Source organism: Variovorax sp. 54 (genome assembly GCF_002754375.1).
Lineage (GTDB): Bacteria > Pseudomonadota > Gammaproteobacteria > Burkholderiales > Burkholderiaceae_C > Variovorax.
Map to the genome: position 1 here is coordinate 3427501 of NZ_PEFF01000001.1, position 461373 is coordinate 3888873.

General features: G+C 68.2%; 398 protein-coding genes, 5 tRNA genes, 2 rRNA genes and 1 riboswitch (2 of these 406 cut by a window edge). Of the genes, 241 read left to right on the forward strand and 164 right to left on the reverse strand.

What is annotated here, in order from left to right; translation table 11 throughout:
• Positions 1-2557, forward strand: a 23S ribosomal RNA gene (locus CLU95_RS15945); it begins 319 nt to the left of the window's first position.
• Between the two features lie 128 nt (positions 2558-2685).
• A 5S ribosomal RNA gene (rrf, locus tag CLU95_RS15950) occupies positions 2686-2798 on the forward strand.
• A 163-nt stretch (positions 2799-2961) separates the two neighbouring features.
• Here the strand turns inward: rrf and CLU95_RS15955 are convergent.
• The 4 genes from CLU95_RS15955 to CLU95_RS15965 form a co-directional block, all read right to left on the reverse strand.
• Positions 2962-3162, reverse strand: coding sequence for a hypothetical protein (locus CLU95_RS15955; RefSeq protein ID WP_143606006.1), 201 nt, complete (start codon positions 3160-3162; stop codon positions 2962-2964).
• 245 nt (positions 3163-3407) lie between these two features.
• The gene (locus tag CLU95_RS15960; RefSeq protein WP_099794502.1) at positions 3408-5279 is read right to left on the reverse strand and encodes a phosphoenolpyruvate carboxykinase (GTP); all 1872 of its coding nucleotides are present in this window, start codon (positions 5277-5279) and stop codon (positions 3408-3410) included.
• Positions 5280-5430: 151 nt separating this feature from the next.
• The gene (locus CLU95_RS30915; RefSeq protein ID WP_180288619.1) at positions 5431-5586 is read right to left on the reverse strand and encodes a hypothetical protein; all 156 of its coding nucleotides are present in this window, start codon (positions 5584-5586) and stop codon (positions 5431-5433) included.
• Positions 5587-5707: 121 nt separating this feature from the next.
• Positions 5708-6907, reverse strand: a complete 1200-nt coding sequence (locus CLU95_RS15965) for a threonine ammonia-lyase (RefSeq protein WP_180288620.1) — start codon at positions 6905-6907, stop codon at positions 5708-5710.
• 116 nt (positions 6908-7023) lie between these two features.
• Here CLU95_RS15965 and CLU95_RS15970 point away from each other — a divergent pair, with 116 nt between their 5' ends.
• The 4 genes from CLU95_RS15970 (at position 7024) to xylB (ending at position 13968) form a co-directional block, all read left to right on the forward strand.
• Positions 7024-9348, forward strand: coding sequence for an ATP-binding protein (locus CLU95_RS15970; RefSeq protein WP_099794505.1), 2325 nt, complete (start codon positions 7024-7026; stop codon positions 9346-9348).
• Positions 9349-9426: 78 nt separating this feature from the next.
• The gene (locus CLU95_RS15975) at positions 9427-11052 is read left to right on the forward strand and encodes a S41 family peptidase (protein ID WP_099794507.1); all 1626 of its coding nucleotides are present in this window, start codon (positions 9427-9429) and stop codon (positions 11050-11052) included.
• Positions 11053-11243: 191 nt separating this feature from the next.
• Entirely contained in the window at positions 11244-12425 is a 1182-nt protein-coding gene (locus CLU95_RS15980; RefSeq protein ID WP_099794509.1) for a nucleoside hydrolase, read from the forward strand.
• A 73-nt stretch (positions 12426-12498) separates the two neighbouring features.
• Positions 12499-13968: a xylulokinase gene (gene xylB, locus CLU95_RS15985; RefSeq protein WP_099794511.1), complete on the forward strand. Its 1470-nt coding sequence runs from the start codon at positions 12499-12501 to the stop codon at positions 13966-13968.
• A gap of 16 nt (positions 13969-13984) precedes the next feature.
• On the opposite strand, the gene CLU95_RS15990 is transcribed toward xylB, so the two are convergent.
• Positions 13985-14953, reverse strand: a complete 969-nt coding sequence (locus tag CLU95_RS15990) for a tripartite tricarboxylate transporter substrate binding protein BugE (protein ID WP_099794513.1) — start codon at positions 14951-14953, stop codon at positions 13985-13987.
• Between the two features lie 52 nt (positions 14954-15005).
• The gene (locus CLU95_RS15995) at positions 15006-16247 is read right to left on the reverse strand and encodes an alpha-hydroxy acid oxidase (protein ID WP_373669048.1); all 1242 of its coding nucleotides are present in this window, start codon (positions 16245-16247) and stop codon (positions 15006-15008) included.
• A 111-nt stretch (positions 16248-16358) separates the two neighbouring features.
• Between CLU95_RS15995 and CLU95_RS16000 the strand changes: the two genes are divergently transcribed.
• Entirely contained in the window at positions 16359-17261 is a 903-nt protein-coding gene (locus tag CLU95_RS16000; protein ID WP_099794515.1) for a LysR family transcriptional regulator, read from the forward strand.
• A 273-nt stretch (positions 17262-17534) separates the two neighbouring features.
• Here CLU95_RS16000 and recQ read toward each other — a convergent pair whose 3' ends face one another.
• Positions 17535-19445: a DNA helicase RecQ gene (recQ, locus tag CLU95_RS16005; protein ID WP_180288621.1), complete on the reverse strand. Its 1911-nt coding sequence runs from the start codon at positions 19443-19445 to the stop codon at positions 17535-17537.
• Between the two features lie 305 nt (positions 19446-19750).
• On the opposite strand from recQ, the gene CLU95_RS16010 reads away from it, so the two are divergent.
• The 16 genes from CLU95_RS16010 (at position 19751) to CLU95_RS16085 (ending at position 35762) form a co-directional block, all read left to right on the forward strand.
• Complete coding sequence (locus tag CLU95_RS16010; RefSeq protein ID WP_099794516.1) at positions 19751-20716, forward strand: ABC transporter substrate-binding protein; 966 nt, start codon at positions 19751-19753, stop codon at positions 20714-20716.
• Between the two features lie 13 nt (positions 20717-20729).
• Entirely contained in the window at positions 20730-21575 is an 846-nt protein-coding gene (locus CLU95_RS16015; RefSeq protein WP_099797336.1) for an ABC transporter permease, read from the forward strand.
• Positions 21576-21577: 2 nt separating this feature from the next.
• On the forward strand, positions 21578-22366 hold the full coding sequence (locus CLU95_RS16020) for an ABC transporter ATP-binding protein (RefSeq protein ID WP_099797335.1): 789 nt from the start codon (positions 21578-21580) through the stop codon (positions 22364-22366).
• A gap of 7 nt (positions 22367-22373) precedes the next feature.
• Entirely contained in the window at positions 22374-23111 is a 738-nt protein-coding gene (gene hutC, locus CLU95_RS16025) for a histidine utilization repressor (protein ID WP_056583540.1), read from the forward strand.
• A gap of 65 nt (positions 23112-23176) precedes the next feature.
• On the forward strand, positions 23177-24739 hold the full coding sequence (gene hutH, locus CLU95_RS16030) for a histidine ammonia-lyase (protein ID WP_099794518.1): 1563 nt from the start codon (positions 23177-23179) through the stop codon (positions 24737-24739).
• A gap of 42 nt (positions 24740-24781) precedes the next feature.
• A complete protein-coding gene (hutU, locus tag CLU95_RS16035; protein WP_099794519.1) occupies positions 24782-26512 on the forward strand; it encodes a urocanate hydratase in 1731 nt (576 codons plus the stop codon).
• 60 nt (positions 26513-26572) lie between these two features.
• Positions 26573-27412 (forward strand): phytanoyl-CoA dioxygenase family protein, encoded by an 840-nt coding sequence (locus CLU95_RS16040; RefSeq protein ID WP_099794521.1) that lies wholly within the window; start codon positions 26573-26575, stop codon positions 27410-27412.
• Positions 27413-27546: 134 nt separating this feature from the next.
• Positions 27547-28281, forward strand: a complete 735-nt coding sequence (locus tag CLU95_RS16045) for an IclR family transcriptional regulator (RefSeq protein ID WP_099794523.1) — start codon at positions 27547-27549, stop codon at positions 28279-28281.
• A 53-nt stretch (positions 28282-28334) separates the two neighbouring features.
• Positions 28335-29087: a transporter substrate-binding domain-containing protein gene (locus CLU95_RS16050; RefSeq protein WP_099794525.1), complete on the forward strand. Its 753-nt coding sequence runs from the start codon at positions 28335-28337 to the stop codon at positions 29085-29087.
• A gap of 7 nt (positions 29088-29094) precedes the next feature.
• Entirely contained in the window at positions 29095-29763 is a 669-nt protein-coding gene (locus tag CLU95_RS16055) for an amino acid ABC transporter permease (RefSeq protein ID WP_099794526.1), read from the forward strand.
• Positions 29760-30329 carry a HutD/Ves family protein gene (locus CLU95_RS16060; protein WP_099794528.1) on the forward strand — a complete coding sequence of 190 codons (570 nt, stop codon included), beginning with the start codon at positions 29760-29762 and terminating at the stop codon, positions 30327-30329. Before CLU95_RS16055 ends, CLU95_RS16060 begins: the two co-directional genes overlap by 4 nt.
• Positions 30330-30352: 23 nt before the next feature.
• Entirely contained in the window at positions 30353-31603 is a 1251-nt protein-coding gene (gene hutI, locus CLU95_RS16065; protein ID WP_099797337.1) for an imidazolonepropionase, read from the forward strand.
• A complete protein-coding gene (locus CLU95_RS16070) occupies positions 31600-32982 on the forward strand; it encodes a formimidoylglutamate deiminase (RefSeq protein WP_099794530.1) in 1383 nt (460 codons plus the stop codon). Before hutI ends, CLU95_RS16070 begins: the two co-directional genes overlap by 4 nt.
• A 13-nt stretch (positions 32983-32995) precedes the next feature.
• Positions 32996-33823 carry an N-formylglutamate deformylase gene (gene hutG, locus CLU95_RS16075; RefSeq protein WP_099794532.1) on the forward strand — a complete coding sequence of 276 codons (828 nt, stop codon included), beginning with the start codon at positions 32996-32998 and terminating at the stop codon, positions 33821-33823.
• A gap of 40 nt (positions 33824-33863) precedes the next feature.
• The gene (locus CLU95_RS16080; protein WP_099794533.1) at positions 33864-34910 is read left to right on the forward strand and encodes a homocysteine S-methyltransferase family protein; all 1047 of its coding nucleotides are present in this window, start codon (positions 33864-33866) and stop codon (positions 34908-34910) included.
• Between the two features lie 78 nt (positions 34911-34988).
• Positions 34989-35762 (forward strand): SH3 domain-containing protein, encoded by a 774-nt coding sequence (locus CLU95_RS16085; protein WP_099794534.1) that lies wholly within the window; start codon positions 34989-34991, stop codon positions 35760-35762.
• 9 nt (positions 35763-35771) lie between these two features.
• On the opposite strand, the gene CLU95_RS16090 is transcribed toward CLU95_RS16085, so the two are convergent.
• Entirely contained in the window at positions 35772-36692 is a 921-nt protein-coding gene (locus CLU95_RS16090; RefSeq protein ID WP_099794536.1) for a LysR family transcriptional regulator, read from the reverse strand.
• 109 nt (positions 36693-36801) lie between these two features.
• Between CLU95_RS16090 and CLU95_RS16095 the strand changes: the two genes are divergently transcribed.
• Entirely contained in the window at positions 36802-37239 is a 438-nt protein-coding gene (locus CLU95_RS16095; protein ID WP_099794538.1) for a PACE efflux transporter, read from the forward strand.
• A 21-nt stretch (positions 37240-37260) separates the two neighbouring features.
• Here the strand turns inward: CLU95_RS16095 and CLU95_RS16100 are convergent, their stop codons facing one another.
• Both CLU95_RS16100 and CLU95_RS16105 read right to left on the reverse strand, forming a co-directional pair.
• Positions 37261-38172, reverse strand: a complete 912-nt coding sequence (locus CLU95_RS16100) for a lipase secretion chaperone (RefSeq protein ID WP_099794540.1) — start codon at positions 38170-38172, stop codon at positions 37261-37263.
• Between the two features lie 11 nt (positions 38173-38183).
• Positions 38184-39239: an esterase/lipase family protein gene (locus CLU95_RS16105; protein ID WP_257214640.1), complete on the reverse strand. Its 1056-nt coding sequence runs from the start codon at positions 39237-39239 to the stop codon at positions 38184-38186.
• A gap of 133 nt (positions 39240-39372) precedes the next feature.
• A riboswitch (S-adenosyl-L-homocysteine riboswitch) is annotated at positions 39373-39448 on the forward strand.
• Between the two features lie 22 nt (positions 39449-39470).
• On the opposite strand from CLU95_RS16105, the gene metH reads away from it, so the two are divergent.
• The 4 genes from metH to CLU95_RS16125 all read left to right on the forward strand — a co-directional run bounded on the left by metH (position 39471) and on the right by CLU95_RS16125 (position 45479).
• The gene (gene metH, locus CLU95_RS16110; protein ID WP_099794544.1) at positions 39471-42233 is read left to right on the forward strand and encodes a methionine synthase; all 2763 of its coding nucleotides are present in this window, start codon (positions 39471-39473) and stop codon (positions 42231-42233) included.
• Positions 42234-42332: 99 nt separating this feature from the next.
• A complete protein-coding gene (locus CLU95_RS16115) occupies positions 42333-44099 on the forward strand; it encodes an ArnT family glycosyltransferase (RefSeq protein WP_257214641.1) in 1767 nt (588 codons plus the stop codon).
• Complete coding sequence (locus tag CLU95_RS16120) at positions 44096-45070, forward strand: glycosyltransferase family 2 protein (protein WP_099794547.1); 975 nt, start codon at positions 44096-44098, stop codon at positions 45068-45070. The genes CLU95_RS16115 and CLU95_RS16120 overlap by 4 nt, the downstream gene beginning before the upstream one ends.
• A 7-nt stretch (positions 45071-45077) precedes the next feature.
• Entirely contained in the window at positions 45078-45479 is a 402-nt protein-coding gene (locus CLU95_RS16125; RefSeq protein ID WP_099794548.1) for a GtrA family protein, read from the forward strand.
• Positions 45480-45629: 150 nt separating this feature from the next.
• Here CLU95_RS16125 and CLU95_RS16130 read toward each other — a convergent pair whose 3' ends face one another.
• From CLU95_RS16130 to CLU95_RS16140, 3 genes are read right to left on the reverse strand one after another with little or no spacing between them, the layout of a single operon-like run.
• Entirely contained in the window at positions 45630-46829 is a 1200-nt protein-coding gene (locus tag CLU95_RS16130) for an amidohydrolase family protein (RefSeq protein ID WP_099794549.1), read from the reverse strand.
• Positions 46775-47548 (reverse strand): TetR family transcriptional regulator, encoded by a 774-nt coding sequence (locus CLU95_RS16135; RefSeq protein ID WP_099794550.1) that lies wholly within the window; start codon positions 47546-47548, stop codon positions 46775-46777. The genes CLU95_RS16130 and CLU95_RS16135 overlap by 55 nt, the downstream gene beginning before the upstream one ends.
• Positions 47549-47576: 28 nt before the next feature.
• On the reverse strand, positions 47577-48350 hold the full coding sequence (locus CLU95_RS16140) for a ferredoxin--NADP reductase (protein ID WP_099794551.1): 774 nt from the start codon (positions 48348-48350) through the stop codon (positions 47577-47579).
• Between the two features lie 319 nt (positions 48351-48669).
• Between CLU95_RS16140 and CLU95_RS16145 the strand changes: the two genes are divergently transcribed.
• From CLU95_RS16145 to CLU95_RS16210, 13 genes are all read left to right on the forward strand, one after another.
• The gene (locus tag CLU95_RS16145; RefSeq protein ID WP_099794552.1) at positions 48670-50289 is read left to right on the forward strand and encodes a 6-hydroxynicotinate reductase; all 1620 of its coding nucleotides are present in this window, start codon (positions 48670-48672) and stop codon (positions 50287-50289) included.
• A gap of 3 nt (positions 50290-50292) precedes the next feature.
• Positions 50293-51195 carry a UPF0280 family protein gene (locus CLU95_RS16150; protein ID WP_099794553.1) on the forward strand — a complete coding sequence of 301 codons (903 nt, stop codon included), beginning with the start codon at positions 50293-50295 and terminating at the stop codon, positions 51193-51195.
• A gap of 21 nt (positions 51196-51216) precedes the next feature.
• Positions 51217-51858 (forward strand): amino acid synthesis family protein, encoded by a 642-nt coding sequence (locus CLU95_RS16155; RefSeq protein WP_099794554.1) that lies wholly within the window; start codon positions 51217-51219, stop codon positions 51856-51858.
• 38 nt (positions 51859-51896) lie between these two features.
• Entirely contained in the window at positions 51897-52481 is a 585-nt protein-coding gene (locus CLU95_RS16160; RefSeq protein WP_099794555.1) for an amino acid synthesis family protein, read from the forward strand.
• A 61-nt stretch (positions 52482-52542) separates the two neighbouring features.
• Positions 52543-53748 carry an ABC transporter substrate-binding protein gene (locus tag CLU95_RS16165; RefSeq protein ID WP_099794556.1) on the forward strand — a complete coding sequence of 402 codons (1206 nt, stop codon included), beginning with the start codon at positions 52543-52545 and terminating at the stop codon, positions 53746-53748.
• A gap of 80 nt (positions 53749-53828) precedes the next feature.
• Complete coding sequence (locus CLU95_RS16170; protein WP_099794557.1) at positions 53829-55754, forward strand: ABC transporter permease; 1926 nt, start codon at positions 53829-53831, stop codon at positions 55752-55754.
• On the forward strand, positions 55751-56542 hold the full coding sequence (locus CLU95_RS16175) for an ABC transporter ATP-binding protein (protein WP_099794558.1): 792 nt from the start codon (positions 55751-55753) through the stop codon (positions 56540-56542). The genes CLU95_RS16170 and CLU95_RS16175 overlap by 4 nt, the downstream gene beginning before the upstream one ends.
• The gene (locus CLU95_RS16180; RefSeq protein ID WP_099794559.1) at positions 56539-57273 is read left to right on the forward strand and encodes an ABC transporter ATP-binding protein; all 735 of its coding nucleotides are present in this window, start codon (positions 56539-56541) and stop codon (positions 57271-57273) included. The genes CLU95_RS16175 and CLU95_RS16180 overlap by 4 nt, the downstream gene beginning before the upstream one ends.
• 160 nt (positions 57274-57433) lie before the next feature.
• Positions 57434-58162 carry a bifunctional nicotinamidase/pyrazinamidase gene (gene pncA, locus CLU95_RS16190; protein WP_099794560.1) on the forward strand — a complete coding sequence of 243 codons (729 nt, stop codon included), beginning with the start codon at positions 57434-57436 and terminating at the stop codon, positions 58160-58162.
• A gap of 69 nt (positions 58163-58231) precedes the next feature.
• Positions 58232-59392, forward strand: a complete 1161-nt coding sequence (locus tag CLU95_RS16195; protein WP_180288622.1) for an ABC transporter substrate-binding protein — start codon at positions 58232-58234, stop codon at positions 59390-59392.
• A complete protein-coding gene (locus tag CLU95_RS16200; protein ID WP_099794561.1) occupies positions 59370-59870 on the forward strand; it encodes a (2Fe-2S)-binding protein in 501 nt (166 codons plus the stop codon). The genes CLU95_RS16195 and CLU95_RS16200 overlap by 23 nt, the downstream gene beginning before the upstream one ends.
• A 169-nt stretch (positions 59871-60039) precedes the next feature.
• Positions 60040-63789: a molybdopterin cofactor-binding domain-containing protein gene (locus CLU95_RS16205; RefSeq protein ID WP_099794562.1), complete on the forward strand. Its 3750-nt coding sequence runs from the start codon at positions 60040-60042 to the stop codon at positions 63787-63789.
• An 80-nt stretch (positions 63790-63869) separates the two neighbouring features.
• The gene (locus CLU95_RS16210; RefSeq protein ID WP_099794563.1) at positions 63870-65057 is read left to right on the forward strand and encodes a fumarylacetoacetate hydrolase family protein; all 1188 of its coding nucleotides are present in this window, start codon (positions 63870-63872) and stop codon (positions 65055-65057) included.
• Between the two features lie 23 nt (positions 65058-65080).
• On the opposite strand, the gene CLU95_RS16215 is transcribed toward CLU95_RS16210, so the two are convergent.
• Positions 65081-66628, reverse strand: coding sequence for a YifB family Mg chelatase-like AAA ATPase (locus CLU95_RS16215; RefSeq protein WP_099794564.1), 1548 nt, complete (start codon positions 66626-66628; stop codon positions 65081-65083).
• A gap of 217 nt (positions 66629-66845) precedes the next feature.
• Between CLU95_RS16215 and CLU95_RS16220 the strand changes: the two genes are divergently transcribed.
• The 10 genes from CLU95_RS16220 (at position 66846) to CLU95_RS16265 (ending at position 77851) form a co-directional block, all read left to right on the forward strand.
• Positions 66846-67709, forward strand: a complete 864-nt coding sequence (locus CLU95_RS16220; RefSeq protein WP_099794565.1) for a TorF family putative porin — start codon at positions 66846-66848, stop codon at positions 67707-67709.
• 70 nt (positions 67710-67779) lie between these two features.
• The gene (glnK, locus tag CLU95_RS16225) at positions 67780-68118 is read left to right on the forward strand and encodes a P-II family nitrogen regulator (protein WP_099794566.1); all 339 of its coding nucleotides are present in this window, start codon (positions 67780-67782) and stop codon (positions 68116-68118) included.
• A 29-nt stretch (positions 68119-68147) separates the two neighbouring features.
• Positions 68148-69581: an ammonium transporter gene (locus CLU95_RS16230; protein WP_099794567.1), complete on the forward strand. Its 1434-nt coding sequence runs from the start codon at positions 68148-68150 to the stop codon at positions 69579-69581.
• Positions 69582-69790: 209 nt separating this feature from the next.
• A complete protein-coding gene (locus CLU95_RS16235; protein ID WP_099794568.1) occupies positions 69791-70720 on the forward strand; it encodes an SMP-30/gluconolactonase/LRE family protein in 930 nt (309 codons plus the stop codon).
• A gap of 19 nt (positions 70721-70739) precedes the next feature.
• A complete protein-coding gene (locus tag CLU95_RS16240) occupies positions 70740-71627 on the forward strand; it encodes a LysR substrate-binding domain-containing protein (RefSeq protein ID WP_099794569.1) in 888 nt (295 codons plus the stop codon).
• A gap of 115 nt (positions 71628-71742) precedes the next feature.
• Positions 71743-73404, forward strand: a complete 1662-nt coding sequence (locus CLU95_RS16245) for an L-lactate permease (RefSeq protein ID WP_099794570.1) — start codon at positions 71743-71745, stop codon at positions 73402-73404.
• A 14-nt stretch (positions 73405-73418) separates the two neighbouring features.
• On the forward strand, positions 73419-74921 hold the full coding sequence (locus tag CLU95_RS16250) for an FAD-linked oxidase C-terminal domain-containing protein (protein WP_099794571.1): 1503 nt from the start codon (positions 73419-73421) through the stop codon (positions 74919-74921).
• Between the two features lie 16 nt (positions 74922-74937).
• On the forward strand, positions 74938-76056 hold the full coding sequence (gene glcE, locus CLU95_RS16255) for a glycolate oxidase subunit GlcE (RefSeq protein ID WP_099797339.1): 1119 nt from the start codon (positions 74938-74940) through the stop codon (positions 76054-76056).
• Positions 76057-76079: 23 nt separating this feature from the next.
• Entirely contained in the window at positions 76080-77318 is a 1239-nt protein-coding gene (glcF, locus tag CLU95_RS16260) for a glycolate oxidase subunit GlcF (protein ID WP_099794572.1), read from the forward strand.
• A 98-nt stretch (positions 77319-77416) separates the two neighbouring features.
• Positions 77417-77851, forward strand: coding sequence for a hypothetical protein (locus CLU95_RS16265; RefSeq protein WP_099794573.1), 435 nt, complete (start codon positions 77417-77419; stop codon positions 77849-77851).
• Here CLU95_RS16265 and CLU95_RS16270 read toward each other — a convergent pair whose 3' ends face one another.
• Genes CLU95_RS16270 through lplT form a run of 3 tightly spaced genes read right to left on the reverse strand, consistent with a single transcriptional unit; the run spans position 77852 to position 80606 of the window.
• Positions 77852-78340, reverse strand: a complete 489-nt coding sequence (locus CLU95_RS16270) for a glutathione peroxidase (protein WP_099794574.1) — start codon at positions 78338-78340, stop codon at positions 77852-77854.
• An 11-nt stretch (positions 78341-78351) separates the two neighbouring features.
• Positions 78352-79242: a DMT family transporter gene (locus CLU95_RS16275; protein WP_099794575.1), complete on the reverse strand. Its 891-nt coding sequence runs from the start codon at positions 79240-79242 to the stop codon at positions 78352-78354.
• A 59-nt stretch (positions 79243-79301) separates the two neighbouring features.
• On the reverse strand, positions 79302-80606 hold the full coding sequence (gene lplT, locus CLU95_RS16280; protein WP_099794576.1) for a lysophospholipid transporter LplT: 1305 nt from the start codon (positions 80604-80606) through the stop codon (positions 79302-79304).
• A 170-nt stretch (positions 80607-80776) separates the two neighbouring features.
• Here lplT and alr point away from each other — a divergent pair, with 170 nt between their 5' ends.
• A complete protein-coding gene (gene alr, locus CLU95_RS16285) occupies positions 80777-81874 on the forward strand; it encodes an alanine racemase (protein WP_099794577.1) in 1098 nt (365 codons plus the stop codon).
• Here the strand turns inward: alr and CLU95_RS16290 are convergent.
• Positions 81817-82755 carry a LysR family transcriptional regulator gene (locus CLU95_RS16290; protein WP_099797340.1) on the reverse strand — a complete coding sequence of 313 codons (939 nt, stop codon included), beginning with the start codon at positions 82753-82755 and terminating at the stop codon, positions 81817-81819. The two genes, alr and CLU95_RS16290, sit on opposite strands and share 58 nt — an antisense overlap.
• A gap of 141 nt (positions 82756-82896) precedes the next feature.
• On the opposite strand from CLU95_RS16290, the gene CLU95_RS16295 reads away from it, so the two are divergent.
• The 3 genes from CLU95_RS16295 (at position 82897) to CLU95_RS16305 (ending at position 85716) form a co-directional block, all read left to right on the forward strand.
• Positions 82897-83853: a DMT family transporter gene (locus tag CLU95_RS16295; RefSeq protein WP_099794578.1), complete on the forward strand. Its 957-nt coding sequence runs from the start codon at positions 82897-82899 to the stop codon at positions 83851-83853.
• 97 nt (positions 83854-83950) lie between these two features.
• The gene (locus tag CLU95_RS16300; protein ID WP_099794579.1) at positions 83951-84664 is read left to right on the forward strand and encodes a YebC/PmpR family DNA-binding transcriptional regulator; all 714 of its coding nucleotides are present in this window, start codon (positions 83951-83953) and stop codon (positions 84662-84664) included.
• Between the two features lie 248 nt (positions 84665-84912).
• Positions 84913-85716, forward strand: coding sequence for a hypothetical protein (locus CLU95_RS16305; protein ID WP_099794580.1), 804 nt, complete (start codon positions 84913-84915; stop codon positions 85714-85716).
• A gap of 16 nt (positions 85717-85732) precedes the next feature.
• Here CLU95_RS16305 and CLU95_RS16310 read toward each other — a convergent pair whose 3' ends face one another.
• Genes CLU95_RS16310 through hpaR form a run of 15 tightly spaced genes read right to left on the reverse strand, consistent with a single transcriptional unit; the run spans position 85733 to position 98949 of the window.
• The gene (locus CLU95_RS16310; protein ID WP_099794581.1) at positions 85733-86710 is read right to left on the reverse strand and encodes a 2-dehydropantoate 2-reductase; all 978 of its coding nucleotides are present in this window, start codon (positions 86708-86710) and stop codon (positions 85733-85735) included.
• A 13-nt stretch (positions 86711-86723) separates the two neighbouring features.
• Positions 86724-87515: a class II aldolase/adducin family protein gene (locus CLU95_RS16315; RefSeq protein ID WP_099794582.1), complete on the reverse strand. Its 792-nt coding sequence runs from the start codon at positions 87513-87515 to the stop codon at positions 86724-86726.
• 18 nt (positions 87516-87533) lie between these two features.
• On the reverse strand, positions 87534-88526 hold the full coding sequence (locus CLU95_RS16320) for a Bug family tripartite tricarboxylate transporter substrate binding protein (protein WP_099794583.1): 993 nt from the start codon (positions 88524-88526) through the stop codon (positions 87534-87536).
• Between the two features lie 37 nt (positions 88527-88563).
• Entirely contained in the window at positions 88564-90300 is a 1737-nt protein-coding gene (gene ilvD / locus CLU95_RS16325; RefSeq protein WP_099794584.1) for a dihydroxy-acid dehydratase, read from the reverse strand.
• 41 nt (positions 90301-90341) lie between these two features.
• Positions 90342-91163 (reverse strand): 4-hydroxy-2-oxoheptanedioate aldolase, encoded by an 822-nt coding sequence (hpaI, locus tag CLU95_RS16330; protein ID WP_099794585.1) that lies wholly within the window; start codon positions 91161-91163, stop codon positions 90342-90344.
• Between the two features lie 12 nt (positions 91164-91175).
• Positions 91176-91979 (reverse strand): 2-oxo-hept-4-ene-1,7-dioate hydratase, encoded by an 804-nt coding sequence (gene hpaH / locus CLU95_RS16335; protein ID WP_099794586.1) that lies wholly within the window; start codon positions 91977-91979, stop codon positions 91176-91178.
• Between the two features lie 19 nt (positions 91980-91998).
• Positions 91999-92406: a 5-carboxymethyl-2-hydroxymuconate Delta-isomerase gene (locus tag CLU95_RS16340; protein ID WP_099794587.1), complete on the reverse strand. Its 408-nt coding sequence runs from the start codon at positions 92404-92406 to the stop codon at positions 91999-92001.
• Positions 92407-92426: 20 nt separating this feature from the next.
• Positions 92427-93254 (reverse strand): extradiol ring-cleavage dioxygenase, encoded by an 828-nt coding sequence (locus CLU95_RS16345; protein ID WP_099794588.1) that lies wholly within the window; start codon positions 93252-93254, stop codon positions 92427-92429.
• The gene (locus tag CLU95_RS16350) at positions 93251-93586 is read right to left on the reverse strand and encodes an aromatic ring-opening dioxygenase subunit LigA (protein WP_099794589.1); all 336 of its coding nucleotides are present in this window, start codon (positions 93584-93586) and stop codon (positions 93251-93253) included. Before CLU95_RS16350 ends, CLU95_RS16345 begins: the two co-directional genes overlap by 4 nt.
• 3 nt (positions 93587-93589) lie before the next feature.
• Positions 93590-94564 (reverse strand): Bug family tripartite tricarboxylate transporter substrate binding protein, encoded by a 975-nt coding sequence (locus CLU95_RS16355; RefSeq protein ID WP_099794590.1) that lies wholly within the window; start codon positions 94562-94564, stop codon positions 93590-93592.
• A complete protein-coding gene (gene hpaE / locus CLU95_RS16360; protein ID WP_099794591.1) occupies positions 94561-96027 on the reverse strand; it encodes a 5-carboxymethyl-2-hydroxymuconate semialdehyde dehydrogenase in 1467 nt (488 codons plus the stop codon). Before hpaE ends, CLU95_RS16355 begins: the two co-directional genes overlap by 4 nt.
• Positions 96028-96064: 37 nt before the next feature.
• Positions 96065-97069, reverse strand: coding sequence for a Bug family tripartite tricarboxylate transporter substrate binding protein (locus tag CLU95_RS16365; protein WP_099794592.1), 1005 nt, complete (start codon positions 97067-97069; stop codon positions 96065-96067).
• A 46-nt stretch (positions 97070-97115) separates the two neighbouring features.
• The gene (locus CLU95_RS16370) at positions 97116-97886 is read right to left on the reverse strand and encodes a fumarylacetoacetate hydrolase family protein (protein WP_099794593.1); all 771 of its coding nucleotides are present in this window, start codon (positions 97884-97886) and stop codon (positions 97116-97118) included.
• Entirely contained in the window at positions 97883-98515 is a 633-nt protein-coding gene (locus tag CLU95_RS16375; protein WP_099794594.1) for a fumarylacetoacetate hydrolase family protein, read from the reverse strand. Before CLU95_RS16375 ends, CLU95_RS16370 begins: the two co-directional genes overlap by 4 nt.
• The gene (gene hpaR / locus CLU95_RS16380) at positions 98512-98949 is read right to left on the reverse strand and encodes a homoprotocatechuate degradation operon regulator HpaR (RefSeq protein WP_056583837.1); all 438 of its coding nucleotides are present in this window, start codon (positions 98947-98949) and stop codon (positions 98512-98514) included. The genes CLU95_RS16375 and hpaR overlap by 4 nt, the downstream gene beginning before the upstream one ends.
• A gap of 99 nt (positions 98950-99048) precedes the next feature.
• On the opposite strand from hpaR, the gene radA reads away from it, so the two are divergent.
• Positions 99049-100440 carry a DNA repair protein RadA gene (gene radA, locus CLU95_RS16385; RefSeq protein ID WP_099794595.1) on the forward strand — a complete coding sequence of 464 codons (1392 nt, stop codon included), beginning with the start codon at positions 99049-99051 and terminating at the stop codon, positions 100438-100440.
• Positions 100441-100487: 47 nt separating this feature from the next.
• Complete coding sequence (locus CLU95_RS16390) at positions 100488-102005, forward strand: BCCT family transporter (RefSeq protein ID WP_099794596.1); 1518 nt, start codon at positions 100488-100490, stop codon at positions 102003-102005.
• A 108-nt stretch (positions 102006-102113) separates the two neighbouring features.
• Here the strand turns inward: CLU95_RS16390 and CLU95_RS16395 are convergent, their stop codons facing one another.
• Complete coding sequence (locus CLU95_RS16395; RefSeq protein WP_099794597.1) at positions 102114-102569, reverse strand: hypothetical protein; 456 nt, start codon at positions 102567-102569, stop codon at positions 102114-102116.
• A 172-nt stretch (positions 102570-102741) separates the two neighbouring features.
• Between CLU95_RS16395 and CLU95_RS30920 the strand changes: the two genes are divergently transcribed.
• The gene (locus tag CLU95_RS30920) at positions 102742-102909 is read left to right on the forward strand and encodes a hypothetical protein (RefSeq protein WP_180288623.1); all 168 of its coding nucleotides are present in this window, start codon (positions 102742-102744) and stop codon (positions 102907-102909) included.
• Positions 102897-103325, forward strand: coding sequence for a glycerate kinase (locus tag CLU95_RS16400; protein WP_099794598.1), 429 nt, complete (start codon positions 102897-102899; stop codon positions 103323-103325). The genes CLU95_RS30920 and CLU95_RS16400 overlap by 13 nt, the downstream gene beginning before the upstream one ends.
• A gap of 31 nt (positions 103326-103356) precedes the next feature.
• On the opposite strand, the gene CLU95_RS16405 is transcribed toward CLU95_RS16400, so the two are convergent.
• Positions 103357-104355, reverse strand: coding sequence for a recombination-associated protein RdgC (locus CLU95_RS16405; protein ID WP_099794599.1), 999 nt, complete (start codon positions 104353-104355; stop codon positions 103357-103359).
• Positions 104356-104488: 133 nt separating this feature from the next.
• On the opposite strand from CLU95_RS16405, the gene CLU95_RS16410 reads away from it, so the two are divergent.
• Genes CLU95_RS16410 through CLU95_RS16420 form a run of 3 tightly spaced genes read left to right on the forward strand, consistent with a single transcriptional unit; the run spans position 104489 to position 106090 of the window.
• A complete protein-coding gene (locus CLU95_RS16410) occupies positions 104489-105442 on the forward strand; it encodes a branched-chain amino acid transaminase (protein ID WP_099794600.1) in 954 nt (317 codons plus the stop codon).
• Positions 105443-105450: 8 nt separating this feature from the next.
• Positions 105451-105660 carry a zinc-finger domain-containing protein gene (locus CLU95_RS16415; protein ID WP_056583879.1) on the forward strand — a complete coding sequence of 70 codons (210 nt, stop codon included), beginning with the start codon at positions 105451-105453 and terminating at the stop codon, positions 105658-105660.
• A gap of 7 nt (positions 105661-105667) precedes the next feature.
• Positions 105668-106090, forward strand: a complete 423-nt coding sequence (locus CLU95_RS16420; protein ID WP_099794601.1) for an ABZJ_00895 family protein — start codon at positions 105668-105670, stop codon at positions 106088-106090.
• On the opposite strand, the gene CLU95_RS16425 is transcribed toward CLU95_RS16420, so the two are convergent.
• The 6 genes from CLU95_RS16425 to CLU95_RS16450 form a co-directional block, all read right to left on the reverse strand.
• Entirely contained in the window at positions 106081-107328 is a 1248-nt protein-coding gene (locus tag CLU95_RS16425; RefSeq protein ID WP_099794602.1) for an O-antigen ligase family protein, read from the reverse strand. The genes CLU95_RS16420 and CLU95_RS16425 overlap by 10 nt on opposite strands.
• A gap of 65 nt (positions 107329-107393) precedes the next feature.
• Positions 107394-108602, reverse strand: a complete 1209-nt coding sequence (locus CLU95_RS16430) for an ATP-binding protein (protein WP_099794603.1) — start codon at positions 108600-108602, stop codon at positions 107394-107396.
• Between the two features lie 13 nt (positions 108603-108615).
• The gene (locus CLU95_RS16435) at positions 108616-109338 is read right to left on the reverse strand and encodes a response regulator transcription factor (protein ID WP_099794604.1); all 723 of its coding nucleotides are present in this window, start codon (positions 109336-109338) and stop codon (positions 108616-108618) included.
• Positions 109339-109528: 190 nt separating this feature from the next.
• On the reverse strand, positions 109529-110350 hold the full coding sequence (locus tag CLU95_RS16440) for a beta-ketoacyl synthase chain length factor (protein ID WP_099794605.1): 822 nt from the start codon (positions 110348-110350) through the stop codon (positions 109529-109531).
• On the reverse strand, positions 110347-111552 hold the full coding sequence (locus tag CLU95_RS16445; RefSeq protein WP_180288624.1) for a beta-ketoacyl-[acyl-carrier-protein] synthase family protein: 1206 nt from the start codon (positions 111550-111552) through the stop codon (positions 110347-110349). The genes CLU95_RS16440 and CLU95_RS16445 overlap by 4 nt, the downstream gene beginning before the upstream one ends.
• 155 nt (positions 111553-111707) lie before the next feature.
• A complete protein-coding gene (locus CLU95_RS16450) occupies positions 111708-113159 on the reverse strand; it encodes an AmpG family muropeptide MFS transporter (protein WP_099794606.1) in 1452 nt (483 codons plus the stop codon).
• 61 nt (positions 113160-113220) lie between these two features.
• Between CLU95_RS16450 and CLU95_RS16455 the strand changes: the two genes are divergently transcribed.
• Positions 113221-114075 carry a M48 family metallopeptidase gene (locus CLU95_RS16455; protein ID WP_099794607.1) on the forward strand — a complete coding sequence of 285 codons (855 nt, stop codon included), beginning with the start codon at positions 113221-113223 and terminating at the stop codon, positions 114073-114075.
• A gap of 31 nt (positions 114076-114106) precedes the next feature.
• On the opposite strand, the gene CLU95_RS16460 is transcribed toward CLU95_RS16455, so the two are convergent.
• Entirely contained in the window at positions 114107-114910 is an 804-nt protein-coding gene (locus CLU95_RS16460; RefSeq protein WP_099794608.1) for an exodeoxyribonuclease III, read from the reverse strand.
• Between the two features lie 12 nt (positions 114911-114922).
• On the opposite strand from CLU95_RS16460, the gene pyrE reads away from it, so the two are divergent.
• Both pyrE and CLU95_RS16470 read left to right on the forward strand, forming a co-directional pair.
• Positions 114923-115603, forward strand: coding sequence for an orotate phosphoribosyltransferase (pyrE, locus tag CLU95_RS16465; RefSeq protein WP_099794609.1), 681 nt, complete (start codon positions 114923-114925; stop codon positions 115601-115603).
• A gap of 90 nt (positions 115604-115693) precedes the next feature.
• Positions 115694-116311: a DUF4124 domain-containing protein gene (locus tag CLU95_RS16470; protein WP_373670048.1), complete on the forward strand. Its 618-nt coding sequence runs from the start codon at positions 115694-115696 to the stop codon at positions 116309-116311.
• 52 nt (positions 116312-116363) lie between these two features.
• On the opposite strand, the gene gatB is transcribed toward CLU95_RS16470, so the two are convergent.
• From gatB to gatC, 3 genes are read right to left on the reverse strand one after another with little or no spacing between them, the layout of a single operon-like run.
• Positions 116364-117854, reverse strand: coding sequence for an Asp-tRNA(Asn)/Glu-tRNA(Gln) amidotransferase subunit GatB (gene gatB, locus CLU95_RS16475; RefSeq protein WP_099794611.1), 1491 nt, complete (start codon positions 117852-117854; stop codon positions 116364-116366).
• A gap of 1 nt (position 117855) precedes the next feature.
• The gene (gene gatA / locus CLU95_RS16480) at positions 117856-119346 is read right to left on the reverse strand and encodes an Asp-tRNA(Asn)/Glu-tRNA(Gln) amidotransferase subunit GatA (RefSeq protein WP_099794612.1); all 1491 of its coding nucleotides are present in this window, start codon (positions 119344-119346) and stop codon (positions 117856-117858) included.
• Positions 119346-119645 carry an Asp-tRNA(Asn)/Glu-tRNA(Gln) amidotransferase subunit GatC gene (gatC, locus tag CLU95_RS16485; RefSeq protein ID WP_056583926.1) on the reverse strand — a complete coding sequence of 100 codons (300 nt, stop codon included), beginning with the start codon at positions 119643-119645 and terminating at the stop codon, positions 119346-119348. The genes gatA and gatC overlap by 1 nt, the downstream gene beginning before the upstream one ends.
• Before the next feature lie 216 nt (positions 119646-119861).
• On the opposite strand from gatC, the gene CLU95_RS16490 reads away from it, so the two are divergent.
• From CLU95_RS16490 to mrdA, 4 genes are all read left to right on the forward strand, one after another.
• A complete protein-coding gene (locus tag CLU95_RS16490) occupies positions 119862-120905 on the forward strand; it encodes a rod shape-determining protein (protein WP_056583929.1) in 1044 nt (347 codons plus the stop codon).
• A gap of 85 nt (positions 120906-120990) precedes the next feature.
• A complete protein-coding gene (gene mreC / locus CLU95_RS16495; RefSeq protein ID WP_099794613.1) occupies positions 120991-121953 on the forward strand; it encodes a rod shape-determining protein MreC in 963 nt (320 codons plus the stop codon).
• Positions 121950-122471: a rod shape-determining protein MreD gene (gene mreD / locus CLU95_RS16500; RefSeq protein ID WP_099794614.1), complete on the forward strand. Its 522-nt coding sequence runs from the start codon at positions 121950-121952 to the stop codon at positions 122469-122471. The genes mreC and mreD overlap by 4 nt, the downstream gene beginning before the upstream one ends.
• Before the next feature lie 57 nt (positions 122472-122528).
• Positions 122529-124526, forward strand: coding sequence for a penicillin-binding protein 2 (mrdA, locus tag CLU95_RS16505; protein ID WP_099794615.1), 1998 nt, complete (start codon positions 122529-122531; stop codon positions 124524-124526).
• Positions 124527-124685: 159 nt separating this feature from the next.
• On the opposite strand, the gene fahA is transcribed toward mrdA, so the two are convergent.
• The 6 genes from fahA to CLU95_RS16535 form a co-directional block, all read right to left on the reverse strand.
• Positions 124686-125957 (reverse strand): fumarylacetoacetase, encoded by a 1272-nt coding sequence (gene fahA / locus CLU95_RS16510; RefSeq protein ID WP_099794616.1) that lies wholly within the window; start codon positions 125955-125957, stop codon positions 124686-124688.
• A 26-nt stretch (positions 125958-125983) separates the two neighbouring features.
• Positions 125984-126964: a Bug family tripartite tricarboxylate transporter substrate binding protein gene (locus CLU95_RS16515; RefSeq protein WP_099794617.1), complete on the reverse strand. Its 981-nt coding sequence runs from the start codon at positions 126962-126964 to the stop codon at positions 125984-125986.
• Between the two features lie 2 nt (positions 126965-126966).
• Positions 126967-128277: a homogentisate 1,2-dioxygenase gene (gene hmgA / locus CLU95_RS16520; protein WP_099794618.1), complete on the reverse strand. Its 1311-nt coding sequence runs from the start codon at positions 128275-128277 to the stop codon at positions 126967-126969.
• 54 nt (positions 128278-128331) lie between these two features.
• Positions 128332-128526, reverse strand: coding sequence for a DUF2783 domain-containing protein (locus CLU95_RS16525; RefSeq protein ID WP_099797342.1), 195 nt, complete (start codon positions 128524-128526; stop codon positions 128332-128334).
• 5 nt (positions 128527-128531) lie between these two features.
• On the reverse strand, positions 128532-130169 hold the full coding sequence (locus tag CLU95_RS16530) for an FAD-dependent oxidoreductase (protein WP_099794619.1): 1638 nt from the start codon (positions 130167-130169) through the stop codon (positions 128532-128534).
• A 148-nt stretch (positions 130170-130317) separates the two neighbouring features.
• Positions 130318-131277, reverse strand: coding sequence for an MBL fold metallo-hydrolase (locus tag CLU95_RS16535; protein ID WP_099794620.1), 960 nt, complete (start codon positions 131275-131277; stop codon positions 130318-130320).
• Positions 131278-131425: 148 nt separating this feature from the next.
• On the opposite strand from CLU95_RS16535, the gene CLU95_RS16540 reads away from it, so the two are divergent.
• Positions 131426-132304, forward strand: a complete 879-nt coding sequence (locus CLU95_RS16540) for an IclR family transcriptional regulator (RefSeq protein WP_099797343.1) — start codon at positions 131426-131428, stop codon at positions 132302-132304.
• 17 nt (positions 132305-132321) lie between these two features.
• Positions 132322-133086, forward strand: coding sequence for an SIR2 family NAD-dependent protein deacylase (locus CLU95_RS16545; protein ID WP_099797344.1), 765 nt, complete (start codon positions 132322-132324; stop codon positions 133084-133086).
• Positions 133087-133090: 4 nt separating this feature from the next.
• Here the strand turns inward: CLU95_RS16545 and CLU95_RS16550 are convergent, their stop codons facing one another.
• The 7 genes from CLU95_RS16550 to CLU95_RS16580 all read right to left on the reverse strand — a co-directional run bounded on the left by CLU95_RS16550 (position 133091) and on the right by CLU95_RS16580 (position 138607).
• Complete coding sequence (locus CLU95_RS16550; RefSeq protein ID WP_099794621.1) at positions 133091-133585, reverse strand: GFA family protein; 495 nt, start codon at positions 133583-133585, stop codon at positions 133091-133093.
• Positions 133586-133604: 19 nt separating this feature from the next.
• Positions 133605-133826, reverse strand: coding sequence for a hypothetical protein (locus CLU95_RS16555; protein WP_099794622.1), 222 nt, complete (start codon positions 133824-133826; stop codon positions 133605-133607).
• A gap of 40 nt (positions 133827-133866) precedes the next feature.
• On the reverse strand, positions 133867-134556 hold the full coding sequence (locus CLU95_RS16560; RefSeq protein ID WP_257214642.1) for an ABC-type transport auxiliary lipoprotein family protein: 690 nt from the start codon (positions 134554-134556) through the stop codon (positions 133867-133869).
• A gap of 16 nt (positions 134557-134572) precedes the next feature.
• Entirely contained in the window at positions 134573-135529 is a 957-nt protein-coding gene (locus tag CLU95_RS16565; protein WP_099794623.1) for an MlaD family protein, read from the reverse strand.
• 6 nt (positions 135530-135535) lie between these two features.
• Positions 135536-136396 (reverse strand): ABC transporter ATP-binding protein, encoded by an 861-nt coding sequence (locus tag CLU95_RS16570; protein ID WP_099794624.1) that lies wholly within the window; start codon positions 136394-136396, stop codon positions 135536-135538.
• Positions 136393-137565, reverse strand: a complete 1173-nt coding sequence (locus CLU95_RS16575; RefSeq protein WP_099794625.1) for an MlaE family ABC transporter permease — start codon at positions 137563-137565, stop codon at positions 136393-136395. Before CLU95_RS16575 ends, CLU95_RS16570 begins: the two co-directional genes overlap by 4 nt.
• A 133-nt stretch (positions 137566-137698) precedes the next feature.
• Entirely contained in the window at positions 137699-138607 is a 909-nt protein-coding gene (locus CLU95_RS16580) for a LysR family transcriptional regulator (RefSeq protein WP_099794626.1), read from the reverse strand.
• 86 nt (positions 138608-138693) lie between these two features.
• Between CLU95_RS16580 and CLU95_RS16585 the strand changes: the two genes are divergently transcribed.
• Genes CLU95_RS16585 through CLU95_RS16600 form a run of 4 tightly spaced genes read left to right on the forward strand, consistent with a single transcriptional unit; the run spans position 138694 to position 142542 of the window.
• On the forward strand, positions 138694-140211 hold the full coding sequence (locus CLU95_RS16585) for a CoA-acylating methylmalonate-semialdehyde dehydrogenase (RefSeq protein ID WP_099794627.1): 1518 nt from the start codon (positions 138694-138696) through the stop codon (positions 140209-140211).
• Positions 140212-140270: 59 nt separating this feature from the next.
• Complete coding sequence (locus tag CLU95_RS16590) at positions 140271-140606, forward strand: hypothetical protein (protein WP_143606007.1); 336 nt, start codon at positions 140271-140273, stop codon at positions 140604-140606.
• Positions 140603-140911, forward strand: a complete 309-nt coding sequence (locus CLU95_RS16595) for a type II toxin-antitoxin system RelE/ParE family toxin (RefSeq protein WP_099794629.1) — start codon at positions 140603-140605, stop codon at positions 140909-140911. Before CLU95_RS16590 ends, CLU95_RS16595 begins: the two co-directional genes overlap by 4 nt.
• Entirely contained in the window at positions 140908-142542 is a 1635-nt protein-coding gene (locus CLU95_RS16600) for a GMC family oxidoreductase (protein WP_099794630.1), read from the forward strand. The genes CLU95_RS16595 and CLU95_RS16600 overlap by 4 nt, the downstream gene beginning before the upstream one ends.
• 7 nt (positions 142543-142549) lie before the next feature.
• Here the strand turns inward: CLU95_RS16600 and tetR are convergent, their stop codons facing one another.
• Positions 142550-143194 carry a tetracycline resistance transcriptional repressor TetR gene (tetR, locus tag CLU95_RS16605; protein WP_099797346.1) on the reverse strand — a complete coding sequence of 215 codons (645 nt, stop codon included), beginning with the start codon at positions 143192-143194 and terminating at the stop codon, positions 142550-142552.
• Between the two features lie 89 nt (positions 143195-143283).
• On the opposite strand from tetR, the gene tet reads away from it, so the two are divergent.
• From tet to CLU95_RS16630, 5 genes are all read left to right on the forward strand, one after another.
• Entirely contained in the window at positions 143284-144543 is a 1260-nt protein-coding gene (gene tet / locus CLU95_RS16610) for a Tet(A)/Tet(B)/Tet(C) family tetracycline efflux MFS transporter (protein WP_099794631.1), read from the forward strand.
• A 63-nt stretch (positions 144544-144606) separates the two neighbouring features.
• Entirely contained in the window at positions 144607-146145 is a 1539-nt protein-coding gene (gene amaB, locus CLU95_RS16615; RefSeq protein ID WP_099794632.1) for an L-piperidine-6-carboxylate dehydrogenase, read from the forward strand.
• 101 nt (positions 146146-146246) lie between these two features.
• Positions 146247-147158, forward strand: coding sequence for an amino acid ABC transporter substrate-binding protein (locus CLU95_RS16620; RefSeq protein ID WP_099794633.1), 912 nt, complete (start codon positions 146247-146249; stop codon positions 147156-147158).
• Entirely contained in the window at positions 147155-148372 is a 1218-nt protein-coding gene (locus CLU95_RS16625) for a pyridoxal phosphate-dependent aminotransferase (protein WP_099794634.1), read from the forward strand. Before CLU95_RS16620 ends, CLU95_RS16625 begins: the two co-directional genes overlap by 4 nt.
• 151 nt (positions 148373-148523) lie before the next feature.
• Entirely contained in the window at positions 148524-150197 is a 1674-nt protein-coding gene (locus CLU95_RS16630) for a thiamine pyrophosphate-binding protein (protein WP_099794635.1), read from the forward strand.
• Between the two features lie 7 nt (positions 150198-150204).
• Here the strand turns inward: CLU95_RS16630 and CLU95_RS16635 are convergent, their stop codons facing one another.
• Both CLU95_RS16635 and CLU95_RS16640 read right to left on the reverse strand, forming a co-directional pair.
• Positions 150205-150507, reverse strand: coding sequence for a hypothetical protein (locus tag CLU95_RS16635; RefSeq protein ID WP_082549084.1), 303 nt, complete (start codon positions 150505-150507; stop codon positions 150205-150207).
• A gap of 22 nt (positions 150508-150529) precedes the next feature.
• On the reverse strand, positions 150530-151768 hold the full coding sequence (locus tag CLU95_RS16640) for an ammonium transporter (RefSeq protein WP_099794636.1): 1239 nt from the start codon (positions 151766-151768) through the stop codon (positions 150530-150532).
• 419 nt (positions 151769-152187) lie between these two features.
• Between CLU95_RS16640 and CLU95_RS16645 the strand changes: the two genes are divergently transcribed.
• On the forward strand, positions 152188-152946 hold the full coding sequence (locus CLU95_RS16645; RefSeq protein WP_099794637.1) for a sulfite exporter TauE/SafE family protein: 759 nt from the start codon (positions 152188-152190) through the stop codon (positions 152944-152946).
• 344 nt (positions 152947-153290) lie between these two features.
• Here CLU95_RS16645 and CLU95_RS16650 read toward each other — a convergent pair whose 3' ends face one another.
• The 5 genes from CLU95_RS16650 to CLU95_RS16675 all read right to left on the reverse strand — a co-directional run bounded on the left by CLU95_RS16650 (position 153291) and on the right by CLU95_RS16675 (position 156845).
• The gene (locus tag CLU95_RS16650) at positions 153291-154802 is read right to left on the reverse strand and encodes a tripartite tricarboxylate transporter permease (protein WP_099794638.1); all 1512 of its coding nucleotides are present in this window, start codon (positions 154800-154802) and stop codon (positions 153291-153293) included.
• Between the two features lie 12 nt (positions 154803-154814).
• On the reverse strand, positions 154815-155303 hold the full coding sequence (locus tag CLU95_RS16655; protein ID WP_099794639.1) for a tripartite tricarboxylate transporter TctB family protein: 489 nt from the start codon (positions 155301-155303) through the stop codon (positions 154815-154817).
• A 321-nt stretch (positions 155304-155624) separates the two neighbouring features.
• A complete protein-coding gene (locus CLU95_RS16665) occupies positions 155625-156038 on the reverse strand; it encodes an RNA recognition motif domain-containing protein (RefSeq protein ID WP_099794641.1) in 414 nt (137 codons plus the stop codon).
• A 182-nt stretch (positions 156039-156220) separates the two neighbouring features.
• Positions 156221-156457: a DUF3820 family protein gene (locus CLU95_RS16670; protein ID WP_099794642.1), complete on the reverse strand. Its 237-nt coding sequence runs from the start codon at positions 156455-156457 to the stop codon at positions 156221-156223.
• A gap of 7 nt (positions 156458-156464) precedes the next feature.
• Positions 156465-156845: a translation initiation factor Sui1 gene (locus CLU95_RS16675; protein WP_099794643.1), complete on the reverse strand. Its 381-nt coding sequence runs from the start codon at positions 156843-156845 to the stop codon at positions 156465-156467.
• A gap of 54 nt (positions 156846-156899) precedes the next feature.
• On the opposite strand from CLU95_RS16675, the gene CLU95_RS16680 reads away from it, so the two are divergent.
• Positions 156900-158189 (forward strand): DEAD/DEAH box helicase, encoded by a 1290-nt coding sequence (locus tag CLU95_RS16680; protein ID WP_099794644.1) that lies wholly within the window; start codon positions 156900-156902, stop codon positions 158187-158189.
• Here the strand turns inward: CLU95_RS16680 and CLU95_RS16685 are convergent.
• From CLU95_RS16685 to argE, 10 genes are all read right to left on the reverse strand, one after another.
• Positions 158183-159358: a S41 family peptidase gene (locus CLU95_RS16685; protein ID WP_099794645.1), complete on the reverse strand. Its 1176-nt coding sequence runs from the start codon at positions 159356-159358 to the stop codon at positions 158183-158185. The genes CLU95_RS16680 and CLU95_RS16685 overlap by 7 nt on opposite strands.
• Positions 159359-159407: 49 nt before the next feature.
• Positions 159408-160574 (reverse strand): acyl-CoA dehydrogenase family protein, encoded by a 1167-nt coding sequence (locus tag CLU95_RS16690; RefSeq protein WP_099794646.1) that lies wholly within the window; start codon positions 160572-160574, stop codon positions 159408-159410.
• A gap of 11 nt (positions 160575-160585) precedes the next feature.
• The gene (locus CLU95_RS16695; protein WP_099794647.1) at positions 160586-161746 is read right to left on the reverse strand and encodes an acyl-CoA dehydrogenase family protein; all 1161 of its coding nucleotides are present in this window, start codon (positions 161744-161746) and stop codon (positions 160586-160588) included.
• A 36-nt stretch (positions 161747-161782) separates the two neighbouring features.
• Positions 161783-162679 (reverse strand): SDR family oxidoreductase, encoded by an 897-nt coding sequence (locus CLU95_RS16700; protein ID WP_099794648.1) that lies wholly within the window; start codon positions 162677-162679, stop codon positions 161783-161785.
• A 31-nt stretch (positions 162680-162710) separates the two neighbouring features.
• The gene (locus CLU95_RS16705) at positions 162711-164660 is read right to left on the reverse strand and encodes an acetyl/propionyl/methylcrotonyl-CoA carboxylase subunit alpha (RefSeq protein WP_099794649.1); all 1950 of its coding nucleotides are present in this window, start codon (positions 164658-164660) and stop codon (positions 162711-162713) included.
• Positions 164657-166267: an acyl-CoA carboxylase subunit beta gene (locus tag CLU95_RS16710; protein WP_099794650.1), complete on the reverse strand. Its 1611-nt coding sequence runs from the start codon at positions 166265-166267 to the stop codon at positions 164657-164659. Before CLU95_RS16710 ends, CLU95_RS16705 begins: the two co-directional genes overlap by 4 nt.
• 73 nt (positions 166268-166340) lie before the next feature.
• The gene (locus tag CLU95_RS16715) at positions 166341-167117 is read right to left on the reverse strand and encodes an MHYT domain-containing protein (RefSeq protein ID WP_099794651.1); all 777 of its coding nucleotides are present in this window, start codon (positions 167115-167117) and stop codon (positions 166341-166343) included.
• Positions 167118-167236: 119 nt separating this feature from the next.
• Positions 167237-168895: a hypothetical protein gene (locus CLU95_RS16720; protein ID WP_099794652.1), complete on the reverse strand. Its 1659-nt coding sequence runs from the start codon at positions 168893-168895 to the stop codon at positions 167237-167239.
• Between the two features lie 138 nt (positions 168896-169033).
• Positions 169034-170293 (reverse strand): DUF445 domain-containing protein, encoded by a 1260-nt coding sequence (locus CLU95_RS16725; RefSeq protein WP_257214643.1) that lies wholly within the window; start codon positions 170291-170293, stop codon positions 169034-169036.
• A complete protein-coding gene (gene argE, locus CLU95_RS16730; protein WP_099794654.1) occupies positions 170286-171452 on the reverse strand; it encodes an acetylornithine deacetylase in 1167 nt (388 codons plus the stop codon). Before argE ends, CLU95_RS16725 begins: the two co-directional genes overlap by 8 nt.
• A gap of 110 nt (positions 171453-171562) precedes the next feature.
• Between argE and CLU95_RS16735 the strand changes: the two genes are divergently transcribed.
• The 3 genes from CLU95_RS16735 to CLU95_RS16745 are packed head-to-tail and all read left to right on the forward strand — an operon-like array spanning position 171563 to position 175108.
• Positions 171563-172756, forward strand: a complete 1194-nt coding sequence (locus CLU95_RS16735) for a glycerophosphodiester phosphodiesterase (RefSeq protein WP_099794655.1) — start codon at positions 171563-171565, stop codon at positions 172754-172756.
• 55 nt (positions 172757-172811) lie between these two features.
• Positions 172812-174017, forward strand: coding sequence for a M20 aminoacylase family protein (locus CLU95_RS16740; protein ID WP_099794656.1), 1206 nt, complete (start codon positions 172812-172814; stop codon positions 174015-174017).
• The gene (locus CLU95_RS16745; protein ID WP_099794657.1) at positions 174014-175108 is read left to right on the forward strand and encodes a M14 family metallopeptidase; all 1095 of its coding nucleotides are present in this window, start codon (positions 174014-174016) and stop codon (positions 175106-175108) included. Before CLU95_RS16740 ends, CLU95_RS16745 begins: the two co-directional genes overlap by 4 nt.
• Before the next feature lie 145 nt (positions 175109-175253).
• On the opposite strand, the gene CLU95_RS16750 is transcribed toward CLU95_RS16745, so the two are convergent.
• Complete coding sequence (locus CLU95_RS16750; RefSeq protein WP_099797347.1) at positions 175254-176387, reverse strand: ABC transporter substrate-binding protein; 1134 nt, start codon at positions 176385-176387, stop codon at positions 175254-175256.
• A 58-nt stretch (positions 176388-176445) separates the two neighbouring features.
• Here CLU95_RS16750 and CLU95_RS16755 point away from each other — a divergent pair, with 58 nt between their 5' ends.
• From CLU95_RS16755 to CLU95_RS16770, 4 genes are all read left to right on the forward strand, one after another.
• Positions 176446-178506: a molybdopterin-containing oxidoreductase family protein gene (locus tag CLU95_RS16755; RefSeq protein WP_099794658.1), complete on the forward strand. Its 2061-nt coding sequence runs from the start codon at positions 176446-176448 to the stop codon at positions 178504-178506.
• Positions 178506-179645, forward strand: a complete 1140-nt coding sequence (locus tag CLU95_RS16760; RefSeq protein WP_099794659.1) for an aminopeptidase — start codon at positions 178506-178508, stop codon at positions 179643-179645. The genes CLU95_RS16755 and CLU95_RS16760 overlap by 1 nt, the downstream gene beginning before the upstream one ends.
• Complete coding sequence (locus tag CLU95_RS16765) at positions 179638-179952, forward strand: polyhydroxyalkanoic acid system family protein (protein WP_099794660.1); 315 nt, start codon at positions 179638-179640, stop codon at positions 179950-179952. The genes CLU95_RS16760 and CLU95_RS16765 overlap by 8 nt, the downstream gene beginning before the upstream one ends.
• Positions 179953-180137: 185 nt before the next feature.
• Complete coding sequence (locus tag CLU95_RS16770; protein WP_099794661.1) at positions 180138-181376, forward strand: CaiB/BaiF CoA transferase family protein; 1239 nt, start codon at positions 180138-180140, stop codon at positions 181374-181376.
• Positions 181377-181389: 13 nt separating this feature from the next.
• Here the strand turns inward: CLU95_RS16770 and CLU95_RS16775 are convergent, their stop codons facing one another.
• The 6 genes from CLU95_RS16775 to CLU95_RS16800 form a co-directional block, all read right to left on the reverse strand.
• Entirely contained in the window at positions 181390-181647 is a 258-nt protein-coding gene (locus CLU95_RS16775) for an acyl-CoA-binding protein (protein ID WP_099794662.1), read from the reverse strand.
• Between the two features lie 81 nt (positions 181648-181728).
• Positions 181729-182577, reverse strand: coding sequence for a hypothetical protein (locus CLU95_RS16780; protein WP_180288625.1), 849 nt, complete (start codon positions 182575-182577; stop codon positions 181729-181731).
• 7 nt (positions 182578-182584) lie between these two features.
• Positions 182585-183295, reverse strand: coding sequence for a TetR/AcrR family transcriptional regulator (locus CLU95_RS16785; protein ID WP_099794663.1), 711 nt, complete (start codon positions 183293-183295; stop codon positions 182585-182587).
• Positions 183296-183421: 126 nt separating this feature from the next.
• Positions 183422-183907 (reverse strand): phasin family protein, encoded by a 486-nt coding sequence (locus tag CLU95_RS16790; protein WP_099794664.1) that lies wholly within the window; start codon positions 183905-183907, stop codon positions 183422-183424.
• A gap of 88 nt (positions 183908-183995) precedes the next feature.
• Positions 183996-184445, reverse strand: a complete 450-nt coding sequence (locus tag CLU95_RS16795; RefSeq protein ID WP_099794665.1) for an acyl-CoA thioesterase — start codon at positions 184443-184445, stop codon at positions 183996-183998.
• 97 nt (positions 184446-184542) lie between these two features.
• Positions 184543-185439: a LysR family transcriptional regulator gene (locus CLU95_RS16800; protein ID WP_099794666.1), complete on the reverse strand. Its 897-nt coding sequence runs from the start codon at positions 185437-185439 to the stop codon at positions 184543-184545.
• A gap of 131 nt (positions 185440-185570) precedes the next feature.
• Between CLU95_RS16800 and gtdA the strand changes: the two genes are divergently transcribed.
• The 11 genes from gtdA to CLU95_RS16860 all read left to right on the forward strand — a co-directional run bounded on the left by gtdA (position 185571) and on the right by CLU95_RS16860 (position 197499).
• Entirely contained in the window at positions 185571-186665 is a 1095-nt protein-coding gene (gene gtdA / locus CLU95_RS16805; protein ID WP_099794667.1) for a gentisate 1,2-dioxygenase, read from the forward strand.
• A 70-nt stretch (positions 186666-186735) separates the two neighbouring features.
• Entirely contained in the window at positions 186736-187440 is a 705-nt protein-coding gene (locus tag CLU95_RS16810; RefSeq protein WP_099794668.1) for a fumarylacetoacetate hydrolase family protein, read from the forward strand.
• Positions 187441-187456: 16 nt separating this feature from the next.
• Positions 187457-188671 (forward strand): 3-hydroxybenzoate 6-monooxygenase, encoded by a 1215-nt coding sequence (locus tag CLU95_RS16815; protein WP_099794669.1) that lies wholly within the window; start codon positions 187457-187459, stop codon positions 188669-188671.
• 55 nt (positions 188672-188726) lie between these two features.
• Positions 188727-189707, forward strand: a complete 981-nt coding sequence (locus tag CLU95_RS16820; protein ID WP_099794670.1) for a Bug family tripartite tricarboxylate transporter substrate binding protein — start codon at positions 188727-188729, stop codon at positions 189705-189707.
• Between the two features lie 84 nt (positions 189708-189791).
• A complete protein-coding gene (locus CLU95_RS16825) occupies positions 189792-190769 on the forward strand; it encodes a Bug family tripartite tricarboxylate transporter substrate binding protein (RefSeq protein WP_099794671.1) in 978 nt (325 codons plus the stop codon).
• Positions 190769-192130, forward strand: coding sequence for an FAD-dependent oxidoreductase (locus tag CLU95_RS16830; protein WP_099794672.1), 1362 nt, complete (start codon positions 190769-190771; stop codon positions 192128-192130). Before CLU95_RS16825 ends, CLU95_RS16830 begins: the two co-directional genes overlap by 1 nt.
• Positions 192131-192345: 215 nt before the next feature.
• Positions 192346-193041 (forward strand): hypothetical protein, encoded by a 696-nt coding sequence (locus CLU95_RS16835; protein WP_257214644.1) that lies wholly within the window; start codon positions 192346-192348, stop codon positions 193039-193041.
• A gap of 93 nt (positions 193042-193134) precedes the next feature.
• Complete coding sequence (locus tag CLU95_RS16840; RefSeq protein ID WP_099794674.1) at positions 193135-194049, forward strand: acyl-CoA thioesterase; 915 nt, start codon at positions 193135-193137, stop codon at positions 194047-194049.
• Positions 194050-194093: 44 nt separating this feature from the next.
• Positions 194094-194702, forward strand: coding sequence for a glutathione S-transferase (locus tag CLU95_RS16845; RefSeq protein WP_099794675.1), 609 nt, complete (start codon positions 194094-194096; stop codon positions 194700-194702).
• A gap of 382 nt (positions 194703-195084) precedes the next feature.
• The gene (locus CLU95_RS16850) at positions 195085-195798 is read left to right on the forward strand and encodes an SDR family oxidoreductase (RefSeq protein WP_099794676.1); all 714 of its coding nucleotides are present in this window, start codon (positions 195085-195087) and stop codon (positions 195796-195798) included.
• 243 nt (positions 195799-196041) lie between these two features.
• Positions 196042-197499, forward strand: coding sequence for a SulP family inorganic anion transporter (locus CLU95_RS16860; RefSeq protein WP_099794677.1), 1458 nt, complete (start codon positions 196042-196044; stop codon positions 197497-197499).
• A 21-nt stretch (positions 197500-197520) separates the two neighbouring features.
• Here CLU95_RS16860 and CLU95_RS16865 read toward each other — a convergent pair whose 3' ends face one another.
• From CLU95_RS16865 to CLU95_RS16920, 12 genes are all read right to left on the reverse strand, one after another.
• Positions 197521-198249 carry an ABC transporter ATP-binding protein gene (locus CLU95_RS16865; protein ID WP_099794678.1) on the reverse strand — a complete coding sequence of 243 codons (729 nt, stop codon included), beginning with the start codon at positions 198247-198249 and terminating at the stop codon, positions 197521-197523.
• Positions 198246-199001: an ABC transporter ATP-binding protein gene (locus CLU95_RS16870; RefSeq protein ID WP_099794679.1), complete on the reverse strand. Its 756-nt coding sequence runs from the start codon at positions 198999-199001 to the stop codon at positions 198246-198248. The genes CLU95_RS16865 and CLU95_RS16870 overlap by 4 nt, the downstream gene beginning before the upstream one ends.
• Complete coding sequence (locus CLU95_RS16875; RefSeq protein WP_099794680.1) at positions 198998-199987, reverse strand: branched-chain amino acid ABC transporter permease; 990 nt, start codon at positions 199985-199987, stop codon at positions 198998-199000. The genes CLU95_RS16870 and CLU95_RS16875 overlap by 4 nt, the downstream gene beginning before the upstream one ends.
• A complete protein-coding gene (locus CLU95_RS16880) occupies positions 199984-200904 on the reverse strand; it encodes a branched-chain amino acid ABC transporter permease (protein ID WP_099794681.1) in 921 nt (306 codons plus the stop codon). Before CLU95_RS16880 ends, CLU95_RS16875 begins: the two co-directional genes overlap by 4 nt.
• 130 nt (positions 200905-201034) lie before the next feature.
• Positions 201035-202240, reverse strand: coding sequence for an ABC transporter substrate-binding protein (locus CLU95_RS16885; RefSeq protein ID WP_099794682.1), 1206 nt, complete (start codon positions 202238-202240; stop codon positions 201035-201037).
• Between the two features lie 160 nt (positions 202241-202400).
• Positions 202401-202640, reverse strand: a complete 240-nt coding sequence (atpE, locus tag CLU95_RS16890; protein WP_099794683.1) for a F0F1 ATP synthase subunit C — start codon at positions 202638-202640, stop codon at positions 202401-202403.
• A 156-nt stretch (positions 202641-202796) separates the two neighbouring features.
• On the reverse strand, positions 202797-207518 hold the full coding sequence (locus tag CLU95_RS16895) for an Ig-like domain-containing protein (protein WP_099794684.1): 4722 nt from the start codon (positions 207516-207518) through the stop codon (positions 202797-202799).
• 212 nt (positions 207519-207730) lie between these two features.
• The gene (locus CLU95_RS16900; protein ID WP_099794685.1) at positions 207731-208582 is read right to left on the reverse strand and encodes a class I fructose-bisphosphate aldolase; all 852 of its coding nucleotides are present in this window, start codon (positions 208580-208582) and stop codon (positions 207731-207733) included.
• Between the two features lie 54 nt (positions 208583-208636).
• On the reverse strand, positions 208637-209635 hold the full coding sequence (locus tag CLU95_RS16905) for an aldo/keto reductase (protein WP_099794686.1): 999 nt from the start codon (positions 209633-209635) through the stop codon (positions 208637-208639).
• A complete protein-coding gene (locus tag CLU95_RS16910; protein WP_099794687.1) occupies positions 209632-210672 on the reverse strand; it encodes an ABC transporter permease in 1041 nt (346 codons plus the stop codon). Before CLU95_RS16910 ends, CLU95_RS16905 begins: the two co-directional genes overlap by 4 nt.
• The gene (locus CLU95_RS16915; protein ID WP_099794688.1) at positions 210669-212204 is read right to left on the reverse strand and encodes a sugar ABC transporter ATP-binding protein; all 1536 of its coding nucleotides are present in this window, start codon (positions 212202-212204) and stop codon (positions 210669-210671) included. Before CLU95_RS16915 ends, CLU95_RS16910 begins: the two co-directional genes overlap by 4 nt.
• Positions 212201-213247 (reverse strand): substrate-binding domain-containing protein, encoded by a 1047-nt coding sequence (locus CLU95_RS16920; protein ID WP_099794689.1) that lies wholly within the window; start codon positions 213245-213247, stop codon positions 212201-212203. Before CLU95_RS16920 ends, CLU95_RS16915 begins: the two co-directional genes overlap by 4 nt.
• A 180-nt stretch (positions 213248-213427) precedes the next feature.
• Here CLU95_RS16920 and CLU95_RS16925 point away from each other — a divergent pair, with 180 nt between their 5' ends.
• From CLU95_RS16925 to CLU95_RS16935, 3 genes are read left to right on the forward strand one after another with little or no spacing between them, the layout of a single operon-like run.
• Complete coding sequence (locus CLU95_RS16925; RefSeq protein WP_099794690.1) at positions 213428-214975, forward strand: FGGY family carbohydrate kinase; 1548 nt, start codon at positions 213428-213430, stop codon at positions 214973-214975.
• Positions 214972-216741 carry a glycerol-3-phosphate dehydrogenase/oxidase gene (locus CLU95_RS16930; RefSeq protein ID WP_099794691.1) on the forward strand — a complete coding sequence of 590 codons (1770 nt, stop codon included), beginning with the start codon at positions 214972-214974 and terminating at the stop codon, positions 216739-216741. The genes CLU95_RS16925 and CLU95_RS16930 overlap by 4 nt, the downstream gene beginning before the upstream one ends.
• Position 216742: 1 nt before the next feature.
• A complete protein-coding gene (locus tag CLU95_RS16935; RefSeq protein ID WP_180288626.1) occupies positions 216743-217513 on the forward strand; it encodes a GntR family transcriptional regulator in 771 nt (256 codons plus the stop codon).
• 2 nt (positions 217514-217515) lie between these two features.
• On the opposite strand, the gene CLU95_RS16940 is transcribed toward CLU95_RS16935, so the two are convergent.
• The 3 genes from CLU95_RS16940 to CLU95_RS16950 are packed head-to-tail and all read right to left on the reverse strand — an operon-like array spanning position 217516 to position 222974.
• Complete coding sequence (locus CLU95_RS16940; protein WP_099794692.1) at positions 217516-218421, reverse strand: DMT family transporter; 906 nt, start codon at positions 218419-218421, stop codon at positions 217516-217518.
• A gap of 46 nt (positions 218422-218467) precedes the next feature.
• Positions 218468-221596, reverse strand: a complete 3129-nt coding sequence (uvrA, locus tag CLU95_RS16945; protein WP_099794693.1) for an excinuclease ABC subunit UvrA — start codon at positions 221594-221596, stop codon at positions 218468-218470.
• Between the two features lies 1 nt (position 221597).
• On the reverse strand, positions 221598-222974 hold the full coding sequence (locus CLU95_RS16950) for a chloride channel protein (protein ID WP_099794694.1): 1377 nt from the start codon (positions 222972-222974) through the stop codon (positions 221598-221600).
• Between the two features lie 161 nt (positions 222975-223135).
• On the opposite strand from CLU95_RS16950, the gene ssb reads away from it, so the two are divergent.
• The 8 genes from ssb to CLU95_RS16990 all read left to right on the forward strand — a co-directional run bounded on the left by ssb (position 223136) and on the right by CLU95_RS16990 (position 231939).
• Positions 223136-223702: a single-stranded DNA-binding protein gene (ssb, locus tag CLU95_RS16955; RefSeq protein WP_099794695.1), complete on the forward strand. Its 567-nt coding sequence runs from the start codon at positions 223136-223138 to the stop codon at positions 223700-223702.
• A 286-nt stretch (positions 223703-223988) separates the two neighbouring features.
• On the forward strand, positions 223989-225278 hold the full coding sequence (locus CLU95_RS16960) for an ABC transporter substrate-binding protein (protein ID WP_257214646.1): 1290 nt from the start codon (positions 223989-223991) through the stop codon (positions 225276-225278).
• Positions 225279-225522: 244 nt separating this feature from the next.
• Complete coding sequence (locus CLU95_RS16965; RefSeq protein WP_099797350.1) at positions 225523-225903, forward strand: helicase SNF2; 381 nt, start codon at positions 225523-225525, stop codon at positions 225901-225903.
• Between the two features lie 298 nt (positions 225904-226201).
• On the forward strand, positions 226202-226807 hold the full coding sequence (locus CLU95_RS16970) for a DUF6891 domain-containing protein (protein ID WP_099794696.1): 606 nt from the start codon (positions 226202-226204) through the stop codon (positions 226805-226807).
• Complete coding sequence (locus tag CLU95_RS16975; protein ID WP_099794697.1) at positions 226780-228597, forward strand: VanW family protein; 1818 nt, start codon at positions 226780-226782, stop codon at positions 228595-228597. The genes CLU95_RS16970 and CLU95_RS16975 overlap by 28 nt, the downstream gene beginning before the upstream one ends.
• 16 nt (positions 228598-228613) lie before the next feature.
• Complete coding sequence (locus tag CLU95_RS16980) at positions 228614-229219, forward strand: hypothetical protein (protein WP_099794698.1); 606 nt, start codon at positions 228614-228616, stop codon at positions 229217-229219.
• Between the two features lie 21 nt (positions 229220-229240).
• Entirely contained in the window at positions 229241-230905 is a 1665-nt protein-coding gene (locus CLU95_RS16985) for an FxLYD domain-containing protein (RefSeq protein ID WP_099794699.1), read from the forward strand.
• A gap of 44 nt (positions 230906-230949) precedes the next feature.
• Entirely contained in the window at positions 230950-231939 is a 990-nt protein-coding gene (locus tag CLU95_RS16990) for an LLM class flavin-dependent oxidoreductase (protein WP_099794700.1), read from the forward strand.
• A gap of 9 nt (positions 231940-231948) precedes the next feature.
• Here the strand turns inward: CLU95_RS16990 and CLU95_RS16995 are convergent, their stop codons facing one another.
• Complete coding sequence (locus tag CLU95_RS16995) at positions 231949-233667, reverse strand: long-chain-fatty-acid--CoA ligase (protein WP_099794701.1); 1719 nt, start codon at positions 233665-233667, stop codon at positions 231949-231951.
• A gap of 144 nt (positions 233668-233811) precedes the next feature.
• Here CLU95_RS16995 and mnmA point away from each other — a divergent pair, with 144 nt between their 5' ends.
• Positions 233812-234912 (forward strand): tRNA 2-thiouridine(34) synthase MnmA, encoded by a 1101-nt coding sequence (gene mnmA / locus CLU95_RS17000; protein WP_099794702.1) that lies wholly within the window; start codon positions 233812-233814, stop codon positions 234910-234912.
• 16 nt (positions 234913-234928) lie between these two features.
• On the opposite strand, the gene CLU95_RS17005 is transcribed toward mnmA, so the two are convergent.
• Both CLU95_RS17005 and CLU95_RS17010 read right to left on the reverse strand, forming a co-directional pair.
• Entirely contained in the window at positions 234929-235402 is a 474-nt protein-coding gene (locus tag CLU95_RS17005) for an NUDIX hydrolase (protein WP_099794703.1), read from the reverse strand.
• Between the two features lie 65 nt (positions 235403-235467).
• Positions 235468-236181, reverse strand: a complete 714-nt coding sequence (locus CLU95_RS17010; protein ID WP_099794704.1) for a response regulator transcription factor — start codon at positions 236179-236181, stop codon at positions 235468-235470.
• Positions 236182-236582: 401 nt separating this feature from the next.
• Between CLU95_RS17010 and CLU95_RS17015 the strand changes: the two genes are divergently transcribed.
• The 11 genes from CLU95_RS17015 (at position 236583) to CLU95_RS17075 (ending at position 248460) form a co-directional block, all read left to right on the forward strand.
• Entirely contained in the window at positions 236583-237725 is a 1143-nt protein-coding gene (locus tag CLU95_RS17015; RefSeq protein WP_099794705.1) for a Re/Si-specific NAD(P)(+) transhydrogenase subunit alpha, read from the forward strand.
• 19 nt (positions 237726-237744) lie between these two features.
• A complete protein-coding gene (gene panD, locus CLU95_RS17020) occupies positions 237745-238107 on the forward strand; it encodes an aspartate 1-decarboxylase (protein WP_062481508.1) in 363 nt (120 codons plus the stop codon).
• Between the two features lie 43 nt (positions 238108-238150).
• A complete protein-coding gene (locus CLU95_RS17025) occupies positions 238151-238480 on the forward strand; it encodes an NAD(P) transhydrogenase subunit alpha (protein WP_099794706.1) in 330 nt (109 codons plus the stop codon).
• On the forward strand, positions 238477-239976 hold the full coding sequence (locus tag CLU95_RS17030) for an NAD(P)(+) transhydrogenase (Re/Si-specific) subunit beta (protein ID WP_099794707.1): 1500 nt from the start codon (positions 238477-238479) through the stop codon (positions 239974-239976). The genes CLU95_RS17025 and CLU95_RS17030 overlap by 4 nt, the downstream gene beginning before the upstream one ends.
• Before the next feature lie 99 nt (positions 239977-240075).
• On the forward strand, positions 240076-241755 hold the full coding sequence (locus CLU95_RS17035) for a long-chain-fatty-acid--CoA ligase (protein WP_099794708.1): 1680 nt from the start codon (positions 240076-240078) through the stop codon (positions 241753-241755).
• A gap of 54 nt (positions 241756-241809) precedes the next feature.
• Complete coding sequence (locus tag CLU95_RS17040) at positions 241810-242814, forward strand: ABC transporter permease subunit (RefSeq protein WP_099794709.1); 1005 nt, start codon at positions 241810-241812, stop codon at positions 242812-242814.
• A 3-nt stretch (positions 242815-242817) separates the two neighbouring features.
• Positions 242818-243720 carry an ABC transporter permease subunit gene (locus tag CLU95_RS17045; RefSeq protein ID WP_099794710.1) on the forward strand — a complete coding sequence of 301 codons (903 nt, stop codon included), beginning with the start codon at positions 242818-242820 and terminating at the stop codon, positions 243718-243720.
• A 118-nt stretch (positions 243721-243838) separates the two neighbouring features.
• Positions 243839-244864 (forward strand): ABC transporter ATP-binding protein, encoded by a 1026-nt coding sequence (locus tag CLU95_RS17055; protein ID WP_180288627.1) that lies wholly within the window; start codon positions 243839-243841, stop codon positions 244862-244864.
• Positions 244861-245880: a peptide ABC transporter ATP-binding protein gene (locus CLU95_RS17060; RefSeq protein WP_099794711.1), complete on the forward strand. Its 1020-nt coding sequence runs from the start codon at positions 244861-244863 to the stop codon at positions 245878-245880. Before CLU95_RS17055 ends, CLU95_RS17060 begins: the two co-directional genes overlap by 4 nt.
• Before the next feature lie 44 nt (positions 245881-245924).
• Positions 245925-247556 carry an ABC transporter substrate-binding protein gene (locus tag CLU95_RS17065; protein ID WP_099794712.1) on the forward strand — a complete coding sequence of 544 codons (1632 nt, stop codon included), beginning with the start codon at positions 245925-245927 and terminating at the stop codon, positions 247554-247556.
• A gap of 133 nt (positions 247557-247689) precedes the next feature.
• Entirely contained in the window at positions 247690-248460 is a 771-nt protein-coding gene (locus tag CLU95_RS17075) for a 5'-methylthioadenosine/adenosylhomocysteine nucleosidase (RefSeq protein WP_099794713.1), read from the forward strand.
• A gap of 5 nt (positions 248461-248465) precedes the next feature.
• On the opposite strand, the gene CLU95_RS17080 is transcribed toward CLU95_RS17075, so the two are convergent.
• Positions 248466-249218: a YoaK family protein gene (locus CLU95_RS17080; protein WP_099794714.1), complete on the reverse strand. Its 753-nt coding sequence runs from the start codon at positions 249216-249218 to the stop codon at positions 248466-248468.
• A gap of 56 nt (positions 249219-249274) precedes the next feature.
• On the reverse strand, positions 249275-250261 hold the full coding sequence (corA, locus tag CLU95_RS17085) for a magnesium/cobalt transporter CorA (protein ID WP_099794715.1): 987 nt from the start codon (positions 250259-250261) through the stop codon (positions 249275-249277).
• A 225-nt stretch (positions 250262-250486) separates the two neighbouring features.
• On the opposite strand from corA, the gene CLU95_RS17090 reads away from it, so the two are divergent.
• The 4 genes from CLU95_RS17090 (at position 250487) to hprK (ending at position 254974) form a co-directional block, all read left to right on the forward strand.
• Positions 250487-252604: an ATP-dependent helicase gene (locus CLU95_RS17090; protein ID WP_099794716.1), complete on the forward strand. Its 2118-nt coding sequence runs from the start codon at positions 250487-250489 to the stop codon at positions 252602-252604.
• A gap of 321 nt (positions 252605-252925) precedes the next feature.
• On the forward strand, positions 252926-253255 hold the full coding sequence (hpf, locus tag CLU95_RS17095; protein ID WP_013538898.1) for a ribosome hibernation-promoting factor, HPF/YfiA family: 330 nt from the start codon (positions 252926-252928) through the stop codon (positions 253253-253255).
• 190 nt (positions 253256-253445) lie between these two features.
• Positions 253446-253913: a PTS sugar transporter subunit IIA gene (locus CLU95_RS17100; RefSeq protein WP_042581318.1), complete on the forward strand. Its 468-nt coding sequence runs from the start codon at positions 253446-253448 to the stop codon at positions 253911-253913.
• A gap of 101 nt (positions 253914-254014) precedes the next feature.
• Positions 254015-254974, forward strand: coding sequence for an HPr(Ser) kinase/phosphatase (hprK, locus tag CLU95_RS17105; RefSeq protein WP_062481041.1), 960 nt, complete (start codon positions 254015-254017; stop codon positions 254972-254974).
• 74 nt (positions 254975-255048) lie between these two features.
• Here hprK and fur read toward each other — a convergent pair whose 3' ends face one another.
• Positions 255049-255468: a ferric iron uptake transcriptional regulator gene (gene fur / locus CLU95_RS17110; protein WP_056584276.1), complete on the reverse strand. Its 420-nt coding sequence runs from the start codon at positions 255466-255468 to the stop codon at positions 255049-255051.
• Positions 255469-255553: 85 nt separating this feature from the next.
• Here fur and CLU95_RS17115 point away from each other — a divergent pair, with 85 nt between their 5' ends.
• From CLU95_RS17115 to CLU95_RS17130, 4 genes are all read left to right on the forward strand, one after another.
• Positions 255554-256114, forward strand: coding sequence for an outer membrane protein assembly factor BamE (locus CLU95_RS17115; RefSeq protein WP_099794717.1), 561 nt, complete (start codon positions 255554-255556; stop codon positions 256112-256114).
• A gap of 174 nt (positions 256115-256288) precedes the next feature.
• Entirely contained in the window at positions 256289-257089 is an 801-nt protein-coding gene (gene dapB / locus CLU95_RS17120; RefSeq protein WP_099797352.1) for a 4-hydroxy-tetrahydrodipicolinate reductase, read from the forward strand.
• A 27-nt stretch (positions 257090-257116) separates the two neighbouring features.
• Positions 257117-257812 (forward strand): MotA/TolQ/ExbB proton channel family protein, encoded by a 696-nt coding sequence (locus CLU95_RS17125; protein ID WP_099794718.1) that lies wholly within the window; start codon positions 257117-257119, stop codon positions 257810-257812.
• 15 nt (positions 257813-257827) lie between these two features.
• Entirely contained in the window at positions 257828-258298 is a 471-nt protein-coding gene (locus CLU95_RS17130) for an ExbD/TolR family protein (RefSeq protein WP_099794719.1), read from the forward strand.
• A 142-nt stretch (positions 258299-258440) separates the two neighbouring features.
• Here CLU95_RS17130 and CLU95_RS17135 read toward each other — a convergent pair whose 3' ends face one another.
• From CLU95_RS17135 to CLU95_RS17170, 6 genes are all read right to left on the reverse strand, one after another.
• Complete coding sequence (locus tag CLU95_RS17135; RefSeq protein ID WP_099794720.1) at positions 258441-260924, reverse strand: glycogen/starch/alpha-glucan phosphorylase; 2484 nt, start codon at positions 260922-260924, stop codon at positions 258441-258443.
• Positions 260925-260966: 42 nt separating this feature from the next.
• Entirely contained in the window at positions 260967-262436 is a 1470-nt protein-coding gene (gene glgA, locus CLU95_RS17140) for a glycogen synthase GlgA (RefSeq protein ID WP_099794721.1), read from the reverse strand.
• An 8-nt stretch (positions 262437-262444) separates the two neighbouring features.
• Positions 262445-263782, reverse strand: coding sequence for a glucose-1-phosphate adenylyltransferase (gene glgC / locus CLU95_RS17145; RefSeq protein WP_099794722.1), 1338 nt, complete (start codon positions 263780-263782; stop codon positions 262445-262447).
• An 88-nt stretch (positions 263783-263870) separates the two neighbouring features.
• Complete coding sequence (gene glgX, locus CLU95_RS17150) at positions 263871-265946, reverse strand: glycogen debranching protein GlgX (RefSeq protein ID WP_099794723.1); 2076 nt, start codon at positions 265944-265946, stop codon at positions 263871-263873.
• A gap of 826 nt (positions 265947-266772) precedes the next feature.
• Positions 266773-268962 carry a 1,4-alpha-glucan branching protein GlgB gene (glgB, locus tag CLU95_RS17165; RefSeq protein ID WP_099794724.1) on the reverse strand — a complete coding sequence of 730 codons (2190 nt, stop codon included), beginning with the start codon at positions 268960-268962 and terminating at the stop codon, positions 266773-266775.
• Positions 268963-268967: 5 nt separating this feature from the next.
• A complete protein-coding gene (locus CLU95_RS17170; protein ID WP_099794725.1) occupies positions 268968-270629 on the reverse strand; it encodes an alpha-amylase family glycosyl hydrolase in 1662 nt (553 codons plus the stop codon).
• A 132-nt stretch (positions 270630-270761) separates the two neighbouring features.
• Between CLU95_RS17170 and CLU95_RS17175 the strand changes: the two genes are divergently transcribed.
• The 9 genes from CLU95_RS17175 (at position 270762) to gshB (ending at position 283796) form a co-directional block, all read left to right on the forward strand.
• Entirely contained in the window at positions 270762-272246 is a 1485-nt protein-coding gene (locus tag CLU95_RS17175) for a flavin-containing monooxygenase (RefSeq protein ID WP_099794726.1), read from the forward strand.
• 87 nt (positions 272247-272333) lie between these two features.
• Positions 272334-274964 carry a leucine--tRNA ligase gene (gene leuS / locus CLU95_RS17180; protein ID WP_099794727.1) on the forward strand — a complete coding sequence of 877 codons (2631 nt, stop codon included), beginning with the start codon at positions 272334-272336 and terminating at the stop codon, positions 274962-274964.
• A gap of 38 nt (positions 274965-275002) precedes the next feature.
• On the forward strand, positions 275003-275524 hold the full coding sequence (locus CLU95_RS17185) for an LPS-assembly lipoprotein LptE (RefSeq protein ID WP_099794728.1): 522 nt from the start codon (positions 275003-275005) through the stop codon (positions 275522-275524).
• Positions 275525-275556: 32 nt separating this feature from the next.
• Positions 275557-276627, forward strand: coding sequence for a DNA polymerase III subunit delta (holA, locus tag CLU95_RS17190; protein ID WP_099794729.1), 1071 nt, complete (start codon positions 275557-275559; stop codon positions 276625-276627).
• Positions 276628-276701: 74 nt separating this feature from the next.
• On the forward strand, positions 276702-277994 hold the full coding sequence (locus CLU95_RS17195; RefSeq protein WP_099794730.1) for a glutamate-5-semialdehyde dehydrogenase: 1293 nt from the start codon (positions 276702-276704) through the stop codon (positions 277992-277994).
• A 184-nt stretch (positions 277995-278178) separates the two neighbouring features.
• A complete protein-coding gene (gene gshA, locus CLU95_RS17200) occupies positions 278179-279495 on the forward strand; it encodes a glutamate--cysteine ligase (RefSeq protein ID WP_099794731.1) in 1317 nt (438 codons plus the stop codon).
• Between the two features lie 155 nt (positions 279496-279650).
• Positions 279651-281519 (forward strand): potassium transporter Kup, encoded by a 1869-nt coding sequence (locus CLU95_RS17205; protein WP_099797353.1) that lies wholly within the window; start codon positions 279651-279653, stop codon positions 281517-281519.
• Between the two features lie 40 nt (positions 281520-281559).
• Positions 281560-282843 carry a benzoate/H(+) symporter BenE family transporter gene (locus tag CLU95_RS17210; RefSeq protein WP_099794732.1) on the forward strand — a complete coding sequence of 428 codons (1284 nt, stop codon included), beginning with the start codon at positions 281560-281562 and terminating at the stop codon, positions 282841-282843.
• Positions 282843-283796, forward strand: coding sequence for a glutathione synthase (gene gshB / locus CLU95_RS17215; protein ID WP_099794733.1), 954 nt, complete (start codon positions 282843-282845; stop codon positions 283794-283796). The genes CLU95_RS17210 and gshB overlap by 1 nt, the downstream gene beginning before the upstream one ends.
• 4 nt (positions 283797-283800) lie before the next feature.
• Here the strand turns inward: gshB and CLU95_RS17220 are convergent, their stop codons facing one another.
• The 6 genes from CLU95_RS17220 to CLU95_RS17245 form a co-directional block, all read right to left on the reverse strand.
• Positions 283801-285999, reverse strand: a complete 2199-nt coding sequence (locus tag CLU95_RS17220; RefSeq protein ID WP_099794734.1) for a TonB-dependent receptor — start codon at positions 285997-285999, stop codon at positions 283801-283803.
• A 115-nt stretch (positions 286000-286114) separates the two neighbouring features.
• Entirely contained in the window at positions 286115-286882 is a 768-nt protein-coding gene (locus tag CLU95_RS17225; protein ID WP_099794735.1) for a class II glutamine amidotransferase, read from the reverse strand.
• Positions 286883-286902: 20 nt separating this feature from the next.
• The gene (locus CLU95_RS17230; protein WP_099794736.1) at positions 286903-287523 is read right to left on the reverse strand and encodes a CHAP domain-containing protein; all 621 of its coding nucleotides are present in this window, start codon (positions 287521-287523) and stop codon (positions 286903-286905) included.
• 67 nt (positions 287524-287590) lie between these two features.
• On the reverse strand, positions 287591-288703 hold the full coding sequence (locus CLU95_RS17235; RefSeq protein ID WP_099797354.1) for a class II histone deacetylase: 1113 nt from the start codon (positions 288701-288703) through the stop codon (positions 287591-287593).
• Positions 288704-288718: 15 nt separating this feature from the next.
• Entirely contained in the window at positions 288719-289702 is a 984-nt protein-coding gene (locus CLU95_RS17240; protein ID WP_099794737.1) for a Bug family tripartite tricarboxylate transporter substrate binding protein, read from the reverse strand.
• A gap of 67 nt (positions 289703-289769) precedes the next feature.
• Entirely contained in the window at positions 289770-291224 is a 1455-nt protein-coding gene (locus CLU95_RS17245; protein ID WP_099794738.1) for an amidase, read from the reverse strand.
• Positions 291225-291386: 162 nt separating this feature from the next.
• Between CLU95_RS17245 and CLU95_RS17250 the strand changes: the two genes are divergently transcribed.
• Positions 291387-291806: a hypothetical protein gene (locus tag CLU95_RS17250; protein WP_099794739.1), complete on the forward strand. Its 420-nt coding sequence runs from the start codon at positions 291387-291389 to the stop codon at positions 291804-291806.
• Positions 291807-291825: 19 nt separating this feature from the next.
• Here the strand turns inward: CLU95_RS17250 and CLU95_RS17255 are convergent, their stop codons facing one another.
• Together CLU95_RS17255 and CLU95_RS17260 are read right to left on the reverse strand one after the other, a co-directional pair.
• Entirely contained in the window at positions 291826-292911 is a 1086-nt protein-coding gene (locus CLU95_RS17255) for an ABC transporter substrate-binding protein (RefSeq protein WP_257214647.1), read from the reverse strand.
• 137 nt (positions 292912-293048) lie between these two features.
• Positions 293049-294539 (reverse strand): DHA2 family efflux MFS transporter permease subunit, encoded by a 1491-nt coding sequence (locus tag CLU95_RS17260; protein ID WP_099794741.1) that lies wholly within the window; start codon positions 294537-294539, stop codon positions 293049-293051.
• 139 nt (positions 294540-294678) lie between these two features.
• Between CLU95_RS17260 and CLU95_RS17265 the strand changes: the two genes are divergently transcribed.
• The gene (locus tag CLU95_RS17265; protein WP_099794742.1) at positions 294679-296031 is read left to right on the forward strand and encodes a zinc-binding metallopeptidase family protein; all 1353 of its coding nucleotides are present in this window, start codon (positions 294679-294681) and stop codon (positions 296029-296031) included.
• On the opposite strand, the gene CLU95_RS17270 is transcribed toward CLU95_RS17265, so the two are convergent.
• Both CLU95_RS17270 and CLU95_RS17275 read right to left on the reverse strand, forming a co-directional pair.
• Positions 296022-296240 carry a cysteine-rich CWC family protein gene (locus tag CLU95_RS17270; RefSeq protein WP_099794743.1) on the reverse strand — a complete coding sequence of 73 codons (219 nt, stop codon included), beginning with the start codon at positions 296238-296240 and terminating at the stop codon, positions 296022-296024. The two genes, CLU95_RS17265 and CLU95_RS17270, sit on opposite strands and share 10 nt — an antisense overlap.
• Positions 296237-297499: a 6-phosphofructokinase gene (locus CLU95_RS17275; RefSeq protein WP_099794744.1), complete on the reverse strand. Its 1263-nt coding sequence runs from the start codon at positions 297497-297499 to the stop codon at positions 296237-296239. The genes CLU95_RS17270 and CLU95_RS17275 overlap by 4 nt, the downstream gene beginning before the upstream one ends.
• 227 nt (positions 297500-297726) lie before the next feature.
• On the opposite strand from CLU95_RS17275, the gene CLU95_RS17280 reads away from it, so the two are divergent.
• Complete coding sequence (locus CLU95_RS17280) at positions 297727-298629, forward strand: DUF4261 domain-containing protein (RefSeq protein ID WP_099794745.1); 903 nt, start codon at positions 297727-297729, stop codon at positions 298627-298629.
• Between the two features lie 49 nt (positions 298630-298678).
• Here CLU95_RS17280 and CLU95_RS17285 read toward each other — a convergent pair whose 3' ends face one another.
• Both CLU95_RS17285 and CLU95_RS17290 read right to left on the reverse strand, forming a co-directional pair.
• Positions 298679-299506, reverse strand: a complete 828-nt coding sequence (locus CLU95_RS17285; RefSeq protein ID WP_099794746.1) for an enoyl-CoA hydratase-related protein — start codon at positions 299504-299506, stop codon at positions 298679-298681.
• A gap of 165 nt (positions 299507-299671) precedes the next feature.
• The gene (locus CLU95_RS17290) at positions 299672-300031 is read right to left on the reverse strand and encodes a DUF2917 domain-containing protein (RefSeq protein WP_257214648.1); all 360 of its coding nucleotides are present in this window, start codon (positions 300029-300031) and stop codon (positions 299672-299674) included.
• Positions 300032-300113: 82 nt separating this feature from the next.
• On the opposite strand from CLU95_RS17290, the gene CLU95_RS17295 reads away from it, so the two are divergent.
• Positions 300114-301040: a LysR substrate-binding domain-containing protein gene (locus CLU95_RS17295; protein WP_099794748.1), complete on the forward strand. Its 927-nt coding sequence runs from the start codon at positions 300114-300116 to the stop codon at positions 301038-301040.
• A gap of 25 nt (positions 301041-301065) precedes the next feature.
• Here CLU95_RS17295 and CLU95_RS17300 read toward each other — a convergent pair whose 3' ends face one another.
• Entirely contained in the window at positions 301066-301644 is a 579-nt protein-coding gene (locus tag CLU95_RS17300) for a fasciclin domain-containing protein (protein WP_099794749.1), read from the reverse strand.
• A 398-nt stretch (positions 301645-302042) separates the two neighbouring features.
• Between CLU95_RS17300 and CLU95_RS17305 the strand changes: the two genes are divergently transcribed.
• The 4 genes from CLU95_RS17305 to CLU95_RS17320 all read left to right on the forward strand — a co-directional run bounded on the left by CLU95_RS17305 (position 302043) and on the right by CLU95_RS17320 (position 304832).
• Positions 302043-302270 (forward strand): hypothetical protein, encoded by a 228-nt coding sequence (locus tag CLU95_RS17305; protein WP_099794750.1) that lies wholly within the window; start codon positions 302043-302045, stop codon positions 302268-302270.
• Positions 302263-303045: a hypothetical protein gene (locus CLU95_RS17310; RefSeq protein ID WP_099794751.1), complete on the forward strand. Its 783-nt coding sequence runs from the start codon at positions 302263-302265 to the stop codon at positions 303043-303045. Before CLU95_RS17305 ends, CLU95_RS17310 begins: the two co-directional genes overlap by 8 nt.
• Positions 303046-303110: 65 nt before the next feature.
• A complete protein-coding gene (locus tag CLU95_RS17315; RefSeq protein WP_099794752.1) occupies positions 303111-303551 on the forward strand; it encodes an EamA family transporter in 441 nt (146 codons plus the stop codon).
• An 84-nt stretch (positions 303552-303635) separates the two neighbouring features.
• On the forward strand, positions 303636-304832 hold the full coding sequence (locus tag CLU95_RS17320) for a PDDEXK nuclease domain-containing protein (protein WP_257214649.1): 1197 nt from the start codon (positions 303636-303638) through the stop codon (positions 304830-304832).
• Positions 304833-304862: 30 nt separating this feature from the next.
• Here CLU95_RS17320 and CLU95_RS17325 read toward each other — a convergent pair whose 3' ends face one another.
• The 3 genes from CLU95_RS17325 to CLU95_RS17335 all read right to left on the reverse strand — a co-directional run bounded on the left by CLU95_RS17325 (position 304863) and on the right by CLU95_RS17335 (position 309202).
• Complete coding sequence (locus CLU95_RS17325; RefSeq protein WP_099794754.1) at positions 304863-306143, reverse strand: MFS transporter; 1281 nt, start codon at positions 306141-306143, stop codon at positions 304863-304865.
• 151 nt (positions 306144-306294) lie between these two features.
• Complete coding sequence (locus CLU95_RS17330; protein ID WP_099794755.1) at positions 306295-308469, reverse strand: malate synthase G; 2175 nt, start codon at positions 308467-308469, stop codon at positions 306295-306297.
• A 55-nt stretch (positions 308470-308524) separates the two neighbouring features.
• A complete protein-coding gene (locus tag CLU95_RS17335) occupies positions 308525-309202 on the reverse strand; it encodes a haloacid dehalogenase type II (protein WP_099794756.1) in 678 nt (225 codons plus the stop codon).
• Between the two features lie 185 nt (positions 309203-309387).
• Here CLU95_RS17335 and hisC point away from each other — a divergent pair, with 185 nt between their 5' ends.
• Positions 309388-310365 carry a histidinol-phosphate transaminase gene (hisC, locus tag CLU95_RS17340; RefSeq protein WP_099794757.1) on the forward strand — a complete coding sequence of 326 codons (978 nt, stop codon included), beginning with the start codon at positions 309388-309390 and terminating at the stop codon, positions 310363-310365.
• A gap of 55 nt (positions 310366-310420) precedes the next feature.
• Complete coding sequence (locus tag CLU95_RS17345; protein ID WP_099794758.1) at positions 310421-311389, forward strand: Bug family tripartite tricarboxylate transporter substrate binding protein; 969 nt, start codon at positions 310421-310423, stop codon at positions 311387-311389.
• A gap of 141 nt (positions 311390-311530) precedes the next feature.
• Here the strand turns inward: CLU95_RS17345 and CLU95_RS17350 are convergent, their stop codons facing one another.
• Entirely contained in the window at positions 311531-312271 is a 741-nt protein-coding gene (locus CLU95_RS17350; RefSeq protein WP_099794759.1) for an IclR family transcriptional regulator, read from the reverse strand.
• Between the two features lie 89 nt (positions 312272-312360).
• On the opposite strand from CLU95_RS17350, the gene CLU95_RS17355 reads away from it, so the two are divergent.
• The 4 genes from CLU95_RS17355 (at position 312361) to CLU95_RS17370 (ending at position 315964) form a co-directional block, all read left to right on the forward strand.
• Positions 312361-313296 carry a hydroxymethylglutaryl-CoA lyase gene (locus CLU95_RS17355; RefSeq protein WP_099794760.1) on the forward strand — a complete coding sequence of 312 codons (936 nt, stop codon included), beginning with the start codon at positions 312361-312363 and terminating at the stop codon, positions 313294-313296.
• The gene (locus CLU95_RS17360) at positions 313289-314479 is read left to right on the forward strand and encodes a CaiB/BaiF CoA transferase family protein (RefSeq protein WP_099794761.1); all 1191 of its coding nucleotides are present in this window, start codon (positions 313289-313291) and stop codon (positions 314477-314479) included. Before CLU95_RS17355 ends, CLU95_RS17360 begins: the two co-directional genes overlap by 8 nt.
• Positions 314480-314520: 41 nt before the next feature.
• Positions 314521-315447, forward strand: coding sequence for a LysR family transcriptional regulator (locus CLU95_RS17365; RefSeq protein WP_099794762.1), 927 nt, complete (start codon positions 314521-314523; stop codon positions 315445-315447).
• A gap of 64 nt (positions 315448-315511) precedes the next feature.
• A complete protein-coding gene (locus CLU95_RS17370; RefSeq protein WP_056584391.1) occupies positions 315512-315964 on the forward strand; it encodes a DUF2214 family protein in 453 nt (150 codons plus the stop codon).
• Between the two features lie 85 nt (positions 315965-316049).
• On the opposite strand, the gene CLU95_RS17375 is transcribed toward CLU95_RS17370, so the two are convergent.
• Complete coding sequence (locus CLU95_RS17375) at positions 316050-316421, reverse strand: hypothetical protein (RefSeq protein WP_099794763.1); 372 nt, start codon at positions 316419-316421, stop codon at positions 316050-316052.
• A gap of 133 nt (positions 316422-316554) precedes the next feature.
• Between CLU95_RS17375 and argS the strand changes: the two genes are divergently transcribed.
• From argS to CLU95_RS17410, 7 genes are all read left to right on the forward strand, one after another.
• Positions 316555-318240, forward strand: a complete 1686-nt coding sequence (gene argS, locus CLU95_RS17380; RefSeq protein ID WP_099794764.1) for an arginine--tRNA ligase — start codon at positions 316555-316557, stop codon at positions 318238-318240.
• A 14-nt stretch (positions 318241-318254) separates the two neighbouring features.
• Positions 318255-319025, forward strand: a complete 771-nt coding sequence (locus CLU95_RS17385; RefSeq protein ID WP_099794765.1) for an SPOR domain-containing protein — start codon at positions 318255-318257, stop codon at positions 319023-319025.
• A 153-nt stretch (positions 319026-319178) separates the two neighbouring features.
• A complete protein-coding gene (locus CLU95_RS17390; protein WP_099794766.1) occupies positions 319179-319823 on the forward strand; it encodes a thiol:disulfide interchange protein DsbA/DsbL in 645 nt (214 codons plus the stop codon).
• Between the two features lie 130 nt (positions 319824-319953).
• Positions 319954-320676, forward strand: coding sequence for a lipopolysaccharide transport periplasmic protein LptA (gene lptA / locus CLU95_RS17395; protein WP_099794767.1), 723 nt, complete (start codon positions 319954-319956; stop codon positions 320674-320676).
• The gene (gene lptB / locus CLU95_RS17400; protein WP_099794768.1) at positions 320673-321467 is read left to right on the forward strand and encodes an LPS export ABC transporter ATP-binding protein; all 795 of its coding nucleotides are present in this window, start codon (positions 320673-320675) and stop codon (positions 321465-321467) included. The genes lptA and lptB overlap by 4 nt, the downstream gene beginning before the upstream one ends.
• A gap of 17 nt (positions 321468-321484) precedes the next feature.
• A complete protein-coding gene (rpoN, locus tag CLU95_RS17405; protein WP_099794769.1) occupies positions 321485-323077 on the forward strand; it encodes an RNA polymerase factor sigma-54 in 1593 nt (530 codons plus the stop codon).
• 10 nt (positions 323078-323087) lie between these two features.
• Complete coding sequence (locus CLU95_RS17410) at positions 323088-324704, forward strand: phospholipase D family protein (protein ID WP_099794770.1); 1617 nt, start codon at positions 323088-323090, stop codon at positions 324702-324704.
• A gap of 4 nt (positions 324705-324708) precedes the next feature.
• Here CLU95_RS17410 and CLU95_RS17415 read toward each other — a convergent pair whose 3' ends face one another.
• From CLU95_RS17415 to CLU95_RS17435, 5 genes are all read right to left on the reverse strand, one after another.
• Positions 324709-325353 (reverse strand): LysE family translocator, encoded by a 645-nt coding sequence (locus CLU95_RS17415; RefSeq protein ID WP_099794771.1) that lies wholly within the window; start codon positions 325351-325353, stop codon positions 324709-324711.
• Positions 325354-325375: 22 nt separating this feature from the next.
• Complete coding sequence (locus tag CLU95_RS17420) at positions 325376-326011, reverse strand: YceI family protein (RefSeq protein ID WP_099797355.1); 636 nt, start codon at positions 326009-326011, stop codon at positions 325376-325378.
• A gap of 53 nt (positions 326012-326064) precedes the next feature.
• The gene (locus tag CLU95_RS17425; RefSeq protein WP_099794772.1) at positions 326065-326658 is read right to left on the reverse strand and encodes a YceI family protein; all 594 of its coding nucleotides are present in this window, start codon (positions 326656-326658) and stop codon (positions 326065-326067) included.
• Positions 326655-327266 (reverse strand): cytochrome b, encoded by a 612-nt coding sequence (locus tag CLU95_RS17430; RefSeq protein WP_257214650.1) that lies wholly within the window; start codon positions 327264-327266, stop codon positions 326655-326657. The genes CLU95_RS17425 and CLU95_RS17430 overlap by 4 nt, the downstream gene beginning before the upstream one ends.
• A gap of 86 nt (positions 327267-327352) precedes the next feature.
• Entirely contained in the window at positions 327353-329170 is a 1818-nt protein-coding gene (locus CLU95_RS17435; RefSeq protein WP_099794774.1) for an ATP-binding response regulator, read from the reverse strand.
• Positions 329171-329251: 81 nt separating this feature from the next.
• Between CLU95_RS17435 and CLU95_RS17440 the strand changes: the two genes are divergently transcribed.
• Positions 329252-330505, forward strand: coding sequence for a THUMP domain-containing class I SAM-dependent RNA methyltransferase (locus CLU95_RS17440; RefSeq protein ID WP_099794775.1), 1254 nt, complete (start codon positions 329252-329254; stop codon positions 330503-330505).
• Position 330506: 1 nt separating this feature from the next.
• Here the strand turns inward: CLU95_RS17440 and CLU95_RS17445 are convergent, their stop codons facing one another.
• Positions 330507-330821 carry a DMT family transporter gene (locus tag CLU95_RS17445; protein ID WP_099794776.1) on the reverse strand — a complete coding sequence of 105 codons (315 nt, stop codon included), beginning with the start codon at positions 330819-330821 and terminating at the stop codon, positions 330507-330509.
• A 120-nt stretch (positions 330822-330941) separates the two neighbouring features.
• Between CLU95_RS17445 and CLU95_RS17450 the strand changes: the two genes are divergently transcribed.
• The 5 genes from CLU95_RS17450 to CLU95_RS30665 all read left to right on the forward strand — a co-directional run bounded on the left by CLU95_RS17450 (position 330942) and on the right by CLU95_RS30665 (position 335977).
• On the forward strand, positions 330942-331841 hold the full coding sequence (locus CLU95_RS17450; protein ID WP_099794777.1) for a LysR family transcriptional regulator: 900 nt from the start codon (positions 330942-330944) through the stop codon (positions 331839-331841).
• A 54-nt stretch (positions 331842-331895) separates the two neighbouring features.
• Positions 331896-332327: a PIN domain-containing protein gene (locus CLU95_RS17455; RefSeq protein WP_099794778.1), complete on the forward strand. Its 432-nt coding sequence runs from the start codon at positions 331896-331898 to the stop codon at positions 332325-332327.
• A gap of 111 nt (positions 332328-332438) precedes the next feature.
• A complete protein-coding gene (locus CLU95_RS17460) occupies positions 332439-333179 on the forward strand; it encodes a DUF2345 domain-containing protein (RefSeq protein ID WP_099794779.1) in 741 nt (246 codons plus the stop codon).
• Between the two features lie 10 nt (positions 333180-333189).
• On the forward strand, positions 333190-335505 hold the full coding sequence (locus CLU95_RS30660; RefSeq protein ID WP_143606008.1) for a M23 family metallopeptidase: 2316 nt from the start codon (positions 333190-333192) through the stop codon (positions 335503-335505).
• Positions 335498-335977 (forward strand): hypothetical protein, encoded by a 480-nt coding sequence (locus tag CLU95_RS30665; RefSeq protein ID WP_143606009.1) that lies wholly within the window; start codon positions 335498-335500, stop codon positions 335975-335977. The genes CLU95_RS30660 and CLU95_RS30665 overlap by 8 nt, the downstream gene beginning before the upstream one ends.
• Positions 335978-336037: 60 nt before the next feature.
• Here CLU95_RS30665 and CLU95_RS17465 read toward each other — a convergent pair whose 3' ends face one another.
• Together CLU95_RS17465 and CLU95_RS17470 are read right to left on the reverse strand one after the other, a co-directional pair.
• Entirely contained in the window at positions 336038-336952 is a 915-nt protein-coding gene (locus tag CLU95_RS17465) for a hypothetical protein (protein ID WP_099794780.1), read from the reverse strand.
• Positions 336949-338649 carry an FMN-binding glutamate synthase family protein gene (locus CLU95_RS17470; RefSeq protein WP_099794781.1) on the reverse strand — a complete coding sequence of 567 codons (1701 nt, stop codon included), beginning with the start codon at positions 338647-338649 and terminating at the stop codon, positions 336949-336951. The genes CLU95_RS17465 and CLU95_RS17470 overlap by 4 nt, the downstream gene beginning before the upstream one ends.
• Positions 338650-338718: 69 nt before the next feature.
• Here CLU95_RS17470 and CLU95_RS17475 point away from each other — a divergent pair, with 69 nt between their 5' ends.
• Positions 338719-339501, forward strand: coding sequence for a UPF0149 family protein (locus CLU95_RS17475; RefSeq protein WP_099797356.1), 783 nt, complete (start codon positions 338719-338721; stop codon positions 339499-339501).
• A 316-nt stretch (positions 339502-339817) separates the two neighbouring features.
• Entirely contained in the window at positions 339818-341056 is a 1239-nt protein-coding gene (locus tag CLU95_RS17480; RefSeq protein ID WP_180288628.1) for an MFS transporter, read from the forward strand.
• Here the strand turns inward: CLU95_RS17480 and CLU95_RS17485 are convergent.
• Genes CLU95_RS17485 through CLU95_RS17500 form a run of 4 tightly spaced genes read right to left on the reverse strand, consistent with a single transcriptional unit; the run spans position 341046 to position 342979 of the window.
• Positions 341046-341363: a GNAT family N-acetyltransferase gene (locus tag CLU95_RS17485; protein WP_099794782.1), complete on the reverse strand. Its 318-nt coding sequence runs from the start codon at positions 341361-341363 to the stop codon at positions 341046-341048. The two genes, CLU95_RS17480 and CLU95_RS17485, sit on opposite strands and share 11 nt — an antisense overlap.
• Positions 341360-341857, reverse strand: a complete 498-nt coding sequence (locus CLU95_RS17490) for a nuclear transport factor 2 family protein (RefSeq protein WP_099794783.1) — start codon at positions 341855-341857, stop codon at positions 341360-341362. Before CLU95_RS17490 ends, CLU95_RS17485 begins: the two co-directional genes overlap by 4 nt.
• Positions 341858-341903: 46 nt before the next feature.
• Positions 341904-342419, reverse strand: a complete 516-nt coding sequence (locus CLU95_RS17495) for a CinA family protein (protein WP_257214651.1) — start codon at positions 342417-342419, stop codon at positions 341904-341906.
• 5 nt (positions 342420-342424) lie between these two features.
• Positions 342425-342979, reverse strand: a complete 555-nt coding sequence (locus CLU95_RS17500) for a phosphatidylglycerophosphatase A family protein (protein ID WP_373669150.1) — start codon at positions 342977-342979, stop codon at positions 342425-342427.
• Between the two features lie 162 nt (positions 342980-343141).
• Here CLU95_RS17500 and CLU95_RS17505 point away from each other — a divergent pair, with 162 nt between their 5' ends.
• Complete coding sequence (locus tag CLU95_RS17505; RefSeq protein ID WP_099797359.1) at positions 343142-344608, forward strand: MFS transporter; 1467 nt, start codon at positions 343142-343144, stop codon at positions 344606-344608.
• On the opposite strand, the gene CLU95_RS17510 is transcribed toward CLU95_RS17505, so the two are convergent.
• Together CLU95_RS17510 and CLU95_RS17515 are read right to left on the reverse strand one after the other, a co-directional pair.
• Positions 344605-346317, reverse strand: coding sequence for an FAD-dependent oxidoreductase (locus tag CLU95_RS17510; RefSeq protein ID WP_099794785.1), 1713 nt, complete (start codon positions 346315-346317; stop codon positions 344605-344607). The genes CLU95_RS17505 and CLU95_RS17510 overlap by 4 nt on opposite strands.
• Before the next feature lie 25 nt (positions 346318-346342).
• Complete coding sequence (locus CLU95_RS17515) at positions 346343-347362, reverse strand: Bug family tripartite tricarboxylate transporter substrate binding protein (protein WP_099794786.1); 1020 nt, start codon at positions 347360-347362, stop codon at positions 346343-346345.
• A 99-nt stretch (positions 347363-347461) separates the two neighbouring features.
• On the opposite strand from CLU95_RS17515, the gene CLU95_RS17520 reads away from it, so the two are divergent.
• Positions 347462-348361 (forward strand): LysR family transcriptional regulator, encoded by a 900-nt coding sequence (locus CLU95_RS17520; RefSeq protein WP_099794787.1) that lies wholly within the window; start codon positions 347462-347464, stop codon positions 348359-348361.
• A 22-nt stretch (positions 348362-348383) separates the two neighbouring features.
• On the opposite strand, the gene thiL is transcribed toward CLU95_RS17520, so the two are convergent.
• The gene (gene thiL, locus CLU95_RS17525; RefSeq protein WP_099794788.1) at positions 348384-349340 is read right to left on the reverse strand and encodes a thiamine-phosphate kinase; all 957 of its coding nucleotides are present in this window, start codon (positions 349338-349340) and stop codon (positions 348384-348386) included.
• 139 nt (positions 349341-349479) lie between these two features.
• Here thiL and CLU95_RS17530 point away from each other — a divergent pair, with 139 nt between their 5' ends.
• Both CLU95_RS17530 and CLU95_RS17535 read left to right on the forward strand, forming a co-directional pair.
• Positions 349480-350619 carry a helix-turn-helix transcriptional regulator gene (locus CLU95_RS17530; protein WP_099794789.1) on the forward strand — a complete coding sequence of 380 codons (1140 nt, stop codon included), beginning with the start codon at positions 349480-349482 and terminating at the stop codon, positions 350617-350619.
• An 87-nt stretch (positions 350620-350706) separates the two neighbouring features.
• The gene (locus CLU95_RS17535) at positions 350707-351492 is read left to right on the forward strand and encodes an SGNH/GDSL hydrolase family protein (RefSeq protein WP_099797360.1); all 786 of its coding nucleotides are present in this window, start codon (positions 350707-350709) and stop codon (positions 351490-351492) included.
• A gap of 18 nt (positions 351493-351510) precedes the next feature.
• Here CLU95_RS17535 and CLU95_RS17540 read toward each other — a convergent pair whose 3' ends face one another.
• Positions 351511-352140, reverse strand: coding sequence for an isochorismatase family protein (locus tag CLU95_RS17540; RefSeq protein ID WP_099794790.1), 630 nt, complete (start codon positions 352138-352140; stop codon positions 351511-351513).
• A gap of 108 nt (positions 352141-352248) precedes the next feature.
• On the opposite strand from CLU95_RS17540, the gene CLU95_RS17545 reads away from it, so the two are divergent.
• Positions 352249-353238: a GlxA family transcriptional regulator gene (locus CLU95_RS17545; protein WP_099794791.1), complete on the forward strand. Its 990-nt coding sequence runs from the start codon at positions 352249-352251 to the stop codon at positions 353236-353238.
• A gap of 9 nt (positions 353239-353247) precedes the next feature.
• Here the strand turns inward: CLU95_RS17545 and CLU95_RS17550 are convergent, their stop codons facing one another.
• The 4 genes from CLU95_RS17550 to apaG are packed head-to-tail and all read right to left on the reverse strand — an operon-like array spanning position 353248 to position 358131.
• On the reverse strand, positions 353248-354465 hold the full coding sequence (locus tag CLU95_RS17550; RefSeq protein ID WP_099794792.1) for a YbdK family carboxylate-amine ligase: 1218 nt from the start codon (positions 354463-354465) through the stop codon (positions 353248-353250).
• Positions 354462-355733: a cation:proton antiporter gene (locus tag CLU95_RS17555; protein WP_099794793.1), complete on the reverse strand. Its 1272-nt coding sequence runs from the start codon at positions 355731-355733 to the stop codon at positions 354462-354464. Before CLU95_RS17555 ends, CLU95_RS17550 begins: the two co-directional genes overlap by 4 nt.
• Positions 355730-357703, reverse strand: coding sequence for a site-specific recombinase (locus tag CLU95_RS17560; RefSeq protein ID WP_099794794.1), 1974 nt, complete (start codon positions 357701-357703; stop codon positions 355730-355732). The genes CLU95_RS17555 and CLU95_RS17560 overlap by 4 nt, the downstream gene beginning before the upstream one ends.
• 32 nt (positions 357704-357735) lie before the next feature.
• A complete protein-coding gene (gene apaG / locus CLU95_RS17565; protein ID WP_099797361.1) occupies positions 357736-358131 on the reverse strand; it encodes a Co2+/Mg2+ efflux protein ApaG in 396 nt (131 codons plus the stop codon).
• Between the two features lie 60 nt (positions 358132-358191).
• Between apaG and rpe the strand changes: the two genes are divergently transcribed.
• The 7 genes from rpe (at position 358192) to CLU95_RS17595 (ending at position 372193) form a co-directional block, all read left to right on the forward strand.
• Positions 358192-358887: a ribulose-phosphate 3-epimerase gene (rpe, locus tag CLU95_RS17570; RefSeq protein ID WP_099794795.1), complete on the forward strand. Its 696-nt coding sequence runs from the start codon at positions 358192-358194 to the stop codon at positions 358885-358887.
• Positions 358888-359034: 147 nt separating this feature from the next.
• Complete coding sequence (locus CLU95_RS17575; RefSeq protein ID WP_099794796.1) at positions 359035-360021, forward strand: succinylglutamate desuccinylase/aspartoacylase family protein; 987 nt, start codon at positions 359035-359037, stop codon at positions 360019-360021.
• 156 nt (positions 360022-360177) lie between these two features.
• A complete protein-coding gene (locus CLU95_RS30925; protein WP_167481191.1) occupies positions 360178-360336 on the forward strand; it encodes a hypothetical protein in 159 nt (52 codons plus the stop codon).
• 29 nt (positions 360337-360365) lie between these two features.
• A complete protein-coding gene (locus CLU95_RS17580) occupies positions 360366-362555 on the forward strand; it encodes a catalase (protein WP_099794797.1) in 2190 nt (729 codons plus the stop codon).
• Positions 362556-362891: 336 nt separating this feature from the next.
• Entirely contained in the window at positions 362892-364883 is a 1992-nt protein-coding gene (locus CLU95_RS17585; RefSeq protein WP_257214652.1) for a CHAT domain-containing protein, read from the forward strand.
• 120 nt (positions 364884-365003) lie between these two features.
• Positions 365004-366728, forward strand: coding sequence for a ShlB/FhaC/HecB family hemolysin secretion/activation protein (locus CLU95_RS17590; RefSeq protein WP_099794799.1), 1725 nt, complete (start codon positions 365004-365006; stop codon positions 366726-366728).
• Positions 366729-366730: 2 nt separating this feature from the next.
• Entirely contained in the window at positions 366731-372193 is a 5463-nt protein-coding gene (locus CLU95_RS17595) for a two-partner secretion domain-containing protein (RefSeq protein WP_099794800.1), read from the forward strand.
• Between the two features lie 10 nt (positions 372194-372203).
• Here CLU95_RS17595 and CLU95_RS17600 read toward each other — a convergent pair whose 3' ends face one another.
• Positions 372204-373070, reverse strand: coding sequence for a glycosyltransferase family 25 protein (locus CLU95_RS17600; protein WP_180288629.1), 867 nt, complete (start codon positions 373068-373070; stop codon positions 372204-372206).
• 47 nt (positions 373071-373117) lie between these two features.
• Between CLU95_RS17600 and CLU95_RS17605 the strand changes: the two genes are divergently transcribed.
• On the forward strand, positions 373118-374863 hold the full coding sequence (locus tag CLU95_RS17605) for a glycosyltransferase family 2 protein (protein ID WP_257214810.1): 1746 nt from the start codon (positions 373118-373120) through the stop codon (positions 374861-374863).
• Here CLU95_RS17605 and CLU95_RS17610 read toward each other — a convergent pair.
• From CLU95_RS17610 to CLU95_RS17625, 4 genes are all read right to left on the reverse strand, one after another.
• Complete coding sequence (locus CLU95_RS17610; protein WP_099794803.1) at positions 374821-375600, reverse strand: hypothetical protein; 780 nt, start codon at positions 375598-375600, stop codon at positions 374821-374823. The genes CLU95_RS17605 and CLU95_RS17610 overlap by 43 nt on opposite strands.
• A 6-nt stretch (positions 375601-375606) precedes the next feature.
• On the reverse strand, positions 375607-377595 hold the full coding sequence (locus CLU95_RS17615) for a hybrid sensor histidine kinase/response regulator (protein ID WP_257214653.1): 1989 nt from the start codon (positions 377593-377595) through the stop codon (positions 375607-375609).
• Positions 377592-378602 (reverse strand): ABC transporter substrate binding protein, encoded by a 1011-nt coding sequence (locus CLU95_RS17620; RefSeq protein WP_257214654.1) that lies wholly within the window; start codon positions 378600-378602, stop codon positions 377592-377594. The genes CLU95_RS17615 and CLU95_RS17620 overlap by 4 nt, the downstream gene beginning before the upstream one ends.
• A gap of 227 nt (positions 378603-378829) precedes the next feature.
• Complete coding sequence (locus CLU95_RS17625) at positions 378830-380731, reverse strand: ATP-binding response regulator (RefSeq protein WP_099797363.1); 1902 nt, start codon at positions 380729-380731, stop codon at positions 378830-378832.
• A 162-nt stretch (positions 380732-380893) separates the two neighbouring features.
• On the opposite strand from CLU95_RS17625, the gene phnD (CLU95_RS17630) reads away from it, so the two are divergent.
• The 30 genes from phnD (CLU95_RS17630) to CLU95_RS17780 all read left to right on the forward strand — a co-directional run bounded on the left by phnD (CLU95_RS17630) (position 380894) and on the right by CLU95_RS17780 (position 421942).
• The gene (gene phnD / locus CLU95_RS17630; protein ID WP_099794805.1) at positions 380894-381934 is read left to right on the forward strand and encodes a phosphate/phosphite/phosphonate ABC transporter substrate-binding protein; all 1041 of its coding nucleotides are present in this window, start codon (positions 380894-380896) and stop codon (positions 381932-381934) included.
• Between the two features lie 11 nt (positions 381935-381945).
• A complete protein-coding gene (phnD, locus tag CLU95_RS17635; protein ID WP_099794806.1) occupies positions 381946-382959 on the forward strand; it encodes a phosphate/phosphite/phosphonate ABC transporter substrate-binding protein in 1014 nt (337 codons plus the stop codon).
• Positions 382960-383093: 134 nt separating this feature from the next.
• On the forward strand, positions 383094-383597 hold the full coding sequence (locus CLU95_RS17640; protein ID WP_143606010.1) for a DUF2628 domain-containing protein: 504 nt from the start codon (positions 383094-383096) through the stop codon (positions 383595-383597).
• A gap of 130 nt (positions 383598-383727) precedes the next feature.
• A complete protein-coding gene (locus tag CLU95_RS17645) occupies positions 383728-384357 on the forward strand; it encodes a type VI secretion system Vgr family protein (RefSeq protein ID WP_099794808.1) in 630 nt (209 codons plus the stop codon).
• A 40-nt stretch (positions 384358-384397) separates the two neighbouring features.
• Positions 384398-385540 (forward strand): hypothetical protein, encoded by a 1143-nt coding sequence (locus tag CLU95_RS17650; protein ID WP_099794809.1) that lies wholly within the window; start codon positions 384398-384400, stop codon positions 385538-385540.
• An 11-nt stretch (positions 385541-385551) separates the two neighbouring features.
• Positions 385552-386682 (forward strand): hypothetical protein, encoded by a 1131-nt coding sequence (locus tag CLU95_RS17655; protein ID WP_099794810.1) that lies wholly within the window; start codon positions 385552-385554, stop codon positions 386680-386682.
• Between the two features lie 193 nt (positions 386683-386875).
• The gene (locus tag CLU95_RS17660; RefSeq protein WP_099794811.1) at positions 386876-387079 is read left to right on the forward strand and encodes a hypothetical protein; all 204 of its coding nucleotides are present in this window, start codon (positions 386876-386878) and stop codon (positions 387077-387079) included.
• Between the two features lie 89 nt (positions 387080-387168).
• Positions 387169-387882: a DUF6708 domain-containing protein gene (locus CLU95_RS17665; RefSeq protein WP_099794812.1), complete on the forward strand. Its 714-nt coding sequence runs from the start codon at positions 387169-387171 to the stop codon at positions 387880-387882.
• A gap of 374 nt (positions 387883-388256) precedes the next feature.
• Positions 388257-389588, forward strand: a complete 1332-nt coding sequence (gene tssK / locus CLU95_RS17670; RefSeq protein ID WP_099794813.1) for a type VI secretion system baseplate subunit TssK — start codon at positions 388257-388259, stop codon at positions 389586-389588.
• 32 nt (positions 389589-389620) lie between these two features.
• On the forward strand, positions 389621-390979 hold the full coding sequence (locus CLU95_RS17675) for a DotU family type VI secretion system protein (protein ID WP_099794814.1): 1359 nt from the start codon (positions 389621-389623) through the stop codon (positions 390977-390979).
• Entirely contained in the window at positions 390976-394581 is a 3606-nt protein-coding gene (tssM, locus tag CLU95_RS17680) for a type VI secretion system membrane subunit TssM (protein ID WP_099794815.1), read from the forward strand. Before CLU95_RS17675 ends, tssM begins: the two co-directional genes overlap by 4 nt.
• Positions 394578-395213 carry a type VI secretion system-associated protein TagF gene (gene tagF, locus CLU95_RS17685; RefSeq protein WP_099794816.1) on the forward strand — a complete coding sequence of 212 codons (636 nt, stop codon included), beginning with the start codon at positions 394578-394580 and terminating at the stop codon, positions 395211-395213. Before tssM ends, tagF begins: the two co-directional genes overlap by 4 nt.
• A gap of 766 nt (positions 395214-395979) precedes the next feature.
• Complete coding sequence (locus CLU95_RS17695; protein WP_099794818.1) at positions 395980-397908, forward strand: serine/threonine-protein kinase; 1929 nt, start codon at positions 395980-395982, stop codon at positions 397906-397908.
• Between the two features lie 61 nt (positions 397909-397969).
• Positions 397970-399553, forward strand: a complete 1584-nt coding sequence (mltA, locus tag CLU95_RS17700; RefSeq protein ID WP_099794819.1) for a murein transglycosylase A — start codon at positions 397970-397972, stop codon at positions 399551-399553.
• A 111-nt stretch (positions 399554-399664) separates the two neighbouring features.
• A complete protein-coding gene (locus tag CLU95_RS17705) occupies positions 399665-400333 on the forward strand; it encodes a hypothetical protein (protein WP_257214655.1) in 669 nt (222 codons plus the stop codon).
• Between the two features lie 27 nt (positions 400334-400360).
• Positions 400361-401494, forward strand: a complete 1134-nt coding sequence (locus CLU95_RS17710) for a hypothetical protein (protein ID WP_099794821.1) — start codon at positions 400361-400363, stop codon at positions 401492-401494.
• 206 nt (positions 401495-401700) lie between these two features.
• Entirely contained in the window at positions 401701-403683 is a 1983-nt protein-coding gene (locus CLU95_RS17715; RefSeq protein WP_099794822.1) for a caspase family protein, read from the forward strand.
• 30 nt (positions 403684-403713) lie between these two features.
• A complete protein-coding gene (locus tag CLU95_RS17720) occupies positions 403714-404259 on the forward strand; it encodes a type VI secretion system tube protein Hcp (protein WP_099794823.1) in 546 nt (181 codons plus the stop codon).
• Between the two features lie 22 nt (positions 404260-404281).
• Positions 404282-405151, forward strand: a complete 870-nt coding sequence (locus CLU95_RS17725; RefSeq protein ID WP_099794824.1) for a type VI secretion system accessory protein TagJ — start codon at positions 404282-404284, stop codon at positions 405149-405151.
• Entirely contained in the window at positions 405144-405665 is a 522-nt protein-coding gene (gene tssE / locus CLU95_RS17730) for a type VI secretion system baseplate subunit TssE (protein WP_099797364.1), read from the forward strand. The genes CLU95_RS17725 and tssE overlap by 8 nt, the downstream gene beginning before the upstream one ends.
• A 113-nt stretch (positions 405666-405778) precedes the next feature.
• A complete protein-coding gene (gene tssF, locus CLU95_RS17735; RefSeq protein WP_099794825.1) occupies positions 405779-407671 on the forward strand; it encodes a type VI secretion system baseplate subunit TssF in 1893 nt (630 codons plus the stop codon).
• Positions 407647-408756, forward strand: coding sequence for a type VI secretion system baseplate subunit TssG (gene tssG / locus CLU95_RS17740; RefSeq protein ID WP_099794826.1), 1110 nt, complete (start codon positions 407647-407649; stop codon positions 408754-408756). Before tssF ends, tssG begins: the two co-directional genes overlap by 25 nt.
• A gap of 19 nt (positions 408757-408775) precedes the next feature.
• Positions 408776-411487: a type VI secretion system ATPase TssH gene (gene tssH / locus CLU95_RS17745; protein ID WP_099794827.1), complete on the forward strand. Its 2712-nt coding sequence runs from the start codon at positions 408776-408778 to the stop codon at positions 411485-411487.
• A 45-nt stretch (positions 411488-411532) separates the two neighbouring features.
• Positions 411533-414451 (forward strand): type VI secretion system Vgr family protein, encoded by a 2919-nt coding sequence (locus tag CLU95_RS17750; RefSeq protein WP_099794828.1) that lies wholly within the window; start codon positions 411533-411535, stop codon positions 414449-414451.
• The gene (locus CLU95_RS17755; RefSeq protein ID WP_099794829.1) at positions 414451-417081 is read left to right on the forward strand and encodes a DUF2169 family type VI secretion system accessory protein; all 2631 of its coding nucleotides are present in this window, start codon (positions 414451-414453) and stop codon (positions 417079-417081) included. Before CLU95_RS17750 ends, CLU95_RS17755 begins: the two co-directional genes overlap by 1 nt.
• Positions 417078-418127 carry a pentapeptide repeat-containing protein gene (locus CLU95_RS17760; protein WP_099794830.1) on the forward strand — a complete coding sequence of 350 codons (1050 nt, stop codon included), beginning with the start codon at positions 417078-417080 and terminating at the stop codon, positions 418125-418127. Before CLU95_RS17755 ends, CLU95_RS17760 begins: the two co-directional genes overlap by 4 nt.
• Positions 418128-418179: 52 nt before the next feature.
• On the forward strand, positions 418180-418830 hold the full coding sequence (locus CLU95_RS17765) for a DUF3540 domain-containing protein (RefSeq protein WP_099794831.1): 651 nt from the start codon (positions 418180-418182) through the stop codon (positions 418828-418830).
• A gap of 31 nt (positions 418831-418861) precedes the next feature.
• Positions 418862-419257 (forward strand): DUF4150 domain-containing protein, encoded by a 396-nt coding sequence (locus CLU95_RS17770; protein WP_099794832.1) that lies wholly within the window; start codon positions 418862-418864, stop codon positions 419255-419257.
• Positions 419258-419400: 143 nt separating this feature from the next.
• Complete coding sequence (gene tagH, locus CLU95_RS17775) at positions 419401-421074, forward strand: type VI secretion system-associated FHA domain protein TagH (protein WP_099794833.1); 1674 nt, start codon at positions 419401-419403, stop codon at positions 421072-421074.
• A gap of 40 nt (positions 421075-421114) precedes the next feature.
• Positions 421115-421942: a PP2C family protein-serine/threonine phosphatase gene (locus CLU95_RS17780; RefSeq protein ID WP_257214656.1), complete on the forward strand. Its 828-nt coding sequence runs from the start codon at positions 421115-421117 to the stop codon at positions 421940-421942.
• 63 nt (positions 421943-422005) lie between these two features.
• On the opposite strand, the gene CLU95_RS17785 is transcribed toward CLU95_RS17780, so the two are convergent.
• The 5 genes from CLU95_RS17785 to tssA all read right to left on the reverse strand — a co-directional run bounded on the left by CLU95_RS17785 (position 422006) and on the right by tssA (position 426399).
• A complete protein-coding gene (locus CLU95_RS17785; RefSeq protein WP_099794834.1) occupies positions 422006-422542 on the reverse strand; it encodes a hypothetical protein in 537 nt (178 codons plus the stop codon).
• A gap of 76 nt (positions 422543-422618) precedes the next feature.
• Positions 422619-423098, reverse strand: a complete 480-nt coding sequence (locus CLU95_RS17790) for an Hcp family type VI secretion system effector (protein ID WP_099794835.1) — start codon at positions 423096-423098, stop codon at positions 422619-422621.
• Between the two features lie 152 nt (positions 423099-423250).
• On the reverse strand, positions 423251-424744 hold the full coding sequence (gene tssC / locus CLU95_RS17795) for a type VI secretion system contractile sheath large subunit (RefSeq protein ID WP_099794836.1): 1494 nt from the start codon (positions 424742-424744) through the stop codon (positions 423251-423253).
• Positions 424745-424805: 61 nt separating this feature from the next.
• Positions 424806-425318 (reverse strand): type VI secretion system contractile sheath small subunit, encoded by a 513-nt coding sequence (gene tssB, locus CLU95_RS17800; protein ID WP_099794837.1) that lies wholly within the window; start codon positions 425316-425318, stop codon positions 424806-424808.
• 49 nt (positions 425319-425367) lie between these two features.
• Positions 425368-426399 (reverse strand): type VI secretion system protein TssA, encoded by a 1032-nt coding sequence (gene tssA, locus CLU95_RS17805; protein ID WP_099794838.1) that lies wholly within the window; start codon positions 426397-426399, stop codon positions 425368-425370.
• 71 nt (positions 426400-426470) lie between these two features.
• On the opposite strand from tssA, the gene tssJ reads away from it, so the two are divergent.
• Positions 426471-426989 (forward strand): type VI secretion system lipoprotein TssJ, encoded by a 519-nt coding sequence (tssJ, locus tag CLU95_RS17810; protein ID WP_099794839.1) that lies wholly within the window; start codon positions 426471-426473, stop codon positions 426987-426989.
• 19 nt (positions 426990-427008) lie between these two features.
• Here the strand turns inward: tssJ and CLU95_RS17815 are convergent, their stop codons facing one another.
• Together CLU95_RS17815 and CLU95_RS17820 are read right to left on the reverse strand one after the other, a co-directional pair.
• Complete coding sequence (locus CLU95_RS17815; protein ID WP_099794840.1) at positions 427009-428124, reverse strand: type VI secretion system protein; 1116 nt, start codon at positions 428122-428124, stop codon at positions 427009-427011.
• A 17-nt stretch (positions 428125-428141) separates the two neighbouring features.
• Positions 428142-429467: a DotU family type IV/VI secretion system protein gene (locus tag CLU95_RS17820; protein WP_099794841.1), complete on the reverse strand. Its 1326-nt coding sequence runs from the start codon at positions 429465-429467 to the stop codon at positions 428142-428144.
• A gap of 253 nt (positions 429468-429720) precedes the next feature.
• Between CLU95_RS17820 and CLU95_RS17825 the strand changes: the two genes are divergently transcribed.
• On the forward strand, positions 429721-430416 hold the full coding sequence (locus CLU95_RS17825) for a response regulator transcription factor (RefSeq protein WP_099794842.1): 696 nt from the start codon (positions 429721-429723) through the stop codon (positions 430414-430416).
• Here CLU95_RS17825 and CLU95_RS17830 read toward each other — a convergent pair.
• Positions 430413-431645, reverse strand: a complete 1233-nt coding sequence (locus CLU95_RS17830) for an NUDIX hydrolase (protein ID WP_099794843.1) — start codon at positions 431643-431645, stop codon at positions 430413-430415. The genes CLU95_RS17825 and CLU95_RS17830 overlap by 4 nt on opposite strands.
• A gap of 79 nt (positions 431646-431724) precedes the next feature.
• Here CLU95_RS17830 and CLU95_RS17835 point away from each other — a divergent pair, with 79 nt between their 5' ends.
• Positions 431725-432402, forward strand: a complete 678-nt coding sequence (locus CLU95_RS17835; protein WP_099794844.1) for a phosphoglycolate phosphatase — start codon at positions 431725-431727, stop codon at positions 432400-432402.
• A gap of 12 nt (positions 432403-432414) precedes the next feature.
• Here CLU95_RS17835 and CLU95_RS17840 read toward each other — a convergent pair whose 3' ends face one another.
• Positions 432415-433020, reverse strand: coding sequence for a chalcone isomerase family protein (locus tag CLU95_RS17840; protein WP_099794845.1), 606 nt, complete (start codon positions 433018-433020; stop codon positions 432415-432417).
• Between the two features lie 329 nt (positions 433021-433349).
• Between CLU95_RS17840 and trpE the strand changes: the two genes are divergently transcribed.
• The 26 genes from trpE (at position 433350) to CLU95_RS17970 (ending at position 459566) form a co-directional block, all read left to right on the forward strand.
• On the forward strand, positions 433350-434852 hold the full coding sequence (gene trpE / locus CLU95_RS17845) for an anthranilate synthase component I (RefSeq protein WP_099794846.1): 1503 nt from the start codon (positions 433350-433352) through the stop codon (positions 434850-434852).
• Positions 434849-435241, forward strand: a complete 393-nt coding sequence (locus tag CLU95_RS17850; RefSeq protein ID WP_056514741.1) for a GxxExxY protein — start codon at positions 434849-434851, stop codon at positions 435239-435241. The genes trpE and CLU95_RS17850 overlap by 4 nt, the downstream gene beginning before the upstream one ends.
• Positions 435238-435822: an aminodeoxychorismate/anthranilate synthase component II gene (locus CLU95_RS17855; protein WP_099794847.1), complete on the forward strand. Its 585-nt coding sequence runs from the start codon at positions 435238-435240 to the stop codon at positions 435820-435822. Before CLU95_RS17850 ends, CLU95_RS17855 begins: the two co-directional genes overlap by 4 nt.
• A 5-nt stretch (positions 435823-435827) precedes the next feature.
• On the forward strand, positions 435828-436886 hold the full coding sequence (gene ltaE / locus CLU95_RS17860) for a low-specificity L-threonine aldolase (protein ID WP_099794848.1): 1059 nt from the start codon (positions 435828-435830) through the stop codon (positions 436884-436886).
• Between the two features lie 35 nt (positions 436887-436921).
• Entirely contained in the window at positions 436922-437944 is a 1023-nt protein-coding gene (gene trpD, locus CLU95_RS17865; RefSeq protein ID WP_099794849.1) for an anthranilate phosphoribosyltransferase, read from the forward strand.
• Between the two features lie 35 nt (positions 437945-437979).
• Positions 437980-438780 (forward strand): indole-3-glycerol phosphate synthase TrpC, encoded by an 801-nt coding sequence (gene trpC, locus CLU95_RS17870; protein ID WP_099794850.1) that lies wholly within the window; start codon positions 437980-437982, stop codon positions 438778-438780.
• On the forward strand, positions 438777-439499 hold the full coding sequence (locus CLU95_RS17875) for a uracil-DNA glycosylase (RefSeq protein ID WP_099794851.1): 723 nt from the start codon (positions 438777-438779) through the stop codon (positions 439497-439499). The genes trpC and CLU95_RS17875 overlap by 4 nt, the downstream gene beginning before the upstream one ends.
• 94 nt (positions 439500-439593) lie before the next feature.
• Positions 439594-439679 (forward strand) — tRNA-Tyr (locus CLU95_RS17880).
• 65 nt (positions 439680-439744) lie between these two features.
• Positions 439745-439818: transfer RNA gene (locus CLU95_RS17885), tRNA-Gly, on the forward strand.
• A 42-nt stretch (positions 439819-439860) separates the two neighbouring features.
• A tRNA-Thr gene (locus tag CLU95_RS17890) sits at positions 439861-439935 on the forward strand.
• Between the two features lie 73 nt (positions 439936-440008).
• Complete coding sequence (gene tuf / locus CLU95_RS17895; RefSeq protein ID WP_099793527.1) at positions 440009-441202, forward strand: elongation factor Tu; 1194 nt, start codon at positions 440009-440011, stop codon at positions 441200-441202.
• Positions 441203-441223: 21 nt separating this feature from the next.
• Positions 441224-441299, forward strand: a tRNA-Trp gene (locus CLU95_RS17900).
• Between the two features lie 101 nt (positions 441300-441400).
• Entirely contained in the window at positions 441401-441784 is a 384-nt protein-coding gene (gene secE / locus CLU95_RS17905; protein WP_062479313.1) for a preprotein translocase subunit SecE, read from the forward strand.
• A gap of 62 nt (positions 441785-441846) precedes the next feature.
• Positions 441847-442395, forward strand: a complete 549-nt coding sequence (gene nusG, locus CLU95_RS17910; RefSeq protein WP_180288631.1) for a transcription termination/antitermination protein NusG — start codon at positions 441847-441849, stop codon at positions 442393-442395.
• Positions 442396-442536: 141 nt separating this feature from the next.
• Entirely contained in the window at positions 442537-442968 is a 432-nt protein-coding gene (gene rplK, locus CLU95_RS17915; RefSeq protein ID WP_056584627.1) for a 50S ribosomal protein L11, read from the forward strand.
• Complete coding sequence (gene rplA, locus CLU95_RS17920; protein WP_056584630.1) at positions 442969-443667, forward strand: 50S ribosomal protein L1; 699 nt, start codon at positions 442969-442971, stop codon at positions 443665-443667.
• Positions 443668-443914: 247 nt separating this feature from the next.
• On the forward strand, positions 443915-444457 hold the full coding sequence (gene rplJ / locus CLU95_RS17925) for a 50S ribosomal protein L10 (RefSeq protein WP_099794853.1): 543 nt from the start codon (positions 443915-443917) through the stop codon (positions 444455-444457).
• Between the two features lie 45 nt (positions 444458-444502).
• Complete coding sequence (rplL, locus tag CLU95_RS17930; protein WP_099794854.1) at positions 444503-444874, forward strand: 50S ribosomal protein L7/L12; 372 nt, start codon at positions 444503-444505, stop codon at positions 444872-444874.
• Between the two features lie 301 nt (positions 444875-445175).
• Entirely contained in the window at positions 445176-449300 is a 4125-nt protein-coding gene (rpoB, locus tag CLU95_RS17935) for a DNA-directed RNA polymerase subunit beta (protein ID WP_099794855.1), read from the forward strand.
• A gap of 21 nt (positions 449301-449321) precedes the next feature.
• The gene (gene rpoC, locus CLU95_RS17940; RefSeq protein ID WP_099794856.1) at positions 449322-453557 is read left to right on the forward strand and encodes a DNA-directed RNA polymerase subunit beta'; all 4236 of its coding nucleotides are present in this window, start codon (positions 449322-449324) and stop codon (positions 453555-453557) included.
• A 106-nt stretch (positions 453558-453663) separates the two neighbouring features.
• Entirely contained in the window at positions 453664-454263 is a 600-nt protein-coding gene (locus CLU95_RS17945) for a lema family protein (protein ID WP_099794857.1), read from the forward strand.
• 94 nt (positions 454264-454357) lie between these two features.
• Entirely contained in the window at positions 454358-455746 is a 1389-nt protein-coding gene (gene rsmB / locus CLU95_RS17950; protein ID WP_099797365.1) for a 16S rRNA (cytosine(967)-C(5))-methyltransferase RsmB, read from the forward strand.
• Positions 455724-456368 carry a DUF4390 domain-containing protein gene (locus CLU95_RS17955; RefSeq protein ID WP_373669182.1) on the forward strand — a complete coding sequence of 215 codons (645 nt, stop codon included), beginning with the start codon at positions 455724-455726 and terminating at the stop codon, positions 456366-456368. Before rsmB ends, CLU95_RS17955 begins: the two co-directional genes overlap by 23 nt.
• Entirely contained in the window at positions 456365-458695 is a 2331-nt protein-coding gene (locus CLU95_RS17960) for a sensor histidine kinase (protein ID WP_099794859.1), read from the forward strand. The genes CLU95_RS17955 and CLU95_RS17960 overlap by 4 nt, the downstream gene beginning before the upstream one ends.
• Before the next feature lie 75 nt (positions 458696-458770).
• Positions 458771-459472, forward strand: a complete 702-nt coding sequence (locus tag CLU95_RS17965) for a response regulator (RefSeq protein WP_099794860.1) — start codon at positions 458771-458773, stop codon at positions 459470-459472.
• Positions 459473-459490: 18 nt separating this feature from the next.
• Positions 459491-459566, forward strand: a tRNA-Phe gene (locus CLU95_RS17970).
• Positions 459567-459771: 205 nt separating this feature from the next.
• Here CLU95_RS17970 and CLU95_RS17975 read toward each other — a convergent pair.
• Both CLU95_RS17975 and CLU95_RS17980 read right to left on the reverse strand, forming a co-directional pair.
• A complete protein-coding gene (locus CLU95_RS17975) occupies positions 459772-460200 on the reverse strand; it encodes a DUF1810 domain-containing protein (RefSeq protein ID WP_099794861.1) in 429 nt (142 codons plus the stop codon).
• A gap of 5 nt (positions 460201-460205) precedes the next feature.
• Positions 460206-461373: the 3' portion of a hypothetical protein gene (locus tag CLU95_RS17980; RefSeq protein WP_099794862.1), read on the reverse strand. Its footprint extends 1088 nt past the window's final position; 1168 of the gene's 2256 nt are visible here — the last part of the coding sequence; its start codon lies off the right edge, out of view — the gene reads right to left on this strand; its stop codon occupies positions 460206-460208.

Genomic DNA, 461373 nt, shown 5'->3' on the forward strand with positions numbered 1-461373 from the left:
GATAGCCCCGTACGTGAAATGACCTGTGTGGTACTGAGCTAACGACAAGTAGGGCGGGACACGAGAAATCCTGTCTGAATATGGGGGGACCATCCTCCAAGGCTAAATACTCATCATTGACCGATAGTGAACTAGTACCGTGAGGGAAAGGCGAAAAGAACCCCGGGAGGGGAGTGAAATAGATCCTGAAACCGCGTGCTTACAAAAAGTAGGAGCCTCGTAAGGGGTGACTGCGTACCTTTTGTATAATGGGTCAGCGACTTACATTCAGTGGCAAGGTTAACCGAATAGGGAAGCCGTAGAGAAATCGAGTCCGAATAGGGCGATCAGTCGCTGGGTGTAGACCCGAAACCAAGTGATCTATCCATGGCCAGGATGAAGGTGCCGTAACAGGTACTGGAGGTCCGAACCGACTAGTGTTGCAAAACTAGCGGATGAGCTGTGGATAGGGGTGAAAGGCTAAACAAACTTGGAAATAGCTGGTTCTCTCCGAAAACTATTTAGGTAGTGCCTCAAGTATTACCATCGGGGGTAGAGCACTGTTTTGGCTAGGGGGTCATGGCGACTTACCAAACCAAGGCAAACTCCGAATACCGATGAGTACAGCTTGGGAGACAGAGCACCGGGTGCTAACGTCCGGACTCAAGAGGGAAACAACCCAGACCGCCAGCTAAGGTCCCTAAAATTGGCTAAGTGGGAAACGAAGTGGGAAGGCTAAAACAGTCAGGATGTTGGCTTAGAAGCAGCCATCATTTAAAGAAAGCGTAATAGCTCACTGATCGAGTCGTCCTGCGCGGAAGATGTAACGGGGCTAAGCCAGTTACCGAAGCTGCGGATTTGCAATTTATTGCAAGTGGTAGGAGAGCGTTCTGTAAGCCTGTGAAGGTGCGTTGTAAAGCGTGCTGGAGGTATCAGAAGTGCGAATGCTGACATGAGTAGCGTTAAAGGGGGTGAAAAGCCCCCTCGCCGTAAGCGCAAGGTTTTCTACGCAACGTTCATCGGCGTAGAGTGAGTCGGCCCCTAAGGCGAGGCAGAGATGCGTAGCTGATGGGAAACAGGTCAATATTCCTGTACCGATTGTTAGTGCGATGTGGGGACGGATCTTAATAGGTCATCCAGTTATTGGATTATTCTGGTTTAGTTGGATGTAGGCGTGCATTAGGCAAATCCGGTGCACATATACCGAGGCCAACGATCGAGCGGACTTGTCCGTGAAGTGACTGAACGAGGTTCCAGGAAAAGCCACTAAGCTTCAGCTAACAACGACCGTACCGCAAACCGACACTGGTGCGCGAGATGAGTATTCTAAGGCGCTTGAGAGAACTCAGGAGAAGGAACTCGGCAAATTGACACCGTAACTTCGGAAGAAGGTGTGCCCTATTAGTGTGTAGTGAACAACGAAGCATGAATGGGTTGCAAAAAATCGGTGGCTGCGACTGTTTATTAAAAACACAGCACTCTGCAAACACGAAAGTGGACGTATAGGGTGTGACGCCTGCCCGGTGCTGGAAGATTAAATGATGGGGTGCAAGCTCTTGATTGAAGTCCCAGTAAACGGCGGCCGTAACTATAACGGTCCTAAGGTAGCGAAATTCCTTGTCGGGTAAGTTCCGACCTGCACGAATGGCGTAACGATGGCCACACTGTCTCCTCCTGAGACTCAGCGAAGTTGAAATGTTTGTGATGATGCAATCTCCCCGCGGAAAGACGGAAAGACCCCATGAACCTTTACTGTAGCTTTGTATTGGACTTTGAACAGATCTGTGTAGGATAGGTGGGAGGCTTTGAAGCAGGGTCGCTAGATCTTGTGGAGCCAACGTTGAAATACCACCCTGGTGTGTTTGAGGTTCTAACCTAGGTCCATTATCTGGATCGGGGACAGTGCATGGTAGGCAGTTTGACTGGGGCGGTCTCCTCCCAAAGCGTAACGGAGGAGTTCGAAGGTACGCTAGTTACGGTCGGACATCGTGACGATAGTGCAATGGCATAAGCGTGCTTAACTGCGAGACTGACAAGTCGAGCAGATGCGAAAGCAGGACATAGTGATCCGGTGGTTCTGTATGGAAGGGCCATCGCTCAACGGATAAAAGGTACTCTGGGGATAACAGGCTGATACCGCCCAAGAGTTCATATCGACGGCGGTGTTTGGCACCTCGATGTCGGCTCATCTCATCCTGGGGCTGTAGCCGGTCCCAAGGGTATGGCTGTTCGCCATTTAAAGAGGTACGTGAGCTGGGTTTAAAACGTCGTGAGACAGTTTGGTCCCTATCTTCCGTGGGCGCTGCAGATTTGAGGAAGCCTGCTCCTAGTACGAGAGGACCGGAGTGGACACACCTCTGGTGTATCGGTTGTCACGCCAGTGGCATTGCCGAGTAGCTAAGTGTGGAAGAGATAACCGCTGAAAGCATCTAAGCGGGAAACTCGTTTCAAGATGAGATCTGCCGGGGCCTTGAGCCCCCTAAAGAGTCGTTCAAGACCAGGACGTTGATAGGTCAGGTGTGGAAGCGCAGTAATGCGTTAAGCTAACTGATACTAATTGCTCGTGCGGCTTGACCCTATAACTTTGATCAATCTGATCAAGGTGTTATGCCAAGTTGACGCATTCAAAATAATTCGCCAAAAGCTGATTCCAAACTCTATGAATTCGTTTGATTGATCGTGTGATCAATCGGACAACCCTTTATGCCTGATGACCATAGCGATTTGGTACCACTCCTTCCCATCCCGAACAGGACAGTGAAACGAATCAGCGCCGATGATAGTGCGGGTTCCCGTGTGAAAGTAGGTCATCGTCAGGCTCTTACAGCCCAGAAAACCCCAGTCAGCAATGACTGGGGTTTTTTGCTTTGCGCGACGCAAGGACGAAGAGCTCGCAAAACAAGAACAAGCGAATAGACAGACAAAGAAAAAGCGCCAACTCGAAAGAGGTGGCGCTTTTTTATTGCGGCAAACAACGGCCAATCAGGCGTTGCGAACTCCCAAAGCATCGGATTGCGCTGCGCCAACTGCAATCAGCTCCGACAGCAAGTCCGCCGTCAGATCGACCAGCGTCTCACCCGCAAAGAATCGAGCTCGAATCAGCTCGAAATACGGCGTGCCCTCAAGCCACGCTCCCCACTCAGCGTGCGACACCGCATGCAACTCCAGCAGCTTGAACTTCATCAACACCTTCATCGCATGGCGCGCGTGCTTGATCGGGTCTCGCTGCAAGCCAGCTAAACGCCGGCGCGCCGTCTCCAAAGCTCGGTCGACATCGACAAAGACTCCGCCATGACCTGGAATCACCTGACGTGGCGCTAATTGAGTGCCGCCTAAAACAAGAAAGCCCGATGAGATGAGCTCATCGGGCTTTCTATTGGGCCTTCTAGGCCCGGCCTTAGCAGGCCGCGTGAGCCTGCGAGAAGAACTCAGGCCGCCAACCGCTGCTCAATCGCAGCCTTCGTCTCCGGCAATTCCTTCGGCAGATGATGCGCCAGTTGCTGGAACAGCTCCGCGTGCAGCTTCAACTCCGCCTGCCAGGCCGCCTTGTCGATGCTCGTGACCGTCGCGAACTGCTCGGCGCTGAAATCCAGGCCGGTCCAGTTCAGGTCTTCATAGCGCGGGCTCACGCCGGTGATGTGCTCGACACCTTCCTTTGCCTTGCCTTCCACGCGGTCGATCATCCACTTCAGCACGCGCATGTTCTCGCCGTAGCCCGGCCAGACGAACTTGCCGTCCGCGCCCTTGCGGAACCAGTTGGTCGTGTAGATCTTCGGCAGCTGGGCACCCGAGGCTTCCAGCTTCTTGCCCAGGTCGAGCCAGTGCTGGAAGTAGTCGCTCATGTTGTAGCCCATGAACGGCAGCATCGCGAACGGGTCGCGGCGAACCACGCCCTGCTGGCCAGCGGCTGCTGCGGTGGTTTCCGAACCCATCGTCGCGGCCATGTAGACGCCTTCGACCCAGTTGCGGGCTTCGGTGACCAGCGGCACGGTCGTCGAGCGGCGGCCGCCGAAGATGAATGCGTCGATCTTCACGCCCTTCGGATCGTCCCAGGCTTCGTCGAGTGCGGGGTTGTTGGTGGCGGCCACGGTGAAGCGTGCATTCGGGTGGGCGGCCTTGGCGCCGGTTTCCTTGGCGATCTGCGGCGTCCAGTCCTTGCCTTGCCAGTCGATCAGGTGCGCCGGCAGCGCCTTGCCTGGCGCGTCCTGTTCCATGCCTTCCCACCAGACGTCGCCGTCGTCGGTCAGTGCAACGTTGGTGAAGATCACGCCGTCATCCAGGCTGCGCATGCAGTTTGGGTTGGTCAGCATGTTGGTGCCCGGCGCCACGCCGAAGTAGCCGGCCTCGGGGTTGATGGCGCGAAGCGAACCGTCCGCTTGCGGCTTGATCCAGGCGATGTCGTCGCCGATGGTGGTGACCTTCCAGCCCTCGAAGCCGGCGGGCGGCACGAGCATCGAGAAGTTGGTCTTGCCGCAGGCGCTTGGGAACGCCGCCGCCACGTGGTACTTCTTGCCTTCGGGATTGGTCACGCCCAGGATCAGCATGTGCTCGGCCAGCCAGCCTTCGTCGCGGCCCATGTTCGAGGCGATGCGCAGTGCAAAGCACTTCTTGCCCAGCAGCGCGTTGCCGCCGTAACCCGAACCGTAGCTCCAGATTTCGCGCGTTTCAGGGTAATGAACGATGTACTTGGTGGTGTTGCAGGGCCAGGACATGTCCTTCTGACCGCTTTCGAGCGGCGCACCCACGGTGTGCACGCAAGGCACGAACTCACCGTCAGTGCCCAGCACCTCGTACACGGCTGTGCCCATGCGGGTCATGATGCGCATGTTGACGGCCACGTACGGGCTGTCGGACAGCTCGATGCCGATATGTGCAATGGGCGAGCCCAGCGGGCCCATGCTGAACGGCACCACGTACATGGTGCGGCCCTTCATGCAGCCGTCGAACAGGGGCTGCAGCGTCGTGCGCATCTCGGCCGGAGCCATCCAGTTGTTGGTGGGGCCGGCGTTTTCCTTCTGCGCGGAGCAGATGAAAGTGCGGTCTTCGACGCGTGCCACGTCGCTCGGATCGGACATCGCGAGGAACGAGCCCGGGCGCTTGGCGGGGTTCAGCTTCTTGAAGGTGCCGGCGTCGACCAGTTGCTGGCAGAGGCGGTCGTATTCTTCCTTGCTGCCGTCGCACCAGTGGATGGCGTCGGGTTTGCACAGTGCGGCCATGTCGGCCACCCAGGCGATCAGCTTGGCGTTCTTGACGTATGAGGGCGCCTGAATGGGGAGGCCCTTCATCGTGGGTGCGTTCATCGGAAATCTCCTAAGTTGAAAAATCGTCTTTCCGAACGGGGCGCCGCGCCTGACCAGGCACGGAGGTCCGTTTGAGAAAACGTTTCGCTTTGGGAGATTGCGTCAACGCGGGCCGCACAGCCCGCGGACAAAAGCGCGAAAGCCTGTCAGTTCAGGCGAGAAAAACGGCGATCGACGCCAGCAGCAGCATCAGCACGCCGCCCGCCAGCGGGAGCACGAGAGGCATCAGGTGAACGACCGACTCGACGGCGTCATGTTCTTGAGCGGCGGCAGCGTGGCCGTGCTCGGCGGGGGTGGGGTGGGACATCGGGAAATACCTCGAATACGCAAATGACAAAGCGCCAAATGCAGTCAACCGCAAATGACAAAACTCCCGCCATTTTACCGGCGAGGCGCCGTCAGCGGGTCTAGGGGGTTGCGAGGAGCCCTCAGTGCTGCTCCACCGCTTCGAAACCGGCGTCTTTCAGGGCGCTCAACACGCTGGCCAGATGGGCCCGGCCGCGCGTTTGCAGCACCAGCTCGACGTCGACATTCTGCGCGGCCAGCATGGTGAAGGCGCGCTGGTGGTGCACCTCGTCGACGTTAGCGCCCGCTTCGGCCACGGTGGCCGTGATCTGGGCTAGCGAGCCCGGCACGTCGCGCGCGCTGACACGCACCCGGGCCAGCCGACCGGCGCGCACCATGCCGCGTTCGATGATGGCCGCGAGCAGCAGCGGATCGATGTTGCCGCCCGACAGCACCAGGCCGACGCGCTTGCCGCGAAAGCGTTCGGGATGCCGGATCAGCGCCGCCAAGCCGGCCGCACCGGCGCCTTCGACCAGGGTCTTTTCGATCTCGAGCAGCATCAGCACGCCTTGCTCGATGTCGCCTTCGTCCACCAGCAGCAGGTCGTCGACCTTGGCGGCGATGATTTCCCGCGTCAGCACGCCGGGCGTGCCGACCGCGATGCCTTCGGCGATCGTGCTCGTGCCTTGCACATGGTGCGTGCCCTTGACGGCATTCACCATCGCCGGGAAGCGCTGCGTCTGCACGCCGACGATCTCGAGGCCGGGTTTGATCTCGCGCGCCGCGACGGCCATGCCTGCGATGAGCCCGCCACCGCCGACCGCGACCACCAGCGTGTCGAGGTCGGGCACCGCGTCGAGCATCTCGAGCGCGATCGTGCCTTGGCCGGCAATGATGGCTTCGTCGTCGTAGGGGTGCACGAAGGTCAGGCCTTCGCGCTCGGCCAGCGCCAGTGCATGCGCGCGTGCTGCGTCCAGCGTGTCGCCGTGCAGCACCACCTCGGCGCCGAAGCCGCGCGTGCGTTCGATCTTCACGCCGGGCGTGAAGCGCGGCATCACGATGAGTGCGCGCAGGCCCAGCCGCTGTGCGTGATAAGCCACACCCTGCGCATGGTTGCCGGCCGACATGGCGATCACGCCGCGCGTGCCGCCCTCAGACAAATCAACCAGCTTGTTGCACGCCCCGCGCTCCTTGAAGGAGGACGTGAACTGCAGGTTTTCGAACTTCAGGAACACCTGCGCGCCCACGATTTCAGAGAGCGTGCGCGACTCCACGCAGGGCGTGTTGAGCACCTGGCCCTGCAGGCGCGCCGCGGCGCGCCGGATAGCTTCGATTCCGACCATGGCGCGCATTGTGGCTGGAATCCAGCGGATCAGGGTTTTTACTCTTTCGGCGTCTTCCCGAAGCCAAAAGTCTGCGTTATGGTCGCTCCAAGTATTTCCTCGCAGGAGGTTGCCTGATGGTCAAGCGTGCGGGTGTCGATGTGGTGGCTGCTGCGGTGCGCGGGCAGGCCTTGCCTTCGCCCGGCCTCAAGGAGGCACCGGTGCTCGAGCTCATGTGCTCGCACTTCGTGCTCACGCTCGCCGCCAAGCAGGGGCCGCGCTTCAATGTGCGGCGCGATATCAACGGATTGCTCTCGCTCACCGGGCGCCACCTCGTGTGGCCCGCCGCGGTGCTGCAGCGATTGCGCGAGTTCCTGGGCCGCCGCTGTGCGGGCAACGAAGCGTGGAAAGGCGTCGAAGATTTCGACGGCCGCACGCTGCTCGAACGCCACGGCGTGTGGCGCGGTCCGTATGAAGAAGGCACGCTGTTCTTCTACCTCGACGAGTACGCCAAAGACCAGCCCAAAGACCTGCTCTCGGTGCTGGCCGTCACGCGCGACTGGCTCACGCACGCGTTGCGCAAGCAGTCGACGCTGGTCGAGAAGAACATCGACGCGCTCGCCGGCCTGCTGCAACTCAACAAGGCCGAGCGCGCGCTGCTGCTGTACGGCACGCTCGCGCGCTACCAGCGCGACCTGCGCTCGCTGCTGGTCGAGTTCAAGGTCAACAACGCGCCCGAAGCCTACGCCGCCATCGCCGACATCGCGGGCGTCAACGCGAGCGAGGTGGGCGAGGCGCTGCGCGCGGGTTCGCGGCTCGAACGCATCGGCCTCGTCGAGAACCTCATCTCCGAGCACAACATCACCGACCTGGCCGACCTCATGAAGGTCAGCGAGAAGCTGCCGCCCGTGCTCATGCGCGAGTACCGCGACCACAACGAACTGATGGCCGTGTTCACGCGGCCCTCGGCCAAGAGCGCGCTCACGCCGCACGATTTCTCCTTCGTCGAGGAAGACGCGCAGATGCTCGTCACGCTGCTGCGTGCGGCAGTGGCGCGCAAGGAGCCCGGCGTCAACGTGCTGCTCTACGGCCCGCCCGGCACCGGCAAGACCGAGCTGGCCAAGGTGGTCGCGCAGGCGGCGGGCCTCGAACTCTTCGAGGTCGAGTACGCCGACCGCGACGGCAACTCGCTCAGCGGCCGCGACCGCTACCGCTCGCTGCAGATCGCGCAGGTCTTCCTCAAGGGCAGTGCGCAGGCGGCGCTGTTGTTCGACGAGGTCGAGGACGTGTTCCCGCCCATCAGCACCGAGGCTGCGCAGTTCATGGCGCGCGCCGAGCAGATTCCCGCGCCCGCCAGCGGCAGCGTGAGCGGCAAGGCCTGGGTCAACCAGATCCTCGAGGCGAATCCCGTGCCCACGCTGTGGGTCACCAACCGCATCGAGCAGATCGACCCGGCCTTCCGCCGCCGCTTCGCCTACCACCTCGAACTCAAATCGCCGCCGCCCGGTGCGCGCGAGCAGCTCGTGAAGAAGACGCTCGAAGGCGTGGTCGTGTCCGAGGCCTTCACGGCCAAACTGGCCGAGCGCAAGGGCCTCACGCCCGCGCAGATCCGTACCGCCGTGCGTTTCGCCGGCCTGGCGAAGACCGACGAGGCCTCCGTCGAGGCCCTCATCGAGCGCCAGCTGCGCAACGCCGACCTCGCACTCGGCACGCTCGACAAGAGCCCGGCCGAGCGGCGCAGCGTCACCACCTACGACCTGGACATGCTCCATGTCGAAACCCGCTTCGAAATCCCGCGCATCGTCGAGGCGCTGAAGGCGCGCGGCCACGGCACGCTGTGTTTCTACGGCGCGCCCGGCACCGGCAAGACCGCGCTGGCCGAGCACATCGCCAAGGCCGTGGGGCGCCCGCTCATCGTCAAGCAGGCCAGCGACCTCATGAGCAAGTACGTGGGCGAGACCGAGCAGAACATGGCCGCCATGTTCAAGGAGGCCGAATCCGAAAAGGCCGTGCTGCTGCTCGACGAGGCCGACTCCTTCCTGCAGGACCGGCGCGGCGCGCAGCGCACCTACGAGGTCACCGAGGTCAACGAGATGCTGCAGGGCATGGAGCGTTTTCGCGGCGTGTTCATCTGCACCACCAACCTGCTCGACCGGCTCGACCAGGCGGCGCTGCGGCGCTTCACCTTCAAGATCAAGTTCATGCCGCTCACCGCGGCGCAGCGCGAACGTATGTTCGTCACCGAGGCGCTCGCAGGCGACGCGGCCCTGCTCACCGGCGAGGTGCGCGCGCGCCTGGCGCAGCTGTCGCAGCTGTGCCCCGGCGACTTCGCGGCTGTGAAGCGGCAGACCGACATCCTCGCGGCCGAGTTCTCGGCGGCGGAGTTTCTCGAGCAGCTCGAAGCAGAGCACCGGATCAAGCCCGAGGTGCGCGAATCGCGCGGCATGGGCTTCATCCAGTAGCGGGCGGCGTTGCGCCCCCGCACCCCGACCAAGACAACCAAACAGAACCGTCCGCACCACGGACGCCAGGAGGATCCGATGGCCTTTCACACTGCACACGCGTCGCGGCGCCCGAGGGCCGTGGCGGCCATCGCCGGAGCGCTCGCGCTGGCCGGCCTGCTGGCGGGGTGCGGCGGTGGAGGTGGGGGCGGAGGTGGCGGCGGTGGGTTCCCGATCGGCGTGGTGCCGACGCCGACGCCCACGCCCGGGGGCGGCGGCGACAGCGACGCCATCGTGGCGTCCTCGACCGTCGCCGGCCTGTGCGCCGCGCCGCGCCCGGGCACCAACCCCGAGACCGGCCGCGCCTACCCTGACAGCACCGGCACCGTCGGCAACGAAAAGAGCTGGGTGCGCGGCTGGATCGACGAAACCTACCTTTGGTACAGCGAGGTGCCCACCACCTTGAAGGCGGCCGACTACGCCACGCCGGTGGCCTGGTTCAACGTGCTCAAGACGCCGGCCACCACGCCCTCGGGCCGGGCCAAGGACCGCTTCCACTTCACCTACAACACCGAGGTGTACCGCCAGCTCTCCGAGGGCGGCGTGTCGGCCGGCTACGGCATGGAAACGGCGGCCGTGCGCAGCTCGCCGCCGCGCAACATCCGCATCGCCTTCGTCGAGCCCGGCTCGCCGGCCGCGACGGCCGGCCTGGCGCGCGGGGCCAAGCTGGTCGTGGTCGACGGCGTCGACGTGGTGTCCAGCACCGGGCAGGCCAACGTGAACGTCATCAACCGCGCGATCTCGCCGCAGGCCCTCGGCGAGAAGCACACCTTCACCTTCGAGGTGAACGGCACGCGCGGCAGTCCCATCGAGCTCACGGCCCAGAGCGTCACCAGCACGCCGGTGCAGTACACGCGCACCATCGGGCCGGCCGGCAACCGCGTGGGCTACCTGCTGTTCAACGACCACATCACGACCTCCGAGGCGCAGCTCGTCGCGGCCGTGAACACGCTCAAGCAGGACGGCGGCATCCAGGACCTCGTGCTCGACATGCGCTACAACGGCGGCGGCCAGCTGCGCATCGCGAGCCGGCTTGCCACCATGATCGCGCCGCCGGCCACCACGGCCGGCAAGACCTTCGAGCTGATGTCGTTCAACGACAAGAACCCGTTCCACCTGACGCTCGCGCAGACGCTCATGGGCTTCCTGACCACCGACCGCAACGGGCAGACGCTGCCCAACCTGGGCCTGTCGCGCGTCACCGTGCTGACCGGCCCGGACACCTGCTCGGCCAGCGAGTCGGTCATCAACAGCCTGCGCGGCGTGGGCGTCACGGTCAACCTCGTGGGCGGCACCACCTGCGGCAAGCCCTACGGCTTCATGCCGCAGGACAACTGCGGCACCACCTACTTCGCGATCCACTTCAAGGGCGTCAACCAGGCCGGCTACGGCGACTACGGCGACGGCTTTGCGCCCAACGACAACTGCGCCGTGGCCGACGATTTCGACCACCCCCTGGGCGACGCCGCCGAGGCCCGGCTGGCCGCGGCGCTGCGGCTGCGCAGCAGCGGGTCGTGCACGGCACCGACGGCGTCCGCCAAGGCCGCGCCCGACACCCTGGGCCTCGAGAAGGCCGCCACGCCGGCGGAAGACGCGCCCTACCTGCGCCCACGCTCGCCGCTGCGCGAGAACCGGCTGCTCGGCCCCGCGCCCGACCTGGGCTGATGACGGGCTGACGTCCGCGCGCGAGGCCGCCCCCGGCCTCGCGGAAAACCCCTACCCGCACCCCATTGCCACGCTGGCGGCACGCCATTTAGAGTTTGGCAAACGTTTGCGCAAAGGTTTGCGCAAACGTTTCCACTCCCTGGCGCCCGTCCGAGAACCGGGCTGCAAACCAAACACTTAGGAGAAACAAGATGCGCAAATGGACAGTGGCGACCTTCTGGCTCGTCGCCGTGGCCGTGCTCACGGCATGCGGCGGCGGTGGGGGCGGCAATGACGGCATCGGCCTGGCGCCCGGCTTCGCCGCGCCGCCGGTGGCGCAGAAAGTCATCATCGACAGCGACTACAACACCATGAGCGACGACGGCCAGCTCGGCGTCATGGCCGCGCAGCTGCAGGCCGAGGGCAAGGTGCAGGTGATGGGCATCAGCGTGGTGTCGGGCAACCAGTGGCTCAAGCAGGGCGTGGCCGACGCGCTGATGTCGGTCGAGCGCCTGGGCGTGGGCCAGCGCATCGGCGTCTACGTGGGCGAGAACTACGCGCTCAACCACAGCTTCGCGGACATCGAGGCCGAGATGAAGGCCGGCGCGGGTGGCGACGGCTACCTGGGCGCCTGGAGCGGCCCCGAGCCCAAGACCGACGCTGACCTCAAGCCCTCGCCCGACGGCTTTGCCACGCGCACCGTGGTGCAGCGCAAGAGCGCAGTCGATTTCATCATCGACACCGTCAAGGCCAATCCGAACGAGATCACCATCCTGGCCATCGGCCCGCTCACCAACATCGCGCTGGCCGTGAAGAAGAGCCCCGAGATCGTGCCGCTGATCAAGAAGATCATCTACATGGGCGGCGCCGTCGACGTGGCGGGCAACACCACCCATTTCGCCGAGTTCAACTGGTGGTTCGACCCCGAGGCCGCGCAGTTCGTGGTGCGCCTGCCGATCCCGCAGGTGGTGGTGCCGCTGGACGTGACCGACACCGTGTTCCTCACCAAGCCCATCTACGATCGCATCGCGCACCCGGCCAAGCCCACGGCCGTGACCGAGGTGTTCCGCAAGCTCAACGGCTACGGCTTCAGCGGCACCAACGGCTTCGAGAACAACCCGAACTACACGCAGAACATCTGGGACACGCTGGTGCTGGCCTACCTCATCGATCCGCGCTATGCCACGCAGACCGTCGAGCGTTATGTCGACGTGGTCGCCAAGCCCGGCGCCGCCGACAACGGCCGCTCCATCGGCTACGCCACGCCGCCCGCAGGCGTGCCGCTGCAGAAGATGACCGTGGTGAAGAAGTTCGACAACGCGCGTTTCTTCGAGCTCTACATCGACCTGCTCACGCGGCCGGTGCCGATCACGCTGCCGGCGACCACGCCGTAAACAACCTGCCGCCAGCGGCCTGCGCGCCTGGCCGGAGCGCCGATACTCCGGCCCTCGAACAGGGAACACACGCATGCTGCTCGGCATCGATATCGGAACCTCCGCGGTCAAGATCGTCCTGACCGACATGCAGCTGCATGTCGTCGCCACGGTCGATCGGCCGCTCAGCTCGCAGTACCCGCAGCCGCTGTGGTGCGAGCACGACCCCGACCAGTGGTGGGCCGCCGTCTCGGACGGCCTCGACGAACTGGCGCGCATGCACCCGACAGCGATGGCCGGCGTGCAAGGCATCGGCCTGTCGGGCCAGATGCACTCGCTGGTGCTGCTCGACGAGGCCGACCGCCCTGTGCGCCCGGCCATCCTCTGGAACGACGGCCGCGCCGCCGCCGAGGCCGCCGAACTCATGCAGACCGACCTGGCCCTGCGCCGTGCCGTCGGCGTGCAGCCGATGGCGGGCTTCACCGGCCCCAAGCTGCGCTGGCTGCGCACCCACGAGCCCGACGCCGTGGCGCGCGCCCGTTCGCTGCTGCTGACCAAGGACTACGTGCGCCTGCAGCTGTCGGGCGACAAGGTGACCGACGTCACCGACGCGGCCGGCACCTGGCTGTTCGACCAGGCGCAGCGCCGGTGGTCGCCGCAGGCGCTTGCCGCCTGCGGGGTTGATCCCGCCTGGCTGCCGCGCGTGGTCGAGTCGTGCGAACCCTGTGCCACCGTGCGCGATGCATTGGCCGCGCGCTGGGGCTTGCCGCGCGGCGTGCCGATCGCCGGCGGCGCGGGCGATGCCGCGGCGGGCGGCGTCGGCATCGGCGTGGTCGGGCCGGGCGACGGCTTCGTGTCGCTCGGCACCTCGGCGCAGATCCTCGTGGCCGACACCGCGCACCGCCCCGACCCCGAGCGGCTGGTGCACGCCTTCTGCCATGCGCTGCCGCAGCGCTGGTACCGCATGGCGGCGCTGCTCAACGGCGCGAGCCCGCTGGCCGCGCTGGCGTCGTGCACCGGCGGTGCGTCGGTCGGCGAGTTGCTGGCCGAGGTCGAGGCCGCGTACACCGGGCCATCGCGCCTGCTCGCGCTGCCCTACCTGTTCGGCGAACGCACGCCGCACAACAACCCGTTCGCGCGCGGCGCGATCGTCGGGCTCTCGGGTGCCACCACGCGCGCCGACCTGATGCAGGCGGTCTGCGAAGGCATCGCCTTCTCGCTCGCCGACGGCCTGCAAGCGCTGACCGCCCAGACGGCGCGGCCCGAGCGCCTGGCGCTGATCGGCGGCGGTGCGCGCTCCGCCTTCCTGGCGCAGCTGATCGCCTCGGTGCTCGATGTGCCGCTGGTGCTGTACGAATCCGCCGACCGTGGCCCGGCCTTCGGCGCGGCGCGGCTCGCGCGGCTGGCGGTCACGGGCGAAGACCCGGCGGGTGTGGTCGTCGCGCCGGCCGTGCGCCAGGTGCTCGCGCCCGACGCCGCCTTGCACGCGGCCTACCAGCCCCGGCTCGAGGCCTTCCGCAGGCTCTACCGCGCGATGGCGCCGGTCTGGGCGTCGGTGGCCTGACGAGGCGCTCGCCGGTTCAGTCCGGCGTGAGTCCGGCGGTGTCCACCACCTTCTTGTAGACGTCGAACTCGGCGGCGATCTGCTGCGTGAACTCCTGCGGCGTGTTACCGACGACGAAGGAGCCGGTGTCCTGGATGCGCTTGCGCACGGCAGGATCTTCGAGCGACTTGCGCGCCGCGGCGTGCACCTTGTCCACCACGTCCTTGGGCAGGCCCTTGGGGCCCACGATGCCGTAGTACGCCATGCGGTTCACCGGCGCGAGCCCGACCTCCTTGAAGGTCGGCACGTCGGGCAGGTCCTTCAGGCGCTCGGACGCCGCCACGACGATCGGGATCAGCCGGCGGTCCTTGATGAAGGGCAGCGCCGACGGCAGGTTGTCGAAGATCATCGCGACCTGGCCCGCGACGGTGTCGTTGAGCGCCGGGCCCGACCCCCGGTAGGGAATGTGCGTGACGGACGCGCCGGCCATGCCCTTGTACAGCTCCATCTGCAGGTGCCCGATGCTGCCCGTGCCTGCGGTGGCGTAGGCGTACTTGCCCGGGTTCTTCTTCAGCACCTCGATGAAGCCCTTGTAGTCCCGGGCCGGAAAGCTGGGATGGACCGCAATGACATTGGGCGTGGCCGCCAGGTTGATGATGGGCGTGAAGTCGGTCTTCGGGTTGTACGGCACCTTGGGGTTGATGGCCGGGTTGGCCGCCGTCGTCGACACGGTGCCGATGCCCAGCGCGTAGCCGTCGGGCGTGGCGCGCGCGGTCTCGGCGGCGCCGATCGCGCCGCCCGCGCCCGACTTGTTCTCGACGATGACGCTCTGCCCCAGGTGCCTGCCCAGGGGCTCGGAGATGACGCGCGCAATGATGTCCGTCGTGCCGCCCGGCGCGAACGGCACCTGCAGCTTGACGGGCTTGTCGGGGTAGCTTTGTGCGTGGACGGGCACGGTCGCCGCCAGCAGGCAGGCGAGGGCGAACAGGGTGGGGTGTTTGGGCAAGGTGTCTTCCTCCTCTTGGATTGATGGAATGGGTGAGATGGGTGGCGGCCGCTCAGGGGCGCCGCGGGATCAGGCAGCTCGCATCGAGCTCGCCCGGGTCGTTGACGCCGAGCATCGCCATGTTCCGGTCGACCTCGTCCCGCAGCAGCCGGATCGCGTGCGTGACGCCTGCGTGGCCGCCCACGGCGGCGGCATACATGAACGGCCGGCCGGCGAACACGGCCTTGGCGCCGAGCGCCAGCGCCTTCAGCACGTCGCTGCCGCGCCGCACGCCGCCGTCGACCATCACGGGCAACTCGCCCGCGGCGTCCAGCACCTGCGGCAGCGCGCGCAGCGCCGGTGCCGCGCCGTCGAGCTGCCGGCCGCCGTGGTTGGAGACGATGAGCCCGTCGGCGCCGAGCTGTCGCGCGCGCCGCGCATCGGCCGGATGAAGAATGCCCTTCAGGATCAGCGGCCCGCGCCACTGCTGGCGGATTCGGGCGATGTGGTCCCAGTGGATGTGGTCGCGGCCGGTCGTGTCGCGGATCGCGGTGCTCGAGAAAAGAGGCGCGCCGCGCGTGGCGAACGAGTTCTCGAAATGCGGCATGCCCTGCGTCACGAAGGTCCGCGCGAGCGTGCCGAGCAGCCAGCGCGGCCGCACGAGGCCGTCCCATGCCAGCCGCAGGCTGGGCCGCAGCGGCGTCGTGAAGCCGGCACGCACGTTGTTTTCGCGGTTGGCCCAGACGGGAATGTCGACCGTGACGACCAGGTGGCGAAAGCCCGCGCCGGCGATGCGCGCCACCAGGCCGTCGATGCGTGCCGCATCGCCCGGCAGGTAGGCCTGGAACCAGGTGCCGGGCGCGGCCTGGGCCACTTCTTCCATCGGAATGAGCGAGGTGCCGCTCATGACTGCGGGAATGCCGGCCGCCTGCGCCGCCTGCGCGAGCACCAGGTCGCCGCGGTAGGCCGACAGCGCGCTGATGCCGACTGGCGCGATCCCGAAGGGCGATGCATAGCGCTGGCCGAACAGCGTGACCTCCTGCGAGCGCCGGGAGACGTCGACCAGCACCCGGGGCAGGAAGTCGTGCGCGTCGAACGCGGCGCGGTTGGCGTCCAGCGAGCGGTTGTCTTCCGCCGCGCCGGCGATGTAGCCGAACAGCGGGCGCGGCAGCCGGCGCTTCGCCGCGTGCTCGAAGTCCTGCAGCGACAGGATGCCGGCCAGGCGGCGCGGCGTCGCGGCAGCAGCCGCCAGAGCTTGCGCCGGCGCGGTGCGCGGGGCATCGAAGGCACGCGAGAAAACAGTCATGTCCGCCATCCAGTCAGTCGTTCGGTCCGCGCGGACTGTAGGCGTGCAGGAGGTTTTGAAAAAGCGAATTTATGGTAATTTGTCATTTCGCTTTTTTCGAAATGACGGAGGGGACGGCGCATGACGCTGAAGCAACTGGAGGCCTTCTACTGGGCCGCGACCTGCGCCAGCTTTGCGCTCGCGGCGCAGCGGTTGCACCTGTCGACCTCGTCGCTGTCCAAGCGCCTGGCCGAGCTGGAGGTGTCGCTCGGCGCGCCGCTGTTCGACCGCGCCGGGCAGCGGGCCACGCTCACGGACGCGGGCGAGCGCTTCCTGCCGCGCGCCGCCGCATTGCTGCTGGCGGCCGACGAAACGAAGCGGTCGATCGGCGCACCCGCGAGCCTCGGTGGCCGTTGCACCTTCGGCATCGGCGAGCTGAGCGCGCTGACCTGGCTGCCCCAACTCGTCGCGCACGTGGGGCGGCACCTGCCCGACCTGCGCCTGGAGCCGCACGTCAATTTCGGTTCGGCGCTGGACGAGCGCCTGCGCAACGGCGAGCTCGACTGCGCGGTGATCGCCGGGCGCTCACCGCACCACGGGCTGATCTCGTCGCACACCGTCGGCCAGGCGCATTTCGTGTGGGTGGCCGCACCCGCGCTGGCAGGCAAGACCACGACGATCGGCGCGCCGCTGCTTGCGCAACATCCCATCGTGACGCTGCCCCCCGGCGCGGGCACCAGCCGCCTGCTCGACGAATGGCTCATGGCCGAGAACCTCGAGGCGCCGCATCGCCTCAGTTGCAACAGCTGGGGCGCGGTCGCGGGCCTGCTGATCGAGGGGATCGGTGTCGGGTTCCTGCCGGAAAGCTGGGCGCGCCTGCTGTCGCGCCGCGGCGACCTGCGCATCCTGAAGACCCGCCAGGCCCTGCCCGCGCTGACCTACACCTTCCAGAAGCGCAGCAACGACGAGCGCCATCTGCTCGCGGCCATGCGCGCCGCGGTGCTCGCGTCCATCGATTTCTCGAAGGCTGCGCGGCTGCTCTAGGGCCTGTTCACCCTATTTCTGGCGTCGCGTTGGCCGGCAAAGGGGCTGGCTGCAAGGCGCCCGTGCGCAGCAAGGCTTCTGCCTTGCAAGCGCGGGCAACGCCGCAGACGGCCCCTTTGCCAGCCAACCCGAAGGGAAGGTCTGCCAGAGCGGGCCACTCGGCGTTGCGCTCCTTGCGTGTGCGCATGCACACGCGGCGTCACGCGCCTTGATTGGCCCGCTCTGGCAGACCTTCGCGACGCCAGAAATAGGGTGAACAGGCCCTGCAGGTGGTCAGAAGGCTTCGCACACGCGAAGCACTTCGGCGCCGTAGGCCTCGAGCTTCTTCGTGCCGATGCCGCTGATGCCCTGCAGGTCTTCGAGCGTCGCGGGTGCACGCTCGGCAATGGCGGCCAGCGTGGCGTCGTGGAAGATCACGTAGGCCGGCAGGTTGTGTTCCTTCGCCACCTCGGCGCGCCAGGCCTTGAGCGCTTCGAAGCGCTTCTTGCCGGTGTCGTCGAGCGAGGCGGCTGCCGGCGACGGTGCGCCCTTGGCGACCTTTTCGCGCCGGGGCTTGCGCTCGGCCGGTGACGACACCGACTCGCGCAGCGACACCGTCGTCTCGCCCTTGAGCACCGCGCGCGAGCCCTCGGTGAGCTTCAGCGTGTTGAACGCTTCGGCGTCCACCGCCAGCGCGCCCGTGGCGATCAGCTGGCGCAGCACGCCGCGCAGCGCCACCTCGCTGAACTCCGCGCCGATGCCGAAGGTGCTGATGCGCTCGTGCCCGAACTGCTTGACCTTCTCGGTCGCCTTGCCGCGCAGGATGTCCATGATGTGGCCCGCGCCGAAGCTGATGCCGCTGAGCTGCTGCACGCGGTAGATGGTGCTCAGCAGCTTGCGCGCAGCATCGGTGCCATCCCACACCTGCGGCGGGTTCAGGCAGTTGTCGCAGTTGCCGCAGGGCGTGCTCTTCTCGCCGAAGTAGCCCAGCAGGCGCACGCGGCGGCAGTCGCTGGCTTCGGCGAGGGACAGCAGCGCGTCGAGCTTGCCGCGCATCACCTGCTTGAACTCTTCGCCGGCCGGGCTCTCGTCGATCATGCGGCGCTGGTTCACCACATCGTTCAGGCCGTAGGCCATCCAGGCGTCGGCGGGGGCGCCGTCGCGGCCCGCGCGGCCGGTTTCCTGGTAGTAGCCCTCGATGTTCTTGGGCATGTCGACGTGGCCGACAAAGCGCACGTCGGGCTTGTCGATGCCCATGCCGAAGGCGATGGTCGCGACCATCACGATGCCTTCTTCGCGCAGGAAGCGGTCCTGGTGCTTCTGGCGCACCGCCGCATCGAGGCCCGCGTGGTACGGCAGGGCGTTGATGCCGGCACCCTTCAGCGTCGTCGCGAGGTCTTCCACGCGCTTGCGCGACTGGCAATAGACCACGCCCGCATCGCCCTCGTGCTCGCGCTCGATGAAGCGCAGCAGCTGCGTGGTGGCGTCTTTCTTCTCGACGATGGTGTAGCGGATGTTCGGCCGGTCGAAGCTGGAGACGAACTGGCGCGCTTGCTCGAGCTGCAGCCGCTCGACGATGTCGGCGCGCGTCAGGTCGTCGGCCGTGGCCGTGAGCGCGATGCGCGGCACGCCCGGGTAGCGCTCGTGCAGCACGGTGAGCGCGCGGTACTCGGGGCGGAAGTCGTGGCCCCACTGGCTCACGCAATGCGCCTCGTCGATGGCGAACAGCGAGAGCTTGCCGCGCTCGTTCAGCGAATCGAGCTGCGACAGAAAGCGCGGCGTGTTCACGCGCTCGGGCGCCGCGTACAGCAGCGTGATCTCGCCGCGCAGCATGCGGCGCTCCACGTCCTGCGTCTGTTCCCAGTCGAGCGTCGAATTCAAAAAGGCCGCGTTCACGCCGGCCTCGTGCAGCGCGCCCACCTGGTCGTGCATCAACGCGATGAGCGGCGACACCACCACCGACACGCCGCGCCCTGCGCGCTGCCGCGCGATGGCCGGGATCTGATAGCAGAGCGACTTGCCGCCGCCCGTGGGCATCAGCACCAGCGCGTCGCCACCACCCACCACGTGCTCCACGATGTCCTGCTGGGCCCCGCGGAACCGGGCGTAGCCGAACACGTCGTGAAGGATGTCGGCGGGGGCCGCGCTGCCGGAGCTGCTGCCGTCGCTGGACGCGTCGAAGGGGCGGGGAGCGAGGGAAGACACAGGCGGGGTGCGAAGGGCGGGAGAGGGGGAGAAAAGGGCCGGAGCCGGGGCGGACGCCGATTGTCCCCCAGCGGCCCCGATCTGACTGTGGCACGGCGTTTGCAATGGTGAACGCCGTCTCGGCACCCCTCTTGTCTAGACAGCAAACTGGTGCATTTCTCTCTGAAATGCACCGAAACAGGACTTTCGGGTTATCCTGTATAGACAAGTTGGGGCGCCTGGCAACAATGCGAGGCGTGCTGCCCATATCCCCTGGGCATGTATCGCCGAGTCATCTCTCTCAAAAAATGGAACCAGGAGTCCCCATGGTCAAGGTAGTTGTGAAAGTCGCTTCGCTGCTGGCAGCAGGTGCATGTGCAGCGGGCATGGCCGGAACGGCCGCCGCCCAGGACACGAAGATTTCGCTCGGCATGTCCGGCTGGACCGGCTTTGCGCCGCTCTCGCTGGCAGACAAGGCCGGCATCTTCAAGAAGAACGGGCTCGACGTCGAACTCAAGATGATCCCGCAGAAGGACCGCCACCTGGCGCTGGCCGCCGGCGCGATCCAGTGCGCGGCCACCACCGTGGAGACGCACGTGGCCTGGAACGCCAACGGCGTGCCGATCGTGCAGATCTTCCAGATGGACAAGTCCTACGGCGCCGACGGCCTGGCCGTGCGCAACGACGTGAAGAGCTTTGCCGACCTCAAGGGCAAGAGCATCGGCGTGAGCGCCCCGGGCACCGCACCGTACTTCGGCCTGGCCTGGATGCTCAGCAAGAACGGCATGACCCTGAAGGACGTGAAGGTGGTCTCGCTCGAGCCGCAGCCCGCCGCGCAAGCCTTCGTGGCCGGCCAGAACGACGCCGCCATGACCTACGAGCCCTACCTGTCGACCGTGCGCGCCAACCCGGCCGCCGGCAAAATTCTGGCCACCACGCTCGACTACCCGATGGTGATGGACACCGTCGGTTGCGCGCCCACCTGGCTCAAGGCCAACCCCAAGGCCGCCGTCGCGCTCACCAAGTCGTACTTCGACGCGCTCGACATGATCAAGGCCGACCCGACCAAGGCCAACGAGCTCATGGGTTCGGCCGTCAAGCAAAGCGGCGAGCAGTTCGCCAAGTCGTCGGCCTACCTGCGCTGGCAGGACAAGGCTGCCAACCAGAAGTTCTTTGCGGGCGAACTCACCAGCTTCATGAAGGAAGCCGCGGCCATCCTGCTGGAGGCCGGTGTGATCCGCAAGGCGCCGGAAGACTACGCCGCCACCTTCGACGCCAGCTATGTCAAGTAAGGCCTTGCCGCAGATGCAACCGATGACCGCCGCCCCGGCGCGCGCCGAGGCGCCGCCACCCGCGGCCCCCGTGCGGCGCCGCGCGTTCGCGCCGCTCGAGCCCATCGGCGCGCAGGCGCGCGCGCTACTGGGGCTCGGCTTCTTCGTGCTCTTCGTGGCGGTGTGGGGCCTGGCCACGCTGGGCGGCTTCGTGTCGCCCACCTTCCTGGCAAGCCCGATCACGATGGTCAAGGAGGGCTGGCTGCTCTTCACCGAGTACGGCTTCATCGGCGACATCGGCATGACCGTGTGGCGCGTGTTCGGCGGCTTCCTGCTGGCGGCCGTGCTTGCGGTGCCGCTGGGCGTGGCCATGGGCACCTGGAAGACCGTCGAGGCCTTCTTCGAGCCCTTCGTCTCGTTCTGCCGCTACCTGCCGGCCTCGGCCTTCATTCCGCTGCTCATCCTGTGGGCGGGCCTGGGCGAAATGCAGAAGCTGCTGGTGATCTTCATCGGCTCGTTCTTCCAGATCGTGCTGATGGTGGCCGTCACCGTGGGCGGCGCGCGGCGCGACCTCGTCGAGGCCGCCTACACGCTGGGCGCCAACAGCCGCGGCATCGTGGCGCGCGTGCTCATTCCGGGCGCCGCACCGGGCATCGCCGAAACGCTGCGCCTCGTGCTGGGCTGGGCCTGGACCTACGTGATCGTGGCGGAGCTCATCGGCTCGTCGTCGGGCATCGGCCACATGATCACCGACAGCCAGGCGCTGCTGAACACCGGGCAGATCATCTTCGGGATCATCGTGATCGGCGTCATCGGCTTGCTGTCCGACTTCGCTTTCAAGGCGATGAATCGCCGTCTGTTTGCATGGGCTGCACTGTGATGATGACGAGCAACAACCAACTCTCCATTCAAGGCGTCTCGCGCGTCTTCACCGGCACCAAGGGTCAGCGCACGCAAGCGCTGCAGCCGATCGACTTCGAGGTGAAGGAGAACGACTTCGTCACCATCCTCGGCCCCTCGGGCTGCGGCAAGTCGACGCTGCTGCGCATCGTGGCGGGGCTCGACTTTCCGACCACCGGCCAGGTGATGCTCGACGGCGAGCGCATCGAAGGCCCGGGCGCCGACCGCGGCGTGGTGTTCCAGAGCTACACGCTGTTCCCCTGGCTCACCGTGGCGCAGAACATCCGCTTCGGTCTGCGCGAGCGCGGCATGAGCGAGGCCGACCAGAAGGAACGCAGCGAATTCTTCATCGCCAAGGTCGGCCTGCGCGGCTTCGAGCACCACTTTCCCAAGCAGCTCTCGGGCGGCATGCAGCAGCGCACGGCCATTGCGCGCGCGCTGGCCAACGACCCCAAGATGCTGCTGCTCGACGAGCCCTTCGGCGCGCTCGACAACCAGACCCGCGTGCTCATGCAGGAGCTGCTGCTGGGCATCTGGGAGTCGGCGCAGAAGACGGTGCTGTTCGTCACGCACGACATCGACGAGGCGATCTTCATGGCCAACCGCGTGGCGGTGTTCAGCGCGCGGCCGGGCCGCATCAAGACCGAGATCGCGGTCGACTTTCCGCACCCGCGCAGCTACACCATCAAGACCTCGCCGGAGTTCATGGACATCAAGGCGCGCCTGACCGAAGAGATTCGCGCCGAGTCGATGGCCGCTGCGGAACATTGAAAGCACGATGAAACGCGACCTGCCGTCCCTCGCGCTCTACGCGCAAGTCAAGGATCACATCTCCCGCAAGATCCAGGATGGCACGTGGCCGCCCGGCCACCGCCTGCCTTCCGAGAACGAGCTGGTCGCGCAGTTCGGCATGGCGCGCATGACCGTGAACCGCGCCCTGCGCGAGCTCATGGAGCAGGGGCGCATCGTGCGCGTGGCCGGCGTCGGCAGCTTCGTGGCCGAGAACAAGCCGCAATCGACGCTGCTGCAGATCGCCAACATCGCCAGCGAAATCCGCCAGCGCGGCCACGACTACCGCTGCGAGATGCTCGCGGTCGAGCGCCTCGCGGCCTCGCCCGACGTGGCCGCCTGGCTCGACCTGCGCGCGGGCGACTCGGTGTTCCACAGCGCCTGCCTGCACCTGGACAACGACACGCCCGTGCAGCTCGAGGAGCGCTACGTCAACCCGCAGGTCGTGCCCGACTTTCTCGAACAAGACTTCACGGCCGTGCCGCCCAGCGAATACCTCGTGCGCCACGTGCCCTTCGACCAGATCGAACACGTCGTCGATGCCGTGCTGCCCAGTGCCGAACAGGCCGAGCGGCTCGCGATGGCGCCCACCGACCCCTGCCTGCTGCTGACGCGCCGCACCTGGATCCGCAACACGCCCGTGACCTGGGTGCGCTGCCTGCATCCGGCCTCGCGCTACAGCCTGGGCAGCCGCTTCAAGTCCGACGGCAACCCCACGTTCGGCTAGCCCGTTTTTTTCGACCCTCAGAGGCCTACGTTTTCTCTCGCAACCACTTGTATAGACAGGTTCACATGCCAAGCAATCACACCGCCACCCCCGAAGCCACCCTGACCCTCACGCCCGGCAAGGTCGACCTTGCGATGCTGCGACGCATCCAGGCCGGCGGCGTGCGCCTTGCGCTCGACCCGTCGGTGCTCGATGGCATGCAGAAGGCCGAGGCCGCGGTGCGCCACATCGTCGAGAACGACGAGGTGGTCTACGGCATCAACACCGGTTTCGGCAAGCTCGCGAGCACGCGCATCGGCAACGACCACTTGGCCGAGCTGCAGCGCAACCTCGTGCTGTCGCACAGCGTGGGCACCGGCGAGCCGCTGGCCGCGCCGGTGGTGCGCATGATCCTCGCGACCAAGGCCGTGAGCCTGGCGCGCGGCCACTCGGGCGTGCGGCCCGCGCTGGTCGATGCGCTGCTGGCGCTGTTCAACGCGGGTGTCACGCCCAGCATCCCGTGCAAGGGCTCGGTCGGCGCCTCGGGCGACCTCGCGCCGCTGGCCCACATGGCCTGCGTGCTCATCGGCGAAGGCGAAGCCACGCTGGCCGACGGCCGGAAGGTGAGCGGTGCCGAGGCCATGCGCAGCATCGGCCTCGAACCCTTCGTGCTCGGCCCCAAGGAAGGCCTGGCGCTGCTCAACGGCACGCAGGTGTCGACCGCACTCGCGCTGGCCGGCCTGTTCGGCGCCGAAGACGTGTTTGCCGCCGCGCTGATGTCGGGCGCGCTGTCGCTCGAAGCCATCCAGGGCTCGATCAAGCCCTTCGACGCCCGCATCCACGCCGCGCGCGGCCAGCCGGGCCAGATCGCCGTGGCCGGTGCCGTGCGCACGCTGCTCGACGGCAGCGAGATCGTGCCCTCGCACGCCGACTGCGGCCGCGTGCAAGACCCGTACTCGGTGCGCTGCATTCCCCAGGTGATGGGCGCCTGCCTCGACAACCTGGCCCACGCCTCGCGCGTGCTGGTCATCGAAGCCAATGCCGCATCGGACAACCCGCTCGTGTTCTGCGACACCGGCGAGGTGATCTCGGGTGGCAACTTCCACGCCGAGCCGGTCGCCTTCGCGGCCGACATCATTGCGCTGGCCGTGAGCGAAGTCGGCGCCATCGCCGAACGCCGCCTCGCGCTGCTGCTCGACAGCGGCCTCTCGGGCCTGCCGCCTTTCCTCGTGCGCGACGGCGGCCTGAACTCCGGCTTCATGATCGCGCAGGTCACGGCCGCCGCGCTCGCGTCGGAAAACAAGTCGCACGCGCACCCCGCCAGCGTCGACAGCCTGCCGACCTCGGCCAACCAGGAAGACCACGTGTCGATGGCCACCTTCGCGGCGCGCCGCCTCGGCGACATGGTCAACAACACCGCGGTCGTCGTCGGCATCGAAGCGATGGCCGCCGCGCAAGGCATCGAACTGAAACGCGGGCTCAAGAGCTCGCCGCTGGTCGAAGCCGAGTTCGCCCGCATCCGCCAGAAGGTCGCCTTCCTCGAGCGCGACCGCTACCTCGCACCCGACATCGAAGCCATGCGCCAGTGGGCGCTCGCGGCCGACCTGCCGGCCGCGCTGCGCGACATCCTGCCCAGCCACGCCAAGTAATCCGAACCGTCCGTCTGCCCACCCGACAAGGAGAACCACGCCATGAACGCACCCGACAAATTCGCCCTGAACACCCCCGCCGCCGGCACCGACCCGCGCCATGACCCGACCCGCGTGATCCGCGCCCCGCGCGGCACCGAGCTGAACTGCAAGAGCTGGCTCACCGAAGCGCCGTTCCGCATGCTGCAGAACAACCTCGACGCCGAGGTGGCCGAGCGGCCCCAAGACCTCGTGGTGTACGGCGGCATCGGCCGCGCCGCGCGCGACTGGGCCTGCTACGACCAGATCCTCGCGTCGCTGAAGGAACTGGAAGACGACGAGACCTTGCTCATTCAATCGGGCAAGCCGGTCGGCGTGTTCAAGACGCACGAGAACGCACCGCGCGTGCTGCTCGCCAACTCGAACCTCGTGCCGAAGTGGGCCAACTGGGAGCACTTCAACGAGCTCGACCGCCAGGGCCTCTTCATGTACGGCCAGATGACCGCTGGCAGCTGGATCTACATCGGCAGCCAGGGCATCGTGCAAGGCACCTTCGAAACCTTCGTCGAAGCCGGCCGCCAGCACTACAACAACAGCCTCGCGGGCAAGTGGATCCTGACGGCCGGTCTCGGCGGCATGGGCGGCGCACAGCCGCTCGCGGCCACGCTGGCCGGCGCCGTGTCGCTCAACATCGAGTGCCAGCAGAGCAGCATCGACTTCCGCCTGCGCACGCGCTACGTCGACAAGCAGGCGCGCGACATCGACCACGCCTTCGAACTCATCAAGCAGCACTGCGACGCGAAGGAAGCCGTGTCGATCGCGCTGCTCGGCAATGCGGCCGACATCCTTCCGGAACTGGTGAAGCGCGCCAAGGCCGGTGGCCTGAAGCCCGACCTCGTGACCGACCAGACCTCCGCGCACGACCTGATCAACGGCTACCTGCCCTCGGGCTGGACCGTGCCGCAATGGCAGGCCGCGATGAAGGACGTCTCGCAACACGAGGCACTCACGAAGGCCGCCGCGAAGTCGTGCGCCGTGCACGTGCAGGCCATGCTCGACTTCCAGGCCATGGGCATCCCCACGGTCGACTACGGCAACAACATCCGCCAGGTCGCGTTCGACGAAGGCGTGAAGAACGCGTTCGACTTCCCGGGCTTCGTGCCGGCCTACATCCGTCCGCTGTTCTGCGAAGGCAAGGGCCCGTTCCGCTGGGTCGCGCTCTCGGGTGATCCGGAAGACATCTACAAGACCGACGCCAAGATCAAGGAGCTGTTCCCCGAGAACACGCACACGCACCGCTGGCTCGACATGGCGCGCGAGCGCATCGCCTTCCAGGGCCTGCCCGCGCGCATCTGCTGGCTCGGCCTGGGCGAGCGCCACATCGCCGGCCTGGCCTTCAATGAGATGGTGAAGAACGGCGAGCTCAAGGCGCCCATCGTCATCGGCCGCGACCACCTGGACACCGGCTCGGTCGCCAGCCCGAACCGCGAGACCGAAGCCATGAAGGACGGCACCGACGCCGTCTCCGACTGGCCGCTGCTCAACGCGCTGCTCAATACCGCAGGCGGCGCGACCTGGGTCAGCCTGCACCACGGCGGCGGCGTGGGCATGGGCTACTCGCAGCACTCGGGCGTGGTGATCGTGTGCGACGGCACCGACGCTGCCGCCAAGCGCATCGGGCGCGTGCTCTTCAACGACCCGGCCACCGGCGTCATGCGCCATGCCGACGCGGGCTACGACATCGCGGTCGCCACGGCGAAGAAGCAAGGGCTCAAGCTGCCGATGATCAAGTGACTCGGCGAGTGCAGTAAAAAAGCGGGTCACCCGACACCCCGAAAAGAAGGAGACCCGACGATGACCCTCGATGCTTCCGACCTGCAGCGCCGCGTGCGCGAACGCGTGGACGACGCGCTGGTGGCGCAGTTCCAGCGCGACGGCGCGGTCTGCATCCGCCAGCTGCTCACGGCCGACGAACTCGCGCTGCTGCGTGACGGCATCGAAGCGAACCTGGCGGCGCCCAGCCCGCGCGCCAAGGTCGCGAGCCGGCCCGACGACCCGGGCCGCTTCTTCGAGGACTTCTGCAACTGGCAGGACATCGACGCCTTCCGCCGCTTCATCTTCGAGGCGCCGCTCGCGCAACTCGCGCAGCGGCTCATGGGCTCGCAGACCGTGCGGCTGTACCACGACCACCTGCTCGTGAAGGAGCCCGGCACGCGCCAGCGCACGCCGTGGCACCAGGACCAGCCCTACTACAACATCGAGGGCATGCAGAACGTCAGCATGTGGATTCCGGTCGATCCGGTGTCGCGTGCGGCCACGCTCGAGTTCGTGGCCGGCTCCCACAAGGGGCCGTGGCTCATGCCGCGCACCTTCATGGACAACCACGCCAAGTGGTTCCCCGAAGGCAGCCTCGAAGACCTGCCCGACATCGAGGGCGCGCGCGAACGCTTTCCCATCGTCGGCTGGAACATCGAGCCCGGCGACTTCGTCTGCTTCCACATGCTCACGCTGCATGCGGCGGCCGGCGTCGAGGGGCCGAACCGGCGCCGCGTGTTCTCGGTGCGCTTCCTGGGCGACGACATCCGCCACGCGCCGCGCAGCTGGAAGACCTCGCCCGATTTCCCGGGCCTGGCCGAGCGCCTGCCGGCGGGCGCGCCGATGGACGATCCGCTCTTCCCGTTGCTCGTCGTCTGATGCCCGGGTAAGACGAAGGTAGAAAGAAAAAACGCGCTCATTCCCATCGCGTGGGAATTCGGGCTTGGACGTGGGAACGGCGAGCAAGATACTGCACGCCGCATCCACTTTCGACCGCCCAGCGATTGCCCCCGATGACGACCTCTCTCGACGCTCCTGCCCACAACGACCGCGCGCTGTTCGTGCTGTCGGTGCTGGCGCAAAGCAAGGCGGCGATGACGGCGGCCGAGCTGGTGCAGGCCACCGGCCTGTCGCAGAGCACGCTGTACCGGCAGGTCGCCACCTTGCGCCGCTGGGGCTTCGTGATGGAGTCCGAGGGCCGCTACTCGCCGGGGCCCGTGAGCGTGCAGCTGGCCAGCGGCTTCGACGGCAACTCCGACCTCGTGATGGCCGCGCGCGCCGACATGCGCGTGCTGGCGCAGCAGAGCCACGAGAGCGTGGCGCTCGTCACCCTCGTGAACGACCGCGTCGTGTGCCTGGAGATGATCGACAGCGAACAGTCGCTGCGCTGCTCCTTCGACCGCGGCCGCAGCGTGCCCGCGCGCGACGGTGCCAGCGCCAAGTGCCTGCTGGCCCATGCGCCCGACGACGCGCGCGACCTGCTGCTCGACGGGCTCGACGAAGGCCCCGAACGCCGCGCCGAGCGCGCCGCCGAACTCGGCACCATCCGCGCTGCCGGCCATGCCGTGACGCACGGCGAGGTCGATGCCGGCGTCTGGGGTGCGAGCGCGCCGGTGCTGGCCGCGGGCCGGCGCCTGCGCGGGGCGATCACGCTGATGGCGCCGCTCACGCGCGTCGAAGGCATGGAAGCTGCGTTGGTCCACATGACCGTCGTCACGGCGGCCCGCATCTCGCGCGCACTGCAATAGCCGCACCGTTTTTTCTTTTCTCCTCCCTCTCACACCTCCACGAAAGCCCTCTAATGAACACCCGTCGCACCCTCGTCGCCGCCGCACTGTCCGGCCTCGCCTTCTTCGGTTTCGCTGGCGCTGCGCACGCCCAGGGCGAGCCGCTGCGCGTGGCCACCGACGCCACCTTCCCGCCGATGGAGTTCGTGGAAAACGGCAAGCGCACCGGCTTCGACGTCGAGCTGGTCGAGGCCATCGGCAAGACGCTGGGCCGCAAGATCGAGTGGATCGACATCGACTTCAAGGGCCTCGTGCCGGGCCTTATTTCGAAGCGCTTCGACATGGCCGTGTCGGGCATCTACATCACCGACGAGCGCAAGAAGGTCGTCGACTTCACCGTGCCGTACTACGCCGGCGGCCTCGTGGTCATGGTGAAGGACAACAACACCACCATCAAGAAGCCGGCCGACATCAACGGCAAGAAGGTCAGCGTGCAGGTGGGCACCAAGTCGGTGGCCTACACCAAGGAAAAGTTCCCGCAGGTGCAGCTGCTGGAAGTCGAGAAGAACCAGGAGATGTTCAACCTCGTGGACATCGGCCGCGCCGACGCCGCCGTCACCGGCAAGCCCGCCGCCTTCCAGTACGTGCGCACGCGCGGCGGCCTGAAGGTGCTCGACGAGCAGATCACCACCGAGGAATACGGCATGGCCATCCGCAAGGACACGCCCGAGCTCACCAAGGCCGTGAACGGCGCGATCGAGAAGCTCAAGGCCGACGGCACCTACGCGGCGATCGTCAAGAAGTGGTTCAGCGCGAACACCAAGTAAGCGCGCCATGGACTTCGATTTCTCGCCCGTCTGGCAGGGCTGGCCCGACCTGCTGCGCGGCGCGCTGGTCACGGTGGAAATCACCGCCTGCGCGCTGGCCCTGGGTTGCGTGCTGGGCTTGCTGGTCGGCATCGGCCGGCTGAACCCGAAGCGGCGCTGGATCTACGGCGTGTGCACCGCCTACGTGGCGGCCATTCGCGGCACGCCGCTGCTAGTGCAGCTGTTCATCCTGTTCTTCGGCCTGCCGCACTTCGGCATCCTGCTGCCGGCCTTTTTGTGCGGCGTGCTGGGGCTCGGCGTGTACTCGGGCGCCTACGTGTCGGAGATCGTGCGCGGCGCGATCCAGTCGATCGACAAGGGCCAGACCATGGCCGCGCAATCGCTGGGCATGACGCCCGGCGTGGCGATGCGCCAGATCGTGCTGCCGCAGGCCGTGGTGCGCATGATTCCGCCGCTGGGCAACGAGTTCATCGCGCTCATCAAGAACTCGGCGCTGGTGTCGCTGCTGACCATCCATGACGTGATGCACGAGGGCCAGAAGATCATCAGCGTGTCGTACCGCTCGCTCGAGGTGTACCTGGCGATTGCGGTCGTCTACTTCGTGCTCACGGGCACGATGACGCTGATCCTGCGGCACTTCGAACAGAAGCTGCGCCAGGGCGGGTTGATGCGATGAGCGTGCAGCGTTTTTCGCGCGCGACCCTGCGCGCCACGCCCTGGAAAAACGGCGGCGGCACCACGCAGGAAATCGCCAGCTGGCCGCCAGGCGCGGGGCTCGACAGCTTCGGCTGGCGCGTGAGCATCGCGACCATCGCGTCGCCCGGCCCGTTCTCGGTGTTCCCGGGCATCGAGCGCCAGATCATGCTGCTCGAAGGCGACGGCGTGCGTCTCTTCACGCACGACGGCCGCGTGTCGCACCGGCTCGACGTGCCGCACCGGCCCTTCGCTTTTTCCGGCGACGACCCGATCGACTGCACGCTGCTCGGTGGCGCCTCGAACGACTTCAACGTGATGACGCGCGGCGGCCAGTGGCGCGCCGACGTGCAGGTGCTGGACCATGCCGCCGACATCGCGCCTGCACCGCACGGCGTGCTGCTGGCGTTGCGCGGCGATTGGCGCTTGAATGACGAAGGCCTTGGCGAAGGCGAGGGCCTGTGCTGGACCGATCACGCGCAAGCGTGGCAAGCCGCACCGGGCAGTGAAGACGCGCGGCTCGTGGCCGTGCGCTTCGTGCCGGCCTGACCGCCGGAAGGAAAAAAATGACGATGAAACCCCCCAGCGAATTTCCCTCGGCCGACGGCCTCTGGACCGGCCTGCGTCTAGCGCCCGGTGCGGCGCCCGGCGTCACATTGGCGCCCGATGCCGAAGCCGCCCTCGTGGTCGCGCAGGGCATGGTCCGCTGGGTCGGTGCGCGCGCCGATCTGCCCGCCGAGTTCGCGGGGCTCGCGCCGCACGACGGTGGCGGCGCGCTCGTCACGCCCGGCCTCGTCGATTGCCACACGCACCTGGTCTACGGCGGCCAGCGCGCCAACGAGTTCGCGATGCGGCTCGCGGGCGCCACGTACGAAGAAGTGGCGAGGGCCGGCGGCGGCATCGTCTCGTCGGTGCGCGCCACGCGCGAAGCCGACGAGGACACGCTCTTCGCACAGGCCGCCGCGCGCCTCGAACAGCTGCTGGCCGACGGCGTCTGCGCCATCGAGATCAAGTCGGGCTACGGCCTCGCGCTCGAACACGAGCGCAAGCAGCTGCGCGTGGCGCGGCGCCTGGGCGAGGCCTACGGCGTCACCGTGCGCACCACCTTCCTGGGCGCACACGCGCTGCCACCGGAATACGCCGGCCGCAGCGGCGACTACATCGACCTCGTCTGCAAAGAGATGCTGCCCGCGCTCGCCGCCGAAGGGCTGGTCGATGCGGTCGACGTGTTCTGCGAACGCATCGCCTTCTCGCTCGAAGAAACCGAGCAGGTCTTCAAAGCCGCGCAGGCGCTGGGCCTGCCCGTGAAGCTGCATGCCGAGCAGCTCTCGGACATGGGCGGCGCGGCGCTGGCCGCGCGCTACGGTGCGCTGTCGTGCGACCACATCGAGCACCTGTCGGCCGACGGCATCGCGGCCATGCGCCAGTCGGGCACCGTGGCCGTGCTGCTGCCCGGCGCCTACTACACGCTGCGCGACACGCACCTGCCGCCCATCGACGCGCTGCGCGCCGCGGGCGTGCCGATGGCCGTCTCGACCGACCACAACCCCGGCACCTCGCCGACGCTGAGCCTGCTGCTGATGGTCAACATGGCCTGCACGCTGTTCCGCCTCACCGCGCCCGAGGCGCTGGCCGGCGTCACGGTGCACGCCGCGCGCGCGCTGGGCCTGCAGGCCACGCACGGCGCCATCGCGCCCGGCATGCCCGCCAACTTCGTGCTCTGGAACCTGGCCGACGCGGCCGAGCTGGCCTACTGGTTCGGCCAGCAGCCGGTGCGCACCGTGGTGCGCCAGGGGCGCATCGCCATCGGAGCCACTGAATGACACACACGCTTTTCGCGGCCGATGCGCTGCTGCCCGCAGGCTGGGCAAAGAATGTCCTGCTGACGTGGAACGACGCGGGCCAGCTCACGCAGGTGCAAGCCGGTGCGCAACGCAGCGCCGACACGCCCGCCGCCCACGGCCCCGTGATCCCCGGCATGCCCAACCTGCATTCGCACGCCTTCCAGCGCGCCTTCGCGGGCCTCACCGAGCACCGCGCCGAGCAGCAGGACAGCTTCTGGAGCTGGCGCACGCTGATGTACCGCTTTGCGGCGCGCCTCGGCCCGCAGCACATGGAAGCCATCGCGACCTGGCTCTACGCCGAGATGCTCGAGGCGGGCTACACCAGCGTGTGCGAGTTCCAGTACGTGCACCACGACACCGACGGCCGCCCCTACGCCGACGACGCGGCGCTGAGCCGCGCGCTGCTGCGCGCCGCACAGAACACAGGCATCGGCTTCACGCTGCTGCCGGTGCTCTACCAGACCAGCGGCTTCGGCGACCAGCCGCCCACCGACGGGCAGCGCCGCTTCATCCGCTCGACCGAGTCGATGCTGCGCCTGCTCGACACGCTCAAGCCCGACTGCGACGCGCAGGGCGCGCGCCTGGGCCTGGCGCCGCATTCGCTGCGCGCCGTGCCGCCCGAGGCGCTGCGCGAGGCGCTCGCCGGCCTGGACGCCATCGACCGCACCGCACCGGTCCACATCCACATCGCCGAGCAGACGAAGGAAGTGGACGACTGCGTCGAGTGGAGCGGCCTGCGTCCGGTCGAATGGCTGCTCGACCACGCGAGCGTCGATGCGCGCTGGTGCCTCGTGCACGCCACGCACATGAACGACGCCGAGTACGAATACGCCGCGCGCAGCGGTGCGGTCGCGGGCCTGTGCCCGACCACCGAGGCCAACCTCGGCGACGGCATCTTCGACTTCGCGCGCTGGCGCAGCCACGGCGGCGCCTGGGGCGTGGGCTCGGACAGCCACGCCAGCGTCAACGCGGCGGAAGAGCTGCTGATGCTCGAATACAGCCAGCGCCTGGGTCGGCGCCAGCGCAACGTCGGCGCCAGCGCGGCGCAGCCGCACGTGGCCACCGCGCTCACGCTCGAAGCCGTGCAGGGCGGGGCGCAAGCGGCGGGCCGCACGGTCGGCGGGCTGGCCGCGGGGCAGCAGGCCGACTTCGTCGTGCTCGATGCCTCGCACCTCGCGCTGCAGGGCCTGTCGGCCCCCGACATGCTCTCGGCCCACGTGTTCGCAAGCCACCGCACCTCGGCCGTCGATGCGGTCTGGGTGGCGGGCCGCGCGCGCGTCACGGCCGGTCGCCACGCGCTGCACGACAGCGCGGCGTCGGGCTTCGTGGCAGCGCGCACCCAGCTTCTGCAGGACTGAGAAAATTCACCCCATGGCTCTTTTCACCACCACCGAACCGGCGTTCCGCTTTCGCCAGGGCACGCGCCCGCTGCTGATCTCCATGCCGCACGTCGGCACGCACGTGCCGCCCGCGCTGGCCGCACGCTTCACCGACGAGGCGCGCCACGTGCCCGACACCGACTGGCACCTCGAACAGCTCTACGACTTCGCCGATGCACTCGGCGCCTCGGTGCTCGTGGCCACGCACTCGCGCTACGTGGTCGACCTGAACCGTCCGCCGGACGGCGCCAGCCTTTACCCGGGCCAGAGCGTCACCGGCCTGTGCCCGGTCGACACCTTCGACGACACGCCGGTCTACGCGAACGCCGGCGAGCAGCCGTCCGACGCCGAGATCGCCGAACGCCGCGACGCCGTCTGGCGCCCCTACCACCAGCAGCTGCAGGCCGAACTCGACCGCCTCACGGCCGCGCACGGCACCGTCGCGCTGTGGGACGCGCACTCGATCCGTTCCGTGCTGCCGCGCTTCTTCGAAGGCAAGCTGCCCGACCTGAACCTGGGCACCGCCGACGGCAAGAGCTGCGACCCCGCGCTGGCCGCCACGCTGCGCGGCATCGCTGAGTCGGCGCCCGGCTACACCGGCGTGCTCAACGGCCGCTTCAAGGGCGGCCACATCACGCGCCAGTACGGCAACCCGGCCGGCGGCGTGCACGCGGTGCAGCTGGAAATGACGCAGTCGAGCTACATGCAGGAAGCGCTGCCCTTCGACTACCTGCCCGACGTGGCGGCGGGCGTGCAGCCGCACGTGCGGCGGATGCTGGAAGCGGTGCTGGCTTTCGTCGAAGCCCAGCGAAAGGGCTGACGGGCATCAGGGGCGGGCCCCGGTTTCTACAATCGGGGCCATGAAGCCCGTCATCTACACCCGCGGCCAGGCCCTGCCTGGCATCCTCGCCCAACGCATTGCCATCCTCGACGGCGCGATGGGTACGATGATCCAGCGCTTCAAGCTCACCGAGGAGCAGTACCGCGGCGAGCGCTTCAAGGACTTCGAGCGCGACGTGAAGGGCAACAACGAGCTGCTGTCGCTCACGCGGCCCGACGTCATCACCGACATCCACGAGGCCTACCTCGCGGCCGGTGCCGACCTCATCGAGACCAACACCTTCGGCGCCACCACCATCGCGCAGGAGGACTACAAGATGGCCCACCTGGCGCGGGAGATGAACCTCGAATCGGCCAAGCTGGCGCGCGCGGCCTGCGACAAGTACAGCACGCCGGACAAGCCGCGCTTCGTGGCCGGCGCCCTTGGCCCGACGCCCAAGACCGCGAGCATCAGCCCCGACGTGAACGACCCGGGCGCACGCAACGTCGATTTCGAATCGCTGCGCGCCGCGTACTACGAGCAGACCGAAGCGCTGGTTGAAGGCGGCTCTGATGTGATCCTGGTCGAGACCATCTTCGACACGCTCAACGCCAAGGCCGCGCTGTTCGCGGTGGACGAGTACTTCGACAACAGCGGGCACCGCCTGCCGCTGATCATCAGCGGCACCGTGACAGACGCCTCGGGCCGCATCCTCAGCGGCCAGACCGTCACCGCCTTCTGGCACAGCGTGCGCCATGCGCAGCCGCTGGCCATCGGCCTGAACTGCGCGCTGGGCGCGACGCTGATGCGCCCCTACATCCAGGAGCTGGCGCGCGTGGCGGGCGACACCTACATCAGCTGCTACCCGAACGCCGGCCTGCCCAACCCGATGAGCGACACCGGCTTCGACGAGACGCCCGACGTCACCTCGCGCCTGCTGCACGAGTTCGCGGCCGAGGGGCTGGTGAACATCGTGGGCGGCTGCTGCGGCACGACGCCGGACCACATCGCGGCGATCGGTGCGGCGGTGGCGCCTGCGAAAGGCCGCATGCTGAACACCAACGGCTTCTACAAAGAAGCTGCCTGAAGCCGGGCGCCACGCGCGCCTTCGGCTGATTGACGGCTCCCCGTGCCGCGCCTACGCTGGCGCGCACAGGAGCCCCTCATGAACGCCACATCCTTCTTGCGTCGCGCCGCCTTGGGCGCGCTCGTTCTGCTGCTGCCGCTTGCGGCGGCGGCGCAGCAGGCCTTCACGCGCGGCGCGGTCAACATGCGCGCCGGGCCCTCGGGCGACTACCCGCTCGTGGCACGGCTCGGGCCGGGGCAGCCGGTCGACGTGGTCGGCTGCACCAGCGGCTATGGCTGGTGCGACGTGGTGCTGCCCGACGGCGGGCGCGGCTGGGTCTGGTCGAAGAACCTCGACTACGCCTACCAGCAGCAGCGCGTGCCGCTGGCCACCTACGGCGCGGTCATCGGCGTGCCCATCGTGAGCTTCGTGATCGGCAGCTACTGGGCCGACTACTACCGCGACCGCCCCTGGTACGGTGACCGGCGCTGGTGGGGCCAGCGGCCCCCGCCGCCGCCGATCGCAGGCTGGCGCCCGCCGCCGCCCGTGCGCCCGGGCTGGCAGCCGCGGCCCTGGCCGCCGGGGCAGGGCGTGCGTCCGCCGCATGGGCCCGGGGTCCGGCCACCGCATGGCCCAGGCGTTCGTCCGCCCGGTGGGCCGGGTTACCGGCCGCCCGTCGACCCGGGGTTCCGCCCGCCGCGGCCACAGCCGGGCTTCCGGCCCGGACCGCCGCCGGGCGTGTCGCATCCGCATCCGGGCGGAGGCCGGCCCGGTGGGGGCGGCGGTGGAGGAGGAGGGCGTCCGCACGGCGGGGGTGGTGGCGGTGGTGGTGGGCACGGCGGCGGTCAAGGGCACGGCCACGGCCGGCCCTGAACCGACGATTCAAACGGCCGGCGTCTCGATGCCGGCCGCCGCCTGCCGGTCGCGCGCGATCAGCGCCACGAAGCGCTGCGCGCCCAGGCCCAGCGGCCGTTCGCGCGACCACACCACGTCCACCCACAGGTCGAGCCCGTTGCTGAGGTTCTCGAACGGAATCTCGACCAGCGCACCCGCCGCCACGTGCGGCCGCGCGAAGTTTCGCGGCAGCCAACCCCAGCCCAGCCCGGCGGTGATCAGGCTCAGCGCGGCCAGCGCGTTGTCGGTGCGCCAGACATGCCGCGCGAACACGAAGCGCGGGTCGCTGGTGCCCAGGTCACGCCCGGCGACCACGATCTGCCGCGTGTTGGTGAGGTGCTCCTCGCGCAGGCGCCCGCCGGCCGCCGCCTGCAGCACGGGATGGTCGGGCGCCATCACGGCCACCATGGTGTCGCTGCCGACCTCCTGGAAGCCCTCGCGGCCGTCGAGGCTGGGCCGCTCGAACACCAGCGCAAGCTGCGCCCGGCCGCTGTGCAGCAGCGCCAGCGCGTCGGCCTGCGGCGCGGCCAGCACCTCGACCTGCAGCAGCGGGTAGTCGTCGGCCAGCGCGGCCAGCGGCCCGCTCCAGGGCGCGGCCAGCAGCTCGGGCGCAATGGCCAGCGTGAGCCGGTCTTCCAGCCCCTGCGTGAGCGCCAGCGCCTGCACCTGCAACTGCCGCAGCTGGGCCGCGAGCAGCCGCGCCTGGGGCTCGAGCGAACGCGCGGCCGACGTGGGCTGCGGCTCGCGGCCGCTGCGGTCGAACAGCGGCAGCGCCAGCTCGGCCTCGAGGTTGGCGATGGCCATGCTCACGGCGGAGGGCACCTTGCGCAGCGCCCGCGCGGCGGCCGAAAACGAGCCGTGGTCGATCACGGCCAGGAAAACCTCGACGTTGTCGCTGGAGAAAGCCATGGCGCCCCGATCTGTCTGATCTATCAATAAAACTGAAACAAGTTAACTTTTTATATCAGCCAAACACAAATAAAGTCCACCCATCGCAGTCACACAGACAGAGAAATTCATGCAGGGCATTCAGCGTCGGATCGTTTACATCTCCCTCTACGAGGGCATTGCCATCGTGGCGGCCAGCGCCGGCCTGGCCCTGATGTCGGACGCGGGGCTCGGCCATTCGGGCCTGTTGGCGGTGGGCGCCTCGGTCATCGCGGTGATCTGGAACCTGACGTTCAACGCCCTGTTCGAGCGCTGGGAGTCGCGCCAGGCGGTGCGCGGGCGCAGCCTGAAGCGCCGCATCGCCCACGCCATCGGCTTCGAGGGCGGCCTGATCGCCTTCCTGGTGCCGATGCTGGCCTGGGGCCTGGGCGTGTCGCTCTGGCAGGCGCTGGTGATGGACCTGGGCCTGGTGGTGTTCTTCCTGGTCTACACCTTCGTCTTCAACTGGGCCTTCGACCGCGTGTTCGGCCTGCCGGCCTCGGCGATGGGCGAAGCGCAACCTGCGTAAGCCGGCGCTTACTTAACGGATTCATTGCGCCGGCTTGGGCGCAGTGGACGAGCGCATCGCCAGGGCACCGCTCAGGCGCAGGCGCTCGTTCTCGTTGAAGAGCGTCTCGCGCAGCTGGGCCCGCTCGGCTTCGGGGGCGCTGGCGTAGCGGTCGAGTCGGGCGTTCCATTCCTGGGTTTCCTGGTCGAGCGTGGCCAGGCCGCGCGCCACCTCGTAGCCGTAGGCCTCGCTGCGCGCGGCAAAGCGCTCCTGGGGGCTCGCGCCGCGCGCCTGCAGCGCCTCGGTCTGGCGCATCACGTCGAGGTGGGCCACCGCGTCCTTGCGCACCTCGCGCTGCGCGGGCGACAGCCAGGCCTGCTCGCTTTGCGCCAGCGCCGCCGCGCGCTGCTCGGGCGTGAGGCCGGGGTTGGACAGCAGTTCCATCTTCTCGGCCATGAACTGGTCCTGCCGGATCTGGTCGCCGAACAGGCCTTCGATTTCCTCGGGCGCGAAGAACTGCCGGCGCACCACCTCGCGCGCCTCCAGGCTGCGCCGCAGGAAGGCCGGGTCGCCGGGCGCGGGCGGCTGCAGGGTGCGCAGGGCTTCCTGCATGTCGACATAGCGCTCCAGCAGGCCCAGCGCGCGCACGCGCCAGTCTTCGCGCAGGTGCTTGGCCAGCAGGGCGGGCGCGCGGGCCATCAGCGTGGCCTTGCTGTCGGCCTGTGCTTCGGCGAGCACCTGGTCGAAGAGGGTGATGAGGTCGCTGGTGAGGAGGGCGTCGGGGGCCGCGGCGGTGGAGGCCGGGCGTGGCGCGGGAGACGGTGCGGCGGTCGCGGTCGCTGCTGCGGGCGCGGCGGCCCGTGGCGCATCGCCCGCATCGGGGCCCAGCGCCAGCCAGCCGGTCCCCACGGCCACCAGCGCGACCGCGCCGAGCGTCAACGCCACACCGCGCATGCGCTGCGTCCTCAGAGCCCCGCGCTCTTGAGTCGCGCGGCCTGTTCCCTGAACAGCTCCGGCGGCTTCTTCTCGTAGTACGGGAACTGGCTGCCGTAGGTGTTGCCGAAGGCCTGGTTGACCTCGTCCAGGTGGTTCTGGCGGTAGTCGCCCAGGTGGGTGCCCAGGCGCGTGGTGCAGACCGCGAGCAGGCCGTCGTTGGCTTCACCGAAGAAGAACAGGCCGCCCAGCGTCGACAGCGCCGCGTCGCTCGGGTCGAACAGGTTGAAGCTGGTCGACACGCCCGACCACGAGTAGTAGCGCACGCCGTTGGCCACGGCCGCGCCGCTCTTCACGTCGCACGACGAGCCCGCGGCGGGCCGGCCCTGCGGGAACTTGGCGTCGAAGGCCGCGCCGCCCGCCGTGGTGAGCGAGGCCAGCGCGTTCAGCGGCACTTCGGGCAGCTGGCTCGGGTCCTTGCCCGAGAGAAAACCGATCATCCCCGTCAGCAGGCCGATGGCCTTCACCACCAGGGTCTGGGCGATGCCGCCTTCGGGCAGCTTGGCCAGCAGGTCGGCCACTTTGGAGCCGCCGTTGGCGCCGCCGACCGACGTGACCGACGCCACCATGTCGGGTGCCACCGCCGCCACGTAGCGCACCGTGGGCGAGCCCTGCGAATGGCCGATGAGGTTGAACTTGAGCGTGGGGTTCCGCTCGAGCGCGCGGATCGTCTTGAGCTCCTGCAGCAGCTGCTCGCCGCGGATCTCGGAAGTGTTGGTGCCCGACACCTGCGCCACGTACACCTTGGCGCCCGCGCCGGCCAGCTTGCCGGGGATGTCGTAGAAGTAGTCGACGCCCAACAGGTTGTCGAAGCCGAGCAGGCCGTGGACCAGCACGATCGGGTAGCGGGTCTTCGCCGTGTCGGAGGTGACGCGGGCCTCGACCCGCGTCGCGGTGTCGCCGACAGCGGCCTGCGCAGGTGGTGCCAGCGTGGTGAGGGCCGCTGCGGCCAGGAGACCGCAGCTCAAGGCCACGGCGCGCATCGGGGTGGCTGCATGCTGCAACCGGACAATCGACTTCCTGGCCATCTGGCGCTCTCCCTTACGTTTGGTTAAAAACACGAACGTTCGTTCGGAAACGGTGGGCGCATTCTGTTGACACGTGCAGGAATGAAAACTGGGGTTTTCCCAGGGCGCAATCGAATCGACCTAAAATGCGCGACTTCCCAAGGAGCGTTGCAGCGGTTCGCCACAGAGGCGAATCGTCAGGCTTGGGGCGACAACGACGCTCGCCTGTTCGACTCTTCCGCAGGTGAGGCCATGTCCCAGATTCCCGCATCCGTTTCCGCTCCCGTTGCTCCCCCTCCCATGAAGCTGTCCGGCCTCGAGCCGGTCGCCATCGGCGCAGGGACGCTGTTCGTCAACATCGGCGAGCGCACCAACGTCACCGGCTCCAAGGCCTTCGCGCGGATGATCCTCAACGGCCAGTTCGAGGACGCCCTGGCCGTCGCGCGCCAGCAGGTCGAGAACGGCGCGCAGGTCATCGACATCAACATGGACGAGGCCATGCTGGACAGCAAGGTCGCCATGGTCCGCTTCCTGAACCTCATTGCCAGCGAGCCCGACATCGCGCGCGTGCCGGTGATGGTCGACAGCTCGAAGTGGGACGTCATCGAGGCCGGCCTGCGCTGCATCCAGGGCAAGGGCATCGTCAACTCCATCTCCATGAAGGAGGGCGTCGACAAGTTCAAGCACGAGGCCAAGCTGGTCAAGCGCTACGGCGCCGCTGCGGTGGTCATGGCCTTCGACGAGAAGGGCCAGGCCGACACCTACGCACGCAAGATCGAGATCTGCGAGCGCGCCTACCGCGTGTTGGTCGACGAGGTGGGCTTTCCGCCCGAAGACATCATCTTCGACCCGAACATCTTCGCCATTGCCACCGGCATCGAGGAGCACGACAACTACGCGGTCGACTTCATCAACGCCGTGCGCTGGATCAAGCAGAACCTGCCGGGCGCCAAGGTGTCGGGCGGCGTGAGCAACGTGAGCTTCAGCTTCCGCGGCAACGACCCGATGCGCGAAGCGATCCACACCGTGTTCCTGTACCACGCGATCCAGGCGGGCATGGACATGGGCATCGTCAACGCCGGCATGGTCGGCGTGTACGACGACCTGGAGCCCACGCTGCGCGAGCGCGTGGAAGACGTGGTGCTGAACCGCCGTCCTGATGCCGGCGAGCGCCTGGTCGAAGTGGCCGAAACCGCCAAGAGCGGCGCCAAGGACGAAAGCAAGCGCCTCGAATGGCGCGGCACGCCCGAGAACTTCGTGCACGTCAACCAGCGCCTCTCGCATGCCATGGTGCACGGCATCACCGACTTCATCGTCGAGGACACCGAAGAGGCCTACCAGCAGATCCTGGCCAAGGGCGGCCGTCCGCTGCACGTGATCGAAGGCCCGCTCATGGACGGCATGAACATCGTGGGCGACCTGTTCGGCGCCGGCAAGATGTTCCTGCCGCAGGTGGTCAAGTCGGCACGCGTCATGAAGTCGGCCGTGGCCCACCTGCTGCCCTACATCGAAGCCGAAAAGCTGCGCGACGAAGCCGCCGGCCGCGACGTGCGCACCAAGGGAAAGATCATCATCGCCACGGTGAAGGGCGACGTGCACGACATCGGCAAGAACATCGTCACCGTCGTGCTCCAGTGCAACAACTTCGAAGTGGTGAACATGGGCGTGATGGTCCCGTGCCACGAAATCCTGGCCAAGGCGAAGGTCGAGGGCGCGGACATCGTGGGCCTGTCGGGCCTCATCACGCCGAGCCTCGAAGAAATGCAGTACGTGGCCGGCGAAATGCAGCGCGACGACCACTTCCGCATCAAGAAGATCCCGCTGCTCATCGGCGGCGCCACCACCAGCCGCGTGCACACGGCCGTGAAGATCGCGCCGCACTACGAAGGCCCCGTGGTCTACGTGCCCGACGCCTCGCGCAGCGTGAGCGTGGCGCAGAGCCTGCTCTCCGACCAGGCCACCGCGTACATCGACGAGATCAACGCCGACTACGCCAAGGTGCGCACGCAGCACGCCAACAAGAAGCAGGTGCCGATGTGGCCGCTGGCCAAGGCGCGCGCCAACAAGACGCCGGTCGACTTCACGCAGTTCGTGCCCACGGTGCCCAAGTTCATCGGCCGTCGCGTGTTCAAGAACTTCGACCTCACCGAGCTGGCCAAGTACATCGACTGGGGCCCGTTCTTCCAGACCTGGGACCTGGCCGGCCCGTTCCCCGCCATCCTGAAAGACGACGTGGTCGGCACCGAGGCCGTGCGCGTGTACGCCGACGGCCAGCGCATGCTCAAGCGCCTCATCGAAGGGCGCTGGCTCAGCGCCAGCGGCGTGGTCGGCTTCTGGCCCGCCAACACCGTGAACGACGACGACATCGAGCTGTACACCGACGAGACGCGCAGCGAAGTGGCGCTCACCTGGTACGGCATGCGCCAGCAGACCGAGAAGCAGATGATCGACGGCGTGATGCGCCCCAGCCGCTGCCTGGCCGACTTCGTCGCGCCGAAGGACAGCGGCGTGAAGGACTACGTCGGCGTGTTCGCCGTCACGGCCGGCCTGGGTGTCGAGAAGAAAGAGAAGTTCTTCATGGACGACCTCGACGACTACTCGGCCATCATGCTCAAGGCCCTGGCCGACCGGCTGGCCGAGGCCTTTGCCGAGGCGCTGCACCACCGCGTGCGCACCGACCTGTGGGGCTACGCGAGCGGCGAAGGCCTGAGCAACGACGACATGATTGCCGAGAAGTACCGCGGCATCCGACCCGCGCCCGGCTACCCGGCCTGCCCCGACCACAGCGTGAAGGGCCCGATGTTCGACCTTCTGAACTGCGCGGACATTGGCATGACCCTGACGGAGAGCCTCGCTATGATGCCCGCCGCCAGCGTGAGCGGCTTCTACCTCGGTCACCCCGATGCGACGTACTTCAACGTCGGCAAGATCGGGCACGACCAGTTGCAGGACCAGGCGGCGCGGCGCCACACGAGCGAAGCGGAGCTCGAGCGCCTGCTCGCGCCGAACCTTTGAACCTGCCGGTCGGCCGGCCCACCGGTGTGACCGGCCACGGGAGTTGATATTCAGAAGCTGATCTTTGCCGCCGCGCACTACGCCCAGTTCGCGATCTTCGTGATCGCCTGCTGGGGTGCCGGCCGCGCGGTGCTCGCGCGCCTGCGTCCCCCGTCGCGCCGCGACGCCTGGCTCGAAGCCGCCATGGCGGCCGCGCTCGGTGTCGGCCTCTACATCTGTGCCTTCCAGGCGCTGGCCATCTTCGGACTCTTCCGCCGCGAGGCCACGCTGGGCCTGGTCGGCGCGGGCGTCGTGGCCGCCGCGTGGCAGTGGCGCGGCTGGCGTGCCGACGTGCGCGCGCTGCGCGCAGCCGCGCCCGTCGCCCCGCCATGGAGCCGCTTCGAACGCATCGCCGCCATCGCGCTGGCGCTGGTCGCGCTGCCCGCGCTGGTGGCGCCGCTCGCGCCGCCGGCCGCCTTCGACGAGCTGATGTACCACCTGCCCTATGCACGCCTCGTGGCGCAGCAGGGCACGCTGGGCATCCACGACTGGCTGCGCTACCCCTGGTTCCCGTACAACTACAACCTGCTGTATGCCGCCGCACTGCAGGTGGGCGACGACGTGCTGCCGCACTTCCTCAATGCCCTGGCGGGTGCGCTGTCGGTGCTGATGATCTTCCGCATCGGCATCCTGCACGCCAACCGGCTCACTGCCTGCATCGGCGCGGCCATCTGGCTGGGCATGGGCGACTACGCCAACGCGCTGATCGACATGGGCGTGGCGCTGTTCGTGCTGTCGGCCTTCGTGGCGCTGTGGTGGTGGCGCGAATCCGAGCCTTTGCGCGACGGCACGCGCTGGCTGTCGCTGGCGGCGTTCTGCCTCGGCGTGGCAGCGGGCTCCAAGTACCAGGCGCTGATCTTCCTGCCGCTGGTGGCGCTGTTCGTGGTGCGCCACGAGCGCCGCGTGTGGCGCGCCTGGGCGCCGGCGCTGCTGTGCTTTTTGATTCCGTGCATCTACTGGTACGCGCGCAACGCGGTCATGACGGGCGACCCCTTCAACCCGATCGGCGCGCGCGTGTTCGGCTTCAGCGAATGGATTCCGGCCGATTACGTGCAGCAGGTTGCCGACGTGCGCGACCACGCCGAGATGCCCAACGCGCTGATCTGGTCGGTGTTCCTCGCGCCCTTCAGCGTGTGGTGGAAGCGCTCTGCCGCCGTGCGCGCGGCGGGCTGGTTCTGCCTGTACTCCGTGGCCGTGTGGGTCGTGACCTCGCGCTACCCGCGCTACCTCATGGCCTCGTTCCCGCTGCTGGCACTGACCGCCGCCGTGGGCTGGCAGGCGCTGGGCAGCTGGATCGCGGCGGGCGTGCGCCGCCTGCGCGGAACCCAAGCGACGGCAACATCCACCGGTCCGCGCAGCGGCGCCGGCATCGGCGACTGGGTCGTGGTGCTGCTGCTGGCCGTGCTGGCGGCCGTGTCGGTCGGCCAGACGGCCACCAAGGTGTCGATGATCTCGCTCACGCCCGAGAGCCGCGAAGCGTTCTTGCGCAAGCACGTGCCGGGCTACGGTGTCATGGACTATGTGCGCCGCCACGTGACCGGCCGCGTGTACCAGATCGCGCTGAACGAGGCGATCTACTACGGCCCCAACCCGATCTGGGGCGACACGCTCGGGCGCTGGCGCTACCGCGACTACCTGCTGATGTCGCCCGGCGACACGGCGCGCAAGCTGGCCGCCGAGGGCTTCACCACCGTCGTCATGTCGCCCGAGATGGTGAAAGTGCTCAGTGCGCGGCCCGACTTCGACAAATACTATGGCCTGCTGCACGAACAAGACGGCAGCCGGGCCTACCGACTCCTTCCGGCGACCGCCCTGACCGCACCATGACCGACCTCCGACCCGCTCCCGTGTCCGCCATGCCGCGCATTGCCGCCGTCATTCCCTGCTTCAACGAAGCCCTGGCCATCACCCAGGTGATCGAAGGCTTCCGCGCGGCGCTGCCCGGCGCCGAGATTCACGTCTTCGACAACAACTCCACCGACGACACCGCCGCCGTGGCCCGCGCGGCCGGCGCGATCGTCACGCACGTGGCCGCGCGCGGCAAGGGCAACGTGGTGCGGCGCATGTTCGCCGACGTCGAGGCCGACATCTACGTGATGGTCGACGGCGACGCCACCTACGACACCACCGCCGCGCCGCGCCTCATCGCGCGGCTGGTCGAGGGCAACCTCGACATGGTGGTCGGCAGCCGCGTGGACGACGGCCAGGACGCGCTCACCTACCGCGCCGGCCACCGCTTCGGCAACTGGCTGCTCACGGGCACTGTGGCGCAGCTCTTCGGCGGCGGCCTCACCGACATGCTTTCGGGCTACCGCGTGTTCTCGCGCCGCTATGCCAAGTCGTTCCCCGCGTTGTCGCAGGGCTTCGAGATCGAGACCGAGCTGACCGTGCACGCGCTCGAACTGCGCATGCCCTATGCCGAAGAAGGCACCGCCTACAGCACGCGCCCCGAAGGCTCGCACAGCAAGCTCTCGACCTACCGCGACGGCTGGCGCATTCTGAAGACCATCGGCAAGCTGTTCGTGAGCGAACGGCCGCTGCAGTTCTTCTCGATCGTCGCGGCCGTGCTCGCGCTCGGCGCGCTCGCGCTGGCCGTGCCGCTGTTCATGACCTACGCCCACACCGGCCTGGTGCCGCGGCTGCCCACGGCGGTGCTCGCCACGGGCGCGATGCTGGCGGCGCTGCTGTCCTTCGTCTGCGGCGTGGTGATGCACACCGTCACGCTGGGCCGGCAGGAGGCCAAGCGGCTGCGCTACCTGGCGCAACCCTGCGTGCGCGAGAGCTTGCGCGCACGCTGATGCGGCCATGAAGATCGGGCGCGAGTTCCTCTCGTTCGCCGTGGCCGGCGTGATCGGCCTCGTGGTGGACGTGACGGTGCTCTACCTGCTGGCGCCGCTGTTGGGCTGGTACGGCGCGCGCGTCGTGTCGTTCCTGGCCGCCGCCACCACCACCTGGCTCTACAACCGCCGCTACACCTTCGCGGCGAGCGCGGCCGGAGCCGCCACGGGGCGCTCGGTCTGGCGCGAATACCTGGGCTACCTCACGACCATGCTGGCCGGTGCGGTGCTGAACTACAGCGCCTACGTGCTCACGCTGCATTGGGTGGAAGGGCGTTGGGCTGCGGCGCTCGGCGTGGCGGTGGGCAGCATCGCGGGGCTGGGGGTGAACTTCCTGTCGGCGCGGTACCTGGTGTTCAGGGCCAAGTAGGGTTCCCGTCTTGCTCCCTCTCCCCTCGGGGAGAGGGTTGGGGTGAGGGTCTACGGCGCTTGCGAATGCCGGGCTTGTGAGAAGGCCGATGCCCTCACCCTAGCCCTCTCCCGCGGGCGGGAGAGGGGACAAGACAGGGCGCGTTCAGTTTCAGTGCCCGCCCGACACCACCACCGGAATCTCCGTCGCCGGCGGCGTGTTCCGGCTGCGGCCGCAGCGCACGAGGCCGTCGATCATCACCATGCCCACGCCCGGGATGTCGCCCAGCTGCACGCTTTCGAGCAGGCCCGGTGCGGGCGAATGCTGCGCGCGGTCCATGAAGACGAAGTCGGCGTCGCGGCCCACTTCGATCAGGCCGCAGTTGAGCTTGCGGATCTTTGCCGTGTTGCCGGTCGCAAAGCAGAACACCAGCTCGGCCGGAATGTTCGCGATCGACGACAGCATCGCCACCATGCGCAGGATGCCCAGCGGCTGCACGCCCGAGCCCGCGGGCCCGTCGGTGCCGAGGATCACGCGGTGCGGACACTTCAGTTCGAGCGCGGCCTTGGCCGCCGCGATGGCGACCTTCTCGTTGCCGTTGTGCACGATCTCGATGGCGCGCGTGCTCTTCTCGCACAGCTCGCACACATGCGCCTCGGGCAGCGAGGTGTGGCCGCCGTTGATGTGGCCGATGATGTCGGCGTCGGCCTCGAGCACCACGTCCTTGTCGATCAGGCCCGAGCCCGGGATCGACGGGCCGCCCGTGTGGATCGTGCTCTGGATGCCGTACTTGCGCGCCCAGGCCACCATCTCTTTCGCCTCGTAGCCGGCCTTCACCGAGCCCAGGCCCACTTCGCCGAGCAGGCCCACGCCGGCTCCGGCGAGTTCCTTGAAGTCGCTCTCGACCATGCCCTTTTCGATCACCGGCGCGCCCGCCAGCACCTTCACGCCGCCGGGGCGGAAGTTGTCGAAGGCGCGCTGCGCGGTGATGGCCAATGCCTTCAGTCCGACGATGTCTTTCGGGCGGCCCGGCAGGTGCACCTCGCCCGCAGAAATCATGGTGGTCACGCCGCCGTGCATGGTCGAATCGATCCAGCCGATCTGGCCCTGGCGCGGCGTCCAGTCGCCGAAAACCGGGTGCACGTGGCTGTCGATGAGGCCGGGCGCGACGCAGGTCTTGCGCGCGTCGATCACGGTCTGCGCGCCTTCGAGGTCGCAGTCTTTTTCCTTGCCGATGGCGACGATCAGGCCGTCGTTCACCACCAGGGTGTCGGCGTCGAGGATGGGCTTGTCGATGTCGCCCGAGAGCAGCAGCCCTATGTTCTTGATGACGACCTTGCCCGACTTTGCGCCGGCTGCGATTTCTGCCATTTCGTGGTGTCCTCGTGGGGTGGGGTGGTGTTGTCTTGTTCCTGGATGTCGTCCGCGCGCACGGTGCGCAGCAGGGTCTCGATCACGAAATCTTCCCAGTGCCGAATCGCCTCGGGCGACTCCATCGGCTCGCCGAGGAAGGCCGTGAGCGTGTGCCGGTTCGAGGTGTAGAAATAGCCGGTGGATGCAATCAGCAGGTAGATGTCGCGCGCCACGAGGTCGGTGCGGAACAGGCCCTGGGCGCCGCCGCTGGCCAGAATTTCAGAAATGATGGCCACCGCCCGCGACGAGTACTCGCGCGCCCGCAGCGACTTCGAGATGTGCCGGCCCTTGTGCAGGTTCTCGGTGTTCAGCAGGGTGACGAACTCGGGGTTCTTGCGGTAGTAGCCGAGCACGAAGCGGATGACTTCGGTGAGCGCTTCCACGGGCCGCGAGGCGTCGAGCGCGATCGCGGCCTCGGCGTCGTCCATGCGCTGGTAGATGCCTTCGAGCACCGCGATGAACAGGCCCTCTTTGCTGCCGAAGTAGTAATAGATCATCCGGTCGTACGACTTGGCGGCCTTGGAGATCTTCTCCACGCTGCCGCCGTCGTAGCCGTACTTGGCGAACACCTTGGTCGCCGCCTTGAGGATGCTGTCGCGCGTGGCCTGGGCCGCGGCCTCGCGCACGCCGGTGCGGCGCTGGGGCTTGGGCTTGCTGACGGAGCGGGAGTCGGCCATCGTGCGCGCAGCGCCTCTTTGTCTTGTCTTACTTTTCGGCGAACGCGCGTTCGACCACGAAGTCGCCCGGCGTCGAGGTGTTGCCTTCCTTGAAGCCGCGCTTTTCCAGGATGTGCTTCAGGTCGACCAGCAGGCCGGGGCTGCCGCACAGCATCACGCGGTCTTCCTCGACGTTGAGCGGAGGCAGGCCGAGGTCGTCGGTGAGCTTGTTGCTCTCGATCAGGTCGGTGACGCGGCCCTGGTTGCGGAACTCCTCGCGCGTGACCGTGGGGTAGTACAGCAGCTGCTTTTCGATCATCTCGCCCAGGATCTCGTGCTTGGGCAGGTGGTCGGTCACGAGGTCGTGGTACGCCAGCTCGTCGACCTGGCGCACGCCGTGCACCAGGATGACCTTTTCGAACTTCTCGTACGTCTCGGGGTCGCGGATGATGCTCATGAACGGCGCCAGGCCGGTGCCCGTGCCGAACAGGTACAGGCGCTTGGCCGGCAGCGTGTAGTCGATGAGCAGCGTGCCCGTGGGCTTGCGGCCCACGATGATGGTGTCGCCCACCTGGATGTGCTGCAGCTTCGAGGTGAGCGGGCCTTCTTCGACCTTGATGCTCAGGAACTCGAGGTGCTCCTCGTAGTTGGGGCTCACGATGCTGTACGCGCGCAGCAGGGGCTTGTTGTTGACCTTCAGGCCGATCATCGTGAAATGACCGTTCGAGAAGCGCAGCGACGGGTCGCGCGTGGTGGTGAAGGTGAACAGGCGGTCGGTCCAGTGGTGGACGCTCAGGACGCGTTCTTCGCTGAATGCACTCATACAGAACTCAAGTGTTGGTTGAAGACAGGAAAGGGTGGCTGAGCCGAAATGCACGCCTTTGGGGCGTCCGCCATCGGCCGGCTAGCAACCCTCCATTGTCGTTGGTCGGAAAAACCCCGATGAACACCGCGAGAAAACACCATTGCAAGCATCGGGCCTGTTTGCTACATTGACCTTTGATGTAGTGAACGCAACATGAAAGTGTAGGGGATGCTACACAAACGACAGCCGGCGCACAAGCACTTGCACGGCACGTTTGTTGCAAACCTCCGGAGCCTGAAGACCCGCTCCGACAGCACCACACCACGAGATCGCCCCGATGACTGAACACACCAAGACAGACGGATTGCCCGGCATGGACATGCCTCTGGTTGCCGAGGCCGGCAGCACCGCCTTCGGCAAGGCGCCGCCGCGCAACGAGAAGATGAGCACCGCCAAGGTCGAGTGCAACGCCTGCCCGGTGCTGTGCCAGATCTCCGACGGCCGCACCGGTGCCTGCGACCGCTACGCCAACCGCCAGGGCGTGCTGGTGCGTGTCGATCCGGTGGTGCTGCTGCGCCGCACGCTTGCCAGCGAACAGCCGGCACTCGTGCCCTTCGATCGCCCTGGTGCCGAAGTGGCCGAGGCAGACGCAACGCCCGACTGGAACGGCGACCTGCTGCACGCCGACGAGGTCTTCGTCACCGGCGTGGGCTCGTCCACCACGTACCCCGACTACAAGCCCGCGCCCTTCATCGTGGCTTCCAAAGCCCAGGGCGTCGACATGGTCACCGTCGTCACCGAAGGCATCTTCAGCTACTGCAGCTTCAAGGTGAAGATCGACACCGACCGCTTCCTGGGCGCCGAGCAGGCCAACGTGCGCTACAAGGGCGAGGTCGTGGGCCATGTCACCACGGCCGAATACGGCTCGCAGATGCTGTCGCTGGGCGGCGTGCACCACCTCACGGGCGGCAGCAAGAAGGAAGGCCGCATGACGGCCGAGCTGATGCAGTTGCTGGGCAACAAGCAGGCGGTCGAATGCACCATCGACGGCGGCGCCAGCCTCGTCGTCCAGGCCGGCAAGGCGCCCATCGTCAACGGCGTCGAAGAGCAGCGCATGCGCGTGGGCTGCGGCTCGGCGGCCGTGGGCATCTTCGCGCGCCAGTTCGCCGGCGTGGCCGACGAGGTGGTGGTGGTCGACGACCACATCACCGGCGTGCTCACCGAACACCAGGCCGGCCGCTGCCTCGACATGACGCCCTCGGGCATCCAGATGCTGGGCCGCAAGTCGACGCCGGGGCGCTACTTCCAGGTCGCGAACCCGGGCAACGGCTGGGGCGGCACCGACATCGCCGACCCGCTTTCGATCATCGAAGGCTGGGAAGAGGGCGTGGCCCGCCCCGGCCTGCGACTGCTCATGACCTCGACCACCGGCGAGCACGCGCAGTGGTACGTGCTCGATGACGCACTGAAGCCCATCGAACAGCAGATGCCGCCCGAGGTGCGCCGCATCGTCGATCGCATCGGCGAGAACTGCGAGCCTTCGCTGTGCACCGTGCTGTTCCTCGGCGGCGCCGGCGGCAGCCTGCGCGCGGGCGTCACCGAGAACCCGGTGCTGCTCACGCGCGCCATCAAGCGCGCGCTGGTCAACGTCACCTGCGGCGGCGCGCCGGCCTATGTGTGGCCCGGCGGCGGCATCACCGTGATGGCCGACGTCATGCGCATGCCCGATCACAGCTTCGGCACCGTGCCCACGCCGGCCATCGTGGCGCCCATCGAGTTCAGCATGCGGCGCGCCGACTACGAAGCGCTCGGCGGCCACGTCGAACACATCTTCCCGCTCGAACAGGCGCTCGCGCGCGGTGCATGGCAGGAAGACGGCGCACCGCTGGCGCGCCAGTGGCTCGTCATCGACGATGCCAATCCGTGGCCGCTCGGTCACGCCCCGATGCTGGGCTGAACCATGTCCGCCCAACGTACAGCGCTCGACGCGAGCCGCTGGCATTTCAACCACGGCCCGATCGACATCGTGGCCGAAGCACACGGCGACCCGTACGCCGTCGCCGCCGCGCACGACGCCGCGTGGGCGCGCTTCGGCCATGTGCTCGACGAACTCGTGCGCGAACTGCCGCAGCTGCGATTGCCCGTGACCGCACGCCAGCGCCCGCGCGGTGTCGTCGCGCGGCGCATGTGGGACGCCTGCGATGCTTTTTCGCCGCTGTTCCTCACGCCCATGGCGGCCGTGGCCGGCAGCGTGGCGCAGGAACTCATCGCCTTCTACGACCGGCCCGGCATCGAGCGCGCGTGGATCAACAACGGCGGCGACATCGCGCTGCACCTCGCGCCCGGCCACTCGGCACGCGTGGGCGTGTTCGCCGACCTCGCACGCTTCGACTGGCGCGACAGCCGCGTGCTCACCACCGACGGCCAGTTCGAACTGCACGCCGACCAACCCGTGCGCGGCGTTGCCACCAGCGGCTGGCGCGGGCGCAGTTTCTCGCTGGGCATCGCCGACAGCGTGACGGTGTTGGCCGCCACCGCGGCGCAGGCCGATGCCGCCGCCACCGTGATCGCCAACGCCGTCGATGTGGCCGACGCCCTCATCCAGCGCAAGCCCGCCAGCGACTGCAAGGACGACAGCGACCTCGGCGACACCCTCGTCACCGTCGACGTGCCGACGCTGGCGCCCGCGCAGGTGCACCATGCACTCGATGCGGGCGCGGCGTGCGCCCACGCGTTGCAGAAAAGGGAGCTCGTGTGGGCCGTTCTGCTCGTTTGCCAGGGGCAGTGGCGGCTGGTGGAACCCTTATGCTCGAAGTCGCTGGACGTCGCGCTGCCCGATGCAGTTGGTTCAGTATTTGCTTAACGAAAAGCAAGGTTCTTTTTCATGATCGAAATCCGTCGCGTCTTCACCCATGTCGAGCACATCCACCACGAGTTCGGCCCCCGTGCCGACACCCCGCTGGTGCGCGGTGCCATCGGCGCGGTGCTGACCAATCCTTTCGCGGGCCGCTACGAGCCCGACATCCTGCCGATGATGGCGCTGCTCGACCCCGTGGGCGTCGACATGGCGCACCAGCTGCACGCCGCCATGGACGTGCCGCTCGAGCAGATCGCCACCTACGGCAAGGGCGCCATCGTCGGTGCCGACGGCGAGCTCGAGCACGGCGCGCTGTGGCATGTGCCCGGCGGGTACGCCATGCGCGAACTGCTCGGCTGGAAGGGCAGCCGCGCCGCCTACACCGCGGGCAAGGCCGAAGAGAAAACCGGCCAGCCCGCCAACGCGCTGTCGATCGTGCCCTCGACCAAGAAGGTCGGCCCGCCCGGCGCCACGCTCGACGTGCCGCTCACCAACATCAACGCCAGCTACGTGCGCGGCCAGTTCGACGCCATCGAGGTGCGCGTGCCCGGCGCGCCCCTGGCCGACGAGATCGTCTTCATCCTCGCGATGAGCACCGGCTACCGCGTGCATGCGCGCGTCGGCGGCCTGCTCGCGAAGGACATCAGCAAGTGGGACGGCCTGCGCTGATCGCACAGGACAAGAGACAAGACAAGGAACACACAGACATGACCGCCAACATCCGCAAGCTCGTCATTCAAGTGGACGAAACCCGCAAGGAAATGGGGCAAGACGTGACGCCGCCCACGCGCCGCGCCGTCGCCATCGCCGTCATCGAGAACCCCTACGCCGGCCGCTACAGCGAGAACCTCGACGAACTCATCGCCATCGGCGAAGAGCTCGGCGCATTGCTCGGCCAGAAGGCCGTGAAGGCACTGGGCATCGAGCCCGGCCAGGTACAGAGCTACGGCAAGGCCGCCATCGTCGGCGAGCGCGGCGAGCTGGAGCATGCCGCCGCCATCCTGCATCCCAAGCTCGGCGCGCCGCTGCGCGTGGCGGTCGAGAAGGGCGCCGCGCTCGTGCCCTCGGCCAAGAAGCAGGGCACGCTGGGCACCGCCATCGACGTGCCGCTCGGCCACAAGGATGCTGCCTTCGTGCGCAGCCACTTCGACGCCATCGAGGCCCGCGTGGCCGATGCGCCGCGCGCCAACGAGATCGTCGTCGCCGTGGCCGTCACCGACAGCGGCCGTCCGCTGCCGCGCATCGGCGGCCTGCAAGCCAGCGAAATCAAGGGCGAAGACGGTCTTCGTTGACCTGTCATCGCATCGTCGTTACCGCATCGTGTTTTCTGTTCGAACTTCTAGGAGCTTCCCGATGAATCCATTGCGCCATGTCTTCTGCGCCGCTTCCGTCGTCACGCTGGCTTCGGCCCTGGTCCCCGCGCATGCGCAGGGCGTGATCAAGATCGGCGAAATCAACAGCTACAAGGCGCAGCCCGCCTTCCTCGAGCCCTACAAGAAGGGCATGGAACTCGCGGTCGACGAGATCAACGCCAAGGGCGGCGTCAACGGCAAGAAGCTCGAGCTCATCAGCCGCGACGACAACGCCAACCCCGGCGATGCCGTGCGCGTGGCCGAAGAACTCATCTCGCGTGAAAAGGTCGACGTGCTGGCCGGCGCCTTCCTGTCGAACACCGGCCTGGCGCTGACCGACTTCGCCAAGCAGAAGAAATTCTTCTACCTCGCCGCCGAGCCGCTGACCGACAAGATCGTCTGGAGCAACGGCAACAAGTACACCTACCGCCTGCGCCCCTCGACCTACATGCAGGTCGCGATGCTGGTGCCCGAGGCGGCCAAGCTCAAGAAGAAGCGCTGGGCCATCGTGTACCCCAACTACGAATACGGCCAGTCGTCGGTCGCCACCTTCAAGACCTTGCTGAAGGCCGTGCAGCCCGACGTCGAGTTCGTCGCCGAGCAGGCACCGCCGCTGGGCAAGGTCGATGCAGGCAGCGTGGCGCAGGCCCTGGCCGATGCCAAGCCCGACGCCATCTTCAATGTGCTGTTCGGCGCCGACCTCTCCAAGTTCGTGCGCGAAGGCAACACGCGCGGCCTGTTCAAGGACCGGGAAGTCGTGAGCGTGCTGACCGGCGAGCCCGAGTACCTCGACCCGCTGAAGGACGAAGCACCCAACGGCTGGATCGTCACCGGCTACCCCTGGTACGGCATCAAGACCGCCGAGCACAAGGCCTTCAACGACGCCTACCAGGCCAAGTTCAAGGACTACCCGCGCCTGGGTTCGGTGGTGGGCTACAGCGCCATCTACTCGATCGCGGCCGGCGTGAAGAAGGCCGGCAGCACCGACACCGAAAAGCTGGTCGCAGCCTTCAAGGGCCTGCAGGTCGACACGCCCTTCGGCAAGATCAGCTATCGCGCGCAGGACAACCAGTCCACCATGGGCGCGTACGTCGGCAAGACCAAGAACGACGGCGGCAAGGGCGTGATGGTCGACTACGTGTACCTCGACGGTGCCAAGTTCCAGCCGACGGATGACGAAGTGAAGAAGATGCGCCCCGCCGACTGATTGCGCGCGGTTCCCGCAACGCGCCTGCCGTCGGTCGATGACGGCGGGGCGCGGTGTCTCCAGTTTCCTCAGGGTCTTTCATGAGCTTTTCAGGCTTCGTTGTTCAGTTGCTCAACGGGTTGGCTGGCGCGTCTTCGCTATTTTTGGTGGCGGCCGGTCTTTCGTTGATCTTCGGCGTGACGCGCATCGTCAACTTCGCCCATGGGTCGTTCTTCATGGTGGGCATCTACACCGCGTACACGCTCGTCGAGAAGCTCGGCCCGAGCGTGGGCTTCTGGCCTGCGCTGTTGATCGCCGCGCTCGCGGTGGGCGTGCTGGGTGCGCTCATCGAGGTGCTGCTCTTGCGCCGCATCTACAAGGCGCCCGAGCTGTTCCAGCTGCTGGCCACCTTCGCGCTCGTGCTCGTCATCAAGGACGCGGTGCTGTGGCTCTGGGGCCCTGACGAACTGCTCGGCCCGCGCGCGCCGGGCCTCAAGGGCTCGGTCGAAATCCTCGGTCGCCAGTTTCCGTCCTACGACCTGTTCCTGATCATCGTCGGCCCGCTCGTGCTCGGCCTCGTCTGGCTGCTGCTCACGCGCACGCGCTTCGGCACGCTGGTGCGCGCCGCCACGCAAGACCGCGAGATGGTCAGCGCGCTCGGCGTCAACCAGGCCTGGCTGTTCACCGCCGTGTTCGCGCTCGGCGCGCTGCTCGCGGGCCTGGGCGGTGCGCTGCAACTGCCGCGCGAACCCGCCACGCTCGAGATGGACCTGAACACCATCGGCGCCGCGTTCGTCGTCGTCGTGGTCGGCGGCATGGGCTCGCTGCCCGGCGCCTACGTGGCCGCACTGCTCATCGCCGAGATCAAGGCCGTGTGCATCTGGCTGGGCGTGGTGCAGATCTTCGGCATCGACGTGTCGTTCTCCAAGCTCACGCTGATGGTCGACTTCCTCGTGATGGCCATCGTGCTGGTGTGGCGCCCGTGGGGCCTGTTCGGCCGGCCGCAGGCGCCGAGCCGCTACGTCGGCATGCAGGAAGAACCGCTGCGCCCCCCGAGCACGGCCTACATCGTGGCCGCCGCCGGGCTCGCGCTCGTGCTCGCCGCGCTGCCGCTGCTGACGGCCGGTTCGCCCTACACCACGGTGCTGATGATCGACCTGCTGATCGCCGCGCTGTTCGCCACCAGCCTGCACTTCATCATGGGGCCGGCCGGCATGCACTCCTTCGGCCACGCCGCGTACTTCGGCCTCGGGGCCTACGGCGCGGCGCTGCTGGTGCGTACGCTGCATTTGCCGATGGAGCTGGCTCTCGTGGTCGCGCCGCTGGTGGCCGCGCTCGGTGCCTTTGTCTACGGCTGGTTCGCCGTGCGGCTGTCGGGCGTGTACCTCGCGATGCTCACGCTGGCCTTTGCGCAGATCACCTGGGCGATCACCTACCAGTGGGACAGCTTCACGGGCGGCAGCAACGGCCTGACCGGCGTGTGGCCGTCGGAGTGGCTGTCGAACAAGCAGGTGTACTACTGGCTCACGCTGGTGCTCGTGGGCGCCGGCGTGTGGTGGCTGCGCCGCGTGCTGTTCTCGCCCTTCGGCTATGCGCTGCGCGCGGGTCGCGACTCGGTGCTGCGCGCCGACGCCATCGGCATCGACGTCAAGCGCATGCAGTGGGCGGCCTTCGTCATCGCCGGCACCGTGGCGGGCCTGGCCGGTGCGCTCTATGCGTTCTCGAAGGGCAGCATCTCGCCCGAGAGCCTGTCGGTCGGCAAGTCGGTCGACGGCCTCGTGATGGTGCTGCTGGGTGGCATCCAGACCCTGGCGGGGCCGGTGGTCGGCGCCGTCACCTTCACCTGGCTGCACGACACCGTGGCGCGCAACACCGACTACTGGCGCGCCATGCTCGGCGCCATCATCCTGATCCTGGTGCTTCTGTTCCCGCAGGGCATTGCGGGGTCGATCAAGCAACTCGTCGACCGGTGGCGCGCACCGAAGAATGATGAAGCAGATGCGAAGCTCAAGGAGGTGAAAGCATGAGCCTCCTCAAAGTCACCAACCTCGGCAAGTCTTTCGGCGGCGTGAAGGCCGTGGACGGCATCAGCTTCGAGCTGCCCGCGGGCGAACTGCTCGCGCTCATCGGCCCCAACGGCGCCGGCAAGTCGACCACCTTCAACATGGTGAACGGCCAGCTCAAGGCCGACCAGGGCTCGATCACGCTCGACGGTCACGAACTCGTGGGCCGCAAGCCACGAGAGATCTGGCGCAAGGGCGTGGGCCGCACCTTCCAGATCGCCGAAACCTTCGCCTCGCTCACCGTCGTCGAGAACGTGCAGATGGCACTGCTCTCGCACGACCACAAGCTGTTCTCGATGTGGCGCAGGGCAGCGGACCACAAGCGCGACGAGGCGCTGGCGTTGCTCGACCAGGTCGGCATGAAGGCGCAGGCCGACCGGCCCTGCAGCGTGCTGGCGTACGGCGACGTGAAGCGCGTCGAACTCGCCATCGCCATGGCCAACTCGCCCAAGCTGTTGCTCATGGACGAGCCCACCGCCGGCATGGCGCCCCAGGAGCGCAACTCGCTCATGGCGCTCACCAAGGACCTCGTCATTCAACGCGGCATGGCCGTGCTGTTCACCGAGCACAGCATGGACGTGGTGTTCGCGTACGCCGACCGCATGATCGTGCTGGCGCGCGGGCGCCTCATCGCGCAGGGCAAGCCGCTCGAGATCCGCGACCACCCGAAGGTGCAGGAGGTGTACTTCGGCAGCGGCAAGACCTTCGAGAAGATCGCCGAAAAGGCCGCAGCGCTGGGAGTCGCAGCATGAGCACACACGAACCTCTCTTGCAAGCCAAGGCGCTGTGCGCCTGGTATGGCGCCGCGCAGATCCTCTACGACGTCGACCTCGAAGTGCGGCGCGGCGAAGTCGTCGCGCTCATGGGCCGCAACGGCGCGGGCAAGTCGACCACGCTCAAGACGCTCATCGGCATGCTGGGCAAGCGCCGCGGCGCGGTGCGCTTCCTGGGCCACGACATTTCGAAAAGCGAGCCGCACCACGCAGCGCGCCTGGGCCTGGGCTTCGTGCCCGAAGACCGGCGCGTGTTCACCGACCTCACGGTGATGGAGAACCTCGAGGTCGGCAAGCAGCCCGCGCGCCAGTGGGCCGACGGCACCGCGGCGCCGCTGTGGACGCCCGAGCGCCTGTTCCAGCTGTTCCCCAACCTCGGCGAAATGCCGAACCGCCCGGGCGGTCGCATGAGCGGTGGCGAGCAGCAGATGCTCACCGTGGCGCGCACGCTGATGGGCAACCCGTATCTCGTGCTGCTCGACGAACCTTCCGAGGGCGTGGCCCCCGTCATCGTCGAGCAGATGGCCAACATGATCCTCGAGCTCAAGGCGCAGGGCGTGAGCATCCTGCTGTCGGAGCAGAACATGCACTTCGCCGAGCTGGTCTCCGACCGCGCCTACGTGCTCGAGAAGGGGCAGATCCGCTACCACGCGACGATGGCCGAGTTGGCGGCCAACGAAGAAGTGCGCCGCGCCTACCTCAGCGTCTAGCATGAAGCTCACCCCCAGTCTTCGCGCACTTCGTGTCGCTTCGCCAACCCCCTTCCAGGGGGCAACACCGACGGCCCGGCAAAGCCGGTTCCGTGGTGTTCCTGGAAAGTTGCCCTGGTCTTTTTGAGTTCTTGTTTCCGTTCTACAAGGAGTTCACACCATGCATCGCAGAACCGTCTTGAAGTCCGCCGCTGCCCTCGGGCTCGTCGGCAGCCTCGGCAGTTTCGGCCTCTCGTCCGCTTTCGCGGCCGGCAAGATCAAGCCCGGCGGCAAGGCCGCGCTGATCGTGGTCGATGTGCAGAACTGCTTCCTTGACGGCGGCACGCTCGCGGTGAAGGGCGGCAACGAGGTGATTCCGGTCATCAACGCGCTGGCACCCGCGTTCCAGAACATCGTCGTCACGCAGGACTGGCACACGGCGGGCCACGCCTCTTTTGCGAGCACCTACTCGGGCAAGAAGCCCTTCGAGACGACCAAGCTCAACTACGGCACGCAGGTGCTGTGGCCCGACCACTGCGTGCAGGGCACCGACGACGCCGCGCTCGGCAAGGAGCTGAAGGTGCCGACCGCGCAGCTCATCATCCGCAAGGGCTTCCATAAAGAGATGGACAGCTATTCCGCCTTCGAAGAGGCCGACCACAAGACGGCCACCGGCCTGGCGGGCTACCTCAAGGCGCGCGGCATCAAGACCGTGTTCGTCACGGGCCTGGCCACCGACTTCTGCGTGGCCTGGACCGCGATGGACGCGCGCAAGGCCGGCTTCGAGGCCTACGTGATCGAAGACGCCACGCGCGGCATCGACCTCAACGGCTCGCTGGCCGCAGCCTGGAAGCAGATGACGGCCAAGGGCGTGAAGCGCATCCAGTCGGGCGACATCCAGGCCGGCTGACGACAAAGCCCGCGGGCCACCGCGGCAACCACTCCAACGACAGCAACAACAACAAAGAGACAGACACGCATGAAGCTTTCGATTTCAAGGCGCACGCTGGTGGCGGGCGGCGCGGCCCTGGCGCTCGGCCCCGGCCTGCTGCGGCCGGCGCGCGCGGACAACGGCGTGACCGACACGACGATCCGCATCGGCCAGTCGGCCGTGTTCAGCGGCCCGGCGAAAGACTTCGGCGTGGACTACCGCGCGGGCATCCAGCTGTACTTCGACCGCGTCAACAAGTCGGGCGGTGTGCACGGCCGCAAGATCGAACTCGTCACCTACGACGACGCCTACGAGCCCGCGAAAACGGCCGCCAACACCGCGAAGCTGATCGACGAGGACAAGGTCTTCGCGCTCACCGGCTACGTCGCCACGGGCAACCTCGCGGCCGCGATGCCACTGGCCGAGAAGGCCGGCGTGCCGATGTTCGCGCCGCTGGTGGGCACCACGTCGTTCCGCACCAAGACCAACCGCTACCTGTTCCACGTGCGCGCGGGCTACGACCTGGAGCTGCGCAAGATCATCAGTCACCTCTCGACCTTGGGCATCCAGTCGATCGCCGTGGTCTACCAGGACAGCGCCTTCGGCAAGTCGAACCTCGCCACCTGCGAGCAGCTGGCCGCCGAATACAAGGTGAAGGTGGTGCAGACGCTGCCCATGGCCATCGCCGCCGAAGACGCGAAGCAGGTGATCGGCGGGCTCGCCGAAGGCCGCCCCGGCGCCGTCGTGATGATCATGGCCGGGCGCATGACCGAGGTCTTCATCCGCGACTACCGCGCGAGCGGCGCGGCGGCGCCGCTGTACACGCTGTCGGTCGGCATCACCGACGCGGCGGGTTCGGCCAAGCGGCTCGACGGCAAGCTCGCCGGGCTGGTCACGGCCAGCATCGTGCCGCCGCCCGGCGCGCAGCGCGTGCCCATCGTGGCCGACTACCAGCGCGACCGCGCCGAGTTCGGCCAGAAGATCGACAGCTACACCGCGCTGGAGGGCTACATCGTTGCGCGCGTGATGGTCGAAGGCCTGCGCCGCGCGGGCAAGGCGCTCACGCGCGACAGCTTCATCGCCGGGCTCGAGAGCATCGGCAGCACGCGCTTCGGCGACTTCCCCGTCGACTACAGCGCGAAGAACCACAACGGCTCGACCTTCGTGGACCTGGAGATGTACACCCGTGACGGCCAGTTGCGGCGCTGAGCCGCTGCACCTGCAGGTCAACGGCCAGGCGCACACGCTCGCCGGCGTGCCGCGTGAAGCCTCGCTGCTGCACCTGCTGCGCAACGACCTGGGCCTCAACGGGCCGAAGTACGGCTGCGGGTTGGGGCAGTGCGGTGCGTGCACGGTGCATGTCGATGGCGTGGCGGCGCGGTCCTGCGTGATTCCCGCGCACGGCGTGGCGGGGCGCAGCATCACGACGCTGGAAGGGCTGGGCATGCGCGGGCGCTGGCATCCGGTGCAAGCCGCGTTTGAAGACGCGCAGGCTGCGCAGTGCGGCTATTGCTTGAACGGCATGGTGATGCAGGCGGCCGCGCTGCTCGCGCGTGATCCGCACGCGAGCGAGGCGCGCATCCGCAGCGAGCTGTCGGGCAACCTGTGCCGCTGCGGCACGCACATCGAGATCCTGGACGCGGTGCAGCGCGCGGCGGTGCGCATGCGCGTGGAGACGAAGCCGTGAGCGGCCCATATGCGCGCCTCTCCCCGCGTTGTCCCCTCTCCCTCTGGGAGAGGGCTAGGGTGAGGGCATCGGCCTTCGCAAGCGCACAGCCTCTGCCATCGCCGCTGGCCCTCACCCCAACCCTCTCCCAGAGGGAGAGGGAGCAAGACGGGGAGAGGGGGCAACAGCCATGACGCGCCGCGCCGACCTGCCGCAAACACGCGCGGAATTCCTCGCCGCCGATGGCGTGCTGCTGGTGGTGCGCGACGCACCGCCCCCACCACCGCCCGCCAAAGGCCAACCCGCCTTCATCGCCAGCAACCCCATCGAAGGCGATGAAGTGCTCCTCGCGCTGTGGGACGACGGCAGCGTCTCCGCGCTCAACGGCCACGTCGACCTGGGCACCGGCATCCAGACTGCGCTGGCGCAGATCGTGGCCGAAGAGCTCGACCTCGGCATGCCCTGCGTGCGCATGATGCTCGGCGACACCGCACGCGCGCCCAACCAGGGCGCGACCATCGCGAGCGCGTCGCTCCAGATCCACGCGCAGCCGTTGCGGCTGGCCGCCGCGCAGGCGCGCGCCTGGCTGCTGGCGCGTGCGGCCGAGCAGCTGGGCGTGGCCGTCGATGCGCTGCAGGTGCGCAACGGCGTGGTGCGCGTCACCGAGACGCCGGACCGCCACATCAACTACGCAGACCTCGTGGCGCACCAGCGCACGGTGCTGCGCCTCGACCTCGACACGACACCCAAGAACCCGGCCGACTACCGCCTCGTCGGCACGCGCCAGGCGCGCGTCGACATTCCGGCCAAGCTCGCGGGCGACCTCGTGTTCGTGCACGACATGCGCGTGCCCGGCATGCTGCACGGCCGCGTGGTGCGCCCGCCGTATGCGGGCGCGGACCACGGCGACTTCATCGGCAACACGCTCGAATCGGTCGACGAATCGTCGATCGTGCACATCCCCGGTATTCGCGCCGTGGTCGTGCTTCGCGACTTCGTCGGCATCGTCGCCGAGCGCGAGGAGCACGCCGAGCAGGCGATGCGCGAACTGCGCGTGGCATGGAAGCCCTGGCCCGGCATGCCCGACCTGCGCGATGTGGCGCAGGCCCTGCGCGACAACCCGTCGACGCAGCGGCTGCTGGTCGACGAGGGCGATGTCGATGGCGCCATGGCCGCTGCTGCGCAGCCGATGCAGCGCACCTACGTGTGGCCGTACCAGATGCACGCGTCCATCGGCCCGTCGTGCGCGCTGGCCGACTGGCAGCCCGCCGATGGCAGCGGCATGCAGCTGCGGTGCTGGGCCGGTTCGCAGAACCCGCACGTGCTGCGCGCCGATCTCGCGAAGCTCATGGGCGTGGACGACGTGCAGGTCGACGTGGTGCGCATGGAGGCCGCGGGCTGCTACGGCCGCAACGGCGCCGACGACGTGGCGGCCGATGCCGCGCTGCTCGCGCGTGCCGTGGGTGCGCCGGTGCGTGTGCAGCTCTCGCGCGAGCAGGAGCATGCGTGGGAGCCCAAGGGCGCCGCGCAGCTCATGGAGATCGACGGCGGGCTGATGGCCGACGGCCGCGTCGCCGCCTACGACTTCGAAACCTCGTACCCCTCGAACGGCGCGCCCACACTGGCGCTGCTGCTCACGCGCACGGTCGAGCCCGTGGCGCAGGCCTACGAGATGGGCGACCGCACCGCGCGCCCGCCCTACAGCTACGACAACCTGCGCGTGAAGGTCAACGACATGGCGCCGATCGTGCGCGCCTCGTGGCTGCGCGGCGTGTCGGCGCTGCCGAGTTCGTTCGCACACGAGTCGTACATCGACGAGCTGGCCACGGCGGCGGGTGTCGACCCGGTGCAGTTTCGCCTGCGGCACCTGGACGACCCGCGCGCGATCGAACTCGTGCAGGCCACCGCGCAGAAGGCCGGCTGGCGCATGCGCACCGGGCCGAAGGAGAACGCCGACGGCGGTCTTGGCGACGGCGGTGACATCCTCTTCGGCCAGGGCTTTGCGTACGCGCGCTACATCCACAGCAAGTGGCCGGGCTTCGGTGCGGCGTGGGCTGCGTGGGTGGCCGATGTGGAGGTGAATCGAAAGACCGGCGAGGTGCATGTGCGCCGCGTGGTGGTGGGGCACGACGCGGGGCTGCTGGTCAACCCGGCGGGTGTCGAGCACCAGGTGCATGGCAACGTGATCCAGACCACGAGCCGTGCGCTGATGGAAGAGGTGAAGTTCGCGCCGCAGCAGGGCGCCGCAACGGGCGGTGCGCAGTTGCCGGGCGTGTTGCCGACCGGCGTGGTCGCGAGCCGCGAGTGGGGCAGCTACCCGATCATCAATTTCCGCGACGTGCCGGTGATCGAGATCATGCACATGCCGCGGCCGGGCGAGCCGTCACTGGGTGCGGGCGAGTCGTCGTCGGTGCCGGGGACGGCGGCGATTGCGAATGCGATCTTCGATGCCACGGGGGTCAGGTTCAGGTCGCCGCCGTTCACGCCGGAGACGGTGCTGGCCGAGTTGAACAGGGTTTTGCTCCCTCCCCTTCCGGGGGAGGGCGGGGGTGGGGGCGAGCGGCCTTGGAGTGGTGACGCTGCCGTGCCCCCATCCCAACCTTCCCCCGGGAGGGGAAGGAGCAATGCGGGAGCGATCTGGCCAAAGCGCAAGGGCCTGTGGGCCACCGGCGCCGCCCTCTTCATCGGCGGCCTCGGCGTCATCGCCGGCCTGCTCGGCTGGCGCTCCGCCATCGCGCCCGTGTCGCTCACCGCACCGGTCTACAGCCAGTCCACCATCGAACGCGGCCGCGTGCTCGCCGCGCTCGGCGATTGCGCCGTGTGCCACACCGCACCCGGCGGCGCACCCAACGCGGGTGGCCGCGCGATGGAGACGCCCTTCGGCACGCTCTACACGACGAACCTCACGCCCGATGCGGACACGGGCCTCGGCCGTTGGTCCTTCAGCGCCTTCCAGCGCGCGATGCGCGAAGGCGTCTCGCGCGACGGCCATCACCTGTACCCCGCGTTCCCCTACACCGCGTTCGCGAAGACCAGCGACGACGACCTGCAGGCGCTCTATGCGCACTTCATGGCGATGCCCGCGGTGCGCGCGGAAACGCCCAAGTCCGAGCTCAAGTTCCCATTCAACCTGCGCCCGCTGATGGCCGGCTGGAACGCGCTGTTCCACGATCCCGCGCCGCTGCAGCCCGTGCCCACGCAGAGTGCCGAATGGAACCGCGGTGCCTACCTCGTCAACGGCCTGGGCCATTGCGGCGCCTGCCACACGCCGCGCAACGCGCTCGGCGCGGAGCAGGGCGGCAGTGCGTTCCTCTCGGGCGCGATGGTCGATGGCTGGGAAGCACCGGCGCTCACGCAGCTGTCGAAGGCCGCCGTGCCGTGGGACACCGACGCGCTCTACCGTTACCTGCGCAATGGCCACTCGCCGCGCCACGGCATCGCGGGCGGCCCGATGGCCGAGGTGGTGCGTGAGCTCGCGCAGGTGCCCGACGCCGACGTGCGTGCGATGGCCGTCTACCTTGGGTCGTTCAACCCCGAGCCCGTCGCGCAACCGCAAGCGCTCGCGCAACAGGCCATCGACAACGCAGCACGCACACAAGGCCAGCTGCTCGGCCCCGCGCAGCGCATGTTCGACAGCGCCTGTGCCTCGTGCCACCACGACGGCGACGGCCCCACGCTGCTGGGCGTGAACACGCCACTCGCACTCAACAGCAGCCTCACGAGCACGCGGCCCGACAACCTGCTGCGCACCATCCTCGACGGCGTGCGCGCACCCGCACACCGCGACATCGGCTTCATGCCCGCGTTCCGCGAGGCGCTCGACGACCGTCAGATTGCTGACCTCGCCGGCTACATGCGCGCCCGCTTCGCACCGCAGGAAGCGGCGTGGCCGAACCTGCCTGCCGACGTCGCGCGCGTGCGGGCCACGCCGGGCCACTGACCCGCGACGGGTGCGGCAGGCGCGGTTCCGAGGCCGCGGCTACGATGGCGCGCAGACCTTATTCACGGAGACACCTCGCCATGCCACTGAACCTCTCGACCGCCTCCAGCCTGCCCCGCGACGCCGAGCGCGCCACCCTTGTCGGCCGCCTCTGGCAACCCGGCGTGGGCCCGGTGCTGGTGGCCGTGCAGGGCGATGGCCTGCACGACCTGTCGAAGCTCGCGCCCACCATGAGCGACCTGCTCGAAGGCAAGGGCTCGCCGGCCGAAGCCGTGCGCGCGGCACTGCACAGTGGCACCGCACCGCGCATCGCCGCGCTCGAGGCCGTGCTCGCCAACAGCGACGAGAGCACGCGCGACATCAACCAGGCCTGGCTGCTCGCACCCTGCGACCTGCAGGTCGTGAAGGCCAGCGGCGTGACCTTCGTGGCGAGCCTGCTCGAACGCGTGATCGAAGAGCAGGCGCGCGGCGATGCCTCGCGCGCCGAGGCCACGCGCGCGGCCATCGGCGATGTGCTCGGCGACAACCTCGCCGACATCGTGCCGGGCTCGCCCGAAGCCATGAAGGTGAAGGACGTGCTCATCGCGCAGGGTATGTGGTCGCAGTACCTCGAAGTGGGCATCGGCCCCGACGCCGAGGTCTTCACCAAGGCACCGGTGCTCGCCGCCGTGGGCACGGGCGCCGACGTGGGCATCCACGCGGACTCGGCCTGGAACAACCCCGAGCCCGAGGTCGTGCTCGCGGTGAACAGCCGCGGCGAGACGCTGGGCGCCGCGCTCGGCAACGACGTCAACCTGCGCGACTTCGAAGGCCGCAGCGCCCTGCTGCTGGGCAAGGCCAAGGACAACAATGCCTCGTGCGCCATCGGGCCGTTCATCCGTCTGTTCGATGCGCACTTCGGCATCGCCGACGTGCGGCGCATCACGGTCGCACTGAACGTGACGGGCCCCGAGGGTTTCACGCTCGAAGGCGCGAGCTCGCTGTCGAAGATCAGCCGCGACCCGCTCGACCTCGTGGCGCAGACGCTCAATCGCCACCACGCCTACCCCGACGGCTTCATGCTGTTCCTGGGCACGATGTTCGCGCCGACGCAAGACCGCCATGGCCCCGGGCAAGGGTTCACGCACGTCGTGGGCGACCACGTGCGCATTGCGGCCCCCGAGCTGGGTGCACTGAACAACCGCGTGGTCCATGCCGACCAGGCGCCGCGCTGGCGCTACGGCATCGGGGCGCTGATGCGCAACCTGGCCGGACGCGGCCTGCTGTAGCCAGCCAGGGCGCGTGGCGCTGTCTACGCGCCGCTGCGCAGCGCCCGCCGGTACTGCACGGCCTCGGCCACGTGCGTGACCTCCACCGTGTCCGCACCCGCCAGGTCGGCGACCGTGCGCGCCACCTTCAGCACGCGGTGCGTGCTGCGCGCCGACCAGCCGAGCTTGTTCGCGGCGTTGAACATGAACTGCCGCGCCGGCGTGTCGAGCGCGGCGTGCGTGTCGATGGCGCTGCCCTGCAGCGACTGGTTGGGGGTGCCCTGGCGCCGCATCGCGCGTTCGCGCGCGGCGATCACGCGGGTGCGGATGCTGGCGGTCGATTCGCCGGGCGGTGCGTCGAGCAGCAGCTGCGCCGGCACAGCGGGCACCTCGATGTGCAGGTCGATGCGGTCCAGCAGCGGGCCGCTGAGCTTGCCCTGGTAGCGCAGGATCTGGTCCGGCGTGCAGCGGCAGGCCTTGGCCGTGGTCGTTCCGAGGTAGCCGCAGGGGCAGGGGTTCATCGCAGCGATCAATTGGAAGCGCGCCGGAAATTCCGCGCGCCGCGCAGCCCGCGCGATGGTGATGGTGCCGGTCTCCAGCGGTTCGCGCAGCGCCTCCAGCGCGGCGCGTGCGAACTCGGGGAATTCGTCGAGAAAGAGCACGCCGTGGTGCGCCTGCGAGATCTCGCCGGGCCGGGGCGGCGAGCCGCCGCCGACCAGCGCCACCGCACTGGCCGTGTGGTGCGGCGCCGCCGTCGGCCGGCACATCCAGCGCCCGGTGGCGAAGCGCCCGCCCAGGCTGGCGATGGCGGCGCTTTCGAGCGCCTCGTCGATGCTCATCGGTGGCAGCAGGCCGGCAAAGCGCTGCGCGAGCATCGACTTGCCCGAGCCGGGTTCGCCCACCATCAACAGGCTGTGGCCGCCGGCGGCAGCCACCTCCAGCGCGCGCTTGGCGCCGGCGTGGCCCTTGACGTCGGCCAGGTCGGCGTAGTGCGGCGCGGCATCGCCGGTCGCGGGGAGCACGCGGGTCCAGCCGTCGTCGGAGCCCTCGGGCGCGGATGCGGCCGCGTCGCGCTCGCTCAGGAACTGGCGCACCACGTCCAGCAGGTGCCGGGCGCCGTAGACCTCCCCGCCGGGCACCAGCGCGGCCTCGCGCGCGCTGTCCATGGGCAGCACCAGCCGCGTCGCCACGCCGCGCGTGTGCAGGGCCAGCGCCATCGCCAGCGTGCCGCGCACGGGCCGCAGTTCGCCCGACAGCGACAGCTCCCCCGCGAACTCGTGGCCGGCCAGCCGGGCGTTCTCGATCTGCCCGCTGGCCGCGAGGATGCCCAGGGCGATGGGCAGGTCGAAGCGGCCCGAATCCTTCGGCAGGTCGGCGGGCGCCAGGTTGACGACGATCTTCTTGTTGGTCGGAAATTCAAGCCCGGCGTTCTGGATCGCCGAGCGCACGCGTTCGCGCGCTTCCTTGACCTCCGTCTCCGCCAGCCCGACCAGTGTGAAGCTCGGCAGGCCGTTCGCCAGATGCACCTCGACCGTGACGGCGGCGGCTTCCAGGCCGAGCAAGGCGCGGCTTTGCACCAAAGACAGACTCATTTTTCTCCCTCTCCCCAAGTTGGTGCGCCTGCGACATGCAGGCCCAGGACCGTGCAGCGTGCAAGCGTGTGCAACTGCCGGAAACAGGGCTTGTAACGATTTGGCGCTCACGGCCGGACACCTGCGCCCTCTGACCGGGGCGGTATTTGTGCACTTTGGCACGCTCCCTGCTTTGAGGGTGCTCAGGTCCAACAACACACTTGCGAGGAGTTCCCTGATGACGCACCGTACCGCCGCCCAGGCGTTGATCGTTCTGGCCACTGCACTGACCGCCTCGGGCGCCGCCATGGCCCAGGCCGCCGACGCCGCCGCTCCGGCACCCGCGCCCCTGCTCACGGGCAATGTCTCCCTGACCTCGAACTACAAGTTCCGCGGCCAGGACCAGGACATGATCGGCAAGAACGACTACGCCAAGACCAAGGGCTTCAAGCCCGCCATCCAGGGCGGCTTCGACTACGCCTTCGGCGAGAGCGGCTTCTATGTCGGCAACTGGAACTCCAGCGTCAACTGGCTCAAGGGCAACAGCATCGAGAGCGACATCTACGGCGGCTACAAGTTCAAGGCCGGCCCGGTCGACATGGACGTCGGTGCGCTGACCTACATCTACCCGGGCAACTCGGCAGGCAACACCACCGAGCTCTACGTGGGCGCCACCTACGCCAACGACAGCTTCGGCTCGATCACCGCCAAGTACTCGCACACCGTGTCGAAGGACTACTTCGGCTACGCGGGCAACCAGTCCGGCTCGGGCCTGAAGGGCACCAACACCGGCTACCTGAACCTGGCCTACAGCAAGGAGATCGTGCCCAAGGTCACACTGAAGGCGGCGGTCGGCTTCACCAACATGTCCAGCGACATCCGCAGCCTGGGCTACAAGAGCTATGTCGACTACAACATCGGCGCCACCTACGACTTCGGCAGCGGCCTGACGCTCACCGGCTCGGTGCAGGGCGCCAACAAGAAGAGCGCGTACCTCGCGGTGGCCAACCCGGGCGTCGACTACGGTTTCGGCACCTTCGGCCAGACGACGTACTCGCCCAACAAGGCGCGCTTCATCGTCACGCTGACGAAGACGCTGTAATCGACACAACAACCAGGCGCGGCCCACGTTGCCGCGCCACCTTTCATCCATCCAGAAGGAGCAAGTCATCATGAAGCTGGTCACAGCCATCATCAAACCGTTCAAGCTCGACGAGGTGCGTGAAGCACTCTCGGCCATCGGCGTGCAGGGCATCACCGTCACGGAAGTGAAGGGCTTCGGTCGCCAGAAGGGCCACACCGAGCTGTACCGCGGTGCCGAGTACGTGGTCGACTTCCTGCCCAAGGTGAAGATCGAGGCGGCCATCTCCGACGACCTCGTCGATCGCGTGATCGAGGCGGTGGAGGGCGCTGCGCGCACCGGGAAGATCGGCGACGGCAAGATCTTTGTCTACAACCTCGAGCAGGTCGTGCGCATCCGCACCGGCGAAACGGGCCGCGAAGCCCTCTGATCGAGTCCTGGCCCGAAAGAACAACGACTATGAAAAAACTTCTTGTCTCTCTTGCGCTCGGTTTGAGCGTCTTCGTCGCCGGCACTTCGGCGCTGGCCCAGGCACCCGCCGCCACCCCTGAGGCACCGGCTGCATCGGCACCTGCCGCACCCGCCGCTGCAGCGCCTGCTCCCGCAGCGGCTGCAGCACCCGCAGCCGCCGAGGCCGCACCTGCTGCTCCGGCTGCGGCACCCGCGCCCAAGGTCGACTCCGGCGACACCGCCTGGATGCTCACCTCGACCCTGCTCGTGATCCTGATGACCATCCCCGGCCTGGCGCTGTTCTACGGTGGCCTGGGCCGCTCCAAGAACATGCTGTCGGTGCTGATGCAGGTCTTCGTGATCTTCTCGCTGATCAGCATCCTGTGGGCCATCTACGGCTACAGCCTGGCGTTCACCGGCGATGGCAATTACTTCGGAAGCTTCGACAAGATCTTCATGAAGGGCATCACGCAGGAGACCTTCGGCGCGCTGACCACGATTCCTGAATACGTGTTCGTCGCCTTCCAGGGCACCTTCGCGGCCATCACCGTGGCGCTGATCGTCGGCGCCTTCGCAGAGCGTGCCAAGTTCTCGGCCGTGCTGCTGTTCTCGGTGATCTGGTTCACCTTCAGCTACGTGCCCATGGCCCACATCGTGTGGGGCGGCGGCCTGCTGGGCAAGGACGGCGCGCTCGACTTCGCGGGCGGCACCGTGGTGCACATCAACGCCGGTATCGCCGGCCTGGTCGGTGCCTACATGATCGGCAAGCGCGTCGGCTACGGCAAGGAAGCGTTCACGCCGCACTCGCTCACGCTCACCATGGTCGGCGCCTCGCTGCTGTGGGTCGGCTGGTTCGGCTTCAACGCGGGTTCGGCAGGTGCGGCCAACGCCGCCGCCGGCCTGGCCTTCATCAACACGGTGCTCGCCACCGCTGCCGCGGCCCTGTCGTGGATCCTGGGTGAGAGCCTGCACAAGGGCAAGGCCTCGATGCTGGGCGCTGCGTCCGGTGCCGTGGCCGGCCTCGTGGCTGTCACGCCTGCCGCCGGTTTCGTCGGCCCGATGGGTTCGATCGTGCTGGGCCTGCTGGCCGGCCTGGTCTGCCTGTGGGGTGTGGGCGGCCTCAAGCGCATGCTCGGCGCCGACGACGCGTTCGACGTGTTCGGCGTGCACGGTGTGGGCGGCATCCTGGGTGCCATCCTGACCGGTGTGTTCGCAGCCAAGGGCCTGGGCGGCACCGGCGGCCTGACGCCCGACACCTTCACGATGGGCGGCCAGGTCTGGATCCAGGTCAAGAGCGTGCTGTTCACGATCGTGTGGTCCGGCGTGGTGGCGTTCATCGCCTTCAAGATCGCCGACCTGACCCTCGGCCTGCGTGTGTCGGAAGAAGAAGAGCGCGAAGGCCTCGACATCTCGTCACACGGCGAAACGGCATACAACCGCTGATTCGCACACAGACAGACAGCGGGTGGTCCGGCACGGCGCCGGCCCCCGCGCTTCAAAGACCACCACCACCCTTTTCGACACAAAGAAGAAGAACAACGCACGGTTTTTTCAGGCGAGTCTCCTTTGGATGTTCAGCCCGCGAGCGCTTCGGCGTCAGCGGGCTTTTTTTTGCCCGCTGCCCGCGTGGCCGGGGGCACAATCGCCCCACCATGTGGACCTCCATCGAAGACAGCCTCTGCGAACTGGGTGAATCGCCGTTCTGGCACCCGCACGAACGCGCGCTCTACTGGCTCGACATCCCCGGCCGCGCCGTGCTGCGCACGCGCGGCGACATCGGCTCTGCCACGGCCACGGTCGAACGCTGGGCCCTGCCCACCGAACCCGGCTGCATGGCGCCGGCACGCAGCGGCGGCCTCGTGATCGCGCTGCGCGACGGCATCTACCGCGCCCGCGCGTGGGGCTGTGAACTGGTCGCGATGGCGCGCGCGGAGCACGACGTGCGCACCATGCGCTTCAACGACGGCAAGTGCGACACGCTCGGCCGCTTCTGGGCCGGCTCGCTCAACGAGGCGAAAGACCGACCAAACGCGGCGCTCTACTGCTTCGACGCACGCCCGGGAGACGTGTCTCCCAACATCACGTCGATGCTGGAACATGTCACCACGGCCAACGGCCTGGCGTTTTCGCCCGACAACCGCACGCTGTACTGGGCCGACACCGCCGCGCATGTGGTGCGCGCCTGGGACTGGGACGCCGAAGCCAACACGCTGTCGCATGCGCGCGTGTTCCAGCAGTTCGATGCCAAGCCCGCGGGCTGGGTGCCCGGCGCGCCTTCGCACTACGACGGTCGACCCGACGGCGCCACCATCGACGCCGCGGGCCACTACTGGGTCGCGATGTTCGAAGGCGCGCAGCTGCTGCGCTTTGCGCCCACGGGCGAGCGCGTCGCGGCCATCGCGGTGCCGGTGCAATGCCCGACCATGCCCTGCTTCGGCGGCGACGATTTGCGCACGCTGTTCGTCACCAGCGGGCGCAAGGGCCGCCCGGCCGACGAGCTGGTGCAGCGCCCGGCCTCGGGCACGGTGCTCTCGATGCGCGTCGACACGCCGGGCCTGCCGGTCAGCTTCTTCGAAGACTGAGCCTTCCGGCTGCCCGCGGATGGCCCTGCACCACATCCCCCCGATCCAATGCCTGCTGACCTTCGAGGCCGTCGCCCGCCTGCGGCATGCGGGCCGCGCGGCCGACGAGCTGTGTGTGACGGCCAGCGCCGTGAGCCACCGCATCCGGCAGCTCGAGGCGCACGTGGGCTTCAAGCTCTTCGGTCGCAGCGACTTCAGCCTCACGGCCGACGGCGCGGCGTATCTGGCGAACGTGCGCGTCGGCCTGGCCGCGCTGCAGCAGGCCACGCCGGGCAGCCGTGACGCGGCGCTGCGTGCGCCGCGCCTGAGCGTTGCCGTCACGCCGACTTTCAGCCGCCAGTTCCTGATGCCACGGCTGGAGCTGTTTCGCAACATCTACCCCGACATCGAACTGGCGCTGCATGTGTCGATTCCACTGCTCGACGTCACGGCCGAGCAGACCGACCTGCAGGTGCGCTACGGCATCGGCGCGTACGCCGACTGCGAGCACCGCCTGCTCATCGGCGAAGACGTGGTGCCCGCCTGCAGTCCGAGCTACCTCAACGAGTTCGGGCCTTTCGACGGTTTTCGCACCGCGGCCGAGATCGCCAGCGCGCGGCTGATCCGCAGTCCGCTCGAGCCCTGGAGCACCTGGTTCGCAAGCTGCGGCATCGACCAGCCCGAGCCGCACCTGGGTTCGCAGTTCAACGACCTGGGCCTGGTGTACGACGCGGCCGCGAGCGGTTTCGGCGTGGCGCTGGTGCGACAGAAGCTGGGCGCCGCCTGGTTCGAATCGGGCCGGCTGGTGGCGCTGTCGGACCGGCCCGTGCCTTCGCCGCACCGCCACTACATCTGCTGGCAGCCGGGCACGCTGGAGCGCTGGGAGTGCGCCGCCTTCGTCGACTGGATCGTGCAGATGCTCCACTGACCGACACATCGGTCCGACAAATTTTTCTCAACGCCCGGGCAAAAATCCTTCAACCCGGCCGGCGTGCATCTCCCTAGAGTGCGAGTCACAACAACAGACTCCACGGAGACAACGCATGACCTGGCAGCAGATCTACGACCCGTTCGGCAACATGATCATTTCCACCGCGCTCGCCGCGATCCCGGTGGTGGTGATGCTTGCGTGCCTCGGCTTCTTTCACATCAAGGCCCACATCGCCGCCGGCCTCGGCCTGCTGGCGGCCCTGGCGGTCGCCGTGTTCGCCTACGGCATGCCCGCCGAAATGGCCGGACGCGCCGCGCTCTTCGGCGGCTTCACGGGCCTGCTGCCGATCGGCTGGATCGTGCTGAACATCATCTTCCTGCAGCAGCTGGCCGAACAGAACGGCAGCTTCAAGGTGCTGCAGGACTCGCTCTCGGGCATCACCGAAGACCGCCGCATCCAGCTGCTGCTGATCGCCTTCTGCTTCGGCGCGTTCTTCGAGGGCGCGGCGGGCTTCGGCACGCCGGTGGCAGTCACGGCCGGCATCCTGATCGGCCTGGGCTTCTCGCCGCTGGCCGCCTCGGGCCTCTCGCTGATCGCCAACACCGCGCCGGTCGCCTTCGGCGCGCTCGGCACGCCGGTGATCACGCTGGCCAAGGTGCACGGCTACGACCTGATGGAAGTCACCGCGATGATCGGCCGCCAGTTGCCGTTCTTCTCGCTGCTGGTGCCGTTCTGGCTCATCTGGGCTTTCGCGGGGCGCAAGGCCATGATGGAAATCTGGCCGGCCATCGTGGTCACGGGGGTGTCGTTTGCGGTGCCGCAATACCTGGTGTCGAACTTCATCGGCCCCGAGCTGGTCGACATCATCGCGGCCATCGTGTCGATGGCCAGCCTGGTGTTGTTCCTGCGCGTGTGGCAGCCGAAGAACGTGTGGCGCTCGCCTTCGCTGCGCGGCAAGGACGTGAGCGCGCACGAGGCCAAGCCGCCGGCCGCCATCGTCGTGCACAGCCGCGAGGCGTTGGTGCGCGCGTGGATGCCCTGGGTGATTCTTTCGGTGTTCGTGTTCATCTGGGGCCTGCCGTCGGTGAAGACCGCGCTCAACGGCGTGTTCGCGCCCTCGTTCCCGATGGGCGGGCTGCACAACCTGATCGAGAAGATGCCGCCGGTGGTCATGGCGCCCACGAAGGAAGGCGCGGTGTACGTGCTGAACCTGCTGTCGGCCACGGGCACCGGCATCCTGCTGTCGGCGATCCTGAGCGCGCTGTTCATGAAGTACAACCCCGTCGAGATCGTGCGCACCTTTGTCCGCACGCTCTGGATGGTGCGCTACTCGCTCATGACCATCGTGCTGATGCTCGCGCTGGGCACGCTCACGCGCTACTCGGGCACCGACACCACGCTGGGCCTGGCCTTTGCCAACACCGGCGTGTTCTATCCTTTCTTCGGCACGCTCATGGGCTGGATCGGCGTGGCCATGACGGGCTCCGACACCGCATCGAACGTGCTGTTCGGCGGCATGCAGAAGGTCGCGGCCGACCAGCTCGGCCTGGCGCCCAACCTCATGGGCGCGGCCAACAGCTCGGGCGGCGTGATGGGTAAGATGATCGACGCCCAGTCGATCGTGGTGGCCTCCACCGCCACGCGATGGTTCAATCACGAAGGCGACATCCTGCGCTACGTGTTCTTCCACTCGATCGCGCTGGCCTCGCTGGTCGGCCTGTACGTGACGCTGCAGGCCTATGTGTGGCCATTCACCCTGATGGTCGTCCGCTGAAAGTTGCTCCCGCCATGAATGCTCCCGTCATGACCGAACAGCACACGCAGCTGTCGAAGGCGGAGCGCCAGGCGCAGGTGGTGCGGGCGCTGCAGGCGCACCTGCCCGCGCATGCGCTCATCTGGCACGCCGAAGACACCACGCCCTACGAATGCGACGGCCTCACGGCCTACCGCCAGCGCCCGCTGGTGGTGGCCCTGCCCGAGACCGAGGCACAGGTGGCCGCCGTGCTCAAGGCCTGTCACCAGCTCGGCGTGCCCGTGGTGGCGCGCGGCGCCGGCACCGGGCTCTCGGGCGGCGCCATGCCGCACGCGCTGGGCGTGACGCTGTCGCTGGCCAAGTTCAACCGCATCCTGAAGGTCGACCCCGTGAGCCGCACGGCCGTCGTGCAGTGCGGCGTGCGCAACCTCGCGATCAGCGAGGCTGCCGCGCCCTTCAACCTGTACTACGCGCCCGATCCGTCGAGCCAGATCGCCTGCACCATCGGCGGCAACGTGGCCGAGAACTCGGGCGGCGTGCATTGCCTGAAGTACGGCCTCACGCTGCACAACGTGCTGCGCGTGCGCGGCTTCACGGCCGAAGGCGAACCGATCGAGTTCGGCGGCGAAGCGCTCGATGCGCCGGGGCTCGACCTGCTCGCGCTGGCCATCGGCAGCGAAGGCATGCTGGCCGTGACCACCGAGGTCACGGTGAAGCTCGTGCCCAAGCCGCAGCTGGCGCGCTGCATCATGGCCAGCTTCGACGACGTGCGCAAAGCCGGCGACGCGGTCGCGGCGGTGATTGCGGCGGGCATCATCCCGGCCGGCCTGGAGATGATGGACAAGCCCATGACCGCCGCCGTCGAAGACTTCGTGCATGCGGGCTACGACCTCGACGCTGCCGCCATCCTGCTGTGCGAATCCGACGGCACGCCGGAAGAGGTCGAAGAAGAAATCGGCCGCATGACCGACGTGCTGCGCGGCTGCGGCGCCACCGCCATCGCCGTGAGCACCAGCGAAGACGAGCGCATGAAATTCTGGAGCGGCCGAAAGAACGCCTTTCCGGCGTCGGGCCGCATCAGCCCCGACTACATGTGCCTGGACTCGACCATCCCGCGCAAGCGGCTCGCCGACATCCTGCTGGCGATCCAGGAGATGGAGAAGAAATACAACCTGCGCTGCTGCAACGTGTTCCACGCGGGCGACGGCAACCTGCACCCGCTGGTGCTGTTCGATGCCAACGACCCCGACGAGCTGCACCGCTGCGAGCTGTTCGGCGCCGACATCCTCGAGACCAGCGTCGCCATGGGCGGCACCGTGTCGGGCGAGCACGGCGTGGGCGTGGAAAAACTCAACAGCATGTGCGTGCAGTTCACCGCGGCCGAGAACGAACAGATGTTCGGCATCAAGCGCGCCTTCGACCCCGCCGGGCTGCTCAACCCCGGCAAGGTGATTCCCACGCTGCAGCGCTGCGCCGAGTACGGCAAAGAGGTGGTGCGCGGCGGCCGGCTGAAGCACGCCGACCTGCCGAGATTCTGAGAACCTGATGACGAACATGGACACCGCCCTCCAGCAGGTCGTCGAGCGCGTGCGCGCCGCCGCGGCCGATGCCACGTCGCTGCGCCTGCGCGGCGGCGGCACCAAGGATTTCTACGGCCAGCCGCCGCACGGCGAACTGCTCGACCTGCGCGCGCTCGCTGGCATCACCAGCTACGAGCCCAGCGAGCTGGTCGTCACTGTGCGTGCCGGCACGCCGCTGGCCGAGCTCGAGGCCGCGCTCGCCGAACAAGGCCAGTGCCTGCCCTTCGAGCCGCCGTGCTTTGCAGACGGCGGCACCGTCGGCGGCATGGTCGCCGCGGGCCTCAGCGGCCCGGCGCGCGCCAGCGTGGGCGCGGTGCGCGACTACGTGCTCGGCACCACGCTCGTCAACGGCCGCGCCGAGGTGCTGAGCTTCGGCGGCCAGGTGATGAAGAACGTCGCCGGCTACGACGTCTCGCGCGTGCTGGCGGGTTCGCTCGGCACGCTGGGCGTGATCGCCGAAGTGAGCCTCAAGGTGCTGCCCGTCGCGCCCGCCGAGGCCACGCTCGCGTTCGCCTGCACGCAGGCCGATGCGCTGCGCCTGCTCAACGAGTGGGGCGGACGCCCGCTGCCGCTGAACGCGAGCAGCTGGTTCGAACACGCGCCCGGCGCGGGCGTGCTGCGCCTGCGGCTGCGCGGTGCCGTGGCGGCCGTCGAAGCGGCCTGCACGCAACTCGGCGGCGAACGCCAGGACCCGGCGCGCGCGGCAGCAGGCTGGGCCGCGCTGCGCGACCAGCGCATGCCGTGGTTCGCACTCGATGAGGCCGGTTCGCTGGCGCTGTGGCGCCTGTCGGTGCCGCAGACCGCGCCGGTGATCGCCATCGAGGGCTGCGCCGCACCGCTGGTCGAGTGGCACGGCGGGCAGCGCTGGTACCTTGCGCCGCCCGCACAGGCTGCGCGTCTGCGCGAGGCCGCGCAGGCAGTGGGCGGCCATGCCACGCTGTTCCGTGTGCCCGCAGCGCAAGCGGCCGACTGCAGCGTGCCGCGCTTCGACGCATTGAGCGCGCCGGTGGCGCGCATCCATCGCGCGCTGATGCAGGAGTTCGATCCGCACGGGGTCTTCGACCGCGGACGGCTCTTCGCAGGCGACCACTAAAAAAAGAAACGACACCACCCGCGATGCAAACCGAACTAGCCCCCGAATTCCGCGACACCGACGCGGGCCGCGAAGCCGAAGCCATCCTGCGCAAGTGCGTGCACTGCGGCTTCTGCACCGCCACCTGCCCGACCTACCAGCTGCTCGGCGACGAGCTCGACGGGCCGCGCGGGCGCATCTACCTCATCAAGCAGGTGCTCGAAGGCCATGCGCCCACGCGCAGCACGCAGCTGCACCTCGATCGTTGCCTTACCTGCCGCAACTGCGAGAGCACCTGCCCGAGCGGCGTGCAGTACGGGAACCTGGTCGACATCGGCCGCAAGATCGTCGACGAGAAAGTGCCGCGCCCTGCCATGGAGTCGGCTACGCGCTGGCTGCTCAAGGAAGCGCTGCCGTCGCCGCTGTTCGGCCCCGCGATGAAGCTGGGCCAGTCGGTGCGCGGGCTGCTGCCCGAGGCCCTGAAAGCCAAGGTGCCCGCCAAGCAGGACGCCGGCCGCTGGCCCACCGCCACGCATGCGCGCAAGGTGCTGATGCTCGCGGGCTGCGTGCAGCCGTCGATGGCGCCGAACATCAACAGCGCCACCGCGCGCGTGCTCGACGCGGCCGGCATCCAGGCCGTGGTCGCGCCCAAGGCGGGCTGCTGCGGCGCCGTGAAGTTCCACCTCAACGACCAGGAAGGCGGCAAGGCGCAGATGCGCGCCAACATCGATGCGTGGTGGCCTTTTGTCGAGCGTAACGAGGTCGAGGCGATCGTGATGAACGCCTCGGGCTGCGGCGTCACCGTGCGCGAGTACGGCCACCTGCTGCAGCACGACGCAGCCTATGCCGCGAAGGCCGCGCGCATCAGCGCGCTCACGCGCGACCTGAGCGAGCTGCTGCCCGACCTCTTGCCCGCGCTGCAGGGCCGCGTGCGCGCGCCCGACGGCGTGGTCGCCTACCACCCGCCGTGCACGCTGCAGCACGGCCAGAAGCTGCGCGGCGGCGTCGAGACGCACCTGCGCGCGCTGGGCTTCGACGTGCGCGTGGCGATGAACGAATCGCACCTGTGCTGCGGCTCGGCCGGGACCTACTCGGTGCTGCAGCCTGAGCTGGCCTATCCGCTGCGCGACCGCAAGCTCAGCCACCTGAAGCAGCTGCAGCCCACGACCATCGCCTCGGCCAACATCGGCTGCATCACGCACCTGCAAAGCGGCAGCGGCGACACGCCGGTGCGGCACTGGGTCGAGCTGCTCGACGCGGCGCTGCAGCCGCCGGCAGGGTAGGGCCTGCGCGGACGGCACCCTACGTTGTCGTCCGACGCGCGCGAACGGCACTCGGGGCGCATCATGGCGAACCGAAGACGCTGCAAGGAGTTCGTGCCATGTCCTTCGATTCTGCTTTTTCGCTGCGCCGTGCGTTGCTGGCCGCTGTCTGCATCGCAGGCACCGTCGCCGCGCAGGCGCAGCAGCCGCCGTCGGCCCTGCCGCCCTGGCAGGGCATCGGCACCACGCGCTATGTGTGCGGCGGCATCGGCTCCGACGAGTCGACCGCCATGCGCGCCGCCATGAAGAGCCATCCGCTGGCGCTGCTGTTCGCGCGGGCCGACGGTGCCTACCTGGCCAACCTGAATGTCGCGATCAAGGGCGGCGACGCGAACTCGTCGGCCGCGATGGCCTTCACCGCCACCGGGCCGGTGTGCCTCATCGACGTGCCGGCGGGGCGCTATGTGATCGACGTGAGCACGACGACCGGCGAAACCAAGAGCCAGACCGTGACGGTCGGCGGTGCGCCGAAGACGGCGGACTTTCGCTTCTGATCAGCCGGCGGCGAGCGCCGCCTCGATGTCGCGCGTGAGCGAGGCCGGCGTGTCCAGCGGCGCGTAGCGCTTGAGCACCGCACCGTCGCGCCCGACCAGGAACTTGGTGAAGTTCCACTTGATCGCCGTGCTGCCCAGCAGGCCCGGCTTTTCCTTGGTGAGCCACTGGTACAGCGGCACGGCATTGCTGCCGTTGACGTCGATTTTCTCCATCATCGGGAAGCTCACGCCGTAGTTGGTCATGCAGAAGGCGCCGATTTCCTCGTTGCTGCCCGGGTCCTGGCCGCCGAACTGGTTCGACGGAAAACCCAGCACCGTGAGGCCCTGGCCGGCGTACTTTTCGTGCAGCGCTTCCAGTCCTTCGAATTGCGGCGTGAACCCGCACTTGCTCGCCGTGTTGACGATCAGCAGCACCTTGCCGCGGAAGGTCGAGAGCTTCACCGGCTTGCCGTCGATGCGGGTGGCCTCGAAGTCGTAGACGCTGGTCATGGGGGAGTTCCTCAGGTGGACGCGGAAACGCCATCATCGCGCGCGGGCGGGGTTCGCGCAAACGCCGACCACACCGCGCCCAGCACGATCAGCGCGCCGCCGATCAGGATGCGCGAGTTCATGGTGGACGCGCCCAGCGCCACCGACGAGACGCTCGCGAACAGCACTTCCGACAGCATGATCACCGAGGTCGCGCTGGCCGCCAGCTTCGGCGCGCCGTACTGCAGGCACACGTTGGCGACGATGAACCCCGTGCCCAGCAGCGCGGCCCAGCCCAGCCAGCCCGGCGTGGCGAGCAGCGGCGACTGGATGCCGCCGAACACGGTGCCGCCCACTGCGCCGACGCCCGCCACCAGAGTGCAGCCCCAGAACATCGCCAGCGCGCGCGACTCGCCCGGTGCATGCCGCAGGTGGCGCAGCACGATGTTGGTCACGGCAAAGCCGAAGCCCGCCGCCACGCCCAGCCAGTCGGGCAGGCTCGAGGGCACGGGCCAGTCGGTGCCCGGTGCCTTCAGCACCACCACCACGCCGGTGAGCGCCAGCGCCACCCGCGCCAGCGCGCCGCCCGTCGGCCGCTCGCCCAGCAGCAGCCAGGCCAGCAGCACGCTCCACAGCGGCATCAGGTAGAACAGCAGCACCACGCGCACCACGTCGCCCTGCGTCACGGCCCAGTTGAAGCCCACGTTGGTGAAGCCGGCCGCCAAGCCCAGCGCCACCAGCATCGGGAAAGAAGCGAAGGCCTTCCAGGCGTGCCGGCGCACGAGGCCCATCGCCGTGGCGATGACGAGGTAGATCAGGCAGGTGGTCCACAGCGGATGCAGCCCATGGCTGGCGATCTGGCGGAAGGGAATCCAGGACACGCCCCACACGAAGGCGTTGAACATCAAGGCGAGTGCGGGCATGGGGCGTTGGAGTGGGGGCGCTCGGCGCGCCGGCCATTCACCAACGCGGTCGCGCAAGGTCAGTGGTGCTTGTCGCTGCGGGCGATGGCCAGCAGGTGCTCGACCTCTTCAGGGTACTTCTTGAGGTTGTTCTCGTGCCAGCGCTTGATGAGCCACATGCAGCCCGCCACCACGAGGCCGAAGGCGCTGATCGCGCCGTAAGCCGACAGGCCCAGGCCCGTGCACACGCTGTAGAAGCCGCCCAGCAGAAGAATGCAGGCCTGCTCGTTGAAGTTCTGCACGGCAATGGAGCGGCCCGCGCCCATCAGGTTGTGGCCGCGGTGCTGCAGCAGCGCGTTCATCGGCACCACCAGGAAGCCGCCCAGGGCGCCCAGGATGATCAGGAACGGCACCGCCAGCCAGACGTTGCCGATGAAGTTCATGCCGATCACCATCACGCCCATCGCGATGCCCATGGGGATCACGCGCGTGGCCATGTCCAGCCGCATGTACATCGAGGCCACGATGGCGCCCACTGCGGTGCCGATGGTGACCACGCCGGTCAGCGCCGAGGCCTGGGTGGTGTTGTATTCGAGCGCCACGGCGGCCCAGGCCAGCACGATGTACTTGAGGTTGCCGCCCGCGCCCCAGAAGAGCGTGGTGGTCGCCAGCGAGATCTGGCCCAGCCGGTCGCGCCACAGGCGGGCGTTGCAATGCCAGAAGTCGGGCAGCAGGCCGGCCAGGTTGCGCGCCATGCTCTGCGCGGGGTCGGAGCGCAGCGGGCGCATCTCGACGCCGGTGTGCGGGATGCGGGTGTTGAACCAGGCCGCGAGCACGTAGACAAAGATCAGCACCGCAATGGCGGCCTCGGCCGGCGAGTCGATGCCGGTGTCGATGAGCGGCAGGTCGATCATCAGCAGGTGGCTCGACACCGCATGGCCCACCAGCATGCCGCCGAGCACGATGCCCAGCAGGATCGAGGCGATGGTCAGCCCTTCGATCCAGCCGTTGGCCTTGACCAGCTGCGACGACGGCAGCAGCTCGGTCAGGATGCCGTACTTGGCCGGCGAGTAGGCCGCGGCCCCCAGGCCGACGATGGAATACGACAGCAGCGGGTGCGAACCGAACAGCATCATCAGGCAGCCGATCACCTTGATCGCGTTGCTGATGAACATCACCTTGCCCTTGGGCAATGCGTCGGCAAAGGCGCCCACCAGCGGGGCCAGCACCACATAGAAGACCGCGAAGATCGGCACCAGGGCGGCCCGCTGCCATTCGGGGGCGCCGGAACTTCGCATGAGATCGACGGCAACGACGAAAAGCGCTTGGTCGGCCAGCGACGAAAAGAACTGGGCCGACATGATCGTGTAAAAACCGCGCTTCATCGATGGGCTGGCTGGCCAGAGGGTCTGCTGGCGGTAGTGAAAAAGTGTCGCGTCAGGCGCGAATGGGCGGTTATAGCATGGGGGTACGACGCGAATTCAGGCATCCCCACGGGATTCGACCCCATTCCCGAAGATGCTAAAACGTGGTCTGAAACCACCCGAACACCGCCATGCCGCGCCCCATTCTCGCCACCGTCCACACCGCCGCCCTGCGCCACAACCTCGAGCGCGCCCGCCGCTCGGCCGTCGACGCCCGTGTCTGGGCCGTGGTCAAGGCCAACGCCTACGGGCATGGCATCGAACGTGTCTTCGAGGGCCTGCGCGGCGCCGACGGCTTTGCGCTGCTCGATCTGGCCGAGGCCGAACGCGTGCGCGCGCTGGGCTGGCGCGGCCCGGTGCTGCTGCTCGAAGGCGTGTTCGACGCGCGCGACCTGGAGCTGTGCTCGCGGCTCGACCTCTGGCATTCGGTGCACTGCGACGAGCAAATCGACATGCTCGCGGCCCACAAGACCCTGAAGCCGCAGCGCGTGTTCCTGAAGATGAACTCCGGCATGAACCGCCTGGGCTTTTCGCCCGAGCGCTTCGGCTCGGCCTGGACGCGCCTCAATGCGCTCCCGCAGGTCGACGAGATCTCGCTCATGACGCACTTCAGCGACGCCGACGGCCCGCGCGGCATCGAGCACCAGCTCGAGGTGTTCGAGCGCGCCACGCGCGACCTGCCCGGCGAGCGCTCCATTGCCAACAGCGCGGCCACGCTGCGCCACGCGCCGCGCACGCGCGGCGACTGGGTGCGCCCCGGCATCGTGCTGTACGGCAGCGCCCCCGACTTCCCCGAGCACGACGCGGCGCACTGGGAGCTGCAGCCGACCATGACGCTGTCGACCCGGCTCATCTCGGTGCAGACACTGAAGGCCGGTGACACCATCGGCTACGGCTCGCGCTTTGCGGCCGAAGGCCCGCTCACCATCGGCATCGCGGCGGTCGGCTATGCCGATGGCTACCCGCGCCACTGCGACACCGGCACCCCGGTGCTCGTGAACGGCGTGCGCACCCGCATGGTGGGCCGCGTGAGCATGGACATGATCACCGTCGACCTCACGCCCGTGCCCGACGCGCAGTTCGGCGCCGAGGTCACGCTGTGGGGCCGCTCGGCCCTGACCGGCGCGGTGCTGCCGATCGATGAGGTGGCGCAGGCCGCCGGTACCGTCGGCTACGAACTCATGTGCGCGGTCGCGCCGCGGGTGCCCTTCGCACCGGCTGACGAATAGCCGCTGCCGGCCAGCGCGCCGAGCAGGTGCTCCACGAGCACCCGGCACTTGGGCGGCAGGTAGCGGCTCGGCGGGTACATCAGCCACGCGTGCCCCTGGTAGGTGCCCTGCAGCGTCCAGTCGGGCAGCACGCGCACCACGCGGCCGTCGTCCAGCGCCTCGCGCGCCGTGAAGGCCGGCACGCAGGCCACGCCCAGGTCCGCGAGCGCGCCGTCGAGCCGCATCTCGCTGTGGTTGCAGACGTAGCGGCCGTCCACCACCACCTCGACCTCGTCTTCACCTTCTTTTCGAAAGCGCCAGTGGTGGTCGCGCGCGTGCTCGCCCAGCGACAGGCAGCTGTGCGCACGCAGGTCGTGCGGGTGCGTGATGGCGGCGTGGCGCGCCAGGTAGGCCGGCGTGGCGCACAGGAGGTGTTCGACCGCCATCAGCCGCCGCGCCACCAGCCCCTCGGGCGGCGCCGTGGTCAGCCGCACCACGAGGTCGACGCCTTCGCGGATCGGGTCGATGTCGCGGTCGGCCACGATCAGCTGCACGTCCACTTCTGGATAAGCGCGCAGGAAGTCGAGCAGGTGCGGATGCAGCACGCGCCGTGCAAAGGCCTTCGGCGCGCTCAGGCGCACCCGGCCGGCCGGCGTGCGCGCGAACTGCGCGCCGATGTCCATCGCACCCTGCGCCGCCGTCACCAGCTCGCGGCAGCGCGCAAAAGCCTCGGCGCCGGGCTCGGTGAGCCGCAGCTGGCGCGTGGTGCGCTGCAGCAACTGCACGCCGATCTCCTGTTCGAGCCGCTTCACCTGCCGGCTCGCGGCCGAGGGCGTGATGCCCAGCAGGTCGGCGGCGGCCGAGAAGCTGCCGAGCTCGGCGACCCGCACAAAGGTCACCATCTCGGACAGCACCTTGAGAAATGAATTCGTTCCGACCACGCAACAGTCCTGTTCCGGCCGACGGCTGTGCGGCCCTGGTGCCGCCCGGAACAATGCGCCTTCTCTTCTTCTTTCAGGCGCCCCGGGCCGCGGGCAGACAGTATGGATTCAAAGGCGTTGCAAGGTGCGGTCCCGGTGGGGCGCAGGTCGTGGACGGCCGGCTTCGGCCCCGCCGAACTCATGCTGCTGCTCGTGGCGGCGGTCTGGGGCGGCAGCTACGCGGTGGCCAAGCAGGCGACGCAGCAGCTGCCCGTGCTCGAGTTCGTCGCGCTGCGCTTTGGCCTCACCTTTCTCGTGCTGCTGCCCGCGCTGCGACCGCTGTGGCGTGACCCGCAGTGGCGCCAGGGGCTTGCCGTGGGCGGCCTGCTGGGTGCCAACCTGCTCGCCATCTTCCTGTGCGAGACCTTCGGCGTCTCGCTGACCTTGGCGAGCAACGCCGCCTTTCTCATCAGCTTGTGCGTGGCGATCACGCCGTTCGTCGAATGGTGGCTGCTGGGCCGGCGGCCGGCGCGGCGCGTGTTCTGGGCGGCCGGGCTCTCGGCCGTGGGCGCGGCCCTGCTGTCGGCGCCCTCGCTCGCCAGCCTGTCGATGGGGTGGGGCGACGCGCTCATGCTTGCCGCCGCCTTCCTGCGCGCCGTCATGGTGTGCCTCACCCGCCGGCTGGCGGGCCGCCACAACCTGCCGGCGCTCACGCTGACGGCCGTGCAGTCCGGCGTGATGGCGCTGGGCGCGGCGGCGCTCTCCTTGCTGGCCGTGTCGGGCGGCGGCACCTGGCACCTGCCGCCCGCCACGGCCGGCTTCTGGTGGGGCATGGCCTACCTCGTGCTGCTGTGCACCGTGTTCGCTTTCTTCGCGCAGAACCATGCGGCCTCGCGCAGCAGCCCGAGCCGTGTGTCGCTGCTCATGGGCAGCGAGCCGGTGTTCGGCGCGGCCATCGCGGCCCTCGGGCTGGGCGAGCGCATCGGCGCCTGGGGCTGGGCCGGCGGCCTGCTGATCGTGGGCGCCGCCCTGTGGGTGAGCCTGGCGCCAGAGGAGGGCGAGCAGAAGGGGCGCCCCTGACGGCGGAAGGGGCCCCCGCTGTGCGAGGCCTCCGGCTCGTGGCATCCTCGGGGGCTGCGGCGTTTCGCCGCCCCCCACAACACCAAGGAATTCAGACATGGGCGCGCAATGGAAAGCCAAGCACAAGGACGTGGCCGCGAACGCCAGGGGCCGTTTGTTCGGCAAGCTGGCCAAGGAAATCATGATGGCCGCGCGCAACGGCGCCGATCCGGGCTCGAACGCGCGGCTGCGGCTGGTCGTCGAACAGGCCCGCAAGGTCTCGATGCCGAAGGACACGCTCGACCGCGCCATCAAGAAGGGCGCCGGCCTCACGGGCGAGGCAGTGCACTTCGACCACGTCATGTACGAGGGCTACGCCCCGCACCGCGTGGCCGTGATGGTCGAGTGCCTGACCGACAACGTGAACCGCACCGCGCCTGAAATGCGCGTGCTGTTCCGCAAGGGCCAGCTCGGCACCTCCGGCTCCGTCTCGTGGGATTTCGACCACCTCGGCATGATCGAAGCCGAGCCCGCCAGCAAAGAGGCCGACGCCGAGGTGGCCGCCATCGAAGCCGGCGCGCAAGACTTCGAGCCGGGCGCCGACGACGGCACCACCCTGTTCCTGACCGAAGCCGCCGACCTCGACCTCGTGAGCCGCGCACTGCCGGCCCAGGGCTTCACCGTGCTGTCGGCCAAGCTCGGCTACCGGCCCAAGAACCCGGTCGATCCGGCGAGCCTGAGCGCTGCGGACCTGGAAGAAGTCGAAGCGTTTCTTGCCGCCATCGATGCGAACGACGACGTGCAGAACGTGTACGTCGGGCTCGCGGGTTGAACTGAAGGCTTGAGCTGTCGGGGATCGTTCAGGGCGGCGATCCCGCCGACGGGGAGCCTTGCTCCGCGAATGTTCCCCGCCCTTCGGGCTCCTCCTTGATTTCGCTGCGCAAGGCACCCCATCAGCGTGATCGTTCTTCAGAGCACTCGTTGATCGGCCGCAACCGCAGAGCGTGCACATGCCCTGAACATCTTCGAATGAACCGAACTGCCGCCGGAGACAATCCGCCCCGGAGGAAAACAGTTCACATGACCCATTCGACGAAGAAACGAACGCCGTCGCGTGCCGCACGGCATGCCCTCGGCCTGGCACTGGCCATCGCCGGCTTCTCGGCGCAAGCCCAGACCGAAGCGCCGTCACCGGCCGCAGACCCGCCCGCAGCCACTGCATCGGCGCCTGCCCCTGCCGCGATCGATGCAACCCAGCAAACCCGTCTGCGCTTCAACCGCGGCACCTACAAGCCCGGCATCGAGCACCTGCGCGTGGTGCGCCGCGAGAACACGATCAACAACGTCGCCGGACAGGTGGCGCTGAACGTCGCGTTCGCGGTGCTGGCCGGCGGCGTGGGTGCGCAAGGCTTCTCGAAAGACGACCTGGGCGGCACCACGCTCGAAGAACTCAAGGACGACCCGCTCGGCGTCAACCCCGCCATGAGCGAACTCAACGACGCCTTGAGCAAGGTCGCCACCGACATCTACCGCAAGCGCGCCGAGGCTGCGCTGGCCACCGCCCTGACCGACGGTTCCACGCCCGAGGAAATCGAGGCCGCGCGCCAGATTCCGAAGGAAGCCGACACCCTGCTGCTCCCCGGGCCGTGGCATCTCGTCTACGAAAACCTGCTGGGGTCCGACGAGCTGTTCCGCCTCAAGTTCGGCGCCGACCTGGGGCGCCCCGGCTTCATGCGCCCGCCGATCGAATGCCGCTACCAGTCGGAGCCGGTCGCATGGGCCCGGTGGCAGGCCGACAACTGGCAACTGCTGCGCGACGAGCGCGCGAAGGCCGTGGAGGCCTGCACCAAGTTCATCGCTGCCGCGCCTGAAAAGCGCTGGTAAGTCAGCGGCAGGCTGCTCAGTACAACCCGAGCTGCCGCATCCGCAGCCGCGCCAGCCCCAGCAGCGCATCCGTGAACGGCGTGGCCACGCCCGTCAGCTCGCCCAGCTCGCGCACCACGGTGACGAGCGCATCGAGCTCGACCGAGCGGCCCGCTTCCACGTCCTGCAGCATCGAGGTCTTGAACGCGCCGAGCTTCATCGTCACCGCGTGCCGGTCTTCGGGGCTTTGCGTGATCTCGATGCCGATGCGCCGGCCGATCTCCTTGGCCTCGAGCATCACCGCCGAGATGAAGCCGCGCACGTAGTCGTCGCCCATGATCAGGTCGGTGGTGGCGCCCGTGAGCGCGCTGATCGGGTTCACCGTCATGTTGCCCCACAGCTTGAACCACACGTCCTTCTGGATCTGCGGCGACAGCGTGGTGTCGATGCCCGTGCTTTTCAGCAGCTCGACCAGCTTCTGCACGCGCGGCGTGGCCTCGCCCGAAGGCTCACCCACGATCAGCCCGTTGCCGAAGTGGTGCCGCACCACGCCCGGTCCGTCGAGCGAGCAGCTGGCGTGCACCACGCAGCCGATCACGTTGCGCGACGGAATGGCCTTGGCAATAGCGCCTTCGGGGTCGACGGCCGCGAGCCGGCGCCCCGTGATCTCGCCGCCGAAGCCGCCTTCGAGGAACCACCACGGCACGCCGTTCATCGCGACCAGCACGATCGTGTCGGGCCCGATCAGCGGCCCGATGCGTTCGGCCACGCCGGCCAGTGCGGGCGCCTTCACGGCGATCACCACCAGGTCTTGAACGCCAAGCGCCTCGGGGTCGGCCACCGCGTTCACCGGCACGCGCGTGCGCACGTCGCCCCGCATCAGCGAGAGGCCGTCCTTCTGCAGCGCGTCGAGCGTGGCACCACGCGCCACCACGTTGAGGCGCTCGCCTGCCTGTGCAAGGCCGACGCCGATCCATCCGCCGATCGCGCCGGCGCCGTAAATGCAAATCTTCATGGGAACAGGTGCCTCAGTTGCGGTAGCTCGGGTCGATGCGGTCCACCTGCCGCACCAGCGCATTGAACACGTCCTGCCCGGCGCCATGCGCGGGGCTGAACTGCAGCGCGTCGCGCGTGCAGCGCTGCGCGATCTCTTCGCTCACTGGAATGGCCGCGCCCATCGAGAAGGTCGCCATCTGGATCTCGCACGCGCGCTGCAGCGTCCACAGGATCGCGAAGGTCTGCGGCAGCGTCTGGCCCCAGGCCAGCAGGCCGTGGTTGCGCAGGATCACCGCGTTGCGGTCACCGATGCTCTTGAGCAGGCGCGGGCCTTCGTCGGCATGGATCGTGATGCCCTCGAAGTCGTGGTACGCCACCATGCCGTGCAGCTGGGCGGTATAGAAATTGGTCTGCTGCAGGCCGCCCTGCAGGCAGGCCACGGCCACGCCGGCCGTGGTGTGCGTGTGCATCACGCAGTGCGCGCCTGGCAGGCCGTCGTGGATGGCCGCATGCACTACGAAGCCGGCCGGGTTCACCAGGTGCGTCGAACCGTCGAGCACCTTGCCCTGCAGGTCGATCTTCACCAGGTTGCTGGCCGTCACCTCGCTGTAGTGCAGGCCGAAGGGGTTGATGAGGAACTGCTTCTCGCCACCCGTCACGCTGTCGGGCAGCCGCACCGTGATGTGGTTGTAGATCATCTCGACCCAGCCCAGCATCGCGAACACGCGATAACAGGCCGCGAGCTCTTCGCGCGCGGCGCGCTCGTCGGGATGGATCGAGGGATGGACCAGCGCCGACGGCGCAGTGGTGGCGAGTGTGTTCATGGCAGTTCCTTCATGTGATTAGCCTTCCGCGGTGAAGCCGACTTCCTTGACGATCGGCGCCCACTTGGCGGTGTCCTTCTTCAACAGATCGCCCAGCTCGGCGGGCGTGGAAGACATGGCTTCCAGGCCGAAGGTGCCGAGGCCGTCGATCACGTCCTTCTGCGCCAGCGCGTTCTTCATCGCCGTGTTCAGCTTGGCCACGAGTTCGGGCGAGGCCTTGGCCGGCAGGAAGAAGGCGAACCATTCGCTGTGCGCCATGTTCTTGATGCCCTGCTCGCCGAAGGTCGGCACATCGGGCGCGAAGCGGCTGCGCTTGGCACCCGACACGCCCAGGATGCGCACCTTGCCCGACTGCAGATGCTGCGTGATGTCGCCGATGGGGCCCGACACCGCCGAGATGTTGCCGCCCAGCAGGTCGAGCATGGCCGGCTGCGTGCCGCGGTAGGCCGCATGTTTGAGTTCGACGCCGCCTTGCTTGCCCAGCAGCGCGCCGATGAAGTGCGGCGTGGAGCCCGCGGCCGGCGAGCCGTAGTTGGCGCCGGCCGGGTTGGCCTTGGCCCAGGTGAGGAACTCGGGCACCGTCTTGACGGTGGCCGGCACGGCCGGGCCCACGGCGAAGCCGAAGTCGAAGATGCAGGCCAGGCTCACGGGCGTGAGGTCGACCATCGGGTCGTACGGCAGCTTCTTGTAGATGTGCGGGTAGATCGTGAGGATCGACGTGGGCGTCTGCAGGATGGTGGTGCCGTCGGCCGGGCGGCCCTTCACGTAGCTCACGGCAATCTGGCCGCCCGCGCCGGTGCGGTTCTCGACCACGGCAGTCTTGGCGTAGTCGGGGCTCAGCTTCAGCGCAAGGCGCCGGCAGGTGGTGTCCGAGGTGCCGCCGGCCGCGAAGCCGGTGACGATGGTCGCGTTCTCGAGCGCGGCAGCCTGCGCGAAGGCCTGCTGGCCGAGGCTGGCGAGCAGCGCCGAAGCGCCGGTGGACTGCAGCATGTGGCGGCGGGTGAAGGTCATGTCTGTCTCTTTTCGGGTGGGTGAGGAGTCAACAGGATCACGACTCGTCGCGCAGCCAGGTGACCGCGCCCGAGTGGGTCACGGCGCCCTGGTGGGCAGGGCGCACGGTGAGCGCGTATTTTTCCAACAAACCACCGTGCACCACCCCCGCGTTTACCTCACGTCCGGCCAGCCGCGAGGCGATTTCTTCGGCGCTCAGCTCCACCGAAATGCTGCGCGCCGCGGCGCGTGCATCGATGGCCACCATGTCGCCGTCGCGCAGCACCGCGATCGGCCCGCCGTCGGCCGCCTCGGGCCCCGCGTAGCCGATGCACAGGCCGCGCGTGGCGCCCGAAAAACGCCCGTCGGTCAGCAGCGCCACCTTGTCGCCCATGCCCTGGCCGTACAGCAGCGCGGTGATGCCCAGCATCTCGCGCATGCCGGGGCTGCCCTTGGGGCCTTCGTTGCGGATGACGATCACGTCGCCCGCTTCGTAGCGGCGGTTCTGCACGGCGGCCTGTGCTTCTTCTTCCGAGTTGAAGACGCGCGCCGGGCCGCGGTGCACCAGCGTCTGCAAGCCTGCCGTCTTGAGCAGCGCGCCGTCGGGGCAGAGGTTGCCCTTGAGCACCGCCAGCCCGCCGTCGCGCGTGATCGGGTTGCCCGCTGCGCGCACCACGCGGCCGTCGGGCGCGGCAGCGTCGGCCACTTCCTCGGCCAGCGTGCGGCCGGTGAAGGTGAGGGCGTCGCCGTGCAGGAAGCCTTGTTCCAGCAGCGTGCGCAAGATGACGCCCGCGCCGCCGATGTAGTACACGTCGCGCGCCAGGTACTGGCCGCCTGGGCGCAGGTCGGCAATGAGCGGCGTGCGCGCGAAAATTTCGGCCACGTCGTCCAGGTGGAACTTGATGCCGGCCTCGTGCGCGATCGCCGGCAGATGCAGCGCCGCGTTGGTCGAACCGCCCGTGGCCGAGACCACGGCACAGGCGTTTTCGAGCGCCTTGCGCGTCACGACGTCGCGCGGCAGCGGACCGTCGCCCATCACCGCCTTCATGAGCTGTTTCGCGGCGCGGCGCATCAGCGGCGCGCGCTCGCTGAACACCGCGGGCACCATGCTCGAGCCGATGGGCGCCAGGCCCAGTGCTTCCGACACCATGCCCATCGTGTTGGCCGTGAACTGCCCCGCGCAGGCGCCGGCCGTGGGCAGGCAGGCGCGGCTCATCGCGTCGAGCTCGTCGTGCGTGGCCGTGCCGGCCAGCACCTTGCCGATGGTCTCGTAGGTGTCGACCACGTTGAGGTCGCGGCCATCGGGCCCGGGCATCTGCCCCGGCAGGGCCGAGCCGCCGTGCACGAACACGCTGGGCACGTTGCAGCGGACCATGCCCATCATCAGGCCCGGCAGGTTCTTGTCGCAGGCGCCGATGGCGAAGATGCCGTCCCACTGGTGGCCGCGCGTGGACGCTTCCACGCTGTCGGCGATGAGCTCGCGCGAGATCAGCGAGAAGCGCATGCCCGAATGCGCCATCGTCAGGCCGTCGCTCACCGACACCACGGGGCATTCGTGCGGCGTGCCGCCGCCCGCGTAGATGCCGGTCTTGGCGTGCTGCGCCTGCTCGCGCAGGTTCAGGTTGCACGGGCTCATCTCGCCGCCTGTGTGGAACACGCCGACATGCGGGCGCGCGATGTCCTCGTCGTCCTGGCCCAGTGCGTGCAGGAAGCTGCGCGTGGTCGCGCGGATCGTGCCCTCGCGGATGGTGGCGGAGCGAAAGCGCTTGGGTGTCGGGTCGGTGGGCGTGGTCATGCGGCTGGCGGAAGCTGGCTCGTGAAAGGGGGCGTGGGAGGTCAGTAGCCGTTGGGCGCGGTGGCGCCCGGCGCGGTCTTGTACTTCGCAAGCAGCTGCTTCGCCGCCGCCGCGAGCAGGATCGTGTCGACGCCCACGGCCACGAACAGCGCGCCGGCCGCGAGCCATTTGCGCGCCTGTTCCTCGGTGGTCGACAGGATGCCGGCCGCCTTGCCGGCCTTGCGGATGCGCGCGACGGCGTCGGCGATCACGGCCTGCACTTCGGGGTGGTTGGGTTGGCCCACGAAGCCCATCGAGGCCGACAGGTCGGCCGGGCCGATGAACACGCCGTCCACGCCCGGCGTGGCCGCGATGGCGTCGAGGTTCTTCATCGCCTCGACCGTCTCGGCCTGCACCAGCAGGCAGGTCTGTGCGTTGGCTTCGTGCAGGTAGTCGGGATACGCCTGCCAGCGCGAGGCGCGCGCCAGCGCACTGCCCATGCCGCGGATGCCTTCGGGCGGGTAGCGCATGCCCTGCACCAGCTTGGCGGCCTGCTCGGCGGTGTCGACCATCGGCACCAGCAGCGTCTGCGCGCCGATGTCCAGGTACTGCTTGATCAGCGTGGTGTCGCCGACGGGAATGCGCACGATGGGGTGCGAGCGCTGCGCGTCGGGCTGCGCCGACCACGCGCTGGAAATGCCCTGCAGTTGCGCGAGCACCGAGCGCACGTCGTTGGGCGCGTGCTCGCCGTCGACCAGCAGCCAGTCGTAGCCGGTGCCGGCCAGCAGCTCGGCCACGTAGCCGTCGCCCAGGCCGACCCACAGGCCGATTTGCGCTTGGCCGGCCTGCATGGCCTGCTTGAAAGTGTTGAGTGGGGTGTGCATGGAAAAAACTCGTCAGACGAAACGGAAAGCGATGGAGCCCAAAGGGCCGTAGTCGGCGTGGAAGGTGTCGCCCGGCACGGCGGTGGTGGGGCGCGTGAACGAACCGCCCAGCACGATCTCGCCGGCTTCGAGGCATTCGTCCCACGGCGCGAGCTTGTTCGCGAGCCAGGCCACGCCGGTGGCCGGGTGGTTGAGCACGGCCGCGGCCACGCCCGACTCTTCGATCACGCCGTTCTTGTAGAGCAGCGCGCTCACCCAGCGCAGGTCGACCGCGTCGGGCTTCACCGGCCGGCCGCCGAGCACGATGCCGGCATTGGCCGCGTTGTCGGAAATGGTGTCGAACACCTTGCGCGGCGCCTTGGTGTGGCGGTCGAACTGCTCGATGCGCGCGTCGATGATCTCGATGGCGGGCACCACGTAGTCGGTGGCGGCCAGCACGTCGAAGAGGGTCACGTTCGGGCCCTGCAGCTTCTTGCCGAGCACGAAGGCCAGCTCGACCTCGATGCGCGGCGCGATGAAGCGCGTGAACGGAATGTCGCCGCCCTGCTCGAAGAACATGTCGTCCAGCAGCGTGCCGTAGTCGGGCTCGTCGATCTGGCTGGACTGCTGCATGGCGCGCGAGGTGAGGCCGATCTTGTGGCCCTTCACGATGCGGCCTTCGGCGATCTTGTGCTTCACCCATTCGCGCGAGATGGCGTAGCCGTCCTCGATCGTCATCTCGGGGAAGCGCTTGGAAAAATGCTCGACCTGCACGCGCGACTTCTCGCTCTCGTGCAGTTCGGCGGCCAGTTGGGCGATGGTGGCGGTGGAGAGCATGGGGGCTCGCTTCTTGTGCTTAGGTCTTGTTGAACAGGGGGTGCAGGTTGCTGTGCTTGCCGTCGTACACCTGCCCCGGCGCTTCGTCGATCTGCAGTGTGATGCCGATGTGGCGCTGCGAGAAGACGGGTTCGAAATGCGTGCGCACGGCAGCCAGCAGCGCGTCGCCGGCTTTCTTCTTCACCGCCTCGGAACGGCCCGAGGCCATGCGCAGGTTGAGGTACACGAAGGCGTAGTCGGCCTGGCCGTCGGCCACCGCGTAGTGCGCGGCCGGGTAGGCCAGCACGCGCGTGCCGCCCGTGGGGAACACCGGCTTGCCGGCCTCGTCGCGCTGCGCGAGCATGGTGTCGGCCAGCGTGCGGCACAGCGCCGACACGTCGGTCTCGGCCTCGATGTTGGGCGTGTACAGGATCACGAGGTGCGGCATGCGTGTTCTCTTTTTTGGGTTCAGGCCACCGACATCACGGCGGCCGTGCAGGTCACCGCGAAGATCGGGATGGCCTTCATGTGGAAGATCTCGCCCTTGCCGCGCGCGGCCGCGGCCACGCTCAGGAAGGTGCGGATCTCGAAGCCGCCCTGGCCCGCTTCGCGGTACGTGGCCTCGTCGTTGTAGTCGTCTTGCGAGAGCAGCGCCTCGCGGTCGTTGGCGCACCAGCGGCGCATGAACTCGGCGTCCCACTCGGCATTCACCTTGCCCGAATCGGGCGTGGCCGGCCAGTGCGAGATGCCGCCCGTGCCCACCAGCGCGATGCGCTCGGGCGCCTTGTCGCAGGCGCGGCGCAAGGCCTCGCCGAAGGCCCACGCGCGGTGCAGCGGCGTGAGCGGCGGGCCCTGGCAGTTGATGTTCACGGGAATGACCTTGGTGTCGAAGTTCGGCGTGAGGAAGTTCAGCGGCACCATGATGCCGTGGTCGAACTTCCACTCTTCCGCGTAGGCCACATCCACGGTCTGCATCACTTCGCGGATCAGGCGCTGCGACAGCGCGGCGTCGCCGGGGATGGTGCGCGCCTCGATGCCCAGCCACTTCGGGTCTTCGATCGGGCCCTCGTAGCTGTCGGCCATGCCGATGGCGTAGGCCGGCATGTTGTTCATGAAGAAGTTCGCGAAGTGCTCGGCCGCGATGACGATCACCGCGTCGGGCTTGGTCGCGCGCATCGCCTCGCCGAAGCGATGGAACTGCGCGTGGAACTCGTCCTTCACCGCCGGATCGGCCAGGTGGGCGCGGCCCGTGATGCCGGGGGCGTGGCTGCACACGCCTGCAAAAACCAGACTCATACGCCTGCCACCTTTTCGTTCGTGCCTGTCGTCATCGCATAGATGCCCGCGCGCACGGGGCCGTACTTGCGCACGCCTTCGCGCATGGCTTCGAGGTAGTCCGCCCATGCGATGCCCAGCAACGGCGCGAAGTGCATCAGCAACTGGCCGTTGCACCCGAGCACGTAGAGCTTGCCGATGTCGCCGGTGCCGATCGCTTCGCGCTCTTCGTCGTTCAGGTCGTAGCCGGCCAGCAGCGCGGCGCGCGTGTCGCCGCCTTCGCCGAAGCGGCGCTGCACCTCGGCGTCGCGGTTCAGCGCGAACAAGAACTTCTGCATCGCATAGAGGCTCATGGGTCAGCCTTCGATCTGGATGTTGGCCTTGCGGATCACGTCGCCGTACTTCGCGATCTCGCTGCGGATGAACTCGGCAAAGCGCTCGGGCGTGCCCGACAGGGACGCGATGCCGCCCTTGTGGAACGCCTCGGTCACGGCCGGCGATGCCAGGGCGCGGTTCACCTCGGCGTTCATGCGTTGCACGATGGCGTCGGGCGTGCCGGCCGGGGCCAGCAGGCCGTTCCACGAATTGGACTCGATGGCCATGCCCTGTTCGGCCAGTGTGGGTATCGCGGGCGCGTACTGCGAGCGCTGCGCGGTCGCCATGCCCAGCGCCACCAGCTTGCCGGCCTGCACATGGCCGCGGAACTCGGGCCAGTTGCCGAACATGACGGTCACCTGGCCGCCGAGCAGGTCGGCCAGCGCGGGGCCCTGGCCCTTGTAGGGCACGTGCACGATGTCCAGGCCCATCTGCAGCTTGAGCATCTCGCCCGACAGGTGCGCCGAGGTGCCGTTGCCGAAGGAGGCGAAGCTCAGCGTGCCGGGCTTGGCCCTGGCCTGGTTGCGGAGGTCGGCCAGCGTCTTCAGGCCGCTGCCCGGGTGCGTGGCGAGCACGTGCTCCGACATGCCCATGAGCGCAACCGGGCGCAGGTCTTTCAGCGTGTCGTAGGGCAGCTTGCGCACCAGCGTTTGGTTGGCCGTGAAGCTGTTGGCCACGCACACGAAACTGTGGCCGTCGGGCGCCGACTTGGCGACCGCATCGACGCCGATCACCGTGCCGGCACCGGGCTTGTTCTCGACGATCACCGGCTGGCCCAGCGCCTTGCCGAGTTCGAGGCCGACGAGGCGCGCGACGAAGTCGGTGGTGCCGCCGGGCGTGAAGGGCATGACGATGCGCACGGGTTTGTTCGGCCATGCAGCTTGCGCGCGCGCCAGCGACGGCAGGGCCGCGAATGCGGCGGCGCCCTGCAGCAGCGTGCGGCGTTGCGTGTTCACGCCACGCCCCAGTGCGGAATGTGGTGCGAGCCCATCGACACCGCGATGTTCTTCGGCTCGCAGAACACTTCGTAGCTCCAGGTGCCGCCTTCGCGGCCCGTGCCCGAGGCCTTGGTGCCGCCGAAGGGCTGGCGCAGGTCTCGCACGTTCTGGCTGTTGACGAAGCACATGCCGGCCTCGACCGCGGCGGCCACGCGGTGCGCCTTGCCGATGTTCTCGGTCCACACGTAGCTGCTCAGGCCGTAGGCGATGTCGTTGGCCAGTTCGATGGCGTGCGCCTCGTCCTTGAACGGGATCAGGCAGGCGACCGGGCCGAAGATTTCTTCCTGCGCGATCTTCATGCGGTTGTCGACATCGGCGAACACGGTGGGCATCACGTAGTTGCCCTTCTTCACGCGGTCGGGCAGGTTCGACGGTGCATCGAGGCCGCCGCACAGCAGCGTGGCGCCTTCCTTCGGACCGAGCTCGATGTAGCTGCGCACCTTGGCCAGGTGGGCCTGCGAAATCATCGGGCCGACGATGGTCTTCTCGTCGAGCGGGTCGCCCACGGTGATGCGCTTGGCGCGCTCGGCGAACTTGGCGGCGAAGTCGGCGTAGATCGACTGCTGCACCAGGATGCGCGAGCCCGCCGTGCAACGCTCGCCGTTGTTGCTGAAGATCATGAACACGGCCGCGTCGAGCGCACGGTCGAGGTCGGCGTCTTCGAAGATCACGAAGGGGCTCTTGCCGCCGAGCTCCATGCTGAACTTCTTCAGGCCCGCGCTCTTCACGATGCGGTTGCCCGTGGCGGTGGAGCCGGTGAACGAGATCGCGCGCACGTCGGGGTGCGCCACCAGCGGCTCACCGGCTTCCTTGCCGTAGCCGTGCACGAGGTTCAGTACGCCGGGCGGAATGCCCGCTTCGAGCGCCAGCTCGCCCAGGCGCGCGGCCGTCAGCGGCGAGAGTTCGCTCATCTTCAGCACGGCCGTGTTGCCGAAGGCCAGGCAGGGCGCGACCTTCCAGGTGGCCGTCATGAACGGTACGTTCCACGGGCTGATGAGCGCGCACACGCCCACCGGATGGAACAGCGTGTAGTTCAGGTGCGTGGGCGTGGGGTAGGTGTGGCCGTCGACGCGCGTGCACATCTCGGCGAAGTAGTAGAAGTTGTCGGCCGCGCGCGGAATGAGCTGCTTGCCGGTCTGCGCGATCACCTGGCCGCAGTCGTTGGTCTCGGTCTGTGCGATCTCGGGCACGTGCTTGGCGATGAGGTCGCCGAGCTTGCGGATCAGCTTCGCGCGCTCGGGCGCGGGCATGCCGGCCCACTTGGGGAACGCGGCCTTGGCGGCCGCCACGGCGGCATTCACTTCGGCTTCGCCACCCGAGGCGACTTCGGCCAGCACTTCCTGCGTGGCGGGGTTGACGGTCTCGAAGTAGTCGGCGCCTTGGACTGGCTTGCCGTCGATGAGGTGATGGATCTGTTGCATGGGCGTGAAGGTGTTGCGGCCTTGCGGCGGTGTGTCGTCAGTCGAGCTTGATGTCGCGCGCCTTGATCAGCGCGTGCCACTTCTTGCGTTCGGTGTCCACGAAGCGGGCCATCTCGGCGGCGTCCGTGGGGCGGGCTTCCCAGCCGGCGTCGTAGAGCTTCTGCTTCACGCCGGGGTCGTTCATGCTTTTGAGCAGGTCGGCGCCGAGGCGCGCCTGGATGTCCTTGGGCGTGGCGGCCGGTGCCACCAGCCCCTGCCAGGTGTAGGCCTCGACGGCGTAGCCGAGTTCCTTGGCCGTCGGCAGCTGGGGCAGCTGCGGCACGCGCTCGGCCGACATGGCCATCAGCGGAATGACCTTGCCGGCCTTCACGGCGCTGATGCCGCTGGGCAGGTCGAGCATCATCAGCGGCACCTGGTTGCCCATGAGGTCTTGCAGGGCCGGCGCGCCGCCCTTGTAGGGAATGTGCAGCAGCGAGACGCCGGCTTCGCGCTGGAACAGCTCGTAGGCCAGGTGGTGCGGGCTGCCGGTGCCCGGCGTGGCGATGCTGTACTTGCCCGGCGAGGCCTTGAGTGCGGCGATGAGCGCCTTGGCGTCGCTGAAGCCCGCGCCCGGCGCGGCCGTGATGATCAGCGGCGAGCGGCCCATCATGCCGAGCAGCGCGAAGTCTTTCTCGGCGTCGTAGGGCAGCTTCTTGTAGAGCGCGGGGTTGTAGACCAGCACGCCGTTGTCGGCCGAGAACACGGTGTAGCCGTCGCCCGGCGAACGCGCCACGTTTTCCGACGCGATGATCGCGCCTGCGCCGGGACGGTTGTCCACCGTGACGGGCTGTGCGAGCTGCTGCGAGAGCTGCGCGCCGGCCGTGCGCGCGAGGTAGTCGGTGCCGCCGCCGGCCGGGTAGCCCACGACCCAGCGCACGGGCTTGGTCGGGTAGGCCGAGGCGGTCTGTGCGGTCGCGGCCGGTGCGAGCAGCAGCGTGGCGGCGCTGGCCGCCACGAGGGCGGCAGCAAGGCGGAAGGTCTTGTTTCTGGCAGTCGTCGTCATGGCGGTGTGTCTCCGTTTTTTTGAAAGGGGTGGCGCAGTCGGCCTGTCAGCGCGCGGCGATGGTGTTGACCAGCGCGCCGATGCCGTCGATCTCGGTCACGACCACATCGCCCGGCTGGCAATCGACCACGCCATCGGGCGTGCCGGTGAGGATCAGGTCGCCCGGCGACAGCGTCATGAAGCGGCTGAAGTATTCGATGAGGAAGGGCGCGTCGAAGATCATGTCGCGCGTGTTGCCCTGCTGCGTGACGGTGCCGTTCACCGTGGTGCGCAGCGCGAGCGCCATCGGGTCGGCCACGTCGGCCGCATCGACGAACCACGGGCCCAGCGGCGTGCAGGTGTCGCGGTTCTTCACGCGCAGGTTGGGGCGGTACCAGTTCTCGAGGTAGTCGCGAATCGCGTAGTCGTTGGCCACCGTGTAGCCGCCGATGAAGTCGTAGGCGTTGTCGCGCTTCACGTGCTTGGCGGTCTTGCCGACCACGATGGCGAGTTCGCACTCGTAGTGCATGAACTTCACGTCGGCCGGGCGGTGCGTGAACTGGCGGTGGCCGATGAGCGTGCTCTGGCCCTTGACGAACACCAGCGGTTCCTCGGGCGCCTTGAACTCCAGTTCTTTCGCGTGGTCGGCGTAGTTCAGGCCCAGCGCGAGGATGGTGCGCGGGCGCGCCGTGGGCGCGAGCGGCGGCAGCCACACGAGCTGTTCCTGCGGCACGACGCGGCCGTCGTCCAGCCGCACGGCGGCGTCGGCCTGGCCGTTGAATTCGTGCGCGGTGCCGGTGTGCTCGCGGCCTTCGAAGATGACGCGTGCGTGCTTCATGCCGTTGCTTCCTTCACCAACGTATGGCTCAGGGTTTCGAACCCTGGCGCGGAGATGTCGATGCGGTCACCCGCGCGGGCCAGCGGGCGGCCGAGGTCGCAGCCGAGCATCAGCACGTCGCCGTGCGCCAGCGTCATGAACTCGCTCACGTCTGCGAGCAGCTGCGGTGCGGGCCGCACGAGCTGCGAGAAGTCGATCGACTGCTTCAGCTCGCCGTTGATGCGCACCTCGACGCGGAACTGCGCCGGGTCGGCCACGTCCTGCGCGTCGCGCAGCGCCGGGCCGATGCCCAGGAAGCCGTCGACGCACTTGAACTTCACCGGCGGGCGGAAGAAGCTCGCATGCGGGATCGACAGGTCGTTCAGCAGCACGAAGCCTTCGACGTCGCCCTCGGCGCCGATCACCATGCCGATGCTGGCACCGACTTCCACGTCGGGCACCGCGGCGGGCACGGGGATCGCGCTGCCGTGCGGGCTCCAGGTGTTGGCCGTTTTCACGTAGAGCACGGGCGCCTTCGGTGGTGCCTTGTAGGGCGCCTCGGTCATCTGCGGCGCGAGCGCCGCGGCTTCAGCGCGGAAGTTCAGCAGCGTGCCGTACACGGTGCCGGTGGGAAGAAAGGTGGTGGTCATGGTTCGGGTTGCTCCAGCGCAATCAGTTCGTCCAGCAGGCCGTAGAGCTGCGTCAGCTTGGCCTTGCCCAGCGACTGTTCCATCCAGTCGTAGTGCGCCTCGATGCTGGTGCCCAGGCGCTTCACGAGCTTCATGCCGTGCGGCGTGGCCTCGACCACGGTGCGGCGCTGGTCGGCCGGGTCGCGGGCGCGGGTGATGAGGTTGTCGCGCTCCATGCGTGCGAGCACGCCCGTGAGGCTGGGGCCGAGGATGAAAGCCTCGCGCGCCACGCGGCCGGTGTCGACCGCGCCGTGCTCGCCGAGCACGCGCAGCACGCGCCATTGCTGGTCGGACAGCGCGTGCTCGCGCAGGCTGGGCCGCGTGTGGGCCATCACGGCTTCGCGGGCCTGCAGCAGCAGGCGCGGCAAATTGCGGTGCGTGAAGGTGGTGCTCAAGGCATGTCTCTCGTGAAATTACTTAACATGTTAAATGATTCGTCGTTTCTTTCCAAGGTGGCGGCCATCAGGGTTTGTGCGGACACCTAAACTCACCAGATGGCCAAGGACAAAACAACTTTCGTCTGCAGCGAATGCGGCGGCACCAGCCCCAAGTGGCTCGGCAAATGCCCGAGCTGCGGTGCATGGAACACACTCATCGAACAGGTCGCCGGTGCGGCCAACGGACCGGCCAACAACCGCTTCGGCACGCAGTTCGCATCGCTCGCGGGCGCGTCCGAACTGGCCACGCTGTCTGAAATCGAAGCGACCGACATCGCACGCACGCCCACGGGCATCGACGAACTCGACCGCGTGCTCGGCGGCGGCATCGTGTCGGGCGGCGTCACGCTGATCGGCGGCGACCCGGGCATCGGCAAGTCGACGCTGCTGCTGCAGGCGGTCGATGCGCTGCAGCGCGCAGGGCAGAACGCGCTCTACGTCACCGGCGAAGAAAGCGGCGCGCAAGTGGCGCTGCGCTCGCGGCGGCTCGGGCTCGACCACTCGCAGGTGCAGGTGCTGGCCGAGATCCAGTTGGAAAAGATCATCGCCACGCTCGACGCCACGCGCCCGGCCATCGCGGTGATCGACTCGATCCAGACCGTGTACTCCGACCAGCTCACCTCCGCGCCCGGCTCGGTGGCGCAGGTGCGCGAATGCGCGGCGCACCTCACGCGCTTTGCCAAGACCAGCGGCACGGCCGTGGTGCTGGTGGGCCACGTCACCAAAGAAGGTGCGCTGGCCGGCCCGCGCGTGCTCGAGCACATGGTCGACACGGTGCTGTACTTCGAAGGCGACACGCACTCGAGCTTTCGCCTCGTGCGCGCCATCAAGAACCGCTTCGGCGCGGTGAACGAGATCGGCGTGTTCGCCATGACCGAGCGCGGCCTGAAGGGCGTGACCAACCCGAGCGCGATCTTCCTGAGCCAGCATGCCGAGCCGGTGCCCGGCAGCGTGGTGCTGGTCACGCTCGAAGGCACGCGGCCGATGCTGGTGGAAATCCAGGCGCTGGTCGACAACGGCGGTCCGAGCCCGCGCCGCTTGTCGGTGGGCCTGGACCGCGACCGCCTCGCGATGCTGCTGGCCGTGCTGCACCGCCACGCGGGCGTGGCCTGCATGGACCAGGACGTGTTCGTCAACGCGGTGGGCGGCGTGCGCATCACCGAACCCGCGGCCGACCTGGCCGTGATGCTGGCCATCACCTCGAGCCTGCGCGGAAAGCCGCTGCCCAAGGGCTTCATCGCCTTCGGCGAAGTGGGCCTGGCCGGCGAGGTGCGTCCCGCGCCGCGCGGCCAGGAGCGCCTGCGCGAGGCGGCCAAGCTGGGCTTCAGCGTGGCCGTGGTGCCGAAGGCGAACGCGCCGCGCAAGGGCACCAAGGAAATCGAAGGCCTGACCATTCACCCGGTCGACCGCATCGAAGAAGCGATGGACGTGGTGCGGCGTCTGGACTGACGCGCGGCGCGGCAGGCGCATCATTCATTTTTCTGGAGGGTCCCGCCATGCAACTCATCGTCTCCGCCGGCCTGATCGCCGTGGTCGTGCTGTGGGGGTTGATCTCTCCCGCGTCGCTCGACCGCGTGTTCAGCACCGCGCTCGCCGACATCACGCGCAACTTCGGCTGGTTCTACCTGTGGGTGGTGCTCGGGCTGGTGGTGCTGGCCGTCTTCCTGGCCTTCAGCCGCTTCGGCGACCTGAAGCTGGGCGATGAAGACGACGAGCCCGAGTTCTCCATCGGCGCCTGGTTCGCGATGCTGTTCGCGGCCGGCATGGGCATTGGCCTGGTGTTCTGGGGCGTGGCCGAGCCGATCTCGCACTACGCGAACCCGCCGCCGGGCGTGATCCCCGGCACGCCCGATGCGGCCGGCGTGGCCATGCGCTACGCCTTCTTCCACTGGGGACTGCACCCCTGGGCGATCTACGGCATCGTCGGCCTGTCGATTGCCTTCTTCAGCTTCCGCCGCAAGGCGCTGCCGCTGGTCAGTTCGGCCACCGAGGCGCTGCCGTGGCGCTTCGTGCAGCGGCTGTCGCCGGCCTTCAATGTGCTGGCGGTGGTGGCCACGGCCTTCGGTGTCGCGGCCTCGCTGGGCATGGGTGCGACGCAGATCAACAGTGGGCTGCATGCGGCCTTCGGTGCCGAGATCGGCCGCTGGACGCAGGCGACGATCATCGTGGTGACGACGGTGCTGTTCATCACCTCGGCGGTCACGGGCGTCGAGCGCGGCGTGAAGTGGCTGTCGATGGGCAACCTGGTGCTGGCGGCGCTGCTGGCGCTCACGGTGCTGATCGTGGGGCCGACCATTGCCATCGTCGAGACCTTCACCAACACGCTGGGCTCGTACCTGGCCGAGTTCGTGCGCATGAGCCTGCGCATGAACCCGTTCCGCAACAGCTCGTGGGTGGCCGACTGGACACTCTTCTACTGGGCCTGGTGGCTGGCGTGGTCGCCGTTCGTGGGCCTGTTCATTGCGCGCGTCTCGCGCGGCCGCACGATCCGCCAGTTCATCCTGGGCACGGTGATCGCGCCCACGCTGGTGGGCTTCGCCTGGTTCTCGGTGTTCGGCGGCGCGGCGCTCAACTTCGAGATCTTCCAGGGTGTGCCGCTGGTCGAGTCGGTGAAGGCCGACGTGTCGACCACCATGTTCGTGATGTTCAAGGCCATGCCCATGGGCGGGCTGCTGTCGATCGTGGCCACGCTGCTGGTGTTCGTGTTCTTCGTGACCTCGGGCGATTCCGCGACGCTGGTGCTGGGCATCATGAGCACCAAGGGCAACCCCAACCCGCCGGCCCGCGTGAAGATCACCTGGGGCGTGCTGGTGGCGGCCATTGCGCTGAGCCTGCTGTTCGCGGGCGGCATCAAGGCCATACAGACGGCGACCATCGTGTTCGCCTTGCCGTTTGCGTTCGTGATCCTGCTGATGGCGCTGTCGGTCACGCTGGCCATCCGCGACGACTGGAACGCCGAGCAGAAGCGTGAGCGCGAGCTGCGACGCAAGATGCGCCAACTCGTGAACTGGTGAACGGGCAGGCCGAAGAAAAAAATGCCCGGCGCGTGGTGGACGCGCCGGGCATACCCTCCCCAACTTCCCTGGCCTCCCTGGCCTCCCTGGCCTTCTCTGATTCTTTGCTTAGCTTCCGATGTGCATCGTGAACGCCGGCCCGTTGTTGAGCACGCACTGGCCGCTGCCCAAGGTGGCGGAGTTCATCGTGTACTGGCAACTCAGGTTGCCGCCGCGACTGCCGGTGGCGTTGGCCACACCGGTGGTGCGCGAGCCGGCCACGCGGGTCGCCTCTCCCTGAAACTGTTCGGCGCCGATCTGCGCATTGAAGTGGCCGCGGCCGTTCATGTCGTTGGTCACCGTGCCCCCGACGGCGCCGTAGCGCGCGGCTTCGGCGTTCGACGGATAGAGCCGCGCGCTGAAGGTCTGTGACACAGGCCCCGGTGCGACGGCATAGCTTTGCTGCGACGGCGCGATGGGAGCGGGTTGCCCGAGCGGCACCACGTAGCAGCCGCTGAGTGCGGTGCCCGCGAGTGCGGCGGCAAGGGTGAGTCGAACGATGCTGACGGAGCGCTGGATGTTCATGCGTTTCTCGGTGGCCCGGGCAGATGCCCGTGCGGCGAAATGTGCCCGCACCCACCGCCGCCCCCTGCGCATTTCGCCGCGAGTACCGCTTTCTGCGCCCGGCGGTAGCCACGGTCGCTACTGCGACGCGGTCGGGGCTGCACAATCGCGGCCCGTTTCCCGCTGCCGCCGAATGAAATCCACCGTTCCCCCCATTGCCGCCGTCATGGTTCACGTCACCGATGTGAACGCCGCACTGCGCTGGTACGCCGACGAGCACATGGCGCAGGTGCGCGACCCCTGGGGCCACTGCATCGGCTTGCGGGGGCCTTCCACCGGGCGGCGACAATGCGCCCCATGAATTTTCAGAAATTGCTGGTGCCCGTGGGGGCCGTCGTGCTCCTCGGCCTGTCGTGGCACCAATACGGTTGGGGCGGCGTGGCGCTCGCCGGCGGCGCCATCGTGATGTTCCTGCTGATGCACTTCAACCGCACGATGCAGGTGCTCAAGCGGGCCGCCGACCGGCCGATGGGCACGGTGGCGAGCTCGGTGATGCTCAATGCCAAGCTCAAGCCCGGCGTGACGCTGATGCACGTCATTGCGATGACGCGTGCGCTCGGCGAGCTGCGCTCGCCCGAGAACGAGCAGCCCGAGCTGTACCGCTGGACCGACGCCGGCGGCTCCTACGTCGACACCGTGTTCAACGGCGGCAAGCTGCAGAGCTGGACGCTCACGCGGCCCGAGACGCCGGCCGACGAAGAAACGCCCGCGGCCTGAAGGCGGCGCGGGCGCTTCGCCTCAGCCTTGCTTAGAACGGCGCGTCTTCTTCTTCGGGGGTGTCGGCCTGCGCCGCAGGCGCGGTGGCAGTAGCCGCAGCCTTGGGCGCTTCGTCCGGCGGTGCCGCCGAGAACGCCGCCTCGCCGCCCAGCGCGTCGAGCAGCGCCGGCACCAGCTGGCCGAGTTCGCCGGTGGCAATGGCCACGTCGGCGTCGAAGTTGTCTTCCTTCTTGCCGCCCGCCGCACCGTCGCCCGTGCCTTCGAGGAAGGTGATCTTGCGGATCAGCAGGCCGTGCGTCAGCTCGAAGGACACGCGGTCGTCCCAGGTGAGCGCCAGGCGCGTCGGGCGCTTGCCGTCGGTGATGTGCTGCTTGACCTCGTCGATGTCCAGCGCGTGCTTGGCGTAGCGCACCACGGCCTTCGAGTCGTCGGAGGCCTTGAGCTCGCACTCGCGGTCGATGCTGAAGCCGGCCGGCGGCTCCTGCGTCAGCAGCCAGTTGGCCATGGCGGCGGCCGGCTCGATCTGCGTGTTGATCAGCGCCACGGCAAAGCCGTCGAGCGACTTCACGAGGCTGGTGACCACTTCGTCGGCGCGCGCCGCGTTGCCGCTGTTGATCACGAGGCGGTTCTCGGCCTTGTCGATCCACACCGTCACGCGCGCGCTGCGCGTGAAGGCCATGGGCAGCAGCTCGAGGGTGATGTCTTCCTTGAGCTCCTTCTTTTCCTTCTTGCCGGGCTTGCGGCCGGTGGTCGTCTCGATGTGGGCGCAGCGCTCGTCGAGCTTGCGGCGCACCACGGAGCCGGGGACCTGCTTGCTTTCGATCATGTACTCGACCAGCCACTGGCCGTCGATGGATTCGACCAGCGGGCCGTTGGCTTCGCCGCGGGGCTCGACCCAGCCGGCGGACTTTTCCTGCGAGGGGCCGCAAGGCACGAAGCGTTGCTTGCCGAGCCCTTCTTCTGCCTCGGTCAGTGATTGGGACCAGGCAGGTTCGATGCGATAGACGATGACGTTCTTGAATACGGACACGGGAACCCTTTTTCCACTGGTTGGCACAACCGGCCATTGTCGGGCACCCGGTTCTGGGGGCGGCCTTAAAATCGAAAGCTTTTGCGACTTCCCCCCCGGTCGCACCCCACACCGCTCCCAAAGGAATCAGGAAATGAGCTCGATCCCCCCCTCGCTGGACGACCGTGACGGCAAGATCTGGATGGACGGCGAACTCGTGGACTGGCGCGACGCCAAGATCCACGTGCTGAGCCACACGCTGCACTACGGGTGCGGCGCCTTCGAGGGCGTGCGCGCCTACAAGACGGCCGACGGCGGCACGTCCATCTTCCGCCTGGCCGAGCACACCGAGCGCCTGTTCAACAGCGCCAAGATCCTGCGCATGAAGATCCCCTTCACGCACGAACAGCTGAACGAAGCCCAGAAACAGGTGGTTCGCGAGAACAAGCTCGAGAGCTGCTACCTGCGCCCGCTGATCTGGATCGGCTCCGAAAAGCTCGGCGTGAGCCCCAAGGGCAACAAGATCCACGCCATGGTCGCCGCATGGTCCTGGGGCGCCTACCTCGGTGAAGAAGGCATGCGCCGCGGCATCCGCGTGAAGACCTCGAGCTACACGCGCCACCACGTGAACATCACGATGACGCAGGCCAAGTCGGTCAGCAACTACACCAACTCGATCCTGGCCAACATGGAAGCGCTGGACGACGGCTACGACGAGGCGCTGCTGCTCGACGCGAGCGGCTTCGTGTCGGAAGGCGCGGGCGAGAACGTGTTCGTGGTCAAGAACGGCGTGGTCTACACGCCCGACCTGTCGGCCGGCGCCCTGAACGGCATCACGCGCAACACCATCCTGCACATCTGCAAGGACCTCGGCATCGAGCTGGTGCAAAAGCGCATCACGCGCGACGAGGTCTACATTTCCGACGAAGCCTTCTTCACCGGCACCGCCGCTGAAGTGACACCGATTCGCGAACTCGACCGCATCGAGATCGGCAACCGCGGCGACGGCGGCTCGCGCGGCCCGGTCACCGAGAAGATCCAATCGGCCTTCTTCGACATCGTGAACGGCAAGAATCCCAAGTACGCCCACTGGCTCACGAAGGTCTGAGAGAAAACATGTCCACCAATGCAGTCGTCGAACTCCTCGCGAAGGAGCTCAACCACCAGGGCGGCGTGTTCTGCCCCAGCCCCAAGGCCGACATGAAGCTCTGGAACGGCCACCCGAAGGTCTACCTCGACGTGGCGCGCACCGGCGAAGCCAAGTGCCCGTACTGCGGCACGGTGTACCGCCTGAAGGCGGGCGAGACCGTGTCGAGCCGCCACTGAGGTTGAGGTGTCGATCCGCGGCCTGTTGGTGCGATTCGGCCTCGCCTACCTGGTGTTGCTGCTCGGCATCGCCATCGCGCTGAGTCTGCTGGGCGTCAAGACCAACGCCGGCACCAACACGGCGGCGCTGCTGGGCGCTGTCATGTGGGCGTGCATGGCGTTCGGCAAGCGCAACGGCCGCTACTTCACCCGCGAAGAAAAGCCGCGTGCCGTGCTCGGCATGCTGGCGGTCGACCTGGTGCTTCAGGCCGTGTTCGGGCTGGGCGTGGGCCTGCTGGCCGGGGCCCTGGCCCCGCAGATGGGGCCGTTGCTGTTCTCGCTGCTCTTCATCGGCGTGCTGCACGCCGTGACGATCTATTTCTTTGTCGGGCTCAGCGGCAAGCAGTTTGCTGCCGCGCAGAAGCAGAAGGCCGACCGCGGTCAGGTCTGAAGACGGGCCGGCCGCACCGGCCGCACCGGCCACAAGCCGCGCCACGGATCGGGGTCCTGCGCTTCCTGCGCCAGCCGCAGGTAGACCATCGCGATCCACAGCACCGCCAGACCGATCTGCGCATCGCGCATCGCCGAGTTCACGCTCGACGCGATGAGCGCGATCAGCGTCGCGGCCAGTGCGTAGCGGCCCGCGATGTCGGGCCGGCGCCAGGCCTGCCAGACGGCGACGAGCATGATCGCCAGCAGGCTCAGGATGCCCGGGATGCCGCCTTGCGCGCCCACCCAGAGGAAGTCGTTGTGCGGCATGTTGGAGTCGGCGAACAGCGCCGGGCCGCGCTTGTGCCACTGCTCGGTCCAGCCGCCGATGCCCCAGCCCGCGACGGGCTGGTCGGCAATCATGGCGCCGGTGTCGCGGTACATGTAGTAGCGAATGATCCAGCTGCCGTGGAACACGGCGCCGGTCTGCGCCTTCTCGAGTTCCTCGATGCCGGTCTCGACCTTCTGCTGCAGCTGCGGCAGCTGGTACAGGCCCGCACCGATCACCACTGCACCCAGGATCAGCGCGGCCGACAGGGCCTTCAGGTGGTTCTTCCACTGATGCAGGCAGACCACCGGAATCACCAGCAGCAGCGCGAGCACCGAGGTGCGCGACGTGAGCGGCAGCGCGACGACGGCGCCCAGCCCGAGCACGAGCGCAAAGGCCGCCAGCGCGCGCAGGGGCCGGTGCCCCGTGATCTGCGACAACCCGTAGACCGCGGCGCTGGCTGCGACGATGCTGAACAGCAGCGCGTTGCTGATCGACTTGTTGCCCACCTCCATCACCACGCCGCGCAACGCGCCCGGCACCGGAAAGCCCAGGCTGTAGTGCAGCACGATGAGCACGATGTTGAGCGCCGCGATCAGCAGGAAGCCGCGCAATGCCCACAGCGCCTCTTCGCGCGTGAGCGCCATCGCCATCAGGAAGGTGAGGGCGATGCGCAGTCCGTGGAACAGGTTGGAAGGGGTCTCGGGGTAGTGCGGCCGCACGGCGAGCACGATGAAGGTCCAGGCCACGTAGGCGACCACCGGCCACCACAACGGGTTGGCGCGCAGTCGCGCGTAGCGCTCGCGCAAGCCGCCGCCCACCAGCAGGGTGAGCAGCAGCAGGATGGCCGACAGGTAGGTGACGCCGACCGGCATGAACACCACCAGCCCCCAGAACATGGCCGCGGGCCGAACGATGTGCGATCTCTGCATAGGGGCGGGATTTTAGGTGCGGCCTCTCAGCCCAACCTGACTTGCCCCTGCGCACCCGAAGGCGCTCAGTGCGCTGCGGCGGCAGGGCCTTTGGCTGGCAGGCGGATCACGAAGCTCGCGCCCCCGCCCGGCCGGTCTTCGCACTGCACCGAGCCGCCGTGGCGTTCGGCGATCGACTTCACCAGCGCCAGCCCGAGGCCGACGCCGCCGTTGCGCTCGCTGGCGCCCGGCAGGCGGTAGAAGGGTTCGAAGATGCGTTCGCGCAGCGCCACCGGCACGCCCGGCCCGCGGTCGTTGACGCGCACCGTGGCGTAGCCGTCGGCGCTGCCGAGTTCGACGCTGATCTCGCCGGCGCCGTAGCGGCGCGCGTTTTCGAGCAGGTTGCGGATCGCGCGGCGCAGCAGGCGCGACACGCCCGGCACGGTGAGCGTCGCGTTGTCGGTGCCTTCGGCCAGGTCGAGTTCGGCGTTCACCTGCGCGCACTCTTCAGCGGCGAGGCCGGTCAGGTCGACGGCTTCGATGGTGCCCATGTCGGCCTCGCTGGCGTCGAGCCGGCTGGCCAGCAGGATCTCGTCGATGAGCTGGTCGAGCTCGCCGATGTTGCGCGAGATTTCTTCGCGCGCCGTCGGGCTCGGCCGGTCGCCCATGAGCTCCAGGCCCATGCGGATGCGGGTGAGCGGCGAGCGCAGTTCGTGCGAGGCATTTGCCAGCAGCGACTTGTGCGAACGCACCAGCTGTTCGATGCGTTCGGCGGAGGCGTTGAAAAGTTTGGAGAGATCGGCCACTTCGTCTTGTCCTTCCTCGGGCACGCGCGCCGACAGGTCGCCCTCGCCCCAGCGCTGCACGCCGCGCTGCAGGGTTTCGAGCCGCTGGGTGATGCGCCGCACGATCGGGTAGACGCCCAGTGCCACCGCCACGCCCACGAGCGCAATCATCCAGCCCAGCCCGAACGGCGTGCGCCAGGGCGCGAAGCCGCCGGTGCCGGGCGCCCGCTCGCGCGGCGCCACGCGCAGCGTCATGTCGCGGCCGTCGCTCAGCGTCACGTCGAACTCCAGCCCTTGGCCGGGCACGCGCATGGCCTTGCCGGTGCCGATGGTGCGGTCCTGGCTGTCGAGCACGACCACCTCGCGCGGCACGGGCGCCAGGCGCTCGCGCTCGGCCTCGGCGGCCACGCGCACGATCCAGTTGGCCATCAGCGTGAGGATGACCACGCCGCCGACCACCGCGAGCCAGATGCGGACGTAGAGATGGCGGCGGTAGAGGCTGCGCAGCATCGCGGGGCGCGTCCTAGTCTTGCTGCTTGGCGAAGACGTAGCCCACGCCGCGTACCGTCAGGATGCGCTTCGGGTTCTTCGCGTCGACCTCGATGGCGGCGCGGATGCGGCCCATGTGCACGTCGATCGAGCGGTCGAAGGCTTCGAGCTCGCGGCCGCGCACGGCTTCCATGATCTGGTCGCGCGTGAGCACGCGGCCCGCGCGTTCGGCCATCGCCACCAGCAGGTCGAACTGGTAGGAGGTGAGGTCGGCCAGCGCGCCGGCCACCGACACGGTGCGCGCGTTGCGGTCGATCTCGAGGGTGCCGAAGCGCATCACCGTGGAGGCTTCGGCCTCGGTGGCGTTCTCGCTGCGACGGCGCAGCACGGCGCGGATGCGCGCCAGCAGCTCGCGCGGCTCGAAGGGCTTGGGCAGGTAGTCGTCGGCGCCGATCTCCAGGCCGATGATGCGGTCCATCGGGTCGCCCTTGGCGGTCAGCATCAGCACCGACACCTTGGCCAGCGGGCCGGGCAGGGCGCGGATGCGGCGGCAGACCTCGAGGCCGTCGGTGTCGGGCAGCATCAGGTCGAGGATCACCAGGTCGGGCGCGTGCTGCTGCAGCTGCTCCAGGCCGCTGGCGCCGTCGCCGGCGTGGTTGAAGGCGAAACCCGACTGCGTCAGGTACTCGCCCACCATCTGCGCCAGGCGGGCGTCGTCTTCGATCATCAGGAGTTGGGGGGTGCTCATGCGCTTCATGGTCGTTCACCGGGAGCAAGCGGGCTTGAACGCTCCGTAAAGTTGGGTAAACGCAGCATCGCCCTGTCAACCTGGATCGCTGCGAAAAACATAGCGCCTCGCCCAGGTCTCATGGGCGCCATGCGGCAATGATGACGGACCGGGGCGCGGTTCGCGTGTGGCATCACGCACCGCCCCGGCGGGGGGCCGATCAGCCCGCGGCCTGCAGGCGCAGCCGCAGGGCCAGTGCGGCCGACAGCGGCAGGTCGATGGGCGCGTCCGCGCTGCCCGGGACCTGTGCCAGCGTCTCGAACAGGGGCAGGGCGTCGGCCATCGGGTTGATGTCCTTCAGCGTGGCGGCGGCGGCCGAGCGCGGCGCCGTGGCCGTGCCGGCGGCATCGCCGACCAGCGACCAGTCGAGGCTGGCCACGGTGCGGGCCGTGCGCTCGGGCGCGATCACCAGCGCCACGGCCAGCAGGCCGCGGCTGTCGGTCACCGAGGTCAGCGCGCCGACCGTGGGGGCGTCGTAGCCCACGAGCAGCACCGGCGTCTGGTCGGCTGCGCACTGCACGGCCGCTTCGAGCAGGCCGGCGGCAAAGCTGTGGCCGTAGGCCGAGACGGCGTTGCTGGCCGCCATGCAGCCGGTGCCGATGGTCCAGTAGCCCACGGCCGCGTTGTGCACCGAGTTGTGGAACTTGGTGGGCGACAGCATCTTCGGGTCGCCCGCGAGCGTGCTGCACATGTAGTCGTTGATCGACAGGTCGCCGTGCGCCGACGTGAACACGCAGGGCACGTCGGCCGCGTTGCGGTCCGCGCCCGCGATGGCCGCGGCGGCCACTTCGAGCGCCAGCGCCACGGTGTCGGGCGCGCGGCGGCGCTCGGCCGGGGCCAGCACCTGCGGCGAGGGCCGCTTGGCGGGCGGATCGGCCAGCGCACCTTCGCCGCGGAAGGCCGCGCGCGCAGCCTCCCAGCCGGGCAGCGTGGGGGTCCAGAAGGCGGGGCCTTCGATGTACAGCGTGGGAGGCGTGTTCATGCGTTCACCGCCTTGCCGAAGACCAGCGCGCAGTTGTTGCCGCCGAAGCCGAAGGAATTGGAGAGCGCGTAGCGCACCTCGCCCGTCGCAGGTTCGAGCTTGATCTGCGGGCCGAAGCCTTCGTCCAGCGTGCGCGTGTTGACCGTGCCCGGCATCAGGCCGCGCTCGATCGCCAGCAGGCAAATCACTGCCTCGACGATGCCCGCAGCACCCAGCGTGTGGCCCATGAAGCCCTTGGTCGAGCTGGCGTGCGTGCGCGCCGGGAAGCGGCGCGCCACCAGCGCGCCCTCGACCTCGTCGTTCTTCTGGCTCGCCGTGCCGTGCATGTTGATGTAGTCGATGGCGTCGGTCGACAGGCCCGCGCGCGCCAGCGCGTCGTCGAGCGCGCGCTCGGCGCCCAGGCCCTCGGGGTGCGGCGTCGACATGTGGTGTGCGTCGCTTGCTTCGCCATAGCCCAACAGCAGCGGCGTGGCGGTGTCACCGGCCTGCATGCGCTCGACCAGCGCGAAGCCCGCCGCTTCGCCGAGGCTGATGCCCTTGCGCCCCGCGTCGAACGGGCGGCAGGGCTCGGTGGAGACCAGCTCCAGCGCGTTGAAGCCGAACAGCACGCTGCCGCACAGCGTGTCGGCGCCGCCGACCACGGCCGCATCGGCCAGGCCCAGGCGGATCAGGCGCTCGGCCGAGGCGAACACCTTGGCGCTGGACGAACAGGCGGTCGAAATCGTCTCGCTCGGGCCGTCGATGCCCAGCACCTGCTGCACGAACATGGCCAGCGAATGCGGCGTGTGGACCGCCGCGCGGCGCTGGTCCGGCGGAAAGTTGCCGTCGGCGTCGAGCTGCGTGTAGGCCAGCTCGGTCTCGCCGATGCTGGCCGTGGAGGTGCCGAGCACCAGCGCGATGCGCGTGGCGCCGTACTTCTCGCGTGCGGCCGCGACCGCTTCGAGGAAGCCGTCGGCCTGCAGGCCCAGCCAGGCCAGCCGGTTGTTGCGGCAGTCCCACGACATCGCCGATTCGGGCAGTCGAACGTCTTCCAGCCCGTCGACGCGGCCGATCCAGGTCGGCAGCGGCGCATCGCCGAAATCGTTGGCACGCAGGCCGCTGCGCGAGTGCGCGAGCGCGTCAGCGTGCGCTTCCTTGCCGACGCCGACGGCCGAGGTGGCCGTGTAGGCACTGATTTGAAGGGGAGAAATTCGGGACGGCACGATGGATGTGGGGGCTGGCGACAGGCGAAAAGGCGTCAACGACAGAAGAAATACCGGAAAAGCGCAATTTTCACGCAATGAATGTCACAGCCTACCAGCGATGCGTATCGGGTTGCGTCGGCTGTTTCCTATAGATGACAGCTCCGGCGCAGGCCCTATTGACGCTCGCCGCCGCCTGTGCGGGCCGCCGAACGCGCGGCCAGCGCCACCAGCAGCAGCACCGGCACGCCCAGCAGCGCGGTGGCGGTGAAGAAGGTGCTGTAGCCGTAGGCGTCGACAAAGGCGCCCGAGTAGCCGGCGATGAACTTCGGCAGCAGCAGCATCAGCGAGCTGAACAGTGCGTACTGCGTGGCCGAGTAGCTGACGTTGGTCAGGCTCGACAGATAGGCGATGAAGGCCGCCGAGGCGATGCCGCCGGCCAGGTTGTCGGCCGAGACCACGGCGATCAGGGCGGTGGTGTCATGCCCGCGCGTGGCCAGCCAAGCGTAGAGCAGGTTGCTCGCCGCGCTGAGCACCGCGCCCAGCATCAGCACCCGCATCACGCCCAGCCGCATCGACAGCACGCCACCCACGAACGCGCCTACTAAAGTCATGACTACGCCGAAAGACTTGCTGATCGTGGCCACCTCATTCTTGGTGAAGCACATATCGACGTAGAACGGATTGGCCATGATGCCCATGACCACATCGCTGATCCGGTAAACGGCGATCAGTGCCAAGATCAAAGCCGCCTGCCAGCGGTAGCGGCCGATGAAGTCGGCAAAAGGTTCGATCAGCGCACTGCGTAGCCAATCGGCGGCGCCTCGTGCCTTCGGCAGTTCGCGTGGCACCGGCTCAGGAGAAAACAGCACCGTCAAAATGCCGATGACCATCGAGCCGGCCATGACCAGATAGGCGGTGCGCCAAGCGCCCTGCGCATAGGTGTTGGCGGCACTCGCCGCCTGGATGATGGAGCTCCCGATCGCACCGGTTGCGGCCCGGCAACTGGCGGCGACCGAATCGGCTACCGGCCCCTCAGCGACGTTGGCCACCCACAGGACCCCGGCACCGGCCCAGATCATCGCCAGCCGATAGCCCGTTTGATAGGCGGCGGCCAGCGCGGCCTGCTTGCGCGTCTCGGCCGATTCGATGCGGAAGGCGTCTAGGGCAATGTCCTGCGTGGCCGAGCCGAAGGCCACCAGCAATGCACACCAGATCATCGGCGTCAGCCCCTGACGCGGATCGTTCATCGCCATGCCGATCAGCCCGGCGATCACTACGCCCTGCGCCAGCAGCAGCCAGCCGCGCCGGCGCCCGAGCAGCGTGGTCAGCGGCGGCAGCGGCAGCCGGTCGACCAGCGGCGCCCAGACCCACTTGAAGCCATAGGCCAGCCCGACCCAGCTCAGGTAGCCGATGGTGGCGCGGTCGATGCCCGCCTCGCGCAGCCGAAAGCTCAGCGTGCCCAGCACCAGCAGCAGCGGCAGGCCGGCCGAGAAGCCCAGCGCCAGCATGCGCAGGGTGGCGGGTTCGAGGTAGACCTTGAGCGCGTCGCGCCAGGGCAGGGCGGTGCTCGCGGGGGCTTGGGTGGGTTCGGCGGGCGGTGCGGACATGAGTGGGGGATTGTCCATGAGCTGCTGGGGAGATCGGTGGTCCCGCATGTCTTCATTTGTTCCTATCATCCGGGCACCTATGTGCACACGATGCGAACGCCCCCTTTCTGCCCTCTCTGAAGCCTCGGCCTGGAACCCGCGCCGGGCCTTCCTGCTCGCCGCCGCCGGTGCCGCGCTGAGTGCGCCGGCGCTGGCGCAGGTCAACGTCGGCAATGCCTCGGTGGCCCGCAACCTCGTGCCCGCCGACCAGATCGAGGCGGCTGGCGTGCAGCAGTACGGCCAGCTGCTCGAACAGGCGCGCGCCAAGGGCGCGCTGGCCGGCGACGGCAACGGCCAACTGCAGCGGCTGCGCACCATCGCGCAGCGGCTCATTCCCTTCGCCCTGCCGTGGAACGCCCGCGCCCGCGAATGGAAGTGGGAGGTGAACCTGATCGGCAGCAAGCAGATCAACGCCTTCTGCATGCCCGGCGGCAAGATCGCCTTCTTCACCGGCATCCTCGAGCAGCTCAAGCTCAGTGACGACGAGGTTGCGATGGTCATGGGCCATGAAATGGCGCACGCGCTGCGCGAACACGCCCGCGCCCGCATGGCCAAGAGCGCCGGCACCGGCGCGGCGCTGTCCATCGGCGCGCAGCTGCTGGGGCTCGGCCAGGTCGGCGACCTCGCGGCGCGCGCCGGCACGCAGCTCATCACCCTGAAGTTCAGCCGCAGCGACGAGACCGACGCCGACCTCGTGGGCCTCGAACTCGCCGCGCGTGCGGGCTACGACCCGAAGGCCTCGGTCTCGCTGTGGAAGAAGATGGCCACGGCCTCCAAGAACCAGGGCGGCCTGAGCTTCCTGTCGACCCACCCGAGCGGGCCGGACCGCATCGCCAAGCTCGAGGCGAATGTGCCGAAGGTCGAGAGCCTGTATCGGGCCGCCAAGCGCAGCTGAGCTCGCAGAGCCCCGCTACGGCGGGTCGGCCTCAGAGCGTGAAGTCGTACTCCACCGTGATCGGCGCGTGGTCGCTGAACTTGACGGTCTTGTAGATCGCCTCGGTGCGCGCCAGCGCGCCCAGCGCCGGTGTCGCGAGGTGGTAGTCCAGCCGCCATCCCACGTTGTTCGCGTAGGCCTGGCCGCGGTTGCTCCACCAAGTGTAGGCGTCGCCGGTGGTGTCGGGCTTGAGGCGGCGGTACACGTCCACCAGGCCGGCGCCTTCGGTGCCCGCGTCGAGCAGGCGCGTCATCCAGGCGCGTTCTTCGGGCAGGAAGCCGCTGTTCTTCTGGTTGCCGCGCCAGTTCTTCAGGTCGATCTCCTGGTGGGCGATGTTGATGTCGCCGCACAGAATGAACTCGCGCTCCTTCTTCAGCGCCACGAGGTGCGGGAAGAAGCCCTTCAGAAAGCGAAACTTGGCGGCCTGGCGCTCCTCGCCCGAGCTGCCGCTCGGGAAGTAGCAGCTGATCACCGAGAACTTGCGTTTCGGCGTGTCGAAGCGCAGCTCGAGGTAGCGGCCTTCGGCGTCGAATTCGGGATCACCCCAGCCCACCACCACGGCGCTGGGCGCATGCTTCGTGTAGACCGCGGTGCCCGCGTAGCCTTTTTTCTCGGCAAAGTGGAAGTGGCCCTGCAGGCCCGCCATCTGTTCGAAGCGGCCCTCGACATCGCTGGCCTGGACGCGGATCTCCTGCATGCAAATACAATCCGGCGCGAGTTCGGCCACCCAGTCGGCGACGCCCTTGGTGGCCGCCGAGCGCAGGCCATTGAGATTGAGACTGGTCAGTTTGAACACAAGGAATTTCCAATGGCTGTAGACGGTCAGACAAGCAGCGCGGTGGCACAGGACTTCGTCCAGTTCGCGCTCGACGCCGGCGTGCTTCGCTTCGGCGAATTCAAGACCAAGGCCGGTCGCATGAGCCCGTATTTCTTCAATTCGGGACTGTTCGACGACGGCGCCAAGATCGCGCGGCTCGCCGGATTCTATGCAGACCGCCTGATCGAAAGCGGGCTCGAGTTCGACATGATCTTCGGCCCCGCCTACAAGGGCATCCCGCTGGGCGCCACCGTGGCCGCCGAGCTGGCCCGCCGCGGGCGCAACTACCCCTTCGCCTACAACCGCAAGGAAGCCAAGGCGCACGGCGAGGGCGGCAACCTCGTGGGCGCGCCGCTCAAGGGCCGCGTGCTGATCGTCGACGACGTGATGTCGGCCGGCACCGCGGTGCGCGAATCGATCGCCGCGATCCAGGCCGCGGGCGCCACGCCGCATGCCGTGTCCATCGCGCTCGACCGGCAGGAAAAAGCCACCGAGAACGGCGTCGACGTGGACCACAGCGCCGTGCAGTACGTGCGCAACCAGCTCGGCCTCGCGGTGGTCGCCATCGCCACGCTGGACGACCTGCTGAGCTACCTCTCGGGCAACGCCGCCGCCGACCTCGGCGCGCACCGCGAGCGCGTGCTGGCCTACCGCACGCGCTACGGCGCCTGAGACGCAGCACCGATGCGACGCCCTGCGCGCGATCCCTCTTCTTCTGCCTGTGCCGTGGCGTCGCTGTGGCTGGGCCTGGCGGCCCTGTCGATGTGCGGTGCAGTGCTGGCGCAGCCTGCGAAGACTGACGCGCCCGGCGTCGGCATCTACACCTGCATCGATGCGCGCGGACGCACGCTCACGGCCGACCGGCCGATTGCCGAGTGCAGCGACCGCGAGCAGCGCGAACTGGGCCCGAGCGGCACGGTGCGCCGCAAGCTGGAGCCGACCTACACGGCGCGCGAGCTGCAGGAGCGCGAGGACCGCGCCCGCGAAGCCGCCATCCAGGCCGCACGGCTCATCGACGAGCGCCGCCGCGAGCGCGCGCTGCTGGTGCGCTACCCCAACGCCACCACGCACGACCGCGAACGCGTGGAGGCGCTGTCGCAGATCGACGCCGTGATCCAGGCCGCAAAGAAGCGCATCGCCGAGCTTGGCGACGATCGCAAGAAGATCGACGAAGAGCTCGAGTTCTACAAGCAGGACACGAGCAAGGCGCCCGGCGCGGTGCGCCGCAGGATCGAGGACAACACGCAGAGCGTGGCCGTGCAGAACCGCTTCGTCGCGGAGCAGGAAGACGAGAAGAAGCGCGTGAATGCGCGCTTTGATGAAGAGCGTGGGCGCCTGAAGACGCTCTGGTCGCCGCAGAACGGCGGCAACCCCCGCTGAACGAATGAACCTGCCGGGGCCTTGCGCAAGGCCCCGGTGGTTGATTGCTGGATCAGCCCAGCTTGGCTTTCAGCAGCTCGGTGACCTGCGCCGGGTTCGCCTTGCCCCCGCTGGCCTTCATGACCTGGCCCACGAGGCCGTTGAGCGCCTTCTCTTTGCCGCCGCGGTATTCCTCGACGTTCTTGGCGTTCTTGGCAATCACCTCGTCGAGGATCTTGTCGAGCGCGCCGGCGTCGTTCATCGGCTTCAGGTCTTTGGCTTCGATGATCGCGTCGACATCGCTGCCTTCGCCACTCCACAGCGCTTCGAACACCTGACGCGCGGCGTTGTTCGGCAGCGTGCCGTCGGCGATGCGCGTCACCAGCTGCGCGAGTTGTGCGGCCTTCACGGGCGCGGCCTCGATGCCGATCTCGGCGGCGTTCAGGCGGCGTGCCATTTCGCCGGTGATCCAGTTGCTGGCCAGCTTGGGCGCTGCGCCGGCGTTTACCGCATCGTCGAAATACTGCGCCAGCGCCGCGCCTTGCGTGAGCTGTGCTGCGTCGTATTCCGACAAGCCGTGGTCGCGCACATAGCGCTCGGCCGTGGCGCGCGGCAGCTCGGGCATGGTGGCGCGCACGCGCTCGATCCATTCGGCGGCCACCACGAGGGGCGGCAGATCGGGGTCGGGGAAGTAGCGGTAATCGGCCGCGTCTTCCTTGGTGCGCATGGTGCGCGTCTCGCCGGTGGCAGGGTCGAACAGCACGGTCGCTTGTTGAATGGCGCGGCCGTCTTCGAGCTCATCGATCTGCGAGTTGATCTCGTAGTCGATCGCTTGCTGCATGAACTTGAAGCTGTTCAGGTTCTTGATCTCGCGGCGCGTGCCGAGCTTGTCGCCGGGCTTGCGCACCGACACGTTGGCGTCGCAGCGGAAGCTGCCTTCCTGCATGTTGCCGTCGCAGATGCCGATCCACGTGACGATCTTGTGCAGCTCGCGCGCATAGGCCACGGCCTCGGCGGTGGAGCGCATGTCGGGCTCGGTCACGATCTCGAGCAGCGGCGTGCCGGCGCGGTTCAGGTCGATGCCGCTCTGGCCGATGAAGTCTTCGTGCAGCGACTTGCCCGCGTCTTCCTCGAGGTGGGCGCGCACGAGGCGCACGGTCTTCTTTTCTTCGCCGAGGAAGAAAGAGACCGAGCCGCCTTGCACCACCGGGATCTCGAACTGGCTGATCTGGTAGCCCTTGGGCAGGTCGGGGTAGAAGTAGTTCTTGCGCGCGAACACGCTGCGCGGCGCGATGTGCGAGCCGAGCGCCAGGCCCAGCTTGATGGCGCGTTCGACCGCGCCCTTGTTCATCACGGGCAGCGTGCCCGGCAGCGCCAGGTCGACCGCGCAGGCCTGCGTGTTGGGCTCGGCGCCGAAGGCCGTGGAGGCGCGGCTGAAGATCTTGCTGTTCGTCGACAGCTGCGCGTGCGTCTCGAAGCCGATGATGACTTCATAGCCGCGCACCAGCGGGCCGGTCGGGCGGCCTTGTTGTTGTGCTTCGAAGGTGTTCACGATCTCGCTCATTTCAGAAGCCCTCCGGCGTGCGCGTGTGCCAGTCGGTGGCTTGCTGGAAGCGGTGCGCTGCATTGAGCAGCTTCGCTTCGCCGAAGTAGTTGCCGATCAGCTGCAGGCCCACGGGCATGCCTGCGTCGAAGCCTGCGGGCACGCTCATGCCGGGCAGGCCGGCGAGCGAGGCGGGCAGCGTGAAGATGTCGGCGAGGTAGTCGGCCACGGGGTCGTCGCCGTGTTCGCCGATCTTCCAGGCGGTGGTCGGCGCGGCGGGGCCGGCGATCACGTCGCATTGCGTCAGCGCCTGCTGGAAGTCGTCCGCGATCATGCGGCGCACCTTCTGCGCTTGCAGGTAGTAGGCGTCGTAGTAGCCGTGCGAGAGCACGTAGGTGCCGATCATGATGCGGCGCTTCACCTCGTCGCCGAAGCCTTCGGCGCGCGTGCGTTCGTACATCTCGGCCAGGTCCTTGTACTGCTTGGCGCGGTGGCCGAACTTGACGCCGTCGAAGCGGCTCAGGTTGCTCGACGCTTCCGCCGCGGCCAGGATGTAGTACACGGGAATTGACAGCTCGGTGCGCGGCAGCGAGACCTCGACGCGCTTCGCGCCGAGCTTCTCGTACTGCAACAACGCTGCATCAATGGCGGCGCGCACGCCAGGTGCCACGCCGTCGCCGAAGAACTCCTTCGGCACGCCGATGCGCAGGCCCTCGAGCGAGTCGTTCAGCGAGCGGCCGAAGTCTTCGGCGGGCTTGTCGAGCGAGGTCGAATCGCGGTCGAGGTCGGGGCCGCAGAAGGCCGACAGCAACAGCGCGCAGTCTTCGGCCGAGCGGGCCATCGGGCCGGCCTGGTCGAGGCTCGAGGCGAAGGCCACCATGCCGTAGCGCGAGGCGCGGCCGTAGGTCGGCTTGATGCCGGTCACGCCGCAGAACGAGGCCGGCTGGCGGATCGAGCCGCCGGTGTCGGTGCCGGTGGCGGCGGGTGCAAGTCGCGCTGCAACCGCTGCGGCGCTGGCGCCTGAAGAACCGCCCGGAATGCGTTCGCGGTTCCACGGGTTCTGCACCGGCACCGCCTTGTCGTGGCCGACCGCGGGCACGGCGACGTTCTCGTTGGCCGAGCCCATCGCGAACTCGTCGCAGCTGAGCTTGCCGAGCGTGACCGCGCCGGCTTCGGCCAGGCGGCGCACCACAGTCGCGTCGAAGGGCGAGCGGTAGCCCGCGAGCATCTTCGAGCCGGCGGTGGTGGCGAAATCGGTGGTGACGAAGATGTCCTTGTGCGCGATCGGCACACCGGCCAGCGCCGGGGCGTTGCCCTTGGCGAGGAGCGCGTCGGCGGCGCGGGCCTGGGCCAGCGTGACTTCTTCGTTGACGTCGACAAAGGTGCCGAGCGATTCGTGGGCCTTCATGCGGCCCAGAAAGGCCTGCGAGGCTTCGACGGCCGAAACCTTGCGGTCGGCCAGCGCCTTGGCCAGCGCGACCACGCTCAATTGGTGCAGTTCACCGCTGCTCATTATTCGATCACCTTGGGCACGAGGAACAGGCCGGCTTCGACGGCCGGGGCGCTCTTCTGGTTGGCTTCGCGGTTGTTCGGCTCGCTCACGACGTCGTCGCGCAGGCGCAGCGTCACGTCTTCGAGCGCGGCCACGGGGTGTGCCAGCGGCTCGACGCCGGTGGTGTCGACCGCGCGCATGCGTTCGACCAGATCGAAGAAGCCGTTGATTTGAGTGAGCATGCGCTCGCTTTCATCTGGGGCAAGCTGCAGCCGCGCCAGCGAGGCGATGCGTGCAATATCGGAAGCGGAAAGAGACATAGATGGCTGACGGGTCGAAAAAACCAGAGGCAATCGCACGCCGAAGCGGGTGCCGACACGGGATTCAGAGGGGATTCGGTTATTATCCCGCCTTTGCCGCAACCCCCGCGAACGCGCCGGCTTTTGCGCCAAAAACGATCAATTCACCCCGTCAAACGACCCAAAAATAGAGCGACGTCCTGCCGATGCGCAGGCCGTGCTCAGAGGATTCCGCACATGTTTGGAGCTTTCCGTCGGTACTTCTCCACCGACCTGGCGATTGACCTCGGCACCGCCAATACCCTGATCTTCGCCCGCAACAAGGGCATCGTGCTGGACGAGCCCTCCGTGGTCGCGATCCGCCACGAAGGCGGTCCCCATGGCAAGAAGGTGATCCAGGCCGTCGGCCGCGAAGCCAAGGCCATGTTGGGCAAGGTGCCCGGCAACATCGAGGCGATCCGCCCGATGAAGGACGGCGTGATTGCCGACTTCGTGATCACCGAGCAGATGATCAAGCAGTTCATCAAGATGGTGCACCCGCGCACGCTGCTCACGCCGAGCCCGCGCATCATCATCTGCGTGCCCTGCGGCTCGACCCAGGTCGAGCGCCGCGCCATCAAGGACGCGGCCGAAGCCGCCGGCGCCACCGCCGTCTACCTCATCGAAGAACCCATGGCCGCGGCCATCGGCGCCGGCCTGCCCGTCAGCGAAGCCTCGGGCTCGATGGTCGTGGACATCGGCGGCGGTACCACCGAAGTGGGCGTGATCTCGCTGGGCGGCATGGTCTACAAGGGCTCGGTCCGCGTGGGCGGCGACCGCTTCGACGAAGCCATCATCAACTACATCCGCCGCAACTACGGCATGCTGATCGGCGAGCCGACGGCCGAAGTCATCAAGAAGAACATCGGCTCGGCCTTCCCGGGCTCCGAAGTCAAGGAAATGGAAGTCAAGGGCCGCAACCTTTCCGAAGGCGTGCCGCGCAGCTTCACCATCAGCAGCAACGAAGTGCTGGAAGCCCTGACCGACCCCCTGAACAACATCGTCTCGGCCGTGAAGAACGCGCTGGAACAGACGCCCCCCGAACTGGGCGCCGACATCGCCGAGCGCGGCATGATGCTCACCGGCGGCGGCGCGCTGCTGCGTGACCTCGACCGCCTGCTCGCCGAGGAAACCGGCCTGCCGGTGCTCGTGGCCGAAGATCCGCTGACCTGCGTGGTGCGCGGTTGCGGCATTGCGCTCGAACGCATGGACCGTCTCGGAAGCATCTTCACCAGCGAATAAAGGCGAAAGCCTCCATCGGCCGGCCTTTGCTTGCGCAGGCCGGCCTTTTGTTATTTGATGCCGCACCACTGCCGGGTCTGACTACATGCCTCTGGGCACGCTCGATCGCACAGCGCCTCCCCTGTTCAACCAGGGGCAATCGGCACTCAGCAAGCTGATCTTCTTCGGCGCGCTCTCGCTCTTCCTGATGGTGGCCGACGCACGCTTTCACCTCGTGAAGCCGATCCGCTCGGCCATCGGCGCGGTGCTCTACCCGGTGCAGATGGTGGCGCTCAAGCCGGTCATGCTGGTGATGGGCGGCAGCCGCTACTTCGAAGAGCTGCAGACCGCGCAGCACAACGAAGAAGAAGCGCGCAAGGCACTGATGCTGCAGGCCGAAACCGCCAGCCGCGCCGACACGCTGGCGCAAGACAACGCTCGCCTGCGCGAGCTGCTCGAACTGCGCCAGACCACCACCACGCCCGGTCGTCCGGCCGAGGTGCTGTACGACGCGGCCGACCCCTATACGCGCAAGATCGTCATCGACCAGGGCCTCACGCAGGGCGTGGCCGCCGGCTCGCCGGTGATCGACGCGCGCGGCGTGCTGGGCCAGGTCACGCAGGTGCTGCCCTTCACGAGCGAGGTCACGCTGGTGATCGACCGCGACCTGGCCATCCCCGTGCAGAACACCCGCACCGGCGTGCGCAGCGTGGCCTTCGGCGACGCTTCGGCGCACGGCGGCGGCATGGAGCTGCGCTTCATGGCGGCCAATGCCGACCTGCAGGAAGGCGACCTGCTCTCCACCAGCGGCGTCGACGGCATCTACCCGGCCGGCCTGCCGGTGGCGAAGATCGAACGCATCGAGCGCCGCGCCGATTCGGCCTTTGCGCGCATCTACTGCGTGCCGCTGGCCCGCGTGACCGCGGCGCGCTACGTGCTGGTGCTCGAGCCTTCCGGCGCCCCGGTGGCGCCGCCGCACGTCGAGGCCGCGTCCACCCAGCGCAAGCGCCCCGACGGCAAGCCCGGCGCCGGCAAGAACGAGAAGAAGCCTGCGGGAGCCACGCGATGATCAAGCGCCCCGGCCAGCAGCAGCTCTTGCTGCCCGTCAGCCCCGTCTTCATGTGGACCAGCCTGCTCGTGGCGCTGCTGGTCAACATGATTCCCATCGGCCGTGCCGCCTGGATGCCCGACCTGCTGGCGCTGGTGATCGTGTTCTGGGGCGTGCACCAGCCCGCGCGCGTGGGCATCGGCGCGGCCTTCATGTTCGGCCTGCTCATGGACGTGCACCAGTCGTCGATGCTGGGCCAGCATGCGCTGTCCTACACCACGCTGGGCTTCTTCGCGATCATGATCCACCGGCGCCTGCTCTGGTACCCGGTGCTCTCGCAGGCACTGCAGGTGCTGCCGCTGTTTGCGCTGTCGCAGTTCATCGAGGTGATCACGCGCATGATCGGCGGCGGCGTGTTTCCGGGCTGGGGCGTGCTGATCTCGCCGGCCATCGAGGCCGCCTTGTGGCCGCTGGCCACGGCGCTGCTGCTCGCACCGCAGCGCCGCACCCCCGAACCCGACGAGAACCGACCCCTCTGAGTTCTTCTTCCCGTCGCATTTGCCATCGCACCTGCGCACGCCTAAGCTCCTGATGCCATGACTGAAATCCGCAACGTTGCCGCCGATCTGGCGCGCTTCAAGCGCCGCGTGATCGTCATCGGCCTGGCGGTGCTGTTCGCCTTCAGTCTGCTGGGCTCGCGGCTGGTGTACCTGCAGGTCGTGCGCCACGAAGATCTGGCCGAGCAGGCCGAGAGCAACCGCACGGCCGTGGTGCCGGTGGTGCCGAACCGGGGGCTCATCCTCGATCGCAACGGCATCGTGCTGGCCTCCAACTACTCGGCCTACACGCTGGAGATCACGCCCTCGAAGGTCGGCGACGTCGAGGAGACCATCAACAGCCTGACCAGCGTGCTCGAGGTGTCGCCGCGCGACCGCCGCCGCTTCAAGCGCCTGCGCGAAGACTCGCGCAGCTTCGACTCCATTCCGATCCGCACCCGCCTGAGCGACGAAGAGGTGGCGCGCTTCGCGGCGCAGCGCTACCGCTTCCCGGGTGTGGAGATCAAGGCACGCCTGTTCCGCAACTACCCGCAGGGCGAGTTGGCCTCGCACGTACTCGGCTACATTGGCCGCATCAACCAGCGCGAAAAAACCGCGATGGAAGACTGGGACGAGGAAGACCAGGCCAACTACAAGGGCACCGACTACATCGGCAAGCTCGGCGTCGAGCAGAGCTACGAGAAGATGCTGCACGGCCAGACCGGCGTCGAGCAGATGGAAACCTCGGCCGGCGGGCGCGCTGTGCGCCGACTCGCGAGCCACCCGGCCACGCCGGGCAACACCGTCATGCTGTCGCTGGACATCAAGCTGCAGAAGCTGATCGAAGACATGTACGGCGACCGGCGCGGTGCGCTCGTGGCCATCGACCCCAAGACCGGCGAGGTGCTGGCCTTCGTGAGCAAGCCCACCTTCGACCCCAACCTGTTCGTCGAAGGCATCGACACCGAAAGCTGGGCGGCGCTCACCGAATCGCTCGACAAGCCGCTGCTCAACCGCGCGCTGCGCGGCACCTACCCGCCGGGCTCCACCTACAAGCCCTTCATGGCGCTGGCGGCGCTGCAGACCGGCAAGCGCGCGGCCAACGTGGTGGTGAACGACCCCGGCTACTTCAACTTCGGCGGCCACCGCTTCGGCAGCCCCGAGGGCAACATCGGCGGCGTCGACATGCGCCGCTCGATCCAGCTGTCGAGCAACATCTACTACTACTCGCTGGCCAACGAGATGGGCGTGGACCTGATCCACGACTTCATGAAGCCCATGGGCTTCGGCCAGATCACCGGCATCGACCTGGGCGGCGAGGTGCGCGGCGTGCTGCCCAGCACCGAATGGAAGCGCAACGCCTACAAGCGGCCCGAACAGAAGAAGTGGTACGCGGGCGAGACCATCTCGCTGGGCATCGGCCAGGGCTACAACGCCTTCACCATGCTGCAGCTCGCGCAGGCCACGGCCATCGTGGCCGACGGCGGCATGAAGCACCGGCCGCACGTGGCGCTGGCGATGCGCAACACGGTGAGCGGACAGGTCGTGCCGCTGCCGCAGCCGCCGGCCGAGAACCTCGGCTACACGGCGGCCAACGTGGCGGTGATCCGCGAGGGCCTGACCAGCGTGGTCACCAGCGGCACCGCGCGTGGCGTGTTCGCGGGCGCGGGCTACCAGGCGGCCGGCAAGACCGGCACGGCGCAGGCCGTGACGCAGGCCAAGAACACCAAGTACAACGCGCGCGCGCTCGAAGAACACCAGCGCGACCACGCCCTGTTCATGGCCTACGCACCCGCCAACAACCCGAAGATCGCGCTGGCGGTCATCGTCGAGAACGCGGGTTGGGGTGCAGGCTCTGCTGCGCCCATTGCGCGCCGCGTGTTCGACTACTGGCTCATGGACCAGTACCCGAGCGAGGCCGATATGGCCGCCGTGCGCATCGGCCGCGCGGGTGCGCCGATGGGCAAGCCGCGGGTGGGCAGCGAGGTGGCGTGGCCGGCTGCTGCTGCGGTGCCGGCACCCGCGGGTGCGGCATCGTCTGCCGCACCGACGCCCTGACCTTCTTGCTCCCTCTCCCCTTGGGGAGAGGGGGCGCGGCGATCGAGGCCGCGCGATGTGGTGAGGCCGACGGCCCTCACCCTAGCCCTCTCCCAGAGGGAGAGGGGACAACACGGGGAGAAGGGGAGAAGGGGAGAGGTGGGGCTGGAGGCGGAAGCCTCAGGCCACCACGGTCCCGGTGACTTCACCCAGCCCGATGCGCACCGCGCCCTCGCGCTCGCACCAGCCGCGCATCACCAGCGTGTCGCCATCTTCCAGGAACGTGCGCTTCTCGCCGTTCGGCAGCGTGACGGGCTGCTTGCCGCCCCCCGTGAGTTCCATCAGCGAGCCGGCCTGGTCGGGCTGCGGGCCCGACAGCGTGCCCGAGCCCAGCAGGTCGCCGGGTTGCAGGTTGCAGCCGTTCACCGTGTGGTGCGTGATGAGCTGCGCGGCGGTCCAGTACGAAGCTTCGGTGGTGTTGCCGAGCGTGAGGCGCACGGGCGCGACGCCGTCGGCGCGCATCTTCGCGGTCTGCAGCAGCACTTCGAGCGTGATGTCGAGCGCGCCGCTGGCGCGGTTCGACGGGGCGTCGAGGTAGGGCAGCGGTTGCGGGTCTTCGGCGGGGCGCTCGAACTTCGCGCGGAACGGGGCCAGCGCGTCGGTCGTCACGATCCACGGCGACAGCGTGCTCGCGAAGCTCTTCGAGAGGAAGGGGCCGAGCGGCTGGTACTCCCAGGCCTGCACGTCGCGCGCCGACCAGTCGTTGAGCAGGGTCACGCCGAACAGGTGGTCTTCGGCCTCGGCGATGGCGATGGGCTCGCCCAGCGCATTGCCGCGGCCCACGAAGAAGCCCAGCTCCAGTTCGTAGTCGAGCCGCTTCGACGGGCCGAAGCTCGGCGTTTCTGCGTCAGGCGCCTTGGTCTGGCCGTGCGGGCGTTTGAAGGTCTGGCCGCTCACGCGGATCGACGAGGCGCGGCCGTGGTAGCCGATCGGCACCCACTTGTAGTTGGGCATCAGCGGCTGGTCGGGACGGAACAGCTTGCCGATGGTGGTGGCGTGGTGGATGCCCGTGTAGAAGTCGGTGTAGTCGCCGATGCGGCAAGGCACGGTCATCTCGGCCTGGGCCTGCGCGAGCAGCGCCTTCGACCACGCGGCCTGTTGGCCGCTGCCTTCGGCGAGGCCGGCGGAGATCGCGGCACGCAGGGCCTGGCGGTCTTTCACGCTGGCGTTCATCAGCACGTTCATGTCGTCGGTGTCGATGAGGCCGGCCGCGCGCAGGTCAAGGATCTGGTCACCGATGGCCACGCCGATGCGGAAGGCCTCGTTGTTGCTGCCGGCGGTGCGGAAGCGGCCGAAGGGCAGGTTCTGGATCGGGAAGTCGGTGCCGGCCAGGTTGGCGGTGGCGACCCAGCTGCGCAGCTTCGGGTCATGGGTGGCGTTGAGTGCGGTCATGGATGTCTTTCGGTTCTTGAATCGGATCAGTCGGCGGTCATGCCGGCCTTGCGGGCCACATCGCCCAGGCGCTTGTATTCGGTGTCGGTGAGCGTGCTCAGCTCCTGCGCGGTCGAGCCGCGCGGCGAGAAGCCGGCCTGCTGCAGCTTGGCCTTCACGTCGGGCATGGCCAGCGCTTCGACGAACGCTTCGTTCAGCGCCTTCACGATCGGCGGTGGCAGCTTCGCCGGGCCGTACACGCCGAACCACGGCTCCAGCGCATAGCCCTTGAGGCCCGCCTCGGCCATCGTCGGCACGTCGGGCAGCGAGGGCGAGCGCGTGCCGCCCGCCACGGCCAGTGCGCGCAGCTTGCCGGCCTGGATGTGCGGCAGCGAGGCCGGCAGGTTGTCGAACATCACGCCGATGGTGTTGCCCAGCATGTCGGTGATGGCCGGGCCGCTGCCCTTGTAGGCGACGTGCGTGAGCTCGGTGCCGGTCATCTGCGCGAACATCACGCCGGCCAGGTTCATCGAGGTGCCGGCACCCGCGGTGGCGTAGGGCAGGCCGGGGTTCTTCTTCGCGGCGGCGACGAGCTCGGGCACGGTCTTGATGGCCGACGTGGCCGGCACTTCGAGCACGATGGTCGACATGCCCAGCAGGCTGATGGCCGTGAAGTCCTTGCGCGGATCGAAGGCCATCGACTTGTAGATGTGCGGGTTCAGCGCGTTGGTCGAGATCGCGCCGAAGCCGATCGTGTAGCCGTCGGGCGCGGCCTTGGCCACGGCGTCCATGCCGATGTTGCCGCCCGCGCCGCCGCGGTTGTCGATGAGCACCGGTTGGCCCAGTTTTTCCGACACCTTCTGGCCCACGGTGCGTGCCACGAGGTCGGTGGTGCCGCCGGGGCTGTAGGGCACGATGAACTTGATCGGCTTCGACGGAAAGTCCGCCGCATGCGCCAGCAGGAACGGGGCCGCGAGCAGTGCAACGGCCGCCGCGCGGCGGGTGAGGGCGAAAGCGCTCTTCTTCATCTTCATGGCTTGAATTGGTCCTTGAGGCCGGCCCAGCAGTCGGTGTAGTCGGTGTCGAGCGCCGGGCTTTGCAGCGCGAAGTTCGTCGGAATGAAACGGTAGCGGCTCTCGAACATGAAGGCCAGCGTGTTGTCCAGCTTGTGCGGCTTGAGGTCGGCGTGCGTGGCCTTGTCGAAGGCTTCTTCGTCCGGACCGTGCGGCACCATGCAGTTGTGCAGGCTCGCGCCGCCGGGCTTGAAGCCGCCCGGCTTGGCGTCGTACTCGCCCAGCACCAGGCCCATGAACTCGCTCATGAGGTTGCGGTGGAACCATGGCGGACGGAAGGTGTTTTCCATCACCATCCAGCGCGGCGGGAAGATCACGAAGTCGCAGTTGGCCGTGCCGGGCGTGTCGCTGGGCGAGGTCAGCACGGTGAAGATCGACGGATCGGGATGGTCGAAGCTGATCGAGCCGATCACCATGAAGTTCGCCGTGTCGTACTTCACCGGCGCGAGGTTGCCGTGCCAGGCGACCACGTTGAAGGGCGACTGTTTCATCGGTGCGGTCCAGAAGCGGCCGCCGAATTTCTTCACCAGCTCGTAGGCGCCGCCGTCTGCCTCGAAGGCCGCCACGGGCGCCTGGAAGTCGCGGGCGTTGGCCAGGCCGTTCGAGCCGATCGGGCCGAGCTCGGGCAGGCGGAAGTGCGCGCCGTAGTTCTCGCACACGTAGCCGCGCGAGAGCCCGTCGGGCAACGCCACCTTGAAGGCCATGCCGCGCGGCAGCACCACGATTTCGCCGGGCTTCACGTCGAGCACGCCGAGTTCGGTCGTGACGACGAGGCGGCCTTGTTGCGGCATCACCAGCATCTCGCCGTCGGCGTTGACGAAGGCGCGCTGTTCCATCGAGCGTCCGGCCAGGTACATCAGCGAGCCGATGCCGACCTGCGATTCGGCGTCGCCGTTGGCGGCCAGCGTGTGCATGCCGTCGATGAAGTCGACGTCGGCCGCGCCGTCCAGCGGCAGCGGGCCCCAGCGCATCGGCTCGGGCGGCAGCGCGATCTCGCGGTCGGCGCCGGTGGTCCAGTGCGACTGCGCGTAGGGCTGGTAGCGGCCCGACACCACCGAGGGCTGGCGGCGGTACAGCCAGGTGCGGCGGTTTTCATGGCGCGGCGCCGTGAAGGCGGTGCCCGAGAGCAGCTCGGTGTACAGGTCGAAGGGGCCGCGCTGCGGGTTGTTGCGGCCTTGCGGCAGCGCACCGGGCACGGCCTCGGAGGCGTATTCGTTGCCGAAGCCGCTCTGGTAGCGCCGTTCGGAGGCAGGGGTGGGTTGGGTCATGGGCTTCTCTTTCGAAAATCGCGATGAGGTGGGAGTGCGTGGATGTGGCGCGGCTCAGCCGGCGCGCGCCGCGTCGAAGGCTTCGCGCAGCACGGTCAGCGAGCCGACGTGGTTGGCCAGCACGAGCACGAGCCGTGCGTTGAAGGCGTGGCTTTCCTCGGTGGAAAGCCCCTGGTGGGCCTCGATGAGCGCCTCGTAGAAGTCGTCGGGCGCTTCGAGGTTCGGCGTGGTGATCAGTTGCTGTTGCATCGGGGTCATGCCTTTGCCAGTGCGTGGTCGAGGGCCGCGCGGAGCTTCGCCGCCGTGGGCTGCCGCCAGCGCGCGCACACGTGCTGGTCGGGCCGCAGCAGATAGACGGTGCCGGGCTGCGCGTCGTAGCGCTGCGTGGCGAGTTCGGCGTCGGCGCCATTGCCTTCCACGCGCACGACGTGCAGCGCGAGGTCGCTGGCGTTCAGCGCCTGCAGGCTGCGCTCGGCGGCGTCGCCGGTGCCGAACACCAGCGCGGTGAAGCGCGCCACATGGCATTCGCGCAGCAGCCAGCCGGTGCTGCCGTCGGCGCGCCGCACGGGCGCGTCGGCTGCTGCCGCGCCGGGCACCATCGCACCGGCGAAGGTGTCGGCGTCGGGCGTGTTAAGCGGCGAGTCGCGCAGCACCGTGGCCACCGACAGCCGCCCGCTGTTGACCAGCGAGCGTGCGAAGGCGTGGCGCTTGGTCAGCTCGAGCACCGCGTCGCGGAACAGCCGGCTCACCTCGCTCTTGGGCGTGATGAAGTCGGTGGCGCGCGTCGAGTTGCGGATGTTCTCGTCGGCCGCGAACTCGCGCTCGTTGGCGTAGCTGTCGAGCAGCGCGTCGGGCGCATCGCCGGCCAGCACGGCCGCGAGTTTCCACGCGAGGTTGTCGGCGTCCTGCACGCCCGAGTTGGCGCCGCGCGCGCCGAAGGGCGACACGCCGTGCGCCGAGTCGCCCGCGAACAGCACGCGGCCGTGGCGGAAGCGCTCCATGCGCTGGCAGGCGAAGGTGTAGACGCTGGCCCAGCCGATCTGGAACTGCACGCCCTCGAAGCCGATGCTGTCGAGCAGCGCGCGCACGCGCGGCGTGATGCGCTCGGGCTTGCGCTCTTCCACCGGGTCGGCGTCCCAGCCGAGCTGGAAGTCGACGCGCCACATGCCGTCGGCCTGCTTGTGCAGCAGCACGCTCTGGCCGGGGTGGAACGAGGGGTCGAACCAGAAGCGGCGCTCGGTGGGCAACTGCGCGTCCATCGTGATGTCGGCGATCAGGAAGCGGTCGCGGAAGGTGCGGCCCTTGGCTTCCTGCCCCAGCAGCTGGCGCAGGTTGGAGCGCGAGCCGTCGCAGGCTGCCACGTAGCCGGCGGCCAACGCGTAGTTGCCTTCAGGGGTCTCGATGGTGAGCACGGCGCCGTCGCCCTGCTGCTCGATGCCGACCACCTTGTTGTTCCAGCGCAGGTCGATCAGCGGCAGGGCCGCGGCGCGCTCGACGAGGTAGCCCTCGACGTAGTACTGCTGCAGGTTGATGAAGGCCGGGCGCTCGTGGCCGGGTTCGGGCAGCAGGTCGAAGCGGTAGACCTGCTCGTCATGGAAGAACACCTTGCCGACGTGCCACGACACGCCCTTGTCCACCATGCGATCGCCGCAGCCGAGGCGGTCGAAGACCTCGAGCGTGCGCTTGGCGAAGCAGATCGCGCGCGACCCGCTGGACAGGCTGTTGTCGTTGTCGAGCAGCACCACGGGAATCTGCCGCAGGGCGAGGTCGATGGCGAGCGTGAGGCCCACCGGGCCGGCACCCACGACCACCACGGGGTGGCGGGCGGGCGCCGCGGCGTCCTGGTCGGCGTGGCGGGTGTAGTCGAAGCGCAGGCTTTGGTAGTCGATCACGTGTTGTCTCCGTGTTCTTGTCTTCTGTCCTTGTCTTGCTCCTTCCCCTTCCGGGGGAAGGCGGGGATGGGGACACGCGGCGCTCGAAACCGGCGCTCTGCCTGCCCCCACCCCAACCCTCCCCCGGGAGGGGAGGGAGAAAAACCGATCAGCCTTCCAGCGCCTTCCACATGTCGATGTCGCGCTGTGCCGTCCACACGCGCGGGTCGGCGTGGCCCGAGGCTTCGTCGTACGCACGGCTCACGTCGAACGGCATGCAGTGGTCGAAGATCACCCACTGGCTGTACTTGGGCTTGAGCTTCTCGTAGGTCTCCTTGTAGACCGCGTTCAGGTCGCGGCCGGCCTTCACGCCGTCCTGCACGCTGGCGTACACGTCGGCGATGAAGGCGCGCGTTTCCTGCAGGCCCTTGGCCACGTCTTCGGGCGTGGTCAGCGCGGCGCCGCGGCCCGGCACCAGGGCCAGGGGCTTCAGGGCGGCGAGGTTGTCCAGCGTCTGCGGCCAGTCCTGGAAGTAGGCGTCGCCGGCGTACGGCGTGGCGCCGAACTCGACCAGGTCGCCCGACAGCAGCGCACGCTCCTGCGGCAGCCAGACGACCGTGTCGCCCTTGGTGTGGCCGCGGCCCAGCTGCAGCAGCTGCACTTCGAGCGTGCCCAGCCACAGCGTCATCTTGCCGGTGAAGGTCATGGTGGGCCAGGTCAGGCCCGGGGGCACCGTCTCGACGTTCTGGAACAGGCGCGGGAAGCGGCCGATTTCGCTGGCCTTGTCTTCCTCGCCGCGCTCGACGATCAGGTCGCGCGTGTCCTGGCTGGCCAGGATGTGTTCGGCGCCGTAGCCCGCCGCGCCCAGCACGCGCACCGCGTGGTAGTGCGTGAGCACCACGTACTTGATGGGCTTGTCGGTCACTTCGCGGATGCGGCGCACCACGTCGGCGGCCATGGCGGGCGTGGCCTGGGTGTCGGCCACCAGCACGCAGTCGTCGCCAATGATGATGCCGGTGTTGGGGTCGCCCTCGGCCGTGTAGGCCCAGGCGTGCTCCGAGATCTGGCTGAAGGTGATCTTCTTTTCTTCCAGGTCGGCGTGGCTGGCGAATTTCTTGGCTTGGCTCATCGTGTGTCTCCGGTGGGGTGGTTTTGGATTCGCCTGATTCGTTTAAGGCGAACGAGTTTGCAGATAACGAATGCGCGGAGTGTAAGCCCGAGATCAGTTCATGTCTAATGCCTTCTTCATGAACGAACAACCAGACGGCAAGGCGGCCATGGCAGCGACTGTTGACACCGACCGCGCCCAGCGCGGCATCCAGAGCATCGAAGTCGGCGGGCAACTGCTGCGCGCGCTGGTGCACCACGGCCGCCCGATGGCGCTCAAAGACCTGGCCCGCGAGGCGGACATGACCGCCGCCAAGGCCCACCCCTACATGGTGAGCTTCGGCCGTCTGGGCCTCATCGAGCAGGACCGCGCCAGCGGCCGCTATCTGCTCGGCCCGCTGGCCTTGCAACTGGGGCTGATCAGCCTGCAGCAGGCCGACCCGGTGCACATCGCCACGGCGCTGATCGGCCAGCTCGCGCAGCAGATCGGCCACACCGTGGCGCTGGCCGTGTGGGGCGCGCGCGGCGCGACCATCGTGCGCACGGCCGAGTCGCCTTCGCCGGTGCACGTGAACATGCGCCACGGCACGGTGTTCTCGCTCACCAACACGGCCTCGGGCCGCGTCTTTGCCGCCTACCTCGACCCGGCCGTGGTACGCGCGCAGCTCGAGGACGAGCGCCAGCGCCAGAAGCAGCGCAAGGGCGCCGCCGAGCCCGCGCCGCCGGCCGGCATGCCGCCGGTGCAGCCGCTGCCCTCGTGGAGCGACTTCGAGCGCCAGTGCCAGGAAGTGCGCGACCACGGCATCAGCCGCTCCGACGGCGAGGTGATCGAGGGCGTGAGCGCCATGGCCGCGCCGGTGTTCGACCACACCGGCGCCATCGTGCTGGCCGTGACCGCCATCGGCCCGGCCGGCATCTTCCACACCGCCTGGGACGGCGAGATCGCGCGCGCGCTCAAGGCCTGCGCGGGCACGGTGTCGCAGCGCCTGGGCGCGAGCAACAGCCAGGGCGGGGTCGGCGCCGTGGTTCCCTCTGTCTCCGATCGATGACCCTGTTTTCTTCTGCCTTGTCTTCCACGCCTTCTTCTTCCTCCGCCTCCGACGACCTCGCGCTGCGGATCGACCGCACCGTGGCGCTGCTGCGCGGTGCGCGGCGCATCGTGGTCTTCTCGGGCGCGGGGCTGTCCAAGGCCTCGGGCATCCCGACCTACCGCGACGCCGACGGCCTCTGGATGAGCCAGAACGCGCTCAAGTTTTCGCACGCCGACGACCTCGCGCGCGACCCGGGCGGCTTCACGAAGTTCTGGGCCCAGCGCCTGTCGCTGATCGAAACCGCGTCGCCCAACCCCGGCCACCTCGCGCTCGCGCAACTGCAGCGGCTGCGCCCCGCGACCCGGCTCATCACGCAGAACGTCGACGGCCTGCTCGGCAAGGCCGGCGGCCAGGATGTGCTGGAGCTGCACGGCTCGCTGCGCCGCTGGCGCTGCGACCACTGCGGCAACCGCAGCGGCCCGTGGCCCTTCCACCGCTGCCTGCGCTGCGGCTCGCACGCGCGGCCCGATGTCGTCATGTTCGGCGAGATGCTGAACGCCGGTGTGCTGCTCGACGCCCAGGTGGCGGCGCAGGAGTCCGACCTGTTCCTGGTGGTCGGCAGCACCACCATCGTCTACCCGGCGGCCGAGTTGCCCAAGCTGGCGATGGCGCGCGGTGCGCGGCTGGTGACGCTCAACATTGAGCCGCTGCCGCATCTGGACGATGCGGCGGCGGTGGTGTTGCGGGGGGCGTCGGAAGACCTGCTGCCGCGGTTGCTCGCCGGCATGGCGGGCGAGTGAGCCGCTAGCCGGCCCGCAGCTTCTCGCGCAGCACGCGCCAGCGCGCGAGGCTCTCGGCGGGCCAGTAGTCTTTACGGTCGTAGTACCCGTGCACAGCCGGCGCGCCGGCCGGCAGCACCACCCACGGCTGCTTCGACATCGTGAAGATGTGCAGGTCCGGTGGCAGCCGGTCGGGCGTGTCGAGCGTGCCCACGCGGATGAAGCTCACGGCGTCACCGGCGCCCGCGTAGTGGCTCCACAGCGCGACGTGGCAAGTGGGGCAGCGCGCGTACGTCTGGCCGCGTCCGCTGGCCGAAGGCGTGAGCACCCGATCGACCGTGCCCTGCAGCATCTGCACGTGTTCCGGTTCGATCAGCGCATTGAGCGCGAAGGACGAGCCCGTCTCGCGCTGGCACCAGCGGCAGTGGCAGCAGTGCACGAAGAGCGGCGGGGCGTTCAGGCGGTAGCGCACCTGCCGGCAGGTGCAGCCGCCTTCGAGCGGCACGAAGGCGTCGGCCATGGCCGTGGTTGGCGGGCGCTCAGCCCTTCTTGCCACCCAGCAGCACCAGCGCGCCGCCCACCACGATCGCTGCCACGCCAGCCCAGGACGGGATGTTGACGTTCTGTTTTTCTTTCACCGAGAACTCCAGCGGGCCGAGCTTGGCCTGGTGGGTTTCCTTGGTGAAGCTGAAGCCGCCCAGGCCGAGCCCGGCGATGCCGGCGACGACCAGCAGGATGCCGACGATGCGCGTTGCGTTCATGGGACGGGTCTCCTCAGGGTGGGTTGGAATGAAAAGCCGTTCAGCGGCGCGGTGCCGCCGCACGCGGCTGCGGCGGGTCTTGCTGCTGCAGCTGGTCGACCCATTGCACGACTTCGGCCATGGCCGCGTCGCTCGCCGCGATGAGCGCCTTCACGCCGCCCGGCGCGTCGGCGCTGGCGGCGGGGCGGCGCACGGTGAAGGTCCGCTGGCCCATCACGCGGTCGCCGCCCGTGGCGGTGCGGACCAGCGTGGCGCGCAGGCGCACCAGGCCCGTGCTGCTGGCCGGTGCGTCGAAGTAGTGACTGAACTCGTCGAGCGAAATGCGCAGCGTGTCGGGCACGATGCCCTCGGTGCGCGCGAGCGTCGCGCTTTCTTCGGGGCCGAGCACGGTGCGGCGTTCGGCCAGCGTGTCGCGCAGCCGCTGGCGCAGCAGCTGCGCGGGCGGCAGGCTCCAGCGCGACTGGCCGTAGGGGCGCAGCTCGTTGGCGTCGGCGTAGCCCATGCGGTACAGGATCTGCGTGCCGTCCAGGCGCGCGTTGCTCTCGAACTCCGCGAGGGACAGTGCAGGCCGTGCGGTCGTCGGCGTGGAAGCAGGTGCGGCGGCCGACAGGCCGGGACCGAAGTCGTACAGCGTGGCGCGCGCCGGCTTGTCGGGCAGCATGCCGCAGCCGGCGAGCAGCAGCACACAGCCGAGGCTGGCGAGGGCGTGGGTGGTTGTCTTCATGCGCATGGTGTTCTGCTCCCGGTCAGTGGCGTGCGGCGGGCGCAACGAAGCCGGGCTCGCCCGGGCCCGCGGTCGTGCCGCCGTTGCCGAACAGCAGCGATTGCGGGTTGTCGTTGATGCTGTCGGCGGCGCGGCCCAGGCGGCGCACCGCATGCGCGGTGTCGTCGGCCACGCGGTTCACGCGCGGCAGGGTGGCGGCGTTGAACGAATCGACCGCCTGCGCCAGCGCCTTGGTGCCTTCGCCCAGGCGTTCGACCGGGCCGTCGGGCGCGTTGAGCTTGCCCACGGTGGAATTGAAGTTGTTGGCCACGCGCGAGACGTCGCCGGCCGCCTTCTTCACCGTCGACAGCGTCTCGGGCATGGCGGCCAGCGTCGGGTTCAGGCCGGTCTTCACGGTGTTGTCGAGCTGCTTGATCAGCGCGTTGGCGCTGGCCGAGGCGGCCGCGATGTTCTCCAGCGCGTCGGCCACGCGCTTCTGGTTGGCGTCGGCCAAGAGCGCGTTGGCGCGCTTGGTCACTTCTTCCACCTGGTCGATGATTTCCTCGCCGCGGTCCTGCAGCTTCGCGAGCATCGAGGGCTTGAGTGGAATGCGCGGCGGGCTGTCGTTGTTCGGCTTGAGCGCGACGGTCGATTCGCCTTCGTCGTCCAGCGCGATGAAGGCCAGGCCGGTCACGCCCTGGTAGCTCAGCGTGGCAAAGCTGGAGGTGGTGAGCGGCACGCGCTCGTCGACCGTGATGCGCACGCGCACGTTGCCACGGGTCTTGGGGTCGAAGTCGATCGAGGTCACCTTGCCGACCGAGATGCCGCGGTAGCGCACCTGGGCCTGCGGCTGCAGGCCGCTCACGGCGTCGCGGGTGGAGAGTTCGTACACGTTGCGCACGGTGTTGTCGCGCGTGAACCAGACCACCAGCGCGACGAGCGCGGCGATCAGGCCGAGCACGAAGGCGCCGGCGGCGAGGGCGTGGGCCTTGTTTTCCATGGGGACCTACCTTTCTTCTTCAGCGCGCGCGGCCTCGGGCCGCGGCGCGGAGGGTTCTTCTTTGCCGGCGGCGGGCTTGTCGTGCAGCGCCTCCAGGGCGCGCTGGCCGCGCCCGCCGAGAAAGTATTCGTGGATGAACGGATGCGGATAGGCGATGACTTCGCGCGCCGTGCCGCTCACGATCACCTTCTGGTCGGCCAGCACCGCGATGCGGGTGCTCAGGTCGAACAGGGTGTCCAGGTCGTGCGTGACCATCACGACCGTCAGGCCCAGCTCGCGGTGCAGGCCGCGCAGCAGGTCGCAGAAACTGTCGGAGGCTTCGGGGTCGAGGCCGGCCGTGGGCTCGTCGAGCAGCAGCAGCGGCGGGTCCATGATGAGCGCGCGCGCCAGCGCCACGCGCTTGATCATGCCGCCCGACAGGTCCGACGGGCTCTTGTCCGCATGCTGCGGTTCCAGCCCCACCATCTGCAGCTTCACGAGCGCGGCATGGCGAATCAGCTCGTCGGGCAGCAGCTTGAGTTCGCGCAGCGGAAAGGCGATGTTCTCCAGCACGCTGAAGGCCGAGAACAGCGCGCCGTGCTGGAACAGCATGCCCACGTTGGCCGCGCCGGCCGCGCTGAGTTCACCCGGCGCCCGGCCCAGCACCTCGACCGCGCCCTTCGTGGGTTTCTGCAGTCCGAGAATCTGCCGCAGCAGCACCGTCTTGCCGGTGCCCGAGCCGCCGACCAGCGACAGCACCTCGCCGCGTTCGAGGTGCAGGTCGAGGTCGCGGTGCACCACCTGCTCGCCGTCCGGGCTCTTGAACACGGTCCAGAGCTTGCGGATGTCGACGACGGTGCCGGGCGGGGAAGTCGTGGCAGCGTTCATCCGCGGAATCCTATGCCCTTGAAGAGCACCGCAAACAGCGCATCGACCAGGATCACCGCGGTGATCGAGGTCACGACCGACGACGTGGTGCCGCGCCCCAGGCTCTCGGTGTTGGGCTTGACCTTCATGCCGAAGTAGCAGCCGATCAGCGCGATCAGCACGCCGAACACCGCCGACTTGGCCAGCGCCAGCCAGAGGTTGGCGATGGGCACCGCGCGCGGCAGGGCCGACAGGAAATACGACGGCGAAATGCCGAGCGCAGCGTCGGCCGCGAGCATGCCGCCGGCCAGCGCCGCCATCGACGTCCACAGGCTGATCAGCGGCATCGCGATGGCCAGCGCCAGCACGCGCGGCATCACGAGACGGAAGCCGTGCGGGATGCCCATGACGCGCATGGCGTCGAGCTCTTCGGTGACGCGCATCACGCCGATCTGCGCCGTGATCGCCGAACCCGAGCGGCCCGCGATCAGCACGGCGGCCAGCACCGGCCCGAGCTCGCGGATCAGCGACAGCCCGAGGATGTTCACCACGAAGGCCTCGGCGCCGTAGTTGCGCAGCTGCTGGGAGATCAGGTACGCCAGCACCACGCCGATCAGCAAGCCGACCAGCGCCGTGATGTGCAGCGCCGTGGCGCCGAACTGGTAGAGGTGGCCCGAGAAGTCGCGCCACGGCGCGCGGTGCGGCGCGCGCGCCAGCGTGCACAGGTCGAGCGCGAGCTGGCCGATGAGGCCGACGAAGTCGCGCGTCACCACCATCGCGCGCGGGCCGTGGTGCGCGAGTTCGCGCAACCGGTCGCTCAGCGATTTGGGCGGCTCGTCGGGGGTGGCCACCGTGAACTTCGCCACATGGTCGAGCACCGCCTGGTGCTGCGGCGCCAGCTCGAGCGTGGCCGGCCAGGCGTGGCCCCAGTGGTCCCACAGCAGCTGCGCGCCGATGTGGTCGAGCTGGCCGATGGGGCGCAGGTCCCACGCGCGATCGTCCGCAGGCGGCAGGGCCGCGAGGTCTTTCGCCAATGCGTCCCAGGCCGGCCGCGAGGACATCGCCAGCGTGGTCCAGCAGCCGCTGGCCACGGCCCAGCTGCGACCGTCCGCGTCCTGCGTGCGCGCGCGCGGCGGCGCAGAGGCGTCGTCGGTGGCAGGCAGGTCGGCAGACGACGGGGTGGAAACCATGGGCGGGCGAGTGAGGCGGTTTGTTAACAAAGGATGCAGGTGAGAGGGCGCATCGTAACCGCGTGCATCCGGGCGTCATGTGCGTCTGGCCCTTCGTTGGCGTAGGGCCAGACGCCGTTTTTTAAGGAACCCTTCAGGTCCAGGCGCGGGCCAGCGCGTTCCATGCGCTGGCGATCACGGGCTCGTCGCGGCGCGCGGCCAGCGAGACGAAACGCAGCGCGCAATCGAGCCGCACGCGGTCGGCCAGCACGAGGCCGTGGGCCTGGCTTTCGCGGATCGCGATCGAGTCGCGCACCAGGCTCAGGCCCACGCCCGATTTCAGCAGGTCGAGCATCGAGGCCTCCTGGTCGACCAGCGCCACGCGCCGGGGCGCCAGACCCAGCGGACCGAACACGCGCTCGAGCAAACGGTGGTGCGCCGACTCGGGCGGCGTGGCGAGCCAGGGCAGGGCGGCCAGCGCCTTCCAGTCGCGCCCGAGCACCTGCGGGCCCCAGCCGGCCGGCGCGACCACGCGGTAGCTGAAACGCGTGAGCGTGCGCACCGCCAGCGGTGCCGGCGCGGCCGTATCGGGTTCATCGTCGGGGTCGAGGTGAAAGCCCACGTCGAGCTCGCCGCGCAGCACCTGCGCCAGCACGCTGCCGCTCATGCCGTGGCGCAGCTCGGTCTCGATCTGCGGCGCGGCCTCGACCAGTTCGCGCAGGAACACGCCGAGCCGCGTGAACTCCGGGTCGAGGATGGTGCCGATGCGCAGCGCCCCGCGCACCGTGACCTGCAGGTTGCGCGCGGCCTGCTGCAGATCGCCCACGGCTGCCAGCACGCGCTCGGCCTGCGGCAGCAGGGCCGCGCCGTCGGCCGTGAGCGCCAGCCCGTGCGGCGTGCGGGTGAACAGCACCAGCCCGGTCTCTTCGGCCAGACGCTTGAGCTGCAGGCTCACCGCGGGCTGCGTGAGGTGCAGCTTTTCGGCGGCGCGCGAGACGTTGCCTTCGCGTGCCGCCAGAACGAAGGCGCGCAGAATCTGGAGGTCCATCGATGACGCAGTCATATAAGACTGATTTATAGCGCCATCGACGCGAATTCATTGGCTTTCTCTTCGTGGATTGGGCCAAATTGCCTTCAGGAGACCCGAACATGTCCATCAGCACCCGAAATATCGACCACCACATCGCCGGCACCGCCGTCGCCAACACCTCCGGCCGCACGCAGGACGTGACCAACCCCGCCACCGGCGCCGTCACCGGCAAGGTCGGCCTGGCCGACGCCGCGCAGGTGGGGGCCGCCGTGGCCGCCGCCCAAGCCGCGTTCCCGGCCTGGGCCGACACGCCGCCGATTCGCCGGGCGCGCGTGATGTTCAAGTTTCTGGAGCTGCTCAACCAGCACAAGGACGAACTCGCCCACCTCATCACCGCCGAGCACGGCAAGGTCTTCACCGACGCGCAAGGCGAAGTGAGCCGCGGCATCGACATCGTCGAGTTCGCCTGCGGCATCCCGCAGCTGCTCAAGGGCGACTTCACCGACCAGGTGAGCACCGGCATCGACAACTGGACGCTGCGCCAGCCACTCGGCGTGGTCGCGGGCATCACGCCCTTCAACTTCCCGGTGATGGTGCCGATGTGGATGTTCCCGGTGGCCATTGCCGCGGGCAACACCTTCGTGCTCAAGCCCAGCCCGACCGACCCGAGCGCGTCGCTCTTCATGGCCGAGCTGCTCAAGCAGGCCGGCCTGCCCGACGGCGTGTTCAACGTGGTGCAGGGCGACAAGGTCGCGGTCGATGCGCTGCTGGAGCACCCCGACGTCAAGGCGATCAGCTTCGTGGGCTCCACGCCCATTGCCAACTACATCTACGAAACCGGCGCCCATCACGGCAAGCGCGTGCAGGCCCTGGGCGGCGCGAAGAACCACATGGTCGTCATGCCCGACGCCGACATCGACCAGGCCGTCGACGCCCTCATCGGCGCCGGCTACGGCTCGGCCGGCGAGCGCTGCATGGCGATCAGCGTTGCGGTGCTGGTGGGCGACGTGGCCGACCGGCTGCTGCCCAAGCTCATCGAGCGCACGAAGACGCTCAAGGTGCTCAACGGCACCAACCTCGCGGCCGAGATGGGCCCGATCGTCACGCGCGCCGCGCACGAGCGCATCACCGGCTACATCGACCTGGGCGAGAAGGAAGGCGCGACGCTGCTGGTCGACGGCCGCAGCTTCGACGGCAACAAGGCCGGCGAAGGCTGCGGTGACGGCTTCTGGATGGGCGGCACGCTGTTCGACCACGTCACGCCCGAGATGCGCATCTACAAGGAAGAAATCTTCGGCCCCGTGCTGGGCTGCCTGCGCGTCGCGACCTTCAAGGAGGCGGTGGACCTCATCAACGCGCACGAGTTCGGCAACGGCGTGAGCTGCTTCACGCGCGACGGCAACGTGGCCCGCGAGTTCGGCCGCCGCATCCAGGTCGGCATGGTCGGCATCAACGTGCCGATTCCGGTGCCGATGGCGTGGCACGGCTTCGGCGGCTGGAAGAAGAGCCTGTTCGGCGACATGCACGCGTACGGCGAAGAGGGCGTGCGCTTCTATACGAAGCAGAAGTCGATCATGCAGCGCTGGCCTGAGAGCATCGGCAAGGGCGCCGAGTTCGTGATGCCGACGGCGAAATAAGCAGGCGCATCCCCACCGGGTGTTACCATGGTAACACCTGCATCTTCCTGGAGACGGACATGTCCACCACATCCCTCAAATTGCCGGATGCCTTGAAGGAGCGCATCCAGCATTTCGCGTCCGAGAGTCACGTGTCGGCCCATGCCTTCATGGTGAGCACGCTCGAAAGCGAAGTGGAGCGCCGCGAAGCGCGTGCGGCGTTCGAGGCCTCGGCCGAGGCTGCCGCCGCCGACATCGACGCGGGCGGTCCGGTCTACGAGGCTGCGGAAGTGCGTCGCTACATCACTGAAAAGCTGCGCGCACGGGGAACAGGCACCCAGGTGGAGCGGCCTCGCGCAATGCAGCGCGAGGGTGCGAAGCCGGCCGCGCGCACCCCCACGGCGCGGCGCAAGTGAGCGTCGCCGTCGTCTTTTCGGCGCAGGCCGAGGCCGACCTCGATCGATTGACCGATTTCCTGGCCGAGACTGATGTCTCGCTGGCACAGGAAACGGCTGAGATCATCTTCGAGGCGGTGCTGATCCTTGAGCGTCATCCCGCCATCGGGCGACGCAGCGCCGGGGGGCTGCGCGAGCTGGTGATTTCGCGCGGACGCTCGGGCTACATCGCGCTGTACCGCGAGCGCCCCACAGAACAACGCATCGACATCCTTGCGATTCGCCATCAACGCGAAGCAGGCTACGGAGGAACCCGGGAACCATGAGCGACACCACCTTCGACTACATCATCATCGGCGCCGGCACCGCCGGCTCGCTCATCGCCAACCGCCTGAGCGCCGACAAAACCAAGCGCGTGCTGCTCATCGAGGCCGGCCGCAAGGACGATTACCACTGGATTCACATTCCGGTGGGCTACCTGTACTGCATCGGCAACCCGCGCACCGACTGGCTCTACAACACCGAGCCCGACGCGGGCCTCAACGGCCGCACGCTGCGCTATCCGCGCGGCAAGACGCTGGGTGGCTGCTCCAGCATCAACGGCATGATCTACATGCGCGGCCAGTCGCGCGACTACGACCAGTGGGCGTCTCTCACGGGCGACGAAGGCTGGCGCTGGGAGAACGTGCTGCCGGCGTTTCGCAAGCACGAAGACTTCTACCTCGGCGCCGACGAGATGCACGGCGCGGGCGGCGAGTGGCGCGTCGAGAAGCAGCGGCTGCGCTGGGACATCCTCGATGCGTTCGCCGATGCGGCCGTGCAGGCCGGCGTGCCGCACACCACCGACTTCAACCGCGGCAGCAACGAAGGCGTGGGCTACTTCCAGGTCAACCAGAAGAACGGCTGGCGCTGGAACACCGCCAAGGCCTTCCTGCGGCCCACCTGCTACGGCCGCCCCAACTTCGAGCTGTGGACCGGCGCGCAGGTGTCGCGCCTGCTGTTCGAGACGCTGCCCGACGGCACGAAACGCTGCACCGGCGCGCAGGTGTGGGACGGCTCCGAGATGACCACGGCGCACGCCGAGTGCGAAGTGATCCTGAGCGCGGGCGCCATCGGCTCGCCGCAGATCCTGCAGCTGTCGGGCGTCGGCCCGGCCGAGCTGCTGCGCCAGCACGGCATCGACGTGGCGGTCGATGCGCCCGGCGTCGGCGCCAACCTGCAAGACCATCTGCAGATCCGCGCGGTCTACAAGATCGAGGGCGCGCCCACGCTCAATGTGCTGGCGTCGTCGATGGTCGGCAAGGCGAAGATCGGCCTCGAGTATTTGATGAAACGCAGCGGCCCGATGAGCATGGCGCCGTCGCAGCTCGGCGCGTTCACGCGCAGCTCGCCCGATCGCGAGTGGCCCAACATCCAGTACCACGTGCAGCCGCTGTCGCTCGACGCCTTCGGCGAACCGCTGCACAGCTTTCCGGCCTTCACCGCGAGCGTGTGCAACCTGAACCCGACGAGTCGGGGCTCGGTGCGCATCAAGAGCGCGCGTTTCGAAGACGCCCCCGCCATCGCGCCCAACTACCTGAGCACCGAGGAAGACCGCAAGGTGGCGGCCGATTCGCTGCGCGTGACGCGCCGCATCGCGCAGCAGCCCGCGCTCGCGAAGTACAAGCCACAAGAGTGGAAGCCCGGCGTGCAGTACCAGACCGACGAAGACCTCGCGCGGCTGGCCGGCGACATCGCCACCACCATCTTCCATCCGGTCGGCACCACCAAGATGGGCGCCGACGGCGACCCGATGGCGGTGCTCGATGCGCGCCTGCGCGTGCGCGGCGTGCACGGCCTGCGTGTGGTCGATGCGGGCGCAATGCCCACCATCACGAGCGGCAACACCAACAGCCCGACGCTGATGATGGCGGAGAAGGCGGCGGGCTGGATTCTGGAAGACAACCGCAACCGCTGAGCCGGCGTCAGCGGCGCGGCTTGGCGCCGCTCTTGGTGTCAGCCTCCAGGCGCGCCTTCGCACCTTCGAGCATGAGGTCCACGCCGACCTCGAACATCGCATCGGGACCGGCCTTGCGGTAACTCGCGAAGGCCTCGGCCAGCAGCGGGCGTGAGGCCGCAGCGGCATCGAGCGCCTGCTGCCGCACTTGCGCATCGGGCGGCGCCGCCTGCTCCTCGAGCACGCAGCCTACGGTGTAGCGGCCCATCGCAATCAACAGCGCCATCGCCTGCGTCGCCGGCAAACCCCGGCTGACCACGGCGGCCAGTTGGGCCTCCACCATCTCGAGGTCGCCCGGATCGGGCTCGGAGCCGGCATGCAGGCGTGCGCCGTCGCGCCGCGCCAGCAGTGCGCGCCGGAAGCTGCGCGCGTTCTCGCGCAAGAACGTCTCCCACGACTCGCCCGCCAGCGGCAGCCGGCGGTCGTGCGCGCGGCGCAGGATCTCGCGGTTCATCGCGTCGAGCAGCGCGCGCTTGTTCTTGAAATGCCAGTACAGCGCGGGCTGCTGCACGCCGAGCCGCTCGGCCAGCAGCCGCGTGCTGAGCTTGTCCATGCCGACCTCGTCGAGCAGCGCGAGCGCGGCTCCGAGGATCACTTCACTGTCCAGTTTCATGTCGATGTGCGTGCCCATCTGCGGGCGAAGGTATGGGCGAATGCGGGGTGCTTCCCAGCCTGGAATTTATCGCTGATAATTCCTTATCAATGATAAATTCTGATCTTTCTTCTCCGTCCGCCGTCGCGGGCGGACGCCATGCGCAGGCGGTGATCCTCGCGATCGTCACGCTCGACGCCATCGGCATCAGCCTTGTCATGCCGATCGTGCCGGGCCTGCTGCGCGAGGTCGGCCACACCGGCGACCTCGGCTGGCGCTTCGGCGCTTTCCTGTCGCTCTACGCGCTGATGCAGTTCCTGTGCGCGCCCGTGCTGGGTGCCCTGAGTGACCGCTTCGGGCGCCGCCCGGTGCTGCTGGTGTCGGTGGCGGGCGCGGCGATCGATGCGCTCTTCATGGCCTTCGCGCCCTCGCTGTGGCTGCTGTTCGTGGGCCGCGCGATCGCGGGCATGACCGGCGCCAACATGGCCGTGGCGTCGGCGGCCATCGCCGACCTCACGCCCGAGCACCAGCGCGCACGCTGGTTCGGCCGCATGGGGGCCTGCTTCGGTCTGGGCTTCATCGCCGGGCCGGCGATCGGCGGCGTGCTCGGCGACCACGGCGTGCGGCTGCCGTTCGTGGCCGCCGCGGTGCTCAACGGCATCACCTTCCTCGTCGGCCTGCTGGTGCTGCGCGAGTCGCGTCCGAAAGCACTCGCCGCCAAGCCCTTCGACCGCGGCGTGCTGCATCCGCTGGCGCCGCTGCGCTGGGCCGCGGGCGTTCCCGCGCTGCTGCCGATCCTGGGCGTGTTCGGGGTGCTCGTGATGGTGGGTGAGGTTGCTGGCACGACCTGGGTGCTCTACGGCGAGGACCGCTTCGCCTGGAACGCCACCACGGTCGGCCTGTCGCTCGCGTGCTTCGGCCTGCTGCATGCGGTGGTACAGGGCTTCGTGGCGGGCCCGGTGGTCGAGCGCTGGGGCGAGCGCGCGGCGATCGCCATCGGCACGCTCGCCGACTGCACGGCCTACGCGCTGATCGCCTTCGCCACGCAAGGCTGGATGGCGCTCGCGCTGTTGCCGCTGCTGTGCATGGGCGGCATCGGCCAGCCGGCGCTGCAGGCGATGCTCTCGCGGCGCGTGGGCGAGGCCGAGCAGGGGCGGCTGCAGGGCGTGCTCGCGAGCCTCTCCAGCCTGGCCTCGGTGGTCGGGCCGCTGGTGATCAGCTCGGTCTACTTCGCGTTCCGCGCGCGCTTTCCGGGCATCGTGTGGCTGGCCGGCGCCGTGCTCTATCTGGTGTGCCTGCCGGTGATGCTGGGGAAGAGGGGGCGCGGCAGCGCCGAAAGGGCGCACGCCGCCGGTGAAGGTCATTCCTGAAACGCATCAGGTCCTTCCATATTTTCGCTATGCAAGGGGGCGGCTTTCGCTGATATTGCGCGGATGTCTGCACCTCACACCCCGCTTCCCGTCGCCGCCGAAGTCGAACAACTGCTGCAGCGCCTGGGCGTGCCCCGCACCGCCCACACCGGCGGCGACCTCGCGGTGCGCTCGCCGGTGTCCGGCGAAGTGATCGCGCAGGTGCCGCAGACCACGGCCGTGGAAGCCACCGGCGCCATCGGTCGCGCGCACGAGGCCTTCAAGGCCTGGCGCAATGTGCCGGCGCCGCGTCGCGGCGAGCTGGTGCGCCTGCTGGGCGAAGAGCTGCGCGCCGCCAAGCACGACCTGGGTCGCCTCGTCACGCTGGAGGCCGGCAAGGTTCCGTCCGAAGGCGCGGGCGAGGTGCAGGAAATGATCGACATCTGCGACTTCGCGGTCGGCCTCTCGCGCCAGCTCTACGGCCTCACGCTGGCGACCGAGCGCGCCGAGCACCGGATGATGGAAACCTGGCACCCGCTGGGCGTGTGCGGCGTGATCTCGGCCTTCAACTTTCCCGTGGCCGTGTGGTCGTGGAACGCGGCGCTTGCGCTGGTGTGCGGCGACTCGGTGGTGTGGAAGCCGTCCGAGAAGACACCGCTCACCGCGCTGGCCGTGCATGCCATCGCGCAGCGCGCCATCGCCCGCTTCGGCGACGCGCCCGAAGGGCTGCTCGGTTTGCTGCTGGGCCCGCGCGACATCGGCGAGGTGCTGGTGGACGACCCCCGCGTGCCGATCCTCTCGGCCACGGGCTCCACGGCAATGGGCCGGCAGGTCGGGCCGAAGCTCGCGGCGCGCTTCGCCCGCGCGATCCTCGAACTGGGTGGCAACAACGCCGCCATCGTCACGCCCTCGGCCGACCTCGACCTCACGCTGCGCGGCATCGCGTTCTCGGCCATGGGCACGGCCGGCCAGCGCTGCACCACGCTGCGGCGCCTGTTCGTGCACGACAGCGTGTACGACCAGCTGGTGCCCAAGCTCGTGAAGGTCTACGGCAATGTGCAGGTGGGCGATCCGCGCGAGGCCGGCACGCTGGTCGGTCCGCTGATCGACCGCGCCGCCTTCGACGGCATGCAGAAGGCCCTGAACGAAAGCCGCGAGATCGGCGCGACGGTGCACGGCGGCCAGCGCGTGGACGGCATCGGCACGCCCGACGCCTACTACGTGCGCCCCGCGCTGGTCGAATTGAAATCGCACGACGGCCCGGTGCTGCGCGAAACCTTCGCGCCCATCCTCTACGTGGTGCGCTACCGCACGCTCGATGAAGCCATTGAGTGGCACAACGCGGTGGGCGCGGGGCTGTCGTCGTCGATCTTCACGCTCAACGTGCGCGAAGCCGAGCGCTTCATGTCCAGCGCCGGGTCGGACTGCGGCATTGCCAACGTCAACATCGGCCCGAGCGGCGCCGAGATCGGCGGCGCCTTCGGTGGCGAGAAGGAAACGGGCGGTGGCCGCGAAGCCGGCTCCGACAGCTGGAAGGCGTACATGCGCCGCGCCACCAACACCATCAACTACTCGACGGCATTGCCCTTGGCTCAGGGCGTGACCTTCGACATCGGCGACTGACCCACCCCGGCCTGTTGTCCTCGCCGCGCAGCACTTCGCTGCAGCGGCAGGGCAGCGGTCGCGCGCATCCCCCCAAAGAAAACCACCAGGAGACAACGAAGATGAAGATGCAACTGAAGAAGACCCTCGCCACCGCCGCGCTGCTCGCGCTCGCCTTCGGCACCACAGCCACCGCGCAGCAGACCCCCACCGGCGGCACGCTCGACAAGATCAAGACCAGCGGCAAGGTCGTGCTCGGCGTGCGCGAAGCCTCGCCGCCGATGGCCTACATGCTGGGCGCGGGCGAGAAGTACGTGGGCTACCACGTCGAACTTTGCGAGCGTGTGCTGAAGGACATCGTGCCTTCCGCGAAGCTCGAGTACATGGCCGTGACCGCGCAGAACACCATCCCGCTGGTGCAGAACGGCACGCTCGATATCGGCTGCGGCCCCACCACCAACAACACCGCGCGCCAGCAGCAGGTGGCCTTCGCGCTCACCACGTACGTGAGCGAAGTGCGCATGGCCACCAAGGTCGACTCGGGCATCACCACGCTCGACCAGCTCGCGGGCCGCAACGTGTCGGCCTCGACCGGCACCACCGCCGTGCAACTGCTGCGCAAGCGTGAGCGCGCGCAGAACGTCTCGTACAACACGATGCTCGGCAAGGACCACCTGGAGAGCTTTTTGCTGATGGAGTCGGGCCGCGCCGATGCCTTCGTGCTCGACGACAACCTGCTCGCCGGCATCATCGCGAACTCGAAGAACCCGACGGCCTACCGCATCGTGGGCGATGCGCTGGGCTCGGAGCCGATCGCGCTGCTGTTCCGCAAGGACGACCCGAGCTTCAAGGCCGCGGTGGACGACTCGCTGCGCAAGCTCATGAAGAGCGGCGAGCTCGAGAAGATCTACACCAAGTGGTTCGTGGCCGCGATTCCGCCGAAGAACACCAGCCTCAATCTGCCGATGAGCCCGGCCCTGAAGCAGCTGCTGCTCGAACCCAACGACAAGCCACTGGAAGCCTACGCGAAGTGACCGGCGCCGCCGTGTTCTCGCCGGCGCAACGCGTGCGCGCCATCAACGTCTCGGAGATCCTGCGCATCACCGACCACGCGCAGGCGCTCAAGCGTGCCGGCCGCCCGGTGATCGTGCTCGGTGCCGGCGAGCCCGACTTCGACACGCCCGAGAACATCCGGCATGCGGCTTCGCAGGCCATTGCGCGCGGCGACACGCGCTACACGGTGCTCGACGGCAGCCCGGCGATGAAGGCGGCGGTGCAGCTGAAGTTCAAGCGCGACAACGCGCTGGACTTCGCGCTCGACGAGATCAGCGTGAGCGCGGGCGCCAAGCAGGTGATCTTCAATGCGCTGATGGCGAGCCTGAACCCAGGCGACGAAGTGATCCTGCCCGCGCCGTACTGGACGTCTTACGCGGACATCGTGCAGATCTGCGGCGGCGTGCCGGTGTCGGTGGCGTGCGGCGAGGAGAACGGCTTTCGCCTGACCGCGGCGCAGCTGCAGGCGGCCCTCACGCCGCGCACGCGCTGGCTGTTTCTCAACTCGCCGTCGAACCCGAGCGGCGCGGCCTACAGCGCCGCGCAACTCCAGCCGATCACCGACGTGCTGCTCGGCCACCCGGGCGTCTGGGTGCTGGCGGACGACATCTACGAGCACATCCTCTACGACGGCCTCGCCTTCGCAACGCCGGCGGCCGTCGAGCCGCGACTGCGCGACCGCACGCTCACGGTGAACGGTGTGTCGAAGGCCTATGCGATGACCGGCTGGCGTGTCGGCTACGGCGCCGGGCCGCGCGCACTGATCGCGGCGATGGCCGTGGTGCAGAGCCAGTCGACCTCGTGCCCGTCGTCGGTGAGCCAGGCCGCGGCGATCGAGGCGCTCACCGGGCCGCAAGGCATCGTGGCCGAGCGCTGCGCATCTTTTCAACAGCGCCGCGACTTCGTCGTGGCTGCGCTCAATCGCACGCCAGGCCTGCATTGCCGCGTGCCCGAGGGCGCCTTCTACACCTTCGCGAGTTGCGCCGGCGTGCTCGGCAAGCGCACCGCCGGCGGCGCGCTGCTGCAGACCGACAGCGACTTCTGCCGCTACCTGCTGCAGGAGTTCGAGGTGGCGGTGGTGCCGGGCAGCGTGTTCGGGCTGGCACCGTATTTCCGCATCTCGTATGCGACGTCGATGGCGCAGCTGGAAGAGGCGTGTGCGCGGATTGCAGCGGCATGCGCGGCGCTCTCGTGAATTTCTCCCTCCCCCGCTGGGGGAGGGCAGGGGTGGGGGCACGCGGCGTATCCATCGCTGCCGGCGCATCCACCGCCGCTTGCCCCCATCCGAGCCTTCCCCCGGAAGGGGAAGGATCGAATACCCAGACCTTCATCACATTGGACACCCCATGACTTCCTCCCGCACCGGCGGCCAGATCCTGGTCGACCAGCTCATCACCCACGGCGTGCAGCAGCTCTTCTGCGTGCCCGGCGAAAGCTTTCTCGCCGTGCTCGATGCCTTGCACGACGCATCGATCGACGTGACGGTGTGCCGGCAAGAAGGCGGCGCAACCATGATGGCCGAGGCGCAGGGCAAGCTCACGGGCCAGCCCGGCATCTGCTTCGTCACGCGCGGCCCCGGCGCCACCAACGCGGCGGCGGGCGTGCACATCGCGCACCAGGATTCGACGCCGCTGCTGCTGTTCGTCGGCCAGGTTGCGCGCGACGCGATGGGCCGCGAAGCCTTCCAGGAGCTGGACTACAGCGCGGTCTTCGGCACGATGGCCAAGTGGGTCGTGCAGATCGACGACCCGGCGCGCGTACCCGAGCTCGTCTCGCGCGCCTTCCATGTCGCGACCTCGGGCCGGCCCGGCCCGGTGGTGATCGCGCTGCCCGAAGACATGCTGACCGAAGCCGCCGTGGTCGCCGATGCGCTGCCGTATGCGGTCACTGAAACCCATCCCGGCGCGGCGCAAATCGCCGAACTGCAGCAGCGCTTGTCGCAGGCGCAACGCCCGGTCGTCATCTTGGGCGGCAGCCGCTGGTCCGAAGCCGCGACGCAGCAGTTCGCGAAGTTCGCCGAGGCGTATGCGCTGCCCGTGTACTGCTCGTTCCGCCGCCAGATGCTGATGTCCGCTGAGCACCCTTGCTATGCGGGCGACCTGGGGCTCGGCGCGAACCCGCGCATGCTGGCGCGCATCCGCGATGCGGACCTCGTGCTGCTGGTCGGCGGGCGCCTGTCGGAGGTGCCGTCGCAGGGCTATGAGCTGTTCGCGATCCCGCAGCCGAAGCAGGCGCTGGTGCATGTGCACGCCGATGCCGACGAGCTCGGCAAGCTCTATCGCCCGACGCAGGGCATCCATGCCACGCCGCAGGCGTTCGCCGAAGCGGTGGCTGCGCTGCGCCCGGCCTCAGCGCCTTCGTGGCAGGCCGAGACGAAAACCGCGCGCGAAGACTTCCTGCGCTGGAGCGATCCGGCTCCTGTCCGCATTCCCGGCCCGCTGCAGATGGGCGAGGTCATGCAGCACCTGCGCGAGGTGCTGCCGGCCGACACCATCTTCTGCAACGGCGCGGGCAACTTCGCCACCTGGGTGCACCGCTTCTGGCCGTTCCGTGCGTTCGCGAGTCAGCTCGCGCCGACCAGCGGGTCGATGGGCTACGGCCTGCCGGCCGGCGTCGGCGCCAAGCGCTTGTGGCCCGCGCGCGAGGTGGTCGTGTTCGCGGGCGACGGCGATTTCATGATGCACGGCCAGGAGTTCGCGACCGCCGTGCAGTACGGCCTGCCGATCCTCGTGGTGCTGCTCGACAACGGCATGTACGGCACGATCCGCATGCACCAGGAAAAGCACTACCCTGGCCGCATCAGCGCCACGCAGTTGAAGAACCCCGACTTCCGCGGCTACGCCGAGGTGTTCGGCGGCCACGGCGAACGCGTGACCACGACGGAAGAATTCGGCCCCGCACTGGCGCGTGCGCGCGCCAGCGGCAAGCCGGCGATCCTGCATTGCCTGCTGGACCCCGAAGCGATCACGCCCGCGAGCACGTTGCAGTCGATCCGCAAGGCGGCGTTGGCAGCAGGCTGAAACGTCGTCAGCGCAGGCCGCCGACGTAGCGCGGCGGCGGCGTGGGCGGCAGGCCGTCGGGCTGGCGCGCCGCCAGCCGCGCGGCGCGGGCCAGCGGCTCCATCGCCTGCTCCAGCCGCGTGGCGAGCTGGTCGAGTTCGTCGTCTTTCGTTTCGGCGGCGTGGATGCGCGTCATGCGCACGATCTCGGCGGCGTACTCGGCGTTGGTGGCCATCCATTCGGTGTCGGTCACGCGTCCGTGCTTGCGCCGCAGCGCCACGTGCAGGCGGGCGGCGAGGGCGATGCGTTCGCTTTCGGACATGGATGGCATGGCGGGGTCTCCGTCTTTTGGGTCAAGCTCCCAGGTGTTCCTTGTGTTGAGCAAGATCGAGGCCCACGAGTTCGCTCTCGGGGTCGACGCGCAATCCGACCAGCACATGCACGAGGAACAAGACGATGGCCGTGCCCGTCGCGCTGTAGATCGCCACGCTGCCGACCGCGATCGCCTGCGTCAGCACGTTGCCCGTCGCGCCCGAGATGCGCGGGTCGGCGAACACGCCCGTGAGCAGTGCGCCCACGATGCCGCCGATGCCGTGCACGCCGAACACGTCGAGCGAGTCGTCCGCACCGAGCAGGTGCTTCAGGCCCGTGGCGCCCCAGTAGCAGGTCAGCCCGGCGATGGCGCCGATGGCCAGTGCCGCCAGCGGCGTGACGAAGCCGGCCGCCGGCGTGATCGCCACCAGCCCGGCCACGAGGCCGGAGCACAGGCCCAAGAGCGAGGGGCTGCGGCGCACGATCCATTCGCCGATCATCCAGCTCATGGCGCCGGCCGCCGCCGCGATGTGCGTCACCAGCATGGCCAGGCCGGCGCGCCCGTCGGCCGCCACCGCCGAGCCCGCATTGAAGCCGAACCAGCCCACCCACAGCAGGCCCGCGCCGGTCATGGTGAGCGCCAGGCTGTAGGGCTCGAAGGCCTCGCGCCCGTAGCCCCGGCGCGGCCCGAGCGCATAGGCGCACACCAGCCCCGCGATGCCCGCGTTGACGTGCACCACCGAGCCGCCCGCGAAGTCGAGCGCGCCCATCTGCGCGAGCCAGCCGCCCGGCTCCCACACCCAGTGCGCCACGGGGGCGTAGACGAGCACGCTCCACAGCAGCGCGAACCACAGCAGCGCCGAGAAGCGCATGCGCTCGACAAAAGCGCCGAGCACCAGCGCGGTGGTGATGATCGCGAAGGTGAGCTGGAACATCGCGTAGACCGACTCCGGCACGTTCGGCGCCACATGGCTCACGGCCACCTGGCCGGCGTCTTTCAGGTACTCGAAGCCCGAAAAACCGATGCGCGAGAGCTTGCCCAGCCAGGGCCAGCCGGGCGTGAAGGCCAGCGAGTAGCCGAGCGCGAACCAGGTCAGCGAGACCACCGCGGCGATCGCCACCACCCCGGCCATGGTGGCCAGCACGTTCTTGCGCCGGACCATGCCGGCGTAGAAGAGCGCGATGCCGGGCAGCGTCATCAGCAGCACCAGCGCGGTCGACGTCATCATCCAGGCGGTGTCGGCCGCGTTCAGGGAGGCTTGGGGTGCCAGCAGGGCCATGACCGTTTCTTCTTGGAGTGGTGGACAGGAGGCCTGTGTGCACGAGTCATGCCATCTTGTTAACGGCTGAAACACTTTCGTTTCCCAACCGAGGGGTCGAAGTAACACGAAGCGGGTAATTCCTAATGCACTGGGCCGGTGCGCGCTTGCACAATCTGCGCACTCGCGACGGGCCCTGCTCGTACTGCCGAGGGTCCGAGGAGACAAGCTTCCGATCGATCAACAAGAACATTCTTCAAAGGCTCCGTACGAGATGCCTGTCTGATATTTGAAAAGCGCCGCTGGTCGGCGCTTTTTTTTTGCCCGCTCGCAGCGCGATCTCGGGCGCTTTCCTCCAAGCCAAACAAGCCTCCTGGCCAACCGGGGTCGGCCATGACAGCTATCGTTTCGATAGCGAATCCGGTGAGACAATCGCCCGCATGGAAATGCTGGTGGTCACGGGCGCCTCACTGCTCGCGGGTTTTATCGATGCGATCGTGGGCGGCGGCGGGTTGATCCTGGTGCCGGCCCTCTTTGCGGTGTTTCCGGGCGCGCCGCCCGCCACGCTGCTGGGCACCAACAAGAGCGCGTCGATCTGGGGCACTGCGGCCTCGGCGGCCCAGTTCAGCCAGCGGGTGCAGATGCGCTGGAGCGCCATGTGGCCGGCTGCGCTGCTGGGCTTCGGCGGCTCGATGGTCGGCGCCTGGACCGTCACGGTCTTCCCGGGCGACTTCCTGCGCCGGGCGCTGCCGGTCATCCTGCTCGGCGTGCTGATCTACACGCTGGCGCGCAAGGACATGGGCCGGCTGCACGCGCCGCGCTTCAGCGGCCGCGCCGAGACCCTGGCGGCCAGCACCATCGGCCTGACCATCGGTTTCTACGACGGCTTCTTCGGGCCGGGCACGGGTAGCTTCCTGGTGTTTTTGTTCGTGCGCTGGATGGGCTACGACTTCCTCAACGCCTCGGCCTCGGCCAAGGTCATCAACACCCTGACCAACGCCGCCGCGCTGATCCTGCTGGCCGCCAAGGGCCACGTCTGGTGGCACTACGGGCTGGTGATGGCGGTCGCCAACGTGGCCGGCAGCCTGGTCGGCACGCGCGTGGCGCTGAAGCACGGGGCGGGCTTCGTGCGGATCGTGTTCATCGTGGTGGTGAGTGCGCTGATCCTGAAGACGGCCTACGACGCGTTCTTCAAGTGATCTTTGCGGGGACCGTCGTTCAGGGCGCGATCACGCCGACGGGGCACCTTGCTCCGCGAATGTCCTCCGGCCTGCGGCCTCCCCCTTAATTTCGCTGCGCAAGGCACCCCGCCGGCGCGATCGTCATCAGCCGAGGTTGTTGATCGGCCGCGAACCAGCAGCGTGCCCAGGTGCGCAGGGCACTGGGTGCTCCCCGCAGCGAAATTAAGGGGGAGGCCGCAGGCCGGAGGACATTCGCGGAGGGGAGTACCCGGTGTCCTGTGCACGCGCCCCGAACGCACTTATCCGAAAAAACAAAAAAAGCCCCACACGGGGGCTTTCTTGCAGGCGAGCGAAAGGAACCGTCAGTCCTCGACAAACGCCTCTTCGCGCTTCGCCTTGATCGCCGGCAGCAGCACGATGGCCAGCAGCAGCGCCGCGGCGATCAGCAGGCCCGCCGACAGCGGCCGCGTGACGAACACGCTCCACGCGCCGCGCGACAGCAGCAGCGCGCGCCGCAGGTTCTCTTCCATCATCGGCCCGAGGATGAAGCCCAGCAGCAGCGGGGCCGGCTCGGTGCGCAGCTTCAGGAACAGGTAACCGATGAAGCCGAAGATCGCCACCATCCACACGTCGAAGGTGTTGTTGTTGGTCGAGTACACGCCGATCGCGCAGAACAGCACGATGGCCGGGAACAGGAACTTGTAGGGCACCGTCAGCAGCTTGATCCACATGCCGATCAGCGGCAGGTTCAGGATGATCAGCATCGCGTTGCCGATCCACATCGAGGCGATCAGGCCCCAGAACAGCTCGGGGTTGCTGGTCATCACCTGCGGGCCCGGCTGGATGTTGTGGATCGTCATCGCGCCCACCATCAGCGCCATCACCGCGTTGGGCGGAATGCCCAGCGTCAGCAGCGGAATGAAGGAGGTCTGCGCGCCGGCGTTGTTGGCCGACTCGGGCGATGCCACGCCGCGGATGTTGCCCTTGCCGAAGGGCACTTCGCCCGGACGCATCTTGATCTTCTTCTCCAGCGCGTAGGCCGCAAAGGCCGCCAGCAGCGCGCCACCGCCCGGCAGGATGCCCAGGGCCGAGCCCAGCGCCGTGCCGCGCAGCACGGCGGGCGTCATGCGCTTGAAGTCGTCCTTGGTGGGCCACAGGCCCTTGACCTTGTGCGTGAACACCTCGCGCTCGTCATCGGGCTGCGAGAGGTTGCCGATGATTTCGCCGTAGCCGAACACGCCCATGGCGATCACCACGAAACCGATGCCGTCGGTGAGCTCGGGAATGTCGAAGCTGAAGCGCGCGACACCCGAATTCACGTCGGTGCCGACGATGCCCAACAGCAGGCCCAGCACGATCATCGCCACCGCCTTGAGCAGCGAGCCCGAGGCCAGCACCACGGCGCCGATCAGGCCCAGCACCATCAGCGAGAAATACTCGGCCGGGCCGAACTTGAAGGCCAGCTCGGTCAGCGGCGGCGCGAAGGCGGCCAGGATCAGCGTGCCCACGCAGCCCGCGAAGAACGAGCCCAGGCCCGCCGCAGCGAGCGCAGGGCCTGCGCGGCCCTGCCTTGCCATCTGGTAGCCGTCGATACAGGTGACCACCGAGGACGACTCCCCGGGCAGGTTCACCAGGATGGCCGTGGTCGAGCCGCCGTACTGGGCGCCGTAGTAGATGCCGGCCAGCATGATCAGCGCCGACACGGGCGGCAGCGCGTAGGTGGCGGGCAGCAGCATCGCGATCGTCGCGACGGGGCCGATGCCCGGCAGCACGCCGATCAGCGTGCCCAGGATGCAGCCCAGCAGGCAATACAGCAGGTTGGTGAAGGTGAAGGCAACGCCGAAACCAATGGAAAGGTTGTGGATCAGGTCCATGGTGCGTGCTCCTCAGCCCGAGATGAAAGTGGGCCAGACCTGGATCTGGAGCTTGAGCGCCCAGATGAAGGCCACATAGCTGCCGGCCGCCAGGATGGTGGAGAGCACCAGCACGTCGCGCAGCTTGAAGTGTTCGCCGGCCATGCTCGAGATGATCGTCAGCGCGTAGATCGCGATGATCATGCCCATTGCCGGCAGCCCGACGCTGGGCAGGCCGCCCAGCAGCACGCCGAAGGCCAGGTTGGCGCCAAGCACGAAGGCCAGCGGCTTCCAGGCCCATTTGCCGATCTTGTCGCCGTCGGCGCTCTCGACCACCATGGCCTGGAACATGATCAGCCCGCCCAGCAGCGCCAGCAGGATGCCCAGCATCAGCGGGAAGTACCCCGGCCCCATGCGGGCGCCGTCGCCGATGGTGTAGGTGGTGGCGCCGATGGCGAACGCGCCACCGACGGCGGCGAACATGACTCCTGAGAAGAAGTCCGCCTGTCTCTTGATTTTCATTCTCTCGACCCTCTGTTTTCGAAGGGACGAGGGTCGTCGCCAGCGGCTGACCATTGGCTGACCGCCACGGTACGGACAAATGCTTACAAGGGTAAGTACTGACTTAGCACTGGCTCTCCTTCAGGCTTCGCGACACTTCGTGTCGTTACGCCAACCTCCCGCCGGGGGGCAACACCAACGGCCCGGCAAAGCCGGTTCCGAGGTGTTCCACGAAGGGATTCATGGGAGTGGGGCGATGGGCGCCAGAAACGAAAAAAGCTCCCGAAGGAGCTTTTTATTCATTCAGAGCGCCGAGGCGCTCATGAGTGTGTGGGGGAGGGCTTAGTAGCCGCCGCGGCCACCGCCGCCGCCGCCGTAACCACCACCGCCGCCACCGCTGCGGCCACCACCGCCGCCGCCGCCGTAACCGCCGCCGCCGCCACCACCGTAGCCGCCGCCGCCACCACCGCCGTAGCCGCCACCACCGCCGGTGCGGGGGGGACGTGCTTCCATCGGACGGGCTTCGTTCACCGTCAGGGCGCGGCCCTGCAGCGATGCGCCGTTCATGCCTTCGACTGCAGCGAGTGCTTCAGCGTCGGTGCCCATTTCGACAAAGCCGAAGCCCTTCGAACGGCCGGTGTCACGTTCCATCATGACCTTGGCGCTGACGATCGTGCCGAATTCGCCGAAAGACTGTTCCAGGTCGTTGTCACGCACGGAGTAGGCGAGGTTGCCCACGTAAAGTTTCTTGCCCATGGAGGGACTCCTAATTCAAACCAAAAAAACACAAAGCGATGGAGTCCCAGAATCACAACAAACTAATGCGCTGTGGCGCGAAACTGACCGATCACCAAATTACGTGCACGGGAGCCGAGGCTCGCAGACACGTGAGCCGGATTATCCGGCCCGATTCCAAAAAAAAGGGGGGAATTTTTGTGTTATCGAGAAACATTCCGGCCCGGCGGGCGGTTTCGCAACGGTTTGAGCAGGTCGGACAGGCCGTTGTGGTCTATTTCATGCATCAAAGCGAGCAGCCGGCCGATTTCTCCCGAGGGAAAACCCTCGCGCGCAAACCAGGTCAGGTAATTTCCGGGCAAATCGGCGATCAGCGTGCCCTTGTGCTTGCCAAAAGGCATTTGAAGCGTCACCAGGCGCTGCAGGTCTTCGGGGTTCATGCGCTGCTCAGCCTCCCGCGCGCTTGACCGTGTGGCCCTGCTTCACGAGGGCGGCGATCACCACCTCGCGGTGATCGCCCTGGATCTCGACGGTGCCGTCCTTCACCGTGCCGCCGGTGCCGCAGGCCGCTTTGAGCTGCTTGCCCACGGCCGCCAGCGCCGCCGCGTCGAGCGGCAGGCCCTTGACGACGGTCACGCCCTTGCCCTTTCGGCCCTTGGTCTCGTGCGATACGCGGACAATGCCGTCCGTGGCCGCCGTTTGCGCCTTCGCGAGTTCCTTGCAGCGGCATTGCGCCACCGGGGCGCCGCAGTCGGGGCACATGCGCCCGCCCGCCTCGGTGGAGTACACCAGCGTGCTGCCGGTGCGTTGGTTCTTCATCGTTCCCATGCGATCCGTCTTTCGTCTTTCTTTCGATCTCTCTTTTTTCCCGGTGCCCGTTCCATGCCATTCGATACCCTGGGCCTGACCCCCGCGCTCGCGCAAGCGGCCGCCGCGAGCGGCTTTGCCGCGCCGACCGCCATCCAGGCGGCGGCCATCCCTGCAATTTTGCAGGGCCGCGACCTGCGGGGCTCGGCACAGACCGGCTCCGGCAAGACGGCCGCATTTTCCCTGCCGCTGCTGCAGCGCCTGGCCGCCGAGCCTGCGTCGTCCACCTCGTCCACCGCGCGCCGGCTGCGTGCGCTGGTGCTCGTGCCCACGCGCGAACTCGCGGCCCAGGTCGGCGAGACGCTGGAAGACTTCGCCCGCCACCTGCCCGAGCGCCTGAAGATCGTCGTCGCGGTCGGCGGCGTCTCGATCAACCCGCAAATGATGCGCCTGCGCGGCGGCGCCGACATCGTGATCGCCACGCCGGGCCGGCTGCTCGACCTGGTGGAGCACAACGCGCTCGCGCTCGACGCCGTGTCGATGCTCGTGCTCGACGAGGCCGACCGCCTGTTCGACCTGGGCTTTGCCGAGGAGCTGGGCCGCATCCTCGCGCTGCTGCCGAAGCAGCGCCAGAACCTGCTGTTCTCCGCCACCTTCCCCACGGCCATCCAGGCGCTGGCCGACGCCGTGCTGCGCGACCCGGTGCTGGTCGATGTGCAGGGCGAGCCCGGCACGGCGCCCGACATCGTGCAGCGCGCCATCGAGGTCGACGCCAACCGCCGCACCCAGCTGCTGCGCCAGTTGCTGAAAGAGAACGAAGGCACGTGGGACCGCGTGCTCGTCTTCGTCGCCACGCAGCACGCGGCGCAGACTGTGGCCGAGAAGCTCTACAAGAACGGCATCTACGCCGTGCCCTTCCACGGCGACATTGCGCAGGGCACGCGCAGCGACATCCTGGCGCAGTTCAAGCAGAGCCGCTGGGACGTGGTGATCGCCACCGACCTTGCCGCGCGCGGCCTGGACATTGCCCAGCTGCCCGTGGTCATCAACTACGACCTGCCGCGCTCGCCGACCGACTACATCCACCGCATCGGCCGCACCGGCCGCGCGGGCGCGAGCGGGCTGGCGATCAGCTTCGTGAGCGCTGCGACCGAGGCGCACTTCCGCCTGATCGAGAAGCGCCAGGGCCTGCGCGTGCCGCGCGAGCGCATCGAGGGCTTCGAGCCGACCGAGGTCGCGCCGACGGTGGTCGACACCTCGGGCAACGGCGGCATCAAGGGCACACGGCCGAGCAAGAAGGACAAGCTGCGCGCGGCGGTGGCGAAGGCCGCCGAAACCTCAACGCCGCCGAAGACAGATCACTGAAGCTTCGTGCGCAGCTCGGCAACGGCCTCGTCGAGCTCGCGCTGAAAGTCCACGGCCTCCACGAGCCGGTCGGGCGTGATGCCGATCTTGTCCAGCGTTTCACCCGACGGCGGAAACCAGTACGCGGAGGTGTAGCGCACCGCGCGTTCAGGGCCCAGCGGCGTGACGGTCTGGATGCTCGTGCGGCCGAAGGTCTTGCGGCCCACGATGCGCGCGCGGCGGTGGTCGCGCAAGGCCGCCGTCACGATCTCCGCGCCGGACGCCGTGCCCTCGTCGACGAGCACGACCAGCGGAAGCGTCCGGATCTCCGGCGGCACCGCCGCGAACGGGTCTGTGTTGCGCGCGTAGTAGGGCGGGTCGGACAGGTAGACGGAGTTCGATTCGAGGCGGCGGCCCTGGGTCTTCACCACCACCGTGCGGCGGGCCGGCAGGAACAGCGCCGCGACGCCGACCGCGGTATCGAGCCGCCCGCCCGGGTTGCGCCGCAGATCGAGCACCACCCCCTTGAACGGCTGCCGGCGCCATTGGGCTTCGAGTTCGCGGGCGACCTGGTCCAGCGTGTTGTCCTTGAAGGCGGTGATGCGAAGCACCGCGATGCCTGGCGCCGCCGTCGACACGCGCACGATCGCGCCCTGTACGTTCTGTCGCTCCACCTTGAACTCGTGGGGTGCCTCGACGCCCGGGCGCCGCATCGTCAGCGCCACGCTGCTGCCGAGCGGGCCGCGCAGCATCTTGAACGCGAGGGTGAGGTTGCCCTTGATGGGCGTGCCGTCGATGGCGAGCAGCACGTCGTTGGGGCGAATGCCGGCCTTCTCGGCCGGACTGTCCACGATGGGCGAGATCACGGCGACTTCGCCGTTGCGCGCGATCATCTCCAGCCCCACGGCCCCGCCCGTGTAGTTCGCCGGCGGTGCCAGGTCGGCCAGGTCTTCCTTCATGAGGAACTGCCCGCCCTCGGGGTCGATCTCGCGGACCATGCCGCGCAAGGCCGCCTGAAGAATCTCTTCGCCGCTGAGCGGCTTCACGTACGCGTCGCGCAGCAGCTGGTAGGTGGCGGCCAGCGACTGCAGGTCTTCCCGCGGCATCGGTTCGCGCGCGGGCTGGTCTTGTGCGAGGGCGACGGTGCAGAAGGTGGCGGCCAGTGCCGCGAGGCCGTGTCGGAGGTTCATGTGGCGTCGGTGAGGGTGAAGGGCCCGCCGATGGTAAACAGGCGCGCCGCTACACCCACCCCAGCTGCCGCGCCGCCAGCTCCTTCATGATCTCTTCGGCCCCGCCGCCGATCATCATCACCTTGACCTCGCGGTAGACGCGCTCGCTCACCGTGCCGCGCATGAAGCCCATGCCGCCGAGGATCTGCACGGCCTGGTCGGCGCAGAACTGCATGGTCTGCGTGGCGTGGTTCTTGAGCAGGCAGACCTGTGCCACCCACTCGGGCGCGTTGATGCGGCCCGCTGCTTCGTGGGCGTCGCCCTCGGCGGACACGGCCTCGAGCCAGGCTTCGGTCGAGGCGATGCGCATCTGCATGTCGACCAGCTTGTGGCGCACCGCCTGGTGCTCGATGAGCGCGGCGCCGAAGGTCTTGCGCTCGCGCGACCAGGCCAGCGCCTCGTCGAGGCAGGCCTGCGCAAAGCCCAGCGCGCCGGCCGCGAGCCCGACGCGCTCGCCGTTGAAGTTGCCCATGACCATGCGAAAACCCGCGCCCTCTTCGCCGAGCAGGTAGCGTGCGGGCACGCGCACGTTGTCGAAGTGCAGCGTGGCGGTGTCGGAGCACAGCCAACCCATCTTCGCGAGCCGCGTGCGCGAAAGGCCGGGCGCGTCGCCGGGCACCAGCAGCATCGAGAGCCCACCCGCGCCGCGGCCTTCGCCGGTGCGCACGGCCACGGTGATCCAGTCGGCGCGCATGCCCGAGGTGATGAAGGTCTTCTCGCCGTTGAGCACGTAGTGGTCGCCATCGCGCTTGGCTGTGGTGCGCACTGCGGCCACGTCGGAGCCGCCGCCGGGTTCGGTGATCGCGAGCGCGGCGATCTTCTCGCCGCGCAGCACCGCGGGCACAACCTCGTGGCGCACGGCGTCGCTTGCGTGCAGCACCACGGGCGGGAGGCCGATGTTGTGCGAGAACAGGCTCGCGAGCACGCCGCCACTCTGGCCGTGGCGCGCGAGCGCGACCCAAGCCGGCAGCTTCAGCGCATAGGAGGCGAGTGTGCCGCCGAGTGCTTCCGGGTAGCCCAGGCCCAGCAGGCCCAGTTCGGCCGCGCGGGCATACAGCGCGCGCGGAAATTCGCCGGCCTCGTCCCAGGCCTGCACGTTGGGTGCGATCTCGGCCTGGGCGAAGCGCCGCACCGTGTCGGCGAGCGCCGCGCGGTCGGCCTGCAGTTCCGCGTCCATGGTGTGCCCGGTCAGCCGCGCGGCGGGCGCTTGGCGATGCCCATGGTCTTGGCGAGGATGCCGAGCATCACCTCGTCGGCGCCGCCACCGATGGAGCCCAGGCGGCCGTCGCGGTACAGGCGCGCCACGCGGTTCTCCAGCGTGAAGCCCATGCCGCCCCAGAACTGCAGACAGGTGTCGGCCACCTGGCGCGTGAGGCGGCCGGTCTTGAGCTTGGCCATCGACGCGAGTTCGAGCACGTCCTCGCCCTTCACATGCAGGTCGCAGGCGCGGTAGGTGAGGGCGCGCAGCGCTTCCACCTCGGTCTTGAGTTCGGCCAGCTTGAACTGCACCCACTGCTGGTCGGCCAGCGTGGCGCCGAACATCTGGCGCTGCTGCGCCCATTCGATGGTCTGCTGGATGCAGTCGTCCATCGGCGCGAGCGAACTGGCGGCGCACCACAGCCGCTCTTCCTGGAACTGCTGCATCTGGTAGACGAAGCCCTGGCCCTCTTCGCCGATGCGGTAGCGCTGCGGCACGCGCACGTTGTCGAAGTAGATGAGGCCGGTGTCGCTCGAGTCCATGCCGATCTTGCGGATCTTCTTGGCCTTCTCGATGCCGGGCAGGTTCATCGGCACCATCACGAGCGACTTGTTGCGGTGCACGGGCCCGTCGCTGGTGTTGACCAGCATGCACATCCAGTCGGCCTGCAGGCTGTTGGTGATCCACATCTTCTGGCCGCTGATGAGGTAGTCGTCGCCGTCCTTGCGCGCGTGGGTCTTCAGGCCCGCCACGTCGCTGCCCGCGCCGGGCTCGCTCACGCCGATGCAACCGACCGTGTCGCCCGCGATGGCGGGCACCAGGAACTCACGGCGCAGCTCGTCGCTGCCGAAGCGCGCGAGCGCGGGCGTGCACATGTCGGTCTGCACGCCGATGGCCATCGGCACGCCGCCGCAGCTGATGTGGCCCAGCCCCTCGGCGAAGGCCATGGCATACGAATAGTCGAGCCCGGCGCCGCCGAAGGCCTCGGGCTTGTTCAGGCCCAGCAGGCCGAGGTTGCCGAGCTTCTTGAAGACCTCGTGCGCGGGAAAGATCTCGGCCTCTTCCCATTCGTCGACATGGGGATTGATCTCCTCGTCGATGAATCGGCGCAGGGTGTTCTGCATCTCGAGGTGTTCATGGGTGTACTGCATCACTGGTCTCCGTTGGTCCGTTCGTTCGATCGCTCGTTACTTGTCCTGGAACACGCGCGGTGTCTGCGCGAGGTGAAAGCCGTCATAGGGCCGCACCGCGGGGCGCTGCTGCGCCTGCGCGTCGGGCAGTTCCATCGGCCAGCCCATGCGTGCCTGCGGGCGCGCGCCGTCCACGCGCAGCACGGTGCCGCTGATGAAGGCGGCGGCCGGGCTCAGCAGGAAGGCGATGGCGGCGGAGGTCTCGGCCTCGTTGCCGAAGCGGCCCGCGGGCACGGTCTTGCGCATGGCGCGCAGCATGTCGCCGGCCTCGGACGGGTAGTGGTCCATGCCGCTGGAGGCGATGTAGCCCGGCGCCACCGCGTTCACGCGCACGCCGCTCACGGCCCATTCGGCGGCGGCGGTCTCGGTGAAGCTCACCATGCCGGCGCGCGCGGCGCCGCTGTGGCCCATGTTCGGCATCGACCCCCAGATGTCGGCCACGATGTTGACGATGGCGCCGCCGTGGGCCTGCATGCTCTGCACGTAGCACTCGCGCGCCACCAGGAAGCCGCCCGTGAGGTTGGTGTGGATCACCGCCTCCCAGCCCTTGGCCGAGATGGCGGCCAGCGGCGTGATGTACTGGCCGCCCGCGTTGTTGACCAGCCCGTCGATGCGGCCATGCGCCGCGACGATGGCCTTCACCGCCTCGCGCACGGCGTCTTCCTGGCGGATGTCGAAGGCCTGCGTGCTGGCGTTGCCGCCGGCCGCTTCGATCTCGGCGCGCACCGCGTCGAGCTTCTCGGGCTTGCGTCCGACCAGCACCACGTGGGCGCCGAGCGCGGCCAGTTCGTGCGCGGTGCAGCGGCCGATGCCCGAGCCGCCGCCGGTGACGACGATGCATTGCCCGCCGAACAGGGCGGGCGCGAAGACGGAGCGGTAGTGGGGTGCGTTCATGGGGAAGTGCTCTGGCAAGTGAAGGAGGCCATCAGGCCTCGGCGATCTCGGCCACGATGTGGCGCGCAGCGACCTGCGCACCCACGGCCACATGCAGTGCCGCGACGCGGCCCGCGCGGGGTGCGCAATGCACGTGTTCCATCTTCATGGCCTCGAGCGTGACCAGTGGCTGGCCCGCCGCGACGGTGTCGCCCTCGGCAGCCAGCAGCGCGACCACGCGGCCGTTCATCGACGCGCGCAGCAGGCCGTCGCCGCCGCCTGCGTCGGCGCGCGCCACGGCCACGTGCGTGAGGTCGTCGAGGCGGAAGGCGCGGCCGTCGAAATGGAAGTCGACGCGTTCGGCGCACCGCACGACCCGCGTCTGCGCGGCCACGCCATCGCAGGCGAAGCGCAGCAGGCCGTCGTCCGACAGCGCCAGCAAGGCGAGCGACACGGGCGCGGCGTCGTCCAGCACGACCTCGAAGCGCGCCGCGCCGCGCGGCGTCACGCGGGCCGAGTGCACGGCGCCGTCGAGCGCGAAGCGCAGCGCGTTGGGCAGCGTGTGCGCCAGCGGTGAGGGCCAGCCGCGCGCGCCGGTCTGCAGCAGCAAGGCCGCGAGCAGGGCGGCGCGCGTGTCGGCCGCAACGTCGGCGGCGAGCAGGGCGTCGAGGTGGTCGCCGATGAACGCGGTGGTCGCCTCGCCGTTGGCGAACACCGGGTGCGCGAGCGCGCGCTGCAGCAGCGCCTGGTTGGTCGGCAGGCCGAGTGCGACCGTGTCGCGCAGGCCCGCCAGCAGCCGCTGCCGCGCTTCGTCGCGCGTGCGGCCCGAGGCGATGAGCTTGGCGACCATCGAGTCGTAGAAGGGCGGCACTTCGGCGCCGTCGCGCAATGCGTGCTCGGTGCGCAGCGCGGGTGACGTGCGCCATGCGCTCAGCGTGCCGCTTTGCGGCAGGAAGCCCTGCTGCGGGTCTTCGGCACACAGCCGCACCTCGATCGCGTGGCCGGCGATGCGCACGTCGTCCTGCGTCAACGGCAGCGGCTCGCCGGCGGCCACGCGCAGCTGCAGCTCGACGAGGTCGAGGCCCGTCACCGCTTCGGTCACGGGGTGCTCCACCTGCAGCCGCGTGTTCATTTCCATGAACCAGTACTGGCCCTGTGCGTCGAGCAGGAACTCGAGCGTGCCCGCGCCTTCGTAGGCGATGGCCTTCGCGGCGGCCACGGCGGTGGCGCCCATGCGCGCGCGCAGCGCGGCATCGACGGCCGGCGAGGGCGCTTCCTCGATCACCTTCTGGTGGCGCCGCTGCACCGAACAGTCGCGCTCGCCGAGGTGGATCGCGTGGCCGTGCCGGTCGGCAAACACCTGGATCTCGATGTGGCGCGGCGCGACGATGGCGCGCTCCAGAATCACGGTGGCGTCGCCGAAGGCATGGAGCGCTTCGGACTGCGCACTCTGCAGCTGCTCGGCGAAGGCGCCGGCCGAAGCCACGAGCCGCATGCCGCGCCCGCCGCCGCCGGCGGTCGCCTTGATCATCACGGGCCAGCCGATGCGTTCGGCCTCGGCGGCCAGCGTGGCGGTGCTCTGATCGTCGCCCTGGTAGCCCGGAATGCACGGCACGCCGGCGGCCTGCATCAGCCGTTTGGCGCCGGCCTTGTCGCCCATCGCGACGATGGCCTCGGGCGACGGACCGATGAAGACGAACCCCGCGTCGCGACAGGCCTGCGCGAACGCGGCGTTCTCGGCGAGGAAGCCGTAGCCCGGATGCACCGCGTCGGCGCCGCTGGCGCGGGCCGCGGCAATGATCGATTCGATGGCCAGGTAGCTCTGCGCGGGCAGCGGCTCGCCGATGCACACCGACTCGTCGGCCTGGCGCACGTGCTCGGCGTCTGCATCCGCGCGGGAGTACACGGCGACCGTGCGGTAGCCCATGGCGCGCGCGGTGCGCATCACGCGCACGGCAATCTCGCCGCGGTTGGCGATCAGGATCTTCTGGAATGCGCTCATGGCCGTGCCACCGAAAACTGCATGGGTTGCGGCGCGCGCGCCTCGGCGTCGCGGCAGATCGAGAGCGCCTCGGCCAGCACGGCGCGCGTGTCGCGCGGGTCGATCACGCCGTCGTCGAGCAGCAGCGCGCTGGTGGTGAAGACGCTCATCTGGCGGTCGAAGCGCTCGACGATCTGGCGCTGCATCGCGTCGATCTTGTCGCGGTCGACGGCACCCTTTCGCGCCATGCCCGCTTCCATCACGATGGCCATGGTCTGCGCGGCCTGCTCGCCGCCCATCACGGCGGTGCGTGCGTTGGGCCACGAGAAGCAGAAGCGCGGCGCAAAGCCGCGCCCGCACATGCCGTAGTTGCCCGCGCCGTACGAGGCGCCGCAGTGCAGCGTGATCTGCGGCACGTTGGCGTTGGTCACGGCCTGGATCATCTTGGCGCCGTGCTTGATGATGCCGGCCTCCTCGTGCGCACGGCCCACCATGTAGCCCGTGATGTTCTGCAGGTAGACGATGGGCGTGCGCGACTGGCAGCAGGCCTGGATGAAGTGCGTGGCCTTGGTGGCGCCGTCGGAATCGATGGGGCCGTTGTTGGTGATGATGCCCACCGCATGGCCTTCGAGGCGGATGTGGCCGCAGACGGTGGCGCTGCCGTAGTGCTCGCTGAAGGCCAGGAACTCGGAGCCGTCGGCAATGCGCGCGATGACCTCGCGCATGTCCACCGGCCGTCGGCCGTCGGCGGGCATGAGGCCCATCAGTTCCTCGGCGTCGTGGCGCGGCGGGGCAAAGGCGCGCGGTGCTTCTTCGCGCGCCCAGTCGATGCCGCCGAGGATGGCGCGTGCGATGCGCAGCGCGTCGCGGTCGTCCTCGGCCAGGTAGTCGCCCAGGCCCGAGATGTGGGTGTGCATGACGGCGCCGCCCAGTTCTTCCTCGGTGGCGATCTCGCCGGTGGCGGCCTTCAGGAGCGGCGGCCCGGCCAGGAAGGCCCGCGTGCGGTCGCGCACCATCACGATGTAGTCCGACAGGCCCGTCTGGTAGGCGCCGCCCGCGGTCGACGAGCCGTGCGTCACCGTCACCACCGGCAGCCCCGCGGCCGAGAGCCGCGCGAGGTTGCGGAAGATGTTGCCGCCGCGCACGAAGTCCTGCACGCGGTACTGCATGAGGTTGGCGCCCGCGCTTTCCACCAGCTGGATGAAGGGCAGCTTGTTCTCCAGCGCGATCTCGTGCAGCCGCAGCTGCTTGTCCAGCCCCATGGGCTGCAGCGCGCCGGCGTCGATGCCGGAATCGGAGGCGCTGATCATGCAGCGCACGCCCGCCACGCGGCCGATGCCGGCGATCAGGCCGCCGCCGGGCACGCTCTTGGTGAGGTCGGGGTTGTCCTGGCCCAGGCCCGCGAGCGTGGCCAGCGGCAGGAAGGGCGCACCGGTGTCGAGCAGCAGGGCGAGGCGTTCGCGCGGCAGCAACTGGCCGCGCTTGGCGAAGCGCTCGGCCGAGGCGCTGGAGGCGGCCACGGCGCGGGCTTCGTGCGACCGGACCTGGTCCAGCAGCGACAGCATGCTCGCGCGGTTGGCCTGGTAGGTGTCGGCGGCGGTCTGCAGCCGGGAGTCGAGAAAGGGCATGGGGGTCTGTGCGAAGCGCAACGTGTCGTTCGCACAGACTGTAGGAGGCGGGCCCCCGGCCCGCTTGCGCCAACTAGCTGGGGCGCACGCGCTGCTGTGCAGCGGGGGCGGCATCGAGGCTGCTGCCCGTGACCACCCAGTAGATGAAGATCAGCACCGCGCCGGCCGTGCCGAACACCGTGAGGCCCATGTAGCTGCCGCCGAGCGTGAGCGCGTCGATCGGGGCGGCGGCCGTGCAGATCATGCTGGCCGCGCTCATGCCCACGTAGTGCATGGTGCAGACCGCCACGCCCATCACAGCGGCGGCGGCCACCTGGTGGCTCAGCTTGCGCAGGTTGAAGGCCAGCCACAGCGCCGCGGCGGCGGCCGTGATGGCGATGACCACCGACAGCGCGACCATGCCGGGGTCGAAGCTCATCGTGGCCCGCATGTTCATCGCGAACATGCCCATGTAGTGCATCACGCACACGCCCAGGCCCGCCAGCAGGCTGCCGGCCAGCCAGCCGGAGCGGCTGAATTTCTTTCGTCCGCCCGCCAGGTACAGCGCAACGCCCGAGATCAGGATGGCCGCCACCAGCGACACGATGGTCAGCGGCATGTTGTACGAAATGCCGAAGGGCAGCCGGTAGGCCAGCATGCCGATGAAGTGCATCGACCAGATGCCGATGCCGCCCAGCGCCACCGCAGCGCAGGCCACGATCGCCAGGTTGGGCTTGCCGTCGGCGCCGACCATGCGCCCGGCACAGATCAGGGCCACGAGCGAGCCGAAGAAGGAAATGAGGAATGAAAGTCCCACCAACCCCAGGGAATATTCGGGCGATAGCACCTGGCCTACGACGAGCGGAGTCATGCGATGTCCCTTCGAAAAGAGCGCTTCGCAGACCCCCGACTGCCCTATGCGATCGGAACGCTGCGAAGCGTCCCGGCCAGTTTGTAATATGTGTTTATAAAAGTAAACAGAAACTTGTACTAATTGTTACCCTGCATAACAGGCCGAATTCGATAGATCGAATTGTTCTTGTCGGCCGATACGTAGACCGTGCCGTCGCGGCCCACGGCCACGCCCGTCACCACGTAGGGCGGTGGCAGGCCGGGCCCGGGCGCCAGGCCGATGGGCAGGTTGTCGGCGACCGTGCGGCGGGTGCCGGTGGCCGGGTCGATCTCGACCAGCCGGCGCGCCGCGCTCTCGGCCACGATGAAGCTGCCCCACGGTGTCTGGGCCAGGCCCTCGGGCAGCGCCAGCCCGTCGGCCACGGTGCGCAGGGGCGCGCTGGCGTCCAGCGGAATGCGCAGCAGCTTGCCGGCCGCCTCGGTCACGTAGAGCGCGCCGTCCTGGCCGACCACCAGTTGCACCGGGCCGTTCAGGCCGCTAGCCAGCACTGACTTCTCTGCAAACTTCGGCCCGCTGGCGCGCGTGATGCTGCCGGTGGCGAGTTCGGCGTAGATCACGCTGCCATCGGGCATGGGCAGCGCATCGAACGGGGCCTTCAGGCCGTGGATCGTTTCGACCGTCTTCAGGGTCTGGCGGTCGACCAGCTGCACCGAGCCCGTGAACCACGAGGTCAGCGCAAAGAGCTTGGGCGACAGCCCGACCGCGAAGGGGTAGTCGAGGTCGGGGTCGCGCTGCATGCGGAACACGTCGCGCACCTCGCCGGTGCGCACGTCGACCTGCCGGAAGCCGAAGACGTCGGCCACCCACAGGTCGTTGCCGTCGATCTTGAGGCCCGCGGGCACCGCCACCTTGCCGCTGGTAAGCGTGCGCAGTTCGCCGGTGGCGGGGTTGAAGGCCTGCACCTCGTTGTTGGCCATGTTCGAGATGTAGATCGTCCCGTCGGGTGCGATGGCCAGGTTGTCTAGCGACGGGCGCAGCTGCTTGGCCACGGTCTTCTTGCCGCTCGCAAGATCGACCTTCACCAGCTCGCCGCTGCGCGCATCGACCACCCAGAGGTTGCCCTTGCCGTCGAGGTTGGCGGCGGCCGGGATCTTGAAGCCGTCGGCGATCACCGTCATCGCGCCGTCGGCGGGGTTGATCTTCACCACCTGGCCCTTGAACCACAGCGGCCCGTAGAGCAGGCCGTCGGGCCCGACCTCGAAGCCGTTGAAGCCGCCCATGTCCTTCTTGATGAGCCGGGGCGGCTGCTTGCCTTCGCGGTCGATTTCCCACAGCGCATCGCCCAGGAACACCTGCGAGGCGTAGAGCTTGCCGTTGCGGCGATCGAAATCGAGCGAGTTCAGGCCGGGCAGGTCCTTGGCGAGCACGCGCAGCGGTGCGCTGTCGTTCTCGCGGTAGCGCAGCATGCCCATGAGGTAGTTGGTCCAGGCCAGCTCGCCCTTCGGCCCGACCGCGATGTCGTCGGCCTGGCCTTCGGGGGCGTCGATCAGCACCTTGGCGGCGCCGGTCTGGCGGTCGACCTCCCACAGCGTGTTGCCGAGCACGGAGCCCGCGAGCAGCCGGCCCTTCGCATCGATGGCCAGGCCGTGCACGCCCGCGAAGGCCGACGGGGCCACGAGCACCTCGGGCGCCGCCCAGGCGGCGGGGCGCTTGGGCGGTGGCGACAGCGAGCTGCAGGCGGCGAGCAGGGCGAGGGCAGCGGTCAGCGCGGCTGCGCGGATCGAACGACGGGGCATGGCGATCTCCTCTGGGTTGGCGTTGTGGATGCGGCAGTGCGCCCGCAGTCTAGGAGCCGGAGGAGGCCGCGCAGTCGCTCGCGGGACAAGACGCGGACTTTCGTCCGCTGCGGATTACCCGCAGCACCGCGCGATGGTTCAGCCGCGCAGCAGCTGCGTCGCCGTGTGGATCAACAGCCCCACGAGCCCACCCACCAGCGTGCCGTTGATGCGGATGAACTGCAGGTCGCGCCCGATGTGGCGCTCGAGCTCGTCGGTCATCTCGTGCGCGTTCCACTCGCCCACGCGCTCCTCGATGTAGCGGCGGATGTCTTCGCGGTAGCGCTCGATGGCGGCCGGCGCGGCGGCTTCGAGCTGCTCGTTGATCCAGGCGCGGATCGCCGCGTCGTTCTGCAGCCGCTGGCCCAGCGCGCCGGCCATCGTCGCGATGCGCTGGCGGATCGTCGAGTCGGGGCGCCCGAGGTCGTCGTGCAGCCAGCCCAGCAGCTCGCCCCACAGGCCGTGCAGGTAGTCGCCCAGCGCCGGGTGCGCGATGAGCTCGGCGCGGATCTGCTCGCCGCGCTGCTGGAACTCGGGGTCGAGCTTCAGGCGCACCACGAAGTCGTCGACGAAGTGGTCGAAGCGCTTGCGCATCGGGTGGTCGGGCTCGGCCGCCAGCTCGGCCAGCGTGCGCGCGATGGCGGCCACGATCTTGCGCGTGGCGAGCTTGGCCGCCACCTGGTCCAGGCCGACGTAGCGCAGCGTCTTGATCTCGCGCGCGATGCCCTCGGTGATGTGCGCCTGCACCTCCTCGCCGTCGAGCAGCTCGGCCACCTGCTGCAGCACGTCGTCGAGCAGCGCCTGGTGGCGCCCGCCGGCCGTGAGCGCGTCGAGTGCCTGGCCGGTGAGGCGCGAGAGGTCGATCTTGGCCAGGCCCGCCGCGGCAGCGCGGCCCATGAAGTCGCGCACGCGTTCGTCGTCGAAGGCGGTGAGGCCGTAGCGCGTGGCGGCCACGCCCCATTCGCCGAGCCTGTCGCCACTGGCGGGCCGGGCCAGCCACTCGGCGATGCGGCCCGCCGCGTCGAACTGGCGCAGCTTGGCCAGCACCTGCGCGGTGCTCAGGAAGTTGTCGCAGATGAAGCCCGCGAGCTTGGCGCCGATGCGGTCCTTGTTGCTCGGGATGATCGCCGTGTGCGGGATCGGCAGGCCCAGCGGGTGGCGAAACAGCGCCACCACCGCGAACCAGTCGGCAATGGCGCCGACCATTGCGGCCTCGGAAAAAGCGGCCACATAGCCCCAGGCCGGGTGCTGCGAATGCAGCGCGCTCGCCACGGCATAGAGCAGCGCCGCCGCGCACAGCAGGCCGAGCGCGATGCGCTTCATGCGCTGCAGTGCGGCGCTGCTTGGGTCTTCAGCCAATGCTGTGCGAAGTTGCGAGGCGCTCCAAGAACAACTCGCAGCGCGCGAGCTGTTCGAGGCTCACGAACTCGTCGGGCTGGTGCGCCTGCTCGATGCTGCCGGGGCCGCACACCACCGTGGGGATGCCGGCGTTCTTGAACAGGCCCGCTTCGGTGCCGAAGGCCACCAACGTGGTGCGGTCTTCGCTGGCCAGGCGCTGCGCGAGCAGCGTGACCGGGTCGCCGGCCGCGCCCAGGAAGCTCGGGATCTCGCAGATGGTCTCGAACCTGAAGCCGGCGTCGGGCGCCACCTTCTTCATGGCGGGCTCGATGCTCGCGGCGTAGGCCAGCACGTCGGACTGCATGCGCTTCGCATCGGCCGTGGGCAGGTCGCGGAATTCGTAGCGGAACTCGGCGTCGCGCGGCACCACGTTGTCGGCAATGCCGCCGTGGAACTGGCCCACGCTGGCGGTGCTGAAGGGCACGTCGAAACCGTCGTAGCGCGGCTCGCTGCGCTCGAAGTCTTCGGCCATGTCGCGCACCTTGCCGATCACGCGTGCGGCCATCTCGATGGCGTTGACCGATTTCGGCGTGAGCGACGAGTGCGCTTCCTTGCCGCGCACGCAGCACTTGTAGCGGTACACGCCCTTGTGCGCGATGGCCGGCACCATGCTGGTGGGCTCGCCCACGATGCAGGCCAGCGGCTTGATGCCGGCGTCGCGCATGTCGGCAATGAGTTCGCGCACGCCGAAGCAGCCGATCTCTTCTTCATACGTGAAGGCGAAGTGCACCGCGAAGGGTGCGTCGCCCTCGAGGAAGCGCTGGGCATTGGCCAGCGCGATCGCGATGTAGCTCTTCATGTCGGCCGACCCGCGCCCGTACAGGCGCTCGTTCTGCACCACGGCCGACAGCGGGTCGACGCTCCAGTCCTGGCCGTCCCAGGGCACCGTGTCGGTGTGGCCCGAGAGGATCACGCCGGCCGGCTTGCCCTCGCCCAGCGTGGCGAACAGGTTCGCCTTGGTGCGCTCGGCGTTGTAGGTGATGCGGCTCTTCACGCCGAGGGCGGCGAGGTGCGCCTGGGCGAAGTCGATCAGCTCGAGGTTGCTGTTTGCGCTCACCGTGTTCATGCGAACCAAGGTTTGCGCCATCAAGAGGCTCTGGGGAGAAAGCGTGTGCTGCATGCAACAGATTGTCCGGGAAGTTGAACGCGCGCGCAGATGGGTACCGGTGTTGTCACGCGCAGCGGGTAGCCTGCCTCCTCTTTTTTCTTTGTTTGGATGGAGAAGACAACATGCGCATGTCCCTGCAGATCACCCTGACCGCCGCGGCCGTCCTGAGCCTCGCCGCCTGCGGCACCACCGGCCCGTCGGCCAACCAGTTGCTCACGCTGGACGGCCAGCCGCCGCTGGTCATTGCCCACCGAGGCGCCTCGGGCTACCTGCCGGAACAGACGCTGGAGGCCTATGCCCGCGCCATCGAGCTGGGCGCCGACGTCATCGAGATGGACCTGGTCTCCACCAAGGACGGCGTGCTCATCGCCCGCCACGACCCCAACCTGGCGATCAGCACCGACGTGGCCAAGCACGCACGCTTTGCCTCGCGCAAGAAGACCATCCAGGTCGACGGCGAGACCCAGACCGGCTGGTTCAGCAACGACTTCACGCTGGCCGAGATCAAGACGCTGGGCGGCATCTCGACGGACCCCGAGCGCCCGCAGGAATTCAACGGCAAGTTCAAGATCGTGACCTTCCAGGAGATCATCGATTTCGCCAAGGCCAAGTCGAAGGAAACCGGCCGCACCATCGCGATCTACCCGGAAACCAAGAACCCGACCTACTTCCGCGACCTGGGCATGCCGATGGAAGACAAGGTCGTCGCCGCCATCAACGCCGCCGGCTGGAACAGCAAGACCGCGCCCATCTACGTGCAGTCGTTCGAGCCCGGCAGCCTCAAGTACATGAAGAGCAAGGGCCTGAACACCAAGCTCATCCAGCTGATCGACGGCGACGGCATCGACATGAAGACCGGCGCCATGACCTACGCCGTGCCCGTCGACCGCCCCTACGAGTGGACCAAGGCCGGCGACAAGCGCAACTTCGACGTCATGGTCACGCCCGCCGGGCTGGCCGAGATCAAGACCTATGCCGACGGCATCGGCCCCTGGAAGCGCTACATCGTGAGCGTCAAGGGCACGGTCGGCGCCGACGGCAAGGTGGTGGACGTCAACAAGGACGGCAAGATCAACGACGCCGACGCCACTTCGACGGCCCCCACCACGCTGATCGCCGACGCCCACAAGGCAGGCCTGTTCGTTCACCCTTTCACGTTCCGTAACGAGTCGCGCCGGCTGGCCTCCGACTACAACAAGGACGGCAAGAACGAATACGCGGTCTATTACAAGCTCGGCGTCGATGGTGTTTTCACCGACTTCACCGACACCGCACGGGCCGCACGCACCGAGTACCTGAAGAGCATCGGCCGCTGAGGGTTTGCCCGGCACGGTCTTTGCGGCGCATCTTGCAAAGCCTAGACTGTGTCCTATGAAACTCATCGACTCGCTCGTCACGCAGGCGGCCGGCATCGCGGCCGTCCGGCGTGACCTTCATGCCCACCCTGAACTCTGTTTCGAAGAAGTCCGCACCGCCGACGTGGTGGCAGGCAAGCTCACCGAGTGGGGCATTCCCATCCACCGCGGCCTGGGCACCACGGGCGTGGTCGGCATCGTCAAGAACGGCACCAGCACCCGCGCCGTCGGCCTGCGCGCCGACATGGACGCGCTGCCCGTCACCGAGCTCAACACCTTCGCCCACGCCAGCCAGCACCACGGCAAGATGCACGCCTGCGGCCACGACGGCCACACGGCGATGCTCCTCGCTGCAGCGCAGCACCTGTCGAAGAACCGCAACTTCGACGGCACCGTCTACCTGATCTTCCAGCCGGCCGAAGAAGGCGGCGGCGGCGCGCGCGAGATGATCAAGGAGGGGCTCTTCGAGCAGTTCCCCATGGACGCCGTGTTCGGCATGCACAACTGGCCCGGCATGAAGGCCGGCCAGTTCGCCGTGAGCCCCGGCCCGGTGATGGCCTCGGGCAACAAGTTCCATGTGAACGTGGTCGGCAAGGGTGGCCATGCCGCGCTGCCGCAGACCGGCATCGACCCGGTGCCGATCGCCTGCGAGATCGTGCAGGCCTTCCAGACCATCCTCACGCGCAAGATGAAGCCGACCGATTCGGCGGTGATCTCGGTCACCACCATCCACGCCGGTGAAACCAACAACGTGATCCCCGACAACTGTGAGCTGTCGGGCACCGTGCGCACCTTCTCGCTCGAGGTGCTCGACATGATCGAGGCCAAGATGCAGCAGATCAGCGAGCACATCTGCGCCGCGCACGACGCCACCTGCGAGTTCCGCTTTGAGCGCTACTACCCGCCGACCATCAACACCGAGGCCGAGGCCAATTTCGCGCGCCGCGTGATGGGCGAGATCGTCGGTCCCGAGAACGTGCTCAAGCAGGAGGCCGCCATGACCTCGGAAGACTTCGCCTTCATGCTGCAGGCCAAGCCCGGCGCCTACGCCTTCATCGGCAACGGCGACGGCGCGCACCGCGACGTGCACCACGGCGAAGGCCCATGCACGCTGCACAACGCGAGCTACGACTTCAACGACGACCTTATTCCGCTGGGCGCCACCTGCTGGGTGCAGATCGCCGAGCAGTTCCTGAACAAGCCGGGCGGCAACGTCTCATGATCGGCATCGCCGAGGCCTTTTCGCCGCGCTACGCCCAAGCGCGCCAGAAGTTCCTGCAGGGCTGCGTCAGCGCCGGCCTCACGGTCGAACCGCATGCGCACCCGCTCAAGGGCCGCGACGGCGAAGAGCTGTCGATGGACGTGGCGCTCGACGGCGACGCCAACGCCGAGCGGCTGCTCGTCGTCACCAGCGCCTGCCATGGCGTCGAAGGCCACTGCGGCAGCGGCGTGCAGGTGTTCGCGCTGCACGACGCCGAGTGGCGCGAGAAGGCCAAGGCGCAGGGCGTGGCCGTGCTGTACGTGCATGCGCTCAACCCGCACGGCTTTTCGTACGGCCGCCGCGTGACGCACGAGAACGTCGACCTGAACCGCAACTTCCTCGACTTCTCGCAGCCCGTGCCGGTGAACGAGCCCTACGCCAGGCTGCATCCGCTGCTGCTGCCCGACACCTGGCCGCCGACGCCGGACAACCAGGCCGCGATCGACAAGTGGATCGAGAAGCACGGTGCCACGGCCTACCAGGCGGCGGTGACCAGCGGCCAGTACCAGTTCGACGACGGCCTGTTCTTCGGCGGCAAGGCGCCCACGTGGAGCAACAAGACCATCCGCAGCGTGCTGCACCGCCATGCAGGCAACGCCAAGCGCCTCGCCTGGATCGACCTGCACACAGGCCTCGGCCCCAACGGCCTGGGCGAGCGCATCTTTGCCTGCCGCGACGACAAGGTCGCCTACGCCCGCGCCAACGCCTGGTGGGGCACGCCCGCCGCGCCCGTCACGTCGATCTACGACGGCTCCTCGACCTCGGCGCTGCTGCGCGGGCTGATGTGGGACGCCGTGTACGAAGAGTGCCCGCAGGCCGAGTACACCGGCATCGCCCTCGAATACGGCACGCTGCCGATGCTCGAAGTGACCGGTGCGCTGCGCGCCGACCACTGGCTGCACAAGCACCCGGACGCACCGGCCGACCTGGCCGACGGCATCCGCGCGCGCATGGTGGAGGCGTTCTACACGGACAGCGATGCCTGGCGTGGGCAGATCGTGAGCCAGGCGCGGCAGGCGATGTTCCAGGCGGTGGACGGTCTCTCGGCCTGATCACATCCCAGCCGCGTGCCCAGTGCTCAGGGCACTGGGTGCTCCCCGCAGCGAAATCAAGGGGGAGGCCGCAGGCCGGAGGACATTCGCGGAGGGGAGTACCCGGTGTCCTGTGCACGCGCCCCGGACAAGAGCGCCGAAAAAACTAGGTCCGCACCCGCCCATCCCCCGTCAGCATCGACAGCTCGACAAACTTCGAAGCCACATGGCTCTTCGAAGAGAACGACACCTCGAAGCCGCCGAACTGCTGCCGCTCGATGCTTTCCAGCCCCGCGATCAGCCCGTCGCGCGTGCCCTTGCCGCCCGGTGCGCGGCGCAGGCCCTCGGTCAGTACCTTGGCGGCCAGGTAGCCTTCCATGCTCGAGAAATTGGCGCTCGCGCCGCCGCCCGCCTTGCGCACCGCCTCGGTGAACTCGCGCGCCAGTGCGTTGGCCTGGTTGTAGGGCGAGGGCACCACCTGCGTGACCATCACGCCCGCCGCCTCCTTGCCCAGCTCGTCCGCCAGCGCCTGCGTGCCCACGAACGAGAGGTTGAAGAACACGCCGCCGTAGCCCGCCTTGCGCGCCTCGCGGATGAACGCCGCGCAGGCCTTGTAGGCGCCGACCTGGACCACCGCCGCCGGCTGGCTCGCCACGATCGTCTTCACCGCGGCGGCCACGTCGGCCGAGTTGCGCTCCACCGTGGCCAGCGCCACGGGCTTGAGTTCCTGCTGGCCCAGCGCCAGCGTCACGCCGTCGAGCCCGGCCTTGCCGTAGGCGTCGTTCTGGTAGAAGACCGCGATCTTCTTCATGCCCAGGTGGGTGAGCTGTTTCACCATCAATGCCGTCTCGTCGTTGTACGAAGCGCGCAGATGGAACACGTTGCGATGAAAGGGCTCGCGCAGCGACATCGCGCCCGTGAACGGTGCGATGAACGGCACCTTGTCCTTCACCGCCAGCGGCAGCGCGGCCAGGCTGGTCGGCGTGCCGATGTAGCCGAACAGCGCGAACACGTCTTCGGCGATGAGCTTTTGCGTGTTGGCCGCGCAGCGGTCGGGCTCGTAGCCGTCGTCGAGGTTCTTGATGACCACGTCGCGCAGGCCCGGCTGGGCGTTGTGCTGCGCCAGGAACAGCTGGGCGCCCTGGTGGAACTGGATGCCCAGCTGCGCGGCCGGACCCGTGAACGGCGCCGACTGGCCCAGCACCAGCGGCGTCTCGCTTTGCGCCCGGGCGATGCCGAAGCCGCCCAGCGTGGCGGCGGCCGCCGTGGCGATCGAAAAATGCCTGCGATTCAGATGCATCGTCATGGTGAAATCCTCCCTCTGCCCAGTGTGTTGATACTCAATTTAGACTTGTCCGATGGCCCACGCAACGGATTCCCTCCTCGACACGCCCGACGCCTCCGCACCCTCCACGGTGCTCGGCGCCTGCCCGCACGATTGCCCCGACACCTGCGCGCTCGTCACCACCGTCAAGGACGGCGTGGCAGTGAAGCTGCAGGGCAACCCCGCCCACTCGCACACCGGCGGCGTGCTGTGCACCAAGGTGTCTCGGTACATCGAACGCAATGACCATGCCGAGCGGCTGGTACAGCCCCTGAAACGCGTCGGCCCCAAGGGCAGCGGCCGCTTCGAGCCCGTCTCGTGGGAGGCGGCATTGGACGACATCGCCGCGCATCTTCGGGGTTTGCAGGCCGAACCGGAAGCAATTCTCCCCTACAGCTATGCGGGCACCATGGGCCTCGTGCAGGGCGAGTCGATGGACCGGCGCTTCTTCCACAAGCTCGGCGCCTCGCTGCTGGACCGCACCATCTGCTCGATGGCGGGCGGCGAAGCCATGGTCTACACGCTGGGTGCCAAGGTCGGCATGCGCATCGAGTTCTTTGCCGAGGCCAAGCTCATCCTCATCTGGGGCAGCAACTCCATCGCCAGCAACCTGCATTTCTGGCGCCACGCCCAGGCCGCCAAGCGTGCCGGCGCGCGGCTGGTGTGCATCGACCCGCGCAAGACCGAAACCGCCGACAAGTGCGACGAGCACATCGCGCTGCTGCCCGGCACCGACGCCGCGCTGGCCTTGGCGCTCATGCACGAGCTCATCGTGCACGGCTGGCTCGACCACGAGTACATCGCGAACCACACGCTCGGTTGGGAGCAGCTGCGCGAGCGCGCGCTGCAATGGCCGCCGTCGCGTGCGGCCGAAGTCTGCGGCATTCCTGAAGCACAGATCGTGGCGCTGGCCCAGGCCTACGGCACGACCAAGCCGGCCGCGATCCGCCTGAACTACGGCATGCAGCGCGTGCGCGGCGGCGGCAACGCGGCACGCGCCATTGCCTGCCTGCCGTCGCTGGTCGGGGCCTGGCGCGACCGCGCGGGCGGCCTGCTGCTCAGCAGCTCGGGCCACTACCCGGTCGACCGCGCCGCGCTGCAGCGCCCCGACCTGCTGGCCGGGCGCAAGCCGCGCACCATCAACATGAGCACCATCGGCGATGCGCTGCTCGACACCGCGAAGCCCGTGAAGGCCGTCGTGGTCTACAACAGCAACCCGGTCGCGGTCGCGCCCGAGTCGGCCAAGGTGGTGGCGGGCTTCGCGCGCGAAGACCTGTTCACCGTGGTGCTCGAGCAGTTCCGCACCGACACCGCCGACTACGCCGACTACCTGCTGCCCGCCACCACGCAGCTGGAGCACTGGGACATCCACTGCAGCTACGGCCACACCGACGTGCTGCTGAACCAGCCGGCCGTTGCGCCGCGCGGCGAGGCCCGCAGCAACGCCTGGGTGTTCCGCGAACTGGCGCGCCGCATGGGGTTCGACGAGCCCTGCTTTGCCGAAAGCGACGAGTCGCTGTGCCGCACCGCCTTCGCCGACGACACGATCGACTTCGACCAGTTGCGCGCACAAGGCTTCACCAGCCTGAAGCTGGCCGAGGCGCCGTTCGCCGAAGGCAAGTTCCCCACGCCCTCGGGCCGCTGCGAGTTCTTCAGCGAGCGCCTGCAGGCCATGGGCATCGACGGCCTGCCCGACCACGTGCCCAACTGGGAGCCGGCCGGCAGTTCGACCGAATTCCCGCTGGCGATGATCTCGCCGCCGGCGCGCAATTTCCTCAACTCGACCTTCGTCAACGTGATCAGCCTGCGCGCCATCGAGGTCGAGCCGCTGCTCGAGATCCATGCCGACGACGCCGCCGCGCGCGGCATCGAGGACGGCGCCACGGTGCGCGTGTTCAACCAGCGCGGCGAGCACCGCTGCCGTGCCGAGGTGTCGCGCCGCGCGCGCCGCGGCGTGGTGCATGGCATGGGCATCTGGTGGCGCAAGCTCGGAATGGACGGCACCAACGTCAACGAGCTGACCAGCCAGCGCCTCACCGACATCGGCCGCGGCCCGACCTTCTACGACTGCCTGGTGCAGGTCGAAAAGGCGTGATGCGGCGGCTGCGTGCGCCTGCGCTGGCATTGGCCGGCGCGTTCTTTCTCTCCGGCTGCGCCGACCTCGGCTACTACTGGCAATCGGCCAACGGCCACCTCGACATCCTGCGCGCGGCCAAGCCCGTGCCCGAATGGCTGGCCGACCCGGCCGTGGGGGCGCCGCTCAAGGCCAAGCTCGAACTCGCGCAGCGCATCCGCCGCTTCGCATCGAGCGAACTCGGCCTGCCCGACAACGCCAGCTACACCTCGTATGCCGACCTGCATCGCCCCGCCGCCGTGTGGAACGTGGTGGCCGCGCCGCCGTACTCGCTCACGCTGAAGAGCTGGTGCTTTCCGGTCGCGGGCTGCGTGGGTTATCGCGGCTACTACGACGAGGCCGCCGCGAAGACCGAGGCCGAGGCGCAGAAGACCAACGGCCTCGAAGTGGCCGTGTACCCCGTGCCGGCCTACTCCACGCTGGGCTGGATGAACTGGGCCGGCGGCGATCCGTTGCTGTCGACCTTCATCGGCTACCCCGAGGGCGAACTGGCGCGCCTCGTGTTCCACGAGCTGGCGCACCAGGTGCTCTATGTGTCGGGCGACACGGTGTTCAACGAGTCGTACGCCACGGCCGTCGAGCGCATCGGCGGCGCGATGTGGCTGCAGCGCGAAGCCGGCGAGGCGGCGCGCGCCGAGTACGCGCAGTTCAATGCGCAGCGGCAGGACTTCCGTGCGCTCGCGCTCAACACGCGCCGCGCGCTCACGCAGGTGTACGAATCGCCCGAAGCCAAGGCCAAAGACTGGACGAAGGTCGAAGCGCAGAAGCAGGCCGCCATGGCCGACTTCCGCGCGCGCTATGCCGCGCTGAAGGCAGGCTGGACCGGCCCGCGCCAGAACGCCTACGACGGCTGGGTGGCGCGCGCCAACAACGCGGCCTTCGGTGCGCAGGGCGCCTACGACGATCTGGTGCCGAGCTTCGAGGCGCTGTTCGAACGCGAGGGCCGCGACTGGCCGCGCTTTTACACTGCGGTGCGGCGCATTGCCGCGCTGCCCACGACGGAAGAGCGCCGCAATGCGTTGCAGGCCGCCACGGGTATCCTGCACACCCACGCGCGCCAAGGCCGCACACACGAAGACAACGGAGACCACGGTGCCTGACATCCAAATCGAACGCAACCACACGCTGGGCATTGCCGGCGCCCGCGAAGTCGCGCGCCAATGGGTGCATCAGGTCGAGCAGGACTACGGCCTTGAGTGCACCTACACCGAAGGCACAGACTGCGACACGGCCCAGTTCAGCCGTGCGGGCATCGACGGCACGGTGGAGGTCACGGCCGACACCTTCCGGCTGGAGGCGACGCTGGGTTTTCTGTTCAGCAGCTTCAGCGACCAGATCGAGCAGAAGATCTCGCGCAACCTCGACGCGCTGCTCGAAGCGCCGCAGGGCGGCAGCCGCTTCGCGTAGACGAAGCTCGCCCCCAGGCTTCGCGCACTTCGTGTCGCTTCTCCAACCCCCTGCCGGGGGCGACATCGGCAGCCCGGCAAAGCCGGTTCTGCGGTGTCTCGCGACGGAGCCGTGCCAGTTTCGGAGCGCTGATTCGTCGGGCCGCAGCGCATGAACTGGTCGGTGCCGGGGCACACTTGGGCGCCATGACGCAAAGCTCTCTTTCTCCTCCGGCCGCGGGCCCGCTGGCTGGCCTCAAGGTCGTCGAACTCGGGCAACTGATCGCCGGCCCGTTCGCGGCGCGCACGCTGGCCGACTTCGGCGCCGACGTGGTCAAGATCGAGCCGCCCGGCGCGGGCGACCCGCTGCGCACCTGGCGGCTGCTGAAGGACGGCACCTCCGTCTGGTGGCAGGTGCAGTCGCGCAACAAGCGCTCGCTGGCGCTGGACCTGCGCGAGCCCGAGGCGCAGGCCATCGTGCGCCAGCTCGCGGCCGAGGCCGACGTGTTGGTCGAGAACTTCCGTCCCGGTGCGATGGAAGGCTGGGGCCTGGGCCCCGATGAACTGCTGGCCACCAACCCCGCGCTCGTGATGCTGCGCATCAGCGGCTACGGCCAGACCGGCCCCTACCGCGACCGCCCCGGCTTCGGCGTGGTGGCCGAAGCCATGGGCGGACTGCGCCACCTCACGGGCGAACCGGGCCGCGTGCCGGTGCGCGTGGGCGTGTCGATCGGCGACACGCTGGCGTCATTGCACGGCGTGATCGGCGTGCTGATGGCGATGCAGCACCGCCACGCCACCGTGAGCGCCGAGTTTCCGAAGGGCCGGGGCCAGGTGGTCGACGTGGCGCTGTACGAGGCGGTCTTCAACTGCATGGAAAGCCTGCTGCCCGAGTACGGCGCCTTCGGCGCGGTGCGCGAGGCGGCCGGCAGCGCGTTGCCGGGCATTGCGCCCACCAACGCCTACCGCTGCGCTGACGGCGGCTACGCCATCGTCGCGGGCAACGGCGACAGCATCTTCAAGCGGCTCATGGCCTGCATCGGCCGGCCCGACCTCGCGGCCGACCCGGCGCTGGCCGGCAACACGGGCCGCGTCGCGCAGGTCGACCTGCTCGACGCCGCCATCGGCGACTGGGCCGCGCAGCGCACCGTGACCGAGGTGCTGACCGCGCTCGATGCGGCGCACGTGCCGGCCGGGCGCATCTACACCATCGCCGACATCGCGGCCGACCCGCACTACGCCGCGCGCGGCATGCTGCAGGAGGTGAAGATGCCCGACGGCAGCGCGCTCGCCGTGCCGGGCTTCGTGCCCAAGCTGTCGCTCACGCCGGCCGGCCACCGCCGCAACGCGCCGGCGCTGGGGGCGGACACGGAGGCGGTGTTGAAGGAGATCGGCCTGAGCACCGAGCAGATCGCCGCGCTGCAGGAACGCGGGATCGTCGGCTAGCCAGCGCGGCCGGTCAGGCCCTGAGAGATTCGATCAGGTCGATGTACTTCTGCTTCGCTTCGTCGGCGGTGGCGCCCTTCTGGACGGTCCACGCGTCCCACTTGGCGCGCGCGACGATGTCGCTGAAGCTGGGCTTCTTGGCGGTGTTGTCGCCTTCGGTCGCCTGCTTGAACAGACCGTAGATCTTCAGCAGCGTCGGGTTGTCGGGGCGCTCGGCCAGCAGCTTGGAGTTGGCCTGGGCGGCTTCGAATAGGGCGTTGAGGTCGGACATGGCAGTCGGGAAGAAGGTCAGAAAGCGCGCATCTTAAATGGATTGGTACCAAGTGGTACCAATTGCAAGCATTCAGGCCTTTCAGTCCGTCAGACCCGCCCGCGCCAGCTCCACATCCAGCCGCTCCCGCGCATCCGCCGGCGTCAGCGCCGCCGCCTTTTCATACAGCCCGTTCGCCTCGCCCGTGCGCGACTCGCCGTGCAGCATCAGCAACGCACGCGCGTACTCCATCATCCCGGCCGCCGACTGCGGGTGCAGCGCCAGCCCGCGCTCGAACAGTTCGATCGAGGTCTCGGCGCGCACGCCGTACGTCATGCGCCCGACCAGCGCGCCGACCTTGTCGATCACCTCGGCGTGGAAGGCGGCCAGCGCGAGGTGCGCATCGCCGTGCTCGGGCTGCAGTTCGATCACGTGCTCCAGCGCGCCCTTGAGCTTGGTGCCCAGGCCCTGCGCCAAGGCGCGTGCCACGCTGATGCCCTGGCTGTAGCGACCCAGCGCATAGGCCTGCCAGTAGAGCGCCTGGCAGTTGTCGGGCTCGGCCGCGACCTGCGCGCCGGCGCGCTCGATCACCTGGCGGAACAGCGAAAGCCGCACGGCTTCGCGCGGCTCCAGGTAGTTGGCGTAGATCGCGGTCGCCTGGTTGGCGAGCGCCAGGCCGTCGGGGCCGTGCCGCAGGCCGAGGGCGGCGGCGCGTTCGAACTCGCCGCTGTGGTACAGCGCCCAGCCTTCGGCCAGCGGCGCGTCGGCCGCAGGCGGCGGCAGCGCGTGGCCGGCGTGCAGGCGCGGCCAGTGCGCGAGCAGGCTGCGCGCGTCGTAGCGGGGCACATCGGGGTAGGGAAGGGGCGTCCAGGGTTCGGTGCCGGCGGCGGCCGTGGCCGCGGCGGGGCCGGCGGACAGCAGCGAGAGCGGTTTGAAATCGGAGTGGGGCATGGATGTTCTAGGCCGCCATATCGACCGTCGGTGGCACGTGGCTGGTGGGGCTGCTGGCGGCGTTTTCGCCGTTGTAGGCATTGCTCAGCGCCAGCAGGTGGCGGCGCTGGTCGCGTGCGAGGTAGGGCGCGAGCAGGTGCAGCGTGTGGTGGCCGCCGCGCATCAGCGCGCCCTGCGCGTGCGCGGGCTCCAGCGCCTGGCGCGGGTTGCGCACGTACTCGTAGCTGAGCCAGTAGGTCAGCACGACGACCATGCTCTGGGCCAGCGTGTCGACCTCGTGCGCGTCGATGTCCAGGTGGCCGGCGCGGCTCAGGCCGGCGATCAGCTGGCGGATGGCGCGTGCCTTGTTCTTGAGCACGAGCTGGAACTGGGTCTCCAGGTGCCGGTTCTTGCTCAGCAGGTCGTTGAGGTCGCGGTACAGAAAACGGTAACGCCAGATCAGCTCGAACAGGCTGTGCATGAAGAACCAGGCGTCCTCCACGTCGTGCACGCCCTCGCTGGCGTGCAGCAGCTCGTTGAGCTCGGCTTCGTAGCCTTCGTAGAGCTTGTTGATCAGCTCTTCCTTGGCGGGGTAGTGGTAGTAGAGATTGCCGGGGCTGATGTTCAGCTCGCCGGCCACCAGCGTGGTGGACACGTTCGGTTCCCCGAAGCGGTTGAACAAATCCAATGCAGCTTCGAGGATGCGTTGCGCAGTGCGGCGTGGCGCCTTCTTTGCCATGTCGGTGCCCCCGTGGTTTCTCTTGGTCTTGGGGGCACTCTAGCGCATGTGCGCCGCACCTTGAACGGTGCGGGGCATGTTTTGCGGTGCTGATTTTTTGTGCAGTGCCGCAATTACAGAACGATGTCAGCCGGCCTTGGGGCGGCGCAGGGTCTTCTTGGCTGTGGGGGCCGGCGCGGCCTTGCGCGAGGCGCGCACGGGCGAGGTCTTGGCGTCGCGCTGCTTGAGCTGGGCTTCGAGCGCTTCGATGCGGGCCTGCAGCGCGGCCACGTCGGCGGCCGAGGGCACGCCGAGCTTTTCGAGCGCACGCGCCACGCGGTCTTCGAAGATGTTCTCTAGCTTGCCCCACTGGCCGGCGGCCTTGGTGCCGAACTCGCTGGCGAAGCCGGCCATGCGCTGCTGGGCCTGGGCCAGCGTTTCTTCAGCGGCCTGCTGGGTCTTCTTCTGCATGCCGGCGCCGTCCTTGACCAGCGCCTCGAAGGCCTTGCTGCCCTCTTGCTGCATCTTGGCGAAGGCGCCGAGGCCGGCCAGCCAGATCTGCTGGGCCGAATCCTTGATGCGGTCGGTCTTGTCGTCGCTGCTGCTGCTGCTGTCGTCTTTGGAGGTGGCCATGCAATGTGTTCCTTGGTATGCAATCGCACGACTCTAGCCGCCCGCGCGCCCCGTGGTTAGGGCGCGCCGCCTATCCCCGCGCGCAGGATCAAGGCGTGCCGCCGGCGGCGCGGCTGGCATCGAGGTGCGACTTGGCGCGCTCGGCCAGGGCCATTTCGCCGGGCGTGCCGGGAATGAAGGGCTGCACCGGCAGCGGCCGGCCGTGCGAGTCGACCGAGACAAAGACGATCAGGCATTCGGTGGTCTTTTCCATCACGCCGCCCTTCATGTCGCCGCTGCGCACTTCGACCGAGATGTTCATGCTGGTGGTGCCGGTGTAGGCCAGGCGGGCCTCGACCTCGACCAGGTCGCCGATCATGATCGGCCGGTGAAAGCGGATGCTGCCGATGAAGGCGGTGACGCAGTAGCGCTTGGCCCAGCTGGTGGCGCAGGCGTAGCCGGCCTCGTCGATCCATTTCATGACCGTGCCGCCGTGGACCTTGCCGCCGAAGTTGACGGTGCTGGGTTCGGCCAGGAACCGGAGGGTGATGGAAGACATGGGGGCGCCTTTTCTCTGTGGGCAGTAAGTGGGGAGCCGCGATTATGCGAGCGCCCGGACGCCCTTTGGCGGCCGCCTGTCGTGCCGTTGCAGGCGCTCAGCTGCCGCTGAAGAGCTGGGCCAGCGTGCGGCGCAGCCAGGCGTTGCCCGGGTCGGCATGAAAGCGCTCGTGCCAGTGCTGCTTGACCGCATACGCCGGCAGCGTGAACGGCGGCGCCAGCACCTTCACCGGCTCCTGCGTGGCCAGCACGTTGCCCAGGATGCGCGGCACCACCACGATCAGCTCGGTGTGGGCCACGATGCGCGCCACGCTCAAAAAGCTCGACAGCCGCACCACCACGTTGCGCTTCAGGCCCAGGCGCGCGATGGTGGTGTCGACGATGGCGTGCCCCGTGCCCGAGCTGGACACCACCGCGTGCGCCTCTTCCTCGAAGCGCTTGCGCGTGAGCTTGGCGCCGATGCGCGGATGGTTCTGCGCCGCCAGGCAGACGAAGTTCTGCATGAACAGCACCTGCTGGTAGAAGCCCGCGTCCAGCTGCGGCATGAAGCCCACGGCCAGATCGACGTCGCCGTCCTGCAGCCGGCGCCCGCTGTGGGTGGAGATGATCTCGGTCTCGATGTGCACGCCCGGCGCCGCATGCCGCAGGTGGTCGAGCAGGCCGGGCAGCAGCACCACCTCGCTGATGTCGGTCATGCAGATGCGAAAGCGCCGCTGCGCGTGCGCCGGCTCGAAGCTGCTGCGGTTGCCCTGGGCCTGCGCGAGCTGCGCCAGCGCCTCGCGCAGGTTCGGGTAGATGCGCTCGGCGTGCGGCGTGGGCTGCATGCCCTGCGCGGTGCGGGTGAACAGGCGGTCGTCGAAGTGCGCGCGCAGCTTGTTCAGCGCCGTGCTGGCCGCCGCCTGCGCCATGCCCAGCCGCTCGGCGGCCTTGGTGACGTTGCCGGTCTTGTAGACCTCGTCGAACACGGCGAGCCATTCGAGATCGAGCTTGGACATGGGGTGAGGCGGGACGGAGCCCTGAAGGCGAAAGACACCATTATCGAAATTTCGAATTCCGTGTATTGGCACGCGGTCTTGAGCAAATAGTGGGCCGGGACAACAATGCCGGCCAACGGAGACACCGACCCATGAACCCCGCTTCTTCCAGCGCCCCTTCCAGTGCCGATGGTGCGCCTGCCAACCTGGCCGAGCGCCGCGACTACTACGCCCGCATCCGACCGCTCAACCTCTCGCCGCTGTGGGAGTCGCTGCATGTGCTCGTGCCGCGCGAGCCCAAGAGCCCGTGCGTGCCCGCGCTGTGGCGCTACGACGAGATCCGCCCGCTGCTCATGGAGTCGGCCGACCTCATCACCGCCGAAGAGGCCGTGCGCCGCGTGCTGGTGCTCGAGAACCCGGCGCTGCCCGGCAATGCGTCGATCACGCAGTCGATCTACGCCGGCCTGCAGCTCATCATGCCGGGCGAGGTCGCGCCGTCGCACCGCCATGTGCAGTCGGCGCTGCGCTTCATCGTGGACGGCAAGGGCGCCTACACCACCGTGGGCGGCGAGCGCACGACCATGCACCCCGGCGACTTCATCATCACGCCCTCGTGGGCCTGGCACGACCATGGCAACGAAGGCATCGAAGGCGTGACCGAGCCGGTGGTGTGGCTCGACGGACTCGACATTCCCATGCTGCGCTTCTTCGACGCCGGCTTTGCCGAGAACGACGACGCCAAGGTGCAGCACGTGGCGCGGCCCGAAGGCCACAGCCTGGCGCGCTTCGGCCACAACATGGTGCCGGTGCGGCACGACCACACCTCGGCCACCTCGCCGATCTTCAACTACCCCTACCTGCGCAGCCGCGAGGCGCTGGCGCAACTGCAGAAGCAGGAAGCGCCCGATGCCTGGCTGGGCCACAAGCTGCGCTACATCAACCCGCTGACGGGCGGTTCGCCGATGCCGACCATCTCGACCCAGCTGCAGCTGCTGCCCAAGGGCTTCGCCGGCCAGGCGCACCGCGCCACCGACGGCACCGTCTACAGCGTGGTCGAAGGCCACGGCACGGCCGACATTGCCGGCCAGCGCTTCGACTTCGGCCCGCGCGACACCTTCGTCGTGCCGTCGTGGGCGCCGCTGCGCCTGTCGTCGCCGAGCGAAGACACCGTGCTCTTCAGCTTTTCCGATCGTCCCGTGCAGCAGGCCATGGGCATCCTGCGCGAAGCCTTCCTCGAAGACGCCTGAAAGCGCGGCGACCTTCTTTCCTTCTTTTTCCTCTTTGTTTGATGTGCCGTCCCACGCGGCAGGAGCTTCCATGTCCTTCGTCTTCACGCCCCCTTCCATCGTCGGCCTGCCCATCGTCGGCTCCGACAAGCAGTTCCCCGTGCGCCGCGTCTACTGCGTCGGCCGCAACTACGCGGCGCATGCGCGCGAGATGGGCTTCGACCCCGACCGCGAACCGCCGTTCTTCTTCTGCAAGCCGAACGACGACGCTTCGGTCGTGCCCGTGGCCGAAGGCGCCACCGGCGCCGTGCCGTACCCCTCGCTCACGAGCAACTACCACTACGAAGCCGAGCTGGTGGTCGCCATCGGCAAGGGCGGCAAGGACATCCCGGTCGACCAGGCCGCCAGCCACATCCACAGCTACGCCGTGGGCCTGGACATGACGCGCCGCGACCTGCAGATGAAGATGCGCGAAGCCGGCCGCCCGTGGGAGATCGGCAAGGCCTTCGACTTCTCGGCCCCCATCGCGCCGCTGCGCACGCTGGCCGACGTGGGCGAGATCAACGCCGGCGCCATCACGCTCGAGGTCGACGGCCAGGTGCGCCAGAACAGCGACATCACGCACCTGATCTGGTCGGTGAACGAAGTCATCGCCAACCTCTCGACCTTGTTCGCACTGCAGCCCGGCGACCTGATCTTCACGGGCACGCCCGAAGGCGTGGGCGCGGTGAAGCCGGGCCAGACGATCAAGGTCAGCATCGAGCGCCTGCCGTCCCTGACCGTTCGCATCGACTGAGTTTCCTGGCCCGCGCATGACCCACTCGAAGCAACCTCCTTCCGTGCTGCTCGTCGGCGGCGGCATCGGCGGCATGGCCGCCGCGCTCGCGCTCGCACGCCTGGGCGTGGCCATCGACCTGCTCGAACAGAGCGCCGTCATCGGCGAGATCGGTGCCGGCCTGCAGCTCGGCCCCAATGCCTTCGCGGCGCTCGACGCGCTCGGCGTGGGCGAGGCCGTGCGCCGCAGTTCGGTGTTCACCGATCGGCTGGTGATGATGGACGCCGTCGACTGCACCGAGGTGGCGTCGGTGCCCGTTGGCGAGGCCTTCCGCGCGCGCTTCGGCAACCCGTATGCCGTGAGCCACCGCGCCGACCTGCACGGCGCGATCCACGAGGCCGTGAAGCAGCATCCGCTGATCCGCTTCCACACCTCGGCGCAGGTCGAGGCGATCGACACCGGCGCGCACGGCGTCACGGCCGTCACGCGCGACGGCCGCCGTTTCCAGGCCGATGCCATCGTCGGCTGCGACGGCGTGAAGTCGGTGGTGCGCGCCAAGCTCATCGGCGATGCGCCGCGCGTGTCGGGCCACGTGGTCTACCGCGCCGTGGTGCCCGCGGCCGACATGCCCGCCGATCTGCAATGGAACGCGCCCGTGGTCTGGGCCGGCCCCAACTGCCACCTCGTGCACTACCCGCTGCGCCACGGCGAGCAGTACAACCTGGTCGTCACCTTTCACAGCCGTGAGGAAGAAGAGTGGGGCGTCACCGACGGCAGCAAAGAAGAGGTGCTGTCGTACTTCGAGGGCGTGCACGCGCGCCCGCGCCAGCTGCTCGATCGCCCGACCTCGTGGCGCCGCTGGAGCACCGCCGACCGCGACCCCGTCGAGCGCTGGAGCGACGGCCCCGCCACGCTGCTCGGCGACGCGGCGCATCCCATGATGCAGTACCTCGCGCAGGGCGCCTGCATGGCGCTCGAAGACGCGGTGACGCTCGGCGAGGCCGTGAAGGCCTGCGACTTCGACATGACCGCCGCCTTCCAGCGCTACGAGCAGGCCCGCATCGCACGCTGCGCGCGCGTCGTGCTGTCGGTGCGCGAGATGGGGCGCCTGTACCACGCCCAAGGCGTCGAGCGCCTGGTGCGCAACAGCCTGTGGACCGGGCGCACGCCCGAACGTTTCTACGATGCGGTCGAATGGCTGTACGCCTGGCGACCCGAGCACTGCCTGGGCGACGCACCCGCGCCGCGCTGACACGGTTTTTCTGCGATATCCCACCCAACGAGGCCGAAGGCCCAGGAGACAACCCATGAACTTTCCGCGCGCATTGCTGACAACCGCCGTCCTGGCCCTGACCGCCGCCTCCGGCGCGTGGGCGCAGGGCAGCGACTACCCGAGCAAGCCGGTGACGCTGATCACCCCGTTCGCGGCCGGTAGCGGCCCCGACGCGGTGCTGCGGCTGGTGTCCGACAAGCTCTCGCGCCTGTGGAACCAGCGCGTGCTGGTCGACAACCGGCCCGGTGGCGGCGGCTTCATCGCCATCGACCAGGCGCGCCGCGCCGCGCCCGACGGCTACACGCTGCTGCAGCTCGACAGCGAGCACATCGCCGCGCTGCCGCACCTGTACAAGTCGCGCAACTTCGTGACCTTGCAGCACTTCGACCCGGTCGCCTCGCTGTTCCGCACGCCCTTCTTCGTGGCCGTGGGCAGCGAGTCGAAGTGGAAGACCATGGGCGACCTGATCGCCGCTGCCAAGGCCAACCCCGAAGGCATCGTCTACGGCTCGTGGGGCGTCGGCAGCCCGGGCCACCTGGGCGCGCAGCAGCTCGAGGCGCTCACGGGCATCCGCATGCGGCACGCGCCGTACCGCGAGGTGTCGCAGCTGTATTCGAACGTGGGCACGGGCGAGGTGCCGTGGGCTTTCGCCAGCATCCCGTCGAGCCAGGGCATCTACAAGGCCGGCAAGCTGCGCTACATCGCCGTGGCCGCGCCCAAGCGCATCCCGCAGATGCCCGACGTGCCCACCATGGCCGAGGCCGGCGGCCCGGCCTCGCTGGAGGTCAATTCCTTCGTGTCGCTGCTGGCGCCCAAGGGTGTGTCGGCGGCCGTGAAGGCCAAGATCAACGCCGACGTGGCCAAGGTGATTGCCGACCCCGACATCCGCGCCCGCTTCGACACCTTCGCCTTCGAGCCGCTGGCCTGGTCGCCCGAGGAGATCGAGCGCAACGCCGAGGCCAAGTCGAAGGTGTACGGGGAGCTGGTGCGCCGGGGCAACATCAGCCTCGACTGACGAGGGGGCGCCTTGCCCTGGGCTCGGCGCGCCAGTTAAGCTGGCTCTCTTTGCATTTTTGTTTACCTTTAACTGTCTTTTCCCATGCAAGCCACCAAGAGAGCCCTCCTGATCGCCTGCGGCTTGGCCGCCACCGCGGCGCTGCCGCTGTCCGCCAGCGCCGACACCCCCGCGTGGCCGACCAAGCCGATCCGCCTGCTGGTGGGTTTCCCGGGCGGATCGACGCCCGACATCGCGGCGCGCACCATCGCCGAGCCGCTGTCCCGCGCACTGGGCCAGCCGGTCGTGGTGGACAACAAGGCCGGCGCCTCGGGCAACATCGCGGCCGACCAGGTGGCCAAGGCCACCGACGACCACACGCTGGGCATCGTCATCAACGGCAACCTCACGTCGTCGAAGATGCTGTATCCCAAGCTGCCGTACGACCCGGCGAAAGACTTCACCTACCTGTCGCTGATCGCCACCGCGCCGCTGGTCCTCGTGGCGCAGAACAGCCTGCCCTCGGGCACCGCCTTCTTCGACGCCGCGCGCCAGGCCGGCGACAAGTGGAACTACGGCTCGGTGGGCGTGGGCTCGGTCGGCCACCTGGGCATGGAACTGCTCAAGAGCCGCGTGAACGGCTTCAAGCCCGAGCACGTGCCCTACCAGGGCAACCCGCAGGTCATCACTGGCATGCTGGGCGACCAGGTGCAGATGGGCCTGATCCCGCCGGGCGTGGCCATGCCGCAGATCCGTGCCGGCAAGCTCAAGGCCGTGGGCCTCACGGGCGGGCGCAGCGCGCTGGTGCCCGAGATCCCGCCGCTGGCCGACGCCGGCGTGAAAGACTTCAACCTCGAGGTGTGGGTGGCGCTGCTCGGCCCGGCCACCCTGTCGAAGACCGCGCAGGCACGCATCAGCCGCGAGATCGAAATCGTCATGAAAGACCCCGACGTGCGCCGCAAGCTCTTCGAGCAAGGCTGGCAGGCCGTGGGCACCTCGCCGGACGGCATGCGCACGCGCGTGAAGGAAGAGGCGGCGATCATGAGCAAGATCATCGCCACGCGCGGCATCAAGATCCAGTGATGACGACGACGCAGCAACCACACACCCTGAACGAACCGGCGCGCGCGCTGCCGGTGTTCGGTGACTTCGACGTGGTCGTGGTCGGCGGCGGCCCCGCCGGCATTGCCGCCGCCGTGAGCGCCGCGCGCCACGGTGCGCGCACGCTGCTGGTGGAGCGCTACGGCTTTCTCGGCGGCATGGGCACCGCAGGCGGCGTGACCAACTTCGCCGGCCTGTACGGCAAGCGCCGCGGCGAGATGACGCAGCTGGTGCGCGGCGTGGTCGACGACCTCATCGACCGCATCGCCGGCTTCAACGGCATGAACGCGCCGCAGAACGGCATGGGCGGGCGCATCTGCGTGCGCTCGTACGACACCTCGGCCTACAAGCTGGCCGCCGACCAGCTGCTCGAAGCGGCCGGCGTGCAGATGCTGTTCCACGCGTACGCCGCGGCGGTGCTGCACGACGGCGCGCGCATCAGCGCGCTGGTGGTCGAAACCAAGTCGGGCCGCCAGGCGATCCGCGCCAATGCCTTCATCGATGCCAGCGGCGACGCCGACGTGGCGGCCTTCGCGGGCGTGCCCTTCGAAGTGGGCGACGGCCACGGCAGCGGGCTGTTCCCGACCACCATGTTCCGCATCGGCCAGGTCGATGCGCCGGCCGCGCTGGCCGCGGTGGGCGAGTTCTCGGCCATCAACGACTTCATGGCGCGCGCCGAGCAGCAGCACCCGGGCAAGTACAGCTTTCCGCGCGAAGGCGCGATCCTGCGGCCCAACAAGGACCCGCGCGAGTGGCGCGCCAACGTCACGCAGATCCGCAACGCCGCCGGCGGCGCGATGAACGGCGTCGATGCGCGCGAGCTCAGCGACGGCGAGCTCGAAGGCCGGCGCCAGATCGCTGCGTACTTCAAGTTCCTGCAGGCCGAGGTGCCGGGCTTTGCGCCGTCGGCCATCGTGGAGATCGCGCCGCAGGTCGGCATCCGCGAGACGCGGCGCATCCAGGGCCTGTACGCGCTGGGCCGCGAGGACATCCTCGGCTCGGCCACCTTCGACGACACCATCGGCCTGAACGCCTGGCCGATGGAAATGCACGCCGACGGCCGCATCGAGTGGGCCTTCCCGCGCGACGAAGCCAACGCCTACAACCACCTGCCGTGGCGCATGCTGGTGCCGCAGACGGTCGACAACCTGCTGGTGGCCGGACGCTGCGCCTCGATGACGCACGAGGGCCAGTCGGCCGCGCGCGCCAGCGGCGGCTGCTTCGTGATGGGGCAGGCGGCGGGTACGGCGGCGGCCTCGCTGGGCAGCGGGCGCTTTGCGGCGATCGACGTGGCGGCGCTGCAGAAAAAGCTGGCGGCCGACGGCGTCGACCTGGACCGTTGAGAAGGTGTGAACGAATCCGCCATGCCCGCTCATCCCGCCCAGGCGCGCCCCCTCTGCGTTGCAAATGCTCGCCATAGCCTGGCTATGGCTGCGCTTTGCGCCTTGAGGGGGCGCGCCTGGGCAGGCTGCTCGGCCACGCCGGATTCATTCACACCTTCTGAGGGCGGCGCGGCGCTAGAGTCCGGGGCTGGATGAACTCGAAACCCGGACACACCGTGCCTCTTTCTTCTTCGCTGTCGACCCCCGCGCGTCGGCTCTTCCTGGCGCTGGCCTGCGCCGCCTTCGGCCTGCTGCAGGTGGGCTGCGCCAGCACCCCCGAGGGCGACCCCGTCCACGGCAAGGACCGCGTGCTGAGCTTCGTCGCGGCCAAGGACGGCCGCAAGGTCGCCATTGCCGGCGACAAGTACCACTACGTGTTCGACGGCGACCCCTCCGTGGCCGCGCTGCTGCGCTGGGACGGCCGCACCAAGGTCACGCCCGCGCTCATCGGCGAACTGAAGGTGGCGCGCAACCAGAGCTTCGAAGGCCAGTACGTGCTGATGGCGCTGGACGCCGACCTCACGCCCGAAGACCGCAGTTTTCTCATCCAGACCGGCTTCGCGAAGGCCGACGTGAAGTACGGCGACCGCACCGGGCCGATGCTGCGTTACTTCGGCACGGTCTACGGCACGCGCTACGCGGCGGTGGCGCTGAAGTCGGCCGACAAGATCGACTTTTCCCGCCGCCAGTACCTTCCGTACGTCGAGCAGGAAACGCTGAGCGGGCCGTTCACCAAGGCGGCGCCCTCGCCGCTGGCCTATGCCGCCGACGGTTCGATGCTGCTGGGCGGCGTGCCGGTGCGCACCGTCGATGGCGGTACTGACTACGGCTGCAGCCTGCGCCTGATGCTGGACATCTGCTTCTTCAAGTAGGCCCGTCGGGGCTGCTGACCGGGCCGCGACAGCGCGCGGGCCCGGCCTTTGCTATCGTCGAGGGCTGCTTTTTTCGCCCAGAAATCTCCCCCGATGACCCCCGAACCCGCTCTTGCCGCCCGCCTCGTTGCCGACCTCGTCGCCCTCATGCAGCTCGAACCGCTGGGCGGCGACCGCTTCCTGGCCCAGAGCGAGGACATCGGCACGCCCGCCGTCTTCGGCGGCCAGGTGCTCGGCCAGTCGCTCATGGCCGCCAGCCTCACGGTGGGCGCCGAGCGCCCGGTGCATTCGATGCACGCCTACTTCCTGCTGCCCGGTGAGCACGCGCCCATCGAGTACAGCGTCGACCGCGTGCGCGACGGCCGCAGCTTCACCACACGCCACGTGGTGGCGCGCCAGCAGGAGCGCATCATTTTTGAAATGTCGGCCTCGTTCCAGACCGTGGACGACGGCGTCGAGCACCAGTTCCCCATGCCCGCTGTCGAAGGCCCCGACGGCCTGACCAGCGAGCTCGACCAGCGCATCGCACTCGGCGACCGTCTGCCCGAACCCTGGCGCTCCAAGGCCATCCAGCCGCACGGCATCGAGTACCGGCGCGTCGACCCCGAAGACCTGCTGCGGCCCGAGGTGCTCCCCACCGAGAACCAGAGCGCCATCTGGATGCGCGCCATCGCGCCGCTGCCCGACGACCTGACCGTGCATCGCGCGCTGCTGGCCTACGCCTCCGACCACGGCCTGCTGCGCGCCGCGATGCTGCCGCACGGCCTGAGCTTCATGAGCGGCCAGGTGCGCCCCGCCAGCCTCGACCACGCGATGTGGTTCCACCGCGATTTCCGCCTGGACGACTGGCTGCTCTACGTGGTCGATTCGCCCAGCGCGGGCGGCGCGCGCGGCCTGTGCCGCGGCAGCATCTACACGCGCGACGGCCGGCTTGTGGCGTCGGCGGCGCAAGAAGGCATGCTGCGCATCCGCAAGCCGGGATCGCCGCGCACGCCGATCACGGGCTGAACGTCCTCCGCTTTCCTTCACTCACTCGCTCGATCGCTCCGACCATGAAGATCTTCTTCTCTCCCGCGTCTCCCTTCGTGCGCAAGTGCATGGTCGTGGCCCACGAGCTGGGCGTGGCCGATCGCATCGAAAAGCTCCCGAGCGCCGCCGGCCCGGTGAAGCGCGACGCCAGCATCCTCCCGAACAACCCGCTGGGCCAGGTGCCGACCTTCCTCACCGACGACGGCCAGGTGTTGTTCGACAGCCGCGTGATCTGCGAGTACCTCGACACGACACACGGCGGCGGCCTGTTCCCGGCCACCGGACCTGCGCGCTGGGAGCGCCTGACCGAGCTGTCGCTGGCCGACGGCATGACCGGCGCCGCGCTGCTCGCGCGCTACGAGACCATGCTGCGCCCCGAAGCGCTGCGCTGGACCGACTGGACCGACGGCCAGCTCGACAAGGTGCGCACCGGCCTCGAATGGCTCGAAGCGGCGGCGCCGTCGTTCGGCGAGCGCGTCGACATCGGCACCATCGCCTTCGGCTGCGCGCTGGGCTACATGGACTTCCGCTTTCCCTCGGTGGACTGGCGCGCCCAGGCGCCGAACAGCGCGAAGTGGTTTGCGGCGTTCAACCAGCGGCCTTCGATGCAGGCCACGATGCCGACGGTCTGATTCGCCGCTGTTGCTGTTCGGGGCGCGATCACGCCGACGGGGCACCTTGCTCCGCGAATGTCCTCCGGCCTGCGGCCTCCCCCTTGATTTCGCTGCGCAAGGCACCCCGCCAGCGTGATCGTTGTGAGCAGCCGTCGTTGATCGGCGGTCACCCGCAGCGTGCCCAGGTGCGCAGGGCACTGGGTGCTTCCCGCAGCGAAATCAAGGAGGAGGGCGAAGCCCGGGGGACATTCGCGGAGGGAAGTACCCGGTGGCCTGTGCACGCGCCCTGAACCATCGCGCCCCGAAAGCAACCCCCACAAAGCATTCCCCCCGAGAGCCCTCAACCCATGGCGCCCTCGCCACAATGCGTGTTTCGAATACACGAACCCAAGGAGCCCGCATGCCTTCAGACACCCCCCAAAAAGTAGCCATCGTCACCGCCGGCGGCAGCGGCATGGGCGCCGCCGCGGCCCGCAAGCTCGCGGACGACGGCTTTCGCGTGGCCATCCTGTCCTCGTCGGGCAAGGGCGAGGCGCTGGCGCAGGAACTCGGCGGCATCGGCGTGACCGGCTCCAACCAGTCGAACGACGACGTCAAACGCCTCGTCGACCAGGTTATCGCCGAATGGGGCCGCATCGACGTGCTCGTGAACAGCGCCGGCCACGGCCCGCGCGCGCCGATCCTGGAGATCAGCGATGACGACTGGCACCGCGGCATGGACGTCTACTTCTTGAGCGCCGTGCGCCCCGCGCGCCTCGTGGCGCCGCACATGGTGAAGCAGGGCGGCGGCGCGATCATCAACATCTCGACCTTCGCAGCCTTCGAGCCCGACCCCGTGTTCCCGACCTCGGGTGTGTTCCGCGCCGGCCTCGCGGCTTTCACCAAGCTCTTTGCCGACCAGTACGCGAAGCACAACGTGCGCATGAACAACGTGCTGCCCGGCTTCATCGACAGCCTGCCCGAGAAGGACGTGTTCCGCGAGCGCATCCCCATGGGCCGCTACGGCCGCAGCGCCGAGATCGCCGCGACCATCGGCTTCCTGGCTTCCGAGGGCGCGGGCTACATCACGGGGCAGAACCTGCGCGTGGACGGCGGCATCACGCGCTCGGTCTGAGCTGAGTCTCTTGCAACGGCGCTCCCTACAATCGGCGCCCATGTGTTCCCGGATGCCCCGCTTCCCCATCCGCCGCCGGCAGTCGGGCTGCTCGCGGCCGACGCCTCCCTGACGCGGGCGGCGTGAAGCGCGGCGGCTCACGGCCGTCGCCATCCGCACGGAGGCCGCTCGACGGCCCTCCCTCTCTTTTCCTGTTCCGCATCGCGGCGCCTCAGTGGCGCCTGCGGACTGTTGCCGTTCCCCATGCCTTCTACCCACAGTCGCCTGCGCACCGAGTGGTGCCCGAGCATTCCCCGCGAGCTGATGGCGGGCGCCGTCGCCACCTTCGCGCTCATCCCCGAGGTCATCGCCTTTTCCTTCGTCGCCGGCGTGGACCCGGCGGTCGGCCTTTTCGCTTCGTTCGTCATCGGCCTCGTGATCGCCTTCACCGGCGGTCGCCCGGCCATGGTGTCGGCCGCGGCCGGCTCGGTGGCACTGGTGGCCGCGCCGCTGGTGCACGCGCACGGCCTGCCGTACCTGCTGGCCGCGGGCGTGCTGGCGGGCGCGATGCAGATCGTGTTCGGCCTGCTGCGGCTCGGCGTGCTGATGCGCTTCGTGTCGTCGTCGGTGCGCACCGGCTTCGTCAACGCACTCGCCATCCTGATCTTCGCGGCGCAGATGCCGCACTTCATCGGCGCGAACACCGCGACCTGGGCCATGGTCGGGCTCGGGCTGGCCATCATCTACCTGCTGCCGCGCCTGACGACGGCGGTGCCGTCGCCGCTGGTGTGCATCGTGGCCGTGACGCTGGTGGGGCAGTGGCTCGGCCTGCCGCTCAAGACCGTGGCCGACCTCGGCCATCTGCCCGATGCACTGCCCACGTTCGCGTTCCCCTCGGTGCCGCTCACGCTGGAGACGCTGCGCATCATCGCGCTGCCCGCCTTCGCGATCGCCATGGTCGGCCTGCTCGAATCGATGATGACCGCGAGCGTGGTCGACGAACTCACCGACACACCGAGCTCGAAGAACCGCGAGTGCAGCGGCCTGGGCATCGCCAACGTCGCGGCCAGCTGCTTCGGTGGCATCGCGGGCTGCGGAATGATCGGCCAGACCGTGAGCAACGTGCGCTACGGCGGACGCGGGCGGCTGTCGACGCTGTTCGCCGGTGCCTTCCTGCTGATCCTCATGGTGCTGCTCAAGCCCTGGGTGTCGCAGGTGCCGGTGGCGGCGCTGGTCGCGATCATGGTGATGGTGTCGGCCTCGACCTTCGACTGGGGCTCGCTGCGCACGCTGGTGCGGCATCCGCGCATGTCGAGCGCGGTGATGCTCGCGACCGTGGCCGTCACCGTCGCCACCGACAACCTCGCCGCGGGCGTGGCGGTCGGCGTGATGCTCAGCGGCGTGTTCTTTACCTTCAAGGTCGCGCGGCTGCTGCAGGTGCAGGCCGAAGTGGAAGAGGGCGGCACGCGCGTCTACCGCGTCACGGGCCAGGTGTTCTTCGCCTCGGCCGACATGCTGGTCGATGCCTTCGACGTGCGCGAGATCGACGGCGCGCCGGTGCGCATCGACGTGACGCAGGCGCACTTCTGGGATGTGACCGCCGTGGCCGCGCTGACCAAGGTGGTCGAGCGGCTGCGCAAGCACGGCAGTGTGGCGGAGGTCGTCGGCCTCAATCAGGCGAGCCGCGACCTGATCCTGAAGCTCGACGCCGCGCCCGAGTGACGACCTGAGCGCGGCCCGCGTTCAGACGCCCAGGTAGCGCGTCCACAGCGACCGGTCGGCGTCGAGCGCGGCCGAGTCGCCCTGCCACACCACGCGGCCGCGCTCGAGGATCATGTGGCGGTCGGCCAGCGGCAGCAGCCGCTGCACGTACTTGTCGACCACGAGGATCGCTTCGCCTTCGGACTTGAGCGTCGCGATGCAGTGCCAGATCTCCTCGCGGATCACCGGGGCCAGGCCTTCGGTCGCTTCGTCGAGGATCAGCAGGCGCGGGTGTGTCGACAGCGCGCGGGCAATGGCCAGCATCTGCTGCTCGCCGCCCGAGAGCTGGTTGCCCGCGTTGGCCTTGCGTTCCGACAGGCGCGGAAAGAGCTTGTAGAGCGCCTCGACGGTCCAGCGCGGCGCGCTGCCGGGCCGGGGCCGTGCAAAGGCGCGCAGGTGCTCGTCCACACTGAGGTTGGGGAACACGTGGCGCCCCTCGGGCACGATGGCCATGCCGCGCCGCGCGATGGCGTCGGGCCGGTGGCCACCGATGGCCGCGCCGCAGAACTGCACGCCGCCGCGCATCGGCGCGATCGTGCCGGTCAGCACCTTCAGCAGCGTGCTCTTGCCCATGCCGTTGCGGCCCAGCAGCGCCATCACTTCGCCCGCACCGACGCGCACGTCGATGCCGAACAGCACCTGGCTGGCGCCGTAGCCGGCTTCGATGGCGGTGGCCTCGAGCAGGGCGGTGGTTGTGGTCGTCGTGCTCATGCGTGTCCTTCCGCTTCGGTGCCGAGGTACACGGCTTGCACATCGGGGTGGCCCCGCACTTCGTCGGCCGTGCCGCTCATCAGCACCTTGCCCTGCACCAGCACCGTGAGGCGGTTGGCGAGGCGGAACACGGCGTCCATGTCGTGCTCGATGAGCAGAATGGCCATCGATTCGCGCAGCGATTCGATCAGGTCGACCATGCGCGCCGACTCGTCGGGGCCCATGCCGGCCATCGGCTCGTCGAGCAGCAGCAGCTTGGGTTCGGCGGCGAGTGCCAGTGCCACGTCGAGCGCGCGCTGCGCGCCGTGCGGCAGCGTGCCCGCGATGCGGTGGCGCTCGCTGCCCAGGCCCACGCGGTCGGCCAGTGCAATGGCACGGTCGACCAGCGCGCGTTCGTTCGCGCGTGGTGCCAGGAAGCGCAGGCTGCTGCCCGCATGGGCCTGCGCTGCGAGCATCAGGTTGTCGTGCACCGTTTCTTTGGCGAACACGCGCGTCACCTGGAAGCAGCGCGACATGCCGGCCGCCACGCGCTGGTGGTCCTTGTAGGCCGTGATGTCCTGCCCGTCGAGCATCAGCCGGCCCGCGTCGGCCTCCAGCAGGCCGGTGATGAGGTTCACCAGCGTGGTCTTGCCCGCGCCGTTGGGACCGATGAGCGCATGCACTTCGCCGCGCTCCACCGTGAGGTTCACATGGTCGGTCGCCAGCAGCCCGCCGAAGCGCTTGACCAACCCTTCGATTCTGAAAAGGCTCATGGCTTGGCGCTCCCTGCGGCAGTTGCAGCGGAGGCCGCTGCTGCTGCGACCGTGCGGCGTTTCGTCGACAACGCGGCGAGGCCGCGCGGGGCCCAGAGGGCGACGGCGATCAGCAGCAGGCCCAGCGGCATGTGCCAGTGTTCGGTGTGCTGCTTGAGCACTTCCTCGAGCACCAGCCAGACCACGGCGCCCACCGGCCCGCCCCAGCTGCGGCCGAGGCCGCCGATGACGACCATCACCACCAGCGTGGCCGACTGCGTCCAGTGCATGGTCGCGGGGCTCACGAAGCCGTTGCCGCCGGCCAGCAGCGCGCCGGCCAGCCCGGCGATCGCACCCGAAACCGCAAAGCCGACGAGCTGCAGCCGGAACACCGGGTAGCCCAGCGCGCGCATGCGCGTCTCGTTGTCGCGGATGCCCATCAGCGCATGGCCGAAGCGCGCCTGCGTGGCGCGGTGCAGCCACCACAGCGCAAGCGCGACCACCACGAGCACCACCCAGTAGAAGGTCGACTCGTTGCCCAGGTCGAGGCCCGGCAGCAGCGTGGGGCGCGACATCAGCGTGTAGCCGTCGTCGCCGCCGTAGGTGCGCAGCGACACGACGACGAAGTACAGCATCTGCGCAAAAGCCAGCGTGGTCATGATGAAGTACACGCCGCGCGTGCGCAGCGCCACCGTGCCGATCAGCGCGGCAACCAGGCCGGCCACCAGCGCGGCCATCGGCCACAGGATCCAGGCCGACATCACGCCGGCGTCGCTGAGCGCCACCACCGTGTAGGCGCCCATGCCGATGAAGCCCGCGTGCCCGAGCGCCACCATGCCGCCGAAGCCGAGGATGAAGTTCAGGCTCGCGGCGGCCAGCGCGACGATGAGCACGCGGCGCACGAAGCCGATGTAGAAGTCGAGCCCGAACAGCGGCGCGACCAGCGGAAAGGCCGCGAGCGCCACGAGGAGCAGCCCGAGGCCGAAGGTGCGTGACGAGAATTTCATGCGCGGGCCGAGAAGAGGCCGGAGGGCCGGAAGATCAAGACAACGACCATGAGCGCGTACATCGCGACCTCGGCGAACAGCGGCCCCAGGTCGGCCGCCGTGGCGGGTGGCAGCGTGGCGCGCAGCAGCATCGGCACGAAGGCGCGGCCGATGGTGTCGACCAGGCCGACCAGCAGCGCGGCCACGAAGGCACCGCGCACCGAGCCGATGCCGCCGATCACCAGCACCACCAGCGCCGGAATCAGGATGGCTTCGCCCATGCCCACCTGCACCGCGACGATCGGGCCCATGAGCGCACCGGCCAGTGCGGCCAGCGCCGCACCGAGCAGGAACACGCCGTTGAAGATGCGGCCCACGCGCACGCCCATCAGCTCGGCCATCGGCCGGTCGGACGCGCCTGCGCGCACCCGCATGCCGATGCGCGTGTGGTTCACGAGCACGTACAGCGCCAGCGCCATCAGCACGCCGCCCGCGAGGATCACGAGGCGGTACGAGGGGTAGGGCAGGCCGTCCATCAGTTCGACCGGGCCCGAGAGCGCGGCCGGCGTGGGCGCCATGATGGGCGAGGGGCCCCAGATCATCTTGACGATGTCGTCGGCCACCAAAATCACGCCGAAGGTGGCGAGCACCTGCGCCAGGTGGTCGCGCTTGTAGAGGCGACGCATCAGCAGCACCTCGATGAGCAGCGCCACCACCACGGTGACGAGCACCGCGACCACGATGGCCGCAGCGAACGAGCCGGTGCGCGTGTGCGCCTCGGCCGCCACGTAGGCGCCGGCCATGAACAGCGAGCCGTGCGCGAGGTTCAGCACGTCCATGATGCCGAACACCAGCGTGAGGCCCGCCGCCAGAAGAAAGAGCATCAGGCCGTAGCCGATGCCGTTGAGCAATTGCTCGAGAACAAGAATTCCGCTCATAGCATCCAAGGAGTGCCCGTATTCATTTCGGGAAACACCGAGGAACCGGCTTTGCCGGGCCTCTGGTGTTGCCCCCGGTCGGGGGTTGGCGAAGCGACACGAAGTGCGCGAAGGCTGGGGGCGAGCCTATTTATTTCATTGCGCACTTGCTGGCGTAGCTGTCGCCATAGTTCGTCAGCACGGTGTTGATCAGCTTGTTCGTCACCTTGCCTTGCGCGTCCTTGCCGATCACGCGCAGGTAGAAGTTCTCGATGGGGAAGTGGTTGTTGGCGTACTTGAAGGTGCCGCGCGTCGAGGCGTAGTTGGCCTTCTTCAGGGCGGCGACCACGGCGTCGCGGTTCTGCGCGTTGCCGCCCGATTGCTTCACGGCGGCGTCCATCGCGAGGATCGCGTCATAGGCCTGCGCGGCGTACACCGACGGGTAGCGGCCGTTGTATTCCTTGCGGAACGCAGCCACGAAAGCCTTGTTGGCGGCGTTGTCCAGGTCGTGCGCCCAGTGCGAGGTGTTGAACAGGCCGAGCATGGGCTCGCCCACGGCACCGATCACGTCTTCGTCGGCCGAGAAGCCGCTGGTGACGAGCGTGATGTCCTTCGACAGGCCCGCGCCCACGAACTGCTTGATGAAGTTGATGCCCATCGCGCCGGGCAGGAAGAAGTAGATCGAGTCGGGCTTGGCCGCGCGCAGTTGCGCGAGTTCGGCGGCGTAGTCGATCTGGCCCAGCTTGGTGTACAGCTCGTCGGCCACCTGGCCCTTGAACTGGCGCTTGAAGCCACCGAGCGCATCCTTGCCGGCCGGGTAGTTGGGGGCGATGAGCACGATCTTCTTGAACGCGCGGTCTTGCGCGAACTTGCCGGCGGCCTCGTGGAACTGGTCGTTCTGGTAGGCGGTGCCGAAGAAGTAGGGGCTGCACTGCGCACCGGCGAACTGGCTCGGGCCGGCGTTGGCCGAGAGGTAGGGCACCTTGGCGTTGAACAGCGTCGGGCCCACGGCCAGCGCCACGTTGGAGCCGATGGGACCGCTGAAGATGTCGATCTTGTCGCGCTGGATCATGCGGTCGACCAGCTGCTTGGCCTGGTCGGGGCTGCCGGCCATGTCGGCCTGCACGAACTCCACGTCCTGCCCGCCGAGCTTGCCGCCCAGCTGCTTGATGCCGAGCGCAAAACCGTCGCGTGCCTCGGCACCCAAAGCCGCGAAAGGCCCTGAAATGTCCAGGGCCAAACCGACCTTGACCGGCGCGGCGACGGCCGACACCGAGGCACCGAGGGCGGCGCCGCACAGCAGCAGCGAGAGCAGGGTGCGCGGCAGCGCGGGCGATTTCAGGAACGTGGGGCGCATCGGTCTCTCCGGCGAAGGAAGGGTGGAAAAAGAACTGAACTGTTGATAGTTAAATACTTTAGCCGTAAACAATTCGGTGTCAACGGTACTAGCACGAATGGTGCCAGTGAACCGTGTCGCTTCCGCCGTGCCGCGCCCTCGCCGGAGGGTTCCGCCAACGTCAACCAAACGGGCTGGCCGTCGCGAACCAGAGGCCGATGCCGGTCGCGATGATGAAGGCCCCGTCGGTCACGCCCGCGACCAGGAAGAACTTGGTCTGCAGCGTGTCGACCAGCTCGGGCTGGCGCGTCGTGCCTTCGAGAAACTTCTGGCCCACCAGCGCGATGCCGAGGCACGAACCCAGCGCGGCAATGCCGATCAGCAGGGCAACGGCGAGCGGGAGGATGTTGAAGCCGGTCATGGTTTTTTCTCCTGGTGGTTGATGAATCGATGGACCCACTGTTCCAGAACGGGTGCGTCGAATCCATGACGCGGGAGGTCATGCGGCAGACGAAAAAAAGCCGGCCGTCGAAACGGCCGGCTTTGCGTCAGGCGCGAAGCGTGAGATCTGGGGCGCTTACGGCAGCTGCGTCCAGTTCTGGTTGTTGCCGCCGTTGCAGGTCCAGGTGATCAGCGCCGTGTCCTGCGTGGTCGAGCCGTTCGGCACGTCCAGGCACGAGCCCGAGGCGCGGTTGCGCAGCGTGCCGCCCACGAGGCTCCACTGCGCCGTGTTGCCCGTCGAGCAGGCCACCTGCACCACCGCCGCGTTCGTGGTCGCCGTGCCGTTCTGCGCCAGGCACAGGCCGCTGTGCTCGGCGATGAACTGCATGTAGCCGCCGGTGACGGGCGTCATCGTGAACTTCTCGTTGCCCGCGTTGCCGCACGGCCATTGCACCGCCGTCGCGCCGCTGGTGGTCGAGGCGCCCTTGATGTTCACGCACATCGTCGGGTTGAGGTCGGAGCGCAGCCGCGTGACCACCGCCGGGGCGGTGTCCTGCGAGCGCACGTACTCGCGCAGCGCCACCACGTCGTTCGCCGGCAGGCTGGAGGCGTTGCCGTGGCCACCCGTGAGCAGGTCCTGCAGCGTGGCCGCCTGGCCGTTGTGGAAGAACGCGGTGGTGTTCCAGGTGCCCGACAGGGTCGGCGTGTCGAAGCCCACGCCCGCCAGCGGCTGGTTGCTGCCCTTGCCCGACGAGGTCTGGATCGTGCCCACGTCGTGCCGCAACCCGTCGCGGAAGGTGGCACCCGTGTGGCAGGTGGCGCACTGGGCCGTGTTGAACACGGTCTGTCCGCGCACCGCGTCCACGCTCAGGCTGCCGTCCGCGGCGCGGGCCGGGCTGCGCATGTACTTGTTGAGCGAACCCAGGTACACGGCCAGGTCGTCCAGCTGCGCGTTCCTGCCGGCCTTGGGCGTGCCCAGCGGTGCCTGCGTGGCGGTCCAGTCGGCATTGCTCAGGAAGCCGGTGCCGCCGAACTCGTTGCGGATGTCGTTCTCGAAGTCCTGCACTTCGTCGAAGTTGGCCGTCCAGTGCAACTTGCCGTGGCTGGTGCCGCGCCGCCCTTGCAGGCTGATGGTGCGGCGCAGGCCTTCGCCGCGCTGGGTGAAGTCCCACACCATGCCGTCGTCGCCGCCGTCCGCGTGGCAGCTGGCGCAAGACATGTAGTTGTCCTTGCTCATGCGCCGGTCGGCCGCGTTGTAGAACACCTGCTTGCCGCGCAGCGCCGCGGCCGCCATCGGCTCCTGCGCCACGGTGGACACGTTCTGCAGGAAGATCGCCGCGTTGGTCTCGGCCGACAGCACCTGCGCCACGTCATGCACCGACACCGAGCGCGCCAGGAAGTTGTTCACGAACAACCGCTTGCGCGCTGCATCGAGGTACAGGCCGTGCGGGGCGCTGCTGGCGTTGATCTCGCCGCGCACCGCGCGGGTGTAGCTGTCGACGATGGCGACACGGTTGCCTTCCATCTGCGCCACGAACAGGTAGTCGCCGGCGGGCGAGTACAGCGCGGCGCGCGCGGGGGCGCGGTCGTCGAAGTCGATCTGCTCGGAGAACACCTCGGCGGCGCCCTGCAGGTTCACCTGCGACAGGATGGAACGCACCGTCTGGTCGTGCGGCAGGTCGGTGCCGTCACGGAAGCGGCCGCGCACGATGTTGTCCTTCTTCGAAGGCAGCACGGCACGCGAACCGTCGGGCGAGATCACCACCTGGCTCAGGTAGTTGGCCACGCCGCGCGCACGGCTCTCGGTGTCGACGGTCGTGGTGTCCACCGGCAGCGGGATGGTCTGCAGCGCGGTCAGCGTCTGCAGGTTCACCTTGTGCAGCTGGCCACCCGTCATCTTCGACTTGAAGCGGGTGACGTAGGCCACCTGCGAGTCGGCGCTCACGGCGATGCCGCGCACGCCACCCTCGAGCGCCAGCGCGCCGGTGGTGGTGCCGTTGCTCGGGTCGAAGCTCATGAGCACCGACTTGCTTTCGAGCGTGAGCAGGCCCTTGGCGCCGTTGGGCGTGAAGGCCACGCCGTACGGGCCGCTGCCGTAGGCCAGCGGGATCGACACCGACTGCGAGCCGTCGGCGGCGTTGAGCGCCACGAGCTTGTCCTCGCCCTGCACCGCGACCCAGATGCGGCCGTCGGGGCCGACGGCCAGCGTCTTGGCCTCGTCGCCCACGCGCACTTCCCACAGCTTGGCGAGGGTCGCGGCGTCGATGGCGGCCACCGTGCCGCTGTCGGGGTTCACCGAGTACACCCGGCTCGCATCGCCCGCGATGTTGGTCGTGTGCGTGGGCGCGGTCGCGGTGACCGGCGCGATGACGGTCACGTTGTAGGTGTAGTAGGTCTCGCGGCCGCTGCTGTCCTTCACCGTCAGGGTCACCGTGTAGTGGCCGGGGCTGGTGTAGGTGTAGTTGGTGTTTGGTACCGACGAGAAGGCCGTCTGCGTGCCGTTGCCGAAGTTCCAGCGGAACTGCACGCCGCTGGCGCCAAGCGTCGCGGGGTTGAACGTGAGCTGGCCGTTGACCAGCTTGGGCCCGCCGCCCAGGCCCGGGTCGCCGATGATGGCCTGGCCGCGCAGCGTGTCCACCTCGGCCTGGCCGAGCACGCGGCCATACACGCGCACCTCGGCCAGCGTGCCCTTGAACAGCGCCGCGTTGCCTTCGATCTGGCCCATGTACTTGAACTTGGTCGACAGGCCCTTGGTGCCGGTGGAGCCGGTCGACGTGGTCTTCACGCCATCGACATACACCGCCTGCGCGCCCGAGGCCGCGTCGCGCGTGAGCACGACGTGGTGCCAGTTGCCGTCGTTGACGGCCGCGGTGGAGCTGGTGCCGGCGTCATTGCCCACCGAGAGCTTGATGCGCCCGTTGTTGTCCAGCCAGCCCCAGAACACGTCGTCGGTGCCGCCCGACTGGTCGCGACCGAAGATGCCGGGCGCGGTCCACGAGTTGGCACTGCCGGCCTGCGTGGTCTTCATGTAGAAGCTCAGCGTGGCGGTGCCGCCCAGCGCGCTGGCCACGGTGTCGTTCTTCAGCTCCACGCCCGTGGTGCGGTTCGCGAAGTTCAGGCCGATGCTCTCGAACGCGTCGCCGGCCAGGGGCTTGCCGCCGTTGGCGCCGATCTGGTCGGTCAGGTTGCCCGTCAGCGGCCAGTGGTGCATCAGGTTGATGTCGCTGGCGTTGCCGGTGTTGAAGGTGGAGCGGTAGTCGGCGCCGATGGCGTTGCCCGCATAGTCCTTCACGCCGTTGGCCGGCAGGAACACTTCATAGCTGGTGCCCGGTTGCAGCGGCTGCGCGGGATGGAAGTTGACGATGCCCAGCTGCACGCTGTAGGTGCCCGCCAGCGTGTTGCCGCCCACCGGACGCACGATGAAGGTGTTGCTGTTCACGCTCTCGGGCCGGATGCTGTCGGTCATGCCCAGGCCGATGCGCGAGGTGAGGGCCTGTTGCTTCGCGCCGTTCACGGGCGAGACCTGCTTCACTTCGGGCTTGGTGGTGTCGGGCTCGACCGAATGCACGACGAAGCCGCTGCCCGAGCCGTGGTCGTTGCCCACGAAGACGAGGTTGCCGAACATCGCGACCTGGCCGTTGTCCGAATGCGAGAAGTTCGGGTCGTCCTCGCGCAGGATGCTGCCGCGGCCCACCTCCACGTGGTTGAGCGGATTGCTCACGTCGACCTTGTGGATGCGGGTCTGCGCGCCTTGAATGACGTAGTTGTCCTGCGTGGCGCAGTACAGCTGCTCGTCGATGACGAGCCGGTTGTCTTCGGCCACGAAGCGCGAGCGATCGCTCAGGTCGTAGCTGTACATCTTGGCGCCGCTGCCGCGTGCGGAGGTGTGCACGGTCTTGCCGTCGAAGCAGGTCGCGTAATAGAACGGCGTGGCGCCGGCGATGGAATCGAGCACCTTGGGGTTGAGCGGGTCCGAGATGTCCAGGCTCGCGAAACCGCCATTGCTTTCCATCGCGGTCAGCACCATGTGGTTGCCCATGGTGAAGATCGGGCCGATGCGGAAACCACCGAGTTCGCCCGTGGGCACTGGGTTGGGTTTGCCGGCGCCGCGGTTGGCGACCACCGCGTTCGCGGGGTCGGTCGCGTCGACGATGAACATGCCTCGGCCGGCCGAGGCCACGTACAGGTAGGGCGCCTGCCACCAGAGCTGCCAGGCCACGTTCTCGTAGTCGCCGGCGTTGACGCCGGGCAGTGCCAGCTTCTTCACCTGCTTGATGTCGTTGATGTCGGTGAAGTCCCAGAACTCGACGCCGTTGATGCTGGGCAGCACCACATACGTCTTGCCGCCGATCTTCGCGGTGCCGAAGGAGTGCGTTTCGCGGAACTCCTTGGTGCGGCCCCCTGACGCGTCATCGGGCTCGTAGATCTTCTTCACGAGCTGGATCTGGCGCGGATTCGACACGTCGTACAGCAGGAAGCCGCCCGGGCCGAGGCCGCTGTCCGGCGCGAAGGAGGTGAGGAAGTAGCCGTTGACCATGATGCCGGCGTTCATGCCGTAGTCCTTGCGGCCCGGGAACGTGGCGGGCACCTCGCGCGACTCGTAGGCGTCGCTGTGCGCCGGATCGAGCGGGTGGTTGGGGCTGGTGATCATCGACACCGGCTTGAACAGTTCCGCCGAGGTGTAGGTGAGGTTGCCCAGGCCCGGCCCCTGCAGCGGAAGCGGGTCGGCCACGACCGCGGCGGCTGCCGTGGCCATGTTGTTGAGGGTCGTCATCGGACTGACCCCGGTGATTGCCGCATGCGTCAGCAATGTGACGCACGGCACCAGGAACGCCATCAGGAAATACCGGATCTTCATCGTCGCCTCCAGGTTGTTTGAAGTTCGCAGGGAACCCTCTTGTCCTTGGTTCTCTCGACTCACTCGGTCGCTTGCAGGGAAAGCGCACGCGCAGGCGCGCCCCCGGCGGGCAACGCATGCGTTGTCCGCCGTCCAGCTTCTTCTTCTGTCTTGCTCTCCCGCTGGTTGGCGCCGGCGCCTTCCGGGTGGAAGGCGTCAGCGCCGGGGCGCTCTTATTTCACGCCGCCCGATTCGTAGATGTTCCAGGCCGCTTCGGCGCTGGCATCGTTGTGGATCATGGCCATCAGTGCGCTCACCACCGCCGAGGGGTTGGCGTGCTGGTAGACGTTGCGGCCGTACACCATGCCGACCGCGCCCTGGTCCATGAGCACGCGCGAACGCGCGAACACCTGCTGCAGGTCTTCGCGTCCGCCGCCGCGCACGAGCACGGGGCAGCGCGCGGCCTGCACCACGCGGTGGAAGTCGGTGGCGTCGGTGGTGGGGTCGGCCTTGACGATGTCGGCGCCCATCTCGCGCGCCAGACGCGTGAGCGTGACGATCTTTTCGGCATCGCCGTCCACCATGTAGCGGCTGGTGGCGGTGGGCGCCTGCATCACGAGCGGCTCGATCATCAGCGGCATGCCGTAGCGGTCGCAGTCGGCGCGCACGCGGGCGATGTTCTGCACGCACTGGCGGAACAGGTCGGGCTCGTCGGGCAGCATGAACAGGTTGACGACCACGCAGGCCGCGTCCATCTGCACGGCGGGCAGCACCGGGTCGTCCTGGTTCTGCAGCACGGCCCACATCACGCGGTGGTGCACGGCGTTGTAGGGGTTGCCCATGTCCAGGCGCATCACCAGCGCGGGGCGCTCGCGGCCCGGGCGGTTCTGCAGCAGGTCGGACTGTCCGTAGTTGAGCTGGATCGCATCGGGCTTGGCGGCCACGAGCTTGTCGATCACGCCGGGCATGTCCTCCAGGCCGTCGAGAAATGTGGGCTCGTTGCACACGCCGTGGTCGAGGGCGATGTCCAGGCAGCGGCCGTTGTGCAGCAGGCGGTTGAGCCGCGCGGTCTTGTCTTTCGACATGAAGGAAGAACTCCGTGGTGAGGAAAAAGGAAGGGAGGAAAAGGGCGCGCTAGCTCAGGCGAGCGCGTCCAGGTGGCGCTTGGCTGCAGCGTCGATGAGCTGCAAGGCTTCGCCGTCGAGCACGACCGCACCGGCGCCGGCGTTTTCAATCGCCTGCTGGCGCACGCGCGCGCCGCACAGCGCCACCGAGACGGTGCCGCGGGCCACGGTCCAGGCGATCATCATCTGGCCGAACGAGCAGCTCAGGTGCGTGCGCAGCGGCTCCAGCGTGTCGAAGAAGGCCTTGAGCTTGGCGCGGTTGGCTTCGCTGAAGCGCGGGTTGGTGGCGCGCTGGTCGTCGCCCTTGAACTCGCGCGCGGGGTCGATGGGCCCGGCCAGCAGGCCCAGCGCCAGCGACGAGTAGCCCAGTACCGCCACGTTGTGCTCGGCGCACAGCGGCGCCAGCGTGGTCTCGATCCCGCGATCGATGAGGCTGTAGAGCTCTTGCGCCGCATCGACGGGGCCGTGCTTCAGGTACTCCGAAAGAATCTCGGGCGTCGCGTTGCTCACGCCGATGGCGCGGATCTTTCCCTGCTTCTTGAGCGCCAGCAGTGCGTCCATGGTCTCGGCCACGGGCGTCGTGTGGTCCTGCCAGTGCGTGATGTACAGGTCGATGTAGTCGGTCTGCAGGCGCTTCAGGCTCTCTTCGCATTCATGAAAAATCGAGTCGCGACCGAGGTAGCGGTACACCGGGTGGCCGTCTTCCTCGAAGAAGTGCGTGCCCTGCTGCGTGTGCCACACCAGGCCGCACTTGGTGGCGATCACGACCTCGTGGCGGCGGCCCTTGAGCGCGGTGCCGACGATGCTCTCGGAACGGCCCAGGCCGTAGGCCGGTGCGGTGTCGATCAGGTTCACGCCCGCATCGAGCGAGGCCTGGATGGCGATCACGGCGGCTGCGTTGTCGCCGCCGCCCCACATCCATCCGCCCATGGCCCAGGTGCCCAGGCCGATGGCCGAGCTTTCGATGCCCGAGGGCCCCAGGGTGGTCTTCTTCATCTGTGTTGCGCTGCTCATCGCTTGGTCTTTCGGGTGTTCAGGATGTGGTCGATGGTCACGGCCGCGAGCAGGATCAAGCCCTTGATCACGTCCTGCCAGTAAGGCGATACGTCGAGCAGGATCAGCGAGCTGGTCACCACCGACAGCAGGGCCAGGCCGAGCACGGCGCCGAGCACGGTGCCCGAGCCGCCCTTGAGGCTGGCGCCGCCGATCACGGCCGCGGCAATCACGTTGAGTTCCATGCCCATGCCGAAGGTCGGCGTGGCGGCGCCGAAGCGCGCGGTGTAGATCACGCCGGCCAGGCCCGCCGACGCGGAGCACAGCACCGTGACCCAGAACTTCACGCGGCCCACGCGGATGCCGGCGTACAGCGCGGCCTTCTCGTTGCTGCCGGTGTAGAACACGCGGCGCAGCAGGGTCGAGCGGCGCAGCACGAAGTCGCTCACGATCACGATGGCCAGGAAGATCAGGATCACGGCCGGCACGCCGAACAGCGTGCCCTGGCCGATGAACTTGAACTCGGCCGGCAGCGAGAACAGCGACTGCGGCGTGCCCTGCGTGAGCGCCAGGCACAGCCCCCGCACGATCACCATGAAGGCCAGCGAGGCGATGAAGTGGTTCAGCCCGATGCGCGTGACGCAGCCGCCGATCATGGCGCCGATGAGGCCGCTGGCACCGATGGCCACCAGGCTTGCGAGCCACGGGTCCATGCCCATGAGAAAGAGCTTGCCGGTCACCACCATCGCGAAGCACACCACCGAGCCCACCGACAGGTCGATGCCGCCGACGATGAGCAGGATGGTCATGCCGACCACCACGATGCCTTCGATGGAGAAGGACAGCAGCATCGCGCGCACGTTGTCCCAGGTGAGGAAGTAGGGCGATGCGAAGCTCATCGCGACGCACAGCGCCAGGATGATCAGCACCAGCCCGGCCTCGCGCATGCTCGTGAGCTTGTTGCTCTGCTTCACGGGGTCTCCTGTTCGGCGGGGTTGCAGGGAGCCGGCTGTGGCCGTGGCCGCAGCGCCTGCATCGATTCTGGTCGGAAAGTTCATGCCATTGCCTCTTCGGGTTCGCAAAGTCCGGAGGCCAGCCGCAGCAGGGCTTCCTCCGTCATCTCGTCATGGGCCAGTTCGCCCGCCAATCGCCCTTCGCGGATCACCAGTGCGCGGTCGCACAGGCCGATGATCTCGGGCAGTTCGGAAGAGATCACCACCACGCCCACGCCCTGGTCGGCCAGGTCGCGCAGGATGTGGTGGATCTCGGATTTCGCGCCCACGTCCACGCCGCGCGTGGGCTCGTCCATCAGCAGCACCGCGGGTTGCGTGGCCAGCAGCTTGGCGATCGCCACCTTCTGTTGGTTGCCGCCCGACAGGCTCGACACCTCGATCGCCACGCCGTCCGACTTCAGGTTGAGCTTGGCGCCCAGCTGCACCGCGAGCCGGTGCTCGGTCGCACGCTGCAACAGGCCCCAGGCCGAGCTGACGCGGCGCAGTGCCATCGACGAGATGTTCTGCGCAATGGGCAGATCGAGGAACACGCCCGCCTCCTTGCGGTCTTCGCTGAGGTAGGCGATGCCTTCGCGCAGTGCATCGCTGTACTTGCGGATCGACAGTGTCTTGCCGTTGAGCCGCACCGCACCGCGCCGCGCGGGGCGCAGGCCGCACACGGTCTCGGCCAGCTCGCTGCGCCCGGCGCCCATCAACCCGGCAATGCCGAGGATCTCGCCGCGCTTGAGCGTGAAGGAGATGCCGTGCACGCGGTCGCCGTCGGCGATGTTGTCGACTTCGAGCACGGGGCCGGCGTTGGCATCAGCAGCGGCGCCGGATTGCTTGGGCGGGTAGTAGTTGCCCAGGTCGCGCCCGACCATGCGGCGCACCAGCTCGTCGGGCGTCATGCCTTCGAGCGGGCCGCTGTGCACGTTGCGCCCGTCGCGCAGCACGGTGGCGCGGTCGCAGTGCGTGAAGATCTCGGCCATGCGATGGCTGATGTAGATGATGCCGATGCCCTGCGCCTTGAGGTCGTGCAGCACGCGGAAGAGCGCGGCCGATTCGTTGTCGGTGAGGGCGGCGGTGGGCTCGTCGAGGATGAGCACCTTGCAGTCGAGCGTGAGCGCCTTGGCGATCTCCACCAGCTGCTGGTTCGAAATGCTCAGGTCGCGCACGAGCGCGGCCGGGTCGATGTCCTGGCCCAGGCGCGCCAGCACCTTGGCGGCGCGCGTGTTCAAGGCGGAGAAGTTCATCCACGCCTGGTGGCCGGCGTTGATTTCCGGCATGAAGATGTTCTCGGCCACGGTGGCGTCGGCGCACAGGGCGATTTCCTGGTGCACCAGGCCGATGCCCAGGCGCATCGCGTGCGCGGGGCCGTCGATGACCACGGTGTCGCCGTGCAGCGCGATGGTGCCTTCGTCGGGCTGGTGGATGCCGTCGATGATGTTCATCAGCGTCGACTTCCCCGCGCCGTTCTCGCCGCACAGGGCGTGGATCTCGCCGGCCTGCAGCGAGAAGTCCACGCCCGAGAGGGCGCGCGAAGCGCCGAAGCGCTTCGCGATGCCGCGCAGTTCAAGCAATGCGGCAGGGGTGCTCACTCGCCGATTCCCTTGGTGCCACGGCGGGCAAGGTACTTGTCCCAGTAGAAGTCGTCGGCGTTGGCCTTGCTGACCACGGCCAGGCCGTTGTCCAGGAAGGGCACGGCCATCGGGTTGGTGCCGTTGCGCTTGGCGTCGTTCATCGGGTCGATGAGGCCCGGGTTCTTGGCCAGGAACAGCATCATCATGCCCATGTAGCCCTGCATGCCCTGGTTCGGGTTGATGGCGCCGAACACGTCGCCCGACTTGATCATGTCCAGGATCTTGGCGTTGACGTCGCAGCACATCACCTTGATGTTCTTCTTGGTCTCGACCTTGGCTTGCGCAGCGCCCAGCGCCGAGTTGGCTTCGGGCATGAACAGCGCGCCCAGGTTCGGGTTGGCCTGCGCCAGGCTCAGCACGGCCTGGTAGGCCTTGTTCGGGTCCTGGTTGCTGGCGGCGCGGCCGACCAGCTTCATGCCCGGGTGCTTGGCCTTCATGCGGTTCACGAACGCGGAGATGCGGCGGTCGTGGTTGTCCTGGCCCGGGTTCTCGAGCACGGCGTACTCGCCCTTGCCGTTCAGCGAGGCGGCGATGGCGTCAGCGGCCTGGTTGCCTTCGCGGTCGTTGTCGGAGGTGATGAACGAGGTGCGCTTGGAGTTCGGCGAATCAGCCGCGAAGGTCACGACCGGGATGCCCATCGCGGCGGCGCGGTTGATGGGTTCGATGAACGGATCGGGGTTCATCGGGTGCAGCAGGATGCCGGCGGGCTTGCGCGCCAGTTCCTGCTCGAACGATGCGAGCTGCTTGTTCACGTCGTACTCCGGCGTGCCGGTGTAGCGGGTGCGAACGCCCAGCGTGCGGCCGAGCTGCTTCATCATTTCGTAGACCGGGAACCAGTACTCGACGCCCGAGACCATCACGTTCATCACGTAGACGTCGCTGGCATTGCCGCGCAGGCCGGCACCTGCCGCAGGGGCTGCGGCTTGCTGTTGCGCGAACGCGCTCGCACCGGCCAGGCCGATACCGGCGGCGGCTGCGGACTTCAGGAAATTACGCCTCATTCTTTGTCTCCTCACGTTGACTGGCAGAGCTTTCGGCCTGCCATTGCGTGGCAGACCTGTGGACCATGGTGTCACGACAGTTGTTATGACAGGCTAGAATGTAATGGCGGGCCGTTTCACTCGATAACTAGGGGAAACGCTACTGGTGACAGTCTTTTTTTCCGCCGAAGCTGTTATGACATGAAGACCAAAATACTGATCGGCATCGACATGGGCTCGAGCAGCCTGAAGGCGCTGGCCCTGGACGCGGGGAGCGGGCGCAGCCTGGCCGTGTCGCGCCTGCCCCTGCGGCATGCGCGGCTGCCCGGCGGCGGCTGCGAGGTGGGCGAGGCGGCGATTCGCGCGGGGCTGACCCACGTGCTCGGCGACGTGGCCCGCCAGCTCGGCCCGCGCGCCGCGGACGTGTGCGCCATCGGCTGCACCGGCCACGGCGCAGGCCTGTACGCCCTCGATGCACACCACGAACTCGTCGGCGGCCGCGCCGTCGCCTCCACCGACCAGCGCGCCGATGCGCGCGCACTCGCCCTCTCGGCACGCCACGGCGACCGGCTGTTCGTGGACGTGGGCTGCCGCCCCTGGCCCGGGCAGCCCACCGTGATTGCGGCCGAGCTGCTCGGGGCCGACGCCGTGCAGCGCGGCGAGCTGCAGCGCCTGCTGTTCGCCAAGGACTACCTCGGCTTCCTGCTGACCGGCGAGATCGCCACCGACGCGAGCGACGCCAGCACCGCCGGCCTGCTCTCGCTGGCCACCGGCGACTGGTCGCCCCTCGCGTTCGAGGTCGCGGGCATCGACGGCCTCGGGCCGCGCGCCTTCGGCCCGCTGGTGCCCAGCGGCCAGACCATGGGCCGGCTGCGCGCGGCCGAGGCGGCGCTGTGCGGCCTGCCCGCCGGCATTCCGGTCGCGATGGGCGCCATCGACCTGCTCGCCTCGATGACCGCCATCGGCGCCGAAGACCGCGGCCGCGCCGTGTCGGTGCTGGGCACGTGGTGCGTCAACGCGGTCATCGGCCCGGTGACCGAGCCGCAGCCGCAGGTCGCCGCGCTCGTCAACTTCGGCCGCACGCGCGAGCGCCTGTACATGGAGAACAGCCCCTCGTCGATGGCCAACATCGCGTGGCTGGCCGGTGCGCTCGGGCTGCCCGATGCGCGCGCCGTGGTCGACCTGGCCATGGGCGTGCCGCTCGGTGCGAACGGGCTGCGCTTTCTGCCCTTCATCAACGGCGGGGGCGGCATCACGGCCGGCTTCGTCGGGCTCAAGAGCCACCACACGCCGGCCGACATGGCGCGCGCCGTGGTCGATGCCGTGGCCGCGCTGCATGCGCGCCACACGGCGCGCCTCGCGTCGCAGGGCCTGCCGGTGTCGGCCTCCAGCGTGCTGGGCGGCGGCGCCAGCGATGCGCGCCTGGTGCGCCTGCTCGCGGCGCTGCTGGGCCACCCGGTCGAGCGCTGCGCCGACGACGAAACCGGCGCGCGCGGCGCCGCCCTGTATGCCGCGATGTCGCAGGACCTCGACGACGCGGGGCCCGCCAGCCCGCTGCGCGCACCCTGCGAACTCATCGAACCCGACGCGCGCGACGCGCGGGCCCATGCCGATTTCAACGCCGAATTCAACGAACTGATCGATCGCATGTCTCCTGTCTTCAACCATCTCGCGGGCGGTGCGTCGAGCGCCGCCCGGCCGCCCGAAGGCGCTAGCACCGCAGCGCGCAGCGCGGAGGTTTCTCCATGAGCGCCTGGCAACTGCCTTTCGTCCGTCCGGCCTCGCTCGAAGGTCGCCATTTTTCGACCGTGATCGTCGGTGCGGGCATCAACGGCGTGGGCGTGTTCCGCGACCTGTCGCTGCAGCGCGTCGATTGCCTCATCGTCGACAAGGGCGACTTCGGCGCCGGCGCCAGCAGCGCGCCCTCGCGCATGATCCACGGCGGCCTGCGCTACCTGGAGAACGGCAGCTTCTCGCTGGTGGCCGAGGCCACGCGCGAGCGCAACCTGCTGCTGCGCAACGCGCCGCACCTGGTGCAGCCGCTGAAGACCGTGGTGCCGCTGTCGAGTTTCTTCGGCGGGCTGCTGAGCAGCGCGCTCAAGTTCTTCGGGCGCACGCCGCCGCAGCGCACGCGCGGCCTGCTGGCCGTGGCCGCGGGCCTGCGCCTGTACGACCTGCTGGGCCGCCGCCAGCGCGTGATGCCGGGCCACCGCATCAGCCGCGTGCCCACCAATGACCGCCGCCTGTTCCGCGCCGCGATCCGCTGGACCGCCACCTTCTTCGACGCCTGGATCAGCCATCCCGAATGGCTGATCCTCGAACTCATCGGCGACGCCTGCCGCGACCAACCGCGCTCGGTGGCGTCCAACTACTGCCGCGTGACGGGCTGCGCGGGCAATATCCTCACGCTGCGCGACGAGATCACCGGCGCGCTGGTGCGTGTCACGGCCGACACCGTGGTGAACGCCACCGGCGCCTGGCTCGACCGCAGCGCGGCCGTGCTCGGCGGTGCCGGCCCGCGCGTGATGGGTACCAAGGGCTCGCACCTCGTGCTCGACCACCCGGCGCTGCGCGATGCGCTCGATGGCCGCATGGCCTACTTCGAGGCGGTCGATGGGCGCGTGTGCATCGTCTATCCCTTCCTCGACCGCGTGCTGGTGGGCTCCACCGACATCCCGGTGGAAGACCCCGACCAGATCGTCACCGAGCCGGCCGAGATCGACTACCTCATCGACGTGCTGCGCGAGGTGTTCCCGAACATGGCCTTCGACCGCCACCACGTGATCTACACCTACGTCGGCGTGCGCCCGCTGGCGCGCTCCGACGCCGACAAGCCGGGCCAGATCTCGCGCGACCACTCGGTGGTGGTCGATCCGCCGAGCGCCACGCGCGACGTGCCGATCGTCGGCCTCGTGGGCGGCAAATGGACCACCTTCCGCGCCTTGGCCGAAGAAGCCACCGACCACGTGCTGCGCCACCTGGGCCGCTCGCGCACCGCCTCGACCGAGTCGCTGCCGATCGGCGGCGGCGCCGAGTTGCCGGCCGATGCGGCGGCCACCGAACGCTTCATCGACAAGATGACGGCGGGCTCGGGCCTGGGCCGCACGCGCGCGCTGGGCCTGCTGCGCCGCTACGGCTCGAAAGCGCTGCCGCTGGCGCAGCGCCTCGCGGCCTCGGGCGACACGCCGTTGCGCCACGCGCCCGGGTACTCGGCGGCCGAACTCTCGTACCTGTGCATGGAGACGGGCGTCGTGCACCTGGACGACCTCGTGATCCGCCGCACGTTGCTGGCCATCCGCGGGCTGGTCACCGACGACGCGCTCGCCGAGATCGCCGGCGTGGCCGCCGAAGCCCTCGGCTGGGATGCGGCCCGTGCGCATGAAGAGCTGCGCACCTGCGCTGCTGCGCTGCGCGAGCGTCACGGCGTGCGCCTGCAACCGGTGGCGGCCAACGAGCCGGCGCCTTCCGCTTTCGATGCATCATTGATGGCCAGCCCCGTCCTCGGCCCGACCTAACGTGACCCTCACCACCGCCTCCGACAACACCGTGTCGACGACCTCGCTCGACCGCAACTCCGAATCGCCGCTGTGGGCGCAGTTTCGCGACGCCATCCGGCTGCAGATATTGCAGGGCGTGCTGCCCATCGGCGCCAAGCTGCCGTCAGAGGCCGAGCTGGGCGAGCAGTTCGGCATCTCGCGCATCGTGGTGCGCGAGGCGCTGGCCGACCTGGTGCGCAACAACCTCATCTACAAGATCAAAGGGCGCGGCGCCTTCGTGTCGGCGCGCGAGCGCGACGAAGATTTCGTCTCCACCGTGCTGGGCTTTTCCGACGAGATGGAACGCAAGGGCCGCTCGGTGCGCACGCAGATCCTCGTGCAGGAGCTGCGCGCCGCCACCGCGCAAGAGGCCGCCGCGTTGGGCCTCACCGAAGACGCGCAGGTTGTCGGCCTCAAGCGCCTGCGCAGCGTCGATGGCGAGCTGCGGTTGTTGGTTGAGACGGCCGTGCCGGCCGACCTCGCGCCGGGCCTGCACCGCACGCGGCTGGACGACCGCTCGCTGTACGACGTGCTGCGCCGCCAGTACGGCGTGCGGCTGGTGCGCGCCGAACGCTGGATCGACGCTGTGCTGCCCGACGCCGAGACCTGCCGCCTGCTCGACCTGCCGCAGCCCGAGCCGCTGCTGCGCATCGAATCGATCGCCTACGGCGCGAACGGCCGGCCGCTGGAACACTACCGCGCGCTGCACCGCTGCAAGACCAGCCGCCTGCACGTGCAGACGACGACCTGAGTTCAGGCCTTCGCGCTGCTGCTGCTGCTGCTGCTGCGTGAAGGCAAGAGCACCGAGGCAATGGCGACCATCATCAGCGCCACCGCCACCCAGTCTTGCCAATGCACGACCTCGCCGAGCCACACGGCGCCGCTGAACACGCCGAGCACGGGGATGAACATCACGCTCAAGGTCGAGGCCACCGGCGGCAGGCCGCGTGCCAGGTAGAACCAGGCCGCGTGCGCGAAGCCGAAGATCAGCACCGCGTTGTAGGCGATCGATCCCCAGGTCACGGCGCCCGGCGAGCGCCATTGATCGCGCTCGAACAGCAGCGACAGCACCGTCATCACCACGGCCGTCATGGCCGTCATCCAGAACGAGAGCGTGAGCGTGGGCAGGCCGATGCGCGTGTGGCGCAGCAGCTGCGTGCCCAGCGCCCAGGTGGCGGCGGCCACCAGCGCCAGCGCCACGTAGCCGGGACGGCCGGCGAAGTCGGTGAGCTCGTGCCACAGCAGCAGCCCGACGCCGATGGCGCAGGCGCCCACGCCGGTCCATGCGCGGCGCGTGAGCACGGCCGAGAACAGCAGCGCGCCGATGACCGCAGAGAACACCGGCATCGTGTAGCCCAGGATCGCGGCGCGCCCACCTGAGAGTGCTTTCACCGCGAGGATGATGCAGGCGTGCCAGACGAACATGTTGGTCGCGCCCAGCCACACCAGCTCGGGCCACGCGCTGCGCGGCACGCGGAACGGCACCTTCATCACGACCAGCGCCATCGCCAGCACGGGCACGCCCAGCCAGATCGAAATGGCGCGGAAAGCCAGCGGCGGGTAGTCGGCCACGCCGAGTTTCATCACCGGCCAGTTGAAGCCCCACGCGAGGGTGAGGAGCACAAGAAGAACGAACTGGCGCGGGGTGAAGGAAGGCATGGGCCGCGATTGTGGCGCGGCCTGCGCATTCGTGCTGGCGGTGCTGCTACAGCAGGCGCTTGAGGTAGCGCCCCGTGTGACTCGCCTCGTTCGCCGCGATGTCTTCCGGCGTGCCTTCGCCCACCACCGTGCCGCCGCCGGCACCGCCTTCGGGGCCCATGTCGATGAGCCAGTCAGCGGTCTTGATGACGTCCAGGTTGTGCTCGATGACGACGATGGTGTTGCCCGCGTCGCGCAGCTGGTGCAGCACCTTGAGCAGCAACTCGATGTCGGCGAAGTGCAGGCCGGTCGTCGGTTCGTCGAGGATGTAGAGCGTGCGCCCGGTGTCACGCTTGCTCAGCTCGAGTGCGAGCTTCACGCGCTGCGCCTCGCCGCCCGACAGCGTGGTGGCCGACTGGCCGAGCTTGATGTAGCTCAGGCCCACGTCGAGCAGCGTGCGCAGCTTGCGCTCGATGGTTGGCACGGCCTTCAGGAACTCGTGCGCCACCTCGACCGTCATCTCGAGGATCTGCGCGATGTTCCGGCCCTTGTACTGGACCTCGAGCGTCTCGCGGTTGTAGCGCTGGCCGTGGCAGACCTCGCAGGGCACGTACACGTCGGGCAAAAAGTGCATCTCGACCTTCACCACGCCGTCGCCCTGGCAGGCTTCGCAGCGGCCACCGGCCACGTTGAAGCTGAAGCGACCCGGGCCGTAGCCGCGCTCGCGCGCAGTGTTGGTCTCGGCCATCAGTTCGCGGATCGGCGTGAACAGGCCCGTGTAGGTGGCGGGGTTGCTGCGCGGCGTGCGGCCGATGGGGCTCTGGTCGACGTTGATGACCTTGTCGAAGTACTCGATGCCTTCGACCGATTCGTGCGCAGCCGGTTCTTCGTGCGCGCGGTACAGCGTGCGCGCCACGGCGGCGTAGAGCGTGTCGTTCACCAGCGTCGACTTGCCCGAGCCCGAGACGCCGGTCACGCAGGTCAAGAGGCCGACGGGGAAGGCCACGCTCACGTTCTTCAGGTTGTTGCCGGTGGCACCGACGACGCGGATCTCTTGCAGGTCGGTCTGCGAGGCCAGGTGCGCCGCTTCGCGCGCTGCACGGCGTTCGGCCGCGGGGCTCTGCGGAAAGCGCGAGGGTTTCTTGCCTTCGTTGAAGGCCGGCTTCTTCACGGCCGGCAGCCACGCGGTGCGGTGCTTGGGCACCTCGATCTTCTTCACGCCCGAGAGGTACTGGCCGGTGAGCGAGTCGGGGTTGGCCGACACCTCGGCATAGGTGCCCTGCGCCATCACGCGCCCGCCGTGCACGCCGGCGCCGGGGCCCATGTCGATCACGTGGTCGGCGGCGTGGATCATGTCCTCGTCGTGCTCGACCACGATCACGCTGTTGCCGATGTCGCGCAGATGCTTGAGCGTGCCGATGAGCCGGTCGTTGTCGCGCTGGTGCAGGCCGATGCTGGGCTCGTCGAGCACGTACATCACGCCCGTGAGGCCCGAGCCGATCTGCGACGCGAGGCGGATGCGCTGCGCCTCGCCGCCCGAGAGCGTCTCGGCGCTGCGGTCCAGGCTCAGGTAGTTCAGGCCCACGTCGTTCAGGAATTTCAGGCGCAGGCCGATCTCGCGCACCACCTTGTCGGCGATGTCGGCCTTGGCGCCGCGCAGCTTGAGCGTGCTGAACCAGGCGTAGGCGTCGCGCAGCGTGAGGTGGCTGAGTTCGAAGATCGCCATGCGCGGCGGCTCGCCGCCGTTCGCTGCCACGTGCCCGGTGTCGTCCACCAGGAACACGTTGCGCGCTTCGCGCCGCAGCCGCGAGCCGCCGCAGTCGGGGCAGGGCTGCTGGTTGCGAAAGCGTGCGAGGTCTTCGCGCACCATCACCGAATCGGTCTCGCGGTAGCGCCGCGTCATGTTCGGAATGATCCCCTCGAAGGGGTGCTTCTTCGTGAGCTTCTTGCCCGCGAAGTTGCCCGATTCCATGGTGTAGTTGAACTTGATCTCTTCAGCGGCCGAGCCATGCAGCAGCACCTGCTGCACCGAGGCCGGCAGCGATTCGAAAGGCGCGTCGACGTCGAACTTGTAGTGCTTGGCGACGCTCTCGACCATGCTGAAGTAGTAGCCGTTGCGGCGGTCCCAGCCCTTGATGGCGCCGCTGGCGATCGACAGCGACGGAAACGCCACCACGCGCACCGGGTCGAACACCTCGCGGTGGCCCAGGCCGTCGCAGCTGGGGCAGGCGCCCACGGGCGAGTTGAACGAGAACAGGCGCGGTTCGAGCTCCGACAGCGAGTAGTGGCAGATCGGGCAGGCGAACTTGGCGTTGAACAGGTGTTCCTTGTCGGGCGCACCCTCGGCGCCCAGTTCCAGCGCAATGGCCCGGCCTTCGGCCAGGCGCAGCGCGGCCTCGAAGCTCTCGGCCAGGCGCTGCTGCATGTCGGGGCGCGCGCGCAGGCGGTCGATGACCACGTCGATGTCGTGCTTCTCGGTCTTCTTGAGCTTGGGCAGGTCGTTGTATTCGTACGTTTGCCCGTCGACGCGAAAGCGCACGTAGCCCGCGGCCTGCATTTCGGTGAAGAGCTCGAGGAACTCGCCTTTCTTCTCGCGCGCCACGGGCGCCAGGATCATGAGGCGGGGCTCGTCGGGCAGCGCCAGCGTGGCGTCGACCATCTGCGAGACCGTCTGCGCCTGCAGCGGCAGGTGGTGGTCGGGGCAGAAGGGCGTGCCGGCGCGGGCGTACAGCAGGCGCAGGTAGTCGTGAATCTCGGTCACCGTGCCCACGGTGGAGCGCGGGTTGTGGCTGGTGGCCTTCTGCTCGATGCTGATCGCGGGCGACAGGCCCTCGATCACGTCGACATCGGGCTTGTCCATGAGCTGCAGGAACTGCCGCGCATAGGCCGAGAGGCTTTCCACGTAGCGCCGCTGCCCTTCGGCATAGAGCGTGTCGAAGGCCAGGCTCGACTTGCCCGAGCCCGACAGGCCGGTGATGACCACCAGCTTGTTGCGCGGAATGTCGAGGTCGACGTTCTTCAGGTTGTGGGTGCGCGCACCGCGGATGCTGATGCGCTGCTGGGCGAGCAGGGCGCCGAGGTAGACGTCGCGTTCGCGTTCTGCGTCGCGCGCACGCTCCGCGGTGTCTTCAGTGGATATTGAATTCAAAGGGGGCGATCGTCCGAGGGCAACCGGACATGATAGTCCGCTGGCCATTTCATGGCGAGCGGGCGGCTTCTGGCGGGCTGGGCGCGGGGCTTTCCGGCGGGTGCACCGGCGCCGTGCTGCCGATGGCCCGGCCGACCATGTGCTCGGCCAGTGTGTCGTACAGCGGGCGGCTGATCATGCGCGAGACCAGGCTGGCCAGCATGGCCGCGGCCATCAGGCTCAGCACCATCGAATGGCCGTCGACCATTTCCATCACGATGATGAAGGCGGTGAGCGGTGCCTGCGTCACTGCGGCCAGGAAGCCGGCCATGCCCATGGCGATGAGCGCCGGCCCCAGGTCATTGGCGGCCAGCCGGGCCACCGCGTCGCCGATGCCCGCGCCGATCGACAGCGACGGCGCGAAGATGCCGCCCGGCACGCCGCACCAGGCCGTGAGCCAGGTGGCGATGAACTTCAGCACGGTGTACAGCGGCGTCAGCTCGTCGTGGCCCTGCAGCATCTGCTTGACCGCCTCGGAGCCTGCGCCGAAGGTGACGCCGCCCGTCACCAGCCCGATGACCGCCACTGCCAGCCCGCCGACGGCTGCGAAGCGCACCGGAAAGCGCGCCCGCCAGCGGTTCAAGCGCCCGGGCGCGCCCGTCAGCGAGGCGATCAGCAGCCGCGCGAACAGCCCGCCGGCCGCGCCGCTCAGCAGGGTGACCAGCAGGCCCGGACCGAGCGCGTCCCAGTCCAGCCGCTGCACGCGGATCACGCCGAAGTAGCTGGCGTTGCCGAAGGCCGACACCGCCACCAGGCCCGCCAGCACGATGGCCGTGATGATCAGCCCGCTGGAGCGGGCCTCGAGCCGGCCCGACAGCTCCTCGATGGCGAACACCACGCCTGCCAGCGGCGCGTTGAACGCCGCCGCAATGCCGGCAGCCCCGCCGGCCACCAGCAGCGCGCGGCCATCGATGGCGGTGTGGGGCGACAGCCAGCGCCGCGCGTGCTGCATGACCCCGGCCGCCACCTGCACCGACGGGCCCTCGCGCCCGATCGACAGCCCGGCGGCGAAACCGGCCACGCCCAGGCCGATCTTGGCGACCGTGAGCCGCAGCGAGGCGAACAGGAAGCGGCGCTCCTCGGGCAGCGCCGGGTGCAGCGCCGCCTTGATCTGCGGAATGCCCGAGCCGCCCGCGCCGGGGAAGAAGCGCAGCGTGCACCAGACGATACCGGCGGTGATTGCCGGCGTGGTCAGTAGCACCGCCCAGGGCCAGGCGGCATAGAAGCGGTGAAAGGCGCCGAAGACCCAGTCGCTGGCGAGCGTGAAGCCCACCACGAACAGCCCGGCCGCGATGGCGTAGCCCAGCACGATGGCCCGGTCGAGCCAGATGCGTCCGCTGGACAGCTCGGCGCGCAGGTGTTCGAGGAAATCGGGCTCGTGGTTCATCGGGCGCAGGCGGGCGGGGAGACGTTCATTCTGGCATCGGCCCGGGCGCCGGGCTGTAGGCCGGGGACGCCGGACGCCCGGGCGGGCGCCGGCGCCCGTTCAGGCAGAATGGAGGGTTCCTCTCAACCTCCTCCTTCATCTACTTATCAGGGGCAGTGCATATGGCATCGGTCAATAAAGTCATCGTCGTCGGCAACCTGGGGCGCGACCCCGAAATGCGGACTTTCCCGAGCGGCGATCAGGTCGCAAACGTCACCGTGGCCACCACCGATCGCTGGAAAGACAAGCAAAGCGGTGAGATGCGCGAAGCCACCGAATGGCACCGCATCGTGTTCAACGGCCGCCTGGCCGAAATCGCCGGCCAGTACCTGCGCAAGGGCTCGCAGGTGTACGTCGAAGGCTCGCTGCGCACGCGCAAGTGGACCGACAAGGACGGCATCGAAAAGTACACCACCGAAATCCGCGCCGACCAGATGCAAATGCTGGGCAGCCGCCAGGGCCAGGGCGGCCCGTCGGGCGGTCCGGAAGACGACGGCGGCTACTCGCAAGGCGGTGGCGGCGGCGGCGGTTATTCGCAAGGCGGCGGTAGTGGTGGCGGTGGCGGTGGCGGTTACGCCCCGCGTGCCCCTGCAGCTGCAGCACCGCGTGCTCCGGCACCGGCGCCGCGCCAGGCGCCGGCCAAGTCGTCGTCGGGCTTCGACGACATGGACGACGACATTCCGTTCTGAGCAAGCCGGTTCTCCGGGCTTTTCAAAAGGGCTGGTTCTTTCGGGGACCGGCCCTTTTTCATTGCCGGGTGGGCGTTTCTTCGGGCGGTCTTGGGGAAGTCCTATCGCCACCCATCATGAAAATACAGGAGCCCTGGGCTCCACGTACGCAGCCAAGCGGAGGCGCTCCCTACGCTTTTCTTCGTTCCGCACCTGGCCCCGCTGCCCTCCAGGCAAGAGGGCCTCAGTGCGGATCTGTACCCGGCTTTCGCCGGCGTTTTGCAACAGATTCAACGGAGACAAGGCCATGTTCATTCGTTCCGAGGTGGTGCGGGCGTGGAGGCGCATGCTGCTCGCAGCCTGCCTGACAGGAGGGGCTGCCGTCGCGCAGGCCCAGATGTGCAAGGAGGACGTGCGGGTGCTCGCGCAGGAGCGCGATGGCCTGGCGCTGCTCGAGAAGCACAAGGATGAGTTCAAGGCCCGCAGCGGCGCCTCGTTCAAGGTCGACACGGCGCTCAACGAGAACGACCGCCGCACCAGGACCCGGGCCGATGCCTCGGGTGCCGGCCGGTACCACGTGTACTACGTCGACGAGGCCAACGTGGCGCTGTTCGCGCAATCGAAGTGGATCACGCCGCTGCTGAAGTACTACCCTGCCGAGTACGACTACGCCGACTTCGATCCCGGCCGCCAGAAGGTGGCCGCGTATGCGGGCGAGACCTGGTTCGCCCCGCTGACGGGCGGCGGCGACCTGCTGGTCTACCGCAAGGACCTGCTGGAAAAGGCCGGCATTGCGCCGCCCGCCACGCTGGACGAGTTCGTCGCAGCCGCCAGGAAGCTGCACGATCCCGCCAAGGGCATCTACGGCGTGGCGCTGCGCGGCCAGCGCGGCTCGGGCGCCAACGTCTGGCGCTGGATGCCGTACTTCCGGGGCTTGGGCGGCCAGTGGTTCGAGGGCGGAAAGCCCGTCTTCAATTCACCGGCTGCCGTGAAGGCCACCCAGACCTACCTGGAGCTGTTCAAGTACTCCCCGCCGAGCACCAAGACCGGCGGCTGGGACGAATCCACCGACGCCTTCCTGATGGGCAAGGTGGCGATGCTCATCGAATCGACGCCGCTGGCGGGCTACGCGCACGACCCGAAGAAATCGCTCCTCGTGATCAACAAGGTCGCCTATGCCCCGCCGCCGACACCGCTGACCGGTGGCGGCTACGGCCACGGGCTGGCCATCGGCGCCAAGGCCAACAAGAGCGAGGAAGCACGCCAATGCGCGGGCCTGTTCATCGCCTGGGCCACCTCGAAGGTGCAGGAACAGCGGCGTCTGGCTGAGGGGCAATTCGGCGAACTCAACCGTTCCAGCGTGCTGGCCAGCCCCGAATTCGCCCGGCGCTACGGGGTGGACCTCGGCAAGGCGCTGGCCGACACCGGCAAGCGCACGGCGGTCAATTTCTGGCAGGACCCGGCCTGGCCCGACCTGGGCGATCGCTGGGGCGTCATCCTCGAGGAACTCATCAACGGCTCGCGCACCGACATCCAGGGCGGGCTCAACGAGCTCGAGGCCTACGCGAAGCAGCTGCTGGACAAACGGGGGCGGTGAGTCCGTTCAATCAAGTGATTGTTTCCAAGGTGTGAACACCGTGGTTCGTTTTGCTACGGGTTTTTACCTAGATCGCGGCGCACAATTCATCCCACGGACCAGCCCTCAAAGCTGATCTGGGTGAACAGGGCCCCGAGCGAGGTGGCCGCCCTCCGAAAAAGAACAGAGGGGCGGTGACCCACCCAAGACCGGTTCCACATCCGAAGCAAGAACTTGAACTGAATTGAAGAAGGAAGAAATCCAAATGACCGCCTCGAAGCTCCTCTCCGCCGTTGCTGTTGCCCTGATGGCCGTTGCCGGCGCCGCCCATGCCGAAAGCTATGAAGGCGTGCACCAGCTGACCTCGGCCGCCAGCCGCGCCGACGTCACCGCACAAGCCGTCGTGGCCGCACACAGCGCCAACCCGTACGCCACCGGCGCCAACGCCGGCCCCGCACAAGTGATCGTGTCGAACACCAGCCGCGCTGCCGTGCGTGCCGACGCCGTCGCCGCTGCACACAGCGCCGACCCGTACGCCGAAGGCGCTTCGTCGGGCGTGGCCCCGATCGTCGCCAGCACCGTCGACCGCGCTGCGGTTCGCGCCGCAGCCCGCGCTGCCGCTCACGGCGACGCACTGCCGCTGTAAGCGCACCGAACGCCTCGCCGACGGGATCGGCGAACGTTCCAGGTCTTCATGAAAAGCCGGCCCTGCCAACGCAGGGTCGGCTTTTTTCATGGGCCATGACCGTGAAATCTTGGCCGAAAGTCACATTGCCTTGGCCTTGCGCATCCTTCATGATTTGGGCGCGGGAGGGATGGCCGTCAGAGCGCATGCTTTCGCATTAACGCATCGCCGTGGTGCGGACACGCGAGAATCGAGCGTCGTTCCGACCGCGAAAAATGAAAGCATGATCCGTCGCCGACCCTGCGGCGACCCCCTACGCATGGCCCTCACTCTCGACCCCGAAGACACGCGCGGACGCATCCACGACCTGGTGTGGAGCGGCTTCCATGCCGATGCCGACATCGGCTGGATGATCACCGACGAGTACCTCGATCCCGATGAGCTCACGCCCGAGGACCGCGCCTGGATCAAGGCCGAAACCACGCGCGCCTGCGCCGCCAAGCGCGCCGCCGAGGCGCAGTGGCCCGCGCAGACCGAGTACGACCGGCTCGACGCCGTGTTCGCGCAACTGCGCAGCGAAAAGATCATTGCCCTGCACCGCGCCGGCAACACGCTGTCCGACGGGCATGACGACGTGCGCGAGCAGTGGCGTGCGGCGGGGCGGCTCGAATCGGGCATCCGCGGCTGCTGCTTCTATCACGCACAGGACCTGGACGGCGCCGTGCGCAACGGCCGCCTGTACCTCGCGTTCAGCGGCGGCATGATCCCCGAGATCGCGCAGCGCGAAGCCAACACCGTCGTGGTCGGCCATCGCATCGTCGCGCTGCTGCGCGACGCCGGCTTCGGCGCGCAATGGAGCGGCAACATCAACGAGCGCATCGAAGCCGACCTCGGCCAATGGCGCAAGCGAGGCCCCACCGCGTGAGCGTGCAGGCCTGGCAGCCGCCGCGCCGCATCGACGCGATCGACTTCTGGCTGCGCTCGCGGCTGCTCGCCACGGCCCACGCCCTGCGCGAAACCCTGCGGCCTTCGGCCCGGCGCTGGCCCCGCGGCCAACACGCACTGGCCGACGCGCCGGTGCTCGCGCAGTACCGAACCCCCTTGTGGTCCGACGGCCGGGCCGACGAATTTCCGCTGGTCGCCGGCAAGGTGCAGAACCTGCGCGTGGCGCGGGCGGCCTTCGACGCCGTCGAGGTGCCGGCCGGCGAAGTGCTGAGCTTCTGGCGCCAGCTGGGGCGGCCGGGCGCGGGGCGCGGCTTCGTGGTCGGGCGCGAGGTGCGCGGCGGTTGCGTGGTGCCGACGCTGGCCGGCGGGCTGTGCCAGCTGTCGAACGCGCTCGCCACGGTGGCCGTGCGCGCGGGCTTCGAGCTGGTCGAGCGCCACGGGCATACGGCGCGCATCGAGCAGGCCGGCACGGCGGACGGCGACGCCGTCGATGCGACGGTGTTCTGGAACTACGTCGACCTCAAGCTGCGCGCCCGGCAGGCGTGGCGGCTCGAAGTGGCGCTGACCGACTCCGAACTCGTGGTGCGCATTCGTGCGCGCACGCCGCTGGCAGTGCCGACCGAGCCCGTCACGCTGCGGCGCGCGAACGACGAGGCGCCCACGGCGTTGCCGTTGGCGCGCGGCTGCCTGAGCTGCGACCAGACCGCGTGCTTCCGCCATCGCCCGCAGATCGACGTCGGTCCCGAAGGCCGCACGGCGGTGCTCGTCGATGGCTGGACGCCGGAGTTCGCACGCCACTTGCGCGAGGCGCATCCGCAGGCGCAGCGCATGCAGCCGGTGCCGCTGCGGCTCGCGTTCTGGCGCGTGCCTGCTGCAGGTTGGCATCGCGAGCCCGCGACGAAAGAGAAAGTGACAACTCCCTGGGTCGCGAGCCTGCGCCGCGCCGTATGGCAACGGCTCTGGGCGCGGCAGGCGGGCCGGCGCCAAGCCAGCCTGATCGACGGCCAGCGCTGGCTCGCGCAGGCCTTTGCCGCACGGCTGGCGCCTGAACACACGCACCTGGTGGTCGAGCAATCGCTGCTGCCGCATCTGCAGCGCCTCGGCGCGCTCGACGGGCGTCGCCTCACCGTGCTGGCCAGCGCCTTGCCGATGGCCGACATCGAACAGAGGCTCGATGCCGCCTCGCAGCGCTGGCCCGGCGATGCGACCTTGCGCGACTTTCGCGCCGATGCGTCTCTGGTGCGCGACGAAACCCTGGCGCTTGCACGCGCGGCAAGCATCGTCACGCCGCATGCTGCAGTGGCGCAGGCCATGGCGGCACACGCACCGCAGGCCACGCTGCAGCGGCTTGATTGGGCACTGCCGCAGGTGAAGACTACGCACAGCGCGCGCCAGGAACCACCCCTCGTCGTGTTCGCCGCGAGCGCGCTGGCACGCAAGGGCGCGCGTGAACTTGCCGCCGCACTGCAAGGCTGGCCATGCCGCCTGCGCGTGCTGGGCTCGCCGTCGGACGACGCGCGGCTCTGGCACGGCATCGAATCTACTCAACACATGAACTGGCAAGGCGATGGGCTGGCCGGTGCCGCTGTCGTCGTGCTGCCCGCGCACATCGAACACGCACCGCGCGCGCTGCTGCGCGCCGTGGCGGCCGGCGTGCCCGTGGTGGCATCGACCACCTGCGGCCTGGCGGGTGTGCCGGGTGTGCACGAGGTCGCACCCGGCGACATCGACGCACTGCGCACTGCATTGCAGACCGCCTGCCTGGCCTGAACGGAGAACAACACACGTGGCATCGATCGAACAGGCCCGCGCGGCCCTGGCACCTCATGGCGCGTTGGCGCCGCAATCCGCCGCCGAGCACTGGCACGGCGAGCTGGCGTTGCCCGCCGCCATCGCCACCTTCTACGAACAGGTCGGCCCGCTCGGCGACTGGGTCAACGACCGCGTGGGTTATGCAGGTCTCACGGTGCCGACCACCGGCAATTCGTTCAGCATTCCCGCGCTGTCGCGCCTGTGGCAGCTGCAGGCGGGCTACCGCTGGCACGGCATCACCGGCGAGCGCATCGCCGACTGGCCCGAGCACTGGCTCGTGGTGGCCGACCAGGGCGCCGATCCGTTCATCTTCGACCTGCGCACCGGCGCGATCCAGTTCGCGATGCACGGCACGGGCGCATGGCAGGAAGACGAACCGCTCTTCGCCGACATCTTCGAGATGGCCGCCTGCCTGGGCACCATCGGCCAGGTGTGGGACGAAGCGGGCGACACCATCTTCACCGACGAGGACGACTGCGAGGTCGATCCGGTGCATCGCGCGCGGCTGGTCGAGCGCCTCGTGCCGCTGCTGGGCAGCGCCGCGGCGGCCGAAGACATCGTCGACGTGTTCGGCTGGTAAGGGACAAAAGAAAAGACATCCATGAGCATCGACCTGCAGACCCTCAAATGCGGCGAGTGCGGCAGCAGCACGCTGCGCCGCACCGGCCTGAACGAATACACCTGTTCGCACTGCGGCTCGATGTCGTTGGTGGAAGACGATGTGTCCGACCGTCTCGAACGCGTGCTCCAGCAGGTCAAGCACCACGCCGGCCAGCAGATCGCAGCCGAACAGGCGCTGCACCAGAAGCAGATGCTGCGCACGCTCGGCTTCGTGGTGCTCGGCTTTCTCGGCGTGGCGGTGGCCATCCTGGTCGCGATGCTGCTGTTCGGTTCTGGCACGCGCGGCGATGCGCCTTCGGTGGCGCGCGCGATGGTCGACCGCTCCATCGCGACCGATGGCCTGAAGCTCTCCGAGCCGCGCCAGGTGCTGGTCGGCGAGCGGCCGAAGCTGCTGGTGCTGGCGCGCAACGAAACCGGCCGACCGCTCGAACGCCCCAGCCTGAAGCTTGTGTTCCACGACGGCGACACGCAGCTCAGCGAGCGCAGCGAATCGCTGCCGATCGACGTGCTCATGCCCGGCGAGTCCGCGCCCGTGCTGGTCGATTTGCCGTCGGGCAAGAACGTCACGCGACAGGACGTGACGGTCGAGAAGCTGTCCGAACCGCGCAGCGCCGCCGAAGGGCCGCGCCTCGCGTTCTCGCGCCTGCGGCTGGTACAGCAGGGCGAGCGCGTGCGCCTGGCCGGCCGCCTCGTGCATGCGGGTGCGCCCGGTGCGCCGGCGTTCGGCAGCATCGAGGCGCTGGTCACGCTGTACGACGACGCCGGCCAGGTGATCGGCACGGGCCGCGGCCATGCGCCGGGCTCCACGCTGGAGCCGGGCGGGCGCGCAGCGATCGATGTCGACCTCAGCCGCTTCGGCCGCGGCACTGCCATTGCGGCGTGGGACTACCGTATCGGCTACCGCACGGTCACGCCCTCGGGCTTGCGCACGACGGTGCTGAGCGCCGACCGCGTGATCCGCACGACCGGCGCACCGGAGGTCTTCCACCCCGACCTGCGGCTGAGCACCGAAGACCTGCTGGCCGACGACAGCGAGCGCTTCGACCTGCAGCAGCTCGAACTGCTGCCGCTGGTGGCGGGGCGCAGCACCATCCAGCGCCCGTTGTTCATGACCGAGCTGGTGAACCGCAGCACCGACGCCATCGCCATTGCGCCCGGTGCCGTGATCTCGCGCTTCGACGGCAGCACGGCCGACGGCACCACGCGCCTGGACGAGCTGGCTTCCCTGTACCCGGGCGAGCGCTTTCCGATCCTGCTGGAGCCGAAGGCCGTGGACCGCATCACCCAGACCCGCGTCGAGTGGAAGCCGATGCGCCGCGCCGCATTGCCCGGCCCGCGCAAGCCGCTGGAGGTGCAGGTGACGGGCACCAAGGCCGGCACCGGCAGCGTGCTGCTCAACTTCAGCCAGCGCTTCAGCTACAAGAGCGTGGAAGTCACGGGCACGGTGAAGAACCCCGGCACGGCCATCGCGGCCAAGGTGCGCCTGTGGGTCAGCCTGCGCGACCGCAACGACCAGCTGACCGGCTTCAAGCTGATCGAGAGCCTGCCGGCCATCGCACCGGGCGAGAGCGTGCCTTTCCAGGTCCACGTGACGCAGCACGGCCGCGATTTCGCGAGCGTCGCGACGCTATACCAAACCGAATAGCCCCGTGCGTGACGGCATGGGGCGGTTCGCGCCATGATCGCGCCATGATTCCGCTTTCGATCCTCGACCTTTCCCCGATCACCGAAGGCAGCGATGCCGCGCAGTCGTTCCGCAACTCGCTGTCGCTGGCGCAGCACGGCGAGGCGCTGGGCTACACGCGCTACTGGCTGGCCGAGCACCACGGCATGCCGGGCATCGCGAGCGCGGCCACGGCTGTGCTGCTGTCGTATGTGGGCGCGGGCACCTCCAGCATCCGCATCGGTGCCGGCGGCGTGATGCTGCCCAACCACTCGCCACTGGTGATCGCCGAGCAGTTCGGCACGCTGGAGTCGCTGTACCCGGGGCGCGTCGACCTCGGCCTGGGCCGCGCGCCCGGCTCCGACCAGCGCACCGCGCGCGCCCTGCGACGCAACCTGGAGTCGGACGCCGACCAGTTCCCGCAGGACGTGATGGAGCTCATGGACTTCATGTCGAAGAACCCGCAGCAGGCCGTGCGCGCCGTGCCCGGCGCGGGGCTCGAGGTGCCGGTGTGGATTCTGGGTTCGAGCACCTTCGGCGCGCAGCTCGCGGCGCACCTGGGCCTGCCGTACGCCTTTGCCTCGCACTTCGCGCCGCAGCAGATCATGCAGGCCATCCAGATCTACCGCGAGACCTTCAAGCCCTCGGCGCAACTGCAGAAGCCGTACGTGATGCTGGGCTTCAACGTGTTCGCGGCCGACACGGACGCCGAAGCCGAGTTCCGCGCCACCTCGTGGCAGCAGGCCTTCGTGAACCTGCGCAGCGGCCGTCCCGGCCGGCTGCCGCCGCCGGTCGAGAATTACCGCCAGAAGGTCGGCCCGGCCGAGAACGCACTGCTCGACTCGGTGTTGTCGTGCTCCGCGGTGGGCTCGGTCGAGACCGTGAAGCAAGGCGTGGAAGCGTTCGTGGCGCGCACCGGCGCCGACGAACTCATGATCACCTCGCAGGTGTTCGACCACGCCGCCCGGCTGCGCTCGTACGAGCTGCTCGCCGAAGCCTTCGGCCAGAAGAAGTAAGAAGTCGTCCTAGGCCCGCTTGCGGGCTTCCTCGTCCACGAGGTCTTTCTTCGAGAGCTTGCCCACGGCGGTCTTGGGCAGCTCGGCGCGGATCTCGAGCGCGCCGATCATCTCGTGCTTGCCCAGGCGGTTCTTCAGGAAGGTCTTGAGCGTGTCGAGCGTGAGCTCGTCCGCGCCGTCCTTGAGCTTCACGAAGGCTTTGGGCGACTGGCCGCGGTACTCGTCGGGCACGCCGATCACGCAGACCTCGGCCACCGACGGGTGTTCGTACACCGCCTCTTCGAGCACGCGCGGGTACACGTTGTAGCCGCCGCACAGCAGCATGTCCTTGGTGCGGTCGACGATGTAGAGGTAGCCGTCGGCGTCCATCTTCGCGACGTCGCCGCTGCGGAAGTAGCCGTCGGCCGTCATCGACTCGGCGGTGGCCTTCAGGTTGTTCCAGTAGCCCTTCATGACGTTCGGGCCCTGCACGCACAGCTCGCCGGGTTCGCCGAACGCGGTCACGTCTTTCGTCGGGTCGTCCAGGCTCACGAGCTTGATGCGCACGCGCGGCAACGGCATGCCGCACGAGCCCGCCTTGCGCACGCCGCGCGCGGGCGTGAAGGTGCCCACGGGCGAGGTCTCGGTCATGCCCCAGCCTTCGTTGAGATGGCAGCCGGTGAGTTCGAAGAAGCGCTGCTCCACCTCCACCGGCAGCGGCGCGCCGCCCGAGCCGCAGAACTTCAGCGAGCGCAGGTCCATCTCCTTGGCCTTGGGGTGGGAAAGGATGGCGGTGTACATGGTCGGCACGCCGGGGAAGACGCTGATCTTGCTGGCCGCGAGTTCGTTCATCACCGCATCGACATCGAAGCGCGTGTGCAGCACCAGCGCCGCGCCCAGGCGCACGCCCAGCAGCATCGCGGCGCTGAGCGCGAAGATGTGGAACAGCGGCAGCACGACCAGGAAGCGCTCCTTGCCTTCGTCGAGGATGGGCGGCTCGCCGCGCGTCGATTCGTAGTACTGCGCCGAGGCCGAACTCAGGTTGGCATGCGTGAGCATCGCGCCCTTGGGCAGGCCGGTGGTGCCGCCGGTGTACTGCAGCACGACGATCTCTTCGGCCAGGTCGCCGAGCGGGTAGGTCTGGTGCGTGCCTTCGCTTTTGAGCAGGTCGGTGAAGCGCACGTGGCGCGCGTCCGTCGGCACGGACGCGACCTGGCCCGCGGCCTGCAGTTGGGCCTGCACCTTGTCGCCCGCCGCGCCGTAGTCGCCGAGGCTGCCGACCACCAGCGTCTTCAGGCGCGAGCTGTCGAGCAGGCGTGCCATCAGCGGGTAGAGGTTCACGAGGTCGAGCGTGACGAGGATGTCGGTGCGGCTGTCCTCGATCTTGTGGGCCAGCACGCGCTCGGCGTCGAGCGGCGAATAGTTCACCACCGTGCCGCCGGCTTTCAGCACGGCGAAGAAGGCGATGGGGTAGTGCGGCGTGTTCGGCAGGTACAGGCCGACATGCACGCCCGGCTTCACGCCCAGGTCCTGCAAGCCCTTGGCGGCGCGGTCGACCGCATCGCCGAGCTGGCGGTAGCTGAGCGACTGGCCCATGAACTCGACGGCCGAATGGTCGGGCCAGCGCGCGACCGCTTCATCGAGCATCTGCTGCACAGGCTTGACGGGCAGGTCGGCGTCCCAGCGCATGCCGGGCGGGTAGTTGCGCGTCCAGGGGGTGGGGTCGCCAGAGGGGGAAGGGGTCGCCATGCGTGTGTCTCCGCTGTGTTTCGGGTCACTGTAGCGCCGGCCTTTCGCATCGTGGAGTGCGGGCTGACAAGCCGGCGACACGGGTTTTCCCGATTTCCCACACGCCGGATGCCCCTGTCGCCGGGCTGGGACAATGGCGGGCTTATGGCAAAACAACGGATCGTGGTCGGGCTGAGCGGCGGGGTGGACTCCGCGGTCACCGCGCACCTGCTCAAGCAGCAGGGGCACGAGGTGGTCGGCATCTTCATGAAGAACTGGGAAGACGACGACGACAGCGAGTACTGCTCGTCGAACATCGACTTCATCGACGCTGCCAGCGTGGCCGACGTGCTGGGCATCGAGATCGAGCACGTCAACTTTGCCGCCGACTACAAGGACCGCGTGTTCGCCGAGTTCCTGCGCGAGTACAAGGCCGGCCGCACGCCCAACCCCGACGTGCTGTGCAACGCCGAGATCAAGTTCAAGGCCTTCCTCGACCACGCCATGCGGCTGGGCGCCGAGAAGATCGCCACCGGCCACTACGCCCGCGTGCGCCTGAACGAGGCCACGGGCCGGCACGAGCTGCTCAAGGGGCTCGACAACTCGAAGGACCAGAGCTACTTCCTGCACCGCCTGAACCAGGCGCAGCTGTCGAAGACGCTGTTCCCGGTCGGCGAGCTGCACAAGACCGAGGTGCGCCGCATCGCCGAAGAAGTCGGCCTGCCCAATGCGAAGAAGAAGGATTCGACCGGCATCTGCTTCATCGGCGAGCGGCCGTTCCGCGACTTCCTGAACCGCTACATCTCGAAAGAGCCGGGCCCGATCAAGGACGACCGCGGCCGCAAGCTGGGCGAGCACCAGGGCCTGAGCTTCTACACGCTGGGCCAGCGCCAGGGGCTGGGCATCGGCGGCGTGAAGGAGAAGGGCGCACAGCGCGGCGCGGGCGACCATTCGCCCTGGTTCGTCGCGCGCAAGGACGTCGAGAAGAACACGCTGTGGGTGGTGCAGGGGCACGACCATCCGTGGCTGCTGTCGACCGAGTTGAAGGCAGACGACGCGAGCTGGGTGGCGGGTGACGCACCCGCTGCGGGCACCTACGGTTCGAAGGCGCGCTACCGGCAGGCCGATGCGGCCTGCGAGATGGGCGGCGGCGCCAACGGCGCGTTCAGCCTGCGCTTCGGTGCGCCGCAATGGGCGGTCACGCCGGGGCAGTCGGCCGTGCTGTACGACGGCGAACGCTGCCTCGGGGGCGGCGTCATCGTCTGAGCCTTGCGGCTGCTGATCAGCGCGGCTGCCGCACGCCGTCTTCGGTGTGAATCAGCGTGAGCGGGTGGCGCTTGCCGGCGAGGTAGTCGTCGATGCAGCGCAGCAGCAGCGGGCTGCGATGGCGCGCCACGCTGGCGCGGATCTCGTCCACGGTCATCCACAGCGTGCGCACGATGCCTTCGTCGAGCGCGCGACCCTCTTCGCGTGCGCCCAGTTCGCCGGTGAAGGCAAAGCGCATGTAGGTCACGTCGGGCTGCTCGGCCGAGCGCGCCATGTAGACGCCGAGCAGCGCGGTCGGCGTGAAGGCGTGGGCCGTTTCCTCGAGCGTCTCGCGGATGCAGCCGTCCTCGGGCGACTCGCCGGGGTCGAGGTGGCCGGCGGGGTTGTTGAGCTTCAGGCCGTCGTCGGTCTGCTCTTCGACGAGCAGGAAGCGGCCGTCTTGCTCGATCACCGCGGCCACGGTGACATTGGGTTTCCAGCGTGTGGGCATCGTGGGCGCGAGTCTATCGGCTATCGGCCGATCGCTGCACGACAGGCGCCGCGGCCCGGAGCGCTTCAGCGCAGGGTCGTGACCGCCTGCGTGTCGACTTCGATGGTTTCGAGCCGGTAGCCGAGGCCGTAGACCGCCAGCAACAGGAAACCGTTCGCGGGGCGCAGCTCGAGCTTGGTGCGCAGGCGCGACACATGGGTGTCGAGCGAGCGCGACAGGGCTTCGACGCCCAGGCCCCAGACCGCTTCATGCAGGTGCTCGCGCGACAGCAGGCGCCCGAGGTTCTGGAACAGGAAGAGCGCGAGTTCGTATTCGCGGTTTTTCAGCTCGACCAGCGCGCCGTGGACCCGGATGGTGCGCGAGGGCGGAAAGAAGTGGTACGGGCCGAACACCAGTTCGGGCTCGTGCCGTGCGGGGTAGGAGCGGCGCAGCAGCGCGTTGATGCGGGCCTGGAGCTCGGTCGCGCGCAGCGGCTTGGCCATGAAATCGTCGGCACCGACATTGAGGCCCTCGACCAGGTCGGTGTCGTCGTGGCACTCGGTCACGAACAGGATGGGCATCCGGCTCTTGTAGTCCTGGCGGATCGTCCGCACGACGTCGGGGCCCTTCATGTCGGGCAGGCGCCAGTCGAGCACCAGCATGTCGAAGGTCTCGCGGCGCATCGCATGGAGCAGCGCCTTGCCTCCAGGATAGGTGTGGCACTCGTGGCCGAGGCTCGCCATGGTTTGGTTGATCAACTGAAGCTGGTCCGGCTCAGTGTCGAGTACTGCAATTCGCATTCCATTCCCTTGTTCCGCCCTGTGCGAACCTCTATGTGTCCGCAATATGAATCGAAGTGTATCTATCTGCGTCAGGGATTTTTGATGCGAATTGCCACTAATTCACTCAAATTGATTTGATCGATGTGATTCAATGGCTAATTGATGGTAATTGAGCTCAATTGATTGCATTTCAGAAGTGCGGCTCGTTCGGGCGGTATGCGGGTTTCAACCCATGGCGCCCGCGTGCTTCCGGAATCGCATCGATGCGCAATTTGCTATCAATTGAATAGCTGAAAGATCAATGCAGATGGGCGTTGGGCGGCAATGTGCATACGGCATCTTGGCGACAGTGAACGCTTGTAATCTTGCTGTAAGCTCTGCCCGCATTCCGTGCTGCCCCTTCCCCTGAGGAGAACTCTATGTTGATAGGCGTGCCTGCCGAGACAGCGGCTGGCGAAACCCGAGTGGCTGTGACACCTGAAACGGTGAAGAAACTGGTCGCTTCCGGGCACATCGTTCGTGTTCAGTCGGGAGCCGGCGTTGCAGCCAGCGTTACCGATGCGGCTTACCAGACGGCAGGCGCCGAGATCACCGATGCGGCCGGCGCGTTCTCCGCCGACATGGTGCTCAAGGTGCGCACGCCCAGCGACGCCGAAGCGGCACAGCTGAAGGCCGGTGCGGTCGTCATCGGCATGCTCAATCCTTTCGACGCGGCCGGCCTGCAACGCCTGGCCGCCGCGGGCGTCACCGGCTTCGCCCTCGAAGCCGCGCCGCGCACCACGCGTGCCCAGAGCATGGACGTGCTCAGCTCGCAGGCCAACATCGCGGGCTACAAGGCCGTGATGATCGCGGCCGACAAGTACCAGCGCTTCTTCCCGATGCTCATGACCGCCGCCGGCACCGTGAAGGCCGCGCGCCTCGTCATCCTGGGCGTTGGCGTGGCCGGCCTGCAGGCGATTGCCACGGCCAAGCGCCTGGGCGCCGTCATTGAAGCGTCGGACGTGCGTCCGAGCGTCAAGGAACAGATCGAATCGCTGGGCGGCAAGTTCATCGAGGTGTCCTACGACACCGATGAAGAGAAAGAGGCTGCGGTCGGTGTCGGCGGCTACGCCAAGCCGATGCCCCCGAGCTGGCTCGCACGCCAGCAGATCGAGGTCGCCAAGCGCGTCGCGCTGGCCGACGTGGTCATCAGCACCGCGCTCATTCCGGGCCGCGCTGCGCCCACCCTCATCACCGAGGACATGGTCAAGTCGATGAAGCCGGGCTCGGTTATCGTCGACATCGCGGCCGGCAAGGGCCCAGTCAATCCCGATGGTGGCGTGGGCGGCAACTGCCCGCTGTCGGAGGCCGACAAGACCGTGGTCAAGCATGGCGTGACCATCGTGGGCGAAACCAACCTGGCGGCGCTGGTGGCGGCCGACGCGTCGGCGCTCTATGCGCGCAACGTGCTCGACTTTTTGAAGCTTGTCGTCACGAAGGAAGGCGCGCTCAAGATCGACCTCGAGGACGACATCGTCGCCGCCTGCCGCGTCACGCAGGACGGCCAGGTCACGCGCAAGTAAGAAGAGCAGGCTGCCTTTCATGAATCGCACCATGCTCCGCGCGAAGCTGCATCGCGCCACCGTGACCGAAGCCGACCTGCACTACGAAGGCTCGTGCGGCATCGACGAAGACCTGCTCGACGCGGCCGACATGCGCGAGTACGAAAAGATCGAGCTGTACAACGTCAACAACGGCGAGCGCTTCTCGACCTACATCATCAAGGCGGCGCGCGGATCGGGCGCCATCTCGCTCAACGGCGCGGCGGCGCGCAAGGCGCATGTGGGCGACCTGCTCATCATCTGCACCTACGCCCCCATGACCGAGGCCGAAGCCGCGGACTACAAGCCCAAGGTGGTGCTGCTTGGCGATGCCAACCGCATCAACGAAGTCAAGAAGCTCTGACAGAGCCCTGGACCAAGAGACCGAATGAGGAGAAGAAAACACCATGGAAATCGTTTCGCACACCGTCATCAATCTGACCATCTTCGTGCTGGCCATCTATGTCGGCTACCACGTGGTCTGGACCGTCACGCCCGCGCTGCACACGCCGCTCATGGCCGTGACCAACGCCATCTCGGCCATCGTGATCGTGGGCGCCATGCTGGCCGCCGCGCTCACCACCACGCCGCTGGGCAAGACCATGGGCGTGCTCGCCGTGGCGCTGGCCGCGGTGAACGTCTTCGGCGGCTTCCTGGTCACGCGCCGGATGCTCGAGATGTTCAAGAAGAAAGACAAGAAGGCCGCCCCCAAGGCTGTTGAGGGAGCCGCCAAGTGAGCATGAACCTCGTCACGCTGCTGTACCTCGTTGCCAGTGTCTGCTTCATCCAGGCCCTGAAGGGCCTCTCGCATCCCACCACCTCGATCCGCGGCAACGTCTTCGGCATGACCGGCATGGCGATCGCCGTGCTGACCACCATCGCGCTGGTCCATGGACAGGCGCGCGCGCTCAACGTCGACTTCACCACCGGCATCGCCTGGGTGCTGGCCGCCGTCGTGGTCGGTGGCGGCCTGGGCGCCTTCATGGCCAACAAGGTCGAGATGACCAAGATGCCCGAGCTGGTCGCCTTCATGCACAGCATGATCGGCCTGGCCGCGGTGTTCATCGGCGTGGCCGCCGTGGCCGAGCCCTGGGCCTTCGGCATCACCGCCGCGCCCGTGGCGGCCGTCATCGGCGCGCGCACGCCCGACGGCGCCGTGCTCTTCGAGGGCTTCGTGCGCCACGGCATTCCTTACGGCAACCGGCTCGAGCTGTTCCTGGGCGCGGCCATCGGTGCCGTCACCTTCAGCGGCTCGGTCATCGCCTTCGGCAAGCTGTCGGGCAAGTACAAGTTCCGCCTGTTCCAGGGCGCGCCGGTGCAGTTCAAGGGCCAGCACATGCTGAACCTGGTGCTGGGCCTGGCGACCATCGCACTGGGTCTGGTGTTCGTGGCCACCGAAAGCTGGCCGGCGTTCTTCGCGATGCTGGCGCTGGCCTTCGTGATGGGCGTGCTCATCATCATCCCGATCGGCGGCGCCGACATGCCGGTGGTGGTGTCGATGCTCAACAGCTACTCGGGCTGGGCGGCGGCCGGCATCGGCTTCAGCCTGAACAACGCGATGCTGATCGTGGCCGGTTCGCTGGTGGGCTCGTCGGGCGCGATCCTGAGCTACATCATGTGCAAGGCCATGAACCGCTCGTTCTTCAACGTGATCCTGGGCGGCTTCGGCGGCGAGGCGACCACGGCCACCAGCGGCGACAAGGAGCAGCGCCCGGTCAAGAGCGGCAGCGCGGACGACGCGGCCTACATGCTGTCCAACGCCGAGACGGTGATCATCGTTCCGGGCTACGGCCTGGCCGTGGCGCGCGCCCAGCACGCCGTGAACGAACTGGCCGAGAAGCTCACGCACAAGGGCATCAAGGTGAAGTACGCCATCCATCCCGTGGCCGGCCGCATGCCGGGCCATATGAACGTGCTGCTGGCCGAGGCCGAGGTGCCGTACGACCAGGTGTTCGAGATGGAGGACATCAATGGCGAGTTCGCGCAGGCCGACGTGGCGATCATCCTGGGTGCCAACGACGTGGTGAACCCGGCCGCGCTCACCAAGGGCACACCGATCTACGGCATGCCGATCCTGGAAGCCTACAAGGCCAAGACCGTCATCGTGAACAAGCGCTCCATGGCCGCCGGCTACGCGGGCTTGGACAACGAACTCTTCTACATGGACAAGACCATGATGGTCTTTGGCGATGCGAAAAAAGTAGTGGAAGATATGGGCAAGGCCATCGAATAGGCCGAAGGTCCGCGCCCGCGTGCGGGCCCGATCGTCGCGGCGCCTCACGTGCGCCGTTTTCGTTTTTAAAAACTCATCCGACTCCGAGGAGACACATCCATGACCGAACGCCCCTGGCTCAGCAGCTACCCGCAAGGCGTGCCCGCCGACATCGACGCGTCGCACTACCCGTCGCTGGTGGCGCTCATGGAGGAGAGCTTCACCAAGTACGCCGACCGCACGGCCTACAGCTTCATGGGCAAGGACGTCAGCTACGGCGAGACCGACAAGCTCAGCAAGGCCTTCGCGACCTACCTGCAGGGCCTGGGCCTCGTGAAGGGCGACCGCGTCGCCGCGATGATGCCCAACTGCCCGCAGTACCCGATCGCAGTGGCCGCCATCCTGCGCGCAGGCCTCATTCTGGTGAACGTGAACCCGCTGTACACGCCGCGCGAACTCGAGCATCAGCTCAAGGACTCGGGCGCCAAGGCGATCATCATCATGGAGAACTTCGGCACCACGCTGCAGCAATGCATCGCGGCCACGCCGATCAAGCACATCGTGCTGGCCTCCATGGGCGACCGGCTCGGCTTCCTGAAGGGCGCGCTGGTCAACTACGTGGTGCGCAACGTCAAGAAGCTGGTGCCCCACTTCAGCCTGCCGGGCGCCGTGCGCTTCAACGACGCGCTCGACAAGGGCGCGAGCGGCAAGCTCAAGCCCGTGGCCGCCGGCCCCGACGACGTGGCCGTGCTGCAGTACACCGGCGGCACCACGGGCGTGTCGAAGGGCGCGGTGCTGCTGCATCGCAACGTGATCGCCAACGTGCTGCAGTCCGAGGCCTGGAACCAGCCGGCCATGGCCAAGGTGCCGGCCAACGAGCAGCCCACCAGCGTGTGCGCGCTGCCGCTGTATCACATCTTCGCGTTCACGGTCGGCATGATGCTGAACATGCGCACGGGCGGCAAGCTGATCCTGATCCCGAACCCGCGCGACATTCCCGGCGTGCTGAAGGAACTGTCGAAGCACACCATCCACAGCTTCCCGGCCGTCAACACGCTGTTCAACGGGCTGGCGAACCATCCCGACTTCAACACCGTCAACTGGAAGAATCTGAAGATCTCGGTCGGCGGCGGCATGGCGGTGCAGGCCGCGGTGGCCAAGCTCTGGCTCGAGAAAACCGGCTGCCCCATTTGCGAAGGCTACGGCCTTTCGGAAACCTCGCCCTCGACCACCTGCAACCCGACCAACAGCACGGCCTACACCGGCACCATCGGCCTGCCGCTGCCGAGCACCTGGCTCAAGCTGCTCGACGACGACGGCAACGAAGTGCCGACCGGCGAGCGCGGCGAGATCGCCATCAAGGGCCCGCAGGTCATGGCCGGCTACTGGCAGCGCCCCGACGAGACCGCCAAGGTCATGACGCCCGACGGCTACTTCAAGAGCGGCGACATCGGCGTGGTCGACGAGCGCGGCTACTTCAAGGTGGTCGACCGCAAGAAGGACATGATTCTGGTGTCGGGCTTCAACGTGTACCCGAACGAAATCGAGGACGTGGTGTCGATGCTGCCCGGCGTGCTCGAATGTGCAGCCGTTGGCGTGCCCGACGACAAGACCGGCGAGGCCGTGAAGCTCGTCATCGTCAAGAAGGACCCGGCACTCACCGAAGCGCAGGTGCGCGAGTACTGCCGCGCCAACCTCACGGGCTACAAGCAGCCGCGCGTGATCGAGTTCCGCACCGACATGCCCAAGACCCCGGTGGGCAAGATCCTGCGGCGCGAACTGCGGGATAGCAAGAAGTAGTAAGGGTTCCGCCCGGGTGGGGCCGGGGCATCGATCTTGCATATTCGCGGATCGATGCTCAGATTCATTTCAGTCCGCCTAGGCTTGCTCGTGCCGACCTTCCTCGGCATGACGCTGCTGGCCTTCTTTCTCATCCGGCTGGTGCCGGGTGACCCCATCGAGACGATGGCCGGCGAGCGCGGGATCGACCCCGCGCGGCACGCCGAGCTGCGCACCGCCATGGGCCTGGACAAGCCCTTGCTCGTGCAATACGGCATCTACATCGGCCGCGTGCTGCAGGGCGACCTGGGCAAGTCGCTCATCACGCAGGACACGGTGATGAGCGAGTTCCTCGCGCTCTTTCCGGCCACCGTCGAGCTCGGCGTGTGTGCGATTCTTTTCGCGCTGCTGCTCGGGTTGCCGGCCGGCATCCTCGCGGCGGTGCGGCGCAACTCCATCTTCGACCACGGCGTGATGGCGACATCGCTCACCGGCTACTCGATGCCGATCTTCTGGTGGGGCCTGCTGCTCATCCTGTTCTTCTCGGTGCAGCTGGGCTGGACGCCGGTGTCGGGCCGCATCTCGGTGCAGTACTTCATCGAGCCGCAGACCGGCTTCCTGCTGATCGACGCGCTGCGCGCCGGCGAGACCGAGGCCTTCTGGTCGGCGCTGCACCACCTCATTCTTCCGGCCATCGTGCTGGGCACCGTGCCGCTGGCCGTCATCGCGCGCATGACGCGCTCGGCCATGCTCGAGGTGCTGGGCGAGGATTACATCCGCACCGCGCGCGCCAAGGGCCTGTCGCGCTTTCGCGTGGTGGGCCTGCATGCGCTGCGCAACGCGCTGATCCCGGTCGTGACCGTGATCGGGCTGCAGGTCGGCGTGCTTTTCACCGGCGCGATCCTGACCGAGACCATCTTCTCCTGGCCCGGTGTCGGCAAGTGGCTCATCGAGGCCATCGGCCGGCGCGACTACCCCGTGTTGCAGGGCGGCATGCTGCTGCTCGGCGGCATCGTGATGCTGGTCAATCTGCTGGTCGACGTGATGTACGGCGTCATCAACCCGCGCATCCGGCGCTGACGCATGGCGACGACACACACCGTTTCCACGGGCGCGAGTCCCGCACCTCCCGGCCCCTGGCGCGAGTTCTGGACCGCCTTCTCGGCCAACCGCGGCGCCGTCTTCGGCCTCGTCACCATCGTGGTGCTGCTGCTCGTCGCGTTGTTCGCGCCGTGGATCGCACCGCATGCGCCGAACGAAACCAACAGCGCCGCCTTCCTGAAGCCGCCGGCCTGGCAGGCGGGCGGTTCTTGGAGCTACCTGCTCGGCACCGATGCCATCGGGCGCGACATCCTGTCGCGGCTCATGCACGGCGCGCGGCTGTCGCTGTCGATCGGTGTTGCGGTGGTGGCGCTGTCGGTGGTGGTGGGCGTGGCGCTCGGGCTGGTCGCCGGCTTTTTCCGCGGCGTGCTCGAGATCGCGATCATGCGGCTGATGGACATCGTGCTCACGCTGCCGAGCCTGCTGCTCGCCATCGTGATCGTGGCCATCCTCGGGCCGGGGCTGGTCAACGCGATGCTTGCGGTGGCCATCGTGGTGCTGCCGCACTACGTGCGCATCACGCGCGCCGCCGTCATTGCCGAGGTGTCGCGCGACTACGTGACGGCCGCGCGCGTGAGCGGCGCCGGCACGCTGCGGCTGATGTTCCGCGAGGTGCTGCCCAACTGCGCCGCGCCACTGATCGTGCAGGCGTCGCTCGGCATCTCGACCGCCATCCTCGATGCGGCGGCGCTCGGCTTCCTCGGCCTCGGCGCGCAGCCGCCGTCGCCCGAGTGGGGAACGATGCTGGCCGATGCGCGCGAGTTCGTGCTGCGTGCGTGGTGGGTCGTCACCTTCCCGGGCCTCGCGATCCTTGCGGCGGTGCTGGCTTTCAATCTGCTGGGCGACGGGCTGCGCGATGCGCTCGACCCGAAGCTGAAACGATGACAGCCCTCCACGATCTGATTCCAGGGGTACCGCGGAACCGGCTTTGCCGGGCCGCTGGTGCCGCCCCCTGCAAGGGGGTTGGCGAAGCGACACGAAGTGCGCGAAGACTGGGGGTGAGGTGAGTCTTCTCGATATCAAGGACCTGCACGTCGAGTTCCCCACGCAAGGCGGCGTGATGCACGCCGTCGACGGCGTGAGCCTCACGCTCGAAGAGGGCGAGGTGCTCGGCATCGTCGGCGAATCGGGCTCGGGCAAAAGTGTCACGATGATGGCGCTCATGGGCCTCATCAGCTACCCGGGCCGCGTGCGCGCCGACCACATGTGCTTTGCGGGCAAGGACCTGCTCGGCATCTCCGACAAGGCGCGCCGCGCGCTCGTCGGCAAGGAGGTCGCGATGATCTTCCAGGAGCCGACCACCAGCCTCAACCCCTGCTTCACCATCGGCTTCCAGCTGATGGAGACGCTGCGGCTGCACCTGAAGCTCGACAAGCGCGAAGCGAAGAAGCGCGCCACCGAGCTGCTCGAACAGGTGGGCATTCCGGCCGCATCGTCGCGCCTGGGCAGCTACCCGCACCAGCTCTCGGGCGGCATGAACCAGCGCGTGATGATCGCGATGGCCATCGCCTGCAACCCGCGCCTGCTGATCGCCGACGAGCCGACTACCGCGCTCGACGTGACCATCCAGGCGCAGATTCTCGACCTGCTGCGCGACCTGCAGAAGGAGCGCGGCATGGCGCTCGTGCTCATCACGCACAACATGGGCGTGGTCAGCGAGATGGCACAGCGCATCGCCGTGATGTACGCGGGGCAGGTGATGGAGCATCAGCGGGTCGACCGCCTGTTCGCATCGCCGCAGCACCCGTACACCGAGGCCTTGCTCGCGGCGTTGCCCGAGCGCGCCGCGCCCGAAGGGCGACTCGCCACCATCAGCGGCGTGGTGCCCGGCGTGCACGACCGGCCCGCGGGCTGCCTGTTCGCGCCGCGCTGCGGCTACGTCACCGAGCGTGCCTGCCAGGTGCGGCCTGCGTTGCGTGCGTGGCAAAGCGCCGAGGTGCGTTGCCACTTTCCGCTCGATGAGCCAAGGCGTGCCGAAGCCATCGCGCAAGACCCGCCGCGCGCTGCCATCGCGGAGGTGCTGCCATGAGCGACGCACCGCCGGAGATCGTGGTCGAGGCGCGCAACCTGCAGCGCACCTACGCCGTGCGACGCGGACTGTTCCGCGCGCCGGCGCAGCTGCGCGCCGTGGGCGACATCTCGTTCCGCCTCGAACGCGGGCGCACGCTGGCGGTGGTGGGTGAATCGGGCTGCGGCAAGTCGACGCTCGCGCGCATGGTCGCGCTGATCGAGAAGCCGACCGCCGGGCAACTGACGCTCATCGGCGCCGATGCCGTGAGCCCGCCGCATGAACGCAAACGCGAGCTGCGCCAGGCCGTGCAGTTGGTGTTCCAGAACCCGTATGGCTCACTCAACCCGCGCAAGAAGATTTCGGCAGTGCTCGAAGACCCGCTGGCCATCAACACCACGTTGAGCAAGGCGGAGCGCGCCGACAAGGCGCGCGAGATGCTCGCGCGCGTCGGCCTGCGCCCCGAGTACGCCAACCGCTACCCGCACATGTTCTCGGGCGGCCAGCGCCAGCGCATTGCCATCGCGCGTGCGCTCATGCTGTCGCCGCGCCTCTTGGTGGCCGACGAGCCGGTGTCGGCGCTCGACGTGTCGATCCAGGCACAGGTGCTGAACCTGCTGGCCGACCTGCAGGCCGAGCTGGGGCTGGCCTACCTCTTCATCTCGCACGACCTGGGTGTGGTGCGCCACATCGCGCACGACGTGCTCGTGATGTACCTGGGCCACGCGGTGGAGCAGGGGCCCAAGTCGCGCATCTTTGCGCGCCCGCTGCACCCGTACACGCAGGCGCTGCTGGCCTCGACGCCGGGCCTGAGCAGCCAGCGCATCGTGCTCAAGGGCGAGCTGCCGTCGCCGCTGAACCCGCCCACGGGTTGCGTCTTCAGCACGCGCTGCCCGCATGTGCAGCCGCGCTGCCGCGAGGAGCGACCTGCGCTGCGTGCGCTCGACGAGCGGCTGGTGGCCTGCCACTTCGCCGAGCAGTTTCTCGAAGGTGTGCCTGCCGTGCGCGCCGATGGTCCCGTGCTCGCTGCTTCCTGAAGAGTGAAGTGGCGATTTTTTCAACCCTGTCTCGAGGAGTCCCCATGAAGACCCAGCCCTCCGTTTCGCGCCGCTCACAAAAGCTGGCGCTTCTGGCACCGGCAGCGCTCACGGCCCTTACCCTGGCCTGCGGCGCCGTGTCAGCCAAGACGTTGGTGTACTGCTCCGAAGGAAGCCCGGAAAATTTCTATCCGGGCATGAACACCACCGGCACGTCGTTCGACGTGACCACGCAGGTCTACAACACCATCGTCGAGTTCGAGCGCGGCGGCACCAAGGTCATGCCGGGCCTCGCTGAAAAATGGGACATCTCGGCCGACGGCACCGTGTACACCTTCCACCTGCGCAAGGGCGTGAAGTGGCACACCACGAGCAAGAGCTTCAAGCCCACGCGCGACTTCAACGCCGACGACTTCATCTTCATGCTCGAGCGCCAGTGGAAGGAGAGCGACCCCTTCTTCAGGGTCACGAGCCAGAACCACTCGTACTTCAACGACATGGGCATGCCCAAGCTCTTGAAGTCGGTGGACCGCATCGACGACCACACGGTGAAGATCACGCTCAACCAGGCCGAGGCGCCGTTCCTGGCCAACCTGGCGATGCAGTACGCGGGCATCCAGTCGAAGGAATACGCCATCGCGATGCTGAAGGCCGGCACGCCCGAGAAGGTCGACCAGGACCCGGTCGGCACCGGGCCGTTCTACCTCGTGCAGTACCAGAAGGACGCGATCATCCGCTTCAAGGCCTTCCCGCAGTACTGGGGCGGCAAGGCCAAGATCGACGACCTCGTGTTCGCGATCACGCCCGATGCCTCGGTGCGCTGGGCCAAGCTGCAGAAGGGCGAATGCCACGTCATGCCGTACCCGAATCCGGCCGACCTCGATGCGATCCGCAAGGACCCGAACGTGCAGGTGCTGGAGCAGCCCGGCCTGAACGTCGGCTACCTCTCGTACAACACGACGAAGAAGCCCTTCGACGACGTGCGCGTGCGCAAGGCCATCAACATGGCGATCAACAAGAAGGCCATCATCGACGGCGTGTACCTCACGACCGGCGTGGCTGCGAAGAACCCGATTCCGCCGACGCTGTGGTCCTACAACGATGCGGTGAAGGACGACCCGTACGACCCTGAAGCCGCGAAGAAGCTGCTGGCGCAGGCCGGTTTCCCCGACGGCTTCAGCACCGACCTGTGGGCCATGCCGGTGCAGCGTCCGTACAACCCGAACGCCAAACGCATCGCCGAGCTGATGCAGGCCGACCTCGCCAAGATCAACGTGAAGGCCGAGATCAAGAGCTTCGAGTGGGGCGAGTACCGCAAGCGCCTGCAGGCCGGTGAACATCAGATGGGCATGCTGGGCTGGACCGGCGACAACGGCGACCCGGACAACTTCCTGTACACGCTGCTGGGCTGCGCCTCGGCCAAGTCGGCCAGCGGCAGCAACATCTCGAAGTTCTGCTACCAGCCGTATGAAGACCTCGTGGTGAAGGCCAAGAGTGCGACCAAGCAGTCGGAGCGCGATGCGCTCTACAAGAAGGCGCAGGTCATCTTCAAGGAGCAGGCGCCGTGGTTCACCATTGCGCATGCGGTGCAGTTGAAGCCGGTGCGCAAGGAAGTGATCGACTTCAAGCTCAGCCCCTTCGGTCGCCACACGTTTTACGGCGTGGACATCAAATAAATAAGCAAACCCCCAGGCTTCGCGCACTTCGTGTCGCTACGCCAACCCCCTTGCAGGGGGCAACACCTGCGGCCCGGCAAAGCCGGTTCCGCGGTGTTTCTGGAACAGAGAAAGTCTTGTTTTGAGTTCTGTGTTGTCCAAGCCCATCGCCATCGTGGCGGCCATGCACGAGGAGCTCAGTGCGCTCCTCGCGCGCATGCCCGACGAGCAGCGCGTGCGCGTGGCCGGCCGCGACTTCTGGGTGGGCCACCTGCAAGGCCAGCCCGTGGTCGCGGTGCTGTCGCGCATCGGCAAGGTCGCGGCGGCGGTCACGGCCACGGTGCTGCTCGAACGCTTCGGCGTGCGGGCGATCGTGTTCACGGGCGTGGCCGGCGGACTGGCACCGGGCGTGAACGTCGGCGACGTGGTCGTGGCGACCGAGCTGCTGCAGCACGACATGGACGCCTCGCCGATCTTTCCGAAGTACGAGGTGCCGCTGATGGGGCGCTCACGCTTCGCGTCCGATGCGGCCATCGGCGATGCACTGGCGGCGGTGGCTGAAGCTGCGCTGCGCGATCCGGTGCGCCTGGTGGGGCAGAAGGCCGTCGATGAATTCCATCTGCATTCACCGAAGGTCCATCGCGGCCTGCTGATCAGCGGTGACCGCTTCGTATCGACCACCGCGGAGAGTGGGGCCCTGCAGCGCTCGTTGCCCGATGCGCTCGCGGTCGAGATGGAAGGCGCGGCGATGGCGCAGGCCTGCCACGACTACGGCGTGCCCTTCGCGGCGCTGCGGACCATTTCGGACCGCGCCGACGATGCCGCGCACGGTGACTTCACGCGCTTCGTGGCTGAAGTGGCGAGCCGCTACAGCCTCGCGCTTGTCGACGCGTGGCTTGCTTCCTTGCCGCGCGACGTGGCCTGAAGCACCTACGGCGCGAGCCGGCGCAGCGACGGCAGGTCGCGCAACAGTGGCGGGATCGACAGCGCCAGCAGCAGCGCGGCCAGCGGCACGACGCAGATGAATCCCACGTGCTTGAAGCCCAGCGCGCCGACCGCGCCGCCGAGCACGAACATGCCGACCAGCCCGCCGCAGCGACGCAGCCTGCTGCGGTCGTGGCGCACCGGCAGCGGTGTGGACGGCGCGCGCCGGTTCCAGTAGAGCATCTTGCCCAGCTCGATCCCCACGTCGGTGATGTTGCCGGTCATGTGGGTGGTGCGCGTGCTGCCGCCCGAGGTCTTCGACGCCACGGCGTTCTGCAGCCCCATGATGAACGACAGCAGCAGCACCGTGAGTGGCACCGCGAACGGCGTGGCCCAGGTCAGCGTGATGGCGCCGGCGAGCCCGAACGGGAACATCAGCGCGGCCTCCAGCAGCAGCGGCAGCGCATACACGCCATGCAGCCGATGTTGTCGCGCCCAGTTCACCAGCACCGCGCAGACCGCCGCGCCGCTCACGAACGCGAGGATCGCGCCCACCGCGTTCAACAGCAGCGTGAGGTTGCCCAGCACCATGCCGTCCGCCAGCTGCGAGGCGAAGCCGGTCATGTGCGAGGTGTACATGTGCAGCACGAGGAACCCGCCCGCATTGACGGCGCCGGCATTGAAGGCCAGCAGCAGGCCGAGCGCGGTGTTCGTCGACGGCGCGCGGTGGCGGTTGGTGAGGAAACGAAGTCTGCGCACGGGGCCCTCCAGGTCAACTGCCTGTCGACAGTCACTCTAGCACCCAGTGTGAAGAACTACTTGAGCCAGCCGCGCCGGCGGAAGTACCACATCGGCACCAGTGCGCTGGCTGCCATCAGCGCGATGGCGTAGGGGTAGCCCATGGCCCAGTCGAGTTCGGGCATGAACTTGAAGTTCATGCCGTAGATGCTCGCGATCAACGTGGGCGGCAGCAGCGCGACGCTGGCCACCGAGAAGATCTTGATGGTCTTGTTCTGGTTGATGTTGATGAAACCGACGGTCGCATCCATCAGGAAGTTGATCTTGTCGAACAGGAAGGCCGTGTGGTTGTCCAGCGATTCGATGTCGCGCAGGATCTGCCGCGCTTCTTCGAACTGCTCGGCGTTGAGCATCTTGCTGCGCATCATGAAGCTCACGGCGCGGCGTGTGTCCATCACGTTGCGGCGGATGCGGCCGTTCAAGTCTTCCTGCCGTGCGATGAGGCCGAGCACCTCGCCGGCCAGCTCGTCGGTGACGTTGCCCGACAGCACTTTCTTGCCGGCCACTTCGAGCTCGTCGTAGATGTTCTCCAACGTGTCGGCCGAGTATTCGGCGTCGGCGTCGAAGAGCTTGAGCATCACTTCCTTGGCGTCTTCGATCAGCCCCGGTGCGCGGCGTGCGCGCATGCGCAGCAGGCGGAACACGGGCACGTCTTCGTCGTGGATCGAGAACAGCACGCCGCGGCTGCGCAGGTCGGTGTTGTGCTGGTTGAGGATGAAGGCGACGCGCACCGTGCGCGGGTCTTCGTCGTCGTCGATCAGGAAGTCGGAGCGGATGTGCAGTTCGCCGTTGTCTTCTTCGTAGAAGCGCGCCGATTCCTCGATGTCCTCGTCCATCGCGTCTTCGGGAATCGAGAGGCCGTAGTACTGCTTGATCCAGCGCTTTTCTTCGAGCGTGGGCGACTCGAGGTCGACCCAGATCGGCTGGAACTTGGAGAGCTCTTCGAGCGACTCGATCTCTTCCTGGACGAGACGGCCGTTGGCGAGCGTAAAGATATTGAGCATGGGCTCACTCCCGGGAATGACTGAACGATGGGCGAGGGAGGGGCGCTTTCAATTCCCGCAGACCCGGCGTCAGTACATCACGCGCGGCGTCGCAAGGGAGTTGAAAGCTGCCGAGACGGGGCGGTTTCCATGGGGAGTCTCCGGTTGCAGCGAGGCGCGATTATGTCACTGGCCACTGGGCCACAAGGTGCATGGACTGGACGGACATACAGTAAAGTCGTGCCCATGCAGACCCCTGCGTCCCCCGTTCTTTCCGCCCCTCCGAAGACGCAAGCCGAGCGCCTGGCCGCGGCGCTCGCCGCGCTCAACGACGACCAGCGCGCGGCGGTCGAGCACGGCGTGGGCGCAGCGGTCGGCGAGGACCACAGGCCGCTGCTCGTGATCGCCGGCGCCGGCTCGGGCAAGACCAGCACGCTGGCGCACCGGGTGGCGCACCTGATCGCGGGCGGGGTCGATCCGCAGCGCCTGCTGCTGCTCACGTTCTCGCGCCGCGCCGCGCAGGAAATGGAGCGCCGCGCGGGCCAGGTGCTGGCGCGTGTGCTGGGCCTGAAGTCGGAGCGCCCGCCGGCGCTGCCGTGGGCCGGCACCTTCCACGGCATCGGCGCGCGGCTGCTGCGCGAGTACGCCGCGCAGATCGGGCTCGACGAGAACTTCACCATCCACGACCGCGGCGACGCCGAAGACCTCATGGGGCTGGTGCGGCACGAGCTGGGGCTGTCGTCCACGGTCAACCGCTTTCCGCGCAAGGGCACCTGCCTGTCGATCTACTCGCGCTGCGTGAACACGCGCGCGCCGCTGGCCGAGGTTCTGAAAGACAACTTTCCCTGGTGTGCCGAGTGGGAGGCCGAACTCAAGAAACTGTTTGGCGCGTACGTCGAGGCCAAGCAGCAGCAGAACGTGCTCGACTACGACGACCTGCTGCTCTACTGGGCCGAGATGGTCGCAGAGCCCGCGCTGGCCGCGCACGTCGGCGCGCGCTTCGACCACGTGCTGGTCGACGAGTACCAGGACACCAACCTGCTGCAGGCCGAGATCCTGCGGGCGATGAAGCCCGACGGGCGCGGCGTGACGGTGGTGGGCGACGACGCGCAGTCGATCTATTCGTTCCGCGGCGCCACGGTGCGCAACATCCTCGACTTTCCTTCGCAGTTCTCGCAAGAGGCGCGCATCGTCACGCTGGAGCGCAACTACCGCTCGACGCAGCCGATCCTCGACGTGTCGAACCGTGTCATCGCGCAGGCCGCCGAGCGGCACGCCAAGACGCTGTGGACCGACAAGCCCTCGGCCGGCAAGCCGGTGCTGGTGCTCGTGCCCGACGAGGCCGGGCAGGCGCGCTGGGTGGCCGACAAGATCCTGGCGCATCGTGAGGGCGGGCTGGCGCTGAAGTCGCAGGCGGTGCTGTTTCGCACCTCGTCGCACAGCGCGGCACTCGAACTGGAGCTGGCGCGGCGCAACATCCCGTTCGTGAAGTTCGGCGGTCTCAAGTTCCTCGAGGCCTCGCACGTGAAGGACCTGCTCGCCGTGCTGCGTTTCGCGCAAAACCCGCGCGGGCGCATGGCGGGCTTCCGGGTCACGCAGCTCATTCCGGGCGTGGGCCCGGCCACCGGCACGCGCCTGCTCGACGCGATGGACCAGGCGGCCGACCCGGCCGCGGCGGTGCGCGACTTCGTGCCGCCGTCGGCCGCGCGTGAACAGTGGGCCGACTTCGCCCAGGCCTATGCCGCCTTGCGCGAGCCGTCCCTGAAGTGGCCGGCCGACGTGGAAGTCGCGATGCAGTGGTACCAGCCGCACCTGGAGCGGCTGTACGAAGACACCTCGGGCGTTCGACGCGCCGACGTCGAGCAGCTGGCGCGGCTGGCGGGCGGCTATGGCTCGCGCGAACGCTTCCTCACCGAGCTCACGCTCGACCCGCCCGAAGCCACCAGCGACCGGCCCGGTCCGCCGTCGCTCGACGAGGACTACCTGATCCTCTCGACCATCCATTCGGCCAAGGGGCAGGAGTGGAATTCGGTGCATGTGATCAACGTGGTCGACGGCTGCATGCCGGCCGACGTGGCGCAGGGCGCGCATGAGCTGGAAGAAGAGCGGCGCCTGCTCTACGTGGCGATGACGCGGGCCCGCGACCACCTGCATCTGGTGATGCCGCAGCGCTTCCACATCACGCAGCAGGCGGCGCGCGGCGACCGGCACCTGTACGCCAACCGCACCCGTTTCATCACGGAGGCCGACCTGGCGGGCTTCGAGCTGCAGACCTGGCCGCCGCCCCCGGTGCTGCCGCCCGCCGTGCCGCCGCCGGCCGCCGTGATCGACCTGCGCAACCGCATGCGCGCCGCCTGGCGCTGAACGGGCCAGCCCTTCGGTCGGGAGGGTCACTGCGTGCGATGTGTGGAAACACTTGCTTCCAATGTGCCGCAACCGCATGCCCCTGCACGGGGACAGCTATGGAAACAATAGCGGATTAGGGCATGCAATACACCGGCCCGTCACTCGAGCAAGCCCCGGTATTGCAATACCGTGACAGCTTGGGCATAGTGAATCCGACCGCCCCCTTTCTCCATCGCTCTTCCTCTTCTCCCCTCTCTCCCAACCTCACCTGTTTCGCCGGCCACGCTTCATCCCGGAGCGCGGTCATTTCCCCAACCGTCAATTCTCAGGAGGTCATTCATGAATTTGACGATCAGCGGTCATCACCTCGACGTCACACCTGCCTTGCGCACCTACGTCACGAGCAAGCTGGACCGGATCACGCGACATTTCGACCAGGTGGTCGATGTCAAGGTGATCCTCACGGTGGAAAAGCAGAAGGAAAAGGAACGCCGCCAAAGGGCGGAGTGCAACATTCACGTCAAAGGCAATGACATGTTCGCGGAATCGAGCCACGCTGATCTGTACGCCGCAGTCGATGAACTGGTCGACAAGCTCGACCGTCAGGTGGTCCGCCACAAGGATCGCCTGCAAGACCACCATCACGTGGCGCCCAAGCGCGTGATGTAAACGCCGGGCCCCGCGCCCCGCATCTCAGGCCGCCTTCGGGCGGCCTTTTGTTTGTCCGACCACATTGGTGGGGCTTTGCAAGGCCCCCAGAGGGGGCGACGCCTCTTGGCAACACATGTAGACGAAAGTAATTAGGGGGACTGGGGGTTTTTACCGATGAGGTGCATAATCGCGCCGCTCTGACCCCACCATGAATCGCCTCGCGTCCATCCTGCCGCCCGCTCAAGTGCTCGTGAGCGTTGACGCCACCAGCAAGAAACGTGCTTTCGAAGAAGCTGGCCTTCTGTTCGAAAGCCTTCACGGCCTGGGACGTGCCCTCATCACCGACAGCCTGTTTGCGCGCGAGCGCCTCGGCTCCACCGGTCTGGGCCATGGCGTTGCCATTCCGCATGGCCGCATCAAGGGCCTCAAGGCCCCGATGGCCGCGGTGTTCCAGCTGGCGAACCCCATCGGCTTCGACGCTCCCGACGAGCAGCCCGTGGCGCTGCTGATCTTCCTGCTGGTGCCCGAAGCGGCCACGCAGAAGCACCTCGAAATCCTGTCTGAAATTGCCGAGCTGCTGAGCGACGCCGGCCTGCGCGAGCAGATCAAGTCCAGCACCGACGCCGCCGCACTGCACGGCCTCATTGCCGGCTGGCAATCGACCCAGGTCGCCTGAGCGCACGCGCCGGGCGGGCCGCTGCTGATAAGCTGCGGCGACGCTTTTCTCTCCCTCCATCCTGACCAGAATGCCGGCGTCCCGCGCCGGCCGCCGCACGCATGAAGCCGACCGTCATCAGCGCCGATGCCATGTTCGAGGAGTTCCGCGGATCGCTCCGCTGGGAATGGCTCGCGGGGCTCGGCGCCTCGGAGCGCCAGTTCGACCCCGACGTCATCAGCCGCGCGCAGTCGGCCGCCGACCTGGTCGGCTACCTGAACTACATCCACCCATACCGCGTGCAGATCCTGGGTGCGCGCGAGGTGGCCTACCTCACGCGCGGCAGCAAGGAAGACTGCGTGCGCCGCATCGGGCGCATCGTCACGCTGGAGCCGCCGATGCTGGTGCTGGCCGACGGCCAGGCCGCACCCGACGAGCTGTTGTCGATCTGCGAGCGCGCGCAACTGCCGCTCTTTGCCACGCGCGAATCGTCGGCCTTCGTGATCGACCTGCTGCGCGCCTACCTGTCCAAGCACTTCGCCGAGCGCACCTCGATGCACGGCGTGTTCATGGACATCCTGGGCATGGGCGTGATGATCACGGGCGAGTCGGGCCTCGGCAAAAGCGAGCTCGGCCTGGAGCTGATCTCGCGCGGCAACGGCCTCGTGGCCGACGATGCGGTCGACCTGTACCGCATCAACCAGAACACCATCGAGGGCCGCTGCCCCGACCTGCTGCTCAACCTGCTGGAGGTGCGCGGCATCGGCCTGCTGGACATCCGCGCGATCTTCGGCGAGACGGCGGTGCGCCGGAAGATGCGGCTGAAGCTCATCGTGCACCTCGTGCGGCGCGACAGCTTCGAGCGCGACTACGAGCGCATGCCCTCGGCGCCGCTCACGCAGGACGTGCTGGGCATCCCGGTGCGCAAGGTCATCATCCAGGTGGTGGCGGGGCGCAACATCGCCGTGCTGGTGGAAGCCGCGGTACGCAATTCGATCCTGCAGCTGCGCGGCATCGATACGTATGCCGATTTCGTGGCGCGCCACCACAAGGCGATGGAGAGCGGGCGCGATCCGGACTGAAGACGCAAAGAAAAAAGCCCTTCATGGTGAAGGGCCGTTGTCTGCTTCAGCAGGCCTTCAGCAGGCCTTCAGCGTCAGCGCTTCTTGACGCAATCGCCGCACAGGCCGTACAGCGACATGGCGTGGTCCTGCAGGATCCAGCCCTTGTCCTTGGCGATCATCTGCTGGCGGCGCTCGATCTCGGCGTCGTAGAACTCCTCGACCTTGCCGCACGAGGTGCAGATCAGGTGGTCGTGGTGCGTGCCTTCGTTCAGCTCGTAGACCGCCTTGCCGCTTTCGAAGTGGCTGCGCTCCAGGATGCCGGCCTGCTCGAACTGCGTCAGCACGCGGTACACGGTGGCCAGTCCGATGTCGGAGTGTTCGTTGAGCAGCACGCGGAAGACGTCTTCCGCTGTCATGTGCCGCTGGCTGCCGGTCTGGAAGATCTCGAGGATCTTCAGCCGCGGCAAGGTGGCCTTGAGGCCGGTGTTCTTGAGTTCGTCGATGTTGGCCATGATGGTTCCTGCGCCCTGGGCTGAGGCCGGGCCTTCAGGCTCGACCGCTACAATGTTCGATCATATCGCTACCCCCTCTTCTCCCATGCCTGCCATCCTCCAACGCCGGCCCTGGTTGCTGGTTGCTGCCATTGCGGCGACGCTCGCCCTCGGTGCCTGCAGCGGTTTCAGCGAACGCACGCGTGGCGCGCTGTCTGCCGTCACCCCCTACAAAGTCGAAGTGGTGCAGGGCAATTTCGTGTCGAAGGAACAGGTCGCGGCACTCAAGCCCGGCATGTCGCGCCAACAGGTGCGCGAGATCCTTGGCACCTCGCTGCTGAACGACGTCTTCCACGCCAACCGCTGGGACTATGTCTTCACGATCCGCCGCCAGGGCGTCGATCCGCAGGAGCGCCGCCTGACCGTGTTCTTCAACGGTGAACTCATGGACCGCTTCGAGGGCGACGAGATGCCCAGCGAAGAAGAGTTCGTCGCCACGCTCGACACCCGCCGCAAGACCGGCAAGGTGCCGCAGCTCGAGGCCACCGAAGACGAGCTCAAGAAATTCGCGCCCAAGGACGACAAGAAAGCCGACACCACCGGCACCCCGGCGGCCCCTGTGCCCGCGCTGCCGGCCGCCTACCCCCCGCTCGAAGCTGCGCGCTGAGCGTGCGCGGCAGGGCTCCGGCGGCGGCCACCCCACCTGCGGGCGGTGCCCGCCGGACCGGTGGTTGGCTGGCGTCGGTGTCCATGGCTCCCGTAGGGACTTTTCAAAGACTGAATCGCCGTGACTGAACCGACCACCACCCCCACTTCCGTTTCTTCTTCCTCCGCTCCCGCGCTGCGCCGGGTCGCGATTGCCGGCGCCTCGGGCCGCATGGGCCACATGCTGATCGAAGCCGTGCGCAACGCGCCCGACTGCCGCCTGGCCGGCGCGCTCGACATCGCAGGCAGCGCGGCCCTCGGCGCCGATGCCGCGGCCTTCCTGGGCTTCACCAGCGGCGTGCCCATCGTGGCCGACCTGCGCACCGGCCTGCAAGACGCGCAGGTGCTCATCGACTTCACCCGCCCCGAAGGCACAATGGCGCACCTCGCCGTATGCCGCGAGCTGGGCGTGCAGGCCGTGATCGGCACCACCGGCTTCAGCGACGCGCAGAAGGCCGAGATCGCCGAGATCGCCAAAGACATCGCCATCATGATGGCGCCCAACATGAGCGTGGGCGTCAACGTCACGCTCAAGCTGCTCGACATGGCGGCCCGCGCGATGGCCACCGGCTACGACATCGAGATCGTCGAGGCCCACCACCGCTTCAAGGTCGACGCCCCCTCGGGCACCGCGCTCAAGATGGGCGAGGTGATCGCCGACGCGCTGGGCCGCGACCTCAAGGACTGCGCCGTGTACGGCCGCGAAGGCATCACGGGCGAGCGCGACCCGTCGACCATCGGCTTCGCCACCATCCGCGGCGGCGACATCGTGGGCGACCACACCGTGCTGTTCGCCGGCATCGGCGAGCGCATCGAAATCTCCCACAAGTCGTCCAGCCGCGTGACCTACGCGCAGGGCGCGCTGCGTGCGGTGCGCTTTCTGGGCGGACAGCGCAACGGCCTGTTCGACATGTTCGACGTGCTGGGCCTGCGCTAAGCACGCGCACCACAACCAAGGACGCGGATGAGCGTGCTCGAACTGCTGACCCACGGTGACGGCGTCAGCCGTTCGGTGGCTGCGCTGCTGCTCGCGATGTCCATCGCCAGCTGGGTCGTGATCCTCTGGAAAGCCTGGCTGCTGCGCGGCGGCACGCGCGACGTGCTGCGCAGCATCGCGGCGTTCTGGCAGTCGGCCACCCTGGCCGAAGCCGAGCAGAAGCTCCAGGCCTTCGACCGCGCCGAACTCGTGCGCCCCGCCGTGGCCGCGCTGCGCCAGGCCGCCACCGAAGCCCCCGGCGGCACGCTGGGTGCCACGGTCGATCGCAACCAGCGCCTCACGCGCGTGCTGCGCGGCGCGCTGCACGGCGCGCTGCGGCGCCTGCAGGCCGGGCAGATCCTGCTGGCCACCGTCGGCGCGACCGCGCCCTTCGTCGGCCTGCTCGGCACCGTCTGGGGCATCTACGGTGCCCTGGCGGGCATCGCGGGCCAGACCGGCGGTTTCACTATCGACAAGGTGGCCGGGCCCGTCGGCGAAGCGCTCGTCATGACGGCCTTCGGCCTCGCCGTCGCCATTCCGGCCGTGCTGGCCTACAACGTGTTCGGCCGTGTGGTGGGCCGTGTCGAGGCCGAGCTCGAAGGTTTCGCGCACGACCTGCTCGGCAGCTTCGGCGAAGCGCCGACGCCCGCCGCACCGCCGCCGGCGCGACCAATGCCCGTCTAAGGAACGACGCACACCATGGCCTTCGGACGCACTTCGTTAGGCAGCAGCGCCGCAGGCGGCGGGCGGGCCATGGGCGCGGGCGGGCAGCGGCCGCTGTCCGACATCAACGTCACGCCGCTGGTCGACGTGATGCTGGTGCTGCTGGTGATCTTCATCATCACCGCGCCGCTGATGGCCAGCTCGATCAAGCTCGATCTGCCGCAGACCGACGCGGGCCAGCCCAACGACACACCCAAGTTCGTGAGCCTGTCGGTCGATGCGTCGGGCAAGGTGTTCCTGAACGACAAGCCTGTGACCGACGAAGAGCTGACAGCTCAGCTCGAAAAAGCCGCCGCGGACAGCAAGGACACCGAGGTGCAATTGCGCGCGGACCAGACCGTGCCCTATGGCAAGGTGGTGGCGCTGATGGGGATTGCGAACAAGGCCGGGTTGAGCCGGATCGGGTTTGTGACTGAGGCTGAAGCTGCGCCCGCAAAACCGCGCTGAGTGGTTTTGCTCCTTCCCCTTCCGGGGAAGGTTGGGACGGGGGCACAGCGGCATCCGATTCACGGCAGTGGTTCATCGAACGCCGCTGTGCCCCCACCCCGCCCTCCCCCGGAAGGGGAGGGAGAAATACCGAAAGCTCAGTTCAGCTCAGCACGACCGGCTTGGTGTGCCAGATCTCATGCGCGTACTCCGCAATCGTCCGGTCCGACGAGAACGCCCCCATCCCCGCCACATTGAGGATCGCCATGCGCGTCCACGCGTCCGCGTCGCGGTACAGCGCATCGACCTCGGCCTGCTTGGCCACGTAGCTCGCGTAGTCGGCCAGCAGCAGGTAGTGGTCGCCCCAGTTCACGAGCGCGTCGTAGATGCCCTGGTAGCGGGCGGGCTCGCCCGGTGAGAACGCGCCGTCGCGAATGGCGTCGAGCACGCGCTTGAGTTCGGCGTTCTCCTCGTAGATCTCGCGCGGCTGGTAGCCGCGGGCGCGGATGTCGGCCACCTCGGGCGTGGTGTGGCCGAAGATGAAGATGTTCTCGGGGCCGACGTTCTCGCGCATCTCGACATTGGCGCCGTCCAGCGTGCCGATGGTGAGTGCGCCGTTGAGCGCGAACTTCATGTTGCCGGTGCCCGAGGCCTCGGTGCCCGCCGTGGAAATCTGCTCTGACAGGTCGGCCGCCGGCATGATGATCTCGGCCAGGCTCACGCTGTAGTTCGGCAGGAACACCACCTTCAGCAGCTTGCCCACGCGCGCGTCGGCGTTCACGGTGGCCGCCACGTCGTTGATCAGGCGGATCACCTGCTTGGCCATCGCGTAGGCCGAGGCCGCCTTGCCCGCGAACACGACCACGCGCGGCACGATGTCGACCGGCGCACCGCTGGCCTGCGCATCGAGGACGCGGTGGTAGCGCGCAATCACGTGCAGCACGTTGAGCAGCTGCCGCTTGTACTCGTGGATGCGCTTGACCTGCACGTCGAACATCGCGTCGGTGTCCAGGTCGAGCTTCAGGTGCTCGCCGACCCAGTTGGCCAGCCGCAGCTTGTTCTCGCGCTTGGCGTGGCGAAAGGCGCGCACGAAGGCGGGCTGCGCGACCATCGGCCGCAGGGCTTCGAGCTGCGACAGGTCGCGCCGCCAGCCCTTGCCGATGCGCTGGTCGAGCAGGCCGGCCAGCGGCGGGTTGGCCTGCGCGAGCCAGCGGCGCGGCGTGACGCCGTTGGTCTTGTTGTTGAAGCGCTCGGGAAAGATCTTGGCAAAGTCGGAAAAGATCGACTGCTTCATCAGCTCCGAATGCAGCCCCGACACGCCGTTGATCGAGTGGCTGGCCAGCACCGCCACGTAGGCCATGCGCACGCGCCGCTCGCCCGCTTCGTCGACCAGCGACAGCCGGCGCATCAGCTCGACGTCGTTGCCCACCTTCTGCGTCACCGTGGCCAGGAACTTCGCGTTGATGTCGTAGATGATCTGCAGATGGCGCGGCAGGATGCGGCCCAGCATCTCGACCGGCCAGGTCTCCAGCGCCTCGTGCATCAGCGTGTGGTTGGTGTAGCTGAACACCTTCTGCGTGTGGGCCCAGGCCACGTCCCAAGCCAGGCCGTGCTCGTCGAGCAGCAGGCGCATGAGCTCGGGCACGGCGAGCACCGGGTGCGTGTCGTTCAGGTGGATGCTGACCTTGTCCGACAGTTGGTCGAAGCTCGTGTGGTTGCGCAGGTAGCGGCGCAACAAATCTTGCACGCTGGCGCTGCAGAAAAAATACTCCTGATGCAGCCGCAGCTCGCGGCCCGAGGGCGTGGAGTCGTCGGGGTAGAGCACGCGCGACACGTTCTCGGAGTGGTTCTTGCTCTCCACCGCCGCCATGTAGTTGCCGCGGTTGAAGGCCGAGAGGTCGATCTCTTCGGTCGCGCGCGCCGACCACAGCCGCAAGGTGTTGGTGGCCTGCGTGCCGTAGCCGGGAATGATGGTGTCGTAGGCCACGGCGCGCACGTCGTGCGTGTCGACCCAGTCGGCCGCGCCGTAGGGCGCATTCTTGCCTTCGCGCTTTTGCACGTGGCCGCCGAAGCGTACGCGGTAGTTCACCTCGGGCCGCTGGAACTCCCATGGGTTGCCGCGCGTGAGCCAGTAGTCGGGCGTTTCGACCTGCTGGCCGTCGACGATCTGCTGGCGGAACATGCCGTATTCGTAGCGGATGCCGTAGCCCATGCCGGGCACGCCGAGCGTGGCCATCGAATCGAGAAAGCAGGCCGCGAGCCGCCCCAGGCCGCCGTTGCCGAGCGCCGCATCGGGCTCGCGCTCGGCCAGCGCCGCCATGTCGACGCCGAAGTCGGCCAGCGCCTCGCGCACGATGCCGTACAGGTCGACAGCGAGCAGCGCGTTGGTGAAGGTGCGGCCGATGAGGAATTCCATCGACAGGTAGTACACGCGCTTGAGGTCCTGCGCGTAGTTGGCGCGCGTGGTCGTCATCCAGCGCTCGACAAGCTGGTCGCGCACGGCCAGCGCGGTGGCGTGCAGCCAGTCGTCGGGGCTGGCGGCCACGGGGTCCTTGCCGACGGCGTAGATCAGCTTGTTGGCCACCGCGCGCTTGAAGGCGGCAACGTCGCGGTCGGGGTGGTCGTAGGCGAAGTCCTTGATCGTCATGGGGGCGTTCTCGGGGTGGGTTGTGGGGTGGGGGGCGATCGTTCAGGCCAACGCCCGCTGGTACACATCGATGTACTGCGCGGCCGCCGTGCCCCAGTCGGCCGGGCGCCGCATGGCGTTGCCGCGCACGCGGCGCCAGTCGGCGGCGCGTTCGTACAGCGCGAAAGCACGGCGCAGGGCGCGGTCGTAGTCGGCGTCCTCGAAGCGGTCGAACACGAAGCCGGTGGCCGCGCCGCTGGCCATGTCTTCCAGCGTGCAATCGACCACCGTGTCGGCCAGCCCGCCCACGCGGCGCACCAGCGGCAGGCTGCCGTACTTCAGGCCGTACATCTGCGTGAGGCCGCAGGGTTCGAACAGCGAGGGCACGAGCGTCACGTCGCCCGCGCCGAAGAGCTGGTGCGCCAGCGTTTCGTCGTAGCCGATGGTGACGCTCACCGATGCGGGCGCTGCCTCTGCGCGCTGACGGAAGGCGTCTTCGAGCCAGCCTTCGCCGCTGCCCAGCAGCGCGAGCTGGCCGCCCTGCGCGAGCAGCGTGTCGAGGCCACCGAGCACGAGATGCAAACCCTTCTGCTCGGTGAGCCGGCTGACCACGATGAACAGCGGCGCGTCGGGGCGCTCGGCCAGCCCGAGCTGGCGCTGCAGCACCGACTTGCAACGCGCCTTGCCGGCCATGTGGCGGCCTTCGGGTGTCTGGTAGCCCTGCACCAGCGCTGCGTCGGTCGATGGGTTCCAGACCTGGTCGTCCACCGCGTTGAGGATGCCGCTGAGCACGTTGCTGCGCTGGCGCAGCAGGCCGTCGAGGCCGCAGCCCTGCTCGGGCGTCTGGATCTCGAGCGCGTAGGTCGGGCTCACGGTGGTGAGCTGGTCGGCGAAGCACAGGCCGCCCTTCATGAAGGAAACCTGGCCGTGGTACTCGAGACCGTTCATGTGGAAAGCCGACGCCGGCAGGCCGAGTTCGGCGAAGTGCTTCGGCGCGAACAGGCCCTGGTAGGCGAGGTTGTGCACAGTGAACACGGTGCCCACGTGCGGGCCGCCCGCGCGCCGCGCGAAGGCCAGGTAGGCGGGTGCGAGCGCCGCGTGCCAGTCGTGCGCGTGCACGACGTCGGGCCGCCAGCCGGGGTCGAGCCCCTGCGCGAGCTGCGCCGCCGCCCAGCCCAGCAGCGCGAAGCGCCGGTGGTTGTCGCTGTAAGGCTGGCGCGTGGTGTCTTCGTACGGATTGCCGGGCCGGTCGTAGAGCGCGGGCGCATCGATCACGTAGGTGGGAATCGGCGGTGCGCCAGCAATGGCCACATGCCCGGCGCGCAGGCCGAAGCGCTCACCCCAGGGCGCGGTGAACTCGGCCACCGGCACCAGGTCGCGCACGCCGGCCACGATGGCGGGAAAGCCCGGCAGCAGCGCGCGCGCGTCCTGACCCTCGGCCATGAGCGCCAGGGGCAGGGCGCCGGCGATGTCCGCCAGGCCGCCGGTCTTGAGGAGGGGAAACAGCTCGGCGCTGACCTGGAGGATGCGCATGGTGTGGATCAGGAAGCGGCCGTGGGAACAGGGTCGGGCGCCAGCCGGCGCAGCATTTCGCGCGTGACCAGCACCACGCCCGTTTCCGTGCGCTCGAAGCGCGCGGCATCGGCCTCGGCGTCTTCGCCGATCACCGTCTCGTCGGGGATCACGCAGCCGCGGTCGATCACCACGCGGTTGAGCCGGCAGCCGCGACCCACTTCCACGTCGGGCAGCAGCACGGCTTCGTTGATCTCGCAGAAGGAGTGGATGCGCACGCCCGAGAACAGCACCGCGCTGCTGATCTTCGAGCCCGAGACGATGCAGCCGCCCGAGACGATGGTGTTGACCGTCATGCCGTGCTTGCCCTCGCGGTCGAGCACGAACTTGGCCGGCGGCAGCTGCCGCTGGTAGGTCCAGATGGGCCAGTCCGTGTCATAGATGTCGAGCTCCGGGGTGATCGAGGCCAGGTCGAGGTTGGCTGCCCAGAATGCATCAATCGTGCCCACGTCGCGCCAGTAGGCCTTGGCGTCGGGCCCGCGCGAGGCGCGCGTGACGCACGACATGCTGAACGGATGCGCCAGCGCGCGGCCCTCGGCCACGGCGCGCGGAATGATGTCCTTGCCGAAGTCGTGGCTCGAATCGGGGTTGGCGTTGTCTTCCTCGAGCAGCCGGTACAGGTAGGCCGAGTCGAAGATGTAGATGCCCATGCTGGCCAGCGCCATGTCGGGGTGGCCGGGCATGGCGGGCGGGTCGGCCGGCTTCTCGAGGAAGCTGGTGATCTGACGGCCGTCGTCCACCGCCATCACGCCGAAGGCCGTGGCCTCCATGCGCGGCACCTCGATGCAGCCGACCGTGCAGCCCAGGCCGCGCTCGGCGTGGTCCTTGAGCATGATGGAGTAGTCCATCTTGTAGATGTGGTCGCCGGCCAGCACCACCACGTAGTCGTGCGGCGTGGAGCGGGTGCTGATGATGTCCAGGTTCTGGAACACCGCATCGGCCGTGCCGCGGTACCAGTGCTCGTCGCCCATGCGCTGCTGCGCGGGCAGCACGTCGACCATCTCGTTGAGTTCGGCGCGCAAGAAACTCCAGCCGCGCTGCAGGTGGCGCATGAGCGAGTGCGACTTGTACTGCGTGACCACCGCCATGCGCCGGATGCCGGAGTTCAGGCAGTTGGACAGGGCGAAGTCGATGATGCGGAACTTGCCGCCGAAGTACACAGCCGGCTTGGCGCGGCGGTCGGTGAGCTGCTTGAGGCGGGAGCCGCGGCCACCAGCCAGCACCAACGCGATGGTGCGGCGGACCAGTTGATGGGCCTGCAGGGGCGCCTGCGGGGCTTGCGTGCCCTGGGTGTTGAGCTTGTCCATCTGTGTCTCCGTTCGTTCGTTCGCTTGTTGAATTCGTCGTCGTCAGAGTGTCCGCACCGAGTCTGGCACTGTGCTGTGGGCTTGGCTCCTACGTTCTTGCAAGCCAGAGGCTCGAAACCGGCACCTCCACCGCGCGGCCCAGCGGGCGGGGCGCGGCGCGCAGGTCGTCGGGGTCTTCGGCATCGGTCGCAAGGCAGCAGCGCCAGTCGCCGTCCGGCAGCGTGAAGGTGACGGGGCTCGGACCCGCATTCACCAGCACCAGCCAGGCGTCCTCGGCATGTCCGAACAGGATCGCAAGGGCCGTGCCCGCATGCCAGTCGGCCGGCGCCATCGGCTCGCCGTCGGGGCGCAGCCAGCGGATGCCCGGCGCTGCGCCCGCCGGCGGTTCGGCCGGCCACCAGCGCGTGCTGCGCAGCACCGGCGCCTCGCGTCGCAGGGCGGTGAGCCGCGCGACGAAAGCCGTCAGGCCTGCGCGTTCGCTGGCCGGGTCGGACAGGCCGATCCATCCGAGCCAGGTGGTCTCGTTGTCCTGGCAGTAAGCGTTGTTGTTGCCGTTCTGGCTGTGGCCGAGTTCGTCGCCGGCCAGCAGCATCGGTGTGCCCTGGGACAGCAGCAGCGTGGCGAGCAGCGTGCGTTGCAGTCGCGCACGCATCGCGCGCACGGTCGGGTCGTCGCTCGGGCCTTCGACGCCGCAGTGGGTGCTCAGGTTGTGCGCATGGCCGTCGCGGTTGTCTTCGCCGTTGGCGAGGTTGTGGCGCTGCTCATAACTCACGAGGTCGCGCAGTGTGAAGCCATCGTGCGCGGTGATGAAGTTGACGCTCGCGGTCGGTGCGCGGCCATCGTGCGCAAAGCTCGCGCTGGAGGCCGTGAAGCGATGCGCGAAGTCGCCCAGCCCGGTGGCGCCCTCGCGTCCCTGGCGCAGCCAGAAGCCGCGTTGCGTGTCGCGGAAGCGGTCGTTCCATTCGAGCCAGCCGGGCGGGAACTCGCCGAGCCGGTAGCCGCCGGGGCCGATGTCCCAGGGCTCGGCGATGCGCAGCGTGCGCGACAGCACCGGGTCTTGCGCAATGGCCGCGAAGAAGGGCGCACGCGCATCGAAGCCGCGTTGTGCGTCGCGGCCCAGCACCGGGGCGAGGTCGAAGCGAAAGCCGTCGACGCCCATCTCGCAGGCCCAGAAGCGCAGGCTGTCCATCACGAGTTGCAGCACGCGCGGCTCGCCGAGGTTGAGGCAGTTGCCGGTGCCGGCCCAGTTTTCGTACAGCGCGCGGTCGTCGGCGCGCAGGTGGTAGTACAGGGCGTTGTCGATGCCGCGCAGCGAGAGCGTCGGGCCGAGCTCGTCGCTTTCGGCGCTGTGGTTGTAGACCACGTCGATCACCAGTTCCATGCCGCGCGCATGCACCGCATCGGCCATCGCGCGGAACTCGCTCGCGGGTGTGGTGCCGGGGCGGCCACTCCAGAAGCGCGCTTCGGGCGCGAACCAGCCGATGGTGTTGTAGCCCCAGTGGTTGGTCAGGCCTCTGGCGAGCAGGCGCGGTTCGTCGGCGCGGTGCTGCACGGGCATGAGGCTGAGGGTGGTGACGCCCAGGCGTTGCAGGTGGTCGAGCACGGCGGGTTCTGCGAGGCCGGCGTAGGTGCCGCGCAAGGGTTCGGGTACGCCTGGGTGCTGGTGGGTGAGGCTGCGGATGTGCAACTCGTACAGGACGCGGTCGGTGGGGGGGATGTGGGCGCGGCCTGTTGTTGGGGGTGTGTTGTTGGGTGCTGTTACGCGGGCTTTGAGTGCGAGCGAGCTGTTGTCTCTGTTGTCGCGTTGGGTTGGGTTTGTGGGGGTGTGGCCCAGGAAGAGGTCGCTGCCGTTGTAGTGGCCGAGGATTTCTCGGGCGTAGGGGTCGAGGAGGAGCTTGGCGGGGTTGAAGCGCTGTCCTTCTGCGGGGGCCCAGGGGCCGTGGACTCGGTAGCCGTAGATCAGGCCTGGTCTTGCGTTGGGAAGCAGGCCGTGCCAGATGCCGTCTGTGCATTCTGGGAGCGTTAGGCGCTGCTGTTCGCTCTGGCCTGTGTTGTCGAAGAGGCAGAGGTCTACTTTGCTTGCTGATGGGGCTGCGATTGCGAAGTTGACGCCTTGCTGTGATGGCGTTGCGCCCAAGGGGAGGGGATGGCCTGGGCTCAGCATGCTTTGACTCCCCGGCGGCGTTTGCTTCCCGAGGCCGGGACTCGCCCCGGCGGGCGACTCACTTTCTTTTGCTTCGCCAAAAGAAAGTAAGCAAAGAAAAGGCGACCCCACTGTCTGCGACCCTTCGCTTCGCTACGGGCAACCTGCGGTGCTCGCGTTTCGCGGGGTCTCGCAGAACTCGCTTCGCTCAAACAGCTGCGAGCCCTGATCCGCGAAACGCTGCGCTCCTCGGCGCAGCCAGAGGGGGTGGGCACCGAACGGGCCATCGCTTTGCTCGGCTTGCAATCGGGCCTTTGCTTCGCTCGGCCTCGTTGTGGTTGGGCCGCTGTTTCGTTCGGCGGCTGGACTGGCGCCCTCTCCCCTTGGGGAGAGGGCGGGGGTGAGGGCATCGGCCTTTGAGCGGGCCAGGCGATGTTTCTGTGCCGTCGGCCCTCACCCCAACCCTCTCCCAGAGGGAGAGGGAGCCAGTCAAGCGGCGAAGCGAAGCCCGGCGTGTCTTCAAGCCCAGAGGCGCCGATCCCCGCCGAGCGAAGCGAAGGCCCGTGGACTGGCCGAGCGAAGCGAAGGCCTGCTGGTCCCCAAAGCCCTTCTGTATGCGCCGAGGAGCGCAGCGTTTCGCGGATCAGGGCTCGCCCTTGTTTGAGCGAAGCGAGTTTGGGCGAGACCCCGCGAAACGTGAGCACCGCAGGTTGCCCGAAGCGAAGCGGAGGGACGCAGACAGCAGGGTCGCCTTTCTTTTGCCTACGTTTCTTTGGCGAAGCAAAGAAAAGTAGGTCGCCCGCCGGGGCGAGACCCGGCCTCGGAACACAACCCAGCCCAGAGCGAGTCAATTCAACACCCACATCAAAGTAGCAAGTGGCGGCACGCTGATCACGATCGAATCGCTCTTCCCATGCCAAGGCACCGAAGCACTCTCGACCACCCCGTTCCCCACGCCACTCCCACCGTAAACCGCCCCATCCGTATTGATGACTTCCCGATACGAACCAGCACAAGGTACCCCCAACCGATAGTCATGCCGAGGCACAGGCGTGAAGTTGCAAACCACAACAACAAACCCTCCATCCCGAGCCTTACGAACAAACGCAAACACCGACTGCGCCACATCGTCATGCACGAGCCATTCAAACCCAGAACCCTCGTGATCCAACTCATGCAAAGCAGGAAAGTGCCGATACACATTGTTCAAATCGCGCACCAACCGCCGCACCCCTTGATGCGCCGCATGCTCCAGCAAATGCCAGTCCAACCCGCGATCCGCATTCCACTCCGCGTACTGCGCAAACTCCCCCCCCATGAACAGCAACTTCTTCCCCGGATAACCCCAGAGATACCCATACAGGTTGCGCAACCCCGCAAACTTCTGCCACTCATCCCCAGGCATGCGACCGATCATCGACCCCTTGCCATGCACCACTTCGTCATGCGACAGCGGCAACACGAAGTTCTCGCTGTGCGCGTACATCAGCCCGAAAGTGACCTGCTGGTGATGGTGCTTGCGATAGACCGGATCGGTCCCGGCATACGCCAGCGTGTCGTTCATCCACCCCATGTTCCACTTGTAGTGAAACCCCAGCCCACCGTCTTCCGGCGGTCGCGTCACACCAGGAAAGCTCGTCGACTCTTCAGCGATCGTCACTGCGCCAGGCCGCTCCACGCCCACCACGCGGTTCATGCGGCGAAGGAAATCGATGGCCTCCAGGTTCTCGCGCCCGCCCTGCGCATTCGGCACCCACTCACCGGCTTTGCGGCTGTAGTCGCGGTACAGCATCGAGGCCACCGCATCCACGCGCAGGCCGTCCACGCCGTAGCGCTCCAGCCAGTACAGCGCATTGCCGACGAGGTAGTTGCGCACCTCCGTGCGCGCGTAGTTGAAGATCAGCGTCTGCCAGTCGTTGTGAAAGCCCTCGCGCGGATCGGCGTACTCGTACAGCGCGGTGCCGTCGAAGTTGCCCAAACCGTGCGCGTCGGTCGGAAAGTGCGCGGGCACCCAGTCGAGGATCACGCCCAGCCCCGCGGCATGCGCGGCTTCGACGAAATGGCGGAAGTCGCCCGGCGTGCCGAAGCGTGAGGTCGGCGCATAAAGACCGATCGGCTGGTAGCCCCACGAGCCGTCGAAGGGGTGCTCGGTGATGGGCAGCAGCTCGATGTGCGTGAAGCCGAGGTCGCGCACGTAGGGCACGAGCGTGTCGGCCAGCTCGCGGTAGTCCAGCCATTCCTGGCCGTGGTGCTTGCGGCGCCATGAGCCCAGGTGCACTTCATAGACGCTGATCGGCGCATGGCGCGCGTTGGCTTCGGCGCGACCGGCGGGCATCGGCACCGGCGCGGGCAGCGGTGCCACGACGCAGGCGGTGCCGGGCCGCAGCTGCGACGAGAACGCGAAGGGGTCGGCCTTGCGCAGCACCTCGCCCTGCGCCGACAGAATCTCGAACTCGTAGCTGTCGCCCACGGCGACGTGCGGCGCGAAGATTTCCCACACGCCGCATTCGCGACGCAGCCGCATCATGTGGCGACGGCCGTCCCAGTTGTTGAAGTCGCCGACCACCGACACGCGCCGCGCATTCGGCGCCCACACGGCAAAAGCCACGCCCTTCACGCCGTCGATCTCGCGCAGGTGCGCGCCCAGCCGCTCCCACGGCCGCAGGTGCGTGCCCTCGGCCAACAGCCAGACGTCGGTCTCGCCGAGCACGAAAGGAAAGCGGTACGGGTCGTCGAGCTGCGTGGCGTGGCCTGCGTCCCAGTCGACCTGGAACGAATAGCCCATGCGCGCCTCGGCCGCGGGCACGAGGCCGCTGAACAGATCGCTGCCTTCGTGCCGCGCGAGGATCGACAGCGGCCAGCCGGTGCGCGAATGCACCACGGCCACCTGCCGTGCGCCGGGCATCAGGGCGCGCACTTCAAGACCGTCGGCAGTCTCGTGAGGGCCGAGCACGGCAAACGGATCGCCGTGTTCGGCGCGCATCAGCGCCTGGATGTCTGCAGGTTGGATGATCAAAGGAGCAGAAGAAGGGGGCATGGGGTTCAGCGTCCTCCTGCTTCGGCAGGCGTGCCGAAGAACACGCCATAAGGCGACAGTGCCAGCAGGGGTTTTGTTGGATCGGTGGTGACGGTGGCGGTCGGCGCGAGCGGGTGTCCGGTCAGCGGCACCAACGGCTCGGGCAAGGGGGTCGACACCGGTTCGCTCCCTGTGTTGAAGATCGCATGCAGCACTGCACCGCCATCGCTTCGCACGATGTGCAGCAGCGGTTCGGGCGCATCGACGAACGCCAGCGCGCCCGTGCGCAGCAGCGGCTGGGTGCGGCGCCAGTGCAGCAGCGCGCGGCTGAAGGCGAGCATCGAGTCGGGGTCGTCCTCCTGCTGCGCGACGGCCAGAGACAGGTGCGCGCCGTCGACTGGCAGCCAGGGTGTGCCGCTGCTGAAGCCGGCATTGGGCGCGTCGGCGGTCCAGGGCATCGGCGTGCGGCAGCCGTCGCGGCCCTTGAACTCGGGCCAGAAGGCGCGGCCGTAGGGGTCTTGCAGCAGCTCGAAGGGCACGTCGGCTTCGGGCAGGCCCAGCTCTTCACCCTGGTAGAGGCTGGCGCTGCCGCGCAGCGCGAGCAGCAGCGCGAGCCAGAGCCGGTCGCGGCGCGTGTCAGGCGCGGTGCCGTCGCTCCAGCGCGTGGCGACGCGCGGCACGTCGTGGTTCGACACCGCCCAGCAGCCCCAGCCGCCCGTCACGGCCAGTGCGGTGTCGAGCGTCTCGACCTGGTGGCGCAGGTGCTTCGGGCTGTGGTCGGCCGTCAGCAGGCTGAAGCTGTAGGCCAGGTGCAGGCGCTTGCCGAGTGCGGTGTACTGCGCCATGACGGGCGGTGCGTTCTCGTCGCCGACCTCGCCCAGTGCGACCGCGCCGTAGCCGTCGAGCAGCTGGCGCAGGCGCTCGAGGAACACGAGGTTCTCGGGCTGGCTCTTGTCGTACAGGTGCTGCTGCATCGCATAGGGGTTGTCGGCGCGCACGGTGCTGACTTCGCCCATCGATTCGACCGTGGCCGGCGGGTTGTCGCGCAGCAGCGCGTCGTGGAACTGGTGGTTGCAGGCGTCGAAGCGGAAGCCGTCCACGCCGCGTTCGCACCAGAAGCGCACCTCGCCGAGCAGGGCATCCTGCACCTCGGCGCAATGGAAGTTGAGATCGGGTTGCTCGGTGAGAAAGCTGTGCAGGTAGTACTGCTTGCGGCGCGAGTCCCACTGCCAGGCCGAGCCGCCGAAGACCGAGAGCCAGTTGGTGGGCGGCGTGCCGTCGGGTTTCGGGTCGGCCCAGACATACCAGTCGGCCTTGGAGTTTTCGCGCGAGCTGCGGCTTTCGACGAACCACGCGTGCTGGTCGGACGTGTGCGAAAGCACTTGGTCGATGATGAGCTTCAGGCCCAGCGCGTGCATGCGTGCGCGCATGGCGTCGAAGTCGGCCAGCGTGCCAAACAGCGGATCGACCGCGCGGTAATCGGCCACGTCGTAGCCGAAATCCTTCATGGGGGAGCGGAAGAAGGGCGAGACCCAGACCGCGTCGACGCCGAGGCTGGCGACGTGGTCGAGCTTCGACGTGATGCCAGGCAGGTCGCCGACGCCGTCGCCGTTGCTGTCCATGAAGCTGCGCGGGTAGATCTGGTAGATCACTGCGCCCCGCCACCATTCGCTGTTGCTGCCGCTCATGCCTGCCCCTGTGGTCGAAATTCATTGTGGCATGCGAAATCCGGGCCAGCAGTACGCTGATGCGGACAGCCGCCGCGCAAGAAGTGGGTAAATTCAGCAGGGCGGGACGCTGCCGTCCCGCCCCCCCGACCGATGACCACCGACGACACCGCTTTCTCCCCCTCCGCTCCTTCCGCCCGACCCATCGGCCTCGCCGCGCTCGAACGCCGGCTCGCCCAGGACCTCGACTACCTCGGCTGGCCCGCCCGCGCCTGGGTGCCGCCGCGCCAGATCGACGGCGAGCCCGTGCTCGACGTGGCCATCATCGGCGGCGGCCAGGCCGGGCTGGCCGCGGCGGGCGCGCTGGCGCAGCAGGGCATCCGCGCCGTGGTCTTCGACCGCGCGCCGGCCGGCCGCGAAGGCCCCTGGGCCACCACCGCGCGCATGGAAACCCTGCGCTCGCCCAAGGAACTCACGGGCCCCGCGCTGGGGCTGCCCTCGCTGACCTTCCGTGCCTGGTTCGAGGCCCAGTTCGGCACCGAGGCCTGGGCCGCGATGGACAAGATCCCGCGCCTGCAGTGGATGGACTACCTGGTCTGGTACCGCCGCGTGATGGGCTTGGACGTGCGCAACGACACCGCCGTGACCGGCCTGCAGCCGCTGCCCGACGCCAGCGCCGTGCGCCTGGACCTGCGCACGTCCGACGGCGAGCGCAGCGTGCTGGCGCGCCGCGTCGTGCTGGCCACCGGCCGCGACGGCCTCGGCGGCCCGGCCGTGCCCGCCTTTGTCGACGGCCTGCCGCGTGCCAAGTGGGCGCATTCTTCCGACGAGATGGACTACGGCCGCCTGAAGGGCCTGCGCGTGGGCGTGGTCGGCGCGGGCTCCTCGGCCATGGACAGCGCCGCCACGGCGCTCGAAGCCGGCGCGCACAGCGTCGAGCTGCTGATCCGCCGGCCCGACCTGCCGCGCGTCAACAAGGGCAAGGGCGCCGGCGTGCCGGGGCTCACGCAGGGGCACTACGACCTGCCCGACGAACTCAAATGGCGCATCCGCCACTACATCAACGTGCTGAACGTGCCGCCGCCGCACGGCAGCACGCTGCGGGTGTCGCGGCACGCCAATGCCTTCTTCAACTTCGGCTGTCCCATCGGGGCCGTGGCGCCTCAGGGCGAGGCGCTGCGCGTCACCACGCCCAAGGGCGACTTTGAATTCGACTTTTTAATTGTGTCGACCGGTTTCCAGGTCGACTGGGCCGCCCGCCCCGAATTCGCGGGCATTGCCGCGCACATTCGCACCTGGAAAGACCGTTTCACACCCGCGCCCGGCGACGAAGACCGCGAACTGACCGATTCGCCCGACCTCGGGCCGGCTTTCGAATTCCAGGAAAACGCGCCCGGCGCCTGCCCGGGCCTCGCGCGCATCCACTGCTTCTGCTACCCGGCGGCGCTGTCGCACGGCACGGTGTCGGGCGACATTCCGGCCATCAGCGACGGCGCGCGGCGCCTGGCGGCGGGGCTCGCCAGCCTGTTCTACCGGGAAGACGCGGCCCACCACTGGGCGAATCTGGAGGCCTACAGCGAGCCGGAACTGTTCGGCGACGAGTGGACGCCCGCCCCGCCGCCGCACGAAAGGGCCTGATTCCGGCATGGAGCCCGGGAGGCGATCACGCACGGCGCGATAATCCGCCTTCCCGGCCGCCGTCGAGCCGGGCCCTGCCGAGATGTCATGAACCCCAGCTACAAACCCAGCGACGTCGAGTCCGCTGCCCAGGCGCAATGGCGCGCCGCCGATGTCTACCGTGTCACCGAGGACGCGAGCCGCAAGAAGTACTACGCCTGCTCGATGCTGCCGTACCCCAGCGGCAAGCTGCACATGGGCCACGTGCGCAACTACACGATCAACGACATGCTCACGCGCTACCTGCGCATGAGCGGCTACAACGTGCTGATGCCCATGGGCTGGGACGCCTTCGGCCTGCCGGCCGAGAACGCGGCGCTGAAGAACGGCGTGCCACCGGCCAAGTGGACCTACGAGAACATCGCCTACATGAAGGGCCAGCTCCAGGCCATGGGCCTGGCCATCGACTGGAGCCGCGAGATCGCCACCTGCGATCCGAGCTACTACAAGTGGAACCAGTGGCTGTTCCTGAAGATGCTCGAAAAGGGCATTGCCTACCGCAAGACCCAGGTCGTCAACTGGGACCCGGTCGACCAGACCGTGCTGGCCAACGAGCAGGTCATCGACGGCAAGGGCTGGCGCACCGGCGCCACCGTCGAGCGCCGCGAAATTCCAGGCTACTACCTGAAGATCAGCGACTACGCCGAAGAGTTGCTCGAGCACACCCAGCACAAGCTGCCGGGCTGGCCCGAGCGCGTCAAGCTGATGCAGGAAAACTGGATCGGCAAGAGCGAGGGCCTGCGCTTCGCCTTCACGCATGACATCCGGGACGCGAGCGGCAAGCTCATTCAAGACGGCCGCATGTACGTGTTCACCACGCGTGCCGACACCATCATGGGCGTCACCTTCTGCGCCGTCGCGCCCGAGCATCCGCTCGCCGCGCACGCTGCCACGCTCGACCTCAAGGTCGCGGCCTTCATCGAAGAGTGCAAGGGCGGCGGCACGACCGAAGCCGAGCTGGCCACGCAAGAGAAGAAGGGCGTGCCCACGGGCCTGACCGTCAAGCACCCGATCACCGACGAGCAGGTGCCGGTGTGGGTGGGCAACTACGTGCTCATCGGCTACGGCGACGGCGCCGTGATGGGCGTGCCCGCGCATGACGAGCGCGACTTCGCCTTCGCCAACAAGTACGGCATCGAGATCATCCAGGTCGTGCTGGTCGACGACGAGCCGCACTTCGACTATCACAAGTGGCAGGACTGGTACGGCGACAAGCAGCGCGGCGTGACCATCAACTCCGACAACTTCAGCGGCATGACCTACAAGGAGGCCGTGGCCGCCGTGGCGCATGCCCTGGGCCAGAAGGACCTGGGCGAGCTGCAGACCACCTGGCGCCTGCGCGACTGGGGCGTGAGCCGCCAGCGCTACTGGGGCACGCCGATCCCGATCATCCATTGCGACGAACACGGCGCGGTGCCGGTCCCCGAAAAGGACCTGCCCGTGGTGCTGCCGACCGACTGCGTGCCCGACGGCTCGGGCAACCCGCTGAACAAGCACGAAGGCTTCCATGCCGGCGTGGTGTGCCCGGTGTGCGGCAAGGCCGCGCGGCGCGAGACCGACACGATGGACACCTTCGTCGATTCGTCGTGGTACTTCATGCGCTACTGCGACCCGACCAACGACAAGGCCATGGTCGCCGAGGGCGCCGACTACTGGATGCCGATGGACCAGTACATCGGCGGCATCGAGCACGCGATCCTGCACCTGCTGTATGCGCGCTTCTGGACCAAGGTCATGCGCGACCTCGGCCTCGTGAAGGCCGACGAGCCCTTTGCCAAGCTGCTCACGCAGGGCATGGTGCTCAACCACATCTTCTACAACCGTGGCGAGAAGGGCGGCAAGAACTACTTCCCGCCCGCGGACGTCACGCCGGTGCTCGATGCACAAGGTCGCATCACCGGCGGCACGCTGGCCGACGGCACGAAGCTGGAATACGGCGGCGTGGGCAAGATGGGCAAGACCGAACGCAACGGCGTCGACCCGCAGGACCTCATCGAGAAGTACGGCGCCGACACCGCGCGCCTGTACACCATGTTCACCGCGCCGCCCGAAGCCACGCTCGAGTGGAACGACGCGGCCGTCGAAGGCAGCTACCGCTTCCTGCGCCGCGTGTGGAACTACGGCGTGGCCCAGGCCGACGCGGCGCCGGCGGCGCTCGCCGGCCAGAGCTTCGGCAAGCCCGCCCAGGCCTTGCGTCGCGAGGTGCACACCGTGCTGCGCCAGATCGACTACGACTACCAGCGCATGCAATACAACACGGTGGTGTCGGGCGCGATGAAGCTGCTCAACGCGCTCGAAGGCTTCAAGCCCGACGGTAGCGCGGGCGATGCGGCGGCCGCGCGCGAGGGCTTCGGCATCCTGCTGCGCTGCCTCTACCCGGCCACGCCGCACATCGCGCACCAGCTCTGGCAGCAGCTCGGCTACGACAAGGCCTCGGGCGACCTGCTCGACGCGCCCTGGCCCGTGGTCGACGTGGCTGCGCTGGCGCAGGACGAGGTCGAGCTCATGCTGCAGGTCAACGGCAAGCTGCGCGGCAAGCTGCTGGTGCCGGCCGGTGCGTCCAAGGACGAGATCGAACGGCTGGCACTCGCCTGCGACGACTTCGTCAATTTCGCCGAAGGTGCGCCGCCCAAGCGCGTGATCGTGGTGCCCGGGCGCCTGGTCAACGTGGTCATCTGAACCAGACACTGCAGAAGAACGACGGAAACGACAGACGCATGAACATTCGCAATGCCTCGCAGCCGCGCCGCGGCTTTCTCCTGGGCCTCGGCGTCGCGGGGGCTTCGCTGGCCCTGTCCGGCTGCGGCTTCGCGCTGCGCAAGGCGCCGACCTTCGCGTTCAAGACGCTGTCGCTCGAAGGCAATACGGCACTCATCAACCAGCTGCGGCGCGAGCTGCGCGCGGCCGGCAACGTGACGCTGGTGCCCAAGGAAGAGGCCAGCACCGCCGACGCCGTGCTCGTCGTGCTGGGCGAGGACCGCGACCGCTTCGTGATCTCGACCAACTCCGCCGGCCTGCTGCGCGAGTTGCAGCTGCGCCTGCGCATTCGCTTCAGCCTGCGCACGCCGGGCGGCAAGGAATTGCTGGCCGCGTCCGAGGTCTCGCAGACGCGCGACCTGAGCTTCAACGAGACCAATGCGCTGGCCAAGGAAGGCGAGGCCGAGCTGCTGTTCCGCGACATGCAGGCCGACATCGCACAGCAGCTGATGCGCCGGCTGGCCGCAGTGCCGTCCCTGTAAGCGACGCACCCGTTCGCGATTCCGTTCATTTCATGCAACTTGCCAGTGCCCAGCTCGGCGCCCACCTGCAAAAGGGCCTGAAGCCGCTTTACACGATCCACGGCGACGAGCCGCTGCTCGCGCAGGAGGCGGCCGACGCCATTCGCGCCGCCGCGCGCGCCCAAGGCCACACCGAGCGCAGCTCGTACACGGTGGCCGGCGCGCATTTCGACTGGAGCGCAGTGCTTGCCGCCGGGGGCTCGCTCTCACTGTTCGCCGACAAGCAGATCGTCGAGATCCGCATTCCCTCGGGCAAGCCCGGCAAGGACGGCAGCGTCGCGCTGCAGCAGCTGGCCGAGGGCGCGCCCGGCAACGACAGCACGCTCACGCTGGTGATGCTGCCGCGCCTGGACAAGGCCACGCGCACCGGCGCGTGGTTCTCGGCGCTCGAGAACAACGGCGTGAGCCTCCAGGTCGACCCGATCGAGCGCGCCGCGTTGCCGCAATGGATCGCGCAGCGCCTCGGGCTGCAGAACCAGCGCGTGATGCCCGGCGACGAAGGCCAGCGCACGCTGCAGTTCTTCGCTGATCGCGTCGAAGGCAACCTGCTCGCCGCGCACCAGGAAATCCAGAAGCTCGCGCTGCTGCATCCGGCCGGCGAGCTGAGCTGGGAGCAGGTCGAGGGCGCCGTCAACAACGTGGCGCGCTACGACGTGTTCAAGCTCTCCGAGGCCGTGCTGGCCGGCAACCCGCAGCGCGTGGCGCGCATGCTCGACGGCCTGCAGGCCGAGGGCGAGGCCGAGGTGCTGGTGCACTACACGATCGCCGAGGACATCCGCGCCCTCAAGCGCGTGAAGGACGCCATGGCCGCCGGCCGTCCGCTGCCGATGGCACTGCGCGAGAACCGCATCTGGGGCCCGCGCGAGCGCGCCTTCGAGCGCGTGCTGCCGCGCCTGGACGACCGCATGCTGACCCGCCTGCTGCGCGCGGCCCATCTGGTCGACGGCATCTGCAAGGGCCTGAAGCAGCCCGACTGGCCGGCCAGCGGCTGGCAGGCGCTGCAGCGGCTGGCGCTGATGCTGTGCCGCGCCTGCAGCACGGCCGCGGCGCCACGCCGGGCCTGACCTCCTTTTGCCGTCTGTAGGCGGCAAAAGGCCCGCGTCAGCCGGGCCGAAGGTCCGCGTGGGAAAATGCCGACATGAACGCGTTCAACGTCAGCGAGCACATGCAGACCCTCGGTCTGCAAGCCAAAGCCGCTGCATTCCTCATGGCCCGTGCGGATGCAGCTACCAAAAACAGAGCACTGAAGGCGCTGGCCCGGCGCCTGCGCGAAGTCGGCCCCGAGCTGGCTGCAGCCAACGAGAAGGACCTCGCGCGCGCCACCGCCGCCGGCCTGTCGGCCCCGATGGTCGATCGGCTCAAGCTCACGCCCAAGGTCCTCGAGACCGTGGCCGAGGGCTGCGAGCAGCTGGCCGGCATGGCCGACGTGATCGGCGAGATCATCGGCATGAAGCAGCAGCCCAGCGGCATCCGCGTGGGCCAGATGCGCGTGCCGATCGGTGTCTTCGGCATGATCTACGAGAGCCGCCCCAACGTGACCATCGAGGCCGCGAGCCTCGCGATCAAGTCGGGCAACGCCGCCATCCTGCGCGGCGGCTCGGAAGCCATCGAGTCGAACAAGGCGCTGGCGCTGCTGGTGTCCGAGGCGCTGGCCGAAGCCGGCCTGCCGGTCGAGGCGGTGCAGCTGGTGCAGACCACCGACCGCGAGGCCGTGGGCCAGCTCATCGCCATGCCCGAATACGTCGACGTGATCATTCCGCGCGGCGGCAAGGGCCTCATCGAGCGCATCAGCCGCGACGCCAAGGTGCCCGTCATCAAGCACCTGGACGGCAACTGCCACGTCTACGTGGACGACACGGCCGAGTTCGACATGGCGCTGCGCATCGTCGACAACGCCAAGACCCAGAAGTACAGCCCCTGCAACGCCGCCGAAGGCCTGCTGGTGTCGGCTTCGGTGGCCGACCACTTCCTGCCCGAGATCGCCGCCGTCTTCGCCGCCAAGGGCGTCGAAATGCGCTGCGACCCGGCCGCCGCCGCGATCCTGCGCGCCAGCGAGGCGCACCATCCGCAGGCGAAGATTCTCGATGCGGTCGAGTCCGACTGGTCCGAGGAGTACCTGGCCGCCGTCATCAGCGTGAAGGTGGTGTCGGGCGTCGACGAGGCCATTGCGCACATCAACCGCTACTCGAGCCACCACACCGACGCCATCGTCACGCGCGACCACATCAACGCCCAGCGCTTCCTGCGCGAGGTCGATTCGGCCAGCGTGATGGTGAATGCGAGCACGCGCTTCGCGGACGGTTTCGAGTACGGGCTGGGCGCCGAAATCGGCATCAGCACCGACAAGTTCCACGCGCGCGGCCCGGTCGGCATCGAAGGCCTGACCTCGCTCAAGTACGTGGTGCTGGGACAAGGCGAAGTCCGCAGCTAGTCGGGGTCCGAAGGGCCGGGGCCATCGGGCCGGCGGCGCGGCGAGGCCCGTGCCGCGGTGTTCTTGCAACGTGTGTTGTGGATTGGGATGCTTTGTTCTCTTTGGCTGCTTGTCATCGGGGCGGCCATCCCCAAATCCTACAATTCCACTCCACCTTTACGCACAAAACCAACAAGGCCGCTGCATGGTTCCGCATCTCGTCACTGCCCTGACCGGCCCGATCAACGAACTGGAGCAGCGGGTGCTCGACTCGATGCCCGCCATCGAGCGCTGGTTCCGCCTCGAGTGGATGGAGCACACGCCGCCGTTCTACAGCGCCGTCGACATCCGCAACGCGGGCTTCAAGCTGGCTCCGGTCGACACCAACCTGTTCCCGGGTGGCTGGAACAACCTCACCAAGGAAATGCTGCCGCTGGCGGTGCAGGCCGCGCAGGCGGCCATCGAGAAGATCTGTCCGGAGGCGCGCAACCTGCTCGTCATTCCTGAAAATCACTCGAAAAACACCTTTTATCTCGCCAACATCGCGCAACTGGTGCGCATCTTCCACATGGCGGGCCTCAATGTGCGCATCGGCTCCGTCGATCCGGCCATCAAGTCGCCCAAGAAGATCGAACTGCCCAACGGCGAGACCGTGACGCTCGAACCGGTGGTGCGTTCCAAGCGTCGCCTGGGCCTGAAGAACTTCGATCCCTGCACAATTTTGCTCAACAACGAGCTTTCTGCGGGAACGCCCGGCATCCTCGAAGACCTGCACGAGCAGTACCTGCTGCCGCCGCTGCACGCAGGCTGGTCGGTGCGCCGCAAGAGCAACCACCTGCACAGCTACGAAGAGCTGTGCAAGCGCTTCGGCAAGCTGCTGGGCATCGACCCCTGGCTGATCAACCCGATCTACGCGCGCGCCGAAGGCGTCGACGTGGCCGAGGGCCGCGGCATCGACGTGCTCACCAGCCATGTCGACGCGGTGCTCACCAAGGTGCGCCGCAAGTACAAGGAATACGGCATCAACGAGAAGCCCTTCGTGGTCGTCAAGGGCGGCCACAGCGGCAGCGGCAGCCCCGGCGTCGTGACCGTGCGCGACGCGAAGGAGGTCGAGGCGCTCATCGGCAAGTCGCGCACCGCGACCTCGTCGCCCGCCAAGACCAGCGCCGGGCGCGACCTGCGCGAGCCCACCGAGCTGATCGTGCAGGAAGGCGTGCTGACCAACGAGCGCGTGCACAACGGCGTGGCCGAGCCGGTCGTCTACATGATGGACCGCTACGTGGTGGGCGGCTTCTACCGCGTGCACGCCGAGCGCGCCGCCGACGAGAACCTCAAGCAGCCGGGCGCCAGCTACGTGCCGCTGGCTTTCTCGGAAAGCGCGCAGCTGCCGCAACCGGGCGCCAAGCCCGGTGCCAGCGCCCCCAATCGTTTTTACATGTATGGCGTGGTGGGCCGTCTGGCCATGGTCGCGGCCAGTTACGAGATGGAAGCGACCGATCCGGACGCCGAAATCTACGAATGAGCGCCGGGGGCGGGTTGCGGCGCGGGCGGGCAACGGCAAAATAGCGGCCCCACAGCAAAGGAACCCAAAGGGCGGAGGGATGCGCGGCGCGGCCGCGGTACCCCGGCGTGACTGACGCGTCGATCATTGCGAGCCGCCCTTTTCCCATCGACCTCGTGTCAGCCCCCAAAAACATCTCTGCCGGCCTCATCGTCGGCGCCATCGGCGTCGTCTACGGCGACATCGGCACCAGCGTTCTCTATGCGGTCAAGGAAGTCTTCGGTCACGGCCATGTGCCGTTCACCGTCGAGAACGTCTACGGCATCCTGTCGATGTTCTTCTGGACCCTCACGGTCATCGTGTCGATCAAGTACGTCGTGCTCGTGCTGCGCGCCGACAACGAAGGCGAGGGCGGCCTGGTCGCGATGCTTGCGCTGGCCTCCCAGGCCGTGGCCGACAAGCCGAGGCTGCGCCAGCTGCTCCTGATCGTCGGCATCTTCGGCACCTCGCTTTTCTATGGCGACGGCGTGATCACGCCGGCCATCTCGGTGCTGTCGGCGGTCGAGGGCCTGGAGGTGGTGTCGCCGCACTTCAAGCACTACGTGATCCCGATCACCCTGGTCGTGCTGTTCTGCCTGTTCGCGGTGCAAAAGCGCGGCACGGCGGGCATCGGCAAGTTCTTCGGCCCGGTCACGCTGGCGTGGTTCGCGGCCATCGCCGTGCTGGGCGTGTGGCAGATCGGGCACCACCCCGAGATCATCAAGGCGCTGAACCCCTGGTTCGCGCTGAAGTTCATCTGGGACAACCCGGGCACCAGCTTCATCCTGCTGGGCGCCATGGTGCTGTGCGTGACCGGCGCCGAAGCGCTGTACGCCGACCTGGGCCACTTCGGCAAGAAGCCGATCCGCATCGCGTGGTTCTCGGTCGTCATGCCGGCGCTCACGCTCAACTACCTGGGCCAGGGCGCGCTGCTCTTGGAGAACCCCGAGGCCGTGAAGAACCCGTTCTTCATGATGGCACCTGAATGGGCGCTCATTCCGCTGGTGCTGCTGGCCACGCTGTCCACGGTGATCGCCTCGCAGGCGCTCATCACCGGCGCCTTCAGCGTCACGCGCCAGGTGATCCAGCTGGGCTACCTGCCGCGCCTGAACATCGAGCACACCAGCGTGCGCACGGCCGGGCAGATCTACATTCCGCTGGTCAACTGGGGCCTGTTCGTCGCCATCGTGATGGCGGTCGTGATGTTCCGCACCTCCAGCAGCCTGGCCGCGGCCTACGGCATCGCCGTGACCACCGACATGCTGATCACCACGATCCTCACCTTCTTCGTGATCCGCTACGCGTGGAAGCTGCCGCTGGCGCTGTGCATCGGCGCGACCGCGATCTTCTTCGTGGTCGACTTCCTGTTCTTCGCCTCGAACCTGCTCAAGCTGTTCGAAGGCGGCTGGTTCCCGCTCCTGATCGGCGGCGCCGTGTTCACGCTGATGGTCACCTGGAAGGAAGGCCGCCGCCTCATGGGCGAGGCGCAGCACGCCGACGCGATCGACCTGAAGTCGTTCCTGGGCTCGGTGTTCATGAGCCCGCCCGCGCGCGTCGACGGCACGGCCGTGTTCCTCACGGCCGAGCCGGGCGTGGTGCCCAACGCGCTGCTGCACAACCTCAAGCACAACAAGGTGCTGCACGAGCAGAACATGTTCGTCACCGTGCGCAACCACGAGGTGCCCTGGATTCCGATGGACAAGCGCATCGAGATCGAGGCGCTGGGCAACCACTGCTGGCAGATCATGGTGCACTACGGCTTCAAGAACGACATCGACCTGCCGCGTGCGCTGGAGCATGCCCGCATGCGCGGCTGCCAGCTCGAGCCGATGACGACCAGCTACTTCCTCTCGCGCGACGTCGTGATCCCCACGCTGGGCAGCGGCATGGCGCCCTGGCGCGAGAAGCTGTTCGCGCAGATGCACCACAACGCGAGCGGCGCGGCGGCCTTCCTGGGCCTGCCGAACAACGCCGTGGTCGAGCTCGGCTCCAAGATCGAAATCTGAGGCCCGCGGCGCCAGGCCGCGCGCCCGGCAAAATCGCGCCATGCGATTCTTCAAAGACCTGAGCCTTTCGGCCTTCACCGCGGGCTTCGTCGCCGTGCTCGTGGGTTTCACGAGTTCGGTGGCCATCGTGTTCCAGGCCGCCCAGGCCTTCGGCGCCACGCCTGAAATGACGGCCTCGTGGATGTGGGCGCTGGGCATCGGCATGGGGCTGGCTTCGGCGCTGCCTTCGCTGTGGTGGCGCAAGCCCGTCATGATTGCCTGGAGCACCCCCGGTGCGGCGGTGCTGGCCGTGGCCGGCGCGGGCTACGGCATGGGCGAGGCGGTGGGCGCCTTCATCGTCTGCGCGGTGCTGATCGTGCTCGCGGGCGCCACCGGCTGGTTCGAGCGCGTGATGAACAAGATCCCGATGGCCATCGCCTCGGCGCTGCTGGCCGGCGTGCTTGCGCGCTTCGGCATGTCGGCCTTCACGGCGGCGCAGACCGCATTGCCGCTGGTGCTGCTGATGCTCGGCACCTACCTCGTGGGCAAGCGCCTGCTGCCGCGCTACGCGGTGCCGCTCACGCTGCTGGTGGCCATCGCCTTCACGGCCGCGCGCGGCGAGCTGGCGTGGTCGGCTGTGCAGTTCTCGCTCACCTGGCCCGTGTTCACGGCGCCGGTCTTCACCTGGCAGGCCATCGTGAGCCTGGCGCTGCCGCTGTTCGTCGTGACCATGGCTTCGCAGAACCTACCCGGCGTGGCGGCGATCCGCGCCAGCGGCTTCAGCGATCTGCCGGTCAGCAAGCTCATCACCATCAGCGGCCTCGCGACGCTGGTGCTCGCGCCCTTCGGCGCCTTCGCGCTCAACCTGAGCGCCATCACGGCCGCCATGTGCATGGGCCGCGAGGCGCACGAAGACCCGGCGCGGCGCTACACGGCGGCCGTGAGCTGCGGCGCCATCTACGTGGTGATCGGCCTGTTCGGCGCGGCCGTCACGGGCCTGCTCACGGCCTTCCCGAAAGAGCTGGTCGCGGCCATCGCCGGGCTGGCGCTGCTGGGCACCATCGGCGGCGGACTGGCGGCGGCGGTGCGCGACGAGGCGCACCGCGAGGCCGCGCTCATCACCTTCCTGGTCACGCTCTCGGGCGTGACGCTGGCCGGCATCGGCTCCGCCTTCTGGGGCGTCGTGGCCGGCGCGGTGGCGCTGGCGGTGCAGCAGATCGGCCGCGCGCGGGTGCAGGTGCCCGTTGAAAAGGCCCCGGCCGACAAGGACATCGCCGCTTCCGGCAACATGCCGCCAGAAACCCCCTCCACAGCCGCCGTTCCCGGCGCCGGAAAGAACGCCTGATGAAAAACATCCTCTTCGTCGCCGATCCGCTCGATCACTTCAAGATCTACAAGGACACGACCTTCTCGATGATGCGCGAGGCCCAGCGCCGCGGCCACCGCATCGCGGCCTGCTTGCCGCAGGACATCCAGTGGAAGTCCGGTGGGCGCGTCTCGGCCGTGGTGCAGCAGATCACGCTCACCGGCGATGCCAAGGACTGGTACCACGTCGACATCATCGAGTCGAAGGCGCTGAAAGACTTCGACGCCGTGCTGATGCGCAAGGACCCGCCTTTCGACGCCGAGTACATCTATTCGACGCACCTGCTGCAGCAGGCCGAGCGCGAGGGCGCGAAGGTGGTCAACTCGCCGCGCGCGCTGCGCGACCATCCCGAGAAGCTCGCGATCATGGAGTTTCCGCAGTTCGTCACGCCCACGCTGGTCACGCGCAGCGCGCAGGCCGTGCGCGATTTCCATGCCGAGCATGGCGACATCATCCTGAAGCCGCTCGACGGCATGGGCGGCATGGGCATCTTCCGCGTGAAACAAGACGCGCTGAACCTCGGCTCCATCGTCGAGACGCTCAACAAGGACGGCGCCGAAACCATCATGGTGCAGCGCTTCGTGCCCGAGGTGACGCAGGGCGACAAGCGCATCCTGATCATCGCGGGCGAGCCGGCGCCCTTTGTGCTGGCGCGCATTCCGCAGGGCACCGAGGTGCGCGGCAACCTCGCGGCCGGCGGCAAGGGCGTGGCCCAGCCGCTCACGGCGCGCAACCGCGAGATCGCCGAAGCCATCGGCAAGGTGCTCGCGCCGCGCGGGCTGCTCTTGATCGGCCTCGACGTGATCGGCGATTCGGTCACCGAGATCAACGTGACCAGCCCGACCTGCTTTCAGGAGATCACCGAACAGACCGGCTTCGACGTGCCGAAGATGTTCATCGATGCGCTCGAGGCGCACCTGGCCTCGGCCTGAATGATCAGAAGTCGACCGACGCCGACAGCGTGAAGGTGCGCGGCGCACCGAGCACCAGGTAGCCGTTGTTCGGGTAGCCGCCCACCGAAGCCCAGTAATTGCGGTTGGTCAGGTTGTCGATGCGCGCGCGCACCGTCACCAGCTTGCCGGCCACCTCGGTGAGGTAGCGCGCGCCCAGGTCGAAGCGCGTCCAGCCCGGCACGCGCAGCGTGTTGGTGGCGTCCGCATAGCTCGGGCCCGTGGACACCACGCGGCCGTCGAGCGAGAGGCCGCGCACGCCCGGCACGTCCCACTCCACACCGAAGGTGCCCTGCGTCTTCGCGATGCCGATCACTCGGCGGCCGTCGGTCGACGCATTGCCCGTGGCGCGCTGCTTGGCATCGAGGAAGGTGATGCCGCCCATCAGGCGCACGCCCTTGGTCGCTTCGCCGAACGCGGTCAGCTCCAGGCCCTGGTGGCGGTCGCGGCCTTCGGCCACGTAGTAGCCGGCGCTGTTGATGAGGGCGCGCGGCTTGTCGGTCGTGAAGAAGGCCAGGCCACCGCCGATGCGGCCGCCGTCGAACTTGATGCCGATCTCCTTCTGCTTCGACACATAGGGCGAGAGCTGCGTGCCGGCGTTGCGCACGGCGCCGCTGGTCGACACCGTGGGCGCGGTGTCGCCCTTGCTCAGGCCTTCGATGTAGTTCGCGTAGAGCGACACCTGCGGCTGCAGCTTGAACACGAAGCCGGCCATCGGGCTGGTGCGGCTCTTCTCATACGCGGTGGGCTTGCCGGTGTCGTAGGCGAAGTCGGTGCTTTCGAGCTTCTGGCGGCGCACGCCGAGCGTGAGCTGCGCGCGGTCGTCCAGGAACGACAGCGTGTCGCCGATCGCCAGGCTGCTCAGGCGCGTCTGCGTCAGCAGCGCGGGGTTGTCCAGGTCGTTGCCGCGGAACGCGCTCGCCGTGTAGGCCGGAATCGGGTAGCCGACGGGCGCGTACAGGTTGCTCTTCAGGTTGTTGAAGAAGTCCCACTGGTAGGCGTTCTTCTCCTTGAGCTGGTAGTACGAATACGAGGCCACCACCGTGTGGTTCACCGGGCCGGTCGTGAACTTGCCGCGCACGCCGGCTTCGGCCGTGCGGGTGTTGTCCTGGCGCTGGTTCTCGAAGCGCGACATGTTGCCCATGCCGAGGTTGTTCGTCACCGTGAGGCCGGCGAGCGAATTGCCCTCGTGGCTCTTGCGCGCGCCGCCGGCGATCCAGGCCGTCACGTTGTCGGTGATGTCGTACTCGCCGCGCAGCGAGCCGAAGGTGTCGCGCTCGTTGGAGTAGGTCCAGGGCTGCGCGTAGTTGAGCTGGTTGTCGGGTGCCGACGGCACGCGCGTCACGCCGGCGCCGAGCGTCACGTTCGGGCGCGTGCGCGACAGGCGGTGTTCCTGGTGGCCGAGGTCTGCCGAGATGCGCGCGTTGCGGCTGCGCCAGTCGAAGCCGACCGAGGCCACATCGAGCTTCACCTGCTCGGCGTTCACGCCGGTGCCGCCGTCGCGGTGGGCCGCGTTCAGGCGCACGCCCAGGCTCTGGTCGGGCCCGAAGCGGCGCGCGATGTCGGTCGACACATAGCTCTGCGAGCCGCTGGCCGTGCCGAGCGTGACCTGCGTCAGCGGGTCGTTCGGTGCGCGCTTGGGCAGCAGGTTGATGTTGCCGCCGATGCCGCCGCCCGTGGGCGTGGCGCCGTTCAGGAACGCGCTCGCGCCGCGCAGCACCTCGACGCGCTCGAACAGCTCCGACGAGATGTACTGGCGCGGCAGCAGGCCGTACAGGCCGTTGTAGGCGATGTCGTCTGAATTCACCACGAAGCCGCGAATGAAGTACGACTCCTGGAAGTTGCCGAAGCCCCGCGCCACGCGCACCGACGGGTCGTTCTGCAGCACGTCGGCCACGCTCTTGGCCTGCTGGTTCTGGATCAGCTCGTGCGTGTAGCTGGTGCTGGAGAAGGGCGAATCCATCATGTCCTGGTTGCCCAGGATGCCCACGCGCCCGCCGCGCGCCACCTGCCCGCCCGCGAAGGGCTTGGTCAGGCCTTCGGCCGAGGCGTCGGCGCTGGCTTCGACGGTGACGGTGCTCAGCGTGCCGCTGGCGGGTGGCGTCTGCGCCAGGGCCGTCAGGGCGTGAAGGGCCAGCAGCGAGGCGGCCACGGTCGGGCGGAGGAAGAAACGAGGTGCGGACATGAAAGATCGACCGGATGCAAATGAGAACGGTTATTGTTCATTGTTTGCACTCACTCATCGATACTTTCTTGCACTGTTGCAAAAAAGTGTCAGCCAAAAGACTGAGTTTTTCGCCTCAGCGTGGCATCCGTTGGCCGTCCACGAACACATGCAACTCACCCGAGGTGAAGGGCGTCCAGGTCTCGTTGGTGGTGAGCGGCGCCGTCACCACCACGGCCACGCGGTCGGTGGGCGTGGTGTGCTGGGCGAAGTCGATGGCCAGGTCTTCGTCCGAGAGCTGCGCCGTCACGAAGGGATGGCGGCGTTCCACGTACCAGAGGTTGGTGGAGGCATGCGCCCACAGCGCCTGCCCGTTCGACAGCATGAAGTTGAAGGTGCCGTGCGCCGCGAGCTGCGGCGCCAGTTCGCGCAGCGTGAGCGTGAGCTCCTCGACGCTGGGCACGCCCGCGTGCGACTTGGCCAGCTCCTGCATGATCCAGCAGAAGGCGTGCTCGCTGTCGGTGTTGCCCACCGGGTGGAAGTTGCCGTGCAGGCGCGGGCGAAAGTCCTTCAGGTCGCCGTTGTGGGCGAACACCCAGTAGCGGCCCCACAGCTCGCGCACGAAGGGGTGGCAGTTCTGCAGATTCACTTCGCCCTGCGTCGCCTTGCGGATGTGCGCGATGACGTTGCGGCTTTGAATCGGGTAGCGCCGGATCAGCTCCGCCACCGGCGACTCGCAGGCCGGCTGGTGGTCGACGAAGTGGCGCAGCCCGCGGTCCTCGAAGAACGCGATGCCCCAGCCGTCGGCATGGTGGTCGGTGCGGCCACCGCGCTGCGCGAACCCCGTGAAGCTGAAGGTCACGTCGGTCGGCGTGTTGCAGTTCATCCCTAGCAATTGGCACATGGCTGTGATTAGACCGCGATTCAGAGTTGGGAGGAGGAGGCGGGCAGCCGCAGCCACCCGAGCACGCGTTCGGTGCCCAGGTGCGTGCGCCCCTCAGCGAGCGCCAGCGGCAGGCGCTCGCGCGAGGTGCCGAAGGGCCCGGGGTTCTGCTGCACGATCTCGACCGCGTCGGCGTCCACGCGCGACACGATCGCCACATGGCCGTAGGGATTGAAGAGCCACGGCGCGAACACGACGATGTCGCCCACGGCCGGCGCGCTCGCGCCGCCGTTGCGGTGCTGCACCAGGTTGCGCGCCGTGTTCAGCGCGCCGTCTGCCACGGCCGCGTCGAAGAAGGCCTTGGCGTGCCCCCGCGCCTCGGGCATGCGGTGCTGGTGGCGCTCGTAGTAGTAGCGCTTGACGAACTCCACGCACTGCCAGCGCAGGCCGATGTTGTAGCCGTCGGGCGCGAGGCTGCGGCCGTCGACGTGGTTGATGGCGCCGTTGTAGTACACCGGCACGCCCTCGAACTGGTCGATCACCTCGCCGGGCGCATGCGTCGGGTTGACGTTGAAGCGGCTCGCGGCCCACAGGCCGAGCAGGGCGACGAGAACGAGGGCAGCGAGAACGACGACGGCGCGGCGGGTGATGAAACGGGGCATGGACTTTGAAGCAGGCAGCGCGGCCCCCCACGGGCCGTCGCCGACGAGCTTAGTCCATGCGACCGGATCAAAAGCCGTGCAACGCCGCCATCTCGCCCATCAATTCACGCTGGAACGCATCGAAGCGCGCCGACGGTTGCTGCAGCCCGAAGAACTCGCTGAACGGGTCTTCCACCTCGGTGCGGTGCCCCGACAGCTCTTCCACCACCGCCAGCCCGCAGAAGGGCACGCAGGCTTCCGAGTAGCCGCCTTCGTGCACCACCACCACGCGCCCGTCGCAGTGCTTCGCGGCCAGCGCGTTGACCTGCCGCATCATCTGGCGGAACGACTCGGGGTGCAGCTGCATGCGCGCCAGCGGATCGACGCCGTTGGCGTCCAGCCCGCTCGCCACCACGATCAGCTCGGGCTGGTAGCGGTCGATCACCGGCGTCACGATGCGCTCGAAGGCATGCATGTAGGCCGCGTGCCCGCCGCCGGGCTGCAGCGGAATGTTGACGTTGAAGCCCAGCCCCGCGCCCGTGCCGCGGTCTTCGGCGCCGCTGTAGCCCGGGGGAAAGCAGTTTTCCTGGTGCAGCGACAGCGTGAGCACGTCGGGGCGGTCGTAGAAGATTTCCTGCGTGCCGTTGCCGTGGTGCACGTCCCAGTCGATCACGGCCACGCGGCCCAGGCCGTGGCGCGCCTTCATGGTCTCGATGGCGACCGCGATGTTGTTGAACAGGCAGAAGCCCATGCTGTGCTCGCGCAGGCAGTGGTGGCCCGGCGGTCGCGTGAGCGCAAACGCGTTGCGGTGGCGGCCCTGCAGCACGCTGTCCATCGCGGCAATGGCCAGGCCGGTCGAGAGCTTCGCGATCTCGTAGCTGCCCGGGCCGAAGGGCGCCACCTCGCCCAGGTCGCCGCCGCCGGCATCGCTGGCGGCCTTGAACTTCTGCAGGTAGCCGGCGGGATGCACGCGCTGCAGGTCTTCTTCGCTGGCCATCGGCGCGCTCAGCACATCGAGTTGCGCGGTGAGGCCCGACACGTCCATCAACGACTTGATGCGGCGCTTGGAGTCGGGCGACTCGGCCATGCCGCTGCCGGCCATGGGCTGCACCCAGCCGCCCACCGGCAGGAACAGCGCATGCAGCCCGCCGGGCACATGCCAGAAGGTGCGTTCGTCGTGAAAGAAGGCGGTGGTCTTCATGTCTTTCATCTCTCTTTACTCCGGGCGAAGTTGGACGGACTTGGCGATGGCGCGGTAGCGCACCATGTCGGCCTGGTAGTCGCGGCGCAGCTCGGCCAGCGTCTGTTCGGGCGCCACCTTGCTGCCGCCGAGCTCCAGCGCGCGGCGCAGCTCGGGCTTGTGCATCATCTGGTTGAAGGCCGTGTGCAGCCGTTGCTGCGCTTCTTCGGGCACGCGGTGCGACACCTGGATGCCCGCCCACAGGCTGTAGACGAAATCGTCCAGGCCCTTGCTGTTGCGGATCAGCGGAATGGCCGTGAAGCGCTCGTGCGGCGCCGAGGCCGCGATGCCCAGTGCCTTGACCTTGCCGGCGTCCAGCAGGTCGGGCACGTTGCCGGCCAGCGGTGCAAACACCAGGTCGATCTGCCCGCCCAGCAGGTCGTTCACCAGCGGCGCGAAGCCCTTGTAGGGCACGTGCAGCATCTTCGTGCCCGTCTGCTGCATGAAGCGCTCGCCCAGCAGGTGATACAGCGAGCCGGGGCCGATGCTGCCGTAGCTCAGCTCCTTGGTGCCGGGCCGGCGCAGCAGCGCGATGAGTTCGTCGACGCTGCCTGCGCCCAGGTCCTTGCGCGCCAGCAGCACCATCGAGGTGACGGCCATCACACCGATGGGCCGGAAGTCTTCGGCCTTGTAGCGCGCGCTGCTGAGCGTGAGCGGCGTGAGCATCAGCTCCATCGGCGAACCCAGCAGCAGCGCCGAGCCGTCGGCCGGTGCGTTCGCCGCCTTCATCACGCCGAGCGAGCCGCTGGCGCCGGGCACGTTGTCGACGATGGCCGGCTGGCCCAGCAGCCGCGACAGTTCGGGCGCGGCCAGCCGCGCGTTGATGTCGGAGCCGCCGCCCGCGGGGTAGGGCACGATCAGGTTCAGGGTCTTGCCCCCCAGGCCCTGGGCCAGGGCGGACAGGGCAAAGGGGGACAGGCCGACGGCCAGGCCGGCAGCCATCAACGAACGTCTGCGCATGGGTTCTCTCCTCGGGTTGTGTGTGATGTGTCGGAGTACGGAAACGGGGGGCTTGCTGTTGCTACGGCTACTGCAGCAGCAGCGGCGATTGCACGTTCGCGAAGGGCACGGCCTGGTGCCAGCCGTGCGCCATGCGCAGCACGTCGAGGTCGGCGCCGGGGCGACCGATGAGCTGCAGGCCCATCGGCAGGCCGCGCGTGCCCTCGGCCTGCGAGAAGCCGGCCGGGATCGCCATCGCGGGCAGGCCGGCGAGCGACGGGCCGATCGTCACTTCCATCCAGCGGTGGTAGGTGTCCATGGCGCGGCCGCCGACCTCGCGCGGCCAGTGCGTGTCGACCGGCAGCGGGAACACCTGCGCGGCCGGCAGCACCAGGAAGTCGAAGCGTTCGAAGAGCTGCAGCAGCGCGGCATGCCACTGCGTGCGCGTGACAGCCGCCTCATGCAGCGCGGCGGCGCTCAGGCGCTCGCCCTTTTCGATTTCCCAGCAGGCCTCGGGCTTGAGCTGCGCGCGCGTGGCCGGGTCGGCATGCAGCCCGCGCAGCGCACCGGCCACGATGAAGCCGCGCAGGCGCAGCCAGGCGGTCCACAGGGCGTTGAAATCGAAAGCGGGCACAGCGGGCGCAACGCTGCAGCCCAGCGTGTCGAAATGCCGCAGCGCCGATTCGCACAGCGCCATCACGCCCGGGTCCATCGGCAGGTGGCCGCCAAGGTCGCCGAGCCACGCGACGCGCTTGCCGCGCAACTCTGCATCGAGCGGCTGCGCGAAGACCTCGCCGTCGCCCGCCAGACTCAACGGCGAACGCGCGTCATAGCCGGCCTGCACCGACAGCAGCCAGGCCACGTCCTCGGGCGTGCGGCCCATCGGCCCTTCGCAGCCCAGCTGCTGGAAGAACAGCTCCGGCCCCGGCCCGATGGGCACGCGGCCCAGCGAAGGCCGCAGGCCGTAGACGTGGTTCCAGGCTGCGGGGTTGCGCAGCGAGCCCATCATGTCGCTGCCGTCGGCCACCGGCAGCATGTGCAGTGCGAGTGCCACTGCGGCGCCGCCGCTGCTGCCGCCGGCCGCGTGGTCGAGGTTCCATGCGTTGCGCGTGGTGCCGAACACCGTGTTGTAGGTGTGCGAGCCCAGTCCGAACTCGGGCGTGTTGCTGCGCCCCACGAACACGGCGCCGGCGCGGCGCAGGCGCTCGACCATGATCGCGTCGTGCGGCGTGACCTGCTTCGCGAACACCGGGCTGCCCATGGTGGTGGGCAGGCCGGCGGTGGCGACGAAGTCTTTCGGCGCCATCGGGAAGCCGTGCAGCCGGCCCACCGCGTCGCCACGTGCGAGCTGTGCATCGCAGGCATCGGCCTGGCGCAGCATCTCCTCGGGCGCTTGCAGCGAGACCAATGCGTTGACCTGCGGGTTGAGGCGGTCGATGCGCGCGAGGCAGGTCTGCATCAGTTCGCGGCACGAGAGCTCGCGGTGTTGCAGGGCGGCGGCGAGCGCGCGGGCGCTCGGCAAGGGCGGCAGGGTGGCGGACATATGGCGATCGACGATAGCGATCGCCTTGCCACGCCGGTATCAAGAATCGGCAAAGTTGCGGGCGGCCAGACCCCGGGATTCCCCTTGGCCGGCAGGCCGCCGACGGTGCCGCACGAGCGCCCGCCCGGGCGTATGCTTGCGCGCCGCGGAGGGTTTTCAAAGATGCTTCCCATCGTCGTTGCGCTCATGGCGACCGTCATCCTGCTGGTCTGGATGGGGTTCTTCATGATGGGCTCGCTGCCCTTGCTCGTGCTCTCGCACGACACCCCGCTGGACTCGCGCTTCATCCGCGGCCTGTTCAACGTCTACTACGTGGCCGTGGTGCTGACCGCGAGCGCGGCGGCGCTCAGCTATGCGTGGTGCGGCAAGCCCGTCTTCGCCGTCGGCATGGCCCTCATCGCCGGCCTGGCGTTCGCGCTGCGCCGCTGGCTCATCATTCCGCGCATGGACGTGCTGCGCCACACGATCCCGGCGACGGGCACGTCGATCGTGCAGTTCCGCAAGCTGCACATCACGGGGATGGTGTTGAACGTGATGCAGCTGGGCACGGTGGCCTGGGCGCTCACGCAACTGGGGCTGTGAGCGGGGCCAGCCTCTGTCTCTAACGCAGGAACCGCCCTTCCTTCGTCACCCGCACCATCTCGATGAAGCGCGAGCCCGTGTTGCTCGCGCCCGTGAAGTCGATCTCCATGTTGCCGATGCGCAGCTTCATCGCCTTCAGCGTGGCGTGCAGCTTTGCGCGCGTGAGGTCGCGGCCGGTGCGTCGCAGGGCTTCGATCATCACGAGCGCGTTCACATAGCCCTCGTAGCTCAGGTAGCCGATGTCGACCTTGGCGCGCTCGGCCAGCTGGCGGTATTCGCGGGCGGTGGCGTCGACCTCGCTCCAGGGGTAGGGCACGATCTGCGAGATGGCCAGGCCGCTGGTCTTGTCGCCGACGAGCTTGGCGGTGACGTCGCCCGGCACGATCGACATGCCGTAGAACATCTGGCGACCGCCGGCGGTCCAGGCGCTCTTCATGACCTCGCCGCCGATGCCGCCGCCCAGGTACATGAGCACGGCTTGCGCCTGGCTGTCGGCCAGGGCCTTGCCCGCGGCCTCGTTGGTCGTGCCGTCGCCTTTGACGGGCACCGCGGCCACAGGCTTGAGCTTGAGCGTGTCGAGCGCGGCCTCGACCAGCCGCGCCACTTCGGCGCCGCCGGGGTTGTCGAGGTAGGCCACGGCGATGCGCGAGACGCCGATGGTCGTCAGGTGCTGCACCAGCGCCTGCGCCTCGCGCGCGAAGGTGGCGCGCACGAAGTAACCCGCGCCCGCGACCTTCTCGCGTGCCGAGTCCGACACCGCATAGCCGCCGACCATCGGCGCGCCGCTCTGGCCCAGCACCTTGGCCGCGGCGGCCGTGGTGCCCGAGCCCACGCAGCCGAAGAAGGCGAAGGCGCGGTGCTCGGCGAGCAGCTTCTCGTAGTTGGCGACGGCTTTCTCGGGCTTGAGTTCGTCGTCGAGCGAGACCAGCTTGAGCTTGCGGCCCGCGAGCCCGCCCTGCGCATTGACTGCGTCGAAGGCCAGTCCGGCGCCGGCCATCACGACCTTGATCGGCGCGCCCAGCGGGCCGCTCAGGATGCCGGTGTGGCCGAGCACGATCTCGCCGTCGCTGACGCCGTTCTCGGCGGCCAGGGCGGTGGAGGTCAAGGAAAAGAGGGGGCCGAGTCCGGCCGTCGCCGCGGCCGAGGCGGCGAGAAAACGTCTGCGATGCATGGAACCGATTCCGCTTTTAGATACAACTGATAACAATTGAAAGCGAAAGCGGCCTCTTGTGCCGCCGGGGTTTACCCCCTGTGTTGTGCCGTGTCCTCGTCGGGTTTCTCGCGCAGCTGCCAGGCCGCGCAGACGGCCAGCGCGCACAGGCCGGCCAGCATCAGGAACACCTCGTCGAAGGCGGCCAGCCGCGCCGGGGTGCTCACCGGGTTGGCGAGCGAGTCGCCGTGCGCGGCCAGGCGCCATTCGAGAATGATGGCGCACAGGCTCACGCCGACCGCGCCGCCGAGCATGCGCACGAAGCTGATTGCGCTCGCGCCCTGCGGAATGAGCGGCTTGGCCAGCGGGCGCATCGACCCCAGGTTGAGCGAGGGCAGGATGAAGCCCAGCCCGATGCGCCCGACGATCGCGAACACCACCAGCAGCCACAGCGGGCTGTCCAGCCGCAGCACGGCCATGAGCGCGAACGACACCGCCAGCAGCGCCAGGCCGATGCTCACCAGCAGCCAGGTCGGTTGCTTGTCGGCCAGCCGGCCCACGCCCGCGATGGTGAAGGCCAGCACGATGCCGGCCGGCAACAGGGTGGTGCCCACGTGCGAGGCCGACAGGTGCAGCCCCACCTGCATGTACACGGGCAGCAGGTAGGTCGAGCCGAACAGCGCGGTGCCGTAGATGAAGGCGACCAGGCTGCCCATGGCGAACTGGCGGTAGCGAAAGAGCGCGAGGTTCATGAGCGGCGCGCCGCCCGAGGCCATGAGCCGGCGCTGCCACCACACGAAGGCGGCAAAGGCGATGAGCGCACCGGCCAGCAGCAGCGCGGCCTGCAGCGGCGAATCGCCGCGCAGCTCGACCAGCCCGTTCAGCAGGCACAGCGTGCCCACGGTGCCCAGCGCCAGCCCGCGTGCATCGAGCCCGCTGCCGCGCGTGGCGGCCACGCCGCCGGGCGCGGTCTTGGGCACGAACTTGTAGGCCAGCCAGACCGAGGCCAGGCAGAAGGGCACCACCATGAAGAAGATCGAGCGCCAGCCGAACAGGTCGACCAGCACGCCGCCGATGCTCGGCCCGATGGCCGGCGCCAGCACCACGCCCATGCCGAAGATGCCGCTGGCACGCCCCTGCTCGTGCGGCTCGAAGGCGCGCAGGATGATGATGGCCGGAATGGGCTGCACCACGCCCGCCGCCAGCCCCTCGGCCACGCGCGCCAGCAGCACCAGCGGGTAGTGGTTGGCCAGCCCGCCGACGATGCCACCGGCCAGCAGCAGGAGCATCGTGCCGACGTAGGTGCGCCGGTAGCCGTAGCGCGACAGCAGCCAGGGCGTGGTGAGCATCGACACCGTCATCGCCACCATGAAGCCCGAGCTCACCCACTGCGCGCGCTCCTGGCCCAACGCAAAGTGGTGGCTAATGTCGGGGATCGCCACGTTGACGATGGTCGAGGACATGATGGACGCCATCGTGCCGACCATGACCGACAGCAGCAGGTACCAGCGGTAGCGCTCGCCGTAGCGGGCGCGCAGGGCGCCCATGGAGGGCGGCGTGTCGGGTGTGTGTGGGGAGGTCATGGGGCGGCGCAGGGACGGTCGCGGGTCCGTCGTCCTACAAGCATATCGGTGTTTGCGCGGCCGACGCCACACGCGCGGGTCGCACAATGCGGCGGCTGTCCCCAGTGCGTCAAGTCACTATCAAAAGAACAAACAAGCCATGAACCCGTCGATCCAAGAACCCATCAATGACCCGACCGACCCCGTCGATCCTGTCTTGCCGGATGCCGCCCCCACGCTCGCGTCCGAACTCGCCGCGCCCACCGTCAGCCGCGCCTACCGCTGCCAGTGCGGGCGCCCCGTGTTCCTGCGCAACAGCAGATGCCTGGCCTGCCTCACGCCGCTGGGCTATGTGATCGACCGGCTCGGCGTGGTGCCGCTGGCACCGGCCGAAGGCGAGGGCGCCTTGCCCGACACCTTCACCGTCTTCGGCGACCCGCACGGCGCCACCTACCGCCGCTGCGCCAACCTCATGACGCCGGCCGCCTGCAACTGGATGGTGGCGCAGCCGCGCGAGGGTGAAACCATTCCCGCCGACACGCAGGGCCACGCGCCCGGCTACTGCCTGTCGTGCAGCGTCACGCGCACGATTCCCGACCTGTCGGTGGCGGCCAACGGCGAGCTCTGGTGCAAGCTCGAGCAGGCCAAGCGCCGGCTGATCTCGCAGCTGCTCGCGCTCGGCCTGCCGGTGGTGAGCCGCCATGCCGATCCGGTGCACGGGCTGGCCTTCGACTTTCTCAGCAACATGCCGGGCGCCCCGCACGTGATGACGGGCCACGAGCACGGGCTGATCACCCTGAACGCCGAGGAGGCCGAAGACGCGGTGCGCGAGCGCATCCGCGCCGAGATGCACGAGCCCTACCGGACGCTGCTGGGCCACTTCCGCCACGAGATCGGCCACTACTACTGGGACCTGCTGGTGCTGCCCACGCGCTGGATCGACGACTACCGCGCGCTCTTCGGCGACGAGCGCGCCGACTACGGCGCCGCGCTGCAGCAGCACTACGAGCAGGGCCCGCCGCCCGACTGGGCGCAGCGCTTCGTCAGCAGCTACGCGAGCATGCACCCATGGGAAGACTGGGCCGAGACCTGGGCCCACTACCTGCACATGGCCGACACGGCCGACACGGCGATGAGCTTCGGCATCGACGCGAGCAATGTGGAGCTGCAGAACGATTTGTTCACCGCCGCCGACCTGTGGCAGCCCGAGCATCCCGACGCCACGAAATTCCTGGACTTCATCAACGGCTGGGTGCTGCTGACCAGCATGCTCAACGAGCTGTCGCGCAGCATGGGCCAGCCCGACTACTACCCCTTCGTGCTGCCGCGCGCGGCGGTGGGCAAGCTGCAGTTCATCCACGGCGTGATCACCGCGCAGCGCAGCGGCACGGCGCCGACGATGGTGATGGCGGGGGATGTGGCGGCGCCTGCGGCGGAGGTGGTCGAGCCTGCGCCGATGCAGTCGCAATCCCAATCTCAAACCCAGTCGCAGGGCGACGTCGCTCAGTCCTGAAGCGGCGGCAGGCCCGCGGCGCAGCGCGCGCAGATGCAGGCCTGCCCGCGCAATGCCGGCGGCAGCGTGTCGAGCGGGGCCAGCGAAAAGTCGGCGGCCATGCACCAGCAGGGCGGCTGCGCCTGCCCGGTCTCGCGTTCGACCTCCATCGCGCAGCGGTTCGCCTCGCCGCACAGCGGGCAGTGCGCGGTGTCGATGACAACCGTCATGCGAGCGCGAAGGCCGGCAGCTTCTTCGGCACCGCCACGTTGCGCAGCGTCGCGTACACCGGCAGGCCGTCGCGGTAGGCGGGATAGTCCTCGCCCGCGATCAGCGGCAGCAGGTAGCGGCGGCACTTCTCGGTGATGCCGTAGCCGTCGTCCGAAATGAAATCGCGCGGCATCGGCTTCTCGACATTGGCGACCGCTTCGAGCGGCGCCGCACCCAGCGTGTACGCGTAGGGCACGTCGCTCGTGCGCTCGATGGTCGGCATCACCGCGTTGCGGCCTTCGAGCGCGAGCTCGACCGCGCGCTGGCCCAGTTCGTAGGCCTGCTTCACGTCGGTGGCCGAGGCGATGTGCCGCGCCGCGCGCTGCAGGTAGTCGGCCACCGCCCAGTGGAACTTGTGGCCCAGCGCTTCCTTCACCATCTGCGCGACCACCGGCGCTGCGCCGCCGAGCTGCGCATGGCCGAAGGCATCGCGTGCGCCCTGTTCGGCGAGGAAGGTGCCGTCGGGGTGGTGGCAGCCTTCGGACACCACGACCGAGCAGTAGCCGTGCTGCTGCACCAGCGCATCGACGCGCGCCAGGAAACGGGCCGCATCGAATTCGATCTCGGGGAACAGCACCACCACCGGAATGCCATGGTCGGCCACCAGCCCGCCGGCCGCGGCGATCCAGCCCGCGTGGCGGCCCATCACCTCGAGCACGAACACCTTGGTGGAGGTGGCGGCCATCGAGCGCACGTCGAACGAGGCCTCGAGCGTGGACACCGCCACGTACTTCGCGACCGAGCCGAAGCCCGGGCAGCAGTCGGTCAGCGGCAGGTCGTTGTCGATGGTCTTGGGCACGTGGATGGCCTGCAACGGGTAGCCCATCGACTGCGACAGCTGGCTCACCTTGAAGCAGGTGTCGGCCGAGTCGCCACCGCCGTTGTAGAAGAAGTAGCCGATGCCGTGCGCCTTGAAGACCTCGATCAGGCGCTCGTATTCACGGCGATTCTTCTCGAGCGACTTGAGTTTGTAGCGGCACGAGCCGAACGCGCCGGAGGGCGTGGTGCGCAGTGCCGCAATCGCGTCGGCCGGCTCGGCGCTGGTGTCGATCAGGTCTTCGGTGAGCGCACCGAGGATGCCGTTGCGACCGGCATAGAGCGTGCCGATGCGGTCCGGGTGCTGGCGCGCCGTCTCGATCACGCCGCAGGCCGAGGCGTTGATGACCGAGGTGACACCGCCCGACTGGGCATAGAAGGCGTTGAGGATGGCAGTGCTCATGGGGCAAATCTCCGTGCGGGTACGCGACCGGCGCAGGGTGGCAACGCTTCGCGGGAAGGCCATTCTGGCGCAGTCGCCGGCCGCAGGCCAATGGCCTGCTTGGCAATTTCGCGCGATTACAGTTCGTTGCTGTGCGTCGGCCATGAAGGCCACGCACATGGCGTGCGACCCGGTCCGCGCCGTCCCTTTCCATTTGCAGGCACACCCATCATCCAAGGAGTCCGCGCGTGAGCATTTTTTCCCGTTTTTTTGGCCGCAAGGACGAGCCGGGCGATACCGGCGCATTGGTCGCCAACCCCGAGGCCGGTGAGGCCGGCGACACCGTCGCGCTGACGGTCTTGTTCGCGGATGTGCTGAACATCGATGTCGCCGCGCTTGCGCAGGCATTGCGCGCCTACCACTGCTCCACCGGCGACGCGCGCTGCGAGATCACCGAAGACCCCGGTCCTTTTCTGGCGCTGGCGGGCTGGAAGAACCACGTGGTCCGGATGGTCGGCTTCGATGTGCCGATGCCGGCCGAATCGGTCGAGGTTTGCGTGGCGCCGGCGCACTACCCGCAAGAGCTCAAGGCCCGGGTGCGCGCGCACCGCAGCCACGTCATCCTCTACTACGCGGGCTACGAGGCTTCGGTGCTCGAACAGTACGTGGCCCTGGCGACCGTGGCCGGCGCGCTGGCCCGGCTCGGTGCGCTGGTGGTGCTGAACGAATCGGCCCACACCTCGCTCCCCGCGGCCGTGTTCGACGCCCACATCGAAGGCGACAGCATCGAATTGCTGCGGGACCTCGATCTGCCGGCCCTGTACTGCGGCTTCGTCAAGTACGAGGTCGAAGGCGTGCAGGGCGTCTGGATGCGCACCTATGGCGCGCACCACTTCGGCCAGCCCGACTTCGCGGCCCTGGCCGAAGGCCACCACGAAGGGGAGAAATACTTCCAGCTGTTCGGCAACGTGCTGCGCTACCTGATCGACAGCGGCGCCGAAATGGGCGCCGGCCACACCATGCAGGTCGGCGAGGACAAGTTCCTGCGGCTGCGCGAGCCGCTCGAGGCGGAATACTTTCTCGACGGCCCCGAGGCCGTGCTGGTGGCCGAACTGATCGGCGCCGACGAGATCAACGCGCGCCCGCACTGACTGGCCGGCCCGCCGGCCATGCGGTTGCGGACGGGCGTGCGCGCCGTGTTCAGCGGCCCTCGAAAACCGGCGGCCGCTTCTGCAAAAAGGCGCTCACGCCTTCACGGAAGCTCGGGCGGTCGATGAGCGCGCGCTGGCGCTCGCTCTCGTAGTGCAGTTGTTCCTTCAGCGTGTGGCGCTCCGAGGCCTCGAAGGCCTCGCGCGCTTCGCGCACCGCATGCGCCGGCAGGCGCGCCAGGCGCTGTGCGATGGCGCGGGCCTCGTCCATCAGTTGCTCGTCGTCAGCGCAGGCCCAGATCAGGCCCCACTGCACGGCGCGCCCGGCGCTCAGGCGCTCGTCGAGCAGCGCCATGCCCATTGCGCGCGCCCGGCCGGCGCGGCGCGGAATGGCCCAGGTGCAGCCGAGGTCAGGCACGATGCCGAGCTTGGGCAGGAACGGGAGGTAGAAGTAGGCGCTGCGTGCCGCAATGGTTACGTCGGCCGTGAGCGCCAGGCCCACGCCCGCACCGGCCGCCGGGCCATTCACCGCGGCGACCACCGGCACCGGCAGCGTGCGCAGCGTTTCGATGAGCGGGTTGCTGAGCTTCTGCATCCACTCGGCGGTCTGGTCGCCGAGCGTCTGGCCGGCCTCGCCGGGCGGCGCCATCGCGCTCAGGTCGGCGCCCACGCAGAAGGCCTTGCCGGCGCCTGTGAGGATCACGGCGCGCACCGTGCGGTCGTCGCGGATGCGCTCGAGCGCGTCGCGCAGTTCGACCTGCAGGTCTTTCGCGATCGGGTTCAGCTTGTGCGGCAGGTTCAGCGTGAGCGTGGCGATGCCGTCGGCCTGCTCGCACAGCACGCAGGGCTGCGGTTGGGATGTTTGTTGCGGCGCGGTCATGCGAGCGCTCCGCCGAAAGTCGGGGTGGTCATGGGCGTGTCCCTTTCAAGGCAACGAAGGAAAACGGACGCCCAAAGCAAAAAGCCGCCTGTCGTCACGGCGGCACGCGGCGCTCCCTGCGGGGGCGGTCCATGGCATCGAGGTTCGATGCCATGGCGCCCGCGGTCAAGCCGGGGACAACCCGTGCAGTGCCAGTCGCCAAGGCGACCGCGCGCGCGCCTGTGCCCGCGAGGCCGGGTTCGGCAGCGCGGCGGGCTGCGCGTCCGACACCGAGATGCACGACGACTCCAGCGCCGACACCAGCACGCGCCGGTGCTCGCTGCTCTCGAAGCGCTCGCCCGGCCCGAGCACGATGTCGCGCGGGTCGCGGTCGAGCGTGATCCACACGGCGCCGCTGCGGCACTCGATGCCCACGCCCGCGCCGTCGGGCACGGCGAAGACGGCGCGGTTCGGCAGGCTCACGTGGAAGCGCGAGGTCGATGAGGAGAAAAAAGCGGAAGGAGACGGGGTGGTGCTGCTGCTCATGGGAACCTCCATTGCATTCGTGATACGAATGAATATAGTGAGTCGCCCCCTCTCTTACACGCGGTCATTCGGAACTCATTGCATGCCTACAGAGAATGCGAAAACCCCCGCCGGCGAGCTCCCGCCGCTCGAGCTGCTGCGCAGCTTCGAGGCCGCCGCGCGCCGGCTGAGCTTCACGCTGGCGGCCGGCGAGCTGCACCTCACGCAGTCGGCCGTGAGCCGGCAGATCCAGCAGCTCGAAGCCAGCCTGGGTGTGCTGCTGTTCGAGCGCCGCCACCGCGCGCTCGCGCTCACCGAGGCCGGCGGCGTGCTGCAGCGCGCCGTCACCGACAGCCTGGAGCGCCTGCGCGACGCCACCGCGCGCGTGCGCGCCAGCGCCGCGCCGCGGCAGGTGTCGATCACCAGCACGCCGGGCTTCGCGTCGCTGTGGCTCATTCCGAAACTGGCGCGCTTCACCAGCACGCATCCGCAGGTCGATGTGCGCGTGTCGGCCACGCTCGACGTGCTCGACCTGGACGTGAGCCGCCTCGACCTCGCGGTGCGCTTCGTGCCCATCGGCCGCGGCGTGGGCCCGGCGCTGTTCGAGGAATCGGTGATCCCGCTGTGCGCGCCGCAGGTCGCCGCGTCGCTGCGCGAGCTGTCCGACTTTTCCAAGCTCACGCTGCTCACCAGCGAGTACCCGGACCACAGCGAAGCCCCGACCGTCGACTGGGAGCCGTGGCTCAGGGTGATGGGGCTGGAAGACCTGCGCATGAAGAGCACGCTGCGTTTCACGCAGTACGCCGATGCGGTGGCCGCCGCGGTGGCGGGGCAGGGCGTGGTGATCGGGCGCCTGCCGCTGCTGCGCGAACTGATGCGCGACGGCCGGCTCGTGGCGCCACTCGGCGAGGGCGCGGCATCGCACCGCGGCTACTTCATCGAGATGTCGCGGCGCGCCGCGGGCAACCGCGACGCGCAGGACTTCGCGCAATGGCTGCGCGACGAAGCCGAGGCCGCGCAGCGGAGCTGACGACGGGCCGCGGCCCGTCTGCCGATCAACCTGGCAGCAGCACCTTGTTGACGACGTGGATCACGCCGTTCGACTGGTAGACATTGGCGATCGTCACCGCGGCCGTGCCGCCCTTGGCATCGGTCAGCCACACCGTGCCGCCGCTCATCGTGGCCGTGAGCGTGCCGCCGCTGGCGGTCTTCAGCATCGCCTTGCCGCCGCCCGCGTTGATCGCGCTCATCAGCGCCGCGCTGTCCATGCGACCGGGCACCACGTGGTAGGTCAGCACCTTGGTGAGCGTGGCCTTGTTCTCGGGCTTGAGCAGCGTGTCGACTGTGCCGGCCGGCAGTGCCGCGAACGAGGCGTTGGTCGGCGCGAACACCGTGAACGGGCCCGGGCTCTTGAGCGTGGCCACGAGGTCGGCCGCCTTCACCGCGGCGACCAGCGTCGTGTGATCCTTCGAATTCACGGCGTTGTCGACGATGTCCTTCGTCGGGTACATCGGTGCGCCGCCGACCATGGGCGTCGCCGATGCACTGCTGCTGCCCATGCCCATGCCGCCACCACTGCCAGCACAGGCGCCCAGCAAAGCCGACACGCCGAGTGCGATCACGAGTTTTTTCATGGATGTCTCCTGGAAAGAAAAGGCTCTGTGGAAACCGCCAACAGCTCGGAGGCGCAATGCGCTTGAGATGCCATACGGCGCGATGCGCGAAGCGGATTCAACGCGCGCGTTCGTGTCAGCTTTGCGCCACAGCACTGCGCGCCCCGCTTGCGCGCGGCGCGAGCCCTCGCCAGAATCCGCCCTTCCTTTTTCAGCGACAGTTTTTTCCGACACCACGCCCGGCGACGATCAACCTCCCGGGCGAGAACGCCAACCAATGAACCGTTCACTGAACACCTGACGCACACCGACCGCCCCGGCCGGATGTGCTCCTTCGCATCCGCCGCGGCCGTATCGACAAGGGCCCCGCGCGCAACTGCATTCGCCGGGGCCTTTTTGTTTTTTCGGAGTGTGCGCACATGAGTGCTCAACGAAAGGCCCGTGACGACGACAAGCGTCTGGGCCGGTTCTACTTTGCGGTGCCCGCGTCGGTACCGCGCAATCCCGTGGTGGCCGCCATGGCTCGCCGCGAATCCAGCCAGGGCGCAGGCCGCCACCTGCGCACGCACCGCGCCGAGCGGCGCGCGCAGAAGGTGGCGCTGCAGAAAGCCGCGCGCGACTTCGGGCGGAGGGCCGGCGATGCGTGACGACATGGACAAGGTGATCGTCGAGCGTCCGCGCGGCGGCTGGCGTGTGCAGGGCGATGGTCGCCCGTGGCGCAACAGCCCCGAGCGCGGTTCGCACCTGGGCATGAAGCGCGGCCTGCAGCATCCGAAGTGGCTGAGCGAAAACCTCCAGCCGCTCAAGCGCTGGCTGCACAAGCAGGTGCACCGGCCCTGGGACAAGGTGTACGCCGAGCTGTGCGCGGGCATCGACCGCCGCAGCACGGTGCAGGCGCACATCTTCCTGCACGTCGACGACTTCGTGGCGCGCGACGCGGTGCTGTGCGACGGCGAAGTGCGGGTGCGACCGTACCGCTGGGGAGACCGGCCCGGCGTGCCGCTGCACGAAGCGCCGGGTGTCGAGCTGTTCGTGCATCCGGTCACCGGCATCCTGCTGCCGAACCGGCGCTTGCGCGAGGCGCGTGCGGCGCGCCGTGCGGACCGGGCCGGGCGGCGCGGCGACACGCCGTATGCCGTTTACCACGTGATCGACGAGAGCACGCAGTGGCACTGCGTCGAGGGCTGCTGGTTCGAGGTCGTGCTGGCGAAGTTTCCCGAGCGCGCAAGCGCGACGCAGCCGGAGCCCAAGTGCTACGACGTGCTGCGCCGCTGCATGGTCACGCGCTGCGGCGCGGCGCGGCGTTCCGCGCCAGGCCTGCCCACGCACTTCGACATGTATGGGCGTCATGACGTGTATGCCGTCGCCAAGCGGCAGCTGAGCCGGCGCGAGGTGCGGGCGCGGTTGGGGGATGCGGCGTGAGCACCGCAGCACGGCGGTTCGCGCGATGATCGGGCGGACTGCCATCCCCTGTGAAGGAGCGCGCCATGACCCTTGCTGCATCATCGAATTGGTTCGTCTGGGCGATCCTGTCGGCCGTCTTTGCTGCGCTGACGGCCATCCTTGCCAAGCTGGGCCTGGCCGGCGTCGATTCCGACATGGCGACGCTGGTGCGCACCGTGGTGATCCTCGTCGTGCTCGCGGCCTTCGTGAAGGCCACGGGCAAATGGACGAACCCCTTCGAACTGTCGCCGCGCACCTGGGCCTTTCTCGTGCTGTCGGGGCTGGCAACCGGCGCGTCGTGGGTCTGCTACTTCCGAGCGCTCAAGATGGGCAATGCCTCGCAGGTCGCGCCGGTCGACAAGCTCAGCGTCGTGCTCGTGGTGCTGTTCGCCGTGATGTTCCTCGGCGAGCGGCCGTCCGTGCGCGAGTGGGGCGGCGTGGCGATGATCGCGGGCGGGGTGCTGATGCTGGCGATCAAGCGCTGAGGCGCACCCACTCGGCGAGGCTTGCAGCCGTGCGCGGGCGCACCACCCCTGCATAATTCCGACGAACTTTTTCAGGGCGCTGCATTGCCTACTTCCAAAAAATCCCCCGTCCGCTCGACGACACCAGCGCGCACCAAGGCCGCACCTTCCGTGCGTCCTCTTTTCGGTCGGGTGCGCGAGATTCTGGAGGCCGCGCGGGCTGGTGTGGCGCGGACGGTCAACACGACACAGGTGGCCGCCAATTGGTTGATTGGGCGCGAGATCGTCGAGGAAGAGCAGCGCGGGCAGCGCCGTGCCGGCTATGGTGCAAAGCTGCTGGCCGAGTTGTCGGAGCGCCTGAACACGGAATTTGGTCGCGGCTACTCGGTGGACAACCTCGAGGCGTTCCGGCAGTTTTATCTCGACTACCCGCAGCTGATTTCCGAGACGGCGCCTCGGAAATTGCCGATGCAGCCGATTTCCGCGACACCGTCTCGGAAATCGACCCCCGAACCGGACTGGCTTCCCGGCGTGCTGCATCCCTCGCTGTCCTGGAGCCACTACCGGCAGCTGTTGCGTGTGACGCGGACAGAGGCTCGCGCCTTCTATGAGATCGAGGCCATCCGCAATGCATGGTCGGTGCGTGAGTTGCAGCGCCAGACCGCGAGCCTGCTGTACGACCGCCTGGCCAAGAGCAAGGACAAGAAAGGCTTGATGCGATTGGCAACGCACGGGCAGGAGGTGGCGCAGCCGCTCGATGCATTGAAAGACCCGATGGTGATCGAGTTCCTCGGGCTGCCGGAGTCCCCCAGGCTCGTCGAGTCGACGCTGGAGCAGGCGCTGATCGACAACCTGCAGACCTTTCTGCTCGAGCTCGGCAAGGGCTTCGCGTTCGTGTCGCGCCAGGAGCGCATCACGATCGATGGCGATCACTTCTACATCGACCTGGTCTTCTATCACGCAGTGCTGAAATGCTATGTACTGATCGACCTCAAGGTGGGCAAGTTGACCCACGCCGACCTCGGCCAGATTCAGTTCTACGTGAACTACTTCGATCGCGAGCGCTGCACCGAAGGCGACAACCCGACGCTGGGCGTCATCCTCTGTCCCGACAAGAACGACGCGGTGGTGAAGTACACCCTGGGCGAACAACAGGAGCGCAACATCTTTGCGAGCCGCTACCAGTTGCATCTGCCGACCGAGCAGGAACTTGAGCGGGAGATTCGTCGCGAGATCCGTCAGTTATCGACGACTTTGCCCGCTCGCGCACCGGCAAAGAAAAGCGCGAAACGAAAGGCGTGACGGCGGCACGCGAAGGTGCCGCGTGCCTCGTCAAGGATCGGGTGACACCGGCCGCTGACGTTCACGCGCCCGCGGCAACAGAAGAAACGCCAACGTCCCCGCCGCCAGCATCCCGCTCACCGTGAGGAACACCGCGCGGAACGGCTCGGTGCCGTGGGTCACGGCCCAGGAGGCGGCGACGCCGGTGGTCCATTGCATCAGCGAGACGCCGAGGAACATCGCCATGTTGAGCAGCGCCATCGCGCGGCCGGTCACTGCCGCCGGGTAGGCGTTCTTGGTGTACGCGTACAGCAGCACGCTGTAGCCCGACAGCAGGCCGTAGACGATCGGCAGGCCGATGTCGATGGCACGCGATTGCGTGAGGGCCATGGCGGCGAACATCGCTGCGCCGGCGAAGGCGCAGCGCATCATCCAGCGCGTGCGGCGCGCACCGCCGGGGTCGAGGCGGCCGAACAGCATGGGGCTGGCCATGCCGGCGACGGTCATCACCAGCGCCACGTTGCCGCTGGCCACGAGCGAGAGGCCGTGGCGGTCGTGCAGCACGGGGCCGAGCCACAGGCCGCGCAACGTGATGAAGGCCGCATACGACACGCAGGCGAAGCACAGCAGGCCGAGCGTGTGCGGCATGGCGAACAGCGGCCCCAGGTCGCGCACGGCCTGGCGCAGCGACTGGCGTTCGGGCGCGGGTGCGTCCGGTGCGAGCGCTGCGGGCGTGCGCGCGGGCTCGTGCACGCGCCAGAAGATGACGATCCACGAGAGCACGGCGAAGGCGGTCAGCACGGCATAGCCGGCGCGCCATGACGCGGCCTCGATCAGCAGCGCCAGTGGCGTGCCGGTGAACACGATGCCCAGGCCCGCGAGGCTCATCACCAGCCCCGACATGGCGGTGAAGCGCGAGGCGTCGAAGTGCCGCGCAATGAACACGGTGCAGGCCAGGAAGGCCGGTGCGCAGCCCACGCCGATCAGCGCCTGCCCCAGCAGCAGCGCACCGAAACCCGGCGCCACGGTGCACAGCGCGGCGCCCGCGATGGCGAGCGGAAAGGCGGTGAGCACGGTGCGGCGCACGCCGAAGTGATCGATCGACACGCCCATCGCGAGCTGCATGATGCCGAAGGTGAAATGGAAGGTGCCGGCCCACGTGCCGAGCGCCTGCGGCGTGAGGCCGAAGTGCTGCGTGAGCGGCGTGGCCATCATGGCGCCGACGGTGCGGAAGGCCTGGCTCAGCGCGAAGGCGGTGGCCAGCGCGACCAGCATGCCGGCGGCCGAGGTCGACCAGCGGGTCGGGGGCGGCGATGCCGCGTGCTTGTTCATCGAAAGAGACGGAGACCGGAGAGAGAAAAGGGAGCGGCGTCGATGCTACCGGCATGTCGCGCCCCATGCAGAACGGCGCCCGAGGGCGCCGTTCGTTTGCTGTCTCCGAGGCGTCAGGCCCGGCAGGTGCCGGGCCCACGCAGGGCGCGCGTCAGGCCGCGGCCTTGACCTTCAGGCGCCATGCGTGCAGCAGCGGCTCGGTGTAGCCGCTGGGCTGCTCGATGCCCTTGAACACGAGGTCTTGCGCGGCCTTGTAGGCGGGGGAGGTGTCGAAGTGGCCGGCCATCGGCTGGTACAGCGCGTCGCCGGCGTTCTGCTCGTCGACCACCTTGGCCATGCGCTGGAAGGCCTCGTCGACCTGCGCCTTGGTGACCACGCCGTGCAGCAGCCAGTTGGCGATGTGCTGGCTCGAGATGCGCAGCGTGGCGCGGTCTTCCATGAGGCCGACGTTGTGGATGTCGGGCACCTTCGAGCAGCCCACGCCCTGGTCGACCCAGCGCACCACGTAGCCCAGGATGCCCTGCACGTTGTTGTCGATTTCCTGCTGCTTCTCGGCGTCGGTCCACTTGGCTTCGGCGGCGATCGGCACCTGCAGCAGTGCGTTCAGGATGTTCTCGCGCTCGCCTTCGGCGTCGATCTTTTCGAGCTCTTGCTGCACGGCGGTCACGCTGACCTGGTGGTAGTGCAGTGCGTGCAGCGTGGCCGCGGTGGGCGAGGGCACCCAGGCGGTGTTGGCGCCGGCCTTGGGGTGGGCGATCTTCTGCTCGAGCATGGCGGCCATCAGGTCGGGCATGGCCCACATGCCCTTGCCGATCTGCGCCTTGCCGCGCAGGCCGCAGTTCAGGCCGACGAGCACGTTGTTCTTTTCGTAGGCGCCGATCCACGCGCTGGACTTCATGTCGCCCTTGCGGATCATCGGGCCGCCCTGCATGGCGGTGTGCATCTCGTCGCCGGTGCGGTCCAGGAAGCCGGTGTTGATGAAGGCCACGCGCGCGGCGGCCTCGGCGATGCAGGCCTGCAGGTTCACACTGGTGCGACGCTCCTCGTCCATGATGCCGAGCTTGACGGTGTTGGCGGGCAGGCCGAGCAGTTGCTCGACGCGGCCGAACAGCTCGCTGGCAAAGGCGACTTCGGCCGGACCGTGCATCTTGGGCTTCACGATGTAGATGCTGCCGGTGCGCGAGTTGCCCTTGCGCTTGACGTCGATCATCGCGATGGTGGTGGTGACCACGGCATCCAGGATGCCTTCGGGGATTTCCTTGCTGCCTTCATACAGGATGGCCGGGTTGGTCATCAGGTGGCCCACGTTGCGCAGGAACATGAGCGAGCGACCGTGCAGCTTCAGCGGCTGGCCGTTGGCGCCGGTGTATTCGCGGTCGGCGTTCAGGCCGCGCGTGAAGGTCTTGCCGCCCTTGGCGACTTCTTCGGTCAGCGTGCCCTGCACGATGCCCAGCCAGTTCGCGTACGCGACGACCTTGTCGGCCGCGTCGACCACGGCCACCGAGTCTTCGAGGTCGAGGATGGTCGAGAGCGCGGCTTCGAGCACGAGGTCGCTCACGCCGGCCGCATCGCTCTTGCCGATGGCGGTGCTGCGGTCGATGCGGATGTCCAGGTGGATGCCGTTGTGCTTGAGCAGCACCGACGACGGCGCGGCGGCGTCGCCCTGGTAGCCGATGAACTGCGACGCATCGGCCAGGCCGGTGGTGCTGCCTTGCAGCGCGACGACGAGCTGGCCGTCCTTCACGCTGTAGCCGGTGGCGTTCTTGTGCGAGCCGTTGGCCAAAGGCGCGGCCTGGTCGAGCACGTTGCGTGCGAACTCGATGACCTTGGCGCCGCGCACGGGGTTGTAGCCCTTGCCCTTTTCGGCGCCGCCGGTTTCGGGAATGGCGTCGGTGCCGTACAGCGCGTCGTACAGCGAACCCCAGCGCGCGTTGGCGGCGTTGAGGGCGTAGCGCGCGTTCAGGATCGGCACCACCAGCTGCGGGCCGGCCTGCAGCGCGAGTTCGGCGTCGACGTTGGCCGTGGTGGCCTTCACGCCCTTGGGCTGCGGCAGCAGGTAGCCGATCTTTTCCAAGAAGGCGCGGTAGGCCGGCATGTCGGCGATCGGGCCGGGGTTCTTCTTGTGCCAGGCGTCGAGTTCGCTCTGCAGGCGGTCGCGCTCGGCGAGCAGGGCGACGTTCTTGGGCGCGAGGTCATGGACGATGGCGTCGAAGCCCTTCCAGAACACGTCGCTGGCCACGCCGCTGGCGGGCAGGACTTTTTCTTCGACGAAGCGGTGCAGTTCGGTCGCGACCTGGAGTCGGTGGGCGGTGGTGCGGTCGGTCATGTGTTTTCTCCTTGGGAACGCAATGCAAAAAAATGGAAATCGGGGAGGGCCTGGTTCAGAAGAAGGCAAGCACGTCGCGCAGGCTCTGGCCGGTGCGCTCGGGGGACGTGCCCAGTTCTTCGAAAGGCAGTTGGTAGCGGTTGACCCAGAGCGTGCGAAATCCGTACCAAGTGGCGCCCAGCGCGTCCCAGCCGTTGCAGCTCACGAAGGCGATCTGCGCGGGCGGCAGGCCGGTGGCCGTGACGCCGAGCCGGTAGGCCTCGGGATGGGTCTTGTACTTGCGGATGCCGTCCACGCTCAGCACGTGGTCGAGCAGGCCGTGCAGGCCGGCGCTGCGCACGGCGGCGTCGAGCATGCCGGGGTCGCCGTTCGACAGGATGCCGGTGACCACGCCGCGCGCCTTCAGCGCCTGCAGCACTTCGCGGCTTTCTTCAAAAGCGGCGAGCGTGCGGTAGGCGTCCATCAACTCCTGCTCGGCGGCGTCGCCCAGTGCCAGGCCCAGTCGCTTGGCGCTGTAGCGCAGGGCGGCGCGCGTGAGTTCGCTGAACGGGCGGTAGTGCGCGCCGTCGTTGCTGGTGGTCACGAGGCGGGTGTATTCGATCTGCTTGTCGCGCCAGGCCACGGCCAGCGCGGCTCCCTGGCCGGGGAACAGGCGCTCGGCCGCCTGCCCGACGCTGTACACGTCGAACAGGGTGCCGTAAGCGTCAAAGAGAACTGCCCCAGGTGAAGCCATAGGAGAACTGTATTCGATACTTTGCAAGCCAGTAAGAGCCGAAAGTGAGATTTATCTGTGACAAAAATGCATGTAATCGACGGAGGCCCGCGAAGGCCAGACCCCAGCGTCAAAGGGTAGGCCCTGAGGCCGGGGCGGTGTCAGCTGTATATATTTAACTTCTTAAATAATCAGCTCCCGTCGCAATGATCCTCCTGGCTTCCAACGAAAACCCGCTCGGCATGCCCGAGTCGGCCCGCCGCGCCGCCGCCGCCGCCCTCGAAGGTGCGGGCAACTACCCCGACAGCAACGGCACCGCGCTCAAGCAGGCGCTGGCCGCGCGGCTCGACGTGCCGCCCGAATGGCTCACGCTCGGCAGCGGATCGAGCGAGATTCTCGAACTGGCGGCGCAGGTCAGCCTGAAGCCGGGCGAGAACGTCGTCTATTCGCAGTACGGTTTCATCGTCTATGCGGCGGCCACGGCGCACGCCCACGCGCGCGCCACCGTCGTGCCTTCGCGCGATTTTGGCCACGACCTCGACGCGATGCGCGCCGCCATCGGCGACGACACGAAGCTGGTCTTCGTCGCCAACCCGAACAACCCGACCGGCACCTTCATCGATGCTGCGCCGCTGCGCGACTTTCTGCAATCGGTGCCCGCGCACGTGACGGTGCTGCTCGACGAGGCCTACACCGAGTACCTCGCGCCCGCGCAGCGCTACGACAGCATGGAGTGGGTGCGACGCCTGCCGAACCTGATCGTGGCACGCACCTTTTCCAAGGCCTTCGGCCTGGCGGGGCTGCGCATCGGCTACGGCGTGTCGCAGCCGGCGCTCACGGCGCGCATGAACGCGCAGCGCCCGCGCTTCAACGTGACGACACCGGCCCAGGCCGCGGCCGTGGCGGCGCTGGGCGATGCGGACTTTCTGGCGCGCACCTACGAACTCAACACCGCCGGGCGCGACCAGCTTGCCGCGGGCTTCACCGCACTGGGCCTGCCGTACGTCCCGTCGTCGGGCAATTTCCTGATGGTGCAGGTCGGCGATGCGTCCGCCGTGCACGCGCGCCTGCTGGCCGCCGGCATCGAGGTCTCGCTGCTCGGCCCGTATGGCTTGGCGCAATGGCTGCGCGTGAGCGTTGGACTGCCGGCGCAGAACGAGGCGTTGCTGGCCGCGTTGCGCTGACGGTCGACGGGCCGGTCGCGCAAAGAAACAACCACCACCCCGAGGAGACCGCCCCATGCAACGCCGCCAGTTCGCAGCGCAGGCCGCTGCCGTCATCACTGCCACGGCCCTCGCGCCGATGGCGTTCGCGCAGGAGCGCACGGTGCGCATCCTGATCGGCTTTCCGCCGGGCGGGTCGGCCGACGTGGTCGCGCGGTTGCTGGCCGACAAGATGCGTGTGTCGCTCGGGCAGAACGTCATCATCGACAACAAGCCCGGCGCGGCGGGGCGCCTCGCGCTGGCCGAACTCAAGCGCTCGCCGCCGGACGGCAGCGTGCTCATCTTCTCGCCCAGCGGCGCGATGGTGATCCACCCGTGGCTGTATGCGAACCTCGGCTACGACCCGGCGAAAGACTTCACGCCGATCGCGCTCGGCAGCACCTTCGACTTCGCCGTGACGGCCGGGCCGGGTGCGCCGGCGGGCGACCTGAAGGCGGTGCTGGCCTGGATGAAGGCCAACCCCGCCAAGGCCAACTACGCGACCTCGGGCGCGGGCACGGTGCCGCACTTCGCGGGCCAGTTGCTGGCGCACGCCGCGGGCGTGCCGATGACGCACGTCGCCTACCGCGGCGGTGCCCCGGCCGCGCAGGACCTCATCGGCGGCCAGGTGCCGCTGATGGTCGACACGGCCTCGGAAACCATCGAGCACCACCGCGCGGGCAAGGTCCGCATCCTCGCGGTGACGGGCGAACAGCGCAGCCGTGCGCTGCCTGATGTGCCGACCTTGAAGGAGGCGGGGATCAACGTGACGGCCGATGCGTTCTTCGGGCTGTATGGCCCGCCGGGGATGTCGCCCGAGGTGGTCGCGCGGATCGACAAGGCTGTGGCCGACGCGGTGCGCATGCCGGATGTGCAGGACCGGATCTATGCGCTGGGGCTCGTGCCGGCGCATGCGGGGCCGGCCGAACTCGCCGCCATTCAGGCGACCCATCTGAAGCGGTGGGAAATGCCGATCAAGAACTCGGGGTTTAAAGCCGAGTCCTGAGGCCCCGTATTTCTCCCTCCCCTTCCGGGGGAGGGCGGGGTGGGGGCACGGCGGCGGTCGATACGCTGCAGCCTGTGCAAAGGCCGCGTGCCCCCATCCCAACCTTCCCCCGGAAGGGGAAGGAGCAAGAAAAGAAGGCCGTCAGACCTGGCCGCTGAGTTCCTTCGCCGCCGCCAGCACGGGCCCGACATAGGCCGCGTCATACCGATGCGTCGGCATCGTCAGCGTGACTGCCGCGGCCAGCCGCCCATCCGCATGGAACACCGGCGCCGAGATGCCCGCCAGTTCGGCCGTGCGGTCGCCCACGAGCGCGCAATAGCCTTGCGCGCGGATCGCGTCGTACAGCTTGCGCTCCTTCGCCCCACGCGGCCGTTCGGCCTCGGGCCCGAAGGCGATCAGCACGCGCGCGCCCGCGCCCCGGTCGTTGGGCAGCAGGTCGCCCGCGCGCACGTGGTCGCGCACCACATGCGACGAGTCGACGCGGAACTGGCACAGCCGCACCCAGCTGTCGCCCTGGTCCTGCCGCACGTGGTACGCCGCGCTCTCGCCGGTGGCCGCGGCGAGCGTGCGCAGCACCGGCAGCACGAGGCGGTCGAGCGACTGCGACGCCGCGTACAGCCCGTGCAGCCGCGCGATCTCCAACCCCAGCGCGTAGCGCCCGTCGTCCTGCCGGCGAATGAGCCGCGCATGTTCCAGCGAGGCCAAGAGCCGAAGCACCGTGCTCTTGTAGAGCTGCGTGCGCTCGGCAAACTGCGCGAGCGACAGCGCCTCGTCGCCGGGCTGGAACGCCGAGAGCAGGCTCAGCGCGCGGTCGACCGCAGCGGCGCCGCCGGGGGCGGCGTTGAGATCGGACACCGATTCGTTCTGGGCTTTGCGGGGCATGGCGTGGCTTGACAGTCGGCGGGCTTGCCGATTTAATTCTGTTTAACAGAATATAGTTCTGCAAGATAGAACGGTCAAGGAAGCACCCGATGACCTCCCCCGACGTCCTCATCAGCGAGGTTGGCCCGCGCGACGGCCTGCAATCCGTGAAGGCCACCATGCCCACGGCCGACAAGCTGCGCTGGATCGACGCGCTGTACACCGCCGGCGTGCGCGAGATCGAGGTCGCCTCGTTCGTGCCCGCGAAGCTGCTGCCGCAGATGGCCGACGCCGCCGAGGTGGTGCGCCACGCGGTCACGCTGCCCGGTCTCGTGGTGATGGCGCTGGTGCCTAACCGCAAGGGCGCGCAGGCCGCGCTCGAGGCGGGCGTGCACAAGCTCACGATGCCGGTGTCGGCCAGCGTGGCGCATTCACTGGCCAACGTGCGCAAGACGCCGACCGAGATGGTCGAAGAGGTGCGCGCCATTGCCGAACTGCGCCGTGCCATCGCGCCGCAGGTGAAGCTCGAAGCGGGCATCTCCACCGCCTTCGGCTGCACGCTGCAGGGGCTGGTGCCGGAAGACGATGTGATCCGCCTCGCGGCGCAATGCATCGAGGCCGGGGCCGACGAATCGGGCCTGTCCGACACCGTGGGCTACGCCAACCCCGCGCAGGTGCGCCGCCTCTTCCAGCGGCTGCGCGCCGAGATCGGCGTGCACGCGGGCGCCGCCCACATGCACAACACGCGTGGCCTCGGCATCGCGAACTGCCTGGCGGCGTGGGACGAGGGCGTGCGCACCTTCGACGCCTCGCTCGGCGGTCTCGGCGGCTGCCCTTATGCGCCGGGCGCGTCGGGCAATGCGGTCACCGAAGACCTCGTCTTCATGTTCGAAGCCATGGGCGTGCGCACCGGCATCGACATCCAGAAACTCATCGCGGCGCGCGCGCCGCTCAAGGCCGGCCTGCCCGGCGAACCGGTCTACGGCATGACGCCCGAAGCCGGCCTGCCCAAAGGCTTTGTCCAGGAACACATTGCACATGTCTGAAACCAATCCCTTGCCCTACGCCGGCGTGCGCGTCGTCGAGTTCACCCACATGGTCATGGGCCCAACCTGCGGCCTGTTGCTGGCCGACCTGGGCGCCGAAGTCATCAAGGTCGAACCCATCGAGGGCGACAACACGCGCCGCCTGCTCGGCTCGGGCGCGGGCTTCTTCCCGACTTTCAACCGCAACAAGAAGAGCATCGCGCTCGACCTGAAGAAGCCCGAAGGCGTGGAGGCCGCGCTGCGCCTCATCGCCACCGCCGACATCGTGAGCGAGAACTTCAAGCCCGGCACGATGAAGAAGCTGGGGCTCGACTACGACACGCTCGCCAAGCTCAACCCGCGCCTCATCTACGTGAGCCACAAGGGCTTTCTGCCCGGCCCGTACGACCACCGCACCGCCCTCGACGAGGTGGTGCAGATGATGGGCGGCCTGGCCTACATGACCGGCCGCGCCGGCGATCCGCTGCGCGCGGGCGCCAGCGTGAACGACATCATGGGCGGCATGTTCGGCGCCATCGGTGCGATGGCCGCGCTGCGCCAGCGCGAGCTCACCGGAAAGGGCTGCGAGGTGCAGTCCGCGCTGTTCGAGAACAACGTGTTCCTCGTCGCGCAGCACATGATGCAATTCGCCGCCACCGGCAAGGCCGCCGACCCGATGCCCAGCCGCATCTCGGCCTGGGCCGTGTACGACGTGTTCACCGTGAAGGACGGCGAGCAGATCTTTCTTGCCGCCGTGAGCGACAAGCAGTGGGCCATCTTCTGCAAGGCCTTCGGCCTCGAAGACATGCTGGCCGACCCGCGCCTGAAGACCAACAACGACCGTGTGCGCGCGCGCGACTGGATGATGCCGATCCTGCGTTCGCACTTGGCCAACCACAGTGCGGCCGAACTCAGCGCGGTGTTCGAGCAGAACGAGCTGCCCTTCGCGCCCATCACCAAGCCGCAGGAGTTGTTCGACGACCCGCACCTCAACGCCACCGGCGGCCTCGCGCCCGTGCGCATGAACGACGGCCACATGGCCAAGGTGCCGCTCGCACCGTTCACGCTCGGCGGCGAGCGCCCCGGCATCCGGCTGCAGCCGCCGCACATCGGCGAGCACAGCGAGGCGCTGCTGAAAGAAGTGGGCTACAGCGACGGCGACATCGCCGCGCTGCGGGCGCAGGGCGTCACGGCCGGCGACTGAGAAGGTGAGAAGGCGGTGGCGGGCGATATAGTTCCCGCCCCATGGACCGCCTCAAGCAGCTCGAATCCTTTGTCTCGGTCGCGACCCGCGGCAGCCTCACCGCGGCGGCCAAGGCGGAAGGCGTGGCGCCCGCGATCATGGGCCGGCGCATCGACGCGCTCGAAGAGCGCCTGGGCGTCAAGCTGCTGGTGCGCACCACGCGCCGCATCACGCTCACGCACGAAGGCAGCGCCTTTCTCGAAGACTGCCAGCGCCTGCTGACCGAGTTCGCGAACGCCGAGGCCAGCGTGAGCGCCGGCGGCGTGAAGGCCAGCGGCCACCTGCGCGTGACGGCGCCGGCCGGCTTCGGCCGCCGCCACGTCGCGCCGCTGGTGCCGCGCTTTCATGCGCTGCATCCCGAAGTGACGATCTCGCTGAACCTCAGTGACCGCGTGGTCGACGTCACAGGCGAGAGCTTCGACTGCGCGGTGCGCGTGGGCGACCTGCCCGACTCGTCGCTGGTGAGCGTGCGCCTGGCCGACAACCGCCGCCGCTGTGTCGCCACGCCCGAGTTCCTGCGCCGCCACGGCATGCCGAAGCACCCGGGCGAGTTGTCGCGCTTTGCCTGTCTCACGCTGTCGAGCGATGCCTCGCAGACGCGCGGTTGGGCCTTTCGCATTACCAACGAAGAGGGCGCGCAGGAGCTCATTCACCTGCGCCCCAGCGGCCCGCTCGATTGTTCCGACGGCCAGGTGCTGCATGACTGGTGCCTCGCGGGCCACGGCATCGCCTGGCGCAGCACCTGGGAGGTCGAGGCCGAGATCGACGCCGGCCTGCTCGTGCCCCTGCTCGACGACTTCGCCGCGCCGCCCAACGGCATCTACGCGGTGTTCGCGGGCACCAAGCACCTGCCGCTGCGCGTGCGACTGTGGCTTGATTTCCTCAAAGCGCAGTATGGGCAGCCGGAATTCTGGGGCGGGCGGTCCTGAAATCGTGACCGGGCGGCACAATGCTTTTTGCATTTGCTTGCAACCCCGATGAAGAAAGTTTCCGATGACCCTCGAAGCCATCCTCGCCTACCTGCATCTGTTGGCCATCCTCACGATGGTCGTGTTCATCTCCAGTGAAGCCGCGCTGTGCCGCGTGCAATGGCTCAATGCCGCCGTCGTCGAGCGGCTCGCCAAGGTCGACATGGTCTACGGCATCGCCGCCATCGCGGTGCTGGCCACCGGCATCGCACGCACCTGGTGGGGCGTGAAGGGCACGGCCTGGTACTGGACCAACCCGCTGCTGCACGTGAAGCTCACGTTGTTCATCATCGTGGGCGTGCTGTCGATCTTCCCGACGCTGACTTATTTCCGCTGGCGCAAGACGCTGCGCGCCACGGGCAAGCTGCCCGCGGAGGCCGACATCCTGAAGACGCGCAAGCTGGTGATGATCCAGGCGCACCTGATCGCGCTGATCCCGCTGGTCGCGGTGTTCCTGGCGCGCGGCTTCGGCAAGTAATCAACAGAACAGACAAAAGAAAAGGCCCGCATGAGCGGGCCCTTCGGGAGTAACAAATGTCAGCGTCGTGCGGCGCTGCGCCGGATCAGGCCTTGGCGGCGCCGGCTTCGCACTTCTTCATGAAGCTGTTCTTGGCGGCACCGGCCAGGGCCTTGCCGTTCTTGTCGATGGCCTTGGCGGCGCAGGCGGGTCCGGCGGCTTCCTTGGTGCACTTCTTCATGAAGCTGTTCTTGGCGGCGCCGGCCAGGGGCTTGCCGTTCTTGTCGATCGCCTTGGCATCGCAGCTGGCACCACCGGCGGGCGCGGCTGCTGCAGCGGCAGGAGCGGCTGCCGCAGGTGCGGCGGCGGCTGCGGGGGCCACGACCGGTGCGGGTGCCTTGTCCTGCGCGTAGGCGCTGAACGACAGGCAGGCGCCGAGCGCGACGGTGGAGACGACCAGGGAAAGGAGCTTCTTCATGATGGGATATGTCCTTGCAAGGTTGGGTTGTGACAGACGCCCCGCCTCGGGGCCGACCATCCTAACGGGCGACATCGCCCATCGGATGACGATCGTTAACTGGGTCCGGGTTTGCCCCCGGTAAAATTCACAGATGCTATTGGTCAAACAGGAGCTGCTCGCGGCGCTCGCGAACACGCTCGAAACCCTCTCTCCCGGCGCCGGTGCCAAAGCCGCGTTCGAGTCGCCCAAGGTGGCGGCGCACGGCGATTTCGCCAGCACCGCCGCCATGCAGCTCGCCAAGCCGCTGGGGCGCAAGCCCCGCGAACTGGCCGAGGAACTGAGCGCTGCGCTGCTCGCCACCCCCGCTTTCGGCCAATGGGTCGAGGCGATCGAGATCGCCGGCCCCGGCTTCCTCAACATCCGCCTCAAGGCCGCCGCCAAGCAGCAGATCGTGCGCGAAGTGCTGGACGCCGGCGAAGCCTTCGGCCGCCAGCCGGCCACGGGCCAGAAGGTGCTGGTCGAGTTCGTGTCGGCCAACCCGACCGGCCCGCTGCACGTCGGCCACGGCCGCCAGGCGGCGCTGGGCGACGCCATCTGCAACCTGCAGGCCTCGCAGGGCGAGAGCGTGTGGCGCGAGTTCTATTACAACGACGCCGGCGTGCAGATCCAGACGCTGGCCCACAGCACGCAGCTGCGCGCCAAGGGCTTCAAGCCCGGCGACGCCGAGTGGCCCAGCGGCGAAAAAGCCCCGGCCTACAACGGCGACTACATCGCCGACATCGCCGAAGACTTCAAGGCGAAGAAGACCGTCAAGTCGGACGACCGCGAATACACCGCCAGCGGCGACATCGACGACCTGGACAGCATCCGCGAATTCGCCGTGGCCTACCTGCGCCGCGAGCAGGACCTCGATTTGCAGGCCTTCCGCGTGCGCTTCGACAACTACTACCTCGAGTCCAGCCTCTACACCAGCGGGCGCGTCGAGGCGGCGGTGGCCAAGCTCGTGGCCGCCGGCAAGACCTACGAAGAGGATGGCGCGCTGTGGCTGAAGTCGACCGACTACGGCGACGACAAAGACCGCGTGATGAAGAAGAAGGACGGCACGTACACCTACTTCGTGCCCGACGTCGCGTACCACATTGCCAAGTGGGAGCGCGGCTTTCACAAGGTCGTGAACATCCAGGGCACCGACCACCACGGCACCATTGCGCGCGTGCGCGCCGGCCTGCAGGCCGCGGGCGAAGGCATTCCCGAGGGCTACCCCGACTACGTGCTGCACACCATGGTGCGCGTGATGAAGGGCGGTGAAGAGGTCAAGATCAGCAAGCGCGCCGGCAGCTACGTCACGCTGCGCGACCTGATCGAGTGGACCAGCACCGATGCCGTGCGCTTCTTTTTGCTCAGCCGCAAGCCCGACACCGAGTTCCTTTTCGACATCGACCTGGCGCTGGCGCAAAACAACGACAACCCGGTCTATTACGTGCAGATGGCGCACGCGCGCATCTGCAAGATGCTGCGCGACTGGGCCGGTGACGTGGCCTCGCTGAGCGCGGTGGACCTGTCCTCGCTGCAGGCTCCGCAAGCGCAGACGCTGATGCTTCAGCTGGCCAAGTACCCGAGCATGTTGACGGCCGCTGCCAAGGATTTCGCGCCTCACGACGTAACTTTCTACCTGCGCGAGTTGGCCGCCAACCTGCACAGCTACTATGACGCCGAGCGTGTGCTCGTCGACGACGAAACGTTGAAGAAAGCGCGCCTGGCACTCGTCGCCGCTTGTGCGCAGGTGCTGCACAATGGCCTCGCGATCCTCGGCGTCAGTGCGCCGAACAAGATGTGAATCACCCTCTGAACATGAAGAAGACAAGCAGACAAAGCGGCAACATCGTCATCGGGCTCATCATCGGCCTGGTGCTCGGTCTGGGCGTCGCCCTGGGCATCGCGGTCTACGTCACCAAGGTGCCGATCCCGTTCGTCAACAAGACGCAACGCGGCGGTGCCGAGCAGGACGAAGCCGAAGCCCGCAAGAACCGCGACTGGGACCCGAACGCACCGCTGGCCGGCAAGGCCGGCGCGCCCAAGCCGGCCGCCACGCCACCGGCCGCCACGGCCACCGGCCCGGTCAACCCGATCACCGGCGCCCCCGTCACGGTGGCACCGGGCACGGCGCCCACCACCGTCACCCCGCCGGTCACTGCCCCCGCCCCCGTGGTGGTGGCGCCCAAGCCGGCGCGTCCCGCGCCGGTGCCGGCCGAAGCCAACGCCCTGCCGCCGTCGAACGATCCGCTGGGCGACCTCGCCCGGGCCCGCGCAGGCGGCAGCAGCACGACCACCGCGTCCGCTGCGCCGAGCCACACGGCCGCCGCACCGTCGCCGTCGGGTGCCGACCCCTTCATGTACTTCGTGCAGGCCGGCGCCTTCCGCACCACCGACGACGCCGAGGCGCAGCGCGCCAAGCTGTCGCTGATGGGCGTCGAGGCCAAGGTCACCGAGCGCGAGCAGGCCGGTCGCACGGTCTACCGCGTGCGCGCCGGCCCGTTCAACAAGAAGGACGATGCCGACCGGCTCAAGGAACGGCTCGACGGCGGCGGTCTCGAATCGGCGCTGGTGCGCGTGCAGCGCTGACCAACGTCTTTCTTGAACAGCCTTTAAGCTCTCGCCCGCGCGGCATCTGCCGCACGCTGTTTTGTCAATTCCAGCGCCTCGGGCGCGCCGCCGACGGGGAACTCCCGGCAGCGCGCCGGCTCTGTCTGCGGTACCCACAGGAGAACCTTTTCCATGAAACGTCGTGACTTTTCGCTGGCCGCCACTTCGATCGGGCTGCTTTCGCTGGCTGCCGTTCCGGCACACGCCCAGCGCGCCCCCAAGGCCGGCACCGACTTCCTCGTGCTCGACAAGCGCGTGCCGGTCGATGCAGCGGCCGGCAAGGTCGAGGTGGTCGAGTTCTTCTCGTACAACTGCCCGCATTGCAACGACTTCGAGCCCTCGCTCGAAGCCTGGGTCAAGGCAGCCCCGAAAGAAGTGGCGTTCCGTCGCATCCCGGTGCCCTTCGTGGGCAACGACGTCGAAGCCAAGCAGCGCCTGTATTTCACGCTCGAAGCCATGGGCAAGCTGGAGGAATACCACTCGAAGGTGTTCGCCGCGATTCACGCGCAGCGCCAGAACCTGAACGGCGAAGCCAACATCCAGGCCTGGGCCGAGCGTGCCGGCCTCGACGGTGCCAAGTTCAAGGAAACATTTGCGTCCTTCGGCGTGGCCAGCAAGGCCCGCCGCGCAGCGCAACAGACCGAGGCCTACAAGGTCGCCGGCGTGCCGGCCCTGGCCGTGGCAGGCCGCTGGTATGTCGACGGCGAAACCGCCGGCAGCATGGCCAAGGTGCTGCAGGTCGCGACCTTCCTGATCGGCGAAGCCAAGAAGGGCTGACCGACCCGACGACCTGTCGACCTGGTTTTTGGGTCGAATGCAAGGCCCGCTTCGGCGGGCTTTTTCATTGGCGGCGGTGGGCAATCACCGTCCCACGCATACAATGTTTCAGAGCAAGTTTCGTGCCTTTATGACATTGCCCTCCATCCCCACATTCCCCACCCTTCGTCGCCTCGGCCGCCTGGCCTTCGGCGCGCTGTTGCTGGCCGGAGCCGCCTCCGGCGCCCTGGCTGAAACCGCCGACCGCACCAAGCCGATGAACATCGAGTCCGACTCGATGCGCTACGACGACCTGAAACAGACCAGCGTGTTCACCGGCAATGTGCTGGTCACGAAGGGCACGATCATCATCCGCGGTGCGCGGCTGGACGTGCGCCAGGACGCCGAGGGCTACCAGTACGGCGTGGTCACGGCGGCGCCCGGCAAGCTGGCCTATTACAAGCAGAAGCGCAACGCCGGCGACGAGTGGATCGAGGGCGAGTCGGAAGTCATCGAGTACGACAGCCGCGCCGACAACGTCAAGTTCATCCGCCGCGCCGTCATGCGCCGGCTGATCGGTGCCACGGCCAATGACGAGAGCAGCGGTGCGCTGATCGTCTACGACCAGAGCAACGACACCTACACCGTCAACGGTTCCCTCGTGCCGCCGAACGCCGGCGTCTCGGCGGGCGGCGGCGGTCGCGTCAAGGCCATCCTTACGCCGAAGGCCACGCCGGCCCCGGCGGCAGGCGGTGCCGCACCGGCAGCGGGCGGCAAGAAGCCCGCGGCCCCGGCGCCCACCCCCGCGCCCGGCGCCGGGCTGCGCCCGAGCACCACGCTGGGCGGCAGCACAGAAGGGGAAGGGCGCAAGTGATCGAAACCGCAGGAACCCCGCCCGCCGACGGCGTCCCGGGCAGCCGCCTCGTGGCGCGCGGCCTCAAGAAGAGCTACGGCAGCCGCACGGTCGTCAAAGACGTCTCGCTCGATGTGCAGAAGGGCGAGGTCGTCGGACTGCTCGGCCCCAACGGCGCGGGCAAGACCACCTCGTTCTACATGATCGTCGGGCTGGTGCGCGCCGATGCCGGCGAGATCACCATCGACGGCGAGCCCATCGCCCACATGCCCATTCACCGCCGCGCGCGCATGGGCCTGAGCTACCTGCCGCAGGAAGCCTCGATCTTCCGCAAGCTCACGGTCGAGGAAAACGTGCGTGCCGTGCTCGAGCTGCAGCGCGAGCCCGACGCCAACGGCCGTCTGGTGGCGCTGTCCAAGCAGCACATCGACGAGCGACTGACGGATCTGCTGGCCGACCTGCGCGTCGACCACCTGCGCGATTCGCCCGCGCTCGCGCTGTCGGGCGGCGAGCGCCGCCGCGTCGAGATTGCGCGCGCGCTGGCCACCCAGCCGCGCTTCATCCTGCTGGACGAGCCCTTTGCCGGCATCGACCCGATCGCGGTGATCGAGATCCAGCGGATCATCAGTTTCCTGAAGGAGCGCGGCATCGGCGTGCTCATCACCGACCACAACGTGCGTGAAACGCTGGGCATCTGCGATCACGCGTTCATCATCAGCGACGGGCACGTGCTGGCACAAGGCACACCCTCGGAGATCGTCGACAACGCCGAGGTACGCAGGGTGTACCTGGGCGAGCACTTCCGCATGTAAGGGAGGGGCGCGTCCTCATGAAGCAAGGGCTGTCCCTTCGCGTCTCGCAGCATCTGGCGCTCACGCCACAGCTGCAGCAGTCCATTCGCCTGCTCCAACTCTCCACGCTCGAACTGAGCCAGGAGGTGGAGCAGATGCTGGACGAGAACCCGTTCCTCGAACGCACCGCGGAAGAAGCCGCGCGCGAGGAGTTCGGGCTCGATGCTGTCGACACGCCCGTGCCACGCGACGACGGTGGTGACACCGGCGAGGGCGATTTCGCCCCGGCGCCGACCCCCAGCGCGACGACCACTTCGAGCGAGACCACGTCCACGCCCGACTCCGACGGCCCCGCCGCCGAGATCACCGAGCGCGAGCCCGACTGGGAGGGCGACGGCACCGTCGAGATGGCGCCCGACGACAGCGAGTGGGGCAGCGACGCACCCGCACGCCAGAACAACCTGGGCGACGACGAGCGTGCCGACGCCACCGAACTCGCGCGCAGCCAGGAGTCGCTGCAATCGTTCCTGCACCGCCAGGCGCTGACCCTGCGGCTCAACGAAAACGACTGCGCCGCGCTGCGCTTTTTGATCGAATCGCTCAACGACGACGGCTACCTCGAAGACTCGCTGCCTGCATTGGCCTCGGGCCTGGCGGGCGATGACAACGACCAGTTCGACGACCTGGTGCACCACTTCCAGGTGGCGCTCGGCCTGCTGCAGAGCCTGGAGCCGGCCGGTGTGGGCGCGCGCGACCTCGGCGAATGCCTGAGCATCCAGCTGAAGGCGCTCGCGAACGAAGACGAGACCGAGGCCGAAGCGCTCGTGCGCAAGACCGCCATCGCGATCTGCAAGCAGCCGATGGAGCTGCTCGCGCGGCGCGACTTCAAGCGCCTGGCCACGCTCACGCGCACCAACGAAGAGCTGGTGCGCTCGGCGCTGCAGATCATTGCGCGCCTGGAGCCCAAGCCGGGCCGCCGTTTTGTCGACGTCGAGCGCAACATCGTCGTGCCCGACGTGATCGTCACCAAGACGGGCCGCGGCACCAACATCAAGTTCCGCGTCATGCTGAACCCCGAGGTGATGCCGCGCCTGCGCGTGCACGACATCTACGCCGGCGCGCTCAAGTCGCACAAGGGCGAGGGCAGCCAGGCGCTGTCGCAGCGGCTGCAGGAGGCGCGCTGGTTCATCAAGAACATCCAGCAGCGCTTCGACACCATCCTGCGCGTGAGCAACGCGATCGTCGAGCGGCAGAAGAGCTACTTCGTGCACGGCGAGCTGGCGATGCGCCCGCTGGTGCTGCGCGAGATCGCCGACGAACTGGGCCTGCACGAATCGACGATCTCGCGCGTGACCACGGCCAAGTACATGTCGACGCCCTTCGGCACGGTCGAGCTCAAGTACTTCTTCGGTTCGGCGCTGGGCACCGAGACCGGCGGCAACGCGTCGAGCACGGCAGTGCGCGCGCTGATCAAGCAGTTCGTGAGCTCCGAGAGCATCAAGAAGCCGCTGTCCGACAGCCAGATTTCCGAGATGCTGAAGGAGCAGGGCATCGAGTGCGCGCGCCGCACCGTGGCCAAGTACCGCGAAGCGCTGCGCATCGCGCCCGCCAACCTGCGCAAGGCCCTGTAGAAAGCTCACGATGACCCATCGCCTGCTGTCGCGCTGTGGGCATTGGGTTTTCGTCATCGCAACCGCGTTGCTGTTCACCGGCTGCGCCACGCTGCCCGACGAAGCACCGCGCGCACCCACCAAGGCCATCGCCGTCTCGGCCGACACCGCGCTCGGCAAGATCGCGCTGGCCTCGCAGCCCGACCCTGACCTCAGCGGCTTTCGCCTCATGCCCGGCGGCGACTTCGCCTTCGACACGCGGCTGCAGCTCGCGCGCCGCGCGCAGCGCACGCTCGACGTGCAGTACTACCAGATCGAGAACGACGAGACCGGCCGCTACCTGCTGCGCACCCTGCGCGATGCCGCCCAGCGCGGCGTGCGCGTGCGCCTGTTGATGGACGACCTGTACACGTCCGGCGAAGACGAGCTGCTGCTCGGTCTGGCCGCCACGCCGAACGTGGAGCTGCGCCTGTTCAACCCGTTCCCGGCCGGGCGCGGCAGCCTGCTCAAGCGCTTCACCGCGTCGCTGTTCGACTTCAGCCGCGTCAACCGCCGCATGCACAACAAGCTCTTCATCGCCGACGGCGCGATGGCGGTGGCGGGCGGGCGCAACATCGGCAACCAGTACTTCAGGCGCACCTCGGGCCAGAACTTCATCGACCTCGACACCTTCGTCACGGGCGCGCTGATCCCGCGCCTGGGCGTGCTGTTCGACCAGTACTGGAACAGCCCGCACGTGCGCCCGATCGGCTCGGTCGTGCGCTCCGACCTGCCGCGCGAAGAACTGCAGCGCCGCTTCGACGTCGCCACCGGCCCCGACACCACGCCGCCGCCGCCCAAGCCCGCGCCCAACGACCTGCTCGGCTACAGCCCCGTGGCCGACGACCTCGACGCCGGCAAGCTCGGCCTGATCTGGACCACCGCCGAGGCCTACGCCGATTCGCCCGACCGCGTGATCGGCAAGACCGCGTCGTATGGCGGCGTGCCGCTGCTCGACGTGGACAGCGTGCGCTACAACGTGGTCGAGCAGATGCGCCGCGCGCGCAGCGAGGTGACGCTGGTCTCGCCCTACCTGATCCCCGGTGCGTCGGGGCTGGAGGTGATGCGCGAGATCCGCGGGCGCAACGTGAAGATCAGCGTGGTCACCAACTCGCTTGCTGCCACCGACGAACCGCTGGTCCACACCGCCTACCGCCGCTACCGCGCCGACATGCTCGCGCTGGGCGCCGACCTGTACGAGCTGAGTTCCGCGCGCACGCGGCGCAGCGTGCGGCTGGGTTTGTTCGGCACGTCGGTGGGCCGGCTGCACGCCAAGTCGGCGGTGATCGACCAGCGCATCCTGTTCGTCGGCTCGATGAATTTCGATCCGCGTTCCGAGGTCCACAACACCGAGATCGGCCTGTTCATCCGCAGTCCCGAGATGGCGCAGCAGACCTTGAAGCTGCTCGACGTGCTCAAGCAGCAGGGCGCCTACCGGCTGCGTTTTGCCGAAGGCAGCGATGCGGGCGCGAGCGGCTCGCGGCGCATCGAGTGGGTCAGCGAGGAAGGCGGCAAGACCACCGTGCTGCACGAAGAACCCGACTCGGGTTTCTGGGACCGCACCATGCTCGAGCTGCTGTCGCCACTCACGCCGGAGAGCCTGCTGTAGCTCCTTAGGTGCCGCGCACCGCCGACCACACGAGCCGCAGGCCCAGCAGGCCCATCACGCCGCCGGCGGCGCGGTCGATCCAGGTCTTGTAGCGCAGGTAGGCCGCACGCGGCGCGGCCGAGGACAGCGCCAGCGCAACGATCGCGTACCAGCCCGTCTCGATGCAGAAGATCACGGCCGGCACCGCGAGCGCCAGCACCAATGGCACCTCGCGCGGCAAAAAGGCCGCGAAGATGCTCGCGTACACCACCGCCGTCTTCGGGTTGCTGACCTGCGTGGCCAGGCCGAGCAGGAAGGTGCGTCCGCTGCGGCCCTGGCCGCGCGGCGAGGCGTCCGTATCGGGCGTGATCGCGAGCGGCTGGCGCGCGCCGCGCCAGATGCGAAAGCCCAGGTAGATCAGGTAGGCGCCGCCGAAGGCCTTGATCGCGAGGTACAGCCCCGGCACCGCGAGGAACGCCGCCTGCAGCCCGGCCAGCGCCGCGATGGAGAACGCCAGCCCGCCGGCGCCCATGCCCAGGGCCGCCGCCAACCCGTCGCTGCGCGAGGCCACGGCGGTGCGCGCCACCATCACGAAACTCGGGCCCGGGCTCATCGCGCCGACGGTCATGGCGCCGGCGATGCCGAGCAGGGAAAGGGAGGTGTCCATCATCGAGCGGCTCCTGGCGTCGCCGTCATTGCTGCACGTTCACGGCCTCGACCTGCACCAGCAGCTTCACCTTGTTCTCGAAGCCGAAGTTCAGGCCCCAGGTGATGCCCCAGTCGCTGCGCTGCACGGTGGCCTCGAAGTCGCCGCCGCAGACCTGGCGGTTGATGAGCGGGTTCAGGTAGCAGTTGAAGCGCACGGCCTTCAGCGTCACCGGCTTGGTCTGGCCCATGAGCGTGAGCGTGCCGGGCACGTCGGTCACCTTGTCGCCGCTGATGTCGATGCGCTCGGCCACGAAGCGGCCGGTGGGGAATTCGGCCACGTTGAAGAAGTCCTTGCTCTGCACGTGGCGGTTGAGCAGGTCGACGCCGGTGTTGATGGAGCTGATGTCCATCGTGATGTCGACCTTGCCGCCGGTGCCGCTGCCGTCGATCTGCACCGAGCCGTCCTTGGTGCTGAAGCGGCCGCGGTTGGTGGTGGTGCCGTAGTGGCCCATCTCGTACATCACGAAGGTGTGGGTCGGGTCGATCACGTAGCTGGCGTTTTTGACCGGCCCGCCCGCGGGCTTGGCGGCCACGGCCGGGGCGGTGTACTCCTGGGCCTGCGCGTTGGCAAACGGGACGGCCGCGACCGACAGCACCGAGGCAAGGAGCAGCGTCTTCATGGCAATGGGTGTGTGGGTCATGGGAGGGTGAAAAGAGAGAAGGGGGGGCCGTGTCACAGCGGCCCGAGGCCCGTGAGCGTCAGCTTGAAGCGCACCTGCACCTCGTTGCCGACCACCGAGGTGTCGGTCCATTCGCCGTCGCCGACCTTGTAGTCGAGGCGCTGGATCGTGAGGGTGCCCGTGGCGACCGAATAGGCGCCGCCCGACGACGTGATGCTCACCGGCACCGTCACGACCTTGCTGACGCCCTTGATGGTGAGCTTGCCGGCCATCTCGAAGCGGCCCTCGCCCAGCGCCTTGATGGCGGTCGAGCGGAAGCTGGCCTGCGGGAAATGCGCGGTGTCGAACCAGGTCGGCTTGGGCAGCTCGGCATCGCTCATCGGGATGCCGAAGCCGGCGCTGGCGGTGTCAATCTGCAGCACGACCGAGCCGCCCTCGGGCTTCTTCGGATCGAAGGCGACCTGCGCGTCGAAGCGCTTGAAGCTGCCTTCCACCGGCACGCCCATCTGCTTGCTGACGAAGGCGATCTGGCTCTTCTCGGGCACCAGCTTGGTGGTGGCCGGCATCGGCTCGGCCGCGGCGTGCAGCGCGAGGCCGAAGAGGGCGGCGGCGCCGCAAAGAAGACGGGACAAAAGACGCGTCGTCATCCGGCGGATTCCTTGTGTGGCGCGGGCCACATGCGTTGCAACAGACCGTCGCGGTCGATCCAGTGGTGCTTGAGCGCCGCCGCCACGTGCAGCAGCGTGACGCCGGCCAGCAGGAAGGCGCTGCGCTGGTGCAGCGGCTTGAGCACGGCCTCGGCGAAGTCCTTGTCGACCGCCACCAGGTCGGGCAGCGGCAGCAGGCCGAACCACACGACCGGCACGCCCATGCCCGCGCTGTAGGCCCAGCCGAACAGCGGGACCGCGAAGAACAGCAGGTACATCAGCGCATGGCTGATGCGGTGGGCGGCTCGCTGCCAGGTCGGCATGGCCGCCAGCACCCGCGCCGACAGCGGCGGCGGGCGGTGCGTGAGGCGCCACAGCAGCCGCAGCGCCGACAGCAGGAGGATGGTGATGCCGGCCCACTTGTGCCAGCTGTAGAGCTTCAGGCGCTGCGGCGAAAAGGGCAGGCCCGTCATGTAGAGCCCGACGCCGAGCGAGCCGACGATCATCGCCGCGAGCAGCCAGTGCAGCAGCATCGCGACCCGCCCGTAGCGGGGCTCGCGCAGGGCGGCGGCGCCAACGGAAGGAGCGGGAAGGGGTTCGACGGGCATCGGGGCAGGGGCGGCGGCGGCCTGTGCGCGGAGCATAGCTCGGAAGCGATGACACCGCAGCGGGGCGGGCCCCGTGCCGAGGGCCGCTACGACGACGGCGTTGGCTGCTGCTGGGCCCGCAGCAGCACGCGCCGCAGGTCGTCCGGCTGCACCGGCTTGCGCAGCGCGTGCCAGCCGCGCGTGGCGGCCAGTTGCTGCGTGGCTTCGGTGATGTCGGCCGAGATCAGCGCGATCGTCAGCGTGGGCTTGCGCTGCGCCAGCCGCTCGGCCAGCGCGATGCCGTTGAACGCGCCGGGCAGGCGGATGTCGCACAGCGCCACGTCGAGCGCGTCCAGGTCGGCCAGCGCGAGCGCTTCGGCGGCGCTGGCGTAGACGCGCGGCGCCACCTGCCAGTGCCGCAGCAGCGCCGAGAGGCTGTCGGCCACCACGATGTTGTCTTCGACCACCAGCACGGCGAGGCCGGGGCGCAGCACGGCGTCGGCATCGAGTTCGTCCATCGCCACCGAGGGCGCAGGCGCCGGCAAGGCCGCCGCACCGGGGCGGGCCGCCGGCAGCTCGAAGCTGAAGACCGAGCCCTTGCCTGGCGCCGAGCGCAGCGCGACCTCGATGCCGAGCTGCCCCGCCAGCCGTCGCACGATCGCCAGCCCCAGGCCGTGGCCGTGCTGCAGGTTGCGCTCCACGTTGCCGACCTGCTCGAAGTCGTCGAACACGCGCGCCTGCGATTCGGCCGCGATGCCGATGCCGCTGTCGCGCACCTCGACGCGCCATGCGCGCCCGGTGTCTGCGGCGGGCCGACGGCGCGCCCGCACCGCCAGCAGCACGCGCCCGCGCGGCGTGAACTTGAGGGCGTTGTCCAGCAGGTTGGAGAGCACGCGGCGCAGCGCCACGGCGTCGGTCCAGGCGATGGCTTCGGAAGGGCAGCGCACGGCGACGCGGCCTTCGCCAGCTTGCCGCGCCAGCTCGTGCAGCAGCGGCACGAGCGCCACGGCCGCCGGCCGCAGCGGATCGACCGCGGCCTCGATGCGGCCGATTTCGAGCAGCTGGTTGGTCAGGGCCTCGAGCGCCTGCTGCGCGCGCGAGAGCGAGGCCACCGTGTGCTGCACCGCCGTGCTGTCGGTGCCGTGCTGCAGCTGCTGGCGCAGCACCTCGGTCTGCAGCCCGATGGCCATCACCGGCTGGCGCAGGTCGTGGTTGGCCGCCGAGAAGAAGCGCAGTCGCTCGGCCTGGGCCTGCTCGGAGGCGCGCAGGCCGGCCAGCGCCTGTTCGCGCAGCGTGCGCTCGTTCAGGCGCAGGCCGATGTTCTCCTCGAGCTGGCGCGAATGGTCGGCCACCAGCTTCCACATCATGGCGGTCAGGCCGATGCCGATCACCGCGACGGCCATCATCACCGGCGCCCCGAGCCACAGGCCCGTGACGATCACCGGCGCCAGCAGCAGCGTGATCGCCAGCTGCGTGGCCGGCGTGTAGAACGACACCGAGAACGCCGACGACAGCGTCATGCCCATGAGGATCAGGCCCAGCAGCAGTTGCAGCTCGGGGCGCTCGGGGTTGAACAGCAGCACACCCGCCAGGCCGTGCGCCAGCTCCCAGACAGCCGTGCGTAGCGTGTGCTGGCGCTGCGCCTCGCGCAGATTCGTGGGCGTGAACGGCTCGGGCAGGCGCTGCGGAAAGAAGCCGCGCATCACCGTCACCCCGGTCACGAGTGCCAGCCACACCAGCGCGCGCAACGGCGAGAACTGCCAGGCAAAAAGCGCCGCCACGCCGCAGTTGAGCAGGTACTGCACCAGCAGCACCGGCCCGAGCGGGCGGATCGACAACCGCAGCACTTCGCACTGGATCGCGAAGCGGTTGTCGCCGCCGCGGGCGTCTGTCGGGGCGGCCGCGGAGGCGGGGGTGGGCGTCATGGGCAAATCGACTATATAGAGAAGGCCCGCGACGCGGCGACAATGGGAGCCCTTAGCGGGCTTCCCGATGGCCGACTTTCCGTGAACGATCTCTCATTTTTCCTGCCTTGCGCCGCCGGCGTCGAGGAATTCCTTGCCCAGGAGGTGCATGGCCTGACCGGCCGCAGCGGGCAAGATTTGCTCACGCTGCGGGGCGGTGTGCGCGTGCGCGCCGACTGGCGCGACGGCCTCAAGCTCAACCTGCACAGCCGGCTTGCGCAGCGCGTGCTGGTCGAGCTGGCCCATGGGCCGTACCGCAACGAGAACGACCTGTACGCCATCGCCAACGCCGTGGCCTGGGAGATCTGGTTCACGCCCAAGCAGACCTTCAAGATCGAGACCACGGCCCAGCACAGCCCGCTGCAGAGCCTGAACTTCGCCACCTTGCGCATCAAGGACGCCGTGGCCGACCGCTTCCGGGCCAAGGCGAACGGCGTGCGCCCGAGCATCGAGACCCAGTGGCCCGACTGCCGCATCTTTGCGCACCTGACCACCGACAGCTGCACGCTGTACATCGACACCTCGGGCGAGCCGCTGTTCAAGCGCGGCTGGCGCCAGGACAAGGGCGACGCCCCGCTGAAGGAAACCCTGGCCGCCGCCATGCTGGCCGCCAGCGGCTGGTGGAACCCCGAAACCGGCGAGGTCGCCCAGGCCCCGCTGTACGACCCCTGCTGCGGCAGCGGCACCATCGCCATCGAGGCCGCGCAGATTGCCAGCGGCATCGCGGCGGGCTCGCTGCGGCGCTTCGGCTTCGAGAAGCTGCTGCCGTTCCAGCCGCACGTCTGGGCGGCGATCCAGAAGGAAGCGGTCAACGCGCAGCATGCGAGCGACATCGCCGTCTTCGGCTCCGACGTGTCGCACCGCATGGTCGACTTTGCCGAGCGCAACGCCGAACGCGCGGGTGTGGCGGGCGCCATCGAGTTCCGCGGCGGCGACGCCTTGCAGCGCATGCCGCCGGCCGAAGGCGGCGTGATCATGCTCAACCCGCCGTACGGCGAGCGGATCGAGGTCGGCGGCGTGGCCCGCTTCGGCGCCCGCGAAGCCGCCCAGACCCCGGGTGATGGGGAAGGCGGCGATGGTGGCGACTTCTTTCCACAGCTCGCCACCCACTGGAAGAAAAACTATCCGGGCTGGACCGCCTGGGTGCTCACGCCCGACCTGAAGCTGCCCAAGCAGATGCGCCTGAAAGAGTCGCGCCGCGTGCCGATGTGGAACGGCCCCATCGAATGCCGGTTGTTCCGCTTCGACATGGTCCGGGGCTCGAACCGGGCTGCGCCGCCAGACGCCGCCACTTGAACTAGCTCTGCAGCTTCAGGCCGACGATTCCCAGGAAAATCAGCCCGATGCACACCAGCCGCAGCGGCGCGGCGCTTTCCTGGAAAAAGAAGATGCCGATCAGCGTGACGCCGATGGCGCCGATGCCGGTCCAGATCGCGTAGGCGGTCCCGACCGGCAGCGTCTTCATCGCGGCGGTGAGCAGCACGATGCTCGCCAGCGCGGCGCCCAGGCCCAGCGCGCCGGCGCCGGGGCGCTCCCAGCCCGCCGCGGCCTTCAGCGCGAGGGCCATCACGATCTCCACCAATCCGGCGGCAAGCAGCAGCAACCAGGCCATGGGGTTCGACCTCCGTGTGATGTGGATGCGGGGCGGGCGAATCGCAGCCCCCTGCGGACGACTGTAGGATCGGCGCGTTTGCAAAGCCATTCGCAAAAATCGCATCCGAGGTATGCACAAATGCAGGACGCAGACTGGGACGACTTTCGCGTGTTCCTGGCCGTGGGCCAGGCCGGATCGCTCTCCGGCGCCGCGCGCCAGCTGGGCGTCAACCACTCCACCGTGCTGCGGCGCCTGGGCGCGCTCGAGGCGCGCATGGCGGTGCGCCTGTTCGACCGCTTGCCCGCCGGCTACGCGATGACGCTGGCCGGCGAGGCGCTGCGCGAGCGCCTGCAGGGCGTGGGCGAGCAGATCGACGCCGCGCAGCGCCACCTCATGGGGCTCGACCTGCGGCTGACCGGCGTCATCCGCATCACCAGCACCGACACCTTCATGGCCGGGCTGCTCGGGCCGATCCTGGCGGACTTTCGCGCGCTGCACCCGGGCATCGAGCTGCAGGTGGTGATGAACAACCTCTTCCTGAGCCTCACCAAACGCGAAGCCGACGTGGCGATCCGCCCGACCAACGCCCCGCCGGACCACCTGGTCGGGCGCCGGGCAGGGCGCCTGCAGACAGCGGTGTACGCGTCGAAGGCCTACCTCGCGAAGCACCCGGCGAAGACTCCGCTGGCTGCGTACGACTGGGTCGCGCCCGATGACGGTTTGTCGCACCTGATGCAGGCGAAATGGCTGCGCGAGCAGGTGCCGCCGGCGCGGATCGCGGCGCGCGTCGACAGCCTCGTCGGCATGACGCAGCTCGTGAAGCGCGGCATGGGCCTGGGCATGCTCCTGTGCATGCTGGCCGATGCGGACGACGAGCTGGTGCAGGTCGAGGCGCCGAGGGAGGCGCTCGACACGCAGGTCTGGGTGCTGACGCATCCCGACCTGAAGGAGGTCGCGCGGATCAAGGCCTTCACCGACTTCGCCTACGCACGGCTCGTTGCCGACGCGAAGGTGCTGGCGATGCCGTCAGGGTGCTAGAAGCCCGGGCGCCGCATGGTGCAACATCGGCGATAGACAGATTTCACGCGACCCATGACCTTGCCAGCCCCCGACCTCGTCGTCATCGACACCAACATCGCCCTCGACCTGCTGGTCTTCGAAGACCCCGCCTGGGCCCCGCTGGTCGACGACCTTGCACGCGGCGCGCGGCGCTGGCTGGCCACGCCCGCGATGCGCAGCGAACTGGAACGCGTGCTGGGTTACCCGCTGATCGCCCGGCGCATGGCGCAGCGCGAACTGACGATTCCTGTCGTGCTCGCGGATTTCGATGCGCGTGTGCAGCTGGTGACCGAGGTGCCGGCGCGTGCGCCCTGCGTGTGCAGCGATCCGGACGACCAGGTGTTCATCGACCTGTCTGTGGCGCATGGAGCGCAGCTGTTCAGCAAGGACAAGGCGGTGCTGTCGATGAAGAAGCGGCTGGCGCTGCGGGGGGTGGTGGTGCGGTCGGCGCCCGGTCAGGCATGACAAACTCCACGCATCGCGAAGGCGGTGCGTGGAGTTTGACGATTGTTATCAGTGTGATCGCGATGCGGCTCGCAAACTGCGCGACCTGTTTTCCTCCCAAGGAAGTCGTCGATGCCGCGCACGCTGTCTGTTTCTTCTGCCGCGATCCCTGTTGTTCTTGGTCGGCCTGCACTGGAGCCTGTGCGGCTGTCAGGGCATGAGGGGCTGAACAGCCTCTTTGCCTACGAGCTGTTCCTCAAGACCCCGGATGCGCTGGGCCTGTCTGGCGTCTCTTCTTCAGCAGACTTCGACCTCGATGCCTTCATCGGCCGGGAGATCAGCTGCGAGATCGAACTCGATGGCTCTCCTCCTCGCCAGATCAACGCTCTGATCACCGACGCGGCCCTGTGGGGCGAAGAAGGCCGCCACGTCCAGTACAAGCTCACCCTTCGCCCCTGGCTGCACATGGCCATCAGCACCGCCAAGCGATGGCTGGTCAGCGCAGCCGAAGGCATCCGCGGGTTCACGCACAAGAAGGGCGCCAAGCTCATCGCGAGCGAAGACCCGGTCGAGATTCAGGCGCACCGCGACGAGCTGATTCTGGTTGCGCACAAGGACGTCGTCATCAAGAGCGTGGAGGGCGAGCTGCACATCACCGCCAAGAAGAAGGTCGTGATCATCGGCGGCGGCAGCTACTCCGAGTGGAGCGAGAGCGGCATCAAGCACGGCACGGCCGGTACCTGGCAGGAGCATGCGGCGCTGCATGCGCAGGTCGGGCCCATGAGTCGACCGGTGCCCGACGTGATGTTTCCGCGAGGAGATTTCACCGGAGAAAACGCCACCCAGGAAGGTGGCCACTTTCTCTCTCTGTAGGCGTCACACCATGATCATCAGCCCTCCATTCCTTCCCCGGCATCGCGCCAACCAGACCGATGCTGAGTGGGTCGATTTCGCCATGCCCCCACCTGCAGGTCGAGCCCCCGGAACCACGACGCCTGAAGGTTCATTTCCGGTGAGTGCATCACTGATGTGGCACAACGGAATCCATATCCAGGCCCCACAAGAAGGCGCAGGCTATGCCTCGGTGCGCGCCATTGCAGCTGGACAGATCATCTTCGCGAAGGCGGGCAAGAAGGCCAACGCCGATCCCGCTGACCCTCAGAACTACAGCCCTGATGGTGCCCAGTGGACCGACAACGGTATCGTCATTGTTCGGCACACAGCGGAAACCGGCGCCAGCAATGACGCAGCGGCAATACCGACCTCATTCACTTTCTACAGCCTCTACATGCATCTGTCCGAGCTTGCTGTGGGGGAGGTCAAACCAGGGGACGAGCCCGTCGACATTCGGCGCAAAGCGCCATTAGGGAAACCGGGGTGCGTCTACAGCCACCCGGGGCAGATTCACTTCGAGATCTGCTGTGACACCGAAAGCCTGCAACGCATCCTGAATCGCACGCCGAGCTGGCAGGAGCGCGCACCCTCTGCTGCGCCAACAGCCGATGGGCGCACAGACGCAGTGTTTGGCAGCACTTTCATCTACCTGAGTGCGAGCACACCGACGAGCGTCAGCAGGCCGACTACTCATGTGCGTGCGCTCCGCGGGGGTGCCAGTGCTGCGACGGATCATGTGGCGCCGAACACGTTGCAAGAGGCGCGGTGGGTAGAGATTCGATATGAACGCGGTGATGCCATCTTGCGCTGCTATGACGACCATGGAATTCCCATCGGAGGCTTGTTGCGAAACCCCGATTCCACGCTACCGGATACCCTAAAGAAGGGCCATTTTCTGCCGGATACCGAATACAACTTGTACAAGCAGGCGAGCGACCGTCACAAGAGCCTTGATGCGGCGACTCAGGCGTCCAGCAGCCCCAGCGGATGGTATGAATTGTTGCGTTTTGGCCGCAACCTAGGCTACGGCGTTGGAAGAGATCCACTTCCCGCAGAGGCAGCGCACTGGCGCAAGATCCCTACAGCGACGGGCTCGATCTGGGCCGACTTGAACGCACCAGGTACCTTCAAGTTCAGCGACGCGGACTTCCTTTCGATAACTGGCTGGAACTGCTACGACGATGATCCTAAGCCAACGAATCAATTGTGTGAGTCCTATCACTTGCGTCGCCTGCTTAGCGATCCCAAGGCAGTGCGGGGGAAGGGCGAAAAGGTAGTGGAGAGCGAGGAGCGTCGAATGCTGGCCAGACGATTGGGAGCACCGATGTTGCAAGGTTTTTTGCGAAGGGCGATTTGTAAATTTCCCAGCGAATGGGATCAAAGCAATATTGAAACCCGTCACCAGTGGTTGAGGGCGTTGGATGAAGGCCACAAGTTGGATATGGATGACAACTGGAAAAAATTCGTCAACCATCTTCGTGCGATGAGTTTCTCGGACTTGCCGGAAACGTATACGCAAGCCGATTGGAGATTTCATCCTGCTGAATTTATAAAAATCTTTAGGCAGTGCGGGTGGTTCGCAGAGTCGGAGCTTTCGCGTATTTATCCGGAATCCATCTACAAATCCGTCAACAAGACGTCGAGTGAATATAAGAATATTTATCGGAATCCGTTGAATAGGGCATTCAGAAAGTATTCCCTGAACATCCCCGGCAGAGCTGCGCATTTTTTTGGTCAGTCCGCGCGAGAGAGTTACTATTTCATGATAGTTCGAGAAGTCTCCGTTAGGATTGATATTGCCATCAAGAATAATCACATCTCATTGCAGCCGGAGTATGGTGGGTATTTGAGAATCACGCCTTCAAATGTGAGCCAACTATCGTACTTTGTAAATGCCGTTAGTTACGAGGGGAATAGGGTGCTGGGAAATACGGATGCCGGAGATGGCATGAAATTTCGCGGCCGAGGGATGAAGCAGCTGACGGGAAGATTCAATTATTCGGTGTATTGGGTTTATCGTGGATGGCTTTCAATATCATCCTATGATGATGCATGGTTCGAAAATCCGAGGCGAACTGGACCTGTAATATCGAACCCGGAAACTGCAGGGGACGATCCCTTCAATGCCGTCGATACTGCATGCTATTACTGCGTTACACACCAAATTCCCGCAGAGGCCGATATGGGAGTCAGTGAGGCAACTTCGCACGCAGTCAGCCACAGAGTCAATCCCGGGGAAAGGCCGCCATCCCCGGTAAGATGGAATGAAACCAGAAACGCCTATCTAGAGCTGGGCGATGAATAGAATAGCCGCGCTAATTTTACTCTCCTCGATTTTTGGATTTTCGGTTGCGCCTGCGAAGTCTTCCGAACTCAGGGTTTCCGTTTCGAATGGATCCAATGTTTTGGTTGTCAATGAGGCTGGAAGGCGTGTATATTCTTTGAATCAGAATATATCGCAATATAAAGTCAATTGCCTGAAGAGCAGGATTCTTGTTTTTGGGGCTCCGAAGAATATCTCGAGCAACGCCCCTCAGGTTGCGTATATTTCGCTGATTGACGTGAAAAACAAAAAGGTGCTGTACTCTGGAATTCTAGGAAGTGGTGTCAGAGAAGCCCGCTATCCAAAATCAGGCGAGTGGGCTCTGATTCATACGAACTTGGCATTTTTCATTAGCTTGAAAAATGGAAATCGAAAATACGCCGATGAGCTGTATGACCCAGAGACTTTTTCGGAGGAAACATGCGAAGAAATGCCTGTCGTCAATGTGAAATAGGAACGCCCCATTCAGCGTACCGGCCTAACGGGACCCAGTGGTTGACCTGAAGGCAACGCCCTAAGTCTGGGTCGAAGAGCTCGCCAAGTACCACTGCCCCAGCAACCGCGCCACAGCCCGCACCCGCTGCGTATCCCGCCCCCACCGCCGGCTGGCCGGCAGCTTCTGCGCCCACTTCATGCGTCGCGCCGCATTCGCGATGCGCTCGCGCACTTCCTCGTTCACGCCGCTCAGCGCCGCATGCCAGTGCTGTCCCGCGGCCTGCGGTGCGGCGGCCTCGAGCATCATGGCTGTGGAGTGCAGGTAGCTCAGCCAGTCGCGGGCCTGGCATTCGGCCAGGGTCATGACCTCAGAGGGGTCGTCTTCGAAATCGATATACCCGATCACGCCGTCGGGGCACTGCACGAGGTTGCGGTCGAAGGCCTGGCTCAGGTGCTGGCCGCACAGGTGCACGGCGGCGATGGCGGCCAGGCCCTCGCGCCACACGGCGAGCAAGGCGGCCGGGCCGGCGGCGGCGGCCTGGTCGATGCGCTCCTGCAGCACCACGGTGGCACGGCCGCTTTCGCCAAGGTCGGAAATCAGCAGCCCGTCGGCCTGCTGCGCCAGCACGAGCGGCACGCGCAGGCCCGCGGCGGCCAGTTGTTTCAGGCGGCGGGCCTCGGTGGCGATCGCGGCTTCGCCGCCCGGGTTGGGCACGGGCTTGATCACGTCGAGGCCGGCCAGTCGCGCGGCCAGCGCCATCACGCGGTAGCCCCACTTGCCGTGGCGCGGCCCGGCTTTCTTGAGCCAGACGCGCTCGCTGCCGAAGCGGTGGCTGGCCACGTTCTTGGCTTGCCTGGGCAGCGTGACGCGCAGGAATTCGGCGTAGTCGCCGGGCGCTGAGCCCGGGGCGTCATCGAGCGGCGCGGGCGCCGATGCGGCGCCCCGTTGGCTGTACAGGCGCGTCGCGGCGCCTCCTCGTCTCAGTGGATTCATGCGGCCATGGCGAAGCCCGGCGCCAGCAGCCCGTGCGGGCCCTGCGTCAGGGGCTGGAAACTCTGTGCACTGGCCAGCGGCCAGTAGGTGCGGAAGACGGTGTGCTGGTTGTCGAGCGGCCCGAGCAGCGCGCCGGGCTGCACCTGCATCACCAGGTTGCTCAACAGGCGCACTTCGGTGTCGGAGATGCGGCGCACGATGTGGTGCGCGGTGATCTGCTGCGGATGGTCCAGGCCCGCGGCCTGCACCAGCTCCTGCAGCGCATGCAGCGTGCTGCGGTGAAAATTGCGCACGCGGTCGGCCTTGGTCGGCACCACCAGTGCCTGCTGGCGCACCGGGTCCTGCGTGGTCACGCCGGTGGGGCAGTGGCCGGTGTGGCAGCTCTGGGCCTGGATACAGCCCAGTGCCATCATGAAACCGCGCGCCGCGTTGCACCAGTCGGCGCCCAGTGCCATCATGCGCGCCACGTCGAAGGCGGTGATCACCTTGGCCGCGCAGCCGATCTTGATGCGGTGGCGCAGGTTCACGCCGATCAGCGTGTTGTGCACCAGCAGCAGGCCCTCTTGCAAGGGCGCGCCCACGTGGTCGCTGAACTCGACCGGCGCCGCGCCCGTGCCGCCCTCGGCGCCGTCGACCACGATGAAGTCGGGCGTGATGCCGGTGGCCTGCATCGCCTTGACAATGCCGAACCATTCCCATGGGTGGCCCAGGCAGAACTTGAAGCCGGTCGGCTTGCCGCCCGACAGCTCACGCAGCTTGGCGACGAAATGCATCATTTCCGTCGGCGTGGAGAACGCGCTGTGCGACGCGGGCGAGATGCAGTCCACGCCCACCGGCACGCCGCGCGCGGCCGCGATCTCGGGCGTGACCTTGGCCGCCGGCAGCACGCCGCCGTGGCCCGGCTTGGCGCCCTGGCTGAGCTTGATCTCGATCATCTTCACCTGCGGATCGCGTGCGTTGGCGGCGAAGCGCTCGGCGTTGAAGCTGCCGTCGTCGTTGCGGCAGCCGAAGTAGCCCGAGCCGATTTCCCAGATCAGGTCGCCGCCATGCACGCGGTGGTGCTGCGAGATCGAGCCCTCGCCGGTGTCGTGCGCAAAGCCGCCCATCTGCGCGCCCTGGTTCAGCGCGAGGATCGCATTGGCCGACAAGGCACCGAAGCTCATCGCCGAGATATTGAACACGCTCGCGCTGTACGGCTGCGTGCAGACCTGCGCCAGATTCGCACCGGCCGGCTGCGGCGTACCGCCGATCACGATGCGGAAATCGTGCCCGGCCAGCTTCGTGGGCTGCATCGAGTGGTTGATCCACTCGTAGCCCGCGGCCGACACGTTCAGCTGGGTGCCGAAGGGCCGGTTGTCGGGCTCGCCCTTGGCGCGCTGGTACACCAGCGAGCGCTGGGCGCGCGAGAACGGCGCGGCCTCGGCATCGCTCTCGATGAAGTACTGGCGGATCTCGGGGCGGATGAATTCCAGCAGAAAGCGCAGGTGCCCGATGACCGGGTAGTTGCGCAAAATGGCATGGCGCGCCTGACGCAGGTCGTGCACGCCGGTGCCCGTGAGCACCGCGAAAACGGCCACGCCGATCCACGCGAGCCACAGGTGCGGAGAGGCCAGAACCATCGCCAGGCAGGCGACCAGACCGAGCACGCACAGGGCGAACGCGCTGTAGCGTGCGGGAAACGGAATAATCGTGGGCATAGTCATCAGATGTCGGCAGGAGCCTGCTGCATCATAGAGGGCTGCTCCCAACCTGCCATGACTGTTGCCATGACGACCACCCCAGACACCCCCGATACCCCTGACACCGCCCCCCAAGCCCTGGGCCCCGACGACTTCGACGCCCTCGACACCGCGCTCGACGCCATGCGTGAGCACGACGAAGAAATTCCCCAGTGGGAGTTCTGCGAAGGCTTCATGGCCGCGCTGATCTGCACGCGCCGCCCCATCGACCCCACCGAATACTGGCCCGTGCTGCTGGGCGACCACTTCGTGCCGGCCCAGCACATGGAGTTCGTCTGGAACTGGAAGCGCCGCTGGCGCGAGATCGAGGAAGGCCTCGACGCCCCGGTCGAATCGCTCGAGGACGAGCGCAGCTGGCAGCCTGAAGTGCTCGACACACGCGGCGCCATCGCCTCGCTGCCCGAGGAAGAGCGCGCCGACATGGCCGCCGAAGAGATTCCCTCGTTCGCCCAGGTCTGGGCGCTCGGCTTCATGTACGCGGTCGAAAACTGGCCCGAAGACTGGGCCGCGCCGCGCGACAAGGAAGCCGCTCAGATGCTCGACGACGCGCTCGACAACCTCGTCGCGCTGACCGAGGACGACACCGCCAAGCCCACGCTGTCGATGTACGACGAGAACGGCCCGCCGAGCGTGAGCCAGCAGCGCCTGGACGACTTCGGCGCCGCGATCTGGGCGGTGTACGACCTGCGCCAGCTCTGGAAGAGCCTGGGCCCGAAGGTCGAGACGATCCGCAAGGAAGCCACGCCGGGGCGCAACGATCCGTGCCCTTGTGGCAGCGGCAAGAAGTACAAGAAGTGCCACGGTGAGTGACTGGGGTCGTTCCCTGGTTTCGCGTGACGTGCCGTGTTCAGGGCGCGATCACGCCGACGGGGCACCTTGCTCCGCGAATGTCCTCCGGCCTTCGGCCTCCCCCTTGATTTCGCTGCGCAAGGCACCCCATCAGCGTGATCGTTGTTCGCAGCGGTCGTCGATCAGCCGCGAACCAGCGGCGTGCCCTCGTGCACAGGGCATTGGGTGCTCCCCGCAGCGAAATCAAGGAGGAGCCGAAGGCGGGGGACATTCGCGGAGGGGAGTACCCGATGTCCTGTGCACGCGCCCTGAATCACAGCAAAAACACTGACGCCCCATGAGCCCCACGCCTGCAGCACTGCCCCTGACACCCCGCGCCGCCTGGGTCATGGTCCTCGCGCTCTGCGCAGGGGTCGCGCTCAGCCAGGCGTTCCGCACCGTCGGCGCCATCATGGCAAGCCCGCTGCAAGCGGACTTTCATCTCTCCGCCCAGGCCCTCGGGATCTTCTCGGGGGCTTTTCACTTTGCGTTCGGCGCGATGCAGCTCTTCATGGGCATCGGCATCGACTTGCACGGCGTGCGCCGCACGGTGCTCGTGGCCTTTCCCGTGGCGATCGCGGGCGCGCTGGTGTCGGCGATGTCGTCGAGCTACCTCATGCTGGTGGCAGGGCAGGCACTGATCGGCGTCGGCTGCGCACCGGCCTTCCTGGTGTGCACCGTGTTCATCGCGCGGCACTTTCCGGCGGCGCGTTTCGCCACCGTGTCGGGCATGGTGCTGGCCATCGGCGGCCTGGGCATGTTGGCCACGGGCACGCCGCTCGCGTGGCTGGTGCAGGCGTATTCGTGGCGCGCAGGTTTCCTGGTGCTCGCCCTGGCTTCTGCATTGGCCTGGCTCGCGATCTGGCGCTGGGTGCACGAGCCCGCATCGGCCGTGCCGCAGAAGAAGGAGTCGATTCCCGAAGCCGTGCGCCAGTTCGGCGCGCTGTTCGCGATGCCGCACACGCTCGGCATCATGGTGCTGGGCGCGGTGACGTACGCGGCCTTCATTTCGCTGCGCGGGCTGTGGCTGGGCCCGCTGATGATGGAGCGCCACGGCTACTCGCTGGTGCAAAGCGGCAACGTCGCACTCGCGGTGTCGGTGATCGCACTGTTCGGCTCGCCGCTGTTCGGCCGCTTCGACCGCGACGGCGCCGCGCGCCGCCGCTGGATCGTGGCCTGCGGCCTCTTCTACGCCGGCCTGTTCGCGCTCATCGCCGTCGTGCATTCCGCATGGCTCGACATCGCGGGCATGGTGCTCATCGGCGTGCTCTCGGGCTTCATCGTCTGGCAGTACGCCGACGTGCGCGTGGCCTATCCGGCCGCACTCACGGGCCGCGCGATGGCGGTCTTCACCATGGCGATGTTTCTCGGTGTCGCGTTCATGCAGTGGGGCACGGGCGTGGCCGCCTCGGTGGCCGCGGCGCATGGCGGCGATCCGCTGACCGCCGTGCTGGCGGTCATTGCCGCGCTGCTGGTGATCGGCATCGCAGCCTTCGCGTGGCTGCCCGCGCCGAAGGCGGCCTCCGTCAGATCTTGAAGGCGCGCTGGATGTCCGGCCGGACGAGGTCGGCGTACTCGCGGTGCTTGCGGATGTAGCCCGCGATGAACTGGCACACCGGAATCACATGCCGCCCGTTGGCGCGCGCCTCGTCGAGCACGTGCTTCGCAATGCCCGAGCCCACGCCCTTGCCTTCATGCTCGGGCAGCACCTCGGTGTGCGTGAACAGGATCGCGTCGGTCAGCAGGTTGTACTCGGCATAGGCCGCGAGCTTGCCGTCGAGCGCAGCCTCGTAGCGGTGCTGCGCTTCGTTGTTCGTGAAGGTGAGTGCGGGCGATGTGGTCATGAAGGTTGGCGTGCAAGAAAAGTGGCGAGGTTGGCTGCAGCCGTGGCGCGCACCTTGTTGCGCAGCATCGGCGTCCAGCCCAGCAGCAGGCCCGGCGTGCCCAGCGCCTGCCGCGACCAGGTCCAGAACGGAAAGCGGTCGCGGTGCGTGGCGATCAGGCCGTCGGGCGTGAAGGTGAAGCGCGCGTCGATGCTGTTGTCGACCAGCCGGCCGGTGGCGCTGAAGCGGTAGTGGGCGTCCCAGTGCGCGCTGCCCGTGCGGCCGTCGGCCTGCACGTCGCGCCAGCTCAGGCGCCACACGTCGGCGCCCTTGGCCTTGGTGGCCTCGCAGAGCATGCGCCACATGCCGCCGATCTCGCGCTGGCCGCGCAGCGAAAAGGCCTCGTCGTCGAACACCGCGTCGGGCGCGTAGCAGGCGGCCATGGTGGCGGCGTCGAGTTGCGAGAACGCGCTGTAGAAGCGCTCGATGGTCGGGGCGTGGGTGGCTGCGGTCATGGGGCCTCGCGGTGGTGGTGTCGGATCATCGCCGGATGTGGCGGAATCAGCGCGGCAGCAGCTGGATCAGCGTCTGCAGCGCGTAGTGCACCGTGGCCGCACGCACCGTGGCGCGGTCGCCGTCGAAGCGGCGGCGCTCGGTGCGCACCTGCCCGTCGACCGACCAGCCGAACCACACCGTGCCCACGGGCTTGTCGGGCGAGCCGCCTGCGGGGCCGGCCACGCCGGTCACAGCGACGGATGCGCGTGCCGGTGCGCCGCGGGCAATGGCGCCCTCGGCCATCGCGCGCGCCACGGGCTCGCTGACCGCGCCGTGGACGTCGATCAGCGCGGCGTCCACGCCCAGCATCTCGGTCTTGGCGGCGTTCGAGTAGGTGACGAAGCCGCGCTCGAACCACACGCTGGAGCCCGCGAGGTCGGTGCAGGCACCGGCGATCAGGCCGCCGGTGCAGCTTTCGGCGGTGGCCATCATCCAGCCCCGGGCCTGCAGCCGCTCGGCCAGCGTCGCGACGAGCGCGGGGGTGTCCTGTTCGGCCAGTGCAGAGGAAGTGGAAGGTTCCATCGGGTTCACCATGCGCGCCACAGCGCAATGACCAGCAGCGTGCAGAAGGCCGCCACGAGGTCGTCCAGAAGAATGCCGAAGCCGGCACGCCACCACTGCACGCGCGCGGGGTCGCTCGGCTTGAAGGCGGCGTCGGCCCAGCCCACCGGGCCGGGCTTGGCGGCGTCGAAATATCGGAACAGCGCAAAGGCCACGACCTGCGCCCACAGGCCGGCCGGCGTCACCAGCCAGAGCACGAGCCAGAAGGCCACGATTTCGTCCCACACGACGGCACCGGGGTCGGACACGTTCATGTTCCGCGCGGCCACCGTGCAGGCCCACCAGCCGATCGGCAAGCCGGCGAGGATGATCCAGCCGATGGTCGCGGGCGTGAACCACAGCTGCATCACCACGAAGGCGGCCCAGGCCCAGAGCGTGCCCACGGTGCCGGGCGCGAAGGGCGACAACCCCGAGCCGAAGCCCAGCGCGATGAAGTGCGCAGGATGCGAGAGCAGGAAGTGCAGGGTGGGGCGACGCATCGGGGGACGGGGCAGGGCGCCGGTGGCGGGAGAGGAATCCATCGAAGAAGGAGAGGAAGAAGAAGCAGCGTGCATCGGTTTCGAAGTGTCGCGCATCCCGCTCGACGCCTGCACGCCGAAGTTTCTATTTATCAAAGCAATAGCTTGTTTAATTGAGGGGCGCCGCCTAGTATCCAGGCTCCTTTGGCGTTCTCCTTCGTTCCCATGTCGTCCTCCTCCTCTTCCCTCGACGCTGCCGCCGTTGGCGCGCCGCCGCCCACCGCCGCATGGCGCGACCTGTTCAGCGGGCGCAACGGCTGGCGCGCGCTGGCGCTGACCGGCGGCGTCGCGCTGCACGCGGTCAACGTCCACATCGTGACCACCGTGCTGCCCTCGGTGGTGCGCGAGATCGGCGGACTCGACTGGTACGCCTGGAGCACGACCTTGTTCGTGGTCGGCTCGATCCTCGGCGCCACGCTCTCGGTGCGGCTGCTGGCCGCGCGCGGGCCGCGCGGTGCCTGCCTCACGGCGCTGGCCGTGTTCACCGCCGGCTCGGTGGGCTGCGCGCTGGCGCCGGCCATGCCGTGGCTGCTCACGGGGCGCACGGTGCAGGGCCTGGGCGGCGGCCTGCTGGGGGCGTTGAGCTACGGGCTGATCCAGCGCGTGTTCGAACCCCGCCTGTGGCCGCGCGCGGTGGCGCTGGTGTCGGGCATGTGGGGCGTCGCCACGCTGTGCGGGCCGGCCGTGGGCGGGCTGTTCGCGCAGGCCGGCCATTGGCGCTGGGCCTTCTGGGCGCTGCTGCCGGTCGCGGCGGCGCAGGCCCTCTTGGTGACGGTGCAACTGCGGCCCGCGGCCGGCATCCGGCACGACCGCCCGGCGCAGCTGCCGCGCGTGCCGGCGCCGCAGATCGCGCTGCTGGCGCTGTCGGTGCTGGTGATTGCGGCCAGCGGCTTCTGGCCCAGCCTCGCGGGGCAGGCCGTGGGCGTGGCGCTGGGCCTGGCCATCGGCTTCGCCGCCACCCGCATCGACCGCCGCGCCGGCGCCGTGCGCCTGCTGCCGACCGGCGCCTATGCGCTCGGCACGCCGCTGGGCGCCATCTATGCGAGCGTGGCACTGCTGCTCATCGGCACCACCACCGAGATCTTCGTGCCCTACTTTTTGCAGCTGCTGCACGGCCACACGCCGCTCATGGCGGGCTACCTCACGGCGGCGATGGCGGGCGGCTGGAGCATCGGTTCGCTGCTCTCGTCGGGCCGCAATGGCGCGGGCGCCGACCGCATGCTGCGCGCCGGGCCGGTGGTCTGCACGGCAGGCCTGCTGGCGCTTGCGTGGCTGCTGCCGACGCCGGGTGCGCTCGGGGCCAACGTCGAGACCGCGCTCGTGGCCTTCGCGCTGGCGGCCGTCGGCTTCGGCGTGGGCATCGGCTGGCCGCACCTGCTGACGCGCGTGATGGCGCTCGCGCCGCGCGGCGAAGAAGGATTGGCGTCCGCGTCGATCACGACCGTGCAGCTCTACGGCATGGCCGTCGGTGCGGCGGTGGCCGGGCTGGTGGCGAATGCGGCGGGGCTCACGGTGCCGGGCGGCGTCGACGGTGCGCGCTCGGCTGCGATCTGGTTGTTCACGGTCTTCGCGCTGGCCCCCGCGGTCGCGGCCTGGCTGGCGGCGCGCGCGGTGGCTCGGCGCCAGCGCTAAGCCAGCACGCCTTCCCAGGCGAGGGCCCGGCGGCGTCCGCGCTCGCGCCGCGATGCGCCGCGCAAGGTAGCGACCAGGTCGTACACATCGGCCGGCAGGTGCGCACCACGCCACGCGATGTGCTGGTCGGCGCGGCACATCACGAGCCGGTGCGCATAGGCCTTGGGCAGGCTCGCGGTCTCGATGTCGAGCACCGTGAGCGGCATGCGGTACGCGGCAGCCGCGCGCTCCAGCGGGCGCACGTCCACGCTGCGGTCGAAGCGCAGCAGCGTGTAGCCCGGGCCGAAGGCGTCGTACAGCGAGCGCCCGTCGGCCAGCCAGAAATGCGGTGCGCGGCAGCCGGGCACGGTGGAAGGCGTGAACTCGCCCATCGAGTACGGCGGCGCGCGGTGCTCGCCGTCGGGCACGATGATCGGCGAGCCGGTGTAGAAGTAGCCGAAGTTGAGCCCGCCGCAGCAGAACTGCTGCACGTTGAGCGCATAGGCTTCGCGGCCGATGTCGGCGCGCAGCGCATCGCCTTCGGGGCCGGGCGCCTCGATGTCGGGCGGCACGGCACGGCGCGCGCGGATCATTTTTTGCGCATGGTCCATCGCGAACTGCGACACCTGCTCGGTGATCGGCAACCGCTCGGCCTCGTAGGCGTCGAGGATGGCCTCGTCGGCCCAGCCCTGCACGCAGGCGCCCAGCAGCCACGAGAGGTTGAGCGCGTCGGCGATGCCGGCATTCATGCCGTAGCCCGCGTAGGGCACCCACAGGTGCGCGGCGTCGCCCGCGAGGAACACGCGGCCCTCGCGAAAGCGCGTGGCCACGAGGCGCCGGCCGATCCAGTCTTCCTTGCTGATGATGTCGTAGTGAAAGTCGGGGCCCACGCCCAAAATCTCACGGATCGAGGTGTCGCGGTCGACCGAATCGAACTCGGGCTCTTCGGCGTTCAGGTGGTTGTGCACCAGCCAGGTCTCGTGGCCGTCGATGGCGAACATCGTGCCGCAGCGGCGCGGGTTCATCGCGTAGTACGACCACGCGGGCTTGCCCGGAATCAGCTCGCGCAGTTGCGGCGCGCGGATGAAGGTCGACTGCACGCGCTGGATGACGGCCGTGCCTTCGAGCTTGGCGCCGATCTGCTTGCGCACCGGCGAGCTGCCGCCGTCGCAGCCGACCATGTAGCGGCAGCGGATGCTGCGCGTGGCGCCGCTGTCCATGTCGGTGGCGATGGCGCTCACGCCGTCGGCGTCCTGTGTGAAGCGCTCGAACTGCGTGCGGTTGAGCAGCGTCACGCCCGGCAGCGCGGCCGTGTGCTTCAGCAGAATCGGCTCGAGGTAGATCTGGTTGATGCGGTGCGGCGGCTCCGGCGTGGGCCACCACGCATCGGGGCCCTCGGTCTCGGTGTAGCGGTCGCGCCGGCACGGAATCGGAATGCGCGTGAGCTCGGTGCCCGTCACCGAGGTGCGAAACACCACGTCGTTCGGATGATCGGCCGGCAGCCCCGCATCGCGCAGCTGCTGCGCCACGCCCAGGCGGCGGAACTGCTCCATGGTGCGCGAGGCCACGTGGTTGCACTTCACGTTCGGCGGCTCGGCAAAGCGGCGCGTCTCGCACAGGATCACGCGCACGCCGCGCGAGGCCAGGTCCATTGCCAGCGTGAGGCCCACGGGGCCGGCGCCGACGATCAGCACGTCGGCTTGCATCGGGGTGTCGGCGGTCTTCGTCATATCTCTCTGTTGGCTTGTCTGTCGTTCAGTCGAGCTTGATGTGGGCGTCCTGGATCACCTGGGCCCACTTCTTCGTCTCGGCGCGGATGTAGCTGTCGAAGGACTCGACCGAGCCCGGCGCGGGCTCCACGCCGAGCGCGCGCATGGCGGTCTTCACCTGCTCGTCGCCGAGCGCGGCATTGAGCTCGGCATTGAGCCGCGCCACCACCGGCGCGGGCGTGCCGGCCGGCGCGACCACGCCGAACCAGCCGGTCGAGTCGTAGCCCGGCAGGCCGGCCTCGGCCACCGTCGGCACCTCGGGCAGCATCGGCAGGCGCTGCGGGCTGGTCACGGCAAAGGCGATCAGCTTGCCCGCGCGGATCTGCTGCAGCGACGAGGGCAGGTCGACCACCGCGAGCGGAATCTGCCCGCCGAGCACATCGAGCGCCGCCGGGCCCGAGCCGCGGTAGGGCACCTCGACCAGCCGCGTGCCCGCCATCTGGTTGAACAGCGCCGCCGACAGGTGCATGGCCGTGCCGTTGCCGCCGTGGCCGATCGACAGCGTGGCCGGCTTCGCCTTGGCCAGCGCAATGAGTTCGCGCTGCGTCTTCGCGGCCACCGAGGGATGGCCGACCAGCACGAAGGGAATGGCCGCCAGCATGCCCACCGGCTTCAGGTCTTTCTGCGGATCGAAGGGCATCTGCGGGTACAGGCTCACGTTGGCCGCCAGCGCGCCCGCGGCGCCCACGCCCAGCGTGTAGCCGTCGCCCGGCGCCTTGGCGACCAGTGTGAGCCCCACGTTGCCGCCCGCGCCGGGGCGGTTGTCGACCACCACCTGCTGGCCCAGCTTCTCGTTCAGGCGCGGCACCAGCATGCGCACCACGCCGTCGGCGCTGCCGCCGGGCGGGAAAGTCACGACCATGCGGATCGGTTTGGTGGGGAAGTCGCCCGCGGGGGCTTGTGCGAGGGCCGGGCCGACCAGCAGCAGCGAACCCGCCGCGCCCCACAGCAATCGCCTGCGTCGCTCACGAAACGCGCGCATGCCGCGGGCGATGGGTGCTGTCATTCGGGCCTCTCCTTGAATCCGGTGCTTTGATTGGGGATTGAACGATGGCAGGATTCATTCGTAAATCAAGAAATTCCGAATGATTTTTCAATTTTTCTGATGAATACGAACTTCAGTCCTACGATGCGCCAGCTGCGCGCGTTCCTCGCGGTCTACCAGCTGCGCAAGCTGGGTGCTGCGGCCACGCGGCTGTTCGTCACGCAGTCGGCCGTGAGCATGCTGATCCGCCAGCTCGAAGAGGGCCTGGGCACGCGCCTGTTCGACCGCACCACGCGCGCGCTCAAGCCCACGGCCGCAGCTGAACAGATGATTTCCACGGTCGAGCGCGTGCTGCGCGATGTCGATTCGCTCTCGGCCGATTTCCGCGAACTCGCCACGCTGGAACGCGGCCGCGTGACCCTGGCCATCACGCCCACGCTGGCAGGGTTTTTATTGCCCGATGCCCTGCGCGCCTTCGGCGAGCAGCACCCGAAAGTTCGCGTGCTGGTGAACGACTGCGCGCCCGACCAGTTTCTGTCGCGCATCCTCGGCGAGCACGTCGACTTCGGCATCGGCACGCCCGAGCGGCCCGGCCCCGAGGTCGAGGTGCAGCGCCTCATGCGCGACCACCTCGCCGTGGTGTGCCGCACCGACCATCCGCTGGCCAAGGCGCGCGTGGTGCGCTGGTCTGACCTGGGGCGCCACCCGGTCATCACCGTGCGCCCCGGCTACGGCGTGCGTCCGCTGATCGACGGCACGGCGGCAGAGGCCGGCGTGACGCTCGACGTGGTGAACGAGGTGTCGTTCCTGTCCACCGCGCTGTGGATGACGGCGGCGGGCATGGGCGCGTCGATCATGCCGTCGGCCTTTGCGCGCGCCGAGAAGAACCCGGTGCTCGTGGTCAAGGTGCTCAGCGCGCCGCGCGTGGCGCGCGACATCTCGATCGTCACCAAGCGCGGCCATTCGCTGTCGGCGGCGGCGCGGGCGTTCATCGAGGCGTTGAAGCAGAGCCTGCAGTAGCCGTGGGGGCGGCGGTGGCCCGTCAGACGAAGTGGTCGAACGAGCCGAAGCGCTGTGACACCGGCGCACCGCCCGCATCGACGATGCGCAGGCCCGCGTCGGCCTCGATGCGGCCGATGCGCGTCACGCGCGTGGCGCTGTTCACTCCGGCCTGCAGGACCGCATCGCGTACCGAGGCCGGCGCAGTGAACACCAGTTCGTAGTCGTCGCCGCCCGAGAGCGCGCAGGTGCGCAGCGCTTCGGTGGGCAGGCCGGCCGTGTCGACCGCGATCAGCGCGGTGGTTGCATCGGCATCGAGCGTGGCGCCCACGCGGCTCGACGCGAGGATGTGGCCCAGGTCGCCGATGAGGCCGTCGCTCACGTCCACCGCCGACGTGGCGATGCCGCGCAGCGCCTGGCCCAGTGCCACGCGCGGCGTGGGTTGTTCCATGCGTGTGCGCGCTTGTGCGAAGGCGTCGGCGGGCAGGCTCAGCGTGCCGCGGAACACCTCGAGTGCCAGCCGCGCATCGCCGAGCGAACCGCTCACCCAGAGGTCGTCGCCCGCGCGCGCGCGCGAGCGCAGCAGCGCGGCGCCGGCCGGCACTTCGCCGAACACGGTGATGCAGATGTTGAGCGGGCCGCGCGTGGTGTCGCCGCCCACCAGCTCGCAGCCGTGCGCGTCGGCCAGCGCGAACAGGCCGCGCGAAAAACCTTCGAGCCAGGGCTCGTCCACGCCGGGCAACGCCAGCGCCAGCGTGAAGGCCAGCGGCTTCGCGCCGCAGGCGGCCAGGTCGCTGAGGTTCACAGCCAGCGCCTTGTGGCCGAGCCGGGCCGGCTCCACCGTGGACAGAAAGTGCCGCCCCTCCACCAGCATGTCGGAGGACACGGCGAGCTGCATGCCCGCGGCCGGCGCGAGCAAGGCGCAGTCGTCGCCCACGCCCAGCGGCGAGCGCGTGGCGGGACGTTTGAAATAGCGTGTGATCAGGTCGAATTCACCCATGGGTGCGAGAGCATAACGACCTCGCGCGAGGCCGCCCTGGCCGGGCCCTCCGGACCTGGGGGGGGGCTGACACTGGAAGCATTTTGTAATACCGTGCTGCAAGCGGATACATCGAAAGTCCAACCAGGAGGAGGTCGCCATGACAGCCATCGTGCAGGGAGGCGTGTCCGCTGAGGCAGACACCGACCGGATCGTGGCCCTGCTGTACGACGGGATCACCTGTCCCGGCGACTGGTACGACGCCCTCGATGCCATGCGCGAAACCCTCGGCGCCGCCTGCTTCCACACGCTCACGGTGCGGCGCGCCGACTTCTCGGTGGTGGGCATGGGGCTCGCCAACCTGGAGAGCCCGCCCGACAAGGTGCGCGAGTACGAGCAGCACCTGGCCCGCGACGACATCCGCATGCAGATGCCGGTGAAGGCCCCGCTGGGCACGCCGGTGGCCGACCACACCTACTTCGGCGCGCGCGCCCTGTCGCACAGCCCGATCTATGTCGATTGGCTCGCGCCGCTCGGCCTGCGCCACACGCTGGCCATGGGGCTGCGCACCGACGACGACACGCGCGAAGTGCTTGGCTTCATCCGCCCCCGGGCCGAGGCGCCCTACGGCCCCGAGAGTGAGGCCTTCTGCCGGCGCCTGTCGCCGCACCTCGTGCGTGCCAGCGAACTGCGTGCCCGCATGGCGCAGCTGGGCGAGCACGCGGCCACCGGCCTGTCGGCGCTCGACGCGCTGCCGCAGGGCATTGCCGTGCTCGACGAGGCCTGCCGCATCGACCACCTGAACGCCCGCGCGACGGCCTGTGCGGGCCAGGGCGGCCTGTTCGACAGCGCGCAGGGGCGGCTGCGGCTCGCGTCGTCCGCACTGCGGTCGGCCTTTGAACAGCGGGTGCGCGAGGCCTGCGCCCCGGCCGGCGGCGCGCGCGCCGGCGTGCTGCACCTGCCTGTGGCCGGCGGCGTGGTCCGCGTCACGGTGCTGCCGCTGAAGCCTTCGCACCCGCTGGCCGTGCTGCGCCAGCGCCATCGCGCGCTCGTGGTCTTCGCCCATCCGGCCGAGGCCGTCGCCACCGACCCGCGGCAGATGGAAAGCCTGCTCGGCCTGAGCCCGACCGAGGCGCGGCTCGCGCTGCTCATCGCGAGCGGCAAGACCGTCAAGGACTTCGCCGCCGCGCAGCATTGCTCCGAGCACACGGCGCGCAGCCACCTGCGCAACGTGATGCGCAAGACCGACTGCCACCGGCAGGCCGAGCTGGTGCTGCTGGTGCAGTCGCTGCGGGACTGAGAAAGGTTCTACCGCGAACGGGGGATGGCGCCGCGCGGCGCTTGCGAGAACCATGGCGCCCGATACAACGACAACGAGGAGTTCGCCATGGCTGTCTACTGGGACGAAACCAAGATGCAGATGGGCCCGCACGGCACCGCCACGATCCTCGCGTTCGGCGATTCGTGGTTCTGGTACCCGCTGCCGGGCGGCTGCCTGCTGAACTACCTGGGCGACGTGGTCGGCGCGCGCGGCCACGTGATCCTGGCCAAGGGCATGAACGGCGCGGAAACGCACGACTACGTCGACGGCAAGTACCGCAACGCCGTGCGCGAGTCATTGCGCCTGTACGGGCCGACGCTGTCGGCGGTGTTCATCAGCGGCGGCGGCAACGACTTTGCGGGCTTCAATGACCTGCGCCCGTTGCTCAAGACCGAATGCTCGGCCGAGACGCAGGCTTCGCAGTGCTTTCGCAACGGCACGGGTGGCTTCGACCAGTTCCTTGTCGACATGGACGAGCAGTACCGCGCGCTCATCGGCCTCATCTACACCCGCACCAGCGTCGACTGCCACATCGTCATGCACAGCTACGACTACGCCCCGCCCACCGGCGAGGCGCTGTTCGGCCGCGAAGGCTGGTTGCGCCCGGCACTGGTCGACGCGGGCGTGGCGCCCGAGCTGTTCAAGCCCTGCGTCGATCACCTGATCGACGGCTTCCACGGCATGCTGCAGAACATCGCCGCGGGCGACCCGCAGCATCTGCACGTGGTGGACAGCCGGGGCACGCTGGGCCCGACCGACTGGGCCAACGAGCTGCACCCCAACGGCCGCGGCTTCAAGAAGATCGCCGTGGAGCGCTGGAAGCCCGTGCTGCAGCCATTGAGCCTGGCCTGACCCGACCTCCTGCGAGGTTCAGACGCCGCGCGCGCGGCGGTTGGACATGACCACGTTGTCTTTCTCGATCGCCGCGCTGGCCTTCAGCGCAGCAACCCACGCGTCGGTCGTCGTTACGGCCGCGAAGTTGCTGTGGAACACGACGCTGAAGACGCGGTGGATCTCTTCGGCGCTCACGCGGCCGGCCGCATTCTCGTAAGGCAGCGCGCCGGTGGCGTCCGACAGGAACTCCACGTTCAGCCCGCGGTGCATGGCTTCGAACACGGTGGACGCGTCGCAGTTCTGCGTCATGTAGCCGGTCACGCTCAGCGTGTCGATCTCGTGGCGCGCGAGCCAGTCGGCGAAGTCGGTGCAGGTGAAGACGCTCGGGAAGGCCTTGGTGACCAGGTGGTCGCGCGGGCGCTTGGCGATCTCGGGGTGCAGCTGGCCGTAGAAGTTGTCGGCCTGGAAGACCGGCGCGCCCTTCGGGGCGTGGTGCTGCACCACCACCACCGGCACACCGGCCGCACGGGCCGCGTCCATGGCCTGCGCGATCTTCGGCAGCGAGCGCTCGACCGGCGGGTATTCGATCGGCAGGCCGCCGCCTTCGAAGTATTCGTTCTGCACGTCGATGACGACAAGGGCGCGGCGCGGTGCGGATTGGCTCATGGGGTCTCTCCTTCGGTGGTGGTTGTTGTGTCTGGAATGGCTTGATTCTTCATGCACGGCAGGTTTTGCGACAGTGGCCCGAAAGCCATTCATCGATAAGATCGGGCCATGCGCTCATCTGCCGCCAAAACCATCGCCGAGACCATTGCCGTGGTCGCCTTCGACGGCATCAGCCCCTTCCACCTCTCCGTGCCCTGCATGGTGTTCGGCGAAGACCGCACCGACACCGGCGCGCCGCGCTTTCGCGTGCAGGTCTGCGCGCCCGAGCCCGGGCCGCTCGCCACCAACGCGGGCTTCACGCTCGTGGTGCCGCAAGGTCTGGAGGCGATCCGCCGCGCGCAGATCGTGGTGGTGCCGTCATGGCGCGACGACGGCCGGCCCGCGCCGCCCGCATTGATCCGTGCGCTGCAGGCGGCGCACCGGCGCGGCGCCACCGTGGTCGGGCTGTGCCTGGGCGCCTTCGTGCTGGCCGAGGCCGGCCTGCTCGACGGGCGGCCCGCCACCACGCACTGGCACCTGGCCGCGGCGTTCGCCAAGCAATATCCGCAGGTCGTGCTGCAGCCCGAGGTGCTGTACGTGGACGACGGCAACGTGCTCACCTCGGCGGGCACGGCCGCGGGCATCGACTGCTGCCTGCACCTGCTGCGCGTGCGCTACGGCGCCGACACCGCGAACCGCGCCGCGCGTCGCATGGTCGTCGCGCCGCACCGGCAGGGCGGTCAGGCGCAGTACATCCAGCAGCCCATGCCGGCGGCGGCCGAACGCGACCGGCTCACGCCGCTGCTCGAATGGCTGGGGCGGCATCTGCAGACGCCGCACGAACTCGACGAGCTCGCCAATCGCGCGCTCATGAGCCGGCGCACCTTCACGCGGCGCTTTCGCGAATCGACGGGCACGACGGTCGGCCAGTGGCTGCAGAACCAGCGGCTGGCGCTGGCGCAACGGTTGCTCGAAACGACCGACCGCTCCGTGGAGCGCGTGGCGGCCGATGCGGGTTTCGGCTCGGCCGTGCTGCTGCGCAAGCACTTCGCCACGGCGTTCAAGGTGTCGCCGACGGCGTACCGACGGCAGTTCTCGCAGGAGGCGGTGACGGCCTGAACGACTGACTCAGGCCGCGCCGCGAAAGCGCAGCGAGGCCTGCCGCACGACTTCCGCCAGCAGCCGTTCCTTGCCCTGCTTCTCGCGCAGCCAGCGCGCGTCGTTGCGGTTGGCCTCGACGCTGGTGCGCAGCTCGCCCAGCGCTTGCGTGGCGTTGAGCGCCTCGCTGTGCCATTCGAGCTGGGTCATGGTCATCAGGATGTGGTCGCGCAGCGGCATGTGCTGGCCGGTGGCCGGGTCGACATACACCGCGTCCAGGCCGAAGCGGCAGGCCTGGAAGCGGTTGTAGGTGTAGACGAGGTAATCGTCCTCGCACGGCTCGAAGGGCTGCTCCTGCAGGAACCATGCGGCCAGCGACTGCACGTAGCCTGCGAGCGCGGCGGCGCGCTCGATGGTGAGCGGCGTGTCGAACACGCGGATCTCGATGGTGCCGAACTCGGGCTTGGGACGGATGTCCCAATAAAAGTCTTTCATGCTGCGCACGACGCCGGTGCGGGTCATGCGCTCGAAGTAGGCCTCGAATTCCTTCCAGCTCGTGGTGAAGGGCGCGCGGCCAGAGAGCGGAAAGGCGAACACCGAGTTCAGGCGCGCCGAGTCGAACTGGGTGTCCTGCCCCTGCACGAACGGCGACGAGGCCGACAGCGCAATGAAGTGCGGGATGTAGCGCGACATGCGGTGCAGCATGAGCAAGGCCGAATCGGCGTCGGGGCAGCCGATGTGCACGTGCTGGCCGAAGATGGTGAACTGCTTGCTCAGATAGCCGTACAGCTCCGACAGCTCGCGAAAGCGCGGCTTGTCGTAGATGCGCCGCTCGTGCCACTGCTGGAACGCATGCGTGCCGCCGCCGACCACCGCGATGTTGAGCTTGTCGGCGTTCTTGATCAGCGCCTCGCGGATCGGCGACAGCTGCGTGATCACGTCCTGCGCCGAATGGCAGATGTCGGTCGAGATCTCGATCATGCTCGACGTCATCTCGGGCACCACGCTGCCGGGCAGCGGGGTCTGGGCCATCAGGCGCAGCATGTCTTCGGCATACGGCGCGAGGTCGTAGTCGTGCGTGTTGACCAACTGCAGCTCGAGCTCCACGCCGAGCGACAGCGCTTCGGACTTGTTGAAGGGCTCGAGCTTGACGGCGCGGCTCGCCGGGTCGGCGGGCAGCGGCGCAGAGCGCACGTCGTCGCTGTCCGGATCGATCGGAGAGTTGGTGGGGTTGCTGTTGCTGCTCATCGCTGCGTGTCTTCCGTGGTGCTGAAGGCCTGCGGCGTCCAGGGGACCGAACTCTCGCCCACGGCGTGGATTGCCACGGTGGCGAGCACGGCGCCCAGCACTTCCATCAGCAGAATCGAGGGCAGGGCGACCTGCGTGATCATGGTGCCCAGGAGCGGCGAGGCCGATGCGAAATTGGAGGCAATCAGCAGGGCGATCGACGACAGCGGCGTCATCGCGCAGCCGACCCAGAAGGCCTGCTTCCAGCTGGCGCCGCTGCCCGGGTTGGCAATGGCTACGCCCGAGATCTTGGTGACCAGGCGCACGCCGATCACGGCCAGCACCACGCTCGCCACGGGCAGGGTCCAGTCGGCCTGCGCCGCCACCATCGACACCAGCACGAACATCAGCATGGTGAGCAGCGACGAGGCGGTGCCGAGCTGGCGTTGCCAGGCCCAGGGCTTGGGGTTGAGCGTCTTGAGCAGCACGCCGCCGATGAGCGCCGCCAGCGGCGCCGAGCCGCCGATGTGGGCCGTGAGCGCCGCGCCCGCCGCGATGATCGCCAGCAGCAGGATCGAGGTGTTCTCGCTGTTCGGGCTCATCACGCGCAGCGCCGAGCGCAGCGCCAGCGCCATGATCGCGCCGACCACGAACGACATGCCGAGCACCACCGCCACCGGGTAGAGCTTGAGCATCAGCGACTGCGGCGCGCGCTCGATCAGGCCGGCCTGCGCGTAGCCCAGCGTGAGCGCATAGAAGGTGTTGAGCGTGGCCAGCGTCATGGCGCGCTCGGTCACCGGGCCGGCGGCGCGGGTGTCCATGATCACGCGGCTGAGCACGGCCGGCGAGGCGACGATCGCCATCAGCGCGATGGGGTTGGCCACCGGGTCGGGCAGGCCCAGCAGAATCAAGACCCAGTACACGCCGAAGTACGTCAGGCTCGCTTCGAGCAGGCTCTGCACCAGCACCATCGGGTTGTGGCGGAACCAGCGCAGCGGCAACCGCCCGCCCGCCTCGAACAGCACCACGGCCGCGCCCAGTTCCAGCAGGAACAGGCTGATGCCGCGCAGCGGCCAGATCGCGCCCTCGAAGCCCGCAAAACCCACCACCGCGCCCACCACCGAATAGCCGATGACCTTCGGCATCCCCAGGTAGCGCTGCACCAGGTGGCCGGAGGCGGCGGCGACGGCCACCAGAAGGGCCCAGAGCACGGTGGGCAGGCCGGCCGAGGGGCGCGCCCATTCGGCCCAGAAGCCCTGGAGTTCGGCGAGGAAGGCGGTCAGGTTCATGTAGGCAGGAAGAAGCTCACCGGCCGGCTGCGCCAGCGGGCCCAGATCGCGCTGCGGATGCGGGCGCGGTCACCGAGGCTCACGCTGTGCGCGCGCAGCGCCAGCCGGAAAGCGAAATAAAAACTCACGCTCACATTGAGCGCGCCGATCACCGGGATCGCCGCAACCGCCCACCACAGGGCCGGCTGGTGCAGTGCCGGCAACCCGATGGATGCTGCCGCCGCCGCGATCTGGCCGGCCGACAGCGTGACATGGCGCACATCCAGCCCGAGCCCGAAGAAGCCCGCGAACGCAGGCAGCAGTCCGAGCATGAGTCCCAGCGAGATGTTGGAGGCGAAGCCTGAGATGTGTGTGCGCATGAAGGCGGCCCAGCGACGGGCCCGGGCGGCACCGAGAAAGGCGCCGATGCGAGGGTTGTAACGCATGGCGGAGTCCAGGCGATGCAGGACAAAGGCGTTTTCTGTCCATCCGGCGACGATGCTGGACGAAAACAGCAGGATGCCGGTGAATGCCGCAAAAAGCGCGGTAGGGCCGAGCAATGACAGCGAATGCAGCGTCGAGGCCGCATGGGCCGCGTCCAGCAGCGGCCGGCCCAGCGCGGCCTGGCAGCCCCACACCAGCAGGCCCACCGCGGGCACCACCAGCAGCACGTTGCCCAGCACGGCCGCCACTTGCGAGCGCACGAGGTTGGCCACCTCGTCGACGAACTGGTTCACCGCCTCGTCCGACTTGATGTCGCGCAGCCGCGCTGCCATGGCGGGCGCGGTCATGGCCGGCTGCTTGGTCGCCAGCGTGAGGTGCAGCAGCTGGATCGCGACAAAGCTGGCCGCATACATGAGGCCCGCGGCCAGCCCGCTCCAGAAGGCCGACAGCGCCAGCGCGTAGATGCCGAACTTGGCCAGCACCGTCAGCGCCGTGAACGCGCCGCCGCCGGCGGCCTTTTTCACCATCTGCAGGTAGCTGCGGCGGTCGCGGGTGATGTAGTGCTCGCCGGTCTCGGCGCTGCGCTCGGTCACCTTGGCCGCGAGCATCGACGAGTTGGAGGCGATCAGCGCGCGGATGCTGTTGCGCTCGCCGCCCGCCAGCACCAGCTTGCCGACCAGCCGCGCCATGCTCGGCCCGGGCACGGGCGAGATCAGGCAGTCGAGCAGCTCGCGGATGCGCAACACGCGCTCGCGCAGCTGGCGCAGCCGGAACACCAGTCCGACCGAGATGCCGTTGTCTTCCAGGTGCGTGTAGACCGACGAGGCGCTGGAGCGGCAGGCGTCGAGCCGGTCGCGGAAGGCGACGAAGGCGGCCTGCAGCGCGTCTTCATTGCGCGGCTGCGCGAACATCTGCTCGCGCAGCGCGTCGAGGTCGGACATGAGCGCATGAAAAGGGCGCGCCTCGCCCGCTTCGGGGCTGATGCGAAGCCGCAGCTCGGGCGAAAAACCCGTGGCCACCACCTGGCTGCAGCAGTAGGTGACCGCGTCCATCACCGTGTGGCGCCAGCGCGGCGAGCCGTCGTGCGCGGGCGCGGCGTCGGACAGCAGTGCGCCGATGCGCGCGAGCTGCGTGTCGTCGAGCAGCGCGATCCAGCCGGCGTCGAACACGCCGGGCAGCACCAGCCGGAACAGGTCCGAGGCGTCGGTGGTCTCGGGCGTGCCCGGCAGTATCTTGCGGCGCATGCGCTCGCCGAACTCGCTCAGGAAGGCGGTGCGCGGTGCAAAGCCGTAGTCGGCCAGCAGCGCCGTGAGGTCGACCGCCTGCGTGAACGCGCGCCACCAGGCGCGCAGCCGTTCGCACAGCTCGGGCCGCGCCTCGACGGCGTCGAGCAGCAGTTGCACGCGGCCGATGGCGGCCTGCGGCGAGGCACGGTCGCCGCGCAGCCAGTCGAAGAGGTTGATGAGCCAGATGTGGCGCTGAGCCACATCGGCCGTGGGGTCGAGGCCGGCAAGCAGCCCCTGCAAGTCGCGCGATGCGGCAGCCATGGGGGAGCGTAGAAAAGGGAAGGGCCGTGCGCTCAGTGCAGCACGCGCGAGACGGGGGTGCCGCCAACGTCGGCTTCGAGCACGAACATGGGAACGGGCACGTCGAAGCGCTCGCCTTCCTCGGTCACCACGAAGAAGCTGCCGTGCATCGTGCCGCTGGGCGCCTGCAGGCGGCAGCCGCTGGTGTAGCGGAAGGATTCGCCCGGTGCCAGCAGCGGCTGCTGGCCGATCACGCCCAGGCCCTTGACCTCTTGCGGATGGCCCGAGGCGTCGTTGATAAGCCAGTGGCGCGCAATCAATTGCGCGCCCACCGCGCCCACATTGGTGACGGTGATCGTGTAGGAGAAGGTGTAGACGTTGTCCTTGGGCGAGGACTGGTCGGCCAGGTAACGCGGTTCGACCTGTACGCTGAAGGGGCTGTGTGACATGGGGCGCATGGTAACGGAGGCCTTTCCTCGGGTTTCCGTCGGCTGCGAGAATCCGGGGTTATGAGCAGCACCCCGTTCCGCATTGCGCCCTCCATTCTTTCCGCCGACTTCGCGCACCTCGGCCAGGAGCTGACCGACGTGATCGCGGCCGGCGCCGACTGGATCCACTTCGACGTGATGGACAACCATTACGTGCCGAACCTGACCTTCGGCCCCATGATCTGCCAGGCCCTCAAGCCCTACGCCAAGACCGCCGACGGCACGCCCGTGCCGATCGACGTGCACCTGATGGTGCAGCCCGTCGACGCACTGGCCGCGTCTTTCGCGCAAGCGGGCGCTGACTACATCAGCTTCCACCCCGACGCATCGCCCCACACGCACCGCAGCATCCAGGCCATCCGGGCCGCGGGCTGCAAGCCCGGGCTGGTGTTCAACCCGGGGCTGGGCCTGGAGGCGCTCGACTGGGCCATCGACGACATCGACCTGATCCTCATCATGAGCGTCAACCCCGGCTTCGGCGGCCAGAGCTTCATCGACTCGGCGCTGCGCAAGATCGAGCAGGCGCGCAAGCGCATCACGCAGAGCGGGCGCGACATCCGCCTCGAAGTCGACGGCGGCATCAAGGCCGACAACATCGCCCGCGTGGCCTCGGCCGGCGCCGACACCTTCGTGGCGGGCAGCGCGATCTTCAACGCCAAGGACTACGGCGCGGTGATCCGCGACATGCGCCAGCAGCTGGCGACGGTCGGCGCGTAAGTTTCTTTTTCCGCGCCCTGTTCTTCGGGGCGCGCTCCCGCCGGCGGGGGACGTACCCGGTGTCCTGTGCACGGACCCCGCGCACCCCATGCACCCCTGACAAGGGCCTTTTTGCGTTCAGGAAAAAGCCGCAGCAATAATCCCGGCATGTCCTCCGATCCTTTTGCCAGCGTGGCCACCGACAGCCTGCGCCTCCATGCGTTTGCGTCGCTGAACCCCGGTCCGCGGCTGCTCGTGATCGGCGGCGTGCATGGCGACGAGACCTGCGGCACCGAGGGCATCGCGCGCGTGCTGGCCGAGTTCGAGGCCGGCGCACTGCAACTGCTGCGCGGCGAACTCACGCTCGTGCCCGTGGCCAACCCGCTCGCACGGCGCCGCCTGCAGCGCGAGGGCGAGCGCAACCTCAACCGCCTGTTCCGGCCGAGCGACACGCCTGCCGACTACGAAGGCCGCATCACCAACCGGCTGGCGCCCGTCATCGCGCGCCACGACGTGCTGCTCGACCTGCATTCCTTCCAGAGCGAGGGCGAGGCCTTCGCCATGATCGGCCCGCGCGACAACAGCGGCAGCCTCGAACCCTTTGCGCGCGCGCAGGAAGAAGGCCGGCTCGCGCTGCACATCGGCACGCCCATCGTCGTCGAGGGCTGGCTCGACATCTACGCCGCCGGCCTTGCGCAGCGCGGCGCGGCGGTCGACGAGGCCGCCATCGACTTCGGCCGCGGCACCAACGAATACATCCGCAGTTGCGGCGGCTACGGCGTCACGCTCGAATGCGGCCAGCACCAGGACCCGCAGGCACCCGAGGTGGCGTGGCGCGCCATTCGCCGCACGCTCGCGCAGCTGGGCATGGCGGCGCTGCCGCCGGGCTTGCTGGCCGCGCCCCCGCAGCCGCCCCAGCTGCTGCGCCTGGCCAGCGTGACCGACCGCCTGCACGAAGACGACAGCTTCGTGCGCGACTGGGCCACCTTCGATGCCGTGCAGCGCGGCGAACCCGTCGGCATGCGGCACGACGGCACGCTGGTCAGCGCGCCCGAAGACGGCTTCATCGTGTTCCCGAACGCCCTGGCGCTGCCGGGCGCCGAGTGGTTCTACTTCGCGCGGCCCAGCGAGCGCGTGCTCGACCCGGGCGCCTGACGCGCTCGCCTGTCGGCGCCCTCCTACCGGGGACGCCCACCTTCTCCCACAGACGGGGAGGGGCGGCCACTACGGCCCGCGCACCGGGCCGCACCTAAGCTTCCCCTTTGCGGATTCGCCGGCATGCGGCCCCGCTTTTCTCGGAGGGAAGACACCATGGAAATCTCAGCACTGTTCGATTCGCTCATGGGCACCTGGGGCGACGACATCCTGATCTGGGCGGTGGCCGCCGTCGCCGGCTGCATCGGCCTGATCGCCGTGGTGAACGTGCTCGACATCTTCATCGGCAGCGGCAACAGCAACGAGGTCGGCTGAGCCGGCCCGCATCGATGCCCAGAACCCCGATGTCTCCCCAGAACAAGGCCGCCGCGGGTCGCCGCGCCAGCACCGCCAAGACGGGCGACGGCGCCAACGCCAAGCAGCTGCAGCTCGACGGTTTCACCACCGAGCACCCCACGCACCTGACGACCAACCAGGGCTTGCAGATTCCCGACAACCACAACTCGCTCAAGGCGGGCGTGCGCGGGCCGACGCTGCTCGAAGACTTCATCCTGCGCGAGAAGATCACGCACTTCGACCACGAGCGCATTCCCGAGCGCGCCGTGCATGCGCGCGGCTCGGCGGCGCACGGCTACTTTCAGGTCTACCAGTCGATGTCGCAGTACACCTGCGCCGACTTCCTGCAGGACCCCGATGCCAAGACGCCCGTGTTCGTGCGCTTCTCGACCGTGGCCGGCTCGCGCGGCTCGGCCGACACCGTGCGCGACGTGCGCGGCTTTGCCGTCAAGTTCTACACACGCGAGGGCAACTACGACCTCGTGGGCAACAACATTCCCGTGTTCTTCATCCAGGACGCGATGAAGTTTCCCGACCTCATCCACGCCGTCAAGCCCGAGCCGCACCACGAGATGCCGCAGGCCGCGAGCGCGCACGACACCTTCTGGGACTTCGCCTCGCTCATGCCCGAGAGCACCCACATGCTCATGTGGGCCATGAGCGACCGCGCCATTCCGCGCAGCCTTCGCATGATGGAAGGCTTCGGCGTCCACACCTTCCGCTTCGTGAACGCACGCGGCGAAAGCCACTTCGTGAAGTTCCACTGGAAGCCCAAGCTCGGCGTGCACGGCCTCGTGTGGGACGAGGCACAGAAGATCGCCGGCAAGGACCCCGACTTTCATCGCCGCGACCTCTGGGAGGCCATCGAGCAGGGCCATTTTCCCGAATGGGAACTGGGCGTGCAGATCATCGCGCCCGACAAGGCCGAGTCGCTGGGCTTCGACCTGCTCGACCCCACCAAGCTCATTCCTGAAGAGATGGTGCCCGTGCAGCGCATCGGCAAGCTGGTGCTCAACCGCAACCCCGACAACTTCTTTGCCGAGACCGAGCAGGTGGCCTTCCACCCGGGCCACGTCGTGCCCGGCATCGACTTCAGCAACGACCCGCTGCTGCAGGGGCGCCTGTTCAGCTACACCGACACGCAGATCTCGCGGCTGGGCGGTGCCAACTTCCACGAGCTGCCGATCAACAAGGCCGTATGCCCGTTCCACAACATGCAGCGCGACGGCATGCACCGCCAGACCATCGCGCGCGGCCAGGTCGCCTACGAGCCCAACACCCTGGGCAGCGGCACCGAGTTCCGCGTGGACGGCGGCAGCCACGGCTTCCAGTCGTTCCCTGAAGAAATCGAGTCGCCCAAGGTGCGGCGCCGCAGCCCGTCGTTCGACGACCACTTCACGCAGGCACGCCTGTTCTTCAACAGCCAGAGCACGGCCGAAAAGGAACACATCGTCGCGGCCTTCCGCTTCGAACTCTCGAAGCTCGAAGTGCCCGCCATCCGCCAGCGCATGGTCGACAACCTCGCACACGTCGACGAGAAACTCGCACGCCGTGTGGCCGAGCCGCTGGGCATCGGCGAGCCCGATGCGAAGGCGGCCGCAGGGTATGCAGGCTTTCGCGAATACCGCATCGAAATGCCCATCGACGAATCGCCCGCATTGCGCATGAGCGATGGCAGCGCCGACGGCGTGGTGCGCACGCGCAGGGTCGCGATCCTCGTGGCCGACGGCGTCGATTCGGCGTCGCTCAAGCCGATCCGCGACGCGCTGGAGCAGGTGGGCGTGCAGTGCAAGGTGGTGGGCCCGAAGCTCGGCACCGTGGCCAGCGCGTCGAAACGCCAGATCGACATCGACATGACCTTCACGAACACCGCCTCGGTGATGTTCGACGCCGTGCTCGTGCCTGCCGGTGCCGAGGGGGCTGCTGCGCTTGCCGCGCAGGGCGATGCCGTCCACTTCGTGCTCGAGGCCTACAAGCACTGCAAGGCGATCTGCGCGGTGGGCGAGGGCGTGCAGTTGCTCGCGACGCTGGGCGTCACGCCAGAAGGCGAGGCACCGGCGGGCGTGGTGGTGGCCGAGACGCCTGTCACCAACCTGGGCGACGCCACTGCGGCGACGCAGATCGCGCAGGACTTCATTGCGGCGATCGCGAAGCACCGGCATTGGGACCGCGTCAACATCGACAGCGTCCCGGCATAGTGCTACGCCATTTGCGCTAGACCGTATTGCGAATAGGCGAGGTGAACACCCGCTCCTAGACTTTCCCACGAGGCCTGAACGGCGCGCACTCCCGCGGCGTCGAGCGTTCGCGGCAGCGAGTGCATGGGTCGAGGGGGTTCCATGGCGTGGTTTTCGAGATGGGGATGTACGCATCCGGCGCGTCGCCGTGCCGGTCTCGCCGGCGCGGTCGGCCTGGTGGGTGTCTTGCTTCTGGGCCCTGGCGGTCCTTCAGCGCTGGCGCAACGACCCGCGCCACCACCTTCTGCTCCCGCTGCTTCAGCGGGTGGTCCGAATGCCGAAGCCGCGGCCGACCGGATGGCGCAGGCGCGCCTGGCGGACACCGACACGCTGCTGGCGCTGACCAGCGAAGGCGCGGTGCTCTACGGGCAGGATGCGGTCAAGCTCTCGGGCTATCAGTACTGCAGCCAGGCGGTCGCATTGGCCGAAGCGGGCGAGTTCCGCCAGAGCGTGCGCGCCGCGAGCAAGGCGCTGCACCTAGCCAACGCCACCAGCGACCCGAACCTGCGCGCGGTGGCCAACCGCGACCTGGCGATCGTCTACAGCTACTCGGGCCAGCTTGAAAAGGCCGAGGAGTTCGCACGCGAAGCGCTGCGCCACACCGCGAGCGACCCCAAGCTGGTGGTCGGTCCGGTGCAGAAAGTGATCGGCGACGTGCGCACGCGGCGCGGCGATTTCGCCGGCGCGGTGCTCAGCTACGACGAGGCACTGGCCAACAGCTCGCCGCGCTATGCGCCGCTGGTGCAGGCCTCGCTCGTCAACGCACTCATTGAATCGGGTGACGCGGTGCGCGCACGCCAGGTGCTCGGCGGCATGGCCGAGCCGCGCGAAGCACCGCTGGCCGCGCAGCTCGAACGCACGCGCGCCCGCCTGCTGCTGGCCGAGAACAAGCCGGCCGAGGCACGCGACAAATACCGCGCGCTCACCACGCGCCAGGTTGGCACCGACACCGCTTACTACCGGCTCTGGGCCTGGGACGGCGTGGCGCGCAGCGAACTCGCGCTGGGCCAGAAGCAGGCCGCGGCCGACGCCGCGGGCCGCGCGCTCGCCGATGTCGACCAGGTGCGCGCGCGCTTTCGCAGCGAAGAAGTGAAGATGGGCCTGTTCTCCGACCTGCAGTCGGTGTTCGAGCGCGGCGTGGCGGTGTACAGCGAAGCGGGTGATCCGACGCGGGCCTTCGAGGTCAGCGAGCACAGCCGCTCGCGCGCGCTGCTCGATGCGGTGCGCGGCCGCGCGAAGCTCAGCGAGTCGTCGGCCGGCATGGTCGGCGTGGCCGCGCTGCAGCGCACGCTGGCGGCCGACGAGCGCGTGGTGCAGTTCCACGCGCTGCCCGACCGCCTGATGGTCTGGGTCGTGGGCCCGGACGGCATCACCGAGAAACGCATTCCGGTGAAGCGCGAGGAACTCACCGAACTCGTCGAGACCTTCCGCAATTCGATCGTGCGTGGCCGCCGCGCCGCCATCACCAACGCCGACAAGCTGGGCGCCGCGCTGCTCGGCCCGTTGGGCCTGGTGCCGGGCCAGCGCGTGGTGGTGGTGCCGCATGGGCCGCTGCACTACCTGCCGTTCCAGGCGCTGCGCCTGGACGGTCGCTACCTCATCGAGACGCACCCGGTGTCGGTGGCGCCGTCGATCAGCATCGCGGTGCAGTTGGCGCAGCGCACACCGCGCGTGAACGCGTCGCTCACGGCCTTCGGCAATCCGCGCATCGAAGACAAGTACGACCTGCCCGGCGCCGAGACCGAGGTGAAGCAGCTCGCGCAGCTGTTCCCGCGCAACACGGTGTACATGGGCGCCGCCGCCACCAAGACGCAGTTCCGCGACGTGGCCTCGCGCTCGCCGCTGATGCACGTGGCGGCGCACGCCGAGGCCGACGAGGTCGATCCGCTGTACTCGCGCATCCTGCTGGCCAACGAAGGCGGCAAGCAGAACTTTCTCGAAGCGCACGAGATCCTCGCGCTGCCGATGGAAGGCACGGCGCTGGTCACGCTCTCGGCCTGCGAGTCGGGCCTGGGCCGCATCGCGCAGGGCGACGAGGTGCTGGGCTTCACGCGCTCGTTCCTCTCGGCCGGCAGCTCCAGCCTCATCGCCTCGCTGTGGCCGGTGTCGGACGACGCCACCGCCGTGCTCATGGGCACGCTGTACGGTGAACTCGCCAAGGGCCGCGACATCCAGAAGGCCATGCAGGCCGGACAGCTGGCCGTGCTGAAGGACCCCAAGATGTCCCACCCCTTCTTCTGGGCGCCGTTCAACCTGATCGGCAACTGGCGTCTCACCGTGGGGAGCTAGAAATGTTGCTCGCCCCCAGTCTCCCCGCACTTCGTGTCGGTCCGCCAACCCCCTACCGGGGGCGGTCCGGCCGCTTCGGGCGGCCGTGCGCGGCGGCCCCCACGAAAAAGAAGAACTGCCATGGCCATTGACAAGATCCGCCTTCGTCCACGGCCGACGCCGGTCGCTCTCGCAGCCATGGCGCTCGTCGGTGCCACGCTGTGGGTCGCCGTGCCCCGCGCCCATGCGCAGGAAGCCACCACGCTGCTTCCCACCAAGGACCCCTGCGGCAGCTGCGACCGCCCCGTGGCACAGGCCCCCGGCGCCGTCGCCCCGCAAACCCTGCCCGCGCCGCCACGGCCTGCTGCGGGCGCAGGCAGCTTCAAGCTCACCGACCTGCGCCTGAACGGCGTGAAGGCGCTGAGCAACGAAGAGCTGCAAACGATCACCGCGCCGTACATCGGCCGCGACGTCACGCTCGGCGACCTCGAAGGGCTCGCGCAGGCGATCACCACGCGCTACAAGGAGCGCGGCTACTTTCTCGCGCAGGCCGTGGTGCCGGTGCAGACGGTGCGCGACGGCATCGTCGAGATCAGCATCATCGAAGGCCGACTCGGCAAGGTCGAGGTGCTGGTCGCACCCGAGGCGCCGATCAGCGAGGCGCGCGTGCGCGGCTTCCTGGCGGCACTGCAGCCGGGCGAGGCCGTGAACGCACCGGCCTACGAGCGCGCGATGCTGCTGCTGTCGGACCAGCCCGGCCTCAAGGTCTCGTCCAGTCTGCAGGAAGGCGCGCAGGCCGGCACCACCGATCTGTCGGTCGAGGTCGAGGCTGGCTCGCGCTGGGCCTTCTCGGCCGAGGCCGACAACCACGGCACCAAGGAGGCGGGGCGCTACCGCGTGGGCGGCACGGCGCGCTGGCTCAGCCCCTTCGGCATCGGCGACAACCTCGATGCGCGCCTGCTGCTGTCGAACAACAGCGCGCTGCAGTACGGCCGTGTGTCCTACGAGGCGCCGCTGGGCACCAGCGGCCTGCGCGGCGGCATCGGCATCTCGCGCGTGAGCTACGACCTGGGCGGCCAGTTCGTCGACCTCGACGCGCGCGGCCGTGCCGACGTGCTCGACGTGTCGCTCAACTACCCGCTGATCCGCCAGCGCCAGCAGAACCTGTTCCTGCGCCTCACGGCCGACGTGAAAGACCTCACCGACGAACTGCGCGGCGTCGACTTCACGGCGAAGAAGCGCGTGCAGGGCTTCGGCATCGGCTGGGCCTGGGAACGGCGCGACGAGGTGCTGGGCGGCGGCTACTGGGCCAGCTCAGGCACGCTGTACCACGGTGACCTGTCGATCCGCGATCCACAGAGCTTCCAGTCCGACCAGCAGTTCGGCGGGCGCCACACCGAAGGCGGCTTCACCAAGCTGAGCTTCCAGGTGTCGCGGCTGCAGGCCATCGTGCCGCGCCACTCGCTGTACTTCTCGATCGGCGGCCAGTGGGCCAGCAAGAACCTCGACGCCTCCGAAAAGCTCGCACTCGGCGGCGCGCGCGCGGTGCGCGCCTACCCCTCGGGCGAACTGCTGGTGGACCAGGGCCTGATCGGCACGCTCGAATACCGCTGGGCCGCCACCGACGAGGTCACGCCCTACCTGTTCTACGACGCGGCACGCGGAAAGATCGCGCGCCATCCCTCGCCCTTCGATGGCGAGAACTCCCACAGCCTGCGCGGCTACGGCATCGGACTGAGCTGGTCGCGCCCGGGCAACTTCTCGATCAACGCCACGCTCGCCTGGCGCGCCGGCACACCGCCCGCGCAGACCGACGGCGGCGGGCGCAATCCGCGGCTGTACGTGCAGCTGCAAAAGGCGTTCTGACCATGAAGCCACGCACCTTCCAACCCCGGCATCCGCTGCGCCCGCTGGCGCTTTCGATCGCCTGCATGGGCCTGGCCCCGGCGCTGGCGCAAACCATCCTGCCGAGCTTCGGACTGAACGGCTACACCACGCAGGGCGGCGTGACCGTGGGCAACTCCACGTCGGCCAGCGGCGCGGGCGGACAGGCGCTGGGGATCTCGCAGTCGTCGCTGCGCGCGATCATCAACTGGAACACCTTCTCCATCGGCGCCAAGGACGCGGTCAACATCAACCAGGTGATGGGGGCGTCGAGCATCCTGCTCAACCGCGTCACGGGCAATGAGCTCTCGACCATCGCCGGCCAGCTCACGGCCAACGGGCGCGTGTTTCTCGTCAACCCGAACGGCGTGGTGTTCAGCCAGGGCGCGACGGTCAACGTGGGCGGCCTCGTGGCCTCCACGCTGGGGCTGAAGGCCACCGACTCCGAGTTCCTCGGCGGCGCCACCCAGCTCACGTTCGACCGGCCCGACGGCAACACGGCCGTCGTGAGCAACGCGGGTGTGCTCACCGCCACCAGCGGCCCCGTGGTGCTGATGGGCGCCGAGGTGACCAACACCGGCCGCATCGTCGCCGACGGCAGCACCGTGGCGCTGGCCTCGGGCCGCAAGATCAGCTTCGACCTCGGCAACGACGGGCTCACCAACCTCGTGGTCGCGGCCGACGCCATGGCCACGAGTGCCAAGGTGGTGAACGCCGCAGGTGCCACCTTGCAGGCCGATGGCGGGCGCGTGATGCTCGTCGGCAGCTCCAGCACGGCGGGCCAGCTGGTGGTGAACCAGTCGGGCACGGTGCGTGCGCGCACGCTGGAGAACGTCAACGGCGAGATCGTGCTCGGCGCGGGCCGCGACAACCGCATCGAGATGAACGGCGGCACGCTCGATGCCACCGGCGGGGCAGGGCAACGCGGCGGCAACATCCGCATCGCGGCCGGGCAGGTGCGCATCGAAGGCACGGGCGGCGGCGACCAGCGCGCGGTGATCGATGCCAGCGGCCAGGCCGGCGGCGGCAGCGTGTCGGTGCATGGCTACGACGTGGCGCTGTCGTCCACCTCGGTGCTGCGCGCCGACGCCACCACGGGCGGCGCGGGCGGCACCATCACCACGGCCAGTGCCCAGGGCCGGGCCCTGGTCGGCGAGGCCGATCCGGCGCCCGAGCGCAATTCGCAGCTGCAGGCCTACGGCGAGATGACCGCGCGCGGCGCGGGCGCCGGCAAGGGCGGCGCGATCTCGAACGAGGCCGATGCGGTGCGCGTGCAGGCTGTGCGTGTCGACGCGGGCGGCGGCGCACAGGGCGGCGCCAACGGCAGCTGGACGGTGAACGCGAAGCTGACGGACCTGGGCATCGTCAATGCCGGCGACGTGCCCGCCTATGACGGCACGCTGCCGTCCTTCGGTTTCAGCACGGTGAGTGCCGGCAACGTCGGCGACACGCTGGGCCGCGGCACCGACGTGACGCTGGCCAGCGGGCGCACCGGGTTCGACGCGGACGTGTCGTTTGCGGCCGGTGCGCAGGTCATCAAGAGCGAAGGCGGCACGGCGCGGCTGCGCATCGACTCCGCTGGCAGCATCGTGATGAACGACGGTTCGGCCATCGCATCGCAGCAGGGCGCGCTGCATGTCGACTTCAACGCCGATTCGACCAGCCTCGTCGCCGCCAACGCGAAGAACATCAACAACAGCAGCGGGCAGCCCTCCCTGGAGAGCGACTACGCGGGCGCGATCGTGCTGAATGGCGCGACCATCACGGCCAACGGCGGCGACGTGCGCTTCTTCGGCCAGGGCGACGCGCAGAACGGCCGCGCCATCGGCGGCGTGGTCCCGATCGGCGGCGAGGCCATCACCCTGTCCGACGGCATTTCGATGAACGGCAGCCAGGTCACCACCGGCGGCGACGGCCGCGTCACGATGCGCGGCCAGGGCCGCACCTGGATCGACGACCAGAACAACAGCGACTTCATCTTCCGCGGCAGCAACGGCGTGTCGATCACGGGCGGCACGGTCGAAGCCGGCGCCGGCGGCCTGCAGCTCGACGGCCTCGCAGGCTACGGGCGCAGCGGCGTGGCCATCGGCAGCGGCGCGGTGCTGAAGTCCGTGGGCGACATCGGCATCCTGGGGCAGGGCCCGACCTGGACCTCCAACATCGGCGGGGCCGCGGTGGGCACCAGCACGGCGGTTGTCATCGACGACGCCACCGTCGCCGGCGAGCGCAACGTGCGCATCGAAGGCCAGGGCGCGAACCTCGACGGCCTGCGCACCGACACGGGCTTTGCGACGGGGAACATGTCGGCCGGCGGCGGCAACGGCGTCGCCATCCGCGGCGCGGTCTCGGCCGGCGCGGGCCGGCGCATCGATGTGATCGGCCATGCAGGCAGCGAAGGCTTCAGCGCCACGCTCAATGGCCCCAACATCGTCATCACGCCCTCCACCACGCCCACCTACGGCGTGGCCGTCACGGCCGACGCCGACCGGCCGATGGCGCTGCGCACCGACGGCGGCACCATCGCCATCGACGGGCAGGGCACCGACATCTCGATGCGCCTGGTCACCTCCTTCTCCGGCGTGGCGACCAGCGTCGGCACGCTGGCCTCGGTGGCCAGCGACAGCGGAAAGGGCGGCAGCATCTCGGTGCAAGGGCGCAACGTGCTGATCGACGGCGCCACGAATTTCGACGGCTCGCCCGCGGTGGCACGCCTGGATGCCAGCGGCGCGACCGGCGGCGGCAGCATCGACATTGCGGCCAGCAACGCCATCGCCATCGGACAGAACACCAGCCTCGAAGCCAACGCCGGTGCGGGCACGGGCAACGGCGGCAGCGTGAAGGTGGTAGCAACCGAGACGCTGCGCGCCTACGGCCAGCTGTCGGCGCGCGGCGGCACGGCCGGCGGCAACGGCGGACGCATCGAAACCTCGGCCGGGCGCTTCGACCTGCGCGGGGCGCGCGTCGATGCCTCCGCGTCCGCAGGCACAGCGGGCCAGTGGTTCATCGACCCCTTCGACCTCACCATCAGCCACGGCACGACCGGCGGCACGCTGCCCACCAACCCGTACGACGCGCTCGCCAACTCCACCATCGAGGACGGCGACATCAACACCGCGCTCAACGGCGGCACCAGCGTGCGGATCTCCACCGGAACCGGCACGGGCGGCAGCGGCGTCATCACGCTCGAACCCGATGTGGACATCAACTACACCGGCTCCAAGGGCCCGCTCACGCTCCAGCTGGACGCTGCCAGCGGCATCCAGACCCGCACCCCGGGCACCACCATCCGCGCGACCGGCGGCGACGACCTGAACGTGGTGATGAACGCCGGCGTCAATCCCGACGGCACGCCCTCGGGCAGCAGCGGCTTCATCGACTTCGCGGGCAACATCCTCACGCAGGGCGGCAGCGTGACGATGAACGCGGTGGGCACGGGCACGCCCGGCAGCGGCTTCATCCGGCTGAACGGCGGGCAGGTCATCACCGACGGCGGCAACGTGTCGCTGCTCAGCGGCCAACCCGGCGCGCCCACCGGCACCGTGATCCTCACGCAGGACGTGCAGGTCGACACGCGCGTCGGCCAGAGCAACGCGGGCGCGGGCGGCAACGTGCGCATCGAAGGCGGCGACGTGCTGCTGCAGGGCGCGCGCATCGCCAGCGCCACCGGCAACGTGGACATCCTCGGCACCTCGACCACCTGGGACAGCGGCGTGGTCATCACCGACGGCCAGCTCGGCCCGAGCACCATCAGCACCACCAGCGGCAACGTCACGGTGCAGGGCGTGGCGCGGCGCCAGGCCTCGTCGACCTTCGCGGCGGCGCACGGCGTGCTCATCAACGGCGGCAGCAGCATCACCACCGGCAGCGGCAACATCGCAGTGCGCGGCTACAACTTCAACAACGACCCCTCGGCGCCCGGCGCCACCGAAGACAGTGGCGTGCGGCTGGAAAACGGCGCGCAGCTCGTCACCACCGGCGGCGGCAACATCGAGGTCACGGGCCGTTCGCAGAACGGCGGGCGCGGCGTCGTGCTGCAGGCCGGCGGTGCGCCCACTGCGCCGGGCGCGCTGCCCGGCATCCGCAGCAGCGGTAACGTGCTGCTGCGCGCGAGCAACGACGGCAGCGGCGATTCGATCGTCATCGAAGCGCCGGTCGTCGCGGCCGGCACCATCGACCTGCGCCCGGGCGGGGTCGATGTGAACATGACCGCATCGGACGACACGGCCACGCCCATCGTGCTGGGCGGACCGACGGTCAACGGCTTCTCGGTGTCGGGCGCGGAGTTCGCGCAGCTGTCGGCGCCGACCATCGTCGCGGGCAGCACCACGCATGCAGGCGTCATCACGGTGGCGGGCGCGCTCTCGACTTCCGGCGCGCTCACCTTGCAGAACGAAGGCGGTGGCGGTGGCATCGCGCTCAACGCGCCGGTCTCGGCCGCAACACTGGGGCTGCTGTCGGCGGGCAACGTGAGCCAGTCGGGCGCGGGCACGATCACCGCGGGTGCGTTGCTCGCACGCTCGCGCAACGGCAGCGTCGATTTGCGCAACCCGGCCAACGACGTGGCCACGGTCGGCGGCGGCGCGGCGGGCGGCTTTGCCTACGTGGACGCGAACGCGGTCACGATCGGGCCGGTGTCGGTCACGGGCTTCGACGCGGCGGGCAACCTGCCGCAGGTGACGTCAGCCGATTCGATGGCCGCGAACACCGTGTTCGTGCGCACGCTGAGCGGCGACCTCACGCTCGGTGCGCCGGTCAGCAGCACCAGCGGCACCGACCTCGTGGCGGCGGCGCGCTTCCAGAATCCGGGCGGATTCGGCATCTCGGGCGCGCTGTGGCGCGTGTGGGCCGACACCTGGGTCGGCGAAACGCGCGGCGGTCTGGCCGGCTCGGGGCCGCTGCCCAACTTCTATCACTGCGCCTACCTGGGCCTGTGCACCGTGACCGTGACGCCGGGCGACAACCACTTCATCTACGCGCAGCAGCCGACGGCCACGGTGGTGATCGCCGACGCTTCGCGCACGGTGGGGGCGCCCAACCCGTTCTTCATCTACAGCCTCACGGGCCTGATCCTCGGCGATACGGGCGCGGGCTTCAGCGGTTCGATGTTCTCTGCGGCGCTGCCGGGCAGCCCGACGGGCCTGTACCCGATCAACGGCACCTTCACCTCGGCCGAGGGCTACGCGGTGCGCGTGGTGCCGGGCCAGCTGCGCGTGAGCGGCCTGCCGTTGCTGCCTTCGGTGGACGTGGTGCGCGAGCCGCTGACCTCGTACCTGTACGACCGGAACATCGGCCAGGCGCCGATCTGCCTGGCCACCGGCCCGCTCGACGGCGACCGCGCACAGCAGGGTGCCGACGTGCTGGCGCGCGAATGGTCGCGCGTGCGCTCGCGGCCCAACCTGCTGAGTTGCGTGAACACCGAGCGGCGCAACGGCTGTTCGGACTTTTGAGAAAGCAGTGTCAGCGCGGCGCGTGATCGCGGGCCGTGAGCACGAAGAGCTGCGCCATCAGGTCCGCGAGCAGCCGCAGCTGCGGGTCGTCGGTGAGCGGTGCGTGCCGCCACGCGGCAACCTGCGCGTCGAGGCCTCCGAGCGGCCCCGCGAAGAACAAGCGCCGCAGCGCGCCGCCGAGCACATCGTGCGCCGCCGATTCCGCGGGGCTGCCGAGGGTGCTGTCGGCATGGCTGCCCCATGCCGGCGTGGCGAGGAAGGGCGAGAGCACCGTGCCTTGCAGGCGGCCGTCGCGCAGGAAGCTGCCCAGCGTCAGGTCGTACGGTTGCGAAGGTCCGTTCGCAAGCGCTTCCTGCAGCAATGCGGGCAGCACGCGCAGGCCCTTCGGCATCACGAGGTAGGCGACCGCGCCCCAGTTGTAGAGCGTGCGCGCGTCGAGAAAGTCGATGCCTGTCAGCGCGTGACGCGACGCGCCGCTGCCTTGCGGTGGCAGGCGCCGTTGCAGGCTTTGCCAGAGCGCGAGCAGGTGCTGCGTCGAGGTCACGGGCTGGCATTCGAGGAACGCGATGTCGCAGCCTTCGGCTTCGAGCTGTGCGAGTGCGCCGCTGCGCAGCACGGCCGGCAGGGCCTCGCTGAGCTGCGCATCGTCTTCGAGCACCAGCAGTGCCTCGCCGGGGTTCGCGAGGGTGAGGGCTTCGGTGTGCGAGAGAAAGCAGGCGCGCTCGCCGGGCGTGATCGGCGCGCTGCCAGGCGCGAGTGTCTGCGCATCGATGGCGGCGTGCCGCCGGACACCCGTCAGCCCGAGCCGTTGCAACTGCGCGTCCATCGCGGCGCGGCGATCGGTGCTTCGCTCGAGGTTGATGTAGCAGCCTTGCATGGGCATCTCCGGTGCTTCATCGCTGAAGGAGCGATGCAGTGAACAGCATGACGTCGGGCGACCAGGAGAATGACACGGGCCGCCCTTGGCTCAGCGTCGTGCTCCCTTTCTACCGCAAGCTGGCCGAGTTCGAGCGTGTGCTGCCGATGAATGCGGGGTATTGGGCGCGACCGGGCATCGAGGTCGTGCTCGCGCTCGATGAGCCCGGCGAGGAAGCCGGCGTGTTGGCGCTGGTCGCGCGCTTTCCGCAGATCCGCTGGAAGGTACTCGTGAACGACGTTGCGCATGCGTGGCGCCCGCCCTGCAAGGCCATCAACGCCGGCGTGCGCTGCAGCGCAGGGCGCTTCGTGCTGGTCCATTCGCCGGAGTCCGCCTATGCGAGCGATGCGCCGGCCCTGCTGCTGGAGGCGGCGATGGGGCACGCGCGCGGCGTGGCGGTGGGCCGCGTCGGCTTCGCGCGCTTCGATGAACTCACGGACACGCTCGAATCGGCCTTCGCACGTCAGGTGCCGCCCGAGCTGCTGCTGCAGACCTTCTACGGTTCGCTGTGTTGCGCGCGGGAAGCCTTCGATGCGGTGAACGGCTACGACGAATCGTTTGAAGAGTGGGGTGGCGACGACGACAACCTGCGCGTGCGCCTCGAGATGGCGGGCTGGCAGTTGCTGGCCTGTCCGGACGCGCACCTGCTGCACCTGTCGGACGAGACGCGCACAGGCGGCGAACAGTTCGACCGCGATATCGACTGGGTCCGATGCACGCCGCACGAGGCGCGCGTGGGTGATATCGGATGGGGCCGTGATTTCGATCGCATCGCGCGCGACGACAGCGCCAGTGCATGGCCCGCCGAGGCACCGGCCTGGCTGGCCACCGCACCGGCGGTGCCGATGGGTTCGCGCCGCCAGTGCGAGGTCTGCGCGCGCCTGCTGCACCACGAGGCCTGCGCCTTCCATTGCCCGTTGTGCGCGAACCCGCCGATCGCGCCGCGTCTCACGTCGCGGCTGCGCATCGTCTGCGTGCTGCAGGTGCGCAACGAGGCGCGCTATCTGCCCGGATGCCTCGACCACCTGCGCGGCCATGTGGACGGCATCGTCGCGCTCGACGACGGCTCGACCGATGGCACCGCCGACATCTTGCGGCGCGAGCCGATGCTGCTGGAGCTGCTGTCGAACCCGCCGCGCGACGACGGCGCACACGTCTGGCACGAGAACGAGAACAAGCGCCGCCTGCTCGAAGCGGCACGCCGCCACGGCGCGGGCTGGGTGCTGGTGTGCGATGCCGACGAGCGCTACGAACAGCTGTTCCTGCGCCATCTGCATGCCACCGTCGATTCGCTGCCCGACCACCAGCTCGCGAGCCTGTCGCTCGTGTCCTGCGAACTCTGGAATTCGCCCGATGCCTGGCGCAGCGACGGCCCATGGGGACGCAAGTCGCGCGCGCGACTGTTCCGGTTGCCGCAGCAGATCGCGTTCGACCAGAGCCCTGCGCTGCACAGCCCGTGGCTGCCCGACGATGCGCAGCGCCACGGCCTGATGTTCTACAGCCGCTACCGGCTCTATCACCTGAAGAGCATCCGGCACGCGGACCGCGTGGCGCGGCGCGATCTGTACACGCGGCTCGATCCGGCGCGGCAGTTCCAGGCCATCGGCTACGACTACCTCGCGGAAGAAGGACCGGCGTTGCGGCTGGTGCCTGTTGCGCCAGACCGCGACTACGACCGCAGCACCTTGCCCCCGGACTTGCAAGAGCCGGCTCAGCCGCCCAACCCCAGTGTTCTCGCAAAGTCGCCGCGGTAGGTGCGCAGGCCCTGGTGCGACAGCTGCGAGCGCGTGTCGACATGCACGCGTCCGCCGATCGATTGCCAGCGGCGGCAGAAGCCGTAGTCCTCGCTGAGGTAGCGCCCGTTGCCCGGCTCGGCAAACACGTCGAAGAAACGGTAGTGCGGGCGCGCCGCGACGACCGGATCGTCCATGCGGTCGGGCGTGTAGCGCAGCTCGGGCAGCGCCTGCGCCATCTGCTCGAGCACATGGCGCGCGATCAGCATGAACCCGGTGGGCGCATCGAGCACTTCGAGAAAGCCGTCGGCATCGACACGCGCGGCCGCATCGTTCACGTTGACCGGGAACGCGGCGTGCAGCGCCTCGAAGTCGGCGCGCGTGGCGCCGGTCGGCAGCGGTGCGCGCAGGCCGCCGTCGGGCCAGCCATCGCTCTTGTGCGGGTACACGCCGGCCACCACATCGCGGCCCGCGCCGAGCAGCCGCAGCGCGGCCTCGGGTTCGAAGCCGATGTCGGCGTCAATCCAGAACAGGTGCGTCCAGCGCGTGTCGGCCAGGAACTCGGCGGCCAGCCGGTTGCGGGCGCGTGTGACAAGGCTGTCGCCATCGAGAAAGCGCGTTTGCATCGCGAAGCCGTGGGTCCACGCGAGGTTGACCAGGCCGAGCAGGCTGCGCACGCACTCGGTGCCGACCGCGCCGCTGTGGCAGGGCGTGGCGACGAAGGGGCGGACGTTTTTCAGGTCGACGGCGTTGGGCATTCGGTTTCAGGCGCCGGGCGCGTGGCGTCGCGTGGTGAGCAGTGCGCGCAGCTTGGCCGGCGCCACCGGTTTGGTCAACAGCGTCACGCCGCCGTGGCGCAGCCGCTGCAGCACCTCGGGCCCGGTGGCGCCCGACACCAGCACGGCGAGCGCATCGGGCTGCAGGCGGCGGGCGGCATCGATCACTTCCACGCCGTCGGCGTCGCCGGCCAGTTGCAGGTCGCACAGCACGGCGTCGTAGACGATGTCGCCGGTGCCCAGCCGCGCGAGCGCTTCGGCGCCGGTGGTGACGCATTCGACCTCGCAGCCCCATTGCGTGAGCAGCGCGTGCGTGCCGTCGAGGATGGCGGGGTCGTCGTCCACCACGAGGCAGCGCAGGCCCGCGAGCGGCGCGGGCGCAACCGGTGCGGGCTCGGGCGGCGCGAGGTCGGCCATGCGCGCGGGCGCCAGCGTGAACGCGAAGGTGCTGCCGGCCTGCAATGCCGAGCGCACGGTGATGCGGGTGCCGAGCAGGGTGGCGATGCGCGCGCAGATCGCCAGGCCCAGGCCGAAGCCGCGGCGCCGGTCGCGCTCGGTGTTGGCCACCTGGTAGAACTCTTCGAAGATGCGGCCCTGGTGGATGGGCGCGATGCCTACGCCGTTGTCGCGCACCTCGATGCGCACGCCGGCCCGGCTGCGCCGCGCGGCCACCAGCACGGTGCCGCCTTCAGGTGCATGGCGCAGCGCGTTGGCCACCAGGTTGCCGACGATGCGCTGCACCATCGCCGCGTCACTGCGCACCGCCAGGCCGCGGTCGCGCCAGTGCAGCCGCACCTGCGCCGCGCTGGCGGCGGGCGCGTGCTGCGCATCGAGCTGGTCGAACAGCGCGGCCAGCGAGACGCGGGTGATGGCGGGCGTGAGCACCTGCGCGTCGAGGCGCGAAATTTCGAGCAGGTCGTCGAGCAGCACGCCCATGAAGCCGGTGCTCTCCTGCAGCCGCAGCACGGCCGGGCGCTGCGCCTCGGTGGCGCTGGGCAGCAGGCCGTCGATGAACAGGCCCATGGCATGCAGCGGCTGGCGCAGGTCGTGGCTTGCGGCGGCCAGGAAGCGTGCGCGCGACAGCGCGGCCTGCTCGGCCTCGGCCATGCGCTGCAGCGCGACGGCGGTGGCGTCGCGCACGCGCTCCTCGCTCACCTGGCGGTTGTATTGCAGGCGCTCGGCGAGGCGGTCGATGTCGTGCGCGAGCACGGCCAGCTCGTGCGTGCCGCGCGTGCCGCCTTCGACCACGTCGCAACGCACCTCGAAGTGGCCGGCCTCCAGCGCCGCCACCGTGCGCGACACGCGCCGCAGCGGACGCGCCACCGTGCGCGCCATGTGGCGCACCGAGGCCCACGCCGCCAGCAGTGCGACCAGTGCGATGCCGATGCCGGCGATGAGTGAGCGGCTGCGTTCGTGCGTGTAGGCGGTGGTGTCGCGGAAGGTCTGCACCAGCCCGATGGGCGCGTCGCCCGCCGCGGTGGAGCCGGCCGGCGCGAAGGCGCTGGCGCGCGAGGCCTCGCGCAAGGTGACGGGCGCGCTGAACATGCGCAGCTGCGCGAGCGATTCGTTCTTGGGCCCGGCCGTGACGTACACGCCCGCGCTGTTGCTGATCTCCACACGCGTCACCTGCCCGCCGCGCAGCGCCGCCGAGGCCACGTTCTGCAGCGCCGGCAGGTCGCCCGCGTACAGGCTCAGGTCGGACATGGCCGCCACCTGTTTCGCCACGGCCTGGCCTTCGGCATCGAAGGCGGCTTCGAGCGTCTGCAGCCGGTTGTGGGTGAACCAACCGGTGAGCGCCAGCGCCACGGCCGCGCAGGGCACGACGCCCAGGCGGAACAGGTCGCGCTGCAGGTTGCCGCGCACCACCAGCGACGTGGCGGCCGGTGGGGGAGGGGGCGGTGGCGCTTCGGTCGCCGTGACCGCGCCCGCCGCCGTCGGGCGGGACAGCGGGCTCGGGGGGACCGGCGTGGTGCTCATCGCGGGGCTGCGAGTCGTTCGGTGAGCTCCCGTTCCTCCGGCGGACGCAGGCCGAGCCCGCGTGCCACGGTCGCGTTGATCCGTACGGTGGCCGGCGTGGCCGCCTCCACCAGCGGGCTGTTGTTGCCGGTGCTTGCGGCGCTGGCCACCTTCTGCCCGAGCTGGCGCGCCTGCTGGGCCAACTGGCCAGGCGTGGAGACCGCCGCCGCGAGGCCGCCCGAACGCACCAGTCCCTCGCTGGCGCCGAACACCGGCAGGCCCGCGCCGGCACCGGCATGCAGCACCGAGAGCGTGGCGGCCTGGCTGTCGCCGATCAGGTCGGGCAGCACCATGAGGGCGTCGCTGCGCGGCACGAGGGCGCGCAGCGCAGCGGCCAGCGAACGGGCGTCGGGCGCGATCTCGACCTGCAGGTCCCAGGGCGGGTTGGCGTTCTGCGCGGCGCGCTGCAGCTCGCGCACCAGCGGTTCGGATTCGGGCGTCGCGATGACGCCCAGGCGGCGCTTCTGCGGTAGCACGGCGTTCACCAGCGCGAGCTGGTCGGCCATGGCCGGGTCGCGCAGCAGCACGCCCACGCGCCGGTCGCCGCGCCGCAGGGCGGCAGGGCTGGCGGCCTTCAGGGTCTCGTAGTCGAGCCGGCTCAACATCGCGAGCACCAGCGGCTCCGTGCTGGGCCGCTCGAGGGCGGCGCGCGCGGCGGCGGTGCCCACCGCCACGGTGAGGCCCGCGTCGCTCGCGGTGCGCAGGCTGCGCGTGCGCACGCCGGCGTTGGCGGCGGGCTCGGTGTCGGCACTGGCCGGTTCCGCGGCTGCAGCGCCCGGCCCGATGCGCACGAGTTCGAACTTGCCGGCGGCCGACTGGTCGCTGCGCAACTGCTGCACGAACTCGGCCGACGCGGCCTGGTCGTCGCCGACGAGCACCGTCAGCGTGGCCGCCGATGCCACGCGCGGCGCGGCGGCGATGCACAGCACAAGGCCGCAGGCCAGCAGGGCGTGGACAGCACGGTGCACTCTTCCGAAGAAAAGCGGAATGGGAGGGTTCACAGCGACGGACATGGACTGCTTTGTGCAGCGAGAGGCAATGGTCCAATGTAAGGACGCGCCCTGTTTCCCGCGATAAGGCAGAGGGCTTATGCCCGCATGCGCGAGGGCCTGCGCATGTGAGGAAGATCACGTCGCCGCGGCTGCTTGGTCTATGTCCGACGGACTACCCGGCGCCTACCGGGAAGGTACCTCTGTCAGAGGCCTGCGGCCATCATCAGCGCGGCCGCGCGCTGCGCCTGGATCGCCTGGCGCAGCACGCGCGGCGACACCGGCTTGTAGAGCACGGCGATGCCGGCGGCGGCCACCTCGCGCAGGCGGTCGGGCTTGGTCTCGCCGGTGACCAGCAGGCGTGCGGTGCCAGCGCCGATGCCGTTGGGGTGGCGCTCGAGTGCGGCGATCACATCGAGGCCGTTGTCGCCGCCCTGCAGCAGCAGGTCGCTCACCACCACATCGGGTGGCGTGTCCCAGCCGTCGGCCAGCGCCAGCGCTTCGGCGCGGGTCTGCGCAGCCAGCACCGTGGCGCCCCAGTTGCCGAGCACCACGCTCAGGCCTTCGAGGATCGTGCGCTCGTCGTCGATCACGAGGATGCGCAGGTCCGCCAGGCCTTCGTTGTTGTCGGCGGGTGCGGCAGCCATCGGCGGCTGCGGCACCGACGCCGGCAGCGCGGCGGGCGCGGCGCGCACCTGCACGCGCACGCAGGTGCCCTTGTGCAGGCGCGAGCTGAGCTCGACGCGCGTGTTCAGCAGCTCGGCCAGCCGCTGCACCGTGGCCAGCCCCAGGCCCATGCCGCGCGCGCCGCCGGGCGCGTTGCTGCGGCTGGCCGGCTCGACCTGGTAGAACTCCTCGAACACCCGCGCCTGGTGCTGCGCGGCAATGCCCACGCCGGTGTCGACCACGTCGATGCGCACGCCCTTGCCGCGTGCGCGCGCACCGATCAGCACGCCGCCCTCGACCGTGTGGCGCAGTGAATTCGACACCAGGTTGTTGAGGATGCGCGACAGCATCACGTAGTCGCAGCGCACCCACAGCTCGGTCTTGCGCACCACCAGCCGCAGGCCCTGCTGCTCGGCCACGGGGCGGAAGTTGCGGCTGATCTCGTCGAACAGCCGGTCGAGCGGAAAGTCGGCCCACTGCGGCTGCAGCACGCCGGCGTCGAGCTGCGACAGGTTGAGCAGCTCCGAGAACAGCCGGTCGAGCGAATCGACGCATTCGCGGATGTGGCCGATGCGCTGCAGCTTCACCGGGTCGGTCTCGCCGTTGGCCAGCCCGTCGGAGAACAGCGTGAGCGCATGCAGCGGCTGGCGCAGGTCGTGGCTGGCGGCGGCCAGCAGCCGCGTCTTGGCCTGGCTGGCCACTTCGAGCAACTGGTTCTTGCGCGCCAGTTCGGCCGTGGCCTCGTTGATGCGGCTTTGCAGCAGCCGGTGGCTTTCGGCCAGCGCGCGCGCCGCCTGGTTGAAGCCGTGCTGCAGATGGCGCACCTCCGAGGTGCCTTCGATGGCCACGCTGGCGGCCTCGCCCGCGCCGAGCCGGTCGACCGCCTCGCCCAGCGCACGGATCGGCTCGCTGATGCGCCGTGCCGCCCACCAGCCCGCCAGCCCCACGCCCAGCAGGCTCACGGCCAGCACCAGCGCCACGTTGAGCCAGACCGCGCGGCGCGCGCTCTGCACCGCGTCCAGCCCGATCTCGACCATCACCTTGCCGTTGTGCCGGCCGTCGTCGCTGACGATCGGCACCACCACCTGCAGGCCCTCGCCGCGGCGGCGGTCGACGGTTTCGGAGTTGGCGACGATCTCGCCGTCTTCCGTCCAGATCTGCACCTGCTGCACGTGCGGCTGGTAGGTGCCCGTCTGCGCGGTGCGCGCCAGCGCGCGGCGGTCCATGCGCGACAGCGGGGCCTGCGCCACCGTGGCCACCTGCAGGGCCACCGTCTGCGCATTGGCGCGCATCAGCTCGGTCAGGTTGCCCAGGTGCTGGCGCGTGAGCACCGCAATGGCCACCAGCGTGGCCGCCGTGGCCGGCAGCAGCGCCAGCAGGATCAGCTGCTGGGCGAAGGTGAGGCGGGCCAGCCCGCGCAGGAGGCGGAAGTTCAAGTTCATGAAGGCCTTGGGCACATGGGGGGCGAGCTTAGGGCCGCGGCCCGGAACAGGGAAGAGCGGAAAACAGCACGAAAAATGCCGGCATTTGCGATGTAATGGCGTCCGCGTTGCCCATGCCAGACCCCGACGGTTTTCCGTGGCCCCTTGTCTTCCGGTGCTCCCATGCAGGTTTTCTTGCGTCGTTTCGGCAAATTCCTCCAGACCGGCCGCCGTGCGGCCCTGGCCTTTGCCGTGGGGCTGCCGCTGCTGGCCGCAGCCCAGGCGCCGGTCCCCCCAGCGGACGCGCCGGTGCGCTTCGGCATCCTGCCGTTGGGCGGTGCCTTCGAGTCGCGCAACGACTGGGACCCGCTGCTGGCCGAGCTCAGCCGCGCCATCCAGCGACCGGTGAGCGTGCTCTCGGTCAATTCGTATGAAGCGCTGGAGCAGGCCATCCAGCGCGGCGAGGTCGACATGGCGTTCCTCTCGGGAAAGATGGCGCTCGACGCCGTGACCCAGCAGCGCATGAAGGTCGTGGCCCAGGTCGTGCGGCACGACGGCCTGCCCGGCTACCGCGGCCTGCTGCTTACGCGCAAGGTGCCGCCCTTCAACACCTTGAAAGAACTGATCGACCAGCCCGAGCGCTGGCGCATCGCGCGCGGCGAGCGGCAGTCGGTGTCGGGCTTCATCGTGCCGCAGCTGCAGTTCTTTCTGCCGAACCACATCGTCATGGAGACGCGCTTCCTGAGCGAGGTTGTCGGCACGCACCAGGCCAACGCGCTGGCCGTGGCCAACAACGAGGCCGACGTGGCCACCAACAACTCGGCCGATTTCGAGCGCTTCAAGATCCGCTTTCCGGCCGAGTCGCAGCGGCTGCAGGTGCTCTGGGAGTCGGAGCTGATCCCGCACGCGCAGATCGTCGTGCGCCGCGAGTACCCGCCCGAACTGCGCCTGCGCGTGCAGGCCTTCCTGGTTGCCTACGGCCGCGGCAAGGGGCCGCGCGGCGACGCCGAGCGCGTGGTGCTCAAGTCGCTGCACGACCTCGCGGGCTTCGTCGCTGCCGACAACAGCTCGCTGCTGCCCGCCGCCAAGCTCGCCTACCAGCTCGCGCTGCAGAACGCGAAGACCGCGCAATGGGTCAACGACGCGGCGCGGCAGGCGCGGCTGCAGCGGCTGGAGAACGGCTACGCCGACCAGCTCGCCGTGCTGAAGGATGTGAGCCCTTGAACCGGCGCACCATGCTAGCGCTGGCCGCGTCGTCGCTGATGGCGCCATGGCTGGCTGCAGCGCAGCCTGCGCCTTCCGCGAAGGGCGCGCCGGCGATCAAGGAAGTGCGCTTCGGCGTGCTGCCGCTGGGCGGCACCGTCGAGTCGCGCGCCTTGTGGACACCGCTCATGGCCGACATGAGCCGTGCGCTGGGCCTGCCCGTCAGCGCGTACTCGGTGCCGTCGTACGAAGAGCTCGACCGTGCCATCGGCCGCGACGAGATCGACATGGCCTTTCTCTCCGCCAAGATGGCGCTCGACGCCGTCATGCAGCGGCGCATGAAAGTGGTGGCCCAGATCGCGCGGCGCGACGGCATGCCCGAGCACCGCGCCGTGCTGCTCGCGCGCAAGACCGGGCCGCTCAACACGCTCGAAGGCCTGCTGGCCCAGCCTGAACGCTGGCGGCTCGCGCGCGGCGACAGCCGCTCCGTCACCGGCTTCATCGTGCCGCAGAGCCAGATCTTTCTGCCGAACCAGATCGAAATGGAAACGCGCTTTCGCAGCGAGTTCGTCGGCACGCACCAGGCCACCGCGCTGGCCGTGGCGAATGGCGACGCCGATGTCGCCACCAACAACACCACCGATCTCGAACGCTTCCGCCAGCAGTTCCCCGTCGAGGCTGCGCGGCTGCAGGTGATCTGGGAGTCCGAGCCGCCGCCGGGCGCGCCGATGGTGGTGCGCCGCGACTACCCGCCCGAGTTCCAGGCGAAGCTGCAGGGCTTCCTGATTGGCTACGGAAAAGGCAAGGGAACGCGTGCCGATGCCGAGCGCGAGGTGTTGAAGGACTTGCGCGCGGCGTATGGGTATGTCGCGGCGGACGACAGTGCGCTGTTGCCGGAAGCGAAGCTTGAGTACCAGCTGGGCCGGCAGCGTGCGCTGTCGGCGTCGTGGGTCAATGATGCGGCGCGTGAGCTGCGGTTGCAGCGCATCGAGAAGGCGTATGCGGCGCAGGTGGAGACGCTCAAGGCGTCGAGCGCATCCCGCTGAGGCTCGGCCAGCGCAGGCCGTGCCCATGACAAATCACTCGCTTTGCGCGGGTATCTGAAGACACGTCGCGGCAGGCGACCATTGTTGTCAATGCAAACGCGTGGTGGCTTCCACACTGCGCGACCTCTTTCTGTGTGAAGGCTGCTGTCGAAGGCGTTCTTGTGGGCGGCTTCGTGCGGCTTGCGTTGTTCGTCGGAAAGAGGACGGGGCGCGAGCCCGCATCCGACAACGACGATCTCCATCGGAAAGACAGTCACGGAATGAAGACTTACAAGATATTCAAGGACCCTATCGGCGACACGCAAGCCATCAAGGACGGGTGGTGCTGGCCTGCTGCCATCTTTGGCGTGCTCTGGGCGCTGTTCAAGGGCTTGTGGTGGGTAGGGTTCGGTTGGTTGGCGATCGCCATATTCATCGTCGCGGCCGCGGACGATATCGGGATATCCACTGTGAACGTGTTGATCAATCTGCTTTCGATCGTCGTGCCGGTGGGTTTCGGGTTTACCGGCAACGCATTGCACGCGCGTCAGCTCGTGCGCGACGGCTATGAGCAGGTCGACGTGGTGGAGGCGACCAATGAAGCGAGCGCGTTGGCGCTCTATCGCTCGGCATCTGCAACGAAACCCGAGACGCTCTGAGAAGAGTCGTTCGGCATGACAAATCCCACGCATCGCGAAGGCGGTGCGTGGAGTTTGACGATTGTTATCAGTGTGATTGCGAGCGTGCTCGCAAACTGCGCGACCTGTTTTCCTCCCAAGGAAGTCGTCGATGCCGCGCACGCTGTCTGTTTCTTCTGCTGCGATCCCTGTTGTTCTTGGTCGGGCTGCACTGGAGCCCGTGCGGCTGTCGGGGCATGAGGGGCTGAACAGCCTCTTTGCCTACGAGCTGTTCCTCAAGACCCCGGATGTGCTGGGTCTGTATGGTGTTTCTTCTGGCGCCGACTTTGATCTCGATGCGTTCATCGGCCGCGAGATCAGCTGCGAGATCGAACTCGATGGCTCTCCCCCTCGCCAGATCAACGCCCTGATCACCGATGCGGCGCTGTGGGGCGAAGAGGGCCGCCACGTCCAGTACAAGCTCACCCTGCGCCCCTGGCTGCACCTGGCCACCCTGCGCACCGACTGCAGGATCTTCCAGAACCTCAGCGTCGTTCAGATTCTCGATGGGCTGCTCTCAGGCTATGCCTTCCCCGTGGACAAGCGCCTGATCGAGCACTACCCGGTGCGCGACTACCAGACCCAGTTCAACGAGAGCGACTTCGCCTTCTTTGTCCGCCTGTGCCAGGAATGGGGCATCAGCTACCACTTTGAGCATTCGGACGGCAAACACCGCCTGGTGCTCTCGGATGCCATGGGGGCCTATGCAGCCGGCGATCCGCTGTACGAGCAGGTGGAATAGCGCCGAAGAAAGTGCACGTAAACAACGTGCCTACGCTGACATGCTGGCCGCGTTGGGAAAGATACCCAAGACCCTCGAGGGGAGTCAGACGCTGCTGGATGAAGGGGGTAAGGTTCTCGATCCCAAGGTGCCGCTTCTGCAGAAATTCAAGTCGCTTCAGACGATCGCGAAAACGGCTCGAGAGAACGTTCATTCGGTTTGGGCCATTGCTGTCTTGAACGCCGCCAAGAACATCGAGCCCTCAGCGCGGGAAGCTGCCTTTGCCAAGGCACAAGTCCTTCAGCTTTCGCATGGCTTGGGCCCTCGTGCGATTGACATGGTAAAGAAGGAAAAAATCGAACACGATGAAGCCCTTCGCGCCAAGGGGCAGCGGGTCACGTACAGCAACAAACGCAATCCTGAGCCGGGCAGTCGAAGTTGGAACCGCAAGTACGCTGCTCAGGCGCGGAAACTGGAAATGCGGTTGGGGCGCATGGCTGAGGAGGGCAAGGCCTCTGCAGCAATTGGTCGGCGTATCCCAGTTGTGTTTGGCGCGGTGGAAACGATGAGCTTGCTCATTTCGTTGCGGTGTGCGAATGAGCGAGGCGGCGATCCCAGGGCAGGGGCGGAGGCAGCCGCAGCGGTCTTTGCTGGCATGGGGGCGTGGAACAGCGCTCGAGCTGCGTACTACGAGAGCAACTTGTACAACCGCATCCAAGCGGATCTCTCTCGGATACTGCCTGAACGCTTGTCGGCGCTGAGCGCGGCAAGCGGGATAGATCTCCAGGCGTTGAAGACTGGGGCTGCGCACTATGTGGCCTTGGGAACACTGGTTGGCGTAGGGGTGGATCTTGTAGCCGCAAGAAAATCGGCCAAAGAAGATGAGCCGATCCTCGCCTATGCCTACATAGGAAGAGCTGTGGCTGCGAGTGCAATGGTCGTTGGAAGTATTGGGCAAGCCTACAGGGCGCATCGGGTGATCGCGATCCTCGGGTTGTCATTCGAGCTCTTCAGGGCATCGAGTGCCGTAGGGCTTGCTGGCTCTTTGGCCATAACCTACGCGATTGAAAAAATCAAGTCCTCCGAGTGGATTCGATGGCTCGAGGCGGGACCCTTCCGAAAGGAAGAAACCAAGAGAATCCCCTTCTCTAATGAAGATGCCATGAAAGCTCAGTTGGCCAACGTTATTGCTGGATTGGAATAGGAGTTCGTGCTGTGTTCATATTTGAGGCAGCTTTCCAGAGTGAAAAACGAAGCCGAGGCATTCGCTCAGCATTGAAATATTACGCAGATATTGCAGAGGAAACGCGACTCTATGATCCGAAAGAGGGAGCGAATCGACGAGAAGAATGCTCCCGCAAGCCAACGAGAAAGGAGCGGGTTGAGCAGGAGGTCTTCGCGCGACCGAGTTTTTCATCAGTGCGCGCAGTATTCGATTTCAACGAGCATTTCATCGAGTTGAGCAATTCAGGAGGGATGGCGCGCTCTTTGGCTTTGATGCTGTTGGTGCTGGCAACTACTCCCGGGATCTATCTCATCCATTCACTTGTGGCTGATGCCTTCGGAATCCTTTCGGGCACGTTCGAGGCGACACGCGATCGGATGATTGGCATGGGCATAGGGCTCGGATTTCTGATCTTCTCTCTTGCGCTTTTCTATTTCTTCTGGGGCGCAATCTTTGCTCCCGCATTTTTCACATCCCTGCGCGCCCGTTATCGTTTCAATCGGACGACGCGTACGGTCTATGTGCTGCGTCCCAAGAAGTACGGTGGCAATGCCGTTCTGGAGTGGGGCCGAGTGCAAGCGCATGTGAACTGGGTGCCACCCAGCGCCTGGACACCCTCCCAGATCGCGAACGACCCGGCAGCGCGAGAAGCGAGATCGTTGGAAGGACGTCGGACGCGATACCTTCTGCTGTACTGGCCTCCAATGGATGCCAACGATCCCGAGCGAAAAGGCGAAGACGTCATCTGGGTCGGTGATGAAGGTGCCGGCGAATCGCTGTGGCAGTACATCCGCACCTACATGGAAGAAGGCATGAACAGCGTGCCTTGGCCTGGGGTGGACCACTGGCTGCGAAAGGGTTTCAGTGGCGCAAGCGAGCACCTTGAAGAAACCGTGATGCACCAGTCGCACGTGAACGACGATCTTGCAGGTGGTGGTACGTCGACGGGAACCTACGTCAACTATGCCGCCAACCTACCTTGGGCACCGTTGAACAGCCTGGCCGAGCGGCTGTGCTACTGGCCGACTTTTCCCGAAGAGTGGAACAGTGACTGCGGTCAGAAGCGAAGAGAAAGCGGCATCGGGCCAGAGGAGCCGATGCGGTGGCCTGCCAAATTCTGAGTTGCAACGCAGACATGGAATGGACGCTCTTGGCGGCTGAGCTTCGAATGGATTGGGGGTGAAAGTTCATGGTCAGCCAGGAAGTTGCGCGTTTGTTCAATTCGCACCCGGCCCCGCCGCTGGCGCCTCAGCTGCCACCGCGATCTCCGTCCGATCCACGGAATCCCATGAACGATGGCTTGGGAGACTACCAATGATTGGCGGCATCAACACCAGCGGGAGCAGCACCGACGAGGATCGCACCGATGGCAAGGTCATCGGGCTTGTGGAGCGCTATACCAACAAGAGAAAAAGTGTCACCGGAGCAGCCGGACACGGGAGAAAGCTCACAGGCGTCTACCCAGATGCCATCGAGTTTCAGAGGGTTTACCTGACGGGGGAGGTGGGTACTACCTGACGCATTGCTTCTTAACAGGTGTGCTTGGCACGTACTTGTTCACTGCGTTTGTGCTAGAGAGCGCGATAAGAAACGAAGCGTACGGAGGCATGGCCTTCGCCTACATCGGCTCCTGGTCCTTCTTTGCATTCTTCGCCTACCTCGAACTCTTCGCCCCCGCCGACAGCCCCCTCTACTTCGACCGCAAGCATCGCAAGGTCTACAAGGTCACCCAGTCCGGTGTCCGCCGCTGGCGCTTCTTCGGTCCTCGCAACTCCAGCCTCGTCGCTTACGACTGGGACTTGGTCGACGCCGAGCACCACACCACGCTGCAAGCCAGCACCGCTACGGCCAGTCGTGTGCACCACCTTGTTTTCCTGGTGCGCAAGAGCAAGGATGACCCAACCATCATCGACAGCTTCACCTTCGCCAGCGTCGACTTCGTGCAAGCCCTGTGGGAGTACATCCGCCGCTACATGGAGCAAGGCGCTGCGCCGCTGGTGAAGGGTGAGTTCCCCCCGGTGTCGAACACTGGCGCGTATGTGCCCTGGAGTGATTTCGGTGCGGTCGTCCCATTTCTTGACCAGCCGGGGCGTCGTTGGAAAGAACAGCCTTGGAAGACCTTGCTCAAGTACATCAGCATGCCTGTCACAGTGCCGCTGTACATGCTGTGGTTGTTCTTCAACCGCCTGACCGTCTGGACCGCACAGAAGGTCGAGTGGCCCGAAGAGATCAAGCAAGCCATCGGTCGATTGATCAACGAGCTGGACCTTCGCGCCGACACCTGCCGCAGGCTGCGCCCTGGCCCACCACCGGAGGTTTGATGTATCAGGTATGGCTGTTCTTCAACCGCCTGACGGTGTGGACAGCGTAGAAAGTCGAGTGGCCGAAAGAGATTGAAGGCGCCATCGGCCGATTGATCACCGAACTCGACCTGCGCACCAATACCTGCCGGAACTTGCGACCGGGCCCGCCGCCCCCCTTCTGATCGATCCTGGGCGCCAACGGCACTTTCCGGCCGCATCCTGTCAGAGCAGCGGGCCCTCGACCGCCCTCGCATCTACTCCCTTCGCCGTACCCCTCCCGCCCCACCTAGGCCATTAGCTAGGCCTTAAGGCGGATTTGCCTCCCGCCCCCCGCGCCGGAAACTTCGTGTTTCTTCTTACTTCCCGGCACCCTTGCCGTAGACGGAGTGCGGATGAGTTGGCGAACCAAAGTGGTCTGGAGCGAGGGGATGCTGTTGCAGCCTCAGCACCTGCAGCAAAGCGAGCGCCATGCCGATCATGCGCGGCATGTGCTGTTGCGTACCACCACGTCCTACGCCTGGGGATTCGCCGAGGTCGAAATCGACGCGGCGGCGCTCACGCTGGGCAAGCTGGCGCTGGTGCGGGCGGTGGGCATCTTCGGCGATGGCACGGTGTTCGACATGCCGGCGGTCGATCCGTTGCCCGAGCCCATCGACATTCCCGCGTCCATGCGCGACGAAGCCGTGGTGCTGGCACTGCCGCTGCGCCGCGCCGGCGCGCGCGAAGCCGACGCTGAAGAATACGAAGAGCTGGTGCGCCACCGCGTGCTGGAGTCGGACGTGCCCGACTCCAACACGGCCGGCGAGCGCACCGCGATGCTGCAACTGGGCCAGCTCCACACGCGCCTGATGCGCGCCAGCGAAGCCACCGACGCCTGGGCGACCTTGGGCGTGGCCCGCGTGGTCGAGCGCCGGGTCGACAACCAGGTGCAGCTCGACCGCGCGATGCTGCCGCCGCTGCTCGACGTGGCCGGCCATGCGGTGATTCGCGCCTGGCTCGACGAGCTGCTGGGCCTGCTGCGCCAGCGCGGCGAAGCGCTGGCCGGGCGCATGACCCAAGGGGGCACGGGCGGTGTGGCCGAGATCGCCGACTTCATGCTGCTGCAGGCGGTGAACCGCAACGAGGCCATCTTTGCGCACCTGGCCAAGAGCGCGATGCTGCACCCGCAGCATTTCTTCGAGCACGCGCTCGGGCTGGCCGGCGACCTCGCGAGTTTTCGGGACACGCGCCGCGTGGCGCGCTTCGGGCCCTACATCCACGACGACCTCGCGTTGAGCTTCCGCCCGGTGATGGACGACCTGCGCCGCAGCCTGTCGATGGTGTTCGAGCAATCGGCCATCCGCATCGAGCTGCACGACCGCAAGCACGGCGTGCGCGTGGCGATGGTGACCGACGTCGAGCTGCAGCGCAAGGCGACCTTCGTGCTGGCGGTGAACGCAAACATGCCGAGCGAGGCGCTGCGCGCGCGCTTCCCCACGCAGGTGAAGATCGGTCCGGTCGAGCGCATCCGCGACCTCGTGAACCTCGCGCTGCCGGGCGTCACGCTGACGCCGATGCCGGTGGCGCCGCGCCAGATTCCCTTCCACACGGGCGCCAACTACTTCGAACTCGAAACGCGCAACAGCGACCTGTGGCGCCAGCTCGAGCAATCGGGCGGCATCGCGATGCACATCGCGGGCGATTTCCCCGGCCTCGACCTCGCGTTCTGGGCCATTCGTTCCTAGCCGCCTGTGGCTGACGGAAACGGAACATCACCATGAGCACCCCTCCCGACCCCTTTGCCGCCTTCGAGTCCGAGCGCACGGTCATCAAGCCCAAGCCGCGCACGCCGGGTGGAACGCCGCCCGCGCCGGCTCCCGCGCCGTTCTTCGGCGGCGCCGATCCGACGCCCGTGGCCGAGGTGGGAGAGATCGGCCTGCTCAATCCGCTGGTCTCGGCCGCGGGCAAGCTGCTGGTGCTGATCGGCAAGCTGCGCAACCTCGCGCAGCCGCCCAACGTGCCGGCGCTGCGCGCGTCCACCGCCGATGCGGTGAACCAGTTCGATGCCGCGGCGCGCCGCGCGGGCGTGGGCAACGAGTCGGTGCTGGCCGCGCGCTACGTGCTGTGCACGGCACTCGACGAGGCGGTGGCCAATACGCCCTGGGGCGTGCAGGCCGGCTGGAACAAGCAGAGCCTGCTGGTGCAGTTCCACAACGAGACCTGGGGCGGCGAAAAAGTGTTCCAGCTGCTCGCCAAGCTCGCACAAGACGTGCCCACGCACCGCCAGCTGCTCGAGCTGATCTACAGCGTGCTCGCGCTCGGCTTCGAGGGCCGTTACCGCGTGGTCGACAACGGCCGCGCGCAGCTCGATTCCGTGCGCCAGCGCCTGGCCGACCTCATCGCGAAAGACCGTCCGGCCGTCGAACCCGAGCTGTCGCCGCACTGGCGCGGCCAGGGCGCGGGCACGGTGCGGCTGCGCGAGTCGCTGCCGCTGTGGGTGTTCGCGGCCGGCTTCGCGCTGCTGCTGGCGCTCGCATGGTTCGGCCTGCGGCTCACGCTCAACCACCGCTCGGACACCACCTACGCGGCCGTGTCGAGCCTGCGCGTGCCCAACATCCAGATCGCACCGCCCGCCGCGCCGGCCAAGTCGCCGCGGCTCGCGCGTTTTCTCGAACCCGAGATCAAGCAGGGCCTGGTGACGGTGACCGACGAGGCGGACCGCAGCGTGGTGCGCCTGCGCGGCGATTCGTTCTTCGGCTCTGGCAGCGCCGAGCCGATGGCGTCTTCGCTGCCGGTGCTGCGCCGCATCGGCCAGGCGCTGGCCGAGGTGAAGGGCGAGGTGCTCATCACCGGCCACTCCGACAACCAGCCGATCCGCTCGCTGCGTTATCCGTCGAACTGGCACCTCTCGGCCGCGCGCGCCGATGCGGTGAAGGGCGCGCTGACCACGCTGGTCGACCCGGCGCGCATGCGCTCCGACGGCAAGGCTGATGCCGAGCCCGTGGCCGCCAACGACACGCCGGCCAACCGCGCGCGCAACCGCCGTGTCGACATCGTGCTGCTGACCGAACCCGAGCGCATGGCTGCTGCATCTGCTGCCGCACCCGCTGCTCCCGTTCCCGGAGCGACGAAATGATCAAGAAAATCTTCGGCTTCCTCTTCAGCCCGCTGCTGCTGACGCTGCTCGCGCTGATCGTCGTCGCACTGTTGATCTGGTGGATCGGCCCGCTGGTGAAGATCGGTTCGCTCGCGCCGCTCGAAGGCGAGATGACGCGCGCCATCGTCATCGGTGTCATCGTGCTCATCGTCGTGCTGCGCGCGCTGTACCGCCGCTGGCGCGCACGCCGCGCCAGCCAGCACCTGACCGACGGCCTCATGAAGGCGCCGGCCGCCGCCAAGACCGGTGCGCCGGTCGACGGCGAGCAGAAGATCCTCGACACGCGCTTCAGCGAAGCCGTCGCCACGCTCAAGCAGATGCGCCTGCACGCCGCCGGCAAGAAGCCGGGCTGGCGCGACTGGCTGTCGATCTCGGGCGGCAGCTATCTGTACGACCTGCCGTGGTACGTCTTCATCGGCGCACCGGGCGCGGGCAAGACCACGGCGCTCGTCAACTCGGGCCTGAGTTTTCCACTGGCCGAGAAGTTCGGCCCCGGCGCGATCCGCGGCGTGGGCGGCACGCGCAACTGCGACTGGTGGTTCACCGACGAAGCCGTGCTCATCGACACGGCCGGGCGCTACACCACGCAGGACAGCCACCAGTCGGAAGACAAGAGCGCATGGGAAGGCTTCCTGGGTCTGCTGAAGAAGGCGCGCCCGCGCCGCCCGCTCAACGGCGTGTTCCTCACGGTGAGCGTGGGCGACCTGCTGAGCCAGGGCCCCGAGGCGCGCACGCAGCTCGCGGCGTCGATTCGCGCGCGGCTGCTCGAACTCGACGGCAAGCTCACCACGCGCCTGCCGGTGTACGTGCTCGTCACCAAGAGCGACCTGCTCTACGGCTTCACCGATTATTTCGACGACCTCGGCAAGGAGCAGCGCGCGCAGGTCTTCGGCTTCACGCTGCCCGCGGACGAGAACGTGCAGCTTGAAGAGAAGGGCCTGTCGGCCGCGTTCCACCGCGAGTTCGGGCTGCTGCACAACCGCATCAACGACGGCCTCATCGCGCGCATGCAGCGCGAGACCGATGGCACGCGCCGCGCGGCGATCTTCGGCTTTCCGGCGCAGTTCGGTTCGGTCGGCCCGCTGCTCTCGGATCTGCTCGAACAGGTGTTCACCGGCTCGCGCTTTGCGCAGCCGCCGTGGGTGCGCGGCGTGTACTTCACCAGCGGCACGCAAGAGGGCAGCCCGATCGACCGCGTGATGGGCAGCCTGGCGCGCAGCTTCGGCATCGAGCGCGCCATGCTCGCGCCGCAGAAGTCGAGCGGGCGCAGCTACTTCCTCACCGCGCTGCTGCGCGAGGTGGTGTTCCCCGAGCAGCGCCTCGCGGGCGCCGACGTGAAGCTGGAGCGCCGCCGCAACACCTTGCGCCTGGCGGGCGTGGCCGCGATGACGCTGGTCACCGTCGGCCTGCTTGCGGCCTGGGGCTACAGCACCTGGCAGAACCACAACTACCTGAAGTCGGTCGAGGCCCGCGTCGAGCCCGCGCAGAAGACGCTGGCTGCGCTGCCGACGCGCGTGCAGAACCTGGTCGAGGTCGCGCCCGTGCTGCAGGGCCTGCGCGACATCTGGAAGACGCCCGACAACCGCCAGGGCGACGAGCCGCTGTCGATGACGCTGGGCCTGTACCAAGGCGACAAGCTCGACGCCGCCGCCATGCTCACGCACCAGCGCGCGCTCAACGACGCGTTTCTGCCGCAGATCGCCAAGCGCATCGAGGACCAGCTGCGCACCGCGCAGAAGGACAACCTCGAGTTCACCTACGAAGCCCTGAAGAGTTATTTGATGCTCTACCAGCCCGAGCGCTTCGACCCCGAGGCGCTCAAGGCCTGGATCACGCTCGACTGGGCGCGCAACCTCGACCGCGGCATTCCCGAAGACCAGCGCAAGGCGCTCGAAGACCAGCTCGACGTGCTCATCGCCCAGGGCCCGCCGCGCTCGCCGCTGAAGATGGACGAGAACCTGGTGCGCAGCGTGCGCGCCGTTCTCGCGAGCTACCCGCTGGAGCAGCGCGTGTTCAGCCGCCTCAAGCGCCAGCGCGCCACCAAGGACATCCCGGGCTTCAGCGTCGCACAAGCCACCGGCCCGTCGGGCCCGCTGGTGTTCGAGCGCATCAGCGGCAAGCCGCTGAGCGAGGGCGTGCCGGGCATGTTTACCTACGACGGGTACCACAAGCGCTTCCAGAACGAGGTCGTCGTGCTCACCGGTCTGCTGGCCGCCGAAGACCCGTGGGTGCTCGGGCAGGACCGCAACGCCAGCGAGCGTTTGCGCGATGCCGCGGCGCTCGGCGCGCTCACCGACCGCGTGCGTCGCCTCTACCTGGAGGAGTACGTCAAGCAGTGGGAGGCGCTGCTGGCCGACGTGCGGTTGATCCGCGTCAGCGGCCTGGAGAAGAACATCGAGACCGCGCGCATCCTGTCGGGCGTCGATTCGCCGCTCGCAAACTTTTTGCGTGCGGTGGTCAAGCAGACCACGCTGATCCCCGCGGCCGATGCCAACAAGGACGTGGTCAGCAAGGCCACCGAGACCGTGCGCAACACGCGCAAGGGTCTGGAAGACCTGTTCGGCAGCGACCCCGGAAAACAAGTGGCGCCGGGCAAGCGCATCGAGAGCATCGTGGACGATCGCTTTGAATCGCTGCGCCGTCTTGTCACCGCGGGCGGACCGAACCAGCCCGCACCGATCGACGATGCGCTCAAGCTGTTCAACGAGGTCTACGTGTACCTCAACGCCGTCGACACCGCCGTGAAGGGCCGCACCTCGCCGCCGCCCGGTGACGTGGCCGGCAAGCTCAAGTCGGACGCGGGCCGTCTGCCCGAGCCGGTGCGCAGCATGATCGAGAACCTGAGCCAGACCGGCGCCACCCAGGCGCAGGTGGCCGAGCGCGGCAACCTGAGCCAGGACCTGCGCCCCGTGACCGAGTTCTGCAACCGCGCCATCGCGGGCCGTTACCCGTTCGTGCAAAGCAGCAAGCGCGACGTGCTGCCCGAAGACTTCGGCCAGATGTTCGGCGCCGGCGGCCTGATGGACGACTTCTTCCAGAAGCGCCTGGCCGCGCTGGTCGACACCAGCACCCGGCCGTGGCGCTACAAGCCCGTGGCCGAGCGCGGCGCCGTCACCACGCAGGCGCTGGCGCAGTTCGAACGCGCGGCGCGCATCAAGGACATCTTCTTCCGCGGCGGTGGACGCGGGCCGTCGATGCGGCTGGACTTCAAGCCGGTGGAGATGGACGCAGGCATCACGCAGTTCATCCTCGACGTGGACGGGCAGCTTGTGAAGTACGCGCATGGGCCGGTGGTGCCGATGGCGGTGCAGTGGCCGGGGCCGAAGGGGAGCAATCAGGTGCGCGTTCAAGTGAGTCCGCCGTCGACCACCGGGAGTTCGGGGTCGGCGATGGATGGGCCTTGGGCTTTGTTCCGCACGCTGGACGATGGGCAACTCGAAGCGGGGGATGCGCCGGAGAAGTTCTTCATCACGTTCCAGGTGGGGGCGCGGAAGACGCGGTTCGAGGTGACGACGAACAGCGTGCAGCATCCGATTCGGTTGAAGGAGTTGCGGGAGTTTTCTTGTCCGGAGGGGTTGTGAGCTTGGCCTCTTCTTCTTCGCTCTTCGTTTCTGACGAACTTCCTGGCTGGTTCGGGAAGTTGCCGGGGATGGGGGACTTTGCGCATCGGCGGTTGCCGGAGTCGTTTCGCTCTGTCTGGGACCCGTGGTTGCAGCGCGGGCTGGCTCGGTTGCGGGATCGGCATGCGGATTGGACTGCTCACTACCTGGAGGCGCCTGTGTGGTGCTTTGCGCTGGGGGCGCAGGTGGTGGGGGAACGGGCGTGGATGGGGGTGCTGATGCCTTCGGTGGATGGGGTGGGGCGGTACTTTCCGTTCACTCTGGCTGTTGAGTTGGATGAAGGCGTTGCTTCTGGTGTTCTGAGTGGGGAGGCGCTTGCTGTTGCATTGCGGTGGTGGGCGTTGGGGACGCTGGCCGTGTTGGAAGGGCTTGAGGGTGATTTGGATGCGCTGCGGTTTGATGCGGCGCTCGGGCGGCTGTTCGTTAGTGCTGCTGATGAGCCTTCCGTTGACGATCGGTCGCTTGAATTGCCGCTGGCGGGGGGCTCGCTTTGGATGGAGACGCCTGGCTTGGAAGGCGGGGTTCGGATGTTGGCTACGGGGTTGCCTCGGGATGTGCAGTTCGACGCTTTGTTTCTTGGGGGTGGGGAATGAGAGCGGGGCTTTCTTTTGCTTTCCGAGGCCGGGTCTCGCCCCGGCGGGCGACTCACTTTCTTTTGCTTCGCCAAAAGAAAGTAAGCAAAGAAAAGGCGACCCCACTGTCTGCGACCCTTCGCTTCGCTGCGGGCAACCTGCGGTGCTCACGTTTCGCGGGGTCTCGCAGAACTCGCTTCGCTCAAACAGCTGCGAGCCCTGATCCGCGAAACGCTCCGCTCCTCGGCGCAGCCAGAGGGGATTTGGATACCGGGCGGGCCTTCGCTTCGCTCGGCTTGGGATCGGGCCTTCGCTTCGCTCGGCGGGGGACTTGCTCCCTCTCCCCTTGGGGAGAGGGTGGGGGTGAGGGCATCGGCCTTCATGCGCGCGAGGCGGTGTTTCTGTGCCGCGGACCCTCACCCCCACCCTCTCCCCAAGGGGAGAGGGAGCAATGCAAGCCGAGCGAAGCGAAGGCTCGTGAGGTGTTCAGGTGCCGAGCAAAGCGATGGCCCGTCGGTATCCCAACCCCTTCTGTATGCGCCGAGGAGCGCAGCGTTTCGCGGATCAGGGCTCGCAGCTGTTTGAGCGAAGCGAGTTTGGGCGAGACCCCGCGAAACGTGAGCACCGCAGGTTGCCCGCAGCGAAGCGCAGGGACGCAGACAGCAGGGTCGCCTTTCTTTTGCCTACGTTTCTTTGGCGAAGCAAAGAAAAGTAGGTCGGCCGCCGGGCCGAGACCCGGCCTCGGGAAGCAACCCCCCAACGCAGTTCAAAGAACAGGAGCCAGTCGATGACCGACTCCAACACAGCCCCCCCGGAAGACGACCGCACCCGAGTCGTCTCCCGCCCCGTGCCCCTCACAGGCAACAGTGACAACGCAAGCACCGACACAGGCGCCACAGTCATCACAGCCAGCGGCTTCACCACAGCCTCAACCCCCCCCGTCACCAGCCCCGCCACGGGCAACACCCACGACGCAGGCCTCCTCCCCGTAGGCAGCCGCCTCGCCGAATTCGAAGTCACCCGTGTAGTCGGCCAGGGCGGCTTCGGCGTCGTCTACGAAGCCTGGGACCACACGCTAGAGCGCGTAGTAGCCATCAAGGAATACCTCCCCACCTCGCTCTCCACAAGACAGCAAGACGGCACCGTAGTCCCTTTGTCAGAAAGACACAGAGAAACCTTCGACCTGGGCATGCGCAGCTTCATCAACGAAGCCCGCCTCCTCGCCCAGTTCGACCACCCGTCCCTCCTCAAGGTCTACCGCTTCTGGCAAGAAAAGGGCACGACCTACATGGTCATGCCCTTCTACAAGGGCGACACCTTGCGAGAGGCACTCGTAGCGATCCCGGCAGGCGTCGACGAAGCCTGGCTCACCCGCATCATGGACGGCGTCACGCAAGCCCTCGCGGTGATGCACAACGCCAACTGCTACCACCGCGACATCGCCCCCGACAACATCATCCTGCTCGAAGGCTCCGGCCGCCCCGTGGTGCTCGACTTCGGCGCCGCGCGCCGCGTGATCACCGACAAGACGCAGGCGATCACCGTCATCCTCAAGCCCGGCTACGCCCCCATCGAGCAGTACGCCGAGATGCCCGACATGTCGCAGGGCGCATGGACCGACGTCTACGCGCTCGCCGCCGTGATGCACGTCGCGGTGTGCGGTCGTGCGCCGCCGCCGTCGGTGGCGCGGCTGCTGTCCGACAGCTACGTGCCGCTCGCAGGCAACGACATCCTGCGCCAGCGCTACAGCGACCGGCTGCTCGCCGCGATCGATGCCGGCCTGGGCGTGCGGCCCGAAGCACGGCCGCAGTCGATGGCCGAACTGCGCGCAGCGTTGGGCTTGGAAGTCGGCCACAGCATCGCGCCCACGCCACGCACCGTGCCACCGTCGGGCGCACGAAGCAGTCAGTCGGGTGCCGATGCGCCGACCGTCATTGGCACGGCCCACATGCCGAAGCCCATCGCTGCCAAGGCACCTGTCTCCAATAACAAGGGTGGCAGCAACAAGGCCGTCCTCGGCGCCGTCGCCGCCGCCGTGCTGGTCGTCGCAGCGGGCGGCGGATGGTGGTTCCTCGGCCGCTCGGGCGGCGAAGGCGATGCGGGCAAGACGGCGCAAACCGCCACCCCCGCACCACCCCCCGACACCCCCACCCAGGTCGCCGAGGCCCCACCGCCGCCTCCACCCCCGCCGCCTCCCAAGCCGCGCACCCCCATCGAATCGCTGCAATCCCTCGCCGCCGGCGCCGCCCCGGGCTTCGAGGTCACGGCCACGCCGAAGAAGGCCGAGGTCGCGATCGGCAAGGACAAGCTGGCCTTCGAGGTGCGCAGCAAGCGCGACGGTTTCGTCTACGTGTTCCTGCTGTCCAGCGGCGGCGAGATGTTCCTGCTGTTCCCGAACCTGCTCGACAAGTACAACAAGATCACCGCCAACGCCGCACTCGCGCTGCCGCGCGCCTCCTGGCCGATGGACGCCGGCGGGCCGGCCGGCACCAACCAGTTCGCGGTGCTCGTGAGTGAGCACGAGCGCGATTTCAGCGACTCCGGCGTGCAGAACGAGGGCGTGTTTCCGCAGTTCCCGCTGCCAGTGCTCTCGGCGCTTGAAGCCACGCGCAGCGGCGGGCCGTCGCCGCTGCTGGGCAAACCGGTGTGCGCGCCAGGCGCCACGCCGTGCAACGACGTCTATGGCGTCGCGAATTTCAAAATCGTCGAGAAGTAATCGTCTGTAGAGCGTCGGCCGCTTTCGGCCCCCATTCCACGATCACGACCAGGAGACTTTCATGCACACGTCACCGTCGCCGCACTTCGCGCTTCCCCTCTGCCGAACGGCCGCCGTGGTCGCGCTGGCACTGCTGGCCGCCTGCGCCAACACGCCACCGACCGCCGGGGGCACGGCCGCCACCACGCCCACCCCGACCGACTCCGCGACCGCAGCGGCACGCCCCACCGGCGGCAGCGTGGCCGGGCAGGCGCGCACTTTCTCGACCCAGCTCGCCACCTACACCTCGGTCGGCTTCGATGCCGTGCCGGGCTGGGCGCGCGACGACTTCTCGGAAAGCTGGCCGGCGTTTCTCGGCAGCTGCAAGGTGCTCAACGGCCGCGGGGCCGAGTGGAAGGACGTGTGCGACCGCGCACTGAAGGTCGACGGCAAGAGCACGCAGGCGATTCGCGGCTTCTTTGAAAGCGAGTTCTCGGCGTATCAGATCCGCGACGACGACCGCAAGCCCGACGGCGTGGTCACCGGTTACTTCGAGCCCGAAATCGCGGGCAGCCGCACCTACGTTGCGCCGTTCATCTACCCGGTCTACGGCCAGCCCGAGGACATGCTGTTCGTCGATGCGCGCAAGCTCCCGGCCGGCAGCGGCACGGTGGCCGCGAAGATCGAGGGCCGCAACGTGATCGTGCAGACCGGCCTGAACACGCGCGACATGGGCGCACCGGGCCTCTACGCGCTCGACCTCTCGGCCATCACCCGCGACACGCTCGACCGCAAGGTGCGCCTGCGCATCGACGGCAAGCGCCTGCTGCCGTACTACACGCGCGAAGAGATCGAGACCAAGGGCGCGCCCAACGCCAAGGTGCTGGCCTTCGTGAGCAGCGCCACCGCGCTGTACGAGATGCAGATCCAGGGCTCGGGCCGCATCAAGCTGCCCAGCGGCGAGATCGTGCGCGTGGCGTATGCCGAGCAGAACGGCCAGCCTTTCCGCCCGACCATCGCGCAGGCCGCCAACGGCAAGCCGCGCAGCGCGGTCAAGGTGCGCGGCGGTTCGCTCGAGCTGACGCTGGACGACGGCGACGACGAAGACACGGGCGCCATCGACAACAGCGTGATCCGCACGCGCGGCTTCACGCTGGCGCGGCCCACGGCCAGCGGCGCGGTGGTGGTGCCGGGTCGTCGCACGGCCGGCGCGGTGGCCGGCTCCGGCATCAAGGACCCGAGCTACGTGTTCTTCAAGGAATCGACCTCGCCCGCGGGCGGTCCGGTGGGCGCCTTCGGCGTGCCGCTGTCGGCCGGCCGCTCGATCGCGGTCGATCCGCGCAGCACGCCGCTGGGCTACCCGGTGTTCGTGTCGACGCGCACGCCCGGCAGCGGCGCGCCCATGCAGCGCCTGACCATCGCGCAGGACACCGGCGGTGCCATCCGCGGCGCGGTGCGGGCCGACTATTTCTTCGGCAACGGCCAGCAGGCCGCCACCAACGCGCGCCGCATGAAGGAACGCGGGCAACTGTGGATTCTTCTGCCGCGCGGCCTGGCCGTGGCGCAGGCCGCGGTGTCGGGTGCGATCCGCACGCGCGGTGGTCCGGCGGGCGCCAACCTGCCGCAATGCCTGGTGCCGTCCGAGGGCGTTTGCGTCGACGACTGACCTCACTTCTCTCGAACCCCTTGGCCCTTCATGCAGGAAACCCTCTCGTCCGCGGAAAGCTCTGAACTCGTCCGCCTTTGGCGGCGACGGCAGACGCTGTCCTCGGACGACATGGGCACCATGTACCGCATCGTGGGCGATGCGCTCGTGGCCTGCAATCCGCCCGAGCTGCAGGTGCTGGGCGAGGGGCGGCAGGAGCTGGTGGCGCAGTTCATCTACGTGAAGGTGCTGCGGCTCGACGCCGACCCCGACGAGTCGGAAGAGCGCGCCGGCCACAGCGCGCCTTCCACCGCCTTCGCGCTGTGCGCGTACTTCCGCCGCTACCTCATCGATTGCACGCGCGCCAGCTCGTTTCGCCGCAAGGTCTCCATCGGCGACCAGATCACCGAGGCCCAGCTCGAAGACGAACTCGGTCCCGGCGAAGACCTCGAGGGCTGCCTGGCCGAGCACGGCCTCAGCGCGCAGGCTGTGCAGCTGGCGGCGCGCGCTTTCATTGCCGGGCTTCCCGAGCCCGAGCGCATCCTGCTGTGCGAGGGCTTCGGGCAGGAGGCCGAGGGCGGGCTGTCGGGTGTGGCTTCGCGCCACGCCATCGCCTCGTACCACTACCGCGCCGGCCGGCTGGGCCTCGTGCACAAGCGCGAAGGGCTGGGCGCCGGCTATGCGCAAACCCGCATCGGCAGCTGGATCGGCCAGACCCTGGGCATCGCCATCGAGGCCGACAACATGGCGGCGATCCTGCAGGTTTTCAAAATCCTCGGGGCTGAAGCGTCTTATGTCTGAAGACATAGCCATTCAGGAACAGACGCCATGACCACCGACCTCTGGCCCCCGCTCAGCGTGATCCGCCATGCGTTCGAAACCGGCGCGCCGGCGGGAGACGCGCCACCAGGCGCTGCACCCGTTGCGATGCCGCACAGCAGCAGCGCGGGCGCGGGCACGCCCATCGTGTCGGACCTGCTGCTCCCTTTGACCGAATTGGCCCGGCGCCGCGAGGCTGTCGCCCGGCGCGCCTTCACTGCGCGTTGGGCGCCGGGCCGCCTCGTGAGCGTGGTGCACGACGGGCGCCTGCTCGGCGTGCTGCTCGACCGCTGCATCCACGGTGACCTCTGGCAAGGCTGGATGGCCGCCGGCGAGCCCGACTGGGCCTCCGACTTCGACGTTTTGCTGGAGCCCGACGACGAGCCCTTCGAGCCGATGTTCGGTGTGATTCAGGCGTGGAACGTGCTCACGCTCGAGCCCAGCCCGCAGCTGGCCGCGCGCGTGCTCGGCGAGGTGTCGGCCACGCGGCTCGCCGCGATCCGCGCGGTGCACGACGAATGGGCCGCGCACGCGGTGCCCGTCATTTCACCGGAGCCGGGGCGCATTGCGCTGCGGGCCGTGGGTGGGGCGTTCTCGGTGCTGTCAGGCACACCGCTCGGGCCGCAGGACCCGCGTGTTGATTACCAGGCGCTGTACCGCGATGCGGGTTTGCAACTGGGTCGTGCGCTGGCTTCACCGCAGGAAGAAACGCCCACCGCACCGACGCCATCGCCCGCCCGGCCGCTGCCGCGGCCCGAGGACGGCTGGTGGGGCAGCATCCGCCGCTGGTTCGGCGCCGAAGGCTGGGCGCGCCCGGCCTTTGCGGCGGTGGCGCTGTTCGCGGTGATCCAGAACGTCGGGCTCATCGGCGGGCGCAGCACCACCGAAGACGACGACGTGCGCTTTCGCTCGGTGCCTGCCGCGCCGGTCGCGGCGCAGGCGAACCTGGTCGTGCGCTGGAAAGACGGTGTGCGCATCGACGAAGCCGATCGCCTGCTGCGCACGATGTCGGCGGAAGTGGTCGGCGGGCCGGGTGCCAGTGGCGTGTGGCGGTTGCGCGTGGCCGACCCGGTCGGTGCTTTGTCGGTGCTCGCGTCGTCGCCCTTGGTTGCGTCGGCCGGGCCGGCGTCGGAACAGCCATGACCCGCGCCGCGCGGCTTCCCTCTTTCTCCCTCCCCTTCCGGGGGAGGGCAGGGGTGGGGGCAAGCGGCGCATCCATCGGGCGCTCTGCGCGCCCCCATCCCAGCCTTCCCCCGGAAGGGGAAGGAGCGATGCGGGTGCATCCGTCTTTTCCCCTCTCCCCAAGGGGAGAGGGAGCAACGCAGCGACACTTCCTGCAAGCGTTGCTGATGGTGTTGCTGCTTGCATGCGGCAGCACCTCCCTCGCCGCACAGCGCGCCTTGCTCGTCGGCGTCTCCGAACTCGTCAACCAGCCCCAGGCCCTGTGGCTGCAGGCGCCGCGCAACGATGTGATGCTCATGCGCGATGCCTTGCTCAAGCAGGGCTTCGCAGCCACCGACATCGCCGTGCTCGCCGACGGCGTGAGCGGTGCCGCGCTGCCCGAGGCCCAAGCCATCCACGCCGCACTCGGCCGCCTGCTCGCACAGTCGAAGAGCGGCGACTTCGTGCTGCTGTACTTCTCCGGCCACGGCACGCGCTGGCGCGACACCACCAAGCGCTACCAGGAGCCCGACGGCCTGGCCGAGAACTTCCTGGCGCGCGACGTGCGCGGTGCCATCGGGGCCGACAGCGCCCTCGCAGGCGGCGTGCGCGATGTCGACTTCGACGCCTGGGTGCAGGCCTTCCTCGCACGCGACGTGTTCGTGTGGTCGGTGTTCGACACCTGCGCCGCCACGTCGATGACGCGTGGCGCCGCAGCCGCCGCCGTGCCCGCCACCGCCGAAGGCCCGCCCGACGACGAGGTGCGCTGGCGCGGCCTGCGCGCCGCGCAGTTGCGCGCCGGCCCGCCACCCGCCGCGGCGTCGCTCACGACACCGCCCGCCGCCGCCCGCGTGGCGCGCGCCCGCTATGTCGCCTTCTACGCCTCCGAAAGCCACCAGATCACGCCCGAGCTGCGCCTGCCGCGCCAGAGCCGTGCGGCGCGCCCGCAGGGCCTGCTGACCTGGGCCGTGGCCGGCGCGCTGGAACGCAAGCCCGCCACCTGGCGCGAGCTGTTCGACGGCGTGCTCGCGCTCTATCCGCCGGTGATCGATGAACTGGCCCAGCGCTTCCCCACGCGCGAGCTGCCGTCGCCGGTGGCCGAAGGCAACCTCGACGGCCGGCTCTTCGCCAACAGCGTGGCCGCGGCCTCGACCCAGCCGGTCTGGCGCGCGCAGCGCAGCGGCGACATGCTCACCGTGCCCGCCGGCCAGATCGACGGCCTGCAGCCGCGCCAGGCGCTGCGCGTGAGCGCCACGCGCGAGGACGGCACCGTGCGCAGCGCGCAGGCCACGCTGGCGCAGGCTGAATTCGACAGCGCGCGCCTGCCGGTGCCCGAGGCGCTGCGGGCCCTGTCGGGCGCCGCGAGCTGGAGCGTCTCGCCGCTCGCGCCCCCGCCCGCGATCGCGCTGCGCGTGCGCAGCGACAACGGCCAGCCGCCGCCGCGCCTGAACCTCGACTACCCGGCCTCGGTGCTCGCGGCCGACACAGACAGCACCGCCGACGTGCGCTGGACCGACCTGGGCAGCGGCGGCCAGCGCCTCGAGCTGCTCATGCCCTCGCTCGGCGGCAACACGGCGGGTCGTACCGAGCTGCTGCCCGACAGCGCCGCCGTGCAGCGGCGCCTCGAAGCGCTGGCGCGGCTCAAGTGGTGGAACCAGCTGCAGGCATTGGGTGCGGGCGCTGACGACACACCGCTCGACGGCTTCGACGCTGTGCTCGAAATCTGGAACGGCGACCGGCTGGTGCGCAGCGAGCCCGCGCGCCGCGCCGCAGGCCCGGCGCTGGCGCTGCGCCCCGGTGAGCGCGCGGCGCTGCAGGTGCGCAACACCAGCGGCCATTCGGTCGACCTCGTGGTGGCCGGGATCGATGCGCAGGGCGGCCTGCGCGCCGTGTACCCCGACGACCCCGGCGACAGCAACCGCTTCGAGCGCGGCACGCGCGAGACGCCCGCCGCCAAGCGCTTCGATCTGCCGTGGTTCGCCGGCGCCGGTGCGCGCCTGTATGTCTTTGCCATGCCCGCCACGCCGCAGAGCGCACCGCGCCTGTTCGGCTCGGGCGTTGCCGAATCGCCGATGGCCGAGCTGCGACTGCGCGGTCAGCCCAATCCTCAGAAGCGGCCGTTGTTCGTCGCCATGGTGTCCTGGTCGGCCGGGGACGCGCCCGTGCGCTGATGACCGGAATTTTTTCTCAAGGAGATTGCAATGAGTCTGTCCGCTGAAGGCATCCTGGACCCCGACGAGCTGCTGCGCATGCTCGACCTGCTCGCGGGCGAGACCGCCAACGACTTCATGATGTCGATCGACAGCCGCGGCACCAAGGTCAAGGGCGAGTCGGAGCGCGGCATCGAGTTCATCGACATCGGCGGCTACTGCCACCAGATGGAAGTGGCTGCGCCGCCCGGTTCCACCAAGGGCAAGGTGCGCATCTTCCCGCTGGTGGTGGTGCGCGAGTGCGACGCCACCACCGCCTCCATCTCGAGCCTGCTCGCGAGCCAGGAAGACAAGCTCGAGGTGTCGATCTTCGTCTACCGCGCCAGCGGCGACCACATGGTGTCCGACCCGTTCCTCGAGATCGTGCTGACCGACGCGCGCGTGGTCAGCCAGGCCATCCTCACCGGCGGCCGTCCGCGCCAGCCGCGCGAGGTCACGGTGTTCGCGGGCCGCAAGGTCGAGATCAAGTCGGCCGCGCAGCAGCACTCCGGCCTGCGCGGCGCGGTGCGCACCGCCACCATCACCGCCACCCAGTGACGACTTTTCTGGAGCCCTCACCATGACCACCGCCTCCGCCGCGCTGCTCCAGTCCGCCGACCCGGTCGGCGCCCTCCAGGCCCTGAGCGACGAGGTGCGCGCCAAGCCCGCCGACGCCAAGCTGCGCGTCTTCATGGCGCAGCTGCTGTGCGTGCTCGGGCAGTGGGAGCGTGCGCTCAACCAGCTCACCGTCGCGGCCGAGCTCGACGCGCTCGCCGTTCCCATGAAGCAGGTGTACGGCGACGCCGTGCGCTGCGAAGGCCTGCGCGCCGAGGTGTTTGCCGGCACGCGCACGCCGATGATCTTCGGCCAGCCCGACGAATGGCTGGCACTGCTCATCGAATCGCTGCTGCGGCAAGGCCGCGGCGAGAGCGAGCTGGCCGAAGACCTGCGCCAGCGTGCCTTCGACGGCGCACCCGCCATCGCGGGCACCATCGCGGGCACCATCGCGGGCACCATCGCGGGCACCATCGACGGTGCGCCCTTCGAGTGGCTGGCCGACGCCGACATGCGCCTGGGCCCGGTGCTCGAGGCCTTCGTCAACGGCAAGTACTACTGGATTCCCTACGCGCGCCTCGCGCACATCAAGATCGAGCCGCCCGAAGACCTGCGCGACTGCGTCTGGATGCCCGCGCACCTGCAGTTCGAGAACGGCGGCGAAACGCTGGCGCTCATTCCCACGCGCTACGAAGGCACCGAGGCGCAAGAAGACGGCGCGCTGCGCCTGGCGCGCAAGACCGACTGGCGCGAGCTGCGCCCCGAGGTCTGGGCCGGCTACGGCCAGCGCGTGCTCGGCAGCGATGCCGGCGAGTACGCGCTGATGGACGTGCGCGAGATCCTCTTCACGCCCGCCGCCACCGAAGGTGGTGAAGAAGGCAGCGGCGGTGGCTGATGCCAACGCGCCGGCCGCGCAGGAGCGGCTGCAGCCCTCGCTGCTCGACCGGCTCGTCGACCACGCGCCCGACGAAAAGCGCGAGGGCGACGACAAGCGCACGCTGACCAAGCAGGCGCTGCGCCAGGCCGTGCTGCGCGACCTGAGCTGGCTGTTCAATGCCACCGGATTCGGCCTGCAGATGGACGACCGCCAGTACCCCAACGCCGCGCGCTCCGTCATCAATTACGGATTGCCTATGCTGTCTGGCCAGTTCACCTCGTCGGTGCAGCGTGTCAGCATGGAACAGGCTTTGAAGAACGCAATCCTGCAGTTCGAGCCACGCATCCTGTCCCGCACTCTCGAAGTGGAACTCGTCATGGAAGGCTCGGCATTGGACTCCCACAACAGCATCGGCCTGCAGATCCGCGGCATGCTCTGGGCGCAACCCGTGCCGCTGGAGTTCCTGATGCGCAGCCGCGTTGATCTGGAAGAAGGCCGCATCGAGATTCAGGACGTTTCGCAACGATCATGAGCCCCCCGGCTTTTCACTGCGCTGCGCTGCGTGTAATTCGCCACCCCCGAGGGGGAGGCGCGGCCTGCCTTGGGGCGGCCCGGCGGCAGCCGCACCGAGATAAGTCCCCCCGCATGGACCCCCGGCTCCTCACCCTGTATGAACAGGAACTGCGCTACTTCCGCGAGAGCGCCTCGGAGTTCGCGCGCGCCTTTCCGAAGATCGCGCACCGCCTGGGCATTGAGGGGCAGGAGGTCGCCGACCCGTATGTGGAGCGGCTGATCGAAGCCACGGCCTTTCTGTCGGCGCGCGTCAACCTCAAGCTCGATGCCGAGTACCCGCGCTTCACCGGGCACCTGCTCGACATCGTCTACCCGAACTTCTTGGCGCCCACGCCCGCGATGGCCGTGGTGAGCTTTGCGGCGGACCCCGACGACGCCAACCTGGCCCTCGGCCCCACGCTGCCGCGCGGCAGCGGCCTGCGCGCGCGCCAGGCCGTGGGCCAGAACACGCACTGCGAGTTCCGCACCGCGAGCGCGCTGCGCCTGTGGCCCATCGAAGTGCAGCGTGCGCAGTACTTCACCTACGCGCCCGACCTGCCGTTGGGCACGCACCCGCAGGCGCGCAGCATCCGCGGCGGCCTGCGCATCGGCCTGCGCGCCACGGCGGGGCTGACCTTCAGCCAGCTTGCGCTCGACGACCTGGTGCTGCACTTCGGCGGCAGCGACGACGTGGCCTGGCAGCTGCACGAATGCGCGCTCGGCCAGCCCGTGGGCGTGATGGTGCGCCCGCTCGCGCCCTCGGGCGCGCTGCAGGGCGAGGCGCGCAGCCTGCCGCCGTCGGCGATCCAGGCGGTGGGCTTCGAGGACGACGAGGCGCTGCTGCCCGTTACCGCCACCGGCTTCTCGGGCTTCCGGCTGCTGCAGGAGTACTTCGCCTTTGCGCCGCGCTTCCAGTTCGCGCGCATCGCGGGCCTGCAGCCGCTGCTCGCCACCATGCCCGTCACCGACATCGAGATCGTGCTGCTGTTCTCGCGCGGCGATGCGGCGCTCGAAAAACTGGTCGGCACCGACAACGTGCAGCTGCACTGCGTGCCCGCCGTCAACCTGTTCAGCCGGCGCCTCGACCGCGTGCCGCTCACCGAAGGCGTGAGCCAGTTCCACCTGCTGCCCGACCGCACACGCCCGCAAGACTTCGAGGTGCACACCGTCACCGAGGTCATCGGCCACGGCGCGCCGGGCACCGACAGCGCGGCGACCGAACAGGTGTTCCGCCCGTTCTACTCGGCCTTCCACGGCGCACGCCACAGCCACCCGGCGTATTTCACGACCACGCGCGAGCCGCGCATGCTGTCGGTGCGCCAACGCACCGAAGGGCATCGCAGCAGCCACATCGGCTCCGAGGTGTATCTGCAGATCGTCGATCCGCAGCAGGCGCCGTACCCGGCCGCGCTGCGCCAGCTCGCGGTGACGGCGCTGTGCACCAACCGCGATCTGCCGCTGCTGCTGCCGATGGGGCGCGACAACGATTTCGATTGCGTCGAGTCCTTCCCCGTGCAGCGCGTGCGCATGGTGCGCGGCCCCTCGCGCCCGGTGTCGCCGGTCGTGAGCCAGGGGCTGGGCTGGCGCGTCATCGACCACCTGGCGCTCAACTACCTGTCGCTCTCCGACAGCACGCCGGAGCAGGGCGCCGCCGCACTGCGCGAAACGCTGATGCTCTACGCCGTGCATGCCGACGAGATGCGCCAGGGCCAGGTGCGCGGGCTGCTGTCGGTCAAGAGCCAACCGGTGGCGCGCCGCCTGCCGATGAAGGGGCCTATCGCCTTCGGGCGCGGGCTCGAGGTGACGCTCGAGGTCGACAAGGACGCCTTCCACGGCCACAGCGTGTTCCTGTTCGGCGCCGTGCTCGCGCGCTACCTGTCGCGACATGTCGAGGTGAACCATTTCGTCGAGACCGTGCTGCGCCTGTCGGGCAAGGGCGAGCTGATGCGCTGGAGGCCGCTGTGCGGGACGCGCCAGATCCTGTAGCGCGCGTCAGCCCGGCGGCCCCCGATGTCGGTGCGCGTGCGCGTGTCGATGCCGCGGTGCAGGCCTGGTCGAGCGATCCCTGGGCGTACGACTACTTCGCGGTGATGCGGCGGCTGGAGTCGGTCGCGAAGACCACGCCGCGCTGGGGCCGCGCGCTGCTGCCCAGTGCCGAACCGGTGCGCGTGGGGCAGGAGCCGTCGCTCTCGTTCGCGCCCGCCAGCTTCAGCCGCTTCGAGCGCGCGACCGAGGCCTCGCCACCGCGCCTGCGCCAGCACTTCTTCGGCTACATCGGCCCCAACGGTCCGCTGCCGGTGCACCTGAGCGACTTCATCCGCGAGCGCAGCCTGAACCACGGCGACCCGACCTGGCTGGCTTTTCTCGACAGTTTTTCGCACCGCTTCTCGCTGCACTTCTACCGCGCGTGGGCGCAGGCGCGCCCCGCCGTGGCGCTCGACCGGCCGGGCGAAGACCGCTTTCGCCTGCAGATCGGTGCGCTGGTCGGCATCGGCACGCCGGGGCGCATCGGGCGCGACGAGATCCATGACGACGCGCGCCTGCACTTCTCGGGCTGGCTCGCGCGCCGCGTGCACAACGCGGAAAGCGTCGAGTCGGTGCTGTGCAGCTACTTCGGCGTGCCCGTGAGGCTGGAGCGCTGGGTCGGCCACTGGATGCGTGTGCCCCCGGACGAGGTCACGCGGCTGGGGCAGGGCGAGAGTTCGCGTTCGATGGGCATGGGCGCCATGCTCGGCACGCGCGCCTGGGACCGGCAGCACCGCGTGCGCCTGCACCTGGGGCCGCTCACGCTCGACCAGTACCGCATGTTCCTGCCCATCGGACCGGCGCGCCCTGTGCTGCAGCGCTGGATGCAGCAGCTGCTGGGCGACGAACTCGAATGGGACGCCGAGCTGGTGCTCGAAAAGGCCCAGGTGCCGCCCACCCGGCTCGGCCAGCGCGATGGCAACGCGCCGCGCCTGGGCTGGGTCTCGTGGCTCGGCACGACACCCCGCGCGCGCGACGCGGCCGACGTGCGCATTGCGCGCCGTTCGGCCCCGGCGTTTCAAACCACCCCCTCGCCAATCGTCTAGATGAGATACGGAGTCCTCCATGAGTGAAATCAGCCGCACCGCCCTCTTCGGCAAACTCAACTCGCTGGCCTACAAGGCTATCGAGGGCGCCACCGTCTTCTGCAAGATGCGCGGCAACCCGTATGTGGAGCTGGAGCACTGGTTCGCCCAGCTGCTGCAGGCACAGGACTCCGACCTGCACCGCGTGATCCAGCACTACGGCCTCGATGTGTCGGTGATCGCCAAGGACATGACGGCCGCGCTCGACCGCCTGCCGCGCGGCGCCACCGCCATCAGCGATTTTTCGCCGCACATCGAGAACGCCATCGAGCGCGCCTGGACCTACGCCACCCTGCAGTTCGGCGAAGCGCAGGTGCGCACCGGCTACATCGTGGTCGCCATGCTGAAAACGCAGAGCCTGCGCAACCCGCTGTTCAATCTCTCGAAGCAGTTCGAGAAGATCAAGGTCGAAGACCTGGCCGACAACTTCCCCAAGATTTGCGACGCCTCGCCCGAAGCGCAGATGCGCGCCCAGGACGGCACTGGCATGGGCAGCGGCACACCCGGCGAAGACTCGGGCGCCATGGCGCCGGCCGCCATGGGCAAGGGTGATGCCCTCAAAAAATTTGCTGTCGACCTCACGGAGAAAGCCAAGAAGGGAGAGATGGACCCGGTGACCGGGCGGGACGAGGAAATCCGCCAGATCGTCGACATCCTCATGCGCCGCCGCCAGAACAACCCGCTGCTCACGGGTGAGGCGGGTGTCGGCAAGACCGCGGTGGTGGAAGGCTTCGCGCAGCGCCTGGCGCGCGGCGATGTGCCGCCGCAACTGAAAGACGTGAAGCTGCTCACGCTCGACATCGGCCTCTTGCAGGCCGGCGCGAGCATGAAGGGCGAATTCGAGCAGCGCCTGCGCCAGGTGATCGACGAGGTGCAGAGCTCGCCGACGCCGATCATCCTGTTCATCGACGAGATCCACACGCTCGTGGGCGCGGGCGGCGCGGCCGGCACCGGCGATGCGGCCAACCTGCTCAAGCCGGCGCTCGCACGCGGCAACCTGCGCACCATCGGCGCGACCACCTGGGCCGAGTACAAGAAGTACATCGAGAAGGACCCGGCACTCACGCGGCGCTTCCAGGTCGTGCAGGTGCCCGAGCCCGACGAGACCAAGGCCATCCTCATGCTGCGCGGCGTGGCCAGCGTGCTCGAGAAGCACCACCGCGTGCAGCTGCTCGACGAGGCCATCGAAGCGGCCGTGAAGCTGTCGCACCGCTACATTCCCGCGCGCCAGTTGCCCGACAAGGCCGTGAGCCTGCTCGACACCGCCTGCGCGCGCGTGGCCGTGAGCCAGCACGCGACGCCGCCTGAAGTGGAAGACTGCATGCGCCGCATCGAAGGGCTCACGGTCGAGCAGGAGATCATCGGCCGCGAGGCCACCATCGGCATCGACGTGACCAAGCGCTCGGCGCAAGTGGAAGCGTTGCTGGTCGAATCGAAGCTGCAGCTCGATGGACTGAATGCGCGCTGGCAGGAAGAGAAAGGGCTGATCGATCGGCTGCTCGAACTGCGCGCCAAGCTGCGGGCCGGGAACAAGCCGGTGGATGCGGCACCGGCCGACGGCGATGCGAACGCCGCCGTGCCCGCCGCGCCAGCGAGCGAAGACCGCGCGGCGCTGCTGGAAGAGCTGCATGCGCTGCAAGCCAAGATCCATGCGGTGCAGGGCGAGTCGCCGCTGATCCTGCCGTCGGTCGACGAGCAGGCCGTTGCCTCCGTCGTCGCCGACTGGACCGGCATTCCCGTCGGCCGCATGGTCAAGAACGAAGTCGAGGCGGTGCTCAAGCTCGCCGACACGCTCAACCAGCGCGTCATCGGCCAGAAGCACGGCCTGGAGATGATCGCGCGTCGCATCCAGACCTCGCGCGCGCGCCTGGACAACCCGCAGAAACCCATCGGCGTCTTCATGCTCTGCGGCACCTCGGGCGTGGGCAAGACCGAGACCGCACTGGCACTGGCCGAGGCGCTGTACGGCGGCGAGCAGAACATCATCACCATCAACATGAGCGAGTTCCAGGAGGCGCACACCGTCTCCACGCTCAAGGGTGCGCCGCCGGGCTACGTGGGCTACGGCGAGGGCGGCATCCTGACCGAGGCCGTGCGCCGCCGCCCCTACAGCGTGGTGCTGCTCGACGAAGTGGAAAAAGCCCACCCCGACGTGCACGAGATCTTCTTCCAGGTCTTCGACAAGGGCTGGATGGAAGACGGCGAGGGCCGCATGATCGATTTCAAGAACACGATCATCCTGCTCACCACCAACGCCGGCAGCGAGCTCGTCATGAGCATGTGCCGCGACCCCGAGCTGCTGCCCGATTCGAACGCGCTGGCCGATGCACTGAAGGCGCCGCTGATGAAGGTGTTCCCGCCCGCGCTGCTGGGCCGCATCGTCACCATTCCCTATTACCCGCTGTCGCCCGACATGATGAAGAAGATCGTGCGGCTGCAGCTGGGCCGCATCAAGAAGCGCGTGGAGACCAACCACGGCGTGCCGTTCGAATACACCGAGGCGGTGATCGAGCAGGTGGTGGCGCGCTGCCAGGACCCGGAGTCGGGCGGGCGCGTGATCGACGCGATCCTCACCAACACGGTGCTGCCCACGATTTCCGTCGAGTACCTGCAACGCCTGGCGTCGGGCGGCGAGATCCGCCGTGTCGCGCTCGACGTGAAGGACGCGGACTTCACCTACGCGTTCGACTGACCGGGCGCCCCGACGACCGGACGCCCCAACCTCCAGAGACACAAGATGGCCGACCTCGAGTTCCGCATCGACAGCGATTCCCCCGCCAACGACGACCTGAAGTTCTGGCGCATCGTCGGGCACGAGGGACTGGCGCGGCCGTCGAGCTACGAGCTCACGGTGCTGTCGGCGCGCGAGGACCTCTCGGCCAGCGACATCCTCGGGCGGGCCTTCGACGTGGTGATCGAGTTCTTCGATGCCGACGAGGGCAAGCACGAACGCCACGCCAAGGGCCATGCCGTGCGCTTCACGCGCATGGCGCAGATCGGGCGCTATTTTGAATACCGCATCAGCCTGCGCTCGTGGTTCTGGCTGCTCACCAAGCGCATCAACTCGCGCATCCTGCAGGACAAGCCGGTGCTCGAGGTGCTCGAGGCGGTGTTCGAAGACAGCCCCATCACCAGCATCAAGAAGACCAACATCGACGGCGTGATCGCCACGCACGACCCGCGCCGCTATTGCGTGCAGTTCCAGGAAAGCGACTTCAGCTTTCTCTCGCGCATCCTGGAAGACGAAGGCATCTACTACTGGTTCGACGCGCACGACACGCCCGGCACCATGTGCCTGTCCGATGCGAGCGACATGGCGCACGCCGCGCTGCCGGTGTCCGGCGTGATGCGCTTCATGCCCAAGGGCGCGGGCGAGGCGCGCTTCAACGAGTTCGAGCAGTGGGTCAGCGCGCGCCAGTTCCAGTCGGGCACTTATGCCTCGCGCGACACCGACTACAAGGCGATCAACCGCGTGCTCAAGCCCACTGCCACGGTGGCCGACGACCACGAGCTCTCGAGCCTCGAGGTCTTCGAGTACCCCGGCGGCTACTTCAAGCCGAAGGAATCCGATGTGGTGGTTTCGCACCGCGCCGACGAGATGATGGCGCGCCGCCAGCTGCATTGGGCGATCACGCACTGGCCCGACGTCGCGGCCGGGCGCAGCTTCACGCTCGAGGGCGACCCCGACGGCACGCGCAACGGCGACTACCTGATCGGCGGCTGCATCTTCGCCGTGACCCACCCGGGCTACGAAGGCCTGGGCCAGGAGGGCGCCTCGCAGCCCGTCGAAGAGGTGCTGCGCGAGGCCATCGCGGCCGACGCGGTGAATGTCGACTGCCTGGCGCCGCTGGTCGAGATGATCCGCAGCACGCCGGCGCTGCGCAACGCCACGCGCGGCACCGGTACCTTCCTGATCACGGCGCTGCCGGCCAAGACCTCGTTCCGCCCGCCGCGGCTCACGCCGCGCGTGACCATGCCGGGCCCGCAAAGCGCCATCGTGGTCGGCGGCAAGGGCAAGGAGCACGACGTGGACGAGATGGGCCGCGTGATGGTGCACTTCCACTGGGACCGCTACGACGAACGCGACGACAAGTCGACCTGCCGCATCCGCGTCTCGCAGCCCTGGGCCGGCAAGGGCTGGGGCGGCTACTTCGCGCCGCGCATCCACCAGGAGGTGATCGTCGACTTCATGAACGGCGACCCCGACCGGCCGATCATCGTGGGGCGGGTCTACAACGACGACCAGCCGATCCCATACAAGTCGGCCACGCAGAGCGGCTTCAAGACGCGCTCCACGCCGGGCGGCGGCAACGCGAACTACAACGAGATCATGTTCGAGGACAAGAAGGGCGAGGAGCTGGTCAACATCCACGCCGAGCGCAACATGTCCCGCTCCGTGGAGGTCGACGACTCGATCACCGTGGGCCACGACCAGAGCATCACGGTGGACAACGACCGCACGGTCCACACCATCGGCAACGAGAAGCGCGAGGTCGACAAGGACCAGCGCAACATCATTCACCAGCACCAGCACACCAACGTGACCTGGTGCCAGTACAACCACATCGGCCAGCACCAGCAGAACATCGTCGGCGACAAGGGCCAGTTCAACCAGATCGCCGGCAAGGTCGACATGATCATCGGCCAGACGCTGAACACCAACGTCACCGGCGCCATGACGCAGTACTCGGCCTCGCTGGCGCTCACCTCGGGCCCCGTGACCCTGGCGGTGGGCACGCTGGGCATCGGCGCCTCGGGCAACATCAGCGTCGCCTCGGCCGCCGACCGCAAGGACACCAGCGGCGGCAGCCACATGATCGCGGCCACCTCGGGCATCAAGATCGTGAGCGCGGGCGACGTCGACCTGATGTCGTACGCGAACATCAACCAGACCTCGACCGGCTCCAACACGACCGTGCTCGGCTCGAACAGCAGCGGCTACCTGGGCATGTCGAACGAAGCCAACATGGGCCTGGCGACCAGCACCTTCCTGGGCCTGCAGATGGGCAACTTCATGGGCGCCTCGATCGACAACGCCCTGGCCATCAGCATGGAGAACTGCGCGGGCCTGCGCATGGGCAACATCGGCGCGCTCGACCTGAGCCTGTCGGCCTTCGACATCGACTCGACCGGCATCAAGGTCGTCAACCCCGGTGCCGGCGGTGGCGCGGCGGCGGGTGCGATGGTGGCGGTGTCGGCACTGGCCGGGCTGGGCGCCGCGGCCATGGGGGTGTCCGGCGTCGCCGCCACGCTGCAGCAATATGCCGACGCGGCCAAGGCGCTGCGCGACACGGCGGCCGAACTCGACGACATGCCGGTGCTGCAAAGCAAGCTGAACGAGATGGCCACGGCGGCCGATCGCCGGCTGGCGCAGGGCCGGGCCGGTGCGGGCGCGGCCATCGGTGCCGTGGCCGGTGCGGCCTACGGCCCGGGCGGCGTGCTGATCGGCGCAGGCATCGGCGCGCTCGCCGGCGATGCCGCGTTGCCGGCCACCGTCGCAACGCCACCGGGCCCGCCAGCCCCGCACGAGGCGGCCAAGGCGGCGCCCACGCAGCCGGCACCACCGACTGCGCCGCCTGCACCCGGCCCGTCGGATGGCGGATCAGGAGGTGGTGGATCGGGAGGCGGATCAGGCGGCGGATCGGGAGGCGGCTGATGCAGGTATACAAGCCGCTGTCGCTGGGGCTGCTCAGTCGCGCGGTCGAGTACCGCAAGCGCTTCGGCCTGTGCCTGAGCGGCTTCCTGCATGTGCCTTTCGAGCAGGGCGACCGCGGGCGGATCTGGGGCGAGCAGTCGCTGTGGAATTTCGTGGCCGGCGAGATGGCGGTGCCGATGCTCGACGAGGGCATTGCCAAGCTCACGCCCGAATTCCTGGTGCACGGCCATGCGTACCCGGGGCCCGAAGCCACGCAGGGTTGCGCTGTGCGCGTGCGCCTGGGCGGCACCGAAAAAACCATCCTCGCTTTCGCCAACCGCTACTGGGACGGCGACACGCCCAAGGCCGTGCCGCCTGCCGCTGTGGAGCCGATTCCGCTGACCTGGGACAAGGCCTACGGCGGCCCCGACTACGCGCTCAATGCGGTGGGCGCGGGGCGTGTCGAGACGCAGGGGCGGCGCTGGCTGCCCAACCTGGAGCTGCCGCGGTCGCGCGTGCTCACGCCGCGCTCCGAAGTCATTCCCGCCGGCTTCGGCCCGCTCGACACCGTGCACCCGCAGCGCGTGACCTACCGCGGCACCTACGACGAAACCTACCTCCAGGCGCATTCGCCGGGCTTTCCGCCGGACCTCGACTGGAAGCATTTCAACCTCGCCCCCAGCGACCAGTGGCTGGCCGCGCCGCTGAAGGGCGACGAGCCCTTTGCGCTGGACAACCTGCATCCCACGCAAAGCCGCATCGAAGGCCGGCTGCCTGCGTTGCGCGTGCGGATGTTCGTCAACTACAACCTCGCCGGCGGCAAGGGCGCGCCGCAGCAGCAGAAGCTGCGCGAAGTGCCGATGCGCCTCACGACCGTCTGGTTCTTTCCGCATGCGCAGCGCATGGTGCTGGTCTTCCACGGCATGGCCGAATGCGCGGAGGACGACGGCAGTGACATCGCCGCCGTGCTCGGCGGCGTGGAGCGCCTGGGCGAAGCGAAGGACGACGCCCACTACGTCGATGTGCTCGCGCGCCGCAGCGACCCGGTGGACGGCGGCATCGAGGCCTTGAACGACACCGACCTGCTGCCGGGCGGCATCGACATGACCGATCCGTCGAGCGAGCAGGTGCAGGAGGCCTTCCAGATGGACGGCCTGCAAGGCGACGCGCAGCGCCGCCGCGCCGAGATGGAAATCCAGCTCGCCCGCGAAGCCGCCGCCGCGCAGGGCAAAGACCCCGATGCGCTGGGCCTGCAGTTGCCGCCGCCGGAAAAAACACCACCCCTGGCCGAACTGCCGGCCTACATCAAGGCCAAGCGCGAGGAAGCGCGGGTGCAGCAGTGGGCCGGCGTCGAGCGCATCGTCGACGAGCTGAAGCGCGCCATGGACCTGGAAGACGCGGGCAAGGTCGACCTGAAGAAGCTCGCGCACCGCGGACCGCCGCGCTACAACGCCGATCGGCACATGGCCGAACTGATGGCCCAGCGCAGCCAGGGCGCCGTGTTCGATGCTGCCGTGGTCGAGCGCAAGCTGGGCCAGCGCGAAGCGGCGGAGCGCGCCACCTACCTGCAAAGCGCCCATCTGCAGCCGCCCGCGTACTCGCTGCAAGGGCAGGCCGCCCTCGACGGCCGCACGCAGCTCAAGTGGATGCTCGACCACGGGCTGCGCAACCTGCCGGGCATCGACCTCACGGGCGCCGACCTGTCGGCCCTCGACCTGCGCGACGTGAACTTCACGGATGCCTGGCTGGAGAGCGCCAACCTGCAGGGCGCCAACGTGTCGGGCGCCTGCTTTGCGCGGGCCGTGCTGGCACACGCGAAGCTCGACAAGGCGGTGGCCATCGGCACCGACTTCACGGCGGCCAACCTCGGGCGCGCCAGCCTGGCCGGCGCCGTGCTCGACGACGCCACGCTGGCCGGCACGATGTTCAGCGGCTGCGACCTGGCGAGCACGCAATTGCGCGGCGCGCGCATCGCGGGGGCGCACCTGCTCGACACCACCTGGGGCGTGGCGGACTGGAGCCGCGTGCAGGGCGCGCAGTCGCTCTTCTACAAGCTGAAGCTGCAGGGGTTGCAGCTCACCGAGGCCGACCTCACGGGCAGCAATTTCATCGAGTGCGACCTGGGCGGCATCGACCTGCGCGGCGCGCGCCTGGGCGCCGCCACCTTTCTCCAATGCAACCTGGCCGGCGCGCGGCTCGAAGGCGCGCAGCTCGACGGCGTCGTGTTCGCCAAGGCCTGTTCGCTAGTGGGCGCCGACCTGTCGCAGGCCAGCCTCAAGAACGCCAACCTGGCCGAGGTCGATCTGCGTGGCGCCAAGCTGGTCAAGGCGCAGCTCACGGGCGCGCACCTGTCGCTGGCCCAGCTCGACGGCTGCGACGCGCGGCTGGCGAACCTCGAAGGCGCGCTGCTGCGCCGCACCGGGTTGGCCCGTGCGCGGCTGGCGGGTGCGAGCTTCAAGGACGCCGTGCTGCAGCATGCCGACCTGCGCAGCGCCGACCTGCGCCAGGCCAACCTGTTCGGCGCCGACCTGTCGCGCACCAAGCTCGACGGCGACGTGCGCTTCGACGGCGCCTTGCTCGAGCGCGTGCGCACCTGGCCGCGCCTGTCGCCCGACCAGCAGGCGCAGTACGCCGCGGAGCGACCGCTGTGAAAGCCGAGACGCTCTCCTTTGCCCTGAGCATGGGCGAACCGGTCGACGGCCTGAACCTGCGCAAGGGCCAGTTCGCCCGCACCTTCCTGGGCGGCGGCGTGTTCACCCAGGCCGACCTGCAGGACGCGGACTTCCGCGAGTCGGACCTGCGCGAGAGCGTGTTCGACCAGTGCACGCTCGACGGCGCGATGTTCAGCGGCGCCAACCTGCGCCGTGCCGTGTTCAACCGCTGCAAGCTCGACCACGCCGACTTTCGCGGCGCGAACCTGCACAACGCCACCTTCAGCGAATGCGCGCTCGCGCACGCCCAGCTGGGGCAGGCCTGGCTCGGCATGGCGACGGTGTCGCGCTGCAAGCTCGACCACGCCAGCCTGGCCGGTGCCGACCTGGAAGCGGCGACGTTCACCGAGACGTCGCTGCTCGACGTGAACGCCGACGACACCCACTGGAAGCACACGACGGTGCTGCAGTGCGACTTCGCGCAGCTGACCTGGGCCCGCGCCCGCATGACGCGCAGTGCCTTCATCCAGAGTGCGATGCCCGGCCGCTCCTTCGTGGGGCTGGTGCTCGACGGCTGCCAGTTCTCTTCGGCGGACCTGAGCGGTGCGGACTTCTCAGGCACATCGATCCAGCAGTGCAACTTCCAGGGTGCGCGGGTCGGCGGCGCCAATTTCTCGCGCGCCCACGGAAGCCACGTGCTGTTCTGCGAGGCGCAGGGCGCACAGGCGAACTTCAGCGGCGCCAAGCTGCGGCAGTCGCTCTTTACGGCGGGCCAGTTCCAGGGCGCGCGCTTCGACGAGGCCGACCTGTACCAGTGCCACTTCGCGAAAGCGCAACTGACGGGCGCCAGTTTGGTAGGGGCCGAGCTGACCTACGCCGATTTCCGCCACGCCGACCTGAGCGGCGCCGACCTGCGCCAGGCCACCTTGCTGCGCGCCTGCCTGCACGGCAGCACCACCGACAACGCCCGCATGACGGACCGCGCCCGCGCGCTCGAAACCGATCCCGAACTGGCCAAGGCCGAACGCTGGGCGGTGGTTGGCTGAAGGCCACGCCGCACCGCTCGCCCGCACCTCACATGCTCCCAGGAGATCTTCCATGACACACAGCAGCAACAGCACCGCCACGGTGCCCCGCAAGCGCACCGTCGACCTCGGCGGCGTGCCGGCCGGGCCGATGCTGGCCCAGCATTGCGTCGGCCTGGTCGTCGCCAGCGACGACGGCGGCTTCACCATCGCCAGCGGGTCGCAGCGCGTGCGCGGCCGGCGGGCCGTCAGCTGCCTGCTCGAGCCCTGCATGGGCGACACCGTGGCCGGCCTGCTGGTGGCACCCGACGAGCTGTGGGTGGTGGCCGTGCTGCAGCGTGAAGACGATGTGGAGAACGTGCTGCGCTGCCAGGGGCCGACGCGGCTGGAGGTCGAGGGCGGCGCGCTCACGCTGGCCGCCGAGCATTTCGCGTTGCGTGCGCAGACCGCCCGAGTCGCCGTGGACGACACGCAATGGGTCGGGCAGAAGCTGCACTTCATCGGCAGCACCATCAAGCTCGTGGGCTCGGTGTTCTCGACGGTCTTCGAGCGGGTGGCGCACTTCAGCAAGAGCCACGTGCGCACCACCGAGGGCATCGACCGCGTGCAGGCGACGCACCTCGAATGCGAGGCGGAGCAACTGGCGCGCATCTCCGGCCAGCACCTGCTGCTGAACGGGCAGGACCTCGTGAAGGCGCGCGGCGGCCAGATCCATTTCGGCTGAGCCGCACCCATCACCGCAACCGGAGTCCGACATGTTCGCCAACTGCCAGATGATGGGCACCGACATGGGCTTTCCCGATGTCTGCATCACGCCGGCTGCGCCGTCGCCCATTCCCGTGCCGTACCCCAACATCGCGATGGGGCCGATGGCGATTCCCAACTGCCCGACCATCCTCCTCATGGGCATGCCGGCACACAACCTGGGCACCACCATTCCGATGACCAACGGCGACAACGCCGGCGTCATGATGGGCGTGGCCTCGGGCACGGTGATGGGGCCGAGCCGTCACCTCACGGCCGCCTTCACCGTGCTCTTTTGCGGCATGCCGGCCACGCGCCTGACCAGCGTCTCGCTGCAGAACAGCACCAACTGCCCCGGCGTGCGCGTCGTGCCGAGCCAGGCGCTGGTGCTGCTGCTGGCGCCGTAGCGGCCCTGAACGGCTCGGTCCCCTTGAAAGGCATACCTCTTCCGGCGAGATTGCCAACGCGGCACCCGAAATGAATACTCCTTCAGCGTTTCCTGGCTTGCCGCATGCAAGCAGCGTTTGGGCGTCGCCCTGAGGGCCGGTTCATGATTCAAATCACTGTTGTCACCCGGCAAGGCCTCCCGGCGGGGCCGCCGATGGCCGCGGAGTTCGGTCCCCACGGCGGAACCATCGGCCGTGCGGAGACCAACACGCTGGTGCTCGACGATCCCGATCGCACCGTGTCGCGCGTGCATGCGCAGGTGCTGTGCCGCGACGGACAGTACGTCGTCATCGACCGCGGCAGCAACCCGATGCAGTGCAACGGCGTGTCGCTGGGCTCCGGCAAGGAGGCCGTGCTGACCGACGGCGCGCGCCTGGTGGTGGGCAGCTTCGAGCTCGCGGTGCGCGTGATGGCTGCGGCGGCGGCGCCGTCTTCGCCACAGGCCATTCCCGACACCATGTTCGGCGGTGCCTCGGCCGCGCCTGCGGCGGCTGCGTCGTCATCGAGCGACGATCCTTTTGCCGATCTGCTGGCGGGCCTCGCACCTGCCGCCGCACCTGCGGCGCCGGCGCCTGCCGCATCTGCTGCGGCATCGGCCGATGCGATGCTGTTCCCCGACCCGATGGCCACCGGCTCGCGCAATGCGCAGGCCGCGCAGATCGATCCCTTCGCCGACCTGCTGGGCGCCGCGCCGTCGGCCGCACCCGCCGCCGGGCTCGGCGCGCTCGACGACTTCTCGGACCTGGGCGCACCGCCCGCGCACGGCAAGGCGGCCAGCATCGATTCGCTGTTCGGCGGCACGGCCGGAGCCGGCGGCATCGGTGGCGATCCGCTTGCGCTGTCGCCGCTGGCCGATCCGCTGCTGCAGCCCAACACCGCGTCGGACGCCGACCCGATGGCCGCCTTCCAACGCACCGCGCCCGCCACGCCGGTGCCGCGTTCCGATCATTTGCCGATCGACCAGTTCGGATTTGCGCCGCCGAAGGCGATCACGCCGCCACCGCCACCACCGCCAGTTGCTGCGCCGCTGTCCAACTTCGACGACATGACGGGCCAGCCGATCCGCATCAGCGGGCCCGAGAACGCCGGCCGTGTCGCGGAGCCGCCACCGCCCCCGCCACCACCGCCTCCCGTGTACGTCGCACCGCCAGCAACCCCGGCAGCCTCGCACACACGCACCGCCTCCGACGACGAACTGCTCGCTGCCTTCCTGCGCGGCCTGGCCAGCACGCACCAGCCGCCCGAGATGCTCACGCCCGGCCTCATGGAGCGCATCGGCGCGATGCTGCGTACGTCCACCGAAGGCACGCTGCAGCTTCTGCTCACGCGCCAGGAGTTCAAGCGCGAGGTGCGCGCCGAGGTCACGATGATCGCGTCGCAGGCCAACAACCCGCTCAAGTTTTCGCCCACGGTCGAGGTCGCGCTGGCGCATCTGCTGGGGCCCGGCGTGCGCGGCTTCATGCCGCCCGAGGCCGCGATGCGCGACGCCTTCGACGACCTGCGCGCGCACCAGTTCGGCGTGATGGTGGGCATGCGCGCGGCGCTGGCCCATGTCATCGGGCGCTTCGAGCCGGCCGAACTCGAGAAGAAGATCAGCGCCAAGACTGCGCTCGACGCGCTCTTTGCCGCCAACCGCAAGGCCAAGCTCTGGGACCAGTTCGTGGCGCTCTACGGCGGCATCGCGAGCGAGGCCGAGGACGACTTCCACAGCCTCTTCGGCAAGGCCTTCCTCGCGGCCTACGAAGAGCAGATGGCGCGCCTCAAGTCCGACACCTGAAGACCCCCAGAACCACCCCAGCACACGCGAGGCACCCCGCTTGGAAATCGAAATCGTCACGCTCTCCCGGCAGGGCGGCCGCACCTACAACGAGGACGTGCACGGACACTGGCACGACGAGCGCTACGTCGCCTGCCTGGTGGCCGACGGCGCGGGCGGCCACGGCGGCGGCGACGTGGCGGCCGCCACGGTGCGCGCCAGCATGCTCGGCGGTTTCTCCACCGCGCCCTCGCTGGACGAGGCCACGCTGCGCGCGCTGGTCGAACGCGCCAACCTCGATGTGGTGGCGCGCCAGGCCGAAGGCGGCAAGCTCGCCGGCATGCGCTCCACGGTGGTGTTCGCGGTGATCGACCTGGAGCGCGAGGCGCTGGCCTGGGTCCACAGCGGCGACAGCCGCGCCTACCTGTTCCGCGGCGGGGCCATCGTGGCGCGCACCACCGACCACAGCCTGGTGCAGCAGATGGTCGCGGGCGGCATGCTCGACGAAGAGGGTGCGCGCCTGCATCCGCAGCGCAACATGCTGCTGTCGGCACTGGGCTCGATCGAGGAGGCGCCCGACATCGCGGTGTCCGACCGCATGCGCCTGGTGCCCGGCGACGTGCTGCTCTTGTGCAGCGACGGCGTGTGGGAGCCGCTGGGCGACGAGTGCCTGGTCGACACGCTGCACGCCTCGCGCACGCCGAGCCAGTGGACCGAGCTGCTCGACGCGCAGATCAAGGCCAATGCCAAGCCCGGCCACGACAACTACACGGCACTGGTGCTGTGGGTGATCCGGGACGACAGCGACGAGACACGGCTACTCACCATCACCGACGAGCAGCCGGCGCCGGGGACTGCAGGCACGGCACCCGGCGACACGCTGCCCTGAGGGCACACAGAAAAAACGCCGCCTTGAAGGCGGCGTTGTCTCGATGCACCGATATCGGCGTCCTCAGGGATTGAAGACCGGCTTCTTCTTCGGTGGGTGGTAGGCGTATTGCGCCGGGACCTTCTTGCGCTGGTGCAGCGCATTGCGCAGCCCGATCGGCGTTTCCGGGTTGTTCGGCAGGTCGCGGTACGAATACACGCCGGTGTCGAGGTCGCCGAAGTGGCAGTACCGCGACAGCAGGGTCAGCGCATAGGGCTCGTGCTGGATCGGGCTGTACGACGATCCGAAGAACGGGTCCATGCGATGGTCCGGCCGCATGCTCCAGGCGTCCGCCGCGCGCAACGTGTCCTGGAAGTGGTCGATGTAGCGCTGCGTCAGCGGACCGTAGCGGCCGTCGACCACCAGTGCTGCCGTATCCCCGGGCGGAAAGTAGCGTTGCGAGCGGCCCTCGCCCGGGTTGCCTTCGTGGTCGAAGTACAGGATGTTGAACAGTGACTGGATCAGCATGACGTCGGCCTGGCCGTTGGTGCCGGTGCCACCCACTGCCCAGTCGAGGTTGTAGGCCGACCCACCCAGCTTGGTGATGTACGTGTGTGCCATGTGTGCTCCTTGGGCTGGCGGGCGCGACCGGGCACCGGGGCCCGGTCCTCGTTGTCGCGCAGCGCCGGAAGGGGACTTATCGGATTTCGGTGGAAGAGGTATTCCAGCCGAACTTCACGTCACCCGTGGTGGCGCCCTTGTCGTTCTGGGCCTTGTAGGCGAACTCGATGTCCTTGTAGCTCACCGCGACGTTTTCCATCACGTCGCCGCCCTGCGAGCCGGCCGGCGCGACGTGGGAGATGAAGACTTCCTTCATCGTGACCTTCAGGTACTCGCCCTGGCCGTCGCCGGCCTTGCGGCAGGTCAGCACGGCGTCCTTGAAATGCTTGCCGCTCACGCAGTTCTTGGCCAGCACCGGCGATGCCTTGTCGAAGGTGTGCACGAAGCTGAAGCTGCCCGGCGTCGCCTTGCCCTTGCCCGAGCCGCCGCCCGAGGAAGCGCCCGAGGCGTTGCTCACGTCCCATGACCAGGACAGGACTTCGATCTCGTCCTTGTGATCCTTGTGGGTGGATTCACCAGTGACGCCGTCGAACTTGATGTGAAAGTCAGAAGACATGTTCCTACTCCTTGGAGCCCGACTGCATGCGGGCAGTTGATGATCGAAACGAAAAAATTGGCTGCCGGTGCCGAGGGGGAAGTCTCGATGTCCGGCAGTTACTCATAGAACGAAACGGAAGCGGGATTTCAAGAAGATTCCGCAGATTTTTTTCAGGCGCCGCCCTTGGCCGTCGGCAGCTTGGACACCAGCCGCAGCGAGACCGTGAGGCCTTCGAGCTGGTAGTGCGGGCGCAGGAAGAACTTGGAGGTGTAGTAGCCCGGGTTGCCCTCGACCTCTTCCACCACCACCTCGGCCGCCGCCAGCGGCTTCTGCGACTTCGTGATCTCCGACGAGTTGGCGGGGTCGCCGTCCACGTAATTCATGATCCACTTGTTGAGCCAGCGCTGCATGTCCTCGCGCTCCTTGAAGCTGCCGACCTTGTCGCGCACGATGCACTTCAGGTAGTGCGCAAAGCGGTTGCAGGCAAAGAGGTAGGGCAGGCGCGCCGCCAGGTTGGCGTTGGCCGTGGCGTCGGGGTCGTCGTACTCGGCCGGCTTGTTCAGCGACTGCGCACCGATGAAGGCGGCGAAGTCGGAGTTCTTGCGGTGGATCATCGACAGCAGGCCGGCCTTGGACAGCTCGGCCTCGCGCCGGTCGCTGATGGCGATCTCGGTGGGGCACTTCTGGTCCACGCCGCCGTCGTCGCTGGGGAAGGTGTGCAGCGGCAGGTTTTCCACCGCGCCGCCCGACTCGATGCCGCGGATGCGCGAACCCCAGCCGTACAGCTTGTACGAGCGGTTGATGTTGGTCGCCATTGCATAGGCGGCATTGGCCCAGGCGTATTTGCTGTGGTCGGCGCCGGCGGTGTCTTCCTCGAAGTCGAACTCTTCCACCGGGTTGGTGTTGGCGCCGTAGGGCGTGCGCGCCAGGAAGCGCGGCATGCACATGCCCAGGTACTTGGAGTCGTCCGACTCGCGCAGGCTGCGCCAGCCGGCGTACTCGGGCGTGGAAAAGATCTTGGTCAGGTCGCGTGGGTTGGCCAGCTCCTGCCACGACTCCATCTGCATGAGGTTGGGGCTGGCGCCGGTGATGAAGGGCGCGTGGGCCGAGGCGGCGATCTTGGCCATCTCGCCGAGCATCTCGACGTCGGGCGGGCTCTGGTCGAAGTGGTAGTCGCCCACCAGCGCGCCGAAGGGTTCGCCGCCGAACTGGCCGTACTCTTCCTCGTAGATCTTCTTGAACATCGGGCTCTGGTCCCAGGCCGCGCCCTTGAACTTCTTGAGGTTCTTGGCCAGCTCGACCTTGGAGATGTCCATCACCCGGATCTTCAGGTTCTCGTCGGTCTCGGTGTTGTTCACCATGTAGTGCAGGCCGCGCCACGCACTCTCGAGCTTCTGGTAGTCGGGGTGGTGGATGATCTTGTTCACCTGATCGGTGAGCTTGGCGTCGATCGCGGCGATCATGGCCTGGATCGACCGGGTCACGTCCTTGCCGATGACGGTGCTGTTGCTCAGCGCCTGCTGCGCCAGCGTGAGCACGGCGGCTTCGACGGCGCTCTTGGCTTCGTCGCTGCGCGGCTTGAATTCTTTTTGCAGCAGCGACGAAAAGTCGCTTCCCGCATACGCAACGTCTTTCAGTGCGCTCTGCTCGAGTGCGTCGGCCATGATGGTTTCTCCTCGTGTACCGGTGTGTGTCTGTCAGGAAATCGGAAGGCGGGGGTGAGGCTCAGGCGGCGGCGTCGCCGTCCTCGGGCTTCTTGCTGGCGGCCAGCGTCTGCAGCAGGGCCGGGTCTTCGAGCACCTTGGCCAGCAGGTCTTCGGCGCCGCCCTTGCCGTCCATGTAGGTCACCAGGTTCGACAGCTGCGTGCGCGCTTCGAGCAGCTTGTTCAGCGCGCCCACCTTGCGGGCCACGGCGGCGGGCGAAAAATCTTCCATGCTGTCGAAGGTGAGCTCCACCTTGAGGTCGCCCTCGCCGGTGAGCGAGTTCTCGACCGCGAAGGCGGCGCGCGGTTTCATGGCCTTCATGCGGGCGTCGAAGTTGTCGACGTCGAACTCGAGGAACTTGCGGTCGGCCACGGCGGCGAGCGGGTCGGCGGGCTTGCCCGACAGGTCGGCCAGCACGCCCATCACGAAGGGCAGCTGGATCTTTTTCTCGGCGCCGTACAGCTCGACGTCGTACTCGATCTGGACCCGGGGCGCGCGGTTGCGTGCGATGAATTTCTGACTGCTCTTGGCCATGGCGATGCTCCTTGCGGGAATGAAGGGGAACGGGTGGAAACGGGGGCGGTCATTCGGACTGGCGTTTGCCCGTCACGGTCTCGATGGTGTCCATCGCGCCGGGCGCGAGGTTGGCCATGATGTCCAGGAAGCTCACGCCGATGAGCTTCTTGGCGCGTTCGATCAGCAGCGGCGCGGGGTTGCCGGGCTCGGCCTGTTCGAGGTAGCGGATCACGCGGTCGAGCATCTGCACCGCGTCCTGGCGGTTCTGGATCTCGCCGCGCGCTGCGGGCGGGCGGGTGGCGTTGCCGGCGGGTGCGTCGCCGTCTGCGGCGGCTGCCTCATCGACAGACGCTTCGGGCGCGCCGGCTGCCGCCGTGCAGGCCTTGGCGACCGTGCGCGACACGGTGCGCAGCGTGCCGAGGTCCACCGCATCGGTGCGGCCGGTGCGCTCGCCCAGCAGCTTCTGCAGTCGGTCGAGCAGCGCGGGAAGGCCGATGGCAGCCTGCAGCTGTTCGGGGTTCGCCGCGTGCAGGGCCTCGAGCCCGCCATGCACCTGCGCGGACGAGTAGGTGGCCTCGCCGCCGACGGCGTTGAGCACGCCGTGCGCAATCGCGATGTCGCGCACGCGGATCGGGCCCACGCCGGGCGCGTTGCCCACCAGGGCGTCGTACAGGTCGCGCAACACCATGCTTTCGTCGCCCAGCGGTGCGAGCGCGTTCAGGCGCATGGTGGGGTCGTTGTCGTCGTCCGCATCCAGCTTTGGATGTATGCCGTCCCAGAAGGTGTCGAGCAGCGAGGTGAGCAGTTGCAGGCCGGTGGCGAAGCCGACGGTGCCTTGCAGGCGCGTGGCGCCGCGCAGCAGCAGCACGGCGGCGCGCACGTCCTTGCTGCGGCGCAGTTGCGCATCGGCGCGTTCGGCCACGTTGCGCCAGTCGGGTTCGACGGCGGGGATCACGGTGTCGCCGAACTGCTGTTCGGCCTTGCCCTGCGCCGCAGCGGTGAGCGCCATGAAGTCCGCGTCGTACTCCAGGTCGTCCCCGCAAGGCGAGGCCTCGCCGATGGGCGTGAGCAGTGCGTCGACGAGTTGTGGAGTCAGCATGTTGCCTGTTCGAGTTCGCTGGTGATAATCAAAGATGCGTCAGGACCGGTCAATGCAACGAAGGGAATAGCATGCGCACGTTGGGTACACACCATTCGTCCTATGAGGGCCTTCTTGCTGCCGCATCGCGGCGCCGTATCGCAGCCCTTGGCCTTGCTGCAGCGGGTCTTTTGATGGCGGGCTGCGCGAGCAAACCGGTGGTCACGCCGATTTCGATCACGCTCACCGCCGCCGCCGATGCCAACCCCGATGCGCGCGGGCGCGCCTCGCCGCTCACGGTGCGCGTCTACGCGCTCAAGACGCCGGGGCCCTTCGAAGGTGCCGACTTCTTCTCGCTGTTCGAGAAAGACCAGGCCACGCTCGGCGCCGAACTGGTGCAGCGCGAAGAGATGCTGCTGCGCCCCGGCGAGAGCAAGAAGCTCGACCTCACCTTGCCGGCCGATGCCAAGGCGATCGGCGTGATGGCCGCGTTCCGCGACCTCGACCGCGCGCGCTGGCGCGAGGTGCGCGCGGTCACGCCGGGCCAGGCACAGGTGCTCAACGTGACCTTCGGCGCGCGGCAGATCCGCGTGGACGCTGCGGCCAAGTAGCGCCAGCCGCACGGCGGCCTCAGCGCAGTTCCGCCGGCACCGTGGGCGCAAAGCGCCCGGGTCGCACCAGCGGTTGGTCCGCCGGCAGGAAGCGGCCGAACAGGTCGCTCACGAACGCGGCGCCCGTGCCGTTCTCCGACGCCGTCGCCGTGAGGTACAGCCCGCGCCAGCGCGGCGCGCGCACCCCCTTGCCGTGCCCCTCGAACAGCCCCTGCGCCACCTGCCGCAAGGCCGGCTGCAAGGTGCGCACGCTCTCCACGAAGCCATGCAGCGCGAGCCGACCCGCAGGGCCTGGTTGCTCGCGCAGCAGGGCCATGCGCAGGCCGTGCAGTTGCGCCACGAGCGGATCGAAGAGTGCATCGAGCCGGTCGGCGGCGCGCGTGGCGTGCGCCGCGAACGGGTGTTCCACCCGGTGGCCGAGCGCCTGTGCGAGCACCTCGGGCGGCAGCGCGGCGCGCAGCGTGGCGTAGCCCTTCAGCCCTTCGAGGCCCGTCACGACGAGGTAGACCGGCAGCTGCAGGCGCAGCGTGTCGCTGGCCTCGTCGAGCAGGCGGCGCATGTTCGCGGTGGCGCGCTTGCGCAGGGCCGGGTCGCCGTGCAGCAGGTCGCCGGCCGCCACGCACACCACCACGCCGTGCAGCGGCAGGCGTTCGCGCCGCTCGGCGATCGCGAGCAGCGACTGCAGCCAGAGCCCGCGCGCGGGCGCCGTGCCGGCCCGGTCGCCGATGGCGTCGGGATGCAGCTCGATGGCCGTCAGCGCGCCGGTGGTCCACCAGCGCCACCAGGGGGCGCCGGGCGTCTCGTTCGTGGGCGGCGCCACGCATTCGGCGCGGGCGGCCGAGAGCAGCCCCGGCAGCCCGGTGGCCGGGCCGCCGATGAAGAGGAACCACGGCGCCGTCGCCCGCGTGCGCGGCGCCTGCCGCAGCGAGGTGCGCGCCTGCGCCATGGTTTCCTTCAGCGCATCGACCGCGGTGTGGTCGGCGGGCGCACCGAGCGCATCGACGCGCCGCAGCAGCCCCCGGCGCCGGGCGCCGCGGCCGGCGTCGCGCACGGCGGCGTACAGCAGCGCCAGGCCAATGAGGCAGGCCGCAAGCAAGGGCCAGAAGAGGTGTGCGGGCGAGAGCGTGTCGAACATGGGAAGGACGGGGCCGGTCAGCGCGCCATGGTTTCGAGGGAGATGAAATCGGCGATGAGCCGCTCGCTGTTCTTGCTGGCCGCCAGCGCCTCGCGCAGGCGCAGCAGGTAGGCAGAGGCCATTTCGTACGGCGGTCGGTCGGAGGTTTCGCTGAACGGCATCGGCGCCGACAGCACGGTGATCAGCACGTTGCCGAAGGGCGGGCTCACGAGCCAGCTCGACGGGATGTCGCGCCCCAGCTCCAGCGTCTCGCCCGCGCGCAGCCGCGTCGGGGCCGCGCCGGTGTTCAGGTGCATCACGGAGCCGTCGGCGGTGTAGTAGTCGACCCAGATGTAGCTCTCGTGGTGCGGCGCCACCACCTGCACGCGCACCGGATCGCCCTCGCGCAGCCTGCCCTCGCTGGCCGACGGGGCGCTCACGCTCAGGCCGTAGCCCTTCTGGCGGTTGCGCGCCTGCGAGGGCTTGAGGATGGCGAACACCTCGCAGTGCGGCCACACGCGCAGCCCGATGTCGAACTGCGGCGCGCGCACGCCGGGAATGGTCGCGACGTCGTCCGCCACTTTCAGCAGGTCGTCGCGCTGCGAGACGAAGCCGGTCACGCGCGGGCGGCCGTCGGGGTCGATCGAGGCTTCGAGGTCGGCGCAGGCATAGCTGGCGAGTTGCCGGTCGATGCGCTGCGTGAGCGCCGTGCCGGCGGCCGGCGGCCCCGCCAGCCAGTGCCACAGCAGGAACAACGCAGGCACCAGCAGCGCGAGCGCGGTGCCGGTGCGCAGCACGGTGCGGTCGCGCCGCCGCATGTCGGCCGGGCCGCGCGGGTCGGGAACGCCATAGGGCTGCGGCGTGATGCGGTCCTGCGCGAGGCTGCCGAGTTCGAGCGGCGGCGGCTGCAGCTGCCGACCGTGCAGGTCCTTCAGCTTGCCCAGCTCGCCTTCGTCGCCCGATTCGAAGTAGTACTGGCCCTTGAAGCCGTGCGCCAGCGCGTGCCAGTAGACCTCGCGCACCGCGTGGTCCTGCGCGCCGAGAGCCGAGAGGTGGTGGAAGAACTCGCTGTGCGCGTTGTTGGAGTTGAACAGCTGCACCTGCAGCGGCGCGGCGCCGTCCACCGCATCGGGGTGGCGCCCCAGGATCTCGTCGAGCCACGCGACCATCGCGAAGGCGGCCGATTCGATCTGCGCCGCGCTGGCGCCCGCCACCTTGGCGTCGGTGCGTGCGATATCGAGCAGGCGCAGGGCCTCGCGCTGGGCGTCGCCATGGGGAAGGGTGGGCTGCCCGGCGGCGATCGATGCGTCCAGGCCGAGACCGAAGGCAATGAAGGGCGAGAAGCAGTCGAGCAGGCGGGCCATGAGGGATGCCCGCTTCTCAAGCGTGCATTGCGAAGCATGCCGTGCACCGGCGTCTGCAGCGATCGCACATGCCCATGTCCCCGGTGGTTCGAGTGGGCGTTCATTTTTTCAACGGGCCCACCGGGCCGCCATACCGCTTGGGGTCTATGCCGTTGGTAGGGCGCAGCGGCCTTGTGGGGCGGGGCAATCGCCGTTATCTTCGCAGTCGCAGAAGAATCCAATGCACATTGACGTTGGGACACCGGGGTATGCCATGAAAATTCTGATCGCCGACGACCACCGGCTCGTCATCGAGGCGGTCAAAGCCAAGTTGTCGGAATTGGGTGCCGGCATCGAGTTCGTCCTGGCGCTGAGCGTCGACGAACTGCTTGCCGGCGCGACCGACGATCTCGACCTGGCCCTGATCGACCTCAACATGCCCGGCGCGGACGGGCAGGCCCACATCGACGAGATCCGGCGACGACACCCGGCCGTGCCCGTGATCGTGCTGTCGGGCTACGAAGACCCGTCCATCATGCGCAGCGCGCTCGAACGCGGCGTGCTCGGTTTCATTCCCAAGGCCTACTCGCCCGAAGTCATGCTGTCGGCGGTGCGCCTGGTGCTGGCGGGCGGCGTGTATGTGCCGCCGATGATGCTCACGGCGCTGCCGCCGGGCATCGTGGCCGGCGTGTCGGCCTCGTCTGCCGCGGCGGGCGAGCCTTTTGCGCGCGGCAATGGCGGCGGCACCCAGACCCTGGAACACCTGCGCAGCGTGCTGACCGAGCGGCAGGTCGAGGTGCTGCAGCTGCTGTCGCAAGGCAAGCCGAACAAGCTGATCGGGCGCAGCCTGGGCATCAGCGAAGGCACGGTGAAGATCCACCTCGCAGCCATCTTCCGCGCGCTCAACGTGCGCAACCGCACCGAGGCGGTGGTGGCGGCGCAGGCGTTGACGGAAGCGCAGCAGGCTTAGTCGGCGACAGCCGACGCCGGGCGGCGCATGAAGCCGCGCGAGGGCACGATCCATTCGACGAGGTGATCTGTCTCGGACACGGGCTCCTTTGCGTCGTCCGTGAACAGCATGCGTTCTTCGGCCAGAAGGAAGTGCCGTGCGCCCAGCACATGGAGCGTGGCGCCGCCAAGGTCCAGGGACTGCGGCGCAGCGTCAGCCGACAACACCCATCGCACCGGCCCGGGCGCCGCAACCCGCAGCGCGGCCTCGTGTGCCGCGTCGCCAGGCACGCGGTTGATCAGCGCCCAGCCGTCGGTGCCGCCGACGAGAAAACTGTTGAGACCGCTGTCGTGCACGACGCGCAGCACGCGCGCGGACAGCGGCGTGACGAGGCCCGCTTCCAGCGCATAGCGACCGCCGCCCTGGCCGTCGGGGTCGAGGTGTCCGATCTCGTCGTAGGCGGGTTCTTCCATGTTCACCGGCCGGCGGCCTGCCGGACCGTCGGCCAGCCGCGGCATGGTCAATGGAATGCGGCGCAGTGCGCGCGCATGGGTCATGAAGTCGTCGACGCAGGCGAAGGTGCCCAGCTGTTCGAGCACGCGCCGCGTCACGTTCAACAGCTTGAGGCCGCGCGCGGGGCTGACCGCGTCGGCAGGCTTCAGCCACAGGTGCTCGACGGTCTCGCGACCGTCGGGGCGCACGGCCTGGCCGGTGGGCATCGCCGCTGCGAAGAAGCGCGTGTCGAAACGGCGCGGCATGCCGGGCGGGGTCAGCCAGTGGCTGAAGTACGCGATGCGATCGACGGCAAGGCACCAGCCCCGGTCCGCGCACAGCGCGAGCTGGGCGTCGGTGCTGCGTTCGGCGGCGGCGCGCATGGCGTCGAGTTCGCCCGAGGTGAGCGTGAGCAGCTCGACCGGGCGGCCCTGCGCATCGTTCGCGAGCAGCAGTCCGGCCTCTTCGAAGCATTCGCGGATCGCCGCGGCATGGAAGTCGAGCCCGCCTTCGGGCAGACCCAGGCGCGCGCTCGCGGCGGCGTCGTCCAGGCCTGTGCACAGCGGGTGCAGCAGGCGGTCGTGCGCATCGACCATGCCGCCCGGAAAGACGCTGGCGCCGCTGTTCTGGTCGTTGGCTTTTTCGGCCCGCCGCAGCATCAGCACTTCGAGGCCGTCGGGGCCGTCGCGCAGCACGACCAGCGTGGCGGCGGTACGGATGGGGCGAGGGGCGGCGGGCGGGGGCGTCGTGGAAGTCATGGGCGCCTATTTTGCGGCCGGGGGAGAATGCGTGCCTCGCGCATCCACCACCCACTTCGCTCCCTGGGAGCCGCCTGTTTTGGACACTCTTCGCACCGACCTTTCCCGCTTCGACGCCGCCATCGTCGACCTCGATGGCACCATGGTCGACACGCTCGGCGACTTCGCCGAGGCCCTGAACCGCATGCTGCGCGACCTCGACCTGCCGCCGGTGCCGCCCACCGCCATCGAACGCATGGTGGGCAAGGGCTCGGAGCACCTGATCCTGTCGGCGCTGGCGCACGTGGGCGCGCCGGCCCCGGCTGCACTGTTCGATCGCGCCTGGGAGCGCTACCAGCACCACTATCTGGAGATCAACGGCCGCCACTCGGCCGCGTACCCCGGCGTGGTCGAAGGCCTGAAGGCGCTGCGCGCGCGCGGGCTGCGGCTGGCCTGCCTCACGAACAAGCCGACGGCTTTCGCCAAGCCGCTGCTGGCCGCGAAGGGGCTCGACGGTTTCTTCGAGCAGGTGTTCGGCGGCGATGCCTTCGAGCGCAAGAAGCCCGATCCGCTGCCGCTTCTGAAGACCTGCGAGGCGCTGGGCACGGTGCCGTCGCGCACGCTGATGGTGGGCGACTCGAGCAACGACGCGCGTGCCGCGCGCGCCGCCGGCTGCCCCGTGGTGCTCGTCACCTACGGCTACAACCACGGCGAGCCGGTGCGCGGCGTGGATGCGGACGGGTTCGTGGATTCGCTGGCCGACCTCGCGGCGGCCTGACGAGCTGCCTGCTTACTGCTTTCCGAGCAGCGCGTCCTTCAGCTTCCAGTCGGCGGGGTTTGGTCCCAGCCAGATGCGCATCAGCGCATTGAAGAACGCCACCTCTTTCACCGGGTCGGGCTGCGGCACGCCGCGCACCGTGATCAGCGTGCCGGTGCCGGGCACCCAGTCGATGGTGAAGGTGTCGCCGGCCTTGAGCTGCTTCTGGTCCGCGAACATCTGGCCCATGCGCAGCAGGCCGGGGATCAGGTGGACCATCTCGCTCTTGGGCGAGTTGTCTTCCACGCCCTTGACGAAGAGCTTGCCAAGCTCGTTGGCGTCAATGTCGCGCAGCATGGTGATCGCCACGCGCTTGGGGCCCGGCACGGCCAGCGCCTCTTCCGTGGTCGAGGCCTTCTTGCCCAGGTACAGCCCGGCCGTGTAGACCTTGATGATGGTCTTGTAGCGGATGCCCGCGCCGTTCAGCACCAGCGGTGCGCCGCGCAGGTCCATCTGGTCTTCGAGCTTGACGCCGGCCACGTCGACCTGCGCCGCCGAGGCGCCGGTGCAGAGCACGGTGGAAAGAAAAACGAGCGCCGCGAGGCGGGAGAACACGGCCGGGAGCGGGAGGGCGAACAAGTGGGTCTCCTTGAATTTGCGAACGGTCGTGCGAATGTATCTTTTTGTTTTACGTCGCAGGCTCCGGGGGAACCCTGAAGCCAGCGGTTGCACAAGGCCTCGTTGTCGTGGGCTAAACTCAGCGCTCCATGTTCGTTCATCACATCATTCAAACAGGTGAAGGCAGCCGGGGAGCCTGGCCCTGGCGTCGCCATACATCGCTGACTGTTTGATTGCACGGCGCACGCCGTGCGCCCGCGGTTCCGGATCGATCGCATCGATTCCGGGCCACCAGTGAATGACCTTGCCACCGGCCAAAGGAGCGCCGGCAGGCAACTGGAGAACGATCCGTGATCACCGAACTTGAATTCAAGAGCCTCAGCGCCCAGGGCTACAACCGCATCCCGCTGATGGCCGAGGCCTTTGCCGACCTCGAAACCCCGCTTTCCCTCTATCTGAAACTCGCCCATTCGCAGGGCGGCGGCAAGCACAGCTTCCTGCTCGAGTCGGTCGTGGGTGGCGAGCGCTTCGGGCGCTACAGCTTCATCGGTTTGCCGGCGCGCACCTTGCTGCGTGCCAGCGGCTTCGGCGACGAGGCCGTCACCGAAGTGGTGACCGACGGCCAGGTCGTCGAGACCGCCAAGGGCAACCCGCTGGACTTCGTGGCCGACTACCAGAAGCGCTTCAAGGTCGCGCTGCGGCCCGGCCTGCCGCGTTTCTGCGGCGGCCTGGCCGGCTACTTCGGCTACGACACCGTGCGCCACATCGAGCGCAAGCTCGAGAAAAGCTGCCCGCCCGACACGCTGGGCTGCCCCGACATCCTGCTGCTGCAGTGCGAAGAACTCGCGGTCATCGACAACCTGTCGGGCAAGCTGTACCTCATCGTCTACGCTGACCCGAAGCAGCCCGAGGCCTATGCCGTGGGCAAGCGCCGCCTGCGCGAGCTGAAGGACAAGCTCAAGTACTCGGTGAGCGCGCCCGTCGTGAAGCCCACACAGGCGCACCCGCCCGAGCGCAGCTTCGCCAAGGCCGACTACATCGCCGCTGTCGAGCGCGCGAAAGAGATGATTGCCGCCGGCGACTTCATGCAGGTGCAGGTGGGCCAGCGCATCAGCAAGCGCTACACCGAGTCGCCGCTGTCGCTGTACCGCGCGCTGCGGTCGCTGAACCCGTCGCCCTACATGTACTACTACAACCTGGGCGACTTCCACGTGGTGGGCGCCTCGCCCGAGATCCTGGTGCGCCAGGAGAACACGGGCGACGGCGAACAGAAGATCACCATCCGTCCGCTGGCCGGCACGCGTCCGCGCGGGGCGTCGATCGAACTCGACAAGGCGGCCGAGGTGGAGCTCATCAACGACCCGAAGGAGCGCGCCGAGCACGTGATGCTGATCGACCTGGCGCGCAACGACATCGGCCGCATCGCCAAGACCGGCACCGTGAAGGTGACCGAGGCCTTCGCGGTGGAGCGCTACAGCCATGTGATGCACATCGTGAGCAACGTCGAAGGCACGCTGAAGGACGGCATGACCGCCATCGACGTGCTCAAGGCCACGTTCCCCGCCGGCACGCTGACCGGCGCGCCCAAGGTGCATGCGATGGAACTCATCGACCAGCTGGAGCCCACCAAGCGCGGCCTCTATGGCGGTGCCTGCGGCTACATCAGCTACGCGGGCGACATGGACGTGGCGATCGCGATCCGCACCGGCATCGTGAAGGACCAGATGCTCCACGTGCAGGCCGCAGCCGGCGTGGTCGCCGACTCGGTGCCCGAGCTGGAGTGGAAAGAAACAGAAGCCAAGGCGCGCGCACTGTTGCGTGCCGCCGAACTGGTCGAGGAAGGCCTGGAATGAGCAACGCACCTGACATTCAGAACGACTTCTCGCACGAGATCATTGGCGCCGCCGTCGAGGTGCAGCGCGTGCTTGGCACGGGGCTCGACGAGGGCGCCTACGCCGCGGCGCTGGCCATCGAACTTGCCGAACGCGAGATCGGCTTCACGCGCGACGTGGCGCTGTCGGCCAGCTACAAGGGCCGCTCGCTCGGCGAGGTGTACCGCGCGGGCTTCGTGATCGAGCAGTCGGTCATCGTCGAGCTCAAGGCGGTCGATGTGCTGACCGATCTGCATCGCGCGCAGGTGCTGGCCGCATTGCGCCTGTCGGGCCTGAAGCTGGGCCTTCTCATCAACTTCAACGTGTTCCCCGTCGTGAAGGGCGTGCACCGGATTGTGAGCAAGCCATGAAACTGCTGATGATCGACAACTACGATTCGTTCACCTACAACATCGTCCAGTACTTCGGCGAGCTGGGGGCGGACGTGCAGGTGCATCGCAACGACGAGATCACCGTCGCGCAGATCGGCGAGCTGATCGCTTCGGGCGTGACGCGGCTGGTGGTGTCGCCGGGTCCGTGTTCGCCGGCCGAGGCGGGCGTGTCGGTGGCGGCCATCGAGGCCTTCGCGGGCAAGCTGCCGATCCTGGGCGTGTGCCTGGGCCACCAGGCCATCGGCGCGGCCTTCGGCGGCAAGATCGTGCGCGCGCAGCAGCTCATGCACGGCAAGACCAGCGAGATCACGACCACGCAAGAGGGCGTCTTCGCGGGCCTGCCGCAGAAGTTCATCGTCAACCGGTACCACTCGCTCTCCATCGAGCGCGAGAGCTGCCCGAAAGCATTGGCTGTCACCGCGTGGACCGACGATGGCGAGATCATGGGCGTGCGGCACACCGGCTTTGCGCACGACGTGCGCATCGAAGGCGTGCAGTTCCACCCCGAATCGATCCTCACCGAGCACGGCCACGCCATGCTCAAGAACTTCCTGGACTGATCCCCATGACCGACCGCTCCTCCCTCGTCGACCTGCGCAGCGACACCGTCACGCAGCCCACGCCCGCGATGCGCGAGGCCATGGCGGCCGCACCGCTGGGCGACGACGTCTTCAGCGCCGACCCGAGCGTGAACGCGCTGCAGGAAAAGATCGCTGCACTGTTGGGCTTCGAGGCGGCGCTGTTCGTGCCCACCGGCACGCAGAGCAACCTGTGCGCGATCCTGTCGCACTGCGGCCGTGGCGATGAATACATCGTCGGCCAGCAGGCGCATGCCTACCGCTGGGAAGGCGGCGGTGCCGCGGTGTTCGGTAGCGTGCAGCCGCAGCCGCTCGACCATGCGCCCGACGGCACGCTGCCGCTCGCGCAGATCGAGGCGGCCATCAAGCCCGACGACGCGCACTTTGCGCGCACGAAGCTGCTGGCGCTGGAGAACACGCTGGGCGGCAAGCTGCTGCCCTTCGACTACGTGCAGGCGGCCACCGATCTGGCCAAGCGCAAGGGACTGCAGCGGCACCTCGATGGCGCGCGGCTCTTCAATGCCGCCACCGCGCAGGCGGCACAGAACAAACGAACCGACATCCGCGCCGAAGCCCGTCGCATCGCGCAGTGCTTCGACAGCGTGTCGGTGTGCTTCAGCAAGGGCCTGGGCGCACCCATCGGCTCGGCGCTGGTCGGCTCGCGTGACTTCATTGCGCGCGCGCACCGCATCCGAAAGATGGCGGGCGGCGGCATGCGGCAGGCGGGCCTTCTTGCCGCTGCGGCCTCGCATGCGCTTGATCACCATGTCGACCGCCTGGCCGACGACCATGCGCTGGCGCAACGGCTCGCCCAAGGGCTCGAAGGCATCGAAGGCCTGACCGTCGAGGCGCCGCACACGAACATCGTGTTCGTCGACCTCACGGGGGCGGCGCAGGCGCGTTCTTCGGAGTTGCTCGCGAGCCTCAACCAGCAGGGCATCCTCGCGACCGGGCTGTACCGCCTGCGCTTCGTGACGCACCTGGATGTCGATGCCGCGGGCGTCGACCGTGCGGTCGCGGCAATCCGCGGCTTCTTCAGGGCCTGAGGCCTGCCGATACGCACACACCGAGGAGACTCTTCATGATCACCCCCCAGGAAGCGCTGCAGCGCACCATCGAACACCGCGAAGTCTTCCACGACGAGATGCTGCACATCGTGCGGCTCATCATGAGCGGCGAGTGTTCGCCCGTGATGATGGCCGCGCTGATCACCGGCCTGCGCGTCAAGAAGGAAACCATCGGCGAGATCACCGCGGCTGCAGAGGTGATGCGCGAGGTGTCGACCAAGGTGCCCGTGGCCGACACCACGAACCTCGTGGACATCGTCGGCACCGGCGGCGACGGCTCGCACACCTTCAACATCTCGACCTGCTCGATGTTCGTTGCGGCCGCGGGCGGCGCCAAGGTGAGCAAGCACGGCGGGCGCAGCGTGTCGAGCAAGTCGGGCAGTGCCGACGTGCTGGAGTCGCTGGGCGTCAACATCAACCTCAAGCCCGAGCAGATCGCGCAGTGCATCGCGCAGGTTGGCATCGGCTTCATGTTTGCGCCGAACCACCACCCCGCGATGAAGAACGTCGCGCCGGTGCGCAAGGAACTCGGCATCAAGACGATCTTCAACATCCTCGGTCCGCTGACCAATCCGGCCGGCGCGCCGAACATCCTGATGGGCGTGTTCCACCCCGACCTCGTCGGCATCCAGGTGCGTGCGCTGCAGCGCCTCGGCGCCGAGCACGCGCTGGTGGTCTACGGCCGCGACGGCATGGACGAAATTTCGCTGGGCGCGTCCACCATGATCGGTGAGCTCAAGGACGGCGAAATCCGCGAGTACGAGCTGCACCCGGAAGACTTCGGCTTCCAGATGGCGAGCAACCGTTCGCTGCGCGTCGAGACGCCCGAGCAGTCGAAGACCATGCTGATCGGCGTGCTGGACAACCAGGCCGGCCCGGCGCTGGACATCGTGCTCCTCAACGCGGGCGCGGCGCTGTACGCGGCCAACGTGGTCGACTCGGTGCCGGCGGGCGTGGAGCGTTCGCGCCAGGCCATCGCCTCCGGTGCTGCGAAGGCAAAGCTCGCCGAGCTGGTCGCGGCCACCACCTCCTTCTGAATCCGGCCGTCGTGCCACCGAAAGCAGAGCAAGCCATGTCAGACATTCTCGACAAGATCGTCGCCGTCAAACGCCAGGAAGTCGCCGCTGCACTGAAGCGCGCCCCGCTCGAGGCCGTGCGCTTCGACGCCGAAAGCCGCGTGCTCACGCGCGACTTTGAAGCGGCCTTGCGCGCCAAGATCGCGGCCGGCCAGGCGGCGGTGATCGCCGAGGTCAAGAAGGCCAGCCCGAGCAAGGGCGTGCTGCGCGAAGACTTCATTCCGGCCGACATCGCACAAAGCTATGCCGAGGGCGACGGCGTGGTCAGCGCGGCCTGTCTCTCGGTGCTGACCGACAAGCAGTTCTTCCAGGGCAGCGTCGACTACCTCAAGCAGGCGCGCGCCTCATGCGACCTGCCGGTGCTGCGCAAGGATTTCATCATCGACGCCTACCAGGTGTACGAGTCGCGCGCGATGGGCGCCGACGCGATCCTGCTGATCGCTGCTTGCCTCGACGACGCGCAGATGAAGGACTACGAAGCCATCGCGCGGGGACTGGGCATGGCGGTGCTGGTCGAGGTGCACGACGCGGCCGAGCTGGAGCGTGCGCTGAAGCTCAAGACGGCGCTCATCGGCGTGAACAACCGCAATCTGCGCAACTTCGAGGTGTCGATCCAGGCGACGATCGATTTGCTGCCCAAGCTGCCGGCGGATCGTCTGCCGGTGACCGAGTCGGGCATTGCCACGCGCGAGGACGTCGCCACGCTGCGCGCCGCGGGCGTCAACGCCTTCCTGGTCGGCGAAGCCTTCATGCGCGCCAAGGAGCCCGGCGAGGCCCTCGCCGCATTGTTCAAATGACGCGGCCGGATCAGCTGTCGAGCAGCGATCCTGCCGACTGGCCGGTGGCGCCGGGCTGGCAGCCGCTGGTCGACGATTTCTTTGCCGGAGCGGTCGGCCAGAAGCTGCAGGGTTTCCTGCGCGAACGTCTTGATGCCGGGGCGGTGATCTTTCCGCCGCAGCCGCTGCGGGCGCTGGAACTCACGCCGCCGGAAGACGTGCGGGTGGTGATCCTGGGCCAGGACCCGTACCACGGGCGAGGGCAGGCCGAGGGCCTGGCCTTCTCGGTGGCGTCGGGCGTGGCCCTGCCGCCGTCGCTGCGCAACATCTTCAAGGAACTCCAGCGCGACCTGGGCACGCCGCCGCCGGCGTTTCCTAGCCCGGGCGGCAGCCTCGTGAAGTGGGCGACGCACGGCGTGCTGCTGCTCAACACCTGTCTCACGGTTGAAGAAGCCCAGCCGGCCAGCCATGCAGGCCGCGGCTGGGAGGTGCTGACCGACGCCGTGATTCGCCATGTGGCGCAGGGCGAACGGCCTGTTGTTTTTATGCTATGGGGCTCGCACGCGCAGAGTAAGCGCGCGTTGATTGACGTTGAGCGCCATAAGGTGCTGATGTCGAATCATCCCTCGCCGCTTTCTGCGCTCCGGCCACCCGTTCCGTTCATCGGCTGCGGCCATTTCGGTGAAGCCCGTGCATGGCGTGAGGCGCAGGAGTCGGGACGCTCCGAACTTCGCTCATAATCAGAGGCTTCACACCTCGAGCAGGTTTCCCCGCTTCATCTTTTGCTGGGAATCCTGTGTAGTCACAAAATCGTGCTATATTTCGAGGTTCGCCGGAGAGGTGGCCGAGTGGTTAATGGCAGCAGACTGTAAATCTGCCCTCTTACGAGTACGCTGGTTCGAATCCAGCCCTCTCCACCAGCGATGAATTTGGTTTCTAAGAGCGATTGGATCTAGCGCTTTGGGTGCCTTGAAGTGCCCCCGATGCGGGAGTAGTTCAATGGTAGAACCCCAGCCTTCCAAGCTGATGACGCGGGTTCGATTCCCGTCTCCCGCTCCAGAGACCCGGTTCGGCGCCGGAAGCGATTTGGTTAGAACAAAAGCCCTTTTGGCTCAGTGGTAGAGCACTCCCTTGGTAAGGGAGAGGTCGCGGGTCCGATTCCCGCAAAGGGCACCAGTTTTCTGGGGTTGCAACGACAGGCTTGCGACCCATCTGCATGCGTTGAAATCGTTTTTTTCGGAGTCGAAAAATGGCAAAAGGTAAATTCACCCGCACCAAGCCGCACGTGAACGTGGGCACGATCGGTCACGTTGACCACGGCAAGACCACGCTGACGGCTGCGATCGCAACCGTTCTGTCGTCCAAGTTCGGCGGCGAAGCCAAGGCTTACGACCAGATCGACGCAGCGCCCGAAGAAAAGGCCCGCGGCATCACGATCAACACCGCGCACGTCGAGTACGAAACGGCCAACCGCCACTACGCACACGTCGACTGCCCCGGTCACGCCGACTATGTGAAGAACATGATCACGGGCGCCGCTCAGATGGACGGCGCCATTCTGGTGTGCTCGGCCGCTGACGGCCCGATGCCCCAGACCCGTGAACACATCCTGCTGGCTCGCCAGGTGGGCGTGGGCTACATCATCGTTTTCCTGAACAAGTGCGACATGGTCGACGACGCCGAGCTGCTCGAGCTGGTCGAAATGGAAGTGCGCGAGCTGCTCGACAAGTACGAGTTCCCTGGCGACGACACCCCCATCATCCACGGCTCGGCCAAGCTCGCCCTCGAAGGCGACAAGGGCAAGCTGGGCGAAGAAGCCATCCTGAAGCTGGCCGAAGCGCTGGACACGTACATCCCCACGCCTGAGCGCGCTGTGGACGGCACGTTCCTGATGCCCGTCGAAGACGTGTTCTCGATCTCGGGTCGCGGCACCGTGGTGACCGGCGCCGTCGAGCGCGGCGTGATCAAGGTCGGCGAAGAAATCGAAATCGTCGGCATCCGCCCGACCGTCAAGACCACCTGCACCGGCGTGGAAATGTTCCGCAAGCTGCTGGACCAAGGCCAAGCTGGCGACAACGTCGGCGTGCTGCTGCGCGGCACCAAGCGCGAAGAAGTCGAACGCGGCCAAGTGCTGTGCAAGCCCGGCTCGATCAAGCCGCACGTGCACTTCACCGCCGAGGTGTATGTCCTGTCCAAGGACGAAGGTGGCCGTCACACGCCGTTCTTCAACAACTATCGCCCGCAGTTCTACTTCCGCACGACGGACGTGACCGGCGCGATCGAGTTGCCCGCGGACAAGGAAATGGTCATGCCTGGCGACAACGTCAGCATCACCGTCAAGCTGATCAACCCGATCGCGATGGAAGAAGGCCTGCGCTTCGCCATCCGTGAAGGCGGCCGTACCGTGGGTTCGGGCGTCGTGGCCAAGATCCTCGACATCTAAGCCAAGCGTAAAGAGTACCGGAGGGGTATAGCTCAATTGGCAGAGCGTCGGTCTCCAAAACCGAAGGTTGTAGGTTCGATTCCTACTGCCCCTGCCACCTAGGTGGCACCCCGACAAGCCCATCGCGATCCGGTGGGCTTCGGCGTCTCAAGGGATGCATTGAATTGAAGGCCGCAAGGTCACAGGAAATCAGCCGACATGGCCACTTCTCAAATCGAAACCGTGAGCACGGGTGCCGACAAAGCCAAGCTGGCTGCGGCGGTGGTGCTGGCAGTGGGCGCCATCGTGGCGTTCTATCTGCTGTCGCGCCAAGGCTCGCTGGTGCAATGGGCTGCGCTGCTGGTCGGCCTGGCCGCGGCCGTGGGCGCCTTCGGCAGCTCCGAGAATGGCCGTCAGCTGTGGGCTTTCGGTCGTGACTCGTGGCGCGAGGTCAAGAAGGTCGTGTGGCCGACCCGCAAGGAATCGATGCAGATGACGGCCTATGTGTTCGCCTTCGTGGCGATCATGTCCGTCTTCCTCTGGCTCACCGACAAGACGCTCGAATGGGTGTTCTTTGACCTCATTCTGGGCTGGAGAAAATAATGACCGACGACGCAGTTGAAACCACGCCGAGCACGCCGGAAGAGGAGAAAAACCCTCTTCTGATGCCTGCTGCCAACCCTGATCTGCGTTGGTACGTGGTGCATGCCTACTCGGGCATGGAGAAGGCTGTCGAGCGCAACATCACCGAGCGCATCACTCGCGCCGGCATGCAGGACAAGTTCGGCCGCATCCTGGTTCCGACCGAAGAAGTGGTCGAGATCAAGAACGGCCAGAAGCGCACCACCGAGCGCCGCTTCTTCCCGGGCTACGTGCTGGTCGAAATGATCATGGACGACGAGAGCTGGCACCTGGTGAAGCACACCAACAAGGTGACGGGTTTCGTGGGCGGCGCCAAGAACCGTCCGGCTCCGATCTCGCAGAAAGAGGTCGAGGACATCGTCAACCAGATGCAGCAGGGCACCGAGAAGCCGCGCCACAAGGTCGAGTTCACCGTGGGTGAGTTCGTGCGCGTCAAGGAAGGCCCGTTCACCGACTTCAATGGCACGGTGGAAGACGTCAACTACGAGAAGAGCAAGGTCAGCGTGTCGGTCATGATTTTCGGCCGCGCCACCCCTGTGGAGCTCGAATTCGGTCAGGTCGAGAAGACCTGATCCCATGGCCTGCCTTCGGGCGGGCCTGCCAGTTTCCGGCTGCGCGTTGTCCGACTCGGCGCGCGGCCTTGATCGAAGAGTCGTTTAACCCCGGGGAGCCGCGGCGAAAGCCCAGGCGATATCACCCGCAAGGAGCAAAGCATGGCGAAAAAAATCGTCGGCTTCATCAAGCTGCAAGTGCCAGCTGGTAAGGCCAACCCGTCACCACCCATCGGTCCCGCACTGGGCCAGCGTGGTTTGAACATCATGGAGTTCTGCAAGGCGTTCAATGCGCAAACCCAAGGCGTCGAGCCGGGTCTGCCGCTGCCGGTGGTCATCACCGCGTTCGCTGACAAGAGCTTCACCTTCATCATCAAGACGCCCCCGGCGATCACCTTGATCAAGAAGGCCATCAAGCTGGACAAGGGCTCGGCCCGTCCGCATACCGACAAGGTCGGCAAGATCACGCGCGCTCAGCTCGAAGAAATTGCCAAGGCCAAGATGAAGGACCTGACTGCCGCCGACCTCGACGCAGCAGTTCGCACCATCGCCGGCTCGGCCCGCTCGATGGGCGTGAATGTGGAGGGCGTGTAAATGTCCAAGATCACCAAGAAGCAAAAGTCGCTCGAAGGCAAGGTCGACAGCAACAAGCTGTACCCCCTGGCTGACGCCATCGTCATCGTCAAGGACGCCGCCACCGCCAAGTTCGACGAATCGATCGACGTGGCCGTGCAGCTCGGCATCGACGCGAAGAAGTCGGACCAGGTGGTTCGCGGTGCTGTCGTGCTGCCGAACGGCACCGGCAAGACCAAGCGCGTCGCTGTGTTCGCCCAAGGCGCCAAGGCTGAAGAAGCCAAGGCCGCCGGCGCCGACATCGTCGGCATGGACGACCTGGCTGCGATGGTCAAGGCTGGCGACATGCCTTTCGACGTCGTGATCGCTGCCCCTGACGCCATGCGCGTCGTCGGTACGCTCGGTCAAATCCTCGGCCCGCGCGGCCTGATGCCCAACCCCAAGGTTGGCACCGTGACGCCTGACGTCGCCACCGCTGTCAAGAACGCCAAGGCTGGCCAGGTCCAGTTCCGCGTTGACAAGGCCGGCATCATCCACGGCACGATCGGCCGTCGCTCGTTCGACAACGACAAGCTGCAAGGCAACCTCGCTGCGCTGATCGACGCTCTGGTCAAGGCCAAGCCCGCGACCAGCAAGGGTGTGTACCTGCGCAAGGTGGCTGTGTCGTCGACCATGGGTCTGGGTGTCCGCGTGGACACGCAAACCATCTCGGCGAGCTAAAGAGATTGGCCCGGCTCTGAAAGGAGCAGGGCGAATGTGGTGGGTCGTGGCAGCTTCGGTTGCCGCGAGCCATCCAAGACCGCTGGTGTGCAGGGCGCTGCACTTAATGGCCGGATCGTTCCTTCCGGTATCCAGCGCAGATGGCGACCCCACTGCAAGGAATTTGATTTTTGTTCCGAAACAGTTGGTCGCTGCATGAAGCGCGATCCGAGGCCCCGGCCGAAGGTCGCATTAAAAGGAGTAGACCTTGAGTCTGAATCGCAGTGAGAAAGAAGCGGTCATCAGTGATGTGACCAGCCTCGCCGCAAAAGCTCAAACGCTCGTGATGGCGGAATACCGTGGTATTTCGGTTGCCGACATGACCAAACTGCGTGCCGAAGCTCGCAGCAAGGGTGTGACCCTGAGTGTTCTGAAGAACACCCTGGCACGCCGTGCTGTGGCTGGTAGCGCATTTGAAGTCATTGGCGACCAGATGACCGGTCCGCTGATCTACGGCTTTTCCGAAGACGCAGTGGCCGCCGCCAAGGTGGTGGCCGACTTCGCGAAGACCAACGACAAGTTGGTGATTCGCGGTGGTGCGTTTGGCGGCAAGGCCCTGGACGTGAACGGCGTGAAGCAGCTCGCAAGCATCCCTTCGAAGGAAGTGCTGTTGGCGCAGTTGCTGGGCTTGATGCAATCCCCGATTTCCCGTACGGCACGCGTTCTCGCGGCGCTGGCCGCGAAGCGTGGCGAAGGCGAAGCAGCACCCGCAACCGATGCACCGGCGGAAGCCGAAGCGCAGCCCGCGTAAGCGGCCCGCGTTCGAAATATTCAACCCAATTGTTAGGAAACAAAAATGGCATTCGATAAAGACGCATTTCTGACCGCGCTCGACGCAATGACGGTCCTGGAACTCAACGACCTGGTGAAAGCCATCGAAGAGAAGTTTGGCGTGAGCGCTGCCGCCATGGCAGGCCCCGCAGCTGCCGGCCCCGCCGCTGCAGTCGCTGAAGAACAAACCGAATTCAACGTCATGCTCATGGATGCTGGCGCGAACAAGGTGTCGGCGATCAAGGCCGTGCGCGAAATCACCGGCCTGGGCCTCAAGGAAGCCAAGGACCTGGTGGAAGCCGCTCCCAAGGCTGTCAAGGAAGGCCTGTCGAAGGCTGACGCTGAAGCCGCCAAGAAGAAGCTGGAAGATGCCGGCGCCAAGGTGGAACTGAAGTAATTCAGACCCCCTAGAGGGCTGGAGGTGCCTGAAAAGGCCCTCCAGCCTTTGCCGCTTTCAGAGCGCACCCAAAAGCCGGCTTGGTTCCGGCTCTTCCAGAGGCCGAAAGGTCGACGGAAAAGCAAAAGCCAAGACGATTTTTGAGTGTCTTCTGAACCCGACTGCAGAAGACCCCTTGGTTCGGGCGATGTGCAATGCATCGCCGTCCGCCAACGGCTGGTAGTGGCCAGCCGCCAAGCAGTGGTGCCGTTCGCCCGGCATCACTGACAAGTCGCTGAAGATCTCAAGCACCGGAGCTCTCATGGCCCAATCGTCCGCGTACAGTTACACCGAACGCAAGCGCATCCGAAAAAGTTTCGGTAACCGCGACAGCGTCGTCGAAATCCCTTACCTGCTGCAGATGCAGAAAGACGCGTACACCGCGTTCCTGCAAGCCGGCATCGCTCCCAAACAACGCACCGTCGAAGGCCTGCAGGCCGCATTCGACGCCGCCTTCCCGATCGTCTCGCACAACGGTTTCGTCGAGATGAAGTTCCTCGAGTACAACCTGGCGAAGCCGGCGTTCGATGTGCGTGAGTGCCAGACCCGCGGTCTGACCTTCGCCTCGGCCGTGCGCGCCAAGGTGCAGCTCATCATCTATGACCGCGAGTCGTCGACCTCGCAGTCGAAGGTGGTCAAGGAAGTGAAGGAACAAGAGGTCTACATGGGCGAAGTGCCGCTCATGACCGACAAGGGTTCGTTCATCATCAACGGCACCGAGCGCGTGATCGTCTCGCAGCTGCACCGTTCGCCCGGCGTGTTCTTCGAACACGACAAGGGCAAGACGCACAGCTCGGGCAAGCTGCTGTTCTCGGCCCGCGTGATTCCTTACCGCGGTTCGTGGCTCGACTTCGAGTTCGACCCGAAGGACATGCTGTACTTCCGCGTGGACCGTCGCCGCAAGATGCCGGTCACGATCCTGCTGAAGGCCATCGGCCTGAACCCGGAATCGATCCTCGCGAACTTCTTCGTGAACGACAACTTCCGCCTGATGGACAGCGGCGCGCAGATGGAGTTCGTCTCCGAGCGCCTGCGCGGCGAAGTCGCGCGCTTCGACATCACCGACAAGTCGGGCAAGGTCGTGGTCGCCAAGGACAAGCGCGTCACCGCGCGCCACACGCGTGAGCTCGAGCAGGGCGGCACCACGCACATCAGCGTGCCGGAAGACTTCCTGATCGGCCGCGTGATCGCCCGCAACATCGTCGACGCCGACTCCGGCGAAATCCTGGCCAAGGCCAACGACGAGCTGACCGAAGCGCTGCTGAAGAAGCTGCGCACGGCCGGCGTGCAGGACATCCAGGTCATCTACACGAACGAACTGGACCAGGGCGCGTACATCTCGCAAACGCTGCGCATCGACGAAACCGTCGACGAGTTCGCAGCGCGCGTGGCCATCTACCGCATGATGCGCCCCGGCGAGCCGCCGACCGAAGACGCCGTGCAGGCCCTGTTCCAGCGCCTGTTCTACAACCCGGACACGTACGACCTGTCGCGCGTGGGCCGCATGAAGTTCAACGCCAAGGTCGGCCGCGACGAATCGACCGGCCCGATGGTGCTGACCAACGAAGACATCCTGGCCGTGGTCAAGATCCTCGTGGACCTGCGCAACGGCAACGGCGAAGTCGACGACATCGACCACCTGGGCAACCGCCGCGTGCGTTGCGTCGGTGAACTGGCCGAAAACCAGTACCGCACCGGCCTGGCACGTATCGAGAAGGCCGTGAAGGAGCGTCTGGGTCAGGCCGAGCAAGAGCCGCTGATGCCGCACGACCTGATCAACAGCAAGCCGATCTCGGCCGCGCTGAAGGAATTCTTCGGTGCATCGCAGCTGTCGCAGTTCATGGACCAGACGAACCCGCTGTCCGAAATCACCCACAAGCGCCGCGTGTCGGCCCTTGGCCCGGGCGGTCTGACGCGTGAACGTGCAGGCTTCGAAGTGCGCGACGTGCACGTGACCCATTACGGCCGCGTGTGCCCGATCGAAACGCCTGAAGGCCCGAACATCGGTCTGATCAACTCGCTGGCCCTGTACGCCCGCCTGAACGAATACGGCTTCATCGAGACGCCGTACCGTCGCGTGGTCGACAGCAAGGTCACGATGGACATCGACTACCTGTCGGCCATCGAAGAAGGCAAGTACGTCATCGCCCAGGCCAATGCGGTCCTGGACAAGGACGGCACGCTGACCGGCGACCTGGTCTCCGCGCGTGAAGCCGGCGAATCGATCCTGGTCGGTGCCGAGCGCATCCAGTACATGGACGTGTCGCCCGCGCAGATCGTGTCGGTGGCTGCCTCGCTCGTGCCGTTCCTGGAGCACGACGATGCGAACCGCGCGCTGATGGGCGCCAACATGCAGCGTCAGGCCGTGCCTGTGCTGCGTCCCGAAAAGCCGATGGTCGGTACCGGCATCGAGCGCGTTTCCGCGGTCGACTCGGGCACCGTGGTCACGGCCACCCGTGGCGGTATCGTCGACTACGTCGATGCGACCCGTGTCGTGGTGCGCGTGAACGACGCCGAAGCGGCAGCCGGTGAAGTCGGTGTGGACATCTACAACCTGATCAAGTATCAGCGTTCGAACCAGAACACCAACATCCACCAGCGTCCGATCGTCAAGCGCGGCGACAAGATCGCCAAGGGCGACGTGGTGGCTGACGGCGCATCGACCGACCTCGGCGAACTGGCTCTCGGCCAGAACATGCTGATCGCGTTCATGCCCTGGAACGGCTACAACTTCGAAGACTCGATCCTGATCTCGGAACGCGTCGTTGCCGAAGACCGCTACACCTCGATCCACATCGAGGAACTGGTGGTGATGGCCCGCGACACGAAGCTGGGCGCCGAAGAAATCACGCGCGACATCCCGAACCTGGCCGAGCAGCAGCTCAACCGCCTCGACGAATCCGGCATCATTTATGTCGGCGCCGAAGTGCAGCCGGGCGACACGCTGGTGGGCAAGGTCACGCCGAAGGGCGAGACCACGCTGACGCCTGAAGAGAAGCTGCTTCGCGCCATCTTCGGCGAGAAGGCTTCCGACGTGAAGGACACCTCGCTGCGTGTGGACCAGGGCTCGCAAGGCACCGTGATCGACGTGCAGGTGTTCACCCGCGAAGGCATCCAGCGCGACAAGCGCGCCCAGCAGATCATCGACGATGAGCTGAAGCGCTTCCGCCTCGACCTGAACGACCAGCTGCGCATCGTCGAAGCCGACGCGTTCGACCGTATCGAGAAGCTCCTGACCGGCAAGGTCGCCAACGGCGGCCCGAACAAGCTGGCCAAGGGCACCAAGCTCGACAAGGCCTACCTGTCGTCGGTCGAGAAGTTCCACTGGTTCGACATCCGCCCGGCGGAAGACGAAGTGGCAACGCAGCTCGAGTCGATCAAGAACTCGCTCGAGCAGACGCGCCACAGCTTCGACCTCGCGTTCGAAGAAAAGCGCAAGAAGCTCACGCAAGGCGACGAGCTGCCCGCGGGCGTGCTCAAGATGGTCAAGGTCTACCTGGCCGTCAAGCGCCGCCTGCAACCCGGCGACAAGATGGCCGGCCGTCACGGCAACAAGGGTGTGGTGTCCAAGATCGTTCCGGTCGAAGACATGCCCCACATGGCCGACGGCACGCCGTGCGACATCTGCCTGAACCCGCTGGGCGTGCCTTCGCGGATGAACGTGGGCCAGGTGCTTGAAGTGCACTTGGGCTGGGCCGGCAAGGGCATCGGCCAGCGCATCGGTGACATGCTGCAGCAAGAGGCCAAGGTGGCCGAGCTGCGCAAGTTCCTGGAGCAGCTGTACAACGGCTCGGGCCGCAAGGAAGAGCTCGACCAGCTGAGCGACACCGAGCTGCTCTCCATGGCCGCCAACCTGCAAAGCGGCGCGACCTTCGCGACGCCGGTGTTCGACGGCGCCTCGGAAGAAGAAATCCGCGGCATGCTGAAGCTCGCCTACCCGGACGACATCGCCAAGCTCAAGGGCCTGACCGATACGCGCACGCAGGCTTACCTGTACGACGGCCGCACCGGCGACCAGTTCGAGCGTCCCGTCACCGTCGGCTACATGCACTTCTTGAAGCTGCACCACTTGGTGGACGACAAGATGCACGCCCGTTCGACCGGCCCGTACTCGCTCGTCACGCAGCAACCGCTGGGCGGCAAGGCGCAGTTCGGCGGCCAGCGTTTCGGTGAAATGGAAGTGTGGGCGCTGGAAGCTTACGGCGCCGCCTACGTCCTGCAGGAAATGCTGACCGTGAAGTCCGACGACGTGCAAGGCCGTACCAAGGTGTACGAAAGCATCGTCAAGGGCGAGCACTCGATCGAAGCCGGCATGCCGGAATCGTTCAACGTGCTGGTCAAGGAAATTCGTTCGCTGGGTCTCGACATCGAGCTCGAGCGTTCCTAAGTTGAAAAGGGAAAGAGTCTTATGAAATCGCTACTCGACCTGTTCAAGCAATTCACGCCCGATGAGCATTTCGATGCCATCAAGATCGGCATGGCTTCGCCCGAGAAGATCCGTTCGTGGTCTTTCGGCGAGGTGAAGAAGCCTGAGACGATCAACTACCGCACGTTCAAGCCCGAGCGCGACGGCCTGTTCTGCGCCAAGATCTTCGGCCCTATCAAGGACTACGAGTGCCTGTGCGGCAAGTACAAGCGCCTGAAGCACCGCGGCGTGATCTGCGAGAAGTGCGGCGTTGAAGTCACGCAGACCAAGGTGCGTCGCGAGCGCATGGGTCACATCGACCTGGCCGCGCCTTGCGCCCACATCTGGTTCCTGAAGTCGCTGCCGTCGCGTCTGGGCCTCGTGCTCGACATGACGCTGCGCGACATCGAACGCGTGCTGTACTTCGAAGCGTACGTGATCACCGACCCCGGCATGACCCCGCTGAAGAAGTTCGGCATCATGTCCGAGGACGACTACGACGCCAAGCGCAAGGAATACGGTGACGAGTTCATCGCCAAGATGGGCGCCGAAGGCATCAAGGACCTGCTCGAAGGCATCGAACTCGACAGCGAGATCGAACGCCTGCGCGGCGACCTGACCGGCTCCGAAGTCAAGGTCAAGAAGAACTCCAAGCGCCTGAAGGTGCTGGAAGCCTTCCGCAAGTCGGGCATCAAGCCCAACTGGATGGTGCTCGAAGTGCTGCCCGTGCTGCCGCCGGACCTGCGTCCGCTGGTGCCGCTGGACGGCGGCCGCTTTGCGACCTCCGACCTGAACGACCTGTATCGCCGCGTCATCAACCGCAATTCGCGTCTGCGCCGCCTGCTGGAGCTGAAGGCTCCGGAAATCATCGCGCGCAACGAAAAGCGGATGCTGCAAGAGGCGGTCGACTCGCTGCTGGACAACGGTCGTCGCGGCAAGGCCATGACGGGCGCCAACAAGCGCGCACTGAAGTCGCTGGCCGACATGATCAAGGGCAAGAGCGGTCGTTTCCGCCAGAACTTGCTGGGCAAGCGCGTGGACTACTCAGGCCGTTCGGTCATCGTGGTGGGCCCGACGCTCAAGCTGCACCAGTGCGGCCTGCCCAAGCTGATGGCGCTCGAGCTGTTCAAGCCCTTCATCTTCTCGCGCCTCGAAGCCATGGGCATCGCGACCACGATCAAGGCTGCCAAGAAGGAAGTCGAATCGGGCACGCCGGTGGTCTGGGACATCCTGGAAGAAGTGATCAAGGAACACCCGGTCATGCTGAACCGTGCGCCTACGCTGCACCGTTTGGGCATCCAGGCGTTCGAGCCGATCCTGATCGAAGGCAAGGCCATCCAGCTGCACCCGCTCGTTTGCGCGGCCTTCAACGCCGACTTCGACGGCGACCAGATGGCTGTCCACGTGCCGCTGTCGGTGGAAGCACAGATGGAAGCCCGCACGCTGATGCTGGCCTCCAACAACGTGCTGTTCCCAGCCTCGGGCGAACCGTCGATCGTTCCTTCGCAGGACGTGGTGCTGGGTCTGTACTACACGACCCGCGACCGCATCAATGCCAAGGGCGAGGGCCTGATCTTCTCCGACATCGGTGAAGTGCAGCGCGCGCTCGACGCCAATGTGGTCGAGCTGACCGCCAAGGTGGCGGTGCGTATCACGGAGTACACCAAGGACAAGGAAACCGGCGTGTTCACGCCGTCGACCTCGCTCGTGGACACCACCGTGGGCCGTGCCCTGCTGTCCGAGATCCTGCCGAAGGGCCTGCCGTTCTCGAACATCAACAAGGCGCTGAAGAAGAAGGAAATCTCCAAGCTCATCAACGTCTCGTTCCGCAAGTGCGGCCTGAAAGAGACCGTCGTGTTCGCCGACAAGCTGCTGCAAAACGGCTTCCGTCTGGCGACCAAGGCCGGCATCTCGATCGCGATCGACGACATGCTGGTGCCCGCTGAAAAGCACGGCATCATCGAGCGCTCGGCCAAGGAAGTGAAGGAGATCGAACAGCAGTACGTCTCCGGTCTCGTGACCTCCGGCGAGCGCTACAACAAGGTGGTGGACATCTGGGGCAAGGCCGGCGACGAAGTGTCGAAGGTCATGATGGCCAAGCTCTCCAAGCAGCGCGTCATCGATCGCCACGGCAAGGAAGTCGAGCAGGAGTCGTTCAACTCCATCTACATGATGGCCGACTCCGGCGCCCGCGGTTCCGCAGCGCAGATTCGCCAGGTGGCCGGTATGCGGGGCCTGATGGCCAAGCCGGACGGCTCGATCATCGAGACGCCCATTACCGCGAACTTCCGCGAAGGCCTGAACGTGTTGGAGTACTTCATCTCCACCCACGGTGCCCGTAAGGGTCTGGCCGACACGGCGCTGAAGACGGCGAACTCGGGTTACCTGACCCGCCGTCTGGTCGACGTGACGCAAGACTTGGTCGTGACCGAGCAGGACTGCGGCACGCACGGCGGTTACCTGATGCGCGCCATCGTCGAAGGCGGTGAAGTGATCGAGTCGCTGCGCGACCGTATCCTCGGCCGTTCGGCTGCGGACGACGTGCTGCACCCGGAAAACCGTTCGGTGCTGCTGAAGGCCGGCGAGATGTTCGACGAAGACAACATCGAAGTCCTGGAAGCCCAGGGCGTCGACGAAGTCAAGGTCCGCACCGCGCTGACCTGCGAAACGCGTTTCGGCATCTGCGCGACCTGCTACGGTCGCGACCTGGGCCGCGGCGGCCTGATCAACATCGGCGAAGCCGTCGGTGTGATCGCTGCCCAGTCCATCGGCGAACCCGGCACGCAGCTGACGATGCGTACCTTCCACATCGGTGGTGCCGCTTCGCGCGCTGCCATCGCCTCGAGCGTGGAAGCCAAGTCGAACGGCTCGATCGGCTTCAACGCCACGATGCGCTACGTGACCAACAGCAAGAGCGAGCTGGTCGTGATTTCGCGTTCGGGCGAGATCGTCATCCATGACGAGCACGGCCGTGAGCGCGAGCGTCACAAGGTGCCGTACGGCGCGATCCTGGCGGTCAAGGCCGACCAGCAGATCAAGGCCGGCCACGTGCTCGCCAACTGGGACCCGCTGACCCGCCCGATCATTACCGAGTTCGCCGGCAAGGCGCAGTTCGAGAACGTCGAGGAAGGCCTGACGGTCGCCAAACAGGTGGACGAAGTGACCGGTCTGTCGACCCTGGTCGTGATCGACCCGAAGCGCCGCGGCGCTGCCAAGGTCGTGCGTCCGCAGGTCAAGCTGATCGACGCCCAAGGCCTGGAAGTGAAGATCCCCGGCACCGATCACTCGGTGACGATCGGCTTCCCGATCGGCTCGCTGGTTCAGATCCGCGACGGCCAGGACGTGGGCCCCGGCGAAGTGCTGGCACGCATCCCGGTCGAAGGTCAGAAGACCCGAGACATCACCGGCGGTCTGCCGCGCGTGGCCGAGCTGTTCGAAGCCCGTTCGCCGAAGGACAAGGGCATGCTGGCCGAAATGACCGGTACCGTGTCGTTCGGTAAGGAAACGAAGGGCAAGATTCGCCTGCAGATCACCGATCCCGAAGGCGGCGTCTACGAAGACCTCGTGCCGAAGGAAAAGAACATCCTGGTGCACGAAGGCCAGGTGGTGAACAAGGGCGAAAGCGTGGTCGACGGTCCGGCAGACCCGCAGGACATCCTGCGCCTGCTGGGTTCGGAAGAACTCGCGCGCTACATCGTGGACGAAGTGCAGGACGTGTACCGTTTGCAGGGTGTGAAGATCAACGACAAGCACATCGAGGTGATCGTTCGCCAGATGCTGCGCCGCGTCGTGGTCGACAACATCGGCGACACGAGCTACATCTCCGGCGAACAGGTCGAACGCAGCGAAATGCTCAACACCAACGACGCCCTGCGCGCCGACGGCAAGATCCCCGCGACGTTCACCAACCTGCTGCTGGGTATCACGAAGGCGTCGCTGTCGACCGACTCGTTCATCTCGGCCGCTTCGTTCCAGGAAACGACGCGCGTGCTGACCGAAGCCGCGATCATGGGCAAGCGCGACGAGCTGCGCGGCCTGAAGGAAAACGTCATCGTCGGTCGCCTGATTCCCGCAGGCACCGGCATGGCGTACCACCAGGCCCGCAAGGTCAAGGACGCCATGGACGAAGCCGAGCGCCGCGCCATCGCCGAGTCGGAAGCTGCCGATCTGGCCGGCTCGAGCGACAGCGATGCGACGACCAGCACGGTGGACGCCAACGAAGGCGCCGCGACCGAATAACTGGTTAGCATGACCGGTTGCCCACGCCCCCCGACCGCTCTGGTCGGGGGGCGTTTTTCTTTGTGTTTCCTGGGTTCCGACCGATGACCAAGAGGTTCTGTTTCCGATGAGCGTCCTGCCCGATTCGCTGGCCGGATGGCTCGTTGTCGCGCTGCTGCTGTTCTGGTTCGTGGGCGCGTACAACCGGCTGGTGCGTCTGCGCGCCGCCGTGCTGCAGGCCTACGCCGTGCTCGACGTGGCGCTGCGCAAGCAGCTCGATTTCGTTCAGGCCAGCATCACCGCCGCGCCCCGGCCCGAGACGCCGCCCGAGGGCGCGCCCACCGTCGCGCCGCTGCAGGCGGCCACGACGCAGCTCGCGACCCTGCTCGGTGCGACGCGGGTGCGCCCGCTCGACCCGGGCAGCATGGCGGCGCTGGCCACTGCGCTGCAGGTGCTCATCGCCGCATGGCGGCGCCAGTACCCGGGCGCGGTCACCGTGTTCGACGCGGACGGCACGCTGTCGCGGCCCGCGCCGCTGATGCCCGGCCTGGGCGGCGCATCCGATCCGGCCGCCCCCATCGCCTGGCCCGAGCCGTCGGCGGCAGCGGAAATCGCGCGCGGCCAGTTCAACCAGGCCGTGGCGCAGTACAACGCCGGTATCGCCCAGTTCCCGGCGCTGCTGGTGGCCTGGATCGTGCGGCTGCGGCCTGCGGCGCCCTTGCTCTGACCTGCCTCGACCTGACGACAGGCGGGTAACGCCTTCGTTTCCATTCCCACCGCGTGGCGTGCTGTCTTTCTCGCCCGTTACCATCGGCTCCAACTTGCCAGCAGATCTTTCCTCCGACCCCTCTTCGGGCAGCGCCTCCTCGGCGCCGCAACAACCGCCGCTCTGGCGCCAACTGCAACTGACCGCAGGGGCGCTGGCGTCGATTCGCGCCGGCACCTCGGGCACCGTCGCGTTCGAGGCCGTCGAGCCTGCGCTGCGCCCCGGCGTGCAGGCCCTGGGCTTCCAGGTGCTGCGCTGGCTCGGCCGCGCCGAAGCACTGCGCCGCCACCTCGCCAAACGCACGCCGCCGCCGTTGCCCGATGCCTTGCTGTGCACCGCGCTCGCGCTGGCCTGGCACAGCGACCACGCCCCCTATGAACCCTTCACGCTGGTCGACCAGGCCGTGGAAGCCGCCAAGCGCAACCCCGCGACGCGGGCGCAGGCCAGTTTCATCAACGCCTGCCTGCGCCGCTTCCTGCGTGAGCGCGACGAGCTCGTGGCCGCCACCGACAGCGAACCGGTCGCGCAGTGGAACCACCCGCGCTGGTGGATCGAACGCCTCAAGCGCGACCATCCGCGCGACTGGCAGCGCGTGCTGTCGGCCGACAACGCGCAGGCGCCGATGACCTTGCGCGTCAACGCGTTGCAATCGACGCCGGCGGCGTACCTGCTGGAGCTGGAGGCCGTGGGCCTTGGCGCTATGCGCGTCGGCGCCGATGGCCTGCAGCTCACGCGGGCCCGGCCCGTGCAGCAGCTCCCCGGTTTCGCCGATGGCGCCTGCTCCGTGCAGGACGCCGCCGCGCAGCTCGCGGCCCCCTTGCTGCTCGACGGCCTGCTGCCGGCCAAACCCGGCAGCGCACCGCTGCGCGTGCTGGACGCCTGCGCCGCTCCCGGCGGCAAGACCGCGCACCTGATCGAACGGGCCGGCGCCGACGCCATCGAGGTGACCGCGCTGGAGGTCGATGGCGTGCGCAGCCGCCGCATCGACGAGACGCTCGCCCGCCTCGGCCTGAAAGCCAAGGTCGTGGTGGCCGATGCCGGCCGCCCCGCCGACTGGTGGGACGGCGCCCTGTTCGACGCCATCCTGCTGGACGCGCCGTGCACGGCTTCGGGCATCGTGCGGCGCCATCCCGACGTGCGCTGGCTGCGCCGCGAGAGCGACACCGCCCAGCTGGCGACCCAGCAGGCGACGCTGCTGGCCGCGCTCTGGCCGCTCGTGCGGCCCGGCGGCCGGCTGCTTTACTGCACCTGTTCCGTGTTCCGCGAAGAAGGCTCGCAACAAATTGATGCGTTTCTTGTACGCAACACCGACGCCCGATTGCTGCCGTCCCCGGGACACTTGCTGCCTCAAAGTGGGGCGAATGCCCGTGGCGTCCCGGACAATCCCTCTGGTGACCACGACGGCTTCTTCTACGCCCTGCTTGAAAAACCCGCGCCGCACTGACGGCCGCCGGTCGATCCTGCTGGCCGGCCTGTGGCTGGTCTGGGCCCTGTGGATGGCCCTGTTCCCGGCCGCCGCCACCGCCCAGGCCCGCGCCGGCGGTGCCACCATCACCCAGATGCGCCTGGAGCAGGCCGACGATGGCGTCTATCTCAGCGCGGCCGTGCAGTTCGAGCTGCCCACCCTGGTGGAAGACGTGCTCGACAAGGGCATCGCCATCTACTTCGTGGCCGAGGCCGAGGTCTTCCAGGAACGCTGGTACTGGACCGACCGCAAGGTCGCCCAGGTGGCGCGCCACATGCGGCTGGCCTACCAGCCTCTCACGCGCCGCTGGCGGCTGAATGTGTCGCCGGTGCCGATCACCGCCGCCGCCGGCCTCGGCATCTCGCTGAACCAGAATTTCGACAGCCTCGCCGATGCGCTCGAAGCCATCAAGCGCGTTGGCCGGCTGCGGCTGGGCGACGCCGCCGAGATCGGCGACGAGCCGCTGCACCAGGTCACGTTCCGCTTCCGGCTCGACACCTCGCAACTGCCGCGTCCTTTCCAGATCGGCATGGTCGGGCAGGCCGAATGGAACATCGCCGCCGAGCGCACCGCCCGGCTGCCGCTGGAGAAGCAGCGGTGAGCACCAAGCCGCGCAGCGGCGCCGCGGCCACGCCTGCCGCCCGCCGCTCGCGCGCGTTGCGCTGGGCCGTGGGCGTCGGCGCCGCGATGGTCACGGCCATCGGCCTGGTGCTGATCTTCCTGCTGGCCCAGGCCACCAACAACCGTGCGCTGTACGAGCGCTACTACGTGCGCCTGTTCGGCATCAACGTGGTGGTGGCCGTGCTGCTGGTGCTGGTGATCGGCTGGGTCGCGTTCCGCCTGTTGCGGCGGCTGCGGCAGGGCAAGTTCGGCAGCCGGCTGCTGATCAAGCTCGCGGCCATCTTCGCGCTCGTGGGGGTGGTGCCGGGGGCGCTGGTCTATGTGGTGTCCTACCAGTTCGTCGCGCGCTCGATCGAGAGCTGGTTCGACGTCAAGGTGGAAGGTGCGCTCGATGCCGGCCTGAACCTGGGCCGCGCCACGCTCGATTCGCTCTCTGACGACCTCGCCGCGAAAACCCGCACCGCCAGCGCGCAGCTGGCGCAGGTGCCCGATGCGAGCGCGGGGCTGCTGCTGGAGCGCATCCGCGACCAGCTCGAAGCCACCGACGTGATCCTCTGGACCGGCTCGGGCCAGCTGGTGGCCAGCGCCGGCGCGTCGCGCTTCCAGCTCAACCCCGAGCGGCCGACCGCGCAGCAGTTCCGCCAGGTGCGGCCTGACCGCGCCGTCGCGCACGTCGAGGGCCTGGAAGAAACCGCCTTGCCCAGCGCCACGCCGCCGAGCGCCAGCGTGCGCGCGCTCGCCATGGTGCAGCGACCGGGCTTCGACTTCGACACCGCGCCGCGCTACCTGCAGGTCACGCGGCCGCTGCCGCCGGCCGTGGTCGCCAACGCGCTGGCCGTGCAGGAAGCCAACCGCGAGTACCAGGAGCGGGCCCTCGCGCGCGAGGGGCTGCGCCGCATGTACATCGGCACGCTCACGCTGAGCCTGTTCTTGGCCGTGTTCGGCGCGGTGCTGCTGGCCGTGCTGTTCGGCAACCAGCTGGCGCGGCCGCTGCTCGTGCTGGCCGACGGCGTGCGCCAGGTGGCCGCCGGCGACCTGCGGCCCACCGCCGTGCTGCAGGGCAAGGACGAGCTGGGCGGCCTCACGCGCTCGTTCGCCGTCATGACGCAGCAGCTGGCCGACGCCCGCGGCGCGGTCGAGAAGACCATGGACCAGCTCGACGCAGCCCGCGACAACCTGCAGACCATTCTGGACAACCTGACCTCGGGCGTCATCGTGCTCGACGCCAAGGGCACCGTGCTGTCCACCAACCCGGGCGCCACCCGCGTGCTGCGCGCGCCGCTCGCCGCCTACGAAGGGCAGGCGCTGGTCAATGTGCCGGGCCTGGCCGACTTCGGTGCCAAGGTGCAGCAGCAGTTCGACGAGTTCTTGGTCGAGCGCATGCAGCACGGCCTGGACCACTGGCAGCACGCCTTCGAGCTGCACGCCACAGGCAACGACATGCCGCAGCAGGACGACGCCATCAACATCGTCGCGCGGGGCGCCGAGCTGCCGGGCGATGCGCGGCTGCTGGTGTTCGACGACATCTCCGAAATCGTCTCGGCCCAGCGCGCGCAGGCCTGGGGCGAGGTGGCGCGCCGGCTCGCGCACGAGATCAAGAATCCGCTCACGCCGATCCAGCTGTCGGCCGAGCGGCTGGAGATGAAGCTCTCGGGCAAGGTGGCGCCGCCCGAGCAGGCCATCCTGGTGAAGTCGGTCAAGACCATCGTCGACCAGGTCGACGCGATGAAGCGGCTGGTGAACGAATTCCGCGACTACGCACGGCTGCCTGCGGCCGACCTCAAGCCGGTCGACCTCAATGCGCTGCTGGCCGACGTGCTGCAGCTGTACCACGCCGAGAACCTGCCCATCACGCTGCGTTCGGAGCTCGACGAGCGCTGCCCGCCCGTGCGCGGCGACGAACAGCAGATCCGCCAGGTCGTGCACAACCTGCTGCAGAACGCACAGGACGCCGCCGAGGCCGCCGCCAGCGGCACGGGTCGGGTGGGCGAGGTCGTCATTCGCACCCGGCTGGGCGATTCGGGCCAGCGCGTGCGCCTTACCGTGCAGGACAGCGGGCCCGGCTTTGCCGAAAATATTCTCAAGCGCGCCTTCGAGCCCTACGTCACGACGAAAACAAAAGGTACCGGTTTGGGCCTGGCCGTCGTCAAGAAGATCGCCGACGAACACGGTGCGCGCATCGAGCTTTCCAACCGTGTCGTCGACGGGGCTGTGGCCGGCGCGCAAGTCTCGCTATCATTCGCGCTGGCAGGCGAACCGCGAGCAGCGGTCGCTCACACCGAAGATTCGAAGTCTTCGTCCGCCTGAGTACCGGTGAATCCAGCGCACGCGGCTGGATCGGGAGCGGATCAATACACACAGCGCATACAACAAGCAGCACTCATGGCAAACATTCTCGTGGTCGATGACGAGCTGGGCATCAGGGACCTGCTCTTCGAAATTCTCAATGACGAAGGCCACAACGTGGAGCTCGCGGAAAACGCCGCCGAAGCCCGCGCGGCCCGACAACGCGCCCGGCCCGATCTCGTGCTGCTCGACATCTGGATGCCGGACACCGACGGCGTCACGCTGCTCAAGGAGTGGTCCACCGCGGGCCTGCTGAGCATGCCCGTCATCATGATGAGCGGGCACGCCACCATCGACACCGCGGTCGATGCCACGCGCATCGGCGCCTTCGCGTTCCTCGAAAAACCCATCACGCTGCAGAAGCTGCTCAAGGCGGTGGAGCAGGGGCTGGCGCGCGAGAACGCCCGCCGCACCGCCGCCGGCGTGGTGCCGCCACCCACCGGCGCTCACCAGGCCGCCGCCATCACCACCACGGGCGACAGCCTGCTGATGGCGTCGCTGGCGGCGGTGCCGGTGGCCGATGCGGGCCCCCAGTCGACCCAGAGCTTCGACCTCGACCGCCCGCTGCGCGATGCGCGCGATGGTTTCGAGAAGGCGTATTTCGAGTTCCACCTCGCGATGGAGAACGGTTCGATGACCCGCGTCGCCGAGAAAACCGGCCTCGAGCGCACCCATCTTTATAGAAAACTCAAACAACTTGGCGTGGACCTTTCGCGGGGCCGCAGAAGCGCTGTATAATTTGAGGCTGCACACCAAGGCCCGGTAGCTCAGTTGGTAGAGCAGCGGATTGAAAATCCGCGTGTCGGTGGTTCGATTCCGCCCCAGGCCACCAAATTCAGCAAAAGCCCAACCTTCCGAGGTTGGGCTTTTTGCTTTCTGGCATCAGCCCCGGGAATTTCTTCCCGTGACGTGGCGCGATCTGCGTCGATGCCGATGAAGTCGTCTTCCGCATCGACAGGGTGGATCCAGCTCGTCGAGCTTGACCTGATGAACTGCGGCGCCGTCGCCGTTCTGCATGTTCCGGGTATGTCCTCCCGTCAGTGCGAGACGAGCGCGATCGTCGCGTCGTCCCGTGCACCGTCGAAATACCGTGCCAGCACGTCGCCGAACACGGATGCTTCGGGCACCGCGATCTCGAACAGCGTCATGCAGGAGCGCAGCTTCAGGTCGTCCGGTGCGCCGAAGACCTGGTGGATGTCGGTGCCGGCGGGCAGATCGCGCACCAGCTCTGCGCAGTGGTGCAGCCGCTTGCCCAGCACGGGGTGCTGCCAGTACGCCGTTGCCTCGGCGGCACCGTCCAGACCGAAAAACTGGGCGGTCGCGCTGCGGCCCAGTGCCTTCAATTGCGGAAAGACGAACCACATCCAGTGCGTGCGCTTGCGTCCCGCCGTGAGTTCCGCGCAGACCTGTGCGTAGACAGGGTCTTGCGCCGTGACGAAGCGTTCGAGGTGCCAGTCGATGGTCATGTGTTTCAAGCGCCCGGTGTGGTTGCAGCTGCCCGATCATGCTGCAGCCGGGGTGGCAACCGAGGGTCGAGCCAGTCCATGCGCCACGCCATCAGCAGCACTGCGCCGACCACGCAGGTGACGGCCAGCGCGCCCGCCAGGCCGTGCCGCTGGCGGTACGGATCGGGCGCGATGCGCTTGGCGCCCGGCGGCACGCGCGCCGTCTGCGACAGCATGCCGCCCAGACGCACGTTGACCTTCATGCGGCCGTTGATGGCCCAGCCGCTCGCGTCGAGGATCGGGCCCAGGCTGCGCTGACGCAGCTTGAGCCACGCGATCAGCATGCTCGGCCCCGAGATCGCGATCACGATGCCGACGAGCGCCACCGGAATCCACTGCCCCAGGTCGACGAATTTGCCGAAGATGCCGACCAGCACCGCGCTGATGCTGCCGAGCGCCACGCCGATGGCCGCGACGGTGCCCACGTCGATGCGGCTGCCAGGGGGCAGGATCGGCCCCGGCTTGGCCGGCGTCTTCGCCGACGCGCTGGCGTCGGCCGGTGCGTCCGCCGTGGCGACTTTGCCGGCCAGCGTTTGCAGCGCGGCTTGCGAGCCGGCCTCGCTGGCCGCTGCACGCTTCGCCACCTGCTCCTCGATCAGTCGCACGAACTTCTTGTACGGCGCGAAGAAGGCCTGTGCGACGCTGGTGGGGTTCTCGATCAGCTTGGTGATGGTGGCGTCCCAGTCGCGGCCCTGGCGGTCGTAGAACACGCCGTTGCGCCCGACGAAGAGGAAGTCGACATCGCCCGCAGTGAAGGCAGCGACGATGCTCATCTTTTCTCCCTGGCGCGTGCAGTCGCAGTACGCGAGGCAGGTCTTCGCCAGGCCCGCCAGCGTGGCGTGGCGCGCGGTGTCCTGCACCTGCACCGTGAGCTCGCAGCTGCGCCCGTCGAGGTAGAGGGTGCCGGCCTGGAAGATCGCGTCTTCGCGCCGATAGAACGCCTTGAACGACACGAAGTTGTGCAGCAGCACGCGCAGGTCGCGCTGCAACCGCAGCAGTTTCTCGAGGTCGGTCAGCAAGCGGTTGTGGTGCTCGGCGGCTTCGTCTTCGGCGATGAGTGCGAGCAGCGCATCGCGTGTGGCAAGCAGCGCGTCGATGCGCTCGCGCGGCAGGCCGGCGAGCGCGTTGTCGGGC

Coding starts and splice junctions, on each gene's coding strand:
- CLU95_RS16670 (WP_099794642.1), bottom strand. CDS start 156,457: ATGAACCCCGAAGACCTGCAGCGCCTGGTGACGCTTCAAATGCCTTTT.
- CLU95_RS16570 (WP_099794624.1), bottom strand. CDS start 136,396: ATGAACGCTGCCACGACTTCCCCGCCCGGCACCGTCGTCGACATCCGC.
- CLU95_RS16230 (WP_099794567.1), top strand. CDS start 68,148: ATGAAAAAACTTCTTGTCTCTCTTGCGCTCGGTTTGAGCGTCTTCGTC.
- CLU95_RS16720 (WP_099794652.1), bottom strand. CDS start 168,895: ATGCCCCGTCGTTCGATCCGCGCAGCCGCGCTGACCGCTGCCCTCGCC.
- alr (WP_099794577.1), top strand. CDS start 80,777: ATGCCGCGCCCCATTCTCGCCACCGTCCACACCGCCGCCCTGCGCCAC.
- CLU95_RS17500 (WP_373669150.1), bottom strand. CDS start 342,979: ATGGATTCCTCTCCCGCCACCGGCGCCCTGCCCCGTCCCCCGATGCGT.
- CLU95_RS16345 (WP_099794588.1), bottom strand. CDS start 93,254: ATGAGTCTGGTTTTTGCAGGCGTGTGCAGCCACGCCCCCGGCATCACG.
- CLU95_RS15960 (WP_099794502.1), bottom strand. CDS start 5,279: ATGAACGCACCCACGATGAAGGGCCTCCCCATTCAGGCGCCCTCATAC.
- CLU95_RS16010 (WP_099794516.1), top strand. CDS start 19,751: ATGGTCAAGGTAGTTGTGAAAGTCGCTTCGCTGCTGGCAGCAGGTGCA.
- CLU95_RS16095 (WP_099794538.1), top strand. CDS start 36,802: ATGCAGGGCATTCAGCGTCGGATCGTTTACATCTCCCTCTACGAGGGC.
- glgC (WP_099794722.1), bottom strand. CDS start 263,782: ATGGACAAGCTCAACACCCAGGGCACGCAAGCCCCGCAGGCGCCCCTG.
- CLU95_RS16865 (WP_099794678.1), bottom strand. CDS start 198,249: ATGAGCACGACGACCACAACCACCGCCCTGCTCGAGGCCACCGCCATC.
- CLU95_RS17370 (WP_056584391.1), top strand. CDS start 315,512: ATGACCCTCGAAGCCATCCTCGCCTACCTGCATCTGTTGGCCATCCTC.
- CLU95_RS16795 (WP_099794665.1), bottom strand. CDS start 184,445: ATGTCTTCCATCACCCTCCGGTTCCTGGCCGAACCCAGCACCGTCAAC.
- CLU95_RS16700 (WP_099794648.1), bottom strand. CDS start 162,679: ATGAACGCACCCCACTACCGCTCCGTCTTCGCGCCCGCCCTGTTCGGC.
- CLU95_RS17185 (WP_099794728.1), top strand. CDS start 275,003: ATGAACATTCGCAATGCCTCGCAGCCGCGCCGCGGCTTTCTCCTGGGC.
- CLU95_RS16760 (WP_099794659.1), top strand. CDS start 178,506: ATGCGGCGGCTGCGTGCGCCTGCGCTGGCATTGGCCGGCGCGTTCTTT.
- tuf (WP_099793527.1), top strand. CDS start 440,009: ATGGCAAAAGGTAAATTCACCCGCACCAAGCCGCACGTGAACGTGGGC.
- CLU95_RS16690 (WP_099794646.1), bottom strand. CDS start 160,574: ATGGACGCGGAACTGCAGGCCGACCGCGCGGCGCTCGCCGACACGGTG.
- CLU95_RS16750 (WP_099797347.1), bottom strand. CDS start 176,387: ATGCATCTGAATCGCAGGCATTTTTCGATCGCCACGGCGGCCGCCGCC.
- ilvD (WP_099794584.1), bottom strand. CDS start 90,300: ATGACCACGCCCACCGACCCGACACCCAAGCGCTTTCGCTCCGCCACC.
- CLU95_RS16140 (WP_099794551.1), bottom strand. CDS start 48,350: ATGAGTGCATTCAGCGAAGAACGCGTCCTGAGCGTCCACCACTGGACC.
- CLU95_RS16985 (WP_099794699.1), top strand. CDS start 229,241: ATGAGCATCGACCTGCAGACCCTCAAATGCGGCGAGTGCGGCAGCAGC.
- CLU95_RS16695 (WP_099794647.1), bottom strand. CDS start 161,746: ATGCAGTACACCCATGAACACCTCGAGATGCAGAACACCCTGCGCCGA.
- lplT (WP_099794576.1), bottom strand. CDS start 80,606: ATGAAGCGCGGTTTTTACACGATCATGTCGGCCCAGTTCTTTTCGTCG.
- CLU95_RS17100 (WP_042581318.1), top strand. CDS start 253,446: ATGAATCGCCTCGCGTCCATCCTGCCGCCCGCTCAAGTGCTCGTGAGC.
- CLU95_RS17535 (WP_099797360.1), top strand. CDS start 350,707: ATGGCTGTCTACTGGGACGAAACCAAGATGCAGATGGGCCCGCACGGC.
- CLU95_RS17355 (WP_099794760.1), top strand. CDS start 312,361: ATGACCTCCCCCGACGTCCTCATCAGCGAGGTTGGCCCGCGCGACGGC.
- rpoN (WP_099794769.1), top strand. CDS start 321,485: ATGAAGCAAGGGCTGTCCCTTCGCGTCTCGCAGCATCTGGCGCTCACG.
- CLU95_RS17945 (WP_099794857.1), top strand. CDS start 453,664: ATGAGCGTCCTGCCCGATTCGCTGGCCGGATGGCTCGTTGTCGCGCTG.
- nusG (WP_180288631.1), top strand. CDS start 441,847: ATGCCTGCTGCCAACCCTGATCTGCGTTGGTACGTGGTGCATGCCTAC.
- CLU95_RS17225 (WP_099794735.1), bottom strand. CDS start 286,882: ATGTGCCAATTGCTAGGGATGAACTGCAACACGCCGACCGACGTGACC.
- CLU95_RS16395 (WP_099794597.1), bottom strand. CDS start 102,569: ATGAACATCCAGCGCTCCGTCAGCATCGTTCGACTCACCCTTGCCGCC.
- CLU95_RS17310 (WP_099794751.1), top strand. CDS start 302,263: ATGCGTGACGACATGGACAAGGTGATCGTCGAGCGTCCGCGCGGCGGC.
- CLU95_RS17330 (WP_099794755.1), bottom strand. CDS start 308,469: ATGACCGACCGCACCACCGCCCACCGACTCCAGGTCGCGACCGAACTG.
- CLU95_RS16090 (WP_099794536.1), bottom strand. CDS start 36,692: ATGGCTTTCTCCAGCGACAACGTCGAGGTTTTCCTGGCCGTGATCGAC.
- glgA (WP_099794721.1), bottom strand. CDS start 262,436: ATGCGCATCCTCCAGGTCAGCGCCGAGCTGTTTCCCCTCCTCAAGACC.
- CLU95_RS17725 (WP_099794824.1), top strand. CDS start 404,282: ATGACCACCGCCTCCGCCGCGCTGCTCCAGTCCGCCGACCCGGTCGGC.
- CLU95_RS16790 (WP_099794664.1), bottom strand. CDS start 183,907: ATGGCCACCTCCAAAGACGACAGCAGCAGCAGCAGCGACGACAAGACC.
- CLU95_RS17855 (WP_099794847.1), top strand. CDS start 435,238: ATGAAACTGCTGATGATCGACAACTACGATTCGTTCACCTACAACATC.
- CLU95_RS16845 (WP_099794675.1), top strand. CDS start 194,094: ATGAAGATCTTCTTCTCTCCCGCGTCTCCCTTCGTGCGCAAGTGCATG.
- CLU95_RS16085 (WP_099794534.1), top strand. CDS start 34,989: ATGAACGCCACATCCTTCTTGCGTCGCGCCGCCTTGGGCGCGCTCGTT.
- tssJ (WP_099794839.1), top strand. CDS start 426,471: ATGCGCACGTTGGGTACACACCATTCGTCCTATGAGGGCCTTCTTGCT.
- CLU95_RS16575 (WP_099794625.1), bottom strand. CDS start 137,565: ATGGTTTCCACCCCGTCGTCTGCCGACCTGCCTGCCACCGACGACGCC.
- CLU95_RS17610 (WP_099794803.1), bottom strand. CDS start 375,600: ATGCCCAACGCCGTCGACCTGAAAAACGTCCGCCCCTTCGTCGCCACG.
- tetR (WP_099797346.1), bottom strand. CDS start 143,194: ATGAAACTGGACAGTGAAGTGATCCTCGGAGCCGCGCTCGCGCTGCTC.
- CLU95_RS16850 (WP_099794676.1), top strand. CDS start 195,085: ATGCCTTCAGACACCCCCCAAAAAGTAGCCATCGTCACCGCCGGCGGC.
- tssH (WP_099794827.1), top strand. CDS start 408,776: ATGAGTGAAATCAGCCGCACCGCCCTCTTCGGCAAACTCAACTCGCTG.
- CLU95_RS16800 (WP_099794666.1), bottom strand. CDS start 185,439: ATGTCCAAGCTCGATCTCGAATGGCTCGCCGTGTTCGACGAGGTCTAC.
- gshB (WP_099794733.1), top strand. CDS start 282,843: ATGAAAAACATCCTCTTCGTCGCCGATCCGCTCGATCACTTCAAGATC.
- CLU95_RS16305 (WP_099794580.1), top strand. CDS start 84,913: ATGACCCATTCGACGAAGAAACGAACGCCGTCGCGTGCCGCACGGCAT.
- tssM (WP_099794815.1), top strand. CDS start 390,976: ATGATCAAGAAAATCTTCGGCTTCCTCTTCAGCCCGCTGCTGCTGACG.
- CLU95_RS16215 (WP_099794564.1), bottom strand. CDS start 66,628: ATGAGTCTGTCTTTGGTGCAAAGCCGCGCCTTGCTCGGCCTGGAAGCC.
- CLU95_RS17625 (WP_099797363.1), bottom strand. CDS start 380,731: ATGAACTTGAACTTCCGCCTCCTGCGCGGGCTGGCCCGCCTCACCTTC.
- CLU95_RS16440 (WP_099794605.1), bottom strand. CDS start 110,350: ATGAACACGCCTCCCACGCTGTACATCGAAGGCCCCGCCTTCTGGACC.
- CLU95_RS16630 (WP_099794635.1), top strand. CDS start 148,524: ATGACTTCCTCCCGCACCGGCGGCCAGATCCTGGTCGACCAGCTCATC.
- CLU95_RS16705 (WP_099794649.1), bottom strand. CDS start 164,660: ATGAGCGCATTCCAGAAGATCCTGATCGCCAACCGCGGCGAGATTGCC.
- CLU95_RS17365 (WP_099794762.1), top strand. CDS start 314,521: ATGGACCGCCTCAAGCAGCTCGAATCCTTTGTCTCGGTCGCGACCCGC.
- CLU95_RS16900 (WP_099794685.1), bottom strand. CDS start 208,582: ATGTCGAAAGACAAGACCGCGCGGCTCAACCGCCTGCTGCACAACGGC.
- trpD (WP_099794849.1), top strand. CDS start 436,922: ATGATCACCCCCCAGGAAGCGCTGCAGCGCACCATCGAACACCGCGAA.
- CLU95_RS17270 (WP_099794743.1), bottom strand. CDS start 296,240: ATGACGGTTGTCATCGACACCGCGCACTGCCCGCTGTGCGGCGAGGCG.
- CLU95_RS17785 (WP_099794834.1), bottom strand. CDS start 422,542: ATGGCACACACGTACATCACCAAGCTGGGTGGGTCGGCCTACAACCTC.
- CLU95_RS16515 (WP_099794617.1), bottom strand. CDS start 126,964: ATGAAGAAGAGCGCTTTCGCCCTCACCCGCCGCGCGGCGGCCGTTGCA.
- CLU95_RS17475 (WP_099797356.1), top strand. CDS start 338,719: ATGACGACCACCCCAGACACCCCCGATACCCCTGACACCGCCCCCCAA.
- CLU95_RS16830 (WP_099794672.1), top strand. CDS start 190,769: ATGACGACGACGCAGCAACCACACACCCTGAACGAACCGGCGCGCGCG.
- CLU95_RS16320 (WP_099794583.1), bottom strand. CDS start 88,526: ATGACCTTCACCCGCCGCCACATGCTGCAGTCCACCGGCGCTTCGGCG.
- argS (WP_099794764.1), top strand. CDS start 316,555: ATGCTATTGGTCAAACAGGAGCTGCTCGCGGCGCTCGCGAACACGCTC.
- CLU95_RS17285 (WP_099794746.1), bottom strand. CDS start 299,506: ATGACCGCGCCGCAACAAACATCCCAACCGCAGCCCTGCGTGCTGTGC.
- CLU95_RS17210 (WP_099794732.1), top strand. CDS start 281,560: ATGCGATTCTTCAAAGACCTGAGCCTTTCGGCCTTCACCGCGGGCTTC.
- CLU95_RS17490 (WP_099794783.1), bottom strand. CDS start 341,857: ATGACCGCAGCCACCCACGCCCCGACCATCGAGCGCTTCTACAGCGCG.
- CLU95_RS16940 (WP_099794692.1), bottom strand. CDS start 218,421: ATGCCTTCCTTCACCCCGCGCCAGTTCGTTCTTCTTGTGCTCCTCACC.
- CLU95_RS17600 (WP_180288629.1), bottom strand. CDS start 373,070: ATGCAAGGCTGCTACATCAACCTCGAGCGAAGCACCGATCGCCGCGCC.
- CLU95_RS16895 (WP_099794684.1), bottom strand. CDS start 207,518: ATGAAGATCCGGTATTTCCTGATGGCGTTCCTGGTGCCGTGCGTCACA.
- CLU95_RS15955 (WP_143606006.1), bottom strand. CDS start 3,162: ATGAAGTTCAAGCTGCTGGAGTTGCATGCGGTGTCGCACGCTGAGTGG.
- trpC (WP_099794850.1), top strand. CDS start 437,980: ATGTCAGACATTCTCGACAAGATCGTCGCCGTCAAACGCCAGGAAGTC.
- uvrA (WP_099794693.1), bottom strand. CDS start 221,596: ATGGCCAGCGGACTATCATGTCCGGTTGCCCTCGGACGATCGCCCCCT.
- CLU95_RS17325 (WP_099794754.1), bottom strand. CDS start 306,143: ATGAACAAGCACGCGGCATCGCCGCCCCCGACCCGCTGGTCGACCTCG.
- CLU95_RS16770 (WP_099794661.1), top strand. CDS start 180,138: ATGACGCAAAGCTCTCTTTCTCCTCCGGCCGCGGGCCCGCTGGCTGGC.
- CLU95_RS17135 (WP_099794720.1), bottom strand. CDS start 260,924: ATGACGATCAAGGACTTCGCCTACGACCACCCCGACCGCGACGTTGCC.
- CLU95_RS16930 (WP_099794691.1), top strand. CDS start 214,972: ATGAGCGCCTGGCAACTGCCTTTCGTCCGTCCGGCCTCGCTCGAAGGT.
- CLU95_RS17590 (WP_099794799.1), top strand. CDS start 365,004: ATGGCCATTGACAAGATCCGCCTTCGTCCACGGCCGACGCCGGTCGCT.
- CLU95_RS16240 (WP_099794569.1), top strand. CDS start 70,740: ATGGCCCTGCACCACATCCCCCCGATCCAATGCCTGCTGACCTTCGAG.
- ssb (WP_099794695.1), top strand. CDS start 223,136: ATGGCATCGGTCAATAAAGTCATCGTCGTCGGCAACCTGGGGCGCGAC.
- CLU95_RS17560 (WP_099794794.1), bottom strand. CDS start 357,703: ATGGCTGCCGCATCGCGCGACTTGCAGGGGCTGCTTGCCGGCCTCGAC.
- CLU95_RS16585 (WP_099794627.1), top strand. CDS start 138,694: ATGTCCATCAGCACCCGAAATATCGACCACCACATCGCCGGCACCGCC.
- gatA (WP_099794612.1), bottom strand. CDS start 119,346: ATGAGCAGCGGTGAACTGCACCAATTGAGCGTGGTCGCGCTGGCCAAG.
- CLU95_RS17240 (WP_099794737.1), bottom strand. CDS start 289,702: ATGCGCAGACGTTCGTTGATGGCTGCCGGCCTGGCCGTCGGCCTGTCC.
- CLU95_RS17820 (WP_099794841.1), bottom strand. CDS start 429,467: ATGGCCCGCCTGCTCGACTGCTTCTCGCCCTTCATTGCCTTCGGTCTC.
- CLU95_RS16820 (WP_099794670.1), top strand. CDS start 188,727: ATGAACTTTCCGCGCGCATTGCTGACAACCGCCGTCCTGGCCCTGACC.
- CLU95_RS16735 (WP_099794655.1), top strand. CDS start 171,563: ATGCGCATGTCCCTGCAGATCACCCTGACCGCCGCGGCCGTCCTGAGC.
- CLU95_RS17665 (WP_099794812.1), top strand. CDS start 387,169: ATGGCCTTCGCCTACATCGGCTCCTGGTCCTTCTTTGCATTCTTCGCC.
- CLU95_RS16970 (WP_099794696.1), top strand. CDS start 226,202: ATGGCCCTCACTCTCGACCCCGAAGACACGCGCGGACGCATCCACGAC.
- CLU95_RS17470 (WP_099794781.1), bottom strand. CDS start 338,649: ATGCCCACGATTATTCCGTTTCCCGCACGCTACAGCGCGTTCGCCCTG.
- glnK (WP_099794566.1), top strand. CDS start 67,780: ATGAAGCTGGTCACAGCCATCATCAAACCGTTCAAGCTCGACGAGGTG.
- CLU95_RS17345 (WP_099794758.1), top strand. CDS start 310,421: ATGCAACGCCGCCAGTTCGCAGCGCAGGCCGCTGCCGTCATCACTGCC.
- CLU95_RS17755 (WP_099794829.1), top strand. CDS start 414,451: ATGCAGGTATACAAGCCGCTGTCGCTGGGGCTGCTCAGTCGCGCGGTC.
- hutH (WP_099794518.1), top strand. CDS start 23,177: ATGCCAAGCAATCACACCGCCACCCCCGAAGCCACCCTGACCCTCACG.
- CLU95_RS16990 (WP_099794700.1), top strand. CDS start 230,950: ATGATTCCGCTTTCGATCCTCGACCTTTCCCCGATCACCGAAGGCAGC.
- CLU95_RS17035 (WP_099794708.1), top strand. CDS start 240,076: ATGACCGAACGCCCCTGGCTCAGCAGCTACCCGCAAGGCGTGCCCGCC.
- CLU95_RS17235 (WP_099797354.1), bottom strand. CDS start 288,703: ATGAAGACCACCGCCTTCTTTCACGACGAACGCACCTTCTGGCATGTG.
- CLU95_RS16175 (WP_099794558.1), top strand. CDS start 55,751: ATGAGCCTCCTCAAAGTCACCAACCTCGGCAAGTCTTTCGGCGGCGTG.
- CLU95_RS16180 (WP_099794559.1), top strand. CDS start 56,539: ATGAGCACACACGAACCTCTCTTGCAAGCCAAGGCGCTGTGCGCCTGG.
- CLU95_RS16400 (WP_099794598.1), top strand. CDS start 102,897: ATGCGCCCCATGAATTTTCAGAAATTGCTGGTGCCCGTGGGGGCCGTC.
- CLU95_RS16560 (WP_257214642.1), bottom strand. CDS start 134,556: ATGCGCATGAAGACAACCACCCACGCCCTCGCCAGCCTCGGCTGTGTG.
- CLU95_RS17295 (WP_099794748.1), top strand. CDS start 300,114: ATGCCTACAGAGAATGCGAAAACCCCCGCCGGCGAGCTCCCGCCGCTC.
- CLU95_RS15995 (WP_373669048.1), bottom strand. CDS start 16,247: ATGGCGGACATGACTGTTTTCTCGCGTGCCTTCGATGCCCCGCGCACC.
- CLU95_RS17505 (WP_099797359.1), top strand. CDS start 343,142: ATGTCGTCCTCCTCCTCTTCCCTCGACGCTGCCGCCGTTGGCGCGCCG.
- CLU95_RS17175 (WP_099794726.1), top strand. CDS start 270,762: ATGACCACCGACGACACCGCTTTCTCCCCCTCCGCTCCTTCCGCCCGA.
- corA (WP_099794715.1), bottom strand. CDS start 250,261: ATGCTCAATATCTTTACGCTCGCCAACGGCCGTCTCGTCCAGGAAGAG.
- CLU95_RS17350 (WP_099794759.1), bottom strand. CDS start 312,271: ATGCCCCGCAAAGCCCAGAACGAATCGGTGTCCGATCTCAACGCCGCC.
- hpaE (WP_099794591.1), bottom strand. CDS start 96,027: ATGCAACAGATCCATCACCTCATCGACGGCAAGCCAGTCCAAGGCGCC.
- CLU95_RS16965 (WP_099797350.1), top strand. CDS start 225,523: ATGACCGCCTCGAAGCTCCTCTCCGCCGTTGCTGTTGCCCTGATGGCC.
- CLU95_RS17480 (WP_180288628.1), top strand. CDS start 339,818: ATGAGCCCCACGCCTGCAGCACTGCCCCTGACACCCCGCGCCGCCTGG.
- CLU95_RS15975 (WP_099794507.1), top strand. CDS start 9,427: ATGGCCTTTCACACTGCACACGCGTCGCGGCGCCCGAGGGCCGTGGCG.
- CLU95_RS17250 (WP_099794739.1), top strand. CDS start 291,387: ATGCTTCCCATCGTCGTTGCGCTCATGGCGACCGTCATCCTGCTGGTC.
- CLU95_RS16775 (WP_099794662.1), bottom strand. CDS start 181,647: ATGTCCGACCTCAACGCCCTATTCGAAGCCGCCCAGGCCAACTCCAAG.
- CLU95_RS17335 (WP_099794756.1), bottom strand. CDS start 309,202: ATGGCTTCACCTGGGGCAGTTCTCTTTGACGCTTACGGCACCCTGTTC.
- CLU95_RS17750 (WP_099794828.1), top strand. CDS start 411,533: ATGGCCGACCTCGAGTTCCGCATCGACAGCGATTCCCCCGCCAACGAC.
- CLU95_RS16375 (WP_099794594.1), bottom strand. CDS start 98,515: ATGACCACCACCTTTCTTCCCACCGGCACCGTGTACGGCACGCTGCTG.
- CLU95_RS17420 (WP_099797355.1), bottom strand. CDS start 326,011: ATGAAGACGCTGCTCCTTGCCTCGGTGCTGTCGGTCGCGGCCGTCCCG.
- CLU95_RS17195 (WP_099794730.1), top strand. CDS start 276,702: ATGAACGCGTTCAACGTCAGCGAGCACATGCAGACCCTCGGTCTGCAA.
- CLU95_RS17605 (WP_257214810.1), top strand. CDS start 373,118: ATGACGTCGGGCGACCAGGAGAATGACACGGGCCGCCCTTGGCTCAGC.
- CLU95_RS16160 (WP_099794555.1), top strand. CDS start 51,897: ATGACCGCCAACATCCGCAAGCTCGTCATTCAAGTGGACGAAACCCGC.
- CLU95_RS16710 (WP_099794650.1), bottom strand. CDS start 166,267: ATGCCCTTTCTCGACTCCCGGCTGCAGACCGCCGCCGACACCTACCAG.
- CLU95_RS30660 (WP_143606008.1), top strand. CDS start 333,190: ATGATCATCAGCCCTCCATTCCTTCCCCGGCATCGCGCCAACCAGACC.
- CLU95_RS30665 (WP_143606009.1), top strand. CDS start 335,498: ATGAATAGAATAGCCGCGCTAATTTTACTCTCCTCGATTTTTGGATTT.
- CLU95_RS16080 (WP_099794533.1), top strand. CDS start 33,864: ATGAAGCCCGTCATCTACACCCGCGGCCAGGCCCTGCCTGGCATCCTC.
- CLU95_RS17125 (WP_099794718.1), top strand. CDS start 257,117: ATGAGCGTGCTCGAACTGCTGACCCACGGTGACGGCGTCAGCCGTTCG.
- CLU95_RS17555 (WP_099794793.1), bottom strand. CDS start 355,733: ATGAACCTGACCGCCTTCCTCGCCGAACTCCAGGGCTTCTGGGCCGAA.
- CLU95_RS17260 (WP_099794741.1), bottom strand. CDS start 294,539: ATGACCTCCCCACACACACCCGACACGCCGCCCTCCATGGGCGCCCTG.
- CLU95_RS16210 (WP_099794563.1), top strand. CDS start 63,870: ATGCCACTGAACCTCTCGACCGCCTCCAGCCTGCCCCGCGACGCCGAG.
- CLU95_RS16310 (WP_099794581.1), bottom strand. CDS start 86,710: ATGAAGATTTGCATTTACGGCGCCGGCGCGATCGGCGGATGGATCGGC.
- CLU95_RS17275 (WP_099794744.1), bottom strand. CDS start 297,499: ATGAGCACTGCCATCCTCAACGCCTTCTATGCCCAGTCGGGCGGTGTC.
- CLU95_RS16525 (WP_099797342.1), bottom strand. CDS start 128,526: ATGCAACAGCAACTGATCACCACGCCGAACCTCGAAGCGCCCGACGAC.
- CLU95_RS16300 (WP_099794579.1), top strand. CDS start 83,951: ATGGGCGCGCAATGGAAAGCCAAGCACAAGGACGTGGCCGCGAACGCC.
- CLU95_RS30915 (WP_180288619.1), bottom strand. CDS start 5,586: ATGTCCCACCCCACCCCCGCCGAGCACGGCCACGCTGCCGCCGCTCAA.
- CLU95_RS17425 (WP_099794772.1), bottom strand. CDS start 326,658: ATGACGACGCGTCTTTTGTCCCGTCTTCTTTGCGGCGCCGCCGCCCTC.
- hutG (WP_099794532.1), top strand. CDS start 32,996: ATGGCTCTTTTCACCACCACCGAACCGGCGTTCCGCTTTCGCCAGGGC.
- tssC (WP_099794836.1), bottom strand. CDS start 424,744: ATGGCCGACGCACTCGAGCAGAGCGCACTGAAAGACGTTGCGTATGCG.
- CLU95_RS16535 (WP_099794620.1), bottom strand. CDS start 131,277: ATGAGCCAAGCCAAGAAATTCGCCAGCCACGCCGACCTGGAAGAAAAG.
- fur (WP_056584276.1), bottom strand. CDS start 255,468: ATGGCCAACATCGACGAACTCAAGAACACCGGCCTCAAGGCCACCTTG.
- mltA (WP_099794819.1), top strand. CDS start 397,970: ATGCACACGTCACCGTCGCCGCACTTCGCGCTTCCCCTCTGCCGAACG.
- CLU95_RS16100 (WP_099794540.1), bottom strand. CDS start 38,172: ATGCGCGGTGTGGCGTTGACGCTCGGCGCGGTCGCGCTGGTGGCCGTG.
- CLU95_RS17770 (WP_099794832.1), top strand. CDS start 418,862: ATGTTCGCCAACTGCCAGATGATGGGCACCGACATGGGCTTTCCCGAT.
- CLU95_RS17585 (WP_257214652.1), top strand. CDS start 362,892: ATGGCGCAGGCGCGCCTGGCGGACACCGACACGCTGCTGGCGCTGACC.
- CLU95_RS17815 (WP_099794840.1), bottom strand. CDS start 428,124: ATGTTCGACACGCTCTCGCCCGCACACCTCTTCTGGCCCTTGCTTGCG.
- rplA (WP_056584630.1), top strand. CDS start 442,969: ATGTCCAAGATCACCAAGAAGCAAAAGTCGCTCGAAGGCAAGGTCGAC.
- CLU95_RS16645 (WP_099794637.1), top strand. CDS start 152,188: ATGGAAATGCTGGTGGTCACGGGCGCCTCACTGCTCGCGGGTTTTATC.
- CLU95_RS16205 (WP_099794562.1), top strand. CDS start 60,040: ATGACGCGCCGCGCCGACCTGCCGCAAACACGCGCGGAATTCCTCGCC.
- CLU95_RS17010 (WP_099794704.1), bottom strand. CDS start 236,181: ATGCGAATTGCAGTACTCGACACTGAGCCGGACCAGCTTCAGTTGATC.
- CLU95_RS17790 (WP_099794835.1), bottom strand. CDS start 423,098: ATGTCTTCTGACTTTCACATCAAGTTCGACGGCGTCACTGGTGAATCC.
- phnD (WP_099794806.1), top strand. CDS start 381,946: ATGCTAGCGCTGGCCGCGTCGTCGCTGATGGCGCCATGGCTGGCTGCA.
- CLU95_RS16640 (WP_099794636.1), bottom strand. CDS start 151,768: ATGGCCCTGCTGGCACCCCAAGCCTCCCTGAACGCGGCCGACACCGCC.
- CLU95_RS17410 (WP_099794770.1), top strand. CDS start 323,088: ATGACCCATCGCCTGCTGTCGCGCTGTGGGCATTGGGTTTTCGTCATC.
- tssB (WP_099794837.1), bottom strand. CDS start 425,318: ATGGCCAAGAGCAGTCAGAAATTCATCGCACGCAACCGCGCGCCCCGG.
- CLU95_RS16540 (WP_099797343.1), top strand. CDS start 131,426: ATGGCAGCGACTGTTGACACCGACCGCGCCCAGCGCGGCATCCAGAGC.
- gatC (WP_056583926.1), bottom strand. CDS start 119,645: ATGTCTCTTTCCGCTTCCGATATTGCACGCATCGCCTCGCTGGCGCGG.
- CLU95_RS16275 (WP_099794575.1), bottom strand. CDS start 79,242: ATGCCCGCACTCGCCTTGATGTTCAACGCCTTCGTGTGGGGCGTGTCC.
- CLU95_RS16665 (WP_099794641.1), bottom strand. CDS start 156,038: ATGGGCAAGAAACTTTACGTGGGCAACCTCGCCTACTCCGTGCGTGAC.
- CLU95_RS17390 (WP_099794766.1), top strand. CDS start 319,179: ATGAAACGTCGTGACTTTTCGCTGGCCGCCACTTCGATCGGGCTGCTT.
- gshA (WP_099794731.1), top strand. CDS start 278,179: ATGGTTCCGCATCTCGTCACTGCCCTGACCGGCCCGATCAACGAACTG.
- CLU95_RS16015 (WP_099797336.1), top strand. CDS start 20,730: ATGCAACCGATGACCGCCGCCCCGGCGCGCGCCGAGGCGCCGCCACCC.
- gtdA (WP_099794667.1), top strand. CDS start 185,571: ATGAACCCCGCTTCTTCCAGCGCCCCTTCCAGTGCCGATGGTGCGCCT.
- CLU95_RS16550 (WP_099794621.1), bottom strand. CDS start 133,585: ATGGCCGACGCCTTCGTGCCGCTCGAAGGCGGCTGCACCTGCCGGCAG.
- CLU95_RS16620 (WP_099794633.1), top strand. CDS start 146,247: ATGAAGATGCAACTGAAGAAGACCCTCGCCACCGCCGCGCTGCTCGCG.
- CLU95_RS17595 (WP_099794800.1), top strand. CDS start 366,731: ATGAAGCCACGCACCTTCCAACCCCGGCATCCGCTGCGCCCGCTGGCG.
- CLU95_RS16120 (WP_099794547.1), top strand. CDS start 44,096: ATGACCGACCTCCGACCCGCTCCCGTGTCCGCCATGCCGCGCATTGCC.
- CLU95_RS17315 (WP_099794752.1), top strand. CDS start 303,111: ATGACCCTTGCTGCATCATCGAATTGGTTCGTCTGGGCGATCCTGTCG.
- CLU95_RS17025 (WP_099794706.1), top strand. CDS start 238,151: ATGGAAATCGTTTCGCACACCGTCATCAATCTGACCATCTTCGTGCTG.
- CLU95_RS16590 (WP_143606007.1), top strand. CDS start 140,271: ATGTCCACCACATCCCTCAAATTGCCGGATGCCTTGAAGGAGCGCATC.
- CLU95_RS16020 (WP_099797335.1), top strand. CDS start 21,578: ATGACGAGCAACAACCAACTCTCCATTCAAGGCGTCTCGCGCGTCTTC.
- CLU95_RS17130 (WP_099794719.1), top strand. CDS start 257,828: ATGGCCTTCGGACGCACTTCGTTAGGCAGCAGCGCCGCAGGCGGCGGG.
- CLU95_RS16295 (WP_099794578.1), top strand. CDS start 82,897: ATGGATTCAAAGGCGTTGCAAGGTGCGGTCCCGGTGGGGCGCAGGTCG.
- CLU95_RS16425 (WP_099794602.1), bottom strand. CDS start 107,328: ATGCAGAGATCGCACATCGTTCGGCCCGCGGCCATGTTCTGGGGGCTG.
- holA (WP_099794729.1), top strand. CDS start 275,557: ATGCAACTTGCCAGTGCCCAGCTCGGCGCCCACCTGCAAAAGGGCCTG.
- hmgA (WP_099794618.1), bottom strand. CDS start 128,277: ATGACCCAACCCACCCCTGCCTCCGAACGGCGCTACCAGAGCGGCTTC.
- CLU95_RS17305 (WP_099794750.1), top strand. CDS start 302,043: ATGAGTGCTCAACGAAAGGCCCGTGACGACGACAAGCGTCTGGGCCGG.
- CLU95_RS16170 (WP_099794557.1), top strand. CDS start 53,829: ATGAGCTTTTCAGGCTTCGTTGTTCAGTTGCTCAACGGGTTGGCTGGC.
- CLU95_RS16975 (WP_099794697.1), top strand. CDS start 226,780: ATGGCGCAAGCGAGGCCCCACCGCGTGAGCGTGCAGGCCTGGCAGCCG.
- CLU95_RS16825 (WP_099794671.1), top strand. CDS start 189,792: ATGCAAGCCACCAAGAGAGCCCTCCTGATCGCCTGCGGCTTGGCCGCC.
- CLU95_RS17645 (WP_099794808.1), top strand. CDS start 383,728: ATGCCGCGCACGCTGTCTGTTTCTTCTGCTGCGATCCCTGTTGTTCTT.
- CLU95_RS17550 (WP_099794792.1), bottom strand. CDS start 354,465: ATGAGCAGCAACAGCAACCCCACCAACTCTCCGATCGATCCGGACAGC.
- CLU95_RS17465 (WP_099794780.1), bottom strand. CDS start 336,952: ATGAATCCACTGAGACGAGGAGGCGCCGCGACGCGCCTGTACAGCCAA.
- xylB (WP_099794511.1), top strand. CDS start 12,499: ATGCTGCTCGGCATCGATATCGGAACCTCCGCGGTCAAGATCGTCCTG.
- CLU95_RS16390 (WP_099794596.1), top strand. CDS start 100,488: ATGCAACTCATCGTCTCCGCCGGCCTGATCGCCGTGGTCGTGCTGTGG.
- lptA (WP_099794767.1), top strand. CDS start 319,954: ATGACATTGCCCTCCATCCCCACATTCCCCACCCTTCGTCGCCTCGGC.
- CLU95_RS17090 (WP_099794716.1), top strand. CDS start 250,487: ATGCAGACCCCTGCGTCCCCCGTTCTTTCCGCCCCTCCGAAGACGCAA.
- CLU95_RS17660 (WP_099794811.1), top strand. CDS start 386,876: ATGATTGGCGGCATCAACACCAGCGGGAGCAGCACCGACGAGGATCGC.
- tagH (WP_099794833.1), top strand. CDS start 419,401: ATGATTCAAATCACTGTTGTCACCCGGCAAGGCCTCCCGGCGGGGCCG.
- CLU95_RS16650 (WP_099794638.1), bottom strand. CDS start 154,802: ATGGACCTGATCCACAACCTTTCCATTGGTTTCGGCGTTGCCTTCACC.
- CLU95_RS30920 (WP_180288623.1), top strand. CDS start 102,742: ATGAAATCCACCGTTCCCCCCATTGCCGCCGTCATGGTTCACGTCACC.
- CLU95_RS16600 (WP_099794630.1), top strand. CDS start 140,908: ATGAGCGACACCACCTTCGACTACATCATCATCGGCGCCGGCACCGCC.
- phnD (WP_099794805.1), top strand. CDS start 380,894: ATGCAGGTTTTCTTGCGTCGTTTCGGCAAATTCCTCCAGACCGGCCGC.
- glgX (WP_099794723.1), bottom strand. CDS start 265,946: ATGCTGAGCCCAGGCCATCCCCTCCCCTTGGGCGCAACGCCATCACAG.
- CLU95_RS16135 (WP_099794550.1), bottom strand. CDS start 47,548: ATGGCCGACTCCCGCTCCGTCAGCAAGCCCAAGCCCCAGCGCCGCACC.
- CLU95_RS17875 (WP_099794851.1), top strand. CDS start 438,777: ATGACGCGGCCGGATCAGCTGTCGAGCAGCGATCCTGCCGACTGGCCG.
- CLU95_RS16675 (WP_099794643.1), bottom strand. CDS start 156,845: ATGGGAACGATGAAGAACCAACGCACCGGCAGCACGCTGGTGTACTCC.
- CLU95_RS16145 (WP_099794552.1), top strand. CDS start 48,670: ATGACTGAACACACCAAGACAGACGGATTGCCCGGCATGGACATGCCT.
- rplL (WP_099794854.1), top strand. CDS start 444,503: ATGGCATTCGATAAAGACGCATTTCTGACCGCGCTCGACGCAATGACG.
- CLU95_RS16905 (WP_099794686.1), bottom strand. CDS start 209,635: ATGAGCAGCGCAACACAGATGAAGAAGACCACCCTGGGGCCCTCGGGC.
- CLU95_RS16340 (WP_099794587.1), bottom strand. CDS start 92,406: ATGCCGCACCTCGTGATCCTGTACACGCCCAACATCGAGGCCGAGACC.
- CLU95_RS17445 (WP_099794776.1), bottom strand. CDS start 330,821: ATGGCCTGGTTGCTGCTGCTTGCCGCCGGATTGGTGGAGATCGTGATG.
- CLU95_RS17765 (WP_099794831.1), top strand. CDS start 418,180: ATGACACACAGCAGCAACAGCACCGCCACGGTGCCCCGCAAGCGCACC.
- CLU95_RS16250 (WP_099794571.1), top strand. CDS start 73,419: ATGAATGCTCCCGTCATGACCGAACAGCACACGCAGCTGTCGAAGGCG.
- CLU95_RS16635 (WP_082549084.1), bottom strand. CDS start 150,507: ATGCCATCCATGTCCGAAAGCGAACGCATCGCCCTCGCCGCCCGCCTG.
- CLU95_RS17720 (WP_099794823.1), top strand. CDS start 403,714: ATGAGTCTGTCCGCTGAAGGCATCCTGGACCCCGACGAGCTGCTGCGC.
- CLU95_RS17115 (WP_099794717.1), top strand. CDS start 255,554: ATGCCTGCCATCCTCCAACGCCGGCCCTGGTTGCTGGTTGCTGCCATT.
- CLU95_RS17170 (WP_099794725.1), bottom strand. CDS start 270,629: ATGAGCGGCAGCAACAGCGAATGGTGGCGGGGCGCAGTGATCTACCAG.
- CLU95_RS16450 (WP_099794606.1), bottom strand. CDS start 113,159: ATGGACAATCCCCCACTCATGTCCGCACCGCCCGCCGAACCCACCCAA.
- CLU95_RS16315 (WP_099794582.1), bottom strand. CDS start 87,515: ATGAACACACTCGCCACCACTGCGCCGTCGGCGCTGGTCCATCCCTCG.
- CLU95_RS15980 (WP_099794509.1), top strand. CDS start 11,244: ATGCGCAAATGGACAGTGGCGACCTTCTGGCTCGTCGCCGTGGCCGTG.
- CLU95_RS16350 (WP_099794589.1), bottom strand. CDS start 93,586: ATGAGCCTCTATGCGATGCAGAAGTTCTTGTTCGCGCTGAACCGCGAC.
- CLU95_RS17710 (WP_099794821.1), top strand. CDS start 400,361: ATGACCACCGACCTCTGGCCCCCGCTCAGCGTGATCCGCCATGCGTTC.
- CLU95_RS17450 (WP_099794777.1), top strand. CDS start 330,942: ATGCAGGACGCAGACTGGGACGACTTTCGCGTGTTCCTGGCCGTGGGC.
- CLU95_RS16000 (WP_099794515.1), top strand. CDS start 16,359: ATGACGCTGAAGCAACTGGAGGCCTTCTACTGGGCCGCGACCTGCGCC.
- CLU95_RS16370 (WP_099794593.1), bottom strand. CDS start 97,886: ATGAAGCACGCACGCGTCATCTTCGAAGGCCGCGAGCACACCGGCACC.
- fahA (WP_099794616.1), bottom strand. CDS start 125,957: ATGACCGCACTCAACGCCACCCATGACCCGAAGCTGCGCAGCTGGGTC.
- CLU95_RS16270 (WP_099794574.1), bottom strand. CDS start 78,340: ATGACCAGCGTCTACGACTTCGAGGCCACCCGCATCGACGGCAAGCCG.
- CLU95_RS17975 (WP_099794861.1), bottom strand. CDS start 460,200: ATGACCATCGACTGGCACCTCGAACGCTTCGTCACGGCGCAAGACCCT.
- CLU95_RS16105 (WP_257214640.1), bottom strand. CDS start 39,239: ATGGCCAGGAAGTCGATTGTCCGGTTGCAGCATGCAGCCACCCCGATG.
- CLU95_RS16740 (WP_099794656.1), top strand. CDS start 172,812: ATGAAACTCATCGACTCGCTCGTCACGCAGGCGGCCGGCATCGCGGCC.
- CLU95_RS16245 (WP_099794570.1), top strand. CDS start 71,743: ATGACCTGGCAGCAGATCTACGACCCGTTCGGCAACATGATCATTTCC.
- CLU95_RS16055 (WP_099794526.1), top strand. CDS start 29,095: ATGGACTTCGATTTCTCGCCCGTCTGGCAGGGCTGGCCCGACCTGCTG.
- hisC (WP_099794757.1), top strand. CDS start 309,388: ATGATCCTCCTGGCTTCCAACGAAAACCCGCTCGGCATGCCCGAGTCG.
- CLU95_RS17385 (WP_099794765.1), top strand. CDS start 318,255: ATGAAGAAGACAAGCAGACAAAGCGGCAACATCGTCATCGGGCTCATC.
- CLU95_RS15970 (WP_099794505.1), top strand. CDS start 7,024: ATGGTCAAGCGTGCGGGTGTCGATGTGGTGGCTGCTGCGGTGCGCGGG.
- hutC (WP_056583540.1), top strand. CDS start 22,374: ATGAAACGCGACCTGCCGTCCCTCGCGCTCTACGCGCAAGTCAAGGAT.
- panD (WP_062481508.1), top strand. CDS start 237,745: ATGAATCGCACCATGCTCCGCGCGAAGCTGCATCGCGCCACCGTGACC.
- CLU95_RS17850 (WP_056514741.1), top strand. CDS start 434,849: ATGAGCAACGCACCTGACATTCAGAACGACTTCTCGCACGAGATCATT.
- tet (WP_099794631.1), top strand. CDS start 143,284: ATGATAAATTCTGATCTTTCTTCTCCGTCCGCCGTCGCGGGCGGACGC.
- CLU95_RS16455 (WP_099794607.1), top strand. CDS start 113,221: ATGTGCACACGATGCGAACGCCCCCTTTCTGCCCTCTCTGAAGCCTCG.
- CLU95_RS17375 (WP_099794763.1), bottom strand. CDS start 316,421: ATGAAGAAGCTCCTTTCCCTGGTCGTCTCCACCGTCGCGCTCGGCGCC.
- CLU95_RS16165 (WP_099794556.1), top strand. CDS start 52,543: ATGAATCCATTGCGCCATGTCTTCTGCGCCGCTTCCGTCGTCACGCTG.
- CLU95_RS15965 (WP_180288620.1), bottom strand. CDS start 6,907: ATGGTCGGAATCGAAGCTATCCGGCGCGCCGCGGCGCGCCTGCAGGGC.
- CLU95_RS16290 (WP_099797340.1), bottom strand. CDS start 82,755: ATGGTGACCTTTGTGCGGGTCGCCGAGCTCGGCAGCTTCTCGGCCGCC.
- mreD (WP_099794614.1), top strand. CDS start 121,950: ATGATCAAGCGCCCCGGCCAGCAGCAGCTCTTGCTGCCCGTCAGCCCC.
- CLU95_RS16555 (WP_099794622.1), bottom strand. CDS start 133,826: ATGAACGCAACGCGCATCGTCGGCATCCTGCTGGTCGTCGCCGGCATC.
- CLU95_RS17485 (WP_099794782.1), bottom strand. CDS start 341,363: ATGACCACATCGCCCGCACTCACCTTCACGAACAACGAAGCGCAGCAC.
- CLU95_RS17415 (WP_099794771.1), bottom strand. CDS start 325,353: ATGATGGACACCTCCCTTTCCCTGCTCGGCATCGCCGGCGCCATGACC.
- CLU95_RS16875 (WP_099794680.1), bottom strand. CDS start 199,987: ATGAAATTCTCGTCACGCACCTTCGGCCTCGGGCTGCTCCTCGTGGCG.
- leuS (WP_099794727.1), top strand. CDS start 272,334: ATGAACCCCAGCTACAAACCCAGCGACGTCGAGTCCGCTGCCCAGGCG.
- CLU95_RS16815 (WP_099794669.1), top strand. CDS start 187,457: ATGACCCACTCGAAGCAACCTCCTTCCGTGCTGCTCGTCGGCGGCGGC.
- hutU (WP_099794519.1), top strand. CDS start 24,782: ATGAACGCACCCGACAAATTCGCCCTGAACACCCCCGCCGCCGGCACC.
- glcF (WP_099794572.1), top strand. CDS start 76,080: ATGCAAACCGAACTAGCCCCCGAATTCCGCGACACCGACGCGGGCCGC.
- CLU95_RS17495 (WP_257214651.1), bottom strand. CDS start 342,419: ATGGAACCTTCCACTTCCTCTGCACTGGCCGAACAGGACACCCCCGCG.
- CLU95_RS16780 (WP_180288625.1), bottom strand. CDS start 182,577: ATGCCCCACTCCGATTTCAAACCGCTCTCGCTGCTGTCCGCCGGCCCC.
- CLU95_RS17965 (WP_099794860.1), top strand. CDS start 458,771: ATGGCAAACATTCTCGTGGTCGATGACGAGCTGGGCATCAGGGACCTG.
- CLU95_RS16655 (WP_099794639.1), bottom strand. CDS start 155,303: ATGAAAATCAAGAGACAGGCGGACTTCTTCTCAGGAGTCATGTTCGCC.
- rpe (WP_099794795.1), top strand. CDS start 358,192: ATGAGCAGCACCCCGTTCCGCATTGCGCCCTCCATTCTTTCCGCCGAC.
- CLU95_RS17220 (WP_099794734.1), bottom strand. CDS start 285,999: ATGTCCGCACCTCGTTTCTTCCTCCGCCCGACCGTGGCCGCCTCGCTG.
- CLU95_RS16125 (WP_099794548.1), top strand. CDS start 45,078: ATGAAGATCGGGCGCGAGTTCCTCTCGTTCGCCGTGGCCGGCGTGATC.
- CLU95_RS17615 (WP_257214653.1), bottom strand. CDS start 377,595: ATGAGCACCACGCCGGTCCCCCCGAGCCCGCTGTCCCGCCCGACGGCG.
- apaG (WP_099797361.1), bottom strand. CDS start 358,131: ATGTCACACAGCCCCTTCAGCGTACAGGTCGAACCGCGTTACCTGGCC.
- secE (WP_062479313.1), top strand. CDS start 441,401: ATGGCCACTTCTCAAATCGAAACCGTGAGCACGGGTGCCGACAAAGCC.
- CLU95_RS16365 (WP_099794592.1), bottom strand. CDS start 97,069: ATGACGACGACTGCCAGAAACAAGACCTTCCGCCTTGCTGCCGCCCTC.
- CLU95_RS16950 (WP_099794694.1), bottom strand. CDS start 222,974: ATGAACCACGAGCCCGATTTCCTCGAACACCTGCGCGCCGAGCTGTCC.
- CLU95_RS16810 (WP_099794668.1), top strand. CDS start 186,736: ATGTCCTTCGTCTTCACGCCCCCTTCCATCGTCGGCCTGCCCATCGTC.
- CLU95_RS17830 (WP_099794843.1), bottom strand. CDS start 431,645: ATGACTTCCACGACGCCCCCGCCCGCCGCCCCTCGCCCCATCCGTACC.
- CLU95_RS16265 (WP_099794573.1), top strand. CDS start 77,417: ATGTCCTTCGATTCTGCTTTTTCGCTGCGCCGTGCGTTGCTGGCCGCT.
- CLU95_RS16880 (WP_099794681.1), bottom strand. CDS start 200,904: ATGAGCGGAATTCTTGTTCTCGAGCAATTGCTCAACGGCATCGGCTAC.
- mreC (WP_099794613.1), top strand. CDS start 120,991: ATGCCTCTGGGCACGCTCGATCGCACAGCGCCTCCCCTGTTCAACCAG.
- CLU95_RS16490 (WP_056583929.1), top strand. CDS start 119,862: ATGTTTGGAGCTTTCCGTCGGTACTTCTCCACCGACCTGGCGATTGAC.
- CLU95_RS16910 (WP_099794687.1), bottom strand. CDS start 210,672: ATGAACTTTCCGACCAGAATCGATGCAGGCGCTGCGGCCACGGCCACA.
- CLU95_RS17575 (WP_099794796.1), top strand. CDS start 359,035: ATGTCCTCCGATCCTTTTGCCAGCGTGGCCACCGACAGCCTGCGCCTC.
- CLU95_RS17265 (WP_099794742.1), top strand. CDS start 294,679: ATGAACCCGTCGATCCAAGAACCCATCAATGACCCGACCGACCCCGTC.
- CLU95_RS16050 (WP_099794525.1), top strand. CDS start 28,335: ATGAACACCCGTCGCACCCTCGTCGCCGCCGCACTGTCCGGCCTCGCC.
- CLU95_RS17460 (WP_099794779.1), top strand. CDS start 332,439: ATGCCGCGCACGCTGTCTGTTTCTTCTGCCGCGATCCCTGTTGTTCTT.
- hpaI (WP_099794585.1), bottom strand. CDS start 91,163: ATGCACACCCCACTCAACACTTTCAAGCAGGCCATGCAGGCCGGCCAA.
- CLU95_RS17650 (WP_099794809.1), top strand. CDS start 384,398: ATGCTGGCCGCGTTGGGAAAGATACCCAAGACCCTCGAGGGGAGTCAG.
- tssF (WP_099794825.1), top strand. CDS start 405,779: ATGGACCCCCGGCTCCTCACCCTGTATGAACAGGAACTGCGCTACTTC.
- CLU95_RS17015 (WP_099794705.1), top strand. CDS start 236,583: ATGTTGATAGGCGTGCCTGCCGAGACAGCGGCTGGCGAAACCCGAGTG.
- CLU95_RS17545 (WP_099794791.1), top strand. CDS start 352,249: ATGCGCTCATCTGCCGCCAAAACCATCGCCGAGACCATTGCCGTGGTC.
- pyrE (WP_099794609.1), top strand. CDS start 114,923: ATGGCTGTAGACGGTCAGACAAGCAGCGCGGTGGCACAGGACTTCGTC.
- CLU95_RS17290 (WP_257214648.1), bottom strand. CDS start 300,031: ATGAGCAGCAGCACCACCCCGTCTCCTTCCGCTTTTTTCTCCTCATCG.
- argE (WP_099794654.1), bottom strand. CDS start 171,452: ATGCAGCACACGCTTTCTCCCCAGAGCCTCTTGATGGCGCAAACCTTG.
- CLU95_RS16960 (WP_257214646.1), top strand. CDS start 223,989: ATGTTCATTCGTTCCGAGGTGGTGCGGGCGTGGAGGCGCATGCTGCTC.
- CLU95_RS16785 (WP_099794663.1), bottom strand. CDS start 183,295: ATGGCAAAGAAGGCGCCACGCCGCACTGCGCAACGCATCCTCGAAGCT.
- CLU95_RS16470 (WP_373670048.1), top strand. CDS start 115,694: ATGTGCGGTGCAGTGCTGGCGCAGCCTGCGAAGACTGACGCGCCCGGC.
- metH (WP_099794544.1), top strand. CDS start 39,471: ATGTCCCAGATTCCCGCATCCGTTTCCGCTCCCGTTGCTCCCCCTCCC.
- CLU95_RS17455 (WP_099794778.1), top strand. CDS start 331,896: ATGACCTTGCCAGCCCCCGACCTCGTCGTCATCGACACCAACATCGCC.
- rpoB (WP_099794855.1), top strand. CDS start 445,176: ATGGCCCAATCGTCCGCGTACAGTTACACCGAACGCAAGCGCATCCGA.
- CLU95_RS16925 (WP_099794690.1), top strand. CDS start 213,428: ATGAAGACCAAAATACTGATCGGCATCGACATGGGCTCGAGCAGCCTG.
- ltaE (WP_099794848.1), top strand. CDS start 435,828: ATGACCGACCGCTCCTCCCTCGTCGACCTGCGCAGCGACACCGTCACG.
- hpaH (WP_099794586.1), bottom strand. CDS start 91,979: ATGCTCTCCACCGCCACCATCGCCCAACTGGCCGCCGAACTGCACGAG.
- CLU95_RS17300 (WP_099794749.1), bottom strand. CDS start 301,644: ATGAAAAAACTCGTGATCGCACTCGGCGTGTCGGCTTTGCTGGGCGCC.
- CLU95_RS16680 (WP_099794644.1), top strand. CDS start 156,900: ATGCCATTCGATACCCTGGGCCTGACCCCCGCGCTCGCGCAAGCGGCC.
- hutI (WP_099797337.1), top strand. CDS start 30,353: ATGAAACCCCCCAGCGAATTTCCCTCGGCCGACGGCCTCTGGACCGGC.
- CLU95_RS30925 (WP_167481191.1), top strand. CDS start 360,178: ATGGAAATCTCAGCACTGTTCGATTCGCTCATGGGCACCTGGGGCGAC.
- CLU95_RS16580 (WP_099794626.1), bottom strand. CDS start 138,607: ATGACTGCGTCATCGATGGACCTCCAGATTCTGCGCGCCTTCGTTCTG.
- CLU95_RS17040 (WP_099794709.1), top strand. CDS start 241,810: ATGCTCAGATTCATTTCAGTCCGCCTAGGCTTGCTCGTGCCGACCTTC.
- CLU95_RS16755 (WP_099794658.1), top strand. CDS start 176,446: ATGGCCCACGCAACGGATTCCCTCCTCGACACGCCCGACGCCTCCGCA.
- CLU95_RS17705 (WP_257214655.1), top strand. CDS start 399,665: ATGGGCACCATGTACCGCATCGTGGGCGATGCGCTCGTGGCCTGCAAT.
- CLU95_RS16715 (WP_099794651.1), bottom strand. CDS start 167,117: ATGACTCCGCTCGTCGTAGGCCAGGTGCTATCGCCCGAATATTCCCTG.
- CLU95_RS16885 (WP_099794682.1), bottom strand. CDS start 202,240: ATGCGCCCCACGTTCCTGAAATCGCCCGCGCTGCCGCGCACCCTGCTC.
- hprK (WP_062481041.1), top strand. CDS start 254,015: ATGAAGCCGACCGTCATCAGCGCCGATGCCATGTTCGAGGAGTTCCGC.
- rpoC (WP_099794856.1), top strand. CDS start 449,322: ATGAAATCGCTACTCGACCTGTTCAAGCAATTCACGCCCGATGAGCAT.
- mnmA (WP_099794702.1), top strand. CDS start 233,812: ATGGCAAAACAACGGATCGTGGTCGGGCTGAGCGGCGGGGTGGACTCC.
- CLU95_RS16565 (WP_099794623.1), bottom strand. CDS start 135,529: ATGGAAAACAAGGCCCACGCCCTCGCCGCCGGCGCCTTCGTGCTCGGC.
- CLU95_RS16195 (WP_180288622.1), top strand. CDS start 58,232: ATGAAGCTTTCGATTTCAAGGCGCACGCTGGTGGCGGGCGGCGCGGCC.
- CLU95_RS17065 (WP_099794712.1), top strand. CDS start 245,925: ATGAAGACCCAGCCCTCCGTTTCGCGCCGCTCACAAAAGCTGGCGCTT.
- CLU95_RS16920 (WP_099794689.1), bottom strand. CDS start 213,247: ATGAGGCGTAATTTCCTGAAGTCCGCAGCCGCCGCCGGTATCGGCCTG.
- CLU95_RS16410 (WP_099794600.1), top strand. CDS start 104,489: ATGAGCTCGATCCCCCCCTCGCTGGACGACCGTGACGGCAAGATCTGG.
- CLU95_RS17005 (WP_099794703.1), bottom strand. CDS start 235,402: ATGCCCACACGCTGGAAACCCAATGTCACCGTGGCCGCGGTGATCGAG.
- CLU95_RS16040 (WP_099794521.1), top strand. CDS start 26,573: ATGACCCTCGATGCTTCCGACCTGCAGCGCCGCGTGCGCGAACGCGTG.
- rplK (WP_056584627.1), top strand. CDS start 442,537: ATGGCGAAAAAAATCGTCGGCTTCATCAAGCTGCAAGTGCCAGCTGGT.
- CLU95_RS16415 (WP_056583879.1), top strand. CDS start 105,451: ATGTCCACCAATGCAGTCGTCGAACTCCTCGCGAAGGAGCTCAACCAC.
- CLU95_RS16130 (WP_099794549.1), bottom strand. CDS start 46,829: ATGGCAGAAATCGCAGCCGGCGCAAAGTCGGGCAAGGTCGTCATCAAG.
- CLU95_RS17715 (WP_099794822.1), top strand. CDS start 401,701: ATGGTGTTGCTGCTTGCATGCGGCAGCACCTCCCTCGCCGCACAGCGC.
- glcE (WP_099797339.1), top strand. CDS start 74,938: ATGGACACCGCCCTCCAGCAGGTCGTCGAGCGCGTGCGCGCCGCCGCG.
- gatB (WP_099794611.1), bottom strand. CDS start 117,854: ATGAGCGAGATCGTGAACACCTTCGAAGCACAACAACAAGGCCGCCCG.
- CLU95_RS16235 (WP_099794568.1), top strand. CDS start 69,791: ATGTGGACCTCCATCGAAGACAGCCTCTGCGAACTGGGTGAATCGCCG.
- CLU95_RS17515 (WP_099794786.1), bottom strand. CDS start 347,362: ATGACAGCACCCATCGCCCGCGGCATGCGCGCGTTTCGTGAGCGACGC.
- CLU95_RS16745 (WP_099794657.1), top strand. CDS start 174,014: ATGATCGGCATCGCCGAGGCCTTTTCGCCGCGCTACGCCCAAGCGCGC.
- CLU95_RS16870 (WP_099794679.1), bottom strand. CDS start 199,001: ATGAGCCTTTTCAGAATCGAAGGGTTGGTCAAGCGCTTCGGCGGGCTG.
- CLU95_RS16995 (WP_099794701.1), bottom strand. CDS start 233,667: ATGGCGACCCCTTCCCCCTCTGGCGACCCCACCCCCTGGACGCGCAAC.
- CLU95_RS16860 (WP_099794677.1), top strand. CDS start 196,042: ATGCCTTCTACCCACAGTCGCCTGCGCACCGAGTGGTGCCCGAGCATT.
- CLU95_RS16430 (WP_099794603.1), bottom strand. CDS start 108,602: ATGCTGCGCAGCCTCTACCGCCGCCATCTCTACGTCCGCATCTGGCTC.
- tssK (WP_099794813.1), top strand. CDS start 388,257: ATGAGTTGGCGAACCAAAGTGGTCTGGAGCGAGGGGATGCTGTTGCAG.
- pncA (WP_099794560.1), top strand. CDS start 57,434: ATGCATCGCAGAACCGTCTTGAAGTCCGCCGCTGCCCTCGGGCTCGTC.
- mrdA (WP_099794615.1), top strand. CDS start 122,529: ATGACTGAAATCCGCAACGTTGCCGCCGATCTGGCGCGCTTCAAGCGC.
- thiL (WP_099794788.1), bottom strand. CDS start 349,340: ATGGGTGAATTCGACCTGATCACACGCTATTTCAAACGTCCCGCCACG.
- atpE (WP_099794683.1), bottom strand. CDS start 202,640: ATGACCGGCTTCAACATCCTCCCGCTCGCCGTTGCCCTGCTGATCGGC.
- CLU95_RS16045 (WP_099794523.1), top strand. CDS start 27,547: ATGACGACCTCTCTCGACGCTCCTGCCCACAACGACCGCGCGCTGTTC.
- tssA (WP_099794838.1), bottom strand. CDS start 426,399: ATGCTGACTCCACAACTCGTCGACGCACTGCTCACGCCCATCGGCGAG.
- hpf (WP_013538898.1), top strand. CDS start 252,926: ATGAATTTGACGATCAGCGGTCATCACCTCGACGTCACACCTGCCTTG.
- glgB (WP_099794724.1), bottom strand. CDS start 268,962: ATGCCCCCTTCTTCTGCTCCTTTGATCATCCAACCTGCAGACATCCAG.
- CLU95_RS16435 (WP_099794604.1), bottom strand. CDS start 109,338: ATGAAGCGCATGAGCACCCCCCAACTCCTGATGATCGAAGACGACGCC.
- CLU95_RS17530 (WP_099794789.1), top strand. CDS start 349,480: ATGACAGCCATCGTGCAGGGAGGCGTGTCCGCTGAGGCAGACACCGAC.
- CLU95_RS17510 (WP_099794785.1), bottom strand. CDS start 346,317: ATGACGAAGACCGCCGACACCCCGATGCAAGCCGACGTGCTGATCGTC.
- CLU95_RS17060 (WP_099794711.1), top strand. CDS start 244,861: ATGAGCGACGCACCGCCGGAGATCGTGGTCGAGGCGCGCAACCTGCAG.
- CLU95_RS17430 (WP_257214650.1), bottom strand. CDS start 327,266: ATGCCCGTCGAACCCCTTCCCGCTCCTTCCGTTGGCGCCGCCGCCCTG.
- CLU95_RS17360 (WP_099794761.1), top strand. CDS start 313,289: ATGTCTGAAACCAATCCCTTGCCCTACGCCGGCGTGCGCGTCGTCGAG.
- CLU95_RS16840 (WP_099794674.1), top strand. CDS start 193,135: ATGACCCCCGAACCCGCTCTTGCCGCCCGCCTCGTTGCCGACCTCGTC.
- CLU95_RS16150 (WP_099794553.1), top strand. CDS start 50,293: ATGTCCGCCCAACGTACAGCGCTCGACGCGAGCCGCTGGCATTTCAAC.
- CLU95_RS16155 (WP_099794554.1), top strand. CDS start 51,217: ATGATCGAAATCCGTCGCGTCTTCACCCATGTCGAGCACATCCACCAC.
- CLU95_RS17695 (WP_099794818.1), top strand. CDS start 395,980: ATGACCGACTCCAACACAGCCCCCCCGGAAGACGACCGCACCCGAGTC.
- CLU95_RS17825 (WP_099794842.1), top strand. CDS start 429,721: ATGAAAATTCTGATCGCCGACGACCACCGGCTCGTCATCGAGGCGGTC.
- CLU95_RS16220 (WP_099794565.1), top strand. CDS start 66,846: ATGACGCACCGTACCGCCGCCCAGGCGTTGATCGTTCTGGCCACTGCA.
- CLU95_RS17675 (WP_099794814.1), top strand. CDS start 389,621: ATGAGCACCCCTCCCGACCCCTTTGCCGCCTTCGAGTCCGAGCGCACG.
- CLU95_RS17520 (WP_099794787.1), top strand. CDS start 347,462: ATGAATACGAACTTCAGTCCTACGATGCGCCAGCTGCGCGCGTTCCTC.
- CLU95_RS16070 (WP_099794530.1), top strand. CDS start 31,600: ATGACACACACGCTTTTCGCGGCCGATGCGCTGCTGCCCGCAGGCTGG.
- CLU95_RS17230 (WP_099794736.1), bottom strand. CDS start 287,523: ATGCCCCGTTTCATCACCCGCCGCGCCGTCGTCGTTCTCGCTGCCCTC.
- CLU95_RS17540 (WP_099794790.1), bottom strand. CDS start 352,140: ATGAGCCAATCCGCACCGCGCCGCGCCCTTGTCGTCATCGACGTGCAG.
- CLU95_RS16060 (WP_099794528.1), top strand. CDS start 29,760: ATGAGCGTGCAGCGTTTTTCGCGCGCGACCCTGCGCGCCACGCCCTGG.
- CLU95_RS17245 (WP_099794738.1), bottom strand. CDS start 291,224: ATGTCCGCCACCCTGCCGCCCTTGCCGAGCGCCCGCGCGCTCGCCGCC.
- CLU95_RS16685 (WP_099794645.1), bottom strand. CDS start 159,358: ATGAACCTCCGACACGGCCTCGCGGCACTGGCCGCCACCTTCTGCACC.
- CLU95_RS17580 (WP_099794797.1), top strand. CDS start 360,366: ATGTCTCCCCAGAACAAGGCCGCCGCGGGTCGCCGCGCCAGCACCGCC.
- amaB (WP_099794632.1), top strand. CDS start 144,607: ATGTCTGCACCTCACACCCCGCTTCCCGTCGCCGCCGAAGTCGAACAA.
- CLU95_RS17435 (WP_099794774.1), bottom strand. CDS start 329,170: ATGACGCCCACCCCCGCCTCCGCGGCCGCCCCGACAGACGCCCGCGGC.
- CLU95_RS17045 (WP_099794710.1), top strand. CDS start 242,818: ATGGCGACGACACACACCGTTTCCACGGGCGCGAGTCCCGCACCTCCC.
- radA (WP_099794595.1), top strand. CDS start 99,049: ATGGCCAAGGACAAAACAACTTTCGTCTGCAGCGAATGCGGCGGCACC.